Origin of the sequence: Pseudacidovorax sp. NFM-22 (assembly GCF_021401245.1) — a bacterium.
In the GTDB taxonomy this organism is placed as follows: Bacteria; Pseudomonadota; Gammaproteobacteria; order Burkholderiales; family Burkholderiaceae_C; genus Xenophilus.
On record NZ_JACBFY010000001.1, the window covers coordinates 678,142 to 1,129,428 of the forward strand.

Here is a 451,287-nt window from a genome sequence, read left to right on the forward strand (position 1 = left end):
TCCGCGGCCCTTGGCGCATGGCATGCTCAGGCGCATGACCGACCTGATCCTCCCCACCTACGACGACGTGGCCGCCGCGGCCGCGCGGCTCGACGGCCATGCCCACCGCACGCCCGTGATGCGCTCACGCACGGCCGACGAGGAGTTCGGCGCCGAGGTCTTCTTCAAGTGCGAGAACCTGCAGCGCATGGGCGCCTTCAAGTTCCGCGGCGCCTTCAATGCGCTGTCCAAGCTGGACGTGACACAACGCCGTGCCGGCGTGGCCGCCTTCTCCTCGGGCAACCATGCGCAGGCCGTGGCGCTGGCCGCGCGCGAGCTGGGCATGCCGGCCGCCATCCTGATGCCGGAGGACGCCCCAGCCGCCAAGATCGCCGCCACCCGCGGCTACGGCGGCGAGGTCATCACCTACGACCGCTACACGCAGGACCGCGAGCAGCTGGCCCGCAGCCTGGCCGAGGAGCGCGGCATGACGCTGATCCCGCCCTACGACCACCCGGATGTGCTGGCCGGCCAGGGCACGGCGGTCAAGGAGCTGATCGAGGACACGGGCCCGCTCGACGCGCTCTTCGTCTGCCTGGGCGGCGGCGGGCTGCTGTCGGGCTCGGCGCTCGCGGCGCGTGCGCTGTCGCCGCAGTGCAAGGTCTATGGCGTGGAGCCCGAGGCCGGCAACGACGGCCAGCAGTCCCTGCGCACCGGCCGCATCGTGCACATCGACACGCCGCGCACCATCGCCGACGGCGCGCAGACGCAGCACCTGGGCGCCTACACCTTCGCCATCATCCGCCGCGACGTCCAGGACATCCTCACCGTCACCGATGCGCAGCTGGTCGAGGCCATGCGCTTCTTCTTCACGCGGATGAAGCTGGTGGTCGAGCCCACCGGCTGCCTGGCCTTCGCCGCGGCGCGGGCCATGAAGGACACGCTGCGCGGCCAGCGCGTGGGCGTGATCCTGAGCGGCGGCAATGTGGACATGGCGCGCTTCTGCGCGCTGATGGCGGAGCCGGCCGCGGCCCAGTGAGCCACGCCCGGCCAGCGGTGCCGGCCGGGCTGCATCCACTCCGCGTGCTCGACTTCAGACGGGGCGCTGTTCAGGCGGGTCCAGTTTGTCGTGCCGGATCGCATCGTCTTCCATCAGCTCGAACCACATCGCGTTGAGCACGGCAAAGGCCGCCGCGAGCGGCAGGCCGAGGAGCCAGGAGAAATACCACATGGTGTTGTTCCTTCGTGTTGTTGAGAGGGAGCGCCGGCACGCTCAGTAGGCGTGCCCGCGTTCCTCGCGGATCGCATCGGGATCGACCTTGCCCCGCATGACCGAGAACACCCAGCTGGTGTAGGCCAGGATGATCGGCATGAAGACCAGCGTGCACACCAGCATGATGAAGAGCGTGAGGTGGCTGGACGAGGCGTCCCACACCGTCAGGCTGGCCCGCGGGTCGAGCGACGAGGGCAGCAGGAAGGGGAACATCGACACGCCCACGCTGACGATCACGCCCGCGATGGCCAGGCCGCTGGCCAGCAGCGCCGGCAACTCGCGCCGGGCCATGAAGCACAGCGTCGCGAGCAGCGCGCCCGCCACGCCCAGGGCCGGCACCAGCCACAACGCCGGATGCGCCGCGTAGTTGGCGAACCAGGCGCCCTGCCCCACGGCCACCGTCTTGAGCAGCGGTGCCGAAGGGCCGACCGGGTTGATGGGGCTCGTGATCTCGTAGCCGCCCACGAAGCGCGCCAGCAGCAGGCCGGCCGCCGCGTACAGCACCGCCGTCAGCGGCGCGGCCACGATGCCGATGCGGCGTGCCCGCTCGGCCACGGCGCCGCCCGTCTTCAGCTGCAGCCAGGCCGCGCCGTGCATGGCCAGCATGGCCACCGACAGCACGCCGGCCAGCAGCGCGTAGGGATTGAGCAGGCCGAGGAAGCTGCCCTCGTAGAAGATGCGCATGTCGTCGCTGAAGCGGAAGGGCACGCCCTGCAGCACATTGCCCAAGGCCACGCCGAAGATCAGCGCAGGCACGAAGCCACCGACGAAGAGCGCCCAGTCCCAGCGCGAGCGCCAGGCCGGGTCTTCCTTCTTGCTGCGGAACTTGAAGCCCACCGGCCGCAGGATGAGCGCCACCAGGATGGCGAACATGGCCAGGTAGAAGCCCGAGAAGGACACGGCATAGATGTGCGGCCAGGCGGCGAAGATGGCGCCGCCGCCCAGGATCAGCCAGACCTGGTTGCCTTCCCACACCGGGCCGATGCTGTTGATGACCACGCGGCGCTCGGTGTCGTCGCGGCCGACGAAGGGCAGCAACATGGCGCTGCCCAGGTCGAAGCCGTCGGTGAGCGCAAAGCCCACCAGCAGCACGCCCAGAAGGGCCCACCAGACGAGGCGCAGGACGTCGTAGGAAATCAGTTCGTGAAGGATCATGATGCAGCTCCTGCGGTGATCAGCGCACCAGCGCCAGTTCGGGGGCGGCCTCGGCGCGCAGCGCGGCGGGCGGCGGCACGGGATGCTCCTGCGGCCCCTTGCGGATGGCCTTGAACATCAGCTTCATCTCGATGACCAGCAGCACGCTGTAGATGGCGATGAAGCCCAGCAGCGTGGCCAGCACGGTGCCGGCGCCCAGGTTGGAGACGGCCACGCCCGTGGGCAGCACGCCTTCGATGATCCAGGGCTGGCGACCGAACTCGGCCACGAACCAGCCGCATTCGGCGGCGATCCACGGCAGCGGAATGGCCCACAGCGCCACCTTCAACAGCCATGGGTGCGCCTCCAGCCGGCGCCGCGCCGACAGCCAGAAGAACGCGGCCGTGAGCACGATGAAGAACAGGCCCAGCGCGACCATGATGCGGAAGGTCCAGTACAGCGGCGCGACCTGCGGCACCGTGTCCCAGGCGGCCTTGGCGATCTGCTCGGGCGTCGCCTGGCGCGGATCGTCCACATAGCGCTTGAGCAGCAGCGCATAGCCCAGCTGCCGGCCGTTGGCCTCGAAGGCGGCCTTGGCCTCGGGCGGCACGGCGCCGCTCGCGCCGGCGGCGCGGATCTTCTGCAGCGCGTCGTAGGCCACCACACCCTCGCGGATGTTGACCTCGGCGCGCTTGACCAGGTCGTCGATGCCGGGGATCTCGGTGTCGAGCGAGCGCGTGCCGATCAGGCCCATGACCCAGGGAATGTGCACGGCGAAGTGCGTCTCGCGCGCCGCCTGGTCGGGGAAGCCGAAGGCGGTGAAGGCGGCGGGCGCGGGCTCGGTCTTCCACATGGCCTCGATGGCGGCCAGCTTCATCTTCTGGTGCTCGGTCGAGAGGTAGCCGCTCTCGTCGCCCAGCACCACCACCGACAGCGAGGCGGCCAGACCGAAGGAGGCCGCGACGGTCATCGAGCGCTTGGCCAGGTGCACGTGCCGGCCCTTGAGCAGGTACCAGGCCGAGATGCCCAGCACGAAGAGCGCCGCCACCACGTAGGCGGCCGAGACCGTGTGCACGAACTTGGCCTGCGCCACCGGGTTGGTCAGCACGGCGAAGAAGTCGGTCACCTCCATGCGCATGGTCTGCGGGTTGAACTGCGCGCCCACCGGGTTCTGCATCCAGCCGTTGGCGATCAGGATCCACAGCGCCGACAGGTTGGAGCCCAGCGCCACGCACCAGGTCACGATCAGGTGCTTGAGCTTGGACAGCCGCTCCCAGCCGAAGAAGAACAGGCCGACGAAGGTGGCTTCGAGGAAGAAGGCCATCAGCCCCTCGATGGCCAGCGGTGCGCCGAACACGTCGCCCACATAGTGGCTGTAGTAGCTCCAGTTCATGCCGAACTGGAACTCCATGACGATGCCGGTGGCCACGCCCATCGCGAAGTTGATGCCGAAGAGCAGGCCCCAGAACTTGGTCATGTCGCGCCAGATGGTGCGGCCCGTCATGACGTAGACGGTCTCCATGATGGCGATCAGGATCGCCAGCCCGATGGTCAGCGGAACGAAAAGAAAGTGGTAGAGGGCCGTGACTGCGAACTGCAATCGTGAGAGGCCGACGATGTCGAGGTCCATGGTGAGACTCCTTCTGAAATGCTTGGCGTCGGAATGCGGGGAATGCGATGGGCTCAGTCGTCGCGCAATGCGGCGAGGGCGGTGTCGAAGGCGGGTGTGCCGCGCCGCAGGTCGGCGCGCAACGCGCCGGCATCGATGCAGAGCAGGCGGTCGGCGAGCCGCGCTTCGCGGCGCAGATGGGTGGCGATGAGCAGCGTGCGGCCCTGCGCCCGCGCGTCCAGGCGGCGCAGGACCTCGCGGGCGGTGGCGGCGTCGAGTGCCTCCGTCGGCTCGTCGAGCAGCCACAGCGGTGCGTCCTGCAGCAGCAGGCGGGCCAGCGACAGGCGGCGCATCTGCCCGCCCGACAGGCCCAGCCCGCCTTCGCCCAGGGGCGTGTCCAGGCCTTCGCGCAAGCGGGCGACATCGGGCTGCAGGCCGGCATCGGCGAGCGCCGCGCCCAACTGCGCGTCGGTGGCGTGGGGTGCGGCGAGCGTGAGGTTGTCGCGCAGGCTGTCGCGGAAGAGCTCGGGCCGCTGGGTCATCCAGGTGGCGCGCGGTGCCTGCACCTGGCCGGCGACCGGGGCGCGTTCACCCGCCACCAGCGCGAGCAGCGTGGACTTGCCGGCGCCGCTGGGTCCGATGACCGCCACGCGCTCGCCGGGCTGGATGTGCAGCGCCGGCAGTTGCAGGACGGGGCGTGCCCCGCCGTCTCGGCGCACCACGACACCTTCGAGATGGATGCCGCCGTCGGCTGCGGCGCCAGGGCGAGCCTGCGGCGCATCGCCCGACGGTGTGGCCTCCGCCGCCGCCACGGCCGGCGCCAGCCGCCGGGCCGCCAGCCAGGTGCGGCCCGACTCCAGCGCGCCGCGGCGCAGCGCCGCCATCGGCTCGCCCGCGGCCAGCGCCATGAGCATCAGCAGCGCCGCGGCCGGCGCGCCGATGCGGCCCTGCTCCACCAGCCAGGCGGCCGCCAGCAGCACGCCCACCAGGGTGGCCGTGTGCACCAATCCGTGCGCGAAGCTGGCCCGCGCTTCCAGGCTGGCCATGCGCAGGTCGGTGGCGGCCAGGCGTGCATCGGCCTCGGCCAGCGCCTCGCACTGGGCCGTCAGCCGGCCGGCCATGGCCAGTTCGGTCTGCCCCGCCACGAGGTCGACGGCACGGGCGCGCAGGCGCTCCAGCGCCAGCGCCCGGCGCACCGCCACGGGGCGGGCCCGGCGCGCGACCACCCACGCACTGCCCCAGCCGGCCACTAGCAGCCAGGCGGCCAGGGCCAGGCCCAGCCGCAGGTCGTGCAAGCCAGCCACGACGCCGGCCATCGCCGCCGCTGCCAGGCTGACGGCCAGCGGCACGGCCATGCGCAGGTAGAGGGCATCGAGCGCATCGATGTCGGCCGTCAGGCGCTGCAGCAGCCGCGCGGGACGCAGCAGCAGGCGCTGCGCCGCCTCGGGTTGCGCCCAACCGCGCAGCAGACGCTCGCGCAGGCCAGCCAGCACGCCGAGCGTGGCATCGTGCGTGACGAGCCGCTCGGCATAGCGCGCGCCGGTGCGGCCCAGGGCCAGCAGCCGGATGCCCGCCGAGGGCATGAAGACGTCGAACACCATCGCCGTCGTCAGCTGCAGGCCGGCCAGCGCCGTCGCCGTGATGAACCAGCCCGACAGGCCCAGCAGGCCGATGCCGGCCAGGCTGGTGAGCACGGCCAGCCCGGCGCCCAGCCACAGTGCCCCGCGTCGCTGGCCGATGAAATGGCGGCGCAGCACCTGGAGATCGTGGGTGGCGGAACGGGTCATGGCGTGGGCTCCTGGGTGGGTCGCGGCTTCAGGCCGCTTCGCGCAGCGGCGTCAGTTCGAGGCGGAGCACGCGGTCCATGCACGCAGCGAGGCGCGGGTCGTGGGTGGCCAGCACCAGCGTCCGGCCGCGACTCAGGGCGAGCAGCGCGTTGATGACGCGGTCGGCCGTCTCGGCATCGAGGTGGGCGGTGGGCTCGTCCGCCAGCAGCAGGCCGGCTTCGTCGTTCACGGCCAGGCGGGCCAGGGCGAGGCGGACGGCCTCGCCACCCGACAGGCCCACACCGGCCTCGCCGAGGCTCTGGCCGGGACGGCCGGCGGCCACGTCGGCGAGGCCCGCGAAGTCGATGGCGCGGGCGACGGCCTGCGCGTCCGCGACCGGCCGGCCCAGGTCCACGTTGGCGTCGAGGGAGCCGGCGAACACATGGGCCCGCTGCCCCATCCAGCCGATACGGCGGCGCAGACCCGGCGCATGGGCCTCGTCCATGGGAACGCCGCCGATGAAAACCTGCCCCGCCTGCGGCGCGACAAGCCCGGCCAGCAGCGACAGCAGGGTCGTCTTGCCCCCGCCGCTGGGTGCGAGGATGGCCAGGCGTTCACCGGGGCGGACGTCGAGGTCGAACGCGTCGAGCACCGGCCGCTCGCCCGCCGGGGCAAAGCGCAGCCCCCGCACGCGCACGCCCAGCGCACCGGCGGGCGCCGGCTCTGCCGGCAGGGCAGGGTCAGACTGCCCGGGAAGCCTCGGCCCCGCGCCATCGAGTGACGCCAGCGCCTTGCGCGCGGCCTCGCCAGCCGCACGGTCATGCCACACGGCCGACAGCTCGCGCAGCGGCTCGAAGAAGGCGGGCGCCAGCAGCAGGATGAACAGGCCCTGTCCCAGGCTCAGCGTGCGGCCCCAGCTGCCGAACTGCAGATGCCCCAGCAGATGGAAGCCCACATAGACCGCCACCATGGCCACACCGAGCGCGGCGAACAGCTCCAGCACCGCCGACGACAGGAAAGCGATGCGCAGCACGGCCATCGTGCGGCGGTGCAGATCCTGCGCCGAGGCCCTCAGCCGCAGCGCCGTGTGATCGACCGCGCCCAGCGCGCGCAGGGTGGAGAGGCCCCGCAGCCGGTCGAGCAGGAAGGCGTTCATGTCGCCCTGCCGCGCCAGTTGCGCTTCCGACGCAGCCTGTGCACGGCGGCCGACCAGCGCCATGAACAGCGGGATCAGCGGCGCGGCCACCACCAGGATGGCCGCGGCCACCCAGGACAGGGCGCCCACCGCCAGCGCGATGGCGACCGGTACCACCATGAGCCTCAGCCGCACCGGCTGGAAACGCGCCAGCCAGGGCACGATGGCCTCGGCCTGCTCCGCCAGCACGCTGGCCGCCAGTCCGGAGGCCGGCCGGTCGCGGTCGACCGGCGATCCGCCGGCGAGCGCCGCCGTTGCCGCGCGCCTCAGCGTACCGAGCGCCTGCCGCGCATCTTCGAAGGCACGGCGCACGCCCCATGCATCGAACGCCGCGCGCAGCAGCCCGACCGCCGCCACGCCACCCGCCAGTGCAAGCACGCCGTGCAGGCCGCCACCGTCGGCAAGCCTCTGGACAGCCCAGGCCAGCAGTGCCGCCTGCGGCAGCCACAGCAGGGCGGCCATCGCCTGCGCCGTGGCCGCCATCGACACCGGGCTCGGCAGCCGGTCGGGATCAACGGACGTGGATTCAGTCATGGCGAAGCGGCAAATGTTGAAATTTCAGTAATTACCGAAATTTCAATCATGATAAGTCGCCATGGTCCGGTTGACCCACCTCAAGCGGCGAAAGGTCTACTGTCGCTGTAGGAATTGGCTGGCGTCCAGGGGCGCAAGATCAGCGGCCGGGGCGACCTTGCGTGGGCGGATGCCGGTGGGCCCGCCCGGGTTGGCGCCGCCGCGCCTCAGCCCACCTCGGCTTCGCGGGGAAAACGCTCCATCATCTGCCGACCCAGCGGCGTGATGGCAGACACCGTGGCTGCCGGCTGGTGGTGGCCGGACAAGGTCCGCACGGGACGGGGGATCACCGCCTGCACATGGCCGGCGAGCGCCAGCATGCGGATGGCGTCGATGTCGCCGCCCTCCGTGAAGGAAACAGGAAGCTGCGCGCTGGCCAAGCGGTGGAGAAGGGACAGAGGCATGGGCGAAATGTTGGGCCCGGCCGGCACCGGCGTCGCGCAACAAATTCACACAAAGTCAATTTTGCTTTATCAGAGCAGCGCCCGCAGTTCGCGCGCAGCCTCGGCAAGCAAGGGCAGCATGCTTCGTTCCAGTGCCTCGGGCGGCTGCAGCCCGCCCGACAGGACGAGGTTCAGGGCGGCCACGGTCCGGCCCTGCATGTCCCGCAACGGCACCGCCAGGGCCTGCACGCCCAGCTCGTGCTCCTCGCTGGCCAGCGCATGGTCGTCCTTGCGGATCTGCGCCAGCCGCCGGCGCAACTCTGCCGGCCGGGTCAAGGTGTGCGGCGTGAGCCGCGCGAGGCTGCGCCCCTTGAGCCAGGCCGACAGCGCCGCCGGCGCCATGGCCGCCAGCAGCAGTTGCCCCGTCGACGTGGCATGCGCCGGCAGCCGGGCCCCCAGGTGCAGGCCGTAGGCCAGCACGCGCGAAGGCGCGCCATAGCTGCCGCTGCGGGCGACGATCACCACCTCCTCGCCATCGAGCACCACGGCGGAGAAGGACTCCCCCGTCTGCGCCGACAGCCGGTTGAGCGTGGGCTGCAACGCCCGCGGCAGGCGCGACGAGGCCAGGTAGCTGCCGGAAAAGCGCAGCACCCGCGGCGCCATCCAGAAATAGCTGCCGTCGGTCTCCAGGTAGCCCAGGTGCGCCAGCGTGAGCAGGTGACGCCGCGCCGCCGCCCGGGTGAGCCCGGCACGCTGGGCGGCCAGCGTCGCATTCAGGCGCTGCCGCTCGGTGTCGAAGCTTTCGAGCACCGCCAGGCCCTTGGCCAGGCCCTCGATGAAGTCCGCTTTGGCGATGGTCATGGATCGGCTCCTTGGATCAGCGATGTTGCGCGATCATCGCGCAACCCAACGAATCATCGCGCGGCAGGGCCTGACGGGCCGCCGGATCGGGGCAGCTTTTTTCTACGCTTCGGCCCATTCCCTTTGTTGCCCCTGGATCAGGAGACCCTTCCCATGCGTACCCAAGTCGCCATCATCGGCGCCGGCCCGGCCGGCCTGCTGCTGGGCCAACTGCTGCACGTCGCCGGCATCGACAACGTGATCGTCGAACGCCAGACCGGCGACTACGTGCTCGGCCGCATCCGCGCCGGCGTGCTGGAGCAGGTCACGATGGACCTGCTCAAGAAGGCCGGCGTCGATGCGCGCGCCCATGCCGAAGGGCTGCCGCACCACGGCATCGAGCTGCTCTTCCAGGGCCAACGCCACCGCATCGACATGCATGCGCACACGCAGGGCCGGCAAGTGATGGTCTACGGCCAGACCGAGGTCACCCGCGATTTGATGGACGTCCGCGCCGCCGCCGGCCTGACCACCATCTACGGTGCGGCCAACGTCAGCCTGCATGACTTCGACGGCGAGCGCCCCCGCGTGCGCTACGAGAAGGACGGCGCCACGCACGAGATCGAATGCGACTTCATCGCCGGCTGCGACGGCTACCACGGCGTGAGCCGGGCCAGCGTGCCGGCCAGCGCGGTCAAGCTCTACGAGAAGATCTATCCCTTCGGCTGGCTGGGCATGCTGGCGGACGTGCCGCCGGTCTCCGACGAACTCATCTACTGCAACACGCCGCGCGGCTTCGCGCTGTGCAGCATGCGCAGCCGCACCCGCAGCCGCTACTACGTGCAAGTGCCGGTCGAGGAGAAGGTCGAGAACTGGAGCGACGACGCCTTCTGGAACGAGCTGCGCCTGCGCCTGGACCCGGAAGGCCGCGAGCGCCTCGTGACCGGCCCCGCGCTGGAAAAAAGCATCGCCCCGCTGCGCAGCTTCGTGGCCGAGCCGATGCGCTTCGGCCGGCTGTTCCTGGCGGGCGACGCGGCGCACATCGTGCCGCCCACCGGCGCCAAGGGTCTGAACCTCGCGGCCTCGGACGTGGGCTACCTGTACCAGGCGCTGGAGCGCTACTACGGCGAGCGCAGCACCAGCGCGCTCGACCGCTATTCCGACCTCTGCCTGCGCCGCATCTGGAAGGCCGAGCGCTTCTCGTGGTGGTTCACCTCGCTGATGCACCGCTTCCCCGACACCGGCGACTTCGGCCAGAAGATCCAGGAGGCCGAGTTGGACTACCTGGTGCACTCGTCAGCGGCGTCGACCTCGCTGTCCGAGAACTACGTCGGCCTGCCGCTGGAATCGTTCTGAGCGGCACTCCGCGGACGCGGCCGGCGACTCGGCAGCGTCTCGCGGAGATGGATCGTCTCGAAGGCCGCGGCTTCCTGCCCGCGCAGGTGCAGGTCCAGCGCCAGCGTCCAATGCCCTTCGGCGACTTCGGACTGCCGGACAGCCAGCCAGCCCTCCCCGTCCCAGGCGCCCACGCTGTCGACCTGCAGCGTGAGGCCGCCGACGAGCGGAACCGACTCTTCGAGCAACACCGTGTCGGCCAACGAGTTGGCGAAGCGCATGGGTGCATGCAGGGGCGGTGCCACGATGGCGAGGCCCTGCAGGTCGGGCCCGATGCGCAGGCGCGCCACGGCCGAGCAGTGGTAGTCGCTGGACAGCAGCACCACGTTCTGGATGCGGTGCCGCACCAGGAGGTCGAAGAAGCGTTGCCGGTCGGCGGGCGACATCTGCCAGTTGTCGGCCTGCCGCGGCGCGGGACGGCCGGCAAACTCCCGCAGGCCCGGCGCGATCACCGAGCCGCACATCACCCACTTCGGCGCATCGCCATGCATCTGCTGCTCACGGCACAGCCAGGTCTCCAGCAGCCTCCAGCCGGTCTCCGACAGCAGTCGACGCGTGCCAAGTTGCCGCGAGGTGCGCGCATCCAGCATGAAGGCCGAGATGTCGCCGCAGCGGAAGGCGCCGTGGTGGCGCGCATCGTCGGCGTCGCCGTCGGCGGCCGCAAAGGGATCCGGCCCATGAGCGCGCTGGAAGGCGCGGTAGGCCGCGCGTGCGGTGAGCGCCCGCCATAGGCCGCCCTCGCCCAGCCACAGCTGCTCGCGCGTCCAGTTGTCGACGATCTCGTGGTCGTCCAGCACCATGACGATCGGGAGCCGCTGGGCCAGCGCGCGGAAGCCGGGCGAGCCCATGGCGTCGCGGTAGCGCGGCAGGATGCGCTCCAGCTCCGAGGCCGTGTCGAAGAGGCCGGCACGCGCATCGGCATAGACCTGGTCGCCGAGCATGGCCATGAAGCGGGCGTCGCCCGTGCGGGCATGGGCGTGCGCCAGCGCTGCCAGGCTGGCGTCGGCACGTGCCGACTCGAAGCCCGTGATGCCGGGATGCCGGCACCCCGCGGCAAGGAAACAGGTGCCGCCCTCCGCGGGCCGGCGCAGGGCATCGGCCACGTGCAACCGTGCCTGCTCAGGCGTGGCCAGTTCACGGTCCACACGCGACAGCGTGGCCGGGTCGGCACGGCGCGCGGCGGCGGCACGGCGCTTCAGCTCCTCGCGCAGCACGGCCACCAGGCCATCGGCATAGGCCTGCGACAGCAGCGGCCCCTGTTCGACCACCGGGCCGATCAGGCCGTCCTCGGGCAGCACGATCTCGTCCGTGGTCGGGGGGACGGCGAACGGCGCGGGCACCCGGTCCTCGGGCAGGGGCACGCGCCGGGCGGCGCGGACGAGCAGGCTCGTGTCGATGGTCAGGCGGAAGGGCGTGGCGGCGTCCGCGGCGGCGGCCGACACCCTGCCCGGCGTCTGGCCGGTCAGCACGGCCAGGTCGTGGGCGGCCTGCGCATCCTCATCCAGCATTTCTCCGGCCGCGGGGACGCCGGTGGATGCCGATGGCGGCGTCTGGCCCGGCATGCCCGCCGGCACCAGCGGCGCGGCATCCATCGGCGCGGCGCTGGCGTCGAAGGTGTAGAGCCCGAAGACGTCGATGTGCACGCCCTCCACGTCCGCAGGCAGCACCACGTCGGCGACGAGCACGCTGACCGGAAAGGCCGTGCCCGGCGGCACGGTGTCGGACACCTGCGCCGGCGGCCGTGTCTGCAGGACCACGGTCCTCAGAGGCCAGGCCTGCGAGAGATGCCATGGCTTCCGCCGGAGCTGGCCGCACGCCAGCGTCATGCCGCCCACCAGCAGGCCACCGTGTCGGCGCCGGAACTCGGCCCACACCCGCACCACCGTCGCGCCGCCCTGCCCCGGCCGCACCCAGCCCATCAGCGGGCCGGTCGCCGGCAGTTGCGCCTCGGCGTGGCGCTGCACCTGCGGCGGGGCCAGCGGGCGCGTCCACGCATCGGCCAGGAACTGCTCGATGCGGGGAAAGACCTGCTGCGCTGCGGCGCGGCCGATGGTGCAGTCGAAATGCGCGAAGCCCGGCAGCGGGTGGGCCGTGACCCGCGGCATGGGCTGAGCCGGATTGGAGGCGGTCGAGCGCCCTTCCTCGCCGAAGACCCGGCGCAGCTGATCGGCGCTGCGCGCGAGGGACGCGACGTCGAACAGCTGGTTGTCGCTGCCGTGCATGAGCATCATCGGCATGTCGAAATAGCGCCGGACCTTGTCGTCCGACAGGTAGTCGCGGCCATCGTCGTCCACCAGCTGTTCGTGCTGCACGCATTTGGCGCCATGCAGGAAGACGCCCAGGTTGGTGCGGCCGAAGTAGATGTCCAGCCGCTCGTGGAAGGTCTCGCCCAGGCGCCCATGATCGAAAAGCGGACTGAGCAGCCCGGACATGCGCTTGCAGGTGGTGGTGTCGGGCTGCTCGACGCGCAGGTCGGCTTCGTGGGGGCAGGCCTGCAGCTTGTGCGGGCAGTGCTGCGCATGCGGGCACGCCGGATCGTCGTGCGGGCAGGCCTCGCCGCGCGGGACACAGGGCAGGTCCGCATGCGGCATCGTGGCGAAGAGCCGGTCCAGCAGCCCATGCAGCAGATCGGGTGTTCCGACACCGGCGGCGAACTCCAGGAACTCGCGGCCGAGCACGTTGTGCATGAAGGCCCCCAGCTGAAGACGCTGCTGCGCCGAGTTGGAGCCGATCACATAGGGCTGGAACTGCGAAAAGACGGCCCCACCCAGACGATGCACCTGGCCATCGCCCTCGGGATGGCGCACGGCCAGGTGTCCACCGGCCAGCGACATCGCCAGCGAAGCAGCGCCCACGCAATGGCTGAAGGCGTGGATGCGCAGCAGCTCGGGCGCCAGGTCGAGCTCCTCGCCCAGCTCTGCGCACACACGGGCCACCGCCGACGGAATGTCGAAGGCCGCGATGTCGTCCATGGTCGAGAAGCGGGCGGAGGCATCCAGCAGCGGGCTCACGCGGTACTCCAGCAGCCACAGGTCCCAGCCCTCGTCGTACAGCCGCGCCGCCAGCGCGTCGGCGCCCATCAATGGCTCGACGAAGGGCAGCGTCGACTGGGCGAAGCCGTTGATCATCAGCAGCGCGCGCACGCGGCGGGCCCCCTGCCCGTCGGGGGCGTGCACCTGGGGCCGGGGCTGCCGGTAGCGCACCAGCGCCAGGTCCATGGGCGAGGCCGCCGGATCGGCCAGCCGCGCGCGCACACGCAACCGGATCGGCGCACAGGGCGGCACCTGGCCGTGTCGACGGGTCTGCAGCGGAGGAAAGCCGCCGTGGGTCCAGCCCTCGGGAAAATGCAGCCAGACCTGCTCGGCCTCGCCACCTGCCGGGGGCGCGGGCGGCACGGTGCGGCGGGCATAGTCCGGCGCACGGAAGTCCAGCAGCCGCGTGCGCAGCAGCCCGCGCGCGAGCATCAGCGGATAGCCCAGCGCGGCCATCGTCGCCGTCACGCTGTCCCGACCGCTGTGCAGCTGGGGCAGCAGGTTGCGGGCGATGTCGGGCATGTCCATGCGCAGCCGACCCTGCAGCAGGACCTGGCCGGACGCGTCGCTCAGCGACAGGGGCAGTTCGCCCAGTTGGCTCCAGACGCTGGGGCGCGGCACGGCGGGCCAGCCACCGGCCCATGCAGCGCGGCACCACTGCCCCAGGTCCTTCCAGGACGCTGCACCATCGATGACCTTGGTGCCGCGCAGATGAAGCGGCGGCTCTTCCCTGGCCTTGTCCTTGTCCTTGTCCTCGTTCTCGACCTCGACCTCCATGCGCAGGACCATGCGGTAATCGAAGACCCGTACTTCCGCGGCCTGCCACAGCATCCGGGCCACCCGCCACAGGTTGGCGGGTTTCAGCGAGAAGCTTCCGCCGCCCTCCTTGCCGGAATCCGGCAGCCAGCGGCTGAGGGTGTAGGTGAGGACCAGCCGAAGCCAGCGACTCGCATGCCGCGGCCAGGACTCCGGCTGGCGGGCATACAGGTCGGCATGGCCCTCCTCCACCCACAGCGTGCGCGGTGCGCGGCCTTCGAGCTGCACCAGCAGGCGCGAGGCCTCGTAGGCCGACGAGGACGCCGCCCCCGAGGGCTGGACGAGCGCCCGATGGCGCGGGTCGGCCAGGAAACGCGCCCAGTCGCTCACCTCCATCTGCACGAAGAGCGAGGCGGCATCGCCCAGGGGCACCGCGTCCCGAGGCCAGGGCCCGCACCATTGCTGCGAAGGAGACGGCTGCACCGGGCCGCGAAGCACCTCGCGCAGCGACGCACCCGGGGCGACGGCGCCAGCGGTACTCGTTGGCCTGGGCGCAGGCACGACCGGCGCAGGCAAGGGCCGAGGCACGGCGCCGGCCGGCGGGGGCATCCGTGCCGCCGACCCGGCATGCAGGCGCTGCACGAGGTCGGCGCAGCTGCGCTCGGCCAGGGCGGTGATGGTGAGCATGGGATTGACACCGAGCGATGTCGGCACCACCGAGCCGTCCATCACATACAGGCCTTCGTGCACATCGCTGCCCTGCGGTCCGCGGAAGACCTGCCCCAGGTGGTTGCACACCCCTTGCACCGCATCGTCGCCCATGGGGCAACCGCCGAGCGGATGGACGGTGACCAACAACTGGCCCATGCCGGCACCGCCCAGCAGCCCGTCCATGGTGGGCGGCAGGATGCCGCTGCCCGGATTGCGCAGGTAGCGCCCATCCTGGCCCGTGGCGGGCGCCACGCGCGCCCGGTGCAGCGGCGGCGCGGACGCCGCCTCGGGACGCGGCCACTGCCAGCGGATGCGGTCGCTGCGCGTGTCCAGGTCGATGCGGGCGGGGCTGTCGTCGTGGCCCATGCCCAGCAGCGTGAGCGAGTGGGTCAGCACCTTCGGCTGCGGCGCCAGGTCGTCCACCTCCGTCGATGCCGGACCGGCGGGGTCGTCCAGCCGGGCGAGCGTGGTGAGCGTCTGGACGAGCTCCTGGAACACGGGCGCCAGCAGCCCCGGCACGCCGCCATCCTGAACCAGGGTCGAGCGTCGCTCGTCCCCGGCGTCGCGGAAGCGGATCATGGCCGAGATGGTTGGCCCGGCCGGTTCGGGGCTTCGGCCAGCGGCCGTGTCGCCCAGTGCGTTGGCCGGCGCATCCAGCTCGGCAATGCAGGCCACGTCGTCGCCGTTGCCGGACACCCGCTCGCCGAGCCGGTCGCTGGTGGCGAGCGGCGCGCGTGGCGTGCCCTCTGGCGCGGAACGGGAGCGCAGCAGGATCTCCGTGCTGCCGAAGGTGCCGGCGGCCAGCACCACCTGCCGGGCGCGCAGTTCATGCACCCAGCCGGCGCGGGCCGCGGCGCCTGCATGCTGGCGCTGGCCCTCGTACAGGCTGCGTTCGGCCGTGCGGACCACGCGCAGCACCCAGGGGAAGTCGCCCTCCTCCTCGCGATGGACGCTGAGCACCGTCACGCCCGCGAAGAGCCGCGCCCCCGCCCGCCGGGCGGCGGGCAGGTAGGTCTTGGTGAGCGTCAGCTTGGCGTCGTCGTTGCAGCCGCTGACGCAGTTGCCGCAGCCGGTGCAGGCCGACCGCGGGCCCAGCGCGCCCTCATGCGCCGTGACCTGCCAGGGATGCAGGCAGACGGCGATGGGCACTTCACGGAACTCGGGCCGGACCGAAGCGGAGTCGCCCCGGGCCGGCCGGGAGGGCAGCCGGTCGTGCAGCCCGCGCAGCGCTTGGTATTTGCGCGTGCCCTGCGGGTCGAAGCAACGCCGACCGTCCTCCGGCCGGGACAACTCCAGCATGGCACGGGCGCGGTCGAACCACGGCTGCAGGTTGGTGCGCCGGATGGCGGCAGGCCAGTGCTCGGACTGGAACACCACCGCTTCGGGCTGCAGGCCGACACCGGCGTTGATCAGGCTGCCGCCGCCCAGTCCGTTGCCCACGAGGGCCGCGGCGCCCTGCCCCACCCGGAAGTCGAAGAGCGCATCCTCATAGCCGGCCGCCTGGACGCCGGTCGCGCCCTGCCACTGGGCGCGCACGTACTTGCCGGCATCGCCCAGGTCGCTCGGGAATTCGCCAGCCACGTATTCCTGCCCGCGTTCGAGCACGCCGACATTGAACCCGGCTTCGGCCAGCCGCAATGCCGCCACCGAGCCGCCGTAGCCGGAGCCCACGACGACGGCGTCGAAACGTCGCTGCTCATCGGGCGCTTCGAGCAGCGCCTCCAGGTTGTCGGAGAGCCACTGCATCGATCACCCCTTCGTTCATCATTCGTCCATGGCGCGGAACAGGCCCAGCACGGCGCGCAACTCTTCGGGATCCACCGGCTTTTCCAGCACCGGCAGGCCCTCGTCGGCCAGTCGCTGACGGATGGCCGCATCGGATTCGCCCGTGACGATGACGCAGCCCATCTCGGGCTGATCGCGGCGCAACGCCTCCAGGGCCATCAGGCCGTTTTCCGAGGGGCCGAGGTGGTAGTCGGCCAAGGCGACATGCGGCGGTCCCAGGCGCTGCACGGCAGCGGCCACCTCGCTGCCGCTGCGGCAGGTGGCGACCACACAGCCCCATTGCTCCAGCAGGGCGCGGGTGGCGTCGAGCACCGTTGCCTCGTCGTCCAGCACCAGCACGCGCAGGCCCTGCAGGTCGGGCAGCACCACCTCGGGCTCGACGGCCTGCTCGTCGCTGGGCTGCGCCAGTGGCAGCATCAGGGTGACCCGCGTTCCGGTGCGCCGGACCGGATCGACGAATTCCATGTTCAGCCGGGCGTTGAGCAGCCGGGCCAGACGCTGCACGATCGACAGCCCCAGCCCCATGCCGGACGAGACCACGTGGCGGCTGCGGTAGAACTCGTCGAACACCCGGTCCTGCTCCTCCACCGGGATGCCCGGGCCCGTGTCGGAGACCTCCAGCATCACGCCATCGGGCTGCGTGGACAGCGCCAGGCACACCCCGCCATCGGCGCCATGCTTGAGCGCGTTGTCGAGCAGGTTGCGCAGCACCCGCTCGAGCAGTGCTAGGTCAGTGCGGACATGCGCCGTCTCGGCGCGGCACTCCCAGCGCCGGCCGCCTTCGAGGCACAGGGCGCGGTACTCGATGTCCAGGCGCGCGACCAACGGCGCGATGGGCACGTAGCGCAGCTCGGGCCGCAGCGCCCCACTGTCCATCCGCGAGAGATCCAGGATGGCGGAGAAAAGCTGCTGCAGCCCCTCCAGCGCGATGGCCAAGGCCTCGCGCGCCCGGTGGATGTCCTCTGCGGTGGTGGCACGCGCCAGCACCCCGCCCAGCAGCCCGATGGCATGCAGTGGCTGGCGCAGGTCGTGGCTGGCCGTCATGATGAAGCGGGTCTTGGCGGCATTGGCCGCCGACAGCTGCTTGACGAGTTGCGCGTTCTCGGCGCGGATGGCGATGCCCTCGGCCACGCGGCGGGAAAAGCCGTGGGCGAAGACGCTCAGCACCAGCCAGTACATGAAGAGGCCGCCGAAGATCGCCGGGGCGAGCTGGGGCGTGAAGTCCCGCGCCCAACCCGCGGCCACGCCCCCCAGCATCAGCCCCAGATAGCCGGCATACAGCCGCGGCACGATGCCCAGGGACGACATGCCCGCTGCACCCCAGCAGCAATAGAAGAGCGTCACCAGCAATCGCGTCTCGGTCTGCATGTGCGGCAGGCCGAGCAGGGGCAGGCTCACCAGGGCAAAGGCCAGCACCAACGACGAGGCCCAGAGGATGCGTCGTGCGCTGCGCGTGGGACGCCCTTGCGACAGCCAGCGGGCCGCCACGGCCATGACGCGGTTGCGCAGCAGCAGGGAGCCCGCCGCGGCCACGCTCCAGGCGAGAACGCCCGGCGCACCCACGTCCCGCCATGCGACCGCGGCGAGGATCAACACACCCACCAAGGCCAGCCTGGCCGCGGCGGCGGCCTGGGCCAGGGCGAAGCTGATCAGGTCGCGGTCGTGCGCCTCAGCATCCAAGCGTGATGCCTCGCCGATGCGCTTCCACCACCGCCTGCGCACGGGAGCTGACATTGAGGGCCCGGAACACCGCCACGGTGTGGCTCTTGACCGTGCCTTCTGACAGGCCGAGCGTGCGTGCCACCTGCTTGGCCGACATGCCGTGCAGCAGGCAGTTCAGCACGTCGCGTTGCCGGGCCGACAGCGACAGCCCATCGTCCGGTACCGCGCGGCCCCGGCCGCCGGCCTTGGCCGTGATGCTTTCGGGCAGCGCAAGCCGGCGACCGCAGACATCCTTGAGCGCCTGGAAGAGCACCGTCTCGCTCGCCGACTTGAACAGATAGCTGGAAGCACCGGCCTGCAGCGCCGCATCGACGCTCTGGGGGCTTTCGTCCGCAGAAAGGACGAGCACGGCGAGTTCTGGCCGCAGCTGCTTGACCTCCGACAGGACGCTCAGGCCGGACATCCCCGGCAACTGAAGGTCGAGCACCAGCAGGTCGAAATCGCGGCGCCCACGCAGAACCTCGACGAGGTCGCGGGCGTTGCCGGTCTCGGTGACATCGCTGGTGGGATCGACCTGACGCGCGAGCAACCGCAGTGCCGTCCGGATGGGCGGATGGTCATCACAGATCAGCAGGCGGAACACGCAAGCTCCAGGAAAGGCGGATCGCCTCGAATAGTTCTCCACGCCGGCAAAGCCTTGGGCCGGCGCCCTCATGGCTGCCTCGCGGCGGCCGGCCGAGAGTGTGCCGCAATCCAGGCCCTTACCCTTCGCCTTTTTGGGGGAAATCAGAGGGTGCGGCCCATTGGAAGCGGCGCGTGCCGGGATCGCGCCCGGCATGCGCCAGAATCCAGCCGTGGCACGACTCCCCCGCAAACTGCCCTGGCTCGCCGCTGGTGAGCCGCTCCCACCGCCGGCCACCGCGTGGGGGCCAGAAGATCCCGTTCCGGGCGTCGTGGCGGCCGGCGGCGCACTGGACGTGCCGACGCTGCTCGACGCCTATGGCCACGGCATCTTCCCGTGGTTCGGCGACGACCAGCCCATCCTCTGGTGGAGCCCGGACCCGCGGATGGTGCTCCGGCCTGGCGCCTTCCGCTTGCACCGCTCGCTGCGCAAGACCCTGCTGGCGTTTCGCCAGCAGGCGCCGCGGTGCGAGATCCGCATCGACCATGCATTCGCCGACGTGATCACCGCCTGCGCCGAAGCGCCCCGGGCCGGCCAGTCGGGCACCTGGATCCTCCCCGAGATGCAGCAGGCCTACGTGGCACTGCACCGCGCCGGCCACGCGCACAGCGTGGAGACCTGGATCGACGGGCAACTCGCGGGCGGCCTCTATTGCGTCGCACTGGGCCGCGCGGTCTTCGGCGAATCGATGTTCGCGCGGCGCACCGACGCCTCGAAGATCGCCTTGGCGGGCCTGGTGGCCTTCTGCCGCCACCACGGCGTGCAGGCCATCGACTGTCAGCAGAACACCGCCCACCTGGCCAGCCTGGGCGCGAGCGAATGGCCACGGGCGCAGTTCCTCGCCCACATCGGCGATGCATGCAGGCAGCCGCCCATTCCTGCATGGCAATTCGACCCCATATACTGGAACGAACTTCTGCCGGCACAGCAATGACGCTCCTCAAGGATCTGCCGCTCCAGACGCTGCAGTTCTACGCGACAGCGCCCTACCCCTGCAGCTATCTGCCCGACCGTCAGGCGCGCTCCCAGGTGGCCACGCCCAGCCACCTCATCAACAGCGACGCCTACTCCGACCTGGTGCTGGGCGGCTTCCGCCGCAGCGGAATGTTCACCTACCGCCCCTACTGCGACGGTTGCCGCGCCTGCATCCCCCTGCGCATCCTGGCAGAACGTTTCGCGCCCAGCCGCAGCCAGCGCCGCGCAGCGCAACGCCACCAGCATCTGCAGGCCCGGGTGCTGCGACTGTGCTTCGTGCCCGAGCACTACCAGCTTTACCTGCGCTACCAGAACGGCCGCCACGCTGGCGGGGGTATGGACCACGACAGCATCGACCAGTACACCCAGTTCCTGCTCCAGAGCCGCGTCAACTCACGGTTGGTCGAGTTCCGCGAGCCAACCGACGACGGCAGCCAGGGCGCCTTGAAGATGGTGTCCATCCTGGACGTGCTCAACGACGGGCTGTCGGCCGTCTACACCTTCTACGAGCCGGAGGAAGGTGCTGCCTATGGCACCTACGGCGTGCTCTGGCAGATTGCCCAGGCCCGTGAACTCGGCCTGCCGCACGTCTACCTGGGCTACTGGATCGAGCACAGCAACAAGATGGCCTACAAGGCCAAGTTCGCCCCCCACCAGATCCTGGTGGACGGCGAATGGCGCGAAGTTTGATTTCACGCTATAAAATGGCGGCCGTTTGGTTCAGCGCCGTCCCATGAGAAAGAACAACACCGACGTTCCTGCCACGCCCGTCATCCAGGTCATCGAGCGCATGTTCGCCCTGATCGACGTGCTGGCGTCTCGCGAGGACGCGATCTCCCTCAAGGAGATCAGCGAAAAAACGGGGCTCCATCCCTCCACCACCCACCGCATCCTCAACGACCTCGCTGTCGGGCGTTTCGTGGACCGGCCGGAACCGGGCAGCTATCGCCTCGGCATGCGGCTGCTCGAACTGGGCAATCTGGTGAAGGGCCGACTGAATGTGCGCGACGCCGCCCTGGGACCGATGCGCGAATTGCACAAGCTCACGCAGCAGCCGGTCAACCTGAGCGTGCGGCAAGGCGACGAGATCGTCTACGTGGAGCGGGCCTACAGCGAACGCTCCGGCATGCAGGTGGTGCGGGCCATCGGCGGCCGCGCGCCGCTGCACCTCACCTCAACCGGCAAGCTGTTCCTCGCCGCCGACGAACAGCAGCGCGTGCGCAGCTACGCGACGCGCACCGGCCTCGCAGGCCACACCCGCAACAGCATCACGCAGTTGCCTGTCCTGGAGCGCGAACTCGCCCGGGCACGGCAGTACGGCATCGCGCGCGACAACGAGGAGCTGGAGCTCGGGGTGCGCTGCATGGCGGCAGGCATCTACGACGACCAGGGCAAGCTCGTGGCGGGCCTGTCCATCTCGGCCCCCGCTGATCGGCTCGATGACGGCTGGCTCCCCAAGCTGCAGGCCACGGCGAACGAGATCTCGGGCGCGCTCGGCTACTCGGATGCGACGCCGCCTTCTGCGGACATGGCACAGCCCGCCAGGGCGGCCTGACGCCGCAGCGCCACTCACACTTCCCGGCGTGCGCGGTGCGCCGGCGCAGAACGCAAAGGGCCCTCGAGAGGGCCCTTGGTTCATCTGGAGCAGCCCATCCTGCCCCGGGGGTCAGCCAGAAATCTGGCTGCTGGCCGTATGCATCGGGGCGAAGCGGTTGGTCTCTACCCAGCGGCGAACGCGCTCGGCATCGGCGATCCGGCTGAACTTGCCGGCAGAGTCCAGGAACACCATGATGAGCTTGCGACCGGCGACGCGCGCCTGCATCACCAGGCACTGTCCGGCCTCGGAGATGTAGCCCGTCTTCTGCAGACCGATGTCCCAATCGGGGCTGCGCACCAGCCGGTTGGTGGTGTTGAACTGCAGCATGCGATTGCCCACCTCCACCTGGTATTCCGGCGAGGTCGTCAGGCTGCGCACCAGCGAATCCTGCGACGCCACGGCCACGAGCAGGGCCAGGTCCTGGGCCGTGGACTGATTGCTGCTCGACAGGCCCGTGGGCTCGACATAGCGGGTGTCCTTCATGCCGATCATCCGCGCCTTCGCGTTCATCACGCTCACGAAGGTGGCCAGGCCGCCCGGGTACGTCCGCCCCAAGGCATGGGCGGCCCGGTTCTCGCTCGACATCAGGGCAAGATGCAGCAGTTCGCCGCGCGGCAGCGTGGTGCCCACGGCCAGGCGGGAACGGCTGAACTTCTCGGTGTCCACATCGTCCTGGGTGATGGTGATCGGCTCGTCCATCGGCAACTTGGCCTCGCTGATCAGCAGGCCCGTCATGAGCTTGGTGATCGAGGCGATGGGCAGCACGGCGTGGTCGTTCTTGCTCAGCAGCACCTCGCGGGTGTCCTGGTCCATCACCAGCGCCACGCTCGACTTCAGGTCGAGCGGGTCCTGCGAGTGATGAAGGCCAGCGAGTTGGCCATAGGACTGGCGGGGCGGCTCGGCGACGCGCACCACGGAGCGACGCTGCACGGCCACCACCGTCTTCCCGCCACTCTTTCGCACCGTTGCGACGACGTTGCGGCCGCCGCGCACGACCCGCTCCTCGGTTCGGGTCTTGGACGCCTTGGGGGCGGGCTTGGCCGCGACTTTGCTGGTGGCAGCAGGCCGCTTGGCCGCGGCCTGCTGCTTCTTGCCATTGGCATGGGCAGCGGGCGTCAGGAAGGAAACTGCGCAAAGCGCCACGGCCAGAAGGCGCAGCGCGGGCAAGTACCGCTGTGAAGAAATTCGGGGCAAAACAGGCTGCGCGGGGGCTTCGGCCATCAACTACTCCAGCGGCATGGAAATCGACAAGGTGCCGCAGTCTATCGAATACAAAAAAGAGACGCAAATCAGTGACTTGCGCCCCCTTCTTCATGCAAGCCGAAGAACGCTCGAAACTAACCCTGCGCCGCCACGCGCTCAGTCTGGCTGTGCAGCTTGTTCAGGGCGCTGAGGTACGCCTTGGCCGAGGCCACCACGATGTCGGGATCGGCCCCGACACCGTTGACCACGCGCCCCGCATTCTGCAGCCGCACCGTCACTTCGCCCTGGCTTTCGGTCGAGCCACTGATGGCATTGACCGAGTACAGCACCATTTCGGCGCCACTCTTCACATGCGACTCGATGGCCTTGAGGGAAGCATCGACCGGGCCATTACCACCCGACTCGCCCACCACCTCCTTGCCCTGGTCGATGAAGACCACGCGGGCATGAGGCTGCTCACCGGTTTCGCTGTGCTGTGAGAGCGACACAAAGCTGAACTGCTCGTCAACGTTCGACTGCTGCTCGGCGCTGACAAGGGCGAGGATGTCCTCGTCGAAAATCTCGGCCTTGCGGTCGGCCAGTTCCTTGAAGCGCAGGAAGGCGGCGTTCAGGTCGGCCTCGCTGTCCATCGACACGCCCAGATCCTGCAGGCGCTGCTTGAAGGCGTTACGGCCGCTGAGCTTGCCCAGCACGATCTTGTTGGCCGTCCAGCCCACGTCCTCGGCGCGCATGATCTCGTAGGTGTCGCGGGCCTTGAGCACGCCGTCCTGGTGGATGCCGGACGCATGGGCGAAGGCATTGGCGCCCACGACGGCCTTGTTGGGCTGCACCACGAAGCCCGTCGTCTGGCTCACCATGCGACTCGCGGCCACGATGTGCTGGGTGTCGATGTTGAGGTCGAGCCCGAAGTAGTCCTTGCGGGTCTTCACCGCCATCACGATCTCTTCGAGCGAGCAGTTGCCGGCACGCTCACCCAGGCCGTTGATGGTGCATTCGACCTGGCGGGCGCCGCCGATCTTCACGCCGGCCAGCGAGTTGGCCACGGCCATGCCCAGGTCGTTGTGGCAATGCACCGACCAGATGGCCTTGTCGCTGTTGGGAACGCGTTCGCGCAGCGTCTTGATGAACTGGCCGTAGAGCTCGGGGATCGCATAGCCCACCGTGTCGGGCACGTTGATGGTCGTGGCGCCTTCGGCGATCACGGCCTCGAGCACGCGGCAGAGGAAGTCCATCTCGCTGCGGTAGCCGTCCTCGGGGCTGAACTCCACATCGGCCACCTTGTTGCGGGCGAAGCGCACAGCCAGCTTCGCCTGCTCCAGCACCTGCTCGGGCGTCATCCGCAGCTTCTTCTCCATGTGCAGCGGCGACGTGGCGATGAAGGTGTGGATGCGCGCACGGGCCGCGCCAGCGAGCGCGTCGGCGGCCCGCGAGATGTCGCGGTCGTTGGCCCGCGACAGGCCGCACACGGTGGAGTCCTTGATGGCATTGGCAATGGCCTGCACCGCCTCGAAGTCGCCGTTGGAGCTGGCGGGGAAGCCCGCCTCGATCACGTCGACCTTGAGCCGTTCCAGTTGCCGCGCGATGCGCAGCTTCTCGTCACGCGTCATCGAGGCGCCAGGCGACTGCTCACCGTCGCGCAAGGTGGTGTCGAAAATGATCAACTGGTCGGTCATTGTGGGCTCCTTTGTCCGTGTACGTTCTGCGTCAGGCCGACATTTCGGCAACCGACGATTGTGCCTGCTGGGCGTCGGCGCCCCCGGCGCGCTGCATGCCCGAGACGATGGCCTTGAGCGCGGCGGCCGTGGTGTCGGCATCGATGCCGACGCCGAACACTGTGCGCGAATCGCCCATGCGCATCTCCACATAGGCCACCGAGCGTGCGTCGGCACCGGCGCCGATGGCATGCTGGTGATAGTCCATCACGCGGATCGGCTGGCCGATGGCCTCGGCCACGGCGCGGCTGAAGGCATCGATGGGCCCGTTGCCGCGGCCTTCTATGGTCACGGGCTGGCCGCCCCACGTGAGTTCGCCACGCAGCACGGTGAGCGCCTGGTCGCCCTCGCCTTCCACGGACTGCGCGCGGTGGCGCAGGCCCTGGGCACCGTCCATGTGGTATTCGCGGCGGAAGATGTCCCAGAGGTTCGCCGCGTCCAGTTCCTTGCCTTCCACGTCCATCACCCGCTGCACCACCTGGCTGAACTCGATCTGCAGGCGGCGCGGCAACTCGAGGCCGTACTCGCTTTCAAGCAGGTACGAGATGCCGCCCTTGCCCGATTGGCTGTTCACGCGGATCACGGCCTCGTAGCTGCGGCCCACGTCCTTCGGGTCGATAGGCAGGTAGGGGACGCTCCAGAGGTCGCCGTCCTTGCGGGCCGCGAAGGCCTTCTTGATCGCATCCTGGTGAGAGCCGGAGAAGGAGGTGTAGACCAAGTCCCCCGCATAAGGATGGCGCGGATGCACGGGGAGTTGATTGCAGTGCTCGACCGTGGCGCGGATGTCATCGATGTGCGAGAAGTCGAGGCCCGGCGACACGCCCTGCGTGTAGAGGTTGAGCGCCACGTTGACGATGTCGAGGTTGCCCGTGCGCTCGCCATTGCCGAAGAGGCAGCCTTCCACCCGGTCGGCGCCGGCCATGATGGCCAGTTCCGCGGAAGCCGTGCCGGTGCCGCGGTCGTTGTGCGGATGCACCGAGATCACCACGTTGCCGCGCTTGCCGAAGCGTCGGCTCACCCATTCGATCTGGTCGGCGAAGATGTTGGGCGTCGCGTTCTCGACCGTGGTGGGCAGGTTGAGAATGATCGGCTTGCCCTCACCCCAGGCGGCGATGGCCGTCTCGCATGCCTGTGCAGAGACTTCGAGTTCGGCCAGGCTGAAGGTTTCCGGCGAATACTGGAGCGTCCATTGCGTGCCGGGCTGCGCATCGGTCAGTCGGCGCACCTGCGACACGCTGCGCTCGATCAGGGCCATCACCTCCGACACGCTCATGCCAAACACCACTTCGCGCCACACCGGGGCCACGGCGTTGTACACATGAACGATGGCCTTGGGTGCACCACGCAGCGACTCGATGGTACGGGCGATGAGTTCTTCGCGCGCGGGCGTCATGACCTGGATGGTCACGTCGTCGGGAATGCGGTCCTCGTCGATGAGACGGCGCAGGAAGTCGAACTCGATCTGAGAGGCGGCGGGAAAGCCCACCTCGATTTCCTTGAAGCCGATGCGCACGAGCAACTCGAACATCTGCATCTTGCGCGCCATGTCCATGGGCTCGACGAGCGCTTGGTTGCCGTCGCGCAGGTCGGTCGACAGCCAGATTGGCGCACGGGTGATGATGGCATCGGGCCAGGTGCGGTCCTTGAGGCCGATCGGTGCGAAGGCGCGGTACTTGGTGTGAGGCTGCTGAAGCATGTCGATTTCTCTGCGAGAGGTTGGAACCGACCAGCAACCCCATAGACAAACGGCCCGTTGCTGGTGCAAACGGGCCGTGTCGAGGGTGTTTTGCGCGTGCGCCTTTACCTTCTCCGCCCGTCGGGGGAGATCAGTAGTAGGGCCAGGGCAAAAACGTTCATGAGGGCTCTGACTCTAACACAGGGCCTGATCATTCGTGCAAGCCGCGCTCGTCGGGCTCATCGGTGGAAATGCTGATCATGCTCACCGGCTGGCCCTTGGCCTTGCGCCATGCATAGATCGCGTAGCCACTCAGGCCATAGAGCACGAAGAGGCAGAACAGCACGGTGGGCGGATGGATGTTGATCACCGCGATGCCCAGTGCGATCAGCACCAGCGTGGCGAAAGGCACGCTCTTGCGGATCTGCATGTCCTTGAAGCTGTAGAACGGCGCATTGGTCACCATCGACAGGCCCGCGTACAGCGTGAAGAAGAAGGTGATCCAGGTGATCTGCGTCCAGCTCAGGTACCAGACGTCGGCGCCGCGCCGGCCCCAGTCGGTCATCAGCCAGATGAATCCCGCCACCAGCGCCGCCGCGGCGGGCGAAGGCAGCCCCTGGAACCACCGCTTGTCGACCACACCGGTGTTGACGTTGAAGCGCGCCAACCGCAGCGCCGCGCAGGCGCAGTAGACGAAGGCAGCAATCCAGCCCCAGCGGCCCAGGCCCTTGAGCGACCATTCGTAGGCGATGAGCGCCGGCGCCGCGCCAAAGGACACCATGTCCGCCAGCGAGTCCATCTGCTCGCCGAAGGCACTCTGGGTGTGCGTCATGCGTGCCACGCGGCCGTCCAGGCTGTCGAGCACCATGGCGCAGAACACGCCCACCGTGGCCAGGTCGAAGCGGCCGTTCATGGCCATGACGATGGCATAGAAGCCACCGAACAGCGCCGCCAGCGTGACCAGATTGGGCAGTACGTAGATGCCCTTGCGGCGCTTGCGGATCGGCGCGTCGTTCAAGGGGGAGTGGTCGTGCATGAATTCGGCCTCCGGCCTTCCGGGAAACTTGGCAGTGTAGTCAATGACGTCGTCGCGCCCGGTGCCGGATTGCCGCTTCCAAAGGACATCGGCGCAGGGTGACGACAAAGAAAAAGGCCACCGCACGCGGTGGCCTTTGCAGCTGGCGGAGCATGCCCCGCCGAAGCCCGATCAGTTGCGGGTCTGGTCGACCAGCTTGTTCTTGGCGATCCAGGGCATCATGGCGCGCAGCTGACCACCGACCTGCTCGATCGAGTGGTCGGCCGTATTGCGGCGGCGGGCCGTCATCGACGGGTAGTTCAGACGGCCTTCCTGGATGAACATCTTGGCGTAGTCGCCGTTCTGGATGCGCTTGAGGGCGTTGCGCATGGCGGCGCGCGACTGATCGTTGATCACCTCGGGGCCGGTCACGTACTCGCCGAACTCCGCGTTGTTGGAGATCGAGTAGTTCATGTTGGCGATGCCGCCTTCGTAGATCAGGTCGACGATCAGCTTGAGCTCGTGCAGGCACTCGAAGTAGGCCATCTCGGGCGCGTAGCCGGCTTCGACCAGCGTCTCGTAGCCCATCTTGATCAGTTCGACGGCGCCACCGCACAGCACGGCCTGCTCGCCGAACAGGTCAGTCTCGGTCTCTTCCTTGAAGTTGGTCTCGATGATGCCGGCCTTGCCACCGCCGTTGGCCATGGCGTAGCTCAGGGCCAGGTCGCGGGCCTTGCCGGACTTGTCCTGGTGCACGGCCACGAGGTGGGGCACGCCGCCGCCCTGGGCATAGGTGGAACGCACGGTGTGGCCGGGAGCCTTGGGCGCCACCATCCACACGTCCAGGTCGGCGCGGGGCACGACCTGGTTGTAGTGCACGTTGAAGCCGTGGGCGAAGGCCAGCGAGGCGCCTTCCTTGATGTTGGGCTCGACGTTGTTCTTGTAGACCTCGGCGATCTGCTCGTCGGGCAGCAGGATCATCACGACGTCGGCGGACTTCACGGCGTCGTTGACTTCGAGCACGGTCAAGCCGGCCTTGCCGACCTTGTCCCACGAAGCGCCGCCCTTGCGCAGGCCGACCACGACCTTCACGCCGCTGTCGTTCAGGTTCTGGGCATGCGCGTGGCCTTGCGAGCCGTAGCCGATGATGGCGACGGTCTTGCCCTTGATCAGGCTCAGGTCACAGTCCTTGTCGTAAAAAACTTTCATGTCTTCTCTCCGGTTGGATGATGCGTTTGCGATGCGTGGATGCCGTCCGTGCTGAGCCTGTCGAAGGGCTCATTGCAGTCCCGCAGGCCGGCTGGCTCGCGGGGCTTCGACAGGCTCGGACCGGACGGACAAGGACCGAGCCCCGATCTCGTCAAACCCGCAGGATGCGCTCGCCGCGGCCGATGCCGCTCGGGCCCGTTCGCACCGTCTCGAGGATGGCGCTGCGGTCGATGGCGTCGAGGAAGGCATCGTTCTTGCCGTGGTCGCCAGTGAGCTCGATGGTGTAGCTCTTGTCGGTCACGTCGATGATGCGCCCGCGGAAGATGTCGGCCATGCGCTTCATCTCCTCGCGCTCCTTGCCCACGGCACGCACCTTGACCATCATGAGCTCGCGCTCGGTGTAGGCGCCTTCGGTCAGGTCCACCACCTTGACCACCTCGATGAGGCGGTTCAGGTGCTTGGTGATCTGCTCGATCACGTCGTCCGAACCCTGGGTCTGGATGGTCATGCGTGACAGGCTTGGGTCTTCGGTGGGGGCCACCGTCAGCGACTCGATGTTGTAGCCGCGGGCCGAAAACAGGCCCACCACGCGGGAGAGTGCGCCGGGCTCGTTCTCGAGCAGCACGGCAATGATGTGCTTCATGATGTCGATTCCTCTTTTCGCCGCCCTCCCCTGCGCACGGTAATGCGCAGGCTCGGCGGGCAATAGATTCGTCTGGAAGAAAGGGAGAAGGCGCCGACCAGACCCGCCAGCGGCGCCGGGTGCGTCAGAGGTCTTCGCTGCCCAGCAGCATCTCGGTGATGCCCTTGCCGGCCTGCACCATCGGGAACACGTTCTCGGTGGGGTCAGTGCGGAAGTCCATGAACACGGTGCGGTCCTTGAGCTTGCGGGCCTCGCGCAGGGCGGGCTCGACGTCCTGCGGTCGCTCGATCAGCATGCCGACGTGGCCATAGGCCTCGGCGAGCTTCACGAAGTTGGGCAACGCGTCCATGTAGCTGTGGCTGTAGCGGCCGGAGTATTCGATTTCCTGCCACTGACGCACCATGCCCAGGTAGCGGTTGTTCAACGAGCAAATCTTGATCGGCGTGTTGTACTGCAGGCAGGTCGACAGCTCCTGGATGCACATCTGCACCGAGCCTTCACCGGTGATGGTGAAGACGTCCGCCTCCGGCTTGGCCAGCTTGATGCCCATGGCGTAGGGAATGCCCACGCCCATGGTGCCCAGGCCGCCGGAATTGATCCAGCGCCGCGGCTCGTCGAAGCGGTAGTACTGCGCAGCCCACATCTGGTGCTGACCGACGTCGGAGCACACATAGGCCTCGACGTCCTTGGTCATGTTCCACAACGTCTCGACGACGTATTGCGGCTTGATCACGTCCTTGTTGTCGCGGTCGTACTTCAGGCAATCGCGGCTGCGCCAGGTCTCGATGGTCTTCCACCAGTCGGCCAGGGCCCCGGCCTCGGGCTTGGTACCACTCTCGCGCACCATGGAGATCAGCTCGGTCAGCACATCCTTCACGTCGCCGACGATGGGCACGTCCACCTTGACCCGCTTGGAGATGCTCGACGGGTCGATGTCGATGTGGATGATCTTGCGTTCGTTCTGCGCGAAGTGCTTGGGGTTGCCGATCACTCGGTCGTCGAAGCGCGCGCCGACGGCCAGCAGCACGTCGCAGTTCTGCATCGCGTTGTTGGCTTCGATGGTGCCATGCATGCCCAGCATGCCCAGGAACTTGCGGTCGCTCGCCGGGTAGGCGCCGAGGCCCATCAGCGTGTTGGTGACCGGATAGCCCAGCATGTCCACCAGCGTGCGCAGCTCGTTGGTGGCATTGCCCAGCAGCACGCCGCCGCCGGTATAGATGTAGGGACGCTTGGCCGTCAGCAGCAGTTGCAGCGCCTTGCGGATCTGACCGCCATGGCCCTTGCGCACCGGGTTGTACGAGCGCATCTCTACCTTGTCCGGGTAGCCGTGGTAGGCCACCTTCTTGAAGGACACGTCCTTGGGCACATCCACCACCACCGGACCCGGCCGGCCGCTGCGGGCGATGTGGAAGGCCTTCTTCATGGTCATCGCCAGATCCTTGGGATCCTTGACCAGGAAGTTGTGCTTGACGATGGGCCGCGTGATCCCAACGGTGTCGCACTCCTGGAACGCATCCAGGCCGATGGCGGCCGTCGGCACCTGGCCAGCGACGATCACCATCGGGATCGAATCCATGTACGCCGTGGCAATGCCAGTCACGGCATTGGTCAGGCCGGGGCCGGAGGTGACCAGCGCCACGCCGACGTCGCCAGTGGCGCGAGCGTAGCCGTCAGCGGCGTGCACAGCGGCTTGCTCGTGACGCACCAGCACGTGCTGGATGGTGTCCTGCTTGTACAGCGCGTCGTAGATGTAGAGAACGGCGCCACCCGGGTAACCCCAGATGTACTTCACGCCTTCGGCCTGCAGTGCCTTGATCAGCACTTCAGAGCCCATGAGTTCTTGAGGTTGGCCAGCCGCGACGGCGGCGGTTTCGGCCTTGGAGATTTCCATTTGATGAACCTTCCGAGTTTTCGGGAACGAAAAACCTTGGGTGCCCCTTGCCAGCCCTTGTGGGGCCGCGCCAGGACTTGAGGCCAAAACCATGGGCGGACAGGTGAACCGCCGGACTTTGACCCGTTTGCCTTTTGACTGCGAGCCGGCGATTATGACACCGGACAGGGCAAAAGCCAGCCTCATGCCGGCCAATGCAATAATCCATGAGTTTGTCTGCGGGCCTTTGTCACAGGTTCGCGCCATAGCCCCTCCGCAGTCGCCCCTCCCTCGCCCTACGGCAACCTCGCGCTTGGCCACCGAACAAGAACTCTCAGATTTCCTCAAGAGCGTCGAAAAGCGCGCATTCAAGCGCTCGCTGTACCACGTTCGCGATGAAGAGGCGGCCCTGGACATCGTGCAGGACAGCATGATGAAGCTGGCCGAACACTATGGCGACAAGCCACCGGCCGAGTTGCCGATGCTGTTCCAGCGGATCCTGTCCAACTGCACCCTCGACTGGTTTCGGCGGCAGAAGACGCGGCGGGCCCTCTTCTCGAACCTCAGCGACTTCGAGAGCAACGACGACGACGCGGGCGATTTCGACCTGCTCGGCAGCTTCAACGGTGACCTCGACACCCGCGAGACCGAAAGCGCCGAGGATGTCACCCGCCGCACCCAGGTTTTCCACCAGATCGAAGCCGAGATCGCGGCACTCCCCACTCGTCAACGAGAAGCTTTCCTGTTGCGTTACTGGGAGGAGATGGATGTGTCCGAGACAGCCGCCGCCATGGGCTGCTCAGAAGGCAGCGTGAAGACGCACTGCTCCCGGGCCATCCAGGCACTCAGCCGCGCCCTCAAGGCGAAGGGGTTTCTGCCGCCATGACTTCGACACGCATGACCTCCTCCTCCAATCCGGAAGACCTGTTCGGCCGCGCCATTGCCGCTCGACTGAGCGCCGGTGCCGACGACCTGCCGCGCGACATCAGCGAGCGCCTCCGAGCGTCCCGCACACGGGCGCTCGCCCAGCGAAAGCGCGAGATGGCCCACACCGTCGTGGTCGACACCGGCGGCAGCGCCGTCCTCGGCATTCAGGGCTGGTGGCAGCGCGCGTTGGCCGTGGTGCCCTTGCTGCTGCTGACGATTGGCCTGCTCACCATCGGTCTGACCCAGGAAGAGCGCCGTACAGCCGAACTGGCCGAGGTCGACGCAGCCTTGCTGACCGACGACCTCCCACCCGCTGCCTACACCGACCCCGGTTTTGCCCAGTTCTTGAAGGCGAACGCCGCCGCTGCGCACCAGTGATGGAGGTCGACATGACCCGGCCTTCGCACAAGAATCTTTCGCCTGGCGACCATGCCCAAGGCCGTCAAACGTTCCCGACACGCAACATTTTTGCACTGATCCTGGCCGTCATGACCATCGGGGCAGGTTCGGTTGCCGTACATGCCGGCGAAAGTGGCGCAGCCGCAGGATCGGGCAAATCGGCAGCGCCCACGCGCAGTGGACCGCGGTGGACAACGCTCACCAAAGCCCAGCAGCAGGCCCTGGCGCCGCTGGCGCCCCACTGGAACACCCTGAGCGATGCCCAGCGCCGCAAATGGATCGCGCTGTCCCGCAACTTCGACCATATCGGGGCAGCGGAGCAGGCCAAGTTGCATGAACGCATGACGGACTGGGCTGCACTGAGTCCGCGCCAGCGCGCGCTGGCGCGGCTCAACTTCGCCGAAGTGCGCAATCTCGCGCCGGCCGATCAGCTCAAGGCCAAGTGGGAGGCCTATCAGGCCCTGAGCGAAGCGGAGCGGCGCAAACTCGCGGAGAGTGCCGGCGGGCGCAGCATCGGTGCCGCTCCTGCAGCGCGGCCGGTGCCGGCAGACAAACTGGTTCCCGTGCCCGCCACGGCCTTCCAGCAGCCGCATGGCGGCCCGCGGATCCAGATCACGCCCTCGCCCGGGCCGGAGGCTGCCAATGCCGCGCCGATCGGCGACGCCACGGGCCAGGAGGCGGGCGGCGTCCTGATGACGGGACGGCCATCGGCCGAGCCGACTGCCACGGCGCCTTAGCCGGCGTGCCCGACAATAGGGCATGCCTTCGTTGCGCACCCCGGCTTCCTCCATTCCTCCAGCCCGCCAAGACGTACCGACGCCAGTGGCTACCCCCGGCATCTGGCGCCGGATGGCCTGCTGGCTCTACGAGGGACTGCTGCTTTTTGCCGTCGTGTTCGTGGCTGGTTGGCTCTTCAGCACGCTGGGGCAGATGCGTGACGCCATGGATGCACGCCGCCCCCTCCTCCAGGCTTTTCTCTTCGTGGTGTTCGGCATCTACTTCACGGTGTTCTGGTCCCGCGGCCAGACGCTCGCGATGAAGACCTGGAGGCTGCGCATGGTGGACCGGAGCGGACGCCCCCTGACCCAGGGTCGCGCGCTGGTCCGCTACCTGCTCGGCTGGATCTGGTTCCTGCCGCCGTTGGCGGCCATCCATGCCCTCCCGTTCAAGGTGAGCGGCGGCGAAGTGCTCGTTCTGATGACAGGCTGGGTCGCCATCTGGGCCCTGCTGGCACGTTTTCACCCTCAACAACAGTTCTGGCACGACGCATGGGCAGGCACCCGCATCGTCGATGCCTCGCCGATTCCCCGATGAGCACTCCTGACCCCACCCTGCATGTCAATCCCCAGAAAGCGCGCAAGGGTCTAGACCGTCTTTGGCATGCCACCCTCTACTCCCTCAATGGCCTGAAGGCCGGCTGGGGCGAGCCTGCCTTCAGGATGGAGGCCTGTCTCGCGATCGTCCTCCTGCCGCTGGCCTTCATCGTCGGGCAGAGCTGGATCGAGACGGCGCTTCTGGTCGCCGGCGTTCTTCTGGTGATGATCGTGGAATTGCTCAACACTGCGGTCGAGGCCGCCATCGACCGCATCGGTCCTGAATGGCACGACCTGTCCAAGCGTGCCAAGGACATGGGGAGCGCCGCCGTCTTCCTCACCAGCCTCCTGGCAGGAGGTATCTGGCTTGCCGCGCTCTGGCAACGCTTCATCGCTTGAGTGGGAAGGCGCACGCATGAATCACCCTTCCTCCTTTTCCGTTTGCGTGTATTGCGGCTCCCGGCCCGGCACGCGACCCGAGTACCTGGAATCGGCCGAGGCCACGGGCCGCTGGATCGGCGCAAACGGCGGCCAACTGGTCTACGGCGGCGGTCGCACGGGCCTGATGGGCGCCGTCGCCGAGGCTACGCGACTGGCGGGCGGCCGCGTGGTCGGCATCATTCCCAAGGCGCTGGTCGACAAGGAACTGGCCAACACCTTGTGCGACGAACTGCACGTGGTCGACACCATGCATGAGCGCAAGGCGATGATGGCTGCGCGTGCCCACGCCTTCCTCGCCCTCCCGGGGGGCATCGGCACCTTCGAGGAACTCTTCGAGATGTGGACGTGGCGCCAATTGGGCTACCACGACAAGCCCATCGGCCTGCTCAACGTCGCGGGCTACTACGACGGACTGCTCGCTTTCGTGGACCAGAGCATCCGTGCAGGGCTGATGAACGACTGGCAGATGGGCCTGATCGAATCGGGCAGCGAGCTGGATGTCCTTCTGGAGAAGCTGCGGCAGCAGGCTCCTCGAGATCGCAGCGCCCCGCTCCTCACCCAGAACATCTGAGGGGCGCGGCTGGGCATTCGCGCAGGCTTATGGCGGGCGGCCCCGCGCTGGAGCCGCGCGCCCTCAGACGGCGCTCTCGTTCTCCTCGCCGGTCCGGATACGAACGATGCGCTGCACCTCGGTCACGAAGATCTTGCCGTCGCCGATCTTGCCGGTGCGGGCCGCCGTGACGATGGCGTCGACGCAGTTCTCCACGTCGGCGTCGGCGACCACCACCTCGATCTTCATCTTGGGCAGGAAGTCGACCACATACTCGGCGCCGCGATAGAGCTCCGTGTGGCCCTTCTGGCGGCCGAACCCCTTCACCTCGGTCACCGTCAGGCCGGAGACGCCGACTTGACCCAGCGCCTCGCGCACGTCGTCGAGCTTGAAAGGTTTGACGATGGCAGTGATCTGCTTCATGGCGGAGTTCCTGTAATGAGAGTGATGCAAGAGACTGGGTGACAGGCCGCGCGCACGCAGACCCCTGGGGCACGAGGTGTCGCAAGCCGCTGAGGCGGCGCGAAGTTGCACCCACGCTCGGAAATTATGTCATTCGCACCATCGCCCAGCGCACCGGGCGGTCGGCTGCTACGCTCGCCGATCCATGCCTTCGACTTCCCCGCCTGCGCTTCACGGGATCGCCGCCGCGTACCGGCGCGCCAGCCACAACGCCACGCTGCTGCTCGTGTTCACCACCCTGATGTGGGGATGCAATGCCGTCGCTGCGAGGCTCGCCGTCGGAAACATCTCGCCCATGATGCTGACCACGGCGCGGTGGACGATCTGCTGTGTGGCGCTGTGGTTCACCGCCCGGCACGAGATCGCCCGGCATTGGCGCACCGTGGCGCGATCCTGGCGTCTGATCGCCATCATGGGCACGGCAGGCTTCACTGCCTTCAATGCCCTCTTCTACGCGGCGGCCCACCACACCTCGGCCATCAACATCGCCATCATCCAGGGCACGATCCCGGTGCTGGTGCTTCTGGGCAGCTTCGTGTTCGCGGGCCGACGCTTCCGGCCCATGCAGGCGCTGGGCGTGGCCGTGACTTTGGCGGGCTGCGTCGTCGTGGCTTCGCGCGGCCAGCTTCACGTGCTCGCCACGCTGGACTTCAACGTCGGCGACCTCTGGATGCTGCTGGCCAGCCTCTTCTACGCCGGGTACATGCTCGGGCTGACCCGCCGGCCACCCGTGCCGCCGATCGTCTTCTTCGCCGCCGCCGCGGGCGTCGCGGCGCTGACCTCCCTGCCGCTGCTGGCTTTCGAGGTGGCCACGGACCGCTTCTTCATGCCCACGGCGACCGGCTGGGCGTTGATGCTGTTCGTGGGTCTGCTGCCCTCCTTCGTGTCGCAGATCACCTTCATCCAGGCCGTCTCGCTGATCGGGCCGGAGCGCGCCGGGGTCTTCGTCAACCTGACGCCGATCTTCGGCCCTCTGCTGGCCGTGCTGGTGCTGGACGAGCCGCTGCGCCCCTTCCACCTCGTCGCGCTGGCGCTCGTGCTGGGCGGCATCTGGATCGCGGAGCGCCGCCGGCGCGCGGTCGGCACGGAGTGAAGCGGCCATGCCTGGAGCGTCCCTCGAATTCAGGATCGTCCACGATCCACTGCAGATCGATGCCGCGGCCTGGAACGCCCTGCTCGCCCGGCAGGCTGCGCCCAGCCCCTTCATGCGGCACGAGTACCTTGCGGCGCTGCATGCGAGCGGGAGCGCAACGCCGCAGAAGGGCTGGGCTCCCGCCTTTGCCACGCTGTGGCGGGGCAACGAGCTGGCGGCGGCCTGCGCGCTCTACCTGAAGTCCCACTCCTACGGCGAATACGTGTTCGACTGGGCCTGGGCGAATGCGTATGAACAGCACGGCCTGCGGTACTACCCCAAGGCCCTGGTGGCGGTGCCGTTCACGCCGGTGCCCGGCACCCGACTGCTGGCGATCGACGCGCCCACGCGCCTGGCGCTCCTCCGATCGCTGGTGGCCTGGGCGGCGGACAACGAACTGTCTTCCCTGCACCTGCTGTTCGGCGAAGACGAAGACGTTGCCGCCTGCGAAGCCGCCGGCCTCATGCTGCGGCACACAGTGCAGTTCCACTGGGAAAACGTCCACCCGGCGCAGGAAGAGCAGGCGCGCCGCTATCGGGATTTCGACGACTTCCTCGCGGCCCTCAACCAGGAGAAGCGCAAGAAGATCCGCCAGGAGCGCCGCAAGGTCGCCGAGAGCGGCGTGCGCTTCCGCTGGGCGCGCGGCACGGACATCCGTGACGCGGACTGGGATTTCTTCTATCGCTGCTATGCGCGCACCTACCGCGAGCATGGCAACCCACCCTACCTGACCCGGGACTTCTTTCATCGGATGGCGACCAGCCTGCCCGACGCCTGGCTACTGTTCGTGGCCGAACGCGAAGGCCGTCCCATGGCCTGCAGCCTGATCGGCCTGGGCGCCGACGCCAATGGCCGTGGCATCGCCTACGGACGCTACTGGGGCGCACTGGAGCGGGTCGACTGCCTGCACTTCGAAGCCTGCTACTACCAGCCCATCGAATGGTGCATCACCCATCAGGTGCATCGCTTCGAAGGCGGCGCACAGGGCGAGCACAAGATGGCGCGCGCACTCATGCCGGTCAGGACCACCAGCGCCCACTGGCTCGCCCACCCGGCCTTCGCGGATGCGGTGGAGCGCTTCCTGGCGCGGGAAGACGAAGGCGTGTCGGCCTACCTGTCGGAACTCGGCGAGCGAAGCCCGTTCCGCGCCTGACACCTCTCGCGCCGTGAGGCCGCAGGACGCACCCCTGCGCCAGATCATGCGGGCCAGCCCTGGCACCCGCTAAGCTCGGTCGATGACCGACGCCGCCGCTCCCGTCTCCCCAGCAGCCCCGCGGACCCGCCATGCCTTGTGGGAGGACGCACTGGCCGTCGCCAGCGGCACGCTGCTCATCTCCATGGGCGTGGCGCTGTTCACCACGGCCGGACTGCTGACCGGCGGCACCGCAGGCATCGCGTTCCTGTTGCACTACGGCACCGGCGCCAGCTTCGGCACCCTCTTCTTCCTGCTCAACCTGCCCTTCTACTGGCTGGCCTGGCGCAAGCTGGGCCCGGCCTTCACCATCAAGACCTTCCTGGCCGTTGCCTCGCTGTCCCTGCTGACCCTTTGGCAGCCGGCATTGCTGCACTTCGACCGCCTGCACCCACTCTATGCCGCCCTGGCCGGCGGGCTGGTGACGGGCACCGGCTTCCTGATCCTGTTCCGCCACCGCTGCAGCCTGGGAGGCATCGGCATCCTCGCGGTCTGGCTGCAGGAGAAGAACGGGTGGCGCGCCGGGCAGGTGCAGATGGGCTTCGACTGCCTCATCGTCGCGACCGCCTTCGTGCTGGTGGAGCCGCAGCGGGTGATGCTGTCCATTGCCGGCGCCGTTGCCCTCAATGCGGTGCTGGCCATCAACCACAAGCCGGGCCGCTACCTGGGCTTCTGACGCGCACGGCCACCAATGCGCCGAGTGCCCACGAAAAAGCCCGCCGAAGCGGGCTCATGATCGCAATCCGCGGCGGCGGATTACTTCTTGTACGCGGCGATGCCGTCGGTGATTTCCTTGTGGGCGGCTTCGATGCCGTCCCAGCCCAGCACCTTGACCCACTTGCCGGCTTCGAGGTCCTTGTAGTGCTCGAAGAAGTGGCTGATGGCCTTCAGGCGCATCGGGTTCACGTCCTGCACCGTCTTCCAGTGGCTGTAGATCGGCAGGATCTTGTCGGTGGGCACGGCCAGCACCTTGCCATCCACGCCGGCCTCGTCTTCCATCTTCAGGATGCCCAGCGCGCGGCACTTGACCACGACGCCCGGCAGCAGCGGATAGGGCGTGACCACCAGCACGTCCACCGGGTCGCCATCGCCCGACAGCGTCTGCGGCACGTAGCCGTAGTTGGTCGGGTAGTACATCGCCGTGGTCATGAAGCGGTCGACAAAGATCGCACCGGTTTCCTTGTCCACCTCGTACTTGATCGGATCGGCGTTCATCGGGATCTCGATGACGACGTGGAACTCTTCAGGGGCCTTGGGGCCCGGGGGGATTTTGTCGAAGGACATGGCTTGTCTATGGTTGGAATGGCGTTCGCCCCGCGGCTCGGGACAAACCCCGAGTTTAGCCAGCGGGCCGACGCCAGCCTGACACCGGCGCGGTTTGCCTGTAAATTCGTTGCGTTGGCCAATCAGTGCAAGGCGGGTTCTACCCCCAGCATCGAGGAAGCAACGCGGCGGCAGTTGGGCCCGGCGCGTTGTGGCAGGGTCCCGGCTGGCGTCTTCACAACCACATGGAGACGGCAATGACTGGCAACTTCCCTTTGTATGCGGTGATCGCCTGTGGGCTGATCGCCGTCATCTACGGCGTCTGGGCGCGAAGCTGGATTCTTTCCCGCGACCCGGGCAACGCTCGCATGCAGGAGATCGCCGCGGCGATCCAGGCCGGTGCCTCGGCCTACCTGGCCAAGCAGTACACGGCCATCGGCATCGTGGGCCTGGTGCTCGCGGTGCTGATCGCGCTTTTTCTCGACGGTCTCACGGCGACCGGCTTCGTGGTCGGCGCCGTGCTGTCGGGCGCCTGCGGCTTCATCGGAATGAACGTCTCGGTGCGTGCCAATGTGCGCACGGCGCAGGCCGCAGCGCGGGGCATCGGACCGGCGTTGCAGGTGGCATTCCGGGGTGGCGCCATCACCGGGATGCTGGTGGTCGGGCTGGGGCTGCTGGGGGTCGCCGGCTTCTATGCCTTCCTGGGCGCGGGCACGGCCACGCCGCAGGCGCTGAATCCGCTGATCGGCTTTGCCTTCGGCTCCTCGCTGATCTCCATCTTCGCCCGGCTCGGCGGCGGCATCTTCACCAAGGGAGCGGACGTCGGCGCCGACCTCGTCGGCAAGGTCGAAGCAGGCATTCCCGAGGACGATCCGCGCAACCCCGCCGTGATCGCCGACAACGTGGGCGACAACGTCGGCGACTGCGCTGGGATGGCGGCCGACCTGTTCGAGACCTACGCCGTCACGCTGATCGCCACCATGGTGCTGGGTGCGCTGATGGTCACGGCAGCGCCGGCGAACGCGGTGATCTATCCGCTGGCGCTGGGCGGCGTCTCGATCATCGCGTCCATCGTCGGCTGCTTCTTCGTCAAGGCGTCACCGGGCATGACCAACGTGATGCCGGCGCTCTACCGCGGCCTGGCGGTCGCCGGCGTGCTGTCGCTCATCGCGTTCTGGTTCGTCACGTCCTGGCTGATACCCGACAACGCAGTGGTCGCCGCCGGCAGCCAGCTGCGCCTGTTCGGCGCCTGCTTCGTGGGCCTGGCCCTGACGGCCGCCCTGGTATGGATCACCGAGTACTACACGGGCACGCAGTACAAGCCGGTACAGCATGTGGCCCAGGCCTCCACCACCGGCCATGGCACCAACATCATTGCCGGCCTGGGGGTGTCCATGCGCTCCACGGCATGGCCGGTGATCTTCGTCTGCGCCGCAATCCTGGCGGCCTACACGCTGGCCGGGCTGTATGGCGTGGCCGCGGCGGCAACCTCGATGCTCTCGATGGCCGGCATCGTGGTCGCGCTGGACGCCTACGGCCCTATCACCGACAACGCGGGCGGCATCGCGGAGATGGCCGAACTGCCGTCGTCCGTCCGCGACGTGACGGACCCGCTGGATGCCGTGGGCAACACCACCAAGGCGGTGACCAAGGGCTATGCCATCGGTTCGGCGGGTCTGGCGGCGCTGGTGCTGTTCGCCGACTACACGCACAAGCTCGAAAGCTACGGCCAGGCCATCGACTTCAACCTGTCCGATCCGCTGGTCATCGTGGGACTGTTCATCGGCGGGCTGATTCCCTACCTCTTCGGCGCCATGGCCATGGAGGCCGTGGGCCGCGCGGCCGGCGCAGTGGTGGAGGAAGTGCGGCGCCAGTTCCGCACCATCCCCGGCATCATGGACGGCACCGGCAAGCCCGAGTACGGCAAGGCGGTCGGCATGCTGACCGGCGCGGCCATCAAGGAGATGATGATCCCGTCGCTGCTGCCGGTACTCGTGCCCATGGTGGTGGGCCTGGTGCTGGGGCCCAAGGCACTTGGCGGCCTCCTGATGGGCACCATCGTCACCGGCCTGTTCGTCGCGATCTCGATGTGCACCGGCGGCGGCGCCTGGGACAACGCCAAGAAGTACATCGAGGACGGCCATTTCGGCGGCAAGGGCAGCGAGACCCACAAGGCGGCCGTCACGGGCGATACGGTGGGCGACCCCTACAAGGACACGGCCGGGCCGGCGGTCAATCCGCTGATCAAGATCATCAACATCGTGGCGCTGCTCATCGTGCCGCTGGTGGTGCAGTTCCACGCGCCTCAGCCCCCGCGGGCGGCGGGCCTCGGTGCGCCCGTCCTCGGGCAAGTGGCCCAGGCGCAGCCGACCACTTCCAACCCAAGGCCGACGCCGACGCCGACGCCGACGCCGATGCAACGCTGACCGTCAGCGCTGCGCCACGGCACGCACCAGGCGCGTGGCCGGCTCCACCAGCGCGGTGAGGTCGGCCTCCCGCCCCTCCTCCACCGCGAGGAGCACGAGTTCGTGGATGCCGCCCACGACCGTCATGGCCATCTGCCGGTCGAGCGGCTGACCCTCCGCATCGGGAACGGCTGCGCCGATGAAATCGGCAATGGCCCGGTGTACCCGGCGCCGGACCGCGAGGCCTTCCAGGCCCAGGCCGAGGATCTCGACGAACAGCGTACGCAGCAGAACCGGGTCGGAAGCCAGGCACTCCAGATAGGCCCGCACCGCGCCGTCCACCTGGACCTGCCAGGGCCTCGACCGGTCGACCGACTCGACCAGCACCTTCAACGCCACACCGCTGGCCGCTTCATACAGCGCCAGCAGGCACTCGGTCTTGCCCGCGAAGTGCTCGTAGAAGGTACGGCGCGACACCGCGGCCTCCCGCACGATGTCGGCGATGGAGGTCTGGGCGTACCCGCGCGCCGCCAGGGCGCGGGCCATGCCTTGCAGCAGGCGCTCGCGATGGCCGGCCTCTGTGAGCTTCTCTTCGGGTGCGGTGGAGCTGTTCATGCAGTGCGAAGGCCGCGGAACGCGGCCGGCAGTAGATCGTACAAAGCCCCTCATCGGGGCCCGGTCGGCACTTGAGCGTAACGGCACCTGGGAGGATGATCTAGGTACGCCACCGTACCAATTTTCCGAAAGCGACCCCTGATGAGCCAGCTCGTGATTCGAAGACTGCTGATCGACCTCAACGCGCCGTTCGAGCGCCAGTGGTGCGCGGGCAATGCCTTCCAGACGGCTTTCTTCAATGCGCTGTCCATGAGCTTTCCGTTCGGGGAGCAGTTCTTCATCGATGCCGTGCGGGGCGCGCTGCCGCTGCTGGCGCCCGATGCGCAACAGCGCTGGCAGGCCGAGGTGCGCGGTTTCATCGGCCAGGAAGCCACGCACCGGCGCATCCACGCCCTGTTCAACGGCCAACTCGAACGGCAGGGCCTCGAGGACTCCTGGACGCCACGCATGAAGCAACGGATGGCATTGCTCGAGGGCCAGGATCCGCGACACGCCCTGGCGATCACTGCCGCTACCGAGCATTTCACCGCCATCTTCGCGGACTGGCTGCTGCGCCATCCCCGGACGCTGGAGGCGGTCGAGCCTCGTCTGCGCACGATGTGGATGTGGCATGCGGCCGAGGAGTCGGAGCACAAATGCACCGCCTTCGACCTCTATCGCGCCGTCGGGGGCGCCGAATCATGGCGGCGGCGCTGGATGCGGCGCGTCACCCTGCTCTTCCTGACCGACCTGCTTCGACAGACCGTGGCCAATCTGCGCCATGAAAAACAGCTGTGGAAGCGATCGACCTGGCGGCAGGCCTGGCAGACCCTGTTCAGTCGCGAAGGCCTGCTGACCAGCAATGTGCGCGCGTGGCGCGCCTACTTTTGCCCGACGTTCCATCCCTCCGAACAGGATGGCACGCTTGCGCAACAGTGGCTGGCCGACCACCATGACAGCTACACCCCTGTCGGCGCAAACTGAACATCGGCAAACGACGAAGGCGGGATGCCCCGCCTTCAGCCCCCTGGAGCACCGGTCCAGGCTTCAAAGCGCCCCATGCGGGGCGCCCCGTGGGTTCAGCCGCCGCCCTTGAGGGTCGCTTCCAGTTCCTTGCAGGACGGCGCGCACACCGGCTGGGCCTTGCCCAGGACGCGCTTCGTCTGCATCAGGGAGCGGGGGCGGTGCTTGCCGCACAGGAAGCACGACATCGTGGCGCCGCTGAAGGAGGACGAAGCCTTGAAGGGAGAACCCGGGGTCTTGGACTTGTAGCGCAGCCCAGCCTCGTCCATGGTCGTCTTGACATCAGAGCTGGCCATGGGCGCCTCCCTGTTGAACGAACACGCCGCGGACGGCAGAGAGAAGTGGGGAGTACATGCACGGCATGTCGTTATTTTCGGCGATTTCCGGATACCTGTTTTGACGGGGGACATTATCCCCGCCGACGCAATGGCGACGGCTCCTCCACAATTGGGGGCATGCAACTGAATTTCATCGCCAACGAGCATGCCGCCTCCGCCAGCGGCCGCGTGATTCCGGTCCTCGACCCCTCCGACGGCCAGGCCTTCGACGAACTGCAGCGCAGCGATGCGCGCGACATCGACGCCGCCGTGCAGGCAGCGCGCGCCTGCTACGACGGCGCCTGGGCCCGCCTCTCGGCCGCCGACCGCGGACGCCTGCTGTACCGCCTGTCGCTGAAGGTGGCGGAACATGCCGACGAACTCACGGCGCTGGAGCAACGCGATTGTGGCAAGCCGACCAAGCAGGCGCGTGCCGATGCGCTGGCCCTGGCGCGCTACTTCGAGTTCTACGCCGGCGCGTGCGACAAGTTCCACGGCGAAACCATTCCGTACCTCGACGGCTACAGCGTCATGACCTGGCGCGAGCCGCACGGGGTGACGGGCCATGTGATCCCGTGGAACTACCCCATGCAGATCTTCGGGCGCAGCGTCGGTGGCGCGCTGGCCGCGGGCAACTGCTGCGTGGTCAAGCCTGCCGAAGACGCCTGCCTGTCGCTCATCCGCGTGGCGCAACTGGCGGCCGAAGTGGGCTTTCCCGCAGGCGCCATCAACATCGTCACCGGCTACGGCCATGAAGTCGGCGACGCGCTGGCACGCCACCCCGGCATCGATCACATCAGCTTCACCGGAAGCCCTCGCGTGGGCACGCTGATCCAGCAGGTGGCTGCCGAGCGCCACTGCCCCGTCACGCTCGAACTCGGCGGCAAGAGCCCGCAGATCGTCTTTGCCGATGCCGACCTGGATGCCGCCATTCCGGTGCTCATCAATGCCATCGTGCAGAACTCGGGCCAGACCTGCTCGGCCGGTTCGCGCGTGCTGATCGAAGGCAGCATCTACGAACCACTGCTCGACCGCCTAGGTGCGGCCTTCGAAAAGCTGCGCGTGGGGCCCGCCGCCATGGACCTGGACCTCGGCCCGCTGATCCGTCAGACCCAGCAGCAGCGCGTGTGGGACTTCCTCTCCGATGCCCAGACTGCCGGCATCCCCATGGTGGCCCAGGGCCAGGTCGTGGAGGAGGCGCCCGACTCCGGCTTCTACCAGGCGCCCACGCTGCTGCGCGACGTGCCGGTGGACCATCGCATCGCCCAGGAGGAAGTCTTCGGCCCCGTGCTGGCGGCCATGCGCTTCGATGGCGAGGATGACGCGGTGCGCCTGGCCAATGCCACCGAGTTCGGGCTCGTGGCCGGCGTGTGGACGCGCGATGGATCGCGGCAGTTCCGCATGGCGAAGCGGCTGCGCAGCGGCCAGGTGTTCATCAACAACTACGGCGCGGGCGGCGGGGTCGAACTGCCCTTCGGTGGGGTGAAGTCCTCCGGCTACGGTCGCGAAAAGGGCTTCGAGGCGCTCTACGGCTTCACCACGCTGAAGACGGTGGCCATCCGCCACGGCTGAGGCCGTCGGCGGGCACGGCACTCACCCGAGCGCCGTGTCCAGCAGCATCATCAGCACGAAGCCCACCATCAACCCGCCCGTCGCAAAGGCCTCATGGCCCTTGCGGTGGGACTCGGGAATGATTTCATGGCTGATGACGAAGAGCATCGCGCCGGCCGCAAAGCCCAATCCCCAGGGCAGCAGCAAAGCGGAATGTTCGACGACCGCGGCGCCCAGCACGGCGCCCAGCGGTTCCACCAGGCCGGACGCCATGCCCAGCGCCACGGCGACGCCGCGCCCATAACCCGCAGCCAGCAGCGCCACCGCGACCACCAGCCCCTCGGGCACGTCCTGGATCGCGATGCCCGTCGCCAGCGCGTTGGCACGCAGCCCATCGTTGCCCGCGTAGCCGACGCCGATGGCCAGCCCTTCGGGCAGGTTGTGCAGGGCGATGGCGATCACGAACAGCCAGGTGCGCCGCAGCGTGCGCACGGCATCGGTGTCGCGTCCTTCGCGGCCCTTGATGAAATGCTCGTGAGGCAGCAGCTTTTCCATGGCCATCAGGGCGGCAGCGCCCAGCAGGATCGCGGCGCCGATCACGCCGCCCGCGGACCAGCGGCCGCCGCCGAACAGCGCCTGCTCCTTGGCCACCTCCAGCCCAGGCAGGATCAGCGAGAAAGCGCAGGCCGCCAGCATGACGCCGGCGCCGAAGCCGAAGAGCGTGTCCTGTACGCGCTCTGAAAGCCGTTGGGAGAACAGCACTGGCAGCGTACCCAGCGCCGTGGCCAGGGCCGCGACCGAGCCACCCACCAGGGCCTGCCCCACCACCTCGCTGCTGGCAACCAGCGACCAGAACTGCCCTGCCAGGACCAACACGCCCACCCCCATGATCGCCAGCCCGAGCCAGCGGCGCGCAGTGCGCGGATGCCTGCGCGTGGCAGGCCAGGCAGCGGTTTCAGGGTCGTTCATGGTCGGTCCTTGCGGTGACGGCATCGCTCCGGCACCGGGAGGGCGCCCGCCCTCCAACACTGGAGCGCTGGCAGTGAACCACCGGGCCAGGCCCGTCGATGTAGTCCGGGCGCCGGTCCGGCTACCAGCGGACGCAGGGGGTGCCGACGGCTGGGCGTCGCCTGCCGGCGGACAGCCCTGCATCCGCCCCCGGGTTCTCCCGCAAGGGCAGACCCCACGCTGCGCCGGAATGCACCCCGTCGATAAACTGCAACGCCCACCGACGTCGTCCTTGCGAGGCGCCGCTCCCCACACATCCCATGGCCTTTCGCGTGATCCCCCTCGTCGACCAGCGCCGCGATGCGCCCCTGCCCGCGCCGCGCGACGAAGACGGGGTGCGCGCAGGCCTGCTGCAGGACAGGCTCGGACGTCCCCTCACCGACCTGCGCATCAGCGTGACCGACCGCTGCAACTTCCGCTGCAGCTACTGCATGCCCAAGGAGGTGTTCGACAAGAACCATGTCTACCTCCCGCATTCCGCGCTGCTCAGCTTCGAGGAGATCACGCGCCTGGCGCACGTGTTCGTCGACCAGGGCGTGCGCAAGATCCGCCTCACGGGGGGCGAACCGCTGCTGCGCAAGAACATCGAGCACCTGATCGAGCAACTCGCCGCGCTGCGCACGCCCGACGGGTCGCCACTGGATCTGACGCTCACCACCAACGGCTCGCTGCTCGCACGCAAGGCGCATGCGCTCAGGGCCGCCGGCCTGCAGCGCGTGACGGTCAGCCTCGATGCGCTCGATGACGCCGTCTTCCGCCGCATGAACGACATGGACTTCCCGGTCGCCGACGTGCTGGCCGGCATCGATGCCGCGCGCGAGGCGGGGCTGGGGCCGATCAAGGTCAACATGGTGGTCAAGCGCGGCACCAACGAGCAGGAGATCCTGCCAATGGCGCGGCACTTCCGTGAGCGGCATGGCGGCAACGTGGTGCTGCGCTTCATCGAATACATGGACGTGGGCGCCACCAACGGCTGGCGCATGGACGAGGTGATGCCCTCCGCCGACGTGGTGGCGCACATCGCCGCCGAGTTGCCGCTGCGGCCCCTGGAGGCCAGCGCGCCGGGCGAGACCGCGCAGCGCTGGGCCTACGCCGATGGCCGTGGCGAGATCGGCGTCATCAGCAGCGTCACGCAGGCCTTCTGCCGCGATTGCAGCCGGCTTCGCCTTTCCACCGAAGGCCGCGTGTACCTTTGCCTCTTCGCCTCCCAGGGCCATGACCTGCGGCAACTGCTGCGCGGCGGCGCCGACGACGAGGCGCTGGCGCGCACCGTGCGCAGCATCTGGACGCAGCGGGGCGACCGCTATTCCGAGTTGCGGGCCCGCCGGCCGGCCGACGAGGCGGCCGAGGGTCCGGCCCCTCGCCGCGTCGAGATGAGCTACATCGGCGGATGACCGCCAGCCCTCTTGCCGCGTGGTTGCGCACGCCGCCAGCCTGGCCGGAGGACCGCCGTGAGCGCCGCTGAGGAGCCGCTGCATCAGCCACCCGCCCTCGGGACGGCCACCCTCACCGGCGCCGTGCTGGCCGGCGGCCAGGGCCGGCGGATGGGCGGCGCCGACAAGGGCCTCCAGCCCTATCGCGGCCAGCCGCTGGCGCTCAATGCGCTGCAACGGCTGCAGCCTCAGGTGGACGCCTTCCTCATCAGCGCCAATCGCCATCTGCCCACCTACGAGACTTTCGGCGTGCCGGTGGTGCAGGACAGCATCGCCGGCTTTGCCGGCCCACTGGCCGGCATGCTGGCCGCCATGGAGCGCTGCACCACGCCATGGCTGCTGACGGTGCCGTGCGACGTGCCGGCATTCCCCCCCGACCTTGCCGCACGCCTGTTGCACGCCGCCCGGTCCACTGGGGCCGACATCGCCATCCCCACCGTTCGAAGCGGGCCCGGCGACGACGACGCGCGTCCGCAACCCGTGTTCTGCCTCGTCCACACGCGCCTGCACGCCAGCCTGCGCGACTGGCTGGCGCGCGGCGAGCGCCGCGTCATGGGCTGGGCACGCCAGCAGGGCGCGCAGCTGGTGCCTTTCGACCAGCCCGGTGACCCGGCCGCCTTCGCCAACATCAACACCCTGGAAGCGCTCGCCGCTCTCAACGACCAGCGCTGAGGCGGCCGATACTCGGCGGCCGCGCCCTGCCGGCACGCCTCCCGCCATGACCTCTTCGCCCAACAATCCCTCCCACGCCGACATCACGCCCGACCTGCATATCGACGAAGTGCACCCGCGCATCGCCCGTCTGGTCGCGCGTGGCCGCAAGGACCTGCCGACCGAGCAGATCGCGCTGGGCGAAGCAGTGGGTCGCATCCTGGCGGCGGACGTCCTGTCGCCGGTTTCCGTTCCGCCGCACGACAACGCCGCCATGGACGGCTATGCCTTCTCCGGCGCGGCGCTGCAGTCCGCGGCCGCGGAGCTGGACCTGCGCGTGGTGGGAAAGGCCCGCGCGGGCGCACCCTGGACCGGCCAGTTGGGCCCGGGCGAAGCCCTGCGCATCATGACGGGCGCCGTGATGCCACAGGGTGCCGACACCGTGGTGCCCCAGGAGCTGTGCCAGCCCCAAGCCGACCGGGTGCGCTTCGACCGCCTCCGCGTCGTCGCCGGCGCGCACTGCCGCAAAGCGGGCGAGGACCTGCGGGCCGGCGGCTTGGCGCTGGCCGCGGGCACACGCCTCACGCCGGCGGCGCTCGGCCTCCTCGCGAGTCTCGGACAGGCAGAGGTGAACGTGAGGCGCAGGCTCCGGGTCGCCGTCCTGTCCACTGGGGACGAACTGCTCCAGCCCGGCGAGCCGCCACGCCCCGGTGCGATCTACGACAGCAACCGCACCACCCTCTCGGCGCTCGTGCGCAGCCTCGGCCTTGAACCGCTCGACCTGGGCCCGGTGCCCGACCGGGCCGACGCCCTGGCCGCAGCGCTCGCCGATGCCGGACGGCAGGCGGACGTGGTGATCAGCTCCGGCGGCGTGAGCGTGGGCGAGGCCGACCACACGCGGTCCGCGCTCGCAGCATCGGGCGAACTGGCCTTCTGGCACGTCGCGATGCGGCCCGGCCGGCCCTTTGCCGCTGGCGTGCTGACGGGCGATGCCGGCGCGCCGCTGCCCTTCTTCGGCCTTCCGGGCAACCCGGTGGCCGCGATGGTGAGCTTTCTGGTGTTCGTGCGGCCGGCGCTGCTGCAACTGGCCGGGTGCGGCGCAGCCGAGGCGGTCGCGCCGCCCCTGGTCCGTGCGCGCACGAGCCGCGCGCTGCGCAAGCGCCCCGGCCGGACCGAGTACCAGCGCGCGGTGGTCCGCCGGGTGCCCGGCGCCCTGCCGGTGGTCGACGTCGCGCTCAACCAGAGTTCGGCGGTGCTCAGCGCGATGGTGGCGGCAGACGCCCTGGTCGTGCTGCCACACGATCAGGGCCACGTCGACGCCGGCGAGGAAGTCGACGTGCTGCTGCTAAACACGCTGTTCTGACGGCGGCGCGCGGCCGGCGCCCGGCAGTCGCCGTGAACTAAGACGGAAAGCTCAGGCGCGCCCCTGCGCGTGCAGCACGCCACGGTTGGCGAGCGCGTCCGCGCGTTCATTGCCTGGATCGCCCGAGTGCCCGCGCACCCAGCGCCATTCGATCTGGTGCCCGCCGTCGGCCACCAGCTGATCGAGCCGCTTCCACAGCTCCACGTTCTTGACCGGCTGACCGGTCGAGGTGCGCCAGCCCTTGGCCTTCCAGCCGCGGATCCAGGACGTGATGCCCTGGCGCACGTACTGGCTGTCCAGGAAGAGCACCACGCGGCAGGGCCGCTTGAGCGCGGCCAGCGCCTCGATCACCGCCATCAGCTCCATGCGGTTGTTGGTGGTGTCCAGCTCGCCGCCGAAGATTTCTTTTTCAAAGGTGCCGGACTTGAGCCAGGCGCCCCAGCCGCCTGGGCCGGGATTGCCCTTGCAGGCACCGTCGGTGTAGATCGTGACTTCGTTCAAAGGTTGTGTTTCTTTCCAGTTCTGGATGTCCGGCCGGCGATCGGGCGCGGTGCCGCCGCCATCGCCGGCCGCCGTTTCCAGTCGGCCGGCAGCAGACGCATGCCGCGCACGCGCTTGACCGCGACGACGAAATAGACGGCGCCGAAGATGGGCCACCAGCGCTCGCCCAGGTCGTCCATCCAGCGGTAGCGCTGAAGCCAGGCTTCACCGCGCGCGGCCGGCCGGTACAGGCCGAAGCGGCCGGACTCGACCTCGAAGCCCAGCAGACGCAGCCAGTCGCGCAGACGCCAGTAGTTGATGAGTTCGGAGGGGCCCGGCAAATAAAGTTCGCCGCCGCCCAGATGCCGGTACAGTCGGGCCCGGCGCTGCCGCAGGCCCCAGAGACTCGCCGGGTTCAGCCCGCAGACGACCACGCGGCCTTCGGGCACCAGCACCCGTTCCACCTCGCGCAGCGTGGTGTGCGGGTCGGCAGCGAGTTCGAGCGTGTGGGGCAGCGTGACGAGGTCCAGGCTGTTGGCGCCGAAGGGCAAGGCCGAGAAGTCCGTCAGCAGGCCGGCCGAAGCGGCCGGCGGCTCCTCGGGACCGCCGGCCAGCCAGCGATGCGGCATGCGGTTGGTGCGCAGCGTGTCGATCTCGGCACAGCCCAGCTGCAGTGCGTGATAACCAAAGATGTCGACCACCGCCTCGTCGAACTGCGACGCCTCCCAGGCCTGCAGCAGGCGGCCGGGCGGGGTCTTCAACCAATCGCCCAACTTTATAATTTGATCGGTCATGACCCTTGTTCCGTTGCCTGCTTTCGCCGACAACTACATCTGGATGCTCCAGATCGACGGGCAGGCCGCCGTGGTGGATCCAGGCGACGCCGGACCGGTGTTCGACGCCTTGGCCCGGGAGCCCGGGCTTGAACTGGCGGCGATTCTAGTCACACACCATCACGGCGATCACACGGGCGGCGTGGCTGCGCTGCGCGAGGCGACGGGGGCCCAGGTCTTCGGTCCCGCCACCGAAAACATCCCCCAGCCCTTCACGCCAATGCGCGGTGGCGACCACGCGCAGGCACTCGGCCTGCGCTTCGATGTCATCGATGTGCCGGGCCACACGGCCGGCCACATCGCCTACGTGCTGCGCGAGCCGCCGGCCCCGCTTTCCCATCCGCTGCTCTTTTGCGGCGACACCCTCTTCTCGGGCGGCTGCGGCCGCCTGTTCGAGGGCACACCGGCGCAGATGCTGGCCTCGCTCGATGCGCTGGCCGCCCTGCCCGACGACACCCAGGTGTGCTGCGCGCACGAGTACACCCTCTCCAACCTGCGCTTTGCCCTGGCGGTGGAACCCGGCAATGCCGCGCTTGTCGATCACGAGCGCCACTGCCAGACGCTGCGCGCCCAAGGGCGCCCCACCCTGCCGGCCCGGCTGGCGATGGAGCGCCGCACCAACCCCTTTCTGCGCTCGCGCGAAGGCACCGTCATCGCCGCCGTCCAGGCGCACGCGCCCGGCGTGCAGTCTGACGACGAGGTTGCCGTCTTCGCTGCCCTGCGCCAATGGAAAAACGACTTCCGATGAAGAGACTTTTCGCCGCCGCCATGGTGGCTGCCTCGCTGTTCCTGGCCGGCTGCGCCAGCACCCCGCCCGACTCCAAGGCGATCCAGGCCGCCGCAACGGCCTCCTCGTCCTCCGCCGCGCCGGTCTATCCCACGGGCCGGCTGACGCCGCTGGTGCCCGGCAGCCAGGAATGGAGCGGCCACAGCGTGGTCACCCTCGCGCCGCCAGTGGACATGTGGGACCGCATCCGCCGCGGCTTCAAGATGCCCGACCTGGACAGCGACCTCGTGCGGGACCGCGAGCAGTGGTACGCCACCCGGCCCGACTACATCCAGCGGATGACGGAGCGCTCCAGCAAGTACATCTTCCACATCGTCGAAGAGCTCGAACGGCGCGGCATGCCCACCGAGCTGGCGCTGCTGCCCTACATCGAGAGCGCCTTCAACCCGCAGGCCGTCTCCAGCGCGCGCGCCACCGGCATGTGGCAGTTCATGCCGGCCACCGGCAATGACTACGACCTCAAGCAGAACCTGTTCCGCGACGACCGGCGCGACGTGGTCGCCTCCACCCGTGCCGCCCTAGACTACCTGCAGCGCCTCTACACCATGTTCGGCGACTGGCAGCTGGCGCTGGCGGCCTACAACTGGGGCGAGGGCAACGTGGGCCGCGCCATCGCGCGCAATCAGAAGGCCGGCCTGCCCACGGGCTACGCCGATCTGAAGATGCCCGACGAGACCCGCTACTACGTGCCCAAGCTGCAGGCGGTGAAGAACATCGTCGCCAACCCGCAGCAGTTCGGCGTCGACCTGCCCTTCATCGCCAACCACCCCTACTTCCAGACCGTCGAGCTCACGCGCGACCTGGACGTGGAACTCGCCGCCAAGCTGGCCGACGTGCGCATCGAGGACTTCCGGGCCCTCAATCCGGCCGCGCACAAGCCGGTGCTGCTGGCCGCCAGCGGTACGCCCATCCTGCTGCCCTGGGACAACGCCGCCGTCTTCAAGCGCAACTTCGAGGCCTACAACCAGGGCCAGTACGCGAGCTGGACGGCCTGGACGGTGCCTTCGACGATGACTGTGGCCGATGCCGCCCAGCGCACCGGCATGAGCGAAGCCGACCTGCGGGCGATGAACAACATCCCGCCGCGCATGCTGATCAAGTCGGGCTCCACGCTGATCGTGCCGCGCACCGCCCGCGTGAAGGAAGACGTGGCGGCCGTCGTGGCCGAGACGGGCCACCTGAGCTTCGAGCCCGAGATCGTCACCCGCCGCACCGTGGTCAAGGCGGGCCGCAACGACAGCGTCACCAGCATCGCCAACCGCTACAAGCTCAGTCCCGCGCGCGTGGCGCAGTGGAACGACGTGGCAGCGGGCCACCGCTTCAAGCGCGGCTTCCAGGTCGTGGTGTACCTGCCCGTGCGAGCGGCGGCCGCCGAGAACGTGGGCAGCGGCGCCAAGCATGCCGTGGTCACCAGCAAGCGCGGCGGCGGCGTGCCCCGGGCCGCGGTCGCACCGGTGTCCACGCGCGCGGTCGCGCGCAGCACCACGGCCAGCTCGAAGAAGGCGGTCACGTCGCCCCGCGGCGGCTCGCCGTCCAAGAAGAAGCGCTGACCGTCGCGCCGCCCGCGCGCGGCGAGGCGCGACGGCCCCGCCCGCGGCGGGCCACCGCTCAGGCCTTGTAGCGCTCCTTGGCGCGCTGGGCGAAGTCGTTGGTGTAGAGCCGGTCCAGCTCGATCCGCTCCGGCCTGAAGCTGGCGTCGAAGGCGGTCATGGCGGCCAGTGCCGTGCGCGGCCCTTCCGGGGGAACCAGTCCGTCCAGCGCGATCGACTCGCGCACCTTGTCGAAAGCCGCCAGGTACAACGCGCGGTCGCCGAGCAGATGGCTTTCGGGAAGTGCCTTGATGAGGTCGCCGGGCCCGGCCGTCTGCAGCCACTTGAGGCTGTGCACGACCGCATTGGCCACCGCCTGCGCCGTGTTGGGCGCGCGCCGCAGGAAGTCCTCGGACGCATAGAGACAGGCAGCCGGCATGGGGCCACCGAACACCTCGGCCGTGCCACGCAAGGTGCGGCAATCGGCGATCAGTTTCACATCGCCCTTCTGCTCGAGCATGGTCATCACCGGTTCGCTGTTGCTCATGGCATCCACCTGGCCCGTGCGCAGCGCGGAGAGTGCGCCCGCGGACGAGCCCACGCCCACGTACTGCACATCCGCCGGACGCAGCCCGCCGCGGGCCGCCACCAGGCTGGCCATCATGTGCGTGGCCGATCCCACGGCCGACACGCCCACGCGACGCCCGCGCAGATCGGGCACCGCCTGATAGGCCGCGAAGCCCTTGGTCGACGTGCCCATGGCCACCTGGGGCGCGCGGCCCTGCAACACGAAGCAAGGGAAGAACTGGCCGCCGGCCTGCAGGTTCAGCGTGTGCTCGAAGGCGCCGGAGCAGATGTCGGCCGAGCCACTCAGCAGGGCCTGCAGGGCCCGCGCGCCCGCCGCATGGTCCACCACCTCCACGTCCAGGCCCTCGGCCCGGAAGTAGCCCAGCTGCTCGGACAGCGTCAGCGGCAGGTAGTAGAACGACGCCTTGCCCGCGACGGCAATGACGACGCGGTTCTTTTCGAGCCGCGGCTGGGTGCGCACGCCAGGCGCGATGGCCAGCGCGGCACCCGCGGCGGCCGCGGCGCAGAAGGCGCGGCGGTGGAGCATGGCGGCGGTGGTTCCTCTCTGGCAAAGCTGTGGTGCTCGCTGACAGGGTCGCCGCCCCGTCGCATCGAGGGGGCCGCGCCTGGCAGGAGAGCCCGGGCGTTTGCCACGAGCTTAGGAGGCGCCGACGCGCAGCAGCATCCGGACCATCCCCCACACGGGTTTCCACGGAACGCACCGCGGGCAGCGGCGGCCGCATACCGCCCGCCGGCCGACTCAGCGCCCGACGAAGAGGATCGCGATGTTGACCAGCAGCGCCAGCCCGAAGACGGCGCTGCGCATCGTGCTGCGTCCGCGGATGTAGAGCGACACGAACACCACCCGCAGCAGCACATAGGCGACCGCGAGGGCATCGAGCCGTGCCTGCGCCGCGCCGTACTGGTGGGCGATAACCACCGCACCGATGAAGAAGGGCAGGCTCTCGAAACCATTGGCATGGGCTGCCATGGCCCGCGCGCGCCAGCCCTCCAGGCGGCCGGCCCAGTCGCGTGGCGCATCGTTGTCGCGGCGGGCGAAGGCGCCCGCCTTGGCGATGTACGCCGTCAGGTAGGGCAGCAAGGCGGCCACCAGCACGCACCAGTAGGCCAGCGTCAGGTGGCTCGCGTTCATGCCTTGCGCCTCAACGGCGGTCGACCAGCGCATGCGCGATGGTGCCCAGGTCGACGTACTCCAGCTCGCTGCCGGCCGGCACGCCACGCGCCAGGCGCGTCACGGTCAGGCCGCGGCTGCGCAGCGCCTCGGCGATCACATGGGCCGTCGCCTCGCCTTCGGCCGTGAAGTTGGTGGCGACGATCACTTCGCTCACCTGGCCGTCGGTGGCCCGCGCCACGAGCTGGTGCAGGCCGATGTCGCGCGGGCCCACGCCGTCGAGCGGACTCAGGCGCCCCATCAGCACAAAGTAGTAGCCGCGGAAGGCGCCCGTCCGCTCCAGCGCAGCCTGGTCGGCCGGGGTCTCCACCACCGCCAGCTTGCTGGCGTCGCGCTGCGGGTCGCGGCAGACCTCGCACAGCTCGGCCTCGGTGAAGGTGTTGCAGCGGCTGCAGTGATGCACCTGCAGCACCGCGTCCTGCAGCGCGCGGGACAGCACCTGGGCGCCGTTGCGATCATGCTGCAGCAGATGGAAGGCCATGCGCGAGGCCGACTTGGCGCCCACACCCGGCAGGCGCCGCAGCGCCTCGATCAGCGTATCGAGCGAATGGGCGTCGGACATCGTGCGGCGGCGAAGGGCAGGCTCAGAAGGGGAACTTCATACCCCCGGGCAGGCCCGGCATGCCGGCCGTGATCTTGCCCATCTTCTGCTCGCTGGTCTCCTCGGCCTTGCGCACGGCGGCGTTGAAGGCGGCGGCCACGAGGTCCTCGAGCATGTCCTTGTCGTCGGCCAGCAGGCTGGGGTCGATGGTCACGCGCTTGACGTCGTGCTTGCAGGTCATGACGACCTTGACCAGGCCGGCGCCGGATTCGCCTTCGACCTCGATGTGCGCCAGCTCTTCCTGGGCCTTCTTGAGGTTGTCCTGCATGGCCTGGGCCTGCTTCATCAGGCCGGCGAGTTGTCCTTTGTTGAACATGGGGCGGGTTCCTTCCTAGGTCTGGAGATAAGGTTGTCGGTGAACGAAATCAGGCCGGCTTGAGGGAGCCGGGCACGATGCGGGCGTCCCACTGGCGCATCAGCGCCTGCACATCGGGATCGCCCATGATGGCCTGCTCGGCCGCGAGTTGGCGGGCCTCGGCAGCCGCCCTGTTGCGCAGCGCCGGGCTGTCGACCACGGCGCCCACCTCGATGGCCAGCCGCACGGCATGGCCGGCGCCGGCCAGGGCATTCTGCAGCCGCTCGCGGCTGGCGCCCTGGTTGAGGGTTTCGCGCTCCACGCGCAGCAGCCACTGGTCGACGTCGCGCGCCACGAGCTGCGACTGCAGCGCCAGTTCGCGTGCCAGGGCATTGATCGCCTCCGCGGCCACGAGGCCCATCACGGTCTGGTGCCAGAAGTCACCCTCTTCGCTGGGGCGGATGCGCCCGGCGGCGGAATCGCGGGGCGCCTCGCGCGCGCCGGGAGGGGGCTGCACGCGCAGCGGGACGGCGACCACCGGCGTGTCGGGATCGCCGGTCGCGGGCGCCGGCCTGGGCGGCGGCGAAGGACTGCGGCCCGGCATGTCGACGACCGGCAGCCTTTGCACGGGGTGCCCGGCTACGGGTGCGGAAGCGGGCGCCACGGGGGCGGGACGTGCGACGGAGACGGCGTGCGTTTCGGCCTCGGCGCGCACGACCACGGGCGCCGGCGATGCCTGCTGCGCAGCGGGCATCCGCTCCGCCGATGGCCGTGCGGAAGGCATCTCCGGCGCCTGCGCGGCAGACACCTGCGCAGCCGGTGGCGCAGATGCAGACGCCTGCGCCACGGACGAGGCCCGCGGCGTCGCAGGCGCCACCGCCATGCCGGCCGGTGCCGGCCGCGCCTCAGCGTTCAGCGGACTTTTTTTTTCAGCCGCGCCCGCAGGCTTGAAGGCCAGCAGACGCAGCAGCACCATGGTGAGCCCGGCGTACTCGTCGGGCGCCAGACCCAGATCCGCGCGGCCATGCAGGCAGATGCTGTAGAGCAGTTGCGTCTCGTCGGCGGGCATGGCGCCGGCCAGCCGGGCCACCTCGGCCGCATCCGGGTCGGCGGCATCGACGGCCGCGGCGCGGGCAGGCACGGCCTGCAGAACCGCCATGGCCTGGAGCACGGCCGTCATCTCCTCCAGCGTGGACGCGGCGGCGAGGCCGGCCACACGCATGGCCTCGACGGTCTCGACCACGGTGCCACCGTCGCCACGCGCCAGGGCGTCGATCAGCGCATGCACATGGCCGCGGTCGGCGCTGCCCAGCATCTGGCGCACACCGCCTTCGGCCAGGCTGCCGTTGCCATAGGCGATCGCCTGGTCGGTGAGGGACAGCGCATCGCGCATGGAGCCACGCGCCGCACGCGACAGCAGGCGCAGCGCGCCCGGCTCGGCCTCGATCTGCTCGGCGCCCAGGACGCGCGTCAGGTGATCCAGCACCGTCTCGGGCGCCATCGGCCGCAGGTTGAACTGCAGGCAGCGGCTGAGCACCGTGACCGGCACCTTCTGCGGGTCGGTGGTGGCCAAGACGAACTTCAGGTACTCGGGCGGCTCTTCCAGCGTCTTGAGCATCGCGTTGAACGCGGTGTTCGTGAGCATGTGCACTTCGTCGATCATGAAGACCTTGAAGCGCCCCTGCACCGGCTTGTAGACGGCCTGCTCCAGCAGGCCCTGGACCTCGTCCACGCCGCGGTTGGACGCCGCATCCAGTTCGGTGTAGTCGACGAAGCGGCCGGCATCGATGTCGGTGCAGGCCTGGCACACGCCGCAGGGCGTGGCGGTGATGCCGCCCTGGCCGTCCGGCCCCTGGCAGTTGAGCGATTTGGCCAGGATGCGCGAGACGGTGGTCTTGCCCACGCCGCGGGTGCCGGTGAAGAGGTAGGCATGGTGCAGCCGCTGCTGCGTGAGCGCATTGCTCAGGGCCTGCACCACATGCTCCTGGCCCACCATCTCGCCGAAATTGCGAGGACGGTATTTGCGGGCGAGCACGAGGTAGGACATCCGGTCGATTCTAAGAGGCGGTGCCCTCGGCCCTGGGATGGCCCGCCGCGGCGGGATGGCTTGCAAGCCTGGGTTATGATCGACCTCGACGGGCCTCCCCGCATGGTCAAGCGGCCAACCGGGTCAGGTGGGGAACCAAGCAGCCCTAACTGCGTAGCCAGTGCCGGGGGTAAGGCTCGTCACCTTCTTCTTCGATCGTCGTGTCCGCGCCAGCGGGCCTCGAACCCGCCGGGTTCGCGATCCCCCCCATCTCCTCTGTGTCACCGCCGCGGGTCGGGCACGTGCATTCGCGCCCTTTCCCCCGGGTTCGTGAATGTTGCTTTGCAATTGTTAAGCGCTTGACAGCCGGCCGATCCGGCGCCTGCATCGATTCCTAGACTGCCGCCCAGAACCCCATCCCGGGGCTGTTGGCTCGACTGGAATACACCGTGAAGCGCTCGACTTTCCTGCTGCCCGTGCTCGTCCTCCTCACCCTGCAGGGCTGTGCCTGGACGGCCCGCCCCGGGGACCGCGAGGACCCGATTCCTCCGCGGCTCGTCAAGGAAGGCGACACCTGGGCGTGGGACCGCCCGGGCGCCTTCGGACCCGTGCCCCAGGCCCTGGCCTCCGCCGGTGCCCGCGTGTGTGGCTCGCTCGACAAGAACGGCACGCACTGGAAACCCACCGGCTACCACGCACACGCCGAGGATGGCCTGGGCCGTCCCTTCGACGGCGGCGGCTACTTCTGCGTGCCGCAATAGGCCCTCCGCCGCAGGGCCTCGCGCCGCCAAGAGGAGCGCGGCCGCGCCAAGGCCTCAGCGGCCGCCCACGAAGCCGCCCAGCATCCGGTCGATCAGGCCCAGCAGCGGCGACTCCAGCATCGGCAGCACCCAGGCCATGGCCGCCATGCCGGCCGTGAGCGTGACCGGAAAGCCGATGGCGTAGATATTCATCTGCGGCGCCACGCGCGAGATGATGCCCAGCACCAGGTTGACGAAGAGCAGCAGCCCGACCATCGGCAATGCAATCCACAGTGCGCTGGCGAAGAGCTCGGCGCCCAGCTCGTGCACCCGCACCCGCATCAGCGCATCCATGAGGCCGCCGCCGATGGGGAACACCTCGAAGCTCTTGATGACGGCCATCAGCACCGCGAGGTGGCCATTGACCACCATGAAGAGCAAGGTGGCCAGCGCGCCGAAGAAGCGCGACACGGCGCTGGCCTGCGTGTTGTTGATCGGATCGAAGAAGCTGGCGTAGTTCAGGCCCATCTGCAGGCCCGCCAGTTCGCCCGCCAGTTCCACGGCGGCCAGGATCAGCCGCGCCGCGAAGCCGATGGCCATGCCGATGCCGGCCTGCTGGACCAGCGCTCCCAGGGCCAGCGGGCTGTCCACGCCGATGGCGGGGGCCGGCGGCAGCACGCCCTGTGCGCACAGGGCGATGACAAAGGCCAGGCCGATGCGTGCGCGCACGGGCAGCGCGCGCGAGGAGAACACGGGGGCCGTGGTGAACAGGCCCAGCACCCGCAGGAAGGGCCAGAGCACGGGCGTGATCCACGCCGTGAGCTGGGCTTCGCTGAAGGTCAGCATGCGTGGGCCCGCACGGCCGGCCGCCCGCTCGGTGCCGGGCGGGAGATCACGCGACGACGCTGGGCAGCGACTCGATGATGCGGCGCAGGTAGTCCACCAGCATCGTCAGCATCCAGGGCCCGGCGATGGCCAGCACGGCCACGGCCGCGACCAGCTTGGGCACGAAGGCGAGCGTGGCCTCGTTGATCTGCGTGACGGCCTGGAAGATGCTCACCACCAGGCCGACCGCCAGCACGGCCAGCAGCACGGGGGCGGAGACCATCAGCAGCAGCAGCAGTGCGTCCTGGCCGGTCGTCAGCACCATCTGGGCGTTCATGGAAAAGGTCCTCGAAGAGATCGGTCAGGTGATGAAGCTGGCGGCCAGCGAGCCCAGCAGCAGGTTCCAGCCGTCGGCCAGCACGAAGAGCATGAGCTTGAAGGGCAACGCCACGAGCACCGGCGACAGCATCATCATGCCCAGCGACATCAGCACGCTGGACACCACGATGTCGATCACCAGGAAGGGGATGAAGATCATGAAGCCGATCTGGAAGGCCGACTTCAGCTCGCTGGTGGCGAAGGCCGGGATCAGCACGCGCAACGGCGCCGTCTCGGCCGTGGTCTCCGAGGGCAGCTTGGCCAGCCGCGCGAACAGCGCGAAGTCGGACTGCCGCGTCTGCTTGAGCATGAACTGGCGCATCGGCTGCTCGGCGCGCGAGAGCGCCTCGTCGAAGGCGATGGCGTTGCGGCTGTAGGGCTCGTAGGCCTCGGCGTAGACCTTGTCTAGCGTCGGCCCCATCACGAAGAGCGTGAGGAAGAGCGAGAGGCCGATGATGACCTGGTTGGGCGGCGCCGCTTGGGTGCCCATGGCCTGCCGCAGCAGCGACAGCACGATCACGATGCGGGTGAAGCCCGTCATCATCAGCACCACGGCCGGCAGGAAGCTCAGCGCGGTGAAGAAGAGCAGCGTCTGGATGGGCACCGAGTAGCTGGTGCCGCCGGCGCCCTGCCCGATCAGCAGCGGCAGCTGGCCGGCCGCGGGCGCCTGTTGCGCGAGCACCGGCGCGATGAGCGCCACGCCGAGGGCCGCGCCCGCGAGCCACTTACGCATCGCCGGACTCCTGGACAGAGAAGGCGCCGGCCGCAGGCAGGGTGTGCAGGCAGTTCACCGCTTGCGCCGTCACGCCCAGCACCAGCCAGGTGCGCGCATGGGCCGGCCCGACTTCCACGGTGACCACCCGCTGCTGCGGCCCCACGGCCACCGCCGACACCACGCGCGACGCCGCATCGGCAGCGCCCGGCGCCAGCAACTGCCGCGCGCGCAGGCGCCGCAGCACGAAAGGCAGCGACGCGATCAGTGCAATGAAGAGGACGATGGTGAGAAGGCTCTGCGTCACGCGGCAAGCACCCGGATCGGATCGAAGGAAAAGGCGCTCAGGCGCGGTGCACGCGGCGCAGGCGTTCGGAAGGCGTGACCACATCGGTCAGCCGGATGCCGAAGCGGTTGTTGACCACCACCACCTCGCCCTGCGCGACCAGGTAGCCGTTGACCAGCACGTCCATGGGCTCGCCGGCCAGCGTGTCCAGCTCGACGATGGTGCCCTGCCCCATCTGCAGCACCTGCTTGATCGGCACCTTCTTGCGGCCCAGCTCCACCGACAGCTGCACCGGGATGTCCAGCACGCGCTGGATGTCCTGTGCCATGGCCGCCGCATCGGGCGCGGCCGCGGCGGCACCGGGCTCGCCGGGCTCCAGCGGCTCGGCCCAGGCGGCGGAAGAGGAAGAGGTGTCATTGCTCATGGAAAGCTCCTTGGCTGCCGAGGTGCTGCTCGATGCGCAGCGCATAGCGGTCGTTGTGCGTGCCGTAGCGGCACGCGAAGACGGGGGCGCCTTCGACGGTGGCCAGCACCATCGGCTGGCGGTCCAGCTGGATGAAGTCACCGGGCTTCATGGCGAGCAGGTCGGCCACGCTGAGCTCGGCCTGGGCCAGTTCGGCCACCAGCGTGACCTCGGCGGCCTGGATCTCGCGTGCCAGCTGGCCGACCCAGCGCCGGTCCTCCGCCAGCGCGGTGGCCTGTTGCGGCCCGTAGAGCACGTCGCGGATCGGCTCCAGCGCCGCGTAAGGCAGGCACAGGCGCAGCTGGCCTTCGTAGGTGCCGAGCGCGACGGACAGCGTGGTCACCACCAGCGCGTCCTGCGGCGTGGCGACGCCGGTGAACTGCGGCAGCCGCTCGTGGCGCACATAGCTGGGCACCAGTGGATAGACATCCTTCCAGGCGCGGGCGTACTCCTGGCCCAGCAGCACCATCAGCCGCTGGATCACGCGCTGCTCGGTGGGCGAGAAATCGCGGTCGATGGGGGTGTGGACCGTGCCGCCGCCACCGTACAACGCGTCCACCAGCGCCGAGACGAAGCCGCTGTCGCAGGCGAACAGCGCCTGGCCGCGCAGCGGCTGCAGGGCATAGACGCCGAAGCAGGCGGGCATGGCCAGCTCGCCGGTGTAGTCGGCCATGACCTCTTCCCAGCGGCGGACTTGCACACTCGCGGCGCCCAGTTGCGCACTGCGGCGCGACAGCTGGAACAGGCCCTGGCCCAGGTGGCGCACGAAGCGTTCGTTCACCACGTCCAGCATGGGCAGCGGCTGGCGCACGCGCCGGTCGCTGGGCAGCAGCTCCAGCACGCCCGGCGGCGTGCCGGCCTGCGCCGGGTCGGAAAGGGTGTCCTCGCTCATCGCTTCACCTCCGGGCACGGCACGCGCTCACTGCACGATGAAGCTGGCGAACAGCACGGCGCGGATCGGGCCGGTGTAGCGCTGGGTCAGCGGTCGCTTGTCGCCCTCGCCTTCTGTGCGGATGGGGCGCGGCGTGCGCAGCCCGGCCACGCGGGAGACCTCCATGACGATGTCCTGGGCCAGCTTGTCCTTGCCGTCGCGCCGCAGCAGCTCCTCCGCGGTGCGCTGCGAGACCAGCATCAGGATGCTGCTGCGCACGGCCGGCAGGCGCTGTTTGATCTGGTCGCCCAGCTTTTCGTCGCCGAGTTCCAGCGTCACGCCGATCTGCGCGAAGCGGTCACCACCGGGGTCGGCCAGGTTGACCACCATGTTGTCCAGGGCCATGTAGATCGGGGCGGGCTTCTTGGCCGACGAGGGCGCCTCGTCGTCCTCCTCGTCGCCGGCCGCCGCCTCGGCATGGGTGTCCTTGCCCTTGGCATGGCTGCCACCCTTCATGAAGAACCAGGTGCCGCCCGCGGCGCCGCCCGCCAGCACGAGCACGGCCACGACGATCAGCACGATCTTGATGAGGTTGCTCTTGGGCTTGGCGGCCCCTTCGGCGGCGGCATTGGCGGACACGGATCATTCCCCTCGGTTGCAGGGCCCGGCACCGGACCTTGGGGGAATTATTCGGCGCACCCGCCCGGGCCGAGCCGCGGAACAAAGGCAGGAAAACCGGCTTCTTTCCGGATTACACGAAGAGGTCGAGCGCGCCCTGGCCCGGTCGGCGCGTGCCGACCGATGCCACCGCGGGGGGCAGGTCGACCGGGTCGGCCGAAGACCGGCCGGCCCCGGACTCCGGCGGCGGCGAGCCGCCGCCCTGCGCCTGCGCGCCGGCGCCCTGCCCCTGACCCGGCGCGGTCCCCACGCTGGCCGAGCCCAGGCTCAGGCTCAGGCCCTGGCCGGCCAGCATCTGCTCCAGCTGCGGCAGCGACTGGTGGATCAACTGGCGCGCCTGCCGGTCGTCGCTCTGGAAGAGCACCTGCGCCTCCTGCCCCTGCAGCCGCAGTTGCACCGAGACGGGTGCGTCGCCCGGCCCCGCGACCGTGAGCTGGGCGCCCTGCACCTGCTGCGCCGCCCACCAGCTGATCGGGTCGAGCAGCGCGTCCGAGGCGTCGCCCCAGGCGGCGCCCATGTGCGAGGCGGCCGACGGCGCGGTGACGGGCAGCGTGCCGCCCAGATCGGCCCCGCCACCAACCGGCCAGCCGGGCGGCGCGACCGTCGCCGAAGCCGTAGCGGGCGCATCGGCATCGGGCTCGTCGACACGCTTCCAGCCCGCGGCAAGCACCGCCTCTGCCGGCACGAGGGCAGGCGGCGGCTGGACCGCTGCCGCATCCGGCGCCATCGGTGGCGTCGTCGCGGCCCCATGTTGTGCGGCCAGCACCGGATTCGACGGCGACTGCGGCAGCAGGGCGGCCGCAGCGCCGGCCTGCCCATGCGCGGATGCGGGGGTCGGATGTGCGGACACGGCCACCGCAGGCACCGGCCGGTGATCGGCCAGGGCCTGGCCCAGCAGGCGGTTCTGCCAGCGGGCGGACCCGGCCGCGGTGGCCGCTTCGGCCGGCGTCTGGACGACGGGTGGCGCGGCGCTGCGCGCGCCATGCGGCGCTGCCGGACTCCCGGCCATCGCACCCTCGCGCCCCTCGGCACCGCCGCCCGGCGCTGCAGCGGACGCCAGGTCGGTGCCGGCCGACATGACGGCCGCGCGGCCTGCCGGCCTGCCCGCCGCGGCATCGCCGACGGCCTCGACGCCCAACCCTGCCGCGAACTCCGTGCTGCCAGCCTGAGCACCATCGGGCGTCTGCTGCCGCTGCGAGAGCATCAGCGCCAGGTCCTGCGCAGCGACGGCGGCCGGCGGGTGTTCCTGCAGCGCGTCCTTTGCATCCTTGCCGCTGTGGTCCGTGCCGGGCGCTGCCAACGGGTCCGCGGCCGCATCGGGCGGCGTGGGCCCCGAGGGCGCCGCTTCTGCCTCCGCGGCCGCCGTCGCCGGGCGATGCGCTCCGTCCGGGGCACGTTCGGCGCCCGGGGGCTGCGCGCGCGCAGCGCTCCCCTGCGGCGCGCCGGCCGGCGCCTGCGCCTCGGCCTCGGCCCCGCCGGCTTGCCGAAGCAGCGACGCGAATCCGGCGCCCTCACCGGCCGCCCGGGCCTGCAGGCCTACCTCGCCACCGGGAGCCGGCAGCCCCATCGGCGCCTTGGCCGTGGCGCCGCCGGCCGCGGAGGCCGACACGACGGTCACCGGCTCTCCCACGACGCACGCCCCGGCCCGCGCCGGTGCACCTGCGCCGCCAGTTCGTCGGCGGCCTTCTGCTCCCGCCGCTGCTCGTCCTGGCGCGCCTTGGCGTCGCGGCTGGCGATCACCTGGCGCAGCGCCTCGAGCTTCTGCTCGGCCTCGCGCACCTTGGCAGAGATCCGAGAGACCGCCTGCGCATGCTGCTCCAGGATGCCGGTCTGCATCCGGATGGTGTGGTGCAGCCGGTCCATGAACTGGTAGTGGTGTCGCATGATCTCCGGCGCATGCCGCGCTTCGGAGGCGCCCCAGCGGGCGGTGGTCTCCTGCGCGTAGCCTTCCAGCTGGTCCAGCTGCAGCTGCGCCGCGACCCAGGCCTGGCGCGCCACGGCCAGTTGCTGCGCCACGGCATCGCGCCGGGCCTTGGCCATCTGCGCGGCCATGGCCAATGCGTCGGTCTTGGGTGCGGTCATGGACTTCCTTGAAAAAATGATCGGGCGCCGGTCAGTTCGCCTGCACGGCGTCGGCGATGTACTGCAGGCCGGCAACGCTCTCGTCCAGGGGCGCGCCCTCGCGCATGTCCTGCTGCAGGAAGGCGCTCATCACCGGCTGCAGGCGGATCGCCTCGTCCAGCACCGCATCGCTGCCCGCCGCGTAGGCGCCCACCCGCACCAGGTCGCGGCTGCCGCGGTAGCGGCCATAGAGCATGCGAAAGCGCCGCGCCGCCTCCAGGTGTTCCGACGTGGCCACGTTGTGCATCACGCGCGAGGCCGACTGTTCGATGTCGATGGCCGGGTAGTGCGCCTCTTCCGCCAGGGCGCGGGACAGCACGATGTGTCCGTCCAGGATGGCGCGGGCCGCGTCGGCGATCGGGTCCTGCTGGTCGTCCCCTTCGGACAGCACGGTGTAGAAGGCGGTGATCGAGCCCACGCCGTTGAGGCCATTGCCGCTGCGCTCCACCAGCTGCGGCAGCCGCGCGAAGCAGGACGGCGGATAGCCCTTGGTGGCCGGCGGCTCGCCGATGGCCAGCGCGATCTCGCGCTGCGCCATGGCATAGCGGGTGAGCGAATCCATGAGCAGCAGCACATGCTGGCCCCGATCGCGGAAGTGCTCGGCCACCGCCGTGGCATAGGCGGCGCCCTGCATGCGCAGCAGCGGCGGCGCATCGGCCGGCGCGGCCACCACCACCGCGCGGGCGCGGCCCTCCTCGCCCAGGATGTCCTCGATGAATTCCTTGACCTCGCGGCCGCGCTCGCCGATCAGGCCGACCACGATCACGTCGGCCGCGGTGTAGCGGGCCATCATGCCCAGCAGCACGCTCTTGCCCACGCCGGAGCCGGCGAACAGGCCGATGCGCTGGCCACGGCCGACGGTGAGCAGCGCATTGATGGTCCGCACGCCCGTGTCCAGCGGCAGGCGCACGGGGTCGCGGTCCATGGCGTTGATGGGGCGGCGGTCCATGGGCTCGGCGACCACGTCCTGCAGGGGCCCCTGCCCGTCCAGCGGAATGCCCTGGGGATCGACCACGCGCCCCAGCAGGCCCTGCCCCTGCGGCAGGCGCAGCATGCCGCTGCGCGCCCGCACATCGCGTTCGGGCTCGCCCAGGCGGGGCACCGGCACGTAGGGAGCGGCGGGCACCACGCTGGCACCGGCCGACAGCCCGTGCACATCGCCGGCGGGCATCAGGTAGGCCAGCTCGCCGGAAAAGCCCACCACCTCGGCCAGCACCGGCGGGCTGCCGGGCATCACCACCTGGCACTGGGCGCCGATGGGCTCGCGCACGCCGCGCGCCTCCAGCACCAGGCCGGCCACGCGCGTGAGCGTGCCCCGCACCTCCAGGCCGGGCGCCTGCTCGACGCGGCGGCGCGCGTCGTCCATGAAGCGTTGCCAGACGGCGCGCTCAGGCGGCATCAACGTCGGGCTCCTGTTCGTCCGCCGAACGGGCCGCGGCCGTGGCCACTACCTCGTCCGCGCCGGGCGCCTCCCAGGGCACGGTCAGGCCCAGGCTGGCCACGGCGCGGGCCCAGCGCGGGGCGATGCCGCCGTCGACCACCGCGCCGGCCGATTCCAGGCGGCAGTCGCCCGGCGGCATCGCGCCCTCGGCCACCACGGTCAGGCCGCGGCTGGCGAATTCCTGTTCCAGCGCAGCCGCCAGCCACGCATGGTCGTCGGGCGAGAGCACCACGCGCACGCTGCGGCCGTCGGCCACCAGCAGGTCGATGGCCTCGCGCACCACGGGCTCCAGCAGTTCGGGCCGGGTGGCCAGCTCCTGGCGCAGCACCTGGCGGGCCAGCGCGCAGGCGATGTCCAGCGTGCCGCGGGCGATGTCCTGCTGGGCCGCATCCAGGCCGTCGCGGGCGGCATCGAGCAGGGTGGCGAAGCGCTCGGCCTGCGCGTGCAACTGGCCATCGGTCAGCGCGCGCATGGCCTCGTCGGCCTGCGCGCGGGCCTCGGCGGCGCCGGCGGCGTGGCCTTCGGCATAGGCCTGGGCACGGGCCTCGGCCAGCAGGGCCTCGATGTCGATGGGCGGCTCGGGCGGCGGGCCCTCGTCCTCGGCGATGGCCGGTGGCGGTGCGTCCATGCGCTCGAAGGCCCAGGGCGCGGCCGTGCCGCCGGCCAGCAGGGCCAGGCGCTCGGCGCTGATCAGTCGGGATCGGCTCATGGACGGAAGCGGGGCGAGGGACATGGCAGGGCGGGCGGCCTCACACCATGCCCGCGCCGCCGCCCAGCACCACCTGGCCTTCTTCGGCCAGACGGCGCAGCGTCTTGAGGATCTCCTTCTGCTGCGCCTCGACCTCCGAGACGCGCATCGGGCCACGGGCTTCCAGGTCCTCGCGCAGGGCCTCGGCGGCGCGCGAGGACATGTTCTTCAGGAACTTGTCGCGCAGCGGATCGGCCGCCCCCTTGAGCGCGACGATGAGCGTCTCGGTGGCCACTTCCTTGAGCAGCAGCTGCACCGAGCGGTCGTCGAGCTTGAGCACGTCGTCGAAGACGAACATCAGGTCGGCGATCTCCTGGGCCAGGTCCGGGTCCTGGATGCGGATCGCGTCCAGGGCGGAGGTGTCGTTGCCCGCGCCCAGCAGGTTGATCATGCCGGCCGCCGTCCTGGTTCCCCCGGGCGAGGGCTTGCGCACCTTGCCGCCGCCGGCCAGCACGCGGAACATCACGTCGTTCAGGTCCTCCAGCGCGGCCGGGTGGATGCCCTCCAGCTTGGCCACGCGCAGCAGCACGTCGCCGCGCATGTCCTCGCCGAGCTGCACCAGGATGGCGGCGGCCTGCTCCGGCTCCAGGTGGGCCAGGATGGCGGCCACGATCTGCGGATGCTCGTTGCGCAGCACCTCGGCCACGGCCACGGCGTCCATCCACTTGAGGTTCTCGATGCCGGTGAGGTCGCTGGTCTGCAGGATGCGGTCGGCCAGGATGCCGGCCTTCTCCTCGCCCAGGGCATGCTGCAGCACGGTGCGCACGTACTGGTGCGTGTCGGCGGCGTACAGGCCCTGGCCCGACGTCGCGGCGATGAAGCGCTCGGCCACCGCACCCAGGCGCTCGCGCGACACCACATGCGTGCGCGCGATGGTCTCGCCGATCTTCTGCACCTCGCGCGGCGACAGGTGCCGCAGCACCTCGCCAGCCTCCTGCTCGCCCAGCGACATGAGCAGCACGGCGGCGTCTTCGAGTCCTTGTTCGTCCATGGCGGCTCAGGCCTTCTCGGTGTCTGCGTTGATCCAGCCGCGCACGATGTTGGCGACCGCCGCGGGGTTCTGGCGGGCCATGACGCGGGCGCCTTCGAGCTGGGCCTGCTCCAGCAGCAGCTCCGGGCGCGGCAGCGCGGTGGGCTCCGGGCCGCCCTCGATGCCCGGGGCTTCCAGCGCCGGGCGCTCGGGGTCGTCGCCCACCACGGCGTCCAGCGCGCCGCCCGGGCCCGGCAGGGCCGCGGTGACGGGCCCGCCTTCCAGCGCGAGGGGCTCCTGCGGCGCCTTGTCCTTGGCGGCCTCGGGCTTGGGCGGGGCCAGGGCCTTGAGCGCCGGGCGCACCAGGCCGAAGAGCACGGCCAGGCCCAGCACGGCCAGGGCCGCCGGCCAGGCCAGGCTGCGGGCCAGCTCGTACAGCTCGGGCCGCTTCCACAGGGGCAGTTCGGGTGCCACGGCACCGTCGGCCATGAAGGCGGCATTCATCAGGTTCACCGAGTCGCCGCGCTCCTTGCTGAAGCCGATGGATTCGCGCACCAGCGCGGTCATCTGCTCCAGCTGGGCCGCGGGCAGCGCGGTGGGCGTGACCTTGCCCTGCGCATCGGCCACACCCTGGTAGTTGACGACCACGGCGGCCGACAGGCGCTTGACGGTACCCACCGCGCCGCGCACGGTGCGCACGGTCTTGTCGACCTCGTAGTTGGTGATGGACTCGCGCTTGCCCGGCGGGCGCTGGCCGGCCTGGGCCTGGGCCTGGGCTTGGGCCTGGGCACCGTTGGGCGCCAGCGGCGCGGCCTGGCCGTTGATGGGCGCGGCCGGCGCACCGGGCGGCTGCGGTTGGTTGGAGGCCGCCCCCGGCACGCCCGAGGGCTGGGCCGGCGTGGCGCCCACCGTCTCGATGGTCTGCTGGCTGCGCACCGCACTGGCATCCTGCGACAGGTTGGGCCGGTGCTCCTCGCTCGTGGCCTCGGTCTGCGAAAAGTCCACGTCGGCCGTCACCTGCGCCTTCACGTTCTGCTTGCCGACCACCGGCTCCAGCATGTCCAGGATGCGGCGGGTGTAGAGCTGCTCCAGCTGCTGCACATAGGCCAGTTGCTGGGCATCGACGCTGCCGTTGGCATTGGCGTCGCCGGTGCTGGACAGCAGCTTGCCGCTGTCGTCCACCACGCTGACGGCCGCGGGGCTGAGCTCGGGCACGCTGGAGGCGACCAGGTGCACGATGCCGGCGATCTGCGCGCGGTCGAGCGTGCGGCCCGGATGCAGCGTCAGCAGCACCGAGGCCGAGGGCTTCTGCTGCTCGCGGAAGAAGCCGTTCTGGTTGGGCAGCGCCAGGTGCACGCGGGCCGACTGCACGGCCGCCAGGGCCTGGATGGAGCGCGTGAGTTCGCCCTCCAGCCCGCGCTGGAAGCTCAGCTTCTCCTGGAACTGCGTCATGCCGAAGCGATTGGCATCGGTCAGCTCGAAGCCGGCGACCGAGCCCTTGGGCAGGCCCTGCGAGGCCAGGCGCAGCCGCACGTCGTGCACCTTGTCGGCCGGCACCATGATGGCGCCCCCGCCCTCGGTGTACTTGTAGGGCACGTTCATCTGCGCCAGCTGGGCGACGATGGCGCCGCCGTCCTTGTCGCTGAGGTTGGAGAACAGCACGCGCCAGTCGGCCGAACGCCCCATGACGAGGGCGGCGATGGCCACCGCCGCCAGCAGCACGGCGCCGAGCGCCAGCTTCAGGCGTTGGCTGCGGTCCAGGGCGGCGAAGCGGCTGGCCAGGCCGGCCGGCACCAGGGCATTGCCGGGCATGGGGCTGGTGGCGGGAAGCTGGGCGGCAGCGGCGGACATGAGGGGAGCGGCAGCGTTGGAGGGCGGACGCCAGGACAGCCTCCGCATGGCCGCCGATTATTCGAAGCACCGCCGCCGCCAAGCCTTGGATAAGGCCCCGGATTCGGCCTCAATTCCCGCCATGGCATGCCGACGGGGCGCCGTAGCATCCGGGCCATCATGGAACTGCGCCTGAACACCGTCACCCCCTCGGCCGCGGGCCTGCGGCCGGCAGGCGCCGCCCGCCCTGCACCCGGCGTGGAGGGCGCGGCCGGCGGCGGCTTCTCGTCGGCGCTCTCGGGCGCGCTGCGCGAAGTGAGCAACGCCCAGAACGAGTCGTCGCGCCTGCAGAAGGAAGTGCAGATGGAGAACCCGCAGGTCAGCCTGGAGCAGACCATGGTCGCCATCCAGAAGGCCCAGGTGGGCTTCCAGGCCACCCTGAACGTGCGCAACCGGCTGGTGCAGGCCTACACGGACATCATGAACATGCAGGTGTGAGGCGCGGCCGGGCGCTCCCTCAGTGCATGGTCTGCAGGCGGGCGTCGAAGAGCTGGGCCACGTCCGACAGCCAGGGTTCGGCCAGCACGCGGATCTCGGCATCGTTGCGCAGGATGCGCTGCATGATGCGCGCCTTCTCGGCCCGCTCGGTGCGCTCCAGCTTCTCGCTGCGGCCCTTGAAGCGCAGTTGCTCGATCAGCACCGCACAGGCGCCCTCGCAGCGCACCACCTCGTCCCAGTCCTCACGGCGTGCGGCCTCCAGCATGCGTACGCTCGCGTCCTCGATCGCCTTGTAGTAGTCCAGCAGTCGATGGGACATCGCGAGCTCCTGCATAGCGGCTTCAGGCCGATTGGGGGGCCACTGCATGCGCCTGCGGACCGATCTCGCGCCAGGCCTGCGCCACGGGACCGATCAGGGCGGCCACCTCGGCCACGATGGCCGCGTCGTTGCGCAGGTTGGCCGTGGTGAGGCGGCCGATGCAGTAGTCGTACAAGGCGCGCAGTCTACCTGCCAGCTCGCCGCCGCGCGACAGGTCCAGGCCCGCCTTGAGCCCCTCTTCGAGCAGGCGGACGGCGCGTCCGATCTGCTCGCCTTTGGCGGCGATGTCGCCACGGGCCAGGGCGCCCTGCGCGGCCAGCAGCGACTGACCGACGCCTTCATAGAGCATCTCCACCAGGCGGTGGGGGCTGGCACCGCCTTCGATGCTGGATTCGACCGCGACGCGCTGGTAGGCACGGGCGACGCGGGCGGCGGGAGGTGTGTACATGGCGGCTCCTGATTCGATGCTTTCCTTCTTTATCGGCCGCCGCCGCCCGAAATCAAGTCAGTTACACGTCAACTGCCCGACTTGTTCCACTGCGCGATCTGCTGCTTGACGTAGGTGTCGAGCGTGGTGAGCGTGCTGAGCTTGGCGTCCAGCGCCGAGTACTGGGCCCGCAGGCGCGACTCGACCAGCGTCATGCGGTCGGTCTGCTTGGTCTGGTCGTCCGAATTGGCGTCGAGCTGCTTCTGCAGCGCGGCGGTGCGCGTCGCGAGCGTGCCGTCGGTGCCCACGGCGCCCTGGGTGAAGGCCGAGAAGCGGGAGGCCCAGCCGTCCATCGTCCCGCCGGCGCCATCGCTGCCCCCCATGAAGAAGGTCTTGACCGCATCGGGATTGGCCAGCGCCTCGGACAGCTTGGTGCTGTCCAGCGTGAGGCTGCCATCCGCGCTCTTGCTGATCGAGATGCCCAGCTGCGACAAGGTGGTGAAGGTGCCGCTCGCATTGGCCGTGCCCGCCAGGCGCCGCATCATGGTCTGCAGGCCGGTCACCATGCTGTCGCCCTGCATCAGGCCCGCCTTCTTGCTGTTCGCGTCGTACGAGGTCAGCGAGTTGATCTGGCTGTTGATGTTGTTGTAGGCGTTGACGAAGCCCTGGATCGCGTTGGTGAGCGCATTGGTGTCGGTGCTGGCCGTGACGGTGATCGGATCCGGACTCAGCTGCGACAGCGTCAGCGACAGGCCCGGAACGGCGCCCGTGACGGTGTTGGTGGCCGAGGTGACGGTCACGCCGTCCACCGTCGCGACGGAGTTGGCCGCCCACTGCACGCTGTTGGCCGCCATGCCGGCACCGGAGCCCGGCGCATCGAAGGCCAGGCTGCTCAGGGCGGTGCCGCTGCCCGAGCCGCTGGCCGACACCTGGAAGCCCACCGCCTCGCCGGTCGTGGCCGAGCGCATCACCAGCCGCTGCCCGCTCAGGTCGGTGACGACGCTGGCCGTCACGCCCGCGCCGGCCGCATTGATCCTGGAGGCGACGGTCGAGAGCGTATCGCCCTCGCTGATGGCCACGTCCACGGCGGCGGCGCTGCCGGCCGCAAAGCTGGGGCTGGTGCCCGAAGTGCCGCTCCAGGTGCCGATCTGGATCGACAGCGTGCCGGCCTGGAAGCCATCGGTGGCGGCCACCGCCGAGGACGACACCGACTGCGAGCGCGCCAGCTGCGACACGCTCACCTGGAAGCTGCCGGCGGCCGCCAGGCTGGAGTCCAACACCTTCACGCCCACCGCCGCGGAGGAGGAGCTGGCCGTCTTCGTGGCCCACAGCGTCGCCTTGGTCAGCGCGGTGGCCGAATCCGACAGCGTGGACAGCATCGACTTGACCGTGCCCACCGCCGACACCTGGCTCTGGATGGTGCTCGCCTGGTTCTGCAGCTTGGTGACCGAGGTCTGCTCGATCGACATCAGCTTGGTGACGATGGAGTCGATGTCGATGTTGGTGCCGCTCGACGTCACGGTGCCGGTACTGGCCATGTGCGGTGCTCCTCAATGATTGAAGGCGGCGGGCGAAGAATCGCCAGCCGCCTCGGTGGAGACGCCCTGCCGGGCGGCAGCGCGCCCCTCGTCCTGCGAACGATCAGCCCAGCAGCTTCAGCACGGTCTGGGGCATCTGGTTGGCCTGCGCCACCATCGAGGTGCCGGCCTGCTGCAGGATCTGCGCCCGCGACAGGTTGGCCGTCTCGACGGCGAAGTCGGCATCGGTGATCCGGCTCTTGGCGGAGCTGGTGTTCTCGGCCGCGGTCTGCAGGTTGGTGATGGTGGCTTCGAATCGGTTCTGGGCCGCGCCGAAGGTGGAACGCGAGTTCGAGATGCTGTCGATGGCCGAGTCGATGGCCGTCATGGCGGTGCGTGCGCTGGCGGCCGTCGTGCCCAGCGTGGCCGAGGCGCCCTGGGTGGCGGTGGTCATCGCGCCTGCCACGTCGGTGGTGGCGACCGAGATCTGGTTGTCCGCCGACGTGTTGGCGCCCACCTGGAAGGTGAAGGTGCCGCTGGAGCCGCCCGTGCCGGTCAGCAGCGACTGGCCGTTGAACTTGGTGTTGGTGATGATCCGCGAGTTTTCCTGGGCGAGCTGCTTGAACTCGTTGTCCAGGGCCGTGCGGTCGGTGCTGGTGTTGGTGTCGTTGGCCGACTGCACGGCCAGTTCGCGCATGCGCTGCAGGTTGTTGCCGATCTGGGCCAGCGCGCCTTCGGCCGTCTGCGCCAGCGAGATGCCGTCGTTGGCATTGCGGGCGGCGACGTTCATGCCGCGGGCCTGGGCGTCCAGGCGGGAGGCGATGGCGAGGCCGGCGGCGTCGTCCTTGGCGCTGTTGACGCGCAGGCCGGACGACAGACGCTGGATCGAGGTCGCCAGCGAGTTCTGGCTCGCGGCCAGGTTGCGCTGGGCGTTGAGCGAGCCGATGTTGGTGTTGATGATCGAGGCCATGGTGACTACTCCTGTTGCAAGCCGGTGGATCCGGCATCCGTTGCCAATGTCTGCCAGTGCCGACACTGGCTGCCAGACGGACCGGTGAGGCCCGTTGCCTGGATTTCGGGTCTCGCGGGGCTCGACTTGAGCACTTTATTTTTCGGGGCAGACCCTAAAGATTCCGGGCCGGCACAAGACACCCGGGCCCACGTCCGGCCGCCCGCGGCCGTCCGCCGAAGGACGATACGACCTGTTACTGTTCTCACGTATTCCCGGTTGCCTATGTAACCGGCTAGAACTTTCGCGGACTCGACGCCAAAACCCCACAGCGCTCTTGACAGCGCCATCCAACGCGGGAACGCTGACATCCGGTGTGAAAAAGTTAATGCGTAGGCACTAGATGCACCGGCTTTCTGGCCCAGAGTCTCGGAATGAATACTTTCCGTGTAACCAAAAATCTCGCGAAGTTGTAGGTTGGATGACACTAAGTACCGCCTGCTTCGCATTAAGTTTTTTGTTACCAATCTCACAATTACTTCCATCGACTGACACAGTTCCTTGGGGCCTCACCATGACCAGCGACCAGATCCTTTCCGAGATCAAGGAAGCCAACCTCACCTACCTGATGCTGGCCCAGAGCCTCATCCGCGAGGACCGCGCGCAGGCGCTCTACCGCCTTGGCATCTCCGGCGAATCGGCCGACCTGATCGCGGCGCTGTCGCCGGCCCAGCTGATGAAGATCGCCTCGGGCAACATGCTGTTGTGCACCTTCCGCGCGGACGACGACATGGTCTGGAGCCTGCTGACCAACCACAACGTCGGCCACCGCACCATCAACGAGGCCACGGCCCGGCTGCATGCCAACATCGTCATGTCCAGCCGCATCGCGGAGCAGGGTCTCTGAACCTGTCACCTCGTGGATAGCAAGAAGATGCCTACCCCCAAGAGCGTGCTCGACGAGTCGCGCCAGATCGACCGGGCCGTCAGCCTGATCGAGATGGGCGCCCGGCTGCAGGTGCTGGAAAGCGAAACCGATCTGTCCTACGAGCGCCTGCTGCGCCTGTACAAGGAAGTGGCCGGCCGCTCGCCGTCCAAGGGACAGCTGCCCTTCTCGACGGACTGGTTCCTCACGTGGCAGCCGAACATCCACGCCTCGCTGTTCCAGAACATCCACGCCTACCTCAGCCGCTCCAGCGCCGACCTGGAGAACGTCGACGTGATGATCAAGGCCTATGGCCTCTATTCCGAGCAGGTCGGTGCGCAGGGCCTGGAGCCGCTGCTGACCATCACCCGCGCGTGGCGGCTGGTGCGCTTCGTCAAGAACAACATGCTCAAGATGGTGCCCTGCACGCGCTGCGGCGGCCACTTCGTCGCCGATGCCTACGAGAACCCCCGCCACTTCGTGTGCGGCCTGTGCGAGCCGCCGGCTCGGGCGGGCAAGGGGGCGAGTGCGGCCAATGGTGTGCATCTTCAGTGAATTGAACCCCAGGCACCCTGCCTCCGAACTGTCGATATGGGCCCGTGATCGGGCCCTTTTTGCGGGACCGGTTCAGCCCGCCGTCAGGCCCAATAGCACCACCTGATCTTCGATCTCCACCATGTTCGTCATCCTCGGTTACCTGGTCGCCCTGGGCTGCATCTTCGGCGGCTTCATCGCGCACGGCGGCAACATCGGCGTGGTGCTGCATGCCCTGCCCAACGAGATCCTGGTGATCGGCGGCGGCGCCATCGGTGCCTTCGTGGTCAACAACCAGCCCAAGGTGCTCAAGGCGACGATGAAGGCCCTGCCCGCTTCGCTCAAGGGCTCCAAGTACACCAAGGCGCGCTACATGGAGCTGATGGCGCTGCTCTACGACATCCTGCAGAAGGCCCGCAAGGACGGGCTGATGTCCATCGAGAAGGACGTGGAGTCGCCGGCCGAGTCACCCATCTTCCAGGCCTATCCCAAGGTGGGCAGCGACCACCACGTGGTGGAGTTCACCACCGACTACCTGCGCATGATGGTCTCGGGCAACCTCAACGCGCACGAGATCGAGTCGCTGATGGACAGCGAGATCGAGACCCACCACCAGGAGGCCCATGGCCCCGTGGCCGCCCTGACGCGCCTGGCCGGCGGCCTGCCGGCCTTCGGCATCGTGGCCGCCGTGCTGGGCGTGGTGAACACCATGGGCTCGGTGGGCCAGCCCCCGGCCGTGCTCGGCGCCATGATCGGCTCGGCGCTGGTGGGCACCTTCCTCGGCATCCTGCTGGCCTACGGCGTGGTGGAGCCGCTCGCCGGCCTGCTGGAGCAGAAGGCAGAGGACGCGGGCAAGGAGCTCCAGTGCATCAAGACCACGCTGCTGGCCAGCATGCAGGGCTACAACCCGACCACGGCCATCGAGTTCGGCCGCAAGGTGCTGTTCTCCACGGAGCGGCCGACCTTCAGCGAGCTGGAGAACCACGTCAAGAAGAAGCCGGCATGAGCAGGACCACCCCCGTTTCTTGCTCACTTCGTGTAGCCGAATCCCCCCTCGAGGGGGCGCGCCCGGCGGCCTGGCGAAGCCAGTTCCGCGGGCGCACCGGCATGGCCTGCTCCGCGGCCGCCTGACCGAGCCCGCGCTCCACCTCGTCTTCAGCAAAGCACCATGGCCACCGGCTCGTCGGGGCGCAAGCTCCAGCCCATCATCGTCAAGCGCGTCAAGAAGACGGTGCATGCGAGCCATGGCGGCGCCTGGAAGATCGCGTACGCCGATTTCGTGACGGCCATGATGGCCTTCTTCCTGCTGATGTGGCTGCTGGGCTCGACCACCAAGGGCGACCTGCAGGGCATCGCCAGCTACTTCAACTCGCCGCTGAAGGTCGAGATGGCCGGCGGGCCAGGCACGGGCAGCAGCTCCAGCATCGTGACCGGCGGCGGCAACGACCTCACCCGCACCACCGGCGAGATGCGCCGCAGCACCGAGGTGGGCAAGGACCCGACCCGCTCGCACACGGCCGAGGCCCGCGCCCAGGCCGCGCGCGAGGACGCGCGCAAGCTCGAGGCCCTGCGCGGCCGCATCGAGGTGCTGATCACCAGCGACGTGAAGCTGCGCGAGTTCCGCTCGCAGATCCGCCTGGAGACCACGCCCGACGGCCTGGAGATCCAGATCGTCGATGCCCAGCAGCGGCCGATGTTCGACACCGGCAGCGCGCTGGTGAAGCCCTACATGCGCGACATCCTGGGTGCCATCGGCGGCTCGCTCAAGGGCATCGACAACAAGGTGAGCCTGGCCGGCCACACCGATTCCACGCCCTACGGCAATGGCGAGCGCGGCTACAGCAACTGGGAGCTGTCGGCCGACCGCGCCAATGCCTCGCGCCGCGAACTGGTGGCCGCCGGCATGCCCGAGGACAAGCTGATCCGCGTGGTGGGCCTGGCCGCCAGCGACCCGCTGGACAAGAACGACCGCACCGCCGCCATCAACCGCCGCATCAGCATCACCGTGCTCACCCGCGAGGCCGAGGCCCGCATGGAGGGCCGCCGGAGCATGGAGGCCGGCGATGCCGTGAAGGCATTGCAGGAGCAGGCGACGCCCGCACCGGCTGCTGCGGCCAGCGCGCCGGCGGCAACGCCCAGGCAGAACGTGGCGGACGCCAAGTCCTGAGCCTGCGCACACGCGCGCCGGGCGGTCCGCCGAAGGCCCGAACAGCCACGCCACGCCGCCGCATATCGGCCCTTCGGCGCACGGGTGCCGCCCCTACAGTGGCAAGGCCCCGATTGCGTCGAAAGCGACCATGCCTCCTTCCACCCTCCGGCCCTCCGAGTTGCCCGCACTGCCGGCGCTGCTGCCGCCCGGCGTGCACACGCTGTCGCTGGACTGCTTCGACACGCTGCTGTGGCGCCGCGTCGCGCAGCCCATCGACGTGTTCCATGCCCTGCAGCAGCGGCCTGCGGCCCAGGCAACGGGCCTGACGGCCGCCTGGCGCGCCATCAGCGAAACACAGGCCCGGCGCCGCAAGGAGCTGCGCACCGGCCTGCCCGAGGTGACGATCGACGAGATCTACCGGCAGGCCCTGCCCCAGGCCACCGCCGCGCAGCGCCAGGCGCTGTGCGACGCCGAGTTCGACTGCGAGGCCGAGGCGGGCTTCATCCATCCACGCACGCTGGCGCTGATCCGCGAGGCCAAGGCCCGCGGCCTGCGCGTCATCGTCGTGAGCGACACCTACTGGAGCGCCGCCGAGCTGCGCCGCCTGCTGTGCCGGGTGATGGACGACCCCGACTGCGCCGGCATCGATGCCATCCACTGCTCCAGCGAACTGGGCCGCGGCAAGAGCGCCGGCGGCTGGAAGGAGGTGCTGCGGCGCGAAGGCGGCAACCCCGCCCATCTCTTCCATGTGGGCGACCATCCGGTGGCCGATGCCGAGGCCGCACGGCAGGCCGGCATCGGCGCGGCCCAGCTGCTGCCGCTCGACGAGACCACCAAGGCACAGGCGGGCGACCGCCTGCAGGCCGCGCTGCAGCTGATGCCGCAGCTGCGTGCGGAACGCCCCGTGCCCAGCCTCTTCCATGGCGTCCTCTCGCTGGGGGACGAGCAGGCGGCCACGGTGGCCGATCGCATCGGCCATGGGGCGGTCGGCCCGATCCTCGCGGCCTTTGCCGAATTCATCCTCCAGCAGCAACAGGCCCTGGCCGCACGCGGGCCGCGGGTGCGCACGGCCTTCCTGATGCGCGACGGGCACCTGCCGCAACGGGCCTGCGAGGCCCTGGCGCCAGGCGTGCTGGACGCCAGCGCGCTGCACATCTCGCGCTTCGCGGCCATCGCCGCCTCGCTGCGCACGCAGGACGACGTGCTGGGCGTGCTGGCGAGTTCGCTCAGCGTGCACACGCTGGACATCCTGGCGCGCCAGCTGCTGCTGCCGCCCGACATGGCGCGCCAGCTGGTGGCCCAGGCCAGGCGGCAGCCGGACCCGGCCCGCGCCTTCGCCAATGCCGTGCAGCAGCCGGCCGTGCTGCGCACCATCTTTGCGCAATCGCAGGCCTACGGCCGCCGGCTCGTGGCCCATGTCCGCAGCCGCACCGGCGTGCAACCGGGCGAGCGGCTGATGCTGGTGGACCTGGGCTATGCGGGCACGGTGCAGACCGCGCTGGCGCCCGTGCTGAAGGAAGCCCTGGGCGTGGAGCTCTTTGGTGCCTACCTGCTCGCACGCAACGCCACGCTGCATGGGCCGGACCGCCGCGCTCTCATCGATGCGCACTGGGCGGACGAACGGCTGGTGGTCGCGCTCACCACCTTCATCGGCATCTTCGAGAAGATCTGTGCCCTGGCGGCCCCCAGCACGGAGGCCTACGACGACGACGGCACGCCGCGGGCGGCGGCAGGGGCGCGCCAGCGCGTGGCATCGCCACAGGTCGAGGCGATGCAGGCGGCCTGCCTGCGCTTCGTCGCGCAGTGGCGCGATTGGCCTGCCACCTGCCGCGGCCTCGCGGACCTGGTGGAGCTGGGCATCAATGCCGCCGCCGACCTGGGGCGGCTCGTCTACTTTCCCTCGCCCGACGAGACCGAATGCCTGGCCAGCCTGCAGTTCGACATGAACCTCGGCTCGTCGCTCGCCCATCCGGTGATCGACCTGGCGGCGGCCGCGCAGGAGTTCCGCCGGGAGGGCTTCGCCATGCTGACGCACGACTTCCGCGACCTCCGCGTGGGGCATCCCGCCGAATTGCGGCACCTGGATGCGGGACTGTCCAACCTGCTGCTCGACGCCGTGCGCTTCGGCTTTGCGCTGGACGCCGGCCGCGGCGGCCAGCGTCGGCAGCAACTGGCCGTCCTGCTGGCCAACCGCACGCAACATGCCCTGCAGGAGGTGACCGCCATCGCCACCCATGACGGCTACCACCAGCTGGTGCTGCCGCTGAGTGCCAGCTTCGACATGAGCGTGCTCTGGGGCCGCCACCTGCGCTGCATCCAGCTCGACGCCATCCAGCGCCTGACCCTGGGCACGCTGCAGGATGCGCCGGTCGACCTGCAGCTGGGCCGCGATGTGCTGCTGGACCAGGCCACCTTCGACGACGACGGCCTGCTGCGGCTGGAGCCGGGCGGAATGATGTACGTCCCCGCCGCCCGCGCCCCGGTGGCCCCGGGCACCGTGCTGCGCATCGTCTACCGGCCCCTCGTCGAGCGCGACGCCGCGCCGGCCGCCCATCCCTCCCCCGCGGCCGATGCCGCGGCACCGGAGCTCGTTTCGTGAACGCCCCGCTCACCGCCTTTCCCGCGCCCTCGCCCGCCCGGCGCGCCGCGCAGCTCTGCCTGGGCCCCACCGCGCCGCTGTGCCTCGGCAGCTCGGCCGAACTGCTCGCCGAGCTGCTGGGCCCTGCCGACCCGGGCGCCCCGCGGCTCGTCGGTGCCGACGCTGCGATGGACGTGCAGGCCCTGCGCAGTGCACTGGGCGAATGGCCGCGCACCCGCGGCGCGACCGCCCCTGGCATCGCATGGGCATTGCGCTGGGCAGACGCGGACGGGCCCGGCCTGCGGGCCCGGCTCGATGCACTGCGTGCCGCGGGCGCGCAGGACCTGCTGGCCCTGGTGGCAGAGCCGCCCGCGGGACTGCCGGCCGGCGCCGCCCGCGCGCACATCGAGCGACAGGCCTTCGCCGCGGGCTTCCGCAAGCACCCGGCCTACCACCTGTGCCTGCCCTACGAGGCACTGGACGCGGACGCGTGGCCGCTCGTCGTGCCGCTGCAGCGCATTCCCGATGCGGCCTTGGCGGCATATCCGCAGGACCAGCTGCTGGCCGAGCGCGACCTGCACATGGACATGCTGCGCGAGACCGGCGAGCGCGCCGATGCCCACCTCATCCGCTACCAGTGGACCGCCAGCCTGGCCCGTGCCGGCGACCGCGTGCTCGACGCCGCCTGCGGCCTGGGCTATGGCAGCTACATCCTGGCGCGGCACAGCAGCTGCGCCAGCGTCACCGGCATCGACGGCAGCGCCTATGCCATCGACTATGCGCGGCAGAACTTCGCCACGCAGGACGAGCGCCTGGCCTTCCACGCCGGCTACCTGCCGCGCGACCTGGCGCAACTGCCCGACGCCAGCTTCGAGCTCATCGTGTCCTTCGAGACCCTGGAGCATGTGGAGGAGCCGCAACAGACGCTGGCGGCCTTCGAGCGCCTGCTGGCGCCGGGCGGCCGCATCGTGGTCAGCGTGCCCAACGACTGGAGCGACGAGACCGGCGAAGACCCCAACCCGCACCACCTGCATGTCTACACCCTCGACCGGCTGCGGCGCGAGTTCTCGACGCATTTCGTGCGCGACCGGCTGGTGCAGCAGATCGCCAGCGGCTGCAAGTCCGGCCTCGGCGGCGGCCAGTGGATGCGCATGCCCCGCACCTGGCGCGAGCTGCCGGCCGAGACACGCATGCCGCCGGACAGCGAGTGGTGGATCATGGGCGGCCACAAGCCAGCGCTGCAGCCGGCGGTCGACCTGTCGCACATCAGCTATGCCACGGCCCAGCGGCCCTGGCGGCGCGAGGCCGGCGCGGCCCAGGCCCCCATCGCCCGCGGCCTGGTGCTGGCCATGCACTGCGTGCCTGCCAGCGTGGACCCGCGCATCGAAGCCTTCTGGCTGGCGCTGGCAGAGCAGTTGGCCAGCCAGGGCCTGCGCCTCGTGCTCCTGGCCACCACGGCCATCGAGACGCCGGGGCTGGACGCTCTGCCCATCCCCTTTGCGCTGACCGACTTCGCCCGCTGGCGCGGCCAGCCCTCGCAGGGCATCGCCATCGACGAGCAGGACATCCTCGACACCGTGGCCTGGTACCGCTGCAGCTATGCCGAAGCCGAGGACGCGCAGCGCGTGGCCCATGAGTTCCTGGGCGATGTGCTGGACCAGCTGCGGCCCTGCGCCGTGCTGGGCTGGCAGAGCCTGAACCCGGTGACGCGCCGCCTGCGGCACCTCGGCCGTGCGCGCGACATCCCCTTCTGGTCGGTGGAGCGCGGCTGGCTCAAGTACACGCTCATGGTCGACACGGGCGAGAACAACGGCCTGAGCGAGCAGGCCACCAGCCTGGCGCTGGGCCATGCCGCCGCCACCTGCGCCGAAGCGCCGGCGCAGGTGGCCGCACTGGTCGAGCGCATGCGGACCATCGACTCGCCCGACCGCTACGACGCGCCCGCCGAACTCGACCGGGCGGCCGCAAGAAGCGCCTGGGGCATCGGCGACGAGGACTGGGTGCTTGCGCTCTTCACCCACGGGGAGCCCAGCCTGCACGGCCGCGACCAGGACTGCCTGGCCGACCTGCACGACTGCAGCCACGCCAGCCTGCAGGCGCGCGTGGACGCGCTGTGCGAACGCGTGGTGGCCGACGGCCACTGGCTGCTGGTGCAGGAGCACCCCTTCAACCTCGCCGCCGGACGCGTGCTGGCCTTGCCGACGCATCCGCGCATCCTGCGCGTGCAGCAGAGCACGGCCACCGTCTTCGGCGCGGCCGATGCCCTGCTCTTCACGCTCAGCACGCTGCAGTTCGACGCCGTCTTCACCGGCAAGCCCTTCGGCCTGCTGGCGCGCAGCCTGCTCGCCCCGGTGGAGGGCGTGCCCTGGATGCGCGAGGCCGCACAGGCCCAGGACTTCCTGGGCCTGCTGCGCGACACCGCTGCCTGGCCGGCCACGCAGCAGCGGCTGCTGCAGCGCCTCGCGCATTGGCACACGCAGGCGCTGCTCGATCTGCACGGCGACGCACTGGCACCCGCGGCCCGCCGCCTGGCCGCGCACCTGGCGCAGTTCGAGCGACCGCTGGACAGTGGCTTCGACCAGCGCGTGGACCGGCTGCTCCAGCGCTGGGGCGGCTGAATAAGGGGCACAGGCCGCCCCTTATCCGGCTTTTGAAACAGCCCCCGCTGCCGAGAATGCCCCGAACCGCCCACCGCCGTTCGCGCCCATGTCATCCAGCAGCCAGGACAAGAAGCTCCCCGCCACGCAGCGGCGCCTGGACCAGGCCCGCCGCGACGGGCAGGTGCCCCGCTCGCGCGACCTGACCCACCTGGCCGTGGTCGGCACCGGCGCGGTGGCTCTGCTGCTGCTGGCCCCCACCGCCTTCGGTGCGCTGCGCGACGCTCTGGCCGCGGCCCTGCATTTCAATGCCGCCGACGCCATGCGCCCCGCCGCCATGGGCGAGCGGCTGACGCAGCTGGGCCTGCTCGGCATCGCGGCCTGCGTGGGCTTTGCCGTCATCGTCATCGCGGCCTCGGTGATCGCCACGCTGGCCACCGGCGGCTGGGTGATGAGCGCCAAGGCCATCACGCCGGACCTCGACCGGCTCAACCCCTTGTCCGGCCTCGGCCGCCTCTTCAGCAAGCAGCAGGCGAGCACCGTGCTCAAGCTGGTGCTGCTGTCGGCCCTCCTGGCCGGCGTGGGCTTCGTCTACGTGCGCGGATCCATGGATGCGCTGGCGCGCATGGTGCTGATGCCCGCCCCCGGTGCCCTGCCCTACTTCGCCGACTGGCTGGTGCAGGGCACCGCGCTGGCGATGCTGGTCCTGGTGGCCGCCGCCATCGCCGACGTGCCGCTGCAAGGCTGGCTGCACCGCTCGCGCCTGCGCATGTCGCACGAGGAGGTGAAGCAGGAGCACAAGGAGACCGACGGCAATCCGCACGTCAAGGGCCAGCAGCGCAAGGCCGCGCGCGCCATCCTCCAGCGCGCCAGCATCACGGCGGTGCCGCGCGCCGACTTCGTGGTGATGAACCCGACCCACTTCGCCGTGGCCCTGTGCTACGACGAGGCCAACATGGCAGCGCCGCATGTGATCTCCAAGGGCTCGGACCTGCTGGCCATGAAGATCCGCGACATCGCCAAGTCGCACGACATCCCGGTCATTCAGTCGCCGATGCTGGCCCGCGCGCTGTATGCGCATGCCGAGATCGACCAGCCCATCCCCAGCCAGCTCTTCACCGCCGTGGCGCAGATCCTCGCCTATGTGTACCGCCTGAAGGCCGCCATCGCCGGCCGTGGCGCCTGGCCGCAGACCGTGCCCGAACCGGTGGTGCCGGCCGAGCTCGATCCGCTCAACGACCCCAAGGCCCTGGCCGACCTGGAGGATGAGGCATGAACGCCATCCAGCGCACCATGCAGGGCCTGTTCGGCGACGGCCCCGACTCCGCCGGCCTGCAGCGCCTGGCCGCGCCGCTGCTGGTCATCGCCATCCTGGCGCTGATGGTGCTGCCCATCCCCTCGTGGATGCTGGACGGCTTCTTCACCCTCAACATCGCCGCCGCGCTGATGGTGATGATGGTGGCGGCGTACATGACGAAGCCGCTGGACTTCGCGGCCTTCCCCACGGTGCTGCTGCTGACCACGCTGATGCGGCTGTCGCTCAACGTGGCGTCCACGCGCGTGGTGCTGCTCGAAGGCCACACCGGCCCGGGTGCGGCCGGTGCGGTGATCGAGGCCTTCGGCCACTTCCTGATCGGCGGCAACTTCGCCGTCGGCCTGATCGTGTTCGCCATCCTGGTGGTCATCAACTTCGTGGTGGTGACCAAGGGCGCCGAGCGCATCGCCGAGGTGTCGGCCCGCTTCACGCTGGACGCCATGCCCGGCAAGCAGATGGCGGTGGATGCCGACCTCAATGCCGGCACCATCAACGAGAAGGAGGCCCGCCGCCGCCGCGCCGAAGTGGCGGAAGAGGCCAACTTCTTCGGCGCCATGGACGGCGCCTCCAAGTTCGTGCGCGGCGACGCGATGGCCGGCATCCTGATCCTGGTCATCAGCGTCGTGGGCGGCTTCACCGTCGGCGTGCTGCAGCATGGCATGCCGGCCGGCGAGGCGGCCAACAGCTATGTGCTGCTGGCGGTGGGCGATGCGCTGGTGGCGCAGATCCCGGGCCTGCTGATCTCGGTGGCTGCGGCCATGGTGGTCTCGCGCGTAGGCAAGGAAGACGACGTGGGCCGCCAGATCGTGCAGCAGGTCTTCACCTCGCCGCGCGCGCTGGGCCTGACGGCGGCCATCCTGCTGCTGCTGGGCAGCGTGCCGGGCATGCCGCATGTGGTGTTCCTGGGCATGGCCGGCCTGCTGGGCTGGGGCGCATGGACCATGGCGCGCCGCCGCCGCATCGAGGCCGAGACGCCCAAGCCCAGCGAGCCGCCGCCCGAGGCCGACGCCACCTGGGCCGACCTGCAGCCGGTGTCGCTGCTGGGCCTGGAGCTGGGCTACCGCCTGATCACGCTGGTCGACAAGAACCGCCAGGGCGACCTGCTCACGCGCATCAAGGGCGTGCGCCGCAAGTTCGCGCAGGAGGTGGGCTTCCTGCCGCCGGCCGTGCATGTGCGCGACAACCTGGAGCTCAAGCCCAGCGCCTACCGCGTGACGCTGCGCGGCGTGGTGGTGGCCGAGGGCGAGGCCTTCCCGGGCATGTTCCTGGCCATCAACCCCGGCGGCATCGGCACGCCGCTGATCGGCACCGCCACCACCGACCCGGCCTTCGGCCTGCCGGCCACCTGGATCGAGGCGCGCTACCGCGACAGCGCACAAATGGCGGGTTTCACGGTCGTTGATCCAGAGACCGTGATGGCCACCCATCTGTCACATTTGATGCAGACCCAGGCAGGACGCCTGCTCAGCCGATCCGAAACACAGCAACTCGTGGAACACGTCAGCCAGTACAGCCCCAAGCTGATCGAGGAAGTGGTGCCCAAGCTCATCCCGATCGCCACCTTCCAGAAGGTGCTCCAGCTGCTGCTGGAGGAAGGCGTGCACATCCGCGACATCCGCACCATCGTCGAGACCCTGGCCGAACATGCGGCCGTGGTGACCGATGCCGTGGAACTGGCCCGCCGCGTGCGCGTGGCGCTGGCACCGGCCATCGTGCAGCAGATCTACGGCCCGGTGAAGGAGCTGGACGTGATCGCCATCGAGCCCGGCTTCGAGCGCCTGCTGATGCAGGCCCTGGGCAATGCACAGGGCCCGGCGCTGGACCCCGGCGTGGCCGACACCTTCACCCGCAGCGCGGCCGACATCGCGAACCGGCAGGAAGAGCGCGGCGTGCCCGCCTGCCTGCTGGTGCCCGATGCCATCCGCGGCGCCATCGCCCGCCTGGTGCGCCGCACGGCGCCTCGGCTGGCGGTGCTCTCGCACAGCGAGATCCCCGAGACCCACACCATCCGCATCGGGCCCATCCTGCGCGGTGGCGGCGCTGCCGCCTGACGCGCGCCGTGACGCCCTGCATCGCCCCCATCGTCCGCCTTCAGCCGCTGCCCGCCTGAATCATGAACATCCAACGCTTTCTGGCCCCGACCGCACGCGAAGCCATGGCCATGGCCCGGGCTGCCTTCGGTGACGACGCGCTCATCCTGTCGAACAAACAGACCGAACAGGGCGTGGAGGTGATGGCGGCGTCCGAGGAATCGCTCGCGGGCCTGCAGGAGGCCGCCACCGCGCGTCCTGCGGCGGCGTCCGCGCCGGTCGCCCCGGTCACGCCTGCTGCAGCCGCCTTCGTGCCCCCGCGCACGCCCAACCTGGCCGAGACCTCGGTCGAGGAAGACGCCAACCACCTGGCGATGAGCACGCTTTCCTTCCAGGACTTCGTGCGCGAGCGGATGCTGCGCAAGCAGCTGGGCGATGCGGCCCTATCGACCGCCGCCTTGCCCGCCGGCCCTGCGGCGGCGGCCGCGCCCATCCAGCCTGCCGTCGCGCGTGCGGCGGCCCCCGTGGCCGCGATGCCCTGGAACCCCGCCGCCGCACAGCGACCGGCGCCGCTGACCGGCATGCCCTTGTCCGCGCAACGCCCGGCTGTTGCTGCCGTCGCCGAACCCGCGCCGGCCGGGGCGATGGTTCCCGCCCAGGCCCTCTCCGAGGTGATGGCCGAGCTGCGTGCCCTGCGCCAGATGGTGGAGACCCGCTTCGAGGCGCTCTCCTGGCTGGGCCGCGCGCGCCAGGACCCGGCACTGGCCGACCTGATGCTGCGCCTGGTGCGCGCGGGCTTCTCGGCGCCGCTGGTGCGCGCCGTGCTGCAACCCATCGCCGCCGGCACCGACGCCGCCACGGCCGAGGCCCATGTGCTGGCCACCTTCACGCGCCTGCTGGCCATCGACGAGCAGGCCGTGCCGCTGGAGGACGAAGGCGGCATCCTGGCCCTGGTGGGCGCCACCGGCGTGGGCAAGACCACCGCCATCGCCAAGCTCGCCACGCTGTGCGCACGCAACCATGGCGCCGCCAGCGTGGGCCTGATCACGCTCGACACCCAGCGCGCCGGCGCCCACGAGCAATTGCGCGCCTTCGGCCGCAGCATCGACGTGGTGGCGCACCAGGCCCATGACACCGCCGCGCTGCAGGAGCTGCTGGCCCTGCTGGCGCACAAGCGGCTGGTGCTGATCGACACCGCGGGCCATGCCTCGCACGATCCGCGTCGCCAGCAGCAGATGGCGCAGCTCGACCTGCCCGGCGTGAAGCCGCTGGTGGTGCTCAATGCGGGCGCCCAGGGCGACGCGCTGGACGAAGTGGCGCAGGCCTTCCGCGAGGACGGCGCCCGCCACGCGCTGCTCACCAAGGTCGACGAGGCGGTCAAGCTCGGCCCCGCGCTGGACGTGCTGATGCGCCATGGCCTGCAGTTGCGCGGCCTGGGCTGCGGCCAGGTGGTGCCGGACGACTGGCGCATGCCGCGCACGGCCGAACTGCTGCGCGAGACCTTCAACGCCCCGCTGCGCGGCGCCTTCGAGCCCCGCTGCGTGGACGACCTCGACCTTCTGCTTTCCCCGGCACAATGCAGCACTCGGCGCTGAACCACGGGGACCGACCCGCCATGCTTGCCGCCGCCGCTCTCCAGAAGATGTACACCGCCAAGGGCCGCCTCGACCGCGACGCATTGATCCGCCAGTATGTGCCGCTGGTGCAGCGCCTCGCCCACCACATGGTGGCCAAGCTGCCGCCCAACGTCGAGGTGGACGACCTGATCCAGGTCGGCATGATCGGCCTGGTCGACGCCCTCTCGCGCTTCGACGCCACGCAGGGCGTGCAGTTCGAGACCTTCGCCACGCAGCGCATCCGCGGCGCCATGCTCGACGAGCTGCGCGATGGCGACTGGATGTCCCGCGGCTCGCGCAAGAGCCAGAAGCAGATCGAGCAGGCCGTGGTGCGGCTCGAACACCGGCTGGGCCGCGCCCCGCACGAATCCGAGATCGCCGCCGAGCTGAACATGCCACTGGCCGAATACCAGTCGCTGCTGGGCCGTGTGCGCGGCACCCAGCTGCTGTACCTGGAGGACATGGGCGGCGAGGGCCGCGACGACGAGGAGGCCTTTCTCGAACGTCATGTGGCCGACAACGAGGCCGACCCCATGAGCGTGCTCAAGGACCAGCGCCTGCGCAGCGCGCTGGTCGCGGCCATCGAGTCGCTGCCCGAGCGCGAGCGCTACATCATGGGCATGTACTACGAGCACGACATGAACCTCAAGGAGATCGCGGCCGTGCTCAGCATCACCGAATCGCGGGTGTGCCAGCTGCACAGCCAGGCCGTGGCGCGGCTGCGCGCCAAGATGCGCGGGCACTAGCGCGTTCACCCCCCTGCCGCTTCCGCGGCTCCCTCCTCTCTGGCGCCTTCGGCTTGGAGGGGGCGCACCCAGCGTCCTGCCCTTCGAAAAAGCTCAGGACAGGACGAAGCCAGCTCCGCGGGTGCACTTGCATGGCCTGCTCCGCGGCCACTCGATGACTGAACAATGCGAGCGTCGAGAAAGCCGCCCGCGCCTTCAGCCAGCGTGCTGAGATCCGGCAGCTTCCTCGGATCGCGCGCGCGCCAACGCTGGCGCCCGCTTGGCCAGCCAGACGCCGTGCCGCACCGGCCAGCGCCGGAACTGCGGATCGGCCCCCAGGGCCTGGGCCGCGTGGTGGGCCCAGTACGGGTCCCACAGGGCCTCGCGGCCGATCGCGACCAGGTCGGCCTGGCCGTCGCGCAGCACTGCCTCCGCCTGCTGCGCGTCCACGATCATGCCCACGGCCTGCGTCCTCACACCGGCAGCCTCGCGGATGCGTGCGGCGAAGGGCACCTGGAAGCCCAGGCCACGCGGCACGGGCAGCGCCTTCGTCTCTTCGGTGAGGCCGCCCGAGGAACAGTCGATCACGTCCACGCCACGCTCGGCCAGCGCTCGGGCGAGCACGACCGAGTCCTCCAGCCCCCAGCCACCCACGCTGCCATCGACCGCCGACAGGCGGCAGAACAGCGGCTTGGCGGCGGGCCACACGGCACGCACCCGCGCGGCGATGTCCAGCGCCAGCTTCATGCGCCCCTGCAGGCTGCCGCCCCAGGCGTCCTGCCGCTGGTTGGCGTGGGGCGAGAGGAAGGCGGCGACCAGATAGCCATGGCCGAAGTGCAGCTCCACCACGTCGAAGCCCGCGCGATCGGCGCGCACGGCGGCCTGCACGAAGGCCTCGACCACCGCCTCGATCTGCGCCTCCTCCATGGCCTCGGGCGACGACCAGCCCGGTCCCGCGGGCAAGGCGCTCGGGCCCAGACGGGTCCAGGGCAGGCGGTCGGCCTGCATCTGCGCATCGCCGAGCGCGGCGCCGCCCTCCCACAGCGGCTGGCTGCCCGCCTTGCGGCCGGCATGGGCCAGCTGCACGCCGATGGCTGCGCCGTTGTCGTGCACGAAGTCCACCACGGCCTGGAGGGGCGCGATCTGGCTGTCGGACCACAGCCCCAGGTCGGCCGTGCCGATGCGCCCGCGCGGGTCCACCGCCGTGCTTTCGGTCAGGATGAGGCCGGCACCGCCCAGCGCGAACTTGCCCAGGTGCACCAGATGCCAGGCCCCGGCCTGCCCGTCCTGCGCGGCGTGCTGGCACATGGGCGAGATCACCACCCGGTTGGCCAGGGTGAGGCCGCGCAGCTGGAGAGGCTGGAAGAGCCGAGGCCCCGAGGCGTCCGGCGTCCCGGCGCCAGCGTCCATGGCGACGCCGGTCAACCTTCGAGCGCCTTCCACATCTCGATGTCTCGCTCGGCGGTCCAGATGCGCGGGTCGGCGTACTGCGTGGCCTCGTCGTAGCAGCGGGTCACGTCGAAGGGCATGCAGTGGTCGAAGATCACCCAGTGCCCGTACTTGGGCTTGAGCGCGGCATAGGTGGCGCGGTAGACGGCATTCAGGTCCTGCCCCGCCGCCACGCCGGCCTGCACGCTGGCGTACACGTCGGCGATGAACTGCCGCGTCTCGGCCAGGCCCTGGGCCACTTCCTGCGGCGTGGTGAGCGCGGCGCCACGGCCCGGTACCAGCACCTGGGGCTTCAGGGCCTCCACGCGGCGCAGGGTCTCGGGCCAGTCCTTGAAATAGGCGTCGCCCGCATAGGGCGTGGCGCCGAACTCGACCAGGTCGCCCGACAGCAGCGCCCCCTCGCCCGGCAGCCAGGCGACGGTGTCGCCCTTGGTGTGGCCACGGCCCAGTTGCAGCAGTTGCACCTCCAGCTTGCCGAGCCACAGGGTCATGCGGCCGGTGAAGGTCATCGTGGGCCAGGTCATGCCGGGCGGCACGGTCTCGACGTTGCTGAACAGGCGCGGAAAGCGGCCGATCTCGCTGGCCTTGTCGGCCTCGCCGCGTTCGACGATGAGGTCGTAGGTGTCCTGGCTGGCGATGATCTGCTCGGCCCCGTAGGCGCTGGCGCCCAGCACACGCACCGCGTGGTAATGCGTGAGCAGCACGTAGCGGATGGGTTTGTCGGTGACCTCGCGGATGCGGCGGATCACGTCCTGCGCCATCGCGGGCGTGGCCTGGGTGTCGGCCACCAGCACGGCGTCGTCGCCGATGATCACGCCGGTGTTGGGGTCGCCCTCGGCGGTGTAGGCCCAGGCATGTTCGGAGATCTGGGTGAAGCTGATCTTCTTTTCTTCCAGGTCGGCCTGGCTGGCGAATGTCTTGGTGGCGGTCATGGAGGTCCTTGGATGAAGGGGAATGGGACAGGGCGGAAGGTCAGTGCGCGCCCAGGTAGGCAGCCCGCACCTTGGCGTCGCCCAGCAGCGCACGGCCCGCGCCTTCGAGCGTGATGCGGCCGGTTTCCAGCACGTAGGCGCGGTCGGCCACGCCCAGCGCCTGCCGCGCCATCTGCTCGACCAGCAGGATGGTCAGGCCCGAGCGGCGCAGTTGCCGGATGGCTTCGAAGATGTCCTTGATGATCAGCGGCGCCAGGCCGAGCGAGGGCTCGTCCAGCAGCAGCAGGCGCGGCTCGCTCATCAGTGCGCGGGAGATGGCCAGCATCTGCTGCTCGCCGCCAGACAGCGTGCCCGACAGCTGGTGCTGCCGCTCGGCCAGCCGCGGAAAGCGCTGGAACTCGCGGGCGATGGCGGCCTCGACGGACACCGGGTCCTTGCGGCGGCCATAGGCGCCCAGCATCAGGTTCTCGCGCACCGTCTGGTCGGCGAACACGCCCCGGCCTTCGGGCGACATGGCCACGCCCATCGCCACGCGCCGGTGCGGCGGCACGCGGGCCAGGTCCTCGCCGTCGAGCAGGATGCGGCCACCGGCCACGGGTTCCAGGCCGCAGATGCTCTTGAGCAGCGTGCTCTTGCCCGCGCCGTTGGCGCCGATGATGGCCACGACCTCGCCGGCGCGCACCTCCATGCTGACGCCCTTGACGGCCTCGATGGCGCCGTACGACACCTGGACGGATTCGATCTTCAACATGGCGGGCTCCTCAGGCGGCGCAGCGTTCCGGCGCGGGGACGGGCTCCGGCTGCGCCTCGGGTTCCGGTTCATCGGTGCCGAGGTAGGCCTCGACCACGCGCGGATTGCACTGCACCTCGGCCGGCGTGCCTTCGGCGATCTTGATGCCGTAGTCCAGCACGATGACATGGTCCGACACGGCCATCACCAGGTCCATGTGGTGCTCCACCATCAGGATGCTGACGCCGCAGCGGCCGATGCGCAGCAGCAGCTGGCCCAGCTCGGCGGTCTCCTGCGGGTTGAGGCCGGCGGCCGGCTCGTCGAGCAGCAGCAACTGCGGCTCGGTGGCCAGCGCCCGCGCCAGCTCGGCGCGCCGCTGCAGGCCGTAGGGCAGGCTGCCGGCCGGCTGGTGGGCCAGATGGGCCAGGTCCACCAGCGCCAGCAGTTGCAGGGCACGCTCGCGCGTGGCCGCCTCCTCGCGCCGTGCCGCCGGCATGCCCAGGAGCGAGGCGAAGAAGCCGTTGCGCATGCGGCTGTGCCGGCCCAGCATCACGTTGTCGAGCACAGAGAGCTCAGCGAACAGCCGCAGGTTCTGGAAGGTGCGACCCATGCCCAGGCTGCAGATCTCGTGCACCGGCCGGCCCGCGATCTCGCGACCCAGGAAGCGGATCGCGCCGGCACTGGGCGCCACCACGCCGGTGAGCATGTTGATCATCGTGCTCTTGCCGGCGCCATTGGGGCCGATGAGCGCATGGATATGGCCGCGCTGGAGCCGGAACGACACGTCCTGCGCCGGCTTGACGCCGCCATAGGCCTTGGTCAGCCCCTGCACCACCAGCAGCTCGCCGTCGGCCTGCGGCCCGATGCGTGGCACCGCCGCAGGGCCCGTCGGAGTGGGCGACTGCGCCGGTGACAGGGCGGCGCTGCGGCCGACCTTGCGCCGGAACAGGCCCGTGACCCCGCCCGGCATGGCATAGAGCGCGAAGAGCAGCAGGAAGCCGTAGAGGAAATGCTGGGCCGACGGCCAGCGCGACAGCGCGGCATCCACCGCCGTCAGCACCACCGTGCCCACCAGCGGCCCATAGGTGGAGCCGGCCCCGCCGAACAGCACCAGCAGCAGGATGAAGATGGACAGGTGGAAGGTGATGAAGTCGGAGTTGATGTACTGGTTCTGCTGCGCGACCAGTGCACCCGCGATGCCGCAGGTGACGGCCGCCACCACGAAGGCGATGACCTTGGCCCGGTACACCCGCACGCCCACCGACGAGGACGCGATCTCGTCCGCCTGCAGCGACAGCAGCGCCCGGCCGAAGCGGCCCGCCAGCAGGTTGCGCAGCAACAGGTGCGTCAGCGCGCACAGCACCACGCCGAACCACACCCATTGCGCCGAGCTGAGCGGCTGGCCGTTCCAGGTGATCGGGCGGATGCCGTAGATGCCCTGCGCGCCGCCGAAGACGTCGGTCCACTCCCCCACCAGCTTCTCGACCACGATGCCGAAGGCCAGGGTCACCATCGCCAGGTAGGGGCCCTTGACCCGCAGCGACGGCAGCGCGATCAGCACGCCGCACAGGGCCGAGATGGCCGCGGCGGCCAGCAGCGCCAGCCAAGGGCTGATCTCGGTGCGGCTGGTGAGCAATGCCACGGCGTAGGCGCCGGCGGCGAACAGCCCCGCCTGGCCCAGCGACTTCTGACCGGCGAAGCCGACCAGCACGTTCATGCCCGCCGCGCACAGGTAGTAGACGCACATCATGAACACGATGCGCAGGTAGTAGTCGTTGTCGACCAGTGCCGTGGCGCCGATGACGGCGGCGGCCACCAGCAGCACGCCGACCAGGTGCCGGGCGTTCATACCTTCTCCACCATCGGCTTGCCGAACAGGCCCGTGGGCCGGAAGGCCAGCACCAGGATGACCAGCGCGAACACCGCCACCTCGCGCCACTGCGCCTGCCACAGGTTGACCAGCGACTCCAGCACGCCCAGCGCAAAGCCGCCGATGACGCAGCCGCGCGGGTTGCCCAGGCCGCCGATCATGGCGCCCGAGAAGCCCTTGAGCCCCACCGTCAGGCCCATGAACAGCGAGGCCTGCGCGATGGGCGCCAGCAGGAAGCCCGACAGGCCCGCCAGCGCCGAGCTGGCGACGAAGGCGCCGATCATCACGGCCTGCGTATTGATGCCCATGAGGCTGGCGACATTGCCGTTGGCCGCCACCGCGCGCATGGCCTTGCCGATCATGGTGCGGTTCATCACCCAGTCGAAGCCCAGCATCACCACCACCGCCACGCCCAGCGTGAGCAGCTCCTGCGGGCGCACGCCCACGCCCAGGATGCGGATCACCGAGTCGCCCACCGGGCCCGGCACCACCACCGGCTTGGGCCCCCAGATGGCCAAGCCGATGCTCTGCAGGATGACGCCGAAGCCCAGCGTGCTCATCACCCAGGCCATGCCCGGGCGGCCGGCGAAGGGCCGCACGCCCACCATGTACAGCAGCCAGCCCAGCAGGCCCATCACGCCCAGCGCGCCGGCCAGGGCCAGCAGCTGTGCACTGGCCCCCGGCTGCGCGCTGCCGAAGCTGGTGGAGCTCACCGGCAGCCCCAGCACCAGGAAGAGCGCGCTCATGCCGATGAAGGCGCCGGCGGAGACGAACTCCCCGTGCGAGAAGTTGAGCGTCTTGGTGGTCGTGAAGGTGATGCTGAAGCCCAGCGCCACCAGCGCGTAGGCACCGCCCACGGCCAGGCCGCTGAGAATCGCCTGAAGGAGCGCCTCTGTCATGTCTGCCTCCGAAGAAAGAGCCGGTCCGGCCGTGGCCGGACCGCGATGCCGCCCGACGGCAGCGCCTTACTGCTTGAAGTCCGCCTGGGCCAGGCCGCCGATCACGGGGTCGGTGTAGGGCATCAGCTTGCCGTCCTTCCAGCGGATCCAGACCAGGTCCTTGGCGGTCAGCGCCTCGTGGTTGGTCTTGCTGAAGGGCTTGTCGTAGGTCTTGAGCACGCCCTGCACGGGCGCCTTCAGGTCTTCGAGCGCCGCCCGCACGGCCGGGCCGTCGACGGTGCCGGCCTGCTTGGCGGCCGCGGCGTACAGCATGACCGAGTCGTAGCCATGCAGCGCGAAGGAGAAGGAGCCCGGCGCCTTCAGCCGCGCGCCGATGCGGTCGAACAGCTTCTGCTGCACCGGCGTGCGGGTTTCGCTCACCGTGCGCATGAAGATCGGCTTCTCGGCCAGCGCCTTGCCCGCCGCGTCGTAGAAGGTGATGTTGTCGGCCGCCCACGAGGTGAGCACCAGCGGGAAGTAGTCGATCTTCTCCATGCTGCGCACCAGCTGGGCGATGGGCGTGCCCTGGGCCCAGACCACGACGGTGTCCACGCCGGCCGACTTCATCTTGCCCAGTTGCGAGGTCATGTCGGTGTCGCCGACGCCGAAGCGCTCCGTGGCCGCGACCTTGATGCCCTGCAGCTTGGCGATCTCCTCCATGTCCTTCAGGCCGCCCTGGCCGTAGCCGGTGGTCTCGGCCATCAGGCCCACCACCTTGGACTTCTCGGCGTTCTTCTTCACGTAGGCCATCAGGGCCGCCACCTGCTCGCGGTCCACCATCGAGACGCGGAACATGTAGTTGTCGGCACCGGGGCTCATGGGCTTGGTGATGTCGGTGCCCGAGCCCACGTTGCCGATCACCGGCACCTTCTTCTGGTTGGCGATGTGCTTCCAGGCCATGGCATTGCCGGAGTTGGTGGGGCCGAACACCGCCGCCACCTTCTCGTTGTCGACCAGCTCGCTCATGTTCTGGATGGACTTGGGCGGCGCCGAGGTGTCGTCGCGCGTCACCAGCACCAGCTTGCGGCCGAGCACGCCGCCGGCCGCGTTGATGTCGGCGATGGCGGCCTCCATGCCCAGCACCGCGGCCTGGCCGCTCTGCGCCGAGGGCGAGGCCGAGAGGTCGCCGTTGTAGCCCAGCTTGATGTCCTGCGCGCTGGCGGCCGCGGCAGCGGCGGCCAGGCCGGCGGCGAGCAAGGCCCGCTTGAAGAAGGTCGGAAGGCGCATGTCTGTCTCCTGCTGTGTTGTTCGAAGGGAAAGGGAACCCGGCGTGTTCCCGCGTGATGCCGGTGTGCGATCAGGCCGCGAGGAAGCCGCCGTCCACCGGCAGCGTGACCCCGGTGACGTAGCTGGCCATCGGCGAGGCGAGGAACACGACGGGCCCCACCAGTTCCTCGGGCTGCCCGACGCGGCCCATGGGCGTGCGCTGCATGAAGCGCTCGAGCCGCTCGGGCGCCTCGCGGGTGTAGGCCGTCATCGGCGTCTCGATGACACCGGGCGCGATGGCGTTCACGCGCACGCCGTCGCGTGCCAGCTCCACGGCCAGCGCCTGCGTCATGAGCCGCACCGCGCCCTTGGAGGGCGAATAGCCGACCACGCCCGGGATGCCCACGCTGGCGGCGATCGACGCCACGTTGATGACCACGCCGCGGGTGCGCCGCAGCGCCGCCAGCCAGGCCTGGGTGGGATGGAAGGTGCCCATGACGTTCACGTCCAGCGTGCGCGACAGGTTCGACGCGGCCTGCGCGCTGTCCATGCCCTCGCGCACCAGGACGCCGGCGTTGTTGACCAGGATGTCCAGGTCCGCCACCTGGGCCGACACCGTGGCGGCCAGCGCCGCACAGGCCTCGGCCGAGGTGACGTCGAGCCCATAGGCGCAGGCCCGGCCGCCCGCGGCCTCGATCTCGGCCGCAACGGCCTGCGCATTGCCTTCGTGCAGGTCGGTGACGACCACGGTGGCGCCGGCCCGGGCCAGGCCGCAGGCGATGGCCCGGCCGTTGCCCTGCCCGGCCCCGGTGACGAGCGCGGTCCGGCCCGCCAGCACACGCGGTGCCGTGAGTTCTGAGATGTCCATGGAATGAAGGAAGGAAGCGTCGAGGGAAAGTGCAGCCGCCGTGCTCAGGCCGGCAGCGTGTCGAACTGTGCGACGGCGGGCGCCAGCGCGGGCGTGGCAGCGGGCGCACCCAGCTCGCCCTGCTGGGCCAGCACATTGCCCACCACGTAGCCGAAGGTCAGCGCCGGGCCCAGCGTGATGCCCGCACCGGGGTAGTTGCCGCCCATGACGCTGGCCGCGTCGTTGCCGACGGCAAACAGGCCCGGGATCGGCCGGCCCTGCTGGCTCAGCACCCGGCAGCTGGCATCGGTGGCCAGCCCCGCGAAGGTGCCGATCTCGCCGACCACCAGCCGGATGGCGTAGAAGGGCCCGTTCTGGATCGGCGCCATGCAGGGATTGGGCTTGACCAGCGAGTCGCCCTGGTAGCGGTTGTAGGCGGTGCTGCCCTTCTGGAAGCGGCTGTCGTTGCCGCTGGCGGCATCGCGGTTGAAGGCCTGCACCTCCTGCTGAAGGGCCGCGGGCGGCACCTCGATGGCACGGGCCAGTTCCTCCAGCGTGCGGCCGCGGCGCAGGTAGCCGTTGCGCAGGTACTTGCCGATGGGCAGCGGGAACGGCGCCACCGCGCCCATGCCGTATTCGCGCAGGTGCTTGTGGTCGCAGACGAGCCAGCAGCTCACCGCCGGCAGGCCCGCGCAGGCCTTGACCAGGCGCTGCACGAAGTCGTGGTACGACAGCGCCTCGTTGGCGAAGCGGCGACCGTCGGGCGTGACGGCGATGACGCCCGGCTTGGCCCGGTCGATGAAGTGGGGCATCACGCCCTGGGAGCCGTCCTTGCGCTGCAGGACCGAGGTGGGGCACCAGGCCGCCGCATTCGGGATGGTCGGATCGACCCAGCCACCCACCGATTCGCCCAGGCGCAGGCCGTCGCCGGTATTGAGCGGTGGCGAGGGCGTGAAATGCTCCCGCCCGGTGGGCGCATGCGGAAAGAGCTGCTTGCGGCGCTCCACGTCGTAGGGAAAGCCGCCGCAGGCCAGCACGACGCCACGGCGCACCCGCACCTCGGTGGGCACGCCGTCGCGCACGACGGTGGCGCCCACCACGGCGTCGCCCTCCACGAGCAGCTTGCTGACCGGCGCGTTCAGCCACACGGGTATGCCCAGGTCCATGCCCGCCTTGGCCAGCCGGCCGGCCAGCGCGTTGCCGTTGGTCAGCGTCATGCCGCGGCCGTGGCGCAGCACGTCCAGCAGGTGGCCGCCGAAGCGCCGCGCCACATACAGAAAGGATTCGAGCGACTTGAAGGCCCGCAGGAAGTGCCACAGCTCCTTGCCCGAGCCCAGCATCATCCCGAACACCGTGAGCTCGGGCACCGGCGGTGCCAGCTGCGCCACGCGCTCGCCCAGCTCGCGGGCGTCGAAGGGACGGGTGACCATGGAGCGCCCGCCCGGCTGGCCGCCGGGCGCCTCGGCGTGGTAGTCGGGGAACACCGGCGGCATGTCGAACTGCACGCAGGTGTTGCGGGTGAAGAAGTCGATGGCCTTCGGGCCGTTCTCCAGGAAGGCGTCGACGCGGGCCGCGTCGAAATGGGTGGTCGCCTCGTGCTGCAGGTAGGCCCGTGCGGCGCCGGGCGGCTCGTGGATGCCCTGCTCCGTGGCCAGCCGGGTGCCGGGAATCCACAGCCAGCCGCCCGACCGTGCCGTGGTCCCGCCATACAGCGGGGCCTTGTCCACCACCAGCACCTTGAGCCCCTGGTGCGCCGCCGTCACTGCGGCGGACATGCCGGACGCGCCGGTGCCGACCACCAGCACGTCGTAGATCTCTTGTCCTTCAGTCATTCGCCATGTCTCCTCGGCCCACGCGGTTCAGAAGGAACGCGTCGCCGCCCCGTTAGTATTGAGCTAACGCATCTTTTTAGATCTAATCGTTTACCCTGGAAGAATGGCTTTGATAAGATCGAAGCGTTAGGAGACATCCATGGGCCTTTCGGACAACGACCCGGGCGAATCGAACGCGGAAAAGGAACGGCGGGGCATCCAGTCGGTGGAAGCCGGCGGCCAGCTGTTGCTGGCGCTGGGCGCCCATGGCCGGCCCATGCCGCTGCGCGAACTGGCCAAGGCGGCCGACATGGCGCCGGGCAAGGCGCATCCCTACCTCGTGAGCTTCTCCAAGCTGGGGCTGGTGACGCAGGAAGCCTCCACCGGCCATTACTGGCTGGGGCCCACGGCCATGCAGCTGGGCCTGGTGACGCTACGCATGCTCAATCCGGTGCGCGAGGCGGTGCCCTTCGCCGAAGACCTGGCCCGCGAGACGGGGCACAGCGTGGCGCTGTCGGTATGGGGCAACCAGGGGCCGACCATCGTGTTCCTGTTCGACGCCATCTACCCGCTGCACACCAACATCCGCACCGGCACGGTGATGTCGCTGGCCTCCACGGCCACCGGACGGCTGTTCGCGGCCTACCTGCCGGCGCGGCTGATCGAGGAATCCCTGCTGGAGGATGCCCGCCGCCTGGGCCCGGACATCGCCCAGCCCGCCGAACCCGACAACCTGCAGGCCCTGCTGCAGGAGGTGCGCGAGCACGGCGTCTCCCGCGCCGTCAACAACCCCACGCCGGGGGTGTGCTCCTTCGCCGCGCCGGTGTTCGACTACTCGGGCAACATCGTGCTGGGCATCACGCTGATGGGGCGCTCGCGCTCCTTCGACACCGACTGGAACGGCACCCAGGCCAAGGCCGCCAAGGCCTGCGGGGCCGCGGTGTCACGGCGGCTGGGCCACCAGTCGCTGCGGCCGACCTGAACCGGACGCCCATGAAAAAGCCCCGCGCCATCCGGCCGGGGCTTTTTCATGGGGCGCGCCGGACGGGCGCGCGGACCGGCTCAGTGCATGCCGGCCGAGGCGCCGCGCGCCGCGGCGCCGAACATGGCGCGCTGGCCCAGGCCGGCGCCGTAGGTGGGCATGTCCTGCGTGCCCAGAAGGGCCGACAGGCTGCGCTCCACGGCGGCGGCGCGGCGGGCGATGCCGGCACGCATCACGCGCAGCCGCTGGGCGACGCCTTCGATGCGGTCGCGGAAGTCGGCGTCGAACACCTCGGCCGACAGCGCCGACTCCAGCACGTTGCTGAAACCGCTGGCGACCTGGCGCATGCCGTTGCAGGCGGCCTCCAGCGCCGGGGCGTCGCCTTCGAGCAGGCGGGCGTCCACGGCATCGAGCTGGCGCTCGACTTCCTGCAGCAGCTCTTCGGTGGACTCGCGGGTGTCGATCATCAGGGGGGCATGCATGGCGTTCAACCTCTTGTGCGGCTCAGCATTTCCTGAGCGTTGGCGAGCATCTTGTCGGCCACGGCGCCGGCATCGACGGTGAAAGTGCCGTTGGCGATGGCCTCGCGCATCGAGGCGACCTTGGCCTCGTCGATGCCCGAGCCCGACCCCGTGCGGCCGAGCGACTGCACCGTGGACGACACGTCGACCGACACCCCGGCCTCGGCCCGGGTGCCACCCGACTCCGCCGCAGTGGTGGCGGCGCGGTCCGACCGCACCGCACCGGTGGCGATCAGGCCGACTTCATTGCTTGCACCGACTTTCATGACTGGACTCCATGCGCCCTTGGAAGGGCGGCGTCACTGTTTTTCGGCGGCCTCCCGGGGAACTTGAGGACTTTTTTTCGACTTTCTTCGATCACCCGCGTCCGCAGAGGCCCACGACGCGCGCGTTCGCGAAGCGCATTCCTAGAGCGCCATGCGCACCGTCCCGGCGTCGACCACCTGCCCGGTGGCGATGCGTCCGTTGGGCATGCGCACGCGCACCGCCTCGCCCACCCCGCCCGCACTGAGGGCCTGGCCCTCGGTGCTGACCTCGAAGCCACGCCCACCCGCCAGGATGCGGACCGAGGCGCCCGCCTGCAGCACCTGCTGCGTGCGCACCATGGCCTGGCGGATCGGCTGGCCAGCCGCCAGCGCGCGGGTGGCCACGCGCCCCACCCACTGGGCCGGATCGGCCACCACCGGCGAGGCGTCCGCGGCCCAGTCGGCCTCGGCCTGCACGGCGTCGCCCGCCTGCAGCACCGCCCCCGGCGCCACGCCGTCGCGCAGCACCCAAGCCGGGCCGATGGCCTTGACCGTCACGGGCAGGAAGACGTTCCAGCGCACGGCGCCGTCCACGCAGCGCAGGCCGAGCCGGCTGCGGCCCCACAGGCGCTGGCCGGGTGGCAGATAGGGCTCGACGCTGGCGCAGGGCGCCAGGCGCAGCCGGCTGTCCAGCGTGCCGACGCTCACCTCCATGCGCAGGGGCGCCATGTCGGTGCCGGCGGCGCCGCGGCCCTGGGCCACGGCATCGTCCACCCAGTGCTGGGCGGCGGCCACGAAATCGGCGCCCATCTCGCCGCCGATGCCCGGCAGCGTGCCGGCGCCGCCGGGGGTCTGGGCAAGCGCCGGGGCTAGGGCGGCCAGGGCGAGCCCCAGGGCGGCGGCCAGGTTCTTCAGGAAGCAGCGGTGCGAGCGGGACATGGCAGGACGGCGGCAAGGATCGGCCGGGGCCGGGGGCAGGAAAGGCGCCGACCGGGTGCACGGGCACCGGCGGCATGGCGCCATGGCTCGGCACGCAGGCCGGCCATTGGCGGGATGCGATGCACTGTAGACAGGGGCCCGCCATGCCAAAGCCGGAAACAGCCCGGAAAAGCCGCCTTTGTTCCCGCCATTCGCGCAGGTACCGCCCGCCCACAATTTCCGCACGGTGGCGTCCGTCCCCCTTCCGGGGTGGCACACCCCCCTCCCCCCCCTTCGCCACACCGAGGATCCCCATGCTGGACAAGCTGACGCAGTCGATGGACTTCCAGGGCCAGGCCCTGATGCTGCGCGCCGAGCGCCAGCGCGTGATCGCCGGAAACATCGCCAATGCCGACACGCCGGGCTACGCCGCACGCGAGCTGGACTTTGCCGCCGCGCTGTCCGAGGCCACCGCCGGCGACCGCAACGGTGCGGCGGGCAACCCGGCGCAGGCGGCCGCGGCCGACGATGGCCGCAGCGACAGCCGGCACTTCCGCCTGGCCCCGCGCACCAGCGATGCCGGCGGCGGCCTGGCCTACACCGCCCAGGTGCAGCCCGCCATGGACGGCAACAGCGTGGACCTGGACCGCGAGCGCGCCGCCTTCGCCGACAACGCCGTGCGCTACGAGGCCACGCTGCGCTTCCTCAATGGACAGGGCAAGACCCTTCTGTCCGCCATCCAGGGGCAATGACGTGGAACACCCCCAGTCTGCGCGCTTCGCGCTCCGCCAACCCCCTCGGGGGGGCGCGCCCGGCGGCCCGGCAAAGCTGGGTCCGCGGGCGCTCTGGCGTGGCCTGCTCCGCGGCCGCTCGATCCACCCGACAGACAACGAAAGCTAGGACGCGATCGCCATGTCCATGTTCTCCATCTTCGGCATCTCCGGCAGCGCCGTGAGCGCGCAGTCGCAACGGCTGAACGTCGTGGCCAGCAACCTGGCCAACGCGGACGCCACGGCCGGACCCGATGGCAAGGCCTACAAGGCACGCCAAGTGGTCTTCCAGACCGTGGACCTGGGCGATGCCGGCGCCGAGGGCGACCCCACGACCGCGGGCAAGCGCTATTCGGCGGGCGTGCGCGTCGACGCTGTCACCGAACGGCAGGACCCGGGCCGGCGCGTGCACGAGCCCGGCAACCCGCTGGCCGACGCCGACGGCTATGTCACTTATTCCAACGTGAACGCGGTGGAGGAGATGGTCAACATGATCTCGGCCTCGCGCTCCTACCAGAACAACGTCGAAGTGATGAACACGGCCAAGAGCCTGCTGCTCAAGACGCTGCAGCTGGGCCAGTGACCCGCACCCCAGACCTCGCCACCGCCACCGCCGCAGGAATCCCCGCATGAGCACCGTCACCGGCACCACCGCCAGCAACAGCACCACCGGCAGCACGGGCGGCGCCTCGTCGCTCGCCTCCACCTCGGCCGCGGACCTGCAGGACCGCTTCCTGAAGCTGCTGGTCGCCCAGCTGAGCAACCAGGACCCGATGAACCCGATGGACAACGCGCAGCTGACCTCGCAGATCGCGCAGATCAACACCGTCACCGGCATCGAGAAGCTCAACAGCACCGTCAGCGGCCTGGCCACCCAGGCCTCGACCACGCAGACCCTGCAGGCCGCCGCCGTGGTGGGCAAGAACGTGCTCACCGAAGGCAAGACGCTGGCCTACAGCAGCGACGGCAAGACCGCCATGGGCGCCGTCGTGCTGAACGCGGCCGCCACCGAGGTGACGGTCAAGGTCACCAACGCCGCGGGCCAGGTGATCGATACCAAGTCGCTGGGCGCGTTGCAGGCCGGCGAGCACGACATCACGCTCGACGCCTCGGGCTACCCCAGCGACCAGGAGCTGAGCTTCAGCGTCACCGCCACCAACAAGGGCGATGCCGTGGGCAGCACCACGCTGATGTACGACAGCGTGACCTCGGTGAGCACCACCAGCGACGGGCTGACGCTCAACCTCAGCCGCAACGGCAGCAAGCCGTATTCCGCCATCTACTCGATTCTCTGACCCAGGAGCCTTCCATGAGCTTTCAGCAGGCCATCGCCGGACTCAACGCCGCCAGCCGCAGCCTCGACGTGATCGGGCACAACATCGCCAATGCCGGCACCACCGGCATGAAGTCGTCGCGGGTCGAGTTCGCCGAGGTGTATGCGGCCGCCGCGGCCGGCACCAACAGCGTGACCGGCGGCATGGGCGTGATGGTGGGCAACGTGTCCCAGCAGTTCACGCAGGGCAACATCAACGCCACCAACAACGCGCTCGACCTGGCCATCAACGGCAACGGCTTCTTCCAGGTGACGATGCCGGACGGCAGCGCCGCCTACACCCGCGCGGGCAATTTCAAGAAGGACGCCTCCGGCACCATCGTGACGGCCACCGGCGCCAAGCTGATGGGCTATCCGACGGATGCCAAGGGCAACCGCACCAGCTCCACCCTCCAGACGCTGGTGGTGCCCACCGGCACCGTGCCGGCCAAGCGCACCTCGGCCGTCAGCGCCGACATCACGCTGGACGCGTCGGCCGCCGTGTCCACCAGCACCGCCGACCTGTCCAAATACAGCACCTCGATGACCGCCTACGACGCCCAGGGCCTCAAGGTGGAGGTGGGCATGTATTTCCAGAAGACGGCGAACAACACCTGGAACGTCTACACCAGCGTCAACGGCAGCACGCCGTCGGCCTCCACGCCCTTCCAGATCAGCTTCGACGCGTCGGGCAACCTGGCCACCGGCGGCACGCAGACGCTCACGCTGTCGTCGCCCAACGATCCCACGCAGACCTTCACCGCCTCGCTGGACCTGAGCAAGCTCAAGCAGGTCAGCTCCACCTTCACGGTCAACGACCTGACGCAGGACGGCTACACCGCCGGCCAGCTCACCAGCCTGACCATCGACGACACCGGCACGCTGATGGCGACCTATTCCAACAACCAGACGCAGGCGGCCGGCCAGGTCGCGCTGACGGACTTCCGCAATCCGCAGGGCCTGGGCATCACCGATTCCGGCTACTGGTTCGAGACCACCGCCTCGGGCCAGCCGCTGCTGGGCGCGCCGGGCGAAGGCGTGTTCGGCTCGATCCAGAGCAAGGCGCTGGAGGACTCCAACGTCGACCTGACGGCCGCGCTGGTCGACATGATGACCACGCAGCGCGCCTACCAGGCCAATGCCCAGACGATCAAGACGCAGGACCAGGTGCTTCAGACGCTGGTCAATCTCCGCTGATCGACGGACAGGCTGAGCACGCATGGACCGCCTGATCTACACCGCGATGACCGGCGCCAGCGCCGCGGCGCAGCGCCAGTCCGTGCTCGCGAACAACCTGGCCAATGCCTCGACGCCGGGCTTCCGCGCGGAGCTGGCCAACTTCCGCGCGGTGCCGCTGCGCGGCGACGGCGCCACCACGCGCGTGTTCGCCATGGAGACCACCACCGGCTACGACAGCCGCCCCGGCGCGCTGCAGCGCACCGGCCGCGACCTGGACATGACGGCCCAGGGCAACGCCTGGTTCGCCGTGCAGGGCCTGGACGGCACCGAGGCCTACACCCGCAGCGGCGCCTTCCAGATCTCGCCCGAAGGCGCGCTGACCACGAGCAGCGGGCTGCTGGTGCTCTCCGACGGGGGCTCGCCCATCGACGTGCCGGCCGGCGCCAGCCTCACCGTGGGCACCGACGGCACCATCAGTGCGCAGCAGACCGGCCAGCCGGCCGCGGTGCTGGGCCGCATCAAGCTGGCCACGTCCGAGACGCCGCTCACGCGCGGCACGGACGGCCTGTTCCGCCCCGGCGAGGGCGATGTGCTGCCCGCCGATGCCAATGCGCGCCTGGAGACCGGCGCGCTCGAGGGCTCGAACGTGAACCCGGTCGAGACCATGGTCGGCATGATCGCCGCCGCCCGCCAGTTCGAGCAGCAGATGCGCCTGCTGCAGACCACCGAAACCGCCGACAAGTCCGCCGCCCAGCTGCTGAGCGTGCAGGGCTGATTCCACTTCACACCGCAGGCACACCGCCATGATCAATTCGCTCTGGATCTCGAAGACCGGCATGGAGGCCCAGCAGACCCAGCTGGACGTCATCTCCCACAACCTGGCCAACGTCTCGACCACCGGCTACAAGCGCGCCAATGCGGTGTTCCAGGACCTGATGTACCAGAACCTGCGGCAGGTGGGCGCCAATGCCAACGAGCAGACGCAGCTGCCCACCGGCCTGCAGCTGGGCCTGGGCGTGCGCACCGTGGCCACCAACCGCTCGTTCACGCAGGGCAGCCTGCAGTCCACCAACAACCAGCTGGACATGGCGATCAAGGGCAACGGCTTCTTCCAGGTGACCATGCCCGACGGCAGCACCGGCTACACGCGCGATGGCTCCTTCCAGGTGGATGCGCAGGGCCGCATCGTCACCTCCTCGGGCCTGCCGGTGGCCAACGGCATCACCGTGCCGACCACCGCCACGAGCGTGAGCGTGGCCACCGACGGCACGGTGACGGCCACGCTGCCCAACAACCCGACGCCGCAGAACATCGGCACCCTCGCCCTGGTGAACTTCATCAACCCGGCCGGCCTGGAGCCGCGCGGCGAGAACCTGTTCGCCGAGACGGCGGCCTCGGGCCAGCCCAACGGCGGCACCGCCGGCACCAACGGCCTGGGCACCGTGGTGCAGGGCATGCTGGAGACCTCGAACGTCAACGTGGTGACCGAGCTGGTGTCGATGATCCAGACGCAGCGGGCCTACGAGATGAACTCGAAGGCGATCCAGACGAGCGACCAGATGCTGCAGAAACTAGGACAGCTCTGATGCGCCGCCTGCTTGCCCTGATCGCGGCCGCGCTGGCCGTCGCCACACTGGCCGGCTGCTCCACCCTGGCCAACACGCCGCAGGTGGACATTCCCGACACGCGCCCGCAGATCACCTATCCCACGCAGCTGCAGACGCCGCGCGCAGCCACGGGCAGCCTGTACCACAACGCGAGCTACCGGCCGCTGTTCGAGGACCGGCGCGCACGCATGGCCGGCGACACGGTCACCATCAACATCGTGGAGACGCTGACGGCCAGCCAGAAGTCCACGTCGACGGTGGCCAAGAAGGACAGCCTGAGCGCGGGCGTCACCGCCCTGCCCTTCATCAGCGCCAACTCCTTCACCCGCGCCAGCGCGGCCGGCAACTCCGCCACCGACTTCGCCGGCAAGGGCGGCACCGAGGCCGCCAACACCTTCTACGGAACCATCACCTCGACGGTGGTGGACGTGCTGCCCAATGGCCACCTGGTGGTGGTGGGCGAAAAGCAGATCGGCGTGAACCAGAACGTGGACGTGCTGCGCTTCTCGGGCACGGTGGACCCGCGCGCCATCGGCCCGGGCAGCGTGGTCAATTCGACGCAGGTGGCCAATGTGCGCATCGAGTCGCGCGGCCGCGGCGCGCAGGGCGAGGCCCAGGTCATGCCCTGGCTCAGCCGCTTCTTCATGAACGTGATGCCCTTCTAGCGGCAGGCCGAACGCACGACCGATGACGCACGACAGGATCGAGGGGAAATGAACAACACGACGAAGACCATCCACCGCCTGCTGGCGGGTGCCGCACTGGGCCTGGCCCTGCTGGCGCCGGCGCAGGCGGTGCGCATCAAGGAAGTGGCCGCCGTGCAGGGCGTGCGCAGCAACCAGCTGACCGGCTACGGCCTGGTGGTGGGCCTGGACGGCACCGGCGACCAGACCACGCAGATGCCCTTCACCACGCAGAGCGTGGCCAACTACCTGCAGCAGCTGGGCATCACGCTGCCCGACAACAGGGCCAGCCAGCTGCAGCTCAAGAACGTGGCGGCCGTGATCGTCACGGCCCAGCTGCCGGCCTTCGCGCAGCCGGGCCAGGCGGTGGACGTGACGGTCGCATCCATGGGCAATGCCCGCTCGCTCAAGGGCGGCATGCTGGTGGCCACGCCGCTGCGCGGCGCCGACGGCGAGATCTACGCCATCGCCCAGGGCAACGTGGTGGTGGGTGGCGCCGGTGCCGCCGCCGCCGGCAGCAAGGTGCAGATCAACCACCTGAGCGCGGGCCGCGTGCCCGAAGGCGCGCAGGTGGAACGCGCCGTGCCCACGCCGCTGCTCGATGGCGACACCATCAACCTGGGCCTGAATGCGGCCGACTTCCAGACCGCCAGCCGCGTGGCCGAGGCCATCAACCGCCGCATGGGCAGCGGCATGGCCCGCGCCATGGACGGCCGCACGGTGCAGGTGCGTGCGCCCGGCGACTCGGATGCGCGCGTGAGCTTCATCGCCCAGCTCGAAGAGCTGACGCTGGAGCAGGCCGCGCCTGCCGCCAAGGTGGTGATCAATGCGCGCACCGGCTCCATCGTGCTCAACCAGGCCGTGACGCTCAACCCCTGCGCCATCGCCCATGGCAACCTGTCGGTGACCATCAGCTCGCAGCCGGTGGTGAGCCAGCCGGCACCGCTGTCGGGCGGCCAGACCGTGGTGGCCGAACAGGCCGCCATCCAGATCAAGCAGGAGCCGGGCATCCTCTACCAGGTGCCGGCCTCGCCGCAGCTGGCCGACGTGGTGCGCGCGCTCAATGCACTGGGTGCCACGCCGCAGGACCTGCTGGCCATCCTGCAGGCCATCAAGGCCTCGGGCGCGCTCAATGCCGAGCTGGAAGTGATCTGACGCGGCCGGCATCGCCATGAGCATCGGCACCTCCACCTCCAACAGCCTGGCCGCCGACGCGCGTTCGCTGGACGCGTTGAAGTACGCCACGGGCAACGACCCGAAGGCGGTGCGCGAGGCCGCCAAGCAGTTCGAGTCCCTCTTCATGCGCGAGCTGATCAAGAGCATGCGCGAGGCGACCACCAAGTCGGGCCTGCTCGACAGCGACGGCGAGAAGCTGGGCACCGACCTGCTGGACCAGCAGCTGTCGGTGCAGCTGTCGGGCCTGCCCGGAGGCCTGTCGGACGCCATCACACGGCAGTTGACGCAGCAGATCCAGGGCAGGCAGGCTCCCTCCACGCTTTCGCTGGCCGCCATGGGCGGCATCGGCAAGGCGCCGGTGTCGACGACCGCCAGCCAGAGCGGCTTCGTGGCCCGCCACCAGGACGCGGCCCAACGCGTGGCGCAGGAGACCGGCATCCCGGCCGCCTTCATGATCGGCCAGGCCGGCCACGAGACGGGCTGGGGCCGCAGCGAGATCCGCAATGCCGACGGCAGCAGCGCCCACAACCTGTTCGGCATCAAGGCCACGGCCGGCTGGACGGGCAAGGTCGCCACCGTGACCACCACCGAGTACATCCATGGCGAGCCGCGCAAGGTGAAGGCGAAGTTCCGCGCCTACGACTCGCCCGAGGAGTCCTTCCGCGACTACGCGCGCCTGATCGGCGAGAACCCGCGCTACGCGCAGGCCCGCGCCAACACCCATTCCGCCCAGGCCTATGCGGCGCAGCTGCAGAAGGCCGGCTATGCCACCGATCCGGCCTATGCCCGCAAGCTGGGCCGCGCCATCCAGGCGACGCAGGCCCTCCAGCAGCGGCTGCAGACCACATGAGCTCCCTCCTCAACATCGGCCTGTCCGCACTGCAGGCCAACCAGGCGGCACTGACCACCACCGGCAACAACGTGGCCAACGCGGGGAGCGTGGGCTACTCGCGCCAGTCGGTGGTGCAGCAGCAGGCCATCACCACGCCCACCGGCAGCGGCTACCTGGGCAACGGCGTGCGCGTCGTCACGGTGGAGCGCGCCTACAGCAGCTACCTCACGCAGCAGGCCAACCAGACGGCGGCGGTCTCGGCCGCGGACTCGGCCCGCTCGGACCAGCTGGCCTCGCTCGAATCGGTGTTCCAGACCGGCAGCGCGGGCCTGGGCGCGGCCATGAACTCGCTGCTCAATGCCTTCACCAACGTGGCGAGCGCCCCGACCGACCTGTCGGCGCGCACGGTGGTGCTGACCCAGGCGGGCGCGCTGGCCTCGCGCTTCTCCAGCGCGCAGAGCCAGCTCGACGAGATGGGCAAGTCCACGCTGGAGCAGTTGGGCACGGCGGCCGACACGGTCAACCGCCTGGCGGCCTCCATCGCCAAGATCAACGGCCAGATCCAGCGCGCCCGCGGCACCGGGCAGGAGCCCAACGACCTGCTCGACCAGCGCGACGCGCTCGTCACGCAGCTCAACGCCCAGGTGCAGACCAGCACCGTGCAGGCGGACGACGGCACGCTGTCGGTCTTCGTCGGCAACCAGGCGCTGGTGCTGGGCAGCAGCACCGGGCAGGTGTCGGTGGGCACGGCGGCCGACGGCAGCACCACGCTCGACATCGCGCGTGGCAGCGTGGTGGCCCACCTGGACGCGGACACCCTCGGCGGTGGCGCCGCAGCGGGCCAGTTGCGCTTCCTGAACGAGGACCTGCCCGACACGCGCAACCTGCTGGGCCGGCTGGCCCTGACGATGACCAGCACGGTCAATGCCCAGCATTCGCTGGGCGTCGGCCTGAACGGCGAGACCGGCAACAAGCTCTTCGGCGACATCGGCGTGCCCGCGTCGACGCCGGCCGCCACCAACACCGGCAACGCGGTGTTCGCGGCGACTGTGAGCGACGTGTCGGCGCTCGTGCCCTCTTCGTATGCGCTGAGCGTGCAGCCCGACGGCAGCTACCAGGTGCGGCGCCTGTCGGACAACACGGTGAGCAGCTTCGCCAGCCTGCCCGCGCAGATCGACGGGCTGTCGCTCGATCTGCAGTCGGGCGCCGGCGCACCGGGCGACGTCTACCGCATCGAACCCTTCGCGCAGGCCGCGGGCAAGGTGGCGGTGGCGCTGGGCTCGGCCAGCGCGGTGGCGGCCGGCAGCCCGGTGCAGGCCAGCACCGGCACCGCCAACGCAGGCAGCCTGGCCGTGTCGGGCGTGTATGCCAGCGCGCAGAACGCCAACCTCACCGCCACGGCCACCCTGACCTTCAATGCCGACGGCACCTACAACATCAGCGGCACCGGCACGGGCAACCTGAGCAACCAGCCCTACACCGCGGGCGAGGCGATCTCGGTCAACGGCTGGTCGCTGACGCTCACCGGCGTGCCCAAGGCGGGCGACACCGTGACCGTGCAGGCGGCCACCGCCTCGATGACGGCGCAGAACAGCGGCAATGCCAAGGCCCTGCAGGGTCTGGCCGACCAGAAGGTGATCGACGGCTCGCCGCTGTCGGACGGCTATGCCGGCCTGATCGCGCGCGTGGGCGTGCGGGCCCAGGGCGCCAAGTACGCGGCGCAGGTGTCCTCGGCCATCGCCACGAGCACCGAGACGGCACGCGCCAACAGCACCGGCGTGAACCTGGACGAAGAGGCCACCAAGCTGCTGGCCTACCAGCAGGCCTACCAGGCCTCGGCCCGGGTGATCCAGATCGCCCAGAACATCTTCGACTCGCTGCTGTCCAGCGTGCGCTGAGAGCAAGGGGCCACCGCATGACCATCCAACGCATCTCCACCCCCAACCTGCGCGAGACGGCCATCCAGCGCCTGGCCGAGCGCCAGGCCCAACTGGCCGACCTGCAGGAGCAGGTCAACACCGGCAAGAAGATCAACCGCCTCAGCGACGACCCGCTGGCCGCGGCGCAGGCCGAGCGCGCCACCACCCGCGTGGCCCGTGTCGAGACGCAGCAGCGCGCCCTGCAGGCCCAGACGGCCTCGATGACCAGCGTGGAGTCGACGCTGGGCGATTCGGTGACCGCCCTGCAGTCCTTCCGCTCGCTGCTGGTGCAGGCTGGCGGCGGCGCGCTCTCCCAGACCGACCGCCAGTCCATCGCCCAGCAGATGACGGCGCTGCGCGACCAGTTGCTGTCGTATGCCAACACCACCAATGCCGACGGCCTGCCGCTCTTCGGCGGCCTGGGCAGCACCGCCCGGCCCTTCACCGATGCCGGCGGCACGGTGAGCTACCAGGGCGTGTCGGGCCAGGCCGCCGCCTCGGACAGCAGCGTGCCCGGCGTGCTCGACGGCTTCGCGACCTGGATGGACGTGCCCACCGGCAACGGCGTGTTCGAGGTCGACCAGGCCAGCGGTACGAGCCGCGTCTACACCGACACCGGCCAGGTGCTGGACCCGGGCGCCCTCACCGGCCATGCCTACCAGGTGAAGTTCTCCGTCGCCACCGACGGCACGGCCACCTACGACGTGGTCGACACCAACACCCAGCAGGCGGTGGTCTCCGGCGCCGCGTACAAGAGCGGCCAGGCGATCAGCTTCGGCGGCATGTCCTTCACGGCCAGCGGCACGCCAGCCAACGGCGACACGCTGGAGGTCAAGCCCTCGGGCAGCCAGAGCCTCTTCGCCGTCATGGACCAGGCCATCGCGGGTGTGCGCAGCACGGCCAGTGGCCAGGTCACGCAGGCCGTCTCGCGCGGGCTGGCGCAGGTGGATTCGGGACTGGCCAAGCTGTCGGCCGCACGCAGCCAGGCCGGCGAGTTGCTCAACCGGGCCGACACCATCGGCGACCGGCTGACCACCCGCAGCGACCAGCTCGAGAAGGTGCGTGCCGACGCCGAGGATGCCGACCCTGTCAAGGTTCTCTCGGATATCAGCAGCCAGCAGACGATGTACTCTGCCGCCCTGGGCACCTATGCCCAGATCCAGAAGCTCTCTCTTTTCAACTACCTGAGCTGAGGCCTGTCGCCAGGCTTCCCTCCCTCTTCCGCATCGTGGCCCAATCCGTTCTCGGCAGTCTCACCCTTTGCTACCAGCTTCTTTGGAATCGCAGGCGCGACATGGCGGGGATACGGCTGCTGGCCTACGAGGACGGTGAACACGCCGACGGCGGCCATCTGCTGCGCAGCCTCACCGAGATGTGGATGGCCGAATCGCCCAAACTGCTGGTGGCGCCGCGCTCGCCCCGGCTGCTGCACGGCGTGCTGGAGCAGGCCGATGGCGAGTCGCCGATGGTCGAGGTGCCGGTCGACTGGCTGGCCGATGAAGCCCTGGCCCTGGCCGCCACCGAGGCCCGCCGCCGCGGTGCCGCACTGATCGCCTCGGCCGGCCCCGGTCCGCGGCGCACGGACTTCCCGGGCCGCAGCTCGCCCCGCGTGATGGAGCTGGAGGTCGACCATGCGGCCGCCGCCCTGCAGGCCGTGCTGCGCGCGCGCGAGGCCGATCCGCGGCATCCCGCGCAGCGGGCGGCCGCGCAGGCGCAACTGGCCGCCAGCCCCATCGAGCCCGAGCAGATCGTGGTGGGTGCCGCCAGCATGGCGCTGGTCGAGCATGCGCTGGACCAGCGCGCAGCCTGGGCCGTGGCCGGCTGGCCCATCGAAGACGTGCTCCACCGCAACAAGGGCCAGCCGCTGCCGCCCACGCGCCGCGGCGTGGTGCGCACCATGCAGGCCCTCGAATCCGAACAGTCGCTCGATCAGCTGGAGCTGCAGTTCGGCCAGGAGCCGGCGCTGGCCTATCGCCTGCTGCTGCATCTCAACTCGGCGAGCCTGGGCCTGCGGCGCCGCATCACCTCGCTGCGCCATGGCGTGATGATGCTGGGCTACCGCACGCTCGACGCCTGGCTGGCCGAGCAGTTGCCCCACACCAGCGACGACCGCAACCTGCAGCCCGCCAATGCGACCATGGTGCTGCGGGCGCACCTCACCTCGCAACTGATGGAAGCGGGGGTGGAAGAGGAGTTGCGGCGGGAGGTCTACCTGTGCGGGCTGTTCGCCCAGCTCGACCTGGTGATGGACGAGCCCATGCGCACGGCGGTCGGTCGGGTGGCGCTGCCCGAGCGACTGGTGGAGGCGGTGCTGCGCGGCACCGGGCCCTACGCCAGCGTGCTGCAGGTGGCCCAGGCCCTCGGCCAGGACAACCCGGCCGTGGTGCGCGCCACCCGCGCGCGCTTCGACATGGGTGCCGAGGAGATCAACCGCTCGCTGCTGCGCACGCTGGCGGTGGCGACCGTCTGAGCGTCGACGCGGATACGGGCACGTCCGGCCCGCAGCCTGCCAACGGGCCCGCCAGGCCGCAGGGCCCGGCGAGCGGGGGGCCGGCTTACTTGAGCGCCTTGAAGCGCACCCGCTTGGGGGCGGCGCCTTCTTCGCCCAGGCGCTTCTTCTTGTCGGCCTCGTACTCCTGGTAGTTGCCGTCGAAGAACACCCACTGCGAGTCGCCTTCGGCGGCCAGGATGTGGGTGGCGATGCGGTCCAGGAACCAGCGGTCGTGGCTGATGACCAGCACGGTGCCGGCGTACTCCAGCAGCGCGTCTTCCAGGGCGCGCAGGGTTTCCACGTCCAGGTCGTTCGACGGTTCGTCCAGCAGCAGCACGTTGCCGCCCTGGATCAGCGTCTTGGCCAGGTGCAGGCGGCCGCGTTCACCGCCCGACAGGTTGCCGACCTTCTTCTGCTGGTCCTGGCCGTTGAAGTTGAAGCGGCCCGCGTAGGCGCGGCTCGCCATCTGGAACTTGCCGACGTTGATGATGTCGAGGCCGCCGGAGATGTCTTCCCACACGGTCGCCTCGTTGGCCAGCGCGTCGCGCGACTGGTCGACGAAGGCCATCTTGACGGTCTGGCCGATCACGACCTCGCCGCTGTCGGGCTGCTCGCGGCCTGCGATCAGCTTGAACAGCGTGGACTTGCCCGCGCCGTTCGGGCCGATGATGCCGACGATGGCGCCGGCCGGGACGTTGAACGACAGGTTGTCGATCAGCACGCGGTCACCGAAGCTCTTGCTGACGCCCTTGAACTCGATCACTTGGCTGCCCAGGCGGTCGGCGACGGGAATGAAGATTTCCTGCGTCTCGTTGCGGCGCTGGTATTCGTAGTCGCTCAGTTCCTCGAAGCGCTGGATGCGGGCCTTGCTCTTGGCCTGACGGCCCTTGGCGTTCTGGCGCACCCACTCCAGTTCCTTCTTCAGGGCCTTGGCGCGGGCTTCTTCTCCCTTCTGCTCGGCCTCCAGGCGGGTCTGCTTCTGCAGCAGCCATTCGGAGTAGTTGCCCTTGTAGGGAATGCCACGGCCGCGGTCCAGTTCAAGGATCCACTCGGCGGCGTTGTCGAGGAAGTAGCGATCGTGGGTGATGGCCACCACGGTGCCGGTGAAGCGCTGCAGGAAGATCTCCAGCCACTCGACCGACTCGGCGTCCAGGTGGTTGGTGGGTTCGTCGAGCAGCAGCATGTCGGGCTTGGACAGCAGCAGCTGGCACAGCGCCACGCGGCGCTTCTCGCCGCCGGAGAGCATGCCCACCTTGGCGTCCCAGGCCGGCAGGCGCAGGGCGTCGGCGGCGATCTCGATCTGGTGCTCGCTGTCGGTGCCGGCAGCGGCGATCACCGCCTCCAGTTGGCCCTGCTCGGCGGCCAGGGCGTCGAAGTCGGCATCGGGCTCGGCGTAGGCGGCGTAGATCTCGTCGAGGCGCTTCTTGGCGTTGTTGACCTCGCTCATCGCCTCTTCGATGGCTTCGCGCACGGTGTGCTCGGGATTGAGCTTGGGTTCCTGCTCGAGGTAGCCGATGGACAGGCCGGGCATCGGCAGGGCCTCGCCCTCGATCTCCTTGTCCACGCCGGCCATGATCTTCAGCAGCGAGGACTTGCCCGAGCCGTTGAGGCCGAGCACGCCGATCTTGGCGCCGGGAAAGAACGAGAGGGAGATGTCCTTCAAGATCTGCCGCTTGGGCGGCACGGTCTTGGAGACATGATTCATGGTGTAGACGTACTGGGCCATGGCTTCGTGTCGGTGCGGGGTGGGGGAACGCGCTCGGATGAGGAGGGGCCCGGTGCCGGGCGAGCGCGAAAACCATCGATTATCCCTCCTCGACGCGGCCCACGGGCACGCAGGCCCGGAACTCGTGCCACAATCGGGACGTTGCCGGGCACAGTCACCCGCAACACGGCTCTTCGCCGGGGACGACGGATCCGCATCCTTCCAGGCTCCCGCCTTACCTCCCTTTCCACCTCGACTGGCCCGGTTCGCGCCCAAGCAGCGCCATCGCGGCGGGTGGACGCAAGACGAACACCGCGCCGTGCATGGCGCCCGTAAGTAACTACCGAATGAACTTCGACGAACTGAAGCTGGCCCCCGCCATCCTCAAGGCCGTGCGCGAGCAAGGCTACGAAACCCCCACCCCCATCCAGGCCCAGGCCATCCCGGCCGTCCTCGAAGGCCATGACCTCCTCGCCGGTGCGCAGACCGGCACCGGCAAGACCGCCGCCTTCACCCTGCCCATGCTGCACCGCCTGTCCAAGGGCGAGGGCAAGACCAACAAGTTCGGCAAGGACGGCATCGCCGCCCTGGTGCTGACCCCCACGCGCGAACTCGCCGCCCAGGTCGAGGAATCCGTGCGCACCTACGGCAAGTACCTGCCACTGAGCTCCACCGTCATCTTCGGCGGCGTGGGCATGAACCCGCAGATCGACCGCATCAAGCGCGGCGTGGACATCCTGGTGGCCACGCCCGGCCGCCTGCTCGACCTGCAGCAGCAGGGCCACCTGGACCTGTCGACCGTCGAGATCCTCGTTCTGGACGAAGCCGACCGCATGCTCGACATGGGCTTCATCCACGACGTGAAGAAGGTGCTGGCCCTGGTGCCCAAGGACAAGCAGAGCCTGCTGTTCTCGGCCACCTTCAGCGACGACATCCGCGAGCTGGCCAACAGCCTGCTGCGCAATCCGCAGAGCATCCAGGTCACGCCGCGCAACACCACGGTGCAGCGCATCACGCAGGTGGTCCACCCGGTGGGCCGTGGCAAGAAGAAGCAGCTGCTGGCGCACATCATCCAGCAGCACGACTGGAGCCAGGTGCTGGTGTTCACGCGCACCAAGTTCGGTGCCAACCATGTGGCCGAGTTCCTCGAGAAGAACGGCATCACCGCCATGGCGCTTCACGGCAACAAGAGCCAGAGTGCCCGCACGCAGGCCCTCGCAGGCTTCAAGAGCGGCGAGATCCGCGCCCTGGTGGCCACCGACATCGCCGCCCGCGGCATCGACATCGACGACCTGCCGCACGTGGTGAACTACGAGATCCCCAACGTGCCCGAGGACTACGTCCACCGCATCGGCCGCACCGGCCGCGCGGGCAAGGAAGGCCAGGCCGTGAGCCTGGTCTGCCTGGACGAGGAAGGCTTCATGCAGGAGATCGAGCGCTTCACCAAGCAGCAGATCCCGTCGGAAACGATCGAAGGCTTCGGTCCTGACGAAGGCGAGATCGCCGAGCCCATCGCCATGGGTCGCCAGACCCTGTGGGGCGGCGCCGGCAAGCCGCCGAGCCGCGAGGTGATGGCCGCCGCGGCCCGCGCCGCGCGCCAGGAGATGATGACCCGCATCCGCGACAACAAGGCGGGCCAGGGCGAACGTGGCGGCCAGAAGAAGGCCGGCGGCGGCCAAGGTCAGGGCCAGGGCGGCCGGGGCCAGCAGCCGCAGCAGCAGCGCGCCGGCGGCCAGCCTTCGGGCGGCGGCAATGGCGGCCAGCGTCCGCCGCGTCAGAACAACGGGCCCAAGCGCCACCATGGCGGCGCGGGCGGCCACGGCGGCGGCAACGCGCCGGCCCACGCTCTGTACGAGGACCGTCCCGAGCGCCAGCCCAAGCACCACGGCAACACCACCAGTCCCTCGCATGCCGACGTGGTCGCGCATCGCCGCGCCGAAGCCTATGGCGGCCCCGCGGGCCAGCCCGATCCGCTGCGCACCAGCGTCGAGGCCACCTTCGGCCGCGGCCGCCGCAATGGTGGCGGTGGTGGTGGCGGCAACGGCGGTGGCGGTGGTGGCAATCGGCGTCGTGGCGGCGGTGGCGGTGGCTACTCCGGCGGTGGCGGTGGCGGCGGCTACTCCGGCGGCGGCAAGCGCTACTGATCGAGCCCTGCCTCCACAGGCGAAGAACGAAGCGGCCCATCGGGCCGCTTTTTCTTTGGCCGCCCGATTGACGCGGCCAGGCCATTTACATAGCATGATATGGAAACGGCTTGCATGGAGACCGCATGATCGAGGACGTCGTGAAGGAGCTGGGCCACCTGACGCTCGGCACCCGCCTGAAGCGCACGGGCGAGCTGCTGCAGGCACAGACGCAGGCCGTGCTCGCCAGCCATGGCTTCGACCAGCCGGCCGCGCACTTCCCGCTGCTGGCCGCGCTGGACCGCTTGGGCGCCTTGAGCGTCGGCGAACTGAGCCAGGCCGTGGGCGTGAGCCAGCCCGTGGTCACCCGCTCGCTCAAGGGGCTGGAGGACGACGGACTCGTGCAGTCGGCCACCGGCGACGAAGACCGCCGCGTGCGCCGTGTGGCTCTGAGCCGCAAGGGCAGAAGCCTTGTGCAGCGTGCCCGGCGCGAAGCCTGGCCGGCCATCGAGTCCGCGGTCGCGCAGGCCTGCGCCAGAAGCCGGGGCGACCTGCTCTCGCAACTCGCTGCACTCGAAGACGCGCTGGCCAGCGCGCCCCTGCTGCAGCGCATCCAGGCCTCCTGACCATGTCCGCACTCGACCGTCCCGTCTGGGCCACCTTGCAACATCGGCCGCAATGGGCCATCGGGGATGAACGCGCACGGCGCTTCGTGCCCGACCTCCACGGCTTTGCCGCCACGGCGGATGAAGGCGCGGACAGCCTCGCCGCGCTCACCGGCCTCATCGGCGCCGACGGCGACAGCGTGTACCTGCTGCAGGTGCCGCCCATTGCCGTTGCGCCGGGCCTCGAAGTGCTGAAGGCGGCCGGTGGCGTCCAGATGGTGGCCACGCGCCACCTGCCGCCCGATGACGATGTGGTGGTGCTGGGCAATGCGGATGCGGCCGAGATGGGCGCGCTGGCCGCGCTCACCGAACCCGGCCCCTTCTTTGCCCGGACCCACACGCTGGGCCGCTTCATCGGCCTGCGCATCGCCGGCCGCCTGGCGGCAATGGCCGGCGAGCGCATGCGCTTCCCCGGGTACGTGGAGATCAGTGGCGTCTGCACGCACCCCGACTTCCGAGGCCGTGGACTGGCGCGGCGCCTGTCGGCTGCCGTGGCGGCCGACATCCAGCAGCGCGGCGACACGCCCTTCCTGCATGCGTGGACGACGAACACCGCCGCCATCTCGCTCTACGAGGGCCTCGGCTTCGTCGTACGCACGCCGGTCCATGTGGCGGTGCTCCGCCGCAAGCCCTCCTGAGGCCCAGGCTGCGCGGCCGAGCCGCCCATCGAAAGACCCCCGGCCACCCCCGGCGCGCATCCTTAGGCCAGTCTTAAGCGGCCCGGCAGAAGGCCGCGTCCGACTGGCATCGCCCGTGCCATCGGCCTAGAGTGGCTTCACGCTGCACACCGACACTGGCGGTTGTTCCTCCTCCGTGCCAGGCGCAACGCTTGCACAACCCAAGGAGAACCCCCCATGACCTGGACCCGCGAGCAGATCCATGTGACCGCCGCCAGCTACCTCGGCTGGACGCTGGACGCCTTCGACTTCTTCCTGATGGTCTTCATCCTGAAGGACATCGCCGCCGAGTTCCACGCGCCGCTGCCTTCGGTGGCACTGGCCATCACGCTCACGCTCGCGATGCGGCCGGTGGGTGCACTCATATTCGGGCGGCTGGCCGATCGCTTCGGCCGTCGGCCGACCATGATGGCCAACATCCTCTGCTATGCCGTGCTGGAGTTGCTGTCGGGCTTCTCGCCCAACCTGGCGACGCTGATCGTGCTGCGGGCGCTCTTCGGCATCGCCATGGGCGGCGAATGGGGCGTGGGCTCGGCCCTGACCATGGAGACGGTGCCTGCGCGCTCGCGTGGCTTCGTCTCGGGGCTGCTGCAGGCCGGCTATCCCACGGGCTTCCTGCTGGCCTCGCTGGTGTTCGGCCTGTTCTATTCGCACATCGGCTGGCGCGGCATGTTCTTCGTCGGCATCCTGCCGGCGCTGCTGGTGATCTACGTGCGTTCGCACGTCCCGGAATCGCCCGCATGGAAGCAGATGGCCAGCCAGCCGCGGCCCAGCCTGCTGGCCGGCCTGCGCCAGCAGTGGAAGCTCGCGCTGTATGCGGTGGTGCTGATGACCGCCTTCAACTTCTTCTCGCACGGCACGCAGGACCTATACCCCACCTTCCTGCGCGTGCAGCACGGCTTCGACGCGCACACCGTGTCGCTGGTGACCATCGTGCTGAACATCGGCGCCATCGTGGGCGGCCTGGCCTGTGGCACGCTGTCGGAGCGCATCGGCCGCCGCTGGACCATCTTCGGCGCCGCCCTCTTCGCGCTGCCCGTGCTGCCGCTGTGGGCCTACTCGCACTCGGCCGCGGCCCTGGCCGCTGGTGCCTTCCTGATGCAGCTGAGCGTGCAGGGCGCCTGGGGCGTGATCCCGGTGCACCTCAACGAAATCTCGCCACCCGCGCTGCGGGCCACCTTCCCCGGCCTGGTCTACCAGCTGGGCAACCTGCTGGCCTCGGTCAACGCCACGATGCAGGCCTCGCTCGCCACCTCGCGGGGCAACGACTATGCCTTCGCGATGGCGGTGGTGGCCGGAACGGTGGCGGTGGTCATCGCCGGACTGATCCTGTTCAGCCGCGAGCACCGGGGCGTGGACATGGGTGCGGCGCTGCCGCGCGTTCCCGATGGCAGCGGCCAGCCGGCCTTCGCACATCGCTGAGCGCGGCCCAGCGCGAATCACGCCCCCTCCAGGAGCCGCCCGGACGCGGGGGCCGGCGCAGGGTCGAGGATCCGGCGCGGCAAGGCGCAGCGGTTCCTCCAGGGCCCACGCGAAGCAGGCGCCACAATCGGCGCCTGCTCACGTTCGAGCGATTGCCGTTGCTCCCCTTTCCGCTCCCCCGCGCCCCCATGACCCTCGACGCCCACACCGACTTCCACAGCCCCGCCGTGCGCCAGTTGCGCGAGGACCTCGCCCTGGCCCTGCGCGCCGCGGCACACCACGGCCTGGGCGAAGGCGTCTGCAACCACTTCAGCGTGATGCTGCCCGGCGAGCCGGCGCGCTACCTCATCAACCCGCGCGGCCTGCACTGGAGCGAGGTCGGCCCGGACGACATCGTGATGATCGACGTGCACGGCCAGGTGCTGGCGGGCCGCCATCGCGTGGAGCCCACGGCCCTGTTCATCCACGGCGCTATCCATCGACTGACTGGCCATGCGGTGGTCATGCATGTGCACGCACCCTATGCCACCGCCCTCACGCTCACGGCCGACCGCGCGCTCGACCCCACGCTGAGCCAGAACGCGATGCGCTACATGGACCGCATCGCCATCGACCCGCACTACAACGGCCTGGCGCTGGACGATGCCGAAGGCGAGCGCATCGCCCGCACCATGGCCGCCGATCAGGGCAAGGACGTCGCCTTCCTGGCCAACCACGGCGTGATCGTGGCCGGCGCCACGGTGGCCCATGCCTACGACGACCTCTACTACCTGGAGCGCGCCTGCCTGCACCAGGTGCTGGCGCAGAGCACGGGCCGGCCCCTGGCACCCGTGGCACCCGGGATCGCCGCGCGCGTCGCGGCGCAGGTGCAGGGCGAAAGGGAACAGTCCGACCTGTTCTTCGAGGCGCTGCGGCGCATGCTGCCGGCGCCCGCGGCCGTCACACCCTGAAACGGGTGTCGCATTCGGCAGGCCTTCGTTTCACGCAAGCGGCCAAATGCTCACAACTTCTTTCCGTGCTTCTCCGGCCGCTTACATGGCATTGACAAGCGGCGGCGACCATTGCTTCACCAACAACCGACAGGAAGCAAGGAGTCGTGATGAACAAGTTGACCATGGCCTTCTCGGCAGGTGCGCTGGCGCTGGCCGGACTCGCCGTCCCGGCCCTCGCGCAAGCCAGCGGCCCGAGCATCCAGGCGCAGGTGTACCTGGGCGGCCCGCCGCCGGCACCCGCCTACGTGCCGGTGCCCGCACCGGTGTACTACCCGCCGCCGCCGCGCCATTACTACGGCCCGCCGCCGCGGTATTACGGTCCGCCGCCGCACCACTATCACCGCCCCCCGCACCACCGTCGCGGCTGGGGTGATGCCGACCGGGACGGCGTGCCCAACCGCTACGACCGCCGGCCGCACAACCCCTATCGCTACTGACCGGTCAACGGTCTGACCGAAGCGCCACCCCACCCAGGGTGGCGTTTTCGCGTCCGGGCCAGCGGGGCCATCCCACCCGGCCGAACCAGGCGCCGCCCGCGATGCTCCATGCGATGACGAGGCCGTAGACGACCAGGGCCGCCGCCTGCGCCGCGAACACCTGGGCCAGCGTGCCGCCCGATGCGACCACGACCAGCCCGCCGACGCCCGCCACCAGCAGGCGCAGCAGGTTGCCCAGCACGGGCCACATCAGCCGGCCCGCGCCCTGCGAGGCGAAATACAGCACCAGCCCGACCCCGAAGAAGCCGTAGAAGGGCCCGACGGCGCGCAGGTACGAGGTGCCCGCCTCCAGCATCGCCGCGTCGTGGCCGAACAGCCGCAGCCAAGCCAGCGGCCACAGCGCGGCCGCCACCCCGATCACCGTCGTCATGCCGAAGGCCAGGGCGGCGCCGATGGCCGCCGCGCGCAGCGCACGCTCGGGTCGACCGGCGCCCATGCTCGTGCCCACCATCGCCACCAGCGGCGCGCCCAGGCCGAAGACCAGCGGCACCAGCAGGTACTCCAGTCGCGCACCGGTGCCATAGCCGGCGATGGCGCCTGCGCCCCAGTGGCCCGCCAGTCCGGTGGCGATGCCGATGCTGAGGTTGGTCGCTGCGGTCGATACCGCGCCCAGCAGGCCCACGCGCAGCACGCCGCGCATCAGGGGCCAGTTCAATTGCGCCTGCGACCATGCCGGTTGCAGCAGGCTGCGCCTCGAACGCAGGTACAGCGCCAGCGCCACCGTGCCGCCCAGGTAGTACAGCAGCAGCGCGATGGCCCCGCCCGCGATGCCCAGCGGCGGAATCGGGCCCCAGCCGGAAATGAGCATGGGCGACAGCGGCACGGCCACCACCACGCCCACGATGGTCACCAGCGCCGGCAGCGCCATGTTGCCGGTGCCGCGCACCACCGCCGCCAGCGAGTTGAACAGCCACACCAGCACCGCGCCGCCGAAGACCCAGTGCGAATAGGTCAGCGCCGCGGCCAGCACCGGGCCCTCTCCGCCCATGCGGGCATACAGCCAGCCGCCCGCGAGCCACATCACCCCCATGCAGGCCAGGCCGAAGCCCAGCGCGATGGCCACCGCCTGCCACACCAGCCGGTGCGCGTCGTCGCGCCGGCCCGCACCCAGGGCCCGTGCGATGGCCGAGGCGATGCCGCCGCCCATCGCGCCTGCCGAACTCATCTGCATCAGCATCACCAGCGGAAAGACCAGCGCCATGCCGGCCAGCGCATCGGTGCCGAGCCGGCCGACGAAGTAGGTCTCCACCAGGCCGATGGCCGCCTGCGCGAACATCACCGCAATGTTGGGCACGGCCAGGCGCAGCAGCGTGGGCGTGATGGGCGCCTCCAGCAGCATGCGGGTGCGCGGGTCGAGCCGGGGAGTCGATGAGGTCATGGCGAGGTCCTGGAAGCGGGCATGCGGCGGCGGCACCGCATTGCTGCGGCCGCCGTGACGCGGAGGGGTGCGAAGAAGAGCGGAGGCTCAGGCCGGCGCCATGGCGCGCGCGGGGGGCGACTCGCGGATCGGCAGGTTGACCAGCGCAGCGCCGGCGGCCAGCGCGATGTCGATCCACCACATGAGGTCGTAGCTGCCCGTGCGCTCGAACACCCAGCCGCCCATCCACGCACCCAGGAAGCCGCCGATCTGGTGCGACAGCATCACCAGCCCGAAGAGCATGGCCATGTTGGCCGGCCCGAACATCTTGGCGACCAGCCCCGCCGTCGGCGGCACGGTGGAGAGAAAGCTCACGCCCATCACTGCCGCAAAGACCAGCATCACGGCCACGGTCTTGGGCGCCAGCAGAAAGACCAGCACCGCCACCGCCCGCGTCGCATACACCAGCGACAGCAGCGACTTCATGCGCCAGCGCCCCACGGCCCAGCCCATGGCCAGGCTGCCGACGATGTTGAACAGGCCGATCACCGCCAGCGACCAGCCACCCACCGCCGGCGGCAGGCCGCAGGCCGCCACCACGCTGGGCAGATGCGTGGCCAGGAAGGCCACGTGGAAGCCGCAGACCAGGAAGCCCGCAGCCAGGTAGCGATAGCTGGGTGTGGCCAGCGCCTGGCCGATGGCCTCGCGCACCGTCAGGGCGCGCGGCCCGCCGGCCGCGGCCTGCTGCGCCACCAGCGCGCGCGAATTGCCCCGAAGCACCCAGGCCGCCGGCAGGGCCAGCAGCACCAGCACGCCCAGCCACTGCATCGACGCGGCCCACCCCACCGCCGCCGTCAAACCGATGGCCACCGGCGCCAGCGCGAACTGGCCGAAGGAGCCGCCCGCGTTCACCACGCCGGTCGCCAGCCCGCGACGGGCCGGGGGCACCAGCCGCATGGTCGCGCCCATCATGACCGAGGGACCTGCCATGCCCGCCCCGCCCGCCGCCAGCACGCCCACGGCCAGGATCAGCCCCAGCGTGCTCGTCATGTACGGCGTGATGAAGGTGCCGATGGCCACCAGCACCACACCCAGCAGCACCGTGCGCGCCGTGCCGACACGGTCGGCCAAGGCGCCGGCGAAGGGCTGGGTCAGGCCCCACCACAGCTGGCCGAAGGCGAAGGCCAGGCTGATGCTGCCCAGCCCCAGATGCGTGGCGGTGTTGAGCGAGGGCAGGTACAGGCCCATGGTCTGGCGCACACCCATCGTCAGCGCGAAGGTGCCGGCGGCGGCCAGCAGCACCAGCCACAGCGCGGGCAGGCGCGCCGCGCCGGGGGTGGATGTCGAATCACTCATGCTCTTCTCCTTCGTCGGCATCGCCGTCCTCGTTGGCGCGCAGCAGGTCGATGGCCTCGTCGAGCAGCGCATGCAGGGCCAGCACCCGGTCCAGGCCCAGCAGTTCGTTCAACCGTTCCTGCGCGGCGCGCCAGCGGCGCTGCGCTTCGGCCCGCTTGTCGCGGCCGTCGTCGGTGATGTGCAGCAGCCGGCTGCGTGCATCGGGCCCCTCGGCCTGCTCGATCCAGCCGGCCGCCAGCAGCGGCTGCAGGTTGCGCGTGAGCGTCGAGGCCGTGAGGCCCATCGCGCGCGCCAGGTCGACCGGGCGCAGCGGCCCCAGCTTGAGCACATGCGACAGCAGCGAATACTGCGTGGTCTTGAGGCCGACCTGCGCCAGCTCGGCGTCGTACCGGCGCGAAACGCGCCGGCCCAACTGGCGCAGCTTGAAGTTGGTACAGCCCTGGGGCTTGACGGTGGTGCTCATGGCCTATGATTGTAGCTGCAACTATTGCATATGCAATCGAAGGAGATGCGATGAGCGACAGCACGAACGAACTGCAGCGCTGGCTGGACGACGAGGCCACGGTCCGCGCCCGGATGGATGCAGGCCCCGGCCCCGGCGTGGCGAGGCCCGACCAGGTGATGGGCCGCAGCGGCCTGGAAGTGATGCAGGCCATGCTGGCCGGCGAACTGCCCTATGCCGAGATCGCCCGCACGCTGGACTTCGTGCTGATCGAGGCCGTGGCCGGCCGCGCCGTCTTCCAGGGCCAGCCGCAGGTGCGGCATCTGAACCCGCTGGGCACCGTGCATGGCGGCTGGTTCGCCACCCTGCTCGACTCGGCCCTGGGCTGCGCCGTGCACACCAGCCTGCCGGCGGGCCGCAGCTACACGACGGCGGAGCTGGGCATCAACATGGTCCGCGCGATCACGCCGCAGGTGCCGCGCGTGCGGGCCATCGGCCAGGTGATCCACTGCGGCCGGCAACTGGCCACGGCCGAGGCGCGGCTGGTGGGGCCCGACGGCACGCTCTACGCGCATGCCACGACCACTTGCCTCGTGTTCGACCTGCGTCCGCGCTGAGCCTCGCGCCGGAGTGTGGGGGGCGACCGTTTTGTTGGACCCTGATGGGGGTCGGCAGATTGGGAAACCTGAATGGAGACGCGGGGTTACGCGGGGCTGGCCGGGTTGGACACCCGTTTGGCAAATTGGGCCGACCGGGGCGTCAGAACGGCCGCTGTGGGCTTGAAATGGGTCGACACGGGCCAGGGTAGCCCGGAACGGGCCGTGCCGTCCAGAGGCCTGATTTCATTGGGGAAAGCTCCTCGGAACACCCTTCGGTCCGCACGGCCGCCCGTGCCGCCGCGCCGGAGACAAGGTCGGACGTTGAGGTCGGACGCTCGAATCTACGTCCGACCGCGAAAAATGAAGGCGTGTCAAAGACTTGGCGACCCCTAACTGGGTGGGACCCAACGTCCGACCTCGCACAAGGTCGGACGTGAAAAACGGCCCGCGTAGGGTCGTTTGGGACAGGAGAAAGCATCCGGGCATGGCCTGAGGTCGGACGTTTAACTCGCGGCTCTGAGGGTCAACCGGAGCCGAGTTAAACCTACAGATCGAGCTGCATCTGCAGGTCGGAAGCCTGCTCGGCGCCGGTCACGATGCGCTCCACCGACCGCTCATCAGCCGGTAGATCAGCGCCAGCTCGCGCGCCGTCCGGTGCTTGTGCTTCTCCCGGATCCGGTCGTTGCGGACCGCCGTCAGGGCGGCCGTAGCAGTGGGCATCGGGTGGCGCAGGCCGTAGCCGTCGTGGGAGAACTCGGCGCACAGCGCACGCAGGTTGTCCAGGCCGATCAGCTCGGCGAACGGATGCTCGGCGTTCGCCTGGGCCGGGATGTAGACGCGCACCCCGCCGTACTGCTCCACGAAGCGCAGCGTTGCCGGCAGCCCGATCAGGCGCACGAACTGCTGCAGCAGCCGGGGGCAGCAGCTCTTCGGGATGCGCCAGATCGGCGTTGCGATTGTCGCGGGCGAGCTTGCTCATACTGGCAGAGCCCCGCAGCGCCGCCGAGAATCGCTGTCCCGCTGATCTGAATTCCTTAACTCATGCGCTCGAGATGGGTCTGGTTCGTACTGACGTTCGTAGCCCTTGCAGGGGCTCTCTGGTGGCTCATTCCCCAGTCGAAATTCGACATACCCGCTTACGTCCAAGCTCTGGGATCGGTAGGCGCCATCGTGGCCGCCATTCTTATGACGCTCGACCAACGGCAACTCGAGCTTCAACGCACCCAACGGGACAGCTGGAAGAGGCAGCATGAGGCCATCGTCCCATGGGGTGCGCTCGCGCGCATAGCACAGCGGCGGCTCAGCGACGTCGCTGGCCTGGTGAACGAAGCAGACGGTTTTACCGGCGCCCCCGGGGTAGTGTGGAAGCACCACCTGCTTATTGAAGAGCGCCTAGCTAGTTTGAAGTCCGCGATTGCGCGATTCGATGCTTTGCCCTTCGAGGCAATCGGTACTCCCCAGGCCGTTGAATCGGTCGTGGCGGCGTCTGATGCTTTGCAGAGTGTCGTGGGAACTCTTGACACGCTTTCCAGACTGCAAAGCCAGGGCAAAAAGTCGGAAAGGCTGCTTGCTCGCTTCTATGAGCAGCTTTCCCTGGCGAATGCTTCCATAGACGAACTCGCCAAGCTCGCACATTTTTTTGTTCTGCTTTCCGAAGGCCGAACGCCCGACGATGCTCAGCGCGAGGTTGCGGCCAAGCACTCGGGGCTGACTCCGAGCAGTACGGTCCGGGCGAGTACCTAGCCGCGCAAGCGATGCGCCAGAAAGGCTCATCAGTAGCAACTTATTCATGACAGGAAGTCGGCAAAGGGGTAGCGCTGCCCGATCTCGTCCACGACCTCTGTGCGGCAGCTGGGGCACAGGTGGCTGTTGGGTCCGACCTGGGCTCGCACATGGTGGCATCACACGTCCCTTTGCCAGACTTCGAAGGGCCGTCGCAGAGGAAGCTGCTGGCGGCCAGACACCCGTGTTCCTTGCCTTCGATGAGCACGTGTGCAGCACAGGGCTCGGGCAGCTTCGAGCCCTTGATGTGCACGATCCCGAGTCCAAGGTGATAGAACGGCATCAGCGGCTCCTCTGCTAAATTGCCGCGCTTCACACAAGGAGCTTCGGCATGTGGTTCATCTACAGACTCCCCCCGATCGACAACCATTGGGAATATCTGAAGACCGTTGAAGAGACCGCAAAGGAACTGGCCGCGGTACATGCCAGGGAGCGAGTGGCCAGGGTGGACTTCGGCAGCACCGTGACCTTCCAAGGCTTCATCGATGACTGGGACAGCGCACAAGACGCGGCCGGCGCCAATGGTTGGGAGGGGGACTTTCGTCAGGACCCCAGGGTGTTTTGGGTGCCCTTCGATGGCGAGTTCAGCTATGGCTTCACGTTCAAGCAAGACAACAACGGCACTACCTTCGTGGTTTCGCGGGTTGCCCTTCCCCATCTGAACGAGTTCGCCGCGAACTAAAAAGCGTTCAATGCCTCCCGCACAAATCAGGTTCATGGCCGTTTTTGTCGGACACCAGGCCCAAGGAACAACGCGATGACTGTTGAAGTCGAGCGATTCGAACACCTGGGCTATAAGGGGCGCATCTAGATTCAGGTCCGAGTGTCCGGCGCAGTTGACGGTCGTTGCACGATCTTCAAAGATGGCGTGGCAGTGGACAGCTGCAGCGTCGACCCGATGGTCTTCAATCAAGCGGAGGCCGTCGGCATGCTCCACCGCGCACGCAAACAGCTGATCAAGGAGCAGGTGAGCGAAAGTGCGAGTTAGCGTCATAGGGCAGTCGCCCCCACCCATCACCGAGCTAATGTCATGGAGACCTGCTTTTTTGTACCTGACGTCAAGCCGAGCGACTGTGCAGCTTGGATCCAAGCGTTCGGGAGCATCTTTGCAATCGTCGCGTCTGGACTCATAGCGGCCGTCCAAATTCGTGCATCGAATCGAAGCGCGCAACGGGCCCAGCGTGAGCGGAAACGCGCGATGACCGAGGCGGCCGTGGCGCTCGCTCGCCAATTCACGGTGCAAGTTACATCGCTCCAAGCAGAACTCGCGACAAGCGCGTTTTACCTCCCAGGCGTCAGCCGAAGTGCTGCCTTCGATCCGTTTAGTGCTCTGAAAGCGGATGTCCTTTCGTTGCCTCTTCACGAAATGCCCGACATCAGCGGCATGCGATTGCTCATTGGCTTTCGGAATTTGGTCAACACCACAGATATGGCGTTCAAGAGGCTTGCCATAGAACTTGAGAGCCCGGAAAGAGCTGCGCTCCTCAGCGCTGCGTCTGTGGAGCACTTGGTCATGGCCGCAGCGGAAAACGAACGCAAATGGGGAGAGCTCGTTGGAACGCTGCACCCCGCTGGGTGATATTGCCCTGAAGCTTGCGCTGGTCATTGCAACGCCTCACCGCGCAGCTGCGCATAGCGGCACAGGAAGAGGTTGTAGGCCTCGTGGGGCGCCCAGGGCGTGTGACGGTGGACAGGGGCTCGATACCGGCGATTTGGGGCCACTCGTCGTCATGAGGCGGCATCAGGTCGCGCTGCTCGGTCGCCAGCCTCACCCGGTCGAAGTGCTCCACGCTTTCGGGGAGCGGTAGCGGCACCTGGAAGCGTTCCATTACCGCGGCCCCTACGCCCTTCTCTACGCGGCGGTACTCGGGCAGCAACTCTTTCAAGGGACGCGGCATGTCCCCCACGAAGGCCTGTGCCGTGTCATGCATGAGCGCCGCATAGGCATCCGCCGGGGGCACGTGGTACGACATCAGCACGCTGTGCTGGGCGACCGAGTAAAAGCGACGGGTGTGGCCGCCGAAATGGCAGAGCTTCGACAGGACGGCGGCGATGTCCGCGATGTCGAATACGGATTGGGTCGGTGCCAGGAGTTCGAAGTAGTTCCCACCAGCGGTGAAGATGTCGGGGCGAGCGTTCATCGCTCGATCTGTTCGAGAAGTTGCATGGCAGCGGCCAGGCGCGGCTGCACGAGCCAGCGCCAGATGCCGATGAGACTGGTGATGGAGAACGCCAGGTGTTGCGCTTGTAGGCGCCAGTGGCCCGTCTCGCGGCCGAAGACCCCCCAGACAGCATTGCTGGCCAGGAAGAGCACGAAGCCCCAGCGCGCATGGCGGCCGTTCAGGGCCAGCAGCAGCGCACCGGCTGCGCTCAGGACGGCGCCAGGCGTCTCGATCAGTTCGAGATAAGTCATGTCGGCATTCCCTTCGCTTGGCTTCGCCGCATGCTGGGCGCGCCTGCTTTAGGCGCCTGGCCAATCAGCGGCGGCGATACTTGGTGTCGCACAGCGAGGGATGCACCGTGAATACCCAGAAGATCGAAACCTGCATGTGGATGAACTTCGGCCTCAACTCGACCGAGTGCGCTTCGTGGGTTCAAGCCTGGGGATCCATCGCAGCGATCCTGGTGGCTGTCGCCGTTTTTGTTGCTGGGCATTTGATTCAACGCCGTTCGCGCATCCGCGAAGAAGAAGCGACTTACACCCGCCAACTCGAGCACGCCTATCAGCTGATCAAAGGAGCAGCCCGGATTTGCCGGCACGTGCCAGAGTTCATCGGTCCGCTGGGCCTGCGTGGTGCTGACGGCCAAGCGATGCTCGCTGAGCTTCATGCGTACTGTGACGCGTTCAAGAAAGTCGACGTTTCCTCAATGAGGACTACCAACCTTTTCCACGCAGTGCTGTCTGGCGATGCGCTGACCAGGTTCATCACTGCTCAGGTCGAGTGGTTTGTTAAGTTGGATCCCACTTCGCTCGACGATGTGGTCTTCGGCACCTACCACGTTATGGCGGAGCTTCTCAGGCAACTTGAGTCGCATGCCGAGACGGTGGCAATAGCTCTCAGGGAACGGTGCGTTGAGCCGGAGAGCATGCAGCTGATCAAGAAGTTCGTGGCCGCCACGGCAGCTGTCGGCGTCTTGGACCACTTCTGAGCATCCACCAACATCAGGGGGCCGCGTTGTGGTTCGGAAGCGCGGCTCATGGTGCCTCCCTCACGTTGCGCTGCAGCCTTTCGGTCGCGAGCCGGTTGATAGCGGCCCACTGGAAGGGAAGGAAGTTGTGGTTCCAGATGGGCACCGTGTCGGTCTCCCGCGCTTCCGCAGCTCCTCCTGCACCTCGGTGCAGCAGAGGTGCACGCCGAACGTGTCGGGCATGCCGGTGTCCACGTTGTGCTCGAACACGTCGGCCGCCAGCGGGCCGGCGCATTCCGGGCACCGGATGAAGCCCGGCAGCTCCACATAGCCGGCACGGCGGTGGACGACGGGGCCGATGCTCAGCCGGGCCTGGGCCTGGGCCTGGGCAAATTCGACCACCGTTGCAAGTTGAGCCTGCAGAGTCCGCCGGTCGATGTCGACGCGCAGTCGCGCCTGGGCGAGGCTGCACGCGGTCTCGATGTGGAACGGGGCGTTCATTGGCCCCGCTCCTTGCCGCGCCCGAAGGCGCTGAAACAGAAGCAGAGCAGAACGATGCCCACGGCCACGCCCGACCCACGGTAAGCGCGTAGCTGCCAAGATCCATAAGCCGACCTTCGGCATTGCAGCCACAGCCGGGCCCCGATTAACCCTGCTGCGAATCGAGGAGGAGCTGTCCGATGCACGCGCGCGCCTGGCGCGGGGTGTTCATCGAGAACAAGCCCTTTGACCAAGTGCTGCAGCGCTTCGACCGACGGGGCACGCTCTTCTACGTTGATCCGCCGTATTGGAGCTGCGAGAAGGACTACGGCAAGGGTCTGTTCACTTCGTGAGGATTTCGCGCGCCTGGCGGCCCTTCTGGGAGCCTGCAAGGGCAAGCTCATCCTGAGCCTCAACGGCACGGTCGGCGTGCGTGAGACTTTTCGCGAGTTCAGGATAGAGGTGGTGAAAACTCGCTACTCGATCGCAGCAAATGCGAACCAAGCGGTTGGCGAGGTGCTCATCACCAACTTCAAGCCGGCGCGTAGTGGCTGAGTGGGGTGGTCTGGCTTGGTTGCTCGCCGACGCCGTCAGAGCGGTACTGGCGGCGTTCCAACACAACCGCAAGCGACCGTGAAAACCCAGACCACCAACATCGGCCTCAGTCTGATCCTGGCGCAGAGCGAGCCCTCGGCCAAAGCTGCCTACCAGGCGCAACAGGCGAACATTGCGATCTCCGGGCCGCGCTGCATGACCGCCTCGCGGCGCACGCCGAGCGCGCGGCGGCCGGCCCGACGAACTGGGCTTCGTGGGCGACCTTGGCGCGATCCAGGGCCGCCTGTTGGAAGCCGCGGAGTTCATGCCGCCGGTGCGCTGAGCGGCGCGCCAGGTACAGAGAAGGCGCCTTCGGGGCCTCTCTGCTTGGCTGCGGTCCCCCGTGACAAGTGAAGCCGCGCGGCGCTAACGCATCGGCAGAATGGGCGCCACACTTTGGAGGGGATCGTTGTGACCACTTGGTTTCATTTCGCAGCCACCCGGCTTGGCGCGGGCAGCATCATCGAGCCTGGCAACTACGGGCGCTTGCTACGTTGCTACCAGCATTCCAACGACCCGCAGGGTTGGAAGGTGGCTACCGAGCTGCTGTTTGAGGCCGAGAGACAGCGGTTTAACCAAGCCCTGCCAAGCCGGCTCAATGCGTGCTTTGCCTTCCCGACTAAGGAGGCCGCCAACGCGGGGCGAGCGGGGCTCGGTGGCGCCATGGTGTTACTGCATGAGGTCGAACCTGTGGATGCCGATGCACTGAGCCATGTGGGCGACTTCAACCTGCTGACGATCTGCTATTCGCCACAGGCCGGCTCCTTCTGGCAGCGAGTCGAGGGGGCGGCTAAGAGCTACTGGGCACGAAGTGGGCCCGTGCTCATACCGGAGGTGGTGACGGGCTCGGCGCTTCGGGTGATCAGGCGCTTTGAGTGAGCGCTACGGGCGCGCCCGAGCGATGCAGCCCCGCTGAGCGGACGTTCACTTTCTCTGCCAAAGACCGCGACAGTTTCTGCCAAAGACCGCGCAAATCTCTGCCAAAACGCGCGGCGCGCTTCAAGCAACCCGACGTTCCATCCAGGTTTGATGAAGACGCCGCAGGCCGGCGTTGATAATGGTTCTCAGCCCGCAAGCACAACAACGACGAGAAGCGCGGCGCCCGTCGGCCGACCGGTCGACCTGTTCAAAAAACCTGGAGTGGGAATCCCAATGAAAGCATCGATCGCGCCCCCTGGCGCCCGGGCGCGCCGCGCCTTGCTCGCCGCCCTCGTCGGCACCGTGGCCGTGTCCGCGCAGGCCCAGGGCGAAGTCACCGTCTATACCACCCGCGAGCCAGGCCTGATCCAGCCGCTGCTGGCCGCCTTCACGCAGCAGACGCAGATCCAGGTGAAGACCGTGTTCGTCAAGGACGGCCTGGTCGAGCGGGTCAAGGCCGAGGGCCAGCGCTCGCCCGCCGATGTGCTGATGACGGTGGACGTGGGCAACCTGCTGGACCTGGTGGAAGCCGGCACCACGCAGCCGGTGCAGTCGGCCGCGCTGAATGCCGCCATCCCCGCCAACCTGCGCGGCAGCGACGGCCAGTGGTTTGCCCTGTCGATGCGTGCCCGCGTGCTGTATGCGGACAAGGGCCTGAAGCTGCCCACCTTCCGCTACGAGGACCTGGCCGATTCCAAATGGAAGGGCAAGGTCTGCATCCGCGCCGGCCAGCATCCTTACAACACGGCACTGGTGGCGGCCATGATCGCCCACCAGGGCGAAGCGAAGACCGAACAGTGGCTCAGCGGCGTCAAGGCCAACCTGGCGCGCAAGCCCACCGGCGGCGACCGCGACGTGGCACGCGACATCCTGGGCGGCATCTGCGACGTGGGCCTGGCGAACTCCTACTACGTTGGCCACATGAAGGCCTCCAAGGAAGGCAGCGACGCCCGCAAGTGGGGCGACGGCATCCAGGTGGTCAAGCCCGTCTTCGGCGGCGCGCAGCCGGGCGGCACGCACGTCAACATCAGCGGCGCAGCCGTCGCCAAGCATGCGCCGCAGAAGGCCAACGCGGTCAAGCTGCTGGAGTTTTTGGTCTCGGAGCCGGCCCAGGTGATGTACGCCCAGGCCAACTACGAGTACCCGGTCCGCAAGGGCGTGGCGCTCGACCCGCTGATCGGTCAGGCCATCGGCGAACTGAAGGTCGACCCGCTGCCGCTGACCGAGATCGCCAAGCACCGCAAGCAGGCCAGCCTGCTGGTGGACAAGGTTGGCTTCGACAAGTAAGCCGCTGCTGCGCTTCGTGCCGTTCATGCGCCGCCCCGCGGGCCTGCGTCCCGTCGGGCGGCTTTGGCATGCGGCCACGGTCGCCATCGCGCTGGGCGTGCTGGCGCCGGTGCTCAGCCTCGCCTGGCTGGCCCTGGGCGCCGACCTGGCGCACTGGACGCACCTGGCCACGCATGTGCTGCCCGGGGCCGCGCTCAACACCGCCCTGCTGCTCGCGGGCGTGGGTGCACTCACGCTGATCGTGGGCACCGGCTGCGCCTGGCTGGTGGCCACCACGGATTTCCCCGGCCGGCGCTGGCTGCAGTGGGCACTGCTGTTGCCGCTGGCCATGCCGACCTACATCGTCGCCTTTGCCTACCTCGACCTGCTGCATCCGCTCGGGCCGGTGCAGGGCGCCATCCGCTGGCTGCTGGGCTACGACAGCCCGCGGCAGTTCCGCCTGCCCGACCTGCGCTCCATGGGCGGCGCCATCTTCGTGCTGGGCATGGTGCTGTACCCCTATGTCTACATGACGGCGCGCGCCATGTTCGTGACCCAGCCCGCGCACCTGATGGAAGCTGCGCGCCTGCTGGGCGAAGGCCGCTGGGGCGCCTTCCGGCGCGTTGCGTTGCCGCTGGCCCGGCCGGCCCTGGCGGTGGGCCTGAGCCTGGCGCTGCTGGAGACGCTCAACGACATCGGCGCCTCGGAATTCCTGGGCGTCAACACGCTCACCGTGGCGGTCTACACCACCTGGATCACCCGCTCCGACCTGGCCGGCGCCGCGCAGATCGCCTGCGCCATGCTGGCGATGGTGGTCGCGCTGGTGCTGCTGGAGCGCCACGGCCGCCGGCACCAGCACTTCGGCTCCGCGCAGCGCATGCGCGCGGTGACGCCGCGGCGCCTGCAGGGGCCGGCCGCCCTGGGCGCCACGCTGGCCGCGCTGCTGCCGGTGCTGATCGGCTTCGCGGCACCGGCCGCCTATCTGGTGTGGGAAACCATCAAGCGCCTGCGGCTGGGCGGCGGCGTCTCGTCGGCGCTCGTCGGCAGCCTCGGCAACACGCTGGCGGTGGCGCTGGGCGTGACGGTGCTGGCCGTGGCCGCCGGCCTGGTGGTGGCGTGGGCCACGCGCCAGCCGCCCGGCGCCATGACGCCCCGCCGCTGGCCGGCGCGCGCGGCAAGCCTGGGCTATGCGCTGCCCGGCACCGTGCTGGCCATCGGCCTGCTCACGCCGGCACTGGCGGCCGATGCCGGCATCGCCACCCTGTTCGGCCTGCCCGGCCTGCCGCTGATGGGCCTGGGCGTGGTGCTGGTGGTGGCCTGCACGATCCGCTTCCTGGCCATGCCGGTGGGCGGCATCGAGGCCGGGCTGTCGCGCATTCCCGCCTCGCTCGAACAGGCCGCGCGCCTGCTGGGCGAAAGCCCACTGGGCACGCTGCGCCGCGTGCACCTGCCCTTGCTGCGCCCTGCCCTGTCGGCCGGCGCGCTGCTGGTCTTCGTGGACGCCATGAAGGAGCTGCCCGCCACGCTGCTGCTGCGCCCCGCCGACTTCGACACCCTGGCCACCTGGCTCTATGCCGAGGCCGCCCGCGGCACCTACGAGGAAGGCGCCATCGCCGCCCTGCTGATCGTGCTGGCCGGCCTGCTGCCCGTGGCGCTGCTGGCCCGCACGCCCGTCAGCGGCGGCGCGGTGCAGACCGACGACATCACGCCCCATCCATGACGACCGCTGCCGCCCTGCACATAGACCACCTTCGCCTCGGCTACGACACGCCACGGGGCCTGCACACCGTGGTGGACGGCTTCTCGCTCACGCTGGAAGGCGGCCATATCGGCTGCCTGCTCGGTCCCTCGGGCTGCGGCAAGACCACGGTGCTGCGCGCCGTGGCCGGCTTCGAGCCGGTGCGCGGCGGGCATATCCGCCTGGGCGAGCAGCTGCTGTCGGCGCCTGGCGTGCACCTGGCGCCGGAGCGGCGGCAGGTGGGCATGGTGTTCCAGGAATACGCGCTCTTTCCGCACCTCACGGCCGCGCAGAACGTGGCCTTCGGCCTGCGCAAGCAGCCTCGGCCCGCGCAGGAAGCCCGCGTGCGGGAATTGCTCGGTGTGGTCGGCCTGGCCGAGGCGGCAGGCCGCTATCCGCACGAGCTGTCAGGCGGCCAGCAGCAGCGCATCGCCCTGGCCCGTGCGCTGGCGCCCGCGCCCGCGCTGCTGCTCATGGACGAGCCCTTCTCCAACCTCGACGGCGCCACCCGCCAGCACCTGACGGTGCAGGTGCGCGACATCCTGCGCGCCGCGGGGCAGACGGCCATCCTGGTCACGCACCACGAGGCCGAAGCCCACGCCATGGCCGACCGCATCGGCGTGATGCACAACGGCCGGCTGGCGCACTGGCGGGAGATGGCGCGGCCCGCCTGAGCGGCGGCGGCGACAGCGGGCTTTTGCCGCGAGCCGCGACGAGGAATCGGTCACACCGGAGAATCCACGGTTTCGATCCCTCACCCCACGACACCATGCGACTGCTGCACACCATGCTGCGCGTTGGCAACCTCCAGCGCTCCATCGACTTCTACACCCAGGTGCTGGGCATGAACCTGCTGCGCACCAGCGAGAACCCCGAATACAAGTACAGCCTGGCCTTCCTCGGCTTTGGCAACGGCAACCCCGAACAGGCCGAGATCGAGCTGACCTACAACTGGGGCACCGAAAGCTACGAGATGGGCACGGCCTATGGGCACATCGCCCTGGGCGTGCCGGATGCGTATGCCGCCTGCGACAAGATCAAGGCAGCCGGCGGCAACGTCACGCGCGAGCCGGGGCCGGTGAAGGGCGGCACGACGGTGATTGCGTTCGTGACGGATCCGGATGGGTACAAGATCGAACTGATCCAGCGCAAGGACGACGGGGGCACCGGCCAGGGCCTGCGCTGATCGCATCCGCGATGCGGCGCCCTGCCGCATCGCCGCAGCCGCCGGCTCACTGACCCTCCGCGTCGCCCGGCGGGCTCACCAACCGCCACAGCGACTCCGCCAACTCCGACATCGCCGCGGGCTGGCGGTACAGCCGGATCTCCACCGGCACCTGCCAATCCCCACCGCCCGCATCCACCAGCGCGCCGCTGCGCAGCTCGTCCTGTACCAGGCTGGCCGGCAACCAGGCGACGCCCTTGCCTTCGCGCACCATGGCCTTGAGCAGGATGGCATGGTGGGCCGTGAAGACGATGGAGGCGCGCGGCTCCACCGCCGCCTGCGCCTCGTCGCCGAACCACTCACGCAACTGCGCCCGCAGGATGCGCCCCAGGCCCGACGCCTCGCTGTAGGCCAGCACGGGCAACGGGCCGCCCGCAGCCAGATCGTGCAGGGGTCGGCCCACGGCATCCGGGGCCGACAGGGGCAGCAGCACATCGCCATCCAGCCGCAGCCACGGGTGCTGCGCCTCGTCCAGCCGGCCCGCCACTTCGGCATGGCCGTGGCACAGCACGAACTGCACGCGCCGCTGCAGCGCCAGGTCCTCACAGGCCAGCGAGCTGTCCGACAGCGTCTGCACTGGGCCGATGCGCAGCCGCCCTTCCAGCCCGGCCAGCCAGGCCGGGAACCAGGTCAACGACAGCACATGCGTGGCCGCGAAGCGCAGACTGGCCGCGGCCGATTCATGGGCGGCGCGCGCCTTCTGGCGTGCCGCCTCCAGCCCCGCCAGCACGCCGCGCAGCAACGGTAGAAAGCGCTGCCCCGCCGCCGTGAGCGCCACCGGGTGGGCGCTGCGGTCGCACAGTTCCACGCCCACCCATTCCTCCAGCGAGCGGATGTGCCGGCTGAAGGCCGGCTGCGCGATGTGCCGCACTTCGGCCGCGCGCGAGAAGCTGCCGGTGTCGGCCAGCGCGACGAAGTCTTCCAGCCAGTCGAGGTCGAGGGGGCGGTTGCCCGGGCCCATGGGCGTCTCCTGCGGGGCCGCACGGCCCGCGATAGTTGTATGCGATTCGAGTATTGGACGGTCCGGGGGCCGGCGCGGAATCATCCGCTCCGCTTCCTTCACCCATCGCACCGCACGGAGACCTGCAATGCCGTCCATCGAAAATTATCGGGGGATCATCCCCGCCATCGCCTGCCCCTTCACCCCCGACCACCGCATCGACGAGCCGGCCCTGCGCCAGCTCGCCAGTTGGCTGGCGGGTCATGAGGGCGTAGTGGCCGTGATGACCAACGGCCACACGGGCGAGGTGTTCTCGCTCACCCCCGCCGAGCGGGCGGAGGTCACGCGCATCGTGGCCGAGGAGCTGCGCGGCCGGCTGCCGGTGATCTCGTCCATCGTCTGCGAAGGCCTGGCCGAGGCGGCGGAACATGCGCGCGCCGCCCAGGCCGCCGGTGCCGCCGCGCTGGACGTCATGCCGCCCCACCACTGGCTGCGCTTCGGCTTCACGCCCGGCCATGCGCTGCAGTACTTCGAGGCCATCCACCGCGCCGCGCCCGAGCTGGACCTGGTCTGCCACGTCTACCCCGCCTGGACGCGCGCCTCGTACAGCTCGCAGCTGCTCGCCGAGCTGGCCCGCCTGCCCTATCTGCAGGCCTTCAAGGTCGGCCAGCGGGACATGAACAAGTACGCCCGGGACATCCAGGCCATCCGCGAGGCCAACCCGGCCAAGGCCATCCTGACCTGCCACGACGAATACCTGCTGGCCTCGATGGTGCAGGGCGTGGACGGCGCGCTGGTGGGCTTTGCCACCTTCATCCCGCAGCTCATCATCGACCTGTGGGCCGCGGTGAAGGCCGGCGATTTGAAGAAGGCCATGGCCATCCAGGCCGTCATCACACCGCTGAAGGACGCCGTCTACGGCGGCGGTGAGCCCACGGGCGAGGCCCATGCGCGCATGAAGGCCGGCATGTACCTGGCCGGCGTGCTGGAGCGCGCCACCGTGCGCCCGCCCACCGAGGCGCCGAACCCGCAAGAGATGGACGCCCTGCGCGCCGCCTGCCGCCAGGCCGGCCTGCTGCGCCGCTGAGCCGTCCGCGCACCTCCCCAGAACAACGACATCGGAGACAACACCATGCTGCAACGCAGACGCTTTTTGCACGGCGCCCTGGGCGCCGCCACGCTGGCCGCCGCCGCGCCCGTGATGGCGCAGGGCTGGCCCAACCGGGTGGTGCGGGTGATCATTCCCTTCCCGCCCGGCGGCACGCTCGACACGGTCGGCCGCATGCTGGCCCAGAAGCTGGGCGAGCAGATGGGCCAGACCTTCCTGGTCGAGAACCGGCCGGGCGGCAACGGCGCCATCGGCGCCGAGGTGGTGGCCAAGGCGGGCAACGACGGCTACACGCTGCTGTTCAATGCCTCGACCTTCACCACCGCGCCGATGACGATGAAGTCGGTGCGCTACGACGTGGTGCGCGACTTCGCGCCGGTGGCGCTGGTAGCCAAGGCGCCGCTGTCGGTGGCGGTCAACAAGAACCTGCCGATCACCGATGTGCGCTCGCTGATGGCCTATGCCAAGTCCAACCCCGGCAAGATGACCTTCGCCGTGGGCTCCATCGGCTCGGCCGGCCACCTGGCCACGGAGCTGCTGCGCCGCGCCGGCAATCTGGATTACCTGATCGTGCCCTACAAGGGCACGGCGCCCGCCTTCCAGGACCTGATCGGCGGGCAGATCGACGGCTTCATCGACCCGATCCTCGGCTCGCTGCAGTACCACAAGAGCGGCATGCTGCGCGTGGTGGCCGTCACCTCGGCCCAGCGCGCGGCCAGCCTGCCCGACGTGCCCACCGTGGCCGAGACGCTGCCGGGCTACGAGTTCTACAGCTGGTACGGCCTGTGGGCACCGGCCGGTACGCCGGCCGAGATCACGCGACGCCTCAATGCCGAGACCAACAAGGCCCTGGCCGGCGAGATGAAGACGCTGCTGGGGTCGCAGGGCCTGCTGCTCACGCCCGGAACGGCGGAGGAGTTCGCCGCCTTCCAGCAGACCGACATGGAGCGCGCGCGCAAGATCATCACGGAGGGCAACATCCGTGTCGATTGAGGGCAGCACCGTGCCGCCGCAGCCTCGGCCGCATGCCGTGGTCAGCGGCAGCAGCAGCGGCATCGGCCGCGCCATCGCCCTGGCGCTGCTCGATGCCGGGTGGCAGGTCAGCGGGCTCGACGCCGCACCCGCCTCGATCACGCACGCGTCCTTCGCGGGCCACGCCATCGACCTGCGCGACGGCGCCGCCATCGCCCGCCTGTGCGCCACGCTGCCGCCCGCCCAGGCCCTGGTGCACGCGGCCGGCGTGCTGCGCGTCGGCCTGCTGGGCCAGCTCGATGCCGAGGCCGGCGAGCTGATGTGGCGCCTGCATGTGGACGCCGCCAGCCGCCTGGCCGACGCGCTGGTGCCCGGCATGGCGGCGCGCGGGTTCGGGCGCGTCGTCTTCATCGGCAGCCGCGTGGCGCAGGGCATGCCCGGCCGCAGCCAGTACGCGGCCACCAAGGCGGCGCTGGTGGCGCTGGCCCGCAGCTGGGGCGCCGAGGTGGCGGCGCAGGGCGTGACGGTCAATGTCATCTCCCCCGCCGCCACGGCCACCGGCATGCTGCAGGATCCGGCCCGCGCCGGCAGTGCGCCGCGGCTGCCGCCCATCGGCCGGCTGATCGAGCCGACGGAAATCGCCGCCCTCGCCACCTTCCTGCTCTCGTCCCAGGCGGCGGCCATCACCGGGCAGGACATCGCCATCTGCGGCGGCTCGTCGCTGCCGCGCTGAGCCTGCCCTCTTCTTTTTCTTCGACCTCTCACTCACGCGCTCGCCATGAAGATCGTCAACATCCTCGAATCCACGCGGCCCATCCAATCCAACATCCGCAACGCCTACATCGACTTCTCGAAGATGACCCTGAGCCTGGTGGCCGTGGTCACCGACGTGATCCGCGACGGACGGCCGGTGATCGGCTACGGCTTCAATTCCAACGGCCGCTACGGCCAGGGCGCGCTGATGCGCGAGCGCTTCATCCCGCGCGTGCTGGAGGCCGACCCGGCCAGCCTGCGCGACGAGACGGGCGACAACCTCGATCCGCACCGCATCTGGGCCTGCATGATGAGCAACGAAAAGCCGGGCGGCCACGGCGAGCGCTCGGTGGCGGTGGGCACCATCGACATGGCGGTGTGGGACGCCGTGGCCAAGATCGAGGGCAAGCCGCTCTTCCAGCTGCTGGCCGAGCGCTACGGCAGCGGCCAGGCCAACCCGCGCGTCTTCGTCTACGCGGCCGGCGGCTACTACCACCCGGGCAAGGGCCTGGATGGCCTGCGCCAGGAGATGGGGGGCTACCTGGCCCGTGGCTACTCGGTGGTCAAGATGAAGATCGGCGGCGCGCCGCTGGCCGAAGACTGCGAGCGCATCGAGGCCGTGCTTAAGATGCTCGCGCCCGGCCAGCAACTGGCCGTGGATGCCAACGGCCGCTTCGATCTGCCCACGGCGCTCGACTATGGCCGCGCCCTGTCGCAGTACCCGCTCTTCTGGTACGAGGAGGCCGGCGACCCGCTGGACTACGAGCTGCAGGCCCGCCTGGGCGAGGCCTATGCGGGACCGCTGGCCACGGGCGAGAACCTGTTCTCCATGCAGGACGCCCGCAACCTGATCCGCCACGGCGGCATGCGGCCCGACCGCGACTGGCTGCAGTTCGACTGCGCGCTGAGCTACGGCCTGGTCGAATACCTGCGCACGCTCGACATGCTCAAGGCGCATGGCTGGTCGCCCAGCCGCTGCATCCCTCATGGTGGCCACCAGATGTCGCTGGCCATCGCCGCCGGTCTGGGCCTGGGCGGCAACGAAAGCTATCCCGACCTGTTCCAGCCCTACGGCGGCTTCCCCGACGGGGTGAAGGTGGACAACGGCTACGTGCACCTGCCGGCGCTGCCGGGCATCGGCTTCGAGGGCAAGGCCGATCTGATCGCGGAGATGCACGCGCTGGCGCGCTGAGCGGCCGCAGCCCTGCGCCTCAGCGCTGGCCGATGCGCAGGTCGGCGAACAGATCCTTGAACTCGCGCGGCTGCGAGCGCCAGTACTGCCGCGGCGCGCTCACCTGGGCGCCGAGTTCGGCCGCGGCATGCCAGGGCCAGCGCGGGTCGTACAGCATGGCCCGCGCCAGCGCCACCGCATCGGCCTGGCCCTCGGCAATGGCGGCCTCGGCCTGTCGAGGCTCGGTGATCAGGCCCACGCCCAGGGTCGGCAGCCCCACGCGCGCCTTCACCTCGCGGGCAAAGCCCAGCTGGTAGCCGGGGCCCACCGGAATCTTCTGCCGGGGCGACACACCGCCGCTGGAGACATGGATCGCGCTGCAGCCGCGCGCCTTGAGCGCCTCGGCGAAGGCCACCGTGCTGGGCAGATCCCATCCCCCGTCGACCCAGTCGGTGGCCGAGACGCGCACCCACACCGGCACTTCGGCCGGGACGGCCGCGCGCACGGCCTCGAACACTTCCAGTGGAAAGCGCATGCGGTTCTCCAGGCTGCCGCCGTAGGCGTCGCTGCGCGCATTGGCCAACGGAGACAGGAACTGGTGCAGCAGATAGCCATGGGCCGCATGCAGCTCGATGCCCTGCAGGCCCACGCGCACGGCGCGCTGTGCAGCGCCCACGAAGTCGTCGCGGACCTGGGCGAGGCCCTCATCGTCGAGCGCCGCAGGCGGCACCTCGCCCTCGCTGTGCGGCAGGGCGCTGGGCGCCACGGCCAGCCAGCCGCCGGGCTCGTCAGGGCGCAGCTGGCTGCCGCCGTCCCAGGGTGCGCGGCTGGAGGCCTTGCGTCCGGCATGGGCCAGCTGCACGGCGATCGGCATGGCCGAATGTCCGCGTACCGTGCGCAGCATGTCGGCCATCGCCGCTTCGGTCGCCTCGTCGTAGAGGCCCAGGTCCGCCGGGCTGATGCGGCCCTCGGCCGAGATCGCGGTCGCCTCCAGGATCAGCATTCCGGCGCCGGACAGGGCCAGATGCCCATAGTGGATGCGGTGCCAGTCGCCCGCCCGGCCCTCGTCGGCGGAGTATTGGCACATGGGCGCGATGACGATGCGGTTGGGCAGTGTCAGTGCGCCCAGGCGCAGGGGTTCGAACAGGGGACTCATCCGGAAGGCTCCTCGGTGCGCAACAAAGCATCGGAGCCTAGCGGAGCGCCGCGCCGGCCGCCGCCGTGGGGCCATGGCGCGCGGCGTCCGCGCGGGCGCTCAGCAGCCCAGCAGGTCCGCCAGGTGCCCGATGTCCCGCGTGTGCAGGTCGTTGCCCGGCTGCGGCGACACGTCCTTGGGGCGCGACGGGCCGAACTCCGCGGGCCGCTCGATGTAGGCCGTGGCCAAGCCACAGTGTCGTGCGGCGGCCAGGTCGTTGTGGTGGGCCGCGGCCAGCATCACGCGGTTGGGCGGCAGGTCGAACACGCCGGCCACGCCCAGGTAGGTGCGCGGGTCGGGCTTGTAGGCCTTGAAGACCTCGGCCGAGAGCACGCAGTCCCAGGGCAGGCCCGCGCGCTTGGCCATGTTGGTCAGCAGGCCGATGTTGCCGTTGGACAGCGGGCAGATCGTGTAGCGGCGCTTGAGACGCGTCAGGCCTTCCACGGCATCGGGCCAGGCCGGCAGCCGGTGCCAGGCGCGGTTGAGTTCGCGCTTGGCAGCGCGGTCCAGCCGATCCGAGCCGATGGAGAAGTCGGCCAGCACGGTCTCCAGGATGCTCAGGTGCAGCTCGTCGAGCAGGGTGAAGCCGCCCTCGCCGGCCGAGATCCGCTCCATCACGGCCTTCATCGCCGGCTGGTAGCCGGCGCGCCAGGCCAGGGCGAAGGCGCTGCCGTCGGTACCGGGCAGCAGCCGCTCGACCTCGGCGGCGATGCCGCTGTGCCAGTCCACGACGGTGCCGAAGACGTCGAAGGCGATGACCTCGATGGAGGCGGGATCGAAATCGTTGGATGCAGTCATGGCTTGGCACTCTAGCGCCACGGGGCGCCAGCGTCCTGCATCAGCGCGACAGCGCCTTGGCCTCGCGGGCCAGGGTCTCGATGCGGGCCCAGTCCTTCTGCGCGATGGCATCGGCCGGCACGATCCACGAGCCGCCCACGCAGGCCACGTTGGACAGCGCCAGGAACTCCGCCGCATTGCCCGCATGGATGCCGCCGGTGGGGCAGAACTTCACCTCGCCGAAGGGGCCTTGCCAGGCCTTGAGCATGGGCGCCCCGCCCGCCTGCAGCGCCGGGAAGAACTTGAGCTGCTGGAAGCCGTCTTCCTGCGCCATCATGATCTCGCTGCCCGTGGCCACGCCCGGCAGCAGCGGCATGCCGAGATCGTGGCAGGCCTTGCCCACGGCGCGGGTGTAGCCCGGGCTCACGCCGAAGCGGGCACCGGCCAGGGCGGCGGCCTGCGCGTCGGCCGCGCTGCGGATGGTGCCGGCGCCGGCCACCGCCTCGGGCACTTCCTTGGCGATGCGCTCGATGCATTCCAGCGCCACCGGCGTGCGCAGCGTCACCTCCAGCATGCGGATGCCGCCGGCCGCCAGCGCGCGGGCCAGGGGCACGGCGTCCTGCGGGTCCTGCAGCACGATGACGGGGATGACGGGTGCGTCTTGCATCACGTCGAGGGCGGTGAGGGGCTGGTTCATGGCTGGGGCCTTGGCAAGGCGGAAGAAGGTTTTGGAGACAGGAAGAACGCGAGCGTTGCGAGGCAGTTGACCGTTCAGGCTGAGCTTGTCGAAGCCGGGGCACCGGGGCGTCAAAGGCCCTTCGACAAGCTCAGGGCGAACGGGGCAACTAACTGGACCAGAGAGAAAGCTCAAAGCCAGGTGCAGGCGCCCTCTTCCGCGGTCGTGGCATTGCGGCGCATGCCGGCGAAGAGTTCGCGGCCCAGGCCGCGGCCGTCGGCAATGCGCTGCTCGGCGGACATCACGGCCGCCTCGCGCTGGGCCCATTCGTCCTCCGGCACCAGCACGGCAAGCGTGCCGGCCACGGCGTCCAGGCGGATCAGGTCGCCGTCGCGCACTTTGGCCAGCGGGCCACCGGCGGCGGCCTCCGGCGAGACATGGATGGCGGCGGGCACCTTGCCCGACGCGCCACTCATGCGGCCATCGGTGACCAGCGCCACCTTGAAGCCCTTGCCCTGCAGCACCGACAGCGGCGGCGTCAGCTTGTGCAGCTCGGGCATGCCGTTGGCCTGCGGGCCTTGCCAGCGCACCACGCAGACCACGTCGCGCTCCAGCTCGCCGGCCGCGAAGGCCTTCTGCAGCGCGGCCTGCGAGTCGAAGACCTGCGCGGGCGCCTCGATCACATGGCGGTCGTCGGGCACCGACGACACCTTGATCACGCTGCGGCCCAGGTTGCCGGTGAGCAGCTTGAGCCCGCCGGTGGCGCTGAACGGGTTGTTGGCGGGGCGGGCCACGTCCACGTCCTTCGAGGGCCAGGCGGGCACCCAGTGCAGGCCGCCGCCATCGGCGCCCTGCGGGATCTGCGCGTACTCGGCCAGGCCGCCAGGGCGCACGGTGCGCACGTCGGCATGCATCAGGCCGGCCTCCATCAGCTCGTGGATCACGAAGCCGGGCCCACCCGCCTGCTGGAAGCCGTTCACGTCGGCCGTGCCGTTGGGGTACACGCGGGTCAGCAGCGGCACCACGTCGGACAGCTGCGAGAAGTCGTTCCAGTCGATCAGGATGCCGGCCGCCCGCGCCACCGCCACCCAGTGGATCAGGTGGTTGGTCGAACCGCCGGTGGCCAGCAGCGCCACCATGGCGTTGACGATGCAGCGCTCGTCCACCAGCTCGCCGATGGGCGGCACGGCGTAGCCCTGGGCCGCCGTCTTGCCGAGCACCGTGCGCACGGCCTCGCGCGTCAGGTGCTCGCGCAGGCCGTCGTGCGGCTGGATGAAGGCGGTGCCCGGCACATGCAGGCCCATGGCCTCCATCAGCATCTGGTTGCTGTTGGCCGTGCCGTAGAAGGTGCAGGTGCCCTGGTCGTGGTAGGCGGCCATCTCGGCCTCCATCAGGCCTTCGCGGCCCACCAGGCCTTGCGCGGCCTGCTCGCGCACCTTGGCCTTGGCGCTGTTCGACAAGCCCGAGGGCATGGGCCCGGCCGGCACGAAGACCGTGGGCAGGTGGCCGAAGTGCAGCGCGCCGATCAGCAGGCCCGGCACGATCTTGTCGCAGATGCCCAGCATGAGCGCCGCATCGAACATGTCGTGCGTGAGTGCCACGGCGGTGCCCATGGCGATGGTGTCCCGGCTGAACAGCGACAGCTCCATGCCCGGCGTGCCCTGCGTCACGCCGTCGCACATGGCCGGCACGCCGCCGGCCACCTGGGCCGTGGCGCCCAGCTTGCGGGCCTCGTCCTTGAGCACTTCGGGGTAGGTGCGGAAGGGCGCGTGGGCCGACAACATGTCGTTGTAGGCCGTCACGATGCCGATGTTGGGTGCCCGCTCGGCCACGATGCGCAGCTTGTCGTTGGCGGGCACGCCGGCCACGGCGTGGGCCACGTTGGCGCAGCCCATGCGGTCGGAGCCGCGCTGGCGGCCGCCGATCTCGGCGATCTGCTGCAGGTAGGCCGCACGCAGGTCGCGGCTTTTCTCGCGGATGCGTTCGGTGACGGCGTGGAGCGTGGGGTGCAGGGAGGAGCTGGGCATGGCGGGCGCGTGGGGCTGGGGAAACTACGGAGTCAATCGTACGTCGCAACCGGCCCGGCACGCGCGTCGGATTGCAACGCCCGCCCCGCGCGCCGGGCCGTTGCGGCGTGCCTTACTTGCCGCCGCGGGCCTTGGCGACCGCCGCGTTGACCGAATCCCAGGTCTCCTGGCCCACGGACTTGGCGATGCCGGCGTGCACCGACGTGAGCTTCTCGCGCATGCGGTTGGCTTCGGCAGGCGGCAGCTCGTTGACCTGCATGCCCTTGGTCTTGAGCTCGGCCAGGGCCTGGGCGGCTTCCTCGCGGGTGTCCTTGCGCTCGAAGTCGCGACTCTTGACGGCGGCGTCCTGCAGCACCTTCTTCTCGGCCGGGCTGAGCGTGTCCCACCACTTCTTGCTCACCGTGACGATCCAGGGGCTGTAGACGTGGTTGGTGACCGTGAGGTACTTCTGCACTTCGTAGAACTTGCTGGAGAGCACCGTGTTGTACGGGTTCTCCTGGCCGTCCACGGCGCGCGTCTCCAGCGCGGTGAACAGCTCCGAGAAGGGCAGCGGCACCGCGTTGGCGCCCAGCGTCTTGAAGCTGTCGAGGAACACGTTGTTCTGCATCACGCGCAGCTTGACGTCGTTCAGGTCCTCCAGCTTGGTGACGGGCCGCTTGCTGTTGGTGAGGTTGCGGAAACCGTTCTCCCAGTACACCAGGCCCACCATGCCCTTGGGCTCCAGCTTGGCCTTGACGGCCTCGCCAGTGGGGCCGTCGAGCACCGTGTCGGCCTCCTTGGCGGTGGAGAACAGGAAGGGCGTGTCCCACACGGCCATCTCGGGCACCAGGCCGACGAGGGTGGCGGTCGAGCCGACCATCATCTCCTGCGCGCCGCCGATCAGGGCCTGCTGCATCTGGGTGTCCGAGCCCAGGGACGCATTGCCGATGCCGCGGATCTTCATCTTGCCGCCGGTGGCCTTCTCGACCTCCTGCGCGAAGAAGCGCACCGCGCGGCCCTGGTTGGAGTTGTCCACCAGGCCATAGCCGAAGCGCACGATGCGCGGCTTGAAGTCCTGGGCGTGGGCGGCACCGGTGGCCACGAGAGCGGCGACGAGGCCGGCGAGAGCGAAACGCATGCGCATGGTTGTCTTCCTTTGGATCGAGACGAGGGTCGGGAACGGAAACGGGACGAGAAAGCGGGGGCGTGGCCGCGGATCAGTGCATCCACGCCAGCGGCGCCGTGATGAGCTGCGGAAAGATCACCATCAGCACCAGCAACAGCACGTACATCAGCAGGAAGGGCGTGGTGCCACGGATGACGGTCTCCATCCGCAGCCGGCCCACGCCGGCCACCACGTTCTGCACCGTGCCCACGGGCGGGGTGATCAGGCCGATGCAGCCCACGTAGATGAACATGAAGCCGAAGTACACCGGGTCGATGCCGGCCTTGACGGCCAGCGGTGCGCACACCGGGCCGAAGATCAGGATGGTGGGCGTGAGGTCCATCGCCGTGCCCACCGCCAGCAGGAAGACCATCATCAGGGCCATGAACACCACCGGGTTGCCCATGACGCCGGCGAAGCTGTCGGCCAGCAGGTTGGGCAGGTCGGCCAGCGTGATCATGTAGGCCGTGACGGTGGCCGCGCCGCACAGGAACATGACCACGGCGGTCGTTTTGCCGGCCGCCAGGAACACGTCGTACAGGCGCGCCAGCGTCAGCTCGCGGTAGATGAAGGTCGACACCAGCAGCGCGTAGACCGCCGCCACGACGGCCGCCTCGGTGGGTGTGAAGATGCCGCCCTTGAGGCCGCCCAGGATGATGACCGGCATCATCATGGCCCAGAAGCTGTGGCCCAGCGCCTTGACGCGCGCACCCCACGGCACGCGCGGCAGGGCCGCCAGCTGGTGCTTTCGCGCGATGAAGGCCCAGGCCGCGATCAGGAAGATGCCCATCAGCAGGCCCGGCACCACGCCCGACAGGAAGAGCTTGCTGATCGAGGTGTTGGTCGTCACCCCGTAGATCACGAAGGGCATCGACGGCGGGATGATGGGCGCGATGATGCCGCCCGAAGCCAGCAGGCCCGCGCTGTAGCCGGGCGGGTACTTCTGCTCGCGCATCATCGGCAGCAGGATGGTGGCCAGCGCTGCGGTGTCGGCGATGGCCGAGCCGCTCATCGAGGCCAGCAGCACCGCCGCGCCGATGGCCACGAAGCCCAGGCCGCCGCGGATGTGGCCCACGAAGGCGCGGGCCAGGTCGATGATGCGGCGCGACAGGCCGCCCGCGTTCATCAACTCGCCGGCCAGGATGAAGAAAGGCACGGCCAGCAGCGGGAAGTTGTCGAAGCCGGCCTGCAGGTTCTGCGCCAGCAGCTGCGAGTCGAAGAAGTCCAGGTGCCACATCAGCGCCACGCCGGTGAGCACCAGCGCCTGCGCAATGGGCATGCCGATGGCCATGCCGCCGATGAGCACGGCCAGGAAGATGAAGGTGACGATCATGTTCTGCTCGGAAGGTAAGGCCGGGTCGTCATTCGAGGATGGCTTCGTCGTCCGCGCCTTCCAGCGGCTTGCCGCGGCGCAGTTCGATGGCCAGGGCCGCCAGCAGGCCCAGGCCGAGCACCAGGGTGGCCGCCGCGCCCAGGGCCAGCGGATAGCCCAGCACGGTGCTGAAGCTGTTCATTCCGGCCTTGACCTGCTCCCAGGAGCCGATGACGAGCAGCACCAGGCACAGGCCGATGAGCAGGCGACTCACCCAGAACAGCAGCCGCGCCGGCGTGCCCGAGAGCCGCGAGGTCAGCATGTCGAAGCCCAGGTGCTTGGCCTCGAAGGCCGCCACGATGGCGCCCACCGCCACCAGCCACACGAAGAGCAGGCGCGAGATCTCCTCGTACGACACGATGCTGGTCGAGAAGACGTAGCGCAGCACCACGTTGACGAACACCGCCACGACCATGCCGGCCAGCGCCAGCACCATGAAGTGTTCGGCCAGGCGCTTGAGCAGCGGCCCACGGGCGGGGCGCGAAGGCGTGGAGGGGGAAGAAGAAGAGGTCGTCATGCGATGTCTCCGGCGTGTCGGTCGGCGGCGCGCGGCGCGGCAGGCCGGGCCCAGGCGGCGATCTCGGCCACCAGGTCGGCCAGCGGCCGCGTGGCGTCGAGCGTGAGCACGCCGGCTTCGCCCGTGGGCGATTCCAGCGTGGCGAACTGGTTGGCCACCAGATCGGGCGAGAAGAAATGGCCGGGTCGCGACTTCACGCGGTCCAGGGCCTGTTCGAAGTCCAGCGACAGGAAGGCGAAGCCCAGATGCGGGTTGGCGGCGCGCAGACGGTCGCGGTACTTGCGGCGCAGGGCCGAGCAGGTGAGCACCACGCCGCCCGGCGCGGCCTCCGGCGTCAGCAGCGCGGCCAGCCGGTCCAGCCAGCCGGCGCGGTCGGCATCGTCCAGCGGGATGCCCGCGCTCATCTTGGCGATGCTCTCGGGCGCGTGGTAGGTGTCGCCCTCGCACAGCGGCCAGCCCAGCGCGTCGGCGCAGCCCTGGCCCACGCTCGATTTGCCGCAGCCGGACACGCCCATCACCACGATGGCCGACGGCTGGAACGATGAGATAGCGCTATCCATTCGAATCCAAAAAAAGCTGCGCGGTTTCAGCCTGCGCAGCCGAGGGGAGAGAGGAGAACCTCCCTCGACATGAAGTGCCGGTCGTTCAGGTCGGGTTGATGCACCGCACAAACCCTGCTGGTCGAACCGACTGGATAGCGCTATCTTATTGAACAATGATTTCTCGCCCGCCTAGGACAAACCCTTGACCGACGCCACCCGCCGCACCCGCCGCTCCAGCGGCCGCCTCACCCTGGAAGACGTGGCCCGCGCTGCCAGCGTGAGCCCCATCACCGTCTCGCGTGCGCTGCGAGGCGAGCGCAGCGTGGACCCGGTGCTGGTCGAACGCGTGCGGGAGGCCGCCGCGCGCCTGGGCTACGTGCCCGACCCTGCCGCCCGCGCCCTCGCCTCGCAGCGCAGCAGCCATGTCGCGGTGCTGATTCCGCTGCTCACCAACACCCTCTTCGTCGACCTGCTCGAAGCCGTGCAGCGCACCCTGCGCGCCAACGGTTTCCAGACGCTGATCGGCGTGACCCACTACGACCCGCGCGAGGAAGAGCAGCTGCTGCGCGAGCAGCTCATGCACCGCCCCGCCGGGCTCATCGTCACCGGCTTCGAGCGCAGCGAAGAGACCCGCGCCCTGATCCAGGCCAGCCGCGTGCCCTGTGTGCACGTCATGGAGACCAGCCGCGCCCCGGGCGTGCATTGCGTAGGCTTCTCGCAGCAGGACGCCGGTCAGGCGCTGACGGAACACCTGCTGGCCCGCGGCGCCCGCCGCATCGCCTATGCGGCGGCCCAGCTCGATGCGCGCGTGATGCAGCGCGCCGAGGGCTATCGCCGTGCGCTGCAGGCCGCCGGCTGCTACGACCCGGCGCTGGAATTCCTGCGGCCCGAGCCCTCTTCCTTCGCCCTGGGCGCGCAGATGTTCGGCCGCATCGTGGCCGAGGCGAAGCCCGACGCCATCTTCTTCTGCAACGACGACCTGGCCCAGGGCGCCCTGATGGCGGCGCCGCGGCTGGGCATCTCGGTGCCCCGCGATGTGGCCGTGGCCGGCTTCAACGACCTGCCCGGCAGCGATCAGTTGCTGCCCAGTCTGACCAGCGTGCGCACGCCGCGGCGCGAGATCGGGCAGGCGGCGGCCGGCATGCTCCTGCAGCTGATGCGCGGGACGCCGGTCGAGCAGAGCTGCATCGAGTTGGCCTGGGAGGTGGTGGGGCGGGAAAGCGCCTGACCACGGCGCGCCGCGCCCGTCGGGCGTCAAGGCCCGTGCCTTGGAGCCAAAGTCCATGCCGCCGGGGCAATGCCCGTCAGTGAACCCACGACCGTTCGGGCTGAGCCTGTCGAAGCCAGGGCACTGGGTGTCAAAGCCCTTCGACAAGCTCAGGGCGAACGGGTTAGCTGACTCAGAGCGAGCGGATTAACTGATTCATGGCGAACGGGTTACCTGACTGGCATTGCGCCGCCGGGGAACATTCGACCGTCTCGGCACCTCATCCTCTCTTTCTTCCCACATCGACGACACCATGGCCGCCGGCACCCTCTTCACCGTTCTTGCCAACATCCCCTGGGGCCAAGTCGTCGAGAACGCGCCCAAGGTCGCGGAGGGCGCGGCGAAGCTGTGGGGCTCCGTCACCCGCCGGCGCCAGAGCGCCGAGCAGGCGGCGGCCACCGAGGCCGAGGCGCCACCCGCCCGGCCGCTGACCGAGGCGGAGCAGCTCCGCCAGCAGGTCCAGCGACTGGAAAGCGCCGTCCGGGACATCGAGGCGCAGATGCAGGCGTCGACCGAACTCATCAAATCCCTGGCCGAGCAGAACACCCAGCTCATCGCCCGCATCGAGATGAACCGCGTGCGGCTGCAGCGGCTGAAGTGGCTCACGGTGGGCCTTGCCGCAGGACTGGCGGCGACCGTCGTCCATCTGATCGCACGCTGAGCGCGGGCAGCGGTCCGGGCTGCCGGCGCGCACAAAAAAGCCCGGCATCGCCGGGCTCGATCGGGTAAGGGCGAAGGCCGCGTCAGTCGACCAGCTTGACCTCGACGCGACGCGCTGCCGCATCGTCGCCCTGGCCGGCGGCGGCGACGGCCGGCTTCTCCAGCGTGACCTTGTCCTCGGCCACGCCCAGGCCCACCAGCACGTCGCGCACGGTGATGGCGCGCTGCTTGGCCAGCTCTTCGTTCTTGGCCGGGTCGCCCGTGGTGTCGTGGTAGCCGGAGATGACCGCCTTGCGGCCGTTCTGCACGCCCTGCAGCACCAGGGCCAGCGCCTCGGCGGCGCCCGGGGCGATGTCGGCGCTGCCGGTGGCGAAGTAGAACTTCACCACGCCGCCTTCCACGCGCACGCTGGCCCCTTCGGGCACCACGGCCACCACCGTCTCGGTGATGACGGCGACGCCCGTGGCCGGGGCCGCCGGTGCGGTGCTGGCGGCGCCGGCCGCATCGGCATCACGCCCGGGCATGCCGTAGTGGTAGACCGCGGCGCCGATCGTCGTGGCGACGATCAGGGCAATGAGCACGAACACCAGCCCAAGGGCAAAGCGCTGCTGGGAGTCGTCGTCGGGGGTGGACATGAGGGTGCGTCTCTCGGGATGTTGAAGGGTGGCCATGGAAGATGCCTTGGCAATAATGGGCCGCGTGAAGCCCGTTTCAGAAGCCGAAATTCTAGGTGCCACCTCGGTGCCGCCTCTTGTCGGCGCGCATCCTCCGCTCGTGCGCGACCCTGGCCCGTTGCTGGAGCGCACGATCGCGGAATGGGGCGGCCATGAGGACCTGTGGCTGTTCGGCTATGGCTCGCTGATCTGGAACCCCGGCTTCGACCACAGCGAGGCGCGGCCTGCCCACGTGAGCGGCTGGCATCGCGCCCTGAAGATGTGGAGCCGGGTCAACCGCGGCAGCATCGACAAGCCCGGCCTGGTCTTCGGCCTGCTCAGCGGCGGCAGCTGCCGCGGCATGGTGTTCCGCATTCCGCGGGCCATCGCGCTGGAAACGCTGGGCCGGCTGTGGCTGCGCGAGATGCCCACCGGCGTCTACGACCCGCGCTGGCTGCATTGCCGCACCGCGCAAGGGCCCGTGCGGGCCTTGGCCTTCACGCTGTCACGCAAATCGCCCAACTTCACCGGTACCCTCAGCGAAGAGCGCTACCGCGAGATCTTTGCCACGGCCGTGGGCCGCTACGGCAGCTCGCTGGACTATGCGCGGCAGACGCTCGAAGCCCTGCAGCGTCATGGCATCCGCGACTCTGCCCTGGCCCGTCTGTTGCGTCTGGCCACCCAGGCACCCGGGCAACTGGCGACCTCCGCCGACAGCCAGGCCCTCGCTGCATCGTTACACCTGAGCCCGTCCGACTCCCTTCCCTCATCCTCCAAAGGAACAACGCCATGACCCTCCGCTCCGCCCTGCCCTCCGCCCGCATGCTGGCCGCCTGCACCCTCGCGGGCTCCAGCCTGCTGCTTGCCGCCTGTGCCGGCATGGGCATGGGCGCCTCGCGCGCCACGGCCACCCTGGCGCCCACCGGCGCCGTGTCGCCCAACCCGACCATGGGGCAGGTCACGCTGACGGCGCTGGACCACGGCGTGCGCGTGGCCGGCGAGGTGCGTGGCCTGGCACCCGGCTCGGAGCACGGCTTCCACATCCACGAGAAGGGCTCGTGCGCCGACAACGGCAATGCCTCGGGCGGCCACTTCAACCCGGCCGGCGGCACGCACGGCAAGTTCGGCGCCCCCGGCAGCCATGCCGGCGAGTTGCCCAGCCTGGTGGCCGACTCCAATGGCGTGGCCCGCTTCAGCGTGGACATCCACGCCATCTCGCTGACCGACGGCGCCGCCAACAACGTGGTCGGCCGCGCCATCGTCGTGCACAAGGACCGCGACGACTACACCACGCAGCCGGCCGGCAACTCCGGCCCGCGCATCGCCTGCGGCGTGATCACCCGCTGAGGCGGCCTCAGAAGGCGGTGGTGATGGCGTCGACGACGTTGTAGGCCTCGTCCACCACCGGCATCCAGCGCCACTTGTCGAAGGTGGTGCACGGGTGCGAAATGCCCAGCCCGACGCGCTCGCCCACCACCGGGGCGAGCGCGTCGTCGCTTTCGTCCCAGCGCAGGTAGGCATGCTGGTCGTTGAGGGCGGTGATCTTCCAGCTGGCCGGCACGCCCGTCGGCGCCTGCGCGCCGCGCAGGGCCCGCGCGAAGGGAATGGGCATCGTGATGTCGAAGGAGACATCGCGCCGGCCGGCCGTGAGGATCGCAAGCCGCGGCTCGGGGCACGACTGGACGGCCGCCCAGACCTCCATGGCGGGGCGCAGCCCGTCTTCGGCGCAGTCGCAGCCGATCCGCGCATTCACCTGGCCGACCATGCGCGTGTAGAAGCCATGGTCGTGCGTCACGTAGCAGCCCGAGCGCAACAGGCCGCGCACCGGCCGCCCGAGTGCTGGTCGCAGGCGGCCCGCCACCAGGTCGAAGACGGCCGAGCCGCCGGCGGAGCACAGCACCTCGTCGGTGTCGAACAGGTTCTCGTCGGCGCACAGGCGGGCGACGGCCTGCACGCGGTCCATCAGGGCCGTGGCCAGCGCGGCGTCGGCGGCCGAGTCGCCCGTGGCCCACAGGCCTTCGTAGCATTCGATGCCCACGAGGCGCACGGCCGGGCTGGCGCCCACCGCGCGGGCCAGGGCGATGGCCTCTTCCTGCGTACGGCAGCCGGTGCGGCCGCCGTCCAGGCCGATCTCCAGCATCACCTCGAAGGGCCGGGCATCGGCCTGCGCCCGTGCCCATGCCTCGATCAGCGCCAGCTGGGCGGTCGAATCCACGAGGAAGACCACGCGCAGGCCCTCGTGCGCCGCCAGCATCTGCTGGATGCCGGCCAGGTCCTCGTCCTGCATCACCTGGTTGGCGATGAGGCAGCGGCGCACACCCGCCGCCACGCCGATGGCCAGTTGCGCGACGTTGGCGAAGGTGATGCCCCAGGCGCCGGCGTCGATCTGCCGCGCGAACAGCTGCGGCGACATGGTGGTCTTGCCATGCGGTGCCAGGTCGATGCCCTGGCTTTGCACATAGCGCTGCATCCAGGCCAGGTTGTGGGCCAGGGCCTCGCGGCGGATCAGGGCCAGGGGCAGCGGCAGGTCGCCCGCCAGCACGTTCCAGCCGGCGGCGCCGACGGCGCTGCGGGCGCGCGGCGCCTGAGTGCGGGGATAGCCCTTGAAGGAGGCATCGAGAAGAGGATCGAGCAGTTCGGCAGTCATGATGGAAGAAGAGGGGCGCCCCGGACGCGGCGGCAGGAATGCCGGCGCGGGCCGATGCGGCAGCCCTCCATTCTTGCCGGCCCCGCACGGCGCCGCCTGACCGGGCGCAGGGGCGCAGGGGCATGCGAGACTGCCCGCCACGCTTGGCCGTCCGTGGCAAAAAAAGGAACGACCCATGAGCTTCGTCGCCCTCGACTGGGGCACCACCTCGCTGCGCGGCGCGCTGATCGCCGAGGACGGACGGGTGCTGGAAGAGCGCAGCGCCCCGCGGGGCATCCTGCACCTGGACGGCGCCAGCTTCGCCGAGGTGTTCGAGGCCTTCACCCTCGACTGGATGGCCGTGCCCGGCCGCCGCTGCCTGATCGCCGGCATGGCCGGCAGCCGCCAGGGCTGGGTCGAGGCGCCCTACTGCGCCTGCCCCTGCGGCGCCGGGGACATCGCGCAGCAGGTCGTGCCGGTGGTGCCCGGCCGCATCGACATCGTGCCGGGCCTGGTGGACCATCAGTCCGGCGTGCCCGACGTGATGCGCGGCGAAGAGACGCAGATCCTGGGCGCCATGCGGCTCACCGGCCTGCGCGAAGGCCTCTTCGTGCTGCCCGGCACGCACAACAAGTGGGCCCGCGTGGCCGAGGGCCGGGTGACGGGCTTCCGCACCTTCATGACCGGCGAGTTCTATGCGCTGCTGTCGCAGCAGTCGATCCTGGCGCGCACGCTGCAGGCCGATGCGCCCCTGGTGCGGCAGGCCTTCCTCGATGGCTTAGGCCGCGCCCGACGGGCCGACTCGCCCGGCCTGCTGCACCTGGCCTTCGGCATGCGGGCGCTGTCGCTCTTCGACCGCCTGAGTCCCGCCGCGGCCACCAGCTATCTGTCCGGCTTGCTGATCGGCGACGAACTGCGGGCCCAGCCGCTGCAGCCCGGCGTGCCCGTCGTGCTGGTGGGCAGCCCGACGCTGACCGAACGCTATGCCCTGGCGCTGGACAGCGTGGGCGTGCCGGCCCGGTTGCTCGACGCCCAGGCCACCTGGGCCGGCGCACATGCCTTGTGGCGCGCACGGCAGGCCGCCAGCTGACATGCGCCGCGAACGCAGCGCACTACTTCCAATGCGGACCAGTGAACCCCTGCCCGTTCGGGCTGAGCCTGTCGAAGCCTGGGCACGCGCCCTTCGACAGGCTCAGGGCGAACGGGCTGGCTGACTGGCATCGCGGGCTTTCCTTCCCTTCCGACCTCCATCTCCATGACCGACCTGCTCCCCGCCTTCCAGCGCGCGCTGGCGCAACTGCCCCTCGTCGCCATCCTGCGCGGCCTCACGCCCGCCGAGGCGCCGGCCGTGGGTCAGGCCCTCGTCGCGGCCGGCTTCGGCCTGCTGGAGGTGCCGCTGAATTCGCCCGAGCCGCTGCAGAGCATCCGCCTGCTGCGCGAACAGTGCCCCGCCGCGCTGGTGGGCGCGGGCACGGTGCTGACGACGCAGCAGGTGCGCGAGGTGCACGCGGCGGGCGGCCAGTTGATCGTGTCGCCCTGCTTCGATGCCGCGGTGGTGCGCGAGAGCGTCGCGCTGGGCATGGTCGCGCTGCCCGGCGTGCTCACGCCCACCGAGGCCTTCGGCGCCCTGGCAGCGGGCGCCCACGCGCTCAAGCTCTTTCCGGCCGAGATGGCGTCGCCCGCCGCGGTGAAGGCATTGAAGGCGGTGCTGCCGCGCGGCACGCCGCTGCTGCCCGTGGGCGGCATCACGCCCGAGGGTATGGCCGCGTGGCATGCCGCGGGGGCGGATGGCTTCGGCATCGGCTCGGCGCTCTACAAGCCGGGCAAGGCGGCCGCGGCGGTGGGCGAGACGGCCCACGCCTTCGTAGCCGCCTGGCGCGCCTGCGCCGCCCAGGCCTGATCAGCCGCCGCGCGAACGCAGGAGCGACTCGGCGCGCACCAGGTCGTCCAGCGTGTCGATGTCGGTCACCACGCCGGCATCGTCCACCGCCAGTTCGCGCACCACGCCCCGGGCGCGCAGCGCCTTGAGCACGGGCGCGGCGCCCTGCTCGCCCGCCAGCGCCATCAGGGCCGGCCCGCTGGCCGCGCCGAAGCCGACGGGATGGCCGCGCTCGCCCTGAAACACCGGCTGCGCCGCGCCGTCCTCGGTCACGGCCTCCGCCACCGTCCGAAGCGTCGCGGGCAGCACCAGCGGCAGATCCGCCGGCAGCACCAGCCAGCCCGGCGCATCGGCCGTCGCGCGGACCGCGGCGGCAATGGAATCGCCCATGCCGGGATGGCCCACGTCCTCCACATGCCATGGCAGCCCGCTCGCGCACACGGCGTCCAGCGTGCGGTCGATGACGCGGCGGCCGGCCAGCAGCGCCTGCAGCTTGTGCACCGCGCCGCCCGAGGCGCGGAAGCGCTCGCCGCGGCCGGAGGCCAGCACCAGCACGACGGGCAGGCGTTCGGGAGTCATGGTCATGTCAAGACGTGATCGCGGGGTTGCGGTTGCGGCGGCCAGTCGGCGTCGCCGATGGATTCGCGCACCGAGGTCTCGATGCTCCAGCAGATGGCGTCGAGCGCCAGGTCGTTCGGCGCCTCGCCGAAGGGCTCCTCGATCTCCGAGCCCAGCGCCTCCAGCGCGAAGAAGGTGTAGGCGACCAGCACCACGATCACCGGCGTCATGGGCCCGATGGCGTCCACCAGCCCGAAGGGCAGCAGCAGGCAGTACAGGTAGATGGTGCGGTGGATGATGACGCTGTAGGTGAAGGGGATCGGCGTGTTGGCCAGGCGCTCGCAGCCGCCGATGGCGGCGCCGATGCGGTCCAGCGGGCCTTCCAGCGCGGGCACGATGGCGGCCTCGGTCCGGCCCTGGGCGCGCAGGTCGCGCAGCCATTCGCCGGCCATCAGCAGCAGCATGGCCGGCCGGTAGCGCGCCGCCATCACGCGCTGGGCCTCGGCGGCCGGCAGCAGGCGCGCCAGGTCGGCGGCAGGGTCGGTACCGCGCAACTGGTGGCGCAGCGCATGCACCAGGGCGATGAGCCGTAGCGCCAGCACCCGCGCCTCGCCGCCGCCTTCGGCCAGCGTCAGCGCCTGCCGCGCGGCGGCCCGGCAGTCGATGAGCAGCGCACCCCAGAGCATGCGCGCCTCCCACCAGCGGCCATAGCTGGTGCTGTTGCGAAAGCCCAGGAAGATCGCCAGCGTCAGCCCGATCAGCGAGAAGGGCACGAAGTTCATCGGCACCTTCCAGCGCAGCACCTGGCCGTGCAGCAGCGTCACGACCACGGCCAGCGCCAGGGTCAAGGCCAGCTGCGGCAGGATCTGCGAAAGGATGGAGCCGCGCCAGACGAAGAGCAGGCGCAGCCAGTGCGGGCGGGGGCGGACGATCATGGGCGGCCGATGTTAGGCCTCGTCAAGGCGCGGCCATGGCCAGCGCGGACAATGCCCGCCATGAGCGATCTGAAGACCTCCCTGGCCGACCTGCGCAAGAGCTACGAGCGGGCCGAACTCGACGAAACCCACAGCGCCTCCGACCCGCTGCTGCAGTTCGAGCGCTGGCTCGGCGAGGCCATCGCCGGCCAGGTGCCCGAGCCCAATGCCATGACCGTCGCCACCGTGGGCAGCGACCTGCGGCCCTCCACCCGCATAGTGCTGATCAAGGGCTACGACGCGCGGGGCATCGTCTGGTTCACCAACTACAACAGCCGCAAGGGCCAGGAGCTGGCCGGCAACCCCTTTGCCGCGCTGCAGTTCCACTGGGTCGAGCTGGAGCGCGTGGTGCGCATCGAGGGCCGGGTGGAGAAGGTCAGCGACGCGGAAAGCGACGCCTACTTCGCCAGCCGCCCGCTGGACTCGCGCATCGGCGCCTGGGCCAGCCCGCAGAGCCAGCCCATCGACGGCCGCGGCGTGCTGGTGGCCAATGCGGCCAAGTACAGCGCCAAGTTCCTGCTCAACCCGCCGCGCCCGCCGCACTGGGGCGGCTACCGGCTGGTGCCCGAGCGCTGGGAGTTCTGGCAGGGCCGCAAGAGCCGGCTGCATGACCGGCTCTGCTACCAGCAGGAGGGCCAGGACTGGGTCAAGACGCGGCTGGCGCCCTGAGCTTCAGGGCAAGCGCACGTGAAAGCCCGCGCCCCGGCCTTCCAGCCCGGGCGCCAGGCGCACCTCGCCTCCCAGCCGCTGAGCGGCCTGGCGCACGATGGCCAGGCCCAGGCCGGCACCACGGGTGAGCGGGTCGGCGCCGCGGTGGAAACGCTCGAACACCTGCCCTGACGCCTCGTCCGGAATGCCCGGCCCGTCGTCCTCCACCGAGATGCACAGCGGATGTGGGGAATTGGCCAGCGTGACCACGATCCGCGTGCCCGGCGGCGTGTGGCCGGTGGCATTGGCCAGCAGGTTCTGCACGATGGACAGCAACGCCGCCGGCTCGACGGTGGCCATCAGCTGGTCGGGCGCGACGAGGCTCAGGTCCATGTCGCGCGCCAAGGCCGCTGGCGCCATGTCCGCCATCACCTGGCGCAGCCATTGCGCCACGTCGAGCGTCGCCGGCACGGCCGGGGGCGCATCGTCCAGCCGGGCCAGATCCAGCAGTTGTTGCGTCAGGTGCGAGGCGCGGGCGATGGCCGCTTCCAGTTGCTGTTGCGCCTCTCGCCGTTGGCCGGCGTCGGCGGCGCCGCCCAGCGCGTGGGCCTGGGTCGCGATCACGGCCATGGGCGTGCGCAGTTCGTGCGCCGCATCCTGGACGAAGGCCCGCTCGCGGTCGATGCGGGCCTTGAGCTTCATCAGCAGACCGTCCAGCGCCTCGGCCAAGGGCTGCAGCTCGGCATGCCGGGCCCGGAAGCCGAGCGGCGTCAGATCGTCCGGCGAGCGGCGCTGCAGCCGCTGCGTGAGCTGCCGCAAGGGCCTCAGGCCCAGCGCCACCGCCAGCCAGGCCGGCACCAGCACCAGCGGCAAGGCGATCAGCAGGTAGGGCAGGACGGCCCGCGTGTTGTTCGGCACCACCAGCGCCAATGTGCGCTCGGGCTCGGCGGCGTAGACGCGCCAACGGCCGGTATCGGCGCGATAGACCCAGTAGGGCACGCCCTCCATGTCCATCGTGCCCACGCGACCGGGGGGCGCGGCAAGTGCCCGGTCGCGCAGCTGCGGCGCGCTGAAGAGCAGTCGCCCTTCCCGATCCTCCAGCCGGAAGACCAGGGTGCCGGTCGGGTTGCCGCCCAGGCGCAGATGGCCGTAGACGGTCTGCATGGCCTGCACCGTGGCGACCGCCTGCGCCTCGTCGTCGATGGCCGCCAGCGCCTCACCCAGGCCGCCGCCCAGCCGGCTCAGCGGCTGGCTCACCGCCAGCGACTGGCGGAAGCTCAGCCACATGTAGGCCTGCAGCACCGCCAACACCAGCACGAAGGACAGCAGCACCACGAGAAAGATGCGTCGCGAAAGCGAGCGCCGCCAGATCGTCATGACGCCACCAGCAGGTAGCCCACGCCACGCACAGTGCGGATGCGGTCGGCGCCGATCTTGCGCCGCAGGTTGGAGACATGGACCTCGACCGTGGCGAAGTCCAGCGCCTCGCCCAACGGCTCCATGCGCTGGGCCAGCAGGCCCTTGGGCAGCACGGTGCCGGGCTCGCGGGCCAGCTCCAGCAGCAGGCGGAACTCGCGCGGCGACAGCTCCAGCGGCTGGCCGTCCAGCCATGCCGCATGGCCCCGCGGCTCCAGCGTCAGGCCATCGCCCAGCGTCCAGAGCTCGCTGGCCTGTCGGGCCGAGCGCCGCAGCACGGCGCGGATGCGGGAGATCAGCTCGGCCGTGGCGAAGGGCTTGACCACGAAGTCGTCGGCCCCGGCGTCGAGGCCGGCGGTGCGGTCCTCCACCGCCGAGCGTGCCGTGATGACGATCACCGGCAGTTGCTGCCCGCTGCGCCGCCAGCGCGTGAGCAGCGACTGGCCATCTCCATCGGGCAGGCTCAGGTCCAGCAGCACGCAGGCGAACTGCGCGGCGTCCAGCACCGCTGGCGCGTCGACGGCGCGGCGCAGCCATTCGCTGCTCAGGCCCTCGACCTTCAGCGCCGCCTGCAGGGCGCGGCCAAGGTCCAGGTCGTCTTCGATGAGGAGAAGGTGCACGGCGGCGATTGTGGCGGGCGCTTTCTTTGGCAAAGCCAAAGGTGCCCTCGCCACAATGCCGCGACGAGAGAGATCCCGAGGAGGAGTGTTCGATGCCTTTGCCTGCCCTGCGCCGTCTTGCGGCGCTTGCCGGATCCGCGGCGCTGCTGGCCCTGGCCGGCTGCGCCACCGCGCCCAGCCACCCGGCCCTCCAGGCCGCCGCCAGCGAAGGCCGGCTGCCGCCGCTGGTGCCCATGCGCCGCTTCGTCGCCGACCTCGATTTCGCGGACGGCCACATCGTCTCGCCCGACGGCCGCCGGCTGCTCTGGCGTCAGGTGGTGGGCACCGACATCGGCCTGGCCGTGCGCCCCGCCCCGCCCGAGGACGGGGCCGCCGCGACACGGCGCATCCCGACCGGCACGCTGGCGCGCCCGGGTGCCTCCGGCGCCACCTATGCCTGGCTGCCCGACAGCCGCCACATCGCCTACCAGAAGGACTTCCGAGGTGACGAGAACACGCAGTTCTTCGTGGTCGACGCCGACAACCCCGAGGCCTCGCCCTGGGCGGTGACACCCTGGCCCGGCGTGCGCTCCACCTTCGTCTCACGCGGTGCGCCGGGCAGCGCGCGCTTCTTCTTCGCCAGCAACCGGCGAGAGCGCAGCAGCATGGACCTGTACGAGGCCGACGCCGCCACCCGCACGGTGCGGGAAGTCGCCCGCAGCGACGCCGACAGCCGCGTCATCGGCTGGCTGATCGGCACCGACCACCAGCTCGCCGCGCGCTGGCGCCAGCTGGGCGACGAGGACGGCCGCGACGTGGCCGTCGAGGTGCGCCGTCCCGATGGCGAATGGCGCCGGCTGCGCACGGTGCCGGCCTTCTCCTTCTTCTCGATCCACCGCATCGATCCTGCCGCCGGCCGTCTCTGGGCCATGACCAACATGGGCCGCGACAAGGTGGCGCTGGTCGAGCTGGACCTGTCGGCCGACCGCGAGACGGTGCTTGCCGAGCACGCCGAGGTGGACCTCGAGGGTGCCTGGTTCCCCCCTGCCGGGGGCGCGCCGTATGCCGTCTCCGCCCTGCCCGACCTGCCGCAGATGCGCTACCTGGACACCGGCATCGGCGCAGAGCTGGCACGCGCCGCCGACGAGGCCCGCGCGCGCCACTGGATCGATGCACCCGCCGTGGTCATCCGACCCACCAGTGCGGCGCAGGACAACCAGCGCATGGTGCTGCGCGCGACCACGCAGACGGAGGCGGTGGAGATGCTGCTCGACCGCACCACCGGCCGCCTCGAGCGACTGACACCGCCGCGCCGGCCCGAGCCCGGGCTGTTCTCGCCCATGACGCCCTTCGTCTTCACCGCCTCGGATGGCCTCAAGGTGCATGGCTACATCACGCAGCCCACCGGCGTGCAAGGACCGGCGCCGACCGTCGTGGCGATCCACGGCGGCCCATGGGCGCGCGACAGCTGGCAGCTTGCGGGCTACACGTTCACCCAGATGCTGGCCAACCGCGGCTATGCGGTGGTGCAGGTCAACTACCGCGGCTCGGCCGGTTACGGCAAGGCGTTCATCCGTGCGGGCGACGGCGAATACAACGGCCGGATGCAGCAGGACATCGCCGAGGCCACACAGTGGGCCATCGACCAGGGCATCGCCGACCCGAAGCGGCTGGCCGTGCTGGGTGCGAGCTTCGGCGGCTTCTCGGTGCTCGCCCAACTGATCCAGAAGCGGCAGGACTGGCGCTGCGGCGTCGACATGGTCGGCGTGGCCAACTGGCCGCGGGTGATCGAGAACTGGCCGCCCTTCTGGCGCAACCGCCACTACTTCGCACGCACCTTCGGCGACGTGAACGACCCGGCGCAGCGCGCCCGCATGCTCGCCAATTCGCCCATCACGCAGATCGACCGCATCGACGTGCCGCTGCTGGTGGTGCATGGCGACAACGACGTGCGGGTGCTGCGGCAGGACTCGGACGAGGTGGTCGATGCGCTGCGGGCGCTGGGCCGTCCGGTGACGCACCTGCGCTTCGCCAACGAAGGCCACCAGGTGCGCCACTGGCGCAACCGCCTGGCCATGTGGCGCGCCACCGAGGACATGCTGGCCAGTTGCCTGGGGGGCCGCAGCGCAGGCTTCGACCTCTTTGAGCTGATGCCGCGCTGAAGGCGCCCGTTACGCCGGCGCCTCAGTGCCGCGCTGCCGCCGGAGCGCCGTGGATCACGTAGCCGGTCACCTTCCACGCCCCATCGGGCTCCAGGCGGTAGGACACCAATTCCTCGATGGCCGTGCCGGCCGAGTCCCTGGAGGCCAGCACCACGCTCAGGTAGCGCCCGCTCGGCGCGCCGGAGGACTTGTTCATGTCGATGACGGCCATGTTGACGAACTGCCGCTGGCCGATCTTGCGGTAGACGGCGCGGCGGGCCTTGATGTCCCGCACGAAGCGATCCCGGGCGATCTGCTTCTTGATCGCGGGCGAGGCGTTGTCCCAGATGACCTCGACGCGGCCGGTGTCCACCAGCTGCGCGATGCGCAGGGAGCGCGCGACGATGGCCGCGCGGTCGACCTTGGGCTGCGGCGCCTGGGCCATCGCGGCCCCGGGCGCCAGGCAGAGCACCAGCAGGGCCAGCAGTCCGCAAAGCAGGGCCTGCCAGGCGGCCGTCGGAAAAGAAGGATGGGGTCGGTCGTGCAGAACCATCGGCGTCGGCATCCCGCTCACTCGAAGGCCCCGGACAGGCCCACGCGGATGCCCACGCTGCCCTGCGTGTCGGCCGACACGCCGCCATTGACGCTCCAGCGGCCGTCACCCGAGGTGCTGCGCAGGGACATGCCGAAGGCCGACTGCCCGCCGTAGTAGCCCATGCCGGCGCCGTAGGTCACCTTGCCGGCCAGGTACGGCGCGGTCTCCATCGACATGGCCGCGGCGGTGCCCGCCGATGCCTTGCGGGCCACCTGGTCGATGTTCTGCTTCAGCGACCCGGCGACGGCGTCGGTGTACGCATTGGCGCTGGCCACGCCGGCCTGCAGCTGGTTGAGGTTGACGGCATCCGTTCCCTTGACGCCCGGCGCCACATTGGAGATGACGGTGCCCTGCGGCGCCTGCCCGTTGCCGAGCACCACTGACGAGTAGTCGACGCCGCCGTCGGCGCGGCTGGCGTAGGCGACGCTGGACTGCTGTACCGAGCGCAGTTGCCGCACGTTGACGGCGTCGGTGTCGGCGGTGCCGCCGGCCACGTTGGTGATCTGCCGCTCGGCACCCGCGCTGCCCACCGACACCGCGCCCGCCGTCGAGGTGACGCGCACGCCGCTGAAGGCCTCGCTCGCGCCGTTCATGCCGGCGCGGTCGGCCACGGCGCCCGCGCCCAGGGCCACGCCGCCGGTCGCGCTGGCCACCGCCGCGCCGCCGATGGCCACCGACTGGCCGGCCCCCGAGGTGGCGCCGGCGCCCAGGGCCACGCTGCTCGCGCCCGCCGACGCGGCATTCACGCCGATGGCGGTGGAAAGCAGGCCCGTCGCGCCGTCGTTGTTGTAGTTGCCGCCGGGCGTGCCGCCATCGTTCACGCCCACGTAGTGCGTGCGGCTGGCCTCGGTCGCGGCGAGCCGGGCCACCAGGGCGCCGATCGCGTCGTTGGTGGCATAGAGCTGGCTGCCGTTGACGGCATCGGTGCTGTCGGCGCTCAGGCGGCCGGCCGCGACGTTCTGAATCTGCCGCTCGGCGCCGACCTGGCCCACGCTGACGACACCGGCCGCGGTGCCACCCGCGAAGCTGTACTGCGTGCCATCGAGCACGGTCCCGGCCGTGGAGGTGGCGGCCCGGGTGGTGCTGCCATTGCCCAGCGCCACGCTGTTGGCCTCGGTGGCCTTGGCGCCCGCACCGAGGGCCGTCGACTGGTCGCCCGAGGCCTGCGCGGCACTGCCCGCGGCCAGCGCGTCGGCGCCGGTGGCCGTGGGCGCCGCGTATTGCGTGGCCGAGCCGCTGACCCAGCGCTCGGTGTTCACGCCCTGCACCGCGGCCTGCAGCTGGCCGAGGTTGACGGCATCGGTGGCCTTGACGCCGTTGCCCACGTTGGCGATGGCCGCGCCGCCGGCATCGATGCCGCTGGCGGTCACGCTCGGCCCGCCCACGATCACCAGGCCCTGCGGCCCGAGGTTGACCGCGCTGCCCATCTGCAGGCCGCTGGCGCTCAGCACGTTGGTGCCGACCGTCACGCTGTCGAAGTTCACGTCCCGGGCGGTGGAGACGCGCAGGCCGTTGGCCGTGCGCTCGACGGAGATGTTGGAGCCCTGGCTCACGTCCACCGTGTCGCCGGCGGAGACCTTGCGGTCGTCGGCCGAATTGACGCTCAGCCGCCAGCCCGCATCGGTGCTCGCCTTGACCGAGTCGATGGCCTGCTGCGCCGCATAGAGCTGGCTGCCGTTGACCGCGTCGGTGCTGGCGGCGCTGACGCTGCCCGGCGCCAGGTGGATCAGCTGGCGCTCCGCGCCCGGCGCGCCGATGCTCGCCACCCCGCTCGCGGTGCCGGCATAGGCGTAGTTGACGCCGCCCACCGTGCCGCTGGCGACCTGGGCGGCGGCGCGGTCCTGGCTGTTGCGCCCCAGCACCACGCTGCCGGCCTGGGTGGCCATGGCATTGCTGCCGATGGCCACGGCATAGGCCCCGGTGGCCTGCGCGCGATTGCCCGCGGCGATGGCGCCGTCGGCGCCGGCATTGCTGTCGCTGCCCAGCGCGATGGCGCCGGCATTGCCCATCGCGGCGGCCCGGGTGCCGATGGCCAGGCCGGCCGCGCCGCCCACGTTGGCCGACTGCCCCAGGGCGATGCCACTGGCCGCATTGGCCTGCGCCATGGAGCCCAGGGCCACGGACCCATCCGCCGTGGCGCGCGAGCTCTCGCCCGCTGCAAGGCTGCGCGCGCCCGCGGCGACCGACTGGTCACCCAGGGCCGAGGCGCGCGCACCGGAGGCATTGGCATAGCCACCGACCGCCACCGTGCCGGCGGCCGCGAAGCTGTTGGAGCCCACGGCCACGGCCGAGGCGGCGGCGCCGCCGCCGTTGGCGCGGGCGTTCTCGCCGAAGGCCAGGTCGCCCCGGCCATTGGGACCGGTGCTGGCGCCGGCCCCGACCGCCACCGAGGCCTCGCCCGCCGAGGTGGCCTGGGCACCGACGGCCACCGCGTTCAGCGGCACCGCCTGCGCCTGCGCGCCGATGGCGACGCTGCCGATGGCCGTGGCGACGGGGCCGTCGGCGCAGGCCCCCGCCGACGTCGTCAGATTCACTGAAATTCCGGTGGTCGAACCGGAATTCTGGGCACCCTGGCAATTGGCCGCCGTCGCCGCCGAGACGCCGCCCGAGAAAAGGAAATAAAGGGCCGAGGCACCGGCGATCCGATGAAAAACCGGTCGACGACGCAAATGAAATGGAAGGGGCGCGGACAGGGGTTGCGAGACGCCTGCAAGCGGTTCCTGCGTTGTCATTTCAATGTGTCTCCGCAAAAAACTGCCTTTGCAAAATAGCCAGGACTCGCTTCATGCTAGCGAGGGCCCCGCTGGAGACGAGCGTCCAGATGCCCCGTTTTTGTTAACTAACTTACACATCCGGACCATCATTGCAACCGTTGCAAGTGTGGCAGGCGCCGCGAACCGCCGAATTGGAGGGACGTCGATCAATTCATCCGAACGGGCCGGGCCTCGTAAATCGCAATACGCGCCGAATTCGCCCTCGACCAAACGGAGGATTGACGCCGTCTTTTGCGACCTTGCGGCGCTTAACTGCGCAAAGCCAAGCCCAGCGATTCGAGAGCCACTGCAATCGAGCGTGCGCCCAAAGGTCGTTCACTCAACAGGGGTGGGGCAAACCCGCGCCTCACACCATTTCCCTGAGGATCAAGGTGCGCGGCCCTGCCGACGTCAGCAGTCGCACCGGGCTGCCGGGAGCCCCACGCAAGGCCGTGCGAAGCGCCCAGCCTTGCGCCGAGCCGATGGGCAGGCCATTGACCTCTCGCAGCACGTCACCGACCCGCAGCCCCGCCGCCGCCGCCGGCCCATCGGCCAGGACTTCGGCCACCTGCAGCACCTGGCCCGTGTCACGCCAGATGAAGCCGGCGCGCGGGCCCGGGAATGCCTCGCCGAAGGCGGCATTGGGCGTCAGGGCCAGGTGGCCCTCCGATGCCGCCAGCCCCAGGTCGAAGCGCCGCAGCACCTCACCGCCGATGTTGCCGAGCCAGGCATCGGTGGCGAACAGGCCTGCGCGGGCCAGCGACAGCTCGACCACGGGACGCTGGAGCAGGTGCCCGCCCAATTGCAGCGCGTGCGCACGTACGCAATCGGCGTGGTCGACGCCGCCGGTTGTCACGCCGGTCGCCATGCGCACGCCCGGGCCCCAGCGTGTGCGCAGCGCCAGCCGCTCCACGGCGGGTGTGAACAGCGTGACCGCCTGGCCCGCGCCCGTGTCGATGGAAAACCAGCCGGCGATGCCATCCACCTCGGCCTCGACCAGCAACTTGCCCGACGCATGGCGCCGCAGCGGCAGCAAAGGGCCGGGGCCGAGCAGTTGGCGCACCCCTTGCCGCGCGGTGGCCGCCACCCCCTCGAGAAGGCCTTCGGCATAGCGGATGCGGATGGCACAGGCCCGCAGGAAGTCGGCGCCGAGCACGCCGTCCCAGGGAAACTCACGGGGGAACGCGGTGACATAGACAGGCTGCCCACGGCCCACGGCCCCGCCCACCGCAAAGTGCGGGACCACCGCGCGACGGATCTCCCCGGAGGGCCCGCTGCCGCCAGAGCCGGGCACCACGCCATCCGAGAGCGCCAGTCCGAGCAAGCGCGCCAGCCGCACATCCAGCACGGTCGCATCGGCACCTGTGTCCAGCACCAGCGCGGCGTCATGCCCTTGCAGGCGTGCCGTGACGATGGGATAGGGATCCTCGATCCGCAACGGCACCTGCCAGAGGTCCGATGCGGCGGGGAGCACCATCGCGCTGCGACCGCTGCAAGCGCCGAGGCAGGCCGCACCCGTGAGGCCCGCCAGTCGCTGAACAAACTGCCTTCGCTTGGCTGATAATTGCTGTATGACAAACATAAATTTCTGTTTTACAGAAACTTATGTGATCGGCGCTGGCCTGTCAAGCGCCGGAAAGGACTCCTGCATGCACCCCCTGCCACCCTCTCCTGGCCCCACTCGGCCTCGCTCGACCCGACGCGCCGTCCTGCTCGGAGGGTGTGCGCTGCTGGCGGGCGTGCTGTTGCCGCTGGCCACGGCCGTGGCGCTCTGGCGCACGCCGGCCGCTCAGTGGCTCGCGCAGGTTCAGCCCACAGCGCATCACCTGACAGGGGCCGCAGCCACGTTGCATTGGTCTGTCTGGGCGGTGGTGGCTTTTCTGGCCATGGCGCCCGTGCTGGTGATGGGCGCAGCCCTGTACTGGGCAGGCCTCGGTCTGATGCGCCTTGCGGACGCCAAGGCGCTGTCTCGGACCCTGGTGCTCCAACTGCGACGTTTCGCCGCGTGCACGCTGGCCGCGGCGGTGCTGGGTACGCTGTGCCCGACCCTGATCCATGGGGTGCTGTCCGCCGCGCTGGGCGGACCGCTTCAGCTGTCGCTGGGCGTGGATTCGCGCGACATCGTCCTGTTGCTGTTTGCAGCCGTCACGTGGCAGCTCGCGGCTTTGCTCGACGAAGCCACGACCATCGCCGACGAGTACGCGCAAATTGTCTGATCCCTCGCGACCATGCCCATCCACGTGACCCTGAGCGTCGTCCTTGCGCAGCGCAACGTGCGCGCCAAGGACCTCGCCGCCTTCGTCGGTATCACGGAAGCCAACCTGTCGCTGCTGCGGCGCGGCCATGTGAAGGGCATCCGCTTCGACACCCTCGAGCGCATCTGCGCCTATCTGCAGTGCCAGCCCGGCGATCTGCTGACCTACGCGGAGGATGCAAGGGCGCCATCGGCCGGGGACGAAGGGTAGCCGTTCCCGCCCGCGGCCTCGGGGGGTCTTTGTCGGTACACCAGGTTCGGAGCGCCGGGAGTGGCGCCGGACCGAGCCAGGTGTCCGCCTTCATGAAAGCCACGGCGTCGGCACGCCGGCGCACGGGAATCCGCGCGGCCTCAGGACGAGGCGGCGCAATCCTCGACCTTGAATTCCACGCGCCGGTCCAGCGCGTCGCTGGCGTCGTCGGCACCGGTGCCGACGATGTTCTCGCGGAAGCCCATGCCGGCTTCCTTGAGGCGCTTGGCCAGGCTGGGCGCCTCGGCGGCCAGGCGCATGCGCACCACGGTCGCGCGCTGCAGCGACAGCCGCTCGTTGACCGATTCCGAGCCGGTGCGGCTGGTGTGGCCCGTCACGAGCAGGCAGTTATTGCTCATCTGCGCCGCCTGGCGGGCGATCTGGCGCAACCACATCGGATAGACGCCGCTGATGCGCGAATCGTTCAGGAACTCCGTGGAGCCGGGCCGGAAGAGGAACTTCACGCTCAGCTTGCTGGCCTCCAGGCCCAGCTTGGCCAACTGGCCGAAGCTGCGCTCGGCGTCCGCGGTGCGGCCCAGCTGCATCTGCGTGAGGTACAGGCCGTTGTACACGCGCAGTTGCTGGCCGTCGGGCCGCTGTGCGGCGGCCTCGTAGCGGGTCAGCGCCTCCTGCCAGCGGCCGGCGGCATAGGCGTCGATGGCCTCCTGCAGCACGGCGGTGGTGGGCAGGCGCTGCAGGTACAGCGCATCCGCCTGCTGGCCGGCGGGCGTCTGGCTGGTGCGGATGTAGCCGTCGACGGCGCGGTCGCGGGTGCTGACGGGGCTGTCGCGGTAGAAGGCGGTAGGCCGGGTGTCCAGCTTCTCGTCGGCGATGCGCGCCACGGTCTGCGCGACCACGGTGCCGCTCTTGAGTTCGGTCAGCGCCAGGGCCAGTTGCCAGCGGCCGGCCGAGGCATCGGCCTGGCGGGTCAACGTGCCGCTGAGCACGTACTGCGCCTGCTCCACGGCCTGGCTGTCGACCTGGTTGACGGTGAACTGGCTGAAGCGCTCCTGCATGCGCTGCACGATGCGCTGCTGGGCGGCCTGCGTCACTTCGGTCTGCTGGCCGGTGGTGCCGTCGAGCAGCGGGTCGATGACGATGCGGCTCTTCTGCAGGCGCGATTCGACGCGGGCCAGGAAGGCCGGCATCTTCTGCGTCTGCACCATCAGGTCGTCCACCGCCTGCTGCACGGCGCGGTCGAAGGGCATGACCTCGGTGGAAGGCGCGGCCTTGTTGGCACACGCGGCGAGCAGCGTGCCCGCAGCCGCGATCAGCAGCAGCGCCCAGAGGCGCATCCAGGCACGGAGAACAACAGCGGCAACGGCAGACGGATTCAACATTCGCTCCTCAGGTAGGCCATGTCCTGCGCCGACAGCGGTTCTCCCACCGCGGCGCGCATGTTGATGTCGATGCACCGGCGCGAGGCCGGCGGGCGTGGTGGCGGCGGGGGCGCCGCCGCTTCGGTGGACACGGGGGCGGCGGCCGGCGCGGGCCGGCTGCGCGCGGCCGGACGGGGCGCGGGCGGCGGCGCGGCCTCCGCAGGGGCCGGCGTCGGCGCCGGCCGCGGCAGGGCCAGGCAGGGCGTCGGGCACGGCGGTGGCGCATCGGCCGCCACCACGGGCGCAGCAGGCGCCAGCCATCCGCCCATGCCCAGCATCCACGCCCCTGCGAGCGCCGTCCCGCGCATTCGCGCTCAACCCACGCGCACGCAGACGCCGGACGGCATGGCAGGGCCCGCTGTCCGGCTGTCCAGGCGAGCCGTGTGGAACATCATCCCGAAGAATGTAGAGGAACTATGTCACGGCGAACGCTTGCCGAATGGCCGGTCCGCCGAATGGCATAGGCGCGGGGCCGGGTGGTGGACCGCCCTGCCCCGCCCTTCGGCGGCCGATCAGAAATCGACGCGCAGCCCCACCTTCACGCTGCGGCCGGGCAGCGGCGCGCGGGGGTAGACGGTGGTGGTCAGGATGGACGTGGCGCTGTAGGCCAGCTCGTTGCCCAGGTTGTCCACCCGCGCGTACCACAGCAGGCTGGCGCGCTGCACCTTCATCCGGTAGCCGAGCGAGGCGTTCCACAGGGTGTAGCTGTCCGTGGCCCGATCAGTGGCCGGCACGCGCTTCTGCGCGGCGTAGTGGTCGAAGCCCACGCGTGCGCTCCACGGGCCGCTGGTCCAGGCCAGCGTGGCGCCCACGCGCACCGGGGCGATGCGCGGCAGCGCTTCCCCCGTGTCGGTGTTCGTGGCGCGCACGGCGTCGGCGCGCCATTCCAGGTCGAGGTTGCCGCCGGCTTGCGGACGCACACCGTCGCTGCCCAGCAGGCGCAGGCTGCCGCTGGCCTCGAGGCCGGTGAAGCGGGCCCGCACGCCGCGGTAGACGTATTCGGCCAGCAGCTCCTCGTCCAGCGCGGCGGCCAGGGCTTCCTCCGAGCCACCGGCAAAGGACTCGCCCTCGTCGTTGCGCAGGTTGCCCGTGGCCGTCAGGCCGATGTAGTTGCGGAACTTCGACCAGTAGGCGTTGACGCGCGCGTTGTGGGGCCCGGACTTCCACTGCGCGCCGATGTCCGCGCCCAGCGAGCGCTCCTTCTGCAGGTTGGTGTCGCCCACTTCCCAGGCGGCGGTGGCCACGTGGGGGCCGTTGGCGAACAGCTCGTAGTCCTTCGGCGCGCGCTCGGTGTAGGCCAGGTTGCCCGTGATCTGCCACTGCGGCGCCACGTTGTAGAGCAGGCCGAAGGAGGCGCTGTGCGGGTTGAAGCTGCGCTCGCCCAGCGCGAAGCGGGTGATGCTCGGATCGTCCGGATAGCCCTGCGACGACACCTTCACCCGCTCGGTGCGCGCGCCGAAACTCAGCTTGCCCCAGGACAGCGGCAGCTCCTCGTACAGGAAGAGCGCGTCGCTGCGCGTGCGGCTGTGCGGCGCGAAGGCCTCCTCCCCGTCCGCGGCGAAGCGCGTGCGCTCGCTCTGCAGGCCGATCAGGCCCTCGAAGCCCGCGATGGGCCGGTGCCGTGCCTCGATGCGCAGGTCGTTGCCGTTGTTGCTGAAGGTGGTGCCGGGCGAGCCGCCCTCGTATTCGGTGTGCTTGTAGTCGGTGTGGCTGGCCTTGGCATGGATGCTGGTAAAGAAGCCGCCCGGGCGCCACTCGCCCTCGATGGCCTGGCGCTGCTGGCGCATGCCGATGGTGACGTCGTCCTCGGCCACGGTGCCGTAGTTGCTGCGGTAGTCGCTCACCGAGGCGCCGATCCAGCCCGCGCCGCCGAAGAACAGCGTGCCGCCCACGGCGCCGCCGCGGCTTTCGGAGGCCGAGTTGCAGATGCGCTTCTGCAGCACGTTGACGCCGCCCTTGCCGCACTCCAGCCAGGTGGGCGCGTTCACGTCATCGGCATGGCGGCGGAAGGCGTCGACATGCAGCGCGAAACGGTCGTTGCCGCCTTCGAGCACCACGGCGCCGCTGCCTTCCTTGCTGCCGCTGGCGTAGCTGGCATCGGCGCGACCGCCAAAGCCGTTGATCGGTTCCGTGGGGATGCGGTTGTCGATCACGTTGACCACGCCGCCCACGGCGCTGCCGCCGTACAGCAGCGCACCGGGGCCGCGCAGCACCTCGATGCGGTCGGTGACGAGGGCGTCGGTGGGCACCGCATGGTCATAGCTCAAGGCCGAGGCATCGAGCGAAGACCCGCCATTGGAGAGGATGCGGATGCGGTCGCCGTCCTGCCCGCGGATGGTGGGCCGGCTGGCGTTGGGGCCGAAGTAGGTGCTGGAGACGCCGGGCAGGCCCTGCAGCGTCTCGCCCAGCGTGGACTGGCTGCGGAAGAGCAGCGCGCTACCCGACAGCGCCTCGACCGGCGCAATGGATTCCGCTGCGCCGAGCGGGTTGCCCGTGAAGGTGATGGTGTTCAGCGTGGCGCCAGCGGGGGCGGACTGGGCATGGGCCAGCGCGGACAGGGCGAAAAGAACGGCCGCGCCGATGGCGTGGCGATGGAACTGGGGGTTCATGTGGAAGCACTCGTTGAATTCGAAAGGACGTGCCGCCACCGCCCGCACGGGGCGGTCGCGGCAGCGTCGGGGAAGCAGGGAATTCAGCGAGCGCCGGGTGGACCGCGTGCATCGAAGTGCACGGTCCATCGGTAGATGGCCTGGACCGGAAGGCAGGCGAAGGTGGCCGCGGGCAGCGCGACCGGCAGCAGCACCAGTGGCACGCCCGGCAGGCCGGCGCCGTGCGAGAGCACGTCGTACAGCCGGCATTCCGCGTCGGTCCTGTCCGCGAACAGCGCATGCAGCCAGGCGTGACGCGGCGCCGATCCCTGGGCGGTGGCGCCCGCGGCGGGCGCCGCGAGCACGGTGGCACGCGCACGCCCGTCCAACGCATGCAGGCTGCCATGCACCAGGCCGAGCGTCGTCGTCGCCCACACGGCCAGCAGCAGTGCGAGCGCGACGAAGCGCGACGGCCTGGAGCGCGTCATCCGCAGCAGTTCCTTCAAATCAGTTTTCCACGGCGCTGCGTGCCAGCCGCGCCGCACGGAAATGGCGCGGTGACAAGGATCGAACGGCCGCGGAGCAGGCCATGCCAGGGCACCCGAGGAACTGGCTTTGCCAGGCCTCTGGGTGCGCCCCCCTCCAAGCCGAAGGCGCAAGAGAGGGGGGAGCCGCGAAGCGGCATGGGGGGTGCTTTTTCACCTTAGAAGTGCGTGGTCATGCTCACGTACAGGCTGCGGCGGGTGCCGTACTGCGGCGCGCCCACCCCGACGCCCGTGCCGTCGCGCAGCAGGTACTTCTCGTCGAACAGGTTCAGCACCGCGATGCGGCCCACCACGTCGCCGCCGTCGCCGTACTTCCAGGTGTGGGAGTAGGCGGCATTGACCACCGTGTAGTGCGGCAGCGCGGCGCTGTTGGGCGCGCCGCCGTCGGGCGTGCGCCGCAGGCCGCTGCCGTAGATCACGTCGCCGCTGACCTGGTTGTCGCCGAAGCGGTAGCTGGCGCCGGCCGAGGCCGTGTAGGTCTGGTCATGGTCCAGGTACACGTAGTGGTTGGCGATGTAGCTCAGCTCGTCCGCACCGAAGAGCGACTGGCTGGACACGATGTTCTTGCCCATCGCCTTTTGGTAGGCCAGGTTGGCGTAGGCGGCCCAGTGGTCGTCGCTGTAGCGGGCCGACAGCTCCAGCCCGCGCGCGAAGCCCTGGGCATAGTTGAAGGGCGACAGGATCAGCGCCTGGCCGAACTGGCCTTCGTCGAGCAGGTCGTCGATGTGCTTGTAGTACGCATCGGCCGACAGCGACAGGTGATCGCCCACCTTCTGGTCCACGCCGATGTCGAAGTAGCGCGAGCGCTCGGCCTTCACCGGGTCGGAGTTGGCCACCTCGGGCTGGTTGGTGGTGCCGGTGTAGAGGTTGATGCTCTGCTGCGAGGCCAGCTCCTGCGGCGGCGGCGTGAAGTAGCGGGCGAAGCCGGCATGCAGCGCGGTGGTGTCCGTGGCCGCATAGGCCAAGTTCAGCCGCGGGCTCCACTGGTGCTCCTTGGTGTACGCGTTCACGCTGTCGTAGCGCAGGCCGTAGTTGAAGGTGAGCTTCGGGTCGATGCGCCACTCGTCCTGCAGGTACAGGCTGGCCAGCTCGCCGGTCTTGCCCGAGTTGTCGTTGATGAGCACCGGCGTGTCGCCCACCTGCGCGCCCGAGTCGTCGACCGGGAACACGTTCACCGCATTGAGGCTGCGCGTGCTGGCCCGGGTGTAGAGCCCGCCGAAGCGCAGCGTGTGGGCATCGCCCAGCTTGTACGAGGCATCGGCCTGCAGGCCGTTGGACGAGTTGGTGCGCTCGGTGTCCGAGGCCACGCCGTTGTAGATCAGGTCGCCGACCGGGTCGGGCCGGTAGTGCAGGCTCGAGTACTGGTGGAAGGCCGAGAACTGGAAGTCCAGCGCACCCAGCGACTTCTGGTACGACAGCGCGACGAAACGCGTGCTCTCGTCCTGGCGCTCGCGCACGTCCGACGACGGCAGGCCGTTGTAGCCGGAGTCCAGGTCGCTGAAGCCCGCCAGCGAGAAGGCCGGCGACTGGTTCGGGTTGGTCGGGATGCGGAACTTGCCGTCGTAGGTGCCGAACATCAGGCCCAGCCGCGTGTCGTCGTCCAGGTAATACGAGAAGTTGCCGAAGGTCTTGCCCTGGCGGGTGCGGTCGTTCTGGGCGTTGAGGGTGGGCTGCGGGTTCTCGATGCCCTGGCTGTTGCCCACGCCGCTGGCCGAGAGGTAGTAGCTCAGGTTGCCCGTGGTGCCGTAGACCGAGCCACTGCCTTCCAGCGTGTCATGGCTGCCGATGGTGAAGCCCAGCGAGCCGCCGGGCTTGCCGAAGCCCTGCTTCGTCTGGATGTCGACCACGCCCGCGGTGCGCAGGCCGTACTGCGCCGGCAGCGCGCCGGTCAGGTAGGTGATCGAGTCGATGTAGCGCGTGTCCAGCGTCTGGCCGAAGCCGGAGATGCCTTCGGGCAGTTGCACGCCGTTGATGCGGTACTGCACGTTGCCGTGGTCGTCGCGCACATGCAGCGAGCCGGAGGCCTTGGAGTCCTTGGCCACGCCGGGCAGGGTGAGCAGCACGTCGTCCAGCGGCGTGGCGTCACCCTTGCCGAGCGCGCCGATGGCGCTCTGGTCGATGCGGTAGGCGGTGGCGCCGGTCTCGGGCGACAGCTCCATGCGCGCCTTCTTCAGGCGCTCGGAGGTGACCTCGACGGTGGACAGCGTCTGGGGCTGGGCGGGGGTTGCCACGCCGGAGGCGGCGTTGCCCGTGGGCGCGGCGTCCTGCGCGAAAGCGGGCGCGCACAGGAGCGCGAGAACGGCAATGCCGACGGCACTGCGGGGGAATGTCTGGATCATGAGAAGTCACTGGCGAATCGATGAACAGGCCCCCGCCGCCCGCGCAGGTGCGGGCGGCAGAAGCCAGGACTCAGGAAGATTCAGCGAGTGACGGGCGGACCGCGCGCGTCGAAGAGCGCCACCCAGCGCCGCAGCGCCTCGCCCTGCATGAAGGCGAACACCGCCGCCGGTGGCAGGGTGGGCAGCACGGGCAGCACGAGGGTGGGCATGGCCGCATCGTGCTGGAGCTGGTCCAGGATCAGGCAGAGCGCACTGCCGTCGTCATGGTCGTCGAACAGGGCCGCCAGGCCGTGGTGCGCGGCATGCGCGAGGGACGGGGTCCCCGAGGCACCGGCGATGGCGCCATGGCCGGCACCGTGTGCATGGGCCACCGTCACATGGCCGCCACCCGCATGCATGTGCAGGGTTCGGTGCATGAGCCCCAGCGCCGACGCGAACACCAGCACCCACGCCAGCGCGATGGCCAGCGCAGGCAAGGCGGTCGGGCGAAGCAAGCGGGGCGGCATGCGGGCGCGAGGTTCTTCTTGCGTGCAGGGATGGAGGGCCTCAGCCCTTCTTCACCCGCTCGGCAAAGGTCTTGCGGAACTTCTCGACCTTGGGCGCCACGACGAAGGCGCAGTAGCCCTGGTTGGGATGCTTGACGAAGTAGTCCTGGTGGTAGGCCTCGGCCGGCCAGTAGCGCTGCAGCGGCGCGATCTCGGTCACGATGGGCACGCCGCCATAGGCCTGGTGGCTGGCCAGCTCGGCCACCACCTCGCGCACCGTGGCCAGCTGCGCCTCGTCGGTGGTGTAGATGGCGCTGCGGTACTGCGGCCCGACGTCGTTGCCCTGGCGGTCGGGCGTGGTCGGGTCGTGCACGACGAAGAAGATGTGCAGGATCTCGCGCAGGTCGATGACGGCCGGGTCGAACTGCACCTTGATCACTTCGGCATGGCCGGTGGTGCCGCTGCAGACCTGCTCGTAGGTGGGATGGTCCACATGCCCGTTGGCATAGCCCGATTCCACGTCCAGCACGCCTTCCACGCGGTCGAAGACGGCCTCGGTGCACCAGAAGCAACCGCCCCCGAGGACGATGGTCTGCAGCGATGCGGATGGGGTCTCGGACATGGCGCTTCTCCTGGGCAAACCGGTGATTGTGCCGCCTCGCCTTGACGCCCACGGAATCGGCGGCCAATAATTAATAACCAACCGGTCATTAATTTCGCTTCCCTCCCCGCCCATGGGTTCCTCTTCCTCCCTGCCCTGCCGACTGCGCGACGCCATGACCGGCGCCAAGCGCGCGCGCCGCAAGGAGGCCCGGCCGGGCGAGCTGCTGCAGGCGGCGCTCGACCTGTTCGTCGAGAAGGGCTTCGCCGCCACCCGGTCGGAAGACGTCGCCGCGCGTGCGGGCGTCTCCAAGGGCACGCTGTTCCTGTACTTCGGCTCCAAGGACGAGCTGTTCAAGGCGGTCGTCACCGAGAACCTGGCCGGCCGCTTCACCGAGTGGAACCAGGAGTTCGAGAGCTTCGAAGGCAGCAGCCCCGAGATGCTGCGCTACGCGCTGAACACCTGGTGGCAACGCGTGGGCAGCACGCAGGTGTCGGGCATCAGCAAGCTGATGATGAGCGAGGGACGCAACTTCCCCGAGCTGTCGGCCTTCTACCACCAGAGCGTGGTGGCACCGGGCAATGCGCTGGTGCGGCGCATCCTGGAACGCGGCACCGCCCGCGGCGAGTTCCGCGCCATGGACCTGGACCAGGCCGTGCATGCGGTGGTGGCACCGCTGCTCTTCATGATCCTGTGGAAGCATGCGCCCGAGGTGTGCGGCGGCACGGCCGCGCTGGATCCGGCGCGCTATCTGGCCGCGCAGGCCGACCTGCTGCTGCACGGCATGTGCACCCGGCAGGGGCTGGCCGCGGACGGCGGCGCGGCAGGCTCCTAGAATCCCGGGCTTTGTCCGTTCTGCGTCGCCCCGCCCCCACCATGACCGCCTCCCTCGTCACCGATCCCCTGCGCTTCAACATGATCGAGCAGCAGATCCGCCCCTGGAACGTGCTCGACCTCGAGATCCTGGAACTGCTGACCGAAGTGCGCCGCGAAGACTACGTGCCCGCCGCCCACCGCAGCATGGCCTTCTTCGACATGGACATCCCGCTCGGCGACGGCCCCGGCCAGGTCATGCTCTCGCCCAAGATGGAGGCGCGCCTGCTGCAGGACCTGCAGATCAAGAAGACCGACTCCGTGCTCGAGATCGGCACCGGCTCCGGCTACATGGCCGCCCTGCTCGGCGCCCGGGCCGCCCGCGTGCTGACGCTGGAAATCGACCCCACCCTGGCCGCCGCCGCTGCCCAGACCCTGCAGCGCAACGGTGTCACCAACGTCGAGGTGCGCCAGGCCGACGGCGCCAAGCCCCTGCCCAGCGGCCCGACCTTCGACGTGATCCTGCTCAGCGGCTCCGTCGCCCGCATCCCGCAGAACCTGCTGGGCTCGCTGAACATCGGCGGCCGGCTGGCGGCCATCGTCGGCGACGAGCCGGTGATGCGCGCCCATTTCGTCACCCGCACGGCCGAAGGCAAGTGGGACACCCAGGAACCCTGGGACACCATCGCCCCGCGCCTGCTCAACTTTCCGGAGCCCTCGCGCTTCAACTTCTGACCGGCTCCGACCGCGCCTTTGCCGTCACCCGATCGCGCTGAGCCTGTCGAAGCGCCGAGCCGGGAATTCGATGGGGCGCCCAGGCCGGTCTTCTGCCCGCCCAGCGCCACCATGATCGACCAAGTCCCCCCCGCCCACCTGCAAGCCTGGTTCGACCAGGCGCCCGACGCGCCGGCCGTGGTGCTCGACGTGCGCGAACCCTGGGAGCTGCAGACCGCCAGCGTGAAGCCCGAGGCCGGCTTCACCGTGGTGGCCGTGCCCATGAACGAGATCCCCGCGCGCCTGGCGGAGCTGGACCCGGCCCAGCGCATCGCCTGCCTGTGCCACCACGGCGCCCGCAGCCAGCGCGTGGCGGCCTTCCTGGCCCACAACGGCTACGCGCAGATCGCCAACATCAGCGGCGGCATCGACGCCTGGTCGCAGCAGCGCGACCCTTCCGTTCCCCGTTACTGAGCGGCGCACGCCCATGCGCCCGCTCGTTCTTCGCGCGGTGGCCCTGGCGGCCACCACGCTGGCCCTGCACGGGCCGGCCGCCGCCCAGAGCCTGGGCAGCCTCTACGACGCCGCCCGCGGCTACGACGCCAGCTACCAGGCCGCCCGGGCCCAGGCCGAGGCGACCACGGCCCGCGGCGAGCAGGCCCGCGCCGGCATCCTGCCGCAGGTGGGTTTCGCGGCCAGCGCCTCGCGCACCGACTCCGAGATCCGCACGCCCGCCGGTACCGGCCCGCGCGACTTCACCACCACCCAGGTCGGGGTGCAGGCCACGCAGCCGATCTACCGCCCCGCCAACTGGGCCAGCTACCGGCAGGGCCAGCGGCAGGCCGCGCTGGCCCTGGCCCAGCTGCAGCTGGCCGAGCAGGACCTGATCGTGCGGGTGGGTCAGGCCTACTTCGATTTGCTTTCAGCCGAGGACAACCTGCGGCTCATCCGCGCCCAGAAGGCCGCCGTGGCCGAGCAGCGCGCCACGGCCCAGCGCAACTTCGACGTGGGCAATGCCACCGTCACCGACCAGCGCGAGGCGCAGGCCCGCTACGACCTGGTGGTGGCGCAGGAGATCGCGGCCGAGAACGACCGCCAGGTGCGGCAGGTGGCGCTGGACCAACTCGTGGGCCGCAGCGGGGCAGCGCCCTGGGCGCCGGTCGCGTCCGCCCTGCCCGCGCCGCCGCAGCCGGCCGACCTGGGCACCTGGGTCGCGCTGGCCGAGGACGCGCATCCCGCCATCGCCCAGGCGCGCATCGGCGTGGACGTGGCGGCGCTCGAGACCGAGAAGGCCCGCGCCGGCCACCTGCCCACCATCGACGCCACGCTGAGCTATGGCGTCAACCGCAATCCGCAGGGCACGCTGACCACCACGACGCGCACCACGGTCGACGCGGCCCAAGCGGGCGTGCAGCTGAACCTGCCGCTGTTCGCCGGCTTCGCGGTGCAGAACCGCATCCGCGAGACCCTGGCGCTGGAAGACCAGGCCCGCGCCCAGCTCGACGGCGCCCGCCGCAACGTGGCGCAGGCCACGCGCACGGCCTGGCTGAGCCTGGCTTCGGGGCGCAGCCGGGTCGCCGCGCTCGAAGCCGCCGAGGCCTCCAGCCGCAGCGCGCTCGAAGCGACACAACTGGGCTACCAGGTGGGCGTGCGCGTGAGCCTGGATGTGCTCAACGCCCAGGCCCAGCTCTACCAGACGCAGCGCGACCTGGCCGCCGCCCGCTATGCCGTGCTGCTGGGCGACCTGCGCCTGCGGCAGGCGGCCGGCACGCTGGACGCAGAGGCACTGCGCCCCATCGACGCCTTGCTGGCGCCGGCCCCGATGGCCGAAGCCAACCCGGCACGCTGACGCGATACGCACCACCCCGGCCGTCAATCCTGCGGCCGATCCCCGCAAAAACCGTGAAGGCTGCGGCGGGCTGCTGTCTATAGTCCCGTTCTTTGCCGCCCAGCACCGTGAATCGCGGTGATCGCGCCGATGAACGCCTCTGTCGCTCCCTCCCGTCTTGCCCCTGCCGCGGCCGATGCGGCCGCCCTGCCCGTCTCCGACCGTCCTTCGCGGGCCCTCATCGATCTCGATGCGCTGCGCCACAACTACCGGCTCGCGCGCCAGCGCCACGGCGGGCGGGCCTTCGCCACCGTCAAGGCCGACGCCTATGGCCACGGCGCCGTGCGCTGTGCACAGGCGTTGGCCGGCGAAGCCGACGGCTTCGCGGTCGCCTTTCTGGCCGAAGCCCATCCGCTGCGCGCCGCGGGGCTGACCCAGCCAATCCTGATCCTGGAGGGCTGCTTTTCCGCCGCCGAGCTGGTGGCCGCGCATGCGCTGGGCTGCTGGGTGGTGGTGCACCACGAGGCCCAGCTGCGCGCCGTCGAGGCGCATCCGGAACTCACCGACCTGAACGTCTGGCTGAAGGTGGACAGCGGCATGCACCGCGCCGGCTTTGCGCCGGCCGAGGTGCGCGAAGTACACCGTCGGCTCTCGGCCTGCCCACAGGTCGCGAAGATCACGCTGATGACGCACTTCGCCCGCGCCGACGAGCCCGACAGCCCGGCCACCGCCGAGCAGATCGCCTGCTTCGAGGCCGCGACGGCCGGCCTGCCAGGTGAACGCAGCCTGGCCAATTCGGCTGGCGTGCTGGCCTGGCCGGCGGCCCGTGGCGACTGGGCGCGGCCCGGCATCCTGCTGTACGGGGCCGATCCGCTGCCCGTGCCCGATCCGGCCCTGCGCGCCGTGATGACGCTGGAGAGCGAGGTCTTCGCGGTGCGCGATCTCCAGCCCGGCGACCCCCTGGGCTACGGCGCGCGCTTCGTGGCCGATGCGCCCTGCCGCGTGGGGCTGGTGGCGGTGGGCTATGCGGACGGCTACCCGCGCGTGGTGCCCACGGGCACGCCGGTCCTCGTCGGCGAGCACGCGAGCCGCATCGTGGGCCGCGTGTCGATGGACATGCTGACGGTCGACCTGACGGCCCTGCCCGGCGAAGGCATCGGCAGCCGGGTGGAACTGTGGGGACCACGGGTGCCCATCAACACCATCGCCGCCGCGGCGGGAACGATCAGCTACGAGCTGCTGTGCCATGTGCGGCGTGTGCCGCGGGTGTATGTGGACGGCGCTGCCGCCTGAACGCGGCGGCCGGACGCGCGGGAGCTGAACACAGAAAACGGCCCCCTGCACGACGGACTTGACTCCCTCTCCCCTTGCGGGAGAGGGCCGGGGAGAGGGGCCGCGGCGCATCCACGACCGCCCACCTTCGCGAGAGTTGCCCCCTCTCCCCCACCCCTCTCCCGCAAGGGGCGAGGGGCTTGAAACAGCGCCGACGCACACCGGGCTTGGCTCCCGCTCCCCTTGTGTGAGAGGGGCTCGCTCCGCGCGTCGGATCAGCCCCGGCGTTCGTCAGGCACGACCAGCGGCGCGTCGGGGTCGAACACCGGCTCCGCGCGCTCGCCGGGCGGATGGCCGGCGGGGTGTGCGGTCGTCGATGCCGGAGCAGCCTCGGCGCCCGGCTCCAGCATCTGCGGCGACACCGGCGGGACCGCCTGCATGGAGGGCTCCGATGATCCCGCTGCCGCGGACGCGTCGCCAGGCCCTGCCGCCATCGCCGCGTCTGGCCCGACGGGCACCACCACCGGCTCCGGATCGGGCACCGATTGCCCCAGCGCGAGGATGGCCGCCGCCGTGCGTTCGGCCGCGCCGCGGTGGCTGCCAGCAAAGCCCAGTGCGGCCTGCGACATCGCGGCGCAACGGCCCTTGTCCGCCACCAGCGACAGCGCATGCACCACGGCCTTCATCATGTCGTCCACGCGCAGCGCGCCACCGGCCGCGATGGCCAGCTCGGCCGCCTCGGCAAAGTTGAAGGTGGACGGTCCCATCACGATCGGGCAGGCACAGGCCGCGGCCTCGATCAGGTTCTGGCCACCGAGCGGCGCAAAGCTGCCGCCCAGCAGCGCGGCTTCAGACAGGCCGTAGTACAGCGCCATCTCGCCCAGCGAATCGCCCAGCCAGATCTCCTCGCCCTCGGGTGCGCCTTCAGCCGTGGAGCGGCGCACGCAGGCAAAGCCGCGCTGCGCGATCAGCTCGGCCACCGCGTCGAAGCGCTGCGGATGCCGCGGCACGATCAGCCATTGCACATCGCAGGCACGCAGCCGCGGCAGGTGCCGGGCGCGCTCGCCACGCGGGCGGCCCGGGTTGCCGTCGGCCGCCGCAGCAGGACCGAAGTCGTCGCTCGACGGCGCCGTGGTCCAGAAGTGGCGCAGCGCATCGAGCAGCATCGCCTCCTCGCCGTCGCGCGAGCTGGCGAACACCACCACCGGCTTGGGCAGGCGCGCGCGCAACGCCTGCGCATGCACCAGCTGCCGCGCATCAGGCTGCGCATCGAACTTGAGGTTGCCGAACACGCCGCCCAGCTTGGCGCCCAGCGAGACCAGGCGGTGCGCATCGGCCTCGCTCTGCGCCCACACGGCCGCGAGCGAGGCATAGGCCGGCCGCGCCAGCGAGGACCAGCGCTCGGCCTTGGCCAGCGACTTCTCGGACAGGCGGGCATTGGCCAGCGTGAGCGGAATGCCCCGTTCGGCGCAGGCCGCCGTCAACTCGGGCCAGACTTCGGTCTCCATCAGCACGCCGATGCGCGGACGGAAGCGGTCGAGGAAGGCGGCCACGGCCTGGGGCGTGTCCCAGGGCTGCCAGACCTGCACGTCACCTTCCTGCAGCAGCTTGGCGCCCTCTTCCCGGCCCGTGGCGGTGCCATGGGTCAGCAGGATGGGCACGCCCGGCAGCTGCCGCCGCAGCTCGGCGATCAGGATGGCGGCGGCGCGCGTCTCGCCGAGCGAGACGGCATGCACCCAGCAGGCATCGCGGATCTGCAGCGCCGGGTCGTACACGCCGAAGCGCTCCGCCACCGCATGGGCATAGCCCGGCTCGGCCTTGGCGCGCTTGCGCAGCTTGCGTTTGAGAAGGGGCTGCGCGAGGCGGGTGAACAGCCCGTAGAGGCGCAGCGCGGGAGAACGGGAAACGCGCGGCACGCTCAGTGCGCCGCCTCCGCGAAGCTCGCGTCGGGCTTGACCGACTTGAGCAGCGCCGTCATGGTGGCCTCGATGCGGTGCAGGGCGTCCTGCGTCTGGCCTTCGAAGCGCAGCACCAGCACCGGCGTGGTGTTGGAGGCGCGCACCAGGCCGAAGCCGTCGGCCCAGTCGACGCGGATGCCGTCGATGGTCGAGACCTTGGCGTCGGCGTCGAACTTCGCCTTGGCCTTCATCTCCTCGACCAGCTTGTGCGGCTCACCCTCGTTGCACTTCACGTTGAGCTCGGGCGTGGAGAAGCTGGTGGGCAGCGCGTTGAGCACCTCGCTGGCGTTCGGATGGGCCGACAGGATCTCCAGCAGGCGGCAGCCGGCGTAGGTGCCGTCGTCGAAGCCGAACCAGCGCTCCTTGAAGAAGATGTGGCCGCTCATCTCGCCGCCCAGGGGCGAGTCGAGCTCCTTCATCTTGGCCTTGATGAGCGAGTGGCCGGTCTTGTAGATCAGCGGCTGGCCGCCCGCGGCCTCGATGGCCGGCGCCAGGCGCTGCGTGCACTTGACGTCGTAGACGATGGTGCCGCCCGGCACGCGCGAGAGCACGTCCTTGGCGAACAGCATCATCTGGCGGTCCGGGAAGATGTTGTTGCCGTCCTTGGTGACGATGCCCAGGCGGTCGCCGTCGCCGTCGAAGGCCAGGCCCAGTTCGGCGTCGGTGGTCTGCAGGGCCTTGATCAGGTCCTTGAGGTTGTCGGGCTTGCTCGGGTCGGGATGGTGGTTGGGGAAGTTGCCGTCCACCTCGCTGAACAGCTCGATCACCTCGCAGCCGATGGCGCGGTAGATGGCGGGGGCCGAGGCGCCGGCGATGCCGTTGCCGGAGTCGACCACGATCTTGAGCGGGCGCTGCAGCTTGATGTCGCCGGTGATGCGCGCCACGTACGCGGGCAGCACGTCGACCTGGCGGACGCTGCCGCCTTCGGCCAGCTGGGCGCTGCCGTCTTCCATGACCTTGCGCAGGCCCTGGATCTCGTCGCCGTAGATGGCGCGGCCGGCCAGCACCATCTTGAAGCCGTTGTAGTCCTTCGGGTTGTGGCTGCCCGTGACCTGGATGCCCGAGGTGCACAGCGTGTTGGCCGCGAAGTACAGCATGGGCGTCGTCACGGCGCCGATGTCGATCACCTCCACCCCCGTGGCCACCAGGCCGCGGATCAGCGCCTCGGCCAGGCTCGGACCGGACAGGCGGCCATCACGCCCCACGGCCACTGCGCGCTCGCCAGCGGCTCGTGCGGCGCTGCCGAATGCGCGTCCCAGCGCCTCGGCCACCTCCGCATCCAGGGTGCTCGGCACGATGCCGCGGATGTCGTACGCCTTGAAGATCGAGGGGCTGAGTTGCATGGCAGGGAGGGGGAGGAAATGACAACAAAAGTGACGGCGGCGATTGTAGGCACCGCCCCTCGCGGCTCGCATGTCCGGAAATGGCGCATTTGGGTGGCTTCGCACAGGTAGCATGCCCTGCATGAACACCCGGCCCGACGCCTTGGCGGATACCGAAGGCGACGCCTGTTACCTGGCGTTGAAGACGCGCGACGCACGCTTCGACGGCGCCTTCTTCACGGCCGTGACGAGCACCGGCATCTACTGCCGGCCGGTGTGCCGCGTGCGCCTGCCGCGGCGCGAGAACTGCTGCTTCTACCGGCACGCGGCGCAGGCCGAGGCGGCGGGCTTCCGGCCTTGCCTGCGCTGCCGGCCCGAATTGGCGCCGCGCGCCGGCGGTGCGCCGGCATGGAGCACCGAGGATGCCTCGCGCATCCTCGCGCGGCAGGCCGCCCGCCTGATGGACGAGCCCGAACTGTGGGCGGACGACGCCGACGCGCAGCCCGGCCGCATGGTGGCCCGCATGGCCGAGCGCCTGGGCGTGAGCGACCGCCACCTGCGCCGGCTGTTCGAGGCCGAATTCGGCGTCTCGCCGCTGCAGTACCTGCAGACGCGGCGCCTGCTGGCCGCCAAGCAGTTGCTGGCCGACACGCGACTGCCCGTGGCCGAGGTGGCCCGGGCCAGCGGCTTCGGCAGCGTGCGGCGCTTCAATGCCGCCTTTGCCGAGCGCTACGGCCTGAACCCGCGCGACCTGCGCCGCGCCCGCGAGGGCGAGGCCCAGGGCGACGTCGGCGGCGCCTCGCTCACGGTGCGGCTGGGCTTCCGCCCGCCCTACGACCTGGCGACGCTGCGCGAATTCCTGGGCCGCCGCGCCCTGGCCGGCGTGGAGCGGCTCGACGCCGATGGCCGCTTCGTCCGCACGGTGCGCATTGGCGCGCAGACCGGCTGGCTGGCACTGGGCTTCGACCTGCCGGCCTCGCAGGTTCGACTCACGCTCGCCGAATCGCTGGCGCCCGTGCTGCCGATCCTTGCCAGCCGCGTGCGCGCGCTGCTCGACCTCGATGCCGACCCAGCCGCCATCCATGCCGTGCTGGGCCCGCACTTCCCCGCCGCCGAAGGCCTGCGCGTGCCGGGCACGCTCGACGGCTTCGAGCTGGCGGTGCGCGCCGTGCTGGGCCAGCAGATCACCGTGGCCGCCGCCCGCACGCTGGGCAGCCGGCTGGTGCAGGCGCTGGGCGAGCCCGTCGCCACGCCTTTCGAGGGGCTGGATCGCCTGTTCCCCACACCTGCCGCACTGGCGGCCGTCGATGGCGAAACACTCGGCCGGCTGGGCCTGGTGCGCCAGCGGCAGGCCGCCCTGCGCGCATTGGCCGAAGCCGTGCTGGACGGCCGGCTGGCGCTGCATGCCGGCGCCGAGCCCCAGCGCACCTGCGCCGCCCTGCAGGCCCTGCCCGGCATCGGCGCCTGGACCGCGCAGTACATCGCCATGCGCGCACTGCGCTGGCCCGACGCCTTTCCCGCCGGCGACATCGCGCTGCAGAAGGCCCTGGGCGTGACCCAGGCCCGCGCCGCCGAGGCCGCGTCGCAGGCCTGGCGGCCGTGGCGCAGCTACGCGGTGCTCGCCGCCTGGCACGGCCTGGCCGCGCCTCCCTCCACGAAGGACCTCTCATGATTCCTGTCCCTTTCCGCGCCCGCCCCGTCGCGCTGCGCACCTGCCACATCGACACGCCTCTCGGCGGCGTGCTGCTGGCCGCCAGCGCCGACGGCCTGGCCGGCCTGTGGTTCGACGCACAGCGCCACCATCCCGACACCACCGGCTGGGAGCCCGATCCGGGCCATGCGCTCCTGCAGGACGCCGCCGGTCAGTTGCAGGACTACCTGGCAGGCCGGCGGACCGGCTTCGAGCTGCCGCTGGACCTGTCGCGCGGCACGCCTTTCCAGCAGGCGGTGTGGCGCGCCCTGCTCGCGATTCCACGTGGCGGCACGCACAGCTACGGCGCCCTGGGCCTCGCGCTCGGTCGGCCGGCCGCCATGCGCGCCGTCGGGGCCGCCGTGGGGCGCAATCCGGTCAGTGTGATCGTGCCCTGCCACCGGGTCATCGGCGCGGACGGCAGCCTGACCGGCTACGCGGGCGGGCTGGAGCGCAAGCGCGCGCTGCTCACGCTGGAAGGCGTCGCGCTGCCACCGGAGGACCGAGGGCCGACCGCGAGGCGGGTCGGCAACGCCCCGACCGCGCGCGAGCGAACGCAGGAGGTGGCGTGAGTCCGCCGCGTTCTGCATCACGCCCCTGGCTGATCGACCTCGTGCTGCTGGCGGCGCTGTGGGGCGCCTCCTTCCTCTTCATGCGCGTCGGGGCCGCCGAGTTCGGCGCGCTGCCGGTGGCGGCCATGCGCGTCGGCATCGCCGCGCTGGTGCTGGTGCCGCTGGTGCTGCTGCGTGGCCAGGGCGCCGACCTGCGCCGCCACTGGCGGGTGACCAGCGGCGTGGGCATGCTCAATTCGGGCCTGCCCTTCGCGCTCTTCTCCTTCGCTCTGCTGACCATTCCCACCGGCCTGGCGGCGGTGATCAACGCCACGGTGCCGATGTTCGGCGCGCTGGTGGCGTGGGCCGTCTTCGGCGACCGGCCGGACGGCTCGCGGGCACTGGGGCTGGTGGTCGGCTTCGTGGGCGTGGCGCTGCTGGCCAGCGGCTCCACCGGCCTGCACACCGGCGCGGGCGACTGGCGCACGCTGTGGGCCGTGCTGGCCTGCCTGGGCGCCTGCCTCTGCTATGGCCTGTCGGCCAGCGCGGCCCGGCGCTGGCTGCAGCCGGTGCCGCCGCTGGTCAATGCCGCGGGCAGCCAGATCGGCGCGACGGCCCTGCTGGTGGTGCCCGCCACACTCAGCTGGCCCAGCCAGATGCCCGGCCTGCGCGCCTGGCTGGCCCTGGTGGCCCTGGGCGTGGCCTGCACCGGGCTGGCCTACATCCTGTTCTTCCGCCTGATCGCCCGCGCGGGGCCGGCCAAGGCGCTGACCGTGACCTTCCTGGTGCCGGTGTTCGCCGTCTTCTACGGCTGGCTGCTGCTGGGCGAGCGGGTGACGGCCTGGATGCTGGGATGCGCGCTGGTGATCGTGTGCGGGGTGGCGCTGTCGAGCGGGCTGGTGCGGCTGCCGCGGTGGAGACGCGCTGCTTAGGGACGCTCTTCACGAATGCGCGCGCCGTGGGCATCTGCGGACTCGGGCGATCTGCGTCGTTGCAAATGCTCGCAATAGCCGGGCTATTGCTGCGCTTTGCGCCTCGCAGCGCATCCCGATCCGCAGCGCCGACTTGCCGCTCGATTCGTGAAGCGCATCCCTAGGGTCTCGGCCGGATCGGCCAGCACATCGACAAAGTCGTGAAGCGGGGCTGCGTGACACAATCATGCTACAGCCCATCGGAGCGCCCTCCCATGTCCACCACCACCATCCGCCTTGAAGAACAGCTGAAGGCGCGCATCGCCCAGGCGGCAGCGCGCGCCGGCAAATCGCCACACGCCTTCATCCTCGACGCGCTGGCGAACACCGTCGAACACGACGAGATCGATGCCGAAATGCACCGCATCGCCGAAGAGCGTTGGGCGAAGGTTCAGCGCACAGGGGCAACGGTGCCCTGGTCGGAAGCCAAGGCCTACATCCAGGCACGGGCCGCCGGGCAGAAGGCCGCTCGCCCGTCCGCCCGCAAGACGCCACGCTGAACGTCGCCGTGACCCGTATCGAACTGGCGCCCGAGGTGCTGGACGATCTGGAGCGTTTCGTCGAACACCTTGAGCAGCACAGCGCTGACGGACCACGTGAGCGGATGCAGGAGATCCTCGAAGCCTTCGACGTCCTCGCACACAGCCCAGCCATTGGCCGTCCGGTCAAGGACGGCAAGCGTGAACTCGTCATCGGCAAGGGCAGCCGTGGGTATGTGGCGCTGTACCGGTACGTCGCCTCCGTCGACACCATCTTCGTCCTTGCACTGCGGGCCCAACGGGAGTCCGGGTTCAAGCATTGAGAAAGACGCTCACACTTTGGCAACCGGGCCCGCGCGCCAGTCAGTCCGACCGGGCGCGGCGCCGCCCGCGCCACAGGTGCCAGGGCAGCGCCGCGGTAACGGCCAGGCCCAGCGCGACATGGGCGACATGCACGCCGTCGCGCCATTCCTCCGCGCCGTAGAGCAGTGCCAACGCCGTCAGCGCCGCCGCCGCGAACAGGCCCAGGGCGCAGGCCCCGGCAGCGCGGTTGCGCCGCGCCTTCCAGGCCACCACCACGTGATGCGGCAGCACGCTGCCCAGTGCCACCAGACTGAGCGCACCGGTGAGCCCATGCACGATCCACCATGCCGTGAGCTGCGGCGGCAGCCAGTGCCATGCATCCAGCAGCAGGAACCAGCCCACGCCCGAGGCGGCGCACAGTCCGAGCACCCCGTACAGGCTGCGCCGCTGCCAGCGCGGCAGGCGGCCGATGCGGCTGGCGTGTGGCCGGCCTTGCCGCGTCACAGCACCCATCCTTGCGCACCGAAGGCCGCCAGGCAGCCGTGGGCCTGGGCGCCGCCCAGCGCCAGCACCTTGGTCAGGCCGTCGGCCAGCGCGCAGGTGGGCGCCACCACGGTGTAGTTGGCGCTGCCGGCCAGCGCCTGCCCGCTGCGCGGGTCAACGATGGCGGACCGCAGGGGCTGGGCCTGAAGGCGCGCGCCGGCACCGGGCGCCGAGGTGGCGACCGCGCCATCGGCCAGGTCCCCCAGGTGCCTCAGCCGGCCGGGCGCTGACGGATCACGCACATGGATGGGCTGGGGCACCGGGCCCAGCACACGCAGGTCGCCGCCTGCGTTGACCCGGCCCTGGCGGATGCCCGCCGCGCGCAGCGCCGCCACGGCGCGATCCACGGCATGGCCCTTGGCGATGCCGCCCAGGTCGAGGCGCACCGGCGCGCCCACCCGCACCCGCGCGGCGGGCAGGAGCTGCAGCCCCCCCTGGCTGGCCCCCGGCCGGCCCGCATCCGCCGCACAGTCGAAAAGTCCCGCGGACGCGTGGTGGAGGCGAGCGGCCAGGGCCAGCACCTCCCAGGTCCAGGGGTCGATCGCCAGCACCGCGCCAGCCGCGGCCGTGGCGATGCGGCAGAGGTCCGAATCCGGCCGGTGCGGCGACATGCGGGCCTCCACGCGTTCGATGGCGGCATAGGCCGCCTCCACGGCGCCCAGCACCTCGGCGGCCGACACGCCGGCCGCCGGCTCGGCCATGACTTCGACATAGGTGCCCATCGCCGGCCGGCAGCGGCGGACAGGGGCCACAGCCGGCACCGGCACGGCCGCGCCATGGCGACCTGCACGCGGCGATGGAGCGCGCACTGCCTGGGCGCTAGCGGCCACGCAGCACCTGCCCATACACCGCCAGCACGCGCTTGACGCCATCGGTCAGGTGCTTGGCCGACAGCGTGGCCCCGGAGATGTTCTCCACGTCCTTGCCGAGCTTGAGCGGGGCGGCGCCATCCTTGCCCTCGAACTGGTGCAGCCACTGCGGCTCGGCCACCTCGTAGCCGTAGGACTCGTGGTACTCCAGCACCTCCACGCGGCGCACGCGGCCCTGGGCGTCCAGCGCCACGGCGTAGGTGATCATCTCGTGCTTGCCCACCACCTCGTCCACCACGAACCAGCCGCCATCGGCGGCCTTCCAGATGCGGTTGCCCTGGAAGGGATGGGCCACGGACGAGGCCGCGCGCACCTCGTCCTGCTGGGCCGGCGTCAGGGCCACCGGAAAGGCCGTGAGCGCCTGGCTGCCGAACAGGTCGCGCTGGGCCTGCTCGACCGACACGTAGATGCGGGCCGCCGCATAGACCGGCGCCGTGGGCGCCAGCGCCGCGCCCAGCGCCGCCAGCGGCATCAGCGCGGCCGGCTTCCATTGCATGCGCGTCATTCCAGCGGGATCCCCAGCTTCACGACCACCTGGTTGCGGCCATGGTTGTCCCACACCTTGCCCAGCGAACAGTCGGCGGTTCCATCGGCATAGCAGTGGCCGCCGATCTGGTGGCGCCAGGCGGCCGTCACCCACCAGCTGCGCTCGGCGTAATGGATGTTGGGGCCGATGAAGTTGGCCGTCTGCGTGTGCTTGTTGAAGTGGTAGCCGTCGTGGTCGGTGTGGAAGCGGCCCTCCACGCCGGCCGTCCACTTCGGCGCGAAGCGATAGCTGACGCCATACAGCAGGTCGGCCATCGAGTTCTTGATGATGCCGGCCGGGTCGTACTTCTCCTTCTCGATCTCCACCAGCAGGTTGGCCGCCAGTACCAGCCGGTCGTCGAGGAAGTTGGACTGCGCGATCAGCCGGAACTCGAGCTCGTCTTCCAGCTTGCCCCAGGTGGGCTCCACGTACAGGCCGATGCCCACCGGCGAGGTGACCGGGTTGGTGATGCGCCAGATGCCTTCGATGGAGGCGCCATCGAAGCGGCGGTAGCTGTAGGGATCGCTGGTGTTGGCCGTGCTGGGCACGCCGAAGCCGGCGGTGCAGGGAATGTGGTCGCAGGTCTCGGGGCTGAGATAGTTGTTGTGCGCGCTGATCGACGCGGCGTTCAGGTAGCCGCCGATCTGCAGGTCGTTGGTGATGCCGTACTCCAGCTCGGAGCGGTACAGGCCGAAGTCGTAGCGGCCGGCGGCCTGGCCATGCGTGACGTCCACCTTCTGCTCGAATTCCGCCGTGCCCTTGGGCTGCAGGTCCAGCGTGTAGACCCAGCCGAAGGCGCCCTCGCCCGCCTGCGCGGGCAGGCCCGCCACCGCCGCGGCACCGACCGCGCACGCAGCCGCCGCCCTGCTGATTCGCTTGAACGCTCCCACGAACAACCTCCCGTCAGAGATGAGAAAAGAGAATGCGAGTGATTCTCGAAAACATCACTGACGGGGAACTGAGCCCGCAAGGGGCTTGGCGACGGCAGCCGCCCGCCCCATCAGCCCAGGCGCCTTCCTGCGCCCAACGCCGGCTGCGAGGCGGGTCTATTCGGCCGCAGCCAGGAACGGCATCACCCGCGCCAGCAGCGCCTCGGGCGCTTCTTCGGCGATGTAGTGGCCGCAGGGCAGCGGGCCGCCCTGCACATCCAGCGCCACGCGCTGCCATTCAGCCAGGGGCTGGAAGCAGCGGTGCACCACGCCCTCCTCGCCCCACAGCGCGAGCAGCGGCATCGTGAGCTTGCGGCCGGCCTCGCGGTCGGCCCGGTCGTGCTGCAGGTCGATGGTGGCCGCCGCGCGGTAGTCCTCGCAGGTGGCATGCGCGGCGCCGGGCAGTGCGATGCAGCGCTGGTACTCGGCCAGGGCGCGCGGGTCGAAGGGGGCCAGGCCGGCGCTGCGTTTGCCCATCAGGTCGGTGATGTAGCGGGCCGGGTCGGCCTCGATCAGTCGCTCGGGCAGCGGCGCCGGCTGGATCAGGAAGAACCAGTGCCAGTAGGCGCGCGCGAAGGCCTCGTTGGTCTGCTCGTACATGGCGAGCGTGGGCGCAATGTCCAGCGTCACCAGGCGACGCACGGCCTGCGCATGGTCCATGGCCAGCCGGTGGGCCACGCGGGCGCCACGGTCATGCGCGAGGACGAGGAAGCGCTCGAAGCCCAGCGTGCGCATCAGCGTCACCTGGTCCTGCGCCATGGCGCGCTTGGCGTAGTTGGCGTGGTCGGGCAGACCGGCGGGCTTGGAGGAGTCGCCATAGCCGCGGATGTCGGCAGCGACCAGGGTGTAGTGCTGCGCCAGCGTGGGCGCCACCTTGTGCCAGATGGCGCGGGTCTGCGGATGGCCGTGCAGCAGCAGCAGCGGGGGGCCGGAGCCGCCGATGGTGGCGGCGATCTCGATGCCGTCGCCGACGTCGACGCGGCGTTCTTCGAATCCGGGAAAGAGCGGGGTCATGCAGGGAGTCTCCTAGGGACAGCCCTGCATGGTAGGCGCGCGCCCCGCGGCGCGCACCGGGTCAGCGGTAGCGCGGATCGTTGGGGCGCGCGTCGTAGCGGTTGGGCACGCCGTCGCCATCGCGGTCACGGTCGTAGCGGTTGGGCATGCCATCGCGGTCCCGGTCGCGGTAGGCGCCTGGGGGCGGTCCCGAGGGCGGAGGCGGTGGAGGCGCGACGATGCAGCCCGTCAGGGTGACGGCCAGCAGGCCGAGCAGCAGGGGTGTCTTGATCTTCATGGGGAGGCTCCTTGCGGCGATGCCGCTGGCGGCAGCCTGCCGCCGAGCCCCCAGCCGGTCTGTCGGACGCCGCCGTCCGCGCCCGGCTGGCTCAGGCCGACGCGCTGCGGGCCTGCGCCGCCTCGAGCAGCGCGGCAAGCGCCGGCGGCAGGCCCTGGTGCGGCTTGACCGGCGGCGGCGCCATGCTGCCGCGCCGGGCCGTGCCCGGCTGCAGGCCGTGCAGCATCTCGGCCTGCCGCACGGCGCTGGAGACACCGTCGACCACCGGCACCGGCAGGCGCCCGGCCAGCTGGCGCGCCAGCCCCGCCAGCGGCGCGCCGGCCAGGATCAGCACATCGGCACCATCCTCGGCCACGGCCCGCTCGCACAGGGAGAGCAGCGCCTCGGTGTGGTCTTCCTGGATGCCGTCGATGCGCGCCAGCGGCCGGTCGAGCGCGCGGATGCTGGCCAGCCGGCCTTCCAGCCCGTTGGCCTGCACCACCTCGCGGTACCAGGCCTGGATGCGCTGCGAGATGGCGATGATCGAGAAGCGCGGCCCCAGCAGGCACGCACTCGCCAGGGCCGATTCGGTGAGGCCCAGCACCGGCATGGGCAGCACCTCGCGCAGGGCCGCGAGGCCCGGGTCGCCGAAGGCGGCGACGATCACCGCGTCGTGGCCCGCCGCATGCTCGGCCGCGACGTTGGCCGCCGCATAGGCGCCGACCATGGCCTCGAAGCGGGTCTCGATGTAGGCCACGCCGAAGGGCGCGGTGCGCAGCGTGAGTTCGGTGCCGGCGCTGGCGCTGCGCGCCGCCTCGCTGCCGATGAGGGCCGTGACGCTGTCGGAGATATTGGGGTTGATGACGAGGATGCGCATGGGGCCGATCATCCGCGGCGGCGCGGCACCAGCGTGGGCGTGCCGCAGTGCAGGAAGCGCCCTGCGCCCTGGCGGCCGCTGAAGTCCTTGCCGTCCCAGACCACCTCGCCGCGCGACAGCGTCATGCCGGGCCAGGCCGTCAGGTGCATGCCTTCATACGGCGTGTAGTCGACGTCGTGGTGCAGTTGGGCATTGGTCAGCACGAACTCGCGCTCGTCCCAGATCACGAGGTCGGCATCGGCGCCCACCGCCAGGCTGCCCTTGCGCGGATGCAGGCCGTAGGCCTTGGCCGGGTTGGTGGACGTCAGCTCGACGAACTTCTGCGGCGTGATGCGCCCGGCCATCACGCCTTCGGACCACAGCAGCGCCATGCGCGTCTCGATGCCCGGGATGCCGTTGGGAATGTGGCGGAAGCCCACCTCCTCCCCACCCGGCTTCTTGCCCTCCGTGCCGTCGAACGTGTAGGGCGCGTGGTCGGACGAGAACACGGTGAACAGGCCATCGGCGAGGCCGTTCCAGATCACCTGCTGGTTGCTCTTGTCGCGCGGCGGCGGGCTGCAGACGCACTTGGCGCCGTGGTAGCTGTCGTCGATGCCCAGGTCCTCGGCGGTGAGGAAGAGGTACTGCGGGCAGGTCTCGGCGAAGACGTTCAGCCCGTGGGCGCGGGCCCAGCGGATCTGCTCCACCGCCTCGCGTCCGGAGACGTGCACGATGAGGATGGGCACGTCCACCAGCTCCGACAGCGCGATGGCGCGGTGCGTGGCCTCGCGCTCCACCAGCATGGACCGCGCATGCGCATGCCAGCGCGGCGCGGTGCGGCCGGCGGCCTCCAGCCGCTTGCTGAGCCATTCGATGCAGTCGGCGTTCTCGGCATGGATCATGGCCATGGCGCCGTGCTCGCGCGCCACCGACAGCACGTCCAGGATCTGGCCGTCGTCCAGCTTCAGGCTGTCGTAGGTCATGTAGATCTTGAACGAGGTGTAGCCCTCGCGGATCAGCGCGGGCAGCTCTTCCTCCAGCACCTTCGGCGTGGGGTCGCTCACGATCAGGTGGAAGCTGTAGTCCACATGCGCCTTGCCTTCGGCGCGCTGGTGGTAGTCGGCCACCGCCTCGCGCAGCGACTGGCCCTTGTGCTGCAGCGCGAAGGGAATGACGGTGGTGGTGCCGCCGCAGGCCGCCGAGCGCGTGCCGGTGTCGAAGTCGTCGGCCATCACCACCGGCGGCGGCTCGGGCTGGTCGAGGTGGCAGTGGGCGTCGACGCCGCCGGGCGTCACATGGCGGCCGGCCGCGTCGATCTCGCGCGCGCCGGCGGCGAGGCCCTGGCCCAGTTGCACGATGCGGCCGTCCTTCACGGCGATGTCGCAGTCGAAGATGTCGCTGGCCGTGACGGCGCGGGCGTTGCGGATGACGAGGTCGAAGGCGGACATGGGATTCGTGTTCAAGAAAAGAGAAGGGTCAGGCGGCCATCCAGCCACCGTCGACCATGAGTTCGACGCCGGTGATGAAGCGCGCCTCGGAACTGGCCAGAAACAGCACCGCCTCGGCCACGTCCTCGGGCCGGCCCAGGCGCGGCCAGGGCGTGCGGCGGATGGCGCGCTCCATGACCACGGGGTCGAGGGCGCGGCCGCCCTGCCCCGTCTGGATCTTGCCGGGCGCCACGGCGTTGCAGGCGATCTGCTCCGCGGCATAGTCGGCCGCCACCTGCCGTGTCATGTAGCCGATGCCGGCCTTGGTGACGCCGTAGCCCAGGTCGCCGGGCGCGGCGATCAGGCCGTGCTGCGACGACAGGTTGACGATGCGGCCGCGCACCTCGTCCACCACGGCCTGCGTGCGCATCTGCCGCACGGCGGCGCGGCTGGCGCGGAAGACGCCGCCGAGGTTGACGTCGAGCAGGCGCTGCCAGTCGGCGTCCTCCATGTCGGCCAAGGGCCGCGCGTGGCGGATGCAGGCGTTGTTGACCAGCACGTCGAGCCGGCCCTGCCAGCGCACGGCTTCGGCCACCAGGGCATCGACCTGCTCGGTGCGGCTCACGTCGCAATGGACGAAGCGGGCCTGCCCGCCTTCGGCCTCGATGGCCGCGAGCGTGGGCTCGCCACCTTCGATGGGCTGCGGGGTGATGTCGGCGACGACCACGAAGGCGCCTTCGGCGGCCAGGCGGCGCGCGATGGCACGGCCGATGCCCGAGGCGGCGCCGGTGACGATGCAGCATCGGCCGGCCATGCGGCGGGTGGGATTGGGGGTCATGTCGATGCGCCCTGCCGCTGCGCGCAGGGACGCGAACGGCGGCGGTGTGGGTTGGCGCCCTCTCCCCTCGCGGGAGAGGGCTGGGGAGAGGGGGCGGCGGCCTGGGCCAGGCGTGGGGCTGTGGTGGCGCGGGCGCCCCCTCTCCCCAACCCCTCTCCCGCGAGGGGAGAGGGGCTCGGGCCGCCACTGCGCATGGAGGACGCGTGCTCAGGCATGGGCAGGCTCCGCGCTGCGCTGCAGCCAGGCCAGGAAGTCGGCACCGGCGTGCGCCAGGTCGTAGCGCGGCACGAAGCCGGTGTCCCGGCGCAGGGCCATGATGTCCATGCTGGCCCGGTCGTAGTCGGCGTAGGCGTCGACGTTGGCCGTCTCGCCCTCGCCGGCGATGGCCCAGTCGGCGCCCTCGAAGCCCGGCTGCGTGGTCAGCCACGCGCACCAATCGGCCATCGACCATTCGAAGCCGGCGGCCAGGTTGTAGATGGGCTGCGTCGGCGCATCGGCATCGAGCAGCGCCGTGATCGCGGCGGCCGCATCACGCACGTAGAGCCAGTCGCGCCGCAATGCGCGCGGCAACCGCACCGGCTGGCCGGCGCGAAGAAGACGCAGGGCCTGCAAGGGCGCGCTGGGCGTGTCGCGCACGCCGGTGTCGCGCTCCCAGGGACCGAAGCAGGTGCCCAGACGGCCGATGCGCAGGTCTACGCCCAGCAGCCCGGCCAGTCGCCGCGCGGCCGCCTCGGCCGCCACCTTGGAGATGCCGTACAGCCCCTCGGGCTGCAGCGGTGTATCGGTCTCGTGCAGCAGGCCGGGCAGCCGGCCGCTGGCGCCATAGGCCGAGCCCGAGCTGGCCAGCAGCACCCGCTGAACGCCATGCGCGGACGCCAGGCGCAGCGCCGTGGTCACGGCCACCAGGTTGACGGCGAAGATGCCTTCGGGCGCGCGGCGCTCGCGCTCGGCCGCCGCGGTCACGGCCGCCAGCAGCACCAGGCGATGCGGCCGGTGCTGGGCCAGTGCGGCTTCCAGCGCTGCGGCATCGCCCACGTCGCCCCGCAAGGCGATGAAGCGCCCGGGCAGTGCTGCCAGCGCGCGCTGCGCCGCCTCGGGCAGTGGCGCCGCGTCCCAGCCGACCACCGTCTCGCCGCGGGCCAGCAGGTGCTCCACCAGCGCCAGGCCGACGAAGCCCGCAGCGCCGGTGATGAAGGTGACCGATGCAGCCTCAGCCATGTGCGGCAGCGGTGGGCGTCACGACCCCTTCAGGCCGCAGCAGCTGCAGGATGTGGCGCTTGTAGTCGTTGAAGCGCGGACTGGTGGAATCGCGCGGGCGCGGCAGGTCGACCTCGATCAGCTCGCGGATGCGACCCGGCCGCGCCGACATCACGGCGATGTGCGTGCCCAGCGCCAGCGATTCCTCGATGCCGTGCGTGACGAACACGATGGTGCTCTGGCTGTCGCGCCAGATGCGCACCAGCTCGGCATGCATGTCCATCTTGGTCTGCTCGTCCAGCGCGCCGAAGGGCTCGTCCATCAGGATCACCTCGGGGTTCATCAGCAGCGCCCGGGCGATGCCCACACGCTGGTTCATGCCGCCCGAGAGCTCGCTGGGAAAGTGGTTCTCGAAGCCGCGCAGCCCCACCATGTCGATGAAGTGCTGCGCCTTCTTGCGCCGCTCGGCCTTGGGCAGGCCGCGCATGGTGAGGTGGAAAGCCACGTTCTCCCACACCGGCAGCCAGGGCATCAGCGTGGGCTGCTGGAAGACCACGCCGCGGTCCACGCCCGGTGCCGTCACCGGCCGGCCGCCCACGGCCACCACGCCACGCGTGGGATGGTCGAAGCCCGCGATCATGTTCAAGAGCGTGGACTTGCCGCAGCCGCTCGGCCCCAGCAGGCACAGGAACTCGTTACGGCCCACGCTGAGGCTCACGTCGTCCAGCGCCTTGACGGCGCTGCCGCGGCGCGGGTCCTCGAAATGGCGCGAGACGTTCTGGATGGTGATGAGGCTCATGGGTCAGCCCTCCTTCGCTTGCAGGGTGGAGCCGCGCTGCCAGCGCAGCACGCGCGCCGACAGCAACTTGATCAGCCAGTCGCTGCAGTAGCCCAGCAGGCCGATGCTGGCCATGGCGGCGATGACGATGTCGTAGCGCAGGAAGTAGTACGAATCCCAGAGCACATAGCCCACGCCGCTCTTGACGGCCACCATCTCGGCCGTGACGGTCAGCATCCAGGCCGAGCCGATGGCGATGCGCAGGCCCGAGAAGATGCTGGGCAGCGCCGCCGGGAACACGATGTGCCGCAGCAGCAGCCGCGGCGTGCCGCCGGCCATGGCGCCCGCGCGCAGCAGGTTGCGGTCGCAGGTCTTCACGCCATGGATGGTCGATAGCAGCACCGGGAAGAAGGAGCCCAGGAACACCAGGAAGATGGCCGGCTTGTTGGCGATGCCGAACCAGATGATGGCCAACGGGATCCACGAGACCGGCGGAACCGGCCGCAGCACCTGCAGCAGCGGCTCGATGAGCTTCTCGATGGTGCGCGACCAGCCGATGGCCATGCCCAGGCCGATGCCCAGGGCCGCCGCCAGCGCGAAGCCGGCGGACACGCGGCCGGCGCTGGCCGCCACGTCGAAGATCCAGCGGCCCGAATAGGTCTGCGTGTTGCCGTCGGTGCCGATCACCCAGTCGGCCCAGGCCACCAGCACCTGCGAGGGCGCCGGCAGCAGTGCGGGCGGCAGCACGCCCGAGCGGGAGAACAGCTCCCAGCCGATGAGCACCAGGGCCGGCACGATGGCGCGCTCGACGCGCCGGTACAGCCGCTTCCAGGCCGGCATCACGGCAGCCGGCGCCGGCGCGGCCGGCAGCGTGGTCGTGGAGGAGGAATCCGCCATCGTCGTCGGCCCCTGCCCTCAGTAGCCCAGCTGCGACTTGGGCTTGCCCGTCGCGGCTTCGAGGAAGCGGTAGTCGATGTTCTTCTCGACCGCCGCCGTCACGTCGGTGTTGATGTACTTGAGGTCGCGCATCATCTGCGCGATGGCCACGGCCGAGGCGCGGTGGATCTGGTAGTCCGGGTACAGGTTGGCGGCGGCGCCGGTGGCGATGGCCTTGTCCAGGCCGGTCACCTTCTGGATGGTGTCGATGAACAGGCCCTTGTCCTTGATCATCAGGTCGTTGACCTTGACGATGGAGCGCACCGTCTCTTCCACGGCCTTGGGCTTGCTGGCGATCACGTCGGAGCGGGTGACGATCAGGTTGGTCAGCTTGCCGGCCGCCTGGTCATAGGGATAGGTGAAGAACTTGGCGGCCTTCACTTCGCGGATCTGGGTGGCGAAGGGGTCGACCGAGCAGATCAGCTCCACCTCGCCGCGGCGCAGGGCCTGCACATGGTCCGACGGGTTGGGGATGTTGATGAACTGGACGTCCTTGTTGATGTCGATGCCCTGCTTGGCGAAGGCGCCGCGCATGTGGATGTCCTGCGCATTGCCGCGCGAGGCCGCCACGCGGAAGGGCTTGCCCTGGGCCTTGTACTCGGCGATGACCTTCTTCAGGCCCGCCCAGTCGTTCTCGGCCACGGGCACGTCGTTGCCCACCAGGATCTGCGAGCCGCCGTTGATCTGGCCCGAGATGGCGACCACGTCGAAGCCCTTGTCGAGCGCGGTGGCGTAGTGCAGGTAGGTGACCTGGGCCACGTCGATGCTCTTGGACAGCAGGGCCGTCAGCACGTCGTTGCCGGTGTTGAAGCCGGTCGCTTCGAGCTTGACCTTGGCGGGGTCGGCGTTCTGCGGCGTGAGGGCCAGCGGCGTGCAGTGCGCGCACTTGGCGTAGCCGAGCTTGATGGCGTCCTGTGCCTGGCCGAGCAGCGGCGTCAGGGCGGCGGCGGCCACCAGGAGGGGAGCGATGAATTGGCGCATGGGCATTCCCGGAAGGTTGAACAACAGGACCGGCGCGAAACCGGATGCGTGCCTTCAAGCAATGGGCGTGCCACTTTGTATCCAATCCATTGAGCACGTGAATGCACTCTTTTCTCTGATCGCAGGAAGCCTCTCGAAGAAATAGAGGTTCAAGTGCACATCAGGATTGGATACAGTTTCTCTCCATGGTGCATCCATGCACCCCTTCGAGGCGGCCACGCGCCGGGTGCGTGCGCCCAAAGAAAACGGGCCCCGAAGGGCCCGTCGTCCTGCCGCAGGCCCCTCGACAGGGGCCGCGGTGTCAGCGCGCCGGCGTGGCGACCTCGGACTGGATCTTCCAGGCCTGGCCTTCGCGCACGAAACGCAGCGTCTTGTTGACCACGTCGTTGTAGTCGCTGGAGCGGTAGGTCTGCTTGAAGGACGCCTGGGCGGCATTGGCGCCGTCCGCGCGCACCTGCAGGTCCTCCACCGTCACGCTGATCGGGCCGGCCTTGGTCACGCGCGAGGTGCGCAGCGACTTCCAGGCCTCCACGCTGCCCTGCTGCGGACGGAAGCTGCTCGAATAGAAGGCCATGTAGTTGTTCAGGTCCTTGGCCGACCAGGTGCGGGCCCAGGCCTGCACCGTGGATGCCACGCCGGACGTGTCGGGCGTGGTCTGAGCCGGCACCGGCAGCGGGCGCGGTGCGGGCGAGGTCTGGCCCGGCGTGGGCTGCAGCGGCGGCCGGGAGGCCACCACGGCCGCGGTGTCCAGCACCTGCGGCGGCGTCATCTCGGTGCTGCACAGCACGGCCTCGTCCTCGGCCTGGCCGCCCTCGGGCACCTCGGGCGCATCGACCATCAGCGGCTTCTGGTTCATGGCGGGCAGCAGGCCGTTGGTCTGCTGCAGCACGCGGTAGCCGGCCAGCAGGTAGTCGTAGCGGGCGTTCACCACCGCGCGACGGGCCTGGAACACCTCGTTCTCGGTGTCCAGCAAGTCCAGCAGCGAGCGCTGGCCGATGTCGAACTGCTGGCGGAAGGCCTCGCGCGCCTTCTCGCTGGACAGCTGGTGCTGCTCCAGGTAATTGAGCTGCTCGCGCAGGCGGCGCAGGTCGTTGTAGGCGATGGTGGCGGTCTGGCGGATGTTGCGGCAGGCCAGGTCGCGCTGGTCCTGCGCGGCGTAGAAGTTCTCCTGCGCCGCACGGGCGCGGGCATCGTCGGCGCCGCCGCGGTAGAGGTTGTAGTTCAGCACCACCTGCACCGAGCTGTTCTGCACGCGCTGCACGGTGTCCAGGCCCGACAGCTGCTTGTCGGTGCCGGTCTGCGCCACGAAAGCCACGGTGGGCGACTTGGCGGCGGTGCGCACGTCCAGGTCGGCGCGGGCGGCGCGGATGCCCGACACGGCCGACAGGAAGCCCGGGTTGCGGCGCATGGCCTCGTTCAGCACCTGCTGGGCAGCCGGCAGGTTGGCCGAGGTCTCGGGCACCGGCGCCAGCTGGGCCGCGGGCATCTGGCCCACCAGGCGCTGGAAGCGCTGGGTCACGTCGTGCAGGTTGGCGCTGTCGGTCAGCCAGTTGGACTGCGACAGGGCGGCACGGCCCTGGGCCAGTTCCAGATCCACGCGCTTGCCCACGCCGGCGGAGGCGCGGCGGTCGAGCTGCTCGCGCGTCTCGTTGTGAAAGCCCCAGTTGTCGGCAGCCAGGCGCTCCAGCTCGCGGTAGCGGGCCACGTCGATGTAGGCCTGCACGGCCTGCAGCGCGATTTCGTCGCTGGCGGCCAGATAGTCGTAGTAGCGGCTCAGCTTGGCAAAGCCGGCGCGGCGCGTGTCGCTGGAGGCGGCACCGCCGTCGAACAGGGTCTGACGCAGCTGCAGGTTGGCGCCGGGACGGCTGTAGCTCTGGCTGTCGCTGCCGCTGATGCGGCTGCTCTGGTAGCCGGTGAAGGCCTGCAGGTCCACCTGCGGGCGCAGCGCGCTGCGCGCCACGGCCTGCTCGGCGTCGGAGGCCTGGTACATGCGCAGGCGGGCCAGCACCTCGGGATTGCGGCTGATGGCCAGGCCGACGGCGTCGCCCAGCGAGGCCGGCGGCAGCGCGGTCGCGGCAGCCGAAGGCGCCGCCGCGGGCATCGGCGCGGGCGCCGAGGTGGCAGGCGTCTGGGCGACGGCGACACTGCAGGCCAACAGGGCGGCCACGGCAACGGGGCGGAAGGTCAGCATGGACATACGATCAATCAAGGTCCCGGGTGGATTTGTAAAAAAAGATGGCGCGTGTCTGGTTGTTGTCAGGCTTTCTTGGCGCACACCGCGCAGCTGGGCGGGTCAGCTGCATCAATCTAATAAATTATTCTACGTATCGGTAACAGATCGGTTAAGAATGTTGCAACACTTCGCTTACATTCGGAACTTTTCCGCACTGGGCCGCTGAAGGACGCCATTCCGCCTCCCCCCCTCGCACGCGGCCTGTCGTGTTTACGCAACTCTTCTTCGCCCTGTTGCCCGGCCGGCGCACGCCACCCGTGGCGGGTCGCCGGACATGGGTCGCGCTGCTCCTGGCCGTGCTGCTGGCGCTGGGCGGCCCGGTCGGCGTCGGCGCGTGGGATGCGGCGCTCATGGAGCGCACCATGGTCCAGCGCTACGGCGCCTGGGGCCAGCAGGCCTTCACGGCCTGGCGCACGCTGGTCGACAGCGCAGGCACGCTGGACGAACGCGAGAAGCTGCGCCGCGTGAACGAGCACTGGAACCGCGCGGTGCGCTTCGGCGAGGACATGGAGATCTGGGGCCAGGAGGACTACTGGGCGACGCCCGTCGAGACCCTGGGCCGCGGCCGGGGCGACTGCGAGGACTACGTCATCGGCAAGTACTTCACCCTGCGCGCGATGGGCGTGCCCGAGGAGCGTCTGCGCCTGACCTATGTGCGCGCCCGCGTGGGCGGCGCCACGCAGGCGCACATGGTGCTCAGCTACTACGCCACGCCCGAGGCCGTGCCGCTGGTGCTCGACAGCCTGGTCTCCAGCATCCTGCCGGCCAGCTCGCGCCCCGACCTCACCCCCGTCTTCAGCTTCAACGCCGAAGGCATCTTCACCGGCCCCGGCAACGCGGCCAGCCACCCGGTGGACCGGCTCACCCGCTGGCGCGACGTGCTCGTGCGCATGCGTGCCGAGGGCGCCATCCCATGACCGTCCCCTGCCCTGCCGGCGCCGGCTGCCGCCGCCCCCGGCTCCGTCCCCTCCTAGGAGAAATTCCGTGTCCCTCTTGAGACGACTCTGGCTCAGCGTGCTGCTGGCCATGTTCGCGGTGCTGCTGGGCACCTGGGCCGTCAGCATCGCCACCTCGCGGCTGTATCTGCAGCAGCAGCTGCTCGCGCAGGGGGCGGACGCGGCCGTCTCGCTGGCCATGTCCATCTCGCAGCAGGGCGACGACCCGGCCATGGCCGAGACCCTGGTCAATGCCCTGTTCGACAGCGGCCACTTCCAGCAGGTGCGCTACACCGACGTGAAGGGCCAGGTCGTCGTCGACCGCAACCGCGGCGCCGTGCAACCGGGGGCGGACGTGCCGGCCTGGTTCACCCACCTGCTGCCGCTGCAGGCCACGCCGGGCGAGGCGCTGGTGAGCAACGGCTGGCAGCAGGCCGGCCGGGTGAGGGTGATCGCCAGCACCCAGTACGCCTATGTGGCCCTCTGGCGCGGCACGCTGCTCTTGGGCGCCCTGCTGGCCCTCACGGGCCTGCTGTGGGGCCTGGGCATCACGGCCCTGGTGCGCTGGCTGCGCCGGCCCCTCAAGCACATGGCCGACCAGGCCGATGCGGTGGGCAACGGCCAGTTCCACACCATCGAGGAGCCGCGCGTGACCGAGCTGCGCAGCATGGCGCGCGCGCTCAACCGCATGGTGGCGCGGGTGCACGCCATGTTCACCGAGCAGGCGGCCCAGATCCGCCGCCTGCATGCCGAAGCCACGCGCGACCCGGTCAGCCGCCTGCCCAACCGCGAGTTCTTCATGGGCGCGCTGCGCAATGCCCTGGACGACGAGGCCGAGGACCCGGCCGGCGGCCTGCTGCTGCTGCGCGTGGGCAACCTGATGGCGCTGAACCGGCAGATCGGCCGCGAGCGCGCGGACCGCTGGCTGGCCGCCGTCGCCAAGGCGCTCTCCGGCGTGCTGCCGGCCGAAGGCGACCGGGTGCTGGCCCGCCTGAACGGGGCCGACTTCGCCTACCTCTGGCCCGGTGGCAGCGCGGCCGAGCTGGCCGAACTCGCACGCCGGGCCCATGCCGCCGTGCTGTCGCTGCAGGATGCGCGCGACGGCGACCTGTCCAGCGCCTTCGCACCGCCCGCCTCCGGCTTCGCGCCCCTGCCCACCGGATTCGGCGCCCTGCCCAGCGACTTCGGCACGCTGGCGGTCGGCGAGCCGGCGCCGGGCGCGCCGGCCTCGGGCTGGGCCGACGCCGGGGCACGCCTGCCCGCCGCCCAGGTCGATGTCGCCCACGGCCACTGGCACCGCGGCGAAAGCGCGGGTGAGGTGATGGCGCGTCTGGACGCCGCCCTGATGCAGGCCGAGGGCGCCGTGCGCGGCATCGCCGAGGCGGCGGAGCCCGGCAGCGAGGCACCGGTGATCGGCGAAAGCGGCTGGGACAACCTGCTGCAACAGGCCCTGCAGGAGCAGCGCTTCACGCTGGTCTTCTACCCCGTGTGCCAGACCGACGGCCGGCTGATCCACCACGAGGCCATGCTGCGCATGACGCCCCCGCCCGATGCGCCCGAAGGCAGCGCGCTGCTGTCGGCCGGCCAGTTCATGCCCGCCGCCCTGCGCCTGGGCTGGGTGCAGGAATGCGACCTGATCGCCACCCGCCTGGCCCTGGACAGCCTGCAGCGCCAGCCCGGGCCGCTGGCGGTCAACCTCTCGCCGCGCTCGCTGCTGGAGCCCAGCTTCCTGCCGCGCCTGGACACCCTGCTGCGCAGCCATCCGGCCGAATGCAACTGGCTGTCTTTCGAGCTGAGCGAGCGCGGGCTCGAAGAGCATGTGGACGCCCTGGCGATGCTCGCGCAGGTGCTCGCACGCCACGGCTGCCGCCTGGGCGTGGAGCATTTCGGCCGCCAGCTCGCGCTGCTGCCGCGGCTGCACGAGCTGCAACTGCACTACCTGAAGATCGACGGCTCCTTCGTGGCCAGCGTGGAAAGCAGCGAGGGCTACCGCCGCCTGGTGCAGGCCATGGTGGAAGTGGCGCGCGGCCTGGGCGTGGAGGCCTATGCCGAGCAGGTGTCCTCGGCCGGCCAGTGGCGCGCGCTGGCCGGCCTCGGCATCGGCGGCGTGACCGGGCCGGCCGTCACGCGCTACCTCAACCGCTGAATCCGACCCGCTGAAACGTCGGGCTGGGCGGCGGCGACGCGGCCGGGTCGCGCAAGCGTTGCGCGCACGACCGTCCAAGGCATCCGAGCGCACCCGCGCGTCTCGCAAAAAAAAGCAGCCCCCGCGAGGGGGCTGCTTTGCTTGGGGGCCTTCGCCGATCAGTCGGTGATCAGCTTGCCCTGGTTCAGCAGGTTCTGGATGATGGCCGCGTCGGTGAGCGAGTTGTTGGCCGTGAGGTCCACATTGCTCAGCACGATCTGCTGGGTCACCGCACCGCCGGCCGCGCCCTCGTGCTTCACGTCGATCACCGTGTCGCTGCCCGACTTGCTGAAGTGCAGGAAGCTGCCCAGGTTGCCGATGCCGCTGTTGTGGTTCTCGCCCTGGAGCAGGTCGCGCAGGTCGAGCACGTCGCCACCGTTGGCCTTGGACGCGGTGCCGAAGTCCGTCACGATGTCGCGCGCCGGCGTGGCCGACGTGCCCTGGTCGCCCAGCTTCCACACGAAGGTGTCGGCACCGGCGCCGCCGGTCAGCACGTCGTTGCCCGAGCCGCCGCGGATCGTGTCCGCACCGTCGCCGCCGCGGATCGAGTCGTCGCCGGCACCGCCGTTGATGACGTCGTTGCCGGTGCTGCCCACGATGCGGTCGCCATGGTCGGTGCCCGTGTAGTCCTGGCCGGTGGTGGTCGTCAGCTGGATCTCGCTCGGCGCCTCGATCCTGATCGTCACCGTCGAGGTGGCGGTGTCGCCGTCCTTGTCGGTCACGGTGTAGCTGAAGTTCTGCGTCACCGACTGGCCCGGGGCCAGCGTGTCGCGGGTGGCGCGGTTGACCTCGAAGTCGTAGGTGCCGTCGGCATTGGCCTTCATCGTGCCGTACTGGCTCGTCAGGTCGCCCCAGCTCACGCTGGCCAGCCCGTCGGCGCCCGCCTGCGCATCCACCTGGCCGGTGATGTGCGGCAGCGCATCGGTCGAGCTGATGCTGCCCCACAGGCTGTAGGTGTTGCTGGCCTGCTCGTCGGTGTAGATCGTGTTGACCAGGTTGCCGCTGGCATCCTTGAAGCCCTCCACCCGGAAGGTGTAGCTCTGGATGCCCACCTGCACGATCACATCCTGCGCCGGCAGGCTGATGATGTCGCGCGAGGCCACGGGATCGTTGCCGTTGGGCGTCTCGGTGTGGTCGAACAGCACGTTGAAGCTCACCGCCGTCACCACGCCGTTGATCACCACGTTGGCGGACATGGTCATCGTGACCTTGTCCAGCGTGGACGAACCGCTGTTGATGGGCCAGTTGTCGTGCGTGAAGTCGGCCAGCTTGAAGGGCGTGCCGGCCTTGATGGCGGTGCCCGTGGCGCTGGTGTAGCCGATGTTGTCCACCAGCGTGTAGCCCGACTGGCCGCTGCCGCTGGCCGGCGTGCCCCAGCTGATCTTGTCGATCAGGCTGTCGTTGTCGGTGTTGGACTGGCTGGTCTGGCGCGTGCCGTTGTCGAACACCGGGTTGATCCAGCCGCCCTGCAGCGAGTTGATGCTGATGCTGTCCGCACGCACGAAGCCGGTGGCGGTGCTGTTGGTGGCCACGGGGCTGTCGTCCTCCACGCGCACCGTCAGGCTGCCGGTGGTGGCGGTGGCACCGTCGCTGACGCGCACGCCCACGTTGAACTGGCTCACGTCCTCCTGGCCCTTGACGGGCTGGTCGAGCGGCTTGCTCAGCGTGACGGTGTAGGCGCCGTCGTTGCCGATGGCGACGCGGATGGCCTCGGTGCCCGTGGCGCTGCCGATGTGACCGATCAGCTCCTGCGTGCCGGCGCCGGTCCAGACGATGGCCTGGCCACCCGAGGTGAGGGCCGTCGTGGGCGCCACCAGCGTCACCGCCAGCGTGTCGCCGTCGATGTCGCCGATCACCACGTTGCCCGTTGCGGTGCGTGCATTGGTGGTGTCGGTGTTGCCCGTGGTGTCGGGGATGCCGCCCGGCAGGCCCTCTTCCGACACGGCCGCCACGGCACCCGCCTGGATGGTGGGCGCGTTGTTGGTGCCGCCGATGGAGATCACCAGCTGCGCCGTCTCGGTCTTGCCGGCTTCGCCGGTGACGGTGTAGGTGAAGGTGTCCGTCACCGTCTTGTTGCTCGGCAGGCCGCTGGCGTTGTCGGCCACGTAGCTGTAGCTGCCGTCGGCATTGAGCGTGAGCTTGCCGTACTGGCCGGTCAGCGTCTGGCCGGGCGCGGCGGTGGCGGTGGCGGCCACGCTGGTCGCGTCGCCGCCGGTGTGCACGCCGGTGACCACCAGGCCCGTGCCCACGTCCTTGCCGCCGGCATCGGCGCCGCTCTGGATCACGCCGTTGGCCGCGGAGACGGTCAGGGTCGCACCGCTCTTGACCCTGCCGACGTCGTCGTAGGCAACGATGGGCGCATTGGTCTCGGTGTCGCTGCCGGTGCCGGTGGTGGTGGCCGTCGGCACCGTGTCATACACGGTGGCCACGGCCGTGACGGAGAGGTCGCCGGTGTACGAGGCCGGCACCGACAGGGTCAGGCCGGTGATGGTTACCGCATGGGTCACCGCATCGACGTTCACTGTGTAGCCGCCATTGCCCGTGAGCGGCAGCGTCCAGGTGCCGTCGGCATTGGCCGTGCCGGCCGACAGCGTCGCCCCCGCCGGGATGCGCAGCACCACGCCGCTGACGAACTCGGAGTTGTCCACGTCGGTCGGCGTGACGGAGACCGTCACCGGCACCGTCTCGCCCACCACGTAGCTGACCTTGTTGAGCACGTAGTCGTCGTTGGTGCCGGGCGCGGCGAAGTCGATGCGGCTGATCAGCGCGCCGGTGTCGCTCTTGACCGTGATCGAGGGATCGATCTGGTCGGTCACGCCCGTCACCACGCCGCCGCCGATCACACGGCCGGCTGCGTCGTACAGCGTGTAGCTGGCGTGCTCGGTCGGGTTCAGGTACGAGAAGGTCAGCGTCGCGCTGGAGGCCGCCTGGTCGAAGCTGATGGACAGCTTCTCGGACTTGCCGGACTGGTAGCCCAGCTCGGTGTCGGCACCGTTGCTGGCGGCACCGGCCACGCCGAAGCCCACCACACCGCCACCATTGATGAAGCTGATGGTGCCCGGCGTGCCGTCCAGCTTGGTGGCCGTGACCTTGAAGCCCTGGTCGGTCGACGTGGCGTTCTGGCTGTTCACCGTGACCTGGTTGGCCACGGCCGTACCGACGTCGACCACCACCTTGGGCGTGTCCGCCACCGGGGCGATGGTCACGTTCACCGTCGTGGTGGCCGTGCCGCCGGCGCCGTCGTTCACGACCACGGTGAAGGCATCGGTGCCCGCGAAGTCCTTGGTCGGCGTGTACGTGTAGGTGCCGTCGGCATTGACCACCACCTGGCCGTGCTTCGGCGCGGTGCCGGCGCTGTAGCTCAGGTTGTCGCCGTCCACGTCGGTGGCCTTCACCTGGCCGCTGACGCTCTTGTCCTCGTCGGTGGCCACGCTGTAGTTGGTGGGCACCACCGGGTTGTCGTTCTGCGGTTCGACGCCGATGGTCACCGTGGAGGTGGCCGTGGCGCCGCTCGGGTCGCGGACCGTCACGGTGAAGCTGTCGCTGCCGTTGTAGTCCTTGCCCGGGGTGTAGGTGAAGGTGCCATCGGCGTTGACCGTGACGCTGCCATGGGCCGGATCGCTGCCCTTGGTGTAGTTGAGCGGGTCGCCGTCCGCATCGCTGCCCACCACCTTGCCGCTGACCGGCGTGTCTTCCAGGGTGGTCAGCGCGTAGTCCGGCGCCGTGGGCGCGTCGTTGGACGGCGTGACGCCGATGGTCACCGTGGAGGTGGCCGTGGCGCCGCTGGGGTCCTTGACCGTCACGGTGAAGCTGTCGCTGCCGTTGTAGTCCTTGCCCGGGGTATAGGTGTACGTGCCGTCGGCGTTGACCGTGACGCTGCCATGGGCCGGATCGCTGCCCTTGGTGTAGCTCAGCGTGTCGCCGTCCACGTCGCTGCCCACCACCTTGCCGCTGATGGGCGTGTCTTCCGGCGTGGTCAGGCTGTAGTTCGGCGCGGTGGGCGCGTCGTTGACCGGCGTGACGGTGATGAACACCGTCGACGTCGCCGTGCCGCCGTTGCCGTCGCTCACCGTCACGGTGAAGCTGTCCTTGCCGTTGTAGTCCTGGCTGGGCGTGTAGGTGTAGCTGCCGTCGGTGTTGACGGTGACCGTGCCATGGGCCGGGTCGCTGCTCTTGGCGAAGGTCAGCGTGTCGCCGTCCACGTCGGTGGCGGCCACCTTGCCGCTGATCGGCGTGTCCTCGGGCGTGACCAGGCTGTAGTTCTTGGTCGTCGGATCGAAGCTCTGGCCCGGCACGTTGGGCACGTCGGTGGGCACCGGCGGATCGTTCACCGGCGTGATGTTCATCGTCACCTTGGCGGTGTCGGTGCCACCGCGGCCGTCGTCCACCGTGTACTGGAAGTCGACCTTGCCGTTGAAGTCCTTGTTGGGCGTGAAGGTCAGCGTGCCGTCGGTGTTCAGGCTCAGCAGGCCATCGCCCAGGGCCACCGGCTTGCCGACGGTGATCGGCTGGCCGTTGATGGCGGTGATGGTCAGCGCGTCGCCGTCCGGATCCACGTCGTTGGAGCGCGGATCGAAGGTCAGCGGCGCGTCCTCGAAGCCGGTGACCACGTTGTCCAGCGCGTTCGGCGGATCGTTCACGCTGTCCACCACGATGTTGACCGTGGCGACGTCGCGCGCCGTGCCGTCGCTCACCGTGTAGGTGAAGCTGGCCGGACCGTTGTAGCCGGCGTCCGGGTTGAAGGTGATGGTGCCGTTGGCATTGAGCGTGGCCGTGCCGTGCTCGACCGCGATGGCCTGGCCCACGGTGGCGGCCTTGCCGTCGATCTGCGTCACGGTCAGCGCTTCGCCGTCCACGTCGGTGTCGTTGGTCAGCACGCTGACGGTCACCGCGGTGTCTTCCGGCGTGGTGGCCGAGTCGTCCACCGCCACGGGCGCGTCATTGGCGCCCGTCACCGTGAGCGTCAGCGTCGTGGTCGAGGTGGCGCCCGAAGGATCCGTGACCGTGTAGCTGAAGACGTCCTTGGCGCTCTCGCCGTCGTCCAGGCCCTGCGCGGCTGCGTTGGGCGCATAGGTGTAGCTGCCATCGGCATTGATGGTCAGCGTGCCCCATTGGCCCTGGACCGGATTGCCGGCATCGACCGAGGTGCCGTTGAAGCCGACCTTGACCACCGACAGCGTGTCGCCGTCCTCGTCGCGGTCGTTGGCCAGCACGCCGCCCACCGTGCCCACCTTGAGCACCAGGTCTTCGCTGGTGATGTTGGTGTCGGCCACCGCCACGGGTGCGTCATTGACGCCGCCCACGGTGATGGACACGGTCGCGGTGGAGGTGCCGCCGTTGCCGTCGCTGATGGTGTAGGTGAAGCTGTCGGCGCCGTTGTAGTCGAGGCTGGGGGTGTAGACCGGATTGCCGTCCGCGCCCAGCGTCACGGTGCCGTGCGAGGGCTGCGTGAAGCCGATGATGCTCAGCGTGTCGCCGTCCACGTCGGTGTCGTTGCGCAGCACCGGGATGGAGATCGGCGTGTCCTCGGCGGTGTTGACCGCATCGTCCACCGCCTTGGGGGCGTCGTTGACGGGCGTGACCTCGACATTGACCGTCGCCGTCACCGGCGTGCGGCCGTCGGTGGCCGTGTACGTGAAGCTCAGGCTGCCGTTGTAGTCCTTGTTGGGCGTGTACGTCAGCGTGCCGTCGCCGTTCAGGCTCACCACCCCGCCCGTCACCGCCACCGGGCCCGCCGTGATGTCCTTGCCATCGACCGCGATGATCGACAGCTTGTCGCCGTCCACGTCCGTGTCGTTGGCCAGCACGTCGATCTTCACCGCCGTGTCTTCCTGCGTCTTCGCCACGTCGTTGCTCAGCGCCGGCGTGTCGTCCAGCGGCGTCACCGTGATGTCCAGCGTGCTCGACGAGCCCGTGTTCGTCGTGTACGTCACCGTCGGCACCTGGCCGTTCCAGTTGTCCGCCGGCGTGAACACGTAGTCGCCGTTGGCCGCGATGCTGATCGTGCCCACGTTGGCGATCGTCGCCGTGCCACCCGCCAGCACCGCCGCCTGGCCCGCCACCTGGAACGAGGCCACGCTCAGCACGTTGTCCACGTCGCGGTCGTTGGTCAGCACATTGCCCAGCGCCGGGCTGTCTTCCGTCGTCGTCTTCACGTCCGGCGCCAGCACGCTGGCGTCGTCCACCGGCGTGACGCCGATGGTCACGGTGGACGTGGCCGTGCCACCCTTGCCGTCGCTCACCGTCACGGTGAAGTTGTCGCCGCCGTTGTAGTCCTTGCCCGGGGTGTAGGTGAAGGTGCCATCGGCATTCACCACCACCGTGCCGTGCGCCGGATCGCTGCCCTTCACATAGGTGAGGGTGTCGCCATCCACGTCGCTGCCCACCACCTTGCCGTCGATCGGGGTGTCTTCGCGGGTGGTGATGCTGTAGTCGGGCGCCGTGGGCGCGTCGTTCTGCGGCGTGACGTCGATGGTGACGGTGGCCGTGGTCGTGCCGCCGTTGCCATCGCTCACCAGCACGGTGAAGCTGTCCTTGCCGTTGTAGTCCTTGGCGGGCGTGTAGAGGTAGCTGCCGTCCGCATTGACCGTGACGGTGCCGTGGGCCGGGTCGCTGCCCTTGGCATAGCCCAGCGTGTCGCCGTCCACGTCGCGGGCCACGATCTGGCCGGTGATGGGCGTGTCCTCGGGCGTGGTGCGGGCCTGGTTGTCGGCCACGGGCGCGTCGTTGGCACCGTTGACGGTGAGCGTCAGCGTGGTGGTGGCGGTGGCGCCCGAGGGGTCGGTCACCGTGTAGGTGAACACGTCCTTCTGGCTCTGGCCGGTGGTCAGGGCCTGCGAGGCCGCATTGGGCGCGTAGGTGTAGCTGCCGTCGGCATTGAGCGTCAGCGTGCCCCAGCTGCCTTCGATGGCCTTGCCGGCATCGACGATGCTGCCGCCGAAGCTGACCTGGGTCACCGCCATGCTGTCGCCGTCCGGATCGACGTCGTTGGCCAGCACGCCGCCAGTGACGCCGACCTTGAGCACCACGTCTTCGCTGGTGCTGTTGGTGTCGGGCTTGGGCTCTGGCGCGTCGTTGACGCCGCCCACCGTGATCGACACGGTGGCGGTCGAGGTGCCGCCGTTGCCGTCGCTGATGGTGTAGGTGAAGCTGTCGGCGCCGTTGTAGTCCAGGCCGGGCGTGTAGACCGGGTTGCCGTTGGCGTCCAGCGCCACGGTGCCGTGCGAGGGCTGGGTGAAGCCCACCACGGTGAGCTTGTCGCCGTCCACATCGGTGTCGTTGCGCAGCACCTGGATGGTGACGGGCGTGTCCTCGTCGGTCGTCACGGTGTCCTTGACGGCCACCGGCGCGTCGTTGACCGGTGTGACGGTGACGCTCACCGTCGAGGTGGCCGTGCCGCCCTTGCCGTCGCTCACCGTCACGGTGAAGCTGTCCTTGCCGTTGTAGTCCTGGCTGGGCGTGTAGGTGTAGCTGCCGTCGGCGTTGACCGTGACGGTGCCGTGCGTGGGGTCGCTGCTCTTGGTGAAGGTCAGCGCATCGCCGTCCACGTCGGTGGCCGCCACCTGGCCCTTGACCGGCGTGTCCTCCGGCGTCGTGATCGTGTAGTTGCCCGTGGCCGGGTCGAAGTTCTGGCCCGGCGGCGTGACCGGCGGATCGCTCGGCACCGGCGGGTCGTTCACCGGCGTCACGGTGATCGTCACCGTCGACGTGGTGGTGCCGCCATTGCCGTCGTTGACCGTCACGGTGAAGCTGTCGCCACCGTTGTAGTCCTTGGCGGGCGTGTAGGTGTAGCTGCCGTCGGTGTTGACCACCACCGTACCGTGGGCCGGGTCGCTGCCCTTGGTGTAGGTCAGCGTGTCGCCGTCCACGTCCGAGCCCGTGACCTTGCCGTCGATGGGCGTGTCCTCGGGCGTGGAGATGCTGGTGCTCGGTGCCGTGGGCGCGTCGTTGACCGGCGTGACGGTGACGTTCACCGTCGAGGTCGCCGTGCCGCCCTTGCCGTCGCTCACCGTCACGGTGAAGCTGTCGCTGCCGTTGTAGTCCTTGCCCGGGGTGTAGGTGTACGTGCCATCGGCGTTGACCGTGACCGTGCCGTGCGTCGGGTCGCTGCTCTTGGTGAAGGTCAGTGCGTCGCCATCCACGTCGGTGGCGGCCACCTGGCCCTTGACCGGCGTGTCCTCCGGCGTCGTGATCGTGTAGTTGCCCGTGGCCGGGTCGAAGTTCTGGCCCGGCGGCGTGACCGGCGGATCGCTCGGCACCGGCGGATCGTTCACCGGCGTCACGGTGATGGTCACCGTCGACGTGGTGGTGCCGCCGTTGCCGTCGTTGACGGTCACGGTGAAGCTGTCGCCGCCGTTGTAGTCCTTGGCGGGCGTGTAGGTGTAGCTGCCGTCGGTGTTGACGGTGACGGTGCCGTGTGCCGGGTCGCTGCCCTTGGTGTAGGTCAGCGTGTCGCCGTCCACGTCCGAGCCCGTGACCTTGCCGTCGATGGGCGTGTCCTCGGGCGTGGAGATGCTGGTGCTCGGTGCCGTGGGCGCGTCGTTGACCGGCGTGACGGTGACGTTCACCGTCGAGGTCGCCGTGCCGCCGTTGCCGTCGCTCACCGTCACGGTGAAGCTGTCGCTGCCGTTGTAGTCCTTGCCCGGGGTGTAGGTGTACGTGCCGTCGGCGTTGACCGTGACGCTGCCGTGCGTCGGGTCGCTGCTCTTGGTGAAGGTCAGTGCATCGCCGTCCACGTCGGTGGCGGCCACCTGGCCCTTGACCGGCGTGTCCTCCGGCGTCGTGATCGTGTAGTTGCCCGTGGCCGGGTCGAAGTTCTGGCCCGGCGGCGTGACCGGCGGATCGCTCGGCACCGGCGGATCGTTCACCGGCGTCACGGTGATGGTCACCGTCGACGTGGTGGTGCCACCGTTGCCGTCGTTGACGGTCACGGTGAAGCTGTCGCCACCGTTGTAGTCCTTGGCAGGCGTGTAGGTGTAGCTGCCGTCGGTGTTGACCACCACCGTGCCGTGTGCCGGGTCGCTGCCCTTGGTGTAGGTCAGCGTGTCGCCGTCCACGTCCGAGCCCGTGACCTTGCCGCTGATGGGCTTGTCTTCCTGCGTCGTGAGACCGTAGTTGGGGACGGTGGGTGCGTCGTTGACCGGCGTGACCTCGACATTGACCGTCGCCGTCACCGGCGTGCGGCCGTCGGTGGCCGTGTACGTGAAGCTCAGGTTGCCGTTGTAGTCCTTGTTGGGCGTGTACGTCAGCGTGCCATCGCCGTTCAGGCTCACCACCCCGCCCGTCACCGCCACCGGGCCCGCCGTGATGTCCTTGCCATCCACCGCGATGATCGACAGCTTGTCGCCGTCCACGTCCGTGTCGTTGGCCAGCACGTCGATCTTCACCGCCGTGTCTTCCTGCGTCTTCGCCACGTCGTTGCTCAGCGCCGGCGTGTCGTCCAGCGGCGTCACCGTGATGTCCAGCGTGCTCGACGAGCCCGTGTTCGTCGTGTACGTCACCGTCGGCACCTGGCCGTTCCAGTTGTCCGCCGGCGTGAACACGTAGTCGCCGTTGGCCGCGATGCTGATCGTGCCCACGTTCGCGATCGTCGCCGTGCCGCCCGCCAGCACCGCCGCCTGGCCCGCCACCTGGAACGAGGCCACGCTCAGCACGTTGTCCACGTCGCGGTCGTTGGCCAGCACATTGCCCAGCGCCGGGCTGTCTTCCGTCGTCGTCTTCACGTCCGGCGCCAGCACGCTGGCGTCGTCCACCGGCGTGATGCCCACGAACACCGTCGAGGTGGCCGTGCCACCGTTGCCATCGCTCACCACCACGGTGAACTGGTCACTGCCGTTGTAGTCCTTGGCGGGCGTGTAGGTGTAGCTGCCGTCGGTGTTGACGACGACCGTGCCGTGCGTCGGGTCGCTGCCCTTGGTGAAGGTCAGCGGGTCGCCATCGACGTCGGTCGCCGCCACCTTGCCGGACACAGGCGTGTCCTCGGGCGTCGTGATGCGGTAGTCGCCCGTGGCCGGGTCGAAGGTCTGGCCCGGGGGCGGGCTGGGCGGATCAACGACCACCGGCGGATCGTTCACCGGCGTGATGCCCACGAACACCGTGGACGTGGCCGTGCCACCGTTGCCATCGCTCACCACCACAGTGAACTGGTCGCTGCCGTTGTAGTCCTTGGCAGGCGTGTACGTATAGCTGCCGTCGCTGTTGACCACCACCGTGCCGTGCGTCGGATCGCTGCCCTTGGTGAAGGTCAGCGGGTCGCCGTCCACATCGGTGGCGGCCACCTTGCCGGACACAGGCGTGTCCTCGGGCGTCGTGATGCGGTAGTCGCCCGTGGTCGGGTCGAAGGTCTGGCCCGGGGGCGGGCTGGGCGGATCAACGACCACCGGCGGATCGTTCACCGGCGTGATGCCCACGAACACCGTGGACGTGGCCGTGCCACCGTTGCCATCGCTCACTACCACGGTGAACTGGTCGCTGCCGTTGTAGTCCTTGGCAGGCGTGTAGGTGTAGCTGCCGTCGGCATTGACCACCACCGTGCCGTGCGTCGGATCGCTGCCCTTGGTGAAGGTCAGCGGGTCGCCGTCCACGTCGGTGGCCGCGACCTTGCCGGACACGGGCGTGTCCTCGGGCGTGGTGATGCGGTAGTTGCCGGTGGCCGGGTCGAAGTTCTGGCCGGGGGGCGGACTGGGGGGATCGACCACCACCGGCGGATCGTTCACCGGCGTGATGCCCACGAACACCGTGGACGTGGCCGTGCCGCCATTGCCATCGCTCACCACCACGGTGAACTGGTCGCTGCCGTTGTAGTCCTTCGAGGGCGTGTAGGTGTAGCTGCCGTCGCTGTTGACCACCACCGTGCCGTGCGTCGGATCGCTGCCCTTGGTGAAGGTCAGCGGATCGCCGTCCACGTCGGTGGCCGCGACCTTGCCGGACACGGGCGTGTCCTCGGGCGTGGTGATGCGGTAGTTGCCGGTGGCCGGGTCGAAGTTCTGGCCGGCAGGCGGGTTCTCCGGGTTGGCGGGCACGGGCGCATCGTTGACCGGCGTGACCGTCACGTTGACGGTGGCGGTGGTGGTGCCGCCCTGGCCGTCGCTCACGGTCACGGTGAAGCTGTCCGGGCCGTTGTAGTCCTTGGCCGGGGTGTAGACGTACGTGCCGTCTGCATTGACCACGACCACGCCGTGCTGCGGATTGCCGGCGGCGGAATAGGTCAGCAGGTTGCCGTCGATGTCGGTCGCGCTGACCCGGCCCGCGATCGGCGTGTCTTCGGGTGTGGTCACGCTGGCGTTTTCGGCCGTCGGCGGATTGTTGGCGGCATCGGCCAGCAGCAGGCTCGGACTGGGCGGCAGCGCCGCAGTCGGCAGTGCAGAGGCATTGGCCTGGGCCAGGCTCAGCGAGGGCGTGGTCTCGACGATGCGGTCCAGCACCACGAAGGAATGGCCTTCGCTGGCTTCGCCACCCGTCAGGCCGGCGGCGGTCGGATCCAGATCCTGGAACGGGTCTTCGCCCCGGTTGAGCGCCTGGATCACCTGGTCCACGGCGGCGGTGCCCTTGTTGACCGCCCCTTCGGAGCGCTCCGGCGTGGGCGCGGCGCCCAGCATCTCGGCATTGGTCGACACCTCGCGCGGACCGGCCACCACCAGCTCGCCACCCGGCGTGCGCATCTCGACGAGGGCGCCGTCCTCGATGACGAGCTGCTGCCCTTCGCGGACGAGATCGCCCACCTGCAGCGCGCGCAGTTGGCCCGAAGGCAGCCGGATGAAGGCTTTGCCGGTCAGGGCGGTGATGGTCCCGGTGGCAGCGGCAGCGGTCGTGGTGGTGGCCATGGCGTGGATAACAGTGAAAAAACGTTACGGAAAATGTTAAGTAACGTTTCCTCCTCGCACATTGGCCTTGAGGACAATGCCGGCGCGCCTGGATGCGGAACTAGTTCACAGTTTTGCGTGTGATCGCTGGAAAACGGCCGCATCCGGCGCGAATCCGGCGGCGCCGGCCCTCACCGCGCCCCTCCACAGCCGATGAATCGTGCCCGGCCCTTGCCCAGGGCATTTCGGCGGGCCCGGCCGTTCGAGCCGCGACCGCGGCGGCGCACCCGAATGCCGCCGCGCGCTGCGGGTGGGCGCGGGCGGGGCCGGCTCTCGCAGGGGGAGCAGGCGCTACCGGATGCCGTGCACGCGCAGCGCCAGCTGCAGGCGGTCGGCCACGCCCAGCTTGTCGAAGGCCGTCGACAGATGGGCCTTGACCGTGCGTGCCGTGATGCCCAGGCGCTCGGCGATGGCGTCGTTGGCCTCGCCCAGTGAGGCGAGTTCAGCCACCTCGCGTTCGCGCACCGTCAGGTCCTGGGCCCAGGCGGCATCGGGCACCGCCCTGGCCGGCTGGGCCGGTGGCCGTTCGTCCAGCAGCCGGAGCAGGCGGGTGAGCAGGTCCCGTCCCACCCACAACTCGCCCGAGGCCACGACCTGCAAGGCCTGCCGCACGGTCGGCAGCGGCGCATAGACATGGCAGAAGCCGCCGGCACCGGCCTGGAGCACCGCGGCCCCCTGACGGTCGTCGGGCGCGCCCAGGCCCACCAGGGCATCGATGCCGGACAGCCGGGCCGGCCAGCCCGCGTCCTGCCAGCCGGGAAGTCCGGGCATCTGCGCGTCCATCAGCACCAGCCGACGGCCCTGGGCCCGCCAGTCCGCGAGGGCCGACAAGTCCGCGCCCCGCACCACCGGCCACCCGCTGCCCAGCGGCGCCCAGCGCTCCGCAAGCACATCGTCATGGGTCAGGATCAGCAGGGGTTCAGGCGTCATCGACAGGCAGGCAAGCAGGCAGGATCGTGGAAGGCGGAGGAACGAAAGCCGGGCTCAGAAGGTGTGAATGAATCCGGCGTGGCCGAGCGGGCTGCGAAAACGCGCCCAATCAAGGCGCAAAGCGCAGCCATAGCCCGGGCTATGGCGAGTATTTGCAACGCCGAGTGGCCGTGTTTTGGCAGGACGAGCGGACATGTCGGATTCGTTCACACCTTCTCAACGCTCCGTGAGCGCGCGCTCCTTGGCCCGCAGCACTGGCTTGAGCAGGTACGACAGCACCGTCTTCTTGCCGGTCAGGATGTCCACCTCGGCCACCATGCCGGGCAGGATGGGCAGCTTCTGCTCGCCGATCTCGCTCTTGGTGGTGCGCACCCGCACCAAGTAGAAGGCATTGCCCTTCTCGTCGGTGACGGTGTCGGCGCCGATGGTCTCCAGCTTGCCGTCCAGCGAGCCGTAGGTGGCGAAGTCGTAGGCAGTGAACTTGACGATGGCCGGCTGCCCGGGCACCAGGAAGGCGATGTCGCGCGGCGCCACCTTGGTCTCCAGCAGCAGCGTGTCGTCGCTGGGCACCACCTCCAGGATCTGCTTGCCCGGCTGCACCACGCCGCCCACGGTGTTGGCCATGAGCTGCTTGACGATGCCGCGCACCGGCGAGCGGATCTCGGCCTGCTTCACGCGGTCGGCCAGCCCGACGCTGCCGGCCTGCAGGGCGCCCAGCTTGGTGGTCACCTCCGACAGTTCGCTGCGGGCCTGGTTGCGCAGGGTCAGGTCCACTTCCTCGATCTTGCGCTGGGCCTCGCCGATGGCGGCCTGGATGCGCGGGATCTGGGCCGAGGCCATGTCGCGCTCGCCGCGGAAGCGGGCCACGTCGCGCTCCAGGCGCAGCAGCTCCACTTCCGACACGGCGCCGGTGCGGATCAGCGGGCGCGTCACCTCCAGTTCCTTGGCGGTGAGCTGGTAGCTCTGCGCGGCCTGGGCCTGCTTGGAGGCCACCTCCGCCAGTTCCTGCCGGCGCTGGGCCAACTGCTGGCGGGCCACGCCGACCGAGGCGTCGAGCTCGGCACGGCGGGACTCGTAGGCCACGCGCTCCTGCTCCACCACGTCGGGGATGGCCTTGCGCACCTCTTCCGGCACGTTGAAGGGCTTGCCCGAGGCCAGCGCCTCCAGCCGGGCGGCGCGTGCCTGCAGCGTGAAGACCTGGGCCTTGTTCTCGGCCAGCGAGGAGTTGAAGCGCGTCGGGTCGATGCGCAGCAGCACCTGGCCGGTCTCGACCTTCTGGCCTTCGCGCACCAGGATCTCGGAGACGATGCCGCCGTCCAGGCTCTGGATCTGCTGCACCTGGCGCGACGGGATCACCTTGCCCTCGCCGCGCGTCACCTCGTTCAACTTGGCAAAGGCGGCCCACACCAGCAGCACCACGAAGGCGGCCAGCGTGATCCACACGGCCAGCCGGGCGCCGCGGGCCTTCTGCTCGGCGATGGCCCATTCGGCATCGGCACCGAAGTCCTTCTCGTCGTGCAGCTCGGCGCGCTCGGCGCCGTCCATCCAGCGGTCGAAGAGGCGGCCCACGCGGGCCGCGAAGCGCGACCAGCGGCGCGACAGGCGGGCGAAGAAGGTGTTCTTCTGGGGAACGGTCTTGATCTGCAGCATGTGCCTGCCCTCCCCCTCAGCCCGCACGGCCCACGCGGCCCTGCTGCAGCGCCTGGATGACCTGCGCCTTGGGGCCGTCGGCCACCACCTGGCCGTTGTCCATCACGATCAGCCGGTCCACCAGGTCCAGCAGCGAAGTGCGGTGGGTGATGAGCACCAGCGTCTTGTTGCGCGCGAAGTGGGCCAGGCGGCTCTTGAGGCGCTCCTCGCTCTGGTGGTCCATGCTGGACGAGGGCTCGTCCAGCAGCAGCATGGGCGGATCGGACAGCACGGCGCGCGCGATGGCCACCGCCTGGCGCTGGCCGCCCGAGAGCGACTCGCCGCGCTCGCCCACCAGCATGTCGTAGCCCTGGGGATGGGCGTCGGCGAACTCGGCCACGCCCGACAGGTCGGCCGCCGCCAGCACCGCGCTGTCGTCGGCGAAGGGCGCACCCAGCGTGATGTTGTGGCGCAGCGTGCCATAGAACAGGCTGATGTCCTGCGGCACGAAGCCGATGGCGCGGCGCAGCTCGGCCGGGTCGAGCTGGCGCGAGTCGATGCCGTCGATCAGCACCTGGCCCCGCGCGGGCCGCCACAGGCCGAGCACCATCTTCTCGAGCGTGGTCTTGCCCGAGCCGATGCGGCCGATGATGCCCACCTTCTCGCCCGGCGCGATGCGCAGGCTCACACCGCGCAGCACGCCCTGCTCGCGGCCCGGGTAGGCGAAGTGCACGTCCTTGAACTCGATGGCGCCCTGGAACTGCGGCCGGTGCACGAAGGGCGCGTCCTCCGGACGCTCCACCGGCATGGTCATGGTCTGCTCGACCGAGCTGAGCGAGGTGCGCGCCTGGTGGTACTGCGTCAGCAGCGCCGCCACCTGCCCCAGCGGCGCCAGCGCGCGGCCCGAGAGCATCGAGGCCGCGATGATGCCGCCCATGGTGATGTGCGCATCCTCCAGCTGGTAGACGCCCACGATCACCACGCAGATGGTGGTCAGCTGCATCACGAACTGCGTGAAGTTGACGTTGGCCGACGACAGCAGCTTGAGCCGCGAGCCCACCTGCGCCAGGTAGCGCGTGGAGCGCTCCCACTGGCGCTGCACGGAGCCTTCGGCGCCGAGGGTCTTGACCGTCTCCAGGCTCACCAGGCTCTCGACCAGCACCGCGTTGCGCTGGGCCGAGGCGCGGTAGGTGGTCTCGGTCAGGTCGTGCATCTTGTGCTGCACCAGCAGCGAGGCGATGACCACCAGCAGGATGCCCACCACCGGCGGCACCACCACCCAGGGCGAGATCCACACCATCGCCCCCAGGAACAGGAAGATGAAGGGCAGGTCCACCAGCGTGGTCAGCGTGGCCGAGGCGATGAAGTCGCGCACCGACTCGAAGCTGCGCAGGTTGGATGCGAAGGAACCCGCCGAGGCCGGCCGCGCGTCCATGCGCAGGCCCATCACCCGCTCCATGATCTGCGACGACAGCTGCACGTCGATGCGCTTGCTGGCCGTGTCGACGATGTAGGCCCGCACGGTGCGCAGCACGAAGTCGAACACCAGCACCAGCAGCACGCCGATGGCCAGCACCCACAGCGTGTCGGTGGCGCGGTTGGGCACCACGCGGTCGTACACGTTCATCGAATAGAGCGGCACCGCCAGCGCGAACAGGTTGACGGCCAGGGCCGCCAGCAGCGCGTCGCGGTACAGGCGCCAGTTCTGCAGCACCACGCCCCAGAACCAGTGGCGCCCGCGCAGCGCGCTCACCTGCGGCGCACGGGCCTCGAAGCGGAAGCGCGGGCGCAGCAGCACGGCCACGCCGATGTATTCGGCGGCCAGGGCCTCGGCGTCGATCACCTCGGAGGATTCACCGAACTCGGGCCGGCGGATGCGCAGGCGGCCGTCCTCCAGCCGCTCCTGCAGCACGCAGGCATGGCCGTTGGCCAGCAGCAGGATGGCCGGCAGGTGCGACGTGCCCAGGCCTTCGAGGGGCCGGCGCACCAGCCGGGCGGCCAGATGGGCCCGGCCGGCGGCGCGCAGCAGCAGCGAGGGGGTCAGGCGGCTGTCCACCAGCGGCAGCCCGGCGGTGAGCGCCTCGGCGCTCCAGGGCTGGCCATGCATCTGCGTGATGGCGATCAGGCAATCGAGCAGCGGGTCTTCGTGGAGCAGCCGTTCGTCCGGAACATGGGAAGGCGCAGCCGTGCGTGCAGGAGGCACGCTGGTGTCAGGCGTGGAGGACATTCGTCGGGAAAAGGGTCAGATGACGTCGTCGCCAGGCACCAGGTCCAGGCGGCCACGCAGGTGCTGGCGCAGGTCCTTGCGGGCGAGCAGCTTGCGCTGGGCCTCCAGCGGCAGGTCGGTCAGGCGCAGCAGGTTCTTGTCGATCAGCGCGTCGATGACGTCCTCCAGCACCCGGATGAAATCGCTGTCCAGGTTGCCGAAGGCCGCCGTCGCCCCAGGTGCCGCTTCGCCCACGAAGGCCCGCACTTCGGCGGCCTGGGCATCCAGCCATTCGCTGGCCTGCGGCTGCGCCGTGGCGAACATCGCCACGATCTCTCCCTGGAAGTTGCGTTGGACGAAAGGCATGAGATGTAACGGAAAGGGCTAAGCCTTTCGGCTGAAATCGAGGTTCATGTTAGCTTAATTAACTATAGTAAAAAGATGTGAAATTCCTGACTCAAGCCCCTATCAGGTACTTTTTGCTGGGGAAATCGCACGCGGCACCGCCTTTCCGGCGACCACCGAACGCCGGATTCCACCGGACTGGTTATGTTTTATTCACTTTCCGGGATGTGCAAGGCAGGGCGGCTGTCCGAGCGGACGAGCCAGATCCACCTCCGGTGCGAGTGCCGCGAAGCTAAGCCGGCAGAGGGCGCCGGCATGCGCGCTCCCGGTGCACGCTCGCGCTGACCGGCTTGTTGCATGGGACGGGTGCTCGCTCTCCACCGACGTGCTTGCCGCACTGCACGGCGCCGCGAATGGCACCTCCGCACGCACACCGGCACCCTCCGCCTCGACGCTGCGCGCGAGCCCCCAGGGGGTGACGCCGCGTCTGCATGGACTCCCTCTCCCCTTGCGGGAGAGGGTTGGGGAGAGGGGGCGACGGCGTCAACGACTGGCAAGCCCGTGGTGAGGCACCCCCTCTCCCCCAGCCCCTCTCCCGCGAGGGGAGAGGGGAGCCAAGGTTCCCGGTCCTCGGGCCGTTCAGCGCGACGCTGCGCAAGTACCAAGGCACCCGACCCGATCCGGTCGTTCACGCCCAACGTCGAGGCAGAGGATGCCGGTGTGCGTGCGGAGGTGCCATTCGCGGCGCCGTGCACTGCGGCAAGCACGTCGGTGGAGAGCGGGCACCCGTCTGGTGAGGCAAGCCGGTCAGCGCGAGCGTGCACCGGGAGCGCGCATGCCGGCGTCCTCTGCCGGGTTAGTCACCCTATCGCCAGTGCATCGGAGCCCTACCGCCAGGGCACCGGCGCCCCACCCCCAGTGCACCGGCGCCCTATCCCCACTGCATGGAGGCCCCACCGCCAGTGCGCCGAGACGCGTCGCCAGTGCAGCAGGCCACAGCCGCCCATCGCCCCAAGGACCCCACCGCCGGTCGACGCAGGAGATACGGCGGACTTCTCCTCCCAGCTCAGCCACGCGCCCTCAATGGAAATCGCGGCTGCGGTTCTCGCGGGCCAGCCGCCCCAGCAGCGGCGTGAGGTCGCGCAGGCCCTCGGCGACCAGGTGGCAGACCTTGCCGCCCGTGTCCTGGTCGCGCTGCCAGGTGCCGCGCACGGCCAGCAACTGCGACTTGAGCAGCGGCTCGCGCCATTGCTCGGCCACGCGGGCCCAGACCACCACGTTGACCGCGCCCGTCTCGTCCTCCAGCGTGACGAAGACGGTGCCCTTGGCCGTGCCCGGCCGCTGGCGCACGGTGACGATGCCGCAGGCGCGTACCGGCATGCCACTGGGCATGGCGCGCAGTTCCTCGGCGCTCGACAGGCGCCAGCCCGCCAGCCGGGGCCGCAGCAGCGCCAGCGGATGGCGCCGCAGGCTGAAGCCCAGGCTGGCGTAGTCGCCGACGATCTCCTCGCCCTCCTCTGCCGCCGGCAGGGCGAGCGGCGCCTCGTGGATCGGCGCATCGCGCAGCAGGGCCGCGGCGCGGTGCGAGGCCGTGGCCTCCCACACCTGCTGGCGGCGGTGGCCGGCCAGGGCCTGGAGGGCGTCGGCGCCGGCCAGCAGGGCCATCTCGGCCGGGCCCAGCCCCGCGCGGCGGGCCAGGTCGCCCGTGCCGGTGAAGGGCGAGCGCGCCCGGGCCTCGACCAGGCGCGTCATCGCCGCGGGGCTCAGGCCTTTGATGTGGCGCAGGCCCAGTCGCACGGCCGGCTGGCCCGGCAGCGCCTGGGCCGCGGATTCGGCCCAGGCGGGCGCGGGGGGCGGACCGGCCCCGTCGGCCGGCTCCAGGGTGCAGAAGGCGTCGCTGCGGGTCACGTCCACCGGCCGCACCTGCACGCCATGGCGCACCGCGTCCTGGATCAGCTGCGAGGGCGTGTAGAAGCCCATGGGCTGCGCATTGAGGATGGCCGCCAGGAAGCAGGCCGGCTCGTAGCACTTGAGCCAGCTGCTGACGGTGACCAGCTTGGCGAAGCTGGCGGCATGGCTTTCCGGGAAGCCGTATTCGCCGAAGCCCTGGATCTGGCTGAAGATGGCTTCGGCGAAGTCGCGGTCGTAGCCGCGTTTGGCCATGCCGTCGACCAGCGGCCCGTAGAAGCGCTCCATGTGCCCCGTGCGCCGCCAGGCCGCCATGGCACGGCGCAGGCGGTCGGCCTCGCCGGGGCTGAAGCCGGCGGCGATCATGGCGATCTGCATCACCTGCTCCTGGAAGATGGGCACGCCCAGCGTGCGCTTGAGCGCCGGCTCCAGCTGCGGGTAGCGCAGCGCGATCTTCTCGCCCCGCTCCACCTTCGCGCGGTTCTTCAGGTAGGGATGCACCATGCCGCCCTGGATCGGCCCGGGCCGCACGATGGCCACCTCGATCACCAGGTCGTAGTAGTTGCGCGGGCGCAGGCGCGGCAGCATGGACATCTGCGCCCGGCTCTCGATCTGGAACACGCCCACGGTGTCGGCGCGGCCGATCATGTCGTAGACCCGCGCATCGTCGGTGGGCAGCTGGTGCATCTGGTGCGCCGTGCCGCGCCAGCCGTTGACCATGTCCAGCGCGCGGCGGATGCAACTGAGCATACCCAGGGCCAGCACGTCCACCTTGAACATGCCGATCTCGTCGAGGTCGTCCTTGTCCCACTGGATGATGGAGCGCGCCTCCATGCTGGCCTTCTCGACCGGCACCAGCCGGGTGAGCGGCCCCTGCGTGAGCACGAAGCCGCCGACGTGCTGGCTGAGGTGACGCGGAAAGCCCCGCAGCTCGTTGGCCAGGCCGATCCACAGCCGCAGGCGGAACGGGTCCTCGCGCACGCCGGCGCGGGACATGGCGGCCTCCAGCCGCTCGTCGAGCATGGGGTCGTCGAACCAGTAGTGGTCCTTGGCGAAGGCGTCGACCAAGCCTTCGTCGATGCCCAGCGCCTTGCCGGCGTCGCGCAGCGAACTGCGCGAGCGGTAGCTGATGACCACGGCGGCGATGGCGGCGCGCTCGCGGCCGTAGGTCTCGTAGATGTACTGGATGACCTCCTCGCGCCGGTCGTGCTCGAAGTCGACGTCGATGTCGGGCGGCTCGGCCCGCTCGCGGCTGATGAAGCGCTCGAACAGCAGGTTGCCGTCGTCGGGGTTCACGGCGGTGATGCCGAGGCAGTAGCAGACGGCCGAGTTGGCCGAGGAGCCGCGGCCCTGGCAGAGGATGCCCTCACGGCGCGCGAAGGCGACGATGTCCTCGACGGTGAGGAAGAACATCTCGTACTTCAGCTCGAGGATGAGGTCGAGCTCCTTCTCGATCTGCGCGCTGACCTTGGCAGGCACGCCCTCGGGATAGCGCGTCTGCGCGCCCTCCCAGGTCTTGCGGATCAGCGTCTGCGCCGGCGTCTCGCCCGAGCCGATGACCTCCTGCGGGTAGACGTACTGTTCCTTGAGCTCCTTGAGCTGGAAGCTGCAGCGATCCGCGATCACGAGCGTGCGCGCCAGCAGCTCGGCCGGGTACAGCCGCGCCAGCCGCGTGCGTGCCCGCAGGTGGCGCTCGGCATTGGGCTGCAGCGCGAACCCGCAGTCGGCCACCGGCCGGCCCTCGCGCACGGCCGTGAGCACGTCCTGCAGCGGCTTGCGCGAACGCAGGTGCATGTGCACGTCGCCCGCCGCCACCAGCGACAGGCCGGTGGCTTCGCCGACGCGGCGCAGCACCTGCAGCCAGAGCGCGTCGTCGGCCTCGTGGAACAGCTCCACCGCCAGCCACAGCGGTCCGGGCTCGCCGTCCGGGCGCGGTGGGAACAGCGCCGCCACCGTGGCCAGGTCGGCCTGCAGCACCGCCTCGTCGATGGGCTCGCCGCTGCGGCGCCGCGGCACGCAGAGCACTTCGCAATGCACCAGCGCCGCCGCATCGGCCAGCTCGGCGCGGTAGTCGCCCTTGGCGACGTCCTCGCGCATGCGGGCGGCGCTGATGTACTGGCACAGGTGGCCCCAGCCTTCGAGGTCATGGGCCAGCACGACGAGGCGAAAACGGCCGAAGTCGAATTCGCTGCCGAAGATCAGCTTCGGCTCGGGATGCGGCGGCAGCGGCAGGCCGTCCTCCTCGCGCTCTTCGCGCCACATGCGCAGGCCGCTGACGGCGCGCACCACGCCGGCCACCGAGCATTCGTCGGTGATGGCGATGGCCGCGTAGCCCAGTTGCCAGGCGCGCACCGCCAGTTCCCACGGATGGGAGGCGCCGCGCTGGAAGCTGAAGTTGCTCAAGGCATGCAGCTCGGCATAGGCCGGCAGCGCCTGCCCCGCGGCGGGTGGCACGCCCGGCCCCTGGGCACGCGCAGCCAGCCGTTGCTGGCGCCGGGCCTCCTCGTCCTTGAGCGAGAGCTCAGGCATAGATGCCCTGCAGGTACCAGCGCACGGGCGCCTCGGTGCCGGCGAGCGTGGCCCGCTCGCGGTAGATCCAGAACAGCGCGCCGGCCGCGTCCTGGGCGATGTAGTAGTCGCGGGCAGCGGGCCGGCCGGATTCCCACCAGGCCGTCTCCAGCCGCTGCGGACCGGCCAGGCGCCGCAGCGGGGCACCGCCATGGCAGGGCTCGCCGTCCTGCACGGGCAGCAGGCGCGGCTCGCGCAGCAGCCAGGCGGGCAGCAGGCCGGTGCCGATGTCGGGCAGGACGGAACCCGGCTCGCCCAAGACCTGTTCGCCGGCAGGCCTGGCGCCGCCCAGGCTCGAGGCCGGATGCCGGGCGCCGGCGTGCTGCCGCGGGCGGCCTGTGCCTGGACTGGCCTTGTCCGGAACGGCGGCCTTCGGACCCGCCGCCGGCCGCCAACGCTGGCGGCCTTCGGGTCGATGGTCCTGCACGGGCTGCGCCGCCAGCACCTGCGGCGCGCCCAGCCGGGCGCTGAGCTTTTCGAGCAGCTGGTGCAGGGGCTCGCCCTCGCGCCCCTCCTCCGCCCAGGCGCCGGCATGAGCGCCGGGCAGCGAAGGCGGCAACAGGCTGCGGGTGCGGCCCTGCCAGTCGGCCGTCTCCAGCGAGCGCAGCCGCAGCCAGCCGGTGGGCGCGATCAGCTGGGTGAGCGCCAGCCGCTCCGCCAGCAGCCGCCGCAGGTGGGCCATGTCCTGCGTGGGCTCGGCCGTGCGCACCTGCAGCTGCTGCGAACGGGGCAGCTCGGCGCCATCGAGCCGCTTGAGGTCGAGCGTCCAAGACAGCTCGATGGCCAGCGCGCCGCGTTGGCGTGCCTGCAGCCACAGGCGCAGGGCGCCCAGCAGGCGCTGGGCTGCCCACAGCAACTCGGGCGCGGACTGCGCCAGCATGGGCAGTTCGAGCCGCTGCTCGAAGCTGTCGGGCACCTGCAGCCAGGGCAGGCCGTCGGGGCGCAGGCCCCAGGCCAGGTCCAGCGCCTCGCGCAGCGGCGCGCCGAAACGCCGCACCAGCGGCCCGCGCGGCAGGGCCGCCACGTCGCCCCAGGTGCGACAGCCCAGGCGGGCGAGCACCTGCAGGTGGGGGGTGGCGGCACCCAGGGTTTCGAGCGGCAGGTCGTCGGGCAGCCGGCTGGGCTGGGGCTGCCGGGCGATGTACAGCCGCAGCCGGGCCAGCGCCTCCAGGCTGGTGGCACCGGTGACCTGCCGCACCTTCAGGCCTGGCGGCACGCTGGCGCCGATCTGCCGCATCAGGGCGCGCCGGCCGCCCCACAGCCGCTCGCAGGCCGACACCTCCAGCATCAGTGCCTCGTCCAGCCAGGCGACATGGGGCGTGAACTGCAGGGCCCACCAGCCGAGCGATTCGGGCGTGGGACAGGCCACGTCCGGCTGCGGCGGGGGGGCGTCCGGCGCTGCCTCGCCCGAGGCGGCGGGCTCAGGCAGCCACTGAAGCGCGAGCCAGTGCATGGGCAGGGTCCTGGCGCAGGGCGCGGCGCAGGTCCAGGCGCACCACGGTGGCACCGCCCTCGCCCATGGGCTGGGTGCGGGTCGATGCGGGCACGACGGATCGGCCGGGCCGCATGGCATCGAGCAGGCCACCAAGGCGCGTCCCGCGGCCCGGCATCGGCAGGGGGTGGGCCAGCGGCGGCCCGCGGCGCTTGAGCAGGTGCACGTCGAGCTGCCCGTCGGGCCGGGGCTGCAGCCGCAGGCGCAGGCGCGCGGGCGATGCCGACGGCGCGACCGCATCGGGCCGGCAGACGAAGAGCAGCGCGCCATGCCGGGCAGCGGCCAGCTGCAGCCGGCGCAGCTCACCCAGCCGCGCCTGTGGCAGCCAGGCCAGCACGGCGGCCACCTCGGCGCAGCGCAGCGCCTGCTCACAGGCCCACAGCCGGGCGGGGGCGGCGTCGGCCCGCACCCACAGCAGGGACTCCAGAGGCAGGCCACCGGCCGCCAGCGCGGGGCCGAAAGGCTCGTGCGGCGGGCCGATCAGCGCCACCGGCTGGCCGCGCTCGGCCACGGCCCGCGCCAGTGACGGCAACAGCACAGGCCACAGAGGCGCCTCGGCGTCGGGCTGCAGCAGCTCGGTCATCGCCCCGAGCGGCCAGCCGCCGCCGGGCAACTCGGCATCCAGGCCAGGATGCCCGCTCGGGCAGGTCGCTGCGCCGGCCTCACCCAGCTCGTCGCCGCGCCACACCCCTTCGGGGGCGTCGGAGAGATCGACGAGGACGGTGGAGCTGCGCATGGCGAAAGGAGGAGCGGCCAACAAATACTGTATGGACATCCATACTTTAACGCTTTGTCAGGATTGGCGGAAACGGCCGTGGCGCACGCTCGGCCTTTCGGCGACGAGACGCCGGCTCCTGCCAAACGCGCACAAATCCACACCAATGCCCATCGTGTGAGGCGCAAGCGACCTGTTGACGGCTGCACCGGTCGACAGGCCGCTAACCTCCCGCCCCAGCCGAGCCGCCTCGTCCCGAGAAGGCCGCCGGCGCGAGACCAGGGAGGTTTCATGTCCACGCTGTCACACACGCTGCGGGTGCATTCGCCCGCACTGCCGGTCTTTGCCGGCACGCCCCTGCTGCAGCCCGTGCGGCTGTCGGGCCACGAGGGCGTCAATGCCCTCTTCACCTATGAACTGCTCCTGCAGACCCCCGATGCGCTGGACCCCGGCGCCCTGGCCGATGCCTGCGCCGACATCGACCTGGACGCGCTGATCGGCCGCGAGATCCATTGCGAGATCGACCTCGACGGCGCCGGCACCTTCATGCCCGGTGGGGTCGGCGATGCGGTGGACCACCTCGGCGCCGGCGCCCGCCAGATCAACGCCCTCATCACCGAAGCAGAGTTGCTGGGCGAACACGGCCGCCACCTGCGCTACCGCCTCGTCCTGCGTCCCTGGCTGCATCTGGCCACGCTGAATTCGGATTGCCGCATCTTCCAGAACGCCACCGTCGTCGACATCCTGGACGCCCTCTTGTCGAACTATCCCTTCCCGGTCGACAAGCGCCTGGCCGAGACCTTCCCCATCCGCGACTACCAGACCCAGTTCAACGAAAGCGACTTCGCCTTCTTCGAGCGGCTTTGCCAGGAATGGGGCATCAGCTATCACATCGAGCACGACGCCGGGGCCCACCGGCTGGTGCTCTCGGACCATCTGGGCGCCTTCGGCCCCAACCCCAGCGAGGCCTATCGGCAGGTGGCCTACCACCCGCCCGGCTGGAAGCTTGATGCCGAGTACCTGCATGCCTTCAGGCCCGCCAGCCGCATCACCAGCGGGCGCTACAGCAGTCGAGAGTACGACTACACCCGGCCCCGGGCCGACCTGTCGACCAGCCGCAGCGATCCACGGCCCACAGGCTTTGCGGAGGCGGAGGTCTACGCCTGGCACGCCAGCCTGGGCGGCAGCCACTACGCCCAGCCGCGTGCCGGCGCCGCAGGCCCGAACGACCCGCTGGCCGAGGGCGACCTGATCGCCCGGCTGCGCATGCAGCAGCTGCGCACTGCCGGGGCCCGCGCTCGCGCCAGCGGCAACCTGCGCGGCATGGTGCCGGGCTTCAGCTTCACGCTGCAGGGCCATCCGCGTGAAGCGGCCAATGCGGAATACCTGATCCTGGAGACCGAATTCCTCATCGAGGACGTGGGGCAGGACAGCCAAGCGGCGCTGGCTGCGGGGGCGACGGTAGCGCGGCCCCAGGCGCAGCAACGCTGGCGGGTGCAGGTGGACCTGCTGGCCCATCCCATCACCGAGCCGCTGCGCCCGGCGCTCACCCGCACCAAGCCCCACACCCACGGCCCGCAGACCGCCCGCGTGGTGGGCCCCGAGGGCCAGGAGCTGTGGACTGACGAACTCGGCCGCATCAAGGTGCAGTTCCCCTGGGACCGGCAAGGCCAGGAGAACCCGCACAGCAGCTGCTGGGTGCGTGTCTCCAGCCCCTGGGCGGGCAACCAGCTGGGCGACGTGCACCTCCCGCGCATCGGGCAGGAGGTGATCGTGGACTTCCTGGCGGGCGACCCGGACCTGCCCCTCTGCACAGGCCGGGTGCACAACCAGCTGAACCTGCCGCCCTGGCAACTGCCACAGCAATCGGCGCTCAGCGGCTTTCGAAGCCGGGAGCTGACCGACGGCGGCGGCAACAGCGCAGCGGGGCGCAGCAACCACCTGGTGATGGACGACACGGCCGGCCAGATCCAGACCCAACTCCACAGCGACCACCAGCACTCCAGCCTGAGCCTGGGCGCGATCACGCGCGTCGAAGACCACCAGGGCCGCAAGGACGCGCGCGGCGAGGGCTTCGAGTTGCGCACCGATGGGCATGGCGTGCTGCGCGCCAAGGACGGGATGCTGATCTCCACCGAGGGGCGGCCCGGCGCCGCAGGCCACGTCAAGGGGCTCGCCTCCCTCGTCGGGCGCCTGACCAGCGCACGCGACCAGATCGAAGGCCTGCACGAAGCCGCCGTCCAGGCCACCGCCCAGGAACAGGACCAGGACCAATCCCGCGTCGCCCAGGCCGTCAAACAGCAGAACCAGGCCCTGCAGGGCCGCGGTGTGGTCGATGCCGCGGCCCGTCGCTTCCCAGAACTGGCGCAACCCCATCTGGCGCTGGACAGCCCCGCCGGCCTTGCAGCCACCAGCACTCAGGACCTGCATCTGCACAGCGCCGTGCACACCCAGTTGACGAGTGGCGGCCATGTGTCGCTCAGCAGCGGCCGGCGCCTGCTCGCGGCGGTCGCCGAGGGGCTGCGCTTCTTCACGCTCGAGCACGGCCTGAAGGCCTTCGCCAGCGAAGGCGACATCCAGATCGAGGCGCAGAGTGACATGGGCGAGATCACCGCCCTGCAGGACGTGGAGGTGCTCAGCACCGAGGACACCGTCTATCTGATGGCGCCCCAGCGGGTGGAAATCAAAGGCGGCACCAGCTTCAGCGAATGGAGCGGCTCCGGCGTGCTGCACGGCACGCCCGGCGTCTGGCTCGAACACGCGGCCAGCCATGCCACGCCCGGGCCCGACCAGCGCCCGCCACCGGGTGCCGAGCAGCGGTTCGCACAGCTGCCCCCTCGCGTCTGCCCGGAATGCATGCAGCGCGCACTGCGTCGCGGCGCAGCGGCCGTCCCTCAGGCCTGACCCGGGACCTGCCGGATGAGCGCCCTCCTTCCCGCCGACCTCGAACATGCGCAAGCCGTCCGCCAGGCCTTCGACGCCACGCTCCACCGCTGGCTGTGCGCCCAGATCCAGCGGCTGTTCGAATCGCCCGCCGCCGCATCGACCGGCGCTTCGCAGCCCCTGCACCGCTATGCGCTGGTGAGTGCCGGGCAGTGCCTGCATCACCTGCCCGACTCCCTGGCAGCCACCCACGGACTGCTGCACGAATGCCTCTTCCTCCAGACGTCGGAGGCCGAATCGGCCGATGTCGGTCCCTGGCTGATCGCGCTGCCACCGGCCACGGATGCGGCCTTGCAGGATGCGCTGGCCTGGCAAGCCGCCGACGAGGCAATGACGCTGCTGGCCAGCCCTCTGCGCCTGCCCGCGCTGGCCGCCCACTTGCGCGGCTTCCTCCACGGCACCTTGGATAACGGCGGGACCGATCCCGGCATCGCCGTGCTGCTGCGCTACTACGATCCCCGCATCGGCTTCGACGCCGTCCAGCACTGGGCGCCCGCCTTGCGCGATGCCTTCCTGCAACCGCTGGCATGGTGGGCGGGCTGGGACGCCGCCGGCCAGCCCCGCTTTCTGAAAGGCCGTGCCCGGCCCTCGGCCGCCCCATCCGCGGGACGGCTGCCCCTGCCCCCCACCTGGCGCAAGGCCGTCGACGCCGTCGGTGAGCCGCAGCTTCTGGCCGCCCTCACGGCCGAAGCGCTCGAGGCCGACGACCCGGTGGCGGCGCAATGGCTGGCGCTGGTGCATCCGTTGATCCAACGCCGGATCGTCCGCGAAGCCCTGGACTTTGCCGCCAGCGCCGGCCTCTCCGGCTGGACGGACCGCAGCCTGGCCTGCCGGCAGGCGCTGCTCGTGCACGCGCGCTTCCATGCACATCCGGCCGTGGCTGAAGCCCTGGCCAACCGGGCTTCCGTCCAACAGCCTGGCCCCACACCGCAACTGCACGCGCTGCTGGCCAGCCTGCCGCCCCAGGTCGCCCAGGACTGGGCCGCCGACCGCGGCCCGATGCTGGGCCGTCTGTACGAGGCGCAGGCCCGGGCGCTCGACACGCTCCCCTCGCATTTCCAGGTGGCCTGAGCGCGCCGCCCGTTCGACCCTTTGCCATGACCGACTCCACCCCTTCCAGCGCCCTGTGCGACTGCAGCGAGCCCACGCCACTGACGGCCGTGATCCTGTACCCGAGCCTGGGCACGCCGCTGCTGCTCGCGCCCGGGCAGAAGAAGTGCAGCGTCTTCATCGCCACGGCGGCGCCGCTGGGCGTGGCCAACACGGCCGCCGGAAGCCTCAGCCTGGACCGCAAGGCCATCGTCACCCCCATGGACGGCGACAGCGCCCACAGCGCCGCCGCCACCGTCGCCCGCCATCTGCGCCTGGTGCCCATGGAAGGCCCCAAGCCCGCCACCGACACCACCGTCGGCGCCCTCACGGGCGATGGCCGCGACTGCGCCACCGCACGCCGCACCATCCGCGTGTGGCGCGTGGGCAGCTTCACCGCCGGTGCCCTCATCCACAACCAGAAAGGCGAAGCCTTCGCCACCGTCAGCCCCCAGGCCGTCGCCGCCTACGCCAGTGCCGGCTTCGGCAGCGCCCATGTCTACGAGGTCGAACTCACGCTGGACGCGCTGGCCGTGCAGCCCGAGACGGGCACCTTCAAGAGCTTCGCCTGGATGGTCCAGCCCACCGCCGACCAGAAGAAGGACTACCCCACCCTGTGCCAGGCCGCCACCGTGCATGCGCAGGACCTGATCGTCGAAGCCTTCCTCGGCGCCCAGACCCGCGACGCACGCCACCGCCACCTGGCGGCCAACGGCAACGGCCCGCGCCGCGGCCGGGAAGCGACGCTGCTGGAATACGACGTCGAGGCCACCGCCGCCAGCGCGCGCGACCTGATCCAGTGCAACCAGCGCCTGGCCGCCTGGCATCCCGTCATCCGCCTGGACAGCCGCAAGCCGCTCAAGCTCGGCCACCTCAGCGACGTGCACATCAACGTTCGCCACTGCGCCCTCGCCAAGTCGCCCGCCAAGGTGATCGAGGACGCCCAGTTCACCCAGCCGCCCGTGGGCCAGCGCGTGTGCAACAGCTTCAACGCACTCAAGCAGCTGTTCGACCAGTTCGGCGCTGCCGGCCGCCCCGACACGGCCCTGCTGCTCACCGGCGACCTGATCGACTTCAACCGCAACATCGACCCGGCGCGCGTGGGCCACACCATTGCCGATCAATGGAAGCGCTTCAACGTCATGAACCAGCTGAACACGCCTGGCCTCTACCCGCGCGGCCTGGACGACCTGCTGGCCTTCAGCCTCGTGCGCCATGCCTACACCCGGCTGAAGCTGCCCGTGTTCATGACCAGCGGCAACCACGAGGCCTACGGCGTGCCTTATGGCATCAGTCCGCGCATCAACGACTGGAGCGGGGCGCTGGGGGTGCTGGAGGACGCCACCGACGCGCTGGAACAGGGCCGCTGGGGCCGCGAGCGACAACTGAACGAAACAGAAACACTGGCCGGCATGGCTGCCTGGGTCGGCAAAGTGGCGGTGAATGCAAGCAAGCAGTTGCAGATCAAGGACCTGGCCGCGACCTACAACGACTTCGACAAGGCCAGTGTCTGGCACAGCAACAAGGGCAACGAGGGCATTGCGGCCGACCACAACATGACGATCTTCGAGGCCGCTCTCGCCTACGGTCCCACCTATGCCCAGGTGCTGACCAGCAACAACTACAGCCTGGACAACTACGACTGGTTCTACGCGCTGTTCACTCCGCTGGAAGACGCCGTGCTCGCCCTGGGCGCCGAGCCGCACCAGCCCTCCCCCGCCATGCAGGTGCTGGCCCTGCTGGGATGGGGGCAGGGCGAGAACTACAAGAACCTGGTCAGTGGCATGACGGGCGACTATGTCGGCGGTGTGGACCGGCAAGGCGCCGGCGTCCTGCCGCGCGCTACCCAGTCCTTCAGCGAAGCCCAACTGGCCCTGCTGGCCCACGCCCAGCAGCACAAGCGCCGCAGCCCTGGCGCCAGCCTGGCCGTGGCCAGCCACTTCGCGCTCATCAACTACGACGAGCCGGTCGCCTATTCCGCCAAGCCGCAGGACATGCGCTTCGTGCCGCCGCGCGGGCCGGGCAATCCTGTCGCCTCGGCCGGCTTCAACCACGTCAACACCGGCACCTGCGAGATCAACCAGGCGCGCTACTTCGACACCGCCGTGCGCAGCAAGGGCGCATCCGATGGCCCCGCCAGCCCGCATGTGCCCGCCGACGCCTGCGTGGACTGGCACTTCAGCGGCCACAGCCACCGCAGCGGCGTGTACGAGGTGGCGTGGCGCCAGGTGAGCGCGCCCGCCAGCAGCCGACCCACGCAGCCCGTGCGCAGCATCGAGGTGCAGAGCGCCCGCGACCCCGGCATCCATGGACCCCAGCCTGCGGCCGCCCGCGAACACACCCGCTTCGTCGTCTCCAGTTGCGGCGGCCCCATCGGCAAGCAGAACCTCGACCACGAGCTCGACAGCTGGACGCTGCGCCCACCTTCCGGCACGCTGCTGGACCCGGCCGAGCGGCTGATCCGCCAGATCAAGACCCTGCGCAGCAGCCGCAGCGCCGGACGCCCGCTCAACGAGAAGCCGCGCCTGTGCGTGGCGCTCGATTACCTCGCAGTGATGAGCGCCGACCCCAAGAAGAATATCGTGCCGCCTCTGCGCTTCGAGTCGGTGCAATTGCCGGCCAGCGGCGGGCGCGTGCCCATCAAGCTCAGCCCTACGGTGGCCAAGCTCGATTGCATTGCCAGCGTGAGGATCTGGGTGTTCGAGGGCGGAAAAAGGCGAGGCCCGGCGGCGAAAAAGAAGTGGCACCTGCTATCACCTCAATTCGACTCCAGTGATAAAGGACAAGCCATGAAACTCAGCCAAGCAGATCTGGAAATTCTGACTCGCGCCGTTGAATCCAACGCTGATCCTGCTGCGCATAGCAATCGCGGACAGGGTGTGGAGCAGGCATTCTTTGAAGTGGTACTCGAGGCACCCAAGGTGCGCAATGAGGATTGGAGTGCAGACATGGACTGTGCGGACCCCTGGATCTTCCCGCTGGATATTTGGGCGGGAAAGGCAGACTGGGGACTAAGAACTTGGGCATTTCAACGCTGGATCGGGGAACGCGGAGAAGTACCGGATTGGAAATTCTTGGAAAAATACTATAAAGATATAGGTTATTCCAATGCAACCGAAATTATTCGGTCTCGCAGAAAATAAAGGTTATACGGTGCGACGACGATCATTCATAGGATTTAATCCTCTGATTCTGCTTATTTTAAATCAAAGCGGACATGCCATGAGCGCTAAAAAAAACATCAAACAAGAAGAAAAGATACTTGGCTATTTAAAAAATCCGGAGCTTCGCAAACGCGAACTAGGAAATCAAATTCTAACGATCAAAAACATTCGGATCAACGGGATAAAATTTACTGATTTGAGTTGGAATGATCTTCATTTTATCAATTGTGATTTCGTGGGGGCCTACGAAATAGAATTGGAAGAACTAAAAAATACAGTTTTCGAAGATTGCAATTTTTCGGGTGTAATTAGCTGGGGAATAGCTCAATCAATACGCTATGTTAGATGCAGAGCAGGGGGCCGAACCATTGTTATTGACGAGGTCGGAAGTAACGATGTTCGCTTCGAAGATTGCTCGTTCTTAGGACCGGATGCAGATGGCAATCATTGGGGCGGTATAGGCAGCCGAGGTGATGCAACTTTCGTAAGATGCAGAGCCAAGTGGTTTTTGCTTGCAGGTTACAAGCAAATCAGTCTAGACGACTGTGAGACGGCTGACGTAAAAATATGGACCGATAGTAAAGCCAACAGCGGAGAAGAATATTTCTCAGCATCGGTAGAAATAAAAGAATCTAAATTGCGCGGCAAATTTGATATGGCAGCGTGCGATCTTCGGAGCTTGACCATCAAAGATACATACCTCGAGTTCTTGGATCTAAGCCTCGCAGATATTAAGGATGACGTCCTCATCGAGCGAGTCAGAGGAGGCTACCTCAACGCAAGTGCCCACAGCATGGGCAAGCTTTCCATTTCCCAATGTCAGTTTCTAGGTAGAAGGCGAAATTTCTCCTTTGAAGTGGGTATAGCTGGGGCGGACGAAGTCCTAATCGACCAGTGCAATTTTGGAACTGATCCCGTACTTACCGTTGGCCTTGGCGCCGGGGGGCCTTTGGAACCCAACGAATGGAGCACTACGCCAAAAAACAAATACGCATTGATCCGCAACAGCACCCTGCCCGTGATGGATGCCTCCTGGCTCGAATCACGTCATCTGCGACTGGAGAACAACACGATTGGCAGCGTAGATATTTCCAACTCCCGCATCGGCAAGCTCGAAATTTCCGGCAATACCATCAGTCGTGAGGTGAACCTTCAGGGCACCAAGGTCAAGGAGAGCAAGATTCAACCTCTGGCCAAGGCGCAACTCAAGCTCGATGGAGCCAACATTCGTTTGAATTGAGCGGTTTCTATGGCGTGAAGCAATACCCTTGAAAATGTGGCCAAGTTCCTGACATGCTTCCGGCCCATTATGGGCCACACCTCGCCAGAGGCAGTCGTGCCATTCTTCAATCAAAAACCATCAACGCACCCCCCATCCGAAATGATTTCGACAAAAAAATACGGATTTTCCTTGGCCTCGATATTGACGCTAGTTCTTGGAGCTATCGCGGTTGCACTCTGGACGAATGACATGTTATCCACACCGAGGATCTATTTAGTCCCCGCTGTTAGAGCCCTTGTTTTTTACGCAATGGCAGCTGTAACGTTTATGAGCGCCCTGCTATCATTTATTGCCTTGCTACGGAGAGAGTCCGGAATATGGACGTTTGCATCTGTCGACCTGTGGGCTTTTCCAGTAATTTTTGTTTCAATAAAGCAGCGTTTTTTCTAAAGTCCTGATCTTTTACGATCCATGATTGGGCCTGGCTCACCATTCTGAAAAACCATTCTGGTCCAGACAAAAAGGGCAGCCGGCCGGGGCGTTGAATCTGCCCACACCGGCCGCGCTGTTGCCCACATTTCAGCAGTGGTTCAAGGCGAGCGTGCGGAAGTGTGTTTCCGCGCAGCGTTGATCAACCGCTTCAACGGGATCCTCCGCTCTATCACAGCTTTGTTGGCCCGCGTGAAGCGGATCCGATTGGGGCCGCGGTGGTTATGCCAGCCGCGCCATGGACGCAATTCAGCCGATCAAAAGTCAATGCGCCTTTGGCAGCGCCGACCCCATCACTCCTTCAGGGGCCACCCAGATGCAGCGCGCTGCCGCCAGCCTAGGTTCAGCCACAAAAGGTCCGAAGCAACAGGACCCTCACGAACGCCGAAGCGGCTGCTTCTCCGCCATCGCCTTCGCGATGCCCCGCAGGATGTGGATTTCCTCCATCGTCGGCTGCGCGCGGTTGAACAGTTGGGCCAGGCGCGGCATCAGCTTCTTGGGGGCGGCCGGGTCCAGGAAACCGATCTCGACCAGCGAGCGCTCCCAGTGCGCCAGCATGCCGGTCACGGCCTGGGCGTCTGCCGGCGGCGTCACCGGTGCCGCCGAGCGCACCTCGAAGCCGCCCAGCGCCTGCCGCCATTCGTACGCCACCAGCTGGACAGCGGCCGCCAGGTTGAGCGAGCCGAAGTCGGGCGCCGTCGGGATCGACAGCGCCACATGGCAGCGGTAGACGTCCTCGTTGCGCATGCCGAAGCGCTCCGAGCCGAAAAGCAGGCCCACATGCTGCGGCCCACCCTCCTGCACCAGCCCCGCGAAGTGCTCGCGCGGCGCCCGCGTGGGCGGGCCGAAGTCGCGCGAGACCATGGCGGTGGCACACAAATGGGTCAGGCCGTCCAGCGCCTCGTCCAGGGTCGCCACGATGCGGGCCTTCTCCAGCACATCGAGGGCGCCGCTGGCACGCTGGATGGTCTCTTCCCGGCGCAGCACGTTGTCCCAGCGCGGCGCCACCAGCACCAGGTCGTCGAAGCCCATGGTCCGCATGGCGCGCGCCGTGGCGCCGACATTGCCGGCGTGGCTGGTGTGGATCAGGATGAAACGGGTGCGCATCGAAGACAGTCGCAGACGGGAAAGCCCGTCATTCTCGCGCCTGCCCCGTGCCCATGCGGTCGCGCCCGGCCAGCGTCGGAAAGAGCCGGAACCAGGCCAGCGTGACCAGCAACGTGCCCACGCCCCCCGCCACCACCGAGCCCACCGGCCCGAGCAGCGCGGCGGTGGCGCCGGACTCGAACTCGCCCAGTTGGTTGCTGGCCCCGATGAAGATGGAATTGACGGCACTCACCCGGCCGCGCATGGCATCGGGCGTTTCCAGTTGCACCAGGGTCTGGCGGATCACGACGTTGACCATGTCCGCGGCACCCGAGATCGCCAGGACGACCAGCGACAGCCAGAAGCTGCGCGACAGCCCGAACACCACCATGCACAGCCCGAACACGCCCACCGCCAGCAGCAGCGTGCGCCCCACATGGCGCTCCACCGGCCGCCGGGTGAGCCAGATGGATGCCGTCAGCGCCCCCACCGCCGGCGCGCCACGCAGCAGGCCGAGGCCCCAGGCGCCCACATGCAGGATGTCCTTGGCGAAGATGGGCAGCAGCGCCACCGCGCCGCCCAGCAACACGGCGAACAGGTCGAGCGAGACGGCGCCCAGCACCGGCTTGCGCCGCCAGATGAAGCGCACGCCGGCCAGCAGCACTTCGGTGGTCACCGGCTCGCGCGGCCGCGCCGCATGGGCGTAGCGCAAGGTGGCGGCCAGCAGCACGGCCGCGATGAAGAACCCGATGCAGGTGGCATACACCGCGCCCATGCCCGCCACAAACAGCAGCCCGCCCAGGGCCGGCCCGCCGATGATGGCCGACTGCTGCCCCGCCGAGCTGAAGGCCATGGCACGGGGCAGCATCAGCGGCGGCACCAGCAGCGGCGTGAGCGCCTGCTGCGCCGGCATCTGGAAGGCACGCACCGCCCCCAGCACCAGCGACAGGCCCAGCAACAGACTGCGCGAGTCGCCACCGCCCAGGTGCGTGATCAGCAGCGACAGCGCGACCAGGCCCTGCACGCCCAGGCAGGCCGCCAGGATGCGGCCGCGGTGCAGCCGGTCCACCACATGGCCGGCGTACAGCGCCAGCAGCAGCGCGGGCGCGAACTGGTAGAGGCCCACCAGGCCCAGGTCCCACGCGCTGCCGGTGAGGTCGTACATGTGCCAGCCGATGGCCACCATCAGCATCTGCTGGGCGGCGGTACCCAGCAGGCGCGCCAGCCACAGCTGCATGAAGGGGCGGACGCGGGTGAGGTCGGAGAAGCGGGCCTGTTCGGGAGCGGAAGCGGAATCGGGCGCGACGGCGATGTCGGCAGGGGCGGGAGGCATTCGGTCGAGCATAGCCCAGCACCCTCGCCCTTCGCTGACCAGGGCACGCAGCGATCGCCTCCGGCACAGCCCTCCACGGGCGGCCGATGTGCATTGACACGGGGCAGCGCGCTGCCGCGCCCTCCCCGCCTAGACTGCCGCACCGTGAGCCAAGACCCCGCCGCCCTCCACGCCCTCTACGAAGACGAGCACCTGCTGGTGCTCGACAAGCCGGCCGGCCTGCTGAGCGTGCCCGGCCGCGGCGACGACAAGCAGGACTGCCTGTCGGCCCGCGCACAGCACCGCTGGCCCGACGCCCTGGTGGTGCATCGGCTGGACATGGCCACCAGCGGCCTGATCCTGATGGCGCGCAGCCTCGCCGTCCAACGGATGCTCGGCGACGCCTTTGCAAGCCGGCAAGTGTGGAAGCGCTACGAAGCCATCGTCGACGGCGCGCTGGAATCCAAGCACTGGCAGACCATCGACCTGCCGCTCATGGCGGACTGGCCCAATCGCCCCCTGCAGAAAGTCGACGCCGCCGGCAAGCCCAGCCTCACCCGCTGGCGGACGCTGCAGCGGTTGCCAGAATGCGCCGGCACCCATGTGCTGCTGGAGCCGCAGACTGGCCGCTCGCACCAGTTGCGGGTGCACATGGCCGCGCTGGGCCATCCGATCCTGGGCGATGCGCTGTACGGCGATGGGCGGGTGGCCGCCGCCGCGCCACGCCTGCTGCTGCATGCCACGGTGCTGCAGCTGCGCCATCCGGTGACCGGCGAGGCCTTGCGCGTCGAGAGCCCGGCGCCGTTCGCGCCAAACCCTCAGGATGCGGCCGAAGAAGGCCTCAGACCTCCAGCTCCTTGACCACCAGCACCGGCATGGGTGCCTCCTGCAGCACGCGCTGGGTGACGCTGCCCAGCAGCAGCTTCTCGATGCCGGTGCGGCCGTGCGAGCCCATCACGATCAGGTCGCAGCCCAGGGCCTTGGCCGTGTCCACGATGCCCTCATGCACCACGTGGCCGTCGATCACGCGCTGGTCGCTGTGCAGGCCTTCGGCGGCCAGGGCCGCCACGCCGCGAGCCAGGGCCGTGTTGGCGCTGGCCGTGGCAGCGGCCAGGTATTCGTTCTGGCCCAGGGCATAGTCCGCGCCCACGCCAATGAAGGGATAGTTGTCGATGACGTGGATCAGCGTGATGCGGCTGCCGAAGGCCAGGGCGAGGCCGCTCGCCTTGCTCACCGCCAGCATCGACGTCTCGGAGCCGTCGATGGGAACCAGGATGTGGTTGAACATGAAGGTGTCCTCTCGCTGTGGGTTGGTCCTGCCGGTCGGCCTTGCCGCCGGCGCCTTGGTGCACTGTAACCCGCGACCCTGACGGGACCATGTAGGACGCCGGGGCAGCGGCCGGTGGCAGGCCATGAGCCTGCGCTGGATCAATCGCCCTGGAAGCCGCCGGCCCGGCAGGTGATGACCAGCGTGTCGCGCCAGCCCTGCGTCCCGGGCGCGACCGGCTGGATCGGCGTGGATTCATGGATCACGCGCTGATCGTCCAGCAGCATCAGTGTCCAGGGCTCCGTCAGCGTGAAGCGCTCGCCGCGTCGGCCGCCGGCCTCGAAGACGCGGGTCTCGCCGCCCTTGATGCCCTGCCGGCCCACGAGTGCCACCGCCACCAGGTCCACGCCATCGCGATGCGCGCCCTCCGGCGTGGGCCGGCCGATGCCGCCTTCGGTGTCGATGCGGAACTGGTGCGCCTCGATGTACCAGCGCTGGTCGCCGCGCAGGGCCGCTGCGGCTTCGGCCGTCTTCAGCAGCAGTCGGCGCCAGGCAGGTCGCGCCACGGTGTCGGGCTCCATGGGGGCGAACCAGCGCTGCATGCCGCCGTGCAGCGCGTTGTATTCGACCGGCTGCCAATGCGCGCGGTGCGGCGCCTGCACCAGCGCCCCGCCTTCGGTGGTGAAGCAGGCGTGGCGACGGCGACGGTAGCGGCCACCGTCCTTCAGGTATTCATCGGGCGGCAGTTGCGCCCAGTCGGGCTGCAAGGCTTCCAGGTCGGTCAGCGGCAGATCCAGCCACTCGGCCACGCCGCGCGGGTTGAGCACGGCATAGCCCTCCTGCCGCAACGTGGCGCCCAGTTCGTCGGGCGGGGTGTAGAGGGGGGAGAAAGCGCTGTTCAAGGCTCGACCTTCACGCCCTTCCAGAAGGCGACGCGGTCTTTCACCATCTCGGCTTCGGGCTTGGGGTCGGGGTAGTACCACACCGCCTCGGGGTTGAGCTCGCCGTTGACCAGCAGCGAGTAGTAGCTGGCCGTGCCCTTCCAGGGGCACACGGTGTGGTTGTTGCTGAAGGTCACGTACTCGCGCCGCAGCGAATCGGCGGGAAAGTAGTGGTTGCCTTCGACGAGCACGGTGTCGTCGCTTTCGGCGATGGTCACGCCGTTCCAGGTAGCTTTCATGTCGGCAGGAGTTCATCGCGCCGTCGCCGGGCGCGGGCTGCGATTGTCGCTGCCGGCGCGCTTCGGTGGCGACTCCTGCCGAAGCCAGGGCCACCGGCGGCGGCCTGAACATGGAAACGGGCGCCAACCCCGGTCGGCGCCCGCTTGGCTTATGCCGTGGTCATTGCACGGCAGGCAGCCAGTGCACGCTGAAGAGTCGCTGCGGATCGGTCCACACCGGGCCGATGCCGAAGCCCGCCCGCGCCGCCATCGCACGCAGGCCGTCGATGGTGAACTTGTGCGAATACTCGGTGTGCAGCGTCTCGCCCTCCTCGAAGGCATGGCGCTGGCCCTCGAGCGTGACCACCTGCTCGCGGCGGCTGACCAAGTGCATCTCGATGCGGCGCATGGGCGCGTTGTAGAAGGCCGCGTGAGAGAAGGCATTCACATCGAAGTCCGCACCCAGCTCGGCATTGGCACGGGCCAGCAGGTTGAGATTGAAGGCGGCCGTCACGCCCTGCGCATCGTTGTACGCCGCATGCAGCAGTTGCGGGTCCTTCACCAGATCGACGCCCAGCAGCAGGCCACCCCCCCGCAGCAGGCGGGCGGCCTGGCGCAGGAAGGCGAGCGCCTCGTCGGGCTCGAAGTTGCCCAGCGTGGAGCCGGGGAAGAAGCCGACGCGCCGGCCGGCACCGGCCAGCCGCTCGGGCAGCTCGAAGTGCTGCGTGTAGTCGGCCACCACCGGCGTGACCTCCAGCCCCGGGTAGTCGGTGCGCAACTGGCGCGCCGCACCCTGCAGATGCTCGCCCGAGATGTCGATGGGCAGGAATCGGCGCGGCGACTGCAAGGCGTCGAGCAGCAGGCGGATCTTCACCAGCGAGCCGGCGCCGAATTCCACGATCTCGGCATCGTGACCGATCTGCTGGGCGATTTCCGGCGCACGGCTTCGCAGGATCGAGAGTTCGGTGCGGGTGGGGTAGTACTCGGGCAGATCGCAGATGCGGTCGAACAGGCGCGAGCCCTCCGCGTCGTAGAACCACTTGGGCGAAATGCGCCGCGGCCGGTGGGCCAGCGCGCTGGCCAGGTCGTCCGCAAAGGCACGGCGGCCGTCGTCGGCGACACGGGACTGGATGGCGAGGGAGACGGGTGGAGACATCACAGGTCCTTGGCGAGGCGCAGCCCGCTGAATTGCCAGCGGGCGGCCGGCGGGAAGAAGTTGCGGTAGCTCGGCCGCGCATGCCCGGCCGGCGTGGCCACGCTGCCGCCACGCAGCACCAGTTGGCCCACCATGAACTTGCCGTTGTATTCCGCGGCCACGCCGGGAAGCGGCCGGAAGCCCGGATACGGGTCGTAGGAGGAGCGGGTCCATTGCCACACGGCGCCCTCCGCCTGGGTGAAACCCGGCAGCGTGGTGGCGGCCACCTCCCACTCGGCCTCGGTCGGCAGGCGTGCGCCGGCCCATTCGGCATAGGCGGCCGCTTCGTAGAAGCTGATCTGTGCGACAGGCGCATCGGCCTGCAGGGGACGCACACCGTCGAGGCCGAAGACATGCCAGCCCGCCGTGCCATGGTGGCCCGACAGGGTCAGGCGCGGGTCATCCGGCGGCAGCCAGTAGGCCGGATGCTGCCAGCCATGCGACTGCACCGCAGTCCAGCCGTCGGACAGCCACCAGCGTGCCTGCTCGTAGCCCCCGTCGGCGATGAACTGCGCGAACTCGCCACAGGTCACCAGGCGATCGGCGATGGCAAAGGGCTGCAGCAGCACCGCGTGGCGCGGCCCCTCGTTGTCGAAGGCGAAGGCGTCGCCTTCATGCCCGATGGCGGCCATGCCCCCGGGATGCTCCAGCCAGGCCAGCGATGGCGTGGCCGCAGCCAGCCGCAGTGCAGGGGCGGAAGGCGCGCGATACGCAGGCAGCAGCGGGTTGCACGAGAAGACGTGCAGGATGTCGGTGAGCAGCAGCTCCTGATGCTGCTGCTCATGGTGCAGGCCCAGGGTGAGCACCGGCTCGATCCGTGACAGCGCCGGTGCATCGGCCGACGAGAGCAGCGCCTCCACCGCGGCGTCCACATGGCGGCGGTAGGCCAGCACCTCCTCCAGCGAGGGCCGGGTGAGCAATCCGCGTTGTGGCCGTGGATGCCGCGGCCCCAACGCTTCGTAATAGGAGTTGAAGAGGTAATGGAAGCGCCGATCCAGCGCCTGGTAGCCGGCGGCGTGATGCTCGAGCAGCACGGCCTCGAAGAACCAGGTGGTGTGCGCCAGATGCCATTTGGTCGGGCTGGCATCGGGCATCGACTGGATGCACTGGTCCTCGGCGGACAGCGGCGCTGCGAGGGCCATGCTGTGCGACCGGACCTGCCGGTAGGCGTGTAGCAGATCGGGGCTCTCGAGCGCGGATCTCGAATGGTGGGAAGTCATGAGTCTCCGTGGATGTTCTGGCTCCCGGAAAGCGGGCCAGTCGTCGCGGGATCGGTGTTTGTAGCCGGCCGCATGCCCACGAAACGTAGGACGAAAGCGCGCAGGCCCGCTACGCCGCTGGCGCGCCGACCCGCACTTCCATAATGGACCGATGCCCTCTGCACAAAGCACCCCTGCCCGTCCACGCGTGGTGATCGTCGGCTGCGGCTTCGGCGGACTCGAGGCTGCGCGCACCCTGCGCGGCGAGCCGCTGGACATCGTGGTGATCGAGAAGACCAACCATCACCTTTTCCAGCCCTTGCTCTACCAGGTGGCCACGGCGGGGCTCGCCGCCCCGTCCATCGCGGCCCCATCGCGCTGGCTGTTCCGCAGGCAGCCGAATGTGACCACCCTGCTCGGCGAGGTCGGCGGCATCGATGCGGCGGCGAAGTGCGTGCACCTCACCGATGGCCATGCCGTTCCCTACGACCATCTCATCGTGGCGGCAGGGGCCACGCACAGCTACTTCGGCCATGACGAATGGGCCGCGGACGCGCCGGGACTCAAGACCTTGGCCGATGCCTTCGAGATCCGGCGCCGGGTGCTGACGGCCTTCGAGCTGGCCGAACTGGAGGAAGACCCCGAGCGTCGGCGCGCGCTGCTCACCTTCGTGGTGATCGGCGGCGGCCCCACCGGGGTCGAGATGGCCGGCACCCTGGCCGAGATCGCACGTCACACGCTGGCGGGCGAGTTCCGCCGCATCGTGCCTTCCACGGCGGAGGTGCTGCTGGTCGAAGGCAGCAGCCGCGTGCTCCAGGCCATGCCCGAGGGCCTGAGCGAACGGGCCCGGCAGCAACTCGAGAAGCTGGGCGTGAAGGTGCGGCTCGATGCGATGGTGATGCGCATCGATGCCCACGGGCTGGAGGTGCGCGAAGGCGGTGCCGAAGGCGACATCGTCCGCATCGACAGCCGCTGCGTGATCTGGGCAGCCGGCGTGGCCGCATCGCCCCTGGGGCGTCTGCTCGGCGAGGCCACCGGCGCCGAATGCGACCGCGCGGGGCGGATCCGCGTGCAGGCAGACCTGAGCCTGCCGGGTCATCCGGAAATCAGCGTGGTGGGCGATCTGGCGGCGGCGATGAGCCATGTGCCGGGCCAGGCACCCCGACCCGTGCCGGGCGTCTCACCGGCCGCCAAGCAGATGGGACGCACCGCGGCCCGCAACATCCTTGCCCGCCAGACCAGACGTCCCCCGCAGGCCTTCCGCTACAAGGACTGGGGCAGCCTGGCCACCATCGGCCGCAACGCGGCGGTGGCCGATGTGCCCACGCCTTTCGGCGCGCTGCGCTTTTCGGGCTATCCGGCCTGGCTGTTCTGGTTGTTCGTGCACGTCTATTTCCTGATCGGCTTTCGCAACCGGCTGATCGTGCTGATGGACTGGGCGAGCGCCTACTGGACGTTCCGCCGCAATGCCCGCGTGGTGCCCGAGGTACGGGCCGGCCGGGACTGAGAGGCCCGAGGCGCCCCGTCGGACTGCTCAGATAAGCAGCAATCCAAGGAAACACACCGCAACAATGGGGTTTGGCGACGCCGCCACCACCTTATCCCCAACGTTTTCCACAGAAAAACTGGATAGCCGCCATAACCGTCATTTCTGACACCTTTGTGTCGCAGGGAGGCGTCGCGCCAAGCCTTACGGACGCAGCACGAACATCCACACCAGAAAGATCGCTACCAGGCAGGCCGCGATCCAGACCCAGACGGCAAAGCCCACCCGTGTGGCCTTCTTGGAAGTATGAGGATCACCATGTTGCATGCCGCCACTTTGGTACGCCTCGCCTTCTGCGCCGCACGACGGCGCCCAAAGCCATGAAGGACGGGACCGACGTGGGGGATGCGACGGCCGGGGGTGCTCAGTCCTCCCTCAGCTTCTGCTGCCTGCAGATGTTGGAGCCGGTGGTCGTGAGTTGGAGCGATCCACCCGCCCATTCCAGCCAGGACAAGGCCACCAGATCGTCGATCGTCGCTTCATCGATCTCGCCGGCACGCCGGCGTTGCAGAAGGTTGGCCACCCGCGGAAGCTCGATGCGCAGTGCATCCTGCCGAGGTCTAGAAAGCGAGGCAGTGTTCATTCGTGCCCTTCCAAGCGTCGATGACACAGCGTAACACCCGCCGTGGTCGCTGGCGGGGATTTTTGAGCAGAGTCAGCCAGGATCGGCTATACTCCGTCGATTGGCCGGGGCGTACTCGCCGCCCCCGCCCTTGATTGGCACCGCGCAGCTTCCCGGGCTGCCCAGGCTTCGGTCCCAAAATTCTGGCCGGACGCCCATCTTCTTCGGCGAGTTCATCGCCCGTCCGCATCACCCTTTCTTGCGGGCTGGATCCACCCTTCAGGGTTTCACTTTTCTGCGCATGGCAGCCTTCGGCTTGCCACCCAGCGCAGGTCCGCGCCGGACGCGGATCACGAACTTCGATTTCATGCAGAACATTCCCGCCCAATCGTTGGGCCGCTACCTCATCACACCGCTGACGCGGCTGACCGACTCCGGCCAGTACGCCGCGTCCGTCTCTATCCGCCGCGGCATGCACGACCGGATCTTCCGGTTCATCCCGCGATTCGACAGCGCCGCCAACGCCGAGCGCTATGCCCTCGCCCAGGGCCAGCACTTCGTGCTGAACAACCAGCTGGCCTGATACAGGCCGACCGACCCCACCACTGACAAGGAGCTTCGTGGCCAAGGAAGAACTGATCGAAATGCAAGGCAAGGTGGAAGAAGTCCTGCCGGACTCCCGCTTTCGCGTCACGCTCGACAACGGGCACACCCTCATCTGCTACACGGGCGGAAAGATGCGCAAGCACCGCATCCGCGTGCTGGCCGGCGACAAGGTCTCCATCGAGATGTCGCCCTACGACCTGAACAAGGGTCGCCTCACCTTCCGCCATCTCGAGCAACGCTCGGGTGGAGCCTCTGCCGCGCCGCGCAAGCGTCCGCCGCAGCGCTGATCGCTTCCCCTTCAACCCACCTTGCCGCATCGAACTTCAAACGCGGCAGAACGAAAGAAACCCATGGAAAACAGACTCTACGTTGGCAATCTGGCCTACAGCACCCGTGACGAAAGCCTCCAGCGTCACTTCTCCGAATTCGGCCACGTCAACTCGGCCAAGGTCATGATCGACCGCGACAGCGACCGCTCCAAGGGCTTCGGCTTCGTGGAGATGGGCTCGGCCGAAGAAGCCCAGGCCGCCATCAACGGCCTGAACGGCCAAAGCATCGACGGCCGTGCCGTGACCGTGAACGTGGCCCGTCCGATGACGCCGCGCACCGGTGGCAATGGCGGCGGCGGTGACCGTCGTGGCAGCGGCGGCGGCTACGGCGGCGGTGGCTATCGCAACTCGTACTGAAATCAGCCCCTTGCCCTGCTGGCGCATCCTGCCGGCAGGTGCATGGCCTGAGTGAGAACGGCCCGCTTCGCGCGGGCCGTTTTCTTTTGTGCTGCAGCGGCCGTCACGAGGCGTCCGCGTCGAGGGGCGGGACGTCTACTTCGCGCCGTCCTCCGCCTCCTGCAGCAGGCGCCACATGACCTTGCCGCTGCCGCTCTTGGGCAGCGCATCGAGGAACTGCACCTGCCGCGGCACCTTGTAGGCGGCCATGTTCTCGCGGCACCAGCCGATGATGTCCTCGGCGGTGGTGTCCTTGTGCGTGGGCCGCAGCACCACCATCGCCTTGACCGACTCGCCGCGGTAGGTGTCGCGCGTGGCGATGACGCAGGCCTCCTGGATCGCCGGGTGGCGGAACATCAGCAGCTCCACCTCCGCCGGCCAGACCTTGAAGCCGCTCGCATTGATCATGCGCTTGAGGCGATCGGTGATGAAGAAGTAGCCCTCCTCGTCCATGCGGCCCATGTCGCCCGAGCGGAAGAAGCGCTTGCCCTCGAACTCGATGAAGGCCGATGCGGTCGCATCGGGTCGCTTCCAGTAGCCCTCGAAAACCTGCGGGCCATGGATGATGATCTCGCCGGACTCCCCGGGCGGCAGTTCCTGCAGCGTGTCGGGGTCGACCACGCGCGCGTCCACGCCCATGAAGGGCATGCCCAGGCATTGCTGCTTGGGATGGTCGGGCGGGTTGCTGTGCGAGGGCGCGGCCGTCTCGGTGAGCCCGTAGCCTTCCTGGTAGGCCAGGCCGAACTCGTCCAGCAGCCGCTGCGCCACGGCCTGCGGCATGGCAGCGCCGCCACCGCCGATGTAGATCAGGCTGGACAGGTCGTAGTTCTTGAAGTGCGGGCTGGCCAGCAGGTCGATCACCATCGTCGGGATGTTGGTCCAGCTGGTGACCTTGCGGGTGGAGATGAGATGGCCGGCCACGTCGCGGTCCCAGCGCGGCATGATGACCAGCGCCGCCGCCGCCAGGATGGCCGTGTGCATCATGCTGACGATGCCGGTGATGTGGAACATGGGCACCACCGCCAGCACCACGGTGTCGGCATGGGCGCAGCCCCACATCTGGCCCGAGACGGCGTTGTGCATCAGGCTGCGGTGCAGGTGGACGCAACCCTTGGGCAGGCCGGTGGTGCCGCTGGTGTAGGGCAGCAGGGCCATGTCGTCGGCGCCCACCTCGTGCGCCGGCGCGGGTGCGTTGCGGGCCATCAGGTCGGTCCAGGCATGCACCTCGCCGCCATCGAGCCGCGGAAGTTCGTGGCGGGTGAGCAGCCAGTTCTTCCAGGCCGGCGCCATGGACGGGCCGTCCGCCGCTGCCGCATCGAAGGCATCGGTGAACTGGGTGACGACCAGGTGCGCCAGCCGTTCGCCCTCGGGCAGTGCATTGCTCGCCTTGGCCAGTTCGGGCGCCAGATCGGCCGTGGTGATCGCGACCTTCGCATCCGGGTCGCTGATGTAGTGCTTGAGCTCCTCGGCCCGGTTCATCGGGTTGACAGGCACCACCACGGCGTTCGCGCGCAGGATGGCGAAATGCGCCACGACCAGCTGGGGCGTGTTCTGCATGTCCAGCACCACGCGGTCGCCGCGGCGCACGCCCAGCGCATGCAGCGCGCCGGCCAGCGCCTCGACCTGAGCCGCCAGTTCGCGGTACGAGGTCACGCGGTCGAAGTAGACCAGGGCCGCCTTGTCGGGATAGCGCTGCGCGCTGGTGGCCAGGTTGTGCCACAGCGAGGTGGCGGGCAGCGTGATGGCGTGCGGCAGGCGTTTGGGCCAGAAGCGGTAGTGCGGGCGGTCGGCAGACATGGGTGAAGGAATGCGGTGTCGCGACAAAAGCCGCCAGCCTACGCCCCGCCCCCCGGCACACGACACCGGGAAAGCCCCTTCCGCGTCACATAGGCGACGAGTCCGCGCCCTCGCCGGCCCAGCCGCCCGCCGCCCCGAACAGGCACACGCCGCCCGCGCCCCGCGCCTTGGCCAGGTACATGGCGCTGTCGGCCCGGCGGATGAGCTCGTCGGGGTCGTCGCCCACGCCGGTGGACAGCGCGATGCCCACGGACGCCTTCACCGACAGGGTCTGCGTGTCGACCTCCATCGGCAGCCCCAGCGCGAGCAGCATGCGCTCGGCCAGCGAACGCGCGACCGCGGGCGCGTTGGTGCCGTGCTGCAGCAGCGCGAATTCGTCGCCGCCGATGCGCGCCAGCACGTCACCCGGCCCGATCACCTCGCGCATGCGCCGGGCGGCGGTCACCAGCACCTTGTCGCCGGCCGCATGGCCGTAGCGGTCGTTGATGGGCTTGAAGTTGTCGATGTCGATGTAGTGCACGGCGAAGCCCTCGCCGCCGTGGCTGGCGGCCAGCGCGGCACCGGCCATGTGCTCCAGGAAGACCTCGCGATTGACCAGGGAGGTCAGGCCGTCGTGGCGCGCCAGGTAGCGGATGCGCTCCTCGCTGCGGCGGCGGTCGGTGATGTCGGTGTAGGTGAGCACGGCGCCGCCGCCATCCATGGGCACGCTGTAGACCTCGATTACCCGGCCATCGGGCTGCTGGCGTTCATAGCGATAAGGCTGGTCGAAGGGGATGGCCTGCGGCTGCGCCGCCAGCCCGGGCGGCATGCCGCGAGCCACGCGCTGGGCGAGCTGGATCGCCTGCACCTCGCGAAAGGCCGGCCGCGATGCCATCAGCTCGGGCGGCAGGTCCAGCAGCTCGACCACCCGCTTGTTGCAGACCTCCACCACGCCCTGGGGATTGACCATGATGATGCCCTGCTCCATCCGCTCGAGCGCGGCCTCCAGCATGGTGGATTTCTGGCGCAGCAGCGTGTCGCTTTCCCAGGTGCGCCAGTTGGCCATCAGCAACTGCTGCTGCTGGCGCTTGAGCAGCGTGATGTCCACATGGGCGAAGAAGCAGGTGCCGCCGGCGCTGCGCTCGCCGATCACCCGGCTCCAGCGCGCATCGGGCAGCGGCAGCTCGAAGGGCGCGCCGGTGAAGTGCAGGTTCTCGCCCAGGATGGCCACGCCCTCGTCGAACATCGCCCGCTCCCCCTCGCGCGCCGTGGCCGACCAGGCGGCGCGGAAGACCTGCTCGAAGGTGCTGCCGATGGCCGCCTGGCGCTCGCGCAGGCCGTACATCGCCAGGAAGGGCTCGTTGACCCAGACGATGCGCTGGTCGGGCGACGTGATCATCACGCCGTCCGGCATGTGGTCCAGCAGCGCCTGGCTGTCCAGGCCGGCGATGCCCGAGGTGCCGGCGGAGCCGGACAGCTGCACGCCGCCCTCCTCGCGCCACATGCGCACCCGGCCGATGCCGGGCATGGGCAGGGACGACACCCACAGGCAACGCCCCCGGTGCTCGAAGGCGAAGGGCCGGTGCTGCGCACGGTGGCGCTGAAGGCCCTCGGAAACGAAGCGGTCGAGCTGGCCGCGCTCGTCGGACGCCAGCCTCACCCCGTAGAAGCGGCGCAGGTTGTCGCGGTACGACTCGCCGACATGCACATGGCCCTCGTGTTCCGGAAAGAAACGCAGGAAGGTGCGGTTCCAGAGCAGGCAGCGGTCCTGCTCGTCGAACAGGCACAAGCCCACCGCCAATCCGTCCAGCGCATCGGCCATCACGCGCACAGGCCCGGTCAGGTCATGGACCAGGTCAGGCTTCAGCGGGTCGTCGAGATCCATCGAAAGAGGCGTGGCGCTGGCGGTCAGGGCAAGGGCTTTCAGGGGGACATGCCTGCGGCCGGCAGACGGTCATCCGGAGTTTTCTTCTCTTATCGGCATTTCCGCGCCGTCCTGAATACATTTTGCCTCGTTCCTGACAATGTAAAACATACGTTTGCGGTATTTGAATGACTGTGGCGCCGTGGCAGCCCAGGTGCGGAACCCGCGACAGCGCGTGGCCGTCGACCGCTGCGGGCGCCTCAGACGGGGGCGACGTGATCGGCGAAGCGCTGGGCCACGGCGGGCAGGTCGTCGAAACGCTGCGCGTACAGGCGCAGCTCCCGGCGCGCCCAGCCATCGGTGAGCGGCACGGCGCGCAGGGGCGTGCCTTCGGCCAGCGCGCGGAAGGCGCCTTCGGGCATCACGCCGACGCCCAGTCCCGCCTCCACCATGCGGCACAGGGCGCTCAGGCTGTCCACTTCGATGTGGCGACGCAACACCCGCCGGGTGCTGCTGGCTTCCTGCGACAGCGCCTGCTGCACCGTGCTGCTGTCGCGCAGGCCCACCTGCGGCCAGTCCAGCGTGCGCGCATAAGCCACCCGCCGCAGCCGCGCCAGCGCATGGCCGCGCGGCACGACCAGCACCAGCTGCTCCTGCCGGTAGGGCCGGCTTTCCAGGCCCAGCACGTCGTCGCTGGGACCGCACACGCCCACGTCGGCCGTCCCCTCGCGCACCGCTTGCGCCACCGCGCGGCTGGCGGCCTGGCGCAGGTCGATGCGGATGTCGGGATGGCGGCGCATGAAGTCGGCCAGGTCCGCCGGCAGGAACTGCTCCACCGCCGAGGCACTGGCGCACACGCGCACGCGGCCGCGGATGCCCTGGGCGGCTTCGACGAGATCCTCGCGCAGGTGCTCGACCGCCAGCAGGATGGCCTGCGCATGCGACAACAGCACAAGGCCCAGCGGCGTGGGCCGCACGCCCCGGGCATGGCGCACCAGCAGCGGCGCCTGGGCCAGCGACTCCAGCTCGGCGATGCGCTTGCTGGCGGCCGAGGCGACCAGTTGCGCGCGCTCGGCCGCACGGGCGATGCTGCCCGTCTCGCACACCAGCACGAAGAGATCGAGCGTGCCGACATCGAGCTGCCGGGCAAAGCTGCGGGGAGAAGGAGGACGGGGCATGCGGGCGTTCGAGCGTCGGGCGCAGGCCGCCCGGGGCCGAGCCATCGCGGATCGGAACGGCTCGCGGAGATTTTTGCACTTCGTCGCGCCGGGGCGGCTGCCTAGGATGCGCCGCTTGCTCCTTTCTGCAAGCCCATGATCTTTTCCGAATCCGACGCCGCCTCCGTGGCCCGCGCCCTGGTCGAAGCCGACGCCGTGCGCCTGGCCCAAGGCACCCCCTTCTTCTACACCTCGGGCTGGGCCAGCCCGGTCTACGTCGACGTGCATGCGCTGCTGGCCGAGCCCGCGCGACGCCGCCAGCTGCTGGACCGCATGGCCGAGGCGGTGACGCCGCGGGTGCGCGAACAGGGCATCGGCGCCGTGGTGGGCACCGAAAGCTCGGGCATCGCCCTGGCCGCCTGGCTGGCCGAGCGCCTGTCGCTGCCCCTGCTCACGCTGCGCAAGCGGCCCATCGGCTGGGGCGTGCAGGCCCAGTTGCAGGGCCGGCTGGCCCCGGGCTGCCGCACGCTGCTGGTGGACGACGTGAGCACCGACGGCCGATCCAAGAACGCCGCGGCCGCCGCGCTGCGCCAGACCGGCGCGCAGGTGGACGACGTGCTGGTGCTGTTCGACTACGCCATCTATCCGCAGGTGCCGCCCGCCTCGGCGCCGGTGGCACTGCACGCCCTGGCCTCGTGGCGCCATCTGCACGCAGCCCTCCAGCAGGCAGGCCGCCTCGACGACGACGCGCTGAAGATGCTGGCCGAATTCAGCGCCTCGCCCATCGATTGGTCGGTGGCCCACGGCGGCACGGGGGTGGTGGCATGACGCCCTTCGATCTTCTGGACCGGATCGGCCAAGCCACCCATGACGGCCTCGGCATCACCCGCGAAAGCTACGGCGACGGCGAAAGCGCCGCGCTGACGCTGCTGACGCAGGAGGCCGAAGCAATGGGCCTGGCCGCCGAGACCGACCGCGCCGGCAACCTGTGGCTGCGCATCGCGGCCGACCGTCGGGACGCGCCGGCCGTGGTCATCGGCTCGCACGTCGACTCGGTACCGCAGGGCGGCAACTACGACGGCCTGGCCGGCGTGGTGGCGGGCATCGCGGTGCTGCAGGCGCTGGCGGAGGACTGGCAAAGCCTTCCGCCGCTGCGCGTGCTGGCGCTGCGCGGCGAGGAAAGCGCCTGGTACGGCCGCGCCTATGTCGGCTCCCTGGCGCTGCTGGGCCGCCTGCCCGCCGCGGCGCTGGCGCTGCGCCATCGCACAGGCACCGGCACGCTGGGCGAAGCCCTGGCCGGCTGCGGTGCCGACGTTGCGGCCATCGCCCGCGGCGAGCCGCTGCTGCCGGCGCCCGTCGCCGCCTACCTGGAACTGCACATCGAGCAGGGCCCGGTGATGGTGGCGCGCCACTGGCCGGTGGCGGCCGTGACCGGCATCCGCGGCAACCTGCGCCACAACCGCGTGCGCTGCCTGGGCGAGACCGGCCACTCGGGCGCCGTGCCGCGCTGGCTGCGCCACGACGCCGTGCTGGCCGTGGCCCAGTTGCTGGCGCGCATGGACGAGCACTGGCGCGTGCTGCTGCAGATGGGCATGGACCTGGTGATGACCACCGGCATCTTCACCACCCCCGCCGCCTCGCATGCGGTGTCGGTGATCCCGGGTGAGGTGCAGTTCAGCTTCGAGGTGCGCAGCCAGGACGCCGAGACGCTGCGCCGTTTCCATGCGCTGTTGAAGCAGGAATGCGAGACGGTGGCCGCCGAGCGCGGCGTGCGCTTCGAATTCGACGAGCCCGTGGCCAGCGCCCCGGCCACCATGGACGAGGGCTGGATCCGCCGCTTCGAGGCTGCCGGCGCCGCGCTCGGCCAGCCGTTGGAGCGGCTGCCCAGCGGGGCCGGCCACGACGCGGCCGTCTTCGCCGCCGCCGGCATTCCATCCGCCATGCTCTTCGTGCGCAACGCGCACGGCTCGCACAACCCGCACGAAGCGCTGTCGGCGGAGGACCTGGATGCAGGCGTCGCCGTGCTGCGCGAGGCCATCGCCGCACTGCGTGCGCCCGCCAGCGAGGTCGCCGTGCCTCCCACCGCCGAGGCCCTGGAATGAACCGCCTTGTCACCGCCGCCGTCCCGCGTCCCTCTACCCTGGCGGGAGAGCGGTCGGGGAGAGGGGGCGCCTGCCCTGGAACGACCATGCACCTTGCGAACGCTGCCGCCCCCTCTCCCCGGCCCTCTCCCACCAGGGGAGAGGGAGCAATGCCCTCTTCGTGTACGACCGCCCAGTGCGATTCACCCGGCAGGCGGGTGGCCAGCCACCAGTGCCGCGTGACTGCCCACCAGGCGGTCAACGCGCGATACCGCTACCTGCGGCTGCAGGCCGAGGCCGACCTGGCCGGCAGCACGCGGCCCGGGCAGTTCTATCAGCTGCGCTGCCCGCAGACGAGCGTGCTGCAGCCCTTCCTGCTGCGACCCATGAGCGTCTACGGCACGGGGCCCGACGCAGGCACGGTCGAATTCCTCTACGCCGTCGCGGGCACCGGCACGCTGGCGCTGGCCACGCTGGCCGAAGGCCAGTCGATGGAGATCGTCGGTCCGCTGGGCCAGGGATTCACGCTCGACGCGAGCGCGCGGCGCGTGCTGCTGGTGGCCCGCGGCGTGGGCCTGGCCACCATGGCGCCGCTGGTGCGGCAGGCCGCGCAGGCCGGGTTGGCCATCGACGTGCTGCTCTCCGCCCGCAGCCCGGCCGACGCGATGGCGGACGAACTGCTGCGCGGCGCCCCTGCCACGGTGCATGCCGTCTTCGACAGCGACGGCAGTTCCGCCGTGGACCGCGTCGAGCCGCTGCTCGCCGTGCTGCTGGCCGAGGGTTGCGACGCCGTCTACACCTGCGGCTCCGAGCGCCTGGCGCTGCTGCTGCGCCGGCTGCTGCAGCCGCATCCGCAGGTCCGGGCCGAGGTGGCGCTGGAGCAGCGCATGGCCTGCGGCATGGGCGTGTGCCTGTCCTGTGTGCGGCCCTTCGAGCGCGAAGGCCACGTCGCCCTGCAGCGCGTGTGCCGCGAGGGCCCCGTCTTTCCGCTGCGCGAGATGCTGGGAGGCTGGCATGGCTGAGCTCTCGGTGCGCATCGGCAGCCTGGGGCTGCGCAACCCGGTGATGCCGGCCTCCGGCTGTTTCGCCGTCGAATACCAGGAGGCGCTGGACCTGGGCGGCCTGGGCGCGCTGGTGATCAAGAGCGTCACACCGAAGAAGCGCGTGGGCAATCCGACGCCCCGCGTGGCCGAGGTGCAGGGCGGCCTGCTCAATTCCATCGGCATTCCCAGCAAGGGGCTGGACGCCTTCGTGCGCGACGTGCTGCCGGCCTACCAGGGCTTCGGCACGCCGGTGGTGGTCTCGCTGTCGGCCGACACGGTGGCCGAATTCGCGGCGGCCGTGCAGGTGCTCTCGCGCCCCGGCGTGGCCGCCATCGAAGCCAACATCTCCTGCCCCAACCTGGAGGCCGACGGCCTGGCCTTCGCCATGCAGGCGCGCAGCACGCACGACGCCATCGCCGCCATGCGCCGCGCCACCGACCTGCCGCTGTGGGCCAAGCTGACGCCCAACGCGGGCGACGTGGCCGCCATCGCCCGCGCTGCCGAAGAAGCCGGCGCCGACGCGGTGGTGATGGGCAACACGGCGCTGGGCATGGCCATCGACGTGCACACCCGCCGGCCGCGGCTGGGCAACGGCATGGGCGGGCTGTCGGGGCCGGCGCTCAAGCCGGTCACGCTGCGCATGACCTACCAGTGCGCGCGGGCCGTGCGCATCCCGGTCATCGGCTGCGGCGGCATCGCCACGGCCGAGGACGCCGTCGAATACCTGCTGGTCGGCGCCACCGCCGTGCAGGTGGGCACGGCCTCCTTCATCGACCCCGGGGCGATGCAGCGCATCGTGGCGGGGCTCCACGACTACTGCGCCGCACACGGCGTGGCGCGGGCGGCCGAGCTGACCGGAGCCGTCCAGATGGAAGGCGAGGAACAGCGCAGCTGGCGGGCGCAGTCCGCCGCCTGGGCCTAGGGCCTGTTAACAGGCCCCAGGCCCGCCCCCGCGGCCGCCGCACTCCAAGCGTGCGGCCCTCGCATGGCCGTGGTGCACGCCAGGGCGGTTCATCCCAGGAATGAACCACATTCGTGCGTCAGGCTTGCATACCAGATTGGCATGCTTCGTGCTCGCCCTCCGGCCATGGCGATCTCGTCCACCGACATCAGCAACCGCATCGTCGAAGCGGTCCTGGCGCAGAAGCTGGCGCCCGGCTCCCGTCTGGGCGAGCAGGAGCTGGCGCTGCTCTTCGACTGCAGCCGCACCATCGTGCGCGAGGCACTCACCCGCCTGGCGGCACGCGGCATCGTCACGGTGAGCGCTCGCCGCGGCTGGTACCTGATCGAGCCCTCGCAGGACGAGGCGCGCGAAGCCTTCGAGGCCCGCCGCGTGATCGAGACCGGCCTGATCCGCCAGAGCGCCAGCGGCGTGCGCAAGGAGGCCCTCAAGCGCCTCAAGCTACACCTGCAGCAGGAAAAGGCCGCCCTGCGGCAGGACGACATCGGCAAGCGCAGCTACCTGCTGGGCGACTTCCACGTCTGCCTGGCCGACTGCCTGGGCAACTCGCTGCTGGCCGACACCCTGCGCGACTACACCGCCCGCACCACGCTGATCGCGATGCGCTACCAGTCCACCCACGATGCCGAGCAGTCCTGCGAGGACCACGTGCGCATCGTCGAGGCCCTGGAGCGCGGCGCCATCGCCGAGGCCGAGGCGCTGATGGCCGAGCACATCGGCACCGTGCAGGCCGCCCTGAGCGTCTCCACCGCGCCCGACCCGCTGGCGCGCCTGCGCGAAGCCCTGGCGCCCGTGCGGGCGGCCAACGCCAACCCCGACGCCGCCGCCCCCTCGGCACAGCTTTTGCGAACCACCCCGTCCAAGGCCGCTGCGCGCAAGCGCGGCGCCGCCGGCGGCCCCGATTCCTCCGACGACTCCTCCACCTACCTGGGAAAGCTTCTATGACGCCCTCCAAACGCCTCTTCACCCTCGGCCTGGCCGCCGCCGCCCTGTTCGCCGGTGCGGCGCATGCCCAAAGCGCGCTGGACAACGTGCTCAAGTCCAAGACGCTGAAGGTGGCCATTCCCACCGACTACCCGCCCTACGGCTTCGTCGGCACCGACATGGCGCCCCAGGGCCTGGACATCGACATGGCCAAGCTGATCGCCGCCAAGATGGGCGTCAAGCTCGAACTGGTGCCCGTGACCAGCGCCAACCGCATTCCCTACCTCCAGACCAAGAAGGCCGACCTGGTCATCAGCACGCTGGGCAAGAACGCCGAGCGCGAGAAGGTCATCGACTTCAGCTCGGCCTATGCGCCCTTCTTCCAGGGCGTGTTCGCCAAGAAGACCGCCGCCATCAAGGACTTCAAGGACCTGACCGGCATGACCGTGGCCGTGACCCGCGGCGCCATGGAAGACCAGGAACTGAACAAGGTGGCGCCGAGCGGCGTGGACTACCGCCGCTTCGAGGACAACAACGCCACCGTCGCCGCCTACGTGGCCGGCCAGACGCAGGTGATCGCCATGAGCGGCGCCGTGGCCGCCGAGATGATCCGCAAGAACCCGCAGATCAACACCGAGTTCAAGCTGCTGCTCAAGGACAGCCCCTGCTTCGTGGGCATCGCCAAGGGCGAGGATGCGCTCAAGGCCAAGGTGAACGAGATCATCGCCGCCGCCAAGAAGGACGGCACGCTGGACAAGATGTCCAAGCAGTGGCTCGGAAAAGCCGCTGGCGACCTGCCGGTGTAAAGCCCACCCCCGTTGCTTGCTCACTTCGTGTAGCCGCCTCCCCCCTCAAGGGGGCGCACCCAGCGGCCTGGCAAAGCCAGTTCCGCGGGTGCTCCCGAACAGGCTGCGCTTCGCTTGCCCTTGCCAATGGCGACTCGCGAGGCAGGTCTCCCTCGTTTCTCAGGGCCTTCCATGACTTTTGACTTCTGGGCCATCCTTTCGGAATGGCCGCTGCTCCTCAAGGGGGTGGCGTGGACCCTCGGGCTCACGGCCATCGCCACCGTGATCGGCATGGCGCTGGGCATCGGCTGCGCCTGGGCGCGGGCCTGGGGGCCGGGCTGGCTGCGCTGGGTGGTGGGCACCTATGTGGAGCTCATCCGCAACACGCCCTTCATCGTGCAGCTGTTCTTCATCTTCTTCGGCCTGCCGGCCGCGGGGGTGAAGCTCACGCCCGAGGTGGCGTCGATCATCGCCATGGTGCTCAACCTGGGCGCCTATGCCACCGAGATCATCCGCGCCGGCGTGGAGGCCACGCCCAAGGGCCAGATCGAGGCCGCCGCCAGCCTGGCGCTGACGCGGGCCCAGACCTTCCTGCGCGTGGTGCTGCCGCCCGCCATGAAGAAGGTGTGGCCGGCCATGGTCAGCCAGATCATCATCGTCATGCTGGGCTCGGCGGTCTGCGGCCAGATCTCGGTCGAGGAGCTGAGCTACGCCGCCAACCTCATCCAGAGCCGCAACTTCCGCGCCTTCGAGGCCTTCATCGTCGCCACGGCCATCTACCTGCTGCTGGCCGTCGGCGCGCGGCGCCTGTTCAACTGGGCCGGCCCCCGGTTCTTCGGCCGCTGAAGGAGCACCACGATGGTCGAATTCACCCTCTGGGACATCCTTCGCAACCTGCTGCTGGCCGCGCGCTGGACGGTGGTGCTGTCGCTGATCGCCTTCATCGGTGGCGGCATCGTCGGCGGCCTGCTGCTGGCGGCACGCCTGCGCGGCGGCAACGCCGTGCAGCGGCTCATCGGCGGCTATGTGCAGCTCTTCCAGGGCACGCCGCTGCTGATGCAGCTCTTCCTGGCCTACTTCGGCATCGCGCTCTTCGGCATCGACGTGTCGCCGTGGACCTCGGCCGCCTTCGCCCTCACGCTCTACACCAGCGCTTTCCTCGCCGAGATCTGGCGCGGCTGCGTGGCCGCCATTCCGCGCGGCCAGTGGGAGGCGTCCTCCAGCCTGGCGCTGAACTTCGGCGAGCAGATGCGCCACGTGATCCTGCCGCAGGCGGTCAAGATCGCCATCGCGCCGACGGTCGGCTTCCTGGTGCAGGTCATCAAGGGCACGGCGCTGGCCTCGGTCATCGGCTTCGTGGAGCTGACCAAGGCCGGCGGCATGATCGCCAACGCCACCTTCCGCCCCTTCACCGTGTTCGCCTGCGTGGCGCTCATGTACTTCGCGCTGTGCTTCCCCGTCAGCCTCTACGCCAAGCATCTCGAAAGAAAGACCCATGGCCGCCGTTCCTGAAACCCACGCCCATGTCGAGCCCGGCGCGCCCATCGTGCGCATCACGGCGCTCAAGAAGTCCTACGGCAGCAACCAGGTGCTCAAGGGCATCGACCTGGAGGTGGCGCGCGGCGAGGTGATCGCCATCATCGGCAAGAGCGGCTCGGGCAAGAGCACGCTGCTGCGCTGCATCAACGGGCTGGAGGAGTTCCAGGAGGGTTCGCTCACCGTGGATGCCAAGCCGCTGCTGCACGACAGCGCCATGGCCATGCGCGAGCTGCGCCAGCGCGTGGGCATGATCTTCCAGAGCTTCAACCTCTTCCCGCACCTGTCGGTGGGCCGCAACGTGATGCTGGCGCCCACGCTGGTCAAGAAGAAGAACAAGGCCGAAACCGAGGCGCAGGCCCGCAAGCTGCTCGCCCGCGTCGGCTTGGCCGAGAAGTTCGACGCCATGCCCGACCAGCTCTCCGGCGGCCAGCAGCAGCGCGTGGCCATCGCCCGCGCGCTGGCCATGGAGCCTGCCGTGCTGCTGTGCGACGAGATCACCTCCGCCCTCGACCCCGAGCTGGTGGGCGAAGTGCTGCGCGTGGTGGAGTCGCTGGCCGACGAGGGCATGACACTGCTCATGGTCACGCACGAGATGAACTTCGCCCGCAAGGTGAGCGACCGCGTGATCTTCATGCACCAGGGCCGCGTGCACGAGATGGGCCCGCCGGCCGAGCTGTTCGGCAATCCGCAGACGGCGGAGCTGAAGCAGTTCCTCTCGTCGCTGCACGACTGAGCGACTGTCACGGGCGGCAGAGGCCGCTCACTATCATCGGCGCCTTCAGAAGGTGTGAATGAATCCGGCGTGGCCGAGCGGGCTGCAAAAACGCGGCCAATCAAGGCGCAAAGCGCAGCCATAGCTCGGGCTATGGCGAGCATTTGCAACGCAGAGTGGCCGTGTTTTGGCAGGACGAGCGGACATGGCGGGTTCGTTCACACCTTCGCAGAAGAACGGAGACGCCGATGAAGCAAGAGCACCGCACCTTTCGCCGCCGCGGCCTGGCCGCCCTGCTGGGCGCGCTGGCCCTGGGCACCAGCCTGGTCGCGCAGGCCGCCTTTCCCGACAAGCCGCTGAAGATCGTCATCGGCTTTCCCGCCGGCGGGCCGCTCGACCAGCATGCGCGCCTGCTCACCGACCGGCTGCAGGCCGTGCTGGGCCAGCCGGTGCTGGTGGACTACAAGCCCGGCGCGGGCGGCTCGGTCGGCGCCGACTTCGTCGCCAAGAGCCCGGCCGACGGCTACACGCTCATGCTGGCCAACACCGGCGTGGCGGTGATCAACGGCGCGCTCTACCGCAACCTGCCCTACAACACGCTGCGCGACTTCACGCCCGTGGCCCGCACGGCCATGCAGCCGCTGGCGCTGCTGGTCAACAACAACGTGCCCGCGAAGACGCTGGGCGAGTTCATCCAGTACGCCAAGGCGAGGCCGGGGCAGATCAACTACGGCTCCGCCGGCAACGGCGGCATCAGCCACCTGGTGCCGGAGATGTTCAAGAGCGCCGCCGGCATCTTCATGGTCCACATCCCCTACCGCGGCAGTGCGCCGGCCTTCACCGACCTGATGGGCGGGCAGGTGCAGTTCATGGCCGAGTCCATTCCCCAGGCCGCGAGCTACCACAAGCAGGGCAAGGTGCGCGCCCTGGCCGTGACCAGCCGCGAGCGCAACCCGGCGCTGCCGGACATCCCGACCGCCATCGAGGCCGGACTCAAGGGCTTCGAGGTGGTGGGCTTCTACGGCTTCTTCGTGCCGGACGGCACACCCCGGGAGGTGGTCGACAGGCTGAGCGGCGCCTTCCAGCAGGTGCTGGCCCAGCCCGACCTGAGGAGCCGCATGGTGAGCCAGGGTGCGGATCCGGCTTTCCTTGGCAGCGCGGACTTCGGTCGCTTCCTGCAGGCGGAAACGCCGCGCTGGGCGGCGGCGGTGAAGGCGTCGGGCGCGCGGCTGGATTGAACACAGGGGCGGCCCCCTCGGCCCCGCCGGCCGCCCGATGCCACGCGCACATTCCGCCGCACGCCCCTTGATCGAACGAGCGCGAAACATGCGGACACCACCTCTTCGACGGTCGAGGAACCCATCCCCGGCCCCACCTTCCAACCTCGCATGACGCAACCCGAACTCGCCGCACGCCGCCGCCTGCTCGCCAGCGGCGGCGCCCTGCTCCTGCTGGGAGCCGCGCCGCTGCGCAGCGCCTGGGCCGGCTTCAACTTCTTCACCAGCGAATACACCGCCTCGCGCGAGGAACTGCAGGCCCAGGTGGCGAAGAAATTCCCCCTGCGCCAGAGCGCCGGCGGCCTACTGGACGTCACGCTGCGCGACCCGCGGCTGGACCTGGACCCGGGCGCCAACCGCGCGATGCTGACCACCGCCGTGACCATCACCAGCCCCTTTCTCAACCCCTCGCAGGTGGGCGGCCAGGTGGCCGTGAGCAGCCTGCTGCGCTACGACCCCGAGACGCTGAGCCTGCGCCTGGACCAGCCGCGCGCCGAGCGCGTGGTGTTCGACGGCGTGGGTGGCCAGGACGCCGTGCGCCTGCAGCGCGCGGGCGCCGCCGTCGCGCAGGAACTGCTGCAGGGCCAGGCCCTGCATACCTTCCGCAAGGAAGACCTGACCGTCGGCCGCAAGACCTACGAGATCGGCGACATCACCATGCTGGCGGACGGCATCAAAGTGCAGCTCCGATAGCGTGCGCAGCACGCAGCCACGCACGCTTCGCCGTGGCCGCGTGTCAGGGGCACCGCACGGGTGCGTCCCCGCTGTGCGCCACGTGGCCCGTGCCCCAGGGCAAACCCCGCTGCCTGCGCGGCACCCTCCGTCATCGTCGAAGAACAGAATCGCCGCATGCCTTCGTCCCTGCCCACCGCCCTCTCCCGCCGCACGTTGCTCGGCCGCGGCGCCCTCGTCCTGCTGCCCGCCTTCGCCAGCCTGGCTGCCTGCCGGGCTGTGCCCAAGGCGCCTGAGCAGCGCTTGCTCGACCTGCAGGCGCATCGCGGTGGCCGCGGCCTCGCGCCCGAGAACACGCTGGCCGCCTTCGACCACGCGATCAGCCTCGGCGTCACCACCCTGGAACTGGACATCGGCCTCACGGCCGACGGCGTCGCCGTGGTCTCGCACGACACCGCCCTCAACCCCGACCATACGCGCGACGCCCAGGGCCGCTGGCTGAGCGCCACCGGCCCGGCCATCCACCAGCTGACCTTGGCCCAGCTCAAGACCTATGACGTGGGCCGGCTGAACCCGAACACCAAGTACGGCCAGCAGTTCCCCACCCAGGTGCCGCGCGACGGCGAGCGCATCCCCACGCTGGCCGAACTGTTCGCACTGGCCGAGCGGCGCGGGGCGAGCCAGATCAGTTTCAACATCGAGACCAAGGTCGATCCCACCAAGCCTGCCGAAACCGCGTCGCCCGAAGCCATCACCGACGCCATCCTGGCCGAGGCGCGGCGCGCCGGGCGCCTCTCTCACGTGACGTTGCAGAGCTTCGACTGGCGCAGCCTGGTGTATGCCCAGACGCGCGAACCCCGCCTCTGGCGCGCCTGGCTCACCAGCCCGCGCACCGTGCAGGACAGCCGCTGGACCGCGGGCCTGCGGCTGGCCGACCATGGCGGCAGCGTACCGCGGCTGATCGATGCCGCATCGCGGCGCGGCAAGGGCCTGTCCATCTGGTCGCCGGCCTTCGCCGATCTGCAGCCGCAGCAGGTGAAGGAGGCCCATGACCTGGACCTGAAGGTGCTGCCCTGGACGGTCAACAACCCCGCCGACATGGCACGACTGATCGACATGGGCGTGGACGGCCTGATCACCGACTATCCCGACCGGCTGCGGGCGCTGATGCAGGAACGCGGCCTGCCGCTGCCGCCTGCGCTGCCCGCACGGCCCGCCTCAGCCTGACCGTTGCAGGCCAAGCCCCCACCGCACCGACATCGAACATCCCGCAGGCCCCATGAACACGACCACCGACGTCGCCACCGCCCAGGACCAGCTCGCCCGGCTCGCTGACCTGCTCGCCGCCACCCGCCGCGATCCGCTGCAACTCGGCCGCCTGTGCGACCACGCCCGCCAGGCCTCTGCCCTGCAGGCCGTCCTGCCGCCGCGCTACGCACCCGTGCTGCTCGACGTGGTGGACCGCCTGGAATCCAGCGCCCTGTTCAGCGAGGAAAGCTGCTCCTTCAGCCAGAAGGACCTGCTGGACAGCCTGCAGCTGTGGGCGGACAAGGCGCAGGGTCTGCTGGCAGAAGGGGTGCCTGCTAGATCGGATAGATGATCGAGTTCGGGATCATCTCGCTGTCGTACACCACCAGCCGCGACGCGAACTTGAGCGCGCCATCGGGCATCCGCACCACCTCGTCGATCGTGCGGCCCACGTTGAACACGGTGGTCAGCTGCGACAGCTTGGTGCGGAAGACGGCGTAGTTGGCCTCGCAGTGGATGCGGCCGTCCACCACCTCGCGCACCAGCGGCGTGCCGACCACGTGGCGCTGGTAGTAGGGGTCGTGGTAGAGCGTCTCGCGGATGCCGTAGACCCGGTCGCGCAGCATGGCCTTGCTCTCGAAGGACAGCGTGGCCAGCGGAAAGCCCCGTTCATGGTTCTCGCGTGGCTGCAGGCGGTAGCGGCAGTCCTCGGTGAAGAACTCCGGCCAGGCGTCCCAGTCTGCCGCGTCGAGCGCGCTGGCGTAGCGGGCATAGAGCTGGCTGAGCGCGAACCAGTCCTCGAAATTGAGCGGGCTCATCGGGCGGCGCTCCCTTCCCCATGGCCGTGGGACGCGTCGCCTTCGGATGCACACGGCGACGGTCGGGGCGCCGCCGCGGCCGGTGGGCCATCCGCACCAGGCGCCTCCATCACACCGCGCCAGTAGTCGTACATGCCGCGGATCAGCGTCTCGGTGACCATGTGGTCTGCATCGCCCACGTCGCGGCCGCCCAGTTCGGCCAGGGCCCGGTGGCCGGGCTTGCTTTCGAAGGCCATCTGCGACAGCTCGATCACCTCGCCGTCGTCGGCGGACACGAAGCCCGCCGGGCCGAAGAGGTTGGCTTGGCGCAGGCGGCGCTGCTGCATCTCCTCGGTGTCGTCCTCGAAGCCGAAGTGCGTCCATTCGAAGAAGAAGGCGCCGTGGCCGTCGGGCTGGATGTGGCGCGTCGAGACGCTGTTGACCTGCTGCTGCAGGATCACGCTGGGGAACAGCGTCGTCATGACGGCAGTCGGGCCGCCCCACCACGACTCCGGCACGATGTCCAGGAAGCGCGCGTCCTCCAGCGACATCTTCTCCTTGAAGCTCGACACCTGCGTCACCTGCGAGGCGGCGCCCTGCTGGCCACGGGTGGAGATCATGGCCGCGTGGCGGTGGCGCTCGTCCATCACCAGCTGCGACTTGTTGTCCGCGCGCCAGAGGCCGAAGGTGACGAACCAGGCGTGCAGCAGGCCGGGGTGGTACGGGTCCTTGATGTTCTCCTGCATCAGCTTCCAGTTGCCGGGAATGCGCTGGCGGTTGTAGCCCAGGATCTTCAGCTTGCGGCCGTTGAAGAGCCGGTCGAACCAGCGCAGGATGACCGGGCCCATGAAGTCCTCCAGCGACTCGACCTCATGGTCGAAGCTGGCGAAGACCACGCCACCGCGCGTGGCCACCTTGAGCTTGGTGAGGCCGTGGTCCTCGGGCTTGAAGTCCTCGGGCATGCCGCCCTGCATCTCACCGGCCTCGTCGCGCACGCCGCGCCGGAAGGGCACGCCCATCAGCTTGCCGGTGAGGTTGTAGTTCCACTGGTGGTAGGGGCAGGTGAAGCTCTTGCGGTTGCCGTGGCGCTCGCGGCAGAAGGCCATGCCGCGGTGGGCGCAGACGTTCTCCACCACATGGATGCTGCCGTCCTGTGCACGCACCAGGATCACCGAGCGCTCGCCGACGGCGGTGCGCTTGAAGTCGCCGGGGTTGGGAATCTCCGCCTCCAGGCCGACGTAGCACCAGTGGCCGCGGTAGAAGAAGCGTTCCAGCTCCTGGCGGTGCAGGTCGTCGCGGGTGTAGGCGGCAAAGGGAATGCGGCTGGTGCCGCCGGCTTCCCAGCGCAGCGGGGCCTCGTGGGGCGCGCTGTTCATGGTGCGTGTCTCCGTCGTTGTCGTAGTGGGGCGCATCATGCGGCCCGGCCCACTATCCACCAATAGAATCTAGTGAATAGGCCCCATCACCATCGTCAATAACACGCCATGGACCTCAAGCAGCTCGACCTGAATCTGCTGCTGGTGTTCAACCAGCTGCTGGCCGAGCGCAGCGTCTCGGGCGCGGCGCGGGCGCTGGGGCTGAGCCAGCCCGCCGTGAGCAACGCGCTGGCGCGGCTGCGCAAGGCGGTGGGCGATGAGCTCTTCCTGCGCACCTCGCGCGGCATGGAGCCCACGCCGCGCGCCGTGCAACTGGCCGAGCCGGTGGCCGCCGCGCTGCAGCTGCTGCAGGGCGCGCTGCGGCAGGACCAGGGCTTCGACCCCGCCACCAGCAGCCGCGCCTTCACCATCGGCATGACCGACATCGGCGAGATCTACTTCCTGCCCGGCCTCATGGAAGCCCTGGCCGAGGCCGCCCCCGGCGTGACCGTGAGCACCGTGCGCAACACCGCGGTGCAACTCAAGGACGAGATGGAGTCCGGCCATGTGGACCTGGCCCTGGGCCTGCTGCCGCAGCTGCGCACCGGCTTCTTTCAGCGGCGTCTGTTCACCCAGCGCTATGTGTGCCTGATGCGCCAGGGCCATCCGCTGGACAAGCGCCGCATCGGCCTGCGCGAATTCAGCGCGGCCGAGCACCTGGCCGTGGTTTCCGCGGGCACCGGCCACGGCGTGGTGGAGGACGAACTGGCCCGCCAGGGCATCGAACGCCGGGTGCGGCTGACGGTGCCGCACTTCGTGGCCCTGGGACACATCCTGGCCGGCACCGACATGATCGCCACCGTGCCCGAGCGGCTGGCCCAGCGCATGGCCGGGCCCTTCGGCCTGCGCTGGCTGGCGCACCCGGCGCCGCTGCCCGAGATCGGCATCCACCTGCTGTGGCACGCGCGCCTGCACCGCGAGCCGGCCAACCAGTGGCTGCGGCAGCTGATCGCCACGCGCTTCGGCGACGGCTGACACAATCCGCCGTTCATCCGACAACCCCTCATCGACCCGCAGCATGACCGCCCCCCTGACGCTCATCTCTTCCATGGCCACCCGGCAGATCCTGAACGACCTGGCGGCCGACTACGAACGCAGCACCGGCCAGGCGGTGAAGGTGGAATCGGTGGGCGGCGTGGATGCCGCCAAGCGCGTGCAGGCCAGCGAGGTCTTCGACCTGGTGGTGCTGGCGGCCAACGCCATCGACCAGTTGGCCGCCGCCGGCAAGACGGCCGGCCCGCGCAAGGACCTGGTGACCTCGGGCGTGGCGGTGGCCGTGAAGGCCGGCGCGCCGCGGCCGGCCATCGACAGCGAAGAAGCCGTCAAGCAGGCCGTGCTGGGCGCGCAGAGCCTGGCCTACTCCACCGGCCCCAGCGGCGTGCAATTGGCCAAGCTCTTCGAGCGCTGGGGCATCGCCGCCGAGATCCAGCCGCGCATCGTCACCGCGCCGCCCGGCGTGCCCGTGGGCAGCCTCGTGGCCAAGGGCGAGGTGGCGCTGGGCTTCCAGCAGCTGAGCGAAATGCTGAACCTCGAAGGCATCGACATCCTGGGCCCGTTGCCGGACGCGATCCAGATCGTCACCACCTTCTCGGGTGCCGTGGCGGCCACCAGCACGCGGGCGGGCGAGGCCCAGGCGGTGCTCGACTTCATGGCCGGCCCCGAGGCCGCCGGCGCCATCCGTCGCCAAGGGATGGAGCCGGCCTGAGGCCATCCGCATCGGTGGCACGCCCACGCCGGGCGGTATTCGGGACCGTCGATCCCCGTTTCCGCCAGGCCTTGACCGACGAGGCCGGCGGCCGAATTGAGCCGACGGCCCTTCCCGCTTTTCCAATTCCTTTTTCCGATAGGGGTCCGCCGCCGTTCGCGGCGAGGCCAGCCACGACCTGGGGCGGCGTCTGGCGGCAATCCAGCCAAACGCGCAGAAGAGGAATTAATTCACCAGCCTTTTCATTACCTTGACAAAAGATTTCATTGATTGACTGAATGCGCGTGGGCCGCGCTTCATACTGGGGGGCGGCCCCGCGCAGATCGATGGCCGCAGACGCCCGCTTCCCTTGAACCGCCATCGATGACCCTGCTGGGCTTCCAGAAAATGCCGGCCGAACAATTCATGATCCTGACCATCAGTTTTGTCTTGGCGGTCGTTCTTTTCTTCATCAGTGCCGAAGAAAGAAATACGGTGCAGAAGGTGGTCGCGTTATTGATCAGCCTGTGCTTTTCGCTGGCGATCTATTGCTGGACGTCGCTGCACCGGCCCTGAAGATGCGCGCCCCGCCGCGCACGCACTGCACACGCTGCGGGCCGCTGCGCATCCGGCCCACCTCCCCTGCCGCGGGGTGCCCGCAACGGCGCGAGGCCCTGGCGCCCGAGGCCCCGCTCCGCGCACCGGCCCTGGGCCCGAACACCCCGCGTGTCGCGGCCTTGTCCGTCAAGATGACCGCTTTCGGCTGACGAGAATCCCGCGGCGCGCTGCGCGCCACGACGCTGACGGACGGGTGAGGACCCACGCCGGCTGTCCCTCCTGCGCTTCCCCACCACCGACAGCCGATATGCCGAACGTCTCCACCGTCCAGCCGTCCCTTTCAGAAGCCTCGGGCCACCCTGCGTCCGACAGCACGGTCTGGCCGCCGGCCGGCGGCGAATGCGGAGCGCTGATCCGCAGACGGGCCTGGGCGAACACCCCGCTGGGCGCCGTGGAGACTTGGTCGCCGGCGCTGCGGACCACGGTCTCCAACATCGTCAACTCGCCCGTGCCCAAGGTGCTGATGTGGGGCACCGACCATGTGATGCTCTACAACGACGCCTACCGGGCTGTGCTGGGCACGCAGCATCCCGATGCACTGGGCCGGACGACGATGGAGGTGTGGCCCGAGATCGCCGAATGGAACCGGGAGGTGCTGCAACGCTGCCTTGGCGGCGAGATCGTCTGCTTCCGCGAACACGCGATGACGCTGATGCGCGAGGACGGGCCGCAGCAGCATGTCTTCGACCTTTTCTACACGCCGGTGTACGAAGCCGCGGACGCGGCGGCCGGCGTCATGTGCACGGTCCTCGACGTGACCGACCGGGCGCGGCAGGAAGCGGCGCTGCGCGTGGGCAACCGGCGCTTTCGCACGGCGATGGACGCCGTCCATGGCGTGCTCTGGACCAACAGCGCCGACGGCCGGATGACCGGCGAACAGCCGGGCTGGGCCGCGCTCACCGGGCAGACCCAGCAGGAATACGAAGGCTACGGCTGGGCCGACGCCCTGCATCCGGACGATGCGCAGGGCGCCATCGCCACCTGGAATGCGGCGGTCGAAGGCCGCGCCATGTTCGTCCACGAGCACCGGGTGCGCCGCAGCGACGGCGCCTGGCGCAACTTCGCCGTGCGCGGCCTGCCCATCCTGCGCGAGGACGGCAGCATCGACGAATGGGTGGGCGTGCACACCGACATCACCGAGCAGCGGGCCGCGGAACGCAGCCTGGTGGCCCAGGCCACGGCACTGGCCGCCCAGGTGCGCCACCGCGAACGCGCCGAAGAGCAACTGCGCCTGCTCAACGAGAACCTCGAGGCACGCGTCATCGCCGAGATCGACGAGCGCCGGCAGGCCGAGGCCAAGCTCGCGCAGGCGCAGAAGCTGGAATCCATCGGCAAGCTCACCGGCGGCGTGGCCCACGACTTCAACAACCTGCTGCAGGTCATCTCGGGCAGCCTGCACCTCCTCTCCAAGGACATCGCCGGCAACGAGCGCGCGCAGCGGCTGGTGGCCAATGCCATGGCCGGCGTCTCGCGCGGCGCCAAGCTGGCGGCCCAGTTGCTGGCCTTCGGCCGGCGCCAGCCGCTGGAGCCGCGCGTGGTCAACGCCACGCGCATGGTGCAGGGCATGGACGACATGCTGCGCCGCGCCCTGGGCGGTGCGATCGAGATCGAGACCGTGCTCGGCGGCGGCCTGTGGAACACCTTCGTCGATCCGACGCAGATCGAGAACGCCGTGCTCAACCTCGCCATCAACGCACGCGACGCGATGAACGGCTCAGGCCGGCTCACCATCGAACTGGCCAACGTGCATCTGGACGAGGCCTATGCGCGCCAGCACGACGAGGTCGCGCCAGGACAGTACGTGATGCTGGCCGTGTCGGACACGGGCGCCGGCATGCCGCCGGAGGTGATCGCCCGGGCCTTCGAGCCCTTCTTCTCCACCAAGCCGGAAGGCAAGGGATCGGGCCTGGGCCTGTCGATGGTGTACGGCTTCGTCAAGCAGTCCAACGGCCACATCAAGATCTATTCGGAAGTCGGGCACGGCACCACCGTGAAGGTGTTCCTGCCGCGCGCCATGCAGGCGGAGGATGTCGCGGTGCGACTGGACGCCGGCGCCGTCGAAGGCGGCACCGAGGTCGTGCTGGTGGTGGAGGACGACGCCGAGGTGCGCGAGGTGGTCGTGGCCATGCTGGCCGACCTGGGCTACCGGGTGCTGCAGGCGTCCGATGCCTCCAAGGGCCTGGCGGTCATCGAGAGCGGCATTCCGGTCGACCTGCTCTTCACCGACGTCGTGATGCCCGGCCCGCTCAAGAGCCCCGAGATGGCGCGGCAGGCCCGTCAGCGCATTCCGGACCTGGCGGTGCTCTTCACCTCGGGCTACACCGAGAACTCCATCGTCCACGGCGGCCGGCTGGATGCCGGCGTGGAACTGCTGTCCAAGCCCTATTCGCGCGAGGCCCTGGCGCGCAAGGTGCGCCACCTGCTCGGCAACCGGGCGCAGCGGCAGGCCGCCGCGCCCGCAGCCCCTGCGCCCTCCAGTGCCGCTTCGGCCTCCGCATCGACGGCAGACCGGCCCACCGCGGCGAGCGCCCCGGCCCGCCCCAGCGCCGGCGTCGTGCTGCTGGTCGAAGACGATCCGCTGATCCGCGTGACCTCGGCCGCGATGCTCACCGACGCGGGCTATGCCGTGGTCGAAGCCGGCAGCGCCGAGGAAGCGGAGGCCCTGGCGCAACGCCACCGTCCGCAGGTCATGGTGACCGACATCAACCTGCCCGGCGCCTCGGGCACCGAACTGGCCGCGGCCCTGCGCACGCAGGTGCCCGAGCTGGTCACGATCTTCGCCAGCGGCGACGCCTCGCCCCTGTTGCGCGGCGAGCTCAGCGGCAGCCTGATCCTGGCCAAGCCCTATACCTCCGCGGCGCTGGTCTCGGCCGTGAAGGCGGCGCTCGAGCCCGCGCCGCCGGCGCAGGCCGCCGCGACGTCTGCCTCGGCCGACGGACGCCACTGATGTCGCGCGGCGCCGGCACGGCGCTCGGCGATGATGGTCGGCCCCCTTTCGGCCGCAAGGAGCCCGCATGACGCAGACCCCCACCCTTCGCAAGAACGAAGCCGCCCACCGCTACGAGATCCTGCTGGGCGACACGCTGGCCGGCTTCAGCGAATACAACGTCCTGGCCAATGGGCTGGTGTTCACCCATACCGAGATCCTCCCCGAGTTCGAGGGCCGCGGCCTGAGCTCCACGCTGGTGCGCCATGCGCTGGAGGATGTGCGGGCGCTGGGCACGCGCGTGATCCCGGTCTGCCCTTTCGTGGCGGCCTTCCTGCGCAAGCATCCCGAGTTCCACGACCTCATCGCACCGGAAAGCCGCCGCGCCTTCGGCATCTGAGCCCGGCTCGCACGAAGCTTGCTTGGCGGCGTGCACCACTCGCCCCAGCACCGCCATGACAGACACCGCCACGCCCACCCCGCCCGATGAAGCCGCCCAGTTCGAAGTGGTGGTCGACGAAATCCTGGCCCACCTGCGGGAGCGCAGCTTCTTCGTCTCGCGCATCACCCTGCGCAACGGGCTGTTGGCCTATGCGCAGCGGGAGGGCGTGACACCGTTGAGCGGCGCACGGGTGGCGGACGAACTCATGCGGCTGCACATGATCAGCCCGACCGAACTGCTGCAACTCTCCTGATCCGCGCACCGGGCTCCGACAACGCCCCTGCGCCTGGCGGGCAGTGCCAAGGCCCCTGCACCTACAGCGGGGCGCGCGGCCCGACGACGGTCCGGGCGAGCGCACCCTTCAACCATGGCGGTTCCGCAGCCGAGGAGAGGTCATCCCTCCTCTCGGCCACCGATCCACCCATTGAAGAAGGAGCCCACCATGGCCCAGACCACCACCGACGTCATCGACACCCTGAACGACCTGCTGGAAAACTCGCGCGACGGCGAATACGGCTTCCGCCTCTGCGCCGAAGAGGTCGAGAACAGCAGCCTGCGCACCACCTTCGCCAACCGCGCCACCGAATGTGCGCAGGCCGCTCGCGAACTGGAAGAACTCGTCGTTCGCCTGGGTGGCAAGCCCGCCGACGGCGGCACCGCCTCGGGCGCCCTGCACCGCGGCTGGGTGCACGTGAAGGGCGCCGTGGGCGCCAACAGCGAAGAGTCCATGCTCAACGAGTGCGAGCGCGGCGAAGACGCCGCCGTGGCCCGCTACCGCAAGGCCCTGCAGCAGGACCTGCCGGCCGATGTGCGTGCACTGATCGAGCGCCAAGCCCAGGGCGCCCAGAAGAACCACGACCAGATCAAGAGCCTGCGCGACCAGGTCCGCGCTGCCGGCTGATCGCCCGAACGGCCCGGGCCGCGCGAAAGCGCGGCCTCCACTCTGCCGCGCTCACGGCTTCTTGCCCAGGATCGGCTGATCTTGCATCGCGGCACCTGGCGTCCATCGGCGTCTTGCGGCCCCGCCGACGAAGTCCTCCGGACGATTGCATTCGCCGGATTAATTACCCCATTGGATGGCGCAGTTCAGGAAGGGGCGACTGCGGCACCATCACGACGCGACCCTTCGCTCCCCTTCTTCTCGCATGATCGGCCTCAGCTGCGCGAAGTGCAGGCCCTCAACCCGCAGTTGAATGACCTCGCTAACTCTAAAGCCAGTGCTGCAAGGCAATCCACCAGCCGATACTCCCCTTGAACCGGCAAGCACAGCGCGAACATCTTCCTCGCTGAGAGCGGCACGTACACGCCGGTGGCGCCGCGGGTCGCCAGTCCCCCTCCGTCCCATGCAGTTCGACAGGTGTCGCAGCCGATGGAATCGGGTGAATGATCTCGCCCGAGACCCGCAGGTGTTCTCGATCCGCAAGCTGTAGTGGATCAACGCAGACGATCTAGCAAATGGTCCGGCCGCAACGGCCGCAACGGCCGGAACAACTGGCATCATCGGTGCGCTCCAGGCGGACAGCTGACCTCGGCGAGTTGGTTGCTCGTGTGCCGCTTTTGTCGGAAATTTAATGCTGTAAGAATTCAGTAAAATGGGGGGAATCTGATGACGCATCAACGGCTTACAGTGAGAAAAGCATGCCGGTCTAGGGCGCGGTGCGTCTGCTTAGCAGGCAGCTGAAATACTGGCTTCGAGTCAAAAATATGGACCAAAACAAGGGTGCCTGCCCCCTTGCCCACCTCGAAAAAATCGCTTGTAGCTCGTTCTATGCGGCCGAAGACTTCCCGGCACAGGGCACTAGGGAGTATTTCAGCAGCCTGTTAGGCGGCATTAGCTGTCTCCCGAGAACACGTTAGGCTTTTCACAAATCACCAACCTAGAGGATAGAAATGTCTCAAGAACTGCAGTTCGTTCAAAGCTTGATCCTAGTAGGCGCCAATGTCATTCTTGACGCTCGAAAGTGGTCAGTCGATTCAGTACGTAGTCTTTTGCTTTCGGCCAAGAGCAGCGGCGCGACCATTACGATCCGCAACGCAACGGCGTGGTGGAATGCAAACCACAATGACGTTCACAGCCTGAGCATCGTGGGCAAGAATTCTCTAGTTCTTGACTTCACAGCTTGAGCGCCTGGACACGTTTAGTGCAACGCGAGGAACTGTTGGTGTAAAGCACCTTGAACACCTTCCACTACGCGCCCCAGCCTAACTGTCGGTTCAACGCGGACGCCAACACTGGCCATGGCTTCGCCATTTTCGTGGCCAGCGTTGGTGCCCTCAGCGCTTCGCGCTCCGGCGCCGGTTAACCTGGGCGTTAGGCCTTTAGCGACATGCGCACCTTCCAGAAATCCGCCCATCCGAAGCATCGTCATCACTATGTGTGGAGGCAATATCTTCGCGCTTGGGCCAAATCGGAAAAAATATGGTGCTTGACCAACCGTGCCACTGCAAACCCAAATCTAATGAACATAGCTCAAGAGCGAGACTTCTACAAATTTCGCCATCTTGATCAAGCGGATATAGATTTCGTGCGAAAACTCGTTGTAGAGCAGGCAATTCCTGGTCTACGCCCACTTCACGAACGCACACTTAATCAGTATCTCAATGCGCAGCATGCACTTGTCAAATCCGAGTCTACCTGCGGCCAAATCGAGAGCATCGACCATGCCGCAAAAATACTAGAGTGCAACTACCTCGAAGATTGGCATACCGAAATTGAGGCCAGAGCTATTATACATTTGGCTTGCTTGCAGGAGGGCGATGCCACCTTCTATCAAAACAGTGACGCATGCATCGATTTTGCGACCTTCATGGCCGCACAGCACCTAAGGACGCAGAAGCATCGCGACGCAGTAGTTCATCCGAAATCACCTATTGACCCAAACAGAATTCGCAGAACGTGGCCATTGGTATCGCAGATGCTGGTAACAAACATCGCGTGGTTTATGTACGCAAACCGTCACGAGCAGCCACTGCGCGTCATTCACAATGCTACAGGCACCAGCTTTCTCATTGCTGATCAGCCAGTACTCAACACACTGGCAAATCCCGAAGCTCCTGATACGCCACCGACTCACTCTGCGCTCTACTACCCGGTCTCTCCTGCAAAGGCTATTCTCATTGGCAACGATCTCGAAATCGGGAACAGTCTTCACATTCAAGCCTCTACTCAACTTGTGAGATCGTTAAACAGAAGGGTCATTGCAAACGCTCACCGCCATGTGTTTGCTGAGACAGAAGAAGAGTTGCTTATTGCATGAAGATGAGTGCTGGCGAAAATATGAATTGCTTCCGGTCCATCACCAGCCTAGATTCAAGCATCAAGAGCAACACCGCTAAGGTTGGTGAGTTCTCAACGCCCCCTCCTTCGCGCCCCAGCCTAACTCGGCGTTCAATGCGGACGCCAATACAGGCCATGCCTTCGGCATTTTCATTGCCTGTATTGGTGCCCTCCGCACTTCCTGCTCCGGCGTCGTTCAACTAGGGCGTTAGGCGCCATCAACCCCACCCATGACCGCTCGCGTCCTTCCTGAACCGGATCTCTACGCAGTCTGTCCCAATGAAGGGCCGATCTTGCCCTTCTATCAAGGCGCATTTGAAGCGGTCTATGTGCTGCTTCACCCGTTCATTCGACCCCTAGCAACATCAGCGGAGCACTTTCGGAACGATGACTCCATTGATCGCGCCACCATCCTCCGCACCTGCGAGCCAGTCACGTGGGCAGAGGTTCAGCGGCTCACGGGCTTCAATTCTTTAGCTGAGATTGATGTTGCCCTGCGAACGCAGATTGCCGGCCTGAGAGAGGAGTTCTCCAATCGAGCTCTGGCAACAAGATTGCGAAAGAGCATTGAACCCGTTGGACTTGTGGAGCCGAGCGAAGGTCGGTTCTCCGATCTCTCTCATAACAAGGTGTTGTCCTTCATCCAGCAACTTGGCTACGAGTGGGTTTGGATAGGCGATGAGCACTGCACCGAGCGGAAACTTCGCTGGATCGAAGATTTGAAAGATCCGTCCTCGACCGCAACGCAGGGAAACTGCAGCGTTTTCACACCCAACAAGAAGGTTCTTTGGACCACGCACTGGGACAGTCACTTCTCGTTCCTCTGCGGTTCGAAGGACGTGATCGCCAAACTTGCCAAGCGCCCAGAACTGGAAGGCTTCGAGTGCAGCGCGAATACGGAGGTGCATTGGAGCGTGTGCGGGTGACGCCTAACCCCTCGCTCAAACTGACCCGCTACGGCTTGCGTTGTAAGCCGCGGTCCGCGGTACTCTGTACATTCTCGCGAACCGGGCTTACAACACATGCCTCCGCGGCCAGCTTAGCTCGAACGTTAGGCACTTCAAGCTCAACCGCCGCAAAAAACGCAGGCCTCACGCTGCAGCCACAACACTAGGAAACCAGAGAACATGAAATACGACGACGCTTCTTGGCACTATGGCGGCAAATTCCCTGCGGACTTACCCCCGGAGGCGGGAGCGACTCACACGGGGATGTATCTCACGTGGGCGCTGCTCAGCGGAATGGCTGGCAACATTCACATTGAGGAAATGCCAAAGAGCTTGTTTTGCCTTCGCGCTCGGGAGAAAACTCCTGGAGCATTTTTCTTAGCAATGTGTGACGGCAAGTTCACGGATGAAGACTTGAACGAACTGGGTAACTTATTTACTTCTGAGTACTTCGACTTCGAAACCGGGCGCTACCTCGCCGACTACGAATCCACCTTGGCGCAAGGCCTACCAGAGCTCTACTATGTCCAAGACTCGTGGGCGAACTATGAGCGACTTGCACCAGTTCTCGACGCGCGCTTTAACGAGTGGAAGAAAAGCAGAGGCATATCTTGAAGGTGGCGCTAACAAATCCAGTGCCTAACTGGGCGGTCAAGCGGACGCCAACAAGGCCCATGGCTTCGCCATTTTTATGGGCCTTGTTGGTGCCCTCCACTCGCTTCGCTCCTTCCGGCGCCGCTTACCTTGGGCGTTGGGCAAAGGCCACATGAACCTGAAAACCGCAGGGAAAACAGTCTGTGTGTTGGCTGGTGAGGTCTTCATGGTTCCCACAGGCCGACCCCACGCAGTAGCCGCTGGAAGTCAAGGAACACTGGTAATCATCGACCACTGACGCCAACCCTGCCATCGAAAGGACGTCCCCCGGCAAGCCGGGTCACGCCTCTCGTATCAAACGTTGCGTCCCATAAGGGAGGCAAGGACACGCTTGCGACCCCGCCCCGCGCCCGGCCCCAGCCGAACTAAGGCGCAGCACGCAGGAAGGCCGCGACGGGCACCAGTTGCTCAGGCACGTTCAGCGCAGGCGCGTGCCCGCAACCCGGCACCTCCAGCACCGTCAGCCGCCGCGCCGCGCCCGGACCGCGGTGGCGCATCGCCTCGACCGTATCGGGCAGCACCAGGTCCGACTCGGCGCCGCGCAGGATCATCACCGGCACCTCGATGGCGTCGTAATGCGGCCAGATGAGGTAGTCGTCGTCATGCACGGTGAACTGGCGCACCATGGCCGGGTCGTAGTGCGGCGTGACGCGGCCGTCGGGCAGGCGGCGGGTCGAGGTCTCCGTCATGCGCCGCCATTGCGCATCGCTGAGCCAGCCGTAGGGCTTGTAGACGGTCCGCAGAAAACCTTCGAGCTCGGTCACCGTCTCGAAGGCCGGCGGGCTGCCCGCGTAGGCCTTGATGCGCTCGATGGCCGCGGCCGCCAGTTGTGGCGCGTTGTCGTTGAGCACCAGCGCCGCGATGCGTTGCTTCATGGCCGGGACCACGAGGCCGGAGGCGCAGACCGTGCCGATGGCACCGCCCATGGAGGTGCCCACCCAGTGCACGCGCGCCAGCCCCAGGTGCTCGCACAGCGCGTCGGCGATGCGGGCATAGAAGGCCAACTGGTATTCCTCGTCCGGCAGCGGGCTCCACTGGCTGAGGCCGCGGCCCAGCGTGTCGGGGCAGATCACCCGCCAGCCCTCGGCCACCAGGTGCGCCGCCAGCTCGTCCATGTCGCGGCCGGTGCGCGCCAGGCCGTGCCAGGCGATCACGGCCGGCGCGGCGGGGTCGCCCCAGTCCATCCAGTGGATCTCGCGGCCGACCAGCCGGGCGTAGTGGGAGGTGGGAAGAGTGACGCTCATTTCGCGCTCCTGCTGCGCAGCTTGCCGACGATGCCGGTGGGGAAGTAGTAGACCGAGAGCACGAAGAGCACGCCCAGCCACAGCAGCCAGCGGTCGGGCGAGAGCACGGCCGACAGCCAGGGCAGCCCGCTCGCCGCCTCGCTGCCCAGGCGCAGCAGATCCTGCAGGTAGCTCTGCGCCACCACGAAGAGCACCGCGCCGATGGCCGCGCCGCAGATGGTGCCCATGCCGCCGATCACCACGATCAGCAGCACATCGACCATGATCTCGAAGCTGAGCGAGGTGTCCGGCCCGTTGTAGCGCAGCCAGATCGCCAGCATGGCGCCGGCCAGCGTGGCGAACAGCGCCGACAGCACGGCCGACAGCGTGCGGAACACCACCACGCGATAGCCGATGGCCTCGGCCCGGAACTCGTTCTCGCGGATGGCCTGCAGCACGCGGCCGAAGGGCGAGTTGACGATGCGCAGCAGCGCCAGCACCAGCACCACGGCCATCACGAAGAGCAGGTAGTAGCACAACAGCCGGCCGTCGAGCGAGACGCCGAGGAAGGGCTCTTCGCTGAACTCGAAGCTGGGCGAGATGAGTTCGGGCAGCTTGAAGGTGAGCCCGTCCTCGCCGCCGGTGAAGTCCGACAGCTGCGAGGCCAGCGTCTGGAAGGCCGAGGCCACCGCCAGCGTGATCATGGCGAAGAAGATGGCCCGCACCCGCAGCGAGAAGAGGCCCACGGCCAGCGCCAGTACCAGCGAGACCGCCAGCGCGCACAGCACGCCGACGATCACCGCGTCCCAGCCCGCGCCCATGCGCGTGGCCGCGATGGCCACCCCATAGGCGCCGATGCCGAAGAACATGGTGTGGGCGAAGCTCACGATGCCGGTGTAGCCCAGCAGCAGGTCGAAGCTGGCCACCAGCACGATGAAGACCAGGATCTTGGCCGCCACGTTGAGCGCCTTGACGCCCGGGAACAGGAAGGGCGCGAAGGCCAGTCCCAGCAGCACCGCCAGCAGCAGCACCGCCAGCACCTTGCTGCGCGGCAGGTCGTTGGAGAGAAGGCGTCGAAGCATGATCGGTCCCCTCCTCTTTCAGCGACTGCCCGCCACGGGGTACACGCCCTGTGGCCGCCACAGCAGGATCGCCACCATCAGCGCGATGTTCGAGAACAGCGCCACCTTCGGCGCGACGAAGCCGGTGTAGTTGGCCATCAGCCCCACCAGCAGTGCGCCGATCAGCGCGCCGGTGGTCGAGCCCAGCCCGCCGATGATGATGACGATGAAGATCAGCACGTTGACCTGCGCCCCCATCTGCGGGATCACGTTCTGCTGGTACAGGCCCCACATCACGCCCCCCAGCCCGGCCAGCGCGCTGCCCGCCACGAAGATGCCGATGAAGAGCACGCGAATGCGGTAGCCGAGGGACTCGACCATCTCGCGGTCCTGCACACCGGCGCGGATCAAGAGGCCGATCTTGGTGCGGGCCAGCGTCCAGGCCAGCAGGCCGAAGACCAGCGCGCCGACGATCACCGCGAGCACGCGGTACTTCTCCACCGCCGCATCGCCCCACAGCCAGGAGCCGCGCAGGCCCTCGGGCAGCGGCAGCGGGATCTGCGCCGGGCCCCAGATGACCTTGATGAGTTCCTCACCGATGATCATGCCGCCCATGGTGATGAGGATCTGCTTCAGGTGCTGGCCGTAGACCGGCCGCACGATGAAGCGCTCGAAGGCCAGGCCCACCGCGCCAGCCACCAGCATGGCGACCACCATGGCCGGCAGCACCGCCACCAGGTTGGTGAGGATGGAGGTGGACTGCGTCCAGTCGCCCATGGCGCCCAGCACGCTGGTGGCCACGAAGGCACCCAGGGCGATGAACACGCCATGGCCGAAGTTCAGCACGTCCATCAGCCCGAAGACCAGCGTGAGGCCCGAGGCGATGATGAACACGATCATGCCCATGGCCAGGCCGGCGATGGTGAGCGTGAGCCAGGTGGAGGGCGAGCCCACCAGCGGCAGGGCCACAAGCGCGAGCGCGGGCACCAGCAGCAGCGGCTTCCAGTCGATGTCTTTGGCGAGGGTCGTCATAGGGCCAGTCCCAGCAGGCGCTGCTGCAGTTGCGTGTCGGCCGAGAACTCGGCCATGCCGCCGGCGTGCACCACGCAGCCGTTGTCCATCACGGCGACGGTGTCGCCCAGGCGTTGGGCGAAATGGATGTTCTGCTCCACCAGCAGGATGGTCACCCCGCTGGCCTTGAGCTCGGCGAAGGCGTCGATCATGTTGTTGATGATGGCCGGCGCCAGGCCCTTGCTGGGCTCGTCGATGATGAGCAGCTCGCGCGGCTCGACGATGGCGCGGGAGACGGCCAGCATCTGCTTCTGGCCGCCGGAGAGCTTGCCGGCGGGGTGGTTCCAGAACTTCTCCACCGCGGGGAAGAGTCGGAAGATCCACTTCAGGCGCGCCTCGTCCATGTCCTGCGCGCGGCGGGCGCCGCGGGCGGCCAGCAGCATGTTCTCCTTGACGGTGAGGTCCGCGAAGATGCCCATGGTCTCGGGCACGTAGGCGATGCCCAGGTCGGCGATCTGCGGCGTGGGCAGGTTGGCGATGCTCTTGCCGCCGAACTGCACGCGGCCCTGCGCCACCTTCCACAGGCCCATGATCGTGCGCAGCGTGGTGGTCTTGCCGGCGCCGTTGCGGCCGAGCAGCATGGTGAGCTGGCCCTTGGGCACCACCAGGTCCACGCCGTGGAGGATGTGGTACGCGCCGATGTGGGTGTGCACGCCTTCGAGCGTGAGCAATGCGTCGTTCATGCCGCCTCCTTCGCCACGCCCAGGTAGGCTTCCTGCACCACGGGCGAGGCGATCACCTCGGCCGGCTCGCCGTCGGCCACCAGCGTGCCGTTGTGCAGCACGATGATGCGGTCGGCCAGCTCGCGCACCACGTCCATCTTGTGCTCGACCAGCAGGATGGTCTTGGTTTGGTCCTGCTTGAGCCGGCGGATCAGATCGAGGATGACCGGCGCCTCGGCCGCGTTCATGCCCGCCGTGGGCTCGTCGAACATGAACACCTGCGGCTCCAGCGCCATCAGCAGCGCCACTTCCAGCTTGCGCTGGTCGCCGTGCGGCAGGCTGGCCACCACGTCATGCTCGCGGGCCTTGAGGTTGGTCTCGGCCAGCAGCGCATCGGCGCGCTCGGTCAGCGCCCGGTGGTCGCTCCAGATGCTCCAGAGGTTGAGGCCGCGCCGGTGCCCGCCCTCGTGCGCGGCCTGCACCGCCAGGCGCACGTTCTCCAGCACCGTGAGGTTGGGGAACAGGTTGGTCAGCTGGAAGGCGCGGCCGAGGCCGGCGCGGGTGCGCGCCGAGGCCGGCAGCCCCGACAGGTCGCGGCCGTTCAGCAGCACCTTGCCCTCGGTGGCCTTGAGCTGGCCCGAGACCAGGTTGAAGTAGGTGGTCTTGCCCGCCCCGTTGGGGCCGACGATGGCCGTCAGCGTGCCCGGCGCGAAGCGGCAGCTGACGGCATTCACCGCCACATGCCCGCCGAAGCGGATGGTGAGGTTCTGGGTTTCAAGCAATTGCGGATGTCCTGGCGCGTTCAGTAGCAGGTGCCGACCTCGTAGTAGCCGGCGGCGGTCTTCTTCAGGGTGGTCTCGATGTAGATGTTCCACAGCCCCATGCCCTGGTTGGAGCCGTAGGCATAGGTGAAGCCGTAGAGCGCATAGGCCCGCGCGGCCATCGTGTGGCTGTAGTTGTCGGTGGTGGTGCACACGGGCGTCATGCCGGTGGTGCTGGCGGTGGCCGTGGCCGAGGCGGCGCCGCGGGCGCCGGCGGCATTCACCGCGCGCACCGTCCAGCCGTAGCTGCTGCCGGCGACGAGGTCGCCATCGGTGTAGCTGGTGCCGGTGAGCGGCGTGGCGTTGCGCCGGCCGCCGTTGCGGTAGACCACATAGCCCGCCGCACCCGGCACGGCGGACCAGCTCAGCTTCATGGTGCTGGCCGTCGCGGCCGAAGCCGTCAGGCCGCCCGGTGCCGCGAGCGCCGCCGTCGCCGTGCCGCCCGACAGATGCTTGACCATGGCCTGGATGGCGGCCATCTGCGGGCCGGCCTTCTTCGCATAGTCCGGGCTGTCATAGCCCCACCAGTCCCAGCAACCGTTGGTGGCCGTCACGCCGGTCTGCGGGTAGAGCACCACGATGTTGTTGGTGTCGGCCCAGCGGTTGTAGCCGGTGTTGCGCACGTACTGCTGGCCGATCTGCGCCGTGTTCTGCTTGCAGCCATGCAGCGCCACATGCAGCCGGCAGGTGGCGCTGCCGCTGGCACAGGCCGCCGGCACATAGGCCCAGCCGGTCTGCGCCATGGCATGGCCGCCGACGAAGCCGCGCTGGTCGAACTCGACGAAGCTGCCGCCCAGCGTGCCCACGTTGCGCGGATTGAGTTGGCCATAGAGCTGCTGCAGCAGCGCGCCGGCCAGGTCGAAGTTGCAATCGTCGATGTACGGGTCGCCCTTGACCGAGCAGGCGCTGCCGTAGTCGTCCGTCACGAAAGAATGCTCGGCCGCCAGGTCCTTTTTGTAGGCGATGTTGGCCACGGGCACGAAGGCGCCGTAGTAGCTGCGCAGGTCGTCCATCACGGCCGTCTTGACCACGCTGTCGAGCGTGCCCGAGAACAGGTAGAGCCGGCTGGCCCCGAGGTTGGTCACCGGGTCGATGGCACCGCTCGCGGCCCAGCTGTTGGTGGTGGCCACCAGGCTGCTGACCGGGATGCTGGTGTCGTGCGCCATGCAACGGCCGGTGGCGTAGACCACCGAGCCTTCCGCGCAGTAGTACGGCCCGCCCGCCACCACACCCGCCCCCTTCTTGAACGTGGCCGAATAGGCCACGTGCAGCTGCACGGCCATGTAGCCGCCCGAGGAGACGCCCGACACGCTGACCTGCGCCGGGTCGATGTTCAGCTCCGGCAGCGGCACGGCCGCTGCCGCCGCGCCGGCCAGCAGCCAGGCCGACACGAGCACACCGGCGGCGCGCCTGAGGGGCGCGGTGAACTTCTGCATGGTGGTTCTCCTGGCTGGGAAAAAAGCCGTCAGGCGGTGGCCAAGCGGTGCGGGGACACCCACGGGACCGGCTTGCCTGTCCTGAGCCTGTCGAAGGATCGAAGGGCTCGCGCCCAGGCTTCGACAAGCTCAGCCCGAACGGTCGGTGGTTGACAAGCTCAGCCCGAACGGCCGGTGGCTGACAGGCTCAGCCCGAACGGCCTGTGGTTGACTGGCCTGGCTCGGGCTCAGGCGGCCCCTTATCTCTTGTTGCGGATCGGGATGTCCATCTCGGACGGCTTGATCTCATGCACCAGCTCCGGCACGCCCCACGCAAAGGCCGGGTCCACCTTGATCTTGAAGTGGTACATGCTCTGCAACGCCTGGTGGTCTTCCTTGCGGAAGGTCATGGTGCCCTTGGGCGTGTCGAAGCTCATGCCTTCCATGGTGCTGATGAGCTTGTTGGTGCCGGTGTCGCCGCCGGTCTTCTTGAGCGCGGTGACGACGGCCATGGCGGCCGAGAAGCCGCCGGCGGTGAAGAAGTCCGGCGGGCTCTTGAATTCCTTGTAGTGCATGGACACCAGCGCCTCGTTCACCGGGTTCTTCGGGATGCCGAAGTAGTAGTAGGTGGCGCCTTCCATGCCGGGGAAGTTCTTGTAGCTGGCCATGGCCGGCAGGATGTTGCCGCCGGTGGCGATCTCGATGCCGTAGCGCTTCAGGTCCAGGTCGGCGATCTTGAAGGGGTTGCCTGCGCCGGCCCACACGATCCAGATCACCTTGCGGCCGGGCTGGTCCTTGAGCTTGTCGATCAGGCGCTGTGCACCGGCGGTGAAGTCGGTGGTGTTCTGCGGCAGGTATTCCTCATGGACGATCTTGGCCTTCTTGACCGCGTCCTTGAAGGCCTTCACGCCGTCGCGGCCGAAGGCATAGTCCTGGGCCAGGGTGGCGATGGTGGTGCCCGGCTTGTCCAGCGCCACGGCGTTGGAGATGGCGTCCTGGCTCGAATTGCGGCCGGTGCGGAAGATGTACTTGTTCCACTTGTCGCCGGTGATCGAGTCGGCCACGGCGGGCTCGACGATCAGCAGCTTCTTGTATTCCTCGGCCACCGGCAGCATGGCCAGTGCCACGCCCGAAGAGGTGGGGCCGACGGCCAGCGCGGCCTTGTCGTCGGAATAGGCGGCGGCCAGCAGCGACTTGCCCAGGTCGGGCTTGCCCTGGTCGTCCTTCTCGATCACGACGATCTTCTTGCCGTTGACCATCATGGTGCCGCCGGTGGCGTAGTCCAGGCCCATCATCAGGCCGGTCTGGGTCTGCTTGCCGTAGGCCTCCAGCGGGCCGGTCTTGCTGTAGACGTGGGCGATGCGGATCTCGTTGGACTGGGCCCAGGCGGGGGCGGCGATGGCGCCGGCCAGGGCGGCACAGGCGATGAGGTGGCGACGTTGCATGCGGTTGTCTCCTTGTGACGGATGCCTGGATATTGCACACGCCGTGCCAGCGCATCAAGGCCTTATTGATCAAAGACTTGCCGCATACATCGCCATCGATTGCCTGAAATCAATACAGGCTGAATTGTCTATTCCTCAGACAGTTGTTTGCTCACTGCTCAGGGTTTTCCAGGCGTCCATAGAGGGTCGCCCGCGAGATGCCCAGCAGCCGCGCCGCCTTGAGCTTGTTGCCCGCCGTGTGGGCCATGGCCGCGTCGATCGCGCGACGCTCCAGCTGGGCCACCTGCTCGGCCAGCGGGCGCAGCAGCCCGCTGCCAGGCGCATCGGCCGCGGCTTCCGCAGGTAAAGGCTCCGGCGCCGCGGCCGGCGCCACCTCGCCTACGCCGGCCTCGCGCAGGATGCGTGTGAGCTGCGCGGCATCCACCCGCTGCGCGTCGCTGCGCATGGCCACCTGCTCCAGCACGTTGCGCAGCTCGCGGATGTTGCCGCGCCAGTGCTGGCCGGCCAGCAGCGCCAGCGCATCGGGCAGCAGTTCGGGCGGGGCATCGCCGGTGCGCTGGGCCACCTCGTCGCCCAGCGCCTCCACCAGCGCCGGGATGTCGCTGCGCCGCGCACGCAGCGGCGGCACGCGGATGGGCAGCACGTTGAGGCGGTAGTACAGGTCTTCGCGAAAGCGTCCCTGCGCCACCAGCGCCGGCAGGTCGCGCGAGGTGGCGGCGATCACCCGCGCATCGAAGGCCACCAGCTTGTTGGAGCCCAGCGGCTCGATCTCGCCCTCCTGCAGCGCGCGCAGCAGCTTGGCCTGCAGCGTGAGCGGCATGTCGCCGATCTCGTCCAGGAACAGCGTGCCGCCGTCGGCGAACTTGAACTTGCCCTCGCGGCCGCGCCGGTCCGCGCCGGTGAAGGCGCCGGGCGCGAAGCCGAAGAACTCGGCCTCCAGCAGCGTGTCGGGCACGGCCGCGATGTTGACGCTGACGAAGGGCCCGGCCGCCCGGGCCGATGCACCGTGGATGGCATGGGCCAGCAGCTCCTTGCCCGTGCCCGTCTCGCCCAGCAGCAGCACCGGGCTGCTCGACTGGGCCGCGCGCCGCGCATGGCGCTTGACTTCCACGGCCGCCGGGCTGCTGCCGATGAAGCTGGCGAAGCTGTACTTGGCCTGACGCGGCAGCCCGCCCTCCAGGCCATTGCGGGCCGCGCGGCTGGCCTGGCTGGCCAGCTCGCGCCGGGCCTCGTCCAGGTCGCGCTGCAGCAGCGCGAACTTGGCCACCAGCGGCTGCAGCGTGGTCTGCGGATGGTCGAAGAGCACGATGCCGATGGCGCCGATCACCGGCCCCGTGCCGTCGTCGTGCTCCTCGCGCAGCGGCAGGCGGCTCACGACGAAGGTGCCGGCCTTGTTGGTCAGCAGGTCCACCAGCACCGGCTCGCCGGTCTCCAGCACGCGGCGCATCTGGGTGTTGGGGATCACCTCCTCCACCATGTGGCCCACGAACTGGTCCACCCCATCGAAACCCAGCGCGGGCAGGAAGCGGCGATAGCCCTCGTTGACCCACACGATGCGGCCACTGCGGTCGATCAGGAACATCCCCTGGCTGATGCTGGAGAAGAGCTGGAACATCGAGCGCGCCGCCAGCGCCAGGATGCCCTGGGCATCCTGCGGCAGCGTGGGGTCGGAGGGAGCGGCAGACATGGCGCGCGATCGTAGCGGCGCCATGGCCTATTCGTCGGTGCCGCCCGCGTCCTTGAGCTCGGCGAACTTCGCCGCCATGGTCGGGTTGCCGCGCGTCAGCTTCTTGATCGTCAGGTCCTCGGCCTTGTCGTTGGCCAGGCGCAGGTTGTTGGCCGACTTGTAGAGCGCGTCCTTGGTCTTCTCCAGGTCCTTGATCGCCTCGTCGATGCGCTTGACCGCTTCCTCGAAACCATCGGAGGCCAGGCGCCAGTTGCGGCCGAAGGCGGTCTTGAAGTCGTCCAGCTGCGTCTCGAAGCGGGTGATGTCGAGGTTCTGCGCCTTGACCAGCGCCAGTTCCGACTTGTAGGCCAGCGCCTTGGTGGCCGCATTGCGCAGCAGCGTGACCATGGGCAGGAAGAACTGCGGCCGCACCACGTACATCTTCGGGTAGCGGTGGAACACGTCGACGATGCCCGTGTTGTAGAGCTCGCTCTCGGGCTCCAGCAGCGAGACCAGCACCGCGTATTCGCAGCCCTTCTCGGTGCGGTCCTTGTCCAGCTCGCGGAAGAAGTCCTCGTTCTTCTTGCGCGTGGCGGTGGCGTCGCTCTCGTTCTTCATCTCGAACATGATCGAGACGATCTCGGTGCCGTCCTCGTCGAGGTCGCGGAAGATGTAGTCGCCCTTGCTGCCGGTGCGGGCGTCGTTGTCCTTCTCGAAGTAGGCACGCGGGAAGGCGGTGGCGCGGATGCGGTTGAACTCGGTCTCGCAGTGCTGCTCCAGCGTCTCGCCCACCATCTTGGTGGACAGCCGCGCCTTCATGTCGCGCAGGCGCTCGATGGCGTCGTCGCGGTCGCGGATCTGCGTCTCGTACTTGTCCTTGAGCATCTGCTCGGCCACCTGCTTCTCGAGCGCCACGCGCTCCAGGTTGTTGCGCAGGGCGTCGCGCTCCTTCTCGACCGCGCCGACGGCCTCGGTGACGGCCAGCCGCTGCGCCATGCCGCCGGCGTCGAGGCGGGACTTCAGCGCCTGGATCTCGGCGTCCTTGGCCGCCGCGGCCTTCTGCACTTCGCTCGCGAGCCGCGCCTCGGCCAGGCGGGCCGCGGATTCGCGATCCTGCCGGGCCTGCGCCAGTTCGTGGGCCAGTTGGTCGCGCTCACGTTCGATGCTGCCAAGCGCCTCGTTCACCGCGAGCCGGCGCGCCACCTCGCCGGCGTCGAGCTTCGCCTTGAGCGCAAGGATCTCGGCCTCGCGGGCCGCGGCCTTCTTCTCCAGCTCGCTGGCGAGCTGGGCCCGCGCCAGTTCGACTGCACTGCGCTTGTCCTGCTCGGCCAGTTCCAGCCGCTCGTGCAGTTGGCGGTCGAAGTCGCTGTCGCGCACCTGCTTGAGGATGTCCGCGTAGCCGGACTCGTCGATCTTGAAGGCCTTGCCGCAGTGGGGGCACTTGATGTCTTGCATGCGGGCGATCCTAGCGCGGCGTCGGACAAAGGCGCGACCGCGGCGCCGACTTTAATCATTCGTTTGATTCCCATGCTCTAATCCGCACCCGCATGACCACCGCCACACCCAAGCCGGCCCGGGGCGACGGGGCCGAGGCCCGCCAGCGCCTGCTGCTGGCCGCGCTCGCCCTGTTCGCCGACCAGGGCTTCGCCAAGACCTCCACCCGCGCCATCGCCGCGGCCGCCGACATGAACATCGGCGCCATCAGCTACTACTTCGGCGACAAGGCCGGGCTCTACGCCGCCTGCTTCACCGAGCCCCTGGGCGGCACGGCCGAGGAGACCACCGCCCTGTGGTCCGCGCCGGCCCTGCCGCTCGACGAGGCGCTGGGCGTGTTCATGCGCGCCTACCTGGAGCCGCTCAAGCTGGGCGAGCCAGTGCGCCAATGCATGCGCCTGCACCTGCGCGAAATGCTGGAGCCCAGCAGCCAGTGGGCCACCGAGGTGGAGCGCGACATCAAGGCGCCACACCAGGCCATGGTGCGGCTGCTGGCGCGCCACCTGAGCGCCCGCGTGGACGACGACATCCACCGCCTGGCCTTCGCCATCACCGGCCTGGCGATGCAACCCTACGTGACGCGCGACTTCATCGACGTGATCCGCCCCGGCCTGCTGCGCAGCGCCCGCGCCGTGGACCAGTGGGCCGACCAGCTGGCCGGCATGGCCGTGGCCCTGGTGATGGCCGAACGCAGCCGCCGCGCGGACTACGTTTCCGAGGACCCCTCCGCATGACCCCCAAGACCGCCCCGCCCGCCGCGCGGCTGCTGGCCGCGCTGCCGCTCGCGCTGGCCCTGGCCGCCTGCGGCGTGACCCGGCCGCCCGCCATCGTGCAGGCGCCCGCGCCCGCCCAATGGCGCAGCCCGGTGCCGGCCGATGCCCTGCCCCACCACGGCTCGACGGCCGACCTCGCCCAATGGTGGCGCCGGGCCGGCGACCCGCTGCTGGCCGAGCTGATCGAGGCCGCCCAGGCCGCCAGCCCCAACGTGGCCAGCGCCGCCGCACGCGTGACCGAGGCCCGCGGCGCCCGCACCCAGGCCGGCGCCGCCCTGGCACCGCGGCTGGACGGCAATCTGTCGGCCACGCGCAGCGCCTCGCCGCTCGGCGGCACCAGCACGGGCAGCACCACGACCACCGGGACCGGCAGCACCAGCGTGCCACCGGCGACCGTGCTGCAGGCCACGCTGCAGCCCAGCTGGGAGATCGACCTCTTCGGCGGCCTGCGCGCCAGCCGCGACGCCGCCATCGCCCGCCTCGATGCCGGCGAGGCCCGCTGGCACGACGCCCGCATCGCCGTGGCGGCCGAAACGGCCAATGCCTATTTCGCCGAACGCGCCTGTGCCCGCCAACTGGCGGTGGCCGAGGCCGACACCCGCTCGCGCACCGAGACGGCCCGCCTCACGGGCTTGTCGGCCGATGCCGGCTTCACCGCGCCGGCCGATGCGGCACTGGCCCGCGCCAGCGCGGCCGATGCCTCGGGCCGGCTCACCCAGCAGCGCGCCCAGTGCCGCGTGCTGCGCCACGGGATGGTCGCGCTGACGGGCCTGCCGGCGGAGGACCTCGACCGGCGGCTCGATGCCCAGTCCGCCATCACCGCCCTGCCCACGCCACCGGCCGTGGACGCCGTGCCGGCCCAGACGCTCTCGCAGCGGCCCGACCTGTTCGCCGCCGAGCGCGCCGTGGCGGCTGCCAGCGCCGAAGCCGGCGCGGCCCAGGCCCAGCGCTATCCGCGCCTGACGCTCAGTGGCAGCGTGGGCCGGCTGCAGCTGCGCAGCCAGGGCTTCCGTGCCTCGCTCGACACCTGGAGCGTGGGCCCGGTGGCGCTGTCGGTGCCGCTGTTCGACGGCGGCGTCTCGGCCGCCAATGCCGAGTCGGCCCGCGCCCGCTACGACGAGGCCGTGGTGCAGTACCGCGCCAGCGTGCGTCAGGCCGTGCGCGAGGTCGAGGAGGCGCTGACCAACCTCGACAGCACCCGCCAGCGCGCCGCCGATGCCGACACCGCCGTGCGCGGCTACCAGGCCAACTTCGACGCTGCCCAGTCGCGCTATCAGACGGGGCTGGCCAGCCTGTTCGAGCTGGAGGACGCGCGCCGCACCCTGTTCGCCGCGCAGACGGCGCGCGTCTCGCTGCAGCGCGAGAGCAACGAGGCCTGGGTCGCGCTCTACCGCGCGGTGGGCGGCGGCTGGCAACGGCCCGACGCCGACGGCGCAGCCACCGCCCCGGCCACCACCGCCGGCATGTCGAACGCCACCGTCACCGCCCCAGACGCCAAGGCCGCCTCGACGGCCATCCCGACCACGACCGGCGCGACCGCCACGCCACGCCCCTGACTCCCGCCCCGCGCCCGGAAAGATCACCATGCAACGCTCCCGACGCCCGCTCCTCATCGCGATCCTGGTCGTGGCCCTCGTGGCCGTGGCCGCCTTCTTCCTGCTGCGCGGCAAGCCCGCGGAGGGCGAGGCCAAGAAGGCCGACAAGCCCGCCGCCACCGCCCGCCCCGCGCTCACCGTCACCGTGGTGCAGCCGCAGCCCGCCGACCTGGTGGCCGGCCTGCCGGCCAACGGCAACATCGCCGCGTGGCAGGAGGCCATCATCGGCTCCGAGGCGGCCGGCCTGCGCCTGGCCGACGTGCGGGTGAACGTGGGCGACGTGGTGAAGAAGGGCCAGGTGCTGGCCACCTTCTCGGGCGACACGGTGCAGGCCGAGGTCGCCCAGGCCCGTGCCAGCCTGGCCGAGGCCGAGGCCGCCGCGGCCGATGCCGCCGCCAATGCCGAGCGTGCCCGCACGCTGTCGGCCACCGGCGCACTGAGCCAGGCCCAGATCAACCAGTACCTCACCACCGGCCAGACCGCCAAGGCCCGCGTCGAGGCCGCCCGCGCCGCGCTGCAGGCGCAGCAGGTGCGCCAGCGCAACACGCAGGTGCTGGCGCCGGACGACGGCGTCATCTCCTCGCGCACCGCCACCGTGGGCGCGGTGGTGGGCTCGGGCGCCGAGCTGTTCCGCCTGGTGCGCCGCGGCCGGCTCGAATGGCGGGCCGAAGTCGCGTCCAACGAGCTGCCCAAGGTGCGCGTGGGCCAGAAGGCCCGCGTGACGGCCGCCAGCGGCGTCACGGTCGAGGGCACGGTGCGCGCCCTGGCGCCCACGGTCGATCCGCAGACGCGCAATGCGCTGGTATACGTCGACCTGCCCGCCAACGGCGACGTGCGCGCCGGCATGTATGCGCGCGGCGAATTCATGCTCGGCCGCATCGAGCAGCTCACCGTGCCGCAGTCCGCCGTGGTGGTGCGCGACGGTTTCGCCAGCGTGTTCGAGGTGGGCGCCGATGGCAAGGTCGCCATGCGCCGTGTGACGACCGGCCAGCGTGCCGGCGACCGCATCGCCATCGCCGAGGGCGTGAAGCCCGACATGAAGCTGGTCGAGCGCGGCGCCGCCTTCCTCAACGACGGCGACGTGGTGCAGGTGCAGGGCCAGCCGGCCCCCGCAGCCGGCGCCCCGGCCCCGGCCGCCAAGTGACGCGGGAGCATCCGGCATGAACCTTTCCGCCTGGTCGATCCGCAACCCCATTCCGGCGGCGATGCTCTTCGTCCTGCTGACGCTGGCAGGGCTGCTGTCCTTCAAGTCCATGAAGGTGCAGAACTTCCCGGACATGGACCTGCCGGTGGTGGTCGTCACCGCCGCCCTGCCCGGCGCCGCGCCGGGGCAACTCGAAAGCGACGTGGCGCGCAAGATCGAGAACGCCATCGCCACCATCCAGGGCGTCAAGCACATCACCTCCACCCTGGTCGACGGCCAGGCCACCATTGCCACCGAGTTCGAGCTGGAAAAGCCCGTGCAGGAAGCGGTGGACGACGTGCGCTCGGCCGTGAGCCGCGTGCGCGCCGACCTGCCGGCCGATCTGCGCGACCCCATCGTGGCCAAGCTGGAGCTGTCTTCGCAGCCGGTGCAGGCCTATGCCATCGCCTCCGACAACTGGGACGACGAGCAGCTGTCGTGGTTCGTCGACGACACGCTGTCGCGCCGCATGCTGGCGGTGCCGGGCGTGGGCGCCATCACCCGCGTGGGCGGCGTCACGCGCGAGGTGCGCGTCGCGCTCGATCCGGCGCGCATGCAGGCGCTGGGCATCACCGCAGCCACCGTCTCGCGCACGCTGCGCCAGGTGCAGATGGAAAGTGCCGGTGGCCGGGCCGAGCTGGGCGGCGCCGAGCAGCCGCTGCGCACCCTGGCCACCGCCAAGACGGCGGCCGAAGTCGCCGCCATGCAGATCCCGCTGGGCAATGGCCGCCATGCCCGCGTGGACGAGGTGGCCACCGTCACCGACACCGTGGCCGAACCGCGCGCCCTGGCCCTCCTGGACGGCAAGCCGGTGATCGGCTTCGAAATCTCGCGCAGCCGCGGCGCCAGCGAGGTGGAGGTGGGCGACGGCGTGCAGAAGGCGCTGGACAAGCTCCAGGCCGACTACCCGCACCTGACGCTGCAGCGCACCTTCGACTTCGTGGACATCGCCCGCGGCGAGTACGACAGCTCCATGCGCCTGCTCTACGAAGGCGCGCTGCTGGCGGTGGTGGTGGTGTGGCTCTTCCTGCGCGACTGGCGGGCGACCATCGTCTCGGCCGTGGCGCTGCCGCTGTCGGTCATCCCGGCCTTCATCGGCATGTACCTGCTGGGCTTCTCGATCAACATCATCACGCTGCTGGCGCTGTCGCTGGTGGTGGGCATCCTGGTGGACGACGCCATCGTCGAGGTCGAGAACATCGTGCGCCACCTGCGCATGGGCAAGAGCCCCTACCAGGCGGCGATGGAGGCGGCCGACGAGATCGGCCTGGCGGTGATCGCCACCACCTTCACGCTGATCGCGGTGTTCCTGCCCACGGCCTTCATGAGCGGCATTCCGGGCCGCTTCTTCAAGCAGTTCGGCTGGACGGCGGCGCTGGCGGTGTTCGCCTCGCTGGTGGTGGCGCGGCTGCTCACGCCCATGATGGCGGCCTACATCCTCAAGCCGCTGGTGGGCCACGACAAGGAGCCCGGCTGGATGCGCAGCTACATGCGCGCCTCGGCCTGGTGCCTGCGCCACCGCGGGCTGACGCTGCTCGGCGCGCTGGTGTTCTTCGTCGGCTCGCTGGCGCTGATCCCGCTGCTGCCCTCGGGCTTCATCCCGCCGGACAACAACGTGCAGACCCAGGTCACGCTCGAGTTGCCGCCCGGCAGCAAGCTGGCCGACACGCGCCGCGCGGTCGAGGCCGCCAGCGAGCGCATCCGCAAGGTGGGCCACATCGAGAGCATCTACGTGGCCATCGGCGGCGGCGCGGCGGGGGCCGACCCGATGGCCGGCGGCGCCGGCAGCGATCCGCGCAAGGCCACCATGACGCTGCGCCTGGCGCCGCGCGGCGAGCGCCCGGTCAAGCAGGTGATCGAGCGCGAGCTGCGGCAGGTGATGGCCGAGGTGCCGGGCGTGCGCGTCAAGGTGGGCCTGGGTGGCTCCAACGACAAGTACATCCTGGCGCTGTCCAGCGAGGACCCACAGGCCCTGGCCACCGCCTCGCGCGACGTGGAGCGCGACCTGCGCACGATTCCCGGCGTGGGCAACGTCAGCTCCAACGCCAGCCTGGTGCGGCCCGAGATCGCGGTGCGGCCCGACTTCGCCCGCGCGGCCGACCTGGGCGTGACCAGCAGCGACATCGCCGAGACGCTGCGCGTGGCCACGGTGGGCGATTACGAGCAATACCTGCCCAAGCTCAACCTGGCGCAGCGGCAGGTGCCGATCGTGGTGCGGCTGGCCGACAGCGCGCGCGAGAACCTGTCGACGCTGGAGCGTCTGACGGTGCCCGGCACCCGCGGCCCGGTGCGGCTGGGCGAAGTCGCCACGCTGGAGCCCGCGGGCGGCCCGGCCGTCATCAGCCGCTACGACCGCGCGCGCAACGTCAACTTCGAGATCGAGCTGGGCGAGCGCGGCCTGGGCGAGGTGGCCGAGGCCATCCGCGCGCTGCCCGCCATCCAGGGCCTGCCGCCCAGCGTGCGCACCATCGACGTCGGCGACGCCGAGATGATGGGCGAGCTGTTCAGCAGCTTCGGCCTGGCCATGCTGACCGGCGTGCTGTGCATCTACATCGTGCTGGTGCTGCTGTTCAAGGACTTCCTGCAGCCGGCCACCATCCTGGCGGCGCTGCCGCTGTCGCTGGGGGGCGCCTTCGTGGCGCTGCTGCTGGCGGGCAAGAGCTTCTCGATGCCCTCGCTGATCGGGCTGGTGATGCTGATGGGCATCGCGACGAAGAACTCGATCCTGCTGGTGGAGTACGCCATCGTGGCCCGAAGAGACCACGGCATGAGCCGCTGGGACGCGCTGCTCGACGCCTGCCACAAGCGGGCGCGGCCGATCATCATGACCACGCTCGCGATGGGCGCCGGCATGATGCCCATCGCCCTGGCCTGGGGCGAGGCGGACATGAGCTTCCGCTCGCCGATGGCCGTGGCGGTGATCGGCGGGCTGGTCACCTCCACCATCCTGAGCCTGCTGGTGATTCCGGCCACCTTCACCTACGTGGACGACCTGGAGCAGTGGGTCAAGCGGCTGTTCCGCCGCGGCCGGCCGGCCGCGCACGAGGGCGCGGCGGCCCCGGCGGCTACAGCACGTCCACCGGAATCTTGAGGTAGCGCACGCCGTTGGCCTCGGCCGGCGGCATCGCCCCGGCGCGGATGTTGACCTGGATGGCCGGCAGGATCAGCACCGGCATGGCCAGCGTGGCATCGCGGGCCTGGCGCATGGCGACGAAGCCAGCCTCGTCCACGCCCGCGTGCAGGTGGATGTTGGCGCGGCGCTGCTCGGCCACGGTGGTCTCCCAGGCCGGCGCGCGGCCGTCGGGCGGGTAGTCGTGGCACATGAAGAGGCGCGTGGCCGGCGGCAGCGCCAGCAGCCGTTCCACCGAGCGGTAGAGCTGGTGTGCATCGCCACCGGGAAAGTCGCAGCGCGCGCTGCCCACGTCGGGCATGAAGAGCGTGTCGCCCACGAAGGCCAACTGCGCGGCGCCGGCTTCGTCCTCCAGCACATAGGCCATGTCGGCCGGCGTGTGGCCGGGCACATGCATGGCGCGCAGCCGCAGTGCGCCCACGTGGAACACCTCGTCGGGCTCGAACAGGTGGCCGAACTGCGAGCCGTCGAGCGCGAAGCCCGGCTCCAGGTTGAACACCTTCTTGAACACGCCCTGCACCGTGCGGATGGCCGAGCCGATGGCGATGGTGCCGCCCAGCGCCTTCTGCAGGTAGGGCGCGGCCGAAAGATGGTCCGCATGCGCATGCGTCTCCAGCAGCCACTGCACCGTCAGGCCGTGCGCGCGGACGAAGTCGATGAGGCGGTCGGCGGAGTGCGTGGACGTGCGGCCGGACTTGGGGTCGTAGTCCAGCACCGAATCGACGATGGCGCAGGCCCCGCCCTCGCGCTCGAAGAGCACGTAGCTGATGGTGAAGGTGGCCGGGTCGAAGAAGGGCTGGACGCGGGCGGAGACAGGCTGGTCGGTCATCGGTGGCTCCTGGAAAGCACGGGACGCGGAAAGGACTGGACAACAGTTTATTGAAAGATAGTTTGTTTTTCAATAAACTGTTGGACATGCCCACCGCCACCATGCCTTCCGCTTCCACCGACCTGCATCACGACGCCGCGCCCGGCCCCGAGGCGCTCGCCCAGTTGCGCGCGTCCGCCGGCCGCGCCTGCGCCCTGCTCAAGGCCATGGCCAACGAAGACCGGCTGCTGCTGCTGTGCATGCTGGCCGAAGGCGAGCGCAACGTCGGCGAACTGCAGGCCGCCACCGGCATCGTGCAGCCCAGCCTGTCGCAGCAGCTGGGCGTGCTGCGCGAGGAAGGCCTGGTGCAGACGCGGCGCGAGGGCAAGTTCATCTACTACGCACTGGCCAGCACCGAGGTGCTGCGGCTGATGCAGGCCTTGCACGCCAGCTTCTGTGCGCCGTAGGGAAGGGCCTTGACCCTCGCGTCCACCGGCTTCGACAAGCTCAGCCCGAACGGTTACTGATTCACTGAATGGCATTGCGCAGTGAGGCCGCCTTTTCCTTCTTCCTTATCCATCCAGGAACCCTCCATGACCCTCGACTGGCTCCACTTCACGCCCTGGCGCTCGCTCGCCGGTGGCGGCCTCATCGGCCTCTCCGCCGCGCTGCTGGTGCTGGCCAATGGCCGCATCGCCGGCATCAGCGGCATCCTGGGCACGCTGGTCGGCCGCAGCCCCGCGGGCGAACGCCCCTGGCGGCTGGCCTTCCTGATCGGGTTGCTGGCCGCGCCCATGGTGTGGCAGATCGGCGGCGTCCTGCCGGCGGCGCACATCGCGGCCAGCCCCGGCCTGCTGATCGCGGCGGGCCTGCTGGTGGGCATCGGCACCCGCTACGCGAGCGGCTGCACCAGCGGCCATGGCGTGTGCGGACTCTCGCGCGGCTCGGTGCGCTCGCTGGCCGCCACGCTCGCCTTCATGGCCGCCGGCTTTGCCACGGTCTTCCTGCTTCGCCACCTGATCGGATGAACCCGCCATGCCTGCATTGACCGCCTTTCTCTCCGGCCTCGTCTTCGGCCTCGGCCTGCTGCTCTCCGGCATGGCCGACCCGGCCAAGGTGCTGGGCTTCCTGGACCTGGCCGGCAGCTGGGACCCATCGCTCGCCTTCGTGATGGGCGGCGCCATCGCCGTGGCCGCGCCCGCCTTCGCGCTGGCGCGCCGACGCAGCCATGGCCTCCTGGGCGCGGCCATGCAGTTGCCCAAGGCCACGCACATCGACCGCCGGCTGGTGCTGGGCAGCCTGGTCTTCGGCGCCGGCTGGGGCCTGGCGGGCTTCTGCCCCGGACCGGCCCTGGTGAGCGCCGCCGCGGGCTACCGCGAGGCCTGGCTCTTCGTCGCGGCGATGGTGGCGGGCATGGCCTTGTTCTCCTGGCTGGAGAGCGCCCGGCACCGGCGGGCGCAGACGGCCTGAGCATCAGGGCCGCTCGCCAAGTTCAGGCGAACACCACCTCGCAGCTCGACGCCATCAGCGCGGCCATGCCCGCGCGCTGGCGCGCCCGCGCATCGGTGACCAGCGTGTGCACACTGCCGATGGGCGCGTAGGCGATGCGGCTGCGCTGGCCGATCTTGCTGTGGTCGGCCAGCACGATGCAGCGGCGCGCGGCCGCCACCATGGCGCGCGCCACCTCGGCCTCGGGCCGCTCGAAGCTGCTGGCACCGTGCTCGGCGCAGACGCCCACGGGCGAGAGCAGCGCCACATCCGCGCGGTAGCGGTGGATCTCCGCCACCGTCTGCGCGCCGCAGGTGGCCGGCACCTCGGTCAGCAGCTGGCCGCCCAGCAGGATCACTTCGTTGGCGCGGCGGCTCTTCTCGTCGCGCGTGAGGTGGCGCGCCACCTCCAGCCCGTTGGTCACGATGGTCAGGCCGCTCAGGCCGGCCAGCTCCTGCGCCAGCAGTGCCGTCGTGGTGCCGGCGTCGACCAGCAGCGTCTGGCCCGGCCGCAGCAGGCGGGCGGCGGCCCGGGCGATGGCCTTCTTCTCCCGCGCCCGCGTGGCCTGGCGCACGGCCAGCGGCGCTTCGCGGCCGGCATCCTCCACGCCCACGCCGCCGCCATGCACGCGCCGCAGCGCGCCTTCGGCCTCCAGCGCCTGCAGGTCGCGCCGCACCGTTTCGCGCGAAACGCCCAGCTCCTGCACCAGGCGGTCGGTGCTCACGGCGCCCTGCGTGCCGAGCAGGGAGCGGATTCGGTGGATGCGCGCTTGTTGGAGCATGAAGGTCGCAGCAGAAGGATCAGAGGAAGGAGGAGCCCGCGGACCCGGCCGGTGCCCGGCGCCGCGCCGGCATCGTAGCGGCGCGCCTCAGGTCACGGCACTGACACGGAGTGTTGGCAAATTGTGCATTTGAGTCATTTGTTGTGAATTTCCTTTTGCCTCCGCGGGCGAGAGGCAGGCCACGGCAGATGGGGGAAAGCACACGCGCCGGCCTTGCAGGGCCGCGCGTCCATTCGACCGTTCGAAGAAAGAACCGGCATGCCACGCACGCACCTGTATTCCCGACCCGCGCCCGCCTGGAAGGCGGGCCTCCTGGGCCTGACCACCGCCCTCTCGCTCGCCGCCTGCGGCGGGGGTAGCGGCAGCAACAACCTCGCACTGGTCGCCGCCGCAGGCAGCGGCAGCGGCACCACCCCACCGACCGCCACGGGCGGCAGCACGCCCCCCACCACACCCGGCACCAACGCCGGCCACAGCGGCCCGAAGGTGCTGCTGGTGCAGGTCGACGGCATGACCTACGCCGTGCTGCGCCAGGTGCAGGCAGCCGGCGCGCTGACCAGCCTGCGCGCCGCGCCCGCGTGGACGGGCGGCATCGCCGGCACGCCCAGCGCCCAGCCCACCACCACCGGCCCCGCCTTCGCCACGCTGCTGACCGGCACCTGGGCGCGCCATGGCGTGGCCTTCGACAGCGCCGACCAGCGCATCGACACCGCGCGCACGCCCACGCTGATCGCCCAGTTGCGCCAGCGAACGCAGCCCTTCGCCCTGCAGACCGGCGTGGTGACCAGCAGCCCCGTCGCTGCCAGCCTGGGCGCCGATCCTGCGGCGGCCGCCGCCATCGACCAGCGCGTGGACTGCAACGGCGACGACGCCTGCGTCACCACCCGCACGCGCCAGCTCATCGAGGCCGGCCTCGACCTCACCGTGGCCGAGTACGGCGCGCCGGCCCGCGCCGCCACCGACGGCCTGGGCAGCGCCGGCTACCGCGCCAGCATCACCGCCACCGCGGCCGCCGTGCAGCAGTTGCTGGACACCATCGCACGCCGCCAGGCCAACGACCCGAAGGAAGACTGGCTGGTGCTGCTGACCGCCGACCATGGCCTGGATGCCTTCGGCAGCGCCACCGGCAGCCAGTCGCTGGACGACAAGACCAGCTTCATCGCCAGCAACAAGGCCCTGCCCTCGCTGCCCGCGGTCAACGATGCACCGCCGGCCGACATCGCCACCCTGCTGCAGGCCGCAGCGGCCACCGACATCGCGCCCACCGTGCTGCAGCACCTGGGCATGCTGCCCGCGCTGGAGCAGCGCGGCTACGACGGCATCGCGCTGCAGGCCGGCACCGCCGTGCGCCAGCTGCGCGCGGTGGCCGGGGCCGACAAGGCCAGCCTGGTGCTCAGCTGGACCCTGGCCGGCAACACGCAGTTGCCGGTGAAGGTGTACCGCGACGGCACGCTGATCGCCACGCTGCCCGCCGCCAGCACCCGCTACACCGACAACATCCAGGCCGCCGCAGACGGCCTCTACGGCTATCGCTACACCGTGGTGGCCGGCGACTCGGCCACCGGCGTGCAGGCGCAGATCGCCTACGTCAAGCCCGCACTGCTCGCGACCACGCTGGTGCAGGGCCTGGCGGCCTACTACCCGCTCAATGCGCTGCCCACCGCCGATGCGCTCGCCGCCTCCACGATGGCGCCCTGGGCCTCGGACGCCGCCGCCGGCTCGCTGGTGAGCGACGACCCCTTCGTCGCGCCGTACAAGGGCAAGGCCCTGCGCGTGGACAGCACCATCAAGAACGCCAGCGGCATGTCGGGCTACCGCCTGCTGCAGGGCACCGACGTGGCCACCGACAACAGCGTGACGGCCTTCACCCTCGGCTTCTGGCTGCGCACCGACGCCAGCTGCAGCCAGGGCGTGAGCAACGGCGGCACGGTGATCGGCAACAAGAACTACACCACGGGCGCCAATGCGGGCCTGGCCATCGGCCTGTTCGGCGGCTGCGAGATCCGCTTCAACGTGGGCGCCGGCGGCAGCCGCGCCGACAGCAATGGCTACAAGCTCAGCGCCGGCCAGTGGGCCTACGTGGCCGTGGTCATCGACAAGGCCAACCTCAGGATGACGGGCTATGTGCTCGACCCGGCCCTGGGCACGCAGACCGGCAACGCCACGCTCACCAGCACCCTGGTCGCGCAGCTGGGCGGCCTCAAGAACGGCATCGGCCTCAACGAGGACGGCACCGGCCTGTACTACCAGCGCGAGACCAGCTCGCCGCGCGGCGCGATGGACTTCGACGACGTCGCCATCTGGCGCCGGGCCCTCACGGCCGACGAGATCGCCAGCATGTTCAAGGCGGCGCAGCCGCTGTCCACCCTGCCGCGCTGAAAGGCCCTCTCCCCATGAACGCCCGCCGCAACTTCCTGCGCGCCTCGGCCACCACGGCCGGTGCCGCGGCCGCCCTGGCCGCCTTTCCGCCCAGCATCCGCCGTGCGCTGGCCATTCCGGCCCACAACGTCACCGGCACCATCATGGACGTCGAGCACGTGGTCATCCTGATGCAGGAGAACCGCTCCTTCGACCACTACTTCGGCACGCTGCCCGGCGTGCGTGGTTTTGGCGACCGCTTCACCGTGCCGCTGCCGGGTGGCCTGAACGTCTGGCAGCAGAGCGACGGCAACGGCAAGGTCGTGCTGCCCTTCCACCTGGACGGCAGCAAGGGCAACGCCCAGCGCGACGGCGGCACGCCGCACGACTGGGACGACAGCCAGAAGGCCTGGGACCACGGCCGCCTCGCGCAATGGCCGCGCTACAAGACCACCAAGGCGATGGGCTACCACCAGGAAGCCGAGGTGCCCTTCCAGTTCGCGCTGGCCAACGCCTTCACGCTGTGCGACGCCTACCACTGCGCCATGCACACGGGCACGGACGCCAACCGCTCCTTCCACCTCACCGGCACCAACGGCCCCACGGCCCAGAACGTGGCCTTCGTGCGCAACGAGTGGGACTGGCTCGACGGCCGGGCCGCCGCCGCCGGCACCGGCTACACCTGGAAGACCTATGCCGAGCGGCTGGAGGACGCCAAGGTCAGCTGGATCTCGTACCAGAACATGCCCGACGAATGGGGCGACAACATGCTGGGCGCCTTCCGCCAGTTCCGGCGGGCCAACCTGGCCTCGACCTGGCCGGTGAGCAGCGGCGGCGCACCCAACCAGCCCTACTCCGACAGCGGCCAGGCCACGCCCTACCGCGCCTACGACCCGGCCACCGACAACGCCGGCAACCCGCTCTACAAGGGCATCGCCAACACGCTGCCGGGCAGCAAGCCCGAGGACTACCTCGACGCCTTCCGCCGCGATGTGCGCGAGGGCCGCCTGCCGCAGGTGTCGTGGATCAACGCGCCTTCCATCTACTGCGAGCATCCCGGCCCGTCGAGCCCGGTGCAGGGTGCCTGGTTCGTCCAGGAGATCCTGGACGCGCTCACCGCCGTGCCCGAGGTCTGGAGCAAGACGGTGCTGCTGGTGAACTTCGACGAGAACGACGGCTACTTCGACCATGTGCCCTCGCCCTCGGCGCCCTCGCCCAACGGCGACGGCAGCCATGCCGGCAAGACCACGCTGCCCGACTCGGCGCTCGCGGCGGAGTACTTCACCCATGCCGCGCCCGCCGGCAGCACCGGCCAGCCCACGCCGGATGGCCGCGTGTACGGCCCCGGCCCGCGCGTGCCCATGTACGTGATCTCGCCCTGGAGCCGCGGCGGCTGGGTCAACTCGCAGGTCTTCGACCACACCTCGGTGCTGCGCTTCCTGGAGCAGCGCTTCGGTGTGATGGAGCCCAACATCGGCCCCTTCCGCCGCGCCGTCTGCGGCGACCTGACCAGCGCCTTCAACTTCGTCAATCCCAATGGCGAGCCGCTGCCGACGCTGTCGGGCCGCAAGTCGCGCGACCAGGCCGACCAGTTGCGCACGCAGCAGCAGGCGCTGGCGCAGATCGTGCCGCCGGCCAACCCGCAGCTGCCGCGCCAGGCCCCCGGCACGCGGCCCTCGCGCGCCCTGCCCTACGAGCTGCACACCAGCGCCCGCGTGGATGCCGCCGCCGGCACCGTGCGGCTGATCTTCGGCAACACGGGCAAGCAGGCGGCGGTGTTCCACGTCTACGACCGGCTCAACCTCGGCCGCGTGCCGCGCCGCTACATGGTCGAAGCCGGCAAGCAGCTGGACGACAGCTGGGCCGCCGCCACCGACAACGCGGGCCTGTACGACCTGTGGGTGCTCGGCCCCAACGGTTATCACCGCCACTTCCGCGGCGACCTCAACGCGAGCCGTGCGGCGGGCACCGCCAATCCGGAATTGCGCGTCTGCTACGACGTGGCCAACGGCAACGTCTACCTGCGCATGCGCAACGACGGCACGGCCGCCTGCACGCTGACGGTCCGTGCCAAGGCCTACCGCGACGACGGTCCGTGGACCGCCACGATCGCACCGGGCGCCACGGTGGAGCAGCACTGGGACCTGGCCGCCAGCGGCCGCTGGTACGACTTCGAGGTCGTCAGCAGCACCGACCCCAGCTTCCACCGCCGCTTTGCCGGCCGCGTCGAAACCGGCGCGCCGTCGGTCAGCGATCCGGCCATGGGCCTGGGCGAGCGATGAGCCGCCCGCCCCACCTCTTCCCATCCTCCCTCCCCGACCACGAGCCACCCACCATGTCCCACACCTTCTTCTCCCTGCGCACCGGCCTCGTCGTGCTGGCCGCCTGTGCTGCCCTGTCCGCCTGCGGCGGCAGCGGTGGCGGCAGCGGCTTCGTGCCCCTCGTCGGCGGCACCACGCCGGGCGCCGGCAGCGGCAACACCGGCACCAACCCGCCGCCTGCGACCGGCGACGGCAGCAAGACGCCCGAGATGCGCTGCGCGCCCTGAGCCCGCCGCGCCCCGCAGATCCACGACGACACGCACACCATGAACTCCCGTCGCAAATTCCTCCAGACCACGGCCACCTCGGGCATCGCCGCCGCCACGCTGGCCGCCTTTCCGCCCAGCATCCGGAAGGCGCTGGCCATTCCGGCCAACAACGTCACCGGCACCATCAAGGACGTCGAGCATGTGGTCATCCTGATGCAGGAGAACCGCTCCTTCGACAGCTACTTCGGCACGCTGATGGGCGTGCGCGGGTTCGGCGACCGCTTCACCATTCCGCTGCCCAAGGGCCTGAACGTGTGGCAGCAGTCCGATGCCAACGGCAAGCCGGTGCTGCCCTACCACCTGGACGGCAGCAAGGGCAACGCCCAGCGCGTGAGCGGCACGCCCCACTCCTGGACCGACGGCCAGAACGCCTGGGACGGCGGGCGCATGTTCCAGTGGCCGCGCTACAAGAACACGGCCTCCATGGGCTACTACAAGGAGGCGGAGCTGCCCTTCCAGTTCGCGCTGGCCAATGCCTTCACGGTCTGCGACGCGTACCACTGCGCGATGCACACGGGCACCAACTCCAACCGCATGTTCCTGTGGACCGGCACCAACGGCCCCACCGGCGCCAACGTAGCCTCGGTGGTGAACGTGTGGGACGACATCGGCCCCTCCACGCAGGGCTACACCTGGAAGACCTACCCCGAGCGGCTGGAAGCGGCCAAGGTGAGCTGGATGGTCTACCAGTTCATGCCCGACAACTACACCGACAACCCGCTGGCCGGCTTCGTGCAGTATCGCCAGGCCAACGAGGCCTCGGGCAAGCCGGTGAGCAACGACGCCGCCTCACCCGCCTACGACCCGGCCAGCGACAACGCCGGCAACCCGCTCTACAAGGGCATCGCCAACACCATGCCCGACGGCGGCTTCCTGGGCACCTTCAAGCAGGACATCAAGAACGGCAAGCTGCCGCAGGTGTCGTGGATCGTGGCGCCGGCCACCTACTCCGAGCACCCCGGCCCGTCGAGCCCGGTGCAGGGCGCCTGGTACACCCAGGAGGTGCTGGACGCGCTCACCGCCGTGCCCGAGGTGTGGAGCAAGACGGTGCTCATCGTCAACTTCGACGAGAACGACGGCTACTTCGACCACGTGCCTTCGCCCTCCGCACCCTCGCCGAATGGCGACGGCAGCTTTGCCGGCAAGACCACGCTGTCCGACGCCGACGTGGCCTTCGAGCGCTTCACGCATCCGGTGGCCTCGCCCGGCCAGCCGGTGCCGGATGGCAAGGTCTATGGCCCCGGCGTGCGCGTGCCCATGTACGTGATCTCGCCCTGGAGCCGCGGCGGCTGGGTCAATTCGCAGGTGTTCGACCACACCTCGGTTCTGCGCTTCCTGGAGCAGCGCTTCGGCGTGATGGAGCCCAACATCAGCCCCTACCGCCGCGCCGTCTGCGGCGACCTGACCAGCGCCTTCAACTTCGCGAACCCGAACAACGAGGTGCTGCCCACGCTCGCCGGTCGCAAGAGCAAGGACGAGGCCGACCAGTTGCGCGCCCAGCAGCAGGCGCTCGCGCAGATCGTGCCGCCCGCCACGCAGCAGCTGCCGCGCCAGGCCACGGGCACGCGACCCTCGCGCGCCCTGCCGTACGAGCTGCACACCAGCGCCCGCGTGGATGCATCGGCCGGCACCGTGCGGCTGATCTTCAGCAACACGGGCAAGCAGGCGGCGGTGTTCCATGTCTACGACAAGCTCAACCTCGACCGCCTGCCGCGCCGCTACATGGTCGAGCCCGGCAAGCAGCTGGAGGACAGCTGGGCCGCCGCCACCGACAACGCCGGCCTGTACGACCTGTGGGTGCTGGGGCCCAACGGCTATCACCGCCACTTCCGCGGCGATCTGAACGCACTGCGCGCGGGCGGTTCGGCCAATCCGGAGTTGCGCGTGTGCTATGACGTGGCCAACGGCAACGTGTACCTGAAGATGCTCAACGGCGGCAGCGGTGCGTGCAGCTTCACCATCCGCGCCAAGGCCTACCGCGACGACGGGCCGTGGACGGCGACGGTGGCCGCGGGCGCCAGCGCCGAGCAGCACTGGGACCTGTCGGGCAGCGGCCGCTGGTACGACTTTGCGGTCACCAGCAGCGCCGATCCGAGCTTCTACCGGCGCTTTGCGGGCCGCGTGGAGACAGGGGCGCCGTCGGTGAGTGATCCGGCGATGGGGCTGCAGGATCTCTGAGGCCGGCTGGTTTCAGCGTTCTTCCGGGGGGGCGGACAAGGTGTTCGCTGCTGGCCCGGGGCGATCAACCAGCAGTTCGGCCGGTTCGCGAGCACGAGGCTCTTGGGCTCTTGGGCTCTTGGGCTCTTGGGCTGTTGGGCTCTTGGGCTCTTGAGCTCTTGGGCTCGTCGCTCGCTGCGATGAAGTCGTGGGCTGGACGCGCATGTCGCGGGAACGGTCACCCGGCAGAGGGCGCCGGCATGCGCGCTCCCGGTGCACGCTCGCGCTGACCGGCTTGTTGCGCATGGCGCGTGCTCGCTCTCCACCGACGCGCCTTCCGCACTGCACGGCGCCGCGAATGGCACCTCCGCACGCACACCGGCACCCTCCGCCTCGACGCTGCGCCCGAACGGCCGGTTTAGGGCAGGTGCCCCGCGCTTGCTCAGCGTTCAGTTGGACTGCGTATGGATGGGGTTCGGCTGCCCCCTCTCCCCTCGTGGGAGAGGGGTTGGGGGAGAGGGGGGTAATGCACCACGCCACTGCCCAGCCCGACCGATGTCCCCCCCTCTCCCCGGCCCTCTCCCGCAAGGGGAGAGGGGGCAAATGCAGGCGAGTGCGCGCGCAACGTCCAGGCGGAGGATGCCGGTGTGCGTGCGGAGGTGCCATTCGCGGCGCCGTGCAGTGCCCCAAGCACGTCGGTGGAGAGCGGGCACTCGTCTGGTGAGGCAAGCCGGTCGGCGCGAGCGTGCACCGGGAGCGCGCATGCCGGCGTCCTCTGCCGGGTTACCGTTCCGGCCGCCTGCGCGCCCCATCAAGCCCAGCCGCCTGGTACACCCCGACAACCCAGAGACCCGGCGACCAAGCCCCAGCCAAGCAAACGACCAGGCAGACCGAAGCCGCCCGCCCATCACCGACGTTCATCACGGGCCTCGCAGCAACAAAAGGCGCACCCCCCTAGAATCCGCGCCCTTTGCCCGCCCCTGCCATGACCGCTCCGTCCTGCTGCGCCATCGACTTCGGCACCTCCAACTCCGCCATCGCCCTGCCCCAGGCCGACGGCAGCGCGCGGCTGGTGCTGGTGGAGGACGGGCGGCCCACCATGCCCACCACCGTCTTCTACGACGTGGAGGACCTCGAAGGCCACGAGCCACCGCGCCAGCTGCATGGCCGGGCCGCCCTGGCCGCGTATGTGGAAGGCCGCGAAGGCCGGCTGATGCGCTCGATGAAGAGCATCCTCGGCTCCGGCCTCGCCGAGCAGTCCACCGAGGTGGGCGAAGGCCGCTCGGTGCGCTACCTCGACGTGATCGGCGACTACCTGCGGCATCTGCGCCGCCTGGGCGAACAGGCCGCCAGCGGGCCGCTGACGCGCGTGGTGCTCGGCCGGCCGGTGCACTTCGTCGACGACGACGCCACGCGCGACGCCAAGGCCCAGGCCTCGCTCGAAGCCGCGGCGCGCGAGGTGGGCTTCGCCGAGGTGCACTTCCAGTTCGAGCCCATCGCCGCCGCCCTGGACCATGAGCAGTCGGTCACGCAGGAAGAGCTGGTGCTGGTGGCCGACATCGGCGGCGGCACCTCCGACTTCTCGCTGGTGCGCGTGGGGCCGCAGCGGCGCGAGCGCCTCGATCGCAAGGACGACATCCTGGCCAACCACGGCGTGCACGTGGCCGGCACCGACTTCGACCGCCGGCTGGACCTGGCCGCCATCCTGCCGCTGTGCGGCTACCGGGCGCTGGGCCCGACACGCCCCGGCGAGCGTCCGCGCGAGGTGCCCAACGCGGTGTACTTCGACCTCGCGACCTGGCACCTGATCAACGGCGTGTACGCCACCAACCGCGTGCTGGAGCTGCAGCGCATGCGCAGCTTCTATGCCGACGCGCGGCTGCATGCCCGCCTGATGCAGGTGGTGCAGGCCCGCCTGGGCCATGCGCTGCTGGCGCGCGCCGAGGCCGCCAAGATCGCCGTGGCCGAGGGCGGCGCCACCACGCTGGGGCTGGACCTGATCGAGCCCGGCCTGGCCACGCCGCTGGACGCCGCCACCGCGCTCGGCGCGCTGGACGCCGACCTGCAGCGCATCGCCGATGCCGCCGTCGAGACGCTGGCCCAGGCCGGCGTGACGGCGCAGGACGTGCGCACGCTCTACTTCACCGGCGGTTCCACCGGCCTGCGCGCCCTCACCGAACGGATCGCCCACGTGGTGCCCGGGGCACGCGTAGTGCACGGCGACCGGGAATCGAGCGTGGCCCGCGGCCTCGGGCTGCACGCCTTGCGCGTCTTCGGCTGAGCAGCGGGCGTCGGCGCGTCAGACGCGCAGGCCCTCCAGGGTCCGCTCTTCCCGCAGCAGGGCGGGCAAAGGCGCCAGCGCCGGCAGGCCCAGGTAGCTGCGCACATGGTGGAAGTCCGGGTCGCTGTCGAACACGGCGTCCAGCTCCTGCGGCCCGAGGAACTGGCCGCAGGCCAAGCGCTCGCCGATGCGGGCGCAGAGGTAGCCGAGCGCCAGCGCAGGCGCGCGCGCCGGCGGCGCCGCCTCCAGCGGCGTGACCAGCACCGACTCGAGCGCCCAGGCATCCGCCGCCAGGTGGGCGGGCAGCTTCCATTCGCGCATCAGCAACTGCCCGAGGGCGCCGGCCGACACGCCCCAATGGGCCTGCTGCAGGCGCAGGCGCGGCAACAGCGCGCCGGGCGCCACGGCGTCGTCGGGCGCGCGGCTCGCATGCTGGAAGGTGGTCGCGGCCAGGTGGCCCACGAAGGAGATCACCACGCCGGTGGCCAGCGCGCCGGGGTCCTCCAGCTGCAGGCGCGGCGCCAGGCGCAGGCACAGCGCGCCCGCCAACCCGCCCGAGGCGTCCAGCGTGTCCAGCACGCGGCGGCCGAAGGGCGAGCCGCTGTTGAAGGAGATGCCCAGCATGTGCCTCAGGCAGATGTTGCGCACCGTGGTCAGCCCCAGGAAGGTGATGGCCTGGCTCACGCTCGCCACCGGCTGGCGCACGCCGTAGAGCGGCGAGTTGACGGCCGCCATCACCTTGGCGGCCACCAGCGGCTCGCCCATCACCAGCGCCGCCAGCTCCGAGGCGCCGGCGCGGGACACGAAGTCGGGCGACACCAGCTGCTGCAACGCGCGCGGCGGCGGCGGGATCTCGCGCAGCACCGTGCGCACGCGGCGGGCCTGCTCCTCCAGCAGGGCGTCGGCGGCGGTCAGCTGGAAGCTGGCCAGCTGCTCGGGCAGGCCGCCCGTGGGCGGCGGCGCGTAGGCCTGCGGTGCGGCATCGGGGCCGGTCTCCACCTCGCGCCATTCGAACTCGGGGGCCAGCGGCGCAGGCGCGGTTGACGTGCGGCGCGGGGCGGGCGCGGGCACGCCGGGCGCATCGGCACGGCCGGTCAGCGAGCGCCACCAGTGCTGCCAGCGGCTCGTCATGCGATGCGGCCGCCGCCATGAGCCGGCCACCCGGCCGGACGCACCGGTCCGCCGGCGATGGCGCAGTGGGGGGCGGACGGACACAGGCACATGGTGGCGGAGGGGCGTGAGGCGCACGGCGCACCCGGGGTGGGCGGCGCACCAGGAAATGAAGCCAAAGGAATTATTAACGCTTTGTTTCAATTGGCGCAACGGGCCCGACCCAACGCTATGATCGGCGGCCCTGGAGATGGCATTCCTCCATGAACCGCCGTGGCGCCTGTCGCGGCTGATGATGCCTACATGCCCCTGACCTCGTCGGGAAGCTGTAGGCGCTCGCGTCCGCACTCGACGGCTGGGTCAGGTCCCTCCCCTTCGCATCGACGACATGACCCGACATTCCCGCTTCGAGCAGCTCGCCCTGCTGCGCTCGGTCGCCAAGTGGCTGCCCCTGGCCAGCCTGGTGGCCGCGCTGGCCGGCTCGGCCTCCGCCTTCTTCCTCTTCGCCCTGGACGCCGCCACGCGCTGGCGCGAGGCCCATCCCGCCATCATCTGGCTGCTGCCGCTGGCCGGTGCCGCGGTGGGCTGGATCTACTGGCGGCTGGGCAAGCAGGTGGAGGCCGGCAACAACCTCATCATCGACGAGATCCACGACCCGCAGAAGACCGTGCCGCTGCGCATGGCACCGCTGGTGCTGGGCGGCACGGTGGTGTCCCACCTCTTCGGCGCCTCGGTGGGCCGGGAGGGCACGGCGGTGCAGATGGGCGGCGCACTGGCCGACCAGCTGACCCGGCTGTTCCGCCTGGACAACGAGGACCGGCGCATCCTGCTGATGGCGGGCATCGCGGCGGGCTTCTCGTCGGTCTTCGGCACGCCGCTGGCCGGCGCCCTCTTCGGCCTGGAGGTGCTGGCCATCGGCCGCATGCGCTACGACGCGCTCTTTCCCTGCACCGTGGCGGCCATCGTGGCCGACCAGGTTGGCCAGGCCTGGGGCGTGCACCACACGCACTACGTGGTGAGCAGCGTGGCACCGGTGACGCTGTGGAGCGTGCTGGCCGTCACGCTGGCGGGCATCGCCTTCGGCCTCACCGGCCGGGTCTTCGCCGTGGCCACGCACCGGCTGGGCGGCTGGGTGCGGCGCTGGATCGCCTATCCGCCGCTGCGCCCCTTCGCGGGCGGCGTGGTGGTCGCGGTGGCCGTGTGGGCGCTGGACGCGCACCGCTACATCGGGCTGGGCATTCCCACCATCGTGGCGGCCTTCGAGGGCCCGCTCCCGCCGTGGGACTTCCTGGGCAAGATGGCCTTCACCGTCGTCTCGCTGGGCACCGGCTTCAAGGGCGGCGAGGTGACGCCGCTGTTCTACATCGGCGCCACGCTGGGCAATGCGCTGGCACCGCTGCTGCACATGCCGGTCTCGATGCTGGCCGGCATCGGCTTCGTGGCCGTGTTCGCCGGCGCGGCCAACACGCCGGTGGCGACCATCGTGATGGCCATGGAGCTCTTCGGGCCCGCCATCGGCCCGCTGGCGGCCATCGGCTGCCTCGCCAGCTACCTGAGTTCGGGGCACACCGGCATCTACCACGCCCAGCGCGTGGGCCAGGGCAAGTACCGGCACCTGCTGACGGATGGGCTACGGCTGTCGGAGATTGCGCAGTACCGGCTCAACGCCAAAGAGGACCGGGCAGCGTCGGCACCCGAACGCGATCGGCCATGACCGACGGCGTCCTCGCTGAAGCCATGGCGGCGAGCGGGACGTCACTCGTAGTGCGTCCACATCCTCAGCACGCGAACGGCCCGCTCTTGGGAGAACACCTCGTAGACCAGACGGTGCTGGATGTTGATGCGCCGGGAGTAGGCCCCCGCCAGATCGCCCACGAGCTTTTCATAAGGCGGCGGATTGCGGAACGGGTCCTCCGACAGCAGCGCCAGCAGTTCCTGCGCCTTTGGCTTCAGTCCCGCAGCAAGTAGTTTCTTCGCATCCTTCTGTGCATGCCTGGAGAACAGCAGCTGCCAGTTCACCAGTCCAGCTCCCGCGAGCTCTCGCTCAAGGGCTCGGCCATGCCTTCCTTGATGGACTCGCGCATGCCGGGGACCGACAGCAGGTAAAGCGTCTCCTGGATCGACTGCCAGTCCTCTGCCGAGACCAGCACGGCGCTGGTGCGCTTGCCGGCAATGTGGATGGGGCGATGGAACTCCGCGGCCTCGTCGATGAGGCGATAGAGCTTGGCGCGGGCTTCGCTGGCGGTCAGGGTGGTCATGCGGTTCTCCGATCGGCATAAATCGTACGTATTTTCGTACGATCACTCAATCGCCCGCCGACGTGGCTCCGGCAAGACTGCAACAACAGCAGCCCTTCTTGGTCCTAGGCCCGCATCGCCACCATCACCGAATACGCCTTGACCACCGCCGTCGCCGCCTGGCCGACGGCGATGCCCAGCGCATCGACCGCGTCGTTGGTGACGCTGGCCGTGATCACCGCGCCGCCGGGCAACGTCAGGCCCACGAGCGAGGAGACGGCGCCGCGCTCCACGCGCGAGACGGTGCCGGCGAACTGGTTGCGGGCCGACAGCTGGTAGCCGGCGAAGTCGGTCACCAGCACCACGGCCGAGGACTTGATGAGCGCGATGGCTTCCTTGCCCACGGCCGCCTGCAGCCGCGTGGCGGCGGCGCTGGTCATGGTAGCGACGATCTCCTGGCCACCGGCCAGGGCGATGGTCAGTTGCGTGGTGACGGGGCCGGCCTCGACGGCGCTGACGGTGCCGGCGAACTGGTTGCGGGCGGTGGTCTTCATGGCGATTCTCCGGAGAAGGCCGGCCAGGGCCGGCTGTTGGATGAGCAGGGCTTCCTGCGTGCGCAGGAAGTCGGCATGGGCGCCCTGCAGGCCGCGCCAGGCAGCCAGCAGCGCATGGCCGGCGGGCGTGAGCTGCGAGCCCCCGCCGCCCTTGCCGCCGATAGCGCGTGCCAGCAGCGGCTCGTTGGCTAGGTTGGAGGCCGTCTCCAGCAGCAGCCACGCGCCCTTGTAGCTGTAGCCCGCGGTGCGGGCGGCGCGGTTGATGGAGCGGGTGCTGTCGATGGCTTCGAGCAGGGCGAAGAAGCGCGCGTCCAGCCGGCCGGCCAGGCGCAGTTCGCCGTGCAGCAGCGTGGCGTCAGCCATGGGCGGCTCCCAGCAGGCGGCGCACCGCGGCGGCCTGCGGCGGCTCGGCCGCACGCGCGGCGCCGCCGCGCAGTTGCAGTTCGACGCCAGTGCCGCGGGCCACATCCACCTTCCGCACGGCGCGGCCCTGCTCGATGAGCACCGCTTCTTCCGCCAGCGCCAGCACGTCGTCGACGTCGTGCGTGATCATCAGCACGGGCAGTTGCCAGCGGGCGCAGACGGCGGCCAGCTCCTGCCGCAGGTCGTGGCGCAGCATCGGGTTGAGGGCGGCGAAGGGCTCGTCGAGCAGCAGCAGTTGCGGCTCGCAGGCCAGGGCACGCGCCAGGGCCACGCGCTGCTGCTGGCCGCCCGACAGCGCCGCCGGGCGCGCATTCGCCATCGATTCGAGGCCGAAGCTGGCCAGCAGCTCATCCACCCGTTGCGCGGAGCGCGCATCCAGCCGGCGGCGCCACCAGGTGGTGAGGCCGAAGCCGATGTTCTGCCGCACGCTCAGGTGCGGAAACAGCGCGTAGTGCTGGAACAGGTAGCCCACGCGGCGCTGCTGGGTCGGCAGGTCGATGCCCGCGCCGGCATCGAAGAGCGTGCGCCCGCCGATGCGCACATGGCCGCGCGCAGGCCGCAACAGGCCGGCGACCGCCTGCAGCGTGAGCGACTTGCCCGCGCCCGACGGCCCGTACAGCGCCACCATGCGGGCGTCGCTGCCGAAGCAGGTGCGCAGCTCGAAGCGGCGCTGGCCGTCGCTCACCGCCAGTTGCAGGTCGATGTCGATCAGCGCCATCAGGAGGGCTGGCCGAAGCCGTACTTGTTCAGCACCTCCATCGCGGGCGGCGTCGACAGGAACTGGATGAAGTCCCTGGCCAGTGCCTTCTGGCGACTTTCGCTCACCACCACGATGGGGTAGCTCACCGGCGTGTGGCCGGTGGCGGTGAAGGCGATCTTCACCTTGTCGCCGCCGATGGCCGCATCGGTGCGGTAGATGAAGCCGGCGTCCACCTCGCCACGCGCCACGTAGTCGAGCACCTGCCGCACGCTGTCGGCGTAGACGAAGCGGGGCTCCAGCGCGCTCCACAGGCCGGCCGCGTCCAGCGACTCCCTGGTGTAGCGGCCGACGGGCACCGTGGCCGTCTTGCCGATGGCGATGCGCTTGACGGCAGGGCCGGCCAGGTCCTTGACCGACGCCAGCGCCGGGCCGCCCTGCGCGGGCACCACGGCCACCACGGTGTTGAGGGCGAAGTCGCGCTTGCTGTCGGCGTCGAAGAGCTTCTTCTCGATGCCTTGCGTCACCGTGGCCTGGTCGGCGCTGGCGAACACGTCCACCGGAGCGCCCTGGGCGATCTGCTGGATCAGCGTGCCCGAGGCCGCGAAGTTGAAGACCAGCTTGACGCCCGGATGGCTGCCTTCGAACTTCGGCGCCAGCTCCTTGAAGGCATTGGTCAGGCTGGCCGCGGCCGACACCGTGAGTTGCTGGGCGGCGGCCAGCGCCGGCAGCGCGGCCAGGGCGAGCAGGGCCAGGCCGCGGCGGGTGAAGCGGATCAGGGACGGGGGACGGGACATGAGGGACTCCTTCTCGACAGATGCGACAGATTCGACAAAGACGATGCGATGAGGGATGCGGCCGGCGTGCGGTGCGGCTCAGCGCGGCGACAGGAAGCGGTTGGACACCACCAGCAGCGCCACCGACAGCACCGAGGTCACCAGCACCAGCAGCAGCGCCGTGCGGTCCTCGCCGGCCTGCACGGCGTCGTAGATGGCCATCGACAGCGTCTGGGTCCGGCCCGGGATGGAGCCGGCCACCATCAGCGAGGCGCCGAACTCGCCCATGGCGCGGGCAAAGGCCAGCAGCGTGCCGGCCAGGATGCCGGGCCAGGCCAGCGGCAGCGTGACGCGCACGAAGCTGCTCCAGGCCGACTGGCGCAGCGTGCGGGCGGCGGCCTCCAGGCTGCGGTCGACGCCGCCGAAGGCCGCGCTGGCCGACTTGAGCACCAGCGGCAGCGCCACCACCGCCGAGGCCACGACGGCACCGTGCCAGTTGAAGACGATCGTGTAGCCGAAGTGTTCGTACAGCCAGCCGCCCACCACGCTCCGCCGCCCGGCCAGCACCAGGATCGCGTAGCCGATCACCGTAGGCGGCAGCACCAGCGGCAGGATGCAGATCGCCTCCAGCACGCTGCTGCCGGCAAAGCGGCGCCGGGCGAACAGCCAGCCCAGCGCCGTGCCCGCCACCAGGGCCAGCACGGTCGCCACGCCCGCCACCTTGAGCGACAGCAACAGCGGGTGCCAGTCGGTGGCTTGGAGGCTTTGCGACAGATCCGACAGGGCGGACGGTGGGCTTTGCGACATTTGCTACGTAGTCCAGTACATAACGGTTGGGGGTGCAATATACGCGCCAGCGTTGTGAAGCCGGTCACACGGCGGGCGCCACGTCCCGCATGAACAGGGAGAGGGCCTCGCGTGCCGCGGCCGGCGCGTGCACGGCCGGCTTGAGCAGCAGCAGGTGCGGGCCCAGTTGCGCCTGCAGCAGGCGCAGCCGGGCCGCGCAATGGGCCGGATCGCCGATCACGGCGTTGGCCAGGATCGTGTCGTCGTCGGCGTCCGGGCGGAACATGGGCGGCCTGCCCTGCGCTCCGAATTCCACGCCCATCAGCTGCGGATAGGCCCGCACGGCCGCCAGCCCGTGGGCGACGGCGCGGCCATGGTCCGGCTCGCAGTGGAAGAAGCGGGCGATGGCGAAGCGCCAGCTGTCGGGCCGGGCCGCGCGCTCTGGGGCGATGGTGGCGGCCACCTTGGCGAGGTCGGCCGAGGGCGTGGCCATGAGGCCGTGGCCCTCCTTCGCCGCCAGCTGCAGCGCCTCGGGGCTCAGGCTGGCCAGCCACACGGGCACCGGCTGCTGCAGCGGACGCGGGTGCACCGACAGGCCGCGGCTGCGGTAGTGCCGCCCCTCGAAATCGACGGCGTCCTCGCGCCACAGGCGGCGGATGAAGGCCAGCGCCTCCAGCAGACGCTCGCGCGCCTCGGCCTCGGACGCCACGCCGGCATGCCGGTACTGGGCCGGAAAGGGCCCACCGCGCGCCACGCCGAACTCCATGCGCCCGCCACTGAGCAGGTCCAGGGCGGCCATGTCCTCGGCCACGCGCACCGGGTCGTTCAGCGGCAGCAGCGCGGCGCCGGTGCCCAGGCGGATGCGACGCGTGCGCGCCGCCAGTTGGGCCAGCAGCACCATCAGCGCGCTGCCGATGGCGAAGCGGCTGTGGTGATGCTCGGCCACCCAGACGGAATGAAAGCCCAGCGCCTCCGCCAGTTCGCCGGTGAGCAGGGTCTGCGTCAACGCGTCGCGAGGGTCGCCGTCGGGGTCTTCCACGTTGAGGAAGACACCGTAGCGCGCAGCGATTGCCGACCCCTCGCTCATCGCACGCCTCCCGCGGCGGCGGGCCCCGCTTCCAGGAACCAGCTGCGCACCGTGTCGTAGGGATAGCGGGTGAGCCCGGCATGGCGGCTGCGCGGCGCCATCAGGTGCACCGACAGCGGCTCGGCCCAGCGCCAGAAGTCGGCCCGCAGGCCGGGCGTCCAGCCCGCGTCGTCGAAGGCATGCCAGAGCTGCACCAGCCACAGCTCGCGGCCTTCCTCATCCAGCAGCAGCGGCAGGCCCGAGCCGGCGCGCAGCCGCGCGTGCCGCCCGCTGTAGAAGAGCGGCCCGCCGCAGGACTCGACCACGAAGTCGGCAACACGCTGCTCCACGCAGCCGACGCACCGGCCCGCGCGGGCGAAGAGCGGCGTGCGGCGCAGCCGCTGCATGTGCAGGTGCACCAGCCGGCGCAGGCCCTCCTCGCTGCACTGCGCCAGCAGCCGGTGCGCCGGCTGGGGCAGCAGCGGCAGGCAGGGGGCTTCGGCGAGAGCCGGCCCGGCACCGGGCGGTTCGCCGGCCGGCCAGTGAAGCGTGAGATAGCAGGCCCGGTCGCAGGGCACCCAGCGGGCGCCCCGGGACACGGGTTGGGCGGATTGGAAGGCGGACATGGCGGCTTCGTCGGTTTTGTCAGGACGGTCGACGTGTTATGTAGTTCACTACATTGCGTCAGCCATCCTCGTGCAAGCCGCGTGCCCGACGCGTCAGGCCCGCGCCAGGCCTTCCTCCGGCCCGAAGCACAGGCCATGGTCGGTGCAGACGCCGCAGCTGGGCGACTTGCAGACGAAGATCTCTTCCCGCTCGCACAGCTGCTTGTAGAAGAACTTCTTCCATTTCATGTCGCCGGTGTTGCGGGCCGCGAGCGCCGGGAACCAGCCGCCGATCAGCGCCGAGAGTTCGCGGCGCGAGGGCAGGAACAGGTCCTGCCACAGGTGGTTGCCACCCAGGCTGGCGCAGGCCAGCGCATGGGCGACCGAGCGCCCATCCTCGGCGGGGCCGGCCGCGGGCGAGAGATGGTCGAGCAGCAGCGCCACGAGGTCCTCGACCTCGTCCTGCCGCGGCTCGGGGCGTTCGGCACCCTCGAGCGCCAGCCAGTCCAGTCCGAGCGCCGCGTCGGCACCGGGAAAGCGGCGCGCCATCACCGCGCGCGTGGCCGCTGCCGACAAGCCCGTGAGGGGCAACCACTGCGTGCCATGGTCGGCAAAGGCCGCGCCGATGACGCCGGCCAGCGCCAGGCTGGCGGGATCGCCCGGCTGCACGGCGCAGGCCAGCAGCAGGGCACGGGGATGCAGGGCCTGCGCATTCATCGCCGCACCGCCCCTACACCTGCGCCGCGGCGTGCGTGTAGCACTTCTTGGGGCAGATCTTGGCGCAGGCCGTGCAGCCGATGCACAGCTCCTGGTGGGCGATGGTCATCACCTTGCGCTCGTACTCGTCGTCATCGTCGTCGTCGCCAGCGAGGGCGATGTGCTCGCCCTCGTCGTCCAGGCCGACGAGTTCGAGCACGCCGCGCGGGCAGACCTTGAAGCAGCGGCCGCAGCCGATGCACTTGCCTTCGTCCAGTTCGGCGACGAAGGTGGGCGTCCAGGTGGCGCCGCTGGGCAGGGTGACGTTGAAGGTGGTCATGGCTGGCTCGGGGCTGGCGGGGTGCGGGCCATCAATCAATCAATTAATCAGGCTGCTGCCGCGGCGGCGGCCTGGCGGGCCGCCATCAGCGCGGCATGGGCGTCGTGGCAGCGCTGGGCCACCTCCAGGATGCGCTCCCAGCCGGTGGGCAGCTCTTCCGACAGGTCATGCAGGTCCATCTTGGCCTGCACGGCCTGGGCGTTGAGCTTCTTGAGGCGGGCTTTCAGTTCTTCGGCGGTCTCGGCCATGGCTCATGCTCCGTAATTCGCGACTTCGGGGTAGGTGCGGATCATCTGCACCGCCTCGTCCAGGAACTTGCCGCCGGCCTCCGCCAGCTTGGCCAGCGACGGAAAGCCGAAACGGTGCACGTCGCGCAGCTGCTTGTTGACCACCACCAGCCGCCCCGCGATGAGCACCATGCGGCCGAAGCCCTCGTGGCTCATCTTCATCATGGGCGAGACCATCTGCTTCGTCTCGCGCTCGATGGCCACCGCGATGGCGTTGTAGAACAGCTCCAGGTGCCACAGCGTCTCGGGGTCGGGGTCGCCCATGATCGGAATGGCACGCCGCTCCTCGGGCGTGAGGATGTAGGGCTTGAGCAGCTGCAGGTCGCTCTTGCCTTCCCAGGTGCCGTGGGTGTCCTGGGCGCGCAGCTGCTTGACGAGTTGCTGCACGAAGGGCGACGCCAGGTGCGCCGCGTCGTCGTCGGCCGCCGGGGCGGCGGCCAGGGTTGCTTCTTCAGCCATGGGGATGGGCTTCCTCTTCGTCCTCGAAATCGAAAGCACGGCCACCGTCCTTGGCCAGCGCCTTGCGCAGCCAGGGTGGGGGCGTGCCCTTGAGCACGTCCTGGAGCTTGTCCAGGATCTCTGCAATGGGTTCGGGCTGCGGCACCTTGATCGGATGGATCTTCAGCGCCACCACCCGTGCCGCGCCCGAGCCGCCGATGGCCGCCACGTACAGGATGGCGCAGTCGCGGATGGCGTCCAGCTTGGGCGCGAGCTTGTCCTCGTCGCCGTCCTCCTCCAGCTTGCCGCCGAAGTCGAAGCTCTCGACGAAGCGGTGGCCCTCGGGCGTGACCTCGTAGACGACGATGGCCTTGGCCCAGCCGAAGTGGGCGTCGACGTGGACCTTGTCCTGGGTGGCGAATGCGATCTTCATGGCAGCTCCGTTCGGTGCGATGCGGGGAATCGGGGGCGTCAGGCGCTGGCGGCGGCCACGGCCGCGTGGTCGCCACCGCAACCGCAGCCCGTGCCGCACGCCGGGGCGGACTTCGGCGTCGGCTGCGCCGCGCGCAGCGCCTCGGGCGTGAGCGGCCAGTCGCCTTCGTGGTGGTGCGGGATCTGCTCGATCATCAGGTTGGCGATCTCGAAGATCAGGTTCATCGTGCCGCGGTAGCCCACATAGCGGCGGTGCGAATTGCCGATGCGGTCGAACACCGGAAAGCCCACCCGGAAGAAGGGCTTGCCCAGCCGCTCGGCCATCTGCCGACCATGCGAATGCGTGACCAGCAGGTCGCAGTCGGCCTCGGCCGCGGCGCGCTCCATGTCCTCCAGGTCGCCGATCAGCACCTGCGCCGCCGGCAGCAGCGCATGCGCGGGCGAGGCCGTGGTGCTGACGCACACCTTCAGCTCGGCGCCCATCTCGTGCAGCAGGCTGCCCACGGCCAGCAGCAGGTCGGGCTCGGCGCCGATCGCCACCTTGGTGCCGCCGGTGTAGAAGTGGCCATCGAGCATCGCGTCCAGCAACTGGCTGCGCTGGCGCCGGTACTTGGCCGGTACGGGGCGTCCGCTGAGCTGCGACAGCCGCTGCATCAGCCGGTCGTTGCAGGCCAGACCGGTGAGGCGCTCGTGCACCTCGAAGGGTGTGCCGGCGATGGCCTGCAGCGCCTTGGCCGCATCGCGCATCTGCTCGCCCACCGCCAGCGTGAAGGCCGAGGCGCCGGCGGCGCGGATCTCTTCCACCGTCGTGCCGCCCAGCGTGGTGCCGCGCCAGTCGGGCGCGATGTGGCCGTCGAGCGAGCCCGACAGGTCCGGCAGCACCACGGCCGTGAGGCCGAAGGCCTCGACGATCTCGCGCAGCTCGTCGATGTCGGCCGGCGAGAGATGGCTGCCCGGCAGCAGCGTGAGCTGGGTGGCGACCGGGGGCAGCGGCTTGACCAGGGTGCGGACGATGGCCGTCACCGCGTGGCGGTAACCGTCCTCGAAGGCGCCCACGTAGTCGGGCGTGGAGACATAGACGATCTCCGTGCCCGCCAGCTCGGGCTTGCGCTGGCGCACCAGGGCCAGGAAGCCCTCCACATCGTCGCCCTTGGTCTCGGTCAGGCCGGTGGAGCAGATCGCGATGATGCGCGGCGCCGCGCGCTGGTGGATGTTCATCAGCGCGGCTTCGATGTTCTCGTAACCGCCCAGGATGGTGGTCACCTCGTTCATCGCCGTGGTCTGCAGCGGAATGGCTTCCTTGAAGTGGCGCACCAGCAGCACCAGCCCGAAGGAGGTGCAACCCTGCGAGCCGTGCATCACGGGCATGCAGGCATCCAGTCCCATGAAGGCGAAGCTCGCCCCCAGCGGCTGGCTCATCTTGAGCGGATTGACCGCGCAGGCTTTCTTCGATTCGACGACCTCGGCCATGGTGCGACTCCTCAGGCGGGCATTTCGTCGAGGGTCAGGCCCATGGCGCTGCGCGCCACGTCGGCCAGGAAGGCCAGGCCCGGCAGGGGTGCGCAGTCGGCCAGGGCGGCCGGCTGCGGGGCCTGCGGCGGAATGGGCGCGGGCGCCGGCACCGGCGTGCCCGCGGTCACGGCGCCCAGGCTCTCGCCGTCGTCGCCCCAGGGTGCGGGAATGCGCACCTGCTGCCACACGGGGTTGGACAGCGCCCGGTCCACCTGGTGCACCAGCTCCACCATGCCTTCGTAGCCGCCATAGGGGTAGTAGCGCTCCTGGTTGATGTCCAGCCAGGGCATGCGGGCCTTGAGCGCCACGAACTGCGAGCGCCCGCCCGACAGCATGATGTCGGCCTTGGCGTCGCGCAGCATGGCGTACATCTGGCGCGGCGTCATGTCGTCGATCATGTGGGCGTCGTCGCCCATGATCTCCTTGATCTTCTCCTTGTCTTCCTTGGTGGACTTCTTGATGCTGGTGCCCACCACCTCGATGCCGGCCTCCTGCAGGGCCGACACCACCGACCAGGACTTCACGCCGCCCGTGATCAGCAGGGCCCGCTTGCCGGCCAGCCGCTCGCGGTAGGTGGCGATGCGCTTCCAGGCGCGGGCCTCCTCCACCTCGACCAGCCGCTCGGTGCGCGCGATCAGGTCCTCGGGCGCTCCCTGGCGCACCAGCAGCCGCGCGATGTTGCGCAGCGTCTCGCTCATGTCGGAAATGCCGTAGAACGAGCCTTCGAAGTACGGAATGCCCCAGCGCTGCTCCATGCGGGTGGCGATGTTGATCATCGACTTGGAGCACACCATCATGTTCACCTTGGCGCGGTGGCTGCTGGCGATCTCGTTGTAGTGGCCGTCGCCCGAGATGCACGAGAGCACGCGCACGCCCAGTGCATCGAGCAGCGGCTTGGTCTGCCACAGCTCACCCACCAGGTTGTACTCGCCGATGATGTTGATGTCATAGGGCGTCGTGTACTCGGGCTCGCGCGTGCCGATCACGTAGTCCAACACCGACTCGCCGCCCAGCTTGTTGCCCAGGTTCTTGGGGCCTGCGAAGCCGGGCGAGTTGACCGGGATCACCGGCTTGCCGAACTTCTCGCTGGCGCGCTTGCACACGGCCTCGATGTCGTCGCCGATCAGCGCCGTGACGCAGGTCTGGTAGACGAAGACGGCGGGCGGGTCGTACTTCTCGATGATCTCGCGCACGCTCTTGAAGAGTCGCTTCTCGCCGCCGTAGATCACGTCCAGCTCGTTGATGTCGGTGGTGAAGCCGGTGCGGTAGAGCTGCGAGCCGCTGCTGGCGCTGTGCCGGTTGTCCCAGGAGTTGCCTTCGCAGGCGATGGGGCCGTGCACGAGGTGCGCCACGTCCACGATGGGCTGCAGCGCGATCTTGGCGCCGTCGAAGGCGCAGCCGCCCGCTGCCGCACCGGGCGACAGCTGCTTGGTGCAGCCCTTCTTCTTCTCCTTGGCGCCCTTGGCCTGGTTCTTGTCGCAACCGGGTTCGTCGAACACCTGGGCGATCTTGGCTTTGAGCGAGGGGGACATCGGAAGGCTCCTTGCACGTGGCGTGGGTAGCGGCTTCATTGCAGGTTCGGTGCCAGGGCCTATGCGTGCGAAACCCCACGCAGAAGCGGCTTTGCGGCAGGCCTGTGCCTCGGGCCGTGGCGGGTTTGAAGCAATCGCGACATTCGCGCCAACCGGCCGTCGGGGCCGGTGCCCGTTCCTATAATCCGCGCCGTCCGCGCGCCCCGTCCGGGGCCGCATCCCGCGCCAGCCAGCCGCTGCCAGCCGCGCACCTCCTTCCTCCCGGAGTCCGGCTGTGCCCTCGCTGCCCCCTCGCCATCTGCCACCCCGGCGCCCGCGCGCCCTGGCCCCTTCCCGACAACATGCCTCGTGGCCCCTGGCCCTGGTGCTCGCCGGCCCGCTGCCGGTGTGGGCGCAGGACGCGGCCCCGGCCAGCCCCCAGCTGCCCACCGTCCAGGTGGAGGACGACCGGGTGCTTGACCTGCGGCAGGACGGCTCGGCCGCCCGCGGCTACCGGCCCCGCACCGCCGCACAGATCGGCCCACTGGATGCCCGGCCGCTGCTGGAGACGCCCTACTCGGTCAACGTGGTGCCGCAGGCCCTGATCGAGAACCTGCAGGCCACCAAGCCCGACGACGTGCTGCGCATCAACCCCGTCACCCAGCTCACCACGCCGCAGTCGCGCTTCTTCACCGGCGTGACGGTGCGCGGCTTCAGCCTGGGCGCCACCAAGCGCATCGACGGCATGCCCAACACCAACATGGTCAGCGTCGACATGGAGGACAAGGAGCGGCTGGAGGTGCTCACCGGCCTCTCCGGCTTTCTCTGGGGCGCTGGCAACGTGGGCGGCACGCTCAACTACGTGCTCAAGCGGCCCACCTACGAACCCCTGCGCAGCATCACGGCAGGCGTGACCGAGGGCCGCAACGGCTATCTGCATGGCGACTTCGGCGGGCGCATCGACGACGGCGGCAAGCTGGCCTACCGGCTCAACGTCGTCGGACAGGACGGCGACACGGCCACCGACCACCAGTCGATCCGGCGCGGCCTGGTCAGCGGCGCCCTCGACTGGAACCTGAGCGACCGGCTGCAGCTGCAGTTCGATGCGTCGCGCAGCGTCTACCGCATGCGCGGCAGCGAGGCCTACTGGAGCGCTGCCACGGGCGCCAGCTATCCCTCGGCCGACCGCGCCCGCAGCAACTTCTACGGCCAGCCCTTCACGCTGACCGACACCGCGCAGGACCATGTGGCCAGCCGCCTGCGGTGGCAACTGAGCGACAGCGTGGTGGTGCGCGCCGGCCTGGCCCGCCGCACCAGCCGCTCCGACCTCGTGGTGGCCAACAACAGCTTCATCGCCGGCAGCGACGGCCGCTACCTGATGCAGACCAGCGCCTGGGAGTACCCCGACTACCTGAACCAGGGCGCCTATGCCTACGCCGACTGGCGCTTCGCCACCGGGCCGGTGCAGCACACCCTGACCGCCGGCTGGTCGGCCGACCGCACCACCGCCACCAACTACCGCTCGTCCGCGGGCGGCTGGACCACGCTCACCAGCATGCCGGTGAGCTTCGGCCAGCCCGTGTACCTGGCGGACCCCGGCCTCTCGCCCACCGGCAGCAAGTACCTGGCCCAGCGAACGCTGCGCCGCAACGTGCTGCTGGGCGACGACATCCGCTTCAACGACCAGTGGTCGGCCCTCGTCGGCGTGAACCAGGCGGGCATCCTCGACACCGGCTACGACGCCAGCCGCACCAGCACCAGCCGTTACGACGACAGCCGCGTCACGCCCACGGCGGCGCTCACCTACAAGCCGATGCCCTGGCTGTCGCTCTACGGCAGCACCATGCGCAGCCTGGAACAGGGCGGCGTGGCCGCCGCCACCTACAACGGTCGCCTGGTGAGCAATGCCGGCGCGGTGATGGCGCCACTGCAGAGCAGGCAGGTCGAGCTGGGCCTCAAGGCCGAGGCACGCGACGTGCTGTGGACGGCCGCCCTCTTCAAGATCGACAAGGGCCTGCAGTACTACGACGTGAGCGGCAGCGGCCCGGTGACCTATGTGCAGGACGGACGGCAGGTGCACCAGGGCCTGGAGTTCACCGCCACGGGCAAGCCCATGCGCAACCTGACGGTGGTGGGCGGCCTGACGCTGCTCGACGCCAAGGTCAAGGAGAACCACCAGACGCCCGCCCTGGAAGGCAAGACGCCCATGAACGTGGCCGAGCGCAGCGCCAAGCTCTACCTCGAATACGACCTGGACGGCGTGCCCGGGCTCACGCTGACCGGCGGCGCCTTCTACACCGGCCCGCAGTACGCCGACGCGGCCAACACCCAGCGCCTGCCCGGCTTCGCCACCTTCGACCTGGGCCTGCGCTACACCCTGCGCGCCGCCGGCCTGCCGCTGACCTTACGGCTGAACGTGGCCAACGTCGCAGACAAGCGCTACTGGCTCAATGCCAACTACCTGGGCAGCCCGCGCACGGTGGCGCTGTCGGGGCAGGTCAAGTTCTAGGAACGGCGTCCCTCAGTCCGGCCGAAGCCGCTCAGCGCGAACTGGCCGATCCACCCAGCGCACGCGCCACCGCCAGGGCACGCGCCTGCGGATCGGCCCCCGCCCGCGCGAAGGCCGCCAGTGCGCGCCGCATGCGCGGTGCCTTGGCGTAGTCGGCTTCGCCGTGGCCGGCATAGGCGGCAAAGTCGCAGATGCACACCTGCAGCAGCTGCTCGAAGCGATCGGGCCGCGCCACGGCCTCCACCCGCGCCAGCAGCTCGGCGATGGGGCCGGCACGCATGTCGCTGGCGCGGTGCACCCGGTCGGCCTCGGCGATGGCCAGGCCCGCCAGGTCCAGCGCCTCGACAGGCAGCGTCATGCGGCCGGCCAGGTCCCGCAGCCGGGCCTGGCCGCGAACTTCGTGGCCCACATGGCTGGGCCAGCAGTGGGGCGGCGTGCCCGCCATGCCGAACTTGTGGGCCAGCACCGCGAAGCGCACCGCCAGCGGCGCATGGCGCCGCGCGGCCATGGCCAGGGCGCGCAGCTGATGCTCGCCCACGTCCACCGGCAGAGGCTCGTCCGACAGATGGGGCACGCCGAAGAGCGCGTCCAGCTCCGGCAGGAAGCGCCGGAGACCTGCGCAGGCCCGCAGCGCCAGGAAAAAGCCGGGCGGATGCGGCGCCATCAAAGCCCGCTGCAGCGCGGCACCAGCCTGCGCGGGCGTCAGCCGCTCGATGGCATCGCGCTGCACGGCACTCACCATCAGGGCCAGCTCGGCCGCATCGGGCACTGCCGCGGCGCTCTGGGCCGCGGCCAGGGCGATGCGGATCAGCGGCTGGCCGACGGCCTGCGACACCCTGGCCCCTGTGATCAGTAATCGGTGTCGAACCACGCCGGCTCTTGCCGGCGCAGCTGCTCGATGAGGTGCACGGTGGCGGGCAGCAGCGCGCGCACCGCGTACCAGACCGCATCGCGGCGCGCCGTTCCGTCGTCGGCCAGCAGCCGTTCGAGTTCGCCCCAGCTGCGCCAGTCGACCCAGGCCAGGCGGGCCTGCAGCGCCGCGGGCAGATGGGCCAGGGTCTGGGCCGCGATCAGCAGCTGCGCCTCGACAGCGGCCAGGGTGTTGCGGCTGGCGAAGAGTTCGGGCTCACCCGACATCTCGCGCGTGAGTCGCTCCACCGCCTCGGCGCACTGGCGCACGATGTCGCATTGAAGGCGGGGCAGCATGGGCATGGCGGTGAGGGCAAGGCGGGCGCGGCGACGGTCACTGGTCGTCGGCCAGCACCTCCAGCTCGACGAGCTGCTGGTGCAGCGCGCGCCGGGCCCACCAGCGCGCCTCGCCGGCCAGGCGCGGATCGGCGCCTTCGAAGGCGGCGATGGCCTCGGCGTCGCTCCAGTAGAGGCAGGCGACGCCGCCGCGCGCCGACAGGGCCGCGGCCAGCGCCTCGCGCGGGGGCACCGGCTCGGGCCGAAGCACGCCACGGCCGAGCAGGTGGTCGGCGCGGTACAGCGGCGTGTGCCAGCCATGCGCATCGCCCAGGGCGCAGATGGCCGGCAGCGCGGCCCGGGCCGCGGCATCGGGCGCATCGTGGCCCGAGGCGGCCAGCAGCTCCTGCGGTGTGAGCACGTCGTGGATCTCCCAGGGCTGCAGCGCGTCGGTGGCAGCCACCTTGCGCGCGAGGTCGGCCTCGTCGTGGGCGAACCAGGCCCGCGGCATGCCCGCGGGCGGCAGTTCCAGCACATGGATCATGCGACCGGCCTCCGCGCCCGGGTCATTCCACACCGTCCGCCACCGCCTTGGCCCAGGCGGCCCGGCGGATGCGCTGCGCCAGCGCCTGCGGCCGGGCGTCGAGGTCCTCGCGCCGCGCGGCCGCGAGCGCGCCCTGCGCGATGGCCGCCTGCTCGTGCGTGAGCGGCAGGCGCCCCGCCACATGCGTGGCACCGGGCACCGCCCGCAGGATGGCCTGCCGGTTGGGATGCTCGAGGATCTCGACCAGCCGGTCGGCCTCGGGCACACCCGCCAGGCAGACCCAGCCGTCCATTACCTCGACGCGGCGGCCGTCTTCGGTCGTCTTGATCAGCACTCCATGCGACATTCGAGCTCCTGCGGTGAGAACCAGTGCATGCGCCATGCAGGTTCGATGCCATGCCGCGGGTGGCCCGAAGCCGACAAACGCGACGACATTCCAGCCATTGCCTTCAATGCCGCCGCCTGGTGGGCGACGCAGCGAATCGGAGTCGACGCTGCCCTGCCGCGATTGCCGCAAAATCCCGGCCTCTGGAGACCTTATGGGACTTTACTTTTCTCGCGTCGAACTGAAGAACTGGCGCAACTTCAAGACGGCCGATGTGGCGCTGGCCCACAGAGTGTTCCTGATCGGCCCAAACGCAGCAGGCAAGTCGAACTTCCTCGATGTCTTCCGTTTTCTGCGCGACCTTGTGACCGAGGGCGGCGGCCTGGTCAGCGCGTGCAACAGTCGCGCGCGCGGCGGGGTGGGCAAGATCCGCTCGGTCTACGCCCGAAACAATCCCGACATCGCGATCCATGTCGAGGTCTCGAGCACGGAGGATGGACAGCCGCGCTGGCGCTATGAGCTGGGCTTCGGCACCACCTCTTCCAAGGACGACACCCCTGCCGTGCGGCGCGAAGCCATCTACCGCTGGAGCGAAGTCGATGCCAGCTTCGTATCGATGCGACAGGAGCGGCCCGACAGATACGACGTGGACGACCCGGTACGTCTTCGTCAGACCCTGATCCAGCAGACGTCGGAGAACAAGGACTTCCGCGAGCTGGCGGAGTTCTTCCAAAGCGTGCATTACCTCCATCTGGTGCCGCAGCTGGTGCGCGAGGGCCAGGACCCCGTTCCGGGAACCATCGGCCTGGATCCCTTCGGCAGAGACCTGCTGGATCGCATCCGCCACACGCGAAAGTCGACGCAAGAGGCTCGCCTCAAGCGCATCGGCGAAGCGGTCAAGCTGGCCGTGGAGCCCCTGGAGAACCTGGAACTCACGATCGACGACAAGGGCCGGCCCCACCTGCAGGCCTCGTTCCAGCACTGGCGCCCGCGCGGCGCCTATCAGGACGAGCGACAGTTCTCCGACGGCACCTTGCGCCTGGTGGGCCTGCTGTGGTCGCTGCAGGAAGCGGGCGGCCCCCTGTTGCTCGAAGAGCCAGAGCTCTCGCTGCACACAGCCTTCGTCGCCCGCCTCGCGCCCTTCATCGCCCGTGCGCAGAAGCGAAGCAGCGGCCGGCAGATCCTGCTGTCCACGCACAGCGCGGGACTGCTCAGCGACGAAGGCATCGGGCCGGACGAGATTGTGTTGATCCGGCCGGCCAAGGCAGGCGCCAAGGCCGGCGAAGGCTCGGAAGCGGTGTCGGGTGCCTCGCAGGCCCAGATCCGTTCACTGATGGAAGCCGGCCTGACCGCTGCCGAAGCCGCCCTGCCCAGAACCGAGCCGGCCCAGGCGGAGCTGTTCGGCCGTCAGCCCATCTGACCATGTTCGATGCGGTATTCGTGGAAGGCGATCTGGAAGTCGCCGTGGTGCCTGCATTGCTGGGCGCCTGTGGCATCGGCGTCGATCCGCACACGATCATCAACAAGCGCGGAATCCAGAACTTCTGGAAGGACGTGCCGCGGCTGAACAAGGCCGCGCAGCACAAGCGCATCTTTGCGCTGGCCGACCTCGAACAGGAGCCATGCCCGAGCGATGCCATTGCGTCGCGGCTGGGCGGGGCGCCCCATCCGCAGTTCATCCTGAGGCTGTCGGTGCGCATGACGGAGTCGTGGCTGTTGGCCGATGCTGCCGCCATGGCGCCTTACCTTGGCATCGCTCGGAAGCTCGTCCCGACCGATCCGGAGGCATTGCCCAATCCGAAGCAAACCCTGGTCAACCTCGCGCGCCGTTCGAGGCTGCGCCATATCCGGGACGGCATCGCGCCGGAGCCGGGAACCAGCCGGCCCGTGGGCGTGGATTACCTGCCCCTGCTTTCGGACTTCGCGAGGACCCGGTGGGACCCGGACCGCGCCAGTGCATCGAGCCCGAGCCTGGCACGGGCCCTGGGTCGGTTGAGGCAATACGCTGGCGCATAGACGCCCGTCAGCCCCCGCGGCCTCCTTGCCGGCAAAGCCGCTGGTCGCCGCGTGGTGCACCTCAGCCGCCGCCGCGAGGGCGGCCGGGGCGATCACCCTCAGCGGATGATGTCGTAGCTGTAGTCCGTCTGGCCCGGGACGATGGTGTTGGCGTCCAGGGTCTCGAAGAACTCGTCCAGCAGCATCACCAGCGTGCGCAGCGCACCCTCGTAGCCCCAGGTGGGATAGCGGTGGTAGTGGTGGCGGTCGAAGATCGGGAAAGTCATGCGCACCAGGGGCGTCTTGGTGTCGCGCTCCAGGTACTTGCCGTAGGTGTTGCCGATCAGGAAGTCCACCGGCTCGGTGAACAGCAGCGAGCGCAGGTGCCACAGGTCGCGCTTGGGATAGACCTTGCAGCCGGCACCGTAGGGCGACGCATCGAACAGCGCCTGCACCTTCGCGGCCCAGTCGTCGTTGCCGTTGGTGGCCAGCACATGCGCCGGCTCGGCGCCCAGCTCCAGCAGGAAGCGCGTGGTGCCCAGCATCTGGTCCGGGTCGCCGTACAGGGCGAAGCGCTTGCCGTGCAGGTGGGCCTGGCTGTCGGCCATGGCGTCCACCAGTTGGCCGCGCTCCTTCTCCAGCTCGGCCGGGATGGGCTTGCCCGTCAGGCGCGAGATGGCCATCAGGAACTCGTCGGTGCCGGCCACGCCCAAGGGCGCGTTCAGCACCACGACTTCCTGGCCGTGCTCGGCGATGAACTTGCTGGTCTTCTCGCAGCAGTACTCCTGGAAGACGATGGTGGCCTTGGCATGCAGCGCTGCCTCGACCTCTTCCTTGGTGGTGCCGCCCTCGTACATGCGGAACTCGCCGTCGGTGGGCGTGTTCCAGGTCTCGGAGGGATCGCACAGCACGTTCACCTTCACGCCGAAGAGCGAGAAGATGCGGCGGATCTCCTTCATGTTGCCCACGACGAAGCCGTCGAAGCCGCCGATGAAGTTGATGCTCTCGTCGGGAACGCGCTCCAGCTTGGGCGCCGTGCCGGCCTTGCCGTCCCAGAAGTGCTTGAGGATGCCCAGCAGCGCGTTGTCGTAGCCGGTGATGTGGCTGCCGACGAAGGCGGGCGTGTGGGCGAAGGGCACGTCGTACTCGGCCGGCACGCTGCCCTTCTGCTTGCTGTTCTTGATGAAGGCGTCCAGGTCATCGCCGATCACCTCGGCCATGCAGGTGGTGCTGACCGCGATCATCTCGGGCTTGTACAGGTTGTAGGCGTTGGCCAGGCCGTCGATCATGTTGTTCAGGCCGCCGAACACCGCCGCGTCCTCGGTCATCGAGGAGCTGACGCAGGAGGTCGGCTCCTTGAAGTGGCGGCTGAAGTGGCTGCGGTAGTAGGCCACGCAGCCCTGCGAGCCGTGCACGAAGGACAGCGTCTTGTGGAAGCCGTTGGCCACGTACACCGCACCCAGCGGCTGGCAGGCCTTGGCCGGATTCACGGTCAGCGAATCGCGGGCGAAGTTCTTCTCTTTGTAGTCCTCGGTCTTGGTCCACTCGATGACCTGCTTGATCTTGTCGTCGGGGTGGTTGAACTCGAACTCCGCCTTCTTGCGGGCGAAAATGTCCTGGTATTCCGGCTCGCGGAACAGCAGTTCGTGGTCGAGGATCTTGTCGGCGGATTGGGGCATGGCGGGCTCCGATGGAAAAGAGGTCGTGGGGCGGCTCGGGCGGCCCGCGCACGGGGTGCGCGCGGGCCGCGGCGTTGCGCAGGCGTGGGTCAGGACTTCCAGGGCGCCTTGGTCAGGCCCCAGATCGGCGAGCTGATCGCCATGTCCATGTCGCGGGCGAAGATGGCGAAGCCGTCGTAGCCGTGGTAGGGGCCCGAGTAGTCCCAGCTGTGCATCTGGCGGAAGGGCACGCCCATCTTCTGGAAGACGTACTTCTCCTTGATGCCGGAGCCGATCAGGTCGGGCTTGATCTTGTCGACGAAGTGCTCGAACTCGTAGCCGGTCACGTCGTCGTAGATCAGCGTGCTGTCCTTGATGTAGTGCGTGGTGCGCTGGTAGTCGTCGTTGTGGCCGAACTCGTAGCCCGTGCCCACCACTTCCATGCCCAGGTCCTCGTAGGCGCCGATCACGTGGCGCGGACGCAGGCCGCCCACGTACAGCATCACCGTCTTGCCCTGCAGGCGCGGCTTGTACTTGTCGACCACGGCCTGCATCAGCGGCTTGTACTTGGCGATGACCTTCTCGGCGTTGGCCTTGATGGTGTCGTCGAAGTGGCTGGCGATCTCGCGCAGGCTCTTCTCGATCATCGTGGGGCCGAAGAAGTTGTACTCCACCCATGGGATGCCGTACTTCTCTTCCATGTGCCGGCTGATGTAGTTCATCGAGCGGTAGCAGTGCAGCACGTTGAGCTTGGCACGCGGCGTGTTCTCCAGCTCGGCGATGGTGCCGTCGCCCGACCACTGGGCGATCACGCGCAGGCCGATCTCTTCCAGCAGGATGCGGCTGGACCAGGCGTCGCCGCCGATGTTGTAGTCGCCAATGATGGCCACGTCGTAGGGCGTGGAGACGAAGTCGGGGCGCTTGTCGGGGTCGACCTTGTCGAACACCCAGTCGCGGATGGCATCGTTGGCCAGGTGGTGGCCCAGCGACTGGCTCACGCCGCGGAAGCCCTCGCAGCGCACGGGCACGATGGTGTGGCCTTCGTACTCCTTGCTCTTCTTCTTGCTGACGGCCTCGATGTCGTCGCCGATCAGGCCGATGGGGCATTCGGACTGGATCGAGATGCCCTTGTTCAGCGGGAACAGCTCCTGGATCTCGTCGATGATCTTGTCGAGCTTCTTGTCGCCGCCGAAGACGATGTCCTTCTCCTGGAAGTCGGAGGTGAACTGCATCGTCACGAAGGTGTCCACGCCGGTGATGCCGATGTAGTAGTTGCGGCGTGCGGCCCAGCTGTACTGGCCGCAGCCCACCGGGCCGTGGCTGATGTGGATCATGTCCTTGATGGGACCCCAGACCACGCCCTTGGAGCCGGCGTAGGCACAGCCGCGGATGGTCATCACGCCCGGCAGGGATTTGATGTTGGACTTCACGCCGCAGTCGGGCTTGCCTTCTTCGAAGGTGCCCAGGTGCTTGGCGCGCCGCTTGGCCATCTTCTCGGGATAGGCCTTCAGCACTTCATCGATCAGGGCCTTGTTCGCGGCCTTGCGCTCTTCAACGGTGGCGGTCATGGGGGATGCTCCGTAAGGATGGAAAGGGGGCGGCGCCGGGCCCCGCCGCGCGGGGCCCGGGCTTGCGCGCCTGGAATCAGGCGGCCAGTTCGGCCGCGGCCTTGCCGACCTGCGACTCGTCGATCTGCTTCATGATCCCGTGCTCCATCAGCAGGTCTTCCAGCTGGTCCATGGTGATGGGCGTGGGGATGGTGCCGTTGCCGGCGTTGTTGTGCACCTTGCGGGCCAGCTGGCGGTACTCCTCGGCCTGCTTGGATTCGGGCGCGTACTCGATCACCGTCATGCGGCGCAGCTCGGCGTGCTGCACGATGTTGTCGCGCGGCACGAAGTGGATGAGCCGGCTGCCCAGCATCTTGGCCAGCGACTCGGCCAGCTCCAGCTCCTTGTCGGTCTGGCGCTCGTTGCAGACCAGGCCACCCAGGCGCACGCCGCCGCTGTTGGCGTACTTCAGGATGCCCTTGGAGATGTTGTTGGCCGCGTACATGGCCATCATCTCGCCGGACATGACGATGTAGATCTCCTGCGCCTTGTTCTCGCGGATGGGCATGGCGAAGCCGCCGCACACCACGTCGCCGAGCACGTCGTAGGAGACGTAGTCCACGCCGTCATAGGCGCCGTTCTCTTCGAGGAAGTTGATCGAGGTGATCACGCCGCGGCCGGCGCAGCCGACGCCGGGCTCCGGGCCGCCGGACTCGACGCAGCGGATGTCCTTGTAGCCGATCTTCATCACGTCCTCGAGCTCCAGGTCCTCCACCGAACCGGCTTCCGCCGCCAGCGAGAGGATGGTGTCCTGGGCCTTGGCGTGCAGGATCAGGCGGGTGGAGTCGGCCTTGGGGTCGCAGCCGACGATCAGGATCTTCTGGCCCAGCTCGGTGAGCGCGGCCAGCGTGTTCTGGGAGGTGGTGGACTTGCCGATGCCGCCCTTGCCGTAGAAGGCGATTTGCCGAAGTTTGGACATTGCGATTACTCCAATGAGAGTGAAGGGTTGAAAGGTTGCGTTGCAGAAAGCCGCGCCCATGTCAGCCTGTCGTGGTCCTGCTGTAGCTCTTCTTGTCGGGGTCACGCATCGGCCGGACTTGTGTCCGCGCAGCCCTTCTTCGCAGCTTCCATGCCATGCCCCTTCGAGCGGCATGGAATCCCTCGAAAAGGCCACTCTCCAGAGGGAGAAAGGCCCATTCGTCCTCTATTCAAGGGGCGGAATCGGGCCTTGTACGGTTCGCGACAAACCCTGCATCGCGCGTCGCGAACGGCGGCGTTCGGCCGCACACCGCACGCCCGCCTGTCGCACATGTCGCACCTGTCGTGTTTTTGACCGCCCTGTCGGACGCAAAGGCGCTGGTATGCCGATTGCAGAACGCTGTCCATGACCGCGTCCGTTGCCACGACCCCATCACCGCCGAACACGCACTACGAGCGCCTGGGCGGCGATGCGGCCATCGCGCGGCTGGTGGAGGCCTTCTACCGCCACATGGACACCTGGCCCGGCGCACACGGCATACGCGCCATGCACGAGCCCGACCTCGGCCCAACCAAGGCAGTGCTGGTGCTCTACCTGCGCGAATGGCTGGGCGGGCCGAAGGACTATTCCGCCCATCGCGGCCATCCGCGGCTGCGCATGCGCCACGGCGGCTTCGCCATCGGCGCTGCCGAGCGCGACGCCTGGCTGGCCTGCATGCAGGCCGCCCTGCAGGCCGTGGACGCCGACGCCGGGCTGCAGGCCGAGCTGATGGCCGCCTTCTTCAAGACCGCCGACTGGATGCGCAACACCGACACCCGGACGGCCCCCCAGCACCCCCTTTCCCTCACCACCCTCAAGGAAGCCCCATGACCGCCACGGCCACCCAGACCGAGATCCAGGACACCGCCTTCGCGCGCCTCGAAGCCGAAGGCCGCCTGCTCAACCCGGTGCTCAAGGCGCCCACCCACAAGCCGGGCCGCTTCGGCTTCCGCGGCGAACTGGCACTGCGCTTCTCGGTCAAGCTGGCCGACGAGGCCCGCCCGCCCGAACTCACCTGCGACCAGGTGATGGCCGTGGCCACCGCCGGCAGCACGCACCTGCCCTTCTTCTGCGGCTGGCTGCTGTCCTTCGAATCGCTCAAGGACGTGGCCGAGACGCTGGGCGACACGCTCAGCGCCGGCGGCAAGTACTTCCTCTTCTGCGACAACATCGACCTGTCGAAGAAGTACCAGGTGCCCTACAAGGGCGCGATGTTCTACGTGCTGCCCATCCTGGAGAACACGGTCTACAACGAGATGCTCGAACTGCTCTACCTGGAGAAGGGCGATCTCAAGAAGAAGGACACCGCGGGCAAGCTCGACGCCGTGGCCGATGCGGCGCTCAAGTTCGACGTCACCTTCGACACCATCACCTACGCCGAAGGCCTGGAACTGATGGGGCCGGTGCGCAACCCCAACGAGAACCGGCCGGTTTGAAGCCGGACGGCGCCGCCATGCCCGCCCCGCTTCCCGCCCACGGGCCCGGTGTCCTGGAAGACGAGCCGCCCATCGCCCGCCTGCCACCCGCGCGGGCCGGGTCTGCCACCGTGCTCTCCACCTGGCTGGCGCAGCAGGGCTTTCCGGGCCCCTTCGCGCGTGCCGAGGACGGCGAGACCGCCCTCATGCGCGCCGCGTGGCTGGGCAACACGGCGGCGACGGCCACGCTGCTGGGCCGCGGCCTGCCGGTCGATGCCGAGGACGACCAGGGCCGCACCGCGCTCTGGTATGGCTGCCTGCAGGGCTGGCCCGCCACCATCGTGCAACTGCTGCAGGCCGGGGCCGACATCGACCATGCCGACGACGACGGCCTCACCTGCCTGATGCAGGCCGCCGCCAGCGGCCGCGCCGAGCTGATGGCGCTGCTGCGCCAGCTGGGCGCCAGCCCCGCCCCCTGCGCACCCGACGGCCGCGCCGCGGCCGACATGGCGGCCGATCGCGCGCGCGAGCTGCTGCGCCATGCACGGCGGCTGAGCGCCTGAGCGTCCTGCACGACGAGCGCATCCGCACCGAAGCGCCCTGCCCCACCTGAGCCCCGCCATGACCGGACAACGCACCTACCGCCGCATCACCGCCGCCGAACTGCCCGCCTGGCGCGAGCGCCATCCCCAGGCCCTGGTGCTGGACGCGCGCGACGCCGCCCACCATGCCCGGGACGCCCTGCCCGGCGCGCTGTGCCTCGGCCGCGACAACCAGGACGCCCTGCTGCTGCACACCGACCGCCGGCGGCCCGTGCTCATCTACTGCTACCACGGCCGCGCCAGCCAGACCTGGGCGCAGATGTTCGCGGACTTCGGCTTCACCGAGGTGGTGGACCTGATCGGCGGCCATGCGGCCTGGCTCGCCCACGCGCAGGCCGCCGCGCGGCCGGCCGATCTGCACCTCGTGCCGCCCGCCGCATCCGCCCGCCCCGTGGCGCCGGCACTGGCCGGCTGGCTCGCGCAGCAGGGCCTGGCCGGACCGGAGGCCCGGGGCGCCCACGGCAACACGCCGCTGATGCTCGCCGCCTGGCGCGGCCAGACGGGCGCGGTGCAGGCCCTGCTGGCCCACGGCGTGGCACTGGACGCCACCAATGCCGATGGCAACAACGCCCTGTGGCTGGCCTGCGTGCATGGCGAGCCGGCGCTGATCGAGCGCCTGGTGCGGGCCGGCGTGCCGCTGGACCATGCCAACAAGGTCGGCGCCACCTGCCTCATGTACGCCTCCTCCGCCGGCAAGACCCCGGTGCTGCGCACCCTGCTCGCCCTGGGCGCCGACTGGCGGCCCCGCACGCAGGACGACTTCACCGCGCTGGACATGGCGGCCAACCTCGAATGCCTGCAGCTGCTGCGCGAGGCCGAGCGCCGCGCGCGGCCCGCGCTGGCGGCCTGAGCAGCGGTGAACGAGCCGGCCATGGCCCACATCGTCTTCTACGAGAAGCCCGGCTGCGGCGGCAACGCGCGGCAGAAGGCACTGCTGCGCGGCGCCCGCCACACGCTGGAGACCCGCGACCTGCTCGCCTGGCCCTGGACGGCCGCCGCGCTGCTGGACTTCCTGTCGCCGCTGCCGGTGGCACAGTGGTTCAACCGCGCGGCGCCGCGCGTCAAGTCGGGCGAGGTGGTGCCCGAGCAGCTGGACGCCGAGGCCGCCCTGGCCCTGCTGCTGGCCGAACCGCTGCTCATCCGCCGCCCGCTGATGCAGTGGGGCGACAGCCGCCTGGTGGGCTTCGACACGCAGCAGGTGCACGACTGGGTGGGCCTGGGCCCCAACGCCCCGGCACCCACGGCGCTGGAAGGCTGCGCCGCCGCGCCCCATGCCGCGGGGGGCTGCCGCGCCCCAACGTCCTGAGATCCCTTTCCCGCCACCTGGAGCGCCCCATGCCCCTCTACGACTACCACTGCAGCGTCTGCGGCCACGGCTTCGAGGCGCTGGTGCGGGCCGGTGCCACGCCACCGGCCTGCCCCGCCTGCGGCAGCACCGCCGTGGACAAGGCCCTCTCGCGCATCGCGCCCGCCGGCAGGATCGAAGCCATCCGCATGTCCAACCGGCGTGCGGCGGCCGCGGCCGGCCACCTGAGCCACTTCAGCCCGGCCGAACGCAAGAAGCTGTTGAAGCAGCGCTGAGCGCCCGACCCGTCACGCCCTGTCGTCCAGCCGTCGCAGTCCACTGCGCAGCGACACGGGGCGCTGGCCCTTCAGGGCACCATCTGGAACAGCTCGGGCTGCCCTTGCCGGTACACGCGCAGCCACAGCAGCGTGGCCGGCAGCACGGCCTCGCAGCCGAAGGCCAGCGCCTCGTCCAGCGCGGGGCCGGGCGGCAGCGCCAGGCGCTGTGCCAGCGATTGCCAGCCGTCCCAGTCCAGCTCGGGCATGCGGGCGCGTACGCCGGGCGGCAGCGCGGCCAGGGTCGCCGCCATCCGCGCCAGCAGGCGCAACACCTCCTGCCGGGTGAGGCGTGAGCGCAGCAGCTCCTCGCGGGTCAGGCCCTCGATGAGCGTGGCGACGTCGGTGCCCGCCTGCTCCACGATGCCCAGCAGGGCACCGATCTCGATGCTGCCGAAGGCCGTCATGCCGCCGGCTCCCGCGCCGCTTCGGCCGCCACGCACAGGCGCGCGTTGAGCTCCAGCGCGAAGGCCTGCCAGGCCGCGGCCAGGGCACGGGCGATGGCGCGCCGGTCCTCGGCGTCGGGCTGGTGTTCGTGCGGCAGCTTGGACAGCGCGCAGGAGCGCGCGTTGAAAGCCAGCGCCTCGTCCACCAGCGACTGGCTCCAGCCCGCAAAGGCCGACAGCAGCGCCGGCGTGAGCGGATGACGGCCCTGCACCGGCGCGCCGGCCTCGGCCGCCGGCGCCGGCAGCAGCGCATCCAGATGGCCCAGAGCCTCGGCGTAGCACTGCTCGGCGGCGGCGCGCAGCGCACGGGCGCTCAGGCCGCCCTGCGCGTCCGCGCCTGCCGCCGTGCCCGACAGCATCCGCACCAGATGGCGCTGGTAGCGCTCCGGCCCCTGGGCGCGCAGGCCCTGCACGGCCTGCCGGAAGGCCGCCACGGCGGTGGCCGCGTCCGCGGGCGTGGAAGGGCGGGCGTCCGCCGGACGCAGCAGCAGCTGCGACGCGACGCGCTCGGCGCTGTCCAGCGCGCCTTCCATGTGGCCGGCGCCGTGCAGGGCGGTCTCGGTGCCGGCAAAGAACAGCCGGCCGCCCCACCAGGGCTGGCGCAGGCGGGCATCAGCGCGAGGCGGTTCGGCGGGGCCGGCAAGGTCGGCCTGCGCGCAGGTCCAGGGCTCTTCGGCCCAGTCCTGCAGGTGCAGTTCACCCTCCTGCGCGTCCACGCCATAGAGCTGGCCCAACTGGCTGTGGATGAGCAGCGGCAGGCCACGGCGGAAGTGCTGGCGCTGCTGGGCGTCCAGCGCCACGAAGCCGCCCAGCGCGCCGTGCGGCGCGGTGCCGGCGTCGAACACCTCGCCCAGCACGGCCTGCGGATGGCGCACGAAGGCGTTGCCGGAATGGCCCGCCGCGCGCCAGAAGGGCCGGCCGAAGGCACTGGCCGCCTTGGCCTGCGCGGCCATCCAGGTGGGCACGGCGGCCAGGGCCTCCGCCAGCGGCGGCGGCAGCGCCGGCACGAAGCGGATGCGCTCGGCGACCAGCCGCGGCGGCAGGGCCAGCACCAGCTGCGCGACGTGCAGGCGCTGGCCGTCGGCCAGGTGCAGCAGCACGCCGCCACCGTCGGCCCGGTGCACTTCGCAGACCGCGGCCTTCAGGCACAGGGCCTGCGGCGGCAGGGCGTCGGCCAGCGCCTGCGCCAGCCGTGCGCTGCCGCCCTCGATGCGGCGCGCGCCCTGGTGCACCTGGCCCGGGGCGGCGTCGTGTCGTTCGGGGGCGCGATCGGGGTCGTCGAGCCAGAGCGCATCGCCGGGGTCGTGCTGGGGCACGCTGGCCAGGCCCAGTTCGGCCAGCAGTGCAGCGACACCGGGCTCGGTGGCGGGCCAGAACCAGGCGGCGCCCAGGTCCAGCGGCTGGTCGGTGGCGGCGCTGAAACGCGTGAGCAGCCGGCCGCCGATGCGCTCGCGCGCCTCCAGCACGCGCACCTGGCGGCCGGCCAGGTGCAGGCGACGCGCCAGCGCCAGTCCGGCCAGTCCGGCGCCGACGATGGCCACGTCGCATACAAGGGACTCGGCCTCATCGGCCGCAGGCCCGGGCGTCCCGCCGGAAGGCAGGTGCCGCGCGTCGGAAGTGCCGACCATGTTCATGGCGCCCGGGTGCCTGGGGCGGTCACAAGGCGTGAATGGATCCGGCGCGGCTCGTCAGACGAAGCTGAGCACTTCGACCGTCACCGGCTGGTCGCCCAGCACGGCGCGGCAGGCCAGGCGCGACTTGGCGCCCACGCCGACGATGGCGTCCAGGCGCTCGTTCTCCTCGCGCGTGGTCTTCGACAGGCTCTTGCGGCCTTCGAGCACGAAGAGGTGGCAGGCGTCGCTGCACTTGGCGCCCCCGTCGCATTCGTGCGCGAGCACGCCGGCGCGGCGCAGGGCCTCCAGCAGCGTGATGCCGGACTCGGCGTCGAAGGTCTTGCCGCTGGGCATGACGGTGAGGGGAACGGTGGTGGTGACGGTGTCGCTCATGGCGGGGTCTCGTGGTGGTGGTGGTGAAAAGGGAATGGCGGCAGCATCAGGCTCAGACTCAGGCCGCCAGCGCGGCCGGCGCCAGGGCCTGCACCAGCGCATCGGCGAAGTCCGGCAAGGGCATGGCGATGCGCTCGATGCCCTGCTCTTCCAGGAAGCGCGCCTCCATGCGCGTGGGCGGCTCCGGCAGCACGGCCCAGTGCCGGTCGCTGGAGCGCTTCATGATCTGCCGCGCGAAGCTGCGCGTGAGCTGGTCGTCGAAGCGGCAGCCGACGAACAGGAAGCCGCGCCCCGCACGCTGCTGCTGCACGAGGGCAGGGATGGGCGTCTGGATGTCGATCTCGGTCAGCACCTCGACGTAGTCGCTGTCCGAGACCAGGTAGTTGCTGGCCGGCCTGCGGTTGCCGATGGGCTGGTAGAGCACGCGACCGGGCTCGGCCGGCAGCTCGGCCAGGCGCTCGCCGTCGTCGGCGTAGACACACGTCCAGTGGCCGAAATGTTCGGACTGCGACAGGCCCTGGATGCGCACCCAGCCGCCCTCGGGCCGGGCCATGGCCAGGGCACGGCCGAAGGTGTCGTCGTACCAGGTGTCGATCCACAGCGGTGCGCCGCTGGCGGCCAGCGCCGCATGCAGGGCCGAGGGCTGCGGCGTCGTCGCGAAGGCCTCGTCCATGAGCGACACCACCGACTTGCGGTGCTTGAAGTTCTCGATGAACTGCGCCGCCTGCGTGAGACGCTTGCGGATCTTGTGCGGCACGCTGACCTTGGCGGTCATGATCTCGGCCAGGGCCAGCGGCGTGGCAGGCACCTTGGCGTCGGGGCACAGGGCCAGCAGGCCGGGGCCCATGTAGGGGATGAGCGCACCGGCATCGAGCCGGCGGGCAAGGTCGTGGATCAGGGCGTCGTCGTTCATGGCGTGGGCGGTGGCAGCGGGGTGGATGGAAGGCCCGGGCGGGCCGGGTTCAGAGATAGATCGCCGCCCCCGCGCCCACGTTGGTGGCGGTGTCCTTGAGCGTCTTGACGATGTACTTGATCTGGTCCGCGTCCAGCTGCGTGTGGAAGGGCAGCGCCAGCGCACGGTCGCCGATGCGGTCGGTGTCGGGCAGCACGCCGCGCTTGCGGCCGATGGCATCGCCCGCGTTCATGTAGAAGAACTGCTGGTGCAGCGGATGGCTGTAGGCGGCGGTTTCGATGCCGCAGGCCGCCAGGTCCTCGATCATCTGGGTGCGGGCACTGGCGGTGAAGCGCTTGCCCAGGTGCACCACGTAGAGCATCCAGTGCACCTCGTCCACGTCCTCGCCCAGGTAGGGCGGCTTGATGCCCTCGAAGCTCTGCATCTGCGCGTGGTACCAGGCCTCCACCTGCTTGCGCACGGCCAGGCGGTCGTCCAGGCCCGCCAGTTGCGCCAGGCCCAGCGCGGCCGTGAGTTCGCTCATGCCGGCCTGCAGCGGCACGCGCGCGCCCACCGACACCGAGCCCCGGTCGGACAGCCGGCGCTGGCGCAGGTAGCGCAGCTCGTGCGCGAGGCGCTCGTCGTCGGTGACCAGCATGGCGCCCTCGCCCGTGCACAGGGCCGAGGGCGCGGAGAAGTCGAACACCGCCACATCGCCGAAGCTGCCCACCGTCTGGCCGCGGTAGCGCGAGCCCAGGGCCTCGGTGCTGTCCTCGATCAGGGCGATGCCGTGCGCCGTCGCCAGCGCGCGCAGCGGTCCCCAGGCCGCCGGATGCCCGTTGGTGTTGCCGGCCAGCAGCGCGCGGGTCTTGGGGCCGATGCGCGCCGCCGCCTTCTCGGCGCTCAGGCAGCCGCTCCAGTAGTCGATGTCGGCGAAGACGGGCGTGGCCCCGGCCAGCGTGATGGCCTGCGCGATCTGGTGCCAGGTGTGGGCGGCGCACACCACCTCGTCGCCGGGACCGATGCCGTGCGCGCGCAGCACCATCCACAGCCCCAGCGTGCCGCTGGCCACGCCCACCGCGTGGCTGCGGCCGGCCCAGCCGGCAAAGGCCTGCTCGAAGGAGGCGAGCATGGGGCCGTCGCCCCACCGGGCGGCCTCCAGCACCGCGTGGACCAGCTCGATCTCGCGCGGGCCGCAGTCGGGTTCGGCCAGGCCGATGGCGTCGATGTCCATGGAGGGCTCCTGCGAGGTTCAGCTTTGCGTGAGGATCAGCACCGTGGCCTCTTCGGGCCGGGCGGTGACATGCCAGCAGTGGCCCTGGCTGGCCGCCAGGTAGACGTTGCGCGCGCCCAGCTGCAGGGCGGGCGTCTCGCCGCGCATGTCCAGCGCGTCGACCACGATGGCGCGCACCTCCGGGTGGCGGGCGCGCCAGAGCGCGGCGGCGTCGCGCACGGTGGGCGCGGCGCCCACCAGCTCACAGGCCGTGCGCAGTTGTTCGCTGGTGAGGGCCATGGCCGCCTCACTCCGCCGCGGCGATGCGCCGGGCCTCCACCGTCACCGGCAGCGTGGTGCCCTCGGGCATGGCGGGCAGGTCCAGCTGCCAGCCGTTGCCCAGCGTGACCAGGCCGCCCCACATGCCGGGCTGCACCATCGACACGATGGGTTCTTCCAGATCCTTCTTGGGGACATAGGCCGAGAGCAGGCCCTTGCTGTCTTTGCGGATCATGACTTTCATTGCGGTGCTTTCTCGGTGGATGCAGGAATGGGTTCAGAGGCTGAGCGTTTTTTTGGCCGTGCCCGAAAGGCGCGTCAAAACGCCCCGGATCGAGGCGCAAAGCGCAGCCATAGCTCGGGCTATGGCGAGCATTTGCAACGACGAGCCGGGGTGTTTTGGCGTGCAAGGCGGGCATGGACAAAAGACTCTCAGCCTCTTAGGCCGGGGCCTCTTCGAGCAGGGGCCGCAGCAGGCGCGGCAGGCCGGCCAGCAATGCGTGGACGTCGGGCGTCTGGCTGCCCTGGCCCAGCGACAGGCGCACTGCCGCCAGCGCCTCTTCCGCCGGCACGCCCATGGCGCGCAGCACATGCGAGGGCTCGCTGCCGCCGGAGGAGCAGGCAGCGCCCGAAGACGCGGCAATGCCCAGGCGCTCCAGCCGCTGCAGCAGCACCTCGGCCGACAGGCGACCCACGCGCAGGTAGCTGGTGCCGGGCAGGCGCGGCAGGCCGCGGCCCCACACATGCACGGCGCCGGGCAGCGCCGCCATCAGGCCGGCCTCCAGCGTGTCGCGCAGGCTGGCCTGGCGCGCGGCCTCGGCCTGCATGGCCGCGGCATCGCCCAGGCGCTCCAGCGCTGCGGCCAGGCCGACGATGCCGGGCAGGTTCTCGGTGCCGCCGCGGCGGCCGCGCTCCTGGCTGCCCAGGGTCTGGGGCGCGAGCGGGGCGCCCTGGCGCAGCAGCAGCGCGCCCACGCCCTTCGGCCCGTGGAACTTGTGGGCGGAGAAGGAGACGGCGTCGGCGCCGCAGGCATCGAAGGCGAAGGGCAGCTTGCCGACGAACTGGGTGGCATCCACATGCAGCCGCGCGCCCGCGGCGCCGGCCAGCGCCGCCACCTCGGCCACGGGCATGAGCAGGCCGGTCTCGTTGTTGGCGGCCATCAGCGACACCAGGGCCACGTCGGGCCCGATGCGTTCGGCGGCGGCCTGCAGGTCGAGGCGGCCGTCGGGCCGCACAGGCAGCAGCTCGACCGGCACGCCGGCCTCGGCCAGGGCCCGGGCCAGTCGCAGATGGCCGGCATGCTCGACGGCGCTGAACAGCACCCGCGTGCGCCCGGCGGGCGCCGCGGCCAGCAGGCCGCGCACGGCCAGGTGGTTGGCCTCGGTGGCGCAGCTGGTGAAGATCACCTCGGCCGGCTTGCAGCGCAGCACCCGCGCCACCGTGCCCCGGGCGGCGGCCAGCGCACGCCGCGCGTCCTGCCCCGGCGCATGCTGCGACGAGGCATTGGCCCAGAGCCGCTCGTACACCGGCCACATGGCGGACAGCACCTCGGGGGCGGGCGCGGTGGTGGCGTTGTGGTCCAGATAAATCGTCATGGCCAGTACACCCGCTCGGTGTCCGCGCACAGCTGCGCCAGCAGTTCCGGCAGCGGCGCAGCGGGGCCCGGCTCGGCCCAGCGGCCGGCGGCATGGTCGCGGGCCTGCAGCTGCCACAGGGGCTGGCCGCCCTGCAGACAGGGCTGGCCGCCGGCATCGGTCATGGGTTGCAGGCGCGCGATGTCGATGACGCCGCCCTCCGCGTCCACGTTGCGCGAGCAGCACGGGCTTTCGATGCGGTAGCCCGCGCCATCGCCCAGCACGCGCGGGCGCACGTAGCGGTAGCGGGCCCGCTCGCGCAGCGCATGCGCGATGCGGTGCCGCAGGAAGTCGGCCACCCAGCCGCTGGAGGGTGCGGACGTGTCGGCCATGGACAGGCGCCGGGCCATGTGTGCGCTCATGGCTGCGGCAGCGCGCCGGCCGGCGGCGCTTCGTGGGCAGAGGGGCCGTCGTCCTCAGGCAGCAGGCCGGCCGGCGCCGGCGCGATTTCCTCCTCGAAGCAACCGACCACGCGGCGGCCGAATTCGACGAGGTAGATGGGCTCGTTGGTCTCGGTGGAATGGCCGATGTTGACGATCTCGCCCACGGCGCCTTGCGGCGCGAGCACGGCGCCTTCGCCCAGCTCGGGATGACTGCCATCGTTGATCAGGTCGTCCAGCGCCACCACGCGCAGGCCCCAGCCGTATTCGGGCGCGCGGGGCTCGGCAAAGGCGGCGACGTCGGCGGGCAGCGTGTTCATGGGGCGTTCTCCGGAAGGGACGAGGGGTCGGTGTGGCCGGCGGGCTGCTGCGGGCGGCCGAGCGTCTGGAGGGTCTGGGCATCCACGCCCAGGCGGGCCAGCACGTCGTCGGGCAGGTGGTCCAGCGTGCACAGCTCCTTTGCGCGCATGCCCACGCGGTGGCCCGTCTCCACGAAGTCCACGGCGTAGATGTAGAACTGCTGCAGGAAGGTGTTGATGCTGGTCACGTAGCCGATGTCGCCCTTGTTGACCAGCACTTCGCCGATGTCCTTGCCGTTGTAGGTGCCGTCGTTGCGGATCACGCTGCGGGCGATGACGCGCTCGCCGTAGTTGAAGCGCGGCGGAAACGCGACCTCGATCAGGTCGTCGTCGCGGTTGATGTCAGCCATGGGCCGCTCCCTGGGCGGGCAGCGCCGCCAGTCGCTCGGCAACGGCGCGGCGCACTTCGGGGTCCGCGTCGTCCTGCAGGCGACGCACCGCCTCGGGCGCGGCGCGCCGGGCCACTTCCCAGCGCACGCGCCAGTCCTCGTCGTCCGCCATCGGCGCCAGCAGCGGCACGGGCAGGCGCTCGGCCACGATGCGGCGCACTTCGGGCTCGGCATCGGTGGCCAGGCCCAGCAGGGCCGGCATCTCCAGCCGCTGGGCGACGCGCATGCGCACGCTGCGGTCGACGTCGTGCGCCAGCGTGGCCAGCAGCGCCAGGGGCAGGCGGCGGGCCACCAGCTCGCGCACGCCGTAGTCGGGGTCGTGGCGCATCGCGGCGAGGGCGCCGCCTTCGAGGCGCTGGGCGACGCGGATGCGCACCTCGCGGTGCGGGTCGTGCATCAGCCGCACCAGCTGCGCCTGCGGCAGGCGCAGGGCCACCTGCAGACGCACGGTCTCGTCCGGGTCCTCGATCAACGCGGGCAGCCGGAACAGGCTGGCATACCGGGCGGCGATGGCGCGCACTTCGAAGTAGGGATGGGCCAGCTCGCCGTCGGCCAGCCGCGGATGCCAGCGGAAGAAGCGGTCGATGCGGCGGGCGTAGGCGTCCTGCATGCAGGCATGGCCGGGCTCGCAGCCGTGCGGCTCGGGCCGGCCGCGCAGCGCCCGGTGGGGGCAGCGGCCGCAGTCGACGGGGCCGCCGCGCCAGTACAGCGGCGCGATGTCGCCGGCAGGCGCGCGGGCGGTCGCGCTGGTGGTGGCCGTCATGGACGGGCCTCCGGACCCCAGCCGTAAGCCGGATAGGCACCGGGCCCTTCGGCGGGGTCGATCAGGCCTGCGGCCATCGCCTCGTGCCGCTGCAGCACATGCGCCAACAGGGCACCGCCGACGCGGTCGCCCGGGTCGAGCCGGCGCAGCTCGCCCAGCATGAGCCGGGCCTCCTCCAGTTCGCCCAGCCGCAGGTTGAGGTAGGCCAGGCCCTTGAGGGTGAAGAGGTAGAAGCGCACCGCGGCGTCGTGGCGTGCCTCGTCGTCGGTGGGCGGCCGATCGCCGAAGGTGGGGCCCAAGGCCGTGCGGGCGACGGCAAGTGCGTCCTCGCCGGCCGCCTTGGCGCGCGCCAGGTCATGGCCGTAGAAGTGAAAGCGGTAGAGCGCGATCAGCGGCACCGGGTGGCGCGGCGCCAGCGCACGGGCACGCTCCAGCAGCGGCAGGGCCTGGTCGGGCCGGTGGCGCAGCAGGCCGGCGCTGGCGATGAGCGCGGCGGGCTCGGCCGGCAGGCCATGGCCCAGTGCCGAATCGGCAAAGGCGGCCAGTCCGTCGTCGTCGAAGCCCAGGCCCATGGCGTTCATCACCGTCGCTCCCCTGCCCTGCCGACCGCCACGCTCAGTGGACCGGCACGGCCGGGCGGCCGCCGCGGCCGATGGAACCCACGTCGATGCGGGCCACGCCGGGCGGGGTGGCCGCGGCATCGCCGCTGCTGCTGCAGGCGCAGGGCGCCTGCTTGGGGTCGATGAAGGCCAGGCCCGACTTGGTGGGCGTGTCCACGAAGTCCATGGTCACGCCGTCCAGCAGCAGCCGGCTTTCGGCGGGCAGGAACAGGCGCAGGCCCTCCCCCACCTCCACCACGGCCTCGCCGGGCTGCGGCGCGGCCTCGGCGCTGAACTCCGAGTTGAAGCCCGAGCAGCCGCCCGCGCTGACCACCAGCCGGAAGCCCGCCGTCGCCGGCAGGCCCGAGAAGCGCAGGATGCGCCGCACGAACTTCTCGGCGGCGGGCGTGAGGGTGAGGCTGGGAAGCATGGTCAAGGGTCTCTGTGATGGATGAAGAAAAAGGAACAGGCGGGCATGGGCAGGGCGGGGACCAGAGATGCGCCAGCGGCATCGACGCCCCCGCGCATCGAAAGGCCGCGGAGCAGGCCATGCGCGAACATCCGCGGAACCGGCTTTGCCGGGCCGCTGGATGTGCCCCCCTTGGGGGGGGTTGGCGGAGCGCGAAGCGCGCAGCCTGGGGGGGCTACACCTTCGTTATGCAGCCGTCCACAGGGCACACGGCGATGCACTGCGGCTCGTCGTAGTGGCCTTCGCACTCGGTGCACTTCTTGGGATCGATGACGAAGATGCCGCCCTTCTCGCGGATGGCGACATTGGGGCATTCGGGCTCGCAGGCGGAGCACCCGGTGCAGGTGGAGGCGATGATCTTCAGCGACATGGCTTTCCTCGTGGATTGCTAGGGAGTGGGAGGGGTGAAGCAGAGGCGCGCGCGGGCCTGCCTTCAGGCGGCCTGCGCCGCGGTGTAGGCGCCCTGGCGGATGGCGGCATCGCCGCGGTCCTGGTGCACCAGCGCGCCGCTGGCGATGCGGCCGCGGTAGTCGTTGAACCAGGCCAGCGCCGCCTTCTCGATGAACTCGCCGACGTACTGGTCCACCGGCTCGATGCCGGCCGCGGCGAGTTCGTCCTTGGGGCAGGCGCCGATCTTGGCGACCAGCACGGCATGGCAGTCGTTGATGGCACGCACCACCGACGGCAGCTGCTCGTCGTCGCCGAAGCCGCCCTGGCAGTACAGGTCCACCCGGCGGTGGCCGACGAACAGGGCCTCGTTGCGGCTGACCTCGAAGATCTGGAACTCGGTCACATGGCCGAAGTGCTCGTTGACGCGGCCACCGCCCTTGGTGGCCACGGCGACCAGCACCTTCAGGTCGTCGGCCACGCCCAGGTTGGCGGCCTCGGCCAGGGCTTCCTGCTTGGCCTCGTGCTGCGCCTGGCGCTCGGATTCCACCTTGTCCTGGTAGGCGCGGCGGCGGTCGAGGTCGTACACGACCTCCATCTCCTCAATCTTGTCGAGGGTGAACTCCTCGCTGCGGTCCTCGCCCAGCAGGCCCACGGCGTCGGCCCGGCACTGGCGGCAGTGGCGCATGAGGTTGGCGCCGCCGGCGCAGGCGTCCTGCACGGCCTTGAGTTCCTGGGCCGTGGGGCCGCGCTGGCCGGTGAGGCCGAACACGGTGCCGTGCTCGGGCTCGGAGATCAGCGGCATGATGTTGTGCAGGAAGGCGCCGCGCTTCTTGACCTCGCGGTTGACCTCGATCAGGTGCTCGTCGTTGATGCCGGGGATGAGCACCGAGTTGATCTTGGTGAGCACGCCGCGGGCCGTGAGCATCTCCAGACCCTTCATCTGCTGCTCGTGCAGGATCTTCGCGGCCTCGTAGCCGGTGACACGCTTGTGCTTCCAGAAGATCCAGGGATAGATCTTCTCGCCCACCGCCGGGTCCACCATGTTGATGGTGATGGTGACGTGGTCGATGTTGTACTTGACGATCTCGTCCACCTGCTCGGGCAGGGCCAGGCCGTTGGTGGACAGGCACAGCTTGATGTCGGGCGCCTGCTCGTGGAGCATGCGCATGGTGTCGAAGGTCTTGGCCGGGTTGGCCAGGCTGTCGCCGGGGCCGGCAATGCCCAGCACGGTCATCTGCGGGATCTCGCTGGCGACGGCCAGCACCTTCTTGACGGCCTGGTCGGGCGTGAGCTTCTGGCTGACGACGCCTGGCCGGCTCTCGTTGCTGCAGTCGTACTTGCGATTGCAGTAGTTGCACTGGATATTGCAGGCGGGCGCCACGGCCACGTGCATGCGGGCATAGTGGTGGTGGGCCTCTTCGGAATAGCAGGGATGGTTCTTGACCTTCTCCCAGATCTCGGGGGGCATGTCCTCCGGGCCGCCCGAGGAGCCGCAGCTGGCCTTGCCCTCGCCACCCTGGGTGCCGCAGCCGCCGCCCGCGTCGGGCAGTTCGAACTTGGCGCCGAGGGGCTTGATCTGCCCGATGCCGACGTAGGTGGTGGCGGGCATGGTGCTGGCTGGGCTGGCTTGCTGCATGGATGTACCTCGCGGGGTGGCGGCACGACGGGGCCGCATACGGGGGCCTTACTGCCAAAAACATGCCACGCGCTCGTTGGGCTCCAGCGTTGGGTTTTTCGCGGTTTCGCGTTGGTTTTGGAGCGTTTGTCTGGCGGGGTTGCGACAGGGCTTGATGTGTGTCGCGTTGGGTGTGTTGGCGTTGCGACAAAGGGCGTTGGTTGCTTGGGTGTGTGGTTCGACCGTTGACGCTGGACGGGCGCCTGGCTGGCTTGGGTCGCGGTCTTTACCGTTGACGCTGGATGGGCGCCTGGCTGGCTTGTGTGGCCATCTTTACCGTTGACGCTGGATGGGCGCCTGGCTGACCCCGGCGCCCAGCGCGGCCCCACATGCTGCGTCCCTCGCTGAACGCTCGGGCAACCTGCGGTGCTCGCCGGATGAGCGCATGGCGTAACTCGCTGCGCGCTTCGCGCTCCGCTCAAACAAACGCCATGAGTCAGTCACAACCGGCCCGCGGGGGCCGCGGGCCTCGCTCATCCGGCTGCGCTCCTCGGCGCAGCCTGAGGGGCCGCGCTGGGCGCCGGGGCCAGCCAGGCTCAAGGTTTGGCGTGGACCGCGCCCCTTACCGCCCGCTCCAGACCTCGCCACCACACGGCGCGGCTTGCGGGTCGGTCACCGTCGCGGGTTACGCCTGCGTCTGCGTCTGCACCTGTGCCTGTGCGTTTGGCCCTGGCTGTGCCCGTGTGCGATGTGCTCGCTGTCGCTGTTGCCGCTGTTGGGACTTCTGCGGCTGCGAGCTGAGGAACCGGCGACGAGCGCTGGTGCCTGGCGAGAGCGGGCGTGACGGTCACCTCATCACGAGCCCGGCCTGGGGTGTGCGGCCTGGGCGCCCTGTGGACGCGCCGAGGAGCGCAGCCGGATGAGCGAGGCCCGCGGCCCCCGCGGGCCGGTTGTGACTGACTCATGGCGTTTGTTCGAGCGGAGCGCGTAGCGCGTAGCGAGTTACGCCATGCGCTCATCCGGCGAGCACCGCAGGTTGCCCGAGCGTTCAGCGAGGGACGCGGCCGCTGGGCGCCCAGGCCGCACACCCCAGGCCGGGCGCTTCGTCCAGGGCCCACGGACAGAACCGCCACTACAGCCGCTACAGCCGCTGCCAACAAGCGTCAGAGCCGAAAGTCCGCACCAGCAAAAAGACGTTGCGCAACGGCCCAAGCCGCTCAGAACTTCCTCACCTCGATCCCATGCTTGCGCAGCGCATAGCCCATCTGCCGCGGCGTGATCTTGAGCAGCCGGGCCGCCTTGGCCTGGACCCAGCCGCAGTGCTCCATGGCCCAGATCAGGCGGGCATGCTCGCCCTCGGGCTTGTCACTGAGCCCCGACGGACCCGCCACCCCTACGGCCTCGGCGGGCATCGGTGCCGAAGGAGCTGCCGCCGCCACCACCACCTCGGCTGGCAGCACCGGCTGCGGCGGCAGCACGGGCTGCTGCGGCAGCACAGACTGCGGCGGCAACCCAGGCACCTCGGTGATGGGAATGTCCACCGGCCGCCCCGGCCGCACCGCGTCCTCGCGCTCGATGTGGTGCAGCACCTGCGTCAGACAACGGTTGCCCTGGCACGGAAAGGCCAGGTCGCTGATGACCTCGGCATGCGTCATCGTCGCGGTGCGCTCCACGCAGTTCTCCAGCTCACGCACATTGCCCGGCCAGTAGCAACTGCTCAGCACCCGCATGGCGCCCGGATCGAAACGCATGCGCCGGCCGTTCTCGCGGTTGAAGCGGTCCAGGAAGTGCTGCGCCATCGCCGGGATGTCCTCGCGACGCTCCCGCAGCGGCGGCAGCTGGATGCTCACCACGTTGATGCGGTAGTACAGGTCGGCCCGGAACTCACCGGCCTGCACCATGCGCTCCAGGTTGCGGTTGGTCGCCAGGATCAGCCGCACGTCCACCTTCACCGGCGTGCCGCCGCCCACCCGCTCGAACTGCCGCTCCTGCAGCACCCGCAGCAGCTTGGCCTGGAACGAGGCCGAGATGTCGCCGATCTCGTCGAGGAAGAGCGTGCCACCATGCGCCATCTCGAAGCGGCCCTTGCGCTGGCCCTGCGCGCCGGTGAAGGAGCCCTTCTCGTGCCCGAAGAGCTCGCTCTCCAGCAGCGATTCGGTCAGCGCCGCACAGTTGACGCAGACGAAGGCCGCCTCGTGCCGCGGCGACAGGCTGTGGATGGCGCGGGCGATCACCTCCTTGCCCGTGCCGCTCTCGCCGCGCAGCAGCACCGTGGTGCGCGCCGGCGCCACCTGGTGCACCTGCTCGAACACCGCCTGGATCGGCGCCGACACGCCCACCACATGGTCGATGCGGTGCTGCGGCTTGAGCGCCTTCTGGATGCGCCGCACCTCGTCCTGCATGCTGTCGTGGCCCGCCGCCACGGTGCGCTGCAGCAGCAGCGCCTGGCCCATCAGCGTGGCCACCATGCGCAGCAGCTGCAGATCCTCGGCGAAGACGCGCGTGCCCGCGTTGTTGACGCACTGCATGGCCAGCACGCCCAGCGTGCGCCGGTCGGCACGGATCGGCATGGCCAGCATGGCGATGCTGTCGAGCCCGTCGCCTCCCCCCGTTCGGTTGAGGAAGAGCGGCTCGGCATGCACGTCGGGCACGATGGCCGGCACGCCGCTGGCGAACACGCGGCCCACGATGCCCTCGCCCACACGGAACAGCAGGCGCTGCTGCTCTTCCTGCGACAGCCCGGCCGCGCACAGCCCCCGCAGCGGCCCGCCGGCCTCGCCCAGCACCACGAAGGCGCGGCGCCAGTCGAAGGCGTGCAGCAGGTAGTTCAGCGCCTCGCGGAAGGTCTTGCCCACGTCGAGCGAGGCGGACAGCGTCTTGCTGACCTCATACACCGCGTCCAGCTCGCGGCGCGTCTGGGCTTCCTTGGAACGTGCAATCACCATCATGGGGACCTCGCTTTCCGCCGCCCGCCCCGTCCACCGGGCCGCCCGGCACCGGCGGGCGCGGGCACGTCGGCTTTGTCGGCTTCATCGCAAGAAACATACCCAATCGTCAAAGCCGTGACAGCCCCCGGATGCACCGCCGCGGCGCCCCCGGACATTCGCGACAAACAGGACATGCGCCGCCGCGGCGGACCTTGATCCAGCGCACAAATCCAACAAAAGATGCCCGCCAAGCCCATCGGGAGTGGGATCGGCACGCAAACCGGCCGTGGCACCGATGTTGCAGAAGCGTGTGGGTCTAGCCATCCAGGAGCCCGCCATGTCCGACCTTCCCCGCGACACAGCCACCGCCCGCCCCGCGCGTCCCATCTACCTGGACTACGCCGCCACCACGCCGGTGGACCGCCGCGTGGCCACGCGCATGCTGCCCTACCTGAGCGAGATCTACGGCAACCCCGCCAGCCGCTCGCATGCCTACGGCTGGGCCGCCGAGGAGGCGGTAGAGCTGGCCCGCGAGCAGGTGTGCGCCCTGGTCAATGCCGACCCGCGCGAGATCGTCTGGACCTCGGGCGCCACCGAGTCCAACAACCTTGCCATCAAGGGCGTGGCCCGCTTCTACGCCGGCAAGGGCCGCCACCTGGTGACCGTGGCCACCGAGCACAAGGCCGTGCTCGACAGCATGCGCGAGCTGGAGCGCGAGGGTTATGAAGTGACGGTCCTACCGGTCGATGCCGACGGCCTGGTCGACCCGGAACGCTTCGCCGCCGCCCTGCGGCCCGACACGCTGCTGGCCTCGGTCATGGCCGTCAACAACGAGACCGGCGTGGTGCAGGACATCGACACGCTGGGCGCCCTGTGCCGTGCCAAGGGCGTGTTCTTCCACGTCGATGCGGCACAAGCCGCCGGCAAGATCGCCATCGACCTGGCGCAATGGCCGGTGGACCTGATGTCGCTGTCGGCCCACAAGCTCTATGGCCCCAAGGGCATCGGGGCGCTGTACGTGCGCCGCAAGCCGCGCGTGCGGCTCGACGCCCAGATGCACGGCGGCGGCCACGAGCGCGGCATGCGCTCGGGCACCCTGCCCGTGCACCAGATCGTGGGCATGGGCGAGGCCTTCTGGCTAGCCCGCGAGCAGATGGCCGCCGACAACGCCCGCATCCTCGCCCTGCGCGAGCGGCTGTGGAACGGCCTGCGCTCGCTGGAGGCCGTGGCCCTGAATGGCCATGCCGAGCGGCGCGCGCCCGGCTATCTCAACGTGAGCTTCAACTACGTGGAAGGCGAGTCGTTGCTGATGGGCATCAAGGGCGTGGCCGTGTCCTCGGGCTCGGCCTGCACCTCGGCCAGCCTGGAGCCCAGCTACGTGCTGCGCGCCATGGGCCGCAGCGACGAACTGGCGCACAGCTCGGTGCGCTTTTCCATCGGCCGCTTCACCACCGAGGCCGAGATCGACGCCACCGTCGCCCAGGTGCGCGAAGTGGTGCAGCGCCTGCGCGCCATGAGCCCGCTGTGGGACCTGGTGCAGGCCGGCGTCGACCTCGACTCCATCCAGTGGGCCGAGCACTGAGCGGCCGGGCCCCCTGACTCTCCTCTTCCAACCTTCGACACGGAGCAAGGCTTCATGGCATACAGCGACAAGGTCATCGACCACTACGAGAACCCCCGCAACGTCGGCGCCTTCGAGGCCGGCGACGAGAACGTCGGCACCGGCATGGTGGGCGCACCGGCCTGCGGCGACGTGATGCGCCTGCAGATCCGCGTGAACGCCGACGGCGTGATCGAGGACGCCAGGTTCAAGACCTACGGCTGCGGCTCGGCCATCGCGTCGAGCTCGCTGGTGACCGAGTGGGTGCGCGGCCGCACGCTGGACGAGGCGCTGGCCATCAAGAACGCGCAGATCGCCGAAGAGCTGGCCCTGCCGCCCGTCAAGATCCACTGCTCCATCCTGGCCGAGGACGCCATCAAGGCCGCCGTGGCCGACTTCCGCGCCCGCCAGGCGACGCGCCAGGCCGCTGCCGGCGAAGCCCAGGTGCTGGCCGAGCAGCCGGCCTGCGCCAGCGCCGAGCGCCACTGACTTCCCTTCTCTTTTCGCCCCTTTCCAAGGAGAACCCGATGGACGCCATCGCCCTCAACCCCGCGGTCGATCCGATCGCCATGCCTGCCCTGCTCGAGTTCACGTCCCGCGCTGCCGCCAAGGTGGCCTCGCTGATCGAAGAGGAAGGCAACCCCGCCCTCAAGCTGCGCCTGTATGTCACGGGCGGCGGCTGCTCGGGCTTCCAGTACGGCTTCGCCTTCGACGACCAGGTCGCCGAAGACGACACCACCGTGGTCACCGAGGGCGTGGCGCTGCTGGTGGATGCGATGAGCCAGCAGTACCTGCTGGGCGCGCAGGTGGACTACGAGGAAGGCCTGGAAGGCTCGCGCTTCGTGATCCACAACCCCAATGCGCAGACCACCTGCGGCTGCGGCTCGTCCTTCTCCGTCTGAGCGGGAGCGCTGGCGATGACCGTCTCCCTGACTCCCGCCGCCGCGCGGCACGTGGCCCGCTCGCTGGTCAAGCGCGGCGGTGGCGTCGGCCTGCGCCTGGCCGTCAAGACCAGCGGCTGCTCGGGCTATGCCTACGCGCTCGAATTCGTCGACCGGCTCAACGAGGACGACCAGTGCTTCGAGAGCGAGGGCGTGAACGTGGTCGTCGACGCGCGCAGCCTGGCCATGCTGGACGGCACCGAGCTGGACTTCGTGCGCGAGGGGCTGAACGAGGGGTTCAAGTTCAACAACCCCAATGCCAAGGCGAACTGCGGGTGCGGCGAAAGCTTCGCTGTATAGAGGACGCCCCCCCATGCCGCTTCGCGGCTCCCCCCCTCTCTCGCGCCTTCGGCTTGGAGGGGGGACGCACCCAGCGGCCTGGCGAAGCCAGTTCCGCGGGTGCGCCCGCATGGCCTGCTCCGCGGCCTTTCGATCTGTGGCCATGAGGCCGTTTCGTGCGCCGTCAGCGGCGCTCAGCATCCGAAGACATTGACATGGCCCTCCTCCAGATTTCCGAACCCGGCCAGAGCGCCGCGCCGCACCAGCATCGGCTGGCGGCGGGCATCGACCTGGGGACCACCCATTCGCTGATCGCCACGGTGCAGAGCGCGCAGGCGCGCTGCCTGCCAGACGACGAGGGGCGGCTGCTGCTGCCGTCCGTGGTCCGCTACCTGCCCGGCGGCGGTCTCGAGCTGGGCCATGAGGCCCGGGAGCAGCAGGCCGAGGATCCGCGCAACACCATCGTCTCGGTCAAGCGCTTCATGGGCCGGCGGCTGGCGGACCTGCCCGCGGCTGGCACCCTGCCCTACGACTTCGTCGACGGCCCCGGCATGGTGGGTCTGGCCACCGTGGCGGGCGAGCGCTCGCCGGTACAGGTGTCGGCCGACATCCTCACGGCCCTGCGCGAGCGGGCCGAGTTCACGCTGGGGGGTCCGCTGGCGGGCGTGGTGATCACGGTGCCCGCCTACTTCGACGACGCCCAGCGCCAGGCCACCAAGGACGCCGCGACGCTGGCCGGTCTGAACGTGCTGCGTCTGCTCAACGAGCCCACCGCCGCCGCCATCGCCTACGGGCTGGACCAGGGCAGCGAAGGCACCTTCGCCATCTACGACCTGGGGGGCGGCACCTTCGACATCTCGGTGTTGCACCTGTCGCGCGGCGTGTTCGAGGTGCTGGCCACCGGCGGCGACTCGGCCCTGGGCGGCGACGACTTCGACCATGCCATCGCCGAGTGGTTCTGCGGCGAGCACGGGCTCGGCGGCCTCTCGGCCCTGCCCCCCGCCGCACAGCGCGCGCTGCTGGCCGAGGCGCGCCGCGCCAAGGAGGCGCTGAGCAGCGCGCCCGAGGCGGCGCTGGCCCTGGCCATGCCCGATGGCCGCCGCTGCGAGGCCCGGCTCACGCATTCGCAATTGGCCGAACTGGGCCAGCCGCTCATCGCCCGCACCCTGTCCGCCTGCCGGCGCGCGCTGCGCGACGCCAAGCTCGGCGCGCAAGACCTGAGCGGCGTGGTGCTGGTGGGCGGCTCCACCCGCATGCCGCTGGTGCGCGAGGCCGTGCGCCAGCACTTCGGCCCTGAGCCGCTGTGCGACATCGACCCCGACCAGGTGGTGGCGCTGGGCGCCGCCCTGCAGGCCGACGCCCTGGCCGGCAACGGCCGCGGCGACGAATGGCTGCTGCTGGACGTGTGCCCGCTGTCGCTGGGCCTGGAGACCATGGGCGGGCTGGTGGAGAAGGTCATTCCCCGCAACACCACGCTGCCGGCCGCGCGCGCGCAGGAGTTCACCACCTTCAAGGACGGCCAGACCGCGATGGCGGTGCATGTGGTGCAGGGCGAGCGCGAATCGGTGGCGGACTGCCGCTCACTCGCGCGCTTCACGCTGCACGGCATTCCGCCGGCCGCGGCGGGTGCGGCCCGCATCCGCGTGACCTTCCAGATCGACGCCGACGGCCTGCTGTCGGTGAGCGCGCGCGAGCTGACCACCGGCGTCGAGGCCCATGTGGAGGTCAGGCCCACCTACGGCCTGGCCGATGCGCAGATCGCCGGCATGCTGCAGGCTGCCATCGGCGCCTCGCAGGCCGACATGCAGCTGCGCATGCTGCGCGAGGCGCAGGTGGATGCGCGCCGGCTGCTCGACGCCACCGAATCCGCCCTGGCGCAGGACGCCGCGCTGCTGTCGCCGACCGAACTGGCAGCGATCCGCCAGGCCATGTTCGCCGTGGCCGATGCGCTGGAGACGCAGGCGGCCGTGGCCGACGTCAAGGCCGCCTCGACCGCCCTGTCGGCGGCGACCGAGTCCTTCGCGGCCCAGCGCATGAACGCCTCCATCCAGCGCGCGCTGGCGGGCCGGGCGCTGGACACGCTGGCCTGAACCCCGAAAGCCGTCCGCCATGCCCCAGGTCCGCGTCCTTCCCCACCCCGACCTGTGCCCCGAGGGCCAGGTGCTCGAACTGCGCCGCGGCGCCTCGCTGTGCGAGGGCCTGCTGGCCGCCGGCATCGCCATCGAGCATGCCTGCGAGATGGTGGCCGCCTGCGCCACCTGCCACGTCTACGTGCGCGAAGGCGCCGCCTCGCTGGCACCGCCGGACGACGAAGAGAACGACCAGCTCGACAACGCCTGGGGCCTGGAAGCCCAGTCGCGCCTGGCCTGCTGCGTGAAGCTCAAGGACGCGGACGTGACCGTCGAGCTGCCCAGGCACACGCGCAACCACGCGCGCGAAAAATAGAGAAGGCACCCCCCATGCCGCTTCGCGGCTCCCCCCTCTCTGGCGCCTTCGGCTTGGAGGGGGGCGCACCCAGAGGCCTGGCAAAGCCAGTTCCTCGGGTGCACTGGCATGGCCTGCTCCGCGGCCATTCGATCCTGGCGCCGCACGGGCTTCATGCGATGCGGGTGGCGCGCGGCGCTGAAGTGAACAGGCACCCCCCATGCCGCTTCGCGGCTCCCCCCTCTCTGGCGCCTTCGGCTTGGAGGGGGGCGCACCCAGAGGCCTGGCAAAGCCAGTTCCTCGGGTGCTCTTGCATGGCCTGCTCCGCGGCCATTTGAACTTTTCGAGTGCGGCGGCTTCATGCGATGCGGATGGCGCGCGGCGCCATGGAAAACCGGCAAGGCGTGAACGGACCCGCGTCCTGTCCGAAACAGCACATTCGCTACAGGCACGGAGTCCTCCTCGTCGCAGCCATCGCGACAAAACCGCACTCTGCAGCCTCTCTCCGCGTGGCACGCCCTTTGCGATGACACCCGCAAGGACACACGACATGGCACATCCCCCCGTGATCAACGACACCACCCTGCGCGACGGCGAACAGACGGCCGGCGTCGCCTTCACGGTGCAGGAGAAGTGCGCCATCGCGCACGCGCTGGCCAGGGCCGGCGTGCCGGAGATGGAGATCGGCATCCCCATCATGGGTGAGGAGGAAGTCGCCTGCATCAACGCCATCGCGGCGCAGGCCCGGCCCGCCACGCTGATGGTGTGGGGCCGCCTCACCGAGGCCGACCTGGCCGCCGCGCTGCGCTGCGATGCCGACATCGTGCACCTGTCGATCTCGGTGTCGGACATCCAGCTGCAGCACAAGCTGGGCCGCTCGCGCGACTGGGTGCTGCAGGAGATCGGCCGCATCATCGGCGCCGCCGCCCGCACCGGCCGCAGCATCTCCTTCGGCGCCGAGGACGCCTCGCGCGCCGACCCCGCCTTCCTGGCCGCCGCCGCCTGCCAGGCCCGCGACCACGGCGCGCGCCGCGTGCGCTTTGCCGACACGCTGGGCGTGCTCGATCCCTTCTCCACGCACGCCGCCATCGCCGCGCTGCGCGCCGCCGTGGGCGATGCGATGGAGATCGAGATCCATGCCCACAACGACCTGGGCCTGGCCACCGCCAACACGCTGGCCGCGCTGCGCGCCGGCGCCACCCACGCCAGCACCACCGTCAACGGCCTGGGCGAGCGGGCCGGCAACGCGGCGCTGGAAGAGGTGGTGATGGCCGCCCGCCACCTGCAGCAGGGCGACACCGGCGTGGATACGCGCCAGCTGGTCGGCATCTCGCAGCTGGTGGAGCAGGCCTCAGGCCGGCGCGTGGCCTTCAACAAGAGCATCGTGGGCGAGGCCGTGTTCACGCACGAGTCCGGCATCCATGTGGACGGCCTGCTCAAGAACGCGGCCACCTACGAAGCCTTCGACCCCGCCGAGGTGGGCCGCGAGCGCCGCACGGTGCTGGGCAAGCATTCGGGCTCGCAGGCCGTGCGCCACGCCTACCGCGCGCTGGGCGTGGCCCTGGACGACGACGGCCTCACGCGCCGGCTGCTGGCGCGCATCCGCCACCATGCGGTGCAGGCCAAGCGCGCGCCGACGTCGGACGAGCTGCAGGCCTTCCTGAGCGCGGCACAGTCGCCCGCAGCTGCCGCCCTGGCCGCATGACGCAAGACAGCCCGGAGCCCGCCATGCCACCCCGCGCCGACGCCCTGCCCGCCGCCGCTGTGCCGGCCGACCCTCCGTCCACGGAAGCGCCGGCCTCGTGGTTCGCGCTGCTGCGCGGCGACGTGCGCTGCGTGCTGCAGCGCGACCCGGCCGCCCGCAGCCTGCTGGAGGTGTGGACCATCTATCCCGGCGTGCAGGCCATCGCCCTGCACCGCATCGCGCATGCGCTGTGGCGCCGCGGCTGGCGCTACCTGCCGCGCTGGATCTCCTTTGCGGCGCGCGGGTTCACGCAGGTGGACATCCACCCCGGCGCGCGCATCGGCCAGCGCTTCTTCATCGACCACGGCTGCGGCGTGGTGATCGGCGAGACGGCCGAGATCGGCGACGACGTCACGCTCTTCCACGGCGTCACGCTGGGCGGCACCAGCGGCTCGCCGGGCAAGCGGCACCCCACCGTGGGCAATGGCGTGGTGGTGGGTGCGGGCGCCAAGGTGCTCGGGCCCATCGTCATCGGCGAGCGGGCGCGCATCGCGGCCAACTCGGTGGTGATCGAGCCGGTGCCCGCGGATGCCACGGTGGTGGGCATCCCGGGCCGTGTGGTGGCGCGCGGACGCCGGCCGCGCCACGGCTTCGACCTGGACCACCACCTCATTCCCGACCCGGTGGGCAAGGCCATCGCCTGCCTGCTCGACCGCGTGGCCCAGCTCGAACGCGAGCGCGGCCACGGTACCGACGACGCCGCCTGCAACGACTGCGACGCCGTGTGTGCCGTCCCCCCATCCCAACCCACCTGCGAGGCATAAGCAGCCATGGAAAACTTCCTCCAGCAACTCAAGGCCCTCTCGTCGGCCGAGGACTTCCTGCAGTTCTTCGGCGTGCCCTTCGACCAGAAGGTGGTCAACGTGAGCCGGCTGCACATCCTCAAGCGCTTCTTCCAGTACATCCGGCAGCAGCAGTCGCTGGACCCGTCCGACGAGCTGCAGATGTTCACCGTCTACCGGGCACTGCTGCAGCGCGCGTATGGCGACTTCGTCAGCTCCACGCCGGCGCAGGAGAAGGTGTTCAAGGTCTTCCAGGACGTGGACGGCAAGCAGCACGTCACGCTGGAAAGCCTCAAGCGCACGCTGCCCATGCGGGCCGCGGCCTGAGGCAGGAGCACCGCCATGCACATCGTCGTCTGCATCAAGCAGGTGCCGGACTCGGCGCAGATCCGCGTCCACCCGGTCACCAACACCATCATGCGCCAGGGGGTGCCGGCCATCGTCAACCCCTACGACCTGTTCTCGCTCGAAGAGGCGCTGCGGCTCAAGGACCAGTTCGGCGGCAAGGTCACCGTGCTGTGCATGGGCCCGCCGCAGGCCGAGGAGGCGCTGCGCAAGTGCATCAGCTACGGGGCCGACGACGCGGTGCTGGTCACCGACCGCGCCTTCGCCGGCGCGGACACGCTGGCCACCTCGTACGCGCTGGCGGCCGGCATCCGGCAGATCGGCCGCGAGCAGGCGGTGGACATCGTCTTCACCGGCAAGCAGACCATCGACGGCGACACGGCCCAGGTGGGCCCCGGCATCGCCAAGCGGCTGGGCCTGCAGCTGCTGACTTATGTCTCACGCATCGTCGAAACCGACCTGGACGGCCGCACCATCACCGTCGAGCGCCGGGCCGAGGGCGGCGTGCAGCAGCTGCGCACCGCGCTGCCTTGCCTGATCACCATGCTGGAGAACACCAACGAGCTGCGCTTCGCCTCGCTGCCGGCCATGATCCACGCCGCCGGCTACCCGGTGCGCAAGTGGAACAAAGAGCAGGCCGGCATCGAGGACCTCGACAAGATCGGCCTCAAGGGCTCGCCCACCGTGGTCAGCAAGGTCTTCGGCCCCACGCCGCGCAGCGAGAAGGCCGAGATGCTGGCGCTGGAGGAGTCCAGCCTGCGCGACGTCTCGCTGAACCTGCTGCAGAAGATCTTCACCCGGCATCCCACACTGGAAGCCGACCTCGCGATGAAGGAGGACGCATGAACGCCGCCGCCACCCCCGCCACGCCTCCCGCCAAGCGCCCCGCCGGCCGCGGACGCAACCTGGAGCTGCCCGAACACCTGAAGGCCTACAAGGGCGTCTGGGTGTTCATCGAACACGACCGCGGCCATGTGCACAGCGTCTCGTGGGAACTGCTGGGCGAGGCCCGCAAGCTCGCCGACAAGCTGGGCAGCAGCGTGGGCGTCGCCATCCTGGGCGGCCCCGACGAGAAGCTGGAGGCCTTCGCCGCCGAGGCCTTCGGCTATGGCGCCGACAAGGCCTACATCGTCCACGACCCGGTGCTGCTGGGCTACCGCAACGAGCCCTTCACCAAGGGCCTGACGGACCTGGTCAACAAGTACCAGCCCGAGATCCTGCTGCTGGGCGCCACGTCCATGGGCCGCGACCTCGCGGGCTCGGTGGCCACCACGCTGCTGACCGGCCTGACGGCGGACTGCACCGAGCTGAACATCGACCCCACCTCCCGCGCCCTGGCGGCCACGCGGCCCACCTTCGGCGGCTCGCTGCTGTGCACGATCATGACCCTGGCCTACCGGCCGCAGATGGCCACCGTGCGCCCGCGCGTCATGGCCATGCCGCGCGCCGAGGAAGGCCGCACGGGCGAGGTGGTGCAGGAGACGCTGGGCATGGTGGAGAGCAGCATCGTCACCAAGCTGCTCGCCTTTCTGCCCGATGCGACCAGCAACCAGATCAACCTGCCCTATGCCGACGTGATCGTCAGCGGCGGCAAGGGCCTGAAGAACCCCGAGAACTTCAAGCTCGTGTTCGAGCTGGCCCGCGTGCTGGGCGGCGAGGTGGGCGCCACCCGCCCCTGCGTGCAGGCCGGCTGGGTGGAGGCCGACCGCCAGGTGGGCCAGACCGGCAAGACGGTGCGGCCCAAGCTCTACATCGCGGCCGGCATTTCCGGCGCCATCCAGCATCGGGTGGGCATGGAGAGCTCGGACGTGATCGTCGCCATCAACACCGACCCCAACGCGCCCATCTTCGACTTTGCGCACTACGGCATCGTGGGCAACGCGCTGCAGGTGCTGCCCGCGCTCACGGCGGCCTTCGCCGAGCACCTGGGCAAGCGCCGGCGCCTGGTCGCCTGACACCCCAAGGAGCACGCCCCATGAGAAAGCCATCCCAGTTCGACGCCATCGTCGTCGGCGCCGGTCCGTCCGGCAATGCGGCCGCCTACACGCTGGCCAAGGCCGGCCTGAAGGTGCTGCAGATCGAGCGCGGGGAATATCCCGGCAGCAAGAACGTGCAGGGCGCCATCCTGTACGCCAACGCGCTGGAACAGATCATTCCCGACTTCCGCGAAGACGCCCCCCTGGAGCGCCACATCATCGAGCAGCGCCTGTGGGTGCTCGATGACACCAGCTTCGTCGGCACGCATGTGCGCAGCAGCGACTACGACAAGCCGCCCTACAACCGCTACACCATCATCCGCGCGCAGTTCGACAAGTGGTTCAGCGGCAAGGTGCGCGAGGCCGGTGCGCTGCTGATCTGCGAGACCACCGTCCAGCAGCTCATCATGGACGGCGACCAGGTGGTGGGCGTGCAGTGCGACCGCGAGGCCGGCGACGTGTATGCCGACGTGGTGATCCTGGCCGACGGCGTCAACTCCACGCTGGCGCGCAAGGCGGGCTTCCATGGCGAGATCCAGGCCGGCAACGTGGCCCTGGCGGTCAAGGAGATCCTCTTCATGCCCGAAGAGACCATCCGCCAGCGCTTCAACATCGGCGAGGAATCGGGCGTGGTCATCGAGATGGTGGGCCGCATCACCGACGGCATGATGGGCACCGGCTTCCTCTACACCAACAAGGAGTCGCTGACCATCGGCGTGGGCTGCATGCTGGGCGACTTCAAGTCCAACCCCGCCCGCACCAGTCCCTACGTGCTGCTGGAGCAGATGAAGCGGCACCCCGCCATCGCGCCGCTGATCGAGGGCGGCGAGATGAAGGAGTACTGCGCGCACCTGATCCCCGAAGGCGGCTTCCACGCCATTCCGCAGGTCTACGGCAACGGCTGGATGATCGTGGGCGACTCGGGCGGCTTCGTCAACGCGGCGCACCGCGAGGGCTCCAACCTGGCCATGACCACCGGCCGCCTCGCCGCCGAGACCGTGATCGCGGCCAAGGCCGCGGGCCAGGGCTACCGGGCCGATCGCCTCAAGGCCTACAAGACCGCGCTGGACGACTCCTTCGTGATGAAGGACCTGCACAAGTACCGCGACATGCCCGGCGTGCTGCACAAGAACCCGCAGTTCTTCACCACCTACCCCGACCTCGTCGCGCAGGCGGCCCGCACCATGATCACCGTGGACGGCGTCGACAAGAAGACCAAGGAGCGCGAGATCTTCGCCAGCTTCCGCAAGACCCGCCGCTGGAGCGGCCTGATGGGCGACGCCTACAAACTCTGGAGAGCCTTCCGATGAACGCCATTGCCGTCAACGTGGAAGAGAAGCTCTTCCAGAACCGCTACCGCGTGGACGCCGGCCGTCCGCACATCCGCATCAAGGACAGCGAGGTCTGCACCAACGAATGCCGCTCGCAGAGCTGCACCTTCGTGTGCCCGGCCTCCTGCTACAAGGCCGAGGGCAACGGCCGGGTGACGCTGATCACCGACGGCTGCCTCGAATGCGGTAGCTGCCGGATCATCTGCAGCGAGCACGCCAATGTGGAGTGGGAGTACCCGCGGGGCGGCCACGGCATCCTCTTCAAATTTGGATGAAATGGCCCACGCATGATTGACGACATCCGTGTATTCCTGGTCCATGCCATCACGCTGGAGCGCGACGCCGCGCGCCGCTACGAGGACCTGGCCCAGGTGATGCGCACCGCCGGCAACGACGAGGTGCGCAAGCTCTTCGAACGCATGGCGCACTTCTCGCGCCTGCACCTGAATGAGGCCATGGAGCGCGGCGGCTTCCGCGAGCTGCCGGTGCTGGCACCGGCCGACTTCCAGTGGCCCGGCGGCGACAGCCCCGAGGCGGCCAGCTGGCATGGCATCGACGGCCTGATCGACGTACCCGCTGCGCTGGAGATCGCGCTCGACGGCGAACGCGCGGGCACCGCCTTCTACGAGGGCGTGGCCGATACCGCGCGCGACCCCGAGGTCGTGCGCATGGCCCGCGAGTTCGCCAGCGAAGAGGCCGGCCACGTCTGCGAGCTGCAGCGCTGGATGGCGCACATCGCCGCCGCCTGACCAGCGCGGCCAGCGCCTGCCGGCGGGTGGGCGCGCCGCGGCTGCGCAACACCGCTGCCTCGTCCTGGCCAGCGCTACCACGCGCAGCGCTGGGACCGCGGCAGCCTTTCCTTCCATCTCACGATCCCAGGAGGCCCACATGGCCCGTCCCGAACGACATGTCTTCGTCTGCACTCAGAACCGCCCGCCGCAGCACCCGCGCGGCTCCTGCGCCGCCAAGGGCTCGACCGCGGTGCTGCAGGCCTTCTGGGCCGAGCTGCAGAAGCGCCAGGCGTACGAGAAGGTGGCCATCACCTATTCCGGCTGCATCGGCCCCTGCGACCAGGGCGTGAACGTGCTGGTCTACCCCGAGGCCGTGCTCTACAGCGGCGTGACGCCCGAGGACGTGCAGGAGATCTTCGACAGCCACCTCGAAAAGGGCGAGCCGGTCGACCGGCTGCGGGCGGCCGAGGCGGTCTGGTGAACCTCTTCACCGGCGAGGAGGCCGACGTCTTCTTCGGCGGCGAGGTGCCGCCGGCCGTGCGGCACCTGGTGGATGAGGCGCGCAGCAAGCCGCGCGAGGAAGCGGCCGTGGCACTGTGGACCGCCGTGCTGGCCTCGCCACAGGCGCTGCCGGTGTACTACCTGCTCTACAAGCTGCATGCCAGCCAGGGCGAACTGGCGCAGGCGCTGCGCGCCGCAGAGCGCGGGCTGAACGCCGCGGCCGAGGTCGCCGGCCTGCCTTCCGACTGGCGACAGGTGCGGCCCGGCATGGCGGACTTCCTGCAGCCCGGCGCCGCCCGCTTCTGGCTGTTCACGCTCAAGGCCCAGGCCTTCATCCTTTTGCGGCGCGGCGAGCCGGCGCAGGCCGCCGAACGGCTGGACCAGCTGCGCCTGCTGGACCCTGCCGACCACATGGGCGCCAGCGTGGTCGCCCAGTTGCTCGCCCAGCACGATGTCGGTGTGCGGCCGACGACGTCGGGCTGCTGACAAGAGCGACCCGGGAGCGGGGTCAGCTGCTGCCGGGCGACGAGGGATCCACAGCAGGCACTCCCGGACCAGGAGGGGACGGCCGGCCGCTGCGCGGCAGGCTTTCCGGGCCGAGCGACCAAAGCGCCAGCCCCTGCGAGAAGGTGGCGCGCGGGCGGCTCACTTCAGCTCTGGGAAGTCGACCACCGTGTCGTTGACGCGGTTGAAGACGTTGGTGAAGGTGATGACCGCCACGGCCAGCGCGACGTCCACCACGGCGGCGTCGGCAAAGCCGGCGGCGCGGAAGGCCTCGAACGCCTCGGTCGGCAGCGTGCCCGGCTGCTCGTGCAGCGCGCGGACGAAACGCACCAGCGCATCGCGGCGAGCGTCGCCGGTGGGCGCGAGCGCGTGGATCGCACGCACCGTGTCCATCGGCAGCCCCGCCGCCTTGCCTGCCAGGCTGTGTGCCGCCACGCAATAGTCGCAGCCGGCCAGCGCGCTGACCACGAGCTTGACCGTCTCGCGGTCCTGCGCCGACAGGGTGCCGCGGGCAAGCACGGCGTCGGCCGAGAGCATCGCCTGCAGGGCCGGCGTGTTGAGCGCGCCGATGGCCGCATAGGCATTGGGCACGCGGCCCACCGCCTTGCGGATGCCGGCGAACAGGTCGGCGGTGTCGCCGGTGGCCGCGGTGGCGGCGGGGGTGTCGATACGGGCAGTCATGGGGAGCATTCCTTTCCAGGAGGGTTGACGAATCGGGATCGACGCCGAAGCGCCGCATTCAAGCCCAAGGCCACGACCTCGGCCATCGCCGCCACGGCGCCGATGCCCCAGACCGCGCCGGTGCCCAGCACGGCGGCACCGATGGCGCTGCCGGCCGAGAAGCCGAAGTACATGGTCGAGGTGTTGAGGGCCAGCGCCACCGGCGCCTGGGCGGGCGCGCCGGCACCGATGAGCCGCGACATCTGGGCCGGGAAGAAGGACCAGACGGTGAAGCCCCACAGGCTGACCGCAGCCAGCACCGGCAGCACGGCCAGCCGCTGCGGCAGCAGCGTGGCCACGGCCAGCGCCGCAAAGGCCAGCGCCAGCAGCGCGAGCGAGCCCCGCACCACCCGGTCCGCGCCGAAGCGGTCGTTGAGGATGCCGCCGGTCATCACGCCCGCCGCCGCCGACAGGCCCCACAGCGACACCGTGGCCGTGATCGCCACCGGCCCGAAGCCGAGCACGGCGGCCAGGTATTCGGCGACGTACGGGTAGGCCGCGAAGGCGCCGATGGCCCAGGCCAGGCTGACGCCAAGCAGGCGCAGCACCGGCCCCTGGCGCACCACGGCCACCCGCTCGCGCAGGCTGGCGACCGCCAGGCCCTGCCCGGCCTGCCTGCCGATGCCGAGCCCGATGCCCACGATGGCAACGGCGCTCATGCCGCCCACCAGCAGGAAGGTCGCGCGCCAACCGAAGGCATGGCCGATGAGCCCGCCCAGCGGCAGGCCCAGCGCGATGGCCAGCGTCTGCCCGGCGCTGACGATGGCCAGCGCCCGCCCCCGCATGTCGGGCGGCACGATCACGCCGGCCAGGCCGTTGGCCGCCGGCACGTAGAGCCCGGCCGCCACCGCCATCAACACCCGCGCGACGAGCAGCAGCGCGAAGGACGAAGACAGCGCCGCCAGCACATTGCCCCCGGCGAACAGCGACATGGCCAGCAGCAGCACCGGCTTGCGCCGCAGGCGCCCGGTGGCCACGGTGCTCACCGGCGAGGACAAGGCCAGCACCAGCGTGAACACCACCACCAGCAGCGCCACGCGCGTGATCGGCAGGCCGAAGTCCTGCGCCATGACCGGCAGCAAGGGCGCGATCATGAAGCCCTCGGTGCCGATGGCGAAGGTGCCGAGGGCCAGGAAGCCCGCGGGAAACAGGGGGCGCATGGTTACACCGGAATGGGGTTGGCCGCGATCTCGGCATTGAAGCCGTCCACCAGCGCATGCTCGCCCGAACCGGGGTTGTCGCGCAGCGGGCGGATCGCCTCGACGAAGACCTCCGGCGCGTCGGTCGCCAGGCCCTTCATCGTCTCGGCGATGAAGGCGTCCAGCGGCATGGCGCGCGGGTCGCCGCTCTTCTTGATGAGGTCGGTGTCCACCCAGGGCGGCGCGATCTCCTGCACGGTGACGGTGCTGCCCTTGAGCATGAAGCGCTGCGACAGCGCATAGGAATGCAGCGCCGCCTTGGAGGCCGAATAGACCGCGTTGGTGGCGATGGGCACATAGGCCAGCACCGAGGTGTTGTGGATGATGGTGGCGCGCGGCTGGGCCTTGAGGTGCTCGATCAGCGCCGAGGTCAGGCGGATGGGCCCGAGCAGGTTGGTGTCGAGGATGCGCCGCGAGACGGCATCGTCGATGCGGCCCGAGGGATCGTCGAAGGGCATGATGCCCGCGTTGTTGATCAGCACATTGAGCGCCGGGTAGTCGCGGATCAGCTGCGCGGCCACGCGGTCGATGTCGGCCGGGTTCTCGATGTCGAGGGCCACGCCCTCGATGCCGGGGTTGGCCCGCGCCACCTCGTCGAGCAGCGCCTGGCGGCGGCCCGCGATGATCACCTTGTTGCCCAGGCGATGGAACTGCTCGGCCAGCGCGCGGCCGATGCCGGAGGTGCCGCCGGTGATGAAGAGGGTGTTGCCGGTCATCTGCATGATGAAGTCCTTTCGATGAATGAGGCGGGATCAGGCGAGGAAGAGGTCGACTTGGACCGCGAAGTCCTCGATCTCCTGGAACAGGAAGGCGTGGCCCGCGTCGGGATAGAGCACCAGCCTGGCGTCGGGCGCCTGCTGCGACAGCACGTACGAGCGGTAGGCCGGCAACATCACGTCGTGGGCGCCGTTGGCCACGAGCATCGGCAGGCGCAGCTCCCGGGCACGATGCAGCACACCGGGCCAGGACGCGATGGCCTTGACCTGCGCCATGAAGGCCTCGGCCGTGACGGCCGGGCCGATGTCCGCCTGCGCGGCAATGCGCGCCAGCGACGCCTTGCCCGCGGCCACGGCCGTCTCGGTCTCGGGATAGAAGAGGAAGAGGAAGTCCGGCGCGTCGTTGACGCCCCGCGTCATCACCTGCGGCACGCGGGGATGCGGCTGCGGCCCGTCGGTGATGCCGCCGGGGCTGGAGCCCGCCACCACCAGCCGCCTCACCAGATGGGGCGCGTCGAGCGCCAGTTGCTGCGCCACCACCCCGCCCAGGGACCAGCCCAGCACATCGCCCTGCGACAGCCCCAGCCCCACGATCACCTCGGCCGCGACCGCGGCCATGCCGGCGATGCTGTCGGGCACGCGCCCCTCGGAGCGGCCGATGCCGGCGCTGTCGAAGCGGATCACCCGGCGCTCGGCCGCGATGGCCTGGATGAAGGCCGGATCCCAGTCGTCCAGCGTGCCGCGGAAGCGCTGCAGCAGCACCAGCGGAATGCCGCCCTGCGGGCCGTCTTCACGGATGGCGAGGCGGCCGTGGCGGGTCTGCAGCCAGTGATTGCGCGATTCGGAGTTCATGTCGTTCGTCCTTGTGCGATGAAGGCCTGAAGATTAGGCCTCGCTCTCACGGCATTAATGACATAGAAGCGGCAATTCAGGACATCACGCGGATTCGTCCTCCATCAGGCGCAGGCTGCGCTTCAGGCCGGCGGGCGGTTGTCCGTAGTGGCGCAGGAAGGCGCGGCGCATGCGGTCGCGGTCGGCAAAGCCGGTGTCGCGCGCCACCACGTCCAGCGGGTGGCGACCCTCTTCGAGCATCACCCGCGCCGCCTCCAGCCGCAGCATCTCGACCGCCTTGGCCGGCGACTGGCCCGTCTCCTCGCGGAAAAGCCGGCTGAACTGGCGCGGCGACAGGCTGGCCGCATCGGCCAGTTCCTCGACCGAGAGCGGATTGCGCAGGTGCTCGCGCGCATGGGTCAGGGCGCGCCGGACGCGGTCGGAGCGCGGCTCCAGTTCGAGCATGGCCGAGAACTGCGACTGGCCGCCCGGCCGGCGGTGGTAGACCACCAGCTTGCGCGCCACCGAGCGCGACACCGCGGCGCCGTGGTCGTCCTCGATCAGCGCCAGCGTGAGGTCGATGGCCGAGGACATCCCGGCCGAGGTCCAGACCGGTCCATCGCGGATGAAGATGCGGTCCTCGTCCACCCGCACCTTGGGAAAGCGCCGTTGCAGATCGCGGGCATGCGCCCAGTGCGTGGTGGCCGCCCGGCCGTCCAGCAGGCCGGCCTGCGCCAGGACGAAGGCGCCGGTGCACACACCGGCCACGCGCCGCGCCTCCTGGCCGGCGCGCGCCACGAACTCGCGCACCCCGGGCGAGACGTCGGAAGGCACCAGCTCGCCCGCCGCCATCAGCGTGTCGGGCATGACGCCGAAGGGCACCGTCTCGATGCCCGCGTTCATCGACGAGCGCACGGTGCCGCCGTGCTCGGACAGGACCGTGAGCCGATAGCCCGCCGCGCCCAGCTCGGCATTCGCCAGTTCGAAGGCAGACAACGCCGCCAGGCCCATGAGCTGGAAACCGTCTTCGAGGATCAGACCGACCTGTCGCACTGCGCATCTCCTGAAATGCCGGAAAGTTACTTTCCAGCCACCGGGTTGAGCTTACAGGAATGCGGGCACTTGGGTGCCGTGTACGGCGAAGCCGACGCTGTTCAGGCGCCCGCCGGCCGCGCCCGCGCGCCGCGGGCCACGTCGGCGGGTGGAGGATGTCCAGCGCTGAGCCGAATTTTCAATTGTTCCCCTTCGATGGGGTCGAGCGATTTTTTTATGGAGCAACTCGCCGCGGCAAGAACGTGCTTTTTCAATAGGACCGGCGCAGTACGCCTGTGGAATTCGCAATACATTCCGGCATTCCCTGGTCTCGTATTCTTCATTCATTGATTCAGCTCGCTCCAGTGAGTTGGGTGGTCTTCAAAACCCGCCAACATTACCGAATCGCAATGCTCTGTTCACGCGAGGGCGTGAGTTTCGCCCGTACCATTTCCGACCACCCCGCGGGGCCGACATTGTGCGGTTGCAATGGCGGAGACAAGGAAATCCATGAAACACAGAGACACGCACGACCTGATCGGCGGTATTGCATTGACGGTCGTCGGCGTATTTTTTGGCCTGTACGCCAGCCGCTACACCATGGGCACGGCCGCGCGCATGGGCCCGGGTTATTTCCCGATCGTGCTGGGCTGGCTGCTGGCCGTGCTCGGCCTGCTGGTGGCGCTGCCGGCCTGGTGGCGGCAGGGCAACCCCATCAAGGTGCAATGGCGGAACCTGGCCACTGCCACCGCCTGCCTGGTCCTGTTCGCTGCACTCCTGCAGTCCGCAGGCGTGCTGGTCGCCGCGTTTGCGGCCTCGATGGTGGCATTGATGCCGGCGCGCACCTCGGTGCGCCAGAAGCTGGTGATCTCCGCCGCGGTGTCTGCACTGACCGTGGCGATCTTCGTGTTCGGTCTGCAGATGAACGTTCGCACGTTCCCCTGGTGAAGCAGCGTCATGGATCTCGCAAACAATCTTCTTCTTGGGCTCCAGGTCGCCATGGAGCCGATGACGCTGGCGTATTGCTTTTTCGGCGTATTGCTGGGCACCGTCGTCGGCGTGCTGCCGGGCATCGGCGCACTGGCGGCCATTTCGCTCCTGCTGCCCATCACCTACCACATTCAACCCACCGCCGCCATCATCATGCTGGCGGGCGTCTATTACGGCGCGCAATATGGGGGTTCGACGGCGGCCATTCTGCTCAATCTTCCCGGCACGCCCTCTTCGGCGGTGACCTGCCTGGACGGTTATCCCATGGCGCAGAAAGGGCGCGCCGGCCTGGCCTTGTTCATCACGACCATCGCCTCGCTGGTGGGCGCCATGACCGGGCTGGTATTGCTGGTGCTCTTTTCGCCGGCCATTGCCGAAATCGGATTGAAATTCGGCCCCGCCGAATTCTTTTCCATGATGGTGCTCGGGCTGGTGGCGGCGTCTTCGATGAGCATGGGCTCGGCCGCCAAGGGCCTCGCGATGGTGGTGCTGGGCCTCTTGCTGGGCATGGTGGGCACGGACGTGAATTCCGGCGTCTCGCGCTTCGACTTCGGCATCATCGAACTGACCGACGGCATCAATCTGGTCGCGCTGGCCATGGGACTGTTCGGGGTGGCCGAGGTGGTGCGATGCATCAACTCCCCCGACATGGAACGCCAGCCCGAGCCCGTCACGATGCGGTCCATGGTTCCCTCGCGCGCCGAGTTCCGTGAAAGCGTCGCGCCCATGCTGCGTGGCTCGGCACTCGGAGGCGCCCTGGGTGCGCTTCCCGGGGTCGGCCCTTCGATCGCGGCCTTCATGTCCTATGCCATCGAAAAGCGGGTGGCACGCGACGCTCGCAAGTTCGGCAAGGGCGCCATCGCCGGCATCAGCGCCCCCGAGTCGGCCAACAACGCCGCGGCGCAGACGGCGTTCGTCCCCTCGCTCTCACTGGGCATCCCGGGCGACGCCGTCATGGCGGTGATGCTGGGCGCCCTGATCATTCACGGAATCCAGCCGGGGCCCATGCTGATCAGCGAGCAGCCCGCGCTCTTCTGGGGCCTGGTCGTGAGCTTCGCGATCGGCAACATCATGCTGGTGATCCTCAACCTGCCCACCATCGGCATCTGGGTCGCGCTGCTGCGAATTCCCTTCGCGTGGATGTATCCGGCGATCCTCGTGTTCGTGGCGCTGGGCGTCTACAGCGTCAACAGCAACGAATTCGACATCTACATGGTGGCCGTTCTGGGGGTGATGGGCTACGCGCTGATGGTTCTGAAATTCGAGCCCGCTCCCCTCCTGCTGGGCTACATCCTGGGCCCGATGCTCGAAGAAAACCTGCGGCGCACGATGCTGCTGTCCCGCGGCGATCCCATGGTGTTCATCGACCGGCCCATCAGCGCCAGCCTGCTGGCGGTGACCGCGCTCATGCTCGTCTGGACCATCTGGAGCACCGTCCGCAAGTCCATCGCGGAAAAGCGCAAGCTGGACCTCGCAGAAGCCGCGGCGTGATGGAAGCGGCGGCTTCGCTGCCGCGTCGTGGTGGCGAGAGGGAGAAGACCTGAAGGAGTGGAGCGGGTGAAGGGAATCGAACCCTCGTATGAAGCTTGGGAAGCTGCCGTTCTGCCATTGAACTACACCCGCGCGGTAAACCCTTGATTTACATGGACTTTTACCGAGGCGAACGGCACCAGTGTGTCAGTTGGTGCAGTTCAGCCGGGCGATGATAGCACTCTGCAGAGGCAGAACTTCCCGCTCGGGGCGTGTCAGTTCATAGGATGAAGAGTCACTTGCGGTCGACCGCTGGAGCGCAGGCGGAACGACGGCGTCTATTACTTCGGGCAGTGCTGGAGATCAAGAAAAAGCAGATTTCCAAGAGAATCAGGCTTGGGACGGCAGATCCCAGGATCGCAAGTTCATTTCGCTTTTGATGAAGGCGAGGAGTGAATTGATGGATGCCAGGAACATCGAAAATTCAGTTTCTGGTGATTCCGAAGGCTGGCGGATTTCTGTCCAGACGACAGACAGCCAGGACGCCCGCAATCTCCACGACTTCTTTAAAACTATTCGACGTTCATCAGCGAAGAGTGTGACGCTGGAGCTTACAGCCACCCACCTAGTGCAAAGGCTGCTCTGAACGTACCTTCTGCACAATGGCCTGTGCCTCGTGCACGGCGTCAATCTCGCTGCCAAGTAGTTCCACGGGCACCGGCTTGCCGAATAAGAAGCCCTGGTAGGTCCGGCAGCCGTAGCTCATCAAGAGCTGCTTCTGCTCAACAGTTTCCACCCCCTCCGCGACCACGCTGAGCGACAGATGGTCTGCCAGCGCAAGGATGGTGCGAATAATGGCCGCATCGTTCGGATCTGTGAGGATGTCGTCGACGAAGGATCGGTCGATCTTGAGCTGGTCAAGGGGCAGCGTCTTCAGGTAGCTCAAAGACGAGTAGCCGGTGCCGAAGTCGTCCAGAGAAAAAAGCACGCCGAGCGAGCGCAAGGTCTGCATCTTCACGGTCGTCTCGCGCAGGTTCACTTGCATCATGCTCTCGGTGATTTCGAAGCGCAGCTTGTTTGCAGGTGCGCCTGTGACCTCCAGCGTTTGCAGCACGTTGCTGACGAAGCCATCGTCGTAGAACTGCTTGGCACTCACGTTGACCGCAATCGTCCAGTGTCTGCGCGCGGGATCCTGCTCCCACGCCTTGAGCTGTGTGCACGCCGTATGCAAGACCCATTGCCCAATCGGCAAAATGAGATTGCTCTGCTCGGCGAGCGGGATGAACTGGCCTGGCGAAACGAGACCCAGGCGTTCGGACTTCCAACGGATGAGGGCCTCGACACTCACGATTTTCATGGCGGTGTCTACGACAGGCTGGTAATACAGCGTGAACTCGGACTTGGTGATCGCGTTGCGAAGTTCGCGCAACAGTTCGGTGCGAGCATTGATCTCCTCCTGCAATTGCGGATCGAAAAACGCCAGGCGGTTGCGCCCTTCCTCCTTGGCCTTGTAAAGCGCCATGTCGGCGCGTTTGACCAGCTCGTCGGGCGCCGGAGATCCTTCTCCAAAGAGAATGACGCCGATGCTGGGACTCGTGCTGATGACCTGCGTTCCAAAATGAAAAGGCTCGCACAGCGCCTCGCGAATCTGGCTACCAATGTCCAACGCCTGGGACGTTGCTTCCGGGAAATTGGGATCCAGATGTTCGAGGATGACCAGAAACTCATCGCCGCCGAGGCGTGCCACCGTGTCGCCCTTGCGAACGCATTCAGTCAGCCGAATCGCGACCTGCCTGAGCAGCAGGTCGCCGACCGCATGCCCCAGGCTGTCGTTGACGTCCTTGAAGTTGTCCATGTCGAGAACCAGGAGAGCGCCGTGTTGGCGCTCGCCCTGCGCGGTATGCAGCGCATGCGTCAGCCTGTCTCCCATCAACCGGCGGTTCGGCAGCCCGGTGAGGGCGTCGTGCAGCGCCATTCGCTGGGCTTCGGCCTCCGCCTCCTTGCGCATGGTGATGTCTGCGCGGATGGCGATGTATTGCTCGGGATTTCCAGTTGGCCCCAGCAAAGGCACGATGGTGGTGTGGACCCAGTACAGCGAGCCATCCTTGGCCCGGTTGCACACTTCGCCATTCCAGACCTCTCCACGGGATATGGTTTTCCACATGTCCCCGAAGAACCCCTTGGGGTGGTAGCCCGAATTGATGATCCGATGCGTCTTGCCGACCAGCTCTTCCCGCGCGTACTTGGAGATCGAGCAGAACTTGTCGTTCACACGCGTGATGAAGCCTTTGGCATCGGTGATAGCGACGATGGCATGCGCGTCCAGCGCGGCCTTGAGTTCCAGGATCTCCTGAGCAGTCTCTGCGGCCTGAATCAAGGCGGTTTCCCGGTCTGTCACATCGCTGACGATGGCGAGTACCCCATTGAGCATCCCGTCGCTCTCGCGTGCCGGTGCCAGCACCACGTGCCGATGATGAACCGGCTCGCCAGGCGCTGTCTCAATTGCAAAGTCGAACGCAACCTTTTTGCCGGCCATCGCTTGGTGCAGGTGAGGCCTCAGCACTGGCAGTCGATCTGGCGCAAGCATTTCGTCGACTGGCAGCCCACCGATGGACTTGTGCTCCAGGCCCATCATGAGCTTGAAGTTGCGGTTGGAGTACCGGAGCTTGAGGTTCCCATCCAGGCGGCACATGCCGGCAGGAAGACTTTCGAGGATGTTCTGAAGTTCGTTTTCACGCTCACGAAGCCGTGCTTCGGAAAGCAGCAAGCGGCGGATCGGCGACTGGAAGCCAGTGATGAATACCGCGCGGTGCAGGCACGCATACGAGCTCAGGCGAAGAAAGTCCACCGTGAGATCGGCCGTCTTCCCGGAGGCCAAGGTAAAGCCGAACGAGAGCGTGCTAAGACCAGCCAGGAAGCAGGACAGGGCCAGCCAAAGATCAGCGACTTCGCTATCTTGTTTGAACCGGTGATACAGCGCGAAGCACGCGATGCAGAAGCCCGCAGTGACCAGCAGTGCAAAGCCGTCGTCCATCGCCGGCGGCACCCCGCTGATGTTTACCCGCGCAGCCGTCCATGCAAGGAGCGCAACGCACGCCACTGCCAGTTGCAACCAGGCCGAACGAGGGCCCAGGAGCTGAACGCGAAAGATCAGCAAGCCGATGGCAACCAGCTGAACCACCGCGCCGATGAGCCAGAGCCATGATGTCGTTGCCGAGTCGGTAATCTTTTCTGGGCTATGGACGATGTCGTGTCTGAGCGCATGCACGAGGCCGACTCCGGCGACAAGCGTGAAGCACAGAATCAACGCGCGCCTCGACCGAGGTTCTGTTGCTCAGCCCGGACCAAGCAATCGAGATCACGTGCGCGGCCGTGGCCACTCCTGCGAATTCCAGAAGCAGGTGCAAAACGTCCACCCAAGCGCCAAGCAACGGCCAAGGCCAGGGAAATTGGAGCAGGACCGCCGTGCAGGCAATCGCTGCTACGGCAAGGAGCGTCACATGGTGCCGCGCGCGTCCTAGATCAACCGGGGCCTCCAATTTGGATCGAACTTCGCTCTTCACCGTTTCCTCCAGCTGCGAGGGATGCTTTTCACGAATCGAGCGGCAAGTGGGCGCTGCGGATCCGGATGAGCGCGAGGCGCAAAGCGCATGACGGCTGCGGCGCGTACGCCCGCAGCGGTCTTGCGCTGCCGTGACAAATGTCAAGCTTACGCCTTCGCAGCGGCCTCCGGTGTACCGCTTTCGGCCGGAAGATGGCGTGGTCACGGCCACGACACAAATGCCCGGGTGCCCGCGCTACGGGCATTGGCCGCCTTACCGTTCGCGGCTGAGGTACTGCTCGACGTTCTTGGACTCGGGGCCCACGGCCTTCACAGCTTCACGGAGCTGATCAGGCGTAACGCCAAACTTCTTCGCCCAGTCATGCACCTCGTAGTCTTCGTGAAGGTTGATGCGGGTGCGGTCCTGCCCATGGGCTTGCATGCGGTCATCTGCCATCTGTGTATCTCCTTTGTCTTTGCAGCGCAGCATTCGGGGCGGCGCAGCGCAAGGGCTCAAGTTGGAGATTCACGCGCGGGAATTCCTACAAACTGGGGCCAAGACCTGGATGCCGAGCTTGTGCTTCTGCAGGACGACTTCTGGAAGGGGCGTCTGGCCCTACCTCAACCACCAGTGCGGCATCGTTGGGTATGCCTGAGATCCGCGAATGACCGGCGATCAGGGCTCGATCAATCCGCTTGGTGAAGCGGGATCGTAAGAGTAAAAAGCACGATCCCATCATCAGACTTGACCACGATGTCACCTCCATGCGCCAGAGCGATCTGCTTGCAAATGAAGAGCCCCAGACCAAGATTAGTTCTGTGACCGGTTTCGAACCCTTGTCCGCGCTTCAAGGGGTCGAAGATCCCCTCCAATTTTTCATCGGCAATCTTGCCCTCGTTGCAGACCTGAATTACCGCCGCATCCTCGGACTTCTTCACTTTAGCTTTGACCACGCCCCCCGTGCCATGCTCGGCCGCATTCGACAGCAGGTTGGCAAAAGCCTCGCGCAAACGCGACACGTCAAAAGTCCCTTCGATTGTCTGAATGACATCCAGTGATATTTCCTGTTGAGGGAAGGCTGCTCGGAGAATCTGCAGCTCTTCTAGCAATTCTTTGCTCAGATTTGCGTTGCTTTTCTTCAGCGTCATTGCAGCGCCGCCTCGGCTGCTGCTGTAATCAAGCAAAGAATCCAGCATCGTTCCAATGCGCTTTGAGCTGTTGGAAATAGTCAGGACGTGACTCTTCGCCTCGGAGGGCAAGATGCCTTGCAAATACTTTGCCGTCAACGAGATGGCGTTGAGAGGGGCTCGTAGATCGTGTCCGATGACGCCGATAAATATATGCCTCCAATGCTCGACCTTGGCTTCAAATGCCTCCGTAGATTCGGCTACGGCCTGATCGATGGCTTCATTGAAGCGGACAAGATCGTCGACCACATGGACTTCATCTTTGTTGTTCTCCAGCCAAAGCGCAATGATGGTCGCGCGCAAAGCCCGATACTCTGAAATAAGCTGACTCACGGTCAGACCGCTCTGCGCCCGGGCCTCTCCATGCTCCTCCGCCGCAGTCACCACTGGAGACTTGGGAGCAAGTCCCTGGCTCTTGTCATAGGCTTCCGTCCTACTCTGGGCCCTTCGCAAATCTGACGCGATATCATTTAAACACTGCGAAAAATGGTCACGCAGCGTTTCGTCTGCCGCGGCTTTCAATGTCGGAAGCGTTTTTGCGAATGCAGCGGCCTCGCGCAAGATTTCTTCTTTGTTCTGGTCTAGAAAATCGGCGAGCCTCATGGGTAGTTCCAAATTATGGGAAAAGAAATGAATGGGAAGCGCCTACTCGTGGTGGACGATGAGACGCAGGCAACTACGTTGTTGAAGCTTATCCTAGAGTCCGAGATCGAGGGCTGTTCTGTGCTCGTCGCTCACGACGGACTTGAGGCCGTGGACACCGCAGACCGTTGCACGCCTCATGCTGTCGTCATGGATCTGGAGATGCCGAAGCTGGACGGGGAGCGTGCGGCTCGCCTCATCGCCAAGCACTCAGGCGACGCGCATCCTCTCCTGATCGCACTGTCTGGCAACGTTCACCGCCTGGCCGCCATGAAGATCGGCGATCCATTTCAGCACCTGCTGAGCAAGCCGGTAGACATGGACGAGCTGCTGACCATTCTGCGTTGATCACCTCTTTCTTCAGTTTTATCGGTCGGGATTTTTTTGCCTGCGCCTACGCCGCCCTAGGCTTTTTCCGACAGGCGGATTGATCACGGCGACGGGCGCAGACTTCGACTCAGTATGAGCCGTCGCACGCCACGGTGCTTGAGCCGGACGCAGTGGCGTCGGGTCGCCCCAGCCCCACTCGCTCCCGCTTCGCGCATCGGCAAGGAGGCGCATCGAAGTTACGCGAGAGGGCCTATTTCTCAATTCATTGCCTCCAGCTTTCTTTTTTGATCCGAACTGCCTCTTCGTCTCTGATATGAATTCGGCCAAGTTGGATCAACAGGAGGAACAGCCAAGTAGCATCAATCTGGTGGCCAGACCGTGACAATGAGCCTTCTGAGTCTCACCAGCGCACATGTGCTGAGTTGCCGCGCACGTGATCGATGACTTGAGCTGCACGGTGAAATCCGGCACGGACCTGGAATTCATGAACTACTGGGACCTCGTTCACAACTGGGCCTCGATCTCCAAGGCGGTAAAAGCGGGAGGACAAGCCGCGCAGACGCTCAAAGCGCCGAGCCTTTGCAACGCCGCAGATCACCCGAGCCCGCAGATGCCCACTGCGCGCGAATTCGTGAAGAGCATCCCCAAGCACATAGACCAGTCGCTGTACGCTGTTTTCAGTTCGTGCCGCTCGTCCACCATGACGAGGTGCGTCCGGCCTTCCCCGAAATCGCAGGTCTGGCTGACACGCCTCATTCGTTCGCTGAGGACAGCAGGCGCGATCTCCTGCAGATCATTCCGAAGTAAGTAGGCGAACCTGGAAGCTGCGGCTTTGACCGGCTTTACGCCACGGGTATCGCCCTGCCCCGTCTTGCCGCCGGACCACGACCCAAGTGGGCTGCCGCTGGTTCCGAGTCGGCAACACCCGCCCCGGGTTTCGCCCGGCGGGGGTTTTGATCGCGTCGTGCGAAGTGCGCGGGGGGACAGCCAACGTTTCGCGTGAATGCGACGCTGAACGCGCTGGCCGAGCCGTAGCCGACTCGCTCTGCGACATCTCCGACCGTCACCCCGTCACGGAGCAGGCACTTGGCAAGCGCCATGCGCCACCCGAGCAAGTACTCCATCGGCGTCACGCCGACGAGTCGGCTGAACCGGGTGAAGAACGCAGAGCGGGACATCGCTGCCTCCCGCGCGAGCTCGGCGACGGTCCAAGGCGCACCTGGCTGCTCGTGCATCCGCCGCATCGCCGCGGCCAGTCGATCGTCGGCGAGGCCGCGGACGAGGCCAGGCGAGGCCGCGCTCCTGGGCGCCGAGCGAAGTGCTTCGATCAGAAGCACGTCCAGCAGGCGCGCGAGCACGACGTCGCGTCCGGGGCGCAGAGCACGGAACTCCGCATAGATGAGCGACACGAGCGTGGAGAGCGTCGGCTCGCCGCGCACTTGAACGAGTTGCGGCAGCAGCGAAACCAGCAGCCCCGCGTCGGGCGACGCAAACACGCAGTAGCCGATCAGCATTCGTACATCGGGCGACGCAGTCGGGTCACCGTGCCGGATCTCACCGTCAGGGCGGAAGACGTACGCCGTCTCTTCCCCGTCCGCAGGTGGATCGAGGCTTGACATCGTGAAGTCGAAGGCGGCCGGAACGAGGACGAAGTCATCCTGCTCGAGCACCACGGGATCGTGCCCCTCGACCGTCAGCCGAGCTGTCCCCGCGACGATTGCGCAGAAGAAAGGTCGTCCGGTTTCCGAGCGGCGCGCGATCCACGTTCCGGCGGCGGTGGCCATCTTCGCGAACGGAGCTGTCGGGCGCAGTAACGTCACGACCTCAGTGAGTGGATCGACCATCCCTGGACTCTTGAACACTAAAAAAGGACTGTGCATTGTATTAAGTCCTGTCCATGGGCGCTATCGTTTGCATCGAGCACCGTTCATCGCGTGCGAGCCCAAACGCTGACCACCCTCTAAAGGAACCGTCCAATGTCCACAGCAATATCGTCCGTCGTCCCTCTTGCGTCTGTTGCGCCGGTGCCCGTCGTGTCCGTCAGCCCGATCGAGCTGTCGGCGCCTGGGCGCGCTGTCCCATTGCAGGTGCGCGTATCCGCCCCGGTGACCGGCCGCGACCTGCCGATCGTCCTTTTCTCCCATGGGCATGGTTCGTCCAACCACCTGTCTTCGCTGAACGGGTATGGGCCGCTGGCGAATTACTGGGCCGCGCGCGGCTTTGTCGTCATCCAGCCGACGCACCTTTCGTCGGCCACCCTGCGCGAGGTGGTCGACCCGAACGGACCGGAGGGAGCGCTCTTCTGGCGCTCGCGCGCCGAAGACATGACCCGACTCCTCGACGCGCTTGATGCGATCGAGGAAGCCGTGCCGGGGCTGCGCGGCCGGATGGACCGGCGTCGTGTGGCTGTAGCGGGGCACTCGCTCGGCGCCATGACGGCGGGAATGCTGCTGGGCCAGCGCGTCACCGACGTGGACGGTTCGGTGGTCGATCTGCGCGACGCGCGGATCGCCGCCGGCGTCATCATCGCCGGACCAGGCAACCCGAACTATCTGACTGGGGCCGCTGGTGACCGCTACCCGATCCTGCGCACTCTCGACTTCTCGGCGATGACCGCGCCGGCGCTAGTAGTGGTCGGCGACCGGGACGTCAATCCGATGTTCTCTGATCAGGCGGAGTATCGCGCCGGCGCCTACACCCTGAGCCCCAGCCCCAAGGACCTGCTCACCGTGTTCGGGGGCGAACACATCCTTGGCGGAATCTCTGGCTACGACGCGGCGGAGACAACCGACGAGAACCCGGCGCGCGTGGAGGCGGTGGCGCAGCTGACATGGGCCTATCTGCGTACCGCGCTCGATGCGGCAGACCCGGCGTGGAGGGCCGCGAGCGAAGCACTGCGCGCTGCGCCCAGCCCGCTGGCCCGCGTTGACACGAAGTAATGCACGTCTGAAACCTCAACGTGAACAAGGCGCGAGGCACCGCACCTTGGGAGCGTCAGTTGCGTCCGATTCGTGAAGCACGGTGTGGGGAAGCGAGCCGCCAGGCACCGGACCTCGGATGTCAGTTCCTGGGGGTCAATTCACTCCGCCTCCGGAGGCCGGCACGAAAAGGGGCACCGCAGAGCCCCTCGGCGCCTACCCCAGGCGCCTCAACCCAGCGGCAGGCGCAGGTAGGTGCCGCGCAGCGGCTGCTGCCCCACGCCCGGCTTGCTCCAGTCGCACACGCCGCTCGGGAAGATCGTCTTCAGCCGCGTCTCCTCGGCCCCGCTGAAGGGCACGGCGTAGTCCGCCACGTTCGCCGGCTTGAGCTGGCACTTGAGTACGTCGTTCGCGAGCGGCGACCCGGCGACGATGCGCGGCGTGCTGAAGCGCGGGTAGACCACATTGCACGCCGCCGAAGGATCCTGCGACGCGGGCTCATCGATGCGCTTGCCCGTCTTGTCCCAGCAGGCGTCGTTGGCGCCGGCCGGCTTGTTGCGCACCACCTTGTCGGTCGACGCAGGCGCCGGATCGGCGGCCATGTTGTCCAGCCACCGGTTGAGCAGGTCGATCGACGCGGCCATGTAGTTCACGCCGGAGGTCGAGCCCAGCGTCCAGATGATCTGGTTGTCGCTGCGGCCGTTGGCGCGTTGCAGCCGCGCCCGGATGATCAGGTCCTGCAGCGTGTCGTGGATGTCACCGGTGGCGTCGGCATTGCCGCGCTGCGTGATGATGGGAATGTTCGCGAGGCCCGGACCGGTGAAGCTGTTCTTGAAGCCACCACCGTAGGTGGCCTCCAGCGCGCCGCTGTCCGCCGTCGAGCGCGCGGCCTGCACGTTGCCGTCACCGTCGTAGCCCCCCACCTTCTCGTTGAGGTCGAGGAACTCCTTGACCGTGATGGCGCCCTGGTTCAGCGCCGCGAGCCCGTACTGCACGCCGATGTTGTCGAGGGGGCGGCGGGCCTCCTGCGTGCCGGGGCGCTTGCCCAGCAGATTGACGTTGGTCTGGAAGAGGTCGCAGCGAACGCCGTTGGGGTTGGTCGTGCGGTTGAACACGTTCGCCGCATTGCCGGGCTCGAGAAAGCCGCAACCGGGGGCGTTGTCTGACTTGATGATGCTGGCAAAGGACAAGTCCCAGGCCAGGCAGGTGTTGGTGTTGAAGCCGTTGACCGCATTCTGCTTGGCAGTGGACCAGGTCACGGCATCCGTGAGATAGACCCGGTTGAGCAGCCGGCACTCCATGACCTCGGGCATGAGCGTCTCAGGGAAGGAGACGATGGGCTGGATGCCGTCGAGCAGGCCGGGGTAGAGCTGGGCGATCAGGTATTGCTGGATGGCGCCGCCCGAGCCGCCGAAGCCGGCGGTCCACTTGGGCACCTCGCCGAAAGTCTCGATCACATGCTCCTTGAGCATCATCAGCGTCTCGCCCTGCAGATGCGGGTTGGCATGCTGGTTGTTCCACAGTTCGGTGGAGTTGATGAACGCGAAGCCGCGTGAAAGCTGGATGTGCCCCGCATCACCGAGGATCGAGTCGACCGGATGCACGCCCTGGTTGTACTGGGCCGAGCCGCAGCAGTCGAAGTACACAACCAGCTTGCGATTCCAGCCCGCCCCCGGCGTCCAGGTGGCCGGCGCGTCCTTGCTAGGGTTGTCCAGGACAGCAAGGCGATACACGCCACGGTTGATCGTGCCCGACTCCACGCGCACGATGTAGGGCACCGTGACGCCGTCGTTGGTCGTGGTCTGCGCGAGGTCCGTCGGCCGCGCGCCAGTCGGGTTGAGCAGCGGCTGGAAGGTGCCGCCGGTGGTGCGGTAGTACCAGACGACCTGCGTGGTGGCCGAGCAGTTCGCGTCGAGGGGGGCGCCCAGTCCGTTCTGCACCGTTCGGCACTCGTAAGGGCTGATGTGCGGCCCCGAAAGGATCGGGCCCGTGATCGGGAAGTTGACCAGCTTGAGTTCCGTGCGCTGCGTGGGATCTGCGGCGTTGCTCACCACGATCAGGTTGTCCTTGCCCGTGGACGAGGACGGGTCCTCAGTGAGCCCGCTGACCTTGCCCCTCAGGAGCCGGGCCGCCGCGTCGCGAACCGGCACCTGCGCGGTGACGTCCTTGCCGTTGAGGCTCACGCGCACGTTCGAAGGCAACACGCCCTGCGGCGCACGGATCTCGAGCAGCGTGTCACCGCCGCTCACCATGTCGGGACGCGAGGACAGGGTTCGCACCTCGAAAGCGGCGGGCGCCGGGGCGGGGGCCGGCGATGGGGCAGGCGCCGGTGCTGGTGCGGGGGAGAAGACGACGCCACCGCCCGAGCTGCCGCCGCCGCAGCTGGCAAGGAGGGCGGCACCCGCGACCATCAGTGCGGCGCTGGCTCGCACCGCCGGCCGCGGACAAACCCGCTGGCGCGGCGAAGGTGAAAAAGCAAACATACTGTCTCCTGGTGTCGAATCTGATCTTCACAAAGCGTAAAGAACGGTCCCCGACACCACGGTCGTTGCGATGACATACGAGGCATGAATTGCTACAGGTAATCCCTGATGCCCCGCAGGCCACCCCGTGTCTTGAGGCCATGGTCCGGCGCTCGCGGTGGGCTTCGCGGCTCGACGCTCCGGACCTGGAACATGTCCTCGGCAGCATGCAGGAGCGCCGCTACGCGGGGGGCGCATGCATCGCGGGCGCTGGCCAGCCGGTCGAACATTGGATGGCCCTGATCGACGGTTTCGCCAAGATGTCGGTGGCCTCGGAGGGCGGACGTGTATCCACGCTGACAGGGGTGTCTGCAGGCGTCTGGTTCGGCGAAGGCTCGCTGATCAAGCACGAAGCCCGGCGCTACGACGTGTTCGCGCTGCGGCCCGCGCGCGTGGCGCTGATGCCGCGACGCACCTTCGAATGGCTGCGCGAGACCAGCATCGCCTTCAACCACTACCTGCAGGAACTGCTCAACGCGCGGCTGAGCCTGTTCATCGGCGCGCTCGAGCATGAACGGCTGCTCGACACCGATGCACGTGTGGCCCATTGCCTGGCGAGCCTGTTCAACCCCGAGCTCTACCCGGACGCTCCCCGGCACCTGCAGGTGGGCCAGACCGAGGTGGCATTGCTCGCCAACGTGTCGCGCCAGCGCGTGAACGTGGCACTGCAGCGGCTCCAGGCCCTGGGTCTGGTCCGGATCGAGAGGCGCGGACTCACGGTGCTGGACCTGGCCGGCCTCGACGGTTTTCAGGCCTCTCTCGGTGCCGAAGTCGTGGCACGCGACGCGAGGGCCCCGCGCCACGCCTGAGCACAGCCGGCGTTCAGCACAGGTCGACGCCGTCCTTGACGTCGGCGAACCTCGCCCCTACGCGCCCAGTCCCTCCACCTCGCGCACCCAGCGCTGGCGCATGCGCAGGATGCGCGGCAGCGCGCGCAGGAAGGCATCGACCAGCCGCGGCTCGAAGGCGGTGCCCGCGCCGGCACGGATCTGGGCCACGGCCGCCTCTTCGCTCAAGGCCTCGCGGTAGGGGCGCGGCGAGGTCATGGCGTCGAAGCTGTCGGCAATGGCGACGATGCGCGCCGCCAGCGGAATCTGCTCGCCCGCCAGGCCCGACGGATAGCCGGTGCCGTCCCAGCGCTCGTGGTGGCACAGCGCGATGTCGCGGGCCATGCCCAGCACATCCGACGGGTCGTCGCCGATGAGCTGGGCGCCCAGCAGCGGATGGGCACGCATCACGGTCCATTCGTCCGCATCCAGCGGCCCGGGCTTGCGCAGCACCGCATCGGGCACGGCCACGATGCCCAGGTCGTGCAGCGGGGCCGAGCTCTGCAGCATGGCGCACCAGTCGGCGCGGGCGCCCGCCTCCAGCGCGATCTCGTGCGCGGTCTGGCTCATGCGCTGGATGTGCGAGGTGCTCACGTTGGCCCGCATGGCGGCCGCATCGCACAGGCGCTGCAACTGGCGCAGGCTGGACTGCTGCGCGGCCAGCATGCCCAGCGCCGCCAGGTGCGTGCGCACGCGCGCCGCCACCACATGCGGATAGAAGGGCTTGGTGATGTAGTCGGCCGCGCCCAGGCGCAGGGCCTTGGCCTCGGCATCGCCATCGTGCACCGCGGTGCAGAACACGATCGGGATGTGCCGGGTGGCCGGGTCGGCCTTGAGCGCCTCGCACACGGCATAGCCATCGATGCCGGGCATCATCAGGTCGAGCAGGATCAGGTCGGGCCGGCGCTCGCGGGCCAGTTCGATGGCGCGCCCACCCTCGGTGGCGAAGATAAGGTGGTAGTCCGCCTGCAGCGACAGGCGCAGCAGTTGCAGGTTGCTGGGCTCGTCGTCCACCAGCAGCAGGCTCTGGCGGCGCACCTCGGGCGGCGGCGTCAGGGCGGCGTCGGGGACGGCCGGCCCGTCCTGCGCGCCGGCCCCCTTCTCCATGCAGATGGCACTCAACTGCGCGGCGGGCAGCGGCCGCAGGAAGGCCGCGCGCTCCTCGCCCTGCGCCAGCAGCCAGGCCCGGCCCAGGCCGCGCGGCAGGACGACCGGCATGCGGCGCGGCTTGCCGGGCGGGCCGTAGTTGCCCATCAGCGGATGGCCCGCGGCGTCCACGGTGAGCAGGCCCACGCTCAGGCGGCGCACGCCGTTCTCGTCGGCCCAGCTGTTCCACAGGCCGGCCAGGTACAGGGGGCCGTCGTCCCGGCGCGCGATGCGGGTGAGCCATGGCTCGCCGCCGGGATTGCGGTGATCGGGCACATGCAGGGCCGCCACCGGCACCAGGCACTGTTGGGCGCCCTGCCAGGCGCTGCGCACGGCCAGCTTGCCCAGTTCGTCGTCGCGGATCAGGGCCGTGCGGGCACGCAGCGCCGCGGGCAGGCCGGCGCGCAGGGTCTCGCGCGTGACCAGGCCCCAACGGCCGGCGGCGATGGCGATCTCGCTGCCGCGGCGGACGACGAAGGACAGTTCGCCACCCTGCAGGACGGGGGCGGTGCCGGCCTCGGGGAAGCTCCAGTCGCCCGCCCGAAGGTCGCGGCGCAGGGCCTCCCAATGATGGGGCCGCGCAGATTCAAGACTTGAAATCATGGAGGCACAGCGCCAGGACATTCGCACGCGATCACGACGCGGCGATCCCCGGACGACGAATGCGGGGCGTTTGAGAGGCCGGTCCCATCCAGGTCCCGGCCAGGGCGCCCCGGCACTCTATTAACAATTATTTGCAGTCTATCGTGTGAAAGCGGGATCCGCTTCGATTTCGGCACCCATCAACCACTGCTGCGCCTCGTCATCGAAGCCCGCCACGGGCTGGGCCTTGGCCAGCGCCATCCACACGCCGAAGGGCAGGCACTCGACCGGCCGGTGCACGGCGGCGCGGGCGACCGTGAGCCGCGTCCCCTCCAGTAGCATCACGCCGCACTCGGCGGGCACGTCCTCCGGCCCGCCGATGGGCCGGCCGCGGGCGTCGTTGCCCAGCACGTACCAGCATTCGCCGCCCAGGTCGAGGTAGGCGGCGCGCTTGTCGGGCCGGCGCAGGTCGCCCAGCAGGTCGGCCCGGCTGACCTTCACCTCGTGCACGACGGGATGGGCATAGGCCTCGACGGTGGTGTTGCGGATCGAGAAGACGTCGGGCCGCGCGATGCACCAGCGCACCGGGCCCTCCGGCTCCAGCGGTGCGAGGCGCGCCCGCAGGCTCAGGCCGCGCCAGGCGATGCGGCCGCCGCGGGTCATCTCGCGCGCCACCTGCTCGACGAGCGACTCATGCGCCGACATCGCGCCGCGGTTGCCGGCCAGGGCGCCGGCCAGCTGCGCCACGCCGGCATCGCTCAGGCGCACGGTCTCGTGGCCCAGGGCCGAGCGCACGCGCTCCAGCAGGCCGGCGGCCAGCAGGTCGACCTCGATGGCATCGCAGCAGGGCCAGCCGGCCGAGCGGTAGACCTCGCGCAGTCGGCGCATGTGCACCCGCCCCAGCGCGGCCACGGGCCGGGGCGGGTCGCCCACGGGTGGTGGGGGTGGCGGATCGGTGACCGGCAGTTCGTGGGGCGGCGGATCGCCGGCCGGCGGCGGCACGACGATGGGCGGCGACGCCGGCGGCTGCCCCGGCGCCGGCGGTGGCGGGTTGGAAGGCAGGGGCGCCGCCCGCACGTCGGTCGAGAAAGAAAGGGCAGACATGCACCAAGGCTAACGCCAAGGCGGCAACCCTGGCCGCGGGTGCGATGTTGGGGCCGTCCTACGCCCTTTGGCCGACGCGGGGCCATGTCACACTGCCGCGGCCTTTTAACCCCTGAGCGCCGATGACCGTTTCCGAAGTCTTCCTGATCGCGATGCTGATCGTTTTCTCCCTGCCCTACCTGCTGTGGCGGCTGGGGCGCACCGACTACTTCGCGCCGCTGGTGGTGGTGCAGATCATCATGGGCATCCTGCTGGGCCCGGGCGTGCTGGGCGCCGCCTTTCCCGACTATTACGAGTTCGTGTTCAGCGCGCCGGTGATCCAGTCGCTCAACGGCGTGGCGCAGTGGGCGGTGATGCTCTTCGTGTGGATCGCCGGCATCGAGCTGGACCTGCGCAAGGCCTGGACGCACCGCGGCGAAAGCAGTGTGACCGCCGGCCTGGCGCTGGGCGTGCCGCTGCTGCTGGGCAGTGCCGCGGCGCTGGTGCTGCTGATGCAGCCGGGCTGGATGGGCGCCAAGGCCCAGCACTGGCAGTTCGTGCTGGGCATCGGCATGGCGTGCGCGGTGACGGCGCTGCCGATCCTGATCTTGCTGATGGAAAAGCTGGAAATCCTGCGCCAGCCGCTGGGCCAGCGCATCCTGCGCTATGCCAGCCTGGACGACATCGCCATCTGGGGCGTGCTGGCCGTCATCCTCACCGACTGGGAGCGCGTGGGCCGTCAGGTGGGCTTCCTGCTGGTCTTTGCCGTGGCCTCGGTGCTGTTCCGGCGGCTGATGCGTCGCGTGCCCGAGCGCGACCGTTGGTACCTGGGCCTGATCTGGTTGGCCGCCTGCGGCCTGGGCGCCGACTGGTCGGGCCTGCACTACATGGTGGGCGCCTTCATCGCCGGCGTGGTGATGGACGGCGACTGGTTCGACCAGGAGCACATGGACTTGCTGCGCCACCATGTGCTGCTGGTGATCATGCCGGTGTTCTTCCTCAGCACCGGGCTGCGCACCAGCTGGCAGGTGGGCGGCTTCGCCGTCTTCGGGGCCGCCGCCCTGCTGCTGGCGGCCTCGGTGGCGGGCAAGCTGGCCGGCCTGGGCCTGGCCGGCCGCATCCTGGGCTGGGCCCGCGGCGAGGGCATGCTGATCGGCTGGCTGCTGCAGACCAAGGCGCTGATCATGATCATCTTTGCCAACGTACTGCTGGACAAGGCCATCATCACCAACGCCACCTTCACGGCCCTGCTGCTGATGGCAGTGGCCAGCACCATGCTGACGGTGCCCATGGTCACGCCGCGGCTGCGGCGCATGGGCCAGGCGGCTGGCAGTCGCTGAGCGCCCTCGCCGGCCCCGGCGGCGCTATTCGGCCTCGATGCCGGCCGCCTTGATCACCTGGCCCCACTTGCGCGTCTCGCCGGACTGGAAGCGGGCCAGCTCCTCCGGCGTCGTGGTCCAGGCCTCGGAGCCGGAGCCGTCGAAGAAGCCCTTGGCGGCGGCGCTCTTCGTGGCCTTGCCCAGCACGTCGTTGAGCTTGGCGACGACCGGCGCGGGCGTGCCGGCGGGCGCATAGGCCGCGAACCAGTAGCCCATGTCGTAGCCCTTGACGCCCGCCTCGTCCAGCGTGGGCACGTCGGGCAGCTGCGTGCTGCGCTTCTGCGTGGAATAGGCCAGTGCGCGCAGCTTGCCCGCCTTGATCTGCGGCACGCCGGTGGAGGTGTCGGTGATCATCATGTCGATCTGACCGCCCAGCAGGTCGGTGATGGCCAGCGGGTTGCTTTTGTAGGGGACATGCAGGATGTCCACATGGGCCATCTGCTTGAGCATCTCGCCCGCCACGCGGCTGGACGAGCTGCCGCTGCCGAAGCTCATCTTGCCGGGGTTCTTCTTCGCGGCGGCCAGCAACTCGGCCACGTTCTTGTACGGCGCGCTGGCGTTGACCACCAGCACCTGGCCGCCCTTGCCCAGGCCGGTGACGGGCGCGAAGTCCTTCACCGGGTCATAGGGCAGTTTCCGGTAGAGGTGCTCGTTGGCCGCATGCGTGGTGTTGGTGGTGATGAGCACCATATAGCCGTCGGCCGGCGCCTTGGCCACGTACTGCGCCGCGATCATGCCGCTGGCGCCGGCGCGGTTGTCCACCACCACCGACTGGCCGGTCTGCTCGGTGAAGGACTGGCCCAGCGCCCGCGCCAGCTGGTCGGTGGCGCTGCCGGCCGCGAAGGGCACGACGAAGGTGACGGGCTTGGCCGGATAGGCCGGGGACTGCGCCTGGGCCAGGCCGGGCAGCGTGGCGGCGGCCAGAGCGGTGGCGAGCCAGGTGCGTCGGTGCAGGGGCGGGAATCGGTTCATGTCTCTTGTCTCCTCGGTCGGGGGTGGATGAAGGAAGGTCGTCAGTCGATGGGTGGACCGGCCAGATGCCCGCACAGCGCGGCAGGCACCCGCACCGGCAGGTCGAGCAGCAGGTACGACAGCGCCTTGCCATGGCTGTCGAGGTTGAGGGCGTCGTTGACGCCGCCGTCCAGCACGTCGTCGAGCACGAAGTTCATCGCCTGCAGCCTGGGCAGCAGGTGGCGCGTGACGCGGCTGGGCCGGCGATGGGCGAACAGCGTGGCGACCGCGTCCTCCGTCACCTGCTCGACCAGTAGCGGCCACAGGTCCGCATGCCAGGCGATCACGCTGATGTTGGAGCGGTTGCCCTTGTCGCCCGTGCGGCCGTGCGCCAGCCGATGAAGGGGAAGGACCCGTTCGGCATCGGCGTGCGGGGCGGAGGGGAAAGGCGTGGGATTCATCGTGGGCCTCCTCAATCGGCCATGAAGTAGCCGGTGCTCACGGCTTCGCGCGGGACCAGGCAGGACAGCGTGCCCAGGCGCGGCCGCATGCCGGTGCGCACGCCGCCACCGCCGGCGGGCCCGCAGCAGTACAGCGCCGTGACCTCGCGCACCAGGCGGCGCGCGACGGCCGCATCGGCATGCTGCAGGGCCACGCGCAGGCGGATGTCGCGCAGGGCATCGTCCGGCGCAGCGGAGGCCGCATCGAGCGCCGCCGCCAGGGCGCGGCCCGCGTCGTCGCCAAAGATGCTGCAGGCGCCGATCAGGTCCACCCGCAGCGGGCCGGCGTCGCGCAGGCGCTCGCGCAGCACCTCGCCGGCCAGGCGGGCCCGGCCCAGGGCGCGGGCGCCCGCGTAGCTGATCTCGCCCTCGGCGAACCAGCCGGTGGCATGGCACACGTTGACCTTGAGCGTGGCCGGCCGCGCATGGCCGCGCACGCCCTGCAGGCGCACGCCGCGCTCCGTCTGCAGCACCTCGGCCTCACGGATGTCGGCCACCACGTCGGGCGTGAGGTAGGCGCCGGGGTCGTGCAGTTCGTAGAGGAGCTGTTCCTTGACCGTGTGCAGGTCCAGCCGGCCGCCGGTGCCCTCGGGCTTGAAGAGCGTGCAGCTGCCATCGGCCTCGATCTCGGCGATGGGATAGCCCAGCGTGGCCAGGCCCGGCACCTCCTTGTAGCCCGGGTCGGCGAAGTAGCCGCCGGTCACCTGCGCGCCGCACTCCAGCAGGTGGCCGGCCATCGTGGCGCCGGCCAGGCGGTCCCAGTCGTCCAGGGCCCAGCCGTAGTGCGCCAGCGCCGGGCCCAGGGCCAGCGCCGGGTCGGCCACGCGGCCGGCGACCACGATGTCGGCACCGGCGCGCAGGGCGTTGGCGATGGCCTCGGCGCCGATGTAGGCATTGGCGCTGACCGGCGGCTCGGCCGGCATGGCGGCACCCAGGCACTGCGCCAGCAGGTCGTGGTGTTCCGGGCCGGAGAGGTCGTCGCCATGCACGACGGCGATGCGTGGCGCGCGCAGGCCCAGTCCGCGTGCCAGTTGCTGGATGCGCCGCGCCGCGCCGTGCGGATTGGCCGCGCCGAAGTTGCTGACGATGCGCACGCCGTGGGCCAGGCAGTCGGCCAGCACGGGGCGCAGCAGCTCGTCCAGCAGCGGCTCGAAGCCGGCATCGGGGTCGTCGCGGCGGGCCAGTTGGGCCAGCGCCAGGGTGCGCTCGGCCAGGGTCTCAAAGATCAGCACGGCGCTCTGGCCGCGGGCGATCAGTTCGCGCACCACGGGCGCCGCGGCGTCCACCCGGTCGCCCGAGAAGCCGGCGGCGCAGCCGATCAGCAGTCGTTCCTTCAGTGCCATGCGTGTCTCCTGCGACGGCACTCTAGGCGCGGGGCGTTATTCTGTGAAATAGATTGTCAGGATCAATTCATCCGCATACCCAATGAATCTGAGCAGCCGCCAGCTCGATGCCTTCCTGGCCCTGGCCACCGAGCGCCACTTCACCCGCGCGGCCGAGCAGTGCCACCTGTCGCAGCCGGCCTTCAGCGCGCTGATCCGCACGCTGGAGGAAGGCCTGGGGCTGCGCCTGTTCGACCGCAGCACGCGCCACGTGGCGCTGACCGACGAGGGCCGCAACTTCATGGCGGCGGCCGAGCGCATCCGCGCCGAGATCGACGCGGCGCTCGATGCCGCGCGCGACAGTGCCCAGTTGCGGCGCGGACGCGTGTCGCTGGCGCTGCTGCCCTCGCTGGCCGCGGGCTGGCTGCCACAGGTGCTGGCGGAATTCCGCGAGGCCCATCCGGGCATCGTGCTGGAGATCGCGGATGTGCTCTCCGAGCCCTGCATCGAGCGCGTGGCCGGCGGCCAGGCCGACCTGGCGCTGGCCGCCATCCGCGCCGATACGCCGCTCCTGCAGGCCGAGCCCTTCTGCAGCGACGACTTCCATCTGGTCTGCCGCGACGACCATCCGCTGGTGCGGCGCCGCAAACTCACGGCCGCCGACCTGGGCGACTGGCCCTTCATCCACCTGGCGCGCACGAGCAGCGTGCGGCAGTACCTGGAGGCGGCCCTGCATCCGCAGCCGCTGCGCACGCTGATGGAGGTGGAGCAGCTGGCCACCGTGATGGGCATGGTGCGCGCAGGCCTGGGCATCAGCGTGGTGCCGACGCTGACGCTGTTCCACTTCCAGCAGGCCGGGCTGCACACCCGGCCGCTGCCCTTGCCCGGGCTCAGCCGGCAAGTCTACCTGGTGCGGCGGCGGGACCGGTCGCTGTCGCCGGCGGCGCAGGCGCTGCTGACGCTGATCCGGCAGCGGCGGCCCTGAGCCCCAGCGCCCTGATCGTGCTGCGCGGAAGGCGGCAGGTCGATGGTCTCATCGCCCCGCCACCAGCCCCCGCAGAACACGCCGCGCCCGGCGCAGCGCACGCCGGGGCAGGCTGGCTGGCGGCGGCGGCACCATGGCCGGCGCGGCCGCTTCCACGGGGGCGGGCGCATCGGCCGGAGCCGGGGCCGGCGCGGGTTCGACCCGCGCTTCGCAGCGGGCCAGCGCTTCCAGCAGCGCGTCGGCCACCGCCGCCGGTTCGATGGCGTGCAGGATGTGCCGGGCCGCCATGGCACCGCGCCGCGCCGCCTCGGCGGGGTCGGCCGCCACGGCCCGAAGCGCGGCGACGGCCGCGGCGATGTCCGGCTCGGCCCAGTGCTGGTCGGGCGTGTAGCTGCCATTGGCCTCGCCGGGCTGCACGGGCACCAGCCGACTCTCGACGAAATAGGCCGCATCCGGCCGCAGGAAGGCCGTGGGCCCGCCCCAGCCGGTGATGATCACCGGCCGCCCGGCCTGCGCGGCCTCGAAGGCGCCCAGGCCCCAGCCTTCGGCCCGGCACAGCGAGACGAAGCAGTCGCCCAGTTCGTGCAGGGCATGCAGCTCGGCGTCGGGCAGTTCGTCGGTCATCAGGCAGATGGGCGGCGGCAGGCGGCCATGGCGCAGCACGGCGCGGCCCACCATGGCCTCGAACTGGGGCAGCACCGGCACGCTCTCGCCCTCGTGGCCCGGATCGCGGCGCACCCGCTCCAGATCGTGTGCGGTGGTCTTGATGACCAGCGCCACCGGGTCGTCATGGCGGAATGCCTCGGCGAAGGCCTCGACCAGCGGCCCGATGGACTTGCGCTCCAGCCAGGTCGACACCGTGTAGAAGATGCGCCGGCCCTGCAGCGGCGGCAGGCGATGCAGGAGCCGCGCCCGGTCCGCCGCCGTCGCAACGCGCGCGGGCCGGGGCAGGTGCGGCACCACCCAGATCGGGATCGTCACACCGCTGTCGCGGAACACCTGGCGGTTCCACTCGGTCGGCACGATCACGGCATCGAGCCGGTTGATGAGCGCGGGCCAGTGGCGCGGCAGCCGGTCGGTCTCCCACACCGTGTGGCCGACCACGCAGCGGGTGCCGCGGCCGCGCTCGCGGGCGATGAAGTGCGGGTAGTACTCGGGCACGAAGTGCACGATGGCCATGTCGCAGTCGCGCGCGTCGTCGCGCAGGGGCCAGAGGTCCTGGGGCCCGGCCTCCGGCGAGGCGGCCGGCGCATAGCCCAGGCCCAGCGCGCCACCAGGCAGCATGGGTTCCCACGCGATGGCGGTGCCCGCGTCCCGCAGCGCGCGCACCAGCGCCGCGGCCGCGACGGCATAGCCGCTGGTATCGCCAAGGCCGATGTAGCGCAGCACCGGGCGGGGCGCGGGAGGACTGGGGCTCATTGCAAAAAACCGTCGTGTATATTTGACGGAACATAACAAATCGACTCAGGGGCTCCCCAAGCGGCAGCTGGGTGGTGCGCCCCGAATGCATGGCCGCCTGCCGCCCTTTCGCGCACCGCAGCCACCTTGACCGCCACTTCGCCTCCCGCGCCGGCGCGCCCCGCGCGCATCCCCAACACCTACCACTTCGTCTTCGGCCTGCGGCCGCAGACCGAGCCCTTCCACCTGCTGCACTACCTGTGCCTGGCCTCGTGCCTGCAGGTCAACCGGCCGGACCGCGTGGTGGTGCACCTGCACAACCAGCCGCACGGGCCGCTGTGGGAGCGCATCCGCCCGCGCATCGAGGTGCAGCAGATTCCCGAGCACGAGCTGCGCATCGACCTGAACTACCAGGACGACTACATCCGGCGCTTCGCCTACGCGCATGTGTCCGACTTCATCCGGCTGCGCGTGCTGCATGAGCAGGGCGGCATCTATGCGGACATGGACACCCTGTTCGTGGCGCCGCCGCCGGCCGCGCTGTTCGACGAATCCTGCGTGATGGGCCATGAGCGCGTCGACGTGGGCGCGCCCTCCTCGCCCGAGGGCTCGCTGTGCAATGCGCTGATCATGGCCGAGCCCGGCTCGCCCTTCGTGCAGACCTGGATCGAGCGCATGCCGGGCGCCTTCGACGGCAGCTGGAGCAACCACTCCACCTTCCTTCCGTACCGGCTCAGCCGCGAGTTCCCCGAATGGATCCGCGTCGAGCCGGAAAGCCGCTTCTTCTCGCTCGACTGGACGCGCGATGGCATCGCCGGCCTGTTCGAGCAGGACCGCACGCTGCCGCCGGACGCCACCAGCCTGCACCTGTGGGCGCACCTCTGGTGGGACGCGGACCGGCGCGACATGTCCGACTTCGACCACACGCAGCTCACGCCCGAGTACGTGGCGCGGGCACGCACCACCTACGCCCGCCTGGCACGGCCGCACCTGCCGCCCGGCCTCGCGCCGTCGGCCCTGGGCCGGTGGCTGCGCCGCCTGCGGGGGCCGAGGGCCTCGTGAGCGACGCGCAGGCCCCGCGCGGCCGGGCCGTCCTGCTGACCCATGTGCTGCCCGACCCGCAGGGCGTGGGCCTGATGCGCCGGGGCTGGCGCTGGGCCTGCGAGCTGGCAGCCACGCATGCACTCGACATCGTGCTGGTGACCCGCCATGCCGAGGCGCCCGTGCCGCGCACGCCGCTGCCCGGCCGGCTGCATGTGGTGCACTGCACCGGCCCCGCCCTGGCCCCGCGCGCGCTGGCGGACTGGTTCGAGCCAGACGCGGGCGCCGCCGCGGCGCTGGCTGCGCTGCCCGGCCCGACGCCGGTGCGCGTGCTCGTCTTCCGCTTCTACATGCACGACCTGGCGGCGCATCTGCCTGCCGCCTGGCGCGCCGTCGCCGAGATGGACTGCGACGACTGGGAGTCGGCCACGCGCCGCAGCCTGGCCGGCCTGGCCCTGCGCCACGGCCGCTGGCGTGCCGCGGCGCAGGGCCTGCTGCAGGCGCGGCGCTACGCCCGGCTGGAGCGGCAACTGCTGCCCGCCTACCGCACCGTCCATCTCTCCGCCTTCGAGGACGCCGCCCGCGTGGCGCGCCTTCCGGGCATGCGCGAGGTGCGCGCCAGCCCCAACCGGCTGGTGCCCGACCCGGGGCCCGACCTGCCACCACCGCCGAAGGACGGGCGCACGCTGCTCTTCGTGGGCGCGCTGTTCTATCCGCCCAACGAGGATGCGCTGCTGTGGTTCGCCCGCGCCGTGCTGCCCCGCCTTCGGCGGCGGGTGCCCGATGTGCAGGTCGTCGCCGCCGGGCGGGCCGAGGCGTCGTTGTGCCAGCAGTTGGCGGCGCACGGCATCGCCTACGCGCACGAGCCCGCCGACCTGCGGCCGCTGTACGCCCAGGCCACGGCCGTCATCGCGCCGGTGCGCGGCGGCGGCGGCACCAAGCTGAAGGTGCTGGAGGCCTGGCAGTACGGACGGCCCGTGGTGGCCACCCCCCATGCCGCCCGCGGGCTGGCGGTCGAGCCCGGCCGCCACCTGCTCGTGGCCGACCGCGCGGACCGCTTTGCGCGGCACTGCGCCGCTCTGCTGACCAACCCCGCGCTGGCCGAGCGCCTGGCGCGCGAGGCCGGGCGCCTGCTGCGTGCCGAGTACTGCCTCGCGCCGCCCTCCTCCCTCTCCTGCCCTGCGCCCGAATGACGCAGCAAGCCGCCTTGCCCGACACCCGCCCGACCGCCGCCCCGGCCGCGGCCCGACCGCCCCTGCTCATCCTCTCGGTCGCCACCGGCTACGGCGGCGCCGAGCGCAACATCGAGACCCTGCTGCCCTTGCTCCTGGCCGAACGGCCGGTGACGGTCTTTGCCTGCAACCCGCTGCACCTGCAGCGGTTGCGGCAGCTCGCGCATCCCGGGCTGGAGATCCACGCGGTGGACGGCGGCCGCGAAGACTTCGCAGACAGCGCCGCCCGGCTGCTGGTGCGGCGCTTCCTGGCGCTGCGGCCCTCGGCCATCCTGAGCAACACGATGGACTCGCTGCGCATCCTGGCGCGGGCTGCCGGCTGGCTGCCCGGGCTGGACGCCATCGCCTGCGTCGCCGTGCACGACTTCCTGTGGTTCGACCATGCGCAGCTGCTGCCCCAGGTGCCCCGGGCCACGCTGCTGGTGCCCGACCGCGCGGTGCTCGAAAAACCCGACTACCTCGCCCGCCATGTCTGGCCTCACGGCCCCATGCGGGCGCTGGTCATGCCCAACCCGGCCGACATTCCGCCGGCGCCCGCGACCACGCTGGCGGCCGACGCGCCCTTCCTGCACCTGGCCACGGTCAATCCCTTCAAGGGCCATGCCCTGCTGGTGCAGGCCGCCGCGCTGCTGGGGCCGCGCTGCCCGGACCTGCGCATCGCATCGGTGGGCCACCGGCCGATCCCCGAGCTGTACCGCGCACTGCAGGCACAGATGGCCGAGGCCGGCGCCGCCCCCACCCTGGCCCTGCACGACCATGTGGACGATCCGTCGACGCTGCTGCGCGGGGCGCGGGCCGTGCTCGTCACCTCGGTCTCGGCCCATGGCGGACCGGAGACCTTCGGCCGCTCGATCATCGAGGCCTGGGCCCAGGGCCGGCCCGTCATCGCCTTTGCGTGCGGCGCGCCGGCGCAGCTGATCCGGCACGAGGTCGACGGCCTGCTCGTCGACGAAGGCGACGTGGCGGGCCTGGCCGCCGCCGTCGAGCGGCTGCACCGCGATCCCGCCCTGGCCGACCGGCTGGGGAAGGCCGGGCGCGAGCGGGCCCGGCGCGACTTCGCCACGCCCCGGGTGCTGGCCCAGCTCACGGCCGTGCTGGACGGCGCCTGGTGCCCCCGCCCCCATGCGCCCCCGGCCGGCGCCGGCCGGCCCGGCCCGGGGCTGCTGTTCGACGTCTCCGTCAGCCTCGAAAAGGGCTGGCACTCGCCCGTGGGCATCTCGCGGGTGGAGCACCACACCGGCGATCTGCTGGCCGCGCAGCCCGTGCCCGTTCAGCTGGTGCGTCGCGGTGCGGACGACGGCGGCTACCGGCGGCTCACGGGGCAGGAGCTGGAGTTTCTGGCCAACACGCCCGACGGCATCGGCCGGCTGGCCGCCGCCGAGCTGGCCGCCACGCCGCTGCCACCGCCGCGCGTGCCGCAATCGGTGGGGCGCAGCTTGCGCGCGCTGGGCGCTTTCCAGGGCGGCAGGGCGCGCCTGCGCCGGCTGGCGAACAGCCGCCTCGGCCGCTGGCTGCATGGCCGTGCCAGCGCCAACGTGCGCCTCGCTCCCGTCGGCGCCGGGCCTTTCGGGCCGGGCCCGGGCGATGTGCTGCTGAGCGTCTCCAACCCCTGGGACTATGTCGGCACCCCGGTCTTCCAGGCGCTGCGCCGACGCGGCGTGCGCGTGGTGCTGGCCGTGCACGACCTGATGGTGTGGGACGCGCCGCAGTGGACCGCCGGCCGCGATCCGCGCCAGTACACGGCCGACATGCTGGGCGTCATCGCCGAGGCGGACCAGTTGGTGGCCGTCTCGCGCCACACGGCGGGCCAGGTGCAGCGCGCGATGGCGGAGGCGGGCCGCGCCGCGCCGCCCCTGCGCGTGGCAGCCCCCGCCGGCCTGGACACCGGCCCCGCACGGCCAGGCGCGCCGCCGCCGGGCCTGGACCTGGACCGGCCCTTCGTCCTGTACTGCTCCACCCTCGAGATCCGCAAGAACCACATCCTGCTGCTGCATGTGTGGGAGCAGCTGCGGCAGCGGCTGCCGGCCGGGCGCCTGCCGATGCTGGTGCTCGCCGGCCGCTGGGGCTGGGGCGTGGACGCCGCCCGGCTGGCGGTGGAGCGCAACTGGCGGCTGGCGCCGGATGTGCGCGTGGTGGAGTCGCCGCGCGACGAGCATCTGCAGTGGCTGTACCGGCATGCCCGCTTCGCCGTCTTCCCCTCCTTCACCGAAGGCTTCGGCCTGCCGGTGGCCGAGAGCCTGGCGGCGGGCACGCCGGTGGTGCTGTCGGACCATCCGGCCATCGTGGAAGCCTCGGCCGGCCTGATGCCCGCGCTCGACCCGGACGACGGGCCCGCCTGGCGCCGCGAGATCGAGCGCCTGTGCATGGACGATGCCTACTTGGCCCAGCTGCGCGCCCGGGCCCGCGCGTACCGCGCCGCGCCGGCGGACGGCCTGCCGCGCGCCCTGCTCGACGCCACCGGACTGATGCCGGGCCGGCCCACCGAGGTCGCGGAACGGTCGGCCCCCCAGGAAGCGGCGGTGCTGTGGCCATGAACACCTCCTCGGCCGATCCGAACGAAGCCCACCGGCCGGGCGACACGCAGGAGGCAGCACGGCCCGCCCAGGCCCTGCGCGCGGCCCTGCAGCATCTGCAAGGCCGCCTGCAGGCGCAGGAAGCGCAACTCGACCTGCACCGCCGCGAACTCGACGCGCGGGCGGCCGAACTGGCCGAACGCCACACCGCACTGGCCGACCGGCAGGCCGAGGTGGCCCGTCTGAACGAGGAACTGGCCCGACGGGACGCAGAGATTGCAGGCCTGCGCCATGCCGCCGCACTGGCGGCCGCCCGGCAGCCCTTCGCCCGCCGCGTGCTGCGCCGGCTGGCGCGCGACCTTCGCCGGCTGCTGCGCCACGCGGTCCCCGCCCCGGCGGCGGTCGCTCCTGCCGCTGCACCGGCCGCCACGCCAGCGGTGGCGCCTCCACCGCCCACCGAACAGGCCGCGCCGGCCCCCGTGCAGGACTACCGCACCCGCATGCGGGCGTGGCGCGCCTCGGGGCGGCTTGCGGCGGTGCGCACGGTGGCGCTCGTCGCCCCCGCCCTGTGGCAGGGCACCGCCTCGGCCGTGGCGGCCGTGCTGGAGGCCCTGTCGCTGCATTGCACGGTGCACGCGGCCATGCCGGCCGATTTCACCGACGACCTGTACCTGGTGCTGGACCCGCGCGCCTTCACGGTGCTGCCGCCGGCCGACCGGCGCATCCTGTGGCAGGTGCCGGACGAGCAAGGGCTGGCTGGCGAGGCCGCCCCCTTGCTGGCCCGGCTGCAGGAATCGCTTGCGGTGTTCGAGGCCGTGCAGCCGCGCATCGCCGACCTGCTGGCCGACGGGCTGGTGCAGCACCAGATCTTCCATGTGCCATTGCCGCCGGCCGCCACGGCCCTGACGGCCGCGCTGGACGACCGCACACCCTTCGGCCTGCCGCACCTGCTGGCCCGGGCACTGCATGGCTGTGGCGTGCTGGACGACGCCACCTTCGAGACCGCCACCGCCGGCACCCGCCTGGACGGCGAGGCCGTGGTGCTCTGCCTGCCCGAGGCGCCGGAGCGCTTCGCCCATGCCCGCGAAAGCCTGCGCCACGGCGCCGTGCTCTTTCCCGGACTGCGCCATGTGGACGGCTGGAAGGGCACGGCGCTCAGCTACCGCGACCTGGCGCGCCGCACGCTGCGGGCCGGGCGCGACAGGCTGCTGGTGTGGGAGGACGACGCCCGGCTGCCGACGGACTTCGACACCCGCCTGCCCGCGCTGCTGGCACAGCTGGATGCGCACCCCGAGCGCTGGGACCTGTTCTCGGGCCTGCTCACCGACCTCTCGCCCCAGGCCCGGGTGCTGGACGTGCAGCCCGACGGCAGCGACCTGCTCATCCGGCTCGACTCGGTGATCGGCATGGTCTTCGGCCTCTACGGCCCGCGGGCGCTGCGGGCCCTGGCCGACTACCGCTTCGAGGGCGAGGACGTGATGAAGAACACCATCGACCGCTACCTCGAAGCGCTGGGCCTGCGCTGCTGCACGCTCTTCCCGCCCCTGGTGGGACATGACGACCACCTCGCCTCCACGCTGTGGGCGCCCAACGGCGTGCGCTTTGCCAGCAATGCCTCCATGAACGCCATGATCGACCGCAGCCAGCTGCGGCTGCTGTCGAAGGTGGCGGACTTCCTGGACGGCGGCAGTGCGCCGCCGGCGCCTCAGCGCCAGTAGTCGCGCCCCTGCGCGCCCCAGAGCGCGCGCGAAGCCGCCTCGGCCTCGGCGCAGACGGTGTCCATGTCCACTTTGGTGGGCAGGCCGTCCTCCACCAGCAGCTCGCCCTGCACCGCCACATGGCGCACGTCCCGGCCCTGGCCGCAGTGCACCAGCGCGCCCAGCGGATTCACATGCGGCCGCAGGTGCGGGCGGCGGCCGTCGACGACCACGAAGTCGGCCGACTTGCCCACGGCCAGGCTGCCGATCTCGGCCTCCAGGCCCAGCGCCCGGGCACCGCCCATGGTGGCCATGTCGAAGACATGGTGCGGCTGCCAGCCGTCGTCGACGCCGCCTTGCTGCACCCGGGCCGTGGCCAGCGCCCAGCGCATCAGTTCGACCATGTCGCCATGCTGCGTGTCGGTGGCCAGTGCCATGTTGACGCCCGCGCGCTGGAGCATGGGGGTGGGCGCCAGCCGGCCCGAGGCGGCGTTGCACTTGGGGATGTGCACCGCATGCGCGCCGGCCTCGGCCATGCGGGCGGCATCGGCCTCGCTCACGTAGATGCAGTGGCCGCCCATCAACCGCTCGTTGAGCAGGCCGGTGTCGGCCAGCACCTCGGTGGAACTGCGGCCGGTGCGCGCGCGCACGCGCTCGACCTCCACCTTGCTCTGGCCCAGGTGGGTGCTGACGCGCAGGCCGCGCGCCGCGGCGGCCTCGCCCACCTCGCGCAGGAAGGCGTCGGAGCAGGTGTCCACCGCATGGGCCGCCAGGTTGACGTGCACCCGCGGATGGCCCTGCCAGCGATCGTGCAGCGCCAGCCCGGCTCCCAGCGTGGCCTGGCCGATGGCGGCGCTGTGCTGCCAGTCGCCATGGGCCACGCGCGCGAAGTCCACATCGTGGATGCGCCAGCTGGGCGCCAGCCGCAGGCCCAGCTCGACCATGGCCTCGGTGCAGACGTCGGCATGCACGAAGTTGTCGCCCACCAGGGTGGAGCCGGCCAGCAGCGCCTCCAGCGCGCCCAGGCGGGCCAGGGCGCGGGCCTGCGCTTCGTCGACCTGCGTGCCCTTGGGAATGCCCGGCGTGTACGAGGGTGCGAAGCCCAGGTCGGCCGCCACGCCGCGCACCATGCTGAGGATGCTGTGGGTGTGCACGTTGACGAAGCCGGGCGTCACGAAATGGTCGGCCAGGTGCAGCGTGCGGTCGGCGGTGTACTGCGCGGGGGGCTGGGCATCCAGCCAGGCGATGCGGCCATCCCGCACGCCGAGGGCGGCGCCGCGGATCTCGGGGCGGGCGGGGTCGGCCGTCAGCGCGATGGCGTCGAGCAGCAGCAGGTCGAAGTGGAGGGGTTCGGTCATGGGCACTTTCGGGCCGGTTTGGTGCACCGGCGGGAGGAATGCCGAAGCGCAAGCAATCGACGTGCCATTTTGTATCCAATCTCCGCCCGGTTTGTGGACATTCAGGCCGCGGCGGCCCGGCTCGTGCCCTTGCCAGTCGCGCTGGCGCTCAGCCGCGGTGCTCGTCGGGCGCCTGCAGCCCCCGCACGGCCGGCGTGCCCACCGCCATCACCGCGCCCACCACCCAGAACACGCCGGCCACGCCGATCAGCGCGCCCAGCGAGCCGAAGAGCAGCGGCATCACCACGCTCGACGCATTGATGGTCATGAGTCGCAGGCCCAGCGCCTCGCCCTGGCGGTGGTGCGGCGTGATCTGGTGCAGCATGCTCATCACCATGGGCTGCACGGCGCCGAGCGCGAAGCCCAGCAGCACGGAGCAGGCCCCCATCGCCCACGGATCGCGCAGCAGCGGGTAGAGCGCGAACACGGCCAGCACCACCAGGTTGGAGGTCAGGATCACCTGCCGCTCGGTGGCCCGGGCCGCCAGCACCGGCAGCAGCATGCGCACCAGCGCCGCCGCAATGGCGAAGCCGCCCAGCAGCGTGCCGATGACCGAGGCGCCCAGCCCCCGCTCGTGGCCCAGCAGCGGCAGCACGAAGGCATGCACGTCCCAGCTGCAGGACTGCATCCAGTTGACGAACAGCAGCCGCCGGAACATGGGCTCGCGCAGCAGGTCCCAGGCGCGGGTGCCGGGCGCATGCACGGCGGGCGCGGCCGAGGGCGCTTCCCGCGTGGGCCGCACCAGCATCCAGCACGCCAGCGGCAGCGTCGCCAGGAAGGCGAAGCAGATCGCGTAGGCCCGCGCATCGCCGGCCGTGCTGCCGGCATGGTCGATCAGCAGGCCGGCCGCGAAGGGTCCGAAGAAGTTGGCGCCGGCCGGCGCGATGGCCAGCCAGCTGAACACCTGCCGCAGCTGCGCCGTGCCCTGCGCCGCGCGGCCCACGTGCCGCTGCAGCGCGATGACCGTCGCGCCCGTGGCGCCACCGGTGAGCAGCGCCGACACGCACATGGCCGGAAAGGCGGGCCACAGCAGCGGAAGCAGCGCGCCGACGAAGGCGGCGGTCACCGCCATCGCCATCGGCCGCTTGAGGCCGTGCCGGTCCACGTAGCGGCCGGCCGGCAGGGCCAGGAAGACCTGCGTCAGCGCGAACAGCGCGATCAGCACGCCCACAGAGGCCGCACCATGCCCTTGCTGCAGCGCCAGCAGCGGCGCGGCCAGCCGGATGCCGGCCATGGTGGCATGCAGGCAGACCTGCGCCGCGATCAGTCGCCCGAGTTCGGCGCCGCTCACGGGGCGCCGCCCTCCTCGGGCTCGGCCTCGTCGGCCGCCGCCTCCGCCACCGTCGGCAGCAGCTGCTGCGCCTGCGCATCGGGCAGGGCCTCGACGCTGCGCAGCTTGCGCGTCAGCACATTGGTGCGGGTCTGCGTCTGGTCCAGCGTGTTGAGCACGGTCTGGGTCTGGCGCTTGACCTTGTCCAGCACCTCGCCGAACTTCATGAACTCGGTCTTCACGGCGCCCAGCACCTGCCAGACCTCGCTGCTGCGCTTTTCGAGCGCCAGGGTGCGAAAGCCCATCTGCAGCGAATTGAGCATGGCCAGCAGCGTGGTCGGGCCGGCCAGCGTCACGCGGTGGTCGCGCTGCAGCGCCTCCATCAGGCCCGGGCGGCGCAGCACTTCGGCATACAGGCCTTCGGTGGGCAGGAAGAGGATCGCGAAGTCGGTGGTGTGCGGCGGGCACACGTACTTCTCGTGGATGCCGCGGGCCTCCAGGCGGATGCGCGTCTCCAGCGCCTTGGCCGCCACCTCCACCGCCAGCGCGTCGGCGCGCTGCTGGGCATCGAGCAGGCGCTCGTAGTCCTCGTTGGGAAACTTCGCGTCGATGGGCAGCCACACCGGCGTGCCGTCGCTGCTGCGGCCCGGCAGGCGGATGGCGAAGTCCACCACCTGGCGCGACTCCGGATGGGTGGCGACCTGGGCCGCGTACTGCTCGGGCGCGAGCACCTGCTCCAGCAGCGCGGCCAGTTGGGCCTCGCCGAACATGCCGCGGGTCTTGACGTTGGTCAGCAGGTGCTTGAGGTCGCCCACGCCCTGCGCCAGCGTCTGCATCTCGCCCAGGCCCTTGTAGACCTGCTCCAGCCGCTCGGCCACCTGGCGGAAGCTCTCGCCCAGGCGGGCTTCGAGCGTGCTCTGCAGCTTCTCGTCCACCGTCTGGCGCATTTCCTCCAGCTTGGCGCTGTTGCTGGCCTGCAGCTGGGCGAGCTGCTGCTCCATGGTCGCGCGCACCTCGGCGATGCGGCGGGCATTGGATTCGCTCAGGCCCTGCAGCTGGCTGGTGAGCGTCTCGGCCAGCGCCTGGCGCAGCGTGCCGATCTGCTGCGCGAAGGCGTCGAGCTGCGCGTTCTGCGTGCGCGTGGCCTCGGCGCCCTGCGCCAGCAGCGTCTGCTGGAAGGTGGCGAGGGCGGCGGCGCTTTCCTGCCGGCCGGCGCGTGCGCTCTCGGCGATCTCGCGGCGCAGTGCGCGCTCGTTGCGCTCCAGCAGCGCCTGGATCGGGGCCGCCAGTTGCCCCACGTCGGGCTCGGCGGGCCGGCGCAGCAGCAGCACGGCCAGCAGAAGGAGGTTCAGCAGCCCCAGACCCAGCAGCAGCCAGTCCTGCAGCGTCATCGCATCCGTCATTGACCGAGCACCCGGCCCAGCACCTGCGGATTGACGGGCGTGCGCGGCTGGCCGGTGGTGAGGAAGGCGATCAGGTTGTCCACGGCCAGGTCGGCCATGGCCCGGCGGGTGGTGATCGTCGAACTGGCGATGTGGGGCGTGAGCACCACGTTGGGCACGGCGAGCAGGTCCGGATGCACCTTGGGCTCGCCCTCGAACACGTCGAGGCCGGCGGCGGCGATGCGCCGGTCCTTCAGCGCCTGGGCCAGGGCCACGTCGTCCACGATGCCGCCGCGGGCGATGTTGACCAGCGTGGCCGTCGGCTTCATCTGCGCCAGCTCGGCCGCGCCGATGCTGTGGTGGTTGGCGGGCGTGTAGGGCAGCACCAGCACCAGGTGGTCGGCGTTGCGCAGCAGCTCGTCCTTGGCGACATACGTCGCCTTGCATTCGGCCTCCAGCTCGGGCGAGAGGCGCGAGCGGTTGTGGTAGACCACCTTCATGCCGAAGCCATGCGCACCGCGGCGGGCGATGCCCTGGCCGATGCGGCCCATGCCCAGGATGCCCAGCGTGCTGCCGTGCACCTCGGCCCCGGCGAACATGTCGAAGGACCACTTGGTCCATTGGCCGGCGCGCAGGAAATGCTCGCTCTCGGTGATGCGGCGCGCCGTGGCCATCAGCAGCGCGAAGCCGAAGTCGGCCGTGGTCTCGGTCAGCACGTCGGGCGCATTGGTGCCCAGCACGCCGCGGGCCGTCATGGCGTCGACGTCGAAGTTGTTGAAGCCCACCGCCATGTTGGCGCAGATGCGCAGCTGCGGGCAGGCGTCGAGCACTTCGGCGTCGATGCGCTCGCTGCCGGTGGTGAAGACACCCACCTTGCCCTGCAGGCGGCGGATCAGCTCGGCCTTGGACCAGAGATCGTCGGCGGGATTGGCCTCGACCTCGAAATGCTCGGCGAGCCGCGCCACGGCTTCGGGAAAGACGGCGCGGGCGACGAGGACGGCGGGCTTGCTCATGGATGTTTCCGTTTTTCGAAAGAGCCGCCGATGCGGGTCGGCCGCCAACGGCCGCGCCCCGCTCAGCGGAAGAAGATGAAGGTGACGAGCACGAACAGCGGCAGCAGCACCGCGCCCGACCACGCCATGTAGCCGAAGAAGCTGGGCATGCGCACGCCGCGGTCCTCGGCGATGGCCTTGACCATGAGGTTGGGCGCGTTGCCGATGTAGCTGTTGGCGCCCATGAACACGGCACCGCCCGAGATGGCGGCCAGGGTCGCGGCATGGGTGGTCATGAGAGTGGCCGGGTCGCCACCCGCGGTGTTGAAGAACACCAGGTAGGTCGGCGCGTTGTCCAGGAAGGAGCTCAGCAGCCCCGTGGCCCAGAAGTACATCGCGGGCTCGGGCTGGCCGTCGGGCCGGGTCACGGCCGCCACCACGGCGCCGAAGGGCCCGGCGGTGCCGGCACGCAGCATGGCGATCACCGGCACGATGGTCAGGAAGATGCCGGCAAAGAGCTTGGCCACCTCCAGCATGGGGCCCCAGCCGAACTGGTTGGCCTCGTGCACCTCGCGCTTCGTCAGCGCCAGCGACAGCAGCGTCACGCCGACCAGGCCCACGTCGCGCACCAGCCCCGGCAGGCCCACGGGCGTGCCGGCGACATCGAACACCACCGGGCTCTTCCACAGGCCGCTCAGCAGCACCAGGCCCAGCACCACCGCCAGCAGCGCGAAGTTGACTTGGCCCTCGAAGCGCACGCCGCGCGTGTCGGGCGTGGGGTCGACGGGCATCACGCCTTCGTTGCGGTAATAGAAGCGGTCGAGCACGAAGAAGATCCCCAGCAGGCACAGCATGACGAAGGCCGTGTCGGGCAGCAGGTGCCAGGTGGTCCAGAAGAACTCGACGCCCTTGAGGAAGCCCAGGAACAGCGGCGGGTCGCCCAGCGGTGTGAGCGAACCGCCCACGTTGGAGACGATGAAGATGAAGAACACCACCACATGCGCCTTGTGCCTGCGGTTGTCGTTGGCACGGATGAGCGGGCGGATCAGCAGCATCGACGCGCCGGTGGTGCCCATGATGCTGGCCAGCACGCCGCCGATGGCCAGCAGCCCGGTGTTGAGCGCCGGCGAACCATGCAGGTTGCCGCGGATATGGATGCCACCCGCGACCGTGAACAGCGCCGTCAGCAGCACGATGAAGGGGATGTATTCGGCCAGCAGCGCATGCACCACCTGCGCGCCCGCGAGCGCCGGCCCGAAGACGGCCGCGAAAGGCAGCAGGAAGGCCAGCGCCCAGGCCGCCGCCACCTTGCCGAAATGGTGGTGCCAGAAGGTAGGCACCAGCAGCGGCATCAGTGCGATCGACAGCAGGATGCCCGCGAAGGGCAGGCCCCACAGCGGCGACAGGGCCGCACCATCGAACGTGGCAGCCTGCGAAAGCGCGGGGGCTGCCAGTGCAGCCCCCATGAAAGCCCGCGAGGGGCGGATCCGGCGAAGAAACGATGTCACGTTGGCGTTGGTCAAGGCGTGGCGGGTTGGGGAATCTCGAACACCTGGCGCAGGTAGGCGAGGTACTTCTCGTCGTCGCACATGCCCTTGCCCGGCGTGTCCGACAGCTTGGCGACCGGCTGGCCGTTGCAGCGGATCATCTTGATGACGATCTGCAGCGGCTCGTAGCCCAGGTCGTTGGTGAGGTTGGTGCCGATGCCGAAGGCCAGCTGGCAGCGGCCCCGGAACTGGCGGTAGAGCTCGATGGTGCGCGGCACCGTCAGGCCGTCGCTGAAGATCAGCGTCTTGGTGTGCGGATCGACCCGGTTGGCCACGTAGTGGGCAATCATGCGCTCGCCCCATTCGAAGGGGTCGCCGCTGTCGTGCCGGGCGCCATCGAAGAGCTTGCAGAAGTACAGGTCGAAGTCGCGCAGGAAGGCGCTCATGCCGTAGACGTCGGACAGCGCGATGCCCAGGTCGCCGCGGTATTCGCGGGCCCACATCTCGAAGCCGTAGATCTGGCTGTCGCGCAGCCGCGGGCCGAGGGCCTGACAGGCCTGCAGGTACTCGTGGGCCATGGTGCCCAGCGGAAGCAGGCCGAGCTTCATGGCGAACAGCACGTTGCTGGTGCCGGCGAACTGCGGCAGCCGCTCCGCAGCGCGCGGCTGCGGGCTCACGGCGCCCAGTTCGGCTGTCAGCGTCCGCAGCACCTCCTCGTGCCAGGTCTTGGAGAAGCGCCGGCGGGTGCCGTAGTCGGCGATCTTGAGGTCTTCCAGGCCCGCTTCCTTCAGCTGCCCGATCTTGGCCTGCAGGCGCTGGCGGCCTTCCTCCAGGTCGGGCTGCCGCTGCGTATTGCGGAAGTACACCTCGTTGACGATGGCCAGCACCGGGATCTCGAAGAGGATCGTGTGCAGCCAGGGGCCCTTGATATGGATGTCGAGTTCGCCGGTGGCCGCATCGGGCCCGATCTCGATGTACTTCTCGTTGAGCCGGAACAGGCCCAGGAAGTCGACGAAATCGCTCTTGATGAAGCGCATGGAGCGCAGGTAGGCCAGCTCGGCGTCCTTGAACTGCACGCTGCACAGGGCCCGCACCTCTTCGCGGATCTCGGCCGCGAAACGCGCCAGGTTCACACCCGGGTTGCGGCACTTGAAGCGGTACTCGACCTTGGCGCCCGGAAAGTGGTGCAGCACCACCTGCATCATCGTGAACTTGTACAGGTCGGTGTCGAGAAGGCTCTGGATGATCATGAAAACGGCTCGGCGCGGGGCGGCGCGGTTGTCTCCCCGGAAAGGCTGGCTTTCCGGCACCGGAAATGGTGGGACGGATTATCACGGCCATGGTGCGCCTGCGCCTACGAGCCATCCTTTGGGCGTCCTACCGGGACGGCACGGCACCCCCACCACAGTGCATAGCACGGCGGCACCGACAGGGCCCCGCAAGCAACCCAAAGGAGATCCCATGAACAAGGACATCATCGAAGGCAACTGGAAGCAGTTGAAGGGCAAGGTCAAGGAGCAATGGGGCAAGCTGACCGATGACGACTTCGACGTCGTGGCCGGCAAGCGCGACCAGCTGCTGGGCAAGATCCAGGAACGCCATGGCGTCAGCCGCGACGAAGCCGAGGCACAGGTCAAGGCCTGGGAAAGCGCCGAAGGCCGCACCCCCGCCGCCCTGTGGATGGAAAAGTACTGAGCGCGCTGCGCCAGTCCCTCCGAACCCGAACACCCGAATTTCAATCGTTGCCCAAGGAGCACCACACCATGAAGAAGACCGCACTCACCCTCGCCCTCGCCACCGGCTGCCTGTTCGGCGCCGTCCAGGCCAGCGCCATGACCAAGGACGAGTACAAGGCCGAGAAGGACAAGATCTCCGCCCAGTACAAGGCCGACAAGGCCCAGTGCGACACGCTGAAGGACAACGCCAAGGACGTGTGCGAGAAGGAAGCCAAGGGCAAGGAAAACATCGCCAAGGCCGAACTGGAGCAGTCCTACAAGCCGAGCAACAGCCACGCCAAGAAGGTTGCCGAGGCCAAGGCCGACGCTGCCTATGACGTGGCCAAGGAAAAGTGCGACGACATGAGCGGCGACGCCAAGAACGCCTGCCAGTCGCAAGCCAAGGCCGACCATGAAAAGGCCAAGGCCGACGTGAAGGCCATGACCGCCAAGAAGTAATTTGTCTCCTCGCGTTTGACGGAAGCGCTTTGGCGGCACCTTCGGGTGCCGCTTTTTTATGGGCGGTCCCGGGCGGGGCTGCCTTTCCGTCCTGAGGACGGACCGCCCGTCAGCGCAGGGTGTCGAGCACCGCCAGCAAGGCTGCGGACAAAGCCACCGGCCGCTGCGTGGCCCGATCGACATAGACATGCACGAAGTGGCCCTGGGCCGCAGCGGTCGGTGCCCCTTCGGCGAACAGTCCGACCTCGTAGCGCACGCTGCTGCTGCCCACGTGCGCCACGCGCACCCCGGCCTCGATGGTCTGGGGGAAGGCCAGCGGCGCGAAGTAGTTGCACTGCGTCTCGACCACGAAGCCGATGGTGCCGCCGTGGTGGATGTCGAGGGCGCCGCGCTCGATCAGCAGCGCGTTGACCGCCGTGTCGAACCAGCTGTAGTAGACGACGTTGTTGACGTGCCCATAGACGTCGTTGTCCATCCAGCGGGTGGTGATCGGACGGAAGGCGCGGTAATGGTCGCGCGGCTGGGGCGTGGGACGGGCGCTGCTCATGGGCGGCGATTCTGCCGGGCGCCCCGAATAGGGGCTGTCACCTAAAAATGCTGCATTGCAGCAAAACCCCTTGAGATCGCCTCCGGCCGCTGCCATACTTCATCCCATGTTGCAGCGCAGCAAACGCCGCAACCCCACTTCCACCACCTCCAGGAGCTCACCATGGCACTCACCGCCGACCAGATCATCGCCGCCCAGAAGGCCAACATCGACACGCTGTTCGGTCTGACGACCAAGGCCTTCGAAGGCATGGAAAAGCTCATCGAGCTGAACGTGACCGCCTCCAAGGCCGCCCTGAGCGAAGCCGCCGGCACCGCCCACGCCGTGCTGGGCGCCAAGGACGCGCAGGAACTGCTGGCCCTGCAGGCCAGCATGATGCAGCCGATGGCCGAGAAGACCGCCGCCTACAGCCGCCACCTGTACGACATCGCCCAGGGCACCAGCGCCGAATTCACCAAGGCCTTCGAGAGCAAGGCCGTGGAAGCCCAACAAGCCATGGTCGGCCTGATCGACAGCGCCGCCAAGAACGCCCCGGCCGGTTCCGAAACCGCCGTCGCCATGATGAAGAGCGCCGTGGCCGCCGCCAACAACGCCTTCGAATCCGTGCAGAAGGCCGTCAAGCAGGCCTCCGACGTGGCCGAAGCCAACTTCAACGCCGTCTCGACGCAGGCCATGAACGCCGCCAAGACCGCCACGAAGACGGCCACCGCCAAGCGCTGATTTCTTGCTGGTTGTCTCCTTGGGTCCTCACGGGATCCATTCGGCCCCGCCTCGGCGGGGCTTTTTTTCGTCCGCCGGCGCCAGCACGCCCGCTCCTATCATGGCGGTTTTGCCCGCAACAAGGAGACAGCATCCATGCAGATCAAGGACAGGGTTTTCATCGTCACCGGCGGCGCCTCGGGCCTGGGTGAAGGCACCGCGCGCATGCTGGCCGAGCACGGCGCCAAGGTCGTGATCGCCGACATGCAGGCGGACAAGGGCGAGGCCGTCGCCGCCGAGATCGGCGGGCGCTTCGTGCGCTGCGACGTGAGCCAGGAGGCCGACGGCCAGGCCGTGGTGGCCGCGGCGCTGGAACTCGGCAAGCTGGTCGGCCTGGTCAACTGCGCCGGCATCGCACCGGCCGAGAAGACCGTGGGCAAGAACGGCCCGCACGCCCTGGCCGTCTTCGAGAAGACGCTGCGCGTCAACCTGCTGGGCAGCTTCAACATGATCCGCCTCGCGGCCGACGCCATGGCGAAGAACGAGCCCGAGGCCACCGGCGAGCGCGGCGTGCTCATCTCCACCGCCAGCGTGGCCGCCTACGACGGCCAGATCGGCCAGGCCGCGTACAGCGCCAGCAAGGGCGGCGTCGTCGGCATGACGCTGCCCATCGCCCGCGACCTGGCGCGCAGCGGCATCCGCAACATGACCATCGCGCCCGGCATCTTCGGCACGCCCATGCTCTTCGGCATGCCGCAGGAGGTGCAGGACGCGCTGGCCGCCAGCGTGCCCTTCCCTTCGCGCCTGGGCACGCCGGCCGACTACGCCAAGCTGGCCCGGCACATCATCGAGAACGACATGCTCAACGGCGAGGTGATTCGCCTCGATGGCGCCATCCGTCTGGCGCCGCGCTGACCCTGCCCGAGCCGGGCTGAGGGCTTTTCACCGATACTTCCGCCTCGCCCGAGGGGGCGCCGTCCGCAGGGAGGCGCCCCTTTTTCGTTGGTTCTGCTCCCATGGCCATCCCCGAATCCTTCATCCAGGAACTGCTCGCCCGCACCGACATCGTCGAGATCGTCGGGCGCCATGTGCAGCTCAAGAAGGGCGGTGCCAACTTCATGGGGCTGTGTCCCTTCCACGGGGAAAAGTCGCCGTCCTTCTCGGTCAGCCCGACCAAGCAGTTCTATCACTGCTTCGGCTGCGGGGCCCATGGCGACGCGATCCGCTTCCTGATGGAGCACACGGGCGTGGGCTTTCGCGACGCTGTGCAGGACCTGGCCGGCCAGTACGGCCTGCAGGTGCCCGACGACGATCCGCTTTCGCCGGAGCAGAAGGCCCAGGTGGCCGCCCGCCGCGAGCGCCAGGCCACGCTCACCGACGTGCTGGAGAAGGCCGGCGACGCCTATCGCCGGCTGCTGCGCGATTCGCCGCGCGCCGTGGACTACCTCAAGCGCCGCGGTGTCTCGGGCGCCATCGCCAAGCGCTTCGGCCTGGGCTACGCGCCCGAAGGGTGGCGCACGCTGGCCAGCGTCTTTCCCGACTATGCCGACGCGCTGCTGGTCGAAAGCGGCCTGGTGATCGCCAGCGACGAGGGCGAGGACGGCAAGCGCTACGACCGTTTCCGCGACCGGGTGATGTTCCCGATCCGCAACGTCAAGGGCGAATGCATCGGCTTCGGCGGCCGGGTGCTGGGCGACGAGAAGCCCAAGTACCTCAACTCGCCGGAGACGCCGGTCTTCAGCAAGGGCCGCGAGCTCTACGGCCTGTTCGAAGCCCGCACCGCCCTGCGCGACCACGGCTACGCGCTGGTCACCGAGGGCTACATGGACGTGGTGGCGCTGGCCCAGCTTGGCTTTCCGAATGCGGTGGCGACGCTGGGCACGGCCTGCACGGACGACCATGTGCACAAGCTGTTCCGCTTCACCGATTCGGTGGTCTTCAGCTTCGACGGCGATGCCGCCGGGCGCCGCGCGGCCCGCAAGGCGCTGGAGGCTGCCCTGCCCCACGCCACCGATGTGCGCAGCGTCAAGTTCCTCTTCCTGCCCGAGGAGCACGACCCCGACAGCTTCATCCGCGAGAACGGCGAGGAAGGCTTCGCCCGCGCCGTGGCGCAGGCCGTGCCGCTCAGCCGCTTTCTGCTCGAAGCCGCGCGCGAAGGCTGCGAGCTGGGCAGCGCCGAAGGCCGCGCCCGCATGGCGAGCCAGGCGCGGCCCCTGTGGCAGGCGCTGCCCGAAGGCGCGCTGCGCCAGCAGTTGCTGGCCGAGATCGCCCAGGCCGCGCATCTGGAGCCGAGCGGCCTTCAGGCCCTGTGGGCCGGGCAGACGCCGCCGCCCTCGCCCGCCGCCTCCCGCGACGAGCACGAGCCGCACGACTTCCATGGCGAGCCGATGCCACCGGCCTGGGACGACGGCACGCCGCCGGCGCAGCCGCGCTGGTCGTCGCAGCGCCGCGGCAAGCGGCCCTTCCCTTCTGCCCCGCCTCGCCCCACGGGCCCGCGCCCCAAGCCGGCCAGCCGCGCGGACCATGCCGCGCGCCTGATGCTGGAGCGGTTGGCGGCCTGGGAGCATCTTTCCGGCGAGGAACATGCCCTGCTGTGCAGCCTGCCGCCGCCGCACGGCCCGCTGTTCGCCTGGCTGGAAAGCTGCCTGCACGAATACGGCCCCCTGGAATGGCCGCAATTGCGCGCCGACATGGCGGGCCAGGCTTTCGAGGACCTCGCGGTGCGCCTGATGGCCGGACCGGCCGGTACCGCCTCCGATGCCGAGTGGGACGCCGAACTGCGCGACCTGCTCGACCGCATGCTGATCGAGCAGCTCAAGACGCAGGAAACCGAGGCCATCGCCGCCGCCGGCCGCGATCCGCAGGCGCTGACGCGCTACCGCGAGTTGCTGACGCGGCGCCTTGCGCTCGAGAAGAAGCAGCGCGCCGGCAGCTGAGCCGCCCACCGGTCCGATTCCCGCCAGCGGTCCTGAAAGCCACGCCGCTCCTGCAGTCAATCCCCCGCAGACCGCGTAGGAATTGATTGACAAAGGTATAATCCACGGCTCGTCTCGGCAAGAGCGACAGCAGCACCTCCGGACCCTGGCCTACCGATGCCCCCGTGCACGACCGGCCTCCTTTCTTCCGCAAGGGCTTGCATTCCAAATGTTCGCCCCCCCATCTTGCCTGGCGTGTCGGTCGCGCGGTCCCCGCGTCCTCACCGGCACTCTCTCGCCGCGCCGGCCTGACGGCGCCTGTTGATTCAATTTCTTTCTGTGGGTCCTCACGGGCCCTGGGGTCCTATGCCTGCTCAAAAGTCCGGAAAGACGACGACAACCGCCGCCGCCAAGCCCGCTGCCAAGACCAAAACCTCGGCCGCCGTGGTCGCGCCTGTGAAGGCGACCACCACCACCCCGGCCAGCAAGTCCGCCACGAAAGCCCAGTCAGTGCCCGCCACGAAGTCCCCTGCCAAAGCCGAGAAGGCCACCGAAGAACTGAAGAAGACGACCGCCAAGGCCGCCGCTGCCGCCACGGCCGACGAGATCGCCGTGCCCGCCAAGAAGAAGCCGGGCCGCCCGCCCAAGGCCGCCGCCGACAAGGAAGGCGCCACCACCGGCGCCAAGCGCGGCCGCAAGCCCAAGGCCGCCGCGGCCGAGGCCAAGGACGTCGAGGAGGACTTCTCCGACGTCGAGGCCGAATTCGCCGAGGAAGAGACGCCCGAGCCCGAGGCGGCCACTACGGCCACGGTCGAGAAGGCCAAGCCGCTGCGCATGAAGATCAGCAAGGCGAAGGAACGCGCCTTGATGAAGGAATTCGGCCTGGACGAGACCGTCCTGTCCGAAGAGGACATGGCCAAGCGCCGCCAGCGCCTGAAGACGCTGATCACGCTGGGCAAGACCCGCGGTTACCTGACCCAGGGCGAGATCTCCGACCACCTGCCCGACAAGCTGGTCGACGCCGAGACCATGGAAGTCGTGGTCACCATGCTCAACGACCTGGGCGTGGCGGTGTACGAGACGACGCCCGACGCCGAGACGCTGTTCCAGAACAACGTCACGCCCACGGCCGCCACCGTCGAAGAGGCCGAGGAAGAAGCCGAAGCCGCCCTGTCCACCGTGGACAGCGAATTCGGCCGCACCACCGACCCCGTGCGCATGTACATGCGCGAGATGGGCACGGTCGAACTGCTGACGCGCGAGGGCGAGATCGAGATCGCCAAGCGCATCGAAGGCGGCCTGCAGGACATGATGGCCGCCATCAGCGCCTCGCCGGCCACCATCGCCGAGATCCTGCGCATGGCCGCGGACATCCGTGAGGGCAAGGTCGTCATCTCCACCGTGGTGGACGGCTTCTCCAACCCGAACGAGGCCGACGACTACGTGGCCGAGGAAGACTTCGACGAGTTCGACGCCGAGGACGACGACGACGGCAACGGCGGCTCCAAGGCGCTGACCAAGAAGCTCGAAGAGATGAAGAACGAGGCGCTGTCGCGCTTCGACAGCATCGCCTCGCTGTTCGAGAAGATCCACAAGATCTACGACAAGGAAGGCTACGGCACACCGGCCTACCAGAAGGCCCAGCAGTCCCTGTCGGAACAGCTGATGACCATCCGCTTCACCGCGCGGACCATCGAGAAGCTGTGCGACATGCTGCGCGGCACGGTGGAAGACGTGCGCAAGAAGGAGCGCGAGCTGCGCCGCATCATCGTGGAGAAGTGCGGCTATCCGCAGGAAGACTTCATCCGCGACTTCGGCGGCATCGACAAGAACGGCAACCGCGTGCAGTCGAACCTGCTGAACCTGCAGTGGATCGAGAAGCAGTCGGCCGCCGGCAAGCCCTGGAGCGCCGTCATGCAGCGCAACATCCCGCCGGTGCAGGAGCTGCAGCAGCAGCTGACCGACATCCAGTCGCGCGTGGTGGTGCCGCTGACCGAGCTCAAGGAGATCAACCGCCGCATGAACGCCGGCGAGAAGTCCTCGCGCGACGCCAAGAAGGAGATGATCGAGGCCAACCTGCGCCTGGTGATCTCCATCGCGAAGAAGTACACCAACCGCGGCCTGCAGTTCCTGGACCTGATCCAGGAAGGCAACATCGGCCTGATGAAGGCGGTGGACAAGTTCGAATACCGCCGCGGCTACAAGTTCTCGACCTATGCGACGTGGTGGATCCGCCAGGCCATCACCCGCTCGATCGCCGACCAGGCGCGGACCATCCGCATCCCGGTGCACATGATCGAGACGATCAACAAGATGAACCGCATCAGCCGCCAGCACTTGCAGGAGTTCGGCTTCGAGCCCGATGCGTCCATCCTGGCCGAGCGCATGGAGATCCCCGAGGACAAGATCCGCAAGATCATGAAGATCGCCAAGGAGCCGATCTCCATGGAGACGCCGATCGGCGACGACGACGATTCGCACCTGGGCGATTTCATCGAGGACACCAACAACACCGCGCCGATCGAAGCCGCCATGCAGGCCGGCCTGCGCGATGTGGTCAAGGACATCCTCGATTCGCTCACCCCGCGCGAGGCCAAGGTGCTGCGCATGCGCTTCGGCATCGAGATGTCCACCGACCACACGCTGGAAGAAGTGGGCAAGCAGTTCGACGTGACCCGCGAGCGCATCCGCCAGATCGAGGCCAAGGCGCTGCGCAAGCTCAAGCACCCGAGCCGCTCGGACAAGCTGCGTTCGTTCATCGACACGCTGTAAGCGCGTCCGACGCTCTCCGCTGACGCGGCGCCCACGGCCTTCGAAGGCCGGGGCGCCGTTTTCATTGGCCGCCCTCGCAAGGTGCGAGCGGCGCGCCGCCTTGCCCCCGCAGGCAGACAGAAGGAATGAGACACGCATGAATCCCGATGCCAACCAACTCTGGCGCGCACCGCGCTGGGCCCTGGCCATCCTGCTGGCGGTGCTGGGCATGCTCGGGCCCTTCTCCATCGACACCTACATCCCGGCCTTCTCGGGCATCGCGCGCTCCATCGGCGCGACGCCCACGGAGATGCAGCAGACGCTGTCGGCCTACCTGTTCGGCTTCGCCTTCATGAACCTGTTCCACGGCGCGCTGTCGGACAGCTTCGGCCGCCGCCCCGTGGTGCTGTGGGGCCTGCTAGTGTTCACGCTGGCCTCGCTGGGCTGTGCGCTGTCGCAGACCATCGGGCAACTGGTGTTCTTCCGCGCGCTGCAGGGCCTGTCGACCGGCGCGGGCATCGTGGTCTCGCGGGCCGTGGTGCGCGACATGTTCCCGCCCGCCGACGCGCAGAAGGTGATGGCGCAGATCACCATCTACTTCGGCCTGGCGCCGGCCATCGCGCCGATCATCGGCGGCTTCCTGTTCGTGCATGCGGGCTGGCACAGCATCTTCTGGTTCCTCGTGGCCGTGGGCATCGTGCTGCTGGCGGCCAACTGGAAGCTGCTGCCCGAGACCCTGCACACCAGCCAGCGCCAGCCCTTCGCGGTGCGCGACCTGATGCGCGGGTACTGGCAGCTGTGCTCCGATCCGCGCTTCCTGCTGCTGGCGCTGGCCAGCGGCGTGCCCTTCAACGGGCTCTTCCTCTACGTGCTGGCGGCGCCGGCCTTCCTGGGCGACCACCTGGGCCTCGCGCCGACGCAGTTCTTCTGGTTCTTCATCCTCAACATCGGCGGCGTCATGCTCGGCGCCTGGGCCAGCGGCCGCATGGCGGGCAAGGCCAGGCCCAAGCGTCAGATCCGCGATGGCTTCGTGGTGATGCTGCTGACCTCGGTGGTCAATGTCGTCGCCAATGCCCTGCTGGTGCCGCAGGCCTGGTGGGCGCTGTGGCCGCTGGCGGTGTTCGGCTTCGGCTGGGCGCTGATGGTGCCGGTGGTGACGCTGCTGGTGCTGGACCTGCATCCCGCGCGCCGCGGCATGGCCTCGTCGCTACAGGCGGTGATCGGCTCCACCGCAAACGGCATCGTGGCCGGCCTGATCGCGCCCCTGGTCATGCATTCGCCGATGGCGATGGCGCTGGCCTCGCTGCTCATGATGGGCGTGGGCCTGGTCGCCTGGACATGGCTGCACCACCGCTGGCCCGAGATCGGCCGTGACACCACGACGGTGGCCGAGACGCTGCCTGTGGAAGCGACGACGAAACTGGAATCCTGAGGGCGCAGCAGCGGCAGTAGCGGCCGGCGCCCCCTTGCGTCGGTCCGTTGATCAGCTGCTGACGCGCACCAGGGCCTCGATGGCCAGGGGATAGCCCTTCACACCCAGGCCCACGATGATCCCGCGCGCCGCGGGCGAGATGTAGGAATGGTGGCGGAAGGATTCGCGTGCATGCACGTTGGAGATGTGCAGCTCGATCAGCGGCACGCTGGCGCCCTTGATGGCGTCGTGCAGCGCGATCGACGTGTGGGTGTAGGCGCCCGGGTTCATCACCACGCCCAGCATGCGGCCCGCGGCCACCTCGCGGCCGGCCTCGTGGATCCAGTCGATCAGCACGCCTTCGTGGTTGGACTGGCGGCATTCGATCTCCACGCCCAGCGCGGTGCCCGCCTCGGCGCACATCCGCTCGACGTCCGCCAGGGTTTCGTGGCCGTATTGCGCGGGCTCGCGCGTGCCCAGCAGGTTGAGGTTGGGGCCGTTGAGGACGAGGATCTTCTTCATGCGAGGTCTCCGGACGATGCGCCGTGGAAAAAGGTGCGCATCTTAAAAGGCGGCCGGGGGCGCAATGCCCGTCGATCAAGCCGTCCGCCCTGAGCCTGGCCGGCCCGGCCATTCCATGCCGTGCCCTGCTCCGCCTGCACGCCAGCAGGAGCGATGCGCCCCCCCCTCAGCCGCGGGGCCGCAGCAGCTTGCCGGTGGACGACGCGCGCGCCAGCAGGCGCCCGGCCTCGTCGAACAACTCGGCCTCCAGGAAGACCACGCTGCCGCCCCAGCGGATCACCCGCGCTTCGGCCTCCACGGGCGCCACGCGCACGGCCTCCAGGAAGCTGGTCTTGATCTCCAGCGAGGCCAGGCCCACGCCCCGCTCGCGCGAGAAGACGGCGAAGGCCATGGCGTTGTCCAGCCATGCGGTGACGAAGCCGCCCTGCACCACGGTGCCTTCGGTGTGGGCGAACTCGGCGCGCGGCGCGAAGCGCACCCGTGCGCGGCCTTGCGGGTCGCTGGTCAGCAGGCGCTCGAAGCCGATGGCACGGAGCAGAGGCTGGGTGTGGATTTCGATGTCGGTCATGGATCGCAGGGAGTGCAACGGCGCGCGGCGCAGCATAGCCGCCGCCTGCAGCGCCGCATGTCGCCCGCTTGCCTGGCGGACCGGAGCGGGTGCGCAGCCGGATGGTCAGGGCCCCGCAGGAGGCGTTGCATAGAATCGCCCGCCATCCGCGCGCGGCGCCACGCCGCGTCCCGCCCGCGCTTCGCTTTCCCCGCATGATTCCTCCCGTCCCGCCGCCGCGTACCGGCGCGCGCCGCCTTTCCGTCCGCCTCCTGACCCATGGCCTCGCCCTGCTCGTGGGCCTGGTGCTCGGCACGGGCCTGGGCATCTACTGGCTGCCCATCCTGATCGCACCACCCGCGCCCAGCGATGCGCAAGTCGGCATGGTGGCCGCGCAGGCCGCCTACAAGGTGGAGATGCGCGGCGACCTCAAGGGCAACGACCTGCTGCACTGGGCCCGCGGCGAACTGACGGTGGGCCCCTGGGCCATCGCCCTTCGCGGCTCGGTGGCGCCGGGCCCGGACTACCGGCTCTACCTCTCGCCCACCTTCGTGCAGAGCGCGGAGGAATTCGAGCAGCACCGCAGCGAGATGGTGCAGGTCGGCCAGGTGCGCACCTTCGACAACTTCATCGTCACGCTGCCGGCCACCGTGGACATCGGCAGCCACACGACGGTGGTGATCTGGTGCGAGGCCTTCGGCAAGTTCATCGGCGCCGCCCGCTACCGCGACCCGGACGCGGCACCCGCGGCCCCGGCCGCGGCCGGGGCCACGGCCGCGCCAGCGGCCCGGCAGACCCCATGACCGAGCGCCCGGCCCGCCCCCGCCAACCGGGAGCGCCGGGCCGCGCGCCCAGCCTGTTCGTTCAGAGCCTGCACGAGGTGCTGGCGCCGCTGGGCCGCATCGAGGCCCGCCGGATGTTCGGCGGCCACGGCCTCTACCACGAGGGCGTGATGCTGGCGCTGGTGCTGCGGGACACGCTCTACCTCAAGGCCGACGCGATCAGCCAGGCCCAGTTCGACGCGCTGGGCCTGCCCGCCTTCAGCTACCAGCGCGAGGGGCGGCCCGCCACCCTCACCTCCTTCCGGCAGGCGCCGGAATCGATCTTCGACGATCCGGAACAGGCCCTGCACTGGGGCCGGCTCGCCTACGAGGCGGCGCTGCGTGTCCACCAGGCCAAGCCGGCGCGCGCGCGCCGGGCGGTGGGCGCTTCCGCCTCTCCGGCCGCGCCCCGCAAGACCAAGCGCTGACGCGGCACCCCTGCCCGCGGGCCGCTCAGAACAGGCTGCCCTGCCCCTCGGCCCCCGGCGGCCGGAACAGCGAGGTGTCCATGCCGATGCGCTCGCGGTTGAAGCCCAGACGCGCCGTCGCCTTGGCAAAGCGCTGCGCCACCAGTTCGGCCCACAGGCCGCTGCCCTTCATGCGGCTGGCGAAGTCGGCGTCATAGTCCTTGCCGCCCCGCATGTCCTGGATGCGCGCCATCACCCGCGCGGCGCGCTGCGGGTAGTGCAGCGACAGCCATTCCTTGAAGAGCGGCGCCACCTCCCAGGGCAGGCGGATGACGGTGTAGAAGGCACTGCGCGCGCCGGCGGCCCAGGCGGCTTCCAGCACCTGCTCCAGGTCTTCGTTGAGGAAGGGAATCTGCGGTGCCACGCTCACCCCCACCGGCACGCCGGCTTCGGCCAGGGTGCGGATGGTGCGCAGCCGGCGCGCGGGCGAGGCCGCGCGCGGCTCCAGCCGCCGGGCCAGGTCGGCATCGAGCGTGGTGACGGTGACGTACACCGCAGCCAGCCGCTGGGCGGCCATGGGCGCGATCAGGTCCAGGTCGCGCTCGACGCCGCTGGACTTGGTGACCAGTGCGAAGGGATGCCGCGCCGCCTGCAGCACCTCGATGACCGATCGGGTCAGGCGCAACTCGCGCTCGATGGGCTGGTAGCAGTCGGTCGCGGTGCCGATGGCGATGTGCGAGGGTCGGTAGCCGCGCCGCCCCAGTTCGCCGCGCAGCACCTGCGCGATGTTGCGCTTGGCGATCAGCTTGGTTTCGAAGTCCAGCCCCGGCGACAGGTCGAGGTAGCTGTGCGTAGGCCGGGCGAAGCAGTAGATGCAGCCGTGCTCGCAGCCGCGGTAGGGGTTGAGGGAGCGGTCGAAGGAAATGTCGGGCGAGTCGTTCTCGCTGAGGGCGGAGCGGGCGTCCTCGAAGCGGACCTCGGTGGCAGGTGCGCGGCGCTCGACTTCGGCACCCGCCTCGCCCTCCGCGGCGGGCGGGGACTCGTCCGCCCATCCGTCGTCGAAGGCGCTGCGCTCGTCGCGGGAGAAGCGATGGGCCAGGCGCGTGGCGGCGCCGCGGCCCTTGATGGCGTGAACGGGGATCAGTGCGTCGGGCATGCGGCAAGCCTGGGAATGGCAGGGCTCATCATTCTGGATCAATACTGTATTTTTATACAGCTATTTTCAAAGTCAGGTCCTGCTGGGGTTTTCCCTCGACCGCCGTGGGACATGTGAGAACTTTGCATCCCCTATACAGAAGCCGCTTACGCTTGCGCGCTTCGCGGGCGCTGGTGGCGCCCCGCCTCCTTCCGCCAGGACCCCATCTTGAGCCGCATTCCCTCGCCGGGCGCACGCCGCGCCCTGACCTGCTTTTGTGCCGTCTCGCTCATGCTGTTGGTGGGCTGCCGCAACGGCGACGCCCAGAAGAAGGCCGCCGCGCCACCGCCGCCGCCCGAAGTGCTGGTGCAGGCCGTGCAGCCGACCACCGTGCCGCTGCGCACCGAGCTGCCCGGGCGCACGGCCGCCTCCATGGTGGCCGAGGTGCGGCCCCAGGTCGGCGGCATCATCCGCGCGCGACCCTTCGTCGAGGGCAGCACGGTCAAGGCGGGCCAGGTGCTCTACGAGATCGACGCCCGTCCCTTCGAGGCCGAGGTGCAGCGGGCCGAAGGCGCGCTGGCCAATGCGCAGGCCACCGTGGCCTCGACGCGGGCGCTGGCCGAGCGCTACCGCCAGCTGCTGCCGCAGAACGCCGTGAGCCGGCAGGAACACGACAACGCCATCGCGGCGTACGAACAGGCGCAGGCGAACGTGAAGGTGCAGTCGGCCGCCCTCAACACGGCGCGCATCAACCTGCAGTTCACCCGGGTGACCGCGCCCATCGGCGGACGCACCAGCCGCAGCGCGGTCACGCCCGGCGCGCTGGTGTCGGCCGCGCAGGCCACGCCGCTGCTGACCATCTCGCAGCTCAACCCGATCTATGTGGACATCGCGCAGTCCAGCGCCGAGATCCTGCGGCTGCGCCAGGCCCTGGCTGCCGGCCGCATCAGCCGCGAGGGCGACAGCCGCAAGGTGGCGCTGATGCTGGAGGACGGCAGCCGCTATGCCCAGGAAGGCCGCATCAAGCTGGCCGAGGTGACGGTGGACCCGAGCAGCGCCTCGGTGACGCTGCGGGCCGAGTTCCCCAATCCGGACGGCCTGCTGCTGCCCGGCATGTACGTGCGCGCGGTGGTCGATGAGGGCACCACGCCCCAGGGCATCGTAGTGCCGGCCTCGGCCATCCAGCGCGACCGGCGCGGCAACCCGACGGTGCGCGTGGTGGGAGACGGCGACAAGCTCGAAGTGCGTCCTGTCGTCACCAGCCGCGCCGTGGGCACCGGCTGGCTGGTGGCCGAGGGCCTGAAGGCCGGCGACCGGCTGGTGCTGGAGGGCGCGCAGAACGCGCAGGCCGGTGCGGCGGTGCGCGTCAAGATGGCGCCGGCCGGCGCTGCTGCATCGGCGGCCACGGGCGCCGCCCCCGCAGGTCAGGCTCCGGGCCGCGACGCTGCCGCCGCTGCAGGCGGCCGACCGGACGCGGCGAGTGCTGCCGCTGCCGCGAACACGGCGAATGCCGCCAACGCCGCACCGCGCAGCAACCCATGATCTCGCGCTTCTTCATCGACCGGCCCATCTTCGCCTGGGTCATCGCCATCACGATCATGCTGGCGGGCGCGCTGGCCATCCACCTGCTGCCCGTCACCCGCTACCCGGTGGTGGCGCCGCCGGCCGTGAGCATCAACGCCTTCTACCCCGGCGCCAGCGCGCAGACGGTGGAGAACAGCGTCACCCAGGTCATCGAGCAGCAGCTCACCGGCCTGGACGGCTACCTGTACATGTCGGCCCGCAGCGACTCGACGGGCCGCGTGTCGATCTTCGTGAGCTTCGAGCCCGGCACCAATCCCGACACCGCCCAGGTGCAGGTGCAGAACCGCGTGCAGCAGGCCCTGCCCCGACTGCCGCAGCAGGTGCAGGACCAGGGCGTGACGGTGCGCAAGGCGGGCGTGGCGCCCGACCTGATCGTCACCCTCTACGACAAGACCGGCCAGCTCTCGCCCGGCGACATCGCCGACTTCCTGGTGAGCGACCTGCAGGACCCGATCAGCCGCATCGACGGCATCGGCGAGGTGTCGGTGATCGGCGGCCAGTACGCCATGCGCATCTGGCTCGACCCGCACAAGCTGCGCGGCTTCTCGATGACACCGGGCGACGTGCAGACGGCCATCACCCAGCAGAACGTGCAGCTGGCCGCCGGCTCGGTGGGCGCGGCACCCGCGGTGGAGGGCCAGAACTTCAGCGCCGTGCTCACGGCCCAGTCGCGCTTTCGCACGCCCGACGAGTTCCGCAACATCCTGCTGCGCACCAACCGCGACGGCTCACTGGTGCGCCTGTCGGACGTGGCGCGGGTGGAGATCGGCTCGGAGAACTACAACTTCACCGGCCGCTACAACGGCTACCCGGCCTCGGGCGTGGTGGTGCGGCTGGCGCCCACGGCCAACGCGCTGGAGGCCATCGCCGGCGTGAAGACCGCCGTCGACAAGATGCGCGACCAGTTCCCGCCGGGCGTGGACGTGTCCTATCCGCTGGACACCACGCCCTTCGTCGAGCGCGCCATCAAGGACGTGGTCAAGACGCTGGTCGAGGGCATCGTGCTGGTGGTGCTGGTGATGTTCCTGTTCCTGCAGAACTGGCGCGCCACGCTGATCCCGGCCATTGCGGTGCCGGTGGTGCTGCTGGGCACCTTCGGCGTGCTGGCGGCGGCGGGCTTCACCATCAACATGCTCACCATGTTCGGCATGGTGCTGGCCATCGGCCTGCTGGTGGACGACGCCATCGTGGTGGTGGAGAACGTCGAGCGCATCATGGAAGAGGAGCACCTCTCGCCCAAGGAGGCCACGCGCAAGTCCATGGGCGAGATCACCGGCGCGCTGATCGGCATCGGCGTGGTGCTGTCGGCGGTGTTCCTGCCCATGGCCTTCTTCGGCGGGGCCACCGGCATCATCTACCGGCAGTTCTCGATCACCATCGTCTCGGCCATGGTGCTGTCGGTGCTGGTGGCGCTGGTGCTCACGCCGGCGCTGTGCGCCACGCTGCTCAAGCAGCATGCGGGCGACGCCCCCAAGCCCAAGCGCACCACGGGCTTCTTCGGCGCCTTCAACCGCTTCTTCGACCGCAGCATGGACACCTACGAAGGCAGCCTGCGCAAGCGGCTGCCGCGGCGCTGGCTGTTCATGGCGATCTACGCGGTCATCTGCGCGGGCATGGCCGTGATGTTCATGCGCACGCCCACCGGCTTCCTGCCCGACGAGGACCAGGGCCGCCTGTTCGTGCAGTACAACCTGCCGGGCGGTGCCACGCTGGACCAGACGCGCGAGGTGGCCGAGCGCGTGAGCCGCTACTTCACCGAGAACGAGAAGGACACGGTCGACGGTGTGTTCGTGTCGCCCGGCTTCACCAGCGCCGGCGCCGGCCAGAACCAGGGCCAGGGCTTCATCGCGCTCAAGGACTGGGAGCAGCGCCCCGGCCGCGAGAACACCGCCTTCGCGGTCCTGGAGCGTGCCGGCAAGGCCTTCGCCGGTGACCGGCAGGCGCGCATCTTCATGAGCGCGCCGCCGGCCGTCTCGGGCCTGGGCAACTCGGCGGGCTTCGACCTGCAGCTGCAGAACACCAGCGCCATGGACTACGACCGCTTCCGCGGCATCCGCGACCAGCTGCTGGCCAAGGCCCGGCAGGACCCGCTGCTCACGCAGGTGCGCTTCCAGGGCCAGGAGGACCAGACCACGCTGCAGGTGGACATCGACCGCGCCAAGGCCGGCTCGCTGGGCATCACGCAGACCGACGTGAACTCGCTGCTGTCGATCACCTTCGGCGGCGCCTACGTCAACGACTTCATCGACCGCAACCGCGTCAAGCGCGTGTACCTACAGGCCGATGCGCCCTTCCGCATGACGCCCGAGGACATCGGCATCTGGAGCCTGCGCACCAGCACCGGCGCCATGGCGCCCTTCTCCAGCGTGGCCACGCCCCGCTGGAGCTACGGCCCGATGGCGCTCACGCGCTACAACGGCCTGCCCTCCTTCAACATCCAGGGCCAGGCGGTGCGGGGCGAAAGTTCGGGCGCGGCGCTCACGCGCATGGAGCAACTGGTGGCCGAACTGCCGCAGGGTGTCAGCTATGCGTGGACGGGCCTGTCGTACCAGGAGAAGCTGGCCTCGGGCCAGGCGCTGTCGCTGTACCTGATCTCACTGCTGGTGGTGTTTCTGGCGCTGGCGGCGCTGTACGAGAGCTGGACCATTCCGGTGTCGGTGCTGCTGGTGGTGCCGCTGGGCATCGTGGGCGCGCTGGTGGCGGCCAACCTGCGTGGGATGGACAACGACATCTTCTTCCAGGTCGGCCTGCTCACCACCATGGGCCTGGCGGCCAAGAACGCGATCCTGATCGTGGAGTTCGCGGCCGAGGGCGAACGGCGCGGCCTGTCGACCTGGGACGCGGTGATCCAGGGCGCCAAGCTGCGGCTGCGGCCCATCCTGATGACCTCGCTGGCCTTCGTGGCCGGCGTGGTGCCCCTGGCCATCGCCACCGGTGCGGGCTCCGGCAGCCAGAACGCCATCGGCACCGGCGTGATCGGCGGCATGATCACCGGCACCGTGCTGGCGATCTTTTACGTGCCGCTGTTCTACCTGCTGGTGCGGTCCATCGGGCGCAAGCGGCGCGAGGCGCAGGCCGCGCAGCACGCGGTGGCCTGAGCCGCGCTCTGTGCGCCCCGGCCGCGCCTTGCCGCGTGCGCCAGGCCGCGTCAATCCAGCAATTGACGCAGGAAGCGATCCGGGTTGACCAGGAAATCGCGTGTGAGCTGGAAATGCTCGGTGTCCTCGGCGCGCACGCGCTGCAGGCCGGCCGCACCGCACTGGTAGATCCACGCATCCGGATAGCTGATCAGCAGCGGCGAATGCGTGGCAATGACGAACTGCGCGCCGCCCTGCACCAGTTCGTGGATGCGGGCCAGCGCTGCCAGTTGGCGCTGCGGCGAGAGCGCCGCCTCTGGCTCATCGAGGATGTAGAGCCCATCGCCCCGGAAGCGCTCGGTCAGCAGTGCCATGAAGGATTCGCCGTGCGACTGCGCATGAAGCGAACGCCCCCCATAGCTGTCGATGATCGGGGGACCGAATGCCGGCTCGGCATCCATGCGCTCGATCTCGGTCGCCACGTTGAAGAAGCTCTCCGCCCGCAGGAAGTAGCCGGTGCGCGGCCGGCGGAAGCCCTTGGCCACGCGCAGGAAGGCATGCAGTTCCGAATGCGAAGCACGGGTGCTGAAGGCGAAATTCCTGCTCCCGCCCTCGGCATTGAAGCCCAGCGATACGGCCAGCGCCTCCAGCAGGGTCGACTTGCCCGAGCCGTTCTCGCCCACGAAGAAGGTGAGCCTCGGATGAAGATCCAGTTGCGCGAGGTGCCGCACGACCGGCAGGCAGAAGGGATAGGCGCCGAAGTCGGCGACCTTGTCGCGCTGCAGCGTGATGCGGCTGACGAACTGGCTGGGGATCATGGCGGGAAGTATCCGTCTGCGCCCCTTGGCTGGCGCTGGTGCCGGCCATGCCGGCCCACCTCGCCCAGCCCAGCCCAGCCCAGCCCAGCCCAGCCCAGCCCAGCGCAGCGCAGCGCAGCGCAGCGCAGCGCAAGATGAGCACAGCGGCTCTCCGGCCCGCAAGGCGCCGATGTCCTACGCACGCCGGCCGTCGGCGGCGGCAGAACGCCATCTCATGTCGGCAGACCGTGTCGCCTCACCGCGCCGCTCTCACGGGCCCCAGACTGCAGCGGGCATTTTTCGGCACCTCGCCTGGGTGCTGTTGACGACCACAGCCTGGCTGACGGGCTGCCAGGGCACCGACGACCTGAGCCGCGCCGGCTGCCTGCCACTGCGCGTGCCGGCCACCGTGGTGCTGCAGCGGGAGACCGGCCTCTACCGCATCGGGGATGCCGAGGTGCCGGTGCTGACGGACCATCCGCGCGATACGCGCAACGACGCCTCCCAGCGCAGAAGCCTGCTGCGCACGGTGCCGCCGGGCACGCGCGTGACCATCGATCGCCTGACGCAGCGCTGGGGCTTCGACTCCGGCAAGGGCCGCATCAGCGCCTTCGGCACGCTGCCGAGCGGCGAGCGCTTCGAGTACGGCTGGGGCGCCGGCAGCGTCATCGGCCCGGCGCCCTGGGAAGGCCCGGGCCTGCCCAATCTGCGGACGGTCAAGTGCGACGCCTGAATCCTCCGCATCCTTCGTCCAAGGAGCTCCCATGCGCTTTCGCCGCACCGCCACCACCCTCGGCCTCGCCGTCGCCGCCTGCACCAGCGCCATGGCCCAGTCTGTCCTGTACGTCGCGCGCCCGGCCCTTGCGCTGAGCGTCAGCGACAGGACGGCCGGCCGCCAGCCTCCGGTCGCGTTCACGGTCACCATGCCCAACGGCAAGACGACCACCGCCACGGCCACGCCCCAGATGGGCGGCGAGCGCGCCGGCACCGTGCACTACCCGAGCGACTTCGGCAACGCGGGCATGCATGTGGGCGAGTACACCTGGTCCGCCCGCATCGACGGCAAGGAGGTGATGCGCGGCAGGTTCAGCTACCGGCCGTCGAAGGACGGCCAGTTGCTGTTCGTGCCCGGCTGAGCACGCGAGGCCGGTCGGGCGAGCACCGCCCACGGCGTTGCATGGCATGCCGCGCGTGTGCACGCAAGAGCGGCATCCGCAGCGTGACCCGGCGCGAACTCTGCTACGGTCCGACACGTGTTTTGACATTCGCGGGGAAAGCCATGTGGAGTGAGCGACGAACCCAGCATTCGCCCAGGCGCGCACGATGGCTCGGTGCCGGGGTGTTGGCCCTGTCGGCCTTGTTGGCCGGGTGCGGCGGCGGGGGCGGCGGCGGCGGAGGCGCTGTTCCCCTGGTTTTTGGAACGACACCCGCCTCGGGCGGCGCGAGCCCGCCGGCACCGGCCTCCTGCGATGCCTTGCCGAGCAGTGCCCAGTTGCCGGCGGCCTCCGCCCTCAACGCCCGCGCCCGCTGCCTGGAACTGAACACACCCTATGTGCCGCCGCCCGGCGACGTGCTGGAGCACTACACCTCCGGCTATGCCAAGACGATGTGCTCGGCCATCTTCATCACCGGACTCGATGCGGCGACGGCGCAGGAGAGCCTGGGCTACTTCGTCGCCCCGTACGACCAGCGGCGCCGGGTGAACACGCCGGTGGTCGACCGCGACCGCAAGGAGGTTCGGATCAGCATCCCGGGCGGGCCCACGCTCACCGCGCGCTACTTCGGATCGCAGGGCTGCATCACGCTGCCGCCCGGCCGCGACGATGTCCTCTTCAAGCCCGTGGCGGTCAGGAGCGCGCTGGGCGATGCGTCCACCACCGCCTGGCCCATGGGCGATGTGCTGCCGACCACGCCGCTGCCCGCCGACGTGGACGCACGCAAGATCGCCCAGGCCCTCGACGCCGCCTTCGGCAACACCGAGGCCTACACCTCCGCCTTCGTCGTCACGCACCGGGGCCGGCTCGTCGCGGAGCGCTACCAGCCCGGCGTGAACATCGGCACGCCGCTGGAGTCCTGGTCCATGGGCAAGAGCGTGACGGCCGCCCTGATGGGGGTGCTGATCCAGCAGAAGGCCTACACGCTCGACCAGCCGGCCCCGATCCCGCAATGGCAGGCGGACGGCGACGGCCGCAACAAGATCCGCATCAGCGACCTGCTGCGCATGTCCAGCGGCCTGCGCATCAAGGCACCGGACGACCCGGACTTCGACCCCAATGGCACCTACCCGGACCATCTCTATTTCTACACGGGCCGCATCGACGCCTTCAACTACGCCGCCACGCGGCCGCAGCAATGGCCGCCCAACACCGTGGGCCGCTACCGCAACACCGACCCGGTGCTGGTCAACTACCTGGTGCGACTGGCGGTGGAAAAGCGCGGGGAGGACTACCTCTCCTTCCCCCAACGCGCCCTGTTCGACCGCATCGGCATCCGGTCGATGACGATCGAGACCGACCCCTACGGGAACATGCTGACCCAGGGCTACGACTTCATGTCCGCCCGCGACTGGGCCCGCCTGGGCAACCTCTACCTGCAGGACGGCGTGTGGAATGGCGAGCGCATCCTGCCCGAGGGCTTCGTGCCGTTCGTGCGGGGCGCGGCGCCTGCCTGGGCGGCCGACAAGCGGCCGATCTACGGGGGCTTCTTCTGGCTCAACAACACCGCAACGCTGGCCGCGCCGACCTCGGCGTACTACATGCTGGGCGCTGCCGGACAGTTCGTGGTGATCGTGCCGTCGCACGATCTGGTGGTGGTGCGCATCGGCTATTCGAAAGGCGAACGCTTTGCGGCTGCGACCCTGAATCAGGCGCTGGCGCTGCTGGTGAGCGCCGTGCCGGGCCACTGACCTGATGTCAGCGGCGACAGCACGCCGGTCGGTGGCGAGTGACGGGCCGGCGGCCTCAGACCTCGTTGGGGATCAGCGCATTCAGGTCGGTCACGCCCACATCCACCCCGGCCTGGAACAGCAGCGTGGTGGCCTGGCCGCGGTGATGCGTCTGGTGGTTGAAGAAGTGCTGCAGCAGCGGACCGAAGCGCTTGGCCTGGCTGGCTCCGGCGGTGTTGCCGTAGCGAAGCACCTGATCGAAATCGGCAGGCGCCAGCCGCCGGGCCATGTCGCAGATCAGGGCGTCGGTCTGCACCCGGCGCTCCCGCAGCATCGGCAGGCTGTCGGCCAGCCGGTCGCGCAGGCCCGTGGGTGCCGGCAGTTGCGAAAGCGGCGCGCCAAGTCCGGCCATCGCCGGCAGCTGCACGAAGCGGTTCAGCCAGATCAGGTCAGCCGCCACGATGTGGCCGAGCGTGGCGAACAGCGAGCCGAAGAAGGCCCCGCGGTCCTCGAACAGCGCCGCCTCCGGCAGCGTGGCGGCCGCGTCGTAGAGCCGTTCGTTCATCCAGCGGTTGTAGTCCGCCATCAGGGTGCAGAGCGCAGGGGTCATGGCGCAGACTGTAGCCATGAACACCGCCGCCCCGATGCCATCCATGCCGCCTGGCTTGCCTGCCCTTCTGAAGAACGCTCGCCGCATCGCCGTCCTCACCGGGGCGGGCATGTCGGCCGAGAGCGGCATCCCCACCTTTCGCGGCACGCGCAACGGCCTGTGGGCCCGCTTCGATCCGACCGAGCTGGCCACGCCCGAAGCCTTCCTGCGCGACCCGCCGCTGGTCTGGGCCTGGTATGCCTGGCGCACGCGGGTGGTGGCACGGGCACAGCCCAACGCCGGACATCGGGCGCTGGCCCAACTCGTGCGCCGGCCAGGCGTGGCGCGGGTCAGCGTCGTGACACAGAACGTGGATGACCTGCACGAGCGGGCCGGCAGCGAGGACGTGGTCCACCTGCACGGCAGCCTGTTCACGCCGCGCTGCTTCGACTGTGGCTTGCCGCATCGCATGGACGACGCGGCGCCCGCCCCGTCGTCGGCTGAACCCGTCGAGCGGCTGGAGCCGCCCCGCTGCGTCCGTTGCGGCGGGCGTATCCGTCCTGGCGTCGTCTGGTTTGGCGAGGCGCTGCCGCAAGGCCCATGGCGCCGCGCGATGGCCGCCATGACTGAAGCCGACCTGCTGCTCGTGGTCGGCACCTCCGGCGTGGTGCAGCCGGCGGCCGGCCTGGCCGATCTGGCGCGGGATCGGGAGCGGCCGGTGGTGGTGATCAATCCCGATGCCATGGCGGGCATGGCACCGGGCGATGTGCATTGGCGGGCGACGGCGGCACAGGCGCTGCCGGTCCTGCTGCGCGCCTGACCCGGGGACCGCACCCCGACCTCAGGCCAGCAGCAGGGGCTTGCGGTAGACGCAGTCCCGCTTCGCCCCCACGAAGCCGCAGCTTTCGTAGACGCGAAGCGCGCCGTCGCGGTTCTGCGTGTCGACGGCGAGCCCGGACTGCGTCATGCCGGCCGCCTGCTGCGCCCGCAGGCTGCGAACGATGAGCGCGCGCGCCAGGCCGCGGCGCCGCCACGGCTCGCCCACGCTGATGAACTCGGTCCAGCCCCGCTGTACGCCATTGGCGCGGTTCCAGGTGGCGTCGATGTAGGTCCGCACCTGACCGGCGATCCGGCCCGAATCGACGTCCCACGCCACCTGCCACAGCGCGGGCTGGAACACGGGGCTGAACAGCCAGGCCAGATAGTCCGCCTCCGTGCCCGGCGCAAAGCCCCAGTGCGTGCGGAAAGCCTGCTGGTGCGCATCCCAGATGGCGCGGTGGTGGGTCGGTTCGACCGGCCGCACTTCCAGCCCCGCCGGCAGCGGAAAGTCAGGAATGCCGTCCAGGTTCTGTCGCACCATGCTGAAGAAGTGGCGCTCCGCCCGGTAGCCTGCCTTCTCGAGCAGGGCCGCCCGTGCGGTCTCTCCTTGCGTCACGAAGGCTTGGTGGGCATGGGCCCGCGCCTGCGGTTGCGCACGCGCCATCTCCTGCTGGCGCGCTTCCATCCAGGCGTGCAGGGCCCGACCGATGCCGCGCCGGCGCCACTGGGGCGCCATCACGCCGAACTGCGCGTAGAGATGCAGTCCGTCCGCCTGCACATAGGGCCAGCAACGGACGTATCCGGCGATCTCGCCGCCCGCCTCGGCGATGCACACGTCGCGCTCTGGCACGCAATCGACGAAGGCCGCGTAGTTGCGGGCCATCTCCTCGACCGTGCGGAACCAGCTCGTCTGGTCTTCGGCGAAGCTGGCGTTGGCACAGTCCACCATGGCCGCAAAGTCCTGCGGACCGGCGAAGGGCCGCAGGTGGATGCCTGACGGCGGAGAGAAAGAGCGGTAAGGCATGGCTGCGGGTGGAGGGGTTGCGTACCCGTCAGGCCAGCACGGCGCAGCACGGGGCCGCACAGTATGGGCGCCTGACCTGCGTCCCAGCCAAAGGCTGGTTGGCGACGATGAAGAAAACCGGCGAAGCCATCGACGACTCCCTCGCCGGGATTGCACGCCCTGCGGCCCGCCGGCAGAGGCTCAGCCGTCGGCGTCCACCACCGGATCCGGCGCCGGCAGGTGGATCATGCCGGTGCGGAAGTCGTACTCGAACACCTCGCCGTAGCGGCCCCATTCGATGGCCTGGCGCAGCACGCGCAGGGCCTCGGAGTCTTCCAGGCTCTCGCGCAGCAGGTCGAGGAAGTGCTCTTCCGCGATGTGGCCCTGCGGGTCCTGCTCCAGGCTGTGGCGGATGTGCGCGGCCAGCGGCACGCGCTCCAGCAGCTGCTGGCCGAACATGCGCTGGCGCCCGGCGCGCGCGCTGCCGGCGTAGTGGCGGCCCAGCGGCGTGACCAGCAGGTCGCCTTCGGCCAGCCGGGCCAGGCCCAGCAGCGACAGGCCCTGGGTGAGCGGCAGCAGGTCGTGGTCGGTCAGCTCGGCCTCGTCGGCCAGGCGCGGCAGGTCGGCACGGCCCTGGAAGTCGTCCTCCACCAGCAGCTCCAGCAGGCCTTCCATGCGCGCCACGTCGGCCGAAGGCAGGCGCTCGGCCAGCACCGCATGCTTGGGGCCGTGGGCGGTGCCGGAGGCGCCGGCGGTCATCAGCGCATAGACCTGGTCGATCAGCATGCGCACCTCCACCGAGTCGCGGTCGCGCGGGCGCGGCAGGCCGATGCGCAGCTCGGCCCGCACCCGGCCCGGGTCGGCGGCGAAGACCAGCACGCGGTCGGCCATCAGCACCGCTTCCTCGATGTTGTGCGAGACGACCAGCATGGCCTGCGTGGGCATCTGACCGCCTTCCCACAGCGCCAGGATGTCGTCGCGCAGGCGTTCGCCGGTGAGCACGTCCAGGGCCGAGAAGGCCTCGTCCATCAGCAGCACGTCGGGCTCGACCACCAGCGCGCGGGCGATGCCCACGCGCTGGCGCATGCCGCCCGAGAGCTCGCGCGGCAGCGCGCCTTCGAAGCCGCCCAGGCCGATCAGCGCGATGGCCGCCGCCGCGCGCCGGGCCCGCTCGGCCTGCGGCACGCCGCGGGCTTCCAGGCCCAGCTCCACGTTCTGCTGCACCGTCAGCCAGGGAAAGAGCGCGAAGGACTGGAACACCATCGCGATGCCGCGCGCCGGCCCGTGCAGCGGCTGCCCGCGGTAGCGCACCTCGCCACGGTCGGCCGGCACCAGGCCGGCCAGGATGCGCAGCAGCGTGGACTTGCCCGAGCCCGACGGGCCCAGCAGGGCCACGATCTCGCCCGCGGCCAGGCGCAGGTCCACGTCCTGCAGCACGGGCCGCGCCGTGCCGTCCGCCGCGCGGAAGCCCTTGCCGACGGCGTGGAGGTCGATGATGGTGTCGCGCTCGGTCATGGCCGCGTCCCTCTCTGTCAAAAGTGCATCCGCTGCTCGGCGAGCTGGTACAGGCGCCGCCACACGAAATGGTTGAGCCCCATGACGAACACGCACATCACGCCGATGCCCAGCGCGATGCGCGGGAAGTCGCCCGCCGCCGTCATCTGCGCGATGTAGCTGCCCAGGCCATGGGCCTGCAGCGTGGTGTCGCCCCAGCTCACGTACTCGGCCACGATGCTGGCGTTCCACGAGCCGCCGCTGGCCGTGATCGCGCCGGTCACGAAGCTGGGGAACACGGCCGGCAGCAGGTAGCGCTTCCAGCGCAGCCAGCCCGTGAGCCCCAGGTTGCGCGAGGCATGGCGCAGCTCGGTGGGCACGCTCGACGCGCCCGCGATCACGTTGAAGAGCAGGTACCACTGCGTGCCCAGCACCATCAGGGGCGACAGCCACACGTCGGGGTTGAGCTTCCAGTGCACGATCAGCAGCACCGCCACCGGGAACATCAGGTTGGCCGGAAAGGCGGCCAGGAACTGGGCCACCGCCTGCAGCCGGTCGGACCAGCGCGGGTTCATGCCGATCCACACGCCCACCGGCACCCACACCACCGCGGCGATGGCGATCAGCACCAGCACCCGCACTAGCGTGTACAGGCCCAGCAGGAAGACATGGCCCACCTCGCCCCAGCCCACCTCGCTGTGGATGAAGCGCAGCAGCCATACGATGGCCAGCAGCACGGCGCCCGACAGCAACGCATCGCCGGCCCGCTGGACCAGCGGATTGGCGGGCCGCGGCCGGGCACGCACCGAGGTGCCGTCCCAGCGCCGCGGAAACCAGGCCAGCGTGCGCACCGCCCGGTGCGCCAGCCATTCGCCCGTGGCGCGGGTCAGGTGCGTGCGGCGCAGCCAGTCGAGCAGCCAGGAACGGCTGGCCTCGCCGCTGCCGCTTTCGTCGAAGCGGAACTTGTCGGCCCAGGCCACCAGCGGCCGGAAGAAGAGCTGGTCATACAGCAGGATGCCGATCAGCATGCACAGGATGGCCCAGCCGATGGCCCCCAAGTCGCGCGCCTCGATGGCCAGGGCGATGTACGAGCCCACGCCGGGCAGCTTGATGTTCTGGCCCGAGACCGAGATGGCCTCGGAGGCGACCACGAAGAACCAGCCGCCGGACATGGACATCATCATGTTCCACAGCAGCCCGGGCATGGCGAAGGGCAGCTCCAGCCGCCAGAAGCGCTGCCAGCCCGAGAGCTGGAACACCGCCGCCGCCTCGCCCAGTTCGGCCGGCACGGTGCGCAGCGACTGATAGAGGCTGAAGGCCATGTTCCAGGCCTGCGAGGTGAAGATGGCAAAGATGGCCGCGAACTCCACGCCCAGCAGGTTGCCCGGGAAGAGCGCAATGAAGCCGGTGACGGTGATCGACAGGAAGCCCAGGATGGGGATGGACTGCAGCACGTCCAGCAGCGGCACCAGCAGCCGCTCGGCCAGCCGGTACTTGGCCGCCAGCACGGCGAAGGTGCAGGCGAAGACCAGCGAGGCGCCCAGCGCGATGAACATGCGCAGCGTGGTGCGAAGAAGGTAGTACGGCAGCACGGCCGGGTCCAGGCTCAGCGGCAGCGGCTCGCCCACGGCATAGGGGCGCGCCATCTGCGAGGCGGCGAAGGCCAGGCCGAAGAGCACGGCCAGGATCAGCGGCAGCAGGGCCCAGTCCCAGCGGTTGCCCACGGCGCTGGAGACTTCGAGCGGCAGGAAGCGGCGGCGCATGGCGGATCGGTGCGTGGGCAGGCGGCAGGTTGGACGGACGGCGCCTGCGGCCACGCGATGGGCCAAGGCAGTGATGGAGGCGAAGGTGCGGTGCACCCCCATGCCGACAACGCACGAGGCCGGGTCGGCGTTGGCAGCCGAGGGCTGCCGGGCGGCCGCGGCTGGCAAGGGCGGCGGGCGCGGCCAGCAGTCTAGGCGCCGACCTTGACTGGAACATGACGAGCGGGCCGCAGGGACAAGGCCCGGACCTTCGCACCGGACCTGCGCCCTGCCGCGCCGCTGGCTGACAGCCCGGCGCCCGCGGCGGCCACATGCTCGCCCCTGGTCATAACAACACCCCAGAACACCTGGACCGCCTGCCATGAACGCTTCCATCGACCCGGCCGGCCGCAACGCGCCCGCCTCCGCCACCCCACCCCTGCCCGTCTACACCGCCGAGGAAAAGCGCCGCCGCGTCTTCGCCATCGTCGGCGCCTCCTCGGGCAACCTGGTGGAGTGGTTCGACTTCTACGTCTATGCCTTCTCGGCGCTGTACTTCGCGGGCGCCTTCTTCCCCAAGTCCGATCCGACCGTCCAGCTGCTCAACACGGCAGGCGTGTTCGCCGCCGGCTTCCTGATGCGGCCCATCGGCGGCTGGCTGTTCGGCCGCATCGCCGACCGGCGCGGGCGCAAGACCTCGATGCTGATCTCGGTCACCATGATGTGCGCCGGCTCGCTGGTCATCGCCTTCCTTCCCACCTATGCGCAGATCGGCGCCTGGGCACCGGCGCTGCTGCTGGCGGCACGGCTGTTCCAGGGCCTGTCGGTGGGCGGTGAATACGGCACCACCGCCACCTACATGAGCGAGGTGGCGCTGCGCGGCCAGCGCGGCTTCTTCTCGTCCTTCCAGTACGTCACGCTGATCGGCGGCCAGCTGCTGGCGGTGCTCACCATCGTGATCCTGGAGACGATCTTCACCGAGGCGGAACTGCGCGCCTGGGCCTGGCGCATCCCCTTCGTGGTGGGTGCCATCGCGGCGGTGGTGGCCATGCTGCTGCGCCGCTCGCTCACCGAGACCCAGGGCGCGCAGACCCGCACCCATCAGGAGGCTGGCACGCTGGCCGGGCTGTTCCGCCACCACAAGGCCGCCTTCTTCACCGTGCTGGGCTACACGGCCGGCGGCTCGCTGATCTTCTACACCTTCACCACCTACATGCAGAAGTACCTGGTCAACACGGTGGGCCTGCCCATCAAGACGACCAGCTACGTGATGACGGGCGCCCTCTTCCTGTACATGTGCATGCAGCCGCTGTTCGGCATGCTGTCGGACCGCATCGGCCGGCGCAACAACATGCTGCTGTTCGGTGCGCTGGGCACGCTGTTCACGGTGCCCATCCTTACGGCGCTGCAGCACACGAGCAGCCCTTACGTGGCCTTCGTGCTGATCGTGGCGGCGCTGGCCATCGTGAGCTTCTACACCGCCATCAGCGGCATCGTGAAGGCCGAGATGTTCCCGCCCGAGGTGCGCGCCCTGGGCGTGGGCCTGGCCTATGCGGTGGGCAACGCCCTGTTCGGCGGAACGGCCGAGTACGCCGCGCTGTGGGCCAAGTCGGCGGGCATCGAATCGAGCTTCTTCTGGTACGTGACCGTGATGATGGTCATCGCCTTCCTGGTCAGCCTCCGGCTGCCGCGGCAGGCGAGCTACCTGCACCACGACCACTGACCGGCATAGCGCCAATGCGCTATGCCCCCGTCCGGTGCGGCACCGGAGAATCCTCGCAGCGAAGCCCTGCCCCGAGGATGCGATGCCACTGCGGGTCCTGATCGTCGAAGACGAGCCCGAATTCCTCCGTCGTTTTTCTGCGGCGGTGTTGAGCGATCCGCGCCTGGAACTGGTCGGCGCCGTCCCGCGCGGCCAGGAGGGCATCGCCCTGCTCGACCGCCACCATCCCGCAGTGCTGCTGCTCGACCTCGGCCTGCCGGACATGCGGGGCGCCGACGTGATCCGGCATGCCGCCACCCACCACCCGGGCTGCGACGTGCTGGTGGTGACCATGTTCGGCGACGACGTGCACGTGGTGGAGTCGATCGAGGCCGGCGCCACCGGCTATCTGCTCAAGGACGCCTCGATCGAGCGGGTGGTGGCCAGCATCCACGAGCTGTACGAAGGCGGCGCGCCGATCAGCCCCGGCATCGCCCGCCGCGTGCTGACCCGGTTCCGCGTCGCACTCAAGCCCGCCGCGCCCGAGGTCGAGGACGCGGCCGAGACGCCGCGCGTGCCCGTGCCCGACACGCCCCTCACGCCGCGCGAGACGGAATTGCTGCGCCTGACGGCCAAGGGCCTGCCCTTCGACGAGATCGGGCAGTTGCTGGGCATCTCGCCGCACACGGTGGTCGCCCATGTGAAGAACATCTACCGCAAGCTGGCGGTGCATTCGCGCAGCGAGGCCGTCTACGAAGCCGGCCAGTTGGGCCTGCTGTGACGCCCTGGGCGCGGGCCCTGGGCCTGGGCGCATGGCTGATGCTCGGCCTCCTCCTTCCCGGGTCCGCCGTCCATGCACTGGAGCTCGCCTCGATGCAGCGGCTCGACGATGCACGGCGCACACCGCCTGCCGACGACGCGCCCGGCTGGCGGGACACCCCGCTGCCCGATGCCGTGGACGGCCGCCCCGGCGGCACGCCGCCCGGCGCCTACTGGTACCGTGCCCGATTCGACGGCCCACCCGCAGGCGAGACAACGGGCAGCGGCGGCTGGGCGCTGTACCTGCCCTATCTCTACGACGGCGGCCAGGTCTGGCTCAATGGCGCGCAGGTAGGGGAGATCGCCGAATCCGTCGGCCGACGCCGTGTCCGCTGGGAGCGCCCCCACCTGCTGCGCCTGCCGCCCAGCCTGCTGCGCAGCGACGCGCCCAACCAGCTGGAGATACGCGCCGCGGTGTCGTCCGCGCGTGCGGTCCATCGCTTTCCCAGGATCCAGGTCGGGCCTGCGCAGACGCTGCTGCCGATCCATGACCAGCGCCTGTTCTGGGTGCGCACCACGCCGCAGGTCACCGCCTTCGTCTGTGCGCTGACGGCCGGCTTCGTCCTGGTCATCTGGTGGCGCCGCCGCAGCGAGGTGCTCTATGGCCTGTTCGGTGTGGCCGCGGCGCTGTGGGGCCTGCGCACGCTGACCTTCGTGATCGAGACCCTGCCCGAGGGGGCATGGCTCCTCTGGCGTGCGCTCTACCTGGCGGCCACCGGCGGCTTCATCGCGGTGCTGGCCCTGTTCGCGATGCGGCTTGCCGGCGTCGACTGGCCGTGGGCGCGGCGGGGACTGCTCGCGTACGGGTTGATCGGGCCGGCCTGCGTGCTGATCAGCCCTGCCAGCGAGCCGCTCGTCAACCGCGTCTGGAGCGCCGGGCTCATCCCCATCGGGCTGGTCGCGATCGCGCTGGCGATCCGCACCGTGAGCCTCCAGCGTCGCCTGTCCTCGGTCGTGCTGCCTGCCGCGATGCTGCTGGCGGTGGCGGCCGGCGTGCACGACTACTTCATCAGCTGGAGCACGCAGGCGCGCCCGCCGCTGTGGCCCGGCTGGTTCGAGCAGCGCATCTTCCTGCTCCATCACGCGGCCAACCTCCTGCTGCTGGCCATGGGCAGCCTCCTCACGGCGCGGTTCATCCATGCGATGGATGCGCTGGAAGACCTCAACCGGACCCTGGAAAGCCGTGTGGCGGACCGCGAACGCCGCATCGCCGCCGACTTCGAACGCCTGGCGCGCCTGCAGCGCCACAGCGCGGCCACCGAGGAGCGGCAAGCCATCATGCGCGAGATCCACGACGGCCTCGGTTCGCGGCTGTTCACCTCGCTGTCGAGGGTGGAGCGCGGCGACATGGACGACGCGCAGATGGCCGAGGTGCTGCGCGCCTGCATCGCCGACATGCGCATCGCGCTCGACGCGCTGGCGCCCGAGGACGGGGACTTCCGCACGGCGCTGGGCAACTTCCTGTTCCGTTGGCAGGGCCAGCTCGAGGAGTTGCACTTCCAGCCCAGCTGGCGCATCGAGGTGCCCGAAGCGGAGGTGCCGGTGCTGCGCTCGCCCCAGGCCATGCTGCAGCTCCTGCGCATCGCACAGGAGGCCCTGACCAATGTGGTCAAGCATGCCCGTCCCGGGCACGTCCGCGTGGCCCTGCGGCAGACCGACGGCGCCCTGCTGCTGGAGGTCGAGGACGAAGGCCCGCGGTTGCGGGTCCCGGCCGCCCACCGGGCGGACTGCACAGCCCTCGCCTCGGGCCGCGGCATCGACAACATGCGGGCACGCGCCCGCCAGCTCGGCGGCACGCTGGACGTACGGAATGGCGAGGCCGGCACCCAGGTCCGGCTGCACCTGCCCGCCCGCCCTCTGGCGACCGATTTACGCCCATCGGCCTAGCGTGGATGCGGCATTTGCCCGCTCCGCGGGGCTGCCTAGAGTGCGGCCTTCCCGCCACTGCTGTCCACGGCGCCGCCCAAGGACCTTCCCGATGCAATTCCTGTCGATCCCCGTCGCGGCCGATACCTGGGTCGGCGTCATCGCCTGGGCCTATCTGCTGACCAATGCCGTGCGCGTGTTCACCTACATCCCGCAGATCCTGGCGGTGTGGAAATGCCGCGACGGCGCACGCTCGGTGTCACTGCTGACCTGGGGGTCCTGGGTGCTGTCGCATGTGGCGGCCACCGCGTACGGCGTGCTGGTGGTGAAGGACGGGCTCTTCCTGCTGATCACCCTGATCAACTTCGCCGGCTGCGGTTCGGTCGCGGCCATCGCAGCCCGTCGGCGCTGGCAATGGAAGCAGGCACGGACGCCGCGCTGGGCCTGACCCGGCTCGGCGGCGCCAAGCAGCAGACCACAGAACTCAGCGCGCGGGCACCCGTGTCTCGACGGGCTGGGGTCGCCAGTCGGGCTGCAGGTGGCAGCCCGGCTTGCCGGCCGTGCCGTAGCGCGGCTCCAGCCGGCGGCAGGCCTCGGCCAGCCCGGTGGGCGTGGGCTTCTCGCCTCGGTCGATCCACGCGACCAGGGCATCGAACAGCGCCGGGTATTCCGGATCGCTCAGGTAGCTGTGCTCGCGCTCGTCGGCGAAGGTCTGCACCAGGTTGCCCTCGGTGCCGGCGGCGGTGCGGATGCGGCGGTAGGCGTCCTCCAGCTCGACGAAGGCGGTGGGGTCGTGGATGGCATGCATCGTCACCGTGGGCAGCGAGGTGCGGCCGGTGGGCAGGCTGTCCGCCGCCAGCGCGCCCTGGGCCTGCGGATCGGCGGCATAGCGCAGCACGCCCGCGTTGAGCGCCTCGGCCTCGCCGGGCGGCGCGTCGTAGCGCACGCCGATGTTGCCGAAGGGGTTGCGGCCGCCCAGGCGCTTCTGCGTCAGGTCCTGGAACAGCCAGGTGGCCCAGTTGAGGTGGGCGACCAGCGCCCGCTCGGGGATCTTCACTGCGGTCAGGATGGTTTTGAGATGGCTCGCCTGCGCCGGCGTGCGCTGCGCCGCGGGCAGGCCCACGCCGGTGCAGTCGCGCACACGCTCGGCCAGTTGCTGGCGCGTCAGCGTGGAATCGAGCGGCAGGCCCTGCCACAGCGGGTATTGCGGCTCCGACGGCAGTGGATGGTTGCGGCAGACGTACTGGTAGACCACCCGCAGGTCCAGTCGGAAGTCGTAGGCGGTGTTGCCGCCGCCCAGCACGCCGCTGGTGAGCACCAGGCCGTCGTAGGGGCTCTTGAGACCACCCAAAGGCGCATAGAGCTCAGCCGCCTTCGAGGCCACGCCGCCGCCGTAGCTCTGCCCGTGCAGCAGCGTGCGGCGGGGCTCACCGAAGCGGGCGACGAAGATGCGGCGCAGCCGCTCGGTGTCCTCGGCGGCCAGGGTCACGCCATAGCCGCTGCGTCGGTAGGTGGAGCCGGCCCAGGCATAGCCGGCCTTCACCGTGATGGCCCAGCGGCTCAGGTCCTCCTCGCTGCGCGACAGCTTCGGGGGACCGGTCTCGGGGCCGCCATGGGCATGCATCACCAGCACGCGGTTCCAGTCCTTGGGAATGGCGATCCAGTAGAAGGCGCCCGCGCCGTCGGCGCCGGTGTAGCAGCGCGCGTCCTGCGGCACGGCCTTCGGGCAGGTGGCGGGCGAGGGGCCCGTGGCTGCGGCCGGGCGCATCGCGGCTTCCTCGGCAGGACGTGCCGCAGCAGGGGCGGCCACAGCGACCAGGCTCGCGGTGCCGAGCGCCGCCAACACCAGAGCGGGGCGGAAGAAGGAAGGGCAGGACATCAGTGACGGACTCCAAGTTCGAGCGCCGCATTCGCGCCCGGGTCGGCGACGAAGGCGAAGACGCCGCTGTTGTAGATCAGCTTGCCCGGCCGGCCCGTGCCAGCCGTGGCCACGCCCGGCACGGGCGTGTCGAAGACCATCGTGGCGCTCGCGCTGCCCAGCTGCAGGCTGGTGCCGGCGATGGCCGCATCGCGGTTGTCGCCATTGCTGCTGGCCGCGATGTAGCTGCCATCGGCCGTGCCCGCGACCAGGCTCTGCTGAGTGGCATGCACACGCATGCCCACGTTGCCCGAGGCATCGCGCACCAGGTGCAGCGGCACCGCGGCGCCGCCCACCAGGCCGATCACCATCGAGCCCGAGAGCGTGCCGCCCGTGGTGGTGGCGCCGCCCGTGGGCGAGGTGGTGAACACGTCGAAGGCGCCACGCGTGGTGTTGAAGGCGAGGTAGCCCTTCTCGGTCTGCGTGCAGTTGGCGTCGTAGACCATGAAGCCGCCGGTGGTGGCGTCGCGGCAGTACTGGAAGGTGCCCGCGTTGCGCAGCCGCACCGCCCCCGCGTAGCTGGCCGCGGCGCCGCTGCCGGCCTGCTGCACGCCCGCCGCATTGGAGATGGCCGCCACCGGGTTGAACACGGTGGGCGTGGCGCGGTTGTCGAAGGTGGTCTGGAAGGCCACCAGCGATGCGAAGCCGCCGCCCGCCGCCCGCGTCACGCCACCGGACAGCACGCCGCCCGGCGCGAAGGTGAACAGTGCCCCGCCCTCCCCGCTCGTGTAGCTGCACTGGCCCTGCGGCACCAGCGTGCCGCTGCGCTGCGTGCCAACGGCGCGCTGGCTGCTGGCGTCGATGGTGACGGTGTAGGCCAGCGTGGCCGGGTCGATCTGCACCCGCAGCTCCTCGCCCTCCATGTTGCCGCCCCGGTAGGTGGTAGCCGAGGCCGGCAGGTACTGGCAGGCCAGCGGGTCGCCCACCTCGGTCACGCAGCTGTAGTTGACGGCCGCATCCAGGCTGCCGCTGCCGCGGTACTTGGGCCAGGCCGGGAACTGGCACAGCGGCCGAGTGCGGCCGTAGCTGCCGGCCACGGTGTCCATGGCCACCGGCGTGGCGGGCGCCAGGCCCTTCTCCACCCAGGACTCCAGCGCGCTCAGCGAATCCCAGCCCGGGATGAAGACGCCGGTGCCGTGACCCATGCCCGGCACGGTGTAGAAGCGCAGGCTCTGCGCGGCCGAGGCCGCGCCCACCGTGGCCACCACGCGGTTGTAGTAGTCGATGGTGGAGTTGGGGCTGATCACCTCGTCGGCCAGGCCGTGCAGCATGATCAGCTTGCCGCCGTGCGCGAAGAAGGGCGCCAGGTTGGCATCGGTCGCGTCGGTCAGGGCCGAGACGGTGGTCACGCGCGAGGTGAAGGCGCCGGGCGCCAGCGGGTCGAAGGTGAGCGTGTCGAAGGCCGCATCGCGGGTGACGAAGAACTTCACCCACTGGTCGCCGGTGACATACATGTTGGCATCGGCCGAGGTGGCCGGATTGCCCGGCACGGCCCGCGTGCCCAGGTCGCGCGTGGTGTACGGGCCGGCCACCAGGGCGCCCTCGAGCAGGTTGTAGCCACCCGCCTGCGTGACGCCATTGGCCAGCGTGTAGCTGCTGAAGACCAGCGGCGACTCGATGGTGCGCACGGTGGCCAGTTGCGCGTCCGACAGGCAGGTGTCGCCCGTATCCGTGCCGCCCGGGCAGCGCAGCGAGGCCAGGATGGCGCTGTTGAGCTGGCGGCAGCTTTCCACGTTGCTCACGATGCTGTCGGCCGCGCCGTCCAGCCGGTCGCAGGCCTGCAGCACGGTGCGCTGCACCAGCAGCGTCTTGGCCACGTTCATCCAGCCCGCGCCGCCGTTGGCATAGAGCGCCCGGCCCACCGCCACGTTCGACAGCCGCGTGCCGCTGTAGTTGAGGGCGGGCTCGTTGGCGATCACGCCGTCGTAGTCGGCCGGCCAGCGCTGGATGTAGGCCAGCGCATCGCGCCCGCCGGTGGAGGTGCCCAGGAAGTAGGCCTGGGTCGGCTTGCGGCCGTAGTAGGCCAGCACCAGCGCCTGCGCCACGTCGCGGGTCTTCTTGAGCGTGAGGCCGCCGTAGTTGGCCAGCTGTTCGTCGTTGCTGGCGAAGCGGCCGTCGGTGATGCTGCTGGACTGGTGGCCGGAGTCGTCGCCGTAGGTGGCATAGCCCATGGCCAGCGGCGCGGCCTGGTCGGGCGGGCCGAAGCGCACGGGCTCGGTGCCGTCGATCAGCCGGCCGTTGAAGCCGCCGCCGCCGAACTGGATGGTCTTGCCGTTCCAGGCCAGCGGCAGGTTCACGGCGAACTGGATGGCCTGGGCCGAGGCATCCACCGGCTGGATGCTGCCGCGCACCTGGCAGTAGTCGCCCAGGGTGTTGGCCGGATCGCTGGCCGAGATGGCCACGGCCGTGGCGACCGTGGCGCCGCCGGTGGGCAGCGCGATCGCGCTGGCGGGCAGGCTGCGGCCGGCCAGCGCCGCGCAGTCGACCGTGGGCGCGGCAGGCGGCGGGCTGGCCGGCGGTGGCGTGTCGTCCGGCGCCGGCGCCGGTGCCGCGGCCGGCGGCGAGGACGGCAGGAAGGCGAACCCGCCCCCACCGCCACCACCGCCCCCGCAGGCGGCCAGCATCAGGCCGAGGCCGAGGGCCGCGCCCCAGGTGCGGGGGCGCGACGGAAGCGGGAAAGCGGTGCGGGGGCCCTGGGGCTGCATGGTGATCGGTCTCCTGGGTGGCGGCTCGGACGCGGGGCCGCTCTGGTTGAAAGGGATGCGGGCGCACGATAGGCAGGGCCTGAATGAGGGTCAAATAAAATAATCCGGCACTTTCGATACGAAAAAGATATGGAGACACGCGCGCTGCGCTACTTCCTGGCCGTCGCCCAGACCGGCCACATGACGCGGGCGGCCGAGCAACTGGGCATCCAGCAGCCGCCGCTTTCCGTGCAGATCAAGGCGCTGGAGCGACAGCTGGGCATGGCCCTGTTCCGCCGCCATCCGCGGGGCGTGGCGCTCACCGACGCGGGCCGCGCCTTCCAGGCCGAAGCCGAGCGCCTGATGCAGGACATGGCCGCCATGGAAGCGCGCATGGCCCGGCTGGCCCGCGGCGAGGCGGGCGTGCTGTCGGTGGGCTTCACCAGCTCTGCGGCGGCGCATCGCTTCGTGCCGAACGCGCTGCGCGCCTTCCGCCGCCAGTACCCCGGCGTGGAACTGAAGATCAGCGAGAACAACGCCGCCGACCTCACCGAGGCGCTGGCCGCGGGCCGGCTGCATGGCGGCCTGCTGCGCGTGCCGGTGGCCGCCCCGCCGGGCCTGGTCTTCGAGACCCTGCTGCGCGAGCCGGTGCTGGCCGCCCTGCCCATCGAGCATCCGCTGGCGGCCGGGCGACCGGCGGGCCGCGCCCTCTCGCTGGCCGCGCTGTGCGGGGAGCCGCTGATCCTGGTGCGCCGGGCCGGTGCACCCGGCCTCTATGCCGACCTGCTCTCGCTGGCCCTGGCGCGCGGCCTGCGGCCCCGGGTGGTGGCCGAGGTCGACCGCATGATGAGCAACCTGAACCTGGTCGCCGCCGGCGTCGGGCTGTCGGTGGTGCCTGCTTCGATGGAGGGCGTGCATGCCCATGCCATCGCCTACCTGCCGCTGGCGGACGCCGCGGCGCTCGACGCACCGCTGACCCTGGTCTCGCGCGAGGACCAGGACAACCTGCCAGCACAGCGCTTCGCGGCACTGGTGCGGGAGCTGGCGGCGCAGGAGGCAACGCCGTCCATGACGCCAGCGCCCGCGCGTGCGGCATCGCGGCGCACGAAGAAGGCGGCACCATGAGCGTCCGCCCGGCCGCTCCACAGGATGCCCGCGCCGCAGTCGATGACGAGCGCGGCCCGGCCGATGCCGGCCGTGGCCTGCCCCGCCGCGCCTTCGCTGCGGGCTTCGTCGCCGGCGCGTTCGGCCTCATCGGTGCGCCCCGTTCCGCCCTGGCGGACGACATGCCCGACTGGCCCCGCCGTCCGTTGCGCCTCATCGTGGTCTACCCGCCCGGCGGCGTCAGCGACGGCATGGCCCGCGCGCTGGCCGAGCCGCTGTCGCAGGCGCTGGGCGTGCCGGTGGTGGTCGACAACCGCGCCGGCGCAGGGGGCAGCGTGGGCCTGGGCCTGCTGTCCCGCGCTCCGGCAGACGGCCACACGCTGGCCTTCTCGGCCATCAGCCCGCTGACCCTGCAGCCGCTGATCGGCCGCGTGCCCTACGACCCGCTGCGCGCCTTCGCGCCCGTCGTGGGCGTGATGCGCACGCCGGTGCTGGTGGTGGGCACGCCCGCCTTCACGGGCCAGGGCTTCGAGGCGCTGGTCGCCCAGGCTCGACGGTCTCCCGGCCAACTGCGGTGGGCCACATCGGGCGTCGCCACCATCGGCCACCTGGTGCTGGCCCAGGTGCGCACCGTGAGCGGCGCGGCCATCGTGCATGTGCCCTACCACGGCGGCGGGCCGCAGCTCACCGATGCGCTGGGCGGCCAGTTCGAGGTGCTGTCGACCAACGTGGCGGCGCAGCAGCTGCAGTACATCGCCGAGGGCCGGCTGCGGGCCCTGGCCGTGGGCGCGCCCCAGCGCATCGACGCCCTGCCCGGCGTGCCCACGCTGGCCGAGCTGGGCTACCCCGAGGCCAACCGCGACTCGCTCTTCGGCCTGTTCGCGCCGACGGGCACGCCCGCGCCGGTGGTGACGCGCATCAACCACGAGGTCGAACACCTGCTGCTGCAGGACGACACCCTGCGCCGCCGGCTGCGCGAAGCCCACAACCTGCCGGCCGGGGGCAGCGCCGAGGACTTCGCACGCGAGATCGCGGCCGACCGGCGACGCAACCGGGCGCTCGTGGCCGCCCGGCCCGGTGCCTTCGACTGAGCAGGTCCGCACGCCACGGCGCGCCGGCGTGGCTCAGCGACGCCGGGCCTTCGGCGGCGGTGCAGGAGCCGGTGCGGGGGCGTCCGGTCGCGCGCTTGGCGTGACCGGCGCGGGCGACATGGCAGGTGTGGCAGGTGTGGCAGGTGCGGCAGGCGCGGCAGGCGCGGCCGACACCTCAGGTGCAGCCGGTGCCGCCCGCTCGGTGCACCCATAGCCGTTGAGAAACGCGTCGATGGCACGCCGCGCATACGCCCGCAGCTCCGCCCGGGTCCACGCTTCTTCGAAGCCCAGCATCCGGGCCATCAACGTCTCCGACTCGATCAGTGCCGTCAGGTGCTGGGCGGCGATCAGTGGGTCGGCGCGACGCATGCTGCCTCGCTGCATGTGCCGCTCCAGGAAGACCGCCAGCTCCTGCATGCCCTTCTTGGGCCCTTGCTCGTAGAACTGGCGACCCACGTCGCTGCGGCCGGCCTCGGCGATCACGGCGCGCTGCGCCTTGGTCGCTTCGGGGGAGCAGAAGGCGATGATGAATTTCTCGCCATAGCGGCGCAGCGCCGGCTCGAACTCGCCGTCCTCCTTGCTGAGCGCATCGAAGATCGGGTGGAAGAGCGAATCCGCCGCCCCGATCGTCACGGCCACGAACAGCTCCTCCTTGGAGCTGAAGTAGCCATACAGCGTGGCCTTCGAACTGGCGGCCCGCGCGGCGACGTCCCCCATGGACGCGCCCTCGAATCCCTTCTCGCGGAACACCTGCGAAGCCGCCAGCAGCAGCATGTCTCGTTTGGCTTTGGTCTTGACCCTCAACTGGACTCCTTTTCCGAACTCACCCGTTCATTATTGGTTGACGGACGGCGAGCGTCAAACTACATTTCGGCTTTAACAGTACCGTACGGTACGGTATTGAAAACGTGGTTTCCGCGGCCGCCCGCGGCGTTCCCCTGGAGGAAAAAACGATGCGCCCCTCTCTCACATTCGTCTCGACCATCGCCGTCGCCCTGGCCTCTGCCTGCGTGCTGGTCGCCTGCGGCAAGCCGCCGGGCGGACCGCCGCCCGCGGCCGGCATGCCCGAGGTGGGCGTCATCACGCTGCAGCCCCAGCGGCTGGCCATCACCACGGAGCTGCCGGGCCGCACCTCCGCCTCGCTGGTGGCCGACGTGCGCCCGCAGGTGGCGGGCATCGTCAAGGCGCGCAAGTTCCGCGAGGGCGGCGACGTCAAGGCCGGCGAGACGCTCTACCAGATCGACCCCGCCACCTACCAGGCCCAGTACGACGCCAACGTGGCGGCGCTGGCCAAGGCACGCGCCAGCCTGACCACCACCCGGCTCAAGGCGCAGCGCTACAAGGAGCTGGTGGCCATCAAGGCCGTGAGCCAGCAGGACTACGACGACGCGGCCGCCGCGCTGGAACAGGGCGAGGCCGACGTGGCCTCGGCCAAGGCCAATGTCGAGACCAGCCGCATCAACCTGGCCTACGCCCGCATCGAGGCGCCGATCTCCGGCCGCATCGGCAAGTCGTCCGTGACGCCGGGCGCGCTGGTCACCGCCAACCAGTCGACGGCGCTGGCCACCATCCAGCAGCTCGACCCGATCTACGTGGATGTGACGCAGTCCAGCGCCGCGCTGCTGCAGCTGCGCCAGGCCATGGCCCGCGGCGACCTGCAGACCGGCACCGCCGGCGCCGCACGCGTGCGGCTGCTGCTGGAGGACGGCAGCAGCTACCCGCTGGAAGGCAAGCTGGAGTTCTCCGACGTGACGGTCGACACCTCGACCGGCGCCATCACGCTGCGCGCCCTCTTCCCGAACCCGCAAGGCGTGCTGCTGCCCGGCATGTACGTGCGCGCCGTGCTCCAGCAGGGCGTGAAGAGCGATGCACTCACGGTGCCGCAGCAGGCGGTGGTGCGCGACGGCGGTGGCCGGCCGATGGTCTATGTGGTCGATGCGCAGCACAAGCTCCAGCGCCGCATGATCCAGACCGACCGCGAGGCCGGGGACCAGTGGATCGTCCGCTCGGGCCTGCAGGCCGGCGACGTGCTGGTGGTCGACGGACTGCAGCGCGCGGCGCCCGGCGTCGAGGTCAAGACCACGCCGTGGACGGCCCCGCCCCCGCCCACCACAACGACGGCCTCGGCCCGCTGATCCCCGGGAACTGCCATGTCACGCTTCTTCATCGACCGCCCCATCTTCGCGTGGGTGCTGGCGATCCTGGTCATGCTGGGCGGGCTGCTGTCCGTCTTCACGCTGCCCATCGCGCAGTACCCCAGCATCGCGCCGCCCGCGATCGCCATCGCCGCCAACTATCCCGGCGCCTCCGCCAAGACGGTGGAGGACACCGTCACCCAGGTCATCGAGCAGAAGATGAAGGGCCTGGACCGGTTGAGCTACATGAGCTCCACCAGCGACTCCACCGGCGCCGTCACCATCACCCTGACCTTCGAGAACGGCACCGACCCGGACACCGCCCAGGTGCAGGTGCAGAACAAGCTCTCGCTGGCCACGCCGCTGTTGCCGCAGGAGGTTCAGCAGCAGGGCGTGACGGTGTCCAAGGCCGTCACCAACTTCCTCACGGTGCTGGCCTTCACGTCGGAAGACGGCAGCATGACCGGCTCCGACCTGTCGGACTATGTCGCCGCCAACGTTCAGGACGCCATCAGCCGCGTGGAAGGCGTGGGCGACATCACGCTCTTCGGCTCGCAATACGCCATGCGCGTGTGGCTGAACCCCGACAAGCTCGCGAGCTTCGGCCTCACGCCGCTGGACGTGCAGACCGCCATCCAGGCGCAGAACGCCCAGGTGTCCTCCGGCCAGATCGGTGGGCTGCCGGCCGCGGGCAACCAGCAGATCAACGCCACCATCACCTCGCAGACGCGCCTGAAGACGGCCGCCGAGTTCGAGGACGTGCTGCTGCGCACCCTGACCAACGGGGCGCAGGTGCGCCTGCGCGACGTCGCGCGCATCGAGCTGGGCAGCGAGTCCTACGCGTCCAGCGGGCGCTACAACGGCAAGCCGGCCGCGGGCCTGGCGATCAAGCTGGCCACCAATGCCAACGCCCTCGACACCATCAAGGCGGTCGACGCGCGCATGGCCGAGCTGGAGAAGTTCTTCCCGCCCGGCATGAAGGTGCAGAAGCCCTACGACACCACGCCCTTCGTGCGCATCTCCATCGAGGAGGTCGTCAAGACGCTGGTCGAGGCCGTGGTGCTGGTGTTCCTGGTGATGTACCTCTTCCTGCAGAACTTCCGCGCCACGCTGATCCCGACGATCGCGGTGCCGGTGGTGCTGCTGGGCACCTTCGGCGTGCTGGCGGCCTTCGGCTTCACGATCAACACGCTGACCATGTTCGCGATGGTGCTGGCCATCGGCCTGCTGGTGGACGACGCCATCGTGGTGGTCGAGAACGTCGAGCGGGTCATGAGCGAGGAGCACCTGCCGCCCAAGGAGGCCGCGCGCAAGTCCATGGGGCAGATCACCGGGGCGCTGGTAGGCGTCGCGCTGGTGCTGGCGGCGGTGTTCGTGCCCATGGCCTTCTTCGGCGGCTCGGTGGGCGTGATCTATCGCCAGTTCTCCATCACCATCGTGTCGGCCATGACGCTGTCGGTGCTGGTGGCCATGGTGCTCACGCCCGCGCTGTGCGCCACGCTGCTCAAGCCCGTGGCCGGTGACCATGGGCTGGCCACCAAGGGCTTCTTCGGCTGGTTCAACCGCAACTTCGACCGCGGCCAGCGCCGCTACCAGGGCGTGGTGCGCCATGTGCTGAACAAGGGCTGGCGCTACATGGTCCTGTATGCGGTGCTGACCGCCGCCGTCATCGCCGTGTTCCTGAAGGTGCCGGTGGGCTTCCTGCCCGACGAGGACCAGGGCTCCGCCTTCGTGCTCGTGCAATTGCCGCCGGGCGCCACGAGCGCGCGCACGGACGAGGTGCTGCGCCAGGTCGAACACCAATTCCTGGTGGACCAGAAGGACGCGGTGGACGGCATCTTCTCCGTCAACGGCTTCAGCTTTGCAGGCAGCGGCCAGAACACTGGCATGGCCTTCGTCAAGTTCAGGCCATGGGACGAGCGGCGCGGCGATGCGCTGAGCGTGGCGGGCGTGACGGCCAAGGCCAGCGCCTTCTTCAACACGCTGCGCGGCGCCCGCGTGTTCGCCTTCGCGCCGCCCGCGGTGGCGGAGCTGGGCAATGCGACCGGCTTCGACCTGATGCTGCAGGACCGGGCCAACCTGGGCCATGACGCGCTGATGAAGGCCCGCAACCAGCTGCTGGCCGAGCTCTCCGCCGACAAGCGCCTGGTGGCCGTGCGGCCCAACGGCCAGGAGGACGCGCCCGAGATGAAGCTCAGCATCGACCCGCAGCGGGCCGAGGCGCTGGGCCTGTCCATCGCCGACATCAACGCCACGCTGTCCACCGCCTGGGGCAGCAGCTACGTCAACGACTTCCTCGACCGCGGCCGGGTGAAGAAGGTGATGCTGCAGGCCGATGCGCCCTACCGCATGCAGCCCAGCGACATCGACCGCTGGTACGTGCGCAACGCGAGCGGCGCCATGGTGCCCTTCACCGCCTTCGCCACGGCCAGCTGGGCCAGCGGCTCGCCGCGGCTGGAGCGCTACAACGGCTTTCCCTCCGTGGAGATTCTGGGCATGGCCCTGCCGGGCACCGCGTCCAGCGGCGAGGCGCTGGCCATCGTGGAGCAGGCCGTGGCCAAGCTGCCGCCGGGCTTCGGCTACGAATGGACGGGCATCTCGCGCCAGGAGAAGGCATCGAGCGGCCAGACCAGTCTGCTGTACGGGCTGTCGATCCTCTTCGTCTTCCTGTGCCTGGCGGCGCTGTACGAAAGCTGGGCGATCCCGCTGTCCGTGGTCATGGTGGTGCCGCTGGGCCTGCTGGGCACGCTGGTGGCGGCGCTGCTCACCTGGAAGATGAACGACGTGTACTTCCAGGTGGGCCTACTGACCACCATCGGCCTGGCATCGAAGAACGCCATCCTGATCGTGGAGTTCGCCAAGGACCTGCATGCCCGCGGCGCCAGCCTCATGGAGGCGGCCCTGGAGGCCGCACGACTGCGCCTGCGACCCATCCTGATGACCTCGCTGGCCTTCATCCTGGGGGTGCTCCCGCTGGTGTTCGGCCACGGTGCCGGGGCCGGCGCGCAGAACGCGCTGGGCACGGCGGTGGTGGGCGGCATGGTCTCGGGCACCGTGCTCGCGATCCTCTTCGTGCCGCTGTTCTTCGTGGTGGTGCTGCGCGCGGTGGAACGCCGTGGCCCGCGCCATCCCTCCTCTGAACCCGTTGCCGGCACCCTGCCGGCCGAAGGAGCCTGAGATGCGCCGCATCGCCTTCACCCTCGCCCCCGTGGCGTTGGCCGCGGCCCTGGCCGGCTGCAGCCTGATGCCGGCCTACGAGCGGCCCGCCCTGCCCGTGCAGGACGCCTATGCCGGCGACGCCGGCAAGGCCACCGAGCAGCCGGTCGCCGACCTCGGCTGGCGCGACGTGTTCCGCTCGCCGCAGTTGCAGCAGCTCATCGACATGAGCCTGGCCAACAACCGCGACCTGCGCGTCGCGGTGCTCAACATCGAGAAGGCGCGGGCCCAGTACCGGGTGCAGGACGCGGCCCGCTGGCCCACGGTGAATGCCACCGCCAGCGGCACCGGCAGCCGAACGCCGGCCGACCTGTCCGCAACGGGCGATGTGCTGATCGCCCACCAGTCCAGCGTGTCGGTGGGCATCAGCGCCTATGAGCTGGACCTGTTCGGCCGCGTGCGCAGCCTGAGCGCGCAGGCGCTGCAGGAGTTCCTCTCGACCGCCGAGGCCCGGCGCGCCACGCAGGTGACGCTGGTCTCCGAAGTGGCCACCGCCTACCTGACGCTGGCCGCCGACCAGGACCAGCTGACGCTGGCACGCCAGACCCTGGCGGACCAGAGCGAGGCGCTCCGCCTGCAGCAGCGCCTGCAGGACCTGGGGCAGGCCTCGGCACTGACGGTCAGCCAGGCGCGCACCAGCGTAGAGACCGCCCGCGTCGACGTCGAGCGTTACACCGGTCAGGTGGCGCAGGACCGCAACGCGCTGGTGCTGCTGATCGGCGCGCCGGTGCCGGCGGAACTGCTGCCCGATTCGCTCACGGCCGCGACCGACCTGACCCAGGGCCCGCTGGCCGCCATTCCGCCGGGCCTGCCCTCGCAGCTGCTGCAGCGCCGGCCCGACATCGTGGAGGCCGAGCACGACCTCAAGGCCGCCAACGCCTCCATCGGCGCCGCCCGTGCGGCCTTCTACCCGCGCATCAGCCTCACGGCCTCGGCGGGCACCGCCAGCAGCGAGCTGTCGCACCTGTTCAAGGCCGGCTCGGGCAGCTGGAGCTTCGTGCCGCAACTGAGCCTGCCCATCTTCGATGCGGGCACCAACCGCGCCAACCTGGCGACCGCGCAGGCGAGCCGGGACATCGCGCAGGCCCAGTACGAGAAGGCGATCCAGACAGCCTTCCGCGAGGTCTCGGACGCACTCGCCCAGCGCAGCGCCCTGTCGCGCCAGATGGATGCCCAGCAGGCCCTGGTCGACGCCAGCGCCGAGAGCTACCGCCTGTCGCAGGCCCGCTTCAAGGCCGGCGTCGACAGCCACCTGACCGTGCTGAGCTCGCAGCTGTCGCTCTACGCCGCGCAGCAGAACCTCATCAGCACGCAGCTGTCTCAGATGACGAACCTGGTGACCTTCTACCGCACGCTGGGCGGCGGATGGTCGGAGCGCTCCGAGCCGGCGGTGGCCCAGGCGCCGCGCTGAAGCCGCGGTCACCTGCGGCCCGACTTGCCGCAAGCAGGCGAAGGCGGCAGCCGCGACCCGGTCCAGGCGCTACGCCGCCTTCGGACCGCGGGGTTGAGCGGCGGACGACCGGCGAAGGCGCCCCGCCTTGCGGACAATCCACGGGTGAGTTCCACCCCCATCCGCCGCATCGCCCACCTCGACATGGACGCCTTCTTCGCCTCCGTCGAGCTGCTGCGCTATCCGCAGCTCAAGGGCCTGCCGGTGGTGGTGGGCGGCGGCCGGCGCCGGCTGGAGGAGGTCATCGGCGGCCTGCCGCCCGACACGCCGCTAGACCGCATCCCCGTCTCCGCCTTCCCGCGCCTGGCCGACTACGTGGGCCGCGGCGTCATCACCACCGCCACCTATCCGGCGCGGCAGTTCGGCATCGGCTCGGCCATGGGCATGATGAAGGCCGCCAAGCTGTGCCCGCAGGCGCTGATGCTGCCCACCGACTTCGACGAATACCGACGCTATTCGCGCGCCTTCAAGAAGATCGTGACCGACATCGCGCCCGTGATGCAGGACCGCGGCGTGGACGAGGTCTACATCGACTTCACCGAGGTGCCCGGCGGCCAGCGCGAGGGCGGCCGGGTGCTGGCGCGGCTGATCCAGAAGTCCATCTTCGACAGCACGGGCCTGACCTGCTCCATCGGCGTGGCGCCCAACAAGCTGCTGGCCAAGATGGCCAGCGAGTTCGACAAGCCCAACGGCATCACCGTGCTGTACGCGCACGAACTGGCCGATCGCATCTGGCCACTACCGGTGCGCAAGGTCAACGGCATCGGGCCCAAGGCCGAGGCCAAGATGACGCGGCTGGGCCTGCACACCATCGGCGACCTCGCCAAGTGCGAGCGCCACTGGCTGGTGCAGCACTTCGGCAAGGCCTATGGCGCCTGGCTGCACGAGGTGGCCTGGGGCCGCGACGACCGGCCGGTGGAGACCGAGAGCGAGCCCGTCTCCATGAGCCGCGAGACCACCTTCGAGCGCGACCTGCACGCCGTGCGCGACCGGGCCGAGCTCGGCGCCATCTTCACCCGCCTGTGCGAGAAGGTGGCCGAGGACCTGCAGCGCAAGGGCTACGTGGGCCGCACCATCGGCGTGAAGCTGCGCTATGCCGACTTCAAGATCGCCACGCGCGACCAGTCGCTGGAGCTCTACACGGCCGACGCGAAGCTGATCCGCCGCACCGCCGGCCTGGCCCTCAAGCGCGTGCCGCTGGACCGGCCCCTGCGCCTGCTGGGCGTGCGCGTGGGCGCGCTGGTGAGGGCGGACAGCGCCGAGGCGCAGGCGCCCGTGCGCCGCAGCGCCGGCAAGCCGCCAGCCCCCGCGGGCCCGGTGACCGCGTCGCTGTTCTGAAGGGCCCGGCCGGCGGGCAAAGGCGCACGGCGTACCCCGTGCACGACCCGCGTCCTACAGCCTGTCGCCTCGGGCGGTGGCAGCTTGCGGGCAAACAGCCCGCACCATGCTCGACGCCACCGCCTCCGCCCCCCATGAACCGGCTGCCGTGCCGGCGCCCACGCCCATCGGCAACGGCCTCGTCTATGTCTCCAGCGAGATGCCCGGCATCCAGCGCGTGCGCGACGGCGAGGGCTTCCGCTACCGCGACGCCGAGGGCCGCTGGATCCGCGACGAGGACGAGATCGCCCGCATCCGCAAGCTGGCGATCCCGCCGGCCTACGAGCAGGTCTGGATCTGCCCGCTGGCCAACGGCCATCTGCAGGCGACGGGCCTGGATGCACGCGGTCGGCGGCAGTACCGCTACCACGCGGACTGGCGGCTGCTGAAGGACGAGGCCAAGTTCGAGCGGCTGGAGCAGTTCGGTCAGGCCCTGCCCCGCATCCGCGCCCGGGTGCAGCGCGACCTGAACAAGGCGCGCGGCAAGCCCTCGCGGTCGGCGGTGCTGGCCGCCATCGTGCGGCTGCTCGACACCACCTACCTGCGCGTGGGCAACGAGGAATATGCACGGACCAACAAGTCCTTCGGCCTGACGACGCTGCGCAACCGGCACCTGCAGTCGACCCGCGGCCGGCTCACGCTGCGCTTTCGCGGCAAGAGCGGCGTGATGCACGAGGCCGAGGTGGGCGACAAGCGCGTCGCGCGCGTGGTGCGCCAGTGCCAGCAGCTGCCGGGCCAGGCCTTGTTCCAGTACCTGGACGAGGACGGCGAGCAGCGCCATGTGAGCTCGGGGGATGTCAACGACTACCTGCGCGAGGCGACCGGCGGCGAGTTCACGGCCAAGGACTTCCGCACCTGGCATGGCTCGGTGCAGGCGCTGGAACTCACGCGGCTGGCCTGCGACCGCCAGGTGGAGGAATCGACCGGCCTGCGCATCCGCGCCAAGGAGATCCTGGCGGCGGTGGCCAAGCAGTTGGGCAACACACCCGCGGTCTGCCGCAAGGCCTACATCCACCCCGCCGTGCTGGAACTGGGCGGCAAGCTCTCGGCCGATGCCGAGGCGATGTCGAAGGTGTGGGACGGACTGGGGACGGCGCGCACGCGGCGCGGCCTTCTGGCGGCGGAGGGGCGGCTGATGGACTTCCTGCGCCGCCACCGGCTCGCGCTGGCGCGCGAGGCGCGTCAGCTCAATCGGCTTTCAGCGACAGCACGACCTCGTCGCGCCCGATCGTGATGGTGCGGCCCAGGTCGTCGGCCAGGTTCTGCAGGCACACGGCATCGATGGCCAGGCTGCGCGGGGCACGGTGCTGCATCAGCTCGGCGTCCTCGCGGCCTTCCGGCTTGGGCCCGACGCGCACCCGCACCAGATGCGACTCTTCGCCCGGCTCGATGCGAACGAGCACGGGCACCTCGGTCTGGTCGTGCAGGTGGCCCAGCGCGCCCAGCAGCAGGTAGCGCAGGGCGGCACCGTCGGGCCAGCGCGCCTCGTCCGGCGCCGAGGCGTCGAGGCGCTCGTCGATCTCCAGGGACAGGCCATTGAGGTCGAAGGCGGCACGCATGAGGCCGGCGCACTGGCGCACCAGTTCGCCACGGGCGAGGCCCTCGTCGGTGGTGGCGAGTTCCCAGTCGCGCAGGGCACGCACCGAATCGACGAGCAATGCGAGCTGGTCGCTGGCCTGGTCCACCCGCTGCATGCAGGCGGCACCATCGACCGGACTCGCGCCGGCATGGCGCTTGAGCATCAGCAGCGTCATGCGCAGCAGCGAAACCGGGCCCGCCATCTCGTGCCGGAGGGCGGGCAACGCACGCATGAGCAGTTCATGCCGGACGCCGGCGGCGATCCAGCTGCGGGCAC

The 451,287-nt window shown here is 69.8% G+C and carries 410 protein-coding genes, 1 tRNA gene, 1 other RNA gene and 1 riboswitch (1 of these 413 only partly in view); of the genes, 198 read left to right on the top strand and 214 right to left on the bottom strand.

Going from position 1 to position 451,287, the window contains the following annotated elements:
- Positions 1–34 precede the first annotated feature (34 nt).
- The gene (locus L0984_RS03010) at positions 35–1,018 is read left to right on the top strand and encodes a threo-3-hydroxy-L-aspartate ammonia-lyase (protein ID WP_234192273.1); all 984 of its coding nucleotides are present in this window, start codon (positions 35–37) and stop codon (positions 1,016–1,018) included.
- A 54-nt stretch (positions 1,019–1,072) separates the two neighbouring features.
- Here the strand turns inward: L0984_RS03010 and cydX are convergent, their stop codons facing one another.
- The 7 genes from cydX to L0984_RS03045 all read right to left on the bottom strand — a co-directional run bounded on the left by cydX (position 1,073) and on the right by L0984_RS03045 (position 8,773).
- The gene (gene cydX / locus L0984_RS03015; RefSeq protein WP_234192274.1) at positions 1,073–1,210 is read right to left on the bottom strand and encodes a cytochrome bd-I oxidase subunit CydX; all 138 of its coding nucleotides are present in this window, start codon (positions 1,208–1,210) and stop codon (positions 1,073–1,075) included.
- A gap of 42 nt (positions 1,211–1,252) precedes the next feature.
- Positions 1,253–2,407: a cytochrome d ubiquinol oxidase subunit II gene (gene cydB, locus L0984_RS03020; protein ID WP_234192275.1), complete on the bottom strand. Its 1,155-nt coding sequence runs from the start codon at positions 2,405–2,407 to the stop codon at positions 1,253–1,255.
- 19 nt (positions 2,408–2,426) lie between these two features.
- On the bottom strand, positions 2,427–4,016 hold the full coding sequence (locus tag L0984_RS03025) for a cytochrome ubiquinol oxidase subunit I (RefSeq protein WP_234192276.1): 1,590 nt from the start codon (positions 4,014–4,016) through the stop codon (positions 2,427–2,429).
- A 53-nt stretch (positions 4,017–4,069) separates the two neighbouring features.
- Positions 4,070–5,782, bottom strand: coding sequence for a thiol reductant ABC exporter subunit CydC (cydC, locus tag L0984_RS03030; protein WP_234192277.1), 1,713 nt, complete (start codon positions 5,780–5,782; stop codon positions 4,070–4,072).
- A 28-nt stretch (positions 5,783–5,810) separates the two neighbouring features.
- Positions 5,811–7,490, bottom strand: coding sequence for a thiol reductant ABC exporter subunit CydD (gene cydD / locus L0984_RS03035; protein ID WP_370645876.1), 1,680 nt, complete (start codon positions 7,488–7,490; stop codon positions 5,811–5,813).
- A 206-nt stretch (positions 7,491–7,696) separates the two neighbouring features.
- Positions 7,697–7,933, bottom strand: a complete 237-nt coding sequence (locus L0984_RS03040; protein ID WP_234192278.1) for a hypothetical protein — start codon at positions 7,931–7,933, stop codon at positions 7,697–7,699.
- Positions 7,934–8,002: 69 nt separating this feature from the next.
- The gene (locus L0984_RS03045; RefSeq protein WP_017758064.1) at positions 8,003–8,773 is read right to left on the bottom strand and encodes an IclR family transcriptional regulator domain-containing protein; all 771 of its coding nucleotides are present in this window, start codon (positions 8,771–8,773) and stop codon (positions 8,003–8,005) included.
- A gap of 153 nt (positions 8,774–8,926) precedes the next feature.
- Between L0984_RS03045 and pobA the strand changes: the two genes are divergently transcribed.
- Positions 8,927–10,108: a 4-hydroxybenzoate 3-monooxygenase gene (gene pobA / locus L0984_RS03050; RefSeq protein ID WP_234192279.1), complete on the top strand. Its 1,182-nt coding sequence runs from the start codon at positions 8,927–8,929 to the stop codon at positions 10,106–10,108.
- Here pobA and L0984_RS03055 read toward each other — a convergent pair.
- Genes L0984_RS03055 through L0984_RS03065 form a run of 3 tightly spaced genes read right to left on the bottom strand, consistent with a single transcriptional unit; the run spans position 10,078 to position 18,736 of the window.
- Entirely contained in the window at positions 10,078–16,392 is a 6,315-nt protein-coding gene (locus L0984_RS03055) for an alkaline phosphatase D family protein (RefSeq protein ID WP_234192280.1), read from the bottom strand. The genes pobA and L0984_RS03055 overlap by 31 nt on opposite strands.
- 18 nt (positions 16,393–16,410) lie before the next feature.
- Complete coding sequence (locus tag L0984_RS03060) at positions 16,411–18,111, bottom strand: hybrid sensor histidine kinase/response regulator (RefSeq protein ID WP_234192281.1); 1,701 nt, start codon at positions 18,109–18,111, stop codon at positions 16,411–16,413.
- Positions 18,101–18,736 (bottom strand): response regulator, encoded by a 636-nt coding sequence (locus L0984_RS03065; RefSeq protein ID WP_017759062.1) that lies wholly within the window; start codon positions 18,734–18,736, stop codon positions 18,101–18,103. Before L0984_RS03065 ends, L0984_RS03060 begins: the two co-directional genes overlap by 11 nt.
- A gap of 193 nt (positions 18,737–18,929) precedes the next feature.
- Here L0984_RS03065 and aat point away from each other — a divergent pair, with 193 nt between their 5' ends.
- Genes aat through L0984_RS03080 form a run of 3 tightly spaced genes read left to right on the top strand, consistent with a single transcriptional unit; the run spans position 18,930 to position 21,305 of the window.
- The gene (gene aat, locus L0984_RS03070) at positions 18,930–19,709 is read left to right on the top strand and encodes a leucyl/phenylalanyl-tRNA--protein transferase (protein WP_234192770.1); all 780 of its coding nucleotides are present in this window, start codon (positions 18,930–18,932) and stop codon (positions 19,707–19,709) included.
- Complete coding sequence (locus L0984_RS03075) at positions 19,706–20,440, top strand: arginyltransferase (RefSeq protein ID WP_234192282.1); 735 nt, start codon at positions 19,706–19,708, stop codon at positions 20,438–20,440. The genes aat and L0984_RS03075 overlap by 4 nt, the downstream gene beginning before the upstream one ends.
- Before the next feature lie 43 nt (positions 20,441–20,483).
- Complete coding sequence (locus tag L0984_RS03080) at positions 20,484–21,305, top strand: IclR family transcriptional regulator (protein ID WP_017759059.1); 822 nt, start codon at positions 20,484–20,486, stop codon at positions 21,303–21,305.
- A 111-nt stretch (positions 21,306–21,416) separates the two neighbouring features.
- Here L0984_RS03080 and L0984_RS03085 read toward each other — a convergent pair whose 3' ends face one another.
- The 7 genes from L0984_RS03085 to L0984_RS03115 all read right to left on the bottom strand — a co-directional run bounded on the left by L0984_RS03085 (position 21,417) and on the right by L0984_RS03115 (position 30,695).
- Positions 21,417–22,568, bottom strand: a complete 1,152-nt coding sequence (locus L0984_RS03085; RefSeq protein WP_234192283.1) for a serine hydrolase — start codon at positions 22,566–22,568, stop codon at positions 21,417–21,419.
- Between the two features lie 116 nt (positions 22,569–22,684).
- Complete coding sequence (locus L0984_RS03090; protein ID WP_234192284.1) at positions 22,685–24,223, bottom strand: 2-isopropylmalate synthase; 1,539 nt, start codon at positions 24,221–24,223, stop codon at positions 22,685–22,687.
- Positions 24,224–24,254: 31 nt separating this feature from the next.
- Positions 24,255–25,958 carry a 2-isopropylmalate synthase gene (leuA, locus tag L0984_RS03095; RefSeq protein ID WP_234192285.1) on the bottom strand — a complete coding sequence of 568 codons (1,704 nt, stop codon included), beginning with the start codon at positions 25,956–25,958 and terminating at the stop codon, positions 24,255–24,257.
- Between the two features lie 190 nt (positions 25,959–26,148).
- Positions 26,149–26,973, bottom strand: a complete 825-nt coding sequence (gene pssA / locus L0984_RS03100; RefSeq protein WP_017759055.1) for a CDP-diacylglycerol--serine O-phosphatidyltransferase — start codon at positions 26,971–26,973, stop codon at positions 26,149–26,151.
- Between the two features lie 171 nt (positions 26,974–27,144).
- Entirely contained in the window at positions 27,145–28,161 is a 1,017-nt protein-coding gene (ilvC, locus tag L0984_RS03105; protein ID WP_234192286.1) for a ketol-acid reductoisomerase, read from the bottom strand.
- A gap of 151 nt (positions 28,162–28,312) precedes the next feature.
- Positions 28,313–28,804, bottom strand: a complete 492-nt coding sequence (gene ilvN / locus L0984_RS03110) for an acetolactate synthase small subunit (protein ID WP_017759053.1) — start codon at positions 28,802–28,804, stop codon at positions 28,313–28,315.
- 124 nt (positions 28,805–28,928) lie between these two features.
- Positions 28,929–30,695: an acetolactate synthase 3 catalytic subunit gene (locus L0984_RS03115; RefSeq protein ID WP_234192287.1), complete on the bottom strand. Its 1,767-nt coding sequence runs from the start codon at positions 30,693–30,695 to the stop codon at positions 28,929–28,931.
- A 292-nt stretch (positions 30,696–30,987) separates the two neighbouring features.
- Between L0984_RS03115 and L0984_RS03120 the strand changes: the two genes are divergently transcribed.
- Genes L0984_RS03120 through L0984_RS03145 form a run of 6 tightly spaced genes read left to right on the top strand, consistent with a single transcriptional unit; the run spans position 30,988 to position 34,325 of the window.
- Positions 30,988–31,560, top strand: coding sequence for an RNA polymerase sigma factor (locus L0984_RS03120; protein ID WP_234192288.1), 573 nt, complete (start codon positions 30,988–30,990; stop codon positions 31,558–31,560).
- 11 nt (positions 31,561–31,571) lie between these two features.
- A complete protein-coding gene (locus L0984_RS03125) occupies positions 31,572–31,979 on the top strand; it encodes a DUF3619 family protein (RefSeq protein WP_234192289.1) in 408 nt (135 codons plus the stop codon).
- An 11-nt stretch (positions 31,980–31,990) separates the two neighbouring features.
- A complete protein-coding gene (locus L0984_RS03130) occupies positions 31,991–32,737 on the top strand; it encodes a DUF3106 domain-containing protein (protein ID WP_234192290.1) in 747 nt (248 codons plus the stop codon).
- 22 nt (positions 32,738–32,759) lie between these two features.
- Positions 32,760–33,314 (top strand): RDD family protein, encoded by a 555-nt coding sequence (locus tag L0984_RS03135; RefSeq protein ID WP_370645877.1) that lies wholly within the window; start codon positions 32,760–32,762, stop codon positions 33,312–33,314.
- Positions 33,311–33,712, top strand: a complete 402-nt coding sequence (locus L0984_RS03140; RefSeq protein ID WP_234192291.1) for a diacylglycerol kinase — start codon at positions 33,311–33,313, stop codon at positions 33,710–33,712. The genes L0984_RS03135 and L0984_RS03140 overlap by 4 nt, the downstream gene beginning before the upstream one ends.
- A 16-nt stretch (positions 33,713–33,728) precedes the next feature.
- Positions 33,729–34,325: a TIGR00730 family Rossman fold protein gene (locus L0984_RS03145; protein WP_234192292.1), complete on the top strand. Its 597-nt coding sequence runs from the start codon at positions 33,729–33,731 to the stop codon at positions 34,323–34,325.
- 63 nt (positions 34,326–34,388) lie between these two features.
- Here the strand turns inward: L0984_RS03145 and L0984_RS03150 are convergent, their stop codons facing one another.
- Positions 34,389–34,727 carry a P-II family nitrogen regulator gene (locus L0984_RS03150; protein WP_017757297.1) on the bottom strand — a complete coding sequence of 113 codons (339 nt, stop codon included), beginning with the start codon at positions 34,725–34,727 and terminating at the stop codon, positions 34,389–34,391.
- A gap of 184 nt (positions 34,728–34,911) precedes the next feature.
- Here L0984_RS03150 and L0984_RS03155 point away from each other — a divergent pair, with 184 nt between their 5' ends.
- From L0984_RS03155 to L0984_RS03165, 3 genes are all read left to right on the top strand, one after another.
- Positions 34,912–35,859, top strand: coding sequence for a DMT family transporter (locus L0984_RS03155; protein WP_234192293.1), 948 nt, complete (start codon positions 34,912–34,914; stop codon positions 35,857–35,859).
- A 7-nt stretch (positions 35,860–35,866) separates the two neighbouring features.
- Positions 35,867–37,051, top strand: coding sequence for a GNAT family N-acetyltransferase (locus L0984_RS03160; RefSeq protein WP_234192294.1), 1,185 nt, complete (start codon positions 35,867–35,869; stop codon positions 37,049–37,051).
- Positions 37,052–37,133: 82 nt separating this feature from the next.
- Positions 37,134–37,766 (top strand): YitT family protein, encoded by a 633-nt coding sequence (locus L0984_RS03165; protein ID WP_234192295.1) that lies wholly within the window; start codon positions 37,134–37,136, stop codon positions 37,764–37,766.
- A gap of 80 nt (positions 37,767–37,846) precedes the next feature.
- On the opposite strand, the gene ppa is transcribed toward L0984_RS03165, so the two are convergent.
- Positions 37,847–38,374 carry an inorganic diphosphatase gene (ppa, locus tag L0984_RS03170; RefSeq protein WP_234192296.1) on the bottom strand — a complete coding sequence of 176 codons (528 nt, stop codon included), beginning with the start codon at positions 38,372–38,374 and terminating at the stop codon, positions 37,847–37,849.
- 236 nt (positions 38,375–38,610) lie between these two features.
- On the opposite strand from ppa, the gene L0984_RS03175 reads away from it, so the two are divergent.
- Entirely contained in the window at positions 38,611–40,779 is a 2,169-nt protein-coding gene (locus L0984_RS03175) for a sodium-translocating pyrophosphatase (RefSeq protein ID WP_234192297.1), read from the top strand.
- Positions 40,780–40,782: 3 nt separating this feature from the next.
- Here the strand turns inward: L0984_RS03175 and L0984_RS03180 are convergent, their stop codons facing one another.
- Positions 40,783–41,373 carry a TetR/AcrR family transcriptional regulator gene (locus L0984_RS03180; protein WP_234192298.1) on the bottom strand — a complete coding sequence of 197 codons (591 nt, stop codon included), beginning with the start codon at positions 41,371–41,373 and terminating at the stop codon, positions 40,783–40,785.
- Positions 41,374–41,514: 141 nt separating this feature from the next.
- Between L0984_RS03180 and L0984_RS03185 the strand changes: the two genes are divergently transcribed.
- On the top strand, positions 41,515–42,336 hold the full coding sequence (locus L0984_RS03185) for a metal-dependent hydrolase (RefSeq protein WP_234192299.1): 822 nt from the start codon (positions 41,515–41,517) through the stop codon (positions 42,334–42,336).
- Between the two features lie 95 nt (positions 42,337–42,431).
- Here the strand turns inward: L0984_RS03185 and L0984_RS03190 are convergent, their stop codons facing one another.
- Positions 42,432–42,671: a hypothetical protein gene (locus tag L0984_RS03190; RefSeq protein WP_017757288.1), complete on the bottom strand. Its 240-nt coding sequence runs from the start codon at positions 42,669–42,671 to the stop codon at positions 42,432–42,434.
- A 159-nt stretch (positions 42,672–42,830) separates the two neighbouring features.
- Here L0984_RS03190 and L0984_RS03195 point away from each other — a divergent pair, with 159 nt between their 5' ends.
- Entirely contained in the window at positions 42,831–44,264 is a 1,434-nt protein-coding gene (locus L0984_RS03195; RefSeq protein WP_234192300.1) for an aldehyde dehydrogenase family protein, read from the top strand.
- A gap of 21 nt (positions 44,265–44,285) precedes the next feature.
- Here the strand turns inward: L0984_RS03195 and L0984_RS03200 are convergent, their stop codons facing one another.
- On the bottom strand, positions 44,286–45,212 hold the full coding sequence (locus L0984_RS03200) for a ZIP family metal transporter (RefSeq protein ID WP_234192301.1): 927 nt from the start codon (positions 45,210–45,212) through the stop codon (positions 44,286–44,288).
- Positions 45,213–45,511: 299 nt separating this feature from the next.
- Here L0984_RS03200 and moaA point away from each other — a divergent pair, with 299 nt between their 5' ends.
- The 3 genes from moaA to moeA are packed head-to-tail and all read left to right on the top strand — an operon-like array spanning position 45,512 to position 48,698.
- The gene (gene moaA / locus L0984_RS03205) at positions 45,512–46,645 is read left to right on the top strand and encodes a GTP 3',8-cyclase MoaA (RefSeq protein WP_234192302.1); all 1,134 of its coding nucleotides are present in this window, start codon (positions 45,512–45,514) and stop codon (positions 46,643–46,645) included.
- Positions 46,646–46,702: 57 nt separating this feature from the next.
- Positions 46,703–47,356, top strand: coding sequence for a molybdenum cofactor guanylyltransferase MobA (gene mobA, locus L0984_RS03210; RefSeq protein WP_370645878.1), 654 nt, complete (start codon positions 46,703–46,705; stop codon positions 47,354–47,356).
- A gap of 46 nt (positions 47,357–47,402) precedes the next feature.
- On the top strand, positions 47,403–48,698 hold the full coding sequence (moeA, locus tag L0984_RS03215) for a molybdopterin molybdotransferase MoeA (protein ID WP_234192303.1): 1,296 nt from the start codon (positions 47,403–47,405) through the stop codon (positions 48,696–48,698).
- A gap of 51 nt (positions 48,699–48,749) precedes the next feature.
- Here moeA and rnhA read toward each other — a convergent pair whose 3' ends face one another.
- Together rnhA and L0984_RS03225 are read right to left on the bottom strand one after the other, a co-directional pair.
- Positions 48,750–49,199, bottom strand: coding sequence for a ribonuclease HI (gene rnhA, locus L0984_RS03220; protein WP_234192304.1), 450 nt, complete (start codon positions 49,197–49,199; stop codon positions 48,750–48,752).
- The gene (locus L0984_RS03225; protein WP_234192305.1) at positions 49,196–49,972 is read right to left on the bottom strand and encodes a class I SAM-dependent methyltransferase; all 777 of its coding nucleotides are present in this window, start codon (positions 49,970–49,972) and stop codon (positions 49,196–49,198) included. The genes rnhA and L0984_RS03225 overlap by 4 nt, the downstream gene beginning before the upstream one ends.
- Here L0984_RS03225 and gloB point away from each other — a divergent pair.
- The gene (gloB, locus tag L0984_RS03230; RefSeq protein ID WP_234192306.1) at positions 49,971–50,759 is read left to right on the top strand and encodes a hydroxyacylglutathione hydrolase; all 789 of its coding nucleotides are present in this window, start codon (positions 49,971–49,973) and stop codon (positions 50,757–50,759) included. The two genes, L0984_RS03225 and gloB, sit on opposite strands and share 2 nt — an antisense overlap.
- Positions 50,756–52,348 (top strand): transglycosylase SLT domain-containing protein, encoded by a 1,593-nt coding sequence (locus tag L0984_RS03235; protein WP_234192307.1) that lies wholly within the window; start codon positions 50,756–50,758, stop codon positions 52,346–52,348. The genes gloB and L0984_RS03235 overlap by 4 nt, the downstream gene beginning before the upstream one ends.
- 58 nt (positions 52,349–52,406) lie before the next feature.
- Here the strand turns inward: L0984_RS03235 and L0984_RS03240 are convergent, their stop codons facing one another.
- The 5 genes from L0984_RS03240 to dnaX all read right to left on the bottom strand — a co-directional run bounded on the left by L0984_RS03240 (position 52,407) and on the right by dnaX (position 57,029).
- On the bottom strand, positions 52,407–53,441 hold the full coding sequence (locus L0984_RS03240; RefSeq protein ID WP_234192308.1) for an ABC transporter substrate-binding protein: 1,035 nt from the start codon (positions 53,439–53,441) through the stop codon (positions 52,407–52,409).
- 213 nt (positions 53,442–53,654) lie between these two features.
- Positions 53,655–54,047, bottom strand: a complete 393-nt coding sequence (locus L0984_RS03245; protein WP_234192309.1) for an MAPEG family protein — start codon at positions 54,045–54,047, stop codon at positions 53,655–53,657.
- Positions 54,048–54,057: 10 nt separating this feature from the next.
- Positions 54,058–54,648, bottom strand: a complete 591-nt coding sequence (gene recR, locus L0984_RS03250; RefSeq protein WP_234192310.1) for a recombination mediator RecR — start codon at positions 54,646–54,648, stop codon at positions 54,058–54,060.
- 22 nt (positions 54,649–54,670) lie between these two features.
- A complete protein-coding gene (locus L0984_RS03255; RefSeq protein ID WP_017759408.1) occupies positions 54,671–55,003 on the bottom strand; it encodes a YbaB/EbfC family nucleoid-associated protein in 333 nt (110 codons plus the stop codon).
- Between the two features lie 49 nt (positions 55,004–55,052).
- Positions 55,053–57,029: a DNA polymerase III subunit gamma/tau gene (gene dnaX / locus L0984_RS03260; RefSeq protein WP_234192311.1), complete on the bottom strand. Its 1,977-nt coding sequence runs from the start codon at positions 57,027–57,029 to the stop codon at positions 55,053–55,055.
- Positions 57,030–57,116: 87 nt separating this feature from the next.
- On the opposite strand from dnaX, the gene ffs reads away from it, so the two are divergent.
- Both ffs and L0984_RS03270 read left to right on the top strand, forming a co-directional pair.
- An RNA gene (gene ffs, locus L0984_RS03265) (signal recognition particle sRNA small type) lies at positions 57,117–57,213 on the top strand.
- A gap of 244 nt (positions 57,214–57,457) precedes the next feature.
- Positions 57,458–57,769 (top strand): hypothetical protein, encoded by a 312-nt coding sequence (locus L0984_RS03270; protein WP_234192312.1) that lies wholly within the window; start codon positions 57,458–57,460, stop codon positions 57,767–57,769.
- Between the two features lie 54 nt (positions 57,770–57,823).
- Here the strand turns inward: L0984_RS03270 and fliR are convergent, their stop codons facing one another.
- The 13 genes from fliR to fliF all read right to left on the bottom strand — a co-directional run bounded on the left by fliR (position 57,824) and on the right by fliF (position 69,092).
- Positions 57,824–58,594, bottom strand: a complete 771-nt coding sequence (gene fliR / locus L0984_RS03275; protein ID WP_234192313.1) for a flagellar biosynthetic protein FliR — start codon at positions 58,592–58,594, stop codon at positions 57,824–57,826.
- Between the two features lie 46 nt (positions 58,595–58,640).
- The gene (gene fliQ, locus L0984_RS03280) at positions 58,641–58,910 is read right to left on the bottom strand and encodes a flagellar biosynthesis protein FliQ (protein ID WP_017757546.1); all 270 of its coding nucleotides are present in this window, start codon (positions 58,908–58,910) and stop codon (positions 58,641–58,643) included.
- Between the two features lie 24 nt (positions 58,911–58,934).
- The gene (gene fliP / locus L0984_RS03285) at positions 58,935–59,684 is read right to left on the bottom strand and encodes a flagellar type III secretion system pore protein FliP (RefSeq protein ID WP_234192314.1); all 750 of its coding nucleotides are present in this window, start codon (positions 59,682–59,684) and stop codon (positions 58,935–58,937) included.
- The gene (locus L0984_RS03290; RefSeq protein WP_234192315.1) at positions 59,677–59,970 is read right to left on the bottom strand and encodes a FliO/MopB family protein; all 294 of its coding nucleotides are present in this window, start codon (positions 59,968–59,970) and stop codon (positions 59,677–59,679) included. Before L0984_RS03290 ends, fliP begins: the two co-directional genes overlap by 8 nt.
- 37 nt (positions 59,971–60,007) lie before the next feature.
- The gene (gene fliN / locus L0984_RS03295) at positions 60,008–60,373 is read right to left on the bottom strand and encodes a flagellar motor switch protein FliN (RefSeq protein ID WP_017757543.1); all 366 of its coding nucleotides are present in this window, start codon (positions 60,371–60,373) and stop codon (positions 60,008–60,010) included.
- Positions 60,363–61,304, bottom strand: a complete 942-nt coding sequence (fliM, locus tag L0984_RS03300) for a flagellar motor switch protein FliM (protein ID WP_234192316.1) — start codon at positions 61,302–61,304, stop codon at positions 60,363–60,365. The genes fliN and fliM overlap by 11 nt, the downstream gene beginning before the upstream one ends.
- A gap of 27 nt (positions 61,305–61,331) precedes the next feature.
- The gene (locus L0984_RS03305; protein WP_234192317.1) at positions 61,332–61,922 is read right to left on the bottom strand and encodes a flagellar basal body-associated FliL family protein; all 591 of its coding nucleotides are present in this window, start codon (positions 61,920–61,922) and stop codon (positions 61,332–61,334) included.
- A 112-nt stretch (positions 61,923–62,034) separates the two neighbouring features.
- A complete protein-coding gene (locus tag L0984_RS29915; RefSeq protein ID WP_234192318.1) occupies positions 62,035–63,579 on the bottom strand; it encodes a flagellar hook-length control protein FliK in 1,545 nt (514 codons plus the stop codon).
- Positions 63,576–64,043: a flagellar export protein FliJ gene (locus tag L0984_RS03315; protein ID WP_234192319.1), complete on the bottom strand. Its 468-nt coding sequence runs from the start codon at positions 64,041–64,043 to the stop codon at positions 63,576–63,578. The genes L0984_RS29915 and L0984_RS03315 overlap by 4 nt, the downstream gene beginning before the upstream one ends.
- Before the next feature lie 31 nt (positions 64,044–64,074).
- Positions 64,075–65,481, bottom strand: a complete 1,407-nt coding sequence (gene fliI / locus L0984_RS03320) for a flagellar protein export ATPase FliI (RefSeq protein WP_305079905.1) — start codon at positions 65,479–65,481, stop codon at positions 64,075–64,077.
- Positions 65,471–66,232 (bottom strand): flagellar assembly protein FliH, encoded by a 762-nt coding sequence (locus L0984_RS03325; RefSeq protein WP_234192320.1) that lies wholly within the window; start codon positions 66,230–66,232, stop codon positions 65,471–65,473. Before L0984_RS03325 ends, fliI begins: the two co-directional genes overlap by 11 nt.
- Before the next feature lie 40 nt (positions 66,233–66,272).
- Positions 66,273–67,262, bottom strand: coding sequence for a flagellar motor switch protein FliG (gene fliG, locus L0984_RS03330; RefSeq protein ID WP_017759319.1), 990 nt, complete (start codon positions 67,260–67,262; stop codon positions 66,273–66,275).
- Positions 67,263–67,268: 6 nt separating this feature from the next.
- On the bottom strand, positions 67,269–69,092 hold the full coding sequence (gene fliF / locus L0984_RS03335; RefSeq protein WP_370645879.1) for a flagellar basal-body MS-ring/collar protein FliF: 1,824 nt from the start codon (positions 69,090–69,092) through the stop codon (positions 67,269–67,271).
- A 159-nt stretch (positions 69,093–69,251) separates the two neighbouring features.
- On the opposite strand from fliF, the gene fliE reads away from it, so the two are divergent.
- Complete coding sequence (fliE, locus tag L0984_RS03340; protein ID WP_234192321.1) at positions 69,252–69,569, top strand: flagellar hook-basal body complex protein FliE; 318 nt, start codon at positions 69,252–69,254, stop codon at positions 69,567–69,569.
- A gap of 19 nt (positions 69,570–69,588) precedes the next feature.
- On the opposite strand, the gene L0984_RS03345 is transcribed toward fliE, so the two are convergent.
- The 4 genes from L0984_RS03345 to L0984_RS03360 all read right to left on the bottom strand — a co-directional run bounded on the left by L0984_RS03345 (position 69,589) and on the right by L0984_RS03360 (position 72,802).
- Entirely contained in the window at positions 69,589–69,888 is a 300-nt protein-coding gene (locus L0984_RS03345; protein WP_043114550.1) for a flagellar protein FliT, read from the bottom strand.
- Between the two features lie 22 nt (positions 69,889–69,910).
- Positions 69,911–70,336: a flagellar export chaperone FliS gene (gene fliS, locus L0984_RS03350; protein ID WP_234192322.1), complete on the bottom strand. Its 426-nt coding sequence runs from the start codon at positions 70,334–70,336 to the stop codon at positions 69,911–69,913.
- 68 nt (positions 70,337–70,404) lie between these two features.
- The gene (gene fliD, locus L0984_RS03355; RefSeq protein ID WP_234192323.1) at positions 70,405–71,853 is read right to left on the bottom strand and encodes a flagellar filament capping protein FliD; all 1,449 of its coding nucleotides are present in this window, start codon (positions 71,851–71,853) and stop codon (positions 70,405–70,407) included.
- Positions 71,854–71,956: 103 nt separating this feature from the next.
- Complete coding sequence (locus L0984_RS03360; protein WP_234192324.1) at positions 71,957–72,802, bottom strand: flagellin N-terminal helical domain-containing protein; 846 nt, start codon at positions 72,800–72,802, stop codon at positions 71,957–71,959.
- Between the two features lie 553 nt (positions 72,803–73,355).
- Between L0984_RS03360 and flhD the strand changes: the two genes are divergently transcribed.
- From flhD to L0984_RS03410, 10 genes are all read left to right on the top strand, one after another.
- Positions 73,356–73,688: a flagellar transcriptional regulator FlhD gene (flhD, locus tag L0984_RS03365; protein WP_017760131.1), complete on the top strand. Its 333-nt coding sequence runs from the start codon at positions 73,356–73,358 to the stop codon at positions 73,686–73,688.
- A gap of 27 nt (positions 73,689–73,715) precedes the next feature.
- Positions 73,716–74,261, top strand: a complete 546-nt coding sequence (gene flhC / locus L0984_RS03370; protein ID WP_234192325.1) for a flagellar transcriptional regulator FlhC — start codon at positions 73,716–73,718, stop codon at positions 74,259–74,261.
- A 121-nt stretch (positions 74,262–74,382) separates the two neighbouring features.
- On the top strand, positions 74,383–75,246 hold the full coding sequence (motA, locus tag L0984_RS03375) for a flagellar motor stator protein MotA (RefSeq protein ID WP_234192326.1): 864 nt from the start codon (positions 74,383–74,385) through the stop codon (positions 75,244–75,246).
- A 162-nt stretch (positions 75,247–75,408) separates the two neighbouring features.
- Positions 75,409–76,407, top strand: coding sequence for a flagellar motor protein MotB (gene motB / locus L0984_RS03380; protein ID WP_234192327.1), 999 nt, complete (start codon positions 75,409–75,411; stop codon positions 76,405–76,407).
- Positions 76,408–76,537: 130 nt separating this feature from the next.
- Positions 76,538–78,988, top strand: a complete 2,451-nt coding sequence (locus tag L0984_RS03385) for an HAD family hydrolase (protein ID WP_234192328.1) — start codon at positions 76,538–76,540, stop codon at positions 78,986–78,988.
- Positions 78,985–81,585 (top strand): methyltransferase domain-containing protein, encoded by a 2,601-nt coding sequence (locus L0984_RS03390; RefSeq protein WP_234192329.1) that lies wholly within the window; start codon positions 78,985–78,987, stop codon positions 81,583–81,585. Before L0984_RS03385 ends, L0984_RS03390 begins: the two co-directional genes overlap by 4 nt.
- Before the next feature lie 88 nt (positions 81,586–81,673).
- On the top strand, positions 81,674–82,840 hold the full coding sequence (locus tag L0984_RS03395; protein ID WP_234192330.1) for an EscU/YscU/HrcU family type III secretion system export apparatus switch protein: 1,167 nt from the start codon (positions 81,674–81,676) through the stop codon (positions 82,838–82,840).
- 17 nt (positions 82,841–82,857) lie between these two features.
- Positions 82,858–84,930, top strand: coding sequence for a flagellar biosynthesis protein FlhA (flhA, locus tag L0984_RS03400; RefSeq protein ID WP_370645895.1), 2,073 nt, complete (start codon positions 82,858–82,860; stop codon positions 84,928–84,930).
- 62 nt (positions 84,931–84,992) lie between these two features.
- The gene (gene flhF, locus L0984_RS03405; protein ID WP_234192332.1) at positions 84,993–86,504 is read left to right on the top strand and encodes a flagellar biosynthesis protein FlhF; all 1,512 of its coding nucleotides are present in this window, start codon (positions 84,993–84,995) and stop codon (positions 86,502–86,504) included.
- Between the two features lie 47 nt (positions 86,505–86,551).
- Complete coding sequence (locus L0984_RS03410) at positions 86,552–87,271, top strand: RNA polymerase sigma factor FliA (protein WP_017759682.1); 720 nt, start codon at positions 86,552–86,554, stop codon at positions 87,269–87,271.
- A gap of 195 nt (positions 87,272–87,466) precedes the next feature.
- On the opposite strand, the gene L0984_RS03415 is transcribed toward L0984_RS03410, so the two are convergent.
- From L0984_RS03415 to L0984_RS03450, 8 genes are all read right to left on the bottom strand, one after another.
- Positions 87,467–88,675 carry an NADH:flavin oxidoreductase/NADH oxidase gene (locus L0984_RS03415; protein ID WP_234192333.1) on the bottom strand — a complete coding sequence of 403 codons (1,209 nt, stop codon included), beginning with the start codon at positions 88,673–88,675 and terminating at the stop codon, positions 87,467–87,469.
- Positions 88,672–89,631, bottom strand: coding sequence for an MBL fold metallo-hydrolase (locus L0984_RS03420; protein ID WP_234192334.1), 960 nt, complete (start codon positions 89,629–89,631; stop codon positions 88,672–88,674). Before L0984_RS03420 ends, L0984_RS03415 begins: the two co-directional genes overlap by 4 nt.
- Positions 89,632–89,671: 40 nt before the next feature.
- Positions 89,672–90,382 (bottom strand): ABC transporter ATP-binding protein, encoded by a 711-nt coding sequence (locus tag L0984_RS03425; protein WP_234192335.1) that lies wholly within the window; start codon positions 90,380–90,382, stop codon positions 89,672–89,674.
- A 10-nt stretch (positions 90,383–90,392) separates the two neighbouring features.
- The gene (locus L0984_RS03430) at positions 90,393–92,210 is read right to left on the bottom strand and encodes a branched-chain amino acid ABC transporter ATP-binding protein/permease (protein ID WP_234192336.1); all 1,818 of its coding nucleotides are present in this window, start codon (positions 92,208–92,210) and stop codon (positions 90,393–90,395) included.
- The gene (locus tag L0984_RS03435; RefSeq protein ID WP_234192337.1) at positions 92,207–93,130 is read right to left on the bottom strand and encodes a branched-chain amino acid ABC transporter permease; all 924 of its coding nucleotides are present in this window, start codon (positions 93,128–93,130) and stop codon (positions 92,207–92,209) included. The genes L0984_RS03430 and L0984_RS03435 overlap by 4 nt, the downstream gene beginning before the upstream one ends.
- A gap of 66 nt (positions 93,131–93,196) precedes the next feature.
- Positions 93,197–94,396, bottom strand: coding sequence for an ABC transporter substrate-binding protein (locus L0984_RS03440; RefSeq protein ID WP_234192338.1), 1,200 nt, complete (start codon positions 94,394–94,396; stop codon positions 93,197–93,199).
- A gap of 70 nt (positions 94,397–94,466) precedes the next feature.
- On the bottom strand, positions 94,467–95,243 hold the full coding sequence (locus L0984_RS03445) for an SDR family NAD(P)-dependent oxidoreductase (RefSeq protein WP_234192339.1): 777 nt from the start codon (positions 95,241–95,243) through the stop codon (positions 94,467–94,469).
- Positions 95,244–95,287: 44 nt separating this feature from the next.
- Entirely contained in the window at positions 95,288–97,054 is a 1,767-nt protein-coding gene (locus L0984_RS03450) for an FAD-dependent oxidoreductase (protein ID WP_255697111.1), read from the bottom strand.
- A 139-nt stretch (positions 97,055–97,193) separates the two neighbouring features.
- Here L0984_RS03450 and L0984_RS03455 point away from each other — a divergent pair, with 139 nt between their 5' ends.
- Complete coding sequence (locus L0984_RS03455) at positions 97,194–98,015, top strand: IclR family transcriptional regulator (RefSeq protein WP_234192340.1); 822 nt, start codon at positions 97,194–97,196, stop codon at positions 98,013–98,015.
- 80 nt (positions 98,016–98,095) lie between these two features.
- On the opposite strand, the gene L0984_RS03460 is transcribed toward L0984_RS03455, so the two are convergent.
- The 3 genes from L0984_RS03460 to flgA all read right to left on the bottom strand — a co-directional run bounded on the left by L0984_RS03460 (position 98,096) and on the right by flgA (position 99,720).
- Positions 98,096–98,497, bottom strand: coding sequence for a hypothetical protein (locus L0984_RS03460; protein ID WP_234192341.1), 402 nt, complete (start codon positions 98,495–98,497; stop codon positions 98,096–98,098).
- A 5-nt stretch (positions 98,498–98,502) separates the two neighbouring features.
- Complete coding sequence (gene flgM / locus L0984_RS03465) at positions 98,503–98,802, bottom strand: flagellar biosynthesis anti-sigma factor FlgM (RefSeq protein ID WP_234192342.1); 300 nt, start codon at positions 98,800–98,802, stop codon at positions 98,503–98,505.
- 141 nt (positions 98,803–98,943) lie between these two features.
- Positions 98,944–99,720: a flagellar basal body P-ring formation chaperone FlgA gene (gene flgA, locus L0984_RS03470; RefSeq protein WP_234192343.1), complete on the bottom strand. Its 777-nt coding sequence runs from the start codon at positions 99,718–99,720 to the stop codon at positions 98,944–98,946.
- A gap of 293 nt (positions 99,721–100,013) precedes the next feature.
- Between flgA and flgB the strand changes: the two genes are divergently transcribed.
- From flgB to L0984_RS03530, 12 genes are all read left to right on the top strand, one after another.
- Positions 100,014–100,451 carry a flagellar basal body rod protein FlgB gene (flgB, locus tag L0984_RS03475; protein WP_234192344.1) on the top strand — a complete coding sequence of 146 codons (438 nt, stop codon included), beginning with the start codon at positions 100,014–100,016 and terminating at the stop codon, positions 100,449–100,451.
- Between the two features lie 160 nt (positions 100,452–100,611).
- Complete coding sequence (flgC, locus tag L0984_RS03480; protein WP_234192345.1) at positions 100,612–101,052, top strand: flagellar basal body rod protein FlgC; 441 nt, start codon at positions 100,612–100,614, stop codon at positions 101,050–101,052.
- Between the two features lie 46 nt (positions 101,053–101,098).
- On the top strand, positions 101,099–101,764 hold the full coding sequence (locus tag L0984_RS03485; RefSeq protein WP_234192346.1) for a flagellar hook assembly protein FlgD: 666 nt from the start codon (positions 101,099–101,101) through the stop codon (positions 101,762–101,764).
- Positions 101,765–101,778: 14 nt separating this feature from the next.
- On the top strand, positions 101,779–102,978 hold the full coding sequence (flgE, locus tag L0984_RS03490) for a flagellar hook protein FlgE (RefSeq protein WP_234192347.1): 1,200 nt from the start codon (positions 101,779–101,781) through the stop codon (positions 102,976–102,978).
- Positions 102,979–103,000: 22 nt separating this feature from the next.
- A complete protein-coding gene (gene flgF, locus L0984_RS03495) occupies positions 103,001–103,735 on the top strand; it encodes a flagellar basal-body rod protein FlgF (protein ID WP_234192348.1) in 735 nt (244 codons plus the stop codon).
- A gap of 28 nt (positions 103,736–103,763) precedes the next feature.
- A complete protein-coding gene (gene flgG / locus L0984_RS03500; protein WP_234192349.1) occupies positions 103,764–104,546 on the top strand; it encodes a flagellar basal-body rod protein FlgG in 783 nt (260 codons plus the stop codon).
- On the top strand, positions 104,546–105,232 hold the full coding sequence (locus L0984_RS03505) for a flagellar basal body L-ring protein FlgH (protein ID WP_234192350.1): 687 nt from the start codon (positions 104,546–104,548) through the stop codon (positions 105,230–105,232). The genes flgG and L0984_RS03505 overlap by 1 nt, the downstream gene beginning before the upstream one ends.
- Before the next feature lie 48 nt (positions 105,233–105,280).
- Positions 105,281–106,405: a flagellar basal body P-ring protein FlgI gene (locus L0984_RS03510; RefSeq protein ID WP_234192351.1), complete on the top strand. Its 1,125-nt coding sequence runs from the start codon at positions 105,281–105,283 to the stop codon at positions 106,403–106,405.
- A 16-nt stretch (positions 106,406–106,421) separates the two neighbouring features.
- On the top strand, positions 106,422–107,276 hold the full coding sequence (flgJ, locus tag L0984_RS03515) for a flagellar assembly peptidoglycan hydrolase FlgJ (protein ID WP_234192352.1): 855 nt from the start codon (positions 106,422–106,424) through the stop codon (positions 107,274–107,276).
- Entirely contained in the window at positions 107,273–109,156 is a 1,884-nt protein-coding gene (gene flgK / locus L0984_RS03520; protein ID WP_234192353.1) for a flagellar hook-associated protein FlgK, read from the top strand. The genes flgJ and flgK overlap by 4 nt, the downstream gene beginning before the upstream one ends.
- 17 nt (positions 109,157–109,173) lie before the next feature.
- Positions 109,174–110,370 (top strand): flagellar hook-associated protein FlgL, encoded by a 1,197-nt coding sequence (gene flgL / locus L0984_RS03525; protein ID WP_234192354.1) that lies wholly within the window; start codon positions 109,174–109,176, stop codon positions 110,368–110,370.
- Between the two features lie 101 nt (positions 110,371–110,471).
- On the top strand, positions 110,472–111,647 hold the full coding sequence (locus L0984_RS03530) for an HDOD domain-containing protein (protein WP_234192355.1): 1,176 nt from the start codon (positions 110,472–110,474) through the stop codon (positions 111,645–111,647).
- Positions 111,648–111,732: 85 nt separating this feature from the next.
- Here the strand turns inward: L0984_RS03530 and ettA are convergent, their stop codons facing one another.
- Positions 111,733–113,394, bottom strand: a complete 1,662-nt coding sequence (ettA, locus tag L0984_RS03535; protein WP_234192356.1) for an energy-dependent translational throttle protein EttA — start codon at positions 113,392–113,394, stop codon at positions 111,733–111,735.
- 326 nt (positions 113,395–113,720) lie between these two features.
- Between ettA and L0984_RS03540 the strand changes: the two genes are divergently transcribed.
- The 6 genes from L0984_RS03540 to L0984_RS03565 all read left to right on the top strand — a co-directional run bounded on the left by L0984_RS03540 (position 113,721) and on the right by L0984_RS03565 (position 119,689).
- Entirely contained in the window at positions 113,721–115,517 is a 1,797-nt protein-coding gene (locus L0984_RS03540) for a DEAD/DEAH box helicase (RefSeq protein ID WP_234192357.1), read from the top strand.
- A 125-nt stretch (positions 115,518–115,642) separates the two neighbouring features.
- Complete coding sequence (locus L0984_RS03545) at positions 115,643–116,122, top strand: MarR family winged helix-turn-helix transcriptional regulator (protein WP_234192358.1); 480 nt, start codon at positions 115,643–115,645, stop codon at positions 116,120–116,122.
- A 2-nt stretch (positions 116,123–116,124) separates the two neighbouring features.
- Positions 116,125–116,799, top strand: a complete 675-nt coding sequence (locus L0984_RS03550) for a GNAT family N-acetyltransferase (RefSeq protein WP_234192359.1) — start codon at positions 116,125–116,127, stop codon at positions 116,797–116,799.
- A 216-nt stretch (positions 116,800–117,015) separates the two neighbouring features.
- The gene (locus tag L0984_RS03555) at positions 117,016–118,260 is read left to right on the top strand and encodes an MFS transporter (RefSeq protein WP_234192360.1); all 1,245 of its coding nucleotides are present in this window, start codon (positions 117,016–117,018) and stop codon (positions 118,258–118,260) included.
- Positions 118,261–118,448: 188 nt separating this feature from the next.
- The gene (locus L0984_RS03560; protein ID WP_234192361.1) at positions 118,449–119,210 is read left to right on the top strand and encodes an aldolase; all 762 of its coding nucleotides are present in this window, start codon (positions 118,449–118,451) and stop codon (positions 119,208–119,210) included.
- 149 nt (positions 119,211–119,359) lie between these two features.
- On the top strand, positions 119,360–119,689 hold the full coding sequence (locus L0984_RS03565) for a hypothetical protein (protein WP_234192362.1): 330 nt from the start codon (positions 119,360–119,362) through the stop codon (positions 119,687–119,689).
- 4 nt (positions 119,690–119,693) lie between these two features.
- On the opposite strand, the gene L0984_RS03570 is transcribed toward L0984_RS03565, so the two are convergent.
- The 3 genes from L0984_RS03570 to L0984_RS03580 form a co-directional block, all read right to left on the bottom strand.
- Positions 119,694–121,127, bottom strand: coding sequence for an MATE family efflux transporter (locus L0984_RS03570; protein ID WP_234192363.1), 1,434 nt, complete (start codon positions 121,125–121,127; stop codon positions 119,694–119,696).
- Positions 121,128–121,214: 87 nt separating this feature from the next.
- Positions 121,215–122,462 carry an MFS transporter gene (locus L0984_RS03575; protein ID WP_234192364.1) on the bottom strand — a complete coding sequence of 416 codons (1,248 nt, stop codon included), beginning with the start codon at positions 122,460–122,462 and terminating at the stop codon, positions 121,215–121,217.
- Positions 122,455–122,925, bottom strand: coding sequence for a MarR family winged helix-turn-helix transcriptional regulator (locus tag L0984_RS03580; RefSeq protein ID WP_234192365.1), 471 nt, complete (start codon positions 122,923–122,925; stop codon positions 122,455–122,457). The genes L0984_RS03575 and L0984_RS03580 overlap by 8 nt, the downstream gene beginning before the upstream one ends.
- A 50-nt stretch (positions 122,926–122,975) precedes the next feature.
- Here L0984_RS03580 and L0984_RS03585 point away from each other — a divergent pair, with 50 nt between their 5' ends.
- Positions 122,976–123,521, top strand: coding sequence for a PaaI family thioesterase (locus tag L0984_RS03585; RefSeq protein WP_234192366.1), 546 nt, complete (start codon positions 122,976–122,978; stop codon positions 123,519–123,521).
- A 573-nt stretch (positions 123,522–124,094) separates the two neighbouring features.
- Here the strand turns inward: L0984_RS03585 and L0984_RS03590 are convergent.
- Complete coding sequence (locus L0984_RS03590) at positions 124,095–124,400, bottom strand: hypothetical protein (protein WP_234192367.1); 306 nt, start codon at positions 124,398–124,400, stop codon at positions 124,095–124,097.
- Between the two features lie 273 nt (positions 124,401–124,673).
- Between L0984_RS03590 and L0984_RS03595 the strand changes: the two genes are divergently transcribed.
- A complete protein-coding gene (locus L0984_RS03595; RefSeq protein ID WP_234192368.1) occupies positions 124,674–125,246 on the top strand; it encodes a hypothetical protein in 573 nt (190 codons plus the stop codon).
- Between the two features lie 370 nt (positions 125,247–125,616).
- A complete protein-coding gene (locus L0984_RS03600; protein ID WP_234192369.1) occupies positions 125,617–125,967 on the top strand; it encodes a hypothetical protein in 351 nt (116 codons plus the stop codon).
- Between the two features lie 829 nt (positions 125,968–126,796).
- On the opposite strand, the gene L0984_RS03605 is transcribed toward L0984_RS03600, so the two are convergent.
- The gene (locus tag L0984_RS03605; RefSeq protein WP_234192370.1) at positions 126,797–127,426 is read right to left on the bottom strand and encodes a hypothetical protein; all 630 of its coding nucleotides are present in this window, start codon (positions 127,424–127,426) and stop codon (positions 126,797–126,799) included.
- Positions 127,423–127,698, bottom strand: coding sequence for a hypothetical protein (locus L0984_RS03610; protein WP_234192371.1), 276 nt, complete (start codon positions 127,696–127,698; stop codon positions 127,423–127,425). Before L0984_RS03610 ends, L0984_RS03605 begins: the two co-directional genes overlap by 4 nt.
- 107 nt (positions 127,699–127,805) lie before the next feature.
- On the opposite strand from L0984_RS03610, the gene L0984_RS03615 reads away from it, so the two are divergent.
- Positions 127,806–128,435, top strand: coding sequence for a hypothetical protein (locus L0984_RS03615; RefSeq protein ID WP_234192372.1), 630 nt, complete (start codon positions 127,806–127,808; stop codon positions 128,433–128,435).
- Between the two features lie 60 nt (positions 128,436–128,495).
- On the opposite strand, the gene L0984_RS03620 is transcribed toward L0984_RS03615, so the two are convergent.
- On the bottom strand, positions 128,496–128,915 hold the full coding sequence (locus L0984_RS03620) for a hypothetical protein (RefSeq protein WP_234192373.1): 420 nt from the start codon (positions 128,913–128,915) through the stop codon (positions 128,496–128,498).
- 179 nt (positions 128,916–129,094) lie between these two features.
- On the opposite strand from L0984_RS03620, the gene L0984_RS03625 reads away from it, so the two are divergent.
- The 6 genes from L0984_RS03625 (at position 129,095) to gloA (ending at position 134,596) form a co-directional block, all read left to right on the top strand.
- A complete protein-coding gene (locus L0984_RS03625) occupies positions 129,095–129,247 on the top strand; it encodes a hypothetical protein (RefSeq protein WP_234192374.1) in 153 nt (50 codons plus the stop codon).
- Between the two features lie 652 nt (positions 129,248–129,899).
- On the top strand, positions 129,900–130,367 hold the full coding sequence (locus tag L0984_RS03630; RefSeq protein ID WP_234192375.1) for a hypothetical protein: 468 nt from the start codon (positions 129,900–129,902) through the stop codon (positions 130,365–130,367).
- A 273-nt stretch (positions 130,368–130,640) separates the two neighbouring features.
- Positions 130,641–131,693, top strand: a complete 1,053-nt coding sequence (locus L0984_RS03635) for a Fe(3+) ABC transporter substrate-binding protein (protein ID WP_234192376.1) — start codon at positions 130,641–130,643, stop codon at positions 131,691–131,693.
- Between the two features lie 25 nt (positions 131,694–131,718).
- Positions 131,719–133,392, top strand: coding sequence for an ABC transporter permease (locus L0984_RS03640; RefSeq protein ID WP_234192775.1), 1,674 nt, complete (start codon positions 131,719–131,721; stop codon positions 133,390–133,392).
- Complete coding sequence (locus L0984_RS03645) at positions 133,389–134,084, top strand: ABC transporter ATP-binding protein (protein WP_234192377.1); 696 nt, start codon at positions 133,389–133,391, stop codon at positions 134,082–134,084. The genes L0984_RS03640 and L0984_RS03645 overlap by 4 nt, the downstream gene beginning before the upstream one ends.
- Before the next feature lie 95 nt (positions 134,085–134,179).
- The gene (gene gloA, locus L0984_RS03650) at positions 134,180–134,596 is read left to right on the top strand and encodes a lactoylglutathione lyase (RefSeq protein WP_234192378.1); all 417 of its coding nucleotides are present in this window, start codon (positions 134,180–134,182) and stop codon (positions 134,594–134,596) included.
- 46 nt (positions 134,597–134,642) lie between these two features.
- Here the strand turns inward: gloA and L0984_RS03655 are convergent, their stop codons facing one another.
- On the bottom strand, positions 134,643–135,596 hold the full coding sequence (locus L0984_RS03655; protein ID WP_234192379.1) for a LysR family transcriptional regulator: 954 nt from the start codon (positions 135,594–135,596) through the stop codon (positions 134,643–134,645).
- A gap of 127 nt (positions 135,597–135,723) precedes the next feature.
- Between L0984_RS03655 and L0984_RS03660 the strand changes: the two genes are divergently transcribed.
- From L0984_RS03660 to L0984_RS03675, 4 genes are read left to right on the top strand one after another with little or no spacing between them, the layout of a single operon-like run.
- The gene (locus tag L0984_RS03660; RefSeq protein ID WP_234192380.1) at positions 135,724–136,662 is read left to right on the top strand and encodes a dihydrodipicolinate synthase family protein; all 939 of its coding nucleotides are present in this window, start codon (positions 135,724–135,726) and stop codon (positions 136,660–136,662) included.
- Positions 136,663–136,710: 48 nt separating this feature from the next.
- On the top strand, positions 136,711–137,676 hold the full coding sequence (locus tag L0984_RS03665; RefSeq protein ID WP_234192776.1) for a Bug family tripartite tricarboxylate transporter substrate binding protein: 966 nt from the start codon (positions 136,711–136,713) through the stop codon (positions 137,674–137,676).
- Positions 137,672–138,388: an SDR family NAD(P)-dependent oxidoreductase gene (locus L0984_RS03670; RefSeq protein ID WP_234192777.1), complete on the top strand. Its 717-nt coding sequence runs from the start codon at positions 137,672–137,674 to the stop codon at positions 138,386–138,388. The genes L0984_RS03665 and L0984_RS03670 overlap by 5 nt, the downstream gene beginning before the upstream one ends.
- Before the next feature lie 45 nt (positions 138,389–138,433).
- Entirely contained in the window at positions 138,434–139,600 is a 1,167-nt protein-coding gene (locus tag L0984_RS03675; RefSeq protein ID WP_234192381.1) for a mandelate racemase/muconate lactonizing enzyme family protein, read from the top strand.
- 19 nt (positions 139,601–139,619) lie between these two features.
- On the opposite strand, the gene L0984_RS03680 is transcribed toward L0984_RS03675, so the two are convergent.
- The 8 genes from L0984_RS03680 to L0984_RS03715 all read right to left on the bottom strand — a co-directional run bounded on the left by L0984_RS03680 (position 139,620) and on the right by L0984_RS03715 (position 147,847).
- Positions 139,620–140,735: an NADH:flavin oxidoreductase/NADH oxidase gene (locus L0984_RS03680; RefSeq protein ID WP_234192382.1), complete on the bottom strand. Its 1,116-nt coding sequence runs from the start codon at positions 140,733–140,735 to the stop codon at positions 139,620–139,622.
- 99 nt (positions 140,736–140,834) lie between these two features.
- Entirely contained in the window at positions 140,835–141,572 is a 738-nt protein-coding gene (locus L0984_RS03685) for a haloacid dehalogenase type II (RefSeq protein ID WP_234192383.1), read from the bottom strand.
- A 40-nt stretch (positions 141,573–141,612) separates the two neighbouring features.
- Complete coding sequence (gene eda, locus L0984_RS03690) at positions 141,613–142,248, bottom strand: bifunctional 4-hydroxy-2-oxoglutarate aldolase/2-dehydro-3-deoxy-phosphogluconate aldolase (RefSeq protein WP_234192384.1); 636 nt, start codon at positions 142,246–142,248, stop codon at positions 141,613–141,615.
- Positions 142,249–142,418: 170 nt separating this feature from the next.
- On the bottom strand, positions 142,419–144,254 hold the full coding sequence (edd, locus tag L0984_RS03695; protein ID WP_234192385.1) for a phosphogluconate dehydratase: 1,836 nt from the start codon (positions 144,252–144,254) through the stop codon (positions 142,419–142,421).
- 112 nt (positions 144,255–144,366) lie between these two features.
- On the bottom strand, positions 144,367–145,377 hold the full coding sequence (locus L0984_RS03700; RefSeq protein ID WP_076503995.1) for a TRAP transporter substrate-binding protein: 1,011 nt from the start codon (positions 145,375–145,377) through the stop codon (positions 144,367–144,369).
- Between the two features lie 73 nt (positions 145,378–145,450).
- A complete protein-coding gene (locus L0984_RS03705) occupies positions 145,451–146,731 on the bottom strand; it encodes a TRAP transporter large permease (protein ID WP_234192386.1) in 1,281 nt (426 codons plus the stop codon).
- Positions 146,732–146,759: 28 nt separating this feature from the next.
- Positions 146,760–147,287 (bottom strand): TRAP transporter small permease, encoded by a 528-nt coding sequence (locus L0984_RS03710; protein WP_234192387.1) that lies wholly within the window; start codon positions 147,285–147,287, stop codon positions 146,760–146,762.
- Complete coding sequence (locus tag L0984_RS03715; protein WP_234192388.1) at positions 147,284–147,847, bottom strand: gluconokinase; 564 nt, start codon at positions 147,845–147,847, stop codon at positions 147,284–147,286. The genes L0984_RS03710 and L0984_RS03715 overlap by 4 nt, the downstream gene beginning before the upstream one ends.
- Positions 147,848–148,031: 184 nt before the next feature.
- Between L0984_RS03715 and L0984_RS03720 the strand changes: the two genes are divergently transcribed.
- Together L0984_RS03720 and L0984_RS03725 are read left to right on the top strand one after the other, a co-directional pair.
- Positions 148,032–149,057: a LacI family DNA-binding transcriptional regulator gene (locus L0984_RS03720; protein WP_234192389.1), complete on the top strand. Its 1,026-nt coding sequence runs from the start codon at positions 148,032–148,034 to the stop codon at positions 149,055–149,057.
- Positions 149,058–149,349: 292 nt separating this feature from the next.
- Positions 149,350–149,757: a hypothetical protein gene (locus L0984_RS03725; protein ID WP_234192390.1), complete on the top strand. Its 408-nt coding sequence runs from the start codon at positions 149,350–149,352 to the stop codon at positions 149,755–149,757.
- Between the two features lie 82 nt (positions 149,758–149,839).
- Here the strand turns inward: L0984_RS03725 and L0984_RS03730 are convergent, their stop codons facing one another.
- Positions 149,840–150,391, bottom strand: coding sequence for an OmpA family protein (locus tag L0984_RS03730; RefSeq protein WP_234192391.1), 552 nt, complete (start codon positions 150,389–150,391; stop codon positions 149,840–149,842).
- A gap of 139 nt (positions 150,392–150,530) precedes the next feature.
- On the opposite strand from L0984_RS03730, the gene L0984_RS03735 reads away from it, so the two are divergent.
- Together L0984_RS03735 and L0984_RS03740 are read left to right on the top strand one after the other, a co-directional pair.
- Positions 150,531–151,202 (top strand): gamma-glutamylcyclotransferase, encoded by a 672-nt coding sequence (locus L0984_RS03735; protein WP_234192392.1) that lies wholly within the window; start codon positions 150,531–150,533, stop codon positions 151,200–151,202.
- The gene (locus L0984_RS03740; protein WP_234192393.1) at positions 151,199–151,756 is read left to right on the top strand and encodes a superoxide dismutase family protein; all 558 of its coding nucleotides are present in this window, start codon (positions 151,199–151,201) and stop codon (positions 151,754–151,756) included. The genes L0984_RS03735 and L0984_RS03740 overlap by 4 nt, the downstream gene beginning before the upstream one ends.
- Before the next feature lie 7 nt (positions 151,757–151,763).
- On the opposite strand, the gene L0984_RS03745 is transcribed toward L0984_RS03740, so the two are convergent.
- Complete coding sequence (locus L0984_RS03745; RefSeq protein WP_234192394.1) at positions 151,764–153,056, bottom strand: amino acid deaminase; 1,293 nt, start codon at positions 153,054–153,056, stop codon at positions 151,764–151,766.
- 175 nt (positions 153,057–153,231) lie between these two features.
- On the opposite strand from L0984_RS03745, the gene L0984_RS03750 reads away from it, so the two are divergent.
- Together L0984_RS03750 and L0984_RS03755 are read left to right on the top strand one after the other, a co-directional pair.
- A complete protein-coding gene (locus tag L0984_RS03750; RefSeq protein ID WP_234192395.1) occupies positions 153,232–154,125 on the top strand; it encodes a 2-dehydro-3-deoxygalactonokinase in 894 nt (297 codons plus the stop codon).
- A gap of 165 nt (positions 154,126–154,290) precedes the next feature.
- Complete coding sequence (locus L0984_RS03755; RefSeq protein ID WP_234192396.1) at positions 154,291–154,935, top strand: 2-dehydro-3-deoxy-6-phosphogalactonate aldolase; 645 nt, start codon at positions 154,291–154,293, stop codon at positions 154,933–154,935.
- Here L0984_RS03755 and L0984_RS03760 read toward each other — a convergent pair whose 3' ends face one another.
- Complete coding sequence (locus L0984_RS03760) at positions 154,936–155,499, bottom strand: nucleotidyltransferase family protein (RefSeq protein WP_370645881.1); 564 nt, start codon at positions 155,497–155,499, stop codon at positions 154,936–154,938.
- Complete coding sequence (locus L0984_RS03765) at positions 155,496–156,407, bottom strand: bestrophin family protein (RefSeq protein ID WP_234192398.1); 912 nt, start codon at positions 156,405–156,407, stop codon at positions 155,496–155,498. Before L0984_RS03765 ends, L0984_RS03760 begins: the two co-directional genes overlap by 4 nt.
- 60 nt (positions 156,408–156,467) lie before the next feature.
- Here L0984_RS03765 and pdxH point away from each other — a divergent pair, with 60 nt between their 5' ends.
- Positions 156,468–157,115, top strand: a complete 648-nt coding sequence (gene pdxH, locus L0984_RS03770) for a pyridoxamine 5'-phosphate oxidase (RefSeq protein ID WP_234192399.1) — start codon at positions 156,468–156,470, stop codon at positions 157,113–157,115.
- A 3-nt stretch (positions 157,116–157,118) separates the two neighbouring features.
- Here pdxH and L0984_RS03775 read toward each other — a convergent pair whose 3' ends face one another.
- Together L0984_RS03775 and L0984_RS03780 are read right to left on the bottom strand one after the other, a co-directional pair.
- The gene (locus L0984_RS03775) at positions 157,119–158,471 is read right to left on the bottom strand and encodes an ATP-binding protein (RefSeq protein ID WP_234192400.1); all 1,353 of its coding nucleotides are present in this window, start codon (positions 158,469–158,471) and stop codon (positions 157,119–157,121) included.
- The gene (locus L0984_RS03780; RefSeq protein WP_234192401.1) at positions 158,468–159,130 is read right to left on the bottom strand and encodes a response regulator; all 663 of its coding nucleotides are present in this window, start codon (positions 159,128–159,130) and stop codon (positions 158,468–158,470) included. The genes L0984_RS03775 and L0984_RS03780 overlap by 4 nt, the downstream gene beginning before the upstream one ends.
- A 92-nt stretch (positions 159,131–159,222) precedes the next feature.
- On the opposite strand from L0984_RS03780, the gene L0984_RS03785 reads away from it, so the two are divergent.
- Positions 159,223–161,271 (top strand): S9 family peptidase, encoded by a 2,049-nt coding sequence (locus tag L0984_RS03785; protein WP_234192402.1) that lies wholly within the window; start codon positions 159,223–159,225, stop codon positions 161,269–161,271.
- A gap of 22 nt (positions 161,272–161,293) precedes the next feature.
- Here the strand turns inward: L0984_RS03785 and L0984_RS03790 are convergent, their stop codons facing one another.
- The 3 genes from L0984_RS03790 to L0984_RS03800 all read right to left on the bottom strand — a co-directional run bounded on the left by L0984_RS03790 (position 161,294) and on the right by L0984_RS03800 (position 166,180).
- Positions 161,294–161,815, bottom strand: coding sequence for a DUF4019 domain-containing protein (locus tag L0984_RS03790; RefSeq protein ID WP_234192403.1), 522 nt, complete (start codon positions 161,813–161,815; stop codon positions 161,294–161,296).
- A 5-nt stretch (positions 161,816–161,820) separates the two neighbouring features.
- On the bottom strand, positions 161,821–164,379 hold the full coding sequence (locus L0984_RS03795; protein WP_234192404.1) for a YadA-like family protein: 2,559 nt from the start codon (positions 164,377–164,379) through the stop codon (positions 161,821–161,823).
- A gap of 586 nt (positions 164,380–164,965) precedes the next feature.
- Positions 164,966–166,180 carry an aspartyl protease family protein gene (locus tag L0984_RS03800; protein WP_234192405.1) on the bottom strand — a complete coding sequence of 405 codons (1,215 nt, stop codon included), beginning with the start codon at positions 166,178–166,180 and terminating at the stop codon, positions 164,966–164,968.
- A gap of 157 nt (positions 166,181–166,337) precedes the next feature.
- On the opposite strand from L0984_RS03800, the gene L0984_RS03805 reads away from it, so the two are divergent.
- Entirely contained in the window at positions 166,338–166,814 is a 477-nt protein-coding gene (locus L0984_RS03805; RefSeq protein ID WP_234192406.1) for a hypothetical protein, read from the top strand.
- A 12-nt stretch (positions 166,815–166,826) separates the two neighbouring features.
- The gene (locus L0984_RS03810) at positions 166,827–167,063 is read left to right on the top strand and encodes a helix-turn-helix domain-containing protein (RefSeq protein WP_234192407.1); all 237 of its coding nucleotides are present in this window, start codon (positions 166,827–166,829) and stop codon (positions 167,061–167,063) included.
- A gap of 140 nt (positions 167,064–167,203) precedes the next feature.
- Here L0984_RS03810 and L0984_RS03815 read toward each other — a convergent pair whose 3' ends face one another.
- The 7 genes from L0984_RS03815 to msrA all read right to left on the bottom strand — a co-directional run bounded on the left by L0984_RS03815 (position 167,204) and on the right by msrA (position 175,060).
- Positions 167,204–168,439: an OmpA family protein gene (locus L0984_RS03815; RefSeq protein WP_370645882.1), complete on the bottom strand. Its 1,236-nt coding sequence runs from the start codon at positions 168,437–168,439 to the stop codon at positions 167,204–167,206.
- Complete coding sequence (locus L0984_RS03820; RefSeq protein ID WP_234192409.1) at positions 168,436–168,750, bottom strand: hypothetical protein; 315 nt, start codon at positions 168,748–168,750, stop codon at positions 168,436–168,438. The genes L0984_RS03815 and L0984_RS03820 overlap by 4 nt, the downstream gene beginning before the upstream one ends.
- Before the next feature lie 243 nt (positions 168,751–168,993).
- Entirely contained in the window at positions 168,994–171,090 is a 2,097-nt protein-coding gene (locus L0984_RS03825; RefSeq protein ID WP_234192410.1) for a TonB-dependent receptor, read from the bottom strand.
- Positions 171,091–171,173: 83 nt separating this feature from the next.
- On the bottom strand, positions 171,174–171,557 hold the full coding sequence (locus L0984_RS03830) for a hypothetical protein (protein ID WP_234192411.1): 384 nt from the start codon (positions 171,555–171,557) through the stop codon (positions 171,174–171,176).
- 215 nt (positions 171,558–171,772) lie between these two features.
- Complete coding sequence (locus L0984_RS03835) at positions 171,773–173,953, bottom strand: TonB-dependent receptor (protein WP_234192412.1); 2,181 nt, start codon at positions 173,951–173,953, stop codon at positions 171,773–171,775.
- Positions 173,954–174,033: 80 nt separating this feature from the next.
- Positions 174,034–174,459, bottom strand: coding sequence for a hypothetical protein (locus tag L0984_RS03840; RefSeq protein WP_234192413.1), 426 nt, complete (start codon positions 174,457–174,459; stop codon positions 174,034–174,036).
- A gap of 40 nt (positions 174,460–174,499) precedes the next feature.
- A complete protein-coding gene (msrA, locus tag L0984_RS03845) occupies positions 174,500–175,060 on the bottom strand; it encodes a peptide-methionine (S)-S-oxide reductase MsrA (RefSeq protein WP_234192414.1) in 561 nt (186 codons plus the stop codon).
- 112 nt (positions 175,061–175,172) lie between these two features.
- Between msrA and L0984_RS03850 the strand changes: the two genes are divergently transcribed.
- The 5 genes from L0984_RS03850 (at position 175,173) to alr (ending at position 179,687) form a co-directional block, all read left to right on the top strand.
- Complete coding sequence (locus tag L0984_RS03850; RefSeq protein WP_234192415.1) at positions 175,173–175,874, top strand: TetR/AcrR family transcriptional regulator; 702 nt, start codon at positions 175,173–175,175, stop codon at positions 175,872–175,874.
- A 41-nt stretch (positions 175,875–175,915) separates the two neighbouring features.
- The gene (locus L0984_RS03855; RefSeq protein ID WP_234192416.1) at positions 175,916–176,587 is read left to right on the top strand and encodes a protein-L-isoaspartate O-methyltransferase family protein; all 672 of its coding nucleotides are present in this window, start codon (positions 175,916–175,918) and stop codon (positions 176,585–176,587) included.
- 111 nt (positions 176,588–176,698) lie between these two features.
- Positions 176,699–177,040, top strand: a complete 342-nt coding sequence (locus tag L0984_RS03860) for a rhodanese-like domain-containing protein (protein WP_234192417.1) — start codon at positions 176,699–176,701, stop codon at positions 177,038–177,040.
- 13 nt (positions 177,041–177,053) lie between these two features.
- Entirely contained in the window at positions 177,054–178,415 is a 1,362-nt protein-coding gene (locus L0984_RS03865; RefSeq protein ID WP_234192418.1) for a TolC family outer membrane protein, read from the top strand.
- Positions 178,416–178,544: 129 nt separating this feature from the next.
- Positions 178,545–179,687 carry an alanine racemase gene (alr, locus tag L0984_RS03870; RefSeq protein ID WP_234192419.1) on the top strand — a complete coding sequence of 381 codons (1,143 nt, stop codon included), beginning with the start codon at positions 178,545–178,547 and terminating at the stop codon, positions 179,685–179,687.
- Positions 179,688–179,941: 254 nt separating this feature from the next.
- Here alr and L0984_RS03875 read toward each other — a convergent pair whose 3' ends face one another.
- Complete coding sequence (locus L0984_RS03875; protein ID WP_370645883.1) at positions 179,942–181,582, bottom strand: 3-deoxy-D-manno-octulosonic acid transferase; 1,641 nt, start codon at positions 181,580–181,582, stop codon at positions 179,942–179,944.
- 2 nt (positions 181,583–181,584) lie between these two features.
- The gene (locus tag L0984_RS03880; protein WP_234192420.1) at positions 181,585–182,967 is read right to left on the bottom strand and encodes a phosphomannomutase/phosphoglucomutase; all 1,383 of its coding nucleotides are present in this window, start codon (positions 182,965–182,967) and stop codon (positions 181,585–181,587) included.
- A 112-nt stretch (positions 182,968–183,079) separates the two neighbouring features.
- Here L0984_RS03880 and L0984_RS03885 point away from each other — a divergent pair, with 112 nt between their 5' ends.
- From L0984_RS03885 to L0984_RS03905, 5 genes are all read left to right on the top strand, one after another.
- Positions 183,080–184,618: an AlkA N-terminal domain-containing protein gene (locus L0984_RS03885; RefSeq protein WP_234192421.1), complete on the top strand. Its 1,539-nt coding sequence runs from the start codon at positions 183,080–183,082 to the stop codon at positions 184,616–184,618.
- The gene (locus L0984_RS03890; protein ID WP_234192422.1) at positions 184,615–185,208 is read left to right on the top strand and encodes a methylated-DNA--[protein]-cysteine S-methyltransferase; all 594 of its coding nucleotides are present in this window, start codon (positions 184,615–184,617) and stop codon (positions 185,206–185,208) included. Before L0984_RS03885 ends, L0984_RS03890 begins: the two co-directional genes overlap by 4 nt.
- Positions 185,205–186,119: a DMT family transporter gene (locus L0984_RS03895; RefSeq protein ID WP_234192423.1), complete on the top strand. Its 915-nt coding sequence runs from the start codon at positions 185,205–185,207 to the stop codon at positions 186,117–186,119. Before L0984_RS03890 ends, L0984_RS03895 begins: the two co-directional genes overlap by 4 nt.
- Positions 186,120–186,373: 254 nt before the next feature.
- Positions 186,374–186,658, top strand: coding sequence for a ribbon-helix-helix protein, CopG family (locus L0984_RS03900; protein ID WP_234192424.1), 285 nt, complete (start codon positions 186,374–186,376; stop codon positions 186,656–186,658).
- An 8-nt stretch (positions 186,659–186,666) separates the two neighbouring features.
- Complete coding sequence (locus tag L0984_RS03905) at positions 186,667–186,960, top strand: type II toxin-antitoxin system RelE/ParE family toxin (RefSeq protein WP_234192425.1); 294 nt, start codon at positions 186,667–186,669, stop codon at positions 186,958–186,960.
- Positions 186,961–187,000: 40 nt separating this feature from the next.
- Here the strand turns inward: L0984_RS03905 and L0984_RS03910 are convergent, their stop codons facing one another.
- From L0984_RS03910 to L0984_RS03975, 14 genes are all read right to left on the bottom strand, one after another.
- Positions 187,001–187,444, bottom strand: a complete 444-nt coding sequence (locus L0984_RS03910) for a hypothetical protein (protein ID WP_234192426.1) — start codon at positions 187,442–187,444, stop codon at positions 187,001–187,003.
- The gene (locus L0984_RS03915) at positions 187,441–188,205 is read right to left on the bottom strand and encodes an FAD:protein FMN transferase (RefSeq protein ID WP_234192427.1); all 765 of its coding nucleotides are present in this window, start codon (positions 188,203–188,205) and stop codon (positions 187,441–187,443) included. The genes L0984_RS03910 and L0984_RS03915 overlap by 4 nt, the downstream gene beginning before the upstream one ends.
- Before the next feature lie 97 nt (positions 188,206–188,302).
- Entirely contained in the window at positions 188,303–188,848 is a 546-nt protein-coding gene (locus tag L0984_RS03920; protein WP_234192428.1) for an FMN-binding protein, read from the bottom strand.
- Positions 188,849–188,853: 5 nt separating this feature from the next.
- Entirely contained in the window at positions 188,854–189,708 is an 855-nt protein-coding gene (locus L0984_RS03925) for a DUF6662 family protein (protein WP_234192429.1), read from the bottom strand.
- A 216-nt stretch (positions 189,709–189,924) separates the two neighbouring features.
- Entirely contained in the window at positions 189,925–190,821 is an 897-nt protein-coding gene (locus L0984_RS03930) for an alpha/beta fold hydrolase (protein WP_234192430.1), read from the bottom strand.
- 61 nt (positions 190,822–190,882) lie between these two features.
- A complete protein-coding gene (locus L0984_RS03935; RefSeq protein ID WP_017762240.1) occupies positions 190,883–191,098 on the bottom strand; it encodes a hypothetical protein in 216 nt (71 codons plus the stop codon).
- Between the two features lie 91 nt (positions 191,099–191,189).
- Positions 191,190–191,954 carry an aspartate/glutamate racemase family protein gene (locus L0984_RS03940; RefSeq protein WP_234192431.1) on the bottom strand — a complete coding sequence of 255 codons (765 nt, stop codon included), beginning with the start codon at positions 191,952–191,954 and terminating at the stop codon, positions 191,190–191,192.
- An 8-nt stretch (positions 191,955–191,962) separates the two neighbouring features.
- Positions 191,963–193,381: a dihydropyrimidinase gene (gene hydA, locus L0984_RS03945; RefSeq protein WP_234192432.1), complete on the bottom strand. Its 1,419-nt coding sequence runs from the start codon at positions 193,379–193,381 to the stop codon at positions 191,963–191,965.
- A gap of 28 nt (positions 193,382–193,409) precedes the next feature.
- On the bottom strand, positions 193,410–194,198 hold the full coding sequence (locus L0984_RS03950; RefSeq protein WP_234192433.1) for an SDR family NAD(P)-dependent oxidoreductase: 789 nt from the start codon (positions 194,196–194,198) through the stop codon (positions 193,410–193,412).
- 207 nt (positions 194,199–194,405) lie between these two features.
- A complete protein-coding gene (locus tag L0984_RS03955) occupies positions 194,406–195,416 on the bottom strand; it encodes an NAD-dependent epimerase/dehydratase family protein (protein WP_234192434.1) in 1,011 nt (336 codons plus the stop codon).
- Positions 195,409–196,194, bottom strand: a complete 786-nt coding sequence (locus L0984_RS03960; RefSeq protein WP_234192435.1) for an ABC transporter ATP-binding protein — start codon at positions 196,192–196,194, stop codon at positions 195,409–195,411. Before L0984_RS03960 ends, L0984_RS03955 begins: the two co-directional genes overlap by 8 nt.
- A 3-nt stretch (positions 196,195–196,197) precedes the next feature.
- Entirely contained in the window at positions 196,198–197,013 is an 816-nt protein-coding gene (locus L0984_RS03965) for an ABC transporter permease (protein ID WP_234192778.1), read from the bottom strand.
- 75 nt (positions 197,014–197,088) lie between these two features.
- Complete coding sequence (locus L0984_RS03970; protein WP_234192436.1) at positions 197,089–198,090, bottom strand: ABC transporter substrate-binding protein; 1,002 nt, start codon at positions 198,088–198,090, stop codon at positions 197,089–197,091.
- Between the two features lie 301 nt (positions 198,091–198,391).
- Positions 198,392–200,281 (bottom strand): TolC family outer membrane protein, encoded by a 1,890-nt coding sequence (locus L0984_RS03975; protein WP_234192437.1) that lies wholly within the window; start codon positions 200,279–200,281, stop codon positions 198,392–198,394.
- Positions 200,282–200,529: 248 nt separating this feature from the next.
- Here L0984_RS03975 and L0984_RS03980 point away from each other — a divergent pair, with 248 nt between their 5' ends.
- Positions 200,530–201,240, top strand: coding sequence for a transglutaminase-like cysteine peptidase (locus tag L0984_RS03980; RefSeq protein ID WP_234192438.1), 711 nt, complete (start codon positions 200,530–200,532; stop codon positions 201,238–201,240).
- A 67-nt stretch (positions 201,241–201,307) separates the two neighbouring features.
- A complete protein-coding gene (locus L0984_RS03985; RefSeq protein WP_234192439.1) occupies positions 201,308–203,404 on the top strand; it encodes a bifunctional diguanylate cyclase/phosphodiesterase in 2,097 nt (698 codons plus the stop codon).
- Positions 203,405–203,562: 158 nt separating this feature from the next.
- Here the strand turns inward: L0984_RS03985 and L0984_RS03990 are convergent, their stop codons facing one another.
- The 8 genes from L0984_RS03990 to imuA form a co-directional block, all read right to left on the bottom strand.
- On the bottom strand, positions 203,563–215,265 hold the full coding sequence (locus L0984_RS03990) for a retention module-containing protein (protein ID WP_234192440.1): 11,703 nt from the start codon (positions 215,263–215,265) through the stop codon (positions 203,563–203,565).
- A gap of 330 nt (positions 215,266–215,595) precedes the next feature.
- Positions 215,596–216,234, bottom strand: coding sequence for a helix-turn-helix transcriptional regulator (locus L0984_RS03995; protein ID WP_234192441.1), 639 nt, complete (start codon positions 216,232–216,234; stop codon positions 215,596–215,598).
- 216 nt (positions 216,235–216,450) lie between these two features.
- Positions 216,451–217,884, bottom strand: a complete 1,434-nt coding sequence (locus tag L0984_RS04000; protein WP_370645885.1) for an HlyD family type I secretion periplasmic adaptor subunit — start codon at positions 217,882–217,884, stop codon at positions 216,451–216,453.
- A 16-nt stretch (positions 217,885–217,900) separates the two neighbouring features.
- Positions 217,901–220,090: a type I secretion system permease/ATPase gene (locus L0984_RS04005; RefSeq protein ID WP_255697113.1), complete on the bottom strand. Its 2,190-nt coding sequence runs from the start codon at positions 220,088–220,090 to the stop codon at positions 217,901–217,903.
- A 15-nt stretch (positions 220,091–220,105) separates the two neighbouring features.
- The gene (locus L0984_RS04010; protein ID WP_114805026.1) at positions 220,106–220,435 is read right to left on the bottom strand and encodes a hypothetical protein; all 330 of its coding nucleotides are present in this window, start codon (positions 220,433–220,435) and stop codon (positions 220,106–220,108) included.
- Between the two features lie 1,059 nt (positions 220,436–221,494).
- A complete protein-coding gene (locus tag L0984_RS04015; RefSeq protein ID WP_234192442.1) occupies positions 221,495–224,851 on the bottom strand; it encodes an error-prone DNA polymerase in 3,357 nt (1,118 codons plus the stop codon).
- Positions 224,844–226,343, bottom strand: coding sequence for a Y-family DNA polymerase (locus L0984_RS04020; RefSeq protein ID WP_234192443.1), 1,500 nt, complete (start codon positions 226,341–226,343; stop codon positions 224,844–224,846). Before L0984_RS04020 ends, L0984_RS04015 begins: the two co-directional genes overlap by 8 nt.
- Positions 226,312–227,118 (bottom strand): translesion DNA synthesis-associated protein ImuA, encoded by an 807-nt coding sequence (imuA, locus tag L0984_RS04025; protein WP_234192444.1) that lies wholly within the window; start codon positions 227,116–227,118, stop codon positions 226,312–226,314. Before imuA ends, L0984_RS04020 begins: the two co-directional genes overlap by 32 nt.
- Before the next feature lie 270 nt (positions 227,119–227,388).
- On the opposite strand from imuA, the gene L0984_RS04030 reads away from it, so the two are divergent.
- Genes L0984_RS04030 through L0984_RS04045 form a run of 4 tightly spaced genes read left to right on the top strand, consistent with a single transcriptional unit; the run spans position 227,389 to position 235,533 of the window.
- On the top strand, positions 227,389–230,001 hold the full coding sequence (locus L0984_RS04030) for a type VI secretion system Vgr family protein (protein WP_234192445.1): 2,613 nt from the start codon (positions 227,389–227,391) through the stop codon (positions 229,999–230,001).
- A 15-nt stretch (positions 230,002–230,016) separates the two neighbouring features.
- Positions 230,017–231,111, top strand: a complete 1,095-nt coding sequence (locus tag L0984_RS04035) for a DUF4123 domain-containing protein (protein WP_234192446.1) — start codon at positions 230,017–230,019, stop codon at positions 231,109–231,111.
- Positions 231,112–231,137: 26 nt separating this feature from the next.
- Entirely contained in the window at positions 231,138–234,272 is a 3,135-nt protein-coding gene (locus L0984_RS04040) for a metallophosphoesterase (RefSeq protein WP_234192447.1), read from the top strand.
- Entirely contained in the window at positions 234,238–235,533 is a 1,296-nt protein-coding gene (locus tag L0984_RS04045) for a hypothetical protein (RefSeq protein ID WP_234192448.1), read from the top strand. Before L0984_RS04040 ends, L0984_RS04045 begins: the two co-directional genes overlap by 35 nt.
- An 846-nt stretch (positions 235,534–236,379) precedes the next feature.
- On the opposite strand, the gene L0984_RS04050 is transcribed toward L0984_RS04045, so the two are convergent.
- Complete coding sequence (locus L0984_RS04050; RefSeq protein ID WP_234192449.1) at positions 236,380–237,111, bottom strand: RNA methyltransferase; 732 nt, start codon at positions 237,109–237,111, stop codon at positions 236,380–236,382.
- Between the two features lie 28 nt (positions 237,112–237,139).
- Entirely contained in the window at positions 237,140–238,327 is a 1,188-nt protein-coding gene (locus L0984_RS04055) for an MFS transporter (RefSeq protein WP_234192781.1), read from the bottom strand.
- Positions 238,328–238,567: 240 nt separating this feature from the next.
- Here L0984_RS04055 and L0984_RS04060 point away from each other — a divergent pair, with 240 nt between their 5' ends.
- On the top strand, positions 238,568–239,263 hold the full coding sequence (locus tag L0984_RS04060) for an RluA family pseudouridine synthase (protein WP_234192450.1): 696 nt from the start codon (positions 238,568–238,570) through the stop codon (positions 239,261–239,263).
- Here L0984_RS04060 and L0984_RS04065 read toward each other — a convergent pair.
- The 5 genes from L0984_RS04065 to egtB form a co-directional block, all read right to left on the bottom strand.
- Entirely contained in the window at positions 239,244–239,690 is a 447-nt protein-coding gene (locus tag L0984_RS04065; RefSeq protein WP_017759115.1) for a universal stress protein, read from the bottom strand. The two genes, L0984_RS04060 and L0984_RS04065, sit on opposite strands and share 20 nt — an antisense overlap.
- Positions 239,691–239,830: 140 nt before the next feature.
- Entirely contained in the window at positions 239,831–240,571 is a 741-nt protein-coding gene (locus L0984_RS04070) for a 2OG-Fe dioxygenase family protein (RefSeq protein ID WP_234192451.1), read from the bottom strand.
- Complete coding sequence (locus L0984_RS04075) at positions 240,568–240,849, bottom strand: DUF427 domain-containing protein (RefSeq protein WP_076503862.1); 282 nt, start codon at positions 240,847–240,849, stop codon at positions 240,568–240,570. Before L0984_RS04075 ends, L0984_RS04070 begins: the two co-directional genes overlap by 4 nt.
- Before the next feature lie 160 nt (positions 240,850–241,009).
- Positions 241,010–241,984, bottom strand: coding sequence for an L-histidine N(alpha)-methyltransferase (gene egtD, locus L0984_RS04080; protein ID WP_234192452.1), 975 nt, complete (start codon positions 241,982–241,984; stop codon positions 241,010–241,012).
- Positions 241,984–243,243 carry an ergothioneine biosynthesis protein EgtB gene (egtB, locus tag L0984_RS04085; protein ID WP_255697115.1) on the bottom strand — a complete coding sequence of 420 codons (1,260 nt, stop codon included), beginning with the start codon at positions 243,241–243,243 and terminating at the stop codon, positions 241,984–241,986. The genes egtD and egtB overlap by 1 nt, the downstream gene beginning before the upstream one ends.
- 151 nt (positions 243,244–243,394) lie before the next feature.
- On the opposite strand from egtB, the gene L0984_RS04090 reads away from it, so the two are divergent.
- On the top strand, positions 243,395–244,729 hold the full coding sequence (locus tag L0984_RS04090) for an NAD(P)/FAD-dependent oxidoreductase (protein WP_234192453.1): 1,335 nt from the start codon (positions 243,395–243,397) through the stop codon (positions 244,727–244,729).
- Positions 244,730–245,132: 403 nt separating this feature from the next.
- On the opposite strand, the gene L0984_RS04095 is transcribed toward L0984_RS04090, so the two are convergent.
- On the bottom strand, positions 245,133–245,351 hold the full coding sequence (locus L0984_RS04095) for a hypothetical protein (protein WP_234192454.1): 219 nt from the start codon (positions 245,349–245,351) through the stop codon (positions 245,133–245,135).
- 346 nt (positions 245,352–245,697) lie between these two features.
- On the opposite strand from L0984_RS04095, the gene L0984_RS04100 reads away from it, so the two are divergent.
- From L0984_RS04100 to L0984_RS04110, 3 genes are all read left to right on the top strand, one after another.
- Positions 245,698–245,913 (top strand): hypothetical protein, encoded by a 216-nt coding sequence (locus L0984_RS04100; RefSeq protein WP_043118497.1) that lies wholly within the window; start codon positions 245,698–245,700, stop codon positions 245,911–245,913.
- 37 nt (positions 245,914–245,950) lie between these two features.
- The gene (gene infA / locus L0984_RS04105; RefSeq protein WP_017760753.1) at positions 245,951–246,223 is read left to right on the top strand and encodes a translation initiation factor IF-1; all 273 of its coding nucleotides are present in this window, start codon (positions 245,951–245,953) and stop codon (positions 246,221–246,223) included.
- A gap of 63 nt (positions 246,224–246,286) precedes the next feature.
- Positions 246,287–246,622 carry an RNA recognition motif domain-containing protein gene (locus tag L0984_RS04110; protein WP_017760754.1) on the top strand — a complete coding sequence of 112 codons (336 nt, stop codon included), beginning with the start codon at positions 246,287–246,289 and terminating at the stop codon, positions 246,620–246,622.
- A gap of 135 nt (positions 246,623–246,757) precedes the next feature.
- Here L0984_RS04110 and L0984_RS04115 read toward each other — a convergent pair whose 3' ends face one another.
- The 3 genes from L0984_RS04115 to L0984_RS04125 form a co-directional block, all read right to left on the bottom strand.
- Entirely contained in the window at positions 246,758–248,458 is a 1,701-nt protein-coding gene (locus tag L0984_RS04115) for a long-chain fatty acid--CoA ligase (protein ID WP_234192455.1), read from the bottom strand.
- 85 nt (positions 248,459–248,543) lie between these two features.
- Positions 248,544–250,322, bottom strand: coding sequence for a PAS-domain containing protein (locus tag L0984_RS04120; protein ID WP_234192456.1), 1,779 nt, complete (start codon positions 250,320–250,322; stop codon positions 248,544–248,546).
- 239 nt (positions 250,323–250,561) lie between these two features.
- The gene (locus L0984_RS04125; RefSeq protein ID WP_234192457.1) at positions 250,562–251,479 is read right to left on the bottom strand and encodes a LysR family transcriptional regulator; all 918 of its coding nucleotides are present in this window, start codon (positions 251,477–251,479) and stop codon (positions 250,562–250,564) included.
- A gap of 135 nt (positions 251,480–251,614) precedes the next feature.
- Here L0984_RS04125 and L0984_RS04130 point away from each other — a divergent pair, with 135 nt between their 5' ends.
- From L0984_RS04130 to L0984_RS04190, 13 genes are all read left to right on the top strand, one after another.
- The gene (locus L0984_RS04130; RefSeq protein ID WP_234192458.1) at positions 251,615–252,286 is read left to right on the top strand and encodes an orotate phosphoribosyltransferase; all 672 of its coding nucleotides are present in this window, start codon (positions 251,615–251,617) and stop codon (positions 252,284–252,286) included.
- On the top strand, positions 252,283–253,560 hold the full coding sequence (locus tag L0984_RS04135) for a hydantoinase/carbamoylase family amidase (protein ID WP_234192459.1): 1,278 nt from the start codon (positions 252,283–252,285) through the stop codon (positions 253,558–253,560). Before L0984_RS04130 ends, L0984_RS04135 begins: the two co-directional genes overlap by 4 nt.
- 218 nt (positions 253,561–253,778) lie before the next feature.
- The gene (locus tag L0984_RS04140; protein ID WP_234192460.1) at positions 253,779–254,561 is read left to right on the top strand and encodes a dihydroorotate dehydrogenase electron transfer subunit; all 783 of its coding nucleotides are present in this window, start codon (positions 253,779–253,781) and stop codon (positions 254,559–254,561) included.
- The gene (locus tag L0984_RS04145; RefSeq protein ID WP_234192461.1) at positions 254,554–255,504 is read left to right on the top strand and encodes a dihydroorotate dehydrogenase; all 951 of its coding nucleotides are present in this window, start codon (positions 254,554–254,556) and stop codon (positions 255,502–255,504) included. The genes L0984_RS04140 and L0984_RS04145 overlap by 8 nt, the downstream gene beginning before the upstream one ends.
- Before the next feature lie 165 nt (positions 255,505–255,669).
- Positions 255,670–256,488 (top strand): GntR family transcriptional regulator, encoded by an 819-nt coding sequence (locus L0984_RS04150; protein ID WP_234192462.1) that lies wholly within the window; start codon positions 255,670–255,672, stop codon positions 256,486–256,488.
- Positions 256,485–257,273 carry a transporter substrate-binding domain-containing protein gene (locus tag L0984_RS04155; RefSeq protein ID WP_234192463.1) on the top strand — a complete coding sequence of 263 codons (789 nt, stop codon included), beginning with the start codon at positions 256,485–256,487 and terminating at the stop codon, positions 257,271–257,273. The genes L0984_RS04150 and L0984_RS04155 overlap by 4 nt, the downstream gene beginning before the upstream one ends.
- A gap of 171 nt (positions 257,274–257,444) precedes the next feature.
- A complete protein-coding gene (locus L0984_RS04160; RefSeq protein ID WP_017757454.1) occupies positions 257,445–258,098 on the top strand; it encodes an amino acid ABC transporter permease in 654 nt (217 codons plus the stop codon).
- 12 nt (positions 258,099–258,110) lie between these two features.
- Complete coding sequence (locus tag L0984_RS04165) at positions 258,111–258,764, top strand: amino acid ABC transporter permease (RefSeq protein WP_234192464.1); 654 nt, start codon at positions 258,111–258,113, stop codon at positions 258,762–258,764.
- On the top strand, positions 258,748–259,524 hold the full coding sequence (locus L0984_RS04170) for an amino acid ABC transporter ATP-binding protein (protein ID WP_114803581.1): 777 nt from the start codon (positions 258,748–258,750) through the stop codon (positions 259,522–259,524). The genes L0984_RS04165 and L0984_RS04170 overlap by 17 nt, the downstream gene beginning before the upstream one ends.
- Positions 259,525–259,751: 227 nt before the next feature.
- Positions 259,752–260,741, top strand: a complete 990-nt coding sequence (locus L0984_RS04175) for a Bug family tripartite tricarboxylate transporter substrate binding protein (RefSeq protein WP_234192465.1) — start codon at positions 259,752–259,754, stop codon at positions 260,739–260,741.
- 150 nt (positions 260,742–260,891) lie between these two features.
- The gene (locus L0984_RS04180; protein ID WP_234192466.1) at positions 260,892–261,473 is read left to right on the top strand and encodes a DUF1439 domain-containing protein; all 582 of its coding nucleotides are present in this window, start codon (positions 260,892–260,894) and stop codon (positions 261,471–261,473) included.
- Positions 261,474–261,629: 156 nt separating this feature from the next.
- The gene (locus L0984_RS04185) at positions 261,630–262,679 is read left to right on the top strand and encodes a glycerophosphodiester phosphodiesterase (protein WP_234192467.1); all 1,050 of its coding nucleotides are present in this window, start codon (positions 261,630–261,632) and stop codon (positions 262,677–262,679) included.
- A gap of 52 nt (positions 262,680–262,731) precedes the next feature.
- On the top strand, positions 262,732–263,052 hold the full coding sequence (locus tag L0984_RS04190) for a hypothetical protein (protein ID WP_234192468.1): 321 nt from the start codon (positions 262,732–262,734) through the stop codon (positions 263,050–263,052).
- Here L0984_RS04190 and L0984_RS04195 read toward each other — a convergent pair.
- Both L0984_RS04195 and L0984_RS04200 read right to left on the bottom strand, forming a co-directional pair.
- Positions 263,036–263,518 (bottom strand): aromatic-ring-hydroxylating dioxygenase subunit beta, encoded by a 483-nt coding sequence (locus tag L0984_RS04195; protein WP_234192469.1) that lies wholly within the window; start codon positions 263,516–263,518, stop codon positions 263,036–263,038. The genes L0984_RS04190 and L0984_RS04195 overlap by 17 nt on opposite strands.
- Complete coding sequence (locus L0984_RS04200; protein WP_234192470.1) at positions 263,515–264,873, bottom strand: aromatic ring-hydroxylating dioxygenase subunit alpha; 1,359 nt, start codon at positions 264,871–264,873, stop codon at positions 263,515–263,517. The genes L0984_RS04195 and L0984_RS04200 overlap by 4 nt, the downstream gene beginning before the upstream one ends.
- A gap of 108 nt (positions 264,874–264,981) precedes the next feature.
- On the opposite strand from L0984_RS04200, the gene L0984_RS04205 reads away from it, so the two are divergent.
- The 11 genes from L0984_RS04205 to L0984_RS04255 all read left to right on the top strand — a co-directional run bounded on the left by L0984_RS04205 (position 264,982) and on the right by L0984_RS04255 (position 275,421).
- The gene (locus L0984_RS04205) at positions 264,982–265,887 is read left to right on the top strand and encodes a LysR family transcriptional regulator (protein ID WP_234192471.1); all 906 of its coding nucleotides are present in this window, start codon (positions 264,982–264,984) and stop codon (positions 265,885–265,887) included.
- Between the two features lie 43 nt (positions 265,888–265,930).
- Positions 265,931–266,617, top strand: a complete 687-nt coding sequence (locus L0984_RS04210) for a substrate-binding domain-containing protein (protein ID WP_234192472.1) — start codon at positions 265,931–265,933, stop codon at positions 266,615–266,617.
- A gap of 363 nt (positions 266,618–266,980) precedes the next feature.
- Entirely contained in the window at positions 266,981–267,172 is a 192-nt protein-coding gene (locus tag L0984_RS04215) for a hypothetical protein (protein ID WP_234192473.1), read from the top strand.
- A 289-nt stretch (positions 267,173–267,461) separates the two neighbouring features.
- A complete protein-coding gene (locus L0984_RS04220; RefSeq protein WP_234192474.1) occupies positions 267,462–270,161 on the top strand; it encodes a response regulator in 2,700 nt (899 codons plus the stop codon).
- A gap of 67 nt (positions 270,162–270,228) precedes the next feature.
- A complete protein-coding gene (locus tag L0984_RS04225) occupies positions 270,229–270,540 on the top strand; it encodes a GNAT family N-acetyltransferase (RefSeq protein ID WP_234192475.1) in 312 nt (103 codons plus the stop codon).
- 55 nt (positions 270,541–270,595) lie between these two features.
- Positions 270,596–270,835 (top strand): hypothetical protein, encoded by a 240-nt coding sequence (locus L0984_RS04230; protein ID WP_234192476.1) that lies wholly within the window; start codon positions 270,596–270,598, stop codon positions 270,833–270,835.
- Positions 270,836–271,024: 189 nt separating this feature from the next.
- Positions 271,025–271,483 (top strand): ferritin-like domain-containing protein, encoded by a 459-nt coding sequence (locus tag L0984_RS04235; protein WP_234192477.1) that lies wholly within the window; start codon positions 271,025–271,027, stop codon positions 271,481–271,483.
- A 989-nt stretch (positions 271,484–272,472) separates the two neighbouring features.
- Positions 272,473–272,706: a hypothetical protein gene (locus L0984_RS04240; protein ID WP_234192478.1), complete on the top strand. Its 234-nt coding sequence runs from the start codon at positions 272,473–272,475 to the stop codon at positions 272,704–272,706.
- 203 nt (positions 272,707–272,909) lie between these two features.
- Entirely contained in the window at positions 272,910–273,839 is a 930-nt protein-coding gene (locus tag L0984_RS04245) for a DUF4238 domain-containing protein (protein WP_234192479.1), read from the top strand.
- 250 nt (positions 273,840–274,089) lie between these two features.
- Positions 274,090–274,785, top strand: coding sequence for a DUF2711 family protein (locus L0984_RS04250; RefSeq protein ID WP_234192480.1), 696 nt, complete (start codon positions 274,090–274,092; stop codon positions 274,783–274,785).
- 201 nt (positions 274,786–274,986) lie between these two features.
- Complete coding sequence (locus L0984_RS04255) at positions 274,987–275,421, top strand: DUF7832 domain-containing protein (protein WP_234192481.1); 435 nt, start codon at positions 274,987–274,989, stop codon at positions 275,419–275,421.
- A 404-nt stretch (positions 275,422–275,825) separates the two neighbouring features.
- Here the strand turns inward: L0984_RS04255 and L0984_RS04260 are convergent, their stop codons facing one another.
- The 9 genes from L0984_RS04260 to L0984_RS04300 form a co-directional block, all read right to left on the bottom strand.
- Complete coding sequence (locus L0984_RS04260) at positions 275,826–276,704, bottom strand: alpha/beta fold hydrolase (RefSeq protein WP_234192482.1); 879 nt, start codon at positions 276,702–276,704, stop codon at positions 275,826–275,828.
- The gene (locus L0984_RS04265) at positions 276,701–277,765 is read right to left on the bottom strand and encodes a branched-chain amino acid ABC transporter permease (RefSeq protein WP_234192483.1); all 1,065 of its coding nucleotides are present in this window, start codon (positions 277,763–277,765) and stop codon (positions 276,701–276,703) included. Before L0984_RS04265 ends, L0984_RS04260 begins: the two co-directional genes overlap by 4 nt.
- Positions 277,766–277,783: 18 nt before the next feature.
- The gene (locus tag L0984_RS04270) at positions 277,784–278,776 is read right to left on the bottom strand and encodes a branched-chain amino acid ABC transporter permease (protein ID WP_017760611.1); all 993 of its coding nucleotides are present in this window, start codon (positions 278,774–278,776) and stop codon (positions 277,784–277,786) included.
- Entirely contained in the window at positions 278,773–279,498 is a 726-nt protein-coding gene (locus tag L0984_RS04275) for an ABC transporter ATP-binding protein (protein ID WP_234192484.1), read from the bottom strand. The genes L0984_RS04270 and L0984_RS04275 overlap by 4 nt, the downstream gene beginning before the upstream one ends.
- Positions 279,495–280,259: an ABC transporter ATP-binding protein gene (locus L0984_RS04280; protein ID WP_234192485.1), complete on the bottom strand. Its 765-nt coding sequence runs from the start codon at positions 280,257–280,259 to the stop codon at positions 279,495–279,497. The genes L0984_RS04275 and L0984_RS04280 overlap by 4 nt, the downstream gene beginning before the upstream one ends.
- A gap of 20 nt (positions 280,260–280,279) precedes the next feature.
- Positions 280,280–281,734: an extracellular catalytic domain type 2 short-chain-length polyhydroxyalkanoate depolymerase gene (locus L0984_RS04285; protein WP_234192486.1), complete on the bottom strand. Its 1,455-nt coding sequence runs from the start codon at positions 281,732–281,734 to the stop codon at positions 280,280–280,282.
- Positions 281,735–281,973: 239 nt separating this feature from the next.
- Entirely contained in the window at positions 281,974–283,158 is a 1,185-nt protein-coding gene (locus L0984_RS04290; RefSeq protein WP_234192487.1) for a substrate-binding domain-containing protein, read from the bottom strand.
- 151 nt (positions 283,159–283,309) lie between these two features.
- Positions 283,310–284,845: a sigma-54 interaction domain-containing protein gene (locus L0984_RS04295; RefSeq protein WP_234192488.1), complete on the bottom strand. Its 1,536-nt coding sequence runs from the start codon at positions 284,843–284,845 to the stop codon at positions 283,310–283,312.
- 27 nt (positions 284,846–284,872) lie between these two features.
- On the bottom strand, positions 284,873–286,279 hold the full coding sequence (locus L0984_RS04300) for a DUF2130 domain-containing protein (protein ID WP_234192489.1): 1,407 nt from the start codon (positions 286,277–286,279) through the stop codon (positions 284,873–284,875).
- Positions 286,280–286,371: 92 nt separating this feature from the next.
- On the opposite strand from L0984_RS04300, the gene L0984_RS04305 reads away from it, so the two are divergent.
- Genes L0984_RS04305 through L0984_RS04320 form a run of 4 tightly spaced genes read left to right on the top strand, consistent with a single transcriptional unit; the run spans position 286,372 to position 292,960 of the window.
- Positions 286,372–287,052, top strand: a complete 681-nt coding sequence (locus L0984_RS04305) for a CerR family C-terminal domain-containing protein (RefSeq protein WP_234192490.1) — start codon at positions 286,372–286,374, stop codon at positions 287,050–287,052.
- Positions 287,049–288,647, top strand: coding sequence for an efflux transporter outer membrane subunit (locus L0984_RS04310; RefSeq protein ID WP_234192491.1), 1,599 nt, complete (start codon positions 287,049–287,051; stop codon positions 288,645–288,647). The genes L0984_RS04305 and L0984_RS04310 overlap by 4 nt, the downstream gene beginning before the upstream one ends.
- Before the next feature lie 28 nt (positions 288,648–288,675).
- Positions 288,676–289,830: an efflux RND transporter periplasmic adaptor subunit gene (locus tag L0984_RS04315; RefSeq protein ID WP_234192492.1), complete on the top strand. Its 1,155-nt coding sequence runs from the start codon at positions 288,676–288,678 to the stop codon at positions 289,828–289,830.
- A gap of 16 nt (positions 289,831–289,846) precedes the next feature.
- Positions 289,847–292,960 (top strand): efflux RND transporter permease subunit, encoded by a 3,114-nt coding sequence (locus tag L0984_RS04320; protein WP_234192493.1) that lies wholly within the window; start codon positions 289,847–289,849, stop codon positions 292,958–292,960.
- On the opposite strand, the gene L0984_RS04325 is transcribed toward L0984_RS04320, so the two are convergent.
- Positions 292,935–293,828: an MBL fold metallo-hydrolase gene (locus tag L0984_RS04325; protein ID WP_234192494.1), complete on the bottom strand. Its 894-nt coding sequence runs from the start codon at positions 293,826–293,828 to the stop codon at positions 292,935–292,937. The genes L0984_RS04320 and L0984_RS04325 overlap by 26 nt on opposite strands.
- Positions 293,829–293,929: 101 nt before the next feature.
- Between L0984_RS04325 and L0984_RS04330 the strand changes: the two genes are divergently transcribed.
- The 3 genes from L0984_RS04330 to L0984_RS04340 all read left to right on the top strand — a co-directional run bounded on the left by L0984_RS04330 (position 293,930) and on the right by L0984_RS04340 (position 295,277).
- Positions 293,930–294,274 carry an ArsR/SmtB family transcription factor gene (locus L0984_RS04330; protein WP_234192495.1) on the top strand — a complete coding sequence of 115 codons (345 nt, stop codon included), beginning with the start codon at positions 293,930–293,932 and terminating at the stop codon, positions 294,272–294,274.
- A 126-nt stretch (positions 294,275–294,400) separates the two neighbouring features.
- A complete protein-coding gene (locus tag L0984_RS04335; protein WP_234192496.1) occupies positions 294,401–294,835 on the top strand; it encodes a YeeE/YedE family protein in 435 nt (144 codons plus the stop codon).
- A 7-nt stretch (positions 294,836–294,842) separates the two neighbouring features.
- Positions 294,843–295,277, top strand: coding sequence for a YeeE/YedE family protein (locus L0984_RS04340; protein ID WP_234192497.1), 435 nt, complete (start codon positions 294,843–294,845; stop codon positions 295,275–295,277).
- 22 nt (positions 295,278–295,299) lie between these two features.
- Here the strand turns inward: L0984_RS04340 and L0984_RS04345 are convergent, their stop codons facing one another.
- Entirely contained in the window at positions 295,300–296,076 is a 777-nt protein-coding gene (locus tag L0984_RS04345) for a DeoR/GlpR family DNA-binding transcription regulator (protein ID WP_234192498.1), read from the bottom strand.
- 258 nt (positions 296,077–296,334) lie between these two features.
- Here L0984_RS04345 and L0984_RS04350 point away from each other — a divergent pair, with 258 nt between their 5' ends.
- The 5 genes from L0984_RS04350 (at position 296,335) to L0984_RS04370 (ending at position 305,462) form a co-directional block, all read left to right on the top strand.
- The gene (locus tag L0984_RS04350; RefSeq protein WP_234192499.1) at positions 296,335–298,455 is read left to right on the top strand and encodes a LamG domain-containing protein; all 2,121 of its coding nucleotides are present in this window, start codon (positions 296,335–296,337) and stop codon (positions 298,453–298,455) included.
- A gap of 14 nt (positions 298,456–298,469) precedes the next feature.
- A complete protein-coding gene (locus L0984_RS04355) occupies positions 298,470–300,716 on the top strand; it encodes a phosphocholine-specific phospholipase C (protein ID WP_234192500.1) in 2,247 nt (748 codons plus the stop codon).
- 53 nt (positions 300,717–300,769) lie between these two features.
- On the top strand, positions 300,770–300,982 hold the full coding sequence (locus L0984_RS04360) for a hypothetical protein (protein ID WP_234192501.1): 213 nt from the start codon (positions 300,770–300,772) through the stop codon (positions 300,980–300,982).
- A gap of 39 nt (positions 300,983–301,021) precedes the next feature.
- A complete protein-coding gene (locus L0984_RS04365) occupies positions 301,022–303,202 on the top strand; it encodes a phosphocholine-specific phospholipase C (RefSeq protein WP_234192502.1) in 2,181 nt (726 codons plus the stop codon).
- Between the two features lie 964 nt (positions 303,203–304,166).
- Positions 304,167–305,462, top strand: coding sequence for an Hsp70 family protein (locus L0984_RS04370; RefSeq protein ID WP_234192503.1), 1,296 nt, complete (start codon positions 304,167–304,169; stop codon positions 305,460–305,462).
- Between the two features lie 18 nt (positions 305,463–305,480).
- Here L0984_RS04370 and L0984_RS04375 read toward each other — a convergent pair whose 3' ends face one another.
- Entirely contained in the window at positions 305,481–306,593 is a 1,113-nt protein-coding gene (locus tag L0984_RS04375; protein ID WP_234192504.1) for an HDOD domain-containing protein, read from the bottom strand.
- A gap of 216 nt (positions 306,594–306,809) precedes the next feature.
- Positions 306,810–306,881, top strand: a riboswitch (Fluoride riboswitch).
- A 79-nt stretch (positions 306,882–306,960) separates the two neighbouring features.
- Between L0984_RS04375 and L0984_RS04380 the strand changes: the two genes are divergently transcribed.
- Entirely contained in the window at positions 306,961–308,286 is a 1,326-nt protein-coding gene (locus L0984_RS04380; RefSeq protein ID WP_234192505.1) for a voltage-gated chloride channel family protein, read from the top strand.
- Between the two features lie 41 nt (positions 308,287–308,327).
- Here L0984_RS04380 and L0984_RS04385 read toward each other — a convergent pair whose 3' ends face one another.
- The 15 genes from L0984_RS04385 to nifE all read right to left on the bottom strand — a co-directional run bounded on the left by L0984_RS04385 (position 308,328) and on the right by nifE (position 318,953).
- Complete coding sequence (locus tag L0984_RS04385; RefSeq protein WP_234192506.1) at positions 308,328–308,591, bottom strand: Txe/YoeB family addiction module toxin; 264 nt, start codon at positions 308,589–308,591, stop codon at positions 308,328–308,330.
- Positions 308,588–308,830, bottom strand: coding sequence for a type II toxin-antitoxin system Phd/YefM family antitoxin (locus tag L0984_RS04390; RefSeq protein WP_234192507.1), 243 nt, complete (start codon positions 308,828–308,830; stop codon positions 308,588–308,590). The genes L0984_RS04385 and L0984_RS04390 overlap by 4 nt, the downstream gene beginning before the upstream one ends.
- A gap of 104 nt (positions 308,831–308,934) precedes the next feature.
- Complete coding sequence (locus tag L0984_RS04395) at positions 308,935–309,726, bottom strand: TOBE domain-containing protein (RefSeq protein WP_234192508.1); 792 nt, start codon at positions 309,724–309,726, stop codon at positions 308,935–308,937.
- Entirely contained in the window at positions 309,719–310,504 is a 786-nt protein-coding gene (locus L0984_RS04400; protein ID WP_234192509.1) for a sulfate/molybdate ABC transporter ATP-binding protein, read from the bottom strand. The genes L0984_RS04395 and L0984_RS04400 overlap by 8 nt, the downstream gene beginning before the upstream one ends.
- The gene (gene modA / locus L0984_RS04405; protein ID WP_234192510.1) at positions 310,504–311,280 is read right to left on the bottom strand and encodes a molybdate ABC transporter substrate-binding protein; all 777 of its coding nucleotides are present in this window, start codon (positions 311,278–311,280) and stop codon (positions 310,504–310,506) included. The genes L0984_RS04400 and modA overlap by 1 nt, the downstream gene beginning before the upstream one ends.
- A 78-nt stretch (positions 311,281–311,358) precedes the next feature.
- Entirely contained in the window at positions 311,359–312,066 is a 708-nt protein-coding gene (gene modB / locus L0984_RS04410; protein WP_234192511.1) for a molybdate ABC transporter permease subunit, read from the bottom strand.
- Between the two features lie 64 nt (positions 312,067–312,130).
- Positions 312,131–313,132 carry an LLM class flavin-dependent oxidoreductase gene (locus tag L0984_RS04415; protein ID WP_234192512.1) on the bottom strand — a complete coding sequence of 334 codons (1,002 nt, stop codon included), beginning with the start codon at positions 313,130–313,132 and terminating at the stop codon, positions 312,131–312,133.
- Positions 313,129–313,737: an oxygen-binding protein gene (locus L0984_RS04420; RefSeq protein WP_234192513.1), complete on the bottom strand. Its 609-nt coding sequence runs from the start codon at positions 313,735–313,737 to the stop codon at positions 313,129–313,131. Before L0984_RS04420 ends, L0984_RS04415 begins: the two co-directional genes overlap by 4 nt.
- 93 nt (positions 313,738–313,830) lie before the next feature.
- Positions 313,831–314,418, bottom strand: coding sequence for a nitrogen fixation protein NifQ (locus L0984_RS04425; RefSeq protein ID WP_370645896.1), 588 nt, complete (start codon positions 314,416–314,418; stop codon positions 313,831–313,833).
- Positions 314,419–314,446: 28 nt separating this feature from the next.
- Complete coding sequence (gene fdxB, locus L0984_RS04430; protein ID WP_234192515.1) at positions 314,447–314,752, bottom strand: ferredoxin III, nif-specific; 306 nt, start codon at positions 314,750–314,752, stop codon at positions 314,447–314,449.
- 47 nt (positions 314,753–314,799) lie between these two features.
- Positions 314,800–315,000, bottom strand: coding sequence for a CCE_0567 family metalloprotein (locus L0984_RS04435; RefSeq protein WP_234192516.1), 201 nt, complete (start codon positions 314,998–315,000; stop codon positions 314,800–314,802).
- Between the two features lie 3 nt (positions 315,001–315,003).
- Positions 315,004–315,498, bottom strand: a complete 495-nt coding sequence (locus L0984_RS04440) for a NifX-associated nitrogen fixation protein (RefSeq protein ID WP_234192517.1) — start codon at positions 315,496–315,498, stop codon at positions 315,004–315,006.
- Complete coding sequence (gene nifX, locus L0984_RS04445; RefSeq protein WP_234192518.1) at positions 315,491–315,910, bottom strand: nitrogen fixation protein NifX; 420 nt, start codon at positions 315,908–315,910, stop codon at positions 315,491–315,493. Before nifX ends, L0984_RS04440 begins: the two co-directional genes overlap by 8 nt.
- Positions 315,911–315,948: 38 nt before the next feature.
- Positions 315,949–317,379 carry a nitrogenase iron-molybdenum cofactor biosynthesis protein NifN gene (nifN, locus tag L0984_RS04450; RefSeq protein ID WP_234192519.1) on the bottom strand — a complete coding sequence of 477 codons (1,431 nt, stop codon included), beginning with the start codon at positions 317,377–317,379 and terminating at the stop codon, positions 315,949–315,951.
- Between the two features lie 11 nt (positions 317,380–317,390).
- Positions 317,391–318,953 (bottom strand): nitrogenase iron-molybdenum cofactor biosynthesis protein NifE, encoded by a 1,563-nt coding sequence (gene nifE, locus L0984_RS04455; protein WP_234192520.1) that lies wholly within the window; start codon positions 318,951–318,953, stop codon positions 317,391–317,393.
- A gap of 274 nt (positions 318,954–319,227) precedes the next feature.
- Here nifE and L0984_RS04460 point away from each other — a divergent pair, with 274 nt between their 5' ends.
- Positions 319,228–321,441 (top strand): TonB-dependent siderophore receptor, encoded by a 2,214-nt coding sequence (locus L0984_RS04460; protein WP_234192521.1) that lies wholly within the window; start codon positions 319,228–319,230, stop codon positions 321,439–321,441.
- 31 nt (positions 321,442–321,472) lie between these two features.
- On the opposite strand, the gene L0984_RS04465 is transcribed toward L0984_RS04460, so the two are convergent.
- Genes L0984_RS04465 through L0984_RS04480 form a run of 4 tightly spaced genes read right to left on the bottom strand, consistent with a single transcriptional unit; the run spans position 321,473 to position 323,516 of the window.
- Positions 321,473–322,276 (bottom strand): hypothetical protein, encoded by an 804-nt coding sequence (locus L0984_RS04465; RefSeq protein WP_234192522.1) that lies wholly within the window; start codon positions 322,274–322,276, stop codon positions 321,473–321,475.
- A 14-nt stretch (positions 322,277–322,290) separates the two neighbouring features.
- On the bottom strand, positions 322,291–322,653 hold the full coding sequence (locus tag L0984_RS04470) for a hypothetical protein (protein WP_234192523.1): 363 nt from the start codon (positions 322,651–322,653) through the stop codon (positions 322,291–322,293).
- Positions 322,654–322,684: 31 nt separating this feature from the next.
- Positions 322,685–323,170, bottom strand: coding sequence for a hypothetical protein (locus L0984_RS04475; RefSeq protein ID WP_234192524.1), 486 nt, complete (start codon positions 323,168–323,170; stop codon positions 322,685–322,687).
- Positions 323,171–323,192: 22 nt separating this feature from the next.
- On the bottom strand, positions 323,193–323,516 hold the full coding sequence (locus L0984_RS04480) for a hypothetical protein (protein WP_234192525.1): 324 nt from the start codon (positions 323,514–323,516) through the stop codon (positions 323,193–323,195).
- Positions 323,517–323,709: 193 nt separating this feature from the next.
- Here L0984_RS04480 and L0984_RS04485 point away from each other — a divergent pair, with 193 nt between their 5' ends.
- Positions 323,710–324,915, top strand: coding sequence for an AAA family ATPase (locus L0984_RS04485; protein ID WP_234192526.1), 1,206 nt, complete (start codon positions 323,710–323,712; stop codon positions 324,913–324,915).
- A gap of 2 nt (positions 324,916–324,917) precedes the next feature.
- Complete coding sequence (locus L0984_RS04490; protein ID WP_234192527.1) at positions 324,918–325,511, top strand: DUF4276 family protein; 594 nt, start codon at positions 324,918–324,920, stop codon at positions 325,509–325,511.
- Positions 325,512–325,609: 98 nt separating this feature from the next.
- Here L0984_RS04490 and nifK read toward each other — a convergent pair whose 3' ends face one another.
- The 3 genes from nifK to nifH all read right to left on the bottom strand — a co-directional run bounded on the left by nifK (position 325,610) and on the right by nifH (position 329,674).
- Positions 325,610–327,169 (bottom strand): nitrogenase molybdenum-iron protein subunit beta, encoded by a 1,560-nt coding sequence (gene nifK / locus L0984_RS04495; RefSeq protein WP_234192528.1) that lies wholly within the window; start codon positions 327,167–327,169, stop codon positions 325,610–325,612.
- Positions 327,170–327,258: 89 nt separating this feature from the next.
- Positions 327,259–328,716, bottom strand: a complete 1,458-nt coding sequence (gene nifD, locus L0984_RS04500) for a nitrogenase molybdenum-iron protein alpha chain (RefSeq protein WP_234192529.1) — start codon at positions 328,714–328,716, stop codon at positions 327,259–327,261.
- A gap of 76 nt (positions 328,717–328,792) precedes the next feature.
- Positions 328,793–329,674: a nitrogenase iron protein gene (gene nifH / locus L0984_RS04505; RefSeq protein WP_234192530.1), complete on the bottom strand. Its 882-nt coding sequence runs from the start codon at positions 329,672–329,674 to the stop codon at positions 328,793–328,795.
- Positions 329,675–330,079: 405 nt separating this feature from the next.
- Here nifH and L0984_RS04510 point away from each other — a divergent pair, with 405 nt between their 5' ends.
- From L0984_RS04510 to L0984_RS04535, 6 genes are read left to right on the top strand one after another with little or no spacing between them, the layout of a single operon-like run.
- The gene (locus L0984_RS04510; RefSeq protein WP_234192531.1) at positions 330,080–330,544 is read left to right on the top strand and encodes a group II truncated hemoglobin; all 465 of its coding nucleotides are present in this window, start codon (positions 330,080–330,082) and stop codon (positions 330,542–330,544) included.
- On the top strand, positions 330,541–331,149 hold the full coding sequence (locus tag L0984_RS04515; RefSeq protein WP_234192532.1) for a hypothetical protein: 609 nt from the start codon (positions 330,541–330,543) through the stop codon (positions 331,147–331,149). The genes L0984_RS04510 and L0984_RS04515 overlap by 4 nt, the downstream gene beginning before the upstream one ends.
- Before the next feature lie 17 nt (positions 331,150–331,166).
- Positions 331,167–331,691 carry an ankyrin repeat domain-containing protein gene (locus tag L0984_RS04520; RefSeq protein WP_234192533.1) on the top strand — a complete coding sequence of 175 codons (525 nt, stop codon included), beginning with the start codon at positions 331,167–331,169 and terminating at the stop codon, positions 331,689–331,691.
- A gap of 58 nt (positions 331,692–331,749) precedes the next feature.
- Positions 331,750–332,580 carry an ankyrin repeat domain-containing protein gene (locus L0984_RS04525; RefSeq protein WP_234192534.1) on the top strand — a complete coding sequence of 277 codons (831 nt, stop codon included), beginning with the start codon at positions 331,750–331,752 and terminating at the stop codon, positions 332,578–332,580.
- Positions 332,581–332,601: 21 nt separating this feature from the next.
- Positions 332,602–333,036 carry an ArsC/Spx/MgsR family protein gene (locus L0984_RS04530; RefSeq protein WP_234192535.1) on the top strand — a complete coding sequence of 145 codons (435 nt, stop codon included), beginning with the start codon at positions 332,602–332,604 and terminating at the stop codon, positions 333,034–333,036.
- Between the two features lie 29 nt (positions 333,037–333,065).
- Positions 333,066–333,311, top strand: a complete 246-nt coding sequence (locus tag L0984_RS04535; RefSeq protein WP_234192536.1) for an FmdB family zinc ribbon protein — start codon at positions 333,066–333,068, stop codon at positions 333,309–333,311.
- A 71-nt stretch (positions 333,312–333,382) separates the two neighbouring features.
- On the opposite strand, the gene L0984_RS04540 is transcribed toward L0984_RS04535, so the two are convergent.
- From L0984_RS04540 to nifA, 17 genes are all read right to left on the bottom strand, one after another.
- A complete protein-coding gene (locus L0984_RS04540; protein WP_234192537.1) occupies positions 333,383–333,757 on the bottom strand; it encodes a hypothetical protein in 375 nt (124 codons plus the stop codon).
- On the bottom strand, positions 333,754–335,430 hold the full coding sequence (locus tag L0984_RS04545; RefSeq protein WP_305079902.1) for a flavin monoamine oxidase family protein: 1,677 nt from the start codon (positions 335,428–335,430) through the stop codon (positions 333,754–333,756). Before L0984_RS04545 ends, L0984_RS04540 begins: the two co-directional genes overlap by 4 nt.
- 54 nt (positions 335,431–335,484) lie before the next feature.
- Positions 335,485–335,802 carry a 2Fe-2S iron-sulfur cluster-binding protein gene (locus L0984_RS04550; RefSeq protein ID WP_234192538.1) on the bottom strand — a complete coding sequence of 106 codons (318 nt, stop codon included), beginning with the start codon at positions 335,800–335,802 and terminating at the stop codon, positions 335,485–335,487.
- Positions 335,803–335,860: 58 nt separating this feature from the next.
- Positions 335,861–336,715, bottom strand: coding sequence for an SIR2 family NAD-dependent protein deacylase (locus tag L0984_RS04555; RefSeq protein WP_234192539.1), 855 nt, complete (start codon positions 336,713–336,715; stop codon positions 335,861–335,863).
- A 49-nt stretch (positions 336,716–336,764) separates the two neighbouring features.
- On the bottom strand, positions 336,765–337,928 hold the full coding sequence (locus L0984_RS04560) for a DegT/DnrJ/EryC1/StrS family aminotransferase (RefSeq protein ID WP_234192540.1): 1,164 nt from the start codon (positions 337,926–337,928) through the stop codon (positions 336,765–336,767).
- A gap of 18 nt (positions 337,929–337,946) precedes the next feature.
- Positions 337,947–338,207, bottom strand: coding sequence for a hypothetical protein (locus tag L0984_RS04565; protein WP_234192541.1), 261 nt, complete (start codon positions 338,205–338,207; stop codon positions 337,947–337,949).
- 7 nt (positions 338,208–338,214) lie between these two features.
- A complete protein-coding gene (nifT, locus tag L0984_RS04570) occupies positions 338,215–338,430 on the bottom strand; it encodes a putative nitrogen fixation protein NifT (protein WP_234192542.1) in 216 nt (71 codons plus the stop codon).
- A gap of 196 nt (positions 338,431–338,626) precedes the next feature.
- The gene (locus L0984_RS04575) at positions 338,627–339,781 is read right to left on the bottom strand and encodes a cysteine desulfurase family protein (RefSeq protein WP_234192543.1); all 1,155 of its coding nucleotides are present in this window, start codon (positions 339,779–339,781) and stop codon (positions 338,627–338,629) included.
- Positions 339,778–340,182 (bottom strand): DUF3024 domain-containing protein, encoded by a 405-nt coding sequence (locus tag L0984_RS04580; RefSeq protein WP_234192544.1) that lies wholly within the window; start codon positions 340,180–340,182, stop codon positions 339,778–339,780. The genes L0984_RS04575 and L0984_RS04580 overlap by 4 nt, the downstream gene beginning before the upstream one ends.
- A complete protein-coding gene (locus L0984_RS04585) occupies positions 340,179–340,520 on the bottom strand; it encodes a nitrogen fixation protein NifZ (RefSeq protein WP_234192545.1) in 342 nt (113 codons plus the stop codon). Before L0984_RS04585 ends, L0984_RS04580 begins: the two co-directional genes overlap by 4 nt.
- On the bottom strand, positions 340,517–340,909 hold the full coding sequence (locus tag L0984_RS04590) for a nitrogen fixation protein NifZ (RefSeq protein WP_234192546.1): 393 nt from the start codon (positions 340,907–340,909) through the stop codon (positions 340,517–340,519). The genes L0984_RS04585 and L0984_RS04590 overlap by 4 nt, the downstream gene beginning before the upstream one ends.
- Positions 340,902–341,711: a 4Fe4S-binding leucine-rich repeat protein gene (locus tag L0984_RS04595; RefSeq protein ID WP_234192547.1), complete on the bottom strand. Its 810-nt coding sequence runs from the start codon at positions 341,709–341,711 to the stop codon at positions 340,902–340,904. Before L0984_RS04595 ends, L0984_RS04590 begins: the two co-directional genes overlap by 8 nt.
- Entirely contained in the window at positions 341,708–342,292 is a 585-nt protein-coding gene (locus tag L0984_RS04600) for a hypothetical protein (protein ID WP_234192548.1), read from the bottom strand. The genes L0984_RS04595 and L0984_RS04600 overlap by 4 nt, the downstream gene beginning before the upstream one ends.
- A 34-nt stretch (positions 342,293–342,326) precedes the next feature.
- Positions 342,327–342,740 (bottom strand): HesB/IscA family protein, encoded by a 414-nt coding sequence (locus L0984_RS04605; protein ID WP_234192784.1) that lies wholly within the window; start codon positions 342,738–342,740, stop codon positions 342,327–342,329.
- 214 nt (positions 342,741–342,954) lie between these two features.
- On the bottom strand, positions 342,955–343,149 hold the full coding sequence (locus tag L0984_RS04610) for a 4Fe-4S binding protein (RefSeq protein ID WP_234192549.1): 195 nt from the start codon (positions 343,147–343,149) through the stop codon (positions 342,955–342,957).
- A 63-nt stretch (positions 343,150–343,212) separates the two neighbouring features.
- Positions 343,213–344,805, bottom strand: coding sequence for a nitrogenase cofactor biosynthesis protein NifB (nifB, locus tag L0984_RS04615; RefSeq protein WP_234192550.1), 1,593 nt, complete (start codon positions 344,803–344,805; stop codon positions 343,213–343,215).
- 1,196 nt (positions 344,806–346,001) lie between these two features.
- Positions 346,002–347,732: a nif-specific transcriptional activator NifA gene (gene nifA, locus L0984_RS04620; RefSeq protein WP_234192551.1), complete on the bottom strand. Its 1,731-nt coding sequence runs from the start codon at positions 347,730–347,732 to the stop codon at positions 346,002–346,004.
- 316 nt (positions 347,733–348,048) lie between these two features.
- Here nifA and L0984_RS04625 point away from each other — a divergent pair, with 316 nt between their 5' ends.
- The 16 genes from L0984_RS04625 to L0984_RS04700 all read left to right on the top strand — a co-directional run bounded on the left by L0984_RS04625 (position 348,049) and on the right by L0984_RS04700 (position 360,851).
- Positions 348,049–349,293, top strand: coding sequence for an IscS subfamily cysteine desulfurase (locus tag L0984_RS04625; protein WP_234192552.1), 1,245 nt, complete (start codon positions 348,049–348,051; stop codon positions 349,291–349,293).
- A gap of 54 nt (positions 349,294–349,347) precedes the next feature.
- Positions 349,348–349,800 carry a Fe-S cluster assembly scaffold IscU gene (gene iscU, locus L0984_RS04630; protein ID WP_234192553.1) on the top strand — a complete coding sequence of 151 codons (453 nt, stop codon included), beginning with the start codon at positions 349,348–349,350 and terminating at the stop codon, positions 349,798–349,800.
- A gap of 38 nt (positions 349,801–349,838) precedes the next feature.
- On the top strand, positions 349,839–350,213 hold the full coding sequence (gene erpA, locus L0984_RS04635; RefSeq protein ID WP_234192554.1) for an iron-sulfur cluster insertion protein ErpA: 375 nt from the start codon (positions 349,839–349,841) through the stop codon (positions 350,211–350,213).
- A gap of 15 nt (positions 350,214–350,228) precedes the next feature.
- Entirely contained in the window at positions 350,229–350,552 is a 324-nt protein-coding gene (gene iscA / locus L0984_RS04640; protein ID WP_234192555.1) for an iron-sulfur cluster assembly protein IscA, read from the top strand.
- A gap of 194 nt (positions 350,553–350,746) precedes the next feature.
- Positions 350,747–352,621, top strand: coding sequence for a Fe-S protein assembly chaperone HscA (gene hscA / locus L0984_RS04645; protein WP_234192556.1), 1,875 nt, complete (start codon positions 350,747–350,749; stop codon positions 352,619–352,621).
- A gap of 19 nt (positions 352,622–352,640) precedes the next feature.
- Positions 352,641–352,976, top strand: a complete 336-nt coding sequence (gene fdx / locus L0984_RS04650; protein ID WP_234192557.1) for an ISC system 2Fe-2S type ferredoxin — start codon at positions 352,641–352,643, stop codon at positions 352,974–352,976.
- 529 nt (positions 352,977–353,505) lie between these two features.
- Positions 353,506–354,660, top strand: a complete 1,155-nt coding sequence (gene nifV / locus L0984_RS04655; protein WP_234192558.1) for a homocitrate synthase — start codon at positions 353,506–353,508, stop codon at positions 354,658–354,660.
- 23 nt (positions 354,661–354,683) lie between these two features.
- Positions 354,684–355,463: a serine O-acetyltransferase gene (cysE, locus tag L0984_RS04660; RefSeq protein ID WP_234192559.1), complete on the top strand. Its 780-nt coding sequence runs from the start codon at positions 354,684–354,686 to the stop codon at positions 355,461–355,463.
- Between the two features lie 6 nt (positions 355,464–355,469).
- Entirely contained in the window at positions 355,470–355,808 is a 339-nt protein-coding gene (nifW, locus tag L0984_RS04665; RefSeq protein WP_234192560.1) for a nitrogenase stabilizing/protective protein NifW, read from the top strand.
- 15 nt (positions 355,809–355,823) lie between these two features.
- Entirely contained in the window at positions 355,824–356,672 is an 849-nt protein-coding gene (locus L0984_RS04670; protein ID WP_234192561.1) for an electron transfer flavoprotein subunit beta/FixA family protein, read from the top strand.
- Entirely contained in the window at positions 356,669–357,781 is a 1,113-nt protein-coding gene (locus L0984_RS04675) for an electron transfer flavoprotein subunit alpha/FixB family protein (protein ID WP_234192562.1), read from the top strand. The genes L0984_RS04670 and L0984_RS04675 overlap by 4 nt, the downstream gene beginning before the upstream one ends.
- A 20-nt stretch (positions 357,782–357,801) precedes the next feature.
- A complete protein-coding gene (locus L0984_RS04680) occupies positions 357,802–359,112 on the top strand; it encodes an FAD-dependent monooxygenase (protein WP_234192563.1) in 1,311 nt (436 codons plus the stop codon).
- The gene (locus tag L0984_RS04685; RefSeq protein ID WP_114803492.1) at positions 359,109–359,408 is read left to right on the top strand and encodes a ferredoxin family protein; all 300 of its coding nucleotides are present in this window, start codon (positions 359,109–359,111) and stop codon (positions 359,406–359,408) included. Before L0984_RS04680 ends, L0984_RS04685 begins: the two co-directional genes overlap by 4 nt.
- Positions 359,409–359,420: 12 nt before the next feature.
- Entirely contained in the window at positions 359,421–359,882 is a 462-nt protein-coding gene (locus tag L0984_RS04690; RefSeq protein WP_234192564.1) for a ferritin-like domain-containing protein, read from the top strand.
- Positions 359,883–360,021: 139 nt separating this feature from the next.
- Positions 360,022–360,345: a (2Fe-2S) ferredoxin domain-containing protein gene (locus L0984_RS04695; protein ID WP_234192565.1), complete on the top strand. Its 324-nt coding sequence runs from the start codon at positions 360,022–360,024 to the stop codon at positions 360,343–360,345.
- Positions 360,342–360,851 (top strand): hypothetical protein, encoded by a 510-nt coding sequence (locus L0984_RS04700; RefSeq protein WP_234192566.1) that lies wholly within the window; start codon positions 360,342–360,344, stop codon positions 360,849–360,851. Before L0984_RS04695 ends, L0984_RS04700 begins: the two co-directional genes overlap by 4 nt.
- Positions 360,852–361,010: 159 nt before the next feature.
- Here L0984_RS04700 and L0984_RS04705 read toward each other — a convergent pair whose 3' ends face one another.
- The 5 genes from L0984_RS04705 to L0984_RS04725 form a co-directional block, all read right to left on the bottom strand.
- Positions 361,011–361,550 carry a carboxymuconolactone decarboxylase family protein gene (locus L0984_RS04705; RefSeq protein WP_234192567.1) on the bottom strand — a complete coding sequence of 180 codons (540 nt, stop codon included), beginning with the start codon at positions 361,548–361,550 and terminating at the stop codon, positions 361,011–361,013.
- Positions 361,547–362,749, bottom strand: coding sequence for an MFS transporter (locus tag L0984_RS04710; protein ID WP_234192568.1), 1,203 nt, complete (start codon positions 362,747–362,749; stop codon positions 361,547–361,549). The genes L0984_RS04705 and L0984_RS04710 overlap by 4 nt, the downstream gene beginning before the upstream one ends.
- Before the next feature lie 2 nt (positions 362,750–362,751).
- Positions 362,752–363,510, bottom strand: a complete 759-nt coding sequence (locus L0984_RS04715) for an SDR family oxidoreductase (protein WP_234192569.1) — start codon at positions 363,508–363,510, stop codon at positions 362,752–362,754.
- 30 nt (positions 363,511–363,540) lie between these two features.
- The gene (locus tag L0984_RS04720; RefSeq protein WP_234192570.1) at positions 363,541–364,356 is read right to left on the bottom strand and encodes an alpha/beta fold hydrolase; all 816 of its coding nucleotides are present in this window, start codon (positions 364,354–364,356) and stop codon (positions 363,541–363,543) included.
- A gap of 84 nt (positions 364,357–364,440) precedes the next feature.
- Positions 364,441–365,388, bottom strand: coding sequence for a GlxA family transcriptional regulator (locus L0984_RS04725; RefSeq protein ID WP_234192571.1), 948 nt, complete (start codon positions 365,386–365,388; stop codon positions 364,441–364,443).
- A gap of 489 nt (positions 365,389–365,877) precedes the next feature.
- Here L0984_RS04725 and L0984_RS04730 point away from each other — a divergent pair, with 489 nt between their 5' ends.
- Together L0984_RS04730 and L0984_RS04735 are read left to right on the top strand one after the other, a co-directional pair.
- Positions 365,878–366,315, top strand: a complete 438-nt coding sequence (locus tag L0984_RS04730; protein WP_234192572.1) for a tripartite tricarboxylate transporter TctB family protein — start codon at positions 365,878–365,880, stop codon at positions 366,313–366,315.
- 9 nt (positions 366,316–366,324) lie between these two features.
- Positions 366,325–367,848 (top strand): tripartite tricarboxylate transporter permease, encoded by a 1,524-nt coding sequence (locus L0984_RS04735; RefSeq protein WP_234192573.1) that lies wholly within the window; start codon positions 366,325–366,327, stop codon positions 367,846–367,848.
- A gap of 58 nt (positions 367,849–367,906) precedes the next feature.
- Here the strand turns inward: L0984_RS04735 and L0984_RS04740 are convergent.
- The 4 genes from L0984_RS04740 to L0984_RS04755 all read right to left on the bottom strand — a co-directional run bounded on the left by L0984_RS04740 (position 367,907) and on the right by L0984_RS04755 (position 373,159).
- Positions 367,907–367,980 (bottom strand) — tRNA-Gly (locus tag L0984_RS04740).
- Between the two features lie 472 nt (positions 367,981–368,452).
- Positions 368,453–371,134 carry an EAL domain-containing protein gene (locus tag L0984_RS04745; RefSeq protein WP_234192574.1) on the bottom strand — a complete coding sequence of 894 codons (2,682 nt, stop codon included), beginning with the start codon at positions 371,132–371,134 and terminating at the stop codon, positions 368,453–368,455.
- A 508-nt stretch (positions 371,135–371,642) separates the two neighbouring features.
- Positions 371,643–371,825 carry a DUF3606 domain-containing protein gene (locus L0984_RS04750; protein ID WP_234192575.1) on the bottom strand — a complete coding sequence of 61 codons (183 nt, stop codon included), beginning with the start codon at positions 371,823–371,825 and terminating at the stop codon, positions 371,643–371,645.
- 230 nt (positions 371,826–372,055) lie between these two features.
- Positions 372,056–373,159 carry a sensor histidine kinase gene (locus tag L0984_RS04755; RefSeq protein ID WP_234192576.1) on the bottom strand — a complete coding sequence of 368 codons (1,104 nt, stop codon included), beginning with the start codon at positions 373,157–373,159 and terminating at the stop codon, positions 372,056–372,058.
- A gap of 27 nt (positions 373,160–373,186) precedes the next feature.
- Here L0984_RS04755 and L0984_RS04760 point away from each other — a divergent pair, with 27 nt between their 5' ends.
- Entirely contained in the window at positions 373,187–373,546 is a 360-nt protein-coding gene (locus tag L0984_RS04760; protein WP_234192577.1) for a response regulator, read from the top strand.
- A gap of 824 nt (positions 373,547–374,370) precedes the next feature.
- Here L0984_RS04760 and L0984_RS04765 read toward each other — a convergent pair.
- On the bottom strand, positions 374,371–375,372 hold the full coding sequence (locus L0984_RS04765; RefSeq protein ID WP_234192578.1) for an AraC family transcriptional regulator: 1,002 nt from the start codon (positions 375,370–375,372) through the stop codon (positions 374,371–374,373).
- 189 nt (positions 375,373–375,561) lie between these two features.
- Here L0984_RS04765 and L0984_RS04770 point away from each other — a divergent pair, with 189 nt between their 5' ends.
- Positions 375,562–376,467: an alpha/beta hydrolase family protein gene (locus L0984_RS04770; protein WP_234192579.1), complete on the top strand. Its 906-nt coding sequence runs from the start codon at positions 375,562–375,564 to the stop codon at positions 376,465–376,467.
- Between the two features lie 209 nt (positions 376,468–376,676).
- On the opposite strand, the gene L0984_RS04775 is transcribed toward L0984_RS04770, so the two are convergent.
- Entirely contained in the window at positions 376,677–378,725 is a 2,049-nt protein-coding gene (locus L0984_RS04775) for a DUF6351 family protein (protein WP_234192580.1), read from the bottom strand.
- 410 nt (positions 378,726–379,135) lie between these two features.
- Between L0984_RS04775 and L0984_RS04780 the strand changes: the two genes are divergently transcribed.
- Entirely contained in the window at positions 379,136–379,777 is a 642-nt protein-coding gene (locus L0984_RS04780; RefSeq protein WP_255697119.1) for a Crp/Fnr family transcriptional regulator, read from the top strand.
- A 57-nt stretch (positions 379,778–379,834) separates the two neighbouring features.
- Here the strand turns inward: L0984_RS04780 and L0984_RS29920 are convergent, their stop codons facing one another.
- Together L0984_RS29920 and L0984_RS04795 are read right to left on the bottom strand one after the other, a co-directional pair.
- Entirely contained in the window at positions 379,835–381,544 is a 1,710-nt protein-coding gene (locus L0984_RS29920; RefSeq protein ID WP_370645887.1) for an HD domain-containing phosphohydrolase, read from the bottom strand.
- Positions 381,545–381,682: 138 nt separating this feature from the next.
- Positions 381,683–382,627 (bottom strand): hypothetical protein, encoded by a 945-nt coding sequence (locus tag L0984_RS04795; RefSeq protein WP_234192582.1) that lies wholly within the window; start codon positions 382,625–382,627, stop codon positions 381,683–381,685.
- 122 nt (positions 382,628–382,749) lie between these two features.
- On the opposite strand from L0984_RS04795, the gene L0984_RS04800 reads away from it, so the two are divergent.
- A complete protein-coding gene (locus tag L0984_RS04800) occupies positions 382,750–383,946 on the top strand; it encodes a cation:proton antiporter (RefSeq protein ID WP_234192583.1) in 1,197 nt (398 codons plus the stop codon).
- A gap of 24 nt (positions 383,947–383,970) precedes the next feature.
- Here L0984_RS04800 and L0984_RS04805 read toward each other — a convergent pair whose 3' ends face one another.
- The 3 genes from L0984_RS04805 to L0984_RS04815 are packed head-to-tail and all read right to left on the bottom strand — an operon-like array spanning position 383,971 to position 386,779.
- Positions 383,971–384,957 (bottom strand): Bug family tripartite tricarboxylate transporter substrate binding protein, encoded by a 987-nt coding sequence (locus L0984_RS04805; RefSeq protein ID WP_234192584.1) that lies wholly within the window; start codon positions 384,955–384,957, stop codon positions 383,971–383,973.
- Positions 384,958–384,998: 41 nt separating this feature from the next.
- The gene (locus L0984_RS04810) at positions 384,999–385,397 is read right to left on the bottom strand and encodes an AtuA-related protein (RefSeq protein ID WP_234192585.1); all 399 of its coding nucleotides are present in this window, start codon (positions 385,395–385,397) and stop codon (positions 384,999–385,001) included.
- Between the two features lie 11 nt (positions 385,398–385,408).
- Complete coding sequence (locus L0984_RS04815) at positions 385,409–386,779, bottom strand: acyclic terpene utilization AtuA family protein (protein WP_234192586.1); 1,371 nt, start codon at positions 386,777–386,779, stop codon at positions 385,409–385,411.
- 82 nt (positions 386,780–386,861) lie between these two features.
- On the opposite strand from L0984_RS04815, the gene L0984_RS04820 reads away from it, so the two are divergent.
- On the top strand, positions 386,862–387,743 hold the full coding sequence (locus tag L0984_RS04820; protein ID WP_234192587.1) for a LysR family transcriptional regulator: 882 nt from the start codon (positions 386,862–386,864) through the stop codon (positions 387,741–387,743).
- Positions 387,744–387,791: 48 nt separating this feature from the next.
- Here the strand turns inward: L0984_RS04820 and L0984_RS04825 are convergent, their stop codons facing one another.
- Entirely contained in the window at positions 387,792–389,162 is a 1,371-nt protein-coding gene (locus L0984_RS04825; RefSeq protein ID WP_234192588.1) for a hypothetical protein, read from the bottom strand.
- A 126-nt stretch (positions 389,163–389,288) separates the two neighbouring features.
- Between L0984_RS04825 and L0984_RS04830 the strand changes: the two genes are divergently transcribed.
- From L0984_RS04830 to L0984_RS04845, 4 genes are read left to right on the top strand one after another with little or no spacing between them, the layout of a single operon-like run.
- Complete coding sequence (locus L0984_RS04830) at positions 389,289–390,203, top strand: glycosyltransferase family 32 protein (RefSeq protein ID WP_234192589.1); 915 nt, start codon at positions 389,289–389,291, stop codon at positions 390,201–390,203.
- Entirely contained in the window at positions 390,200–391,375 is a 1,176-nt protein-coding gene (locus tag L0984_RS29925) for a glycosyltransferase family 4 protein (protein ID WP_234192590.1), read from the top strand. The genes L0984_RS04830 and L0984_RS29925 overlap by 4 nt, the downstream gene beginning before the upstream one ends.
- Complete coding sequence (locus tag L0984_RS04840; RefSeq protein WP_234192591.1) at positions 391,372–393,948, top strand: glycosyltransferase; 2,577 nt, start codon at positions 391,372–391,374, stop codon at positions 393,946–393,948. The genes L0984_RS29925 and L0984_RS04840 overlap by 4 nt, the downstream gene beginning before the upstream one ends.
- The gene (locus tag L0984_RS04845; RefSeq protein ID WP_234192592.1) at positions 393,945–395,645 is read left to right on the top strand and encodes a hypothetical protein; all 1,701 of its coding nucleotides are present in this window, start codon (positions 393,945–393,947) and stop codon (positions 395,643–395,645) included. Before L0984_RS04840 ends, L0984_RS04845 begins: the two co-directional genes overlap by 4 nt.
- Here L0984_RS04845 and L0984_RS04850 read toward each other — a convergent pair.
- From L0984_RS04850 to pncB, 6 genes are all read right to left on the bottom strand, one after another.
- Complete coding sequence (locus L0984_RS04850; protein WP_234192593.1) at positions 395,633–396,982, bottom strand: amidohydrolase family protein; 1,350 nt, start codon at positions 396,980–396,982, stop codon at positions 395,633–395,635. The genes L0984_RS04845 and L0984_RS04850 overlap by 13 nt on opposite strands.
- 148 nt (positions 396,983–397,130) lie before the next feature.
- The gene (locus tag L0984_RS04855; protein ID WP_234192594.1) at positions 397,131–398,312 is read right to left on the bottom strand and encodes an MFS transporter; all 1,182 of its coding nucleotides are present in this window, start codon (positions 398,310–398,312) and stop codon (positions 397,131–397,133) included.
- Positions 398,309–399,694 (bottom strand): DNA recombination protein RmuC, encoded by a 1,386-nt coding sequence (gene rmuC / locus L0984_RS04860; RefSeq protein ID WP_234192595.1) that lies wholly within the window; start codon positions 399,692–399,694, stop codon positions 398,309–398,311. Before rmuC ends, L0984_RS04855 begins: the two co-directional genes overlap by 4 nt.
- Positions 399,691–400,686 carry a 2-hydroxyacid dehydrogenase gene (locus L0984_RS04865; RefSeq protein WP_234192596.1) on the bottom strand — a complete coding sequence of 332 codons (996 nt, stop codon included), beginning with the start codon at positions 400,684–400,686 and terminating at the stop codon, positions 399,691–399,693. Before L0984_RS04865 ends, rmuC begins: the two co-directional genes overlap by 4 nt.
- A 62-nt stretch (positions 400,687–400,748) precedes the next feature.
- Complete coding sequence (locus L0984_RS04870; RefSeq protein ID WP_234192597.1) at positions 400,749–402,131, bottom strand: sodium:proton antiporter; 1,383 nt, start codon at positions 402,129–402,131, stop codon at positions 400,749–400,751.
- A 53-nt stretch (positions 402,132–402,184) separates the two neighbouring features.
- On the bottom strand, positions 402,185–403,402 hold the full coding sequence (pncB, locus tag L0984_RS04875; RefSeq protein WP_234192598.1) for a nicotinate phosphoribosyltransferase: 1,218 nt from the start codon (positions 403,400–403,402) through the stop codon (positions 402,185–402,187).
- A 211-nt stretch (positions 403,403–403,613) separates the two neighbouring features.
- Between pncB and L0984_RS04880 the strand changes: the two genes are divergently transcribed.
- Both L0984_RS04880 and L0984_RS04885 read left to right on the top strand, forming a co-directional pair.
- Positions 403,614–403,847: a CsbD family protein gene (locus L0984_RS04880; RefSeq protein ID WP_017758917.1), complete on the top strand. Its 234-nt coding sequence runs from the start codon at positions 403,614–403,616 to the stop codon at positions 403,845–403,847.
- A 68-nt stretch (positions 403,848–403,915) separates the two neighbouring features.
- Positions 403,916–404,326 carry a hypothetical protein gene (locus L0984_RS04885; protein WP_234192599.1) on the top strand — a complete coding sequence of 137 codons (411 nt, stop codon included), beginning with the start codon at positions 403,916–403,918 and terminating at the stop codon, positions 404,324–404,326.
- Positions 404,327–404,435: 109 nt separating this feature from the next.
- Here the strand turns inward: L0984_RS04885 and L0984_RS04890 are convergent, their stop codons facing one another.
- Complete coding sequence (locus tag L0984_RS04890; protein WP_234192600.1) at positions 404,436–404,873, bottom strand: acyl-CoA thioesterase; 438 nt, start codon at positions 404,871–404,873, stop codon at positions 404,436–404,438.
- Between the two features lie 162 nt (positions 404,874–405,035).
- Here L0984_RS04890 and L0984_RS04895 point away from each other — a divergent pair, with 162 nt between their 5' ends.
- The 5 genes from L0984_RS04895 to L0984_RS04915 all read left to right on the top strand — a co-directional run bounded on the left by L0984_RS04895 (position 405,036) and on the right by L0984_RS04915 (position 412,670).
- Positions 405,036–405,593, top strand: coding sequence for a phasin family protein (locus tag L0984_RS04895; protein WP_017760046.1), 558 nt, complete (start codon positions 405,036–405,038; stop codon positions 405,591–405,593).
- A 135-nt stretch (positions 405,594–405,728) separates the two neighbouring features.
- Complete coding sequence (locus L0984_RS04900) at positions 405,729–406,487, top strand: 3-hydroxyacyl-CoA dehydrogenase (protein WP_234192601.1); 759 nt, start codon at positions 405,729–405,731, stop codon at positions 406,485–406,487.
- Between the two features lie 101 nt (positions 406,488–406,588).
- The gene (dnaG, locus tag L0984_RS04905; RefSeq protein WP_234192602.1) at positions 406,589–408,508 is read left to right on the top strand and encodes a DNA primase; all 1,920 of its coding nucleotides are present in this window, start codon (positions 406,589–406,591) and stop codon (positions 408,506–408,508) included.
- A 345-nt stretch (positions 408,509–408,853) separates the two neighbouring features.
- On the top strand, positions 408,854–411,259 hold the full coding sequence (rpoD, locus tag L0984_RS04910) for an RNA polymerase sigma factor RpoD (RefSeq protein ID WP_234192603.1): 2,406 nt from the start codon (positions 408,854–408,856) through the stop codon (positions 411,257–411,259).
- A 136-nt stretch (positions 411,260–411,395) separates the two neighbouring features.
- Positions 411,396–412,670: a multidrug effflux MFS transporter gene (locus L0984_RS04915; RefSeq protein ID WP_234192604.1), complete on the top strand. Its 1,275-nt coding sequence runs from the start codon at positions 411,396–411,398 to the stop codon at positions 412,668–412,670.
- Between the two features lie 51 nt (positions 412,671–412,721).
- Here the strand turns inward: L0984_RS04915 and aroQ are convergent, their stop codons facing one another.
- The gene (gene aroQ / locus L0984_RS04920; protein ID WP_234192605.1) at positions 412,722–413,171 is read right to left on the bottom strand and encodes a type II 3-dehydroquinate dehydratase; all 450 of its coding nucleotides are present in this window, start codon (positions 413,169–413,171) and stop codon (positions 412,722–412,724) included.
- Between the two features lie 166 nt (positions 413,172–413,337).
- On the bottom strand, positions 413,338–413,739 hold the full coding sequence (locus L0984_RS04925; protein WP_170159402.1) for a PaaI family thioesterase: 402 nt from the start codon (positions 413,737–413,739) through the stop codon (positions 413,338–413,340).
- A gap of 194 nt (positions 413,740–413,933) precedes the next feature.
- On the opposite strand from L0984_RS04925, the gene L0984_RS04930 reads away from it, so the two are divergent.
- A complete protein-coding gene (locus L0984_RS04930) occupies positions 413,934–414,521 on the top strand; it encodes a DM13 domain-containing protein (protein ID WP_234192606.1) in 588 nt (195 codons plus the stop codon).
- Positions 414,518–414,967 carry a TfoX/Sxy family protein gene (locus L0984_RS04935; RefSeq protein WP_234192607.1) on the top strand — a complete coding sequence of 150 codons (450 nt, stop codon included), beginning with the start codon at positions 414,518–414,520 and terminating at the stop codon, positions 414,965–414,967. The genes L0984_RS04930 and L0984_RS04935 overlap by 4 nt, the downstream gene beginning before the upstream one ends.
- Positions 414,968–414,992: 25 nt before the next feature.
- Here L0984_RS04935 and L0984_RS04940 read toward each other — a convergent pair whose 3' ends face one another.
- Entirely contained in the window at positions 414,993–416,102 is a 1,110-nt protein-coding gene (locus L0984_RS04940) for a PA0069 family radical SAM protein (protein ID WP_234192608.1), read from the bottom strand.
- A gap of 207 nt (positions 416,103–416,309) precedes the next feature.
- Here L0984_RS04940 and L0984_RS04945 point away from each other — a divergent pair, with 207 nt between their 5' ends.
- The gene (locus L0984_RS04945; protein ID WP_234192609.1) at positions 416,310–417,623 is read left to right on the top strand and encodes an efflux RND transporter periplasmic adaptor subunit; all 1,314 of its coding nucleotides are present in this window, start codon (positions 416,310–416,312) and stop codon (positions 417,621–417,623) included.
- Entirely contained in the window at positions 417,620–420,763 is a 3,144-nt protein-coding gene (locus L0984_RS04950) for an efflux RND transporter permease subunit (RefSeq protein ID WP_234192610.1), read from the top strand. Before L0984_RS04945 ends, L0984_RS04950 begins: the two co-directional genes overlap by 4 nt.
- Positions 420,764–420,813: 50 nt before the next feature.
- Here the strand turns inward: L0984_RS04950 and L0984_RS04955 are convergent, their stop codons facing one another.
- A complete protein-coding gene (locus L0984_RS04955; RefSeq protein ID WP_234192611.1) occupies positions 420,814–421,560 on the bottom strand; it encodes an AAA family ATPase in 747 nt (248 codons plus the stop codon).
- A 301-nt stretch (positions 421,561–421,861) separates the two neighbouring features.
- Between L0984_RS04955 and L0984_RS04960 the strand changes: the two genes are divergently transcribed.
- The 3 genes from L0984_RS04960 to L0984_RS04970 all read left to right on the top strand — a co-directional run bounded on the left by L0984_RS04960 (position 421,862) and on the right by L0984_RS04970 (position 424,444).
- Positions 421,862–422,272 carry a hypothetical protein gene (locus tag L0984_RS04960; RefSeq protein ID WP_234192612.1) on the top strand — a complete coding sequence of 137 codons (411 nt, stop codon included), beginning with the start codon at positions 421,862–421,864 and terminating at the stop codon, positions 422,270–422,272.
- Positions 422,273–422,303: 31 nt separating this feature from the next.
- A complete protein-coding gene (locus tag L0984_RS04965; RefSeq protein ID WP_234192613.1) occupies positions 422,304–422,675 on the top strand; it encodes a hypothetical protein in 372 nt (123 codons plus the stop codon).
- Positions 422,676–423,013: 338 nt separating this feature from the next.
- Entirely contained in the window at positions 423,014–424,444 is a 1,431-nt protein-coding gene (locus L0984_RS04970; RefSeq protein WP_234192614.1) for a serine hydrolase domain-containing protein, read from the top strand.
- A gap of 55 nt (positions 424,445–424,499) precedes the next feature.
- Here L0984_RS04970 and L0984_RS04975 read toward each other — a convergent pair whose 3' ends face one another.
- Positions 424,500–425,033, bottom strand: a complete 534-nt coding sequence (locus L0984_RS04975; protein WP_234192615.1) for a DinB family protein — start codon at positions 425,031–425,033, stop codon at positions 424,500–424,502.
- Between the two features lie 55 nt (positions 425,034–425,088).
- Between L0984_RS04975 and L0984_RS04980 the strand changes: the two genes are divergently transcribed.
- Positions 425,089–425,832 (top strand): SIR2 family NAD-dependent protein deacylase, encoded by a 744-nt coding sequence (locus L0984_RS04980; RefSeq protein WP_234192616.1) that lies wholly within the window; start codon positions 425,089–425,091, stop codon positions 425,830–425,832.
- Between the two features lie 21 nt (positions 425,833–425,853).
- Here L0984_RS04980 and L0984_RS04985 read toward each other — a convergent pair whose 3' ends face one another.
- The 3 genes from L0984_RS04985 to L0984_RS04995 all read right to left on the bottom strand — a co-directional run bounded on the left by L0984_RS04985 (position 425,854) and on the right by L0984_RS04995 (position 430,091).
- The gene (locus tag L0984_RS04985) at positions 425,854–426,855 is read right to left on the bottom strand and encodes a GNAT family N-acetyltransferase (protein WP_234192617.1); all 1,002 of its coding nucleotides are present in this window, start codon (positions 426,853–426,855) and stop codon (positions 425,854–425,856) included.
- Positions 426,856–427,035: 180 nt separating this feature from the next.
- Positions 427,036–428,349, bottom strand: coding sequence for an ABC transporter ATP-binding protein (locus tag L0984_RS04990; protein ID WP_234192618.1), 1,314 nt, complete (start codon positions 428,347–428,349; stop codon positions 427,036–427,038).
- 17 nt (positions 428,350–428,366) lie between these two features.
- Positions 428,367–430,091: an ABC transporter permease gene (locus L0984_RS04995; RefSeq protein WP_234192619.1), complete on the bottom strand. Its 1,725-nt coding sequence runs from the start codon at positions 430,089–430,091 to the stop codon at positions 428,367–428,369.
- A 361-nt stretch (positions 430,092–430,452) separates the two neighbouring features.
- Here L0984_RS04995 and L0984_RS05000 point away from each other — a divergent pair, with 361 nt between their 5' ends.
- The 4 genes from L0984_RS05000 to L0984_RS05015 all read left to right on the top strand — a co-directional run bounded on the left by L0984_RS05000 (position 430,453) and on the right by L0984_RS05015 (position 434,905).
- Complete coding sequence (locus L0984_RS05000) at positions 430,453–431,793, top strand: MFS family transporter (RefSeq protein WP_234192620.1); 1,341 nt, start codon at positions 430,453–430,455, stop codon at positions 431,791–431,793.
- An 82-nt stretch (positions 431,794–431,875) separates the two neighbouring features.
- Positions 431,876–432,553 (top strand): response regulator, encoded by a 678-nt coding sequence (locus L0984_RS05005; protein ID WP_234192621.1) that lies wholly within the window; start codon positions 431,876–431,878, stop codon positions 432,551–432,553.
- A 92-nt stretch (positions 432,554–432,645) separates the two neighbouring features.
- On the top strand, positions 432,646–434,478 hold the full coding sequence (locus L0984_RS05010; RefSeq protein WP_234192622.1) for an ATP-binding protein: 1,833 nt from the start codon (positions 432,646–432,648) through the stop codon (positions 434,476–434,478).
- A gap of 91 nt (positions 434,479–434,569) precedes the next feature.
- The gene (locus L0984_RS05015) at positions 434,570–434,905 is read left to right on the top strand and encodes a hypothetical protein (protein ID WP_234192623.1); all 336 of its coding nucleotides are present in this window, start codon (positions 434,570–434,572) and stop codon (positions 434,903–434,905) included.
- Positions 434,906–434,941: 36 nt separating this feature from the next.
- On the opposite strand, the gene L0984_RS05020 is transcribed toward L0984_RS05015, so the two are convergent.
- Both L0984_RS05020 and L0984_RS05025 read right to left on the bottom strand, forming a co-directional pair.
- A complete protein-coding gene (locus L0984_RS05020) occupies positions 434,942–436,336 on the bottom strand; it encodes an alpha/beta hydrolase family protein (protein ID WP_234192624.1) in 1,395 nt (464 codons plus the stop codon).
- The gene (locus tag L0984_RS05025) at positions 436,336–439,080 is read right to left on the bottom strand and encodes a tannase/feruloyl esterase family alpha/beta hydrolase (protein WP_234192625.1); all 2,745 of its coding nucleotides are present in this window, start codon (positions 439,078–439,080) and stop codon (positions 436,336–436,338) included. Before L0984_RS05025 ends, L0984_RS05020 begins: the two co-directional genes overlap by 1 nt.
- A gap of 129 nt (positions 439,081–439,209) precedes the next feature.
- Between L0984_RS05025 and L0984_RS05030 the strand changes: the two genes are divergently transcribed.
- On the top strand, positions 439,210–440,184 hold the full coding sequence (locus tag L0984_RS05030) for a LysR family transcriptional regulator (protein WP_234192626.1): 975 nt from the start codon (positions 439,210–439,212) through the stop codon (positions 440,182–440,184).
- Entirely contained in the window at positions 440,181–441,254 is a 1,074-nt protein-coding gene (locus L0984_RS05035; RefSeq protein WP_234192627.1) for a Bug family tripartite tricarboxylate transporter substrate binding protein, read from the top strand. Before L0984_RS05030 ends, L0984_RS05035 begins: the two co-directional genes overlap by 4 nt.
- Before the next feature lie 33 nt (positions 441,255–441,287).
- Here the strand turns inward: L0984_RS05035 and L0984_RS05040 are convergent, their stop codons facing one another.
- Positions 441,288–442,058, bottom strand: a complete 771-nt coding sequence (locus L0984_RS05040) for a TetR/AcrR family transcriptional regulator (RefSeq protein ID WP_234192628.1) — start codon at positions 442,056–442,058, stop codon at positions 441,288–441,290.
- 149 nt (positions 442,059–442,207) lie between these two features.
- On the opposite strand from L0984_RS05040, the gene L0984_RS05045 reads away from it, so the two are divergent.
- The 5 genes from L0984_RS05045 (at position 442,208) to L0984_RS05065 (ending at position 450,666) form a co-directional block, all read left to right on the top strand.
- Positions 442,208–443,389: an efflux RND transporter periplasmic adaptor subunit gene (locus L0984_RS05045; RefSeq protein WP_234192629.1), complete on the top strand. Its 1,182-nt coding sequence runs from the start codon at positions 442,208–442,210 to the stop codon at positions 443,387–443,389.
- A 15-nt stretch (positions 443,390–443,404) separates the two neighbouring features.
- Positions 443,405–446,566, top strand: a complete 3,162-nt coding sequence (locus tag L0984_RS05050) for an efflux RND transporter permease subunit (protein ID WP_234192630.1) — start codon at positions 443,405–443,407, stop codon at positions 446,564–446,566.
- A gap of 1 nt (position 446,567) precedes the next feature.
- A complete protein-coding gene (locus tag L0984_RS05055; RefSeq protein WP_234192631.1) occupies positions 446,568–448,016 on the top strand; it encodes an efflux transporter outer membrane subunit in 1,449 nt (482 codons plus the stop codon).
- Between the two features lie 183 nt (positions 448,017–448,199).
- Entirely contained in the window at positions 448,200–449,393 is a 1,194-nt protein-coding gene (gene dinB / locus L0984_RS05060; RefSeq protein ID WP_234192786.1) for a DNA polymerase IV, read from the top strand.
- 106 nt (positions 449,394–449,499) lie between these two features.
- Entirely contained in the window at positions 449,500–450,666 is a 1,167-nt protein-coding gene (locus tag L0984_RS05065) for a DNA topoisomerase IB (protein WP_234192632.1), read from the top strand.
- On the opposite strand, the gene L0984_RS05070 is transcribed toward L0984_RS05065, so the two are convergent.
- On the bottom strand, positions 450,620–451,287 hold the 3' portion of the coding sequence (locus L0984_RS05070) for a hypothetical protein (RefSeq protein WP_234192633.1). It continues 16 nt past the right edge of the window; only the last 668 of its 684 coding nucleotides appear in the window; the start codon falls outside the window, past its right edge — the gene reads right to left on this strand; the stop codon is at positions 450,620–450,622. The two genes, L0984_RS05065 and L0984_RS05070, sit on opposite strands and share 47 nt — an antisense overlap.

Excerpts from the sequence above, each read along its gene's own strand:
- L0984_RS03010 (WP_234192273.1), top strand. The coding sequence starts at position 35 with ATGACCGACCTGATCCTCCCCACCTACGACGACGTGGCCGCCGCGGCC.
- cydX (WP_234192274.1), bottom strand. The coding sequence starts at position 1,210 with ATGTGGTATTTCTCCTGGCTCCTCGGCCTGCCGCTCGCGGCGGCCTTT.
- cydB (WP_234192275.1), bottom strand. The coding sequence starts at position 2,407 with ATGATCCTTCACGAACTGATTTCCTACGACGTCCTGCGCCTCGTCTGG.
- L0984_RS03025 (WP_234192276.1), bottom strand. The coding sequence starts at position 4,016 with ATGGACCTCGACATCGTCGGCCTCTCACGATTGCAGTTCGCAGTCACG.
- cydC (WP_234192277.1), bottom strand. The coding sequence starts at position 5,782 with ATGACCCGTTCCGCCACCCACGATCTCCAGGTGCTGCGCCGCCATTTC.
- cydD (WP_370645876.1), bottom strand. The coding sequence starts at position 7,490 with ATGACTGAATCCACGTCCGTTGATCCCGACCGGCTGCCGAGCCCGGTG.
- L0984_RS03040 (WP_234192278.1), bottom strand. The coding sequence starts at position 7,933 with ATGCCTCTGTCCCTTCTCCACCGCTTGGCCAGCGCGCAGCTTCCTGTT.
- L0984_RS03045 (WP_017758064.1), bottom strand. The coding sequence starts at position 8,773 with ATGACCATCGCCAAAGCGGACTTCATCGAGGGCCTGGCCAAGGGCCTG.
- pobA (WP_234192279.1), top strand. The coding sequence starts at position 8,927 with ATGCGTACCCAAGTCGCCATCATCGGCGCCGGCCCGGCCGGCCTGCTG.
- L0984_RS03055 (WP_234192280.1), bottom strand. The coding sequence starts at position 16,392 with ATGCAGTGGCTCTCCGACAACCTGGAGGCGCTGCTCGAAGCGCCCGAT.
- aat (WP_234192770.1), top strand. The coding sequence starts at position 18,930 with ATGCGCCAGAATCCAGCCGTGGCACGACTCCCCCGCAAACTGCCCTGG.
- L0984_RS03075 (WP_234192282.1), top strand. The coding sequence starts at position 19,706 with ATGACGCTCCTCAAGGATCTGCCGCTCCAGACGCTGCAGTTCTACGCG.
- L0984_RS03080 (WP_017759059.1), top strand. The coding sequence starts at position 20,484 with ATGAGAAAGAACAACACCGACGTTCCTGCCACGCCCGTCATCCAGGTC.
- L0984_RS03085 (WP_234192283.1), bottom strand. The coding sequence starts at position 22,568 with ATGGCCGAAGCCCCCGCGCAGCCTGTTTTGCCCCGAATTTCTTCACAG.
- L0984_RS03090 (WP_234192284.1), bottom strand. The coding sequence starts at position 24,223 with ATGACCGACCAGTTGATCATTTTCGACACCACCTTGCGCGACGGTGAG.
- leuA (WP_234192285.1), bottom strand. The coding sequence starts at position 25,958 with ATGCTTCAGCAGCCTCACACCAAGTACCGCGCCTTCGCACCGATCGGC.
- pssA (WP_017759055.1), bottom strand. The coding sequence starts at position 26,973 with ATGCACGACCACTCCCCCTTGAACGACGCGCCGATCCGCAAGCGCCGC.
- ilvC (WP_234192286.1), bottom strand. The coding sequence starts at position 28,161 with ATGAAAGTTTTTTACGACAAGGACTGTGACCTGAGCCTGATCAAGGGC.
- ilvN (WP_017759053.1), bottom strand. The coding sequence starts at position 28,804 with ATGAAGCACATCATTGCCGTGCTGCTCGAGAACGAGCCCGGCGCACTC.
- L0984_RS03115 (WP_234192287.1), bottom strand. The coding sequence starts at position 30,695 with ATGGAAATCTCCAAGGCCGAAACCGCCGCCGTCGCGGCTGGCCAACCT.
- L0984_RS03125 (WP_234192289.1), top strand. The coding sequence starts at position 31,572 with ATGACCTCCTCCTCCAATCCGGAAGACCTGTTCGGCCGCGCCATTGCC.
- L0984_RS03130 (WP_234192290.1), top strand. The coding sequence starts at position 31,991 with ATGACCCGGCCTTCGCACAAGAATCTTTCGCCTGGCGACCATGCCCAA.
- L0984_RS03135 (WP_370645877.1), top strand. The coding sequence starts at position 32,760 with ATGCCTTCGTTGCGCACCCCGGCTTCCTCCATTCCTCCAGCCCGCCAA.
- L0984_RS03140 (WP_234192291.1), top strand. The coding sequence starts at position 33,311 with ATGAGCACTCCTGACCCCACCCTGCATGTCAATCCCCAGAAAGCGCGC.
- L0984_RS03145 (WP_234192292.1), top strand. The coding sequence starts at position 33,729 with ATGAATCACCCTTCCTCCTTTTCCGTTTGCGTGTATTGCGGCTCCCGG.
- L0984_RS03150 (WP_017757297.1), bottom strand. The coding sequence starts at position 34,727 with ATGAAGCAGATCACTGCCATCGTCAAACCTTTCAAGCTCGACGACGTG.
- L0984_RS03155 (WP_234192293.1), top strand. The coding sequence starts at position 34,912 with ATGCCTTCGACTTCCCCGCCTGCGCTTCACGGGATCGCCGCCGCGTAC.
- L0984_RS03160 (WP_234192294.1), top strand. The coding sequence starts at position 35,867 with ATGCCTGGAGCGTCCCTCGAATTCAGGATCGTCCACGATCCACTGCAG.
- L0984_RS03165 (WP_234192295.1), top strand. The coding sequence starts at position 37,134 with ATGACCGACGCCGCCGCTCCCGTCTCCCCAGCAGCCCCGCGGACCCGC.
- ppa (WP_234192296.1), bottom strand. The coding sequence starts at position 38,374 with ATGTCCTTCGACAAAATCCCCCCGGGCCCCAAGGCCCCTGAAGAGTTC.
- L0984_RS03175 (WP_234192297.1), top strand. The coding sequence starts at position 38,611 with ATGACTGGCAACTTCCCTTTGTATGCGGTGATCGCCTGTGGGCTGATC.
- L0984_RS03180 (WP_234192298.1), bottom strand. The coding sequence starts at position 41,373 with ATGAACAGCTCCACCGCACCCGAAGAGAAGCTCACAGAGGCCGGCCAT.
- L0984_RS03185 (WP_234192299.1), top strand. The coding sequence starts at position 41,515 with ATGAGCCAGCTCGTGATTCGAAGACTGCTGATCGACCTCAACGCGCCG.
- L0984_RS03190 (WP_017757288.1), bottom strand. The coding sequence starts at position 42,671 with ATGGCCAGCTCTGATGTCAAGACGACCATGGACGAGGCTGGGCTGCGC.
- L0984_RS03195 (WP_234192300.1), top strand. The coding sequence starts at position 42,831 with ATGCAACTGAATTTCATCGCCAACGAGCATGCCGCCTCCGCCAGCGGC.
- L0984_RS03200 (WP_234192301.1), bottom strand. The coding sequence starts at position 45,212 with ATGAACGACCCTGAAACCGCTGCCTGGCCTGCCACGCGCAGGCATCCG.
- moaA (WP_234192302.1), top strand. The coding sequence starts at position 45,512 with ATGGCCTTTCGCGTGATCCCCCTCGTCGACCAGCGCCGCGATGCGCCC.
- moeA (WP_234192303.1), top strand. The coding sequence starts at position 47,403 with ATGACCTCTTCGCCCAACAATCCCTCCCACGCCGACATCACGCCCGAC.
- gloB (WP_234192306.1), top strand. The coding sequence starts at position 49,971 with ATGACCCTTGTTCCGTTGCCTGCTTTCGCCGACAACTACATCTGGATG.
- L0984_RS03225 (WP_234192305.1), bottom strand. The coding sequence starts at position 49,972 with ATGACCGATCAAATTATAAAGTTGGGCGATTGGTTGAAGACCCCGCCC.
- L0984_RS03235 (WP_234192307.1), top strand. The coding sequence starts at position 50,756 with ATGAAGAGACTTTTCGCCGCCGCCATGGTGGCTGCCTCGCTGTTCCTG.
- L0984_RS03240 (WP_234192308.1), bottom strand. The coding sequence starts at position 53,441 with ATGCTCCACCGCCGCGCCTTCTGCGCCGCGGCCGCCGCGGGTGCCGCG.
- L0984_RS03245 (WP_234192309.1), bottom strand. The coding sequence starts at position 54,047 with ATGAACGCGAGCCACCTGACGCTGGCCTACTGGTGCGTGCTGGTGGCC.
- recR (WP_234192310.1), bottom strand. The coding sequence starts at position 54,648 with ATGTCCGACGCCCATTCGCTCGATACGCTGATCGAGGCGCTGCGGCGC.
- L0984_RS03255 (WP_017759408.1), bottom strand. The coding sequence starts at position 55,003 with ATGTTCAACAAAGGACAACTCGCCGGCCTGATGAAGCAGGCCCAGGCC.
- dnaX (WP_234192311.1), bottom strand. The coding sequence starts at position 57,029 with ATGTCCTACCTCGTGCTCGCCCGCAAATACCGTCCTCGCAATTTCGGC.
- fliR (WP_234192313.1), bottom strand. The coding sequence starts at position 58,594 with ATGCTGACCTTCAGCGAAGCCCAGCTCACGGCGTGGATCACGCCCGTG.
- fliQ (WP_017757546.1), bottom strand. The coding sequence starts at position 58,910 with ATGAACGCCCAGATGGTGCTGACGACCGGCCAGGACGCACTGCTGCTG.
- fliP (WP_234192314.1), bottom strand. The coding sequence starts at position 59,684 with ATGCGTAAGTGGCTCGCGGGCGCGGCCCTCGGCGTGGCGCTCATCGCG.
- fliN (WP_017757543.1), bottom strand. The coding sequence starts at position 60,373 with ATGAGCAATGACACCTCTTCCTCTTCCGCCGCCTGGGCCGAGCCGCTG.
- fliM (WP_234192316.1), bottom strand. The coding sequence starts at position 61,304 with ATGAGCGAGGACACCCTTTCCGACCCGGCGCAGGCCGGCACGCCGCCG.
- L0984_RS03315 (WP_234192319.1), bottom strand. The coding sequence starts at position 64,043 with ATGACCGCACCCAAGACCGACGCATTGGCCATGGCCGCGCAGATGGCC.
- fliI (WP_305079905.1), bottom strand. The coding sequence starts at position 65,481 with ATGCCGCCTGAGCGCGCCGTCTGGCAACGCTTCATGGACGACGCGCGC.
- L0984_RS03325 (WP_234192320.1), bottom strand. The coding sequence starts at position 66,232 with ATGAGCCGATCCCGACTGATCAGCGCCGAGCGCCTGGCCCTGCTGGCC.
- fliG (WP_017759319.1), bottom strand. The coding sequence starts at position 67,262 with ATGGACGAACAAGGACTCGAAGACGCCGCCGTGCTGCTCATGTCGCTG.
- fliF (WP_370645879.1), bottom strand. The coding sequence starts at position 69,092 with ATGTCCGCCGCTGCCGCCCAGCTTCCCGCCACCAGCCCCATGCCCGGC.
- fliE (WP_234192321.1), top strand. The coding sequence starts at position 69,252 with ATGGAACTGCGCCTGAACACCGTCACCCCCTCGGCCGCGGGCCTGCGG.
- L0984_RS03345 (WP_043114550.1), bottom strand. The coding sequence starts at position 69,888 with ATGTCCCATCGACTGCTGGACTACTACAAGGCGATCGAGGACGCGAGC.
- fliS (WP_234192322.1), bottom strand. The coding sequence starts at position 70,336 with ATGTACACACCTCCCGCCGCCCGCGTCGCCCGTGCCTACCAGCGCGTC.
- fliD (WP_234192323.1), bottom strand. The coding sequence starts at position 71,853 with ATGGCCAGTACCGGCACCGTGACGTCGAGCGGCACCAACATCGACATC.
- L0984_RS03360 (WP_234192324.1), bottom strand. The coding sequence starts at position 72,802 with ATGGCCTCGATCATCAACACCAACATCGGCTCGCTCAACGCCCAGCGC.
- flhD (WP_017760131.1), top strand. The coding sequence starts at position 73,356 with ATGACCAGCGACCAGATCCTTTCCGAGATCAAGGAAGCCAACCTCACC.
- flhC (WP_234192325.1), top strand. The coding sequence starts at position 73,716 with ATGCCTACCCCCAAGAGCGTGCTCGACGAGTCGCGCCAGATCGACCGG.
- motA (WP_234192326.1), top strand. The coding sequence starts at position 74,383 with ATGTTCGTCATCCTCGGTTACCTGGTCGCCCTGGGCTGCATCTTCGGC.
- motB (WP_234192327.1), top strand. The coding sequence starts at position 75,409 with ATGGCCACCGGCTCGTCGGGGCGCAAGCTCCAGCCCATCATCGTCAAG.
- L0984_RS03385 (WP_234192328.1), top strand. The coding sequence starts at position 76,538 with ATGCCTCCTTCCACCCTCCGGCCCTCCGAGTTGCCCGCACTGCCGGCG.
- L0984_RS03395 (WP_234192330.1), top strand. The coding sequence starts at position 81,674 with ATGTCATCCAGCAGCCAGGACAAGAAGCTCCCCGCCACGCAGCGGCGC.
- flhA (WP_370645895.1), top strand. The coding sequence starts at position 82,858 with ATGCAGGGCCTGTTCGGCGACGGCCCCGACTCCGCCGGCCTGCAGCGC.
- flhF (WP_234192332.1), top strand. The coding sequence starts at position 84,993 with ATGAACATCCAACGCTTTCTGGCCCCGACCGCACGCGAAGCCATGGCC.
- L0984_RS03410 (WP_017759682.1), top strand. The coding sequence starts at position 86,552 with ATGTACACCGCCAAGGGCCGCCTCGACCGCGACGCATTGATCCGCCAG.
- L0984_RS03420 (WP_234192334.1), bottom strand. The coding sequence starts at position 89,631 with ATGACCGCCACCAAGACATTCGCCAGCCAGGCCGACCTGGAAGAAAAG.
- L0984_RS03425 (WP_234192335.1), bottom strand. The coding sequence starts at position 90,382 with ATGTTGAAGATCGAATCCGTCCAGGTGTCGTACGGCGCCATCGAGGCC.
- L0984_RS03430 (WP_234192336.1), bottom strand. The coding sequence starts at position 92,210 with ATGAACGCCCGGCACCTGGTCGGCGTGCTGCTGGTGGCCGCCGCCGTC.
- L0984_RS03435 (WP_234192337.1), bottom strand. The coding sequence starts at position 93,130 with ATGACAGAGGCGCTCCTTCAGGCGATTCTCAGCGGCCTGGCCGTGGGC.
- L0984_RS03440 (WP_234192338.1), bottom strand. The coding sequence starts at position 94,396 with ATGCGCCTTCCGACCTTCTTCAAGCGGGCCTTGCTCGCCGCCGGCCTG.
- L0984_RS03445 (WP_234192339.1), bottom strand. The coding sequence starts at position 95,243 with ATGGACATCTCAGAACTCACGGCACCGCGTGTGCTGGCGGGCCGGACC.
- L0984_RS03450 (WP_255697111.1), bottom strand. The coding sequence starts at position 97,054 with ATGACTGAAGGACAAGAGATCTACGACGTGCTGGTGGTCGGCACCGGC.
- L0984_RS03455 (WP_234192340.1), top strand. The coding sequence starts at position 97,194 with ATGGGCCTTTCGGACAACGACCCGGGCGAATCGAACGCGGAAAAGGAA.
- L0984_RS03460 (WP_234192341.1), bottom strand. The coding sequence starts at position 98,497 with ATGCATGCCCCCCTGATGATCGACACCCGCGAGTCCACCGAAGAGCTG.
- flgM (WP_234192342.1), bottom strand. The coding sequence starts at position 98,802 with ATGAAAGTCGGTGCAAGCAATGAAGTCGGCCTGATCGCCACCGGTGCG.
- flgA (WP_234192343.1), bottom strand. The coding sequence starts at position 99,720 with ATGTCCCGCTCGCACCGCTGCTTCCTGAAGAACCTGGCCGCCGCCCTG.
- flgB (WP_234192344.1), top strand. The coding sequence starts at position 100,014 with ATGCTGGACAAGCTGACGCAGTCGATGGACTTCCAGGGCCAGGCCCTG.
- flgC (WP_234192345.1), top strand. The coding sequence starts at position 100,612 with ATGTCCATGTTCTCCATCTTCGGCATCTCCGGCAGCGCCGTGAGCGCG.
- L0984_RS03485 (WP_234192346.1), top strand. The coding sequence starts at position 101,099 with ATGAGCACCGTCACCGGCACCACCGCCAGCAACAGCACCACCGGCAGC.
- flgE (WP_234192347.1), top strand. The coding sequence starts at position 101,779 with ATGAGCTTTCAGCAGGCCATCGCCGGACTCAACGCCGCCAGCCGCAGC.
- flgF (WP_234192348.1), top strand. The coding sequence starts at position 103,001 with ATGGACCGCCTGATCTACACCGCGATGACCGGCGCCAGCGCCGCGGCG.
- flgG (WP_234192349.1), top strand. The coding sequence starts at position 103,764 with ATGATCAATTCGCTCTGGATCTCGAAGACCGGCATGGAGGCCCAGCAG.
- L0984_RS03505 (WP_234192350.1), top strand. The coding sequence starts at position 104,546 with ATGCGCCGCCTGCTTGCCCTGATCGCGGCCGCGCTGGCCGTCGCCACA.
- L0984_RS03510 (WP_234192351.1), top strand. The coding sequence starts at position 105,281 with ATGAACAACACGACGAAGACCATCCACCGCCTGCTGGCGGGTGCCGCA.
- flgJ (WP_234192352.1), top strand. The coding sequence starts at position 106,422 with ATGAGCATCGGCACCTCCACCTCCAACAGCCTGGCCGCCGACGCGCGT.
- flgK (WP_234192353.1), top strand. The coding sequence starts at position 107,273 with ATGAGCTCCCTCCTCAACATCGGCCTGTCCGCACTGCAGGCCAACCAG.
- flgL (WP_234192354.1), top strand. The coding sequence starts at position 109,174 with ATGACCATCCAACGCATCTCCACCCCCAACCTGCGCGAGACGGCCATC.
- L0984_RS03530 (WP_234192355.1), top strand. The coding sequence starts at position 110,472 with ATGGCGGGGATACGGCTGCTGGCCTACGAGGACGGTGAACACGCCGAC.
- ettA (WP_234192356.1), bottom strand. The coding sequence starts at position 113,394 with ATGGCCCAGTACGTCTACACCATGAATCATGTCTCCAAGACCGTGCCG.
- L0984_RS03540 (WP_234192357.1), top strand. The coding sequence starts at position 113,721 with ATGAACTTCGACGAACTGAAGCTGGCCCCCGCCATCCTCAAGGCCGTG.
- L0984_RS03545 (WP_234192358.1), top strand. The coding sequence starts at position 115,643 with ATGATCGAGGACGTCGTGAAGGAGCTGGGCCACCTGACGCTCGGCACC.
- L0984_RS03550 (WP_234192359.1), top strand. The coding sequence starts at position 116,125 with ATGTCCGCACTCGACCGTCCCGTCTGGGCCACCTTGCAACATCGGCCG.
- L0984_RS03555 (WP_234192360.1), top strand. The coding sequence starts at position 117,016 with ATGACCTGGACCCGCGAGCAGATCCATGTGACCGCCGCCAGCTACCTC.
- L0984_RS03560 (WP_234192361.1), top strand. The coding sequence starts at position 118,449 with ATGACCCTCGACGCCCACACCGACTTCCACAGCCCCGCCGTGCGCCAG.
- L0984_RS03565 (WP_234192362.1), top strand. The coding sequence starts at position 119,360 with ATGAACAAGTTGACCATGGCCTTCTCGGCAGGTGCGCTGGCGCTGGCC.
- L0984_RS03570 (WP_234192363.1), bottom strand. The coding sequence starts at position 121,127 with ATGACCTCATCGACTCCCCGGCTCGACCCGCGCACCCGCATGCTGCTG.
- L0984_RS03575 (WP_234192364.1), bottom strand. The coding sequence starts at position 122,462 with ATGAGTGATTCGACATCCACCCCCGGCGCGGCGCGCCTGCCCGCGCTG.
- L0984_RS03580 (WP_234192365.1), bottom strand. The coding sequence starts at position 122,925 with ATGAGCACCACCGTCAAGCCCCAGGGCTGTACCAACTTCAAGCTGCGC.
- L0984_RS03585 (WP_234192366.1), top strand. The coding sequence starts at position 122,976 with ATGAGCGACAGCACGAACGAACTGCAGCGCTGGCTGGACGACGAGGCC.
- L0984_RS03600 (WP_234192369.1), top strand. The coding sequence starts at position 125,617 with ATGTGGTTCATCTACAGACTCCCCCCGATCGACAACCATTGGGAATAT.
- L0984_RS03605 (WP_234192370.1), bottom strand. The coding sequence starts at position 127,426 with ATGAACGCTCGCCCCGACATCTTCACCGCTGGTGGGAACTACTTCGAA.
- L0984_RS03610 (WP_234192371.1), bottom strand. The coding sequence starts at position 127,698 with ATGACTTATCTCGAACTGATCGAGACGCCTGGCGCCGTCCTGAGCGCA.
- L0984_RS03620 (WP_234192373.1), bottom strand. The coding sequence starts at position 128,915 with ATGAACGCCCCGTTCCACATCGAGACCGCGTGCAGCCTCGCCCAGGCG.
- L0984_RS03625 (WP_234192374.1), top strand. The coding sequence starts at position 129,095 with ATGCACGCGCGCGCCTGGCGCGGGGTGTTCATCGAGAACAAGCCCTTT.
- L0984_RS03635 (WP_234192376.1), top strand. The coding sequence starts at position 130,641 with ATGAAAGCATCGATCGCGCCCCCTGGCGCCCGGGCGCGCCGCGCCTTG.
- L0984_RS03640 (WP_234192775.1), top strand. The coding sequence starts at position 131,719 with ATGCGCCGCCCCGCGGGCCTGCGTCCCGTCGGGCGGCTTTGGCATGCG.
- L0984_RS03645 (WP_234192377.1), top strand. The coding sequence starts at position 133,389 with ATGACGACCGCTGCCGCCCTGCACATAGACCACCTTCGCCTCGGCTAC.
- gloA (WP_234192378.1), top strand. The coding sequence starts at position 134,180 with ATGCGACTGCTGCACACCATGCTGCGCGTTGGCAACCTCCAGCGCTCC.
- L0984_RS03655 (WP_234192379.1), bottom strand. The coding sequence starts at position 135,596 with ATGGGCCCGGGCAACCGCCCCCTCGACCTCGACTGGCTGGAAGACTTC.
- L0984_RS03660 (WP_234192380.1), top strand. The coding sequence starts at position 135,724 with ATGCCGTCCATCGAAAATTATCGGGGGATCATCCCCGCCATCGCCTGC.
- L0984_RS03675 (WP_234192381.1), top strand. The coding sequence starts at position 138,434 with ATGAAGATCGTCAACATCCTCGAATCCACGCGGCCCATCCAATCCAAC.
- L0984_RS03680 (WP_234192382.1), bottom strand. The coding sequence starts at position 140,735 with ATGAGTCCCCTGTTCGAACCCCTGCGCCTGGGCGCACTGACACTGCCC.
- L0984_RS03685 (WP_234192383.1), bottom strand. The coding sequence starts at position 141,572 with ATGACTGCATCCAACGATTTCGATCCCGCCTCCATCGAGGTCATCGCC.
- eda (WP_234192384.1), bottom strand. The coding sequence starts at position 142,248 with ATGAACCAGCCCCTCACCGCCCTCGACGTGATGCAAGACGCACCCGTC.
- edd (WP_234192385.1), bottom strand. The coding sequence starts at position 144,254 with ATGCCCAGCTCCTCCCTGCACCCCACGCTCCACGCCGTCACCGAACGC.
- L0984_RS03700 (WP_076503995.1), bottom strand. The coding sequence starts at position 145,377 with ATGCGCATGCGTTTCGCTCTCGCCGGCCTCGTCGCCGCTCTCGTGGCC.
- L0984_RS03705 (WP_234192386.1), bottom strand. The coding sequence starts at position 146,731 with ATGATCGTCACCTTCATCTTCCTGGCCGTGCTCATCGGCGGCATGGCC.
- L0984_RS03710 (WP_234192387.1), bottom strand. The coding sequence starts at position 147,287 with ATGACGACCTCTTCTTCTTCCCCCTCCACGCCTTCGCGCCCCGCCCGT.
- L0984_RS03715 (WP_234192388.1), bottom strand. The coding sequence starts at position 147,847 with ATGGATAGCGCTATCTCATCGTTCCAGCCGTCGGCCATCGTGGTGATG.
- L0984_RS03725 (WP_234192390.1), top strand. The coding sequence starts at position 149,350 with ATGGCCGCCGGCACCCTCTTCACCGTTCTTGCCAACATCCCCTGGGGC.
- L0984_RS03730 (WP_234192391.1), bottom strand. The coding sequence starts at position 150,391 with ATGTCCACCCCCGACGACGACTCCCAGCAGCGCTTTGCCCTTGGGCTG.
- L0984_RS03740 (WP_234192393.1), top strand. The coding sequence starts at position 151,199 with ATGACCCTCCGCTCCGCCCTGCCCTCCGCCCGCATGCTGGCCGCCTGC.
- L0984_RS03745 (WP_234192394.1), bottom strand. The coding sequence starts at position 153,056 with ATGACTGCCGAACTGCTCGATCCTCTTCTCGATGCCTCCTTCAAGGGC.
- L0984_RS03750 (WP_234192395.1), top strand. The coding sequence starts at position 153,232 with ATGAGCTTCGTCGCCCTCGACTGGGGCACCACCTCGCTGCGCGGCGCG.
- L0984_RS03755 (WP_234192396.1), top strand. The coding sequence starts at position 154,291 with ATGACCGACCTGCTCCCCGCCTTCCAGCGCGCGCTGGCGCAACTGCCC.
- L0984_RS03760 (WP_370645881.1), bottom strand. The coding sequence starts at position 155,499 with ATGACCATGACTCCCGAACGCCTGCCCGTCGTGCTGGTGCTGGCCTCC.
- L0984_RS03765 (WP_234192398.1), bottom strand. The coding sequence starts at position 156,407 with ATGATCGTCCGCCCCCGCCCGCACTGGCTGCGCCTGCTCTTCGTCTGG.
- pdxH (WP_234192399.1), top strand. The coding sequence starts at position 156,468 with ATGAGCGATCTGAAGACCTCCCTGGCCGACCTGCGCAAGAGCTACGAG.
- L0984_RS03775 (WP_234192400.1), bottom strand. The coding sequence starts at position 158,471 with ATGACGATCTGGCGGCGCTCGCTTTCGCGACGCATCTTTCTCGTGGTG.
- L0984_RS03785 (WP_234192402.1), top strand. The coding sequence starts at position 159,223 with ATGCCTTTGCCTGCCCTGCGCCGTCTTGCGGCGCTTGCCGGATCCGCG.
- L0984_RS03790 (WP_234192403.1), bottom strand. The coding sequence starts at position 161,815 with ATGCCGACGCCGATGGTTCTGCACGACCGACCCCATCCTTCTTTTCCG.
- L0984_RS03800 (WP_234192405.1), bottom strand. The coding sequence starts at position 166,180 with ATGTTTGTCATACAGCAATTATCAGCCAAGCGAAGGCAGTTTGTTCAG.
- L0984_RS03810 (WP_234192407.1), top strand. The coding sequence starts at position 166,827 with ATGCCCATCCACGTGACCCTGAGCGTCGTCCTTGCGCAGCGCAACGTG.
- L0984_RS03820 (WP_234192409.1), bottom strand. The coding sequence starts at position 168,750 with ATGGGCGGATGGCTGGCGCCTGCTGCGCCCGTGGTGGCGGCCGATGCG.
- L0984_RS03825 (WP_234192410.1), bottom strand. The coding sequence starts at position 171,090 with ATGAACCCCCAGTTCCATCGCCACGCCATCGGCGCGGCCGTTCTTTTC.
- L0984_RS03830 (WP_234192411.1), bottom strand. The coding sequence starts at position 171,557 with ATGACGCGCTCCAGGCCGTCGCGCTTCGTCGCGCTCGCACTGCTGCTG.
- L0984_RS03835 (WP_234192412.1), bottom strand. The coding sequence starts at position 173,953 with ATGATCCAGACATTCCCCCGCAGTGCCGTCGGCATTGCCGTTCTCGCG.
- L0984_RS03840 (WP_234192413.1), bottom strand. The coding sequence starts at position 174,459 with ATGCCGCCCCGCTTGCTTCGCCCGACCGCCTTGCCTGCGCTGGCCATC.
- msrA (WP_234192414.1), bottom strand. The coding sequence starts at position 175,060 with ATGTCCGAGACCCCATCCGCATCGCTGCAGACCATCGTCCTCGGGGGC.
- L0984_RS03850 (WP_234192415.1), top strand. The coding sequence starts at position 175,173 with ATGGGTTCCTCTTCCTCCCTGCCCTGCCGACTGCGCGACGCCATGACC.
- L0984_RS03855 (WP_234192416.1), top strand. The coding sequence starts at position 175,916 with ATGACCGCCTCCCTCGTCACCGATCCCCTGCGCTTCAACATGATCGAG.
- L0984_RS03860 (WP_234192417.1), top strand. The coding sequence starts at position 176,699 with ATGATCGACCAAGTCCCCCCCGCCCACCTGCAAGCCTGGTTCGACCAG.
- L0984_RS03865 (WP_234192418.1), top strand. The coding sequence starts at position 177,054 with ATGCGCCCGCTCGTTCTTCGCGCGGTGGCCCTGGCGGCCACCACGCTG.
- alr (WP_234192419.1), top strand. The coding sequence starts at position 178,545 with ATGAACGCCTCTGTCGCTCCCTCCCGTCTTGCCCCTGCCGCGGCCGAT.
- L0984_RS03880 (WP_234192420.1), bottom strand. The coding sequence starts at position 182,967 with ATGCAACTCAGCCCCTCGATCTTCAAGGCGTACGACATCCGCGGCATC.
- L0984_RS03885 (WP_234192421.1), top strand. The coding sequence starts at position 183,080 with ATGCCCTGCATGAACACCCGGCCCGACGCCTTGGCGGATACCGAAGGC.
- L0984_RS03890 (WP_234192422.1), top strand. The coding sequence starts at position 184,615 with ATGATTCCTGTCCCTTTCCGCGCCCGCCCCGTCGCGCTGCGCACCTGC.
- L0984_RS03900 (WP_234192424.1), top strand. The coding sequence starts at position 186,374 with ATGTCCACCACCACCATCCGCCTTGAAGAACAGCTGAAGGCGCGCATC.
- L0984_RS03915 (WP_234192427.1), bottom strand. The coding sequence starts at position 188,205 with ATGGGCACCTATGTCGAAGTCATGGCCGAGCCGGCGGCCGGCGTGTCG.
- L0984_RS03920 (WP_234192428.1), bottom strand. The coding sequence starts at position 188,848 with ATGCAATGGAAGCCGGCCGCGCTGATGCCGCTGGCGGCGCTGGGCGCG.
- L0984_RS03930 (WP_234192430.1), bottom strand. The coding sequence starts at position 190,821 with ATGACCCCGCTCTTTCCCGGATTCGAAGAACGCCGCGTCGACGTCGGC.
- L0984_RS03935 (WP_017762240.1), bottom strand. The coding sequence starts at position 191,098 with ATGAAGATCAAGACACCCCTGCTGCTCGGCCTGCTGGCCGTCACCCTG.
- L0984_RS03940 (WP_234192431.1), bottom strand. The coding sequence starts at position 191,954 with ATGCGCATCCTCGTCATCAACCCCAATATCTCCGACAGCGTCACGGCC.
- hydA (WP_234192432.1), bottom strand. The coding sequence starts at position 193,381 with ATGTCCGCCTTCGACCTCGTCATCCGCAACGCCCGCGCCGTCACGGCC.
- L0984_RS03950 (WP_234192433.1), bottom strand. The coding sequence starts at position 194,198 with ATGACCCCCAATCCCACCCGCCGCATGGCCGGCCGATGCTGCATCGTC.
- L0984_RS03955 (WP_234192434.1), bottom strand. The coding sequence starts at position 195,416 with ATGGCTGAGGCTGCATCGGTCACCTTCATCACCGGCGCTGCGGGCTTC.
- L0984_RS03960 (WP_234192435.1), bottom strand. The coding sequence starts at position 196,194 with ATGAGCCTCATCACCATCCAGAACGTCTCGCGCCATTTCGAGGACCCG.
- L0984_RS03965 (WP_234192778.1), bottom strand. The coding sequence starts at position 197,013 with ATGCCGGCCTGGAAGCGGCTGTACCGGCGCGTCGAGCGCGCCATCGTG.
- L0984_RS03970 (WP_234192436.1), bottom strand. The coding sequence starts at position 198,090 with ATGCGCCAATTCATCGCTCCCCTCCTGGTGGCCGCCGCCGCCCTGACG.
- L0984_RS03975 (WP_234192437.1), bottom strand. The coding sequence starts at position 200,281 with ATGCTGACCTTCCGCCCCGTTGCCGTGGCCGCCCTGTTGGCCTGCAGT.
- L0984_RS03990 (WP_234192440.1), bottom strand. The coding sequence starts at position 215,265 with ATGGCCACCACCACGACCGCTGCCGCTGCCACCGGGACCATCACCGCC.
- L0984_RS03995 (WP_234192441.1), bottom strand. The coding sequence starts at position 216,234 with ATGACGCCTGAACCCCTGCTGATCCTGACCCATGACGATGTGCTTGCG.
- L0984_RS04000 (WP_370645885.1), bottom strand. The coding sequence starts at position 217,884 with ATGCTGCAGATCAAGACCGTTCCCCAGAAGAACACCTTCTTCGCCCGC.
- L0984_RS04005 (WP_255697113.1), bottom strand. The coding sequence starts at position 220,090 with ATGTCCTCCACGCCTGACACCAGCGTGCCTCCTGCACGCACGGCTGCG.
- L0984_RS04010 (WP_114805026.1), bottom strand. The coding sequence starts at position 220,435 with ATGCCTTTCGTCCAACGCAACTTCCAGGGAGAGATCGTGGCGATGTTC.
- L0984_RS04015 (WP_234192442.1), bottom strand. The coding sequence starts at position 224,851 with ATGCCTGAGCTCTCGCTCAAGGACGAGGAGGCCCGGCGCCAGCAACGG.
- L0984_RS04020 (WP_234192443.1), bottom strand. The coding sequence starts at position 226,343 with ATGCACTGGCTCGCGCTTCAGTGGCTGCCTGAGCCCGCCGCCTCGGGC.
- imuA (WP_234192444.1), bottom strand. The coding sequence starts at position 227,118 with ATGCGCAGCTCCACCGTCCTCGTCGATCTCTCCGACGCCCCCGAAGGG.
- L0984_RS04030 (WP_234192445.1), top strand. The coding sequence starts at position 227,389 with ATGTCCACGCTGTCACACACGCTGCGGGTGCATTCGCCCGCACTGCCG.
- L0984_RS04035 (WP_234192446.1), top strand. The coding sequence starts at position 230,017 with ATGAGCGCCCTCCTTCCCGCCGACCTCGAACATGCGCAAGCCGTCCGC.
- L0984_RS04040 (WP_234192447.1), top strand. The coding sequence starts at position 231,138 with ATGACCGACTCCACCCCTTCCAGCGCCCTGTGCGACTGCAGCGAGCCC.
- L0984_RS04045 (WP_234192448.1), top strand. The coding sequence starts at position 234,238 with ATGCAACCGAAATTATTCGGTCTCGCAGAAAATAAAGGTTATACGGTG.
- L0984_RS04050 (WP_234192449.1), bottom strand. The coding sequence starts at position 237,111 with ATGCGCACCCGTTTCATCCTGATCCACACCAGCCACGCCGGCAATGTC.
- L0984_RS04055 (WP_234192781.1), bottom strand. The coding sequence starts at position 238,327 with ATGCAGCTGTGGCTGGCGCGCCTGCTGGGTACCGCCGCCCAGCAGATG.
- L0984_RS04065 (WP_017759115.1), bottom strand. The coding sequence starts at position 239,690 with ATGTTCAACCACATCCTGGTTCCCATCGACGGCTCCGAGACGTCGATG.
- L0984_RS04075 (WP_076503862.1), bottom strand. The coding sequence starts at position 240,849 with ATGAAAGCTACCTGGAACGGCGTGACCATCGCCGAAAGCGACGACACC.
- egtD (WP_234192452.1), bottom strand. The coding sequence starts at position 241,984 with ATGTCTCCACCCGTCTCCCTCGCCATCCAGTCCCGTGTCGCCGACGAC.
- egtB (WP_255697115.1), bottom strand. The coding sequence starts at position 243,243 with ATGACTTCCCACCATTCGAGATCCGCGCTCGAGAGCCCCGATCTGCTA.
- L0984_RS04090 (WP_234192453.1), top strand. The coding sequence starts at position 243,395 with ATGCCCTCTGCACAAAGCACCCCTGCCCGTCCACGCGTGGTGATCGTC.
- L0984_RS04095 (WP_234192454.1), bottom strand. The coding sequence starts at position 245,351 with ATGAACACTGCCTCGCTTTCTAGACCTCGGCAGGATGCACTGCGCATC.
- L0984_RS04100 (WP_043118497.1), top strand. The coding sequence starts at position 245,698 with ATGCAGAACATTCCCGCCCAATCGTTGGGCCGCTACCTCATCACACCG.
- L0984_RS04110 (WP_017760754.1), top strand. The coding sequence starts at position 246,287 with ATGGAAAACAGACTCTACGTTGGCAATCTGGCCTACAGCACCCGTGAC.
- L0984_RS04115 (WP_234192455.1), bottom strand. The coding sequence starts at position 248,458 with ATGTCTGCCGACCGCCCGCACTACCGCTTCTGGCCCAAACGCCTGCCG.
- L0984_RS04120 (WP_234192456.1), bottom strand. The coding sequence starts at position 250,322 with ATGGATCTCGACGACCCGCTGAAGCCTGACCTGGTCCATGACCTGACC.
- L0984_RS04125 (WP_234192457.1), bottom strand. The coding sequence starts at position 251,479 with ATGCCCCGTCCTCCTTCTCCCCGCAGCTTTGCCCGGCAGCTCGATGTC.
- L0984_RS04130 (WP_234192458.1), top strand. The coding sequence starts at position 251,615 with ATGATCTTTTCCGAATCCGACGCCGCCTCCGTGGCCCGCGCCCTGGTC.
- L0984_RS04135 (WP_234192459.1), top strand. The coding sequence starts at position 252,283 with ATGACGCCCTTCGATCTTCTGGACCGGATCGGCCAAGCCACCCATGAC.
- L0984_RS04145 (WP_234192461.1), top strand. The coding sequence starts at position 254,554 with ATGGCTGAGCTCTCGGTGCGCATCGGCAGCCTGGGGCTGCGCAACCCG.
- L0984_RS04150 (WP_234192462.1), top strand. The coding sequence starts at position 255,670 with ATGGCGATCTCGTCCACCGACATCAGCAACCGCATCGTCGAAGCGGTC.
- L0984_RS04155 (WP_234192463.1), top strand. The coding sequence starts at position 256,485 with ATGACGCCCTCCAAACGCCTCTTCACCCTCGGCCTGGCCGCCGCCGCC.
- L0984_RS04160 (WP_017757454.1), top strand. The coding sequence starts at position 257,445 with ATGACTTTTGACTTCTGGGCCATCCTTTCGGAATGGCCGCTGCTCCTC.
- L0984_RS04165 (WP_234192464.1), top strand. The coding sequence starts at position 258,111 with ATGGTCGAATTCACCCTCTGGGACATCCTTCGCAACCTGCTGCTGGCC.
- L0984_RS04170 (WP_114803581.1), top strand. The coding sequence starts at position 258,748 with ATGGCCGCCGTTCCTGAAACCCACGCCCATGTCGAGCCCGGCGCGCCC.
- L0984_RS04175 (WP_234192465.1), top strand. The coding sequence starts at position 259,752 with ATGAAGCAAGAGCACCGCACCTTTCGCCGCCGCGGCCTGGCCGCCCTG.
- L0984_RS04180 (WP_234192466.1), top strand. The coding sequence starts at position 260,892 with ATGACGCAACCCGAACTCGCCGCACGCCGCCGCCTGCTCGCCAGCGGC.
- L0984_RS04185 (WP_234192467.1), top strand. The coding sequence starts at position 261,630 with ATGCCTTCGTCCCTGCCCACCGCCCTCTCCCGCCGCACGTTGCTCGGC.
- L0984_RS04190 (WP_234192468.1), top strand. The coding sequence starts at position 262,732 with ATGAACACGACCACCGACGTCGCCACCGCCCAGGACCAGCTCGCCCGG.
- L0984_RS04195 (WP_234192469.1), bottom strand. The coding sequence starts at position 263,518 with ATGAGCCCGCTCAATTTCGAGGACTGGTTCGCGCTCAGCCAGCTCTAT.
- L0984_RS04200 (WP_234192470.1), bottom strand. The coding sequence starts at position 264,873 with ATGAACAGCGCGCCCCACGAGGCCCCGCTGCGCTGGGAAGCCGGCGGC.
- L0984_RS04205 (WP_234192471.1), top strand. The coding sequence starts at position 264,982 with ATGGACCTCAAGCAGCTCGACCTGAATCTGCTGCTGGTGTTCAACCAG.
- L0984_RS04210 (WP_234192472.1), top strand. The coding sequence starts at position 265,931 with ATGACCGCCCCCCTGACGCTCATCTCTTCCATGGCCACCCGGCAGATC.
- L0984_RS04215 (WP_234192473.1), top strand. The coding sequence starts at position 266,981 with ATGACCCTGCTGGGCTTCCAGAAAATGCCGGCCGAACAATTCATGATC.
- L0984_RS04220 (WP_234192474.1), top strand. The coding sequence starts at position 267,462 with ATGCCGAACGTCTCCACCGTCCAGCCGTCCCTTTCAGAAGCCTCGGGC.
- L0984_RS04225 (WP_234192475.1), top strand. The coding sequence starts at position 270,229 with ATGACGCAGACCCCCACCCTTCGCAAGAACGAAGCCGCCCACCGCTAC.
- L0984_RS04230 (WP_234192476.1), top strand. The coding sequence starts at position 270,596 with ATGACAGACACCGCCACGCCCACCCCGCCCGATGAAGCCGCCCAGTTC.
- L0984_RS04235 (WP_234192477.1), top strand. The coding sequence starts at position 271,025 with ATGGCCCAGACCACCACCGACGTCATCGACACCCTGAACGACCTGCTG.
- L0984_RS04240 (WP_234192478.1), top strand. The coding sequence starts at position 272,473 with ATGTCTCAAGAACTGCAGTTCGTTCAAAGCTTGATCCTAGTAGGCGCC.
- L0984_RS04245 (WP_234192479.1), top strand. The coding sequence starts at position 272,910 with ATGCGCACCTTCCAGAAATCCGCCCATCCGAAGCATCGTCATCACTAT.
- L0984_RS04250 (WP_234192480.1), top strand. The coding sequence starts at position 274,090 with ATGACCGCTCGCGTCCTTCCTGAACCGGATCTCTACGCAGTCTGTCCC.
- L0984_RS04255 (WP_234192481.1), top strand. The coding sequence starts at position 274,987 with ATGAAATACGACGACGCTTCTTGGCACTATGGCGGCAAATTCCCTGCG.
- L0984_RS04260 (WP_234192482.1), bottom strand. The coding sequence starts at position 276,704 with ATGAGCGTCACTCTTCCCACCTCCCACTACGCCCGGCTGGTCGGCCGC.
- L0984_RS04265 (WP_234192483.1), bottom strand. The coding sequence starts at position 277,765 with ATGCTTCGACGCCTTCTCTCCAACGACCTGCCGCGCAGCAAGGTGCTG.
- L0984_RS04270 (WP_017760611.1), bottom strand. The coding sequence starts at position 278,776 with ATGACGACCCTCGCCAAAGACATCGACTGGAAGCCGCTGCTGCTGGTG.
- L0984_RS04275 (WP_234192484.1), bottom strand. The coding sequence starts at position 279,498 with ATGAACGACGCATTGCTCACGCTCGAAGGCGTGCACACCCACATCGGC.
- L0984_RS04285 (WP_234192486.1), bottom strand. The coding sequence starts at position 281,734 with ATGCAGAAGTTCACCGCGCCCCTCAGGCGCGCCGCCGGTGTGCTCGTG.
- L0984_RS04290 (WP_234192487.1), bottom strand. The coding sequence starts at position 283,158 with ATGCAACGTCGCCACCTCATCGCCTGTGCCGCCCTGGCCGGCGCCATC.
- L0984_RS04295 (WP_234192488.1), bottom strand. The coding sequence starts at position 284,845 with ATGTCTGCCGCTCCCTCCGACCCCACGCTGCCGCAGGATGCCCAGGGC.
- L0984_RS04300 (WP_234192489.1), bottom strand. The coding sequence starts at position 286,279 with ATGCAAGACATCAAGTGCCCCCACTGCGGCAAGGCCTTCAAGATCGAC.
- L0984_RS04305 (WP_234192490.1), top strand. The coding sequence starts at position 286,372 with ATGACCACCGCCACACCCAAGCCGGCCCGGGGCGACGGGGCCGAGGCC.
- L0984_RS04310 (WP_234192491.1), top strand. The coding sequence starts at position 287,049 with ATGACCCCCAAGACCGCCCCGCCCGCCGCGCGGCTGCTGGCCGCGCTG.
- L0984_RS04315 (WP_234192492.1), top strand. The coding sequence starts at position 288,676 with ATGCAACGCTCCCGACGCCCGCTCCTCATCGCGATCCTGGTCGTGGCC.
- L0984_RS04320 (WP_234192493.1), top strand. The coding sequence starts at position 289,847 with ATGAACCTTTCCGCCTGGTCGATCCGCAACCCCATTCCGGCGGCGATG.
- L0984_RS04325 (WP_234192494.1), bottom strand. The coding sequence starts at position 293,828 with ATGACCGACCAGCCTGTCTCCGCCCGCGTCCAGCCCTTCTTCGACCCG.
- L0984_RS04330 (WP_234192495.1), top strand. The coding sequence starts at position 293,930 with ATGCCTTCCGCTTCCACCGACCTGCATCACGACGCCGCGCCCGGCCCC.
- L0984_RS04335 (WP_234192496.1), top strand. The coding sequence starts at position 294,401 with ATGACCCTCGACTGGCTCCACTTCACGCCCTGGCGCTCGCTCGCCGGT.
- L0984_RS04340 (WP_234192497.1), top strand. The coding sequence starts at position 294,843 with ATGCCTGCATTGACCGCCTTTCTCTCCGGCCTCGTCTTCGGCCTCGGC.
- L0984_RS04345 (WP_234192498.1), bottom strand. The coding sequence starts at position 296,076 with ATGCTCCAACAAGCGCGCATCCACCGAATCCGCTCCCTGCTCGGCACG.
- L0984_RS04350 (WP_234192499.1), top strand. The coding sequence starts at position 296,335 with ATGCCACGCACGCACCTGTATTCCCGACCCGCGCCCGCCTGGAAGGCG.
- L0984_RS04355 (WP_234192500.1), top strand. The coding sequence starts at position 298,470 with ATGAACGCCCGCCGCAACTTCCTGCGCGCCTCGGCCACCACGGCCGGT.
- L0984_RS04360 (WP_234192501.1), top strand. The coding sequence starts at position 300,770 with ATGTCCCACACCTTCTTCTCCCTGCGCACCGGCCTCGTCGTGCTGGCC.
- L0984_RS04365 (WP_234192502.1), top strand. The coding sequence starts at position 301,022 with ATGAACTCCCGTCGCAAATTCCTCCAGACCACGGCCACCTCGGGCATC.
- L0984_RS04370 (WP_234192503.1), top strand. The coding sequence starts at position 304,167 with ATGACCGCTCCGTCCTGCTGCGCCATCGACTTCGGCACCTCCAACTCC.
- L0984_RS04375 (WP_234192504.1), bottom strand. The coding sequence starts at position 306,593 with ATGACGAGCCGCTGGCAGCACTGGTGGCGCTCGCTGACCGGCCGTGCC.
- L0984_RS04380 (WP_234192505.1), top strand. The coding sequence starts at position 306,961 with ATGACCCGACATTCCCGCTTCGAGCAGCTCGCCCTGCTGCGCTCGGTC.
- L0984_RS04390 (WP_234192507.1), bottom strand. The coding sequence starts at position 308,830 with ATGACCACCCTGACCGCCAGCGAAGCCCGCGCCAAGCTCTATCGCCTC.
- L0984_RS04395 (WP_234192508.1), bottom strand. The coding sequence starts at position 309,726 with ATGGCTGACGCCACGCTGCTGCACGGCGAACTGCGCCTGGCCGGCCGG.
- L0984_RS04400 (WP_234192509.1), bottom strand. The coding sequence starts at position 310,504 with ATGGCGCTGATCGACATCGACCTGCAACTGGCGGTGAGCGACGGCCAG.
- modA (WP_234192510.1), bottom strand. The coding sequence starts at position 311,280 with ATGTCCCGTCCCCCGTCCCTGATCCGCTTCACCCGCCGCGGCCTGGCC.
- modB (WP_234192511.1), bottom strand. The coding sequence starts at position 312,066 with ATGTCGCAAAGCCCACCGTCCGCCCTGTCGGATCTGTCGCAAAGCCTC.
- L0984_RS04415 (WP_234192512.1), bottom strand. The coding sequence starts at position 313,132 with ATGAGCGAGGGGTCGGCAATCGCTGCGCGCTACGGTGTCTTCCTCAAC.
- L0984_RS04420 (WP_234192513.1), bottom strand. The coding sequence starts at position 313,737 with ATGTCCGCCTTCCAATCCGCCCAACCCGTGTCCCGGGGCGCCCGCTGG.
- fdxB (WP_234192515.1), bottom strand. The coding sequence starts at position 314,752 with ATGACCACCTTCAACGTCACCCTGCCCAGCGGCGCCACCTGGACGCCC.
- L0984_RS04435 (WP_234192516.1), bottom strand. The coding sequence starts at position 315,000 with ATGGCCGAGACCGCCGAAGAACTGAAAGCCCGCCTCAAGAAGCTCAAC.
- L0984_RS04440 (WP_234192517.1), bottom strand. The coding sequence starts at position 315,498 with ATGGCTGAAGAAGCAACCCTGGCCGCCGCCCCGGCGGCCGACGACGAC.
- nifX (WP_234192518.1), bottom strand. The coding sequence starts at position 315,910 with ATGAAGATCGCATTCGCCACCCAGGACAAGGTCCACGTCGACGCCCAC.
- nifN (WP_234192519.1), bottom strand. The coding sequence starts at position 317,379 with ATGGCCGAGGTCGTCGAATCGAAGAAAGCCTGCGCGGTCAATCCGCTC.
- nifE (WP_234192520.1), bottom strand. The coding sequence starts at position 318,953 with ATGTCCCCCTCGCTCAAAGCCAAGATCGCCCAGGTGTTCGACGAACCC.
- L0984_RS04470 (WP_234192523.1), bottom strand. The coding sequence starts at position 322,653 with ATGCCCATGCTGCCCCGCCTTCAATGCGACATCGTGCGCCAGTGCGCC.
- L0984_RS04475 (WP_234192524.1), bottom strand. The coding sequence starts at position 323,170 with ATGATCCATGTGCTGGAACTGCCGCCCGCGGGCATGCCGCGGGCCTGG.
- L0984_RS04480 (WP_234192525.1), bottom strand. The coding sequence starts at position 323,516 with ATGTCGCATGGAGTGCTGATCAAGACGACCGAAGACGGCCGCCGCGTC.
- L0984_RS04485 (WP_234192526.1), top strand. The coding sequence starts at position 323,710 with ATGGGACTTTACTTTTCTCGCGTCGAACTGAAGAACTGGCGCAACTTC.
- L0984_RS04490 (WP_234192527.1), top strand. The coding sequence starts at position 324,918 with ATGTTCGATGCGGTATTCGTGGAAGGCGATCTGGAAGTCGCCGTGGTG.
- nifK (WP_234192528.1), bottom strand. The coding sequence starts at position 327,169 with ATGCCCCAATCCGCCGACAAGATCCTCGACCACGAACTGCTGTTCCGC.
- nifD (WP_234192529.1), bottom strand. The coding sequence starts at position 328,716 with ATGACCGCCACCGTTGAAGAGCGCAAGGCCGCGAACAAGGCCCTGATC.
- nifH (WP_234192530.1), bottom strand. The coding sequence starts at position 329,674 with ATGTCCAAACTTCGGCAAATCGCCTTCTACGGCAAGGGCGGCATCGGC.
- L0984_RS04510 (WP_234192531.1), top strand. The coding sequence starts at position 330,080 with ATGACCGCGTCCGTTGCCACGACCCCATCACCGCCGAACACGCACTAC.
- L0984_RS04515 (WP_234192532.1), top strand. The coding sequence starts at position 330,541 with ATGACCGCCACGGCCACCCAGACCGAGATCCAGGACACCGCCTTCGCG.
- L0984_RS04520 (WP_234192533.1), top strand. The coding sequence starts at position 331,167 with ATGCCCGCCCCGCTTCCCGCCCACGGGCCCGGTGTCCTGGAAGACGAG.
- L0984_RS04525 (WP_234192534.1), top strand. The coding sequence starts at position 331,750 with ATGACCGGACAACGCACCTACCGCCGCATCACCGCCGCCGAACTGCCC.
- L0984_RS04530 (WP_234192535.1), top strand. The coding sequence starts at position 332,602 with ATGGCCCACATCGTCTTCTACGAGAAGCCCGGCTGCGGCGGCAACGCG.
- L0984_RS04535 (WP_234192536.1), top strand. The coding sequence starts at position 333,066 with ATGCCCCTCTACGACTACCACTGCAGCGTCTGCGGCCACGGCTTCGAG.
- L0984_RS04540 (WP_234192537.1), bottom strand. The coding sequence starts at position 333,757 with ATGACGGCCTTCGGCAGCATCGAGATCGGTGCCCTGCTGGGCATCGTG.
- L0984_RS04545 (WP_305079902.1), bottom strand. The coding sequence starts at position 335,430 with ATGAACATGGTCGGCACTTCCGACGCGCGGCACCTGCCTTCCGGCGGG.
- L0984_RS04550 (WP_234192538.1), bottom strand. The coding sequence starts at position 335,802 with ATGAGCGACACCGTCACCACCACCGTTCCCCTCACCGTCATGCCCAGC.
- L0984_RS04555 (WP_234192539.1), bottom strand. The coding sequence starts at position 336,715 with ATGAACGACGACGCCCTGATCCACGACCTTGCCCGCCGGCTCGATGCC.
- L0984_RS04560 (WP_234192540.1), bottom strand. The coding sequence starts at position 337,928 with ATGGACATCGACGCCATCGGCCTGGCCGAACCCGACTGCGGCCCGCGC.
- L0984_RS04565 (WP_234192541.1), bottom strand. The coding sequence starts at position 338,207 with ATGGCCCTCACCAGCGAACAACTGCGCACGGCCTGTGAGCTGGTGGGC.
- nifT (WP_234192542.1), bottom strand. The coding sequence starts at position 338,430 with ATGAAAGTCATGATCCGCAAAGACAGCAAGGGCCTGCTCTCGGCCTAT.
- L0984_RS04575 (WP_234192543.1), bottom strand. The coding sequence starts at position 339,781 with ATGACGATTTATCTGGACCACAACGCCACCACCGCGCCCGCCCCCGAG.
- L0984_RS04580 (WP_234192544.1), bottom strand. The coding sequence starts at position 340,182 with ATGAGCGCACACATGGCCCGGCGCCTGTCCATGGCCGACACGTCCGCA.
- L0984_RS04585 (WP_234192545.1), bottom strand. The coding sequence starts at position 340,520 with ATGAACACGCTGCCCGCCGACGTCGCCGCCTTTGCCGAGCCCCGCGCG.
- L0984_RS04590 (WP_234192546.1), bottom strand. The coding sequence starts at position 340,909 with ATGGCTGACATCAACCGCGACGACGACCTGATCGAGGTCGCGTTTCCG.
- L0984_RS04595 (WP_234192547.1), bottom strand. The coding sequence starts at position 341,711 with ATGACGGCCACCACCAGCGCGACCGCCCGCGCGCCTGCCGGCGACATC.
- L0984_RS04600 (WP_234192548.1), bottom strand. The coding sequence starts at position 342,292 with ATGAACGCCATGGGCCTGGGCTTCGACGACGACGGACTGGCCGCCTTT.
- L0984_RS04605 (WP_234192784.1), bottom strand. The coding sequence starts at position 342,740 with ATGCTTCCCAGCCTCACCCTCACGCCCGCCGCCGAGAAGTTCGTGCGG.
- L0984_RS04610 (WP_234192549.1), bottom strand. The coding sequence starts at position 343,149 with ATGTCGCTGAAGATCATCGCCTCCACCTGCACCGGGTGCTCCGCCTGC.
- nifB (WP_234192550.1), bottom strand. The coding sequence starts at position 344,805 with ATGCAGCAAGCCAGCCCAGCCAGCACCATGCCCGCCACCACCTACGTC.
- nifA (WP_234192551.1), bottom strand. The coding sequence starts at position 347,732 with ATGATGGTGATTGCACGTTCCAAGGAAGCCCAGACGCGCCGCGAGCTG.
- L0984_RS04625 (WP_234192552.1), top strand. The coding sequence starts at position 348,049 with ATGTCCGACCTTCCCCGCGACACAGCCACCGCCCGCCCCGCGCGTCCC.
- iscU (WP_234192553.1), top strand. The coding sequence starts at position 349,348 with ATGGCATACAGCGACAAGGTCATCGACCACTACGAGAACCCCCGCAAC.
- erpA (WP_234192554.1), top strand. The coding sequence starts at position 349,839 with ATGGACGCCATCGCCCTCAACCCCGCGGTCGATCCGATCGCCATGCCT.
- iscA (WP_234192555.1), top strand. The coding sequence starts at position 350,229 with ATGACCGTCTCCCTGACTCCCGCCGCCGCGCGGCACGTGGCCCGCTCG.
- hscA (WP_234192556.1), top strand. The coding sequence starts at position 350,747 with ATGGCCCTCCTCCAGATTTCCGAACCCGGCCAGAGCGCCGCGCCGCAC.
- fdx (WP_234192557.1), top strand. The coding sequence starts at position 352,641 with ATGCCCCAGGTCCGCGTCCTTCCCCACCCCGACCTGTGCCCCGAGGGC.
- nifV (WP_234192558.1), top strand. The coding sequence starts at position 353,506 with ATGGCACATCCCCCCGTGATCAACGACACCACCCTGCGCGACGGCGAA.
- cysE (WP_234192559.1), top strand. The coding sequence starts at position 354,684 with ATGCCACCCCGCGCCGACGCCCTGCCCGCCGCCGCTGTGCCGGCCGAC.
- nifW (WP_234192560.1), top strand. The coding sequence starts at position 355,470 with ATGGAAAACTTCCTCCAGCAACTCAAGGCCCTCTCGTCGGCCGAGGAC.
- L0984_RS04670 (WP_234192561.1), top strand. The coding sequence starts at position 355,824 with ATGCACATCGTCGTCTGCATCAAGCAGGTGCCGGACTCGGCGCAGATC.
- L0984_RS04675 (WP_234192562.1), top strand. The coding sequence starts at position 356,669 with ATGAACGCCGCCGCCACCCCCGCCACGCCTCCCGCCAAGCGCCCCGCC.
- L0984_RS04680 (WP_234192563.1), top strand. The coding sequence starts at position 357,802 with ATGAGAAAGCCATCCCAGTTCGACGCCATCGTCGTCGGCGCCGGTCCG.
- L0984_RS04685 (WP_114803492.1), top strand. The coding sequence starts at position 359,109 with ATGAACGCCATTGCCGTCAACGTGGAAGAGAAGCTCTTCCAGAACCGC.
- L0984_RS04690 (WP_234192564.1), top strand. The coding sequence starts at position 359,421 with ATGATTGACGACATCCGTGTATTCCTGGTCCATGCCATCACGCTGGAG.
- L0984_RS04695 (WP_234192565.1), top strand. The coding sequence starts at position 360,022 with ATGGCCCGTCCCGAACGACATGTCTTCGTCTGCACTCAGAACCGCCCG.
- L0984_RS04705 (WP_234192567.1), bottom strand. The coding sequence starts at position 361,550 with ATGACTGCCCGTATCGACACCCCCGCCGCCACCGCGGCCACCGGCGAC.
- L0984_RS04710 (WP_234192568.1), bottom strand. The coding sequence starts at position 362,749 with ATGCGCCCCCTGTTTCCCGCGGGCTTCCTGGCCCTCGGCACCTTCGCC.
- L0984_RS04715 (WP_234192569.1), bottom strand. The coding sequence starts at position 363,510 with ATGCAGATGACCGGCAACACCCTCTTCATCACCGGCGGCACCTCCGGC.
- L0984_RS04720 (WP_234192570.1), bottom strand. The coding sequence starts at position 364,356 with ATGAACTCCGAATCGCGCAATCACTGGCTGCAGACCCGCCACGGCCGC.
- L0984_RS04730 (WP_234192572.1), top strand. The coding sequence starts at position 365,878 with ATGAAACACAGAGACACGCACGACCTGATCGGCGGTATTGCATTGACG.
- L0984_RS04735 (WP_234192573.1), top strand. The coding sequence starts at position 366,325 with ATGGATCTCGCAAACAATCTTCTTCTTGGGCTCCAGGTCGCCATGGAG.
- L0984_RS04750 (WP_234192575.1), bottom strand. The coding sequence starts at position 371,825 with ATGGCAGATGACCGCATGCAAGCCCATGGGCAGGACCGCACCCGCATC.
- L0984_RS04755 (WP_234192576.1), bottom strand. The coding sequence starts at position 373,159 with ATGAGGCTCGCCGATTTTCTAGACCAGAACAAAGAAGAAATCTTGCGC.
- L0984_RS04760 (WP_234192577.1), top strand. The coding sequence starts at position 373,187 with ATGAATGGGAAGCGCCTACTCGTGGTGGACGATGAGACGCAGGCAACT.
- L0984_RS04765 (WP_234192578.1), bottom strand. The coding sequence starts at position 375,372 with ATGGTCGATCCACTCACTGAGGTCGTGACGTTACTGCGCCCGACAGCT.
- L0984_RS04780 (WP_255697119.1), top strand. The coding sequence starts at position 379,136 with ATGCAGGAGCGCCGCTACGCGGGGGGCGCATGCATCGCGGGCGCTGGC.
- L0984_RS29920 (WP_370645887.1), bottom strand. The coding sequence starts at position 381,544 with ATGATTTCAAGTCTTGAATCTGCGCGGCCCCATCATTGGGAGGCCCTG.
- L0984_RS04795 (WP_234192582.1), bottom strand. The coding sequence starts at position 382,627 with ATGTCTGCCCTTTCTTTCTCGACCGACGTGCGGGCGGCGCCCCTGCCT.
- L0984_RS04800 (WP_234192583.1), top strand. The coding sequence starts at position 382,750 with ATGACCGTTTCCGAAGTCTTCCTGATCGCGATGCTGATCGTTTTCTCC.
- L0984_RS04805 (WP_234192584.1), bottom strand. The coding sequence starts at position 384,957 with ATGAACCGATTCCCGCCCCTGCACCGACGCACCTGGCTCGCCACCGCT.
- L0984_RS04810 (WP_234192585.1), bottom strand. The coding sequence starts at position 385,397 with ATGAATCCCACGCCTTTCCCCTCCGCCCCGCACGCCGATGCCGAACGG.
- L0984_RS04815 (WP_234192586.1), bottom strand. The coding sequence starts at position 386,779 with ATGGCACTGAAGGAACGACTGCTGATCGGCTGCGCCGCCGGCTTCTCG.
- L0984_RS04820 (WP_234192587.1), top strand. The coding sequence starts at position 386,862 with ATGAATCTGAGCAGCCGCCAGCTCGATGCCTTCCTGGCCCTGGCCACC.
- L0984_RS04825 (WP_234192588.1), bottom strand. The coding sequence starts at position 389,162 with ATGAGCCCCAGTCCTCCCGCGCCCCGCCCGGTGCTGCGCTACATCGGC.
- L0984_RS04840 (WP_234192591.1), top strand. The coding sequence starts at position 391,372 with ATGACGCAGCAAGCCGCCTTGCCCGACACCCGCCCGACCGCCGCCCCG.
- L0984_RS04845 (WP_234192592.1), top strand. The coding sequence starts at position 393,945 with ATGAACACCTCCTCGGCCGATCCGAACGAAGCCCACCGGCCGGGCGAC.
- L0984_RS04850 (WP_234192593.1), bottom strand. The coding sequence starts at position 396,982 with ATGACCGAACCCCTCCACTTCGACCTGCTGCTGCTCGACGCCATCGCG.
- rmuC (WP_234192595.1), bottom strand. The coding sequence starts at position 399,694 with ATGACGGATGCGATGACGCTGCAGGACTGGCTGCTGCTGGGTCTGGGG.
- L0984_RS04865 (WP_234192596.1), bottom strand. The coding sequence starts at position 400,686 with ATGAGCAAGCCCGCCGTCCTCGTCGCCCGCGCCGTCTTTCCCGAAGCC.
- L0984_RS04870 (WP_234192597.1), bottom strand. The coding sequence starts at position 402,131 with ATGGGGGCTGCACTGGCAGCCCCCGCGCTTTCGCAGGCTGCCACGTTC.
- pncB (WP_234192598.1), bottom strand. The coding sequence starts at position 403,402 with ATGATCATCCAGAGCCTTCTCGACACCGACCTGTACAAGTTCACGATG.
- L0984_RS04880 (WP_017758917.1), top strand. The coding sequence starts at position 403,614 with ATGAACAAGGACATCATCGAAGGCAACTGGAAGCAGTTGAAGGGCAAG.
- L0984_RS04885 (WP_234192599.1), top strand. The coding sequence starts at position 403,916 with ATGAAGAAGACCGCACTCACCCTCGCCCTCGCCACCGGCTGCCTGTTC.
- L0984_RS04890 (WP_234192600.1), bottom strand. The coding sequence starts at position 404,873 with ATGAGCAGCGCCCGTCCCACGCCCCAGCCGCGCGACCATTACCGCGCC.
- L0984_RS04895 (WP_017760046.1), top strand. The coding sequence starts at position 405,036 with ATGGCACTCACCGCCGACCAGATCATCGCCGCCCAGAAGGCCAACATC.
- L0984_RS04900 (WP_234192601.1), top strand. The coding sequence starts at position 405,729 with ATGCAGATCAAGGACAGGGTTTTCATCGTCACCGGCGGCGCCTCGGGC.
- dnaG (WP_234192602.1), top strand. The coding sequence starts at position 406,589 with ATGGCCATCCCCGAATCCTTCATCCAGGAACTGCTCGCCCGCACCGAC.
- rpoD (WP_234192603.1), top strand. The coding sequence starts at position 408,854 with ATGCCTGCTCAAAAGTCCGGAAAGACGACGACAACCGCCGCCGCCAAG.
- L0984_RS04915 (WP_234192604.1), top strand. The coding sequence starts at position 411,396 with ATGAATCCCGATGCCAACCAACTCTGGCGCGCACCGCGCTGGGCCCTG.
- aroQ (WP_234192605.1), bottom strand. The coding sequence starts at position 413,171 with ATGAAGAAGATCCTCGTCCTCAACGGCCCCAACCTCAACCTGCTGGGC.
- L0984_RS04925 (WP_170159402.1), bottom strand. The coding sequence starts at position 413,739 with ATGACCGACATCGAAATCCACACCCAGCCTCTGCTCCGTGCCATCGGC.
- L0984_RS04930 (WP_234192606.1), top strand. The coding sequence starts at position 413,934 with ATGATTCCTCCCGTCCCGCCGCCGCGTACCGGCGCGCGCCGCCTTTCC.
- L0984_RS04935 (WP_234192607.1), top strand. The coding sequence starts at position 414,518 with ATGACCGAGCGCCCGGCCCGCCCCCGCCAACCGGGAGCGCCGGGCCGC.
- L0984_RS04940 (WP_234192608.1), bottom strand. The coding sequence starts at position 416,102 with ATGCCCGACGCACTGATCCCCGTTCACGCCATCAAGGGCCGCGGCGCC.
- L0984_RS04950 (WP_234192610.1), top strand. The coding sequence starts at position 417,620 with ATGATCTCGCGCTTCTTCATCGACCGGCCCATCTTCGCCTGGGTCATC.
- L0984_RS04955 (WP_234192611.1), bottom strand. The coding sequence starts at position 421,560 with ATGATCCCCAGCCAGTTCGTCAGCCGCATCACGCTGCAGCGCGACAAG.
- L0984_RS04965 (WP_234192613.1), top strand. The coding sequence starts at position 422,304 with ATGCGCTTTCGCCGCACCGCCACCACCCTCGGCCTCGCCGTCGCCGCC.
- L0984_RS04975 (WP_234192615.1), bottom strand. The coding sequence starts at position 425,033 with ATGACCCCTGCGCTCTGCACCCTGATGGCGGACTACAACCGCTGGATG.
- L0984_RS04985 (WP_234192617.1), bottom strand. The coding sequence starts at position 426,855 with ATGCCTTACCGCTCTTTCTCTCCGCCGTCAGGCATCCACCTGCGGCCC.
- L0984_RS04990 (WP_234192618.1), bottom strand. The coding sequence starts at position 428,349 with ATGACCGAGCGCGACACCATCATCGACCTCCACGCCGTCGGCAAGGGC.
- L0984_RS04995 (WP_234192619.1), bottom strand. The coding sequence starts at position 430,091 with ATGCGCCGCCGCTTCCTGCCGCTCGAAGTCTCCAGCGCCGTGGGCAAC.
- L0984_RS05000 (WP_234192620.1), top strand. The coding sequence starts at position 430,453 with ATGAACGCTTCCATCGACCCGGCCGGCCGCAACGCGCCCGCCTCCGCC.
- L0984_RS05005 (WP_234192621.1), top strand. The coding sequence starts at position 431,876 with ATGCCACTGCGGGTCCTGATCGTCGAAGACGAGCCCGAATTCCTCCGT.
- L0984_RS05010 (WP_234192622.1), top strand. The coding sequence starts at position 432,646 with ATGCAGCGGCTCGACGATGCACGGCGCACACCGCCTGCCGACGACGCG.
- L0984_RS05015 (WP_234192623.1), top strand. The coding sequence starts at position 434,570 with ATGCAATTCCTGTCGATCCCCGTCGCGGCCGATACCTGGGTCGGCGTC.
- L0984_RS05020 (WP_234192624.1), bottom strand. The coding sequence starts at position 436,336 with ATGTCCTGCCCTTCCTTCTTCCGCCCCGCTCTGGTGTTGGCGGCGCTC.
- L0984_RS05025 (WP_234192625.1), bottom strand. The coding sequence starts at position 439,080 with ATGCAGCCCCAGGGCCCCCGCACCGCTTTCCCGCTTCCGTCGCGCCCC.
- L0984_RS05030 (WP_234192626.1), top strand. The coding sequence starts at position 439,210 with ATGGAGACACGCGCGCTGCGCTACTTCCTGGCCGTCGCCCAGACCGGC.
- L0984_RS05035 (WP_234192627.1), top strand. The coding sequence starts at position 440,181 with ATGAGCGTCCGCCCGGCCGCTCCACAGGATGCCCGCGCCGCAGTCGAT.
- L0984_RS05045 (WP_234192629.1), top strand. The coding sequence starts at position 442,208 with ATGCGCCCCTCTCTCACATTCGTCTCGACCATCGCCGTCGCCCTGGCC.
- L0984_RS05050 (WP_234192630.1), top strand. The coding sequence starts at position 443,405 with ATGTCACGCTTCTTCATCGACCGCCCCATCTTCGCGTGGGTGCTGGCG.
- L0984_RS05055 (WP_234192631.1), top strand. The coding sequence starts at position 446,568 with ATGCGCCGCATCGCCTTCACCCTCGCCCCCGTGGCGTTGGCCGCGGCC.
- dinB (WP_234192786.1), top strand. The coding sequence starts at position 448,200 with ATGGACGCCTTCTTCGCCTCCGTCGAGCTGCTGCGCTATCCGCAGCTC.
- L0984_RS05065 (WP_234192632.1), top strand. The coding sequence starts at position 449,500 with ATGCTCGACGCCACCGCCTCCGCCCCCCATGAACCGGCTGCCGTGCCG.